The sequence below is a fragment of the Nocardioides humilatus genome (assembly GCF_008373755.1).
Taxonomy (GTDB): domain Bacteria; phylum Actinomycetota; class Actinomycetes; order Propionibacteriales; family Nocardioidaceae; genus Nocardioides; species Nocardioides humilatus.
This window is the reverse complement of the sequence record NZ_VUJV01000003.1, coordinates 736,707-1,198,079: the sequence shown is the minus strand read 5'-3', so window position 1 is coordinate 1,198,079 and position 461,373 is coordinate 736,707. Positions and strand designations below refer to the sequence as shown.

The 461,373-nt window shown below is 69.3% G+C and carries 415 protein-coding genes, 4 tRNA genes, 1 pseudogene and 1 riboswitch (2 of these 421 running past the window's edge); of the genes and pseudogenes, 261 read left to right on the top strand and 159 right to left on the bottom strand.

Annotated elements, in window-relative coordinates; translation table 11 throughout:
* Positions 1-796, bottom strand: partial view of a hypothetical protein gene (locus F0U44_RS13535; protein WP_149728785.1) — the 5' portion only. 203 nt of this gene lie to the left of the window's left edge; 796 of the gene's 999 nt are visible here — the first part of the coding sequence; the start codon lies at positions 794-796; its stop codon lies off the left edge, out of view.
* A 39-nt stretch (positions 797-835) separates the two neighbouring features.
* Between F0U44_RS13535 and F0U44_RS13530 the strand changes: the two genes are divergently transcribed.
* From F0U44_RS13530 to F0U44_RS13520, 3 genes are read left to right on the top strand one after another with little or no spacing between them, the layout of a single operon-like run.
* Positions 836-1,228, top strand: coding sequence for an FAS1-like dehydratase domain-containing protein (locus F0U44_RS13530; protein ID WP_149728784.1), 393 nt, complete (start codon positions 836-838; stop codon positions 1,226-1,228).
* Positions 1,225-1,626 carry a MaoC/PaaZ C-terminal domain-containing protein gene (locus F0U44_RS13525; protein WP_149728783.1) on the top strand — a complete coding sequence of 134 codons (402 nt, stop codon included), beginning with the start codon at positions 1,225-1,227 and terminating at the stop codon, positions 1,624-1,626. Before F0U44_RS13530 ends, F0U44_RS13525 begins: the two co-directional genes overlap by 4 nt.
* On the top strand, positions 1,619-2,683 hold the full coding sequence (locus F0U44_RS13520; RefSeq protein WP_149728782.1) for a UDP-N-acetylmuramate dehydrogenase: 1,065 nt from the start codon (positions 1,619-1,621) through the stop codon (positions 2,681-2,683). Before F0U44_RS13525 ends, F0U44_RS13520 begins: the two co-directional genes overlap by 8 nt.
* A 3-nt stretch (positions 2,684-2,686) precedes the next feature.
* Here the strand turns inward: F0U44_RS13520 and F0U44_RS13515 are convergent, their stop codons facing one another.
* The gene (locus F0U44_RS13515) at positions 2,687-3,301 is read right to left on the bottom strand and encodes a TetR/AcrR family transcriptional regulator (RefSeq protein WP_188113472.1); all 615 of its coding nucleotides are present in this window, start codon (positions 3,299-3,301) and stop codon (positions 2,687-2,689) included.
* A 93-nt stretch (positions 3,302-3,394) separates the two neighbouring features.
* On the opposite strand from F0U44_RS13515, the gene F0U44_RS13510 reads away from it, so the two are divergent.
* Both F0U44_RS13510 and F0U44_RS13505 read left to right on the top strand, forming a co-directional pair.
* Positions 3,395-4,309, top strand: a complete 915-nt coding sequence (locus F0U44_RS13510; RefSeq protein WP_149728780.1) for an AurF N-oxygenase family protein — start codon at positions 3,395-3,397, stop codon at positions 4,307-4,309.
* Positions 4,306-4,686: a DUF4873 domain-containing protein gene (locus F0U44_RS13505; RefSeq protein WP_149728779.1), complete on the top strand. Its 381-nt coding sequence runs from the start codon at positions 4,306-4,308 to the stop codon at positions 4,684-4,686. Before F0U44_RS13510 ends, F0U44_RS13505 begins: the two co-directional genes overlap by 4 nt.
* On the opposite strand, the gene F0U44_RS13500 is transcribed toward F0U44_RS13505, so the two are convergent.
* Positions 4,683-5,702, bottom strand: coding sequence for an adenosine deaminase (locus tag F0U44_RS13500; RefSeq protein ID WP_149728778.1), 1,020 nt, complete (start codon positions 5,700-5,702; stop codon positions 4,683-4,685). The genes F0U44_RS13505 and F0U44_RS13500 overlap by 4 nt on opposite strands.
* Before the next feature lie 178 nt (positions 5,703-5,880).
* On the opposite strand from F0U44_RS13500, the gene F0U44_RS13495 reads away from it, so the two are divergent.
* The 5 genes from F0U44_RS13495 to rplA all read left to right on the top strand — a co-directional run bounded on the left by F0U44_RS13495 (position 5,881) and on the right by rplA (position 8,482).
* A tRNA-Trp gene (locus F0U44_RS13495) sits at positions 5,881-5,953 on the top strand.
* Between the two features lie 45 nt (positions 5,954-5,998).
* Positions 5,999-6,259: a preprotein translocase subunit SecE gene (gene secE, locus F0U44_RS13490; protein ID WP_149728777.1), complete on the top strand. Its 261-nt coding sequence runs from the start codon at positions 5,999-6,001 to the stop codon at positions 6,257-6,259.
* A gap of 41 nt (positions 6,260-6,300) precedes the next feature.
* Positions 6,301-7,185, top strand: coding sequence for a transcription termination/antitermination protein NusG (nusG, locus tag F0U44_RS13485; RefSeq protein ID WP_149728776.1), 885 nt, complete (start codon positions 6,301-6,303; stop codon positions 7,183-7,185).
* Between the two features lie 93 nt (positions 7,186-7,278).
* Positions 7,279-7,707 (top strand): 50S ribosomal protein L11, encoded by a 429-nt coding sequence (gene rplK, locus F0U44_RS13480; protein WP_149728775.1) that lies wholly within the window; start codon positions 7,279-7,281, stop codon positions 7,705-7,707.
* Between the two features lie 58 nt (positions 7,708-7,765).
* Positions 7,766-8,482, top strand: coding sequence for a 50S ribosomal protein L1 (gene rplA, locus F0U44_RS13475; protein WP_149728774.1), 717 nt, complete (start codon positions 7,766-7,768; stop codon positions 8,480-8,482).
* A gap of 79 nt (positions 8,483-8,561) precedes the next feature.
* Here the strand turns inward: rplA and F0U44_RS13470 are convergent, their stop codons facing one another.
* Genes F0U44_RS13470 through rfbF form a run of 6 tightly spaced genes read right to left on the bottom strand, consistent with a single transcriptional unit; the run spans position 8,562 to position 13,127 of the window.
* Entirely contained in the window at positions 8,562-9,356 is a 795-nt protein-coding gene (locus F0U44_RS13470; RefSeq protein WP_149728773.1) for a cephalosporin hydroxylase family protein, read from the bottom strand.
* A gap of 43 nt (positions 9,357-9,399) precedes the next feature.
* A complete protein-coding gene (locus F0U44_RS13465) occupies positions 9,400-10,227 on the bottom strand; it encodes an NAD-dependent epimerase/dehydratase family protein (protein ID WP_149728772.1) in 828 nt (275 codons plus the stop codon).
* Positions 10,224-10,715 (bottom strand): acyltransferase, encoded by a 492-nt coding sequence (locus F0U44_RS13460; protein WP_149728771.1) that lies wholly within the window; start codon positions 10,713-10,715, stop codon positions 10,224-10,226. The genes F0U44_RS13465 and F0U44_RS13460 overlap by 4 nt, the downstream gene beginning before the upstream one ends.
* Positions 10,712-11,263, bottom strand: coding sequence for a dTDP-4-dehydrorhamnose 3,5-epimerase family protein (locus tag F0U44_RS13455; protein ID WP_149728770.1), 552 nt, complete (start codon positions 11,261-11,263; stop codon positions 10,712-10,714). The genes F0U44_RS13460 and F0U44_RS13455 overlap by 4 nt, the downstream gene beginning before the upstream one ends.
* Positions 11,263-12,345 (bottom strand): CDP-glucose 4,6-dehydratase, encoded by a 1,083-nt coding sequence (gene rfbG / locus F0U44_RS13450; RefSeq protein ID WP_149728769.1) that lies wholly within the window; start codon positions 12,343-12,345, stop codon positions 11,263-11,265. The genes F0U44_RS13455 and rfbG overlap by 1 nt, the downstream gene beginning before the upstream one ends.
* An 11-nt stretch (positions 12,346-12,356) precedes the next feature.
* A complete protein-coding gene (gene rfbF / locus F0U44_RS13445; protein WP_149728768.1) occupies positions 12,357-13,127 on the bottom strand; it encodes a glucose-1-phosphate cytidylyltransferase in 771 nt (256 codons plus the stop codon).
* A gap of 190 nt (positions 13,128-13,317) precedes the next feature.
* On the opposite strand from rfbF, the gene F0U44_RS13440 reads away from it, so the two are divergent.
* From F0U44_RS13440 to F0U44_RS23740, 5 genes are read left to right on the top strand one after another with little or no spacing between them, the layout of a single operon-like run.
* Positions 13,318-15,147 carry a TylF/MycF/NovP-related O-methyltransferase gene (locus tag F0U44_RS13440; protein WP_149728767.1) on the top strand — a complete coding sequence of 610 codons (1,830 nt, stop codon included), beginning with the start codon at positions 13,318-13,320 and terminating at the stop codon, positions 15,145-15,147.
* A gap of 5 nt (positions 15,148-15,152) precedes the next feature.
* The gene (locus F0U44_RS13435) at positions 15,153-15,812 is read left to right on the top strand and encodes a sialate O-acetylesterase (RefSeq protein WP_149728766.1); all 660 of its coding nucleotides are present in this window, start codon (positions 15,153-15,155) and stop codon (positions 15,810-15,812) included.
* The gene (locus F0U44_RS13430; RefSeq protein ID WP_149728765.1) at positions 15,809-16,585 is read left to right on the top strand and encodes a sulfotransferase domain-containing protein; all 777 of its coding nucleotides are present in this window, start codon (positions 15,809-15,811) and stop codon (positions 16,583-16,585) included. The genes F0U44_RS13435 and F0U44_RS13430 overlap by 4 nt, the downstream gene beginning before the upstream one ends.
* 5 nt (positions 16,586-16,590) lie before the next feature.
* Positions 16,591-17,610 carry a TIGR00180 family glycosyltransferase gene (locus F0U44_RS13425; protein WP_149728764.1) on the top strand — a complete coding sequence of 340 codons (1,020 nt, stop codon included), beginning with the start codon at positions 16,591-16,593 and terminating at the stop codon, positions 17,608-17,610.
* A complete protein-coding gene (locus F0U44_RS23740) occupies positions 17,597-17,725 on the top strand; it encodes a hypothetical protein (RefSeq protein WP_281292633.1) in 129 nt (42 codons plus the stop codon). The genes F0U44_RS13425 and F0U44_RS23740 overlap by 14 nt, the downstream gene beginning before the upstream one ends.
* Here the strand turns inward: F0U44_RS23740 and F0U44_RS13420 are convergent.
* Positions 17,722-19,005 (bottom strand): aspartate aminotransferase type Ic, encoded by a 1,284-nt coding sequence (locus tag F0U44_RS13420; RefSeq protein ID WP_149728763.1) that lies wholly within the window; start codon positions 19,003-19,005, stop codon positions 17,722-17,724. The two genes, F0U44_RS23740 and F0U44_RS13420, sit on opposite strands and share 4 nt — an antisense overlap.
* Before the next feature lie 297 nt (positions 19,006-19,302).
* Between F0U44_RS13420 and rplJ the strand changes: the two genes are divergently transcribed.
* The 17 genes from rplJ (at position 19,303) to F0U44_RS13335 (ending at position 41,981) form a co-directional block, all read left to right on the top strand.
* A complete protein-coding gene (rplJ, locus tag F0U44_RS13415; RefSeq protein WP_149728762.1) occupies positions 19,303-19,998 on the top strand; it encodes a 50S ribosomal protein L10 in 696 nt (231 codons plus the stop codon).
* A gap of 78 nt (positions 19,999-20,076) precedes the next feature.
* Positions 20,077-20,469, top strand: coding sequence for a 50S ribosomal protein L7/L12 (gene rplL / locus F0U44_RS13410; RefSeq protein WP_149728761.1), 393 nt, complete (start codon positions 20,077-20,079; stop codon positions 20,467-20,469).
* Between the two features lie 200 nt (positions 20,470-20,669).
* Positions 20,670-21,635 carry an ABC transporter ATP-binding protein gene (locus F0U44_RS13405; RefSeq protein WP_149728760.1) on the top strand — a complete coding sequence of 322 codons (966 nt, stop codon included), beginning with the start codon at positions 20,670-20,672 and terminating at the stop codon, positions 21,633-21,635.
* A gap of 9 nt (positions 21,636-21,644) precedes the next feature.
* A complete protein-coding gene (locus tag F0U44_RS13400) occupies positions 21,645-22,427 on the top strand; it encodes an MlaE family ABC transporter permease (protein WP_149728759.1) in 783 nt (260 codons plus the stop codon).
* 13 nt (positions 22,428-22,440) lie between these two features.
* Positions 22,441-23,268, top strand: a complete 828-nt coding sequence (locus F0U44_RS13395; RefSeq protein WP_149728758.1) for an MlaE family ABC transporter permease — start codon at positions 22,441-22,443, stop codon at positions 23,266-23,268.
* A gap of 7 nt (positions 23,269-23,275) precedes the next feature.
* The gene (locus tag F0U44_RS13390) at positions 23,276-24,553 is read left to right on the top strand and encodes an MCE family protein (RefSeq protein WP_149728757.1); all 1,278 of its coding nucleotides are present in this window, start codon (positions 23,276-23,278) and stop codon (positions 24,551-24,553) included.
* Complete coding sequence (locus F0U44_RS13385; protein ID WP_149728756.1) at positions 24,550-25,587, top strand: MCE family protein; 1,038 nt, start codon at positions 24,550-24,552, stop codon at positions 25,585-25,587. The genes F0U44_RS13390 and F0U44_RS13385 overlap by 4 nt, the downstream gene beginning before the upstream one ends.
* Positions 25,584-26,564 carry an MCE family protein gene (locus F0U44_RS13380; protein ID WP_246160453.1) on the top strand — a complete coding sequence of 327 codons (981 nt, stop codon included), beginning with the start codon at positions 25,584-25,586 and terminating at the stop codon, positions 26,562-26,564. The genes F0U44_RS13385 and F0U44_RS13380 overlap by 4 nt, the downstream gene beginning before the upstream one ends.
* On the top strand, positions 26,561-27,706 hold the full coding sequence (locus tag F0U44_RS13375; protein WP_149728755.1) for an MCE family protein: 1,146 nt from the start codon (positions 26,561-26,563) through the stop codon (positions 27,704-27,706). The genes F0U44_RS13380 and F0U44_RS13375 overlap by 4 nt, the downstream gene beginning before the upstream one ends.
* A complete protein-coding gene (locus F0U44_RS13370) occupies positions 27,703-29,130 on the top strand; it encodes an MCE family protein (protein WP_149728754.1) in 1,428 nt (475 codons plus the stop codon). Before F0U44_RS13375 ends, F0U44_RS13370 begins: the two co-directional genes overlap by 4 nt.
* Entirely contained in the window at positions 29,127-30,422 is a 1,296-nt protein-coding gene (locus tag F0U44_RS13365) for an MlaD family protein (RefSeq protein ID WP_149728753.1), read from the top strand. The genes F0U44_RS13370 and F0U44_RS13365 overlap by 4 nt, the downstream gene beginning before the upstream one ends.
* Positions 30,419-31,171 carry a hypothetical protein gene (locus tag F0U44_RS13360; RefSeq protein WP_149728752.1) on the top strand — a complete coding sequence of 251 codons (753 nt, stop codon included), beginning with the start codon at positions 30,419-30,421 and terminating at the stop codon, positions 31,169-31,171. Before F0U44_RS13365 ends, F0U44_RS13360 begins: the two co-directional genes overlap by 4 nt.
* Entirely contained in the window at positions 31,168-32,073 is a 906-nt protein-coding gene (locus tag F0U44_RS13355; RefSeq protein ID WP_149728751.1) for a J domain-containing protein, read from the top strand. The genes F0U44_RS13360 and F0U44_RS13355 overlap by 4 nt, the downstream gene beginning before the upstream one ends.
* Positions 32,074-32,323: 250 nt before the next feature.
* Positions 32,324-35,806 (top strand): DNA-directed RNA polymerase subunit beta, encoded by a 3,483-nt coding sequence (gene rpoB, locus F0U44_RS13350; protein WP_149728750.1) that lies wholly within the window; start codon positions 32,324-32,326, stop codon positions 35,804-35,806.
* Positions 35,807-35,893: 87 nt separating this feature from the next.
* The gene (locus F0U44_RS13345; protein WP_149728749.1) at positions 35,894-39,748 is read left to right on the top strand and encodes a DNA-directed RNA polymerase subunit beta'; all 3,855 of its coding nucleotides are present in this window, start codon (positions 35,894-35,896) and stop codon (positions 39,746-39,748) included.
* Between the two features lie 80 nt (positions 39,749-39,828).
* The gene (locus tag F0U44_RS13340) at positions 39,829-41,079 is read left to right on the top strand and encodes a geranylgeranyl reductase family protein (RefSeq protein ID WP_149728748.1); all 1,251 of its coding nucleotides are present in this window, start codon (positions 39,829-39,831) and stop codon (positions 41,077-41,079) included.
* A gap of 26 nt (positions 41,080-41,105) precedes the next feature.
* Entirely contained in the window at positions 41,106-41,981 is an 876-nt protein-coding gene (locus F0U44_RS13335) for an NUDIX domain-containing protein (RefSeq protein WP_149728747.1), read from the top strand.
* A 6-nt stretch (positions 41,982-41,987) separates the two neighbouring features.
* On the opposite strand, the gene F0U44_RS13330 is transcribed toward F0U44_RS13335, so the two are convergent.
* Positions 41,988-42,806: a Calx-beta domain-containing protein gene (locus tag F0U44_RS13330; protein ID WP_149728746.1), complete on the bottom strand. Its 819-nt coding sequence runs from the start codon at positions 42,804-42,806 to the stop codon at positions 41,988-41,990.
* A gap of 155 nt (positions 42,807-42,961) precedes the next feature.
* Positions 42,962-43,780 carry a Calx-beta domain-containing protein gene (locus F0U44_RS13325; RefSeq protein WP_149728745.1) on the bottom strand — a complete coding sequence of 273 codons (819 nt, stop codon included), beginning with the start codon at positions 43,778-43,780 and terminating at the stop codon, positions 42,962-42,964.
* Positions 43,781-43,958: 178 nt separating this feature from the next.
* Between F0U44_RS13325 and F0U44_RS13320 the strand changes: the two genes are divergently transcribed.
* Entirely contained in the window at positions 43,959-45,224 is a 1,266-nt protein-coding gene (locus tag F0U44_RS13320) for a hydroxyacid-oxoacid transhydrogenase (RefSeq protein WP_149728744.1), read from the top strand.
* Positions 45,225-45,239: 15 nt separating this feature from the next.
* Here the strand turns inward: F0U44_RS13320 and F0U44_RS13315 are convergent, their stop codons facing one another.
* A complete protein-coding gene (locus tag F0U44_RS13315; RefSeq protein ID WP_149728743.1) occupies positions 45,240-46,943 on the bottom strand; it encodes a hypothetical protein in 1,704 nt (567 codons plus the stop codon).
* Positions 46,944-47,049: 106 nt separating this feature from the next.
* Between F0U44_RS13315 and F0U44_RS13310 the strand changes: the two genes are divergently transcribed.
* The 6 genes from F0U44_RS13310 (at position 47,050) to F0U44_RS13285 (ending at position 56,572) form a co-directional block, all read left to right on the top strand.
* Entirely contained in the window at positions 47,050-49,794 is a 2,745-nt protein-coding gene (locus F0U44_RS13310; RefSeq protein ID WP_246160449.1) for an FAD-binding and (Fe-S)-binding domain-containing protein, read from the top strand.
* A 104-nt stretch (positions 49,795-49,898) separates the two neighbouring features.
* Positions 49,899-51,134 carry a class I SAM-dependent methyltransferase gene (locus F0U44_RS13305; protein ID WP_149728741.1) on the top strand — a complete coding sequence of 412 codons (1,236 nt, stop codon included), beginning with the start codon at positions 49,899-49,901 and terminating at the stop codon, positions 51,132-51,134.
* On the top strand, positions 51,131-52,102 hold the full coding sequence (locus tag F0U44_RS13300; RefSeq protein ID WP_223163673.1) for a hypothetical protein: 972 nt from the start codon (positions 51,131-51,133) through the stop codon (positions 52,100-52,102). Before F0U44_RS13305 ends, F0U44_RS13300 begins: the two co-directional genes overlap by 4 nt.
* Positions 52,099-52,404: a DUF1905 domain-containing protein gene (locus F0U44_RS13295; RefSeq protein ID WP_246160447.1), complete on the top strand. Its 306-nt coding sequence runs from the start codon at positions 52,099-52,101 to the stop codon at positions 52,402-52,404. Before F0U44_RS13300 ends, F0U44_RS13295 begins: the two co-directional genes overlap by 4 nt.
* Before the next feature lie 30 nt (positions 52,405-52,434).
* The gene (locus tag F0U44_RS13290; RefSeq protein WP_149728738.1) at positions 52,435-52,932 is read left to right on the top strand and encodes an O-acetyl-ADP-ribose deacetylase; all 498 of its coding nucleotides are present in this window, start codon (positions 52,435-52,437) and stop codon (positions 52,930-52,932) included.
* A gap of 100 nt (positions 52,933-53,032) precedes the next feature.
* Positions 53,033-56,572, top strand: a complete 3,540-nt coding sequence (locus tag F0U44_RS13285) for an ATP-binding protein (RefSeq protein WP_188113470.1) — start codon at positions 53,033-53,035, stop codon at positions 56,570-56,572.
* On the opposite strand, the gene F0U44_RS13280 is transcribed toward F0U44_RS13285, so the two are convergent.
* Genes F0U44_RS13280 through F0U44_RS13270 form a run of 3 tightly spaced genes read right to left on the bottom strand, consistent with a single transcriptional unit; the run spans position 56,560 to position 65,957 of the window.
* Positions 56,560-60,846: a hypothetical protein gene (locus F0U44_RS13280; RefSeq protein ID WP_149728736.1), complete on the bottom strand. Its 4,287-nt coding sequence runs from the start codon at positions 60,844-60,846 to the stop codon at positions 56,560-56,562. The genes F0U44_RS13285 and F0U44_RS13280 overlap by 13 nt on opposite strands.
* Before the next feature lie 24 nt (positions 60,847-60,870).
* A complete protein-coding gene (locus tag F0U44_RS13275; protein ID WP_149728735.1) occupies positions 60,871-64,251 on the bottom strand; it encodes a hypothetical protein in 3,381 nt (1,126 codons plus the stop codon).
* Positions 64,248-65,957 carry a hypothetical protein gene (locus tag F0U44_RS13270; RefSeq protein ID WP_149728734.1) on the bottom strand — a complete coding sequence of 570 codons (1,710 nt, stop codon included), beginning with the start codon at positions 65,955-65,957 and terminating at the stop codon, positions 64,248-64,250. Before F0U44_RS13270 ends, F0U44_RS13275 begins: the two co-directional genes overlap by 4 nt.
* Before the next feature lie 170 nt (positions 65,958-66,127).
* Here F0U44_RS13270 and F0U44_RS13265 point away from each other — a divergent pair, with 170 nt between their 5' ends.
* Positions 66,128-67,108 carry a phosphatase PAP2 family protein gene (locus tag F0U44_RS13265; RefSeq protein WP_149728733.1) on the top strand — a complete coding sequence of 327 codons (981 nt, stop codon included), beginning with the start codon at positions 66,128-66,130 and terminating at the stop codon, positions 67,106-67,108.
* Here F0U44_RS13265 and serC read toward each other — a convergent pair.
* On the bottom strand, positions 67,087-68,220 hold the full coding sequence (gene serC / locus F0U44_RS13260; RefSeq protein ID WP_149728732.1) for a phosphoserine transaminase: 1,134 nt from the start codon (positions 68,218-68,220) through the stop codon (positions 67,087-67,089). The two genes, F0U44_RS13265 and serC, sit on opposite strands and share 22 nt — an antisense overlap.
* 102 nt (positions 68,221-68,322) lie before the next feature.
* On the opposite strand from serC, the gene F0U44_RS13255 reads away from it, so the two are divergent.
* A complete protein-coding gene (locus tag F0U44_RS13255) occupies positions 68,323-68,802 on the top strand; it encodes a GNAT family N-acetyltransferase (protein ID WP_149728731.1) in 480 nt (159 codons plus the stop codon).
* On the opposite strand, the gene F0U44_RS13250 is transcribed toward F0U44_RS13255, so the two are convergent.
* Positions 68,757-70,013 (bottom strand): MFS transporter, encoded by a 1,257-nt coding sequence (locus F0U44_RS13250; RefSeq protein WP_188113469.1) that lies wholly within the window; start codon positions 70,011-70,013, stop codon positions 68,757-68,759. The genes F0U44_RS13255 and F0U44_RS13250 overlap by 46 nt on opposite strands.
* Before the next feature lie 40 nt (positions 70,014-70,053).
* Here F0U44_RS13250 and F0U44_RS13245 point away from each other — a divergent pair, with 40 nt between their 5' ends.
* Positions 70,054-70,710 carry a FadR/GntR family transcriptional regulator gene (locus F0U44_RS13245; RefSeq protein WP_149728729.1) on the top strand — a complete coding sequence of 219 codons (657 nt, stop codon included), beginning with the start codon at positions 70,054-70,056 and terminating at the stop codon, positions 70,708-70,710.
* Positions 70,711-70,764: 54 nt separating this feature from the next.
* Here the strand turns inward: F0U44_RS13245 and F0U44_RS13240 are convergent, their stop codons facing one another.
* A complete protein-coding gene (locus F0U44_RS13240) occupies positions 70,765-71,868 on the bottom strand; it encodes a citrate synthase 2 (protein WP_149728728.1) in 1,104 nt (367 codons plus the stop codon).
* A gap of 74 nt (positions 71,869-71,942) precedes the next feature.
* Here F0U44_RS13240 and pdxH point away from each other — a divergent pair, with 74 nt between their 5' ends.
* Positions 71,943-72,623, top strand: coding sequence for a pyridoxamine 5'-phosphate oxidase (gene pdxH, locus F0U44_RS13235; protein WP_149728727.1), 681 nt, complete (start codon positions 71,943-71,945; stop codon positions 72,621-72,623).
* A 13-nt stretch (positions 72,624-72,636) separates the two neighbouring features.
* Here the strand turns inward: pdxH and F0U44_RS13230 are convergent, their stop codons facing one another.
* Positions 72,637-73,953, bottom strand: a complete 1,317-nt coding sequence (locus F0U44_RS13230) for a serine/threonine-protein kinase (RefSeq protein ID WP_149728726.1) — start codon at positions 73,951-73,953, stop codon at positions 72,637-72,639.
* Positions 73,954-74,127: 174 nt separating this feature from the next.
* Between F0U44_RS13230 and F0U44_RS13225 the strand changes: the two genes are divergently transcribed.
* On the top strand, positions 74,128-75,840 hold the full coding sequence (locus F0U44_RS13225) for a CocE/NonD family hydrolase (RefSeq protein WP_149728725.1): 1,713 nt from the start codon (positions 74,128-74,130) through the stop codon (positions 75,838-75,840).
* A 54-nt stretch (positions 75,841-75,894) separates the two neighbouring features.
* On the opposite strand, the gene F0U44_RS13220 is transcribed toward F0U44_RS13225, so the two are convergent.
* On the bottom strand, positions 75,895-76,779 hold the full coding sequence (locus F0U44_RS13220) for a GNAT family N-acetyltransferase (RefSeq protein WP_149728724.1): 885 nt from the start codon (positions 76,777-76,779) through the stop codon (positions 75,895-75,897).
* Positions 76,780-76,860: 81 nt separating this feature from the next.
* Here F0U44_RS13220 and F0U44_RS13215 point away from each other — a divergent pair, with 81 nt between their 5' ends.
* The 5 genes from F0U44_RS13215 (at position 76,861) to F0U44_RS13195 (ending at position 83,583) form a co-directional block, all read left to right on the top strand.
* The gene (locus F0U44_RS13215; protein ID WP_223163672.1) at positions 76,861-77,463 is read left to right on the top strand and encodes a TetR/AcrR family transcriptional regulator; all 603 of its coding nucleotides are present in this window, start codon (positions 76,861-76,863) and stop codon (positions 77,461-77,463) included.
* Positions 77,463-79,208 carry an ABC transporter ATP-binding protein gene (locus F0U44_RS13210; protein ID WP_149728723.1) on the top strand — a complete coding sequence of 582 codons (1,746 nt, stop codon included), beginning with the start codon at positions 77,463-77,465 and terminating at the stop codon, positions 79,206-79,208. The genes F0U44_RS13215 and F0U44_RS13210 overlap by 1 nt, the downstream gene beginning before the upstream one ends.
* Positions 79,205-81,196 (top strand): ABC transporter ATP-binding protein, encoded by a 1,992-nt coding sequence (locus F0U44_RS13205; protein WP_149728722.1) that lies wholly within the window; start codon positions 79,205-79,207, stop codon positions 81,194-81,196. Before F0U44_RS13210 ends, F0U44_RS13205 begins: the two co-directional genes overlap by 4 nt.
* A gap of 348 nt (positions 81,197-81,544) precedes the next feature.
* Positions 81,545-83,125, top strand: coding sequence for an MDR family MFS transporter (locus tag F0U44_RS13200; RefSeq protein WP_246160445.1), 1,581 nt, complete (start codon positions 81,545-81,547; stop codon positions 83,123-83,125).
* Positions 83,125-83,583 carry a MarR family winged helix-turn-helix transcriptional regulator gene (locus tag F0U44_RS13195; protein WP_149728721.1) on the top strand — a complete coding sequence of 153 codons (459 nt, stop codon included), beginning with the start codon at positions 83,125-83,127 and terminating at the stop codon, positions 83,581-83,583. Before F0U44_RS13200 ends, F0U44_RS13195 begins: the two co-directional genes overlap by 1 nt.
* Position 83,584: 1 nt before the next feature.
* Here the strand turns inward: F0U44_RS13195 and F0U44_RS13190 are convergent, their stop codons facing one another.
* Both F0U44_RS13190 and F0U44_RS13185 read right to left on the bottom strand, forming a co-directional pair.
* A complete protein-coding gene (locus F0U44_RS13190) occupies positions 83,585-85,180 on the bottom strand; it encodes a glycoside hydrolase family 13 protein (protein WP_149728720.1) in 1,596 nt (531 codons plus the stop codon).
* Positions 85,177-85,887 carry a hypothetical protein gene (locus F0U44_RS13185; RefSeq protein ID WP_149728719.1) on the bottom strand — a complete coding sequence of 237 codons (711 nt, stop codon included), beginning with the start codon at positions 85,885-85,887 and terminating at the stop codon, positions 85,177-85,179. Before F0U44_RS13185 ends, F0U44_RS13190 begins: the two co-directional genes overlap by 4 nt.
* Before the next feature lie 83 nt (positions 85,888-85,970).
* Here F0U44_RS13185 and F0U44_RS13180 point away from each other — a divergent pair, with 83 nt between their 5' ends.
* Positions 85,971-86,657 (top strand): iron-dependent transcriptional repressor DtxR, encoded by a 687-nt coding sequence (locus F0U44_RS13180; protein WP_149728718.1) that lies wholly within the window; start codon positions 85,971-85,973, stop codon positions 86,655-86,657.
* Positions 86,658-86,713: 56 nt separating this feature from the next.
* On the opposite strand, the gene F0U44_RS13175 is transcribed toward F0U44_RS13180, so the two are convergent.
* The 4 genes from F0U44_RS13175 to F0U44_RS13160 are packed head-to-tail and all read right to left on the bottom strand — an operon-like array spanning position 86,714 to position 90,430.
* The gene (locus F0U44_RS13175) at positions 86,714-87,535 is read right to left on the bottom strand and encodes a Sir2 family NAD-dependent protein deacetylase (protein WP_246160444.1); all 822 of its coding nucleotides are present in this window, start codon (positions 87,533-87,535) and stop codon (positions 86,714-86,716) included.
* The gene (locus tag F0U44_RS13170) at positions 87,513-87,779 is read right to left on the bottom strand and encodes a DUF2277 domain-containing protein (protein ID WP_149728716.1); all 267 of its coding nucleotides are present in this window, start codon (positions 87,777-87,779) and stop codon (positions 87,513-87,515) included. Before F0U44_RS13170 ends, F0U44_RS13175 begins: the two co-directional genes overlap by 23 nt.
* 30 nt (positions 87,780-87,809) lie before the next feature.
* The gene (locus F0U44_RS13165) at positions 87,810-89,906 is read right to left on the bottom strand and encodes a beta-propeller domain-containing protein (RefSeq protein ID WP_149728715.1); all 2,097 of its coding nucleotides are present in this window, start codon (positions 89,904-89,906) and stop codon (positions 87,810-87,812) included.
* On the bottom strand, positions 89,903-90,430 hold the full coding sequence (locus F0U44_RS13160) for a sigma-70 family RNA polymerase sigma factor (protein WP_149728714.1): 528 nt from the start codon (positions 90,428-90,430) through the stop codon (positions 89,903-89,905). The genes F0U44_RS13165 and F0U44_RS13160 overlap by 4 nt, the downstream gene beginning before the upstream one ends.
* Positions 90,431-90,540: 110 nt before the next feature.
* Between F0U44_RS13160 and F0U44_RS13155 the strand changes: the two genes are divergently transcribed.
* Entirely contained in the window at positions 90,541-91,731 is a 1,191-nt protein-coding gene (locus F0U44_RS13155) for a saccharopine dehydrogenase family protein (RefSeq protein ID WP_149728713.1), read from the top strand.
* Positions 91,732-91,752: 21 nt separating this feature from the next.
* Here the strand turns inward: F0U44_RS13155 and F0U44_RS13150 are convergent, their stop codons facing one another.
* Together F0U44_RS13150 and F0U44_RS13145 are read right to left on the bottom strand one after the other, a co-directional pair.
* Positions 91,753-93,492, bottom strand: a complete 1,740-nt coding sequence (locus tag F0U44_RS13150) for a lamin tail domain-containing protein (protein ID WP_149728712.1) — start codon at positions 93,490-93,492, stop codon at positions 91,753-91,755.
* A 132-nt stretch (positions 93,493-93,624) separates the two neighbouring features.
* The gene (locus F0U44_RS13145; RefSeq protein WP_149728711.1) at positions 93,625-94,041 is read right to left on the bottom strand and encodes a hypothetical protein; all 417 of its coding nucleotides are present in this window, start codon (positions 94,039-94,041) and stop codon (positions 93,625-93,627) included.
* Positions 94,042-94,243: 202 nt separating this feature from the next.
* On the opposite strand from F0U44_RS13145, the gene F0U44_RS13140 reads away from it, so the two are divergent.
* Entirely contained in the window at positions 94,244-95,413 is a 1,170-nt protein-coding gene (locus F0U44_RS13140) for an Ig-like domain-containing protein (RefSeq protein ID WP_149728710.1), read from the top strand.
* Between the two features lie 143 nt (positions 95,414-95,556).
* Positions 95,557-98,088, top strand: a complete 2,532-nt coding sequence (locus tag F0U44_RS13135) for a putative bifunctional diguanylate cyclase/phosphodiesterase (protein WP_188113468.1) — start codon at positions 95,557-95,559, stop codon at positions 98,086-98,088.
* A 25-nt stretch (positions 98,089-98,113) separates the two neighbouring features.
* Here F0U44_RS13135 and F0U44_RS13130 read toward each other — a convergent pair.
* Positions 98,114-98,189: transfer RNA gene (locus tag F0U44_RS13130), tRNA-Arg, on the bottom strand.
* Positions 98,190-98,368: 179 nt separating this feature from the next.
* Here F0U44_RS13130 and F0U44_RS13125 point away from each other — a divergent pair.
* From F0U44_RS13125 to F0U44_RS13105, 5 genes are all read left to right on the top strand, one after another.
* The gene (locus tag F0U44_RS13125; RefSeq protein ID WP_149728708.1) at positions 98,369-99,388 is read left to right on the top strand and encodes a hypothetical protein; all 1,020 of its coding nucleotides are present in this window, start codon (positions 98,369-98,371) and stop codon (positions 99,386-99,388) included.
* A complete protein-coding gene (locus F0U44_RS13120) occupies positions 99,385-100,629 on the top strand; it encodes a cytochrome P450 (protein WP_149728707.1) in 1,245 nt (414 codons plus the stop codon). The genes F0U44_RS13125 and F0U44_RS13120 overlap by 4 nt, the downstream gene beginning before the upstream one ends.
* Positions 100,626-100,961, top strand: coding sequence for a nuclear transport factor 2 family protein (locus F0U44_RS13115; RefSeq protein ID WP_149728706.1), 336 nt, complete (start codon positions 100,626-100,628; stop codon positions 100,959-100,961). The genes F0U44_RS13120 and F0U44_RS13115 overlap by 4 nt, the downstream gene beginning before the upstream one ends.
* A gap of 171 nt (positions 100,962-101,132) precedes the next feature.
* A complete protein-coding gene (locus tag F0U44_RS13110; protein ID WP_246160443.1) occupies positions 101,133-102,404 on the top strand; it encodes an LCP family protein in 1,272 nt (423 codons plus the stop codon).
* On the top strand, positions 102,401-102,589 hold the full coding sequence (locus F0U44_RS13105; protein WP_149728704.1) for a hypothetical protein: 189 nt from the start codon (positions 102,401-102,403) through the stop codon (positions 102,587-102,589). The genes F0U44_RS13110 and F0U44_RS13105 overlap by 4 nt, the downstream gene beginning before the upstream one ends.
* A gap of 37 nt (positions 102,590-102,626) precedes the next feature.
* Here F0U44_RS13105 and F0U44_RS13100 read toward each other — a convergent pair whose 3' ends face one another.
* The 3 genes from F0U44_RS13100 to F0U44_RS13090 all read right to left on the bottom strand — a co-directional run bounded on the left by F0U44_RS13100 (position 102,627) and on the right by F0U44_RS13090 (position 104,038).
* Positions 102,627-102,980, bottom strand: coding sequence for an MscL family protein (locus F0U44_RS13100; protein ID WP_149728703.1), 354 nt, complete (start codon positions 102,978-102,980; stop codon positions 102,627-102,629).
* Positions 102,981-103,040: 60 nt separating this feature from the next.
* Positions 103,041-103,661 carry an SAF domain-containing protein gene (locus F0U44_RS13095; protein WP_149728702.1) on the bottom strand — a complete coding sequence of 207 codons (621 nt, stop codon included), beginning with the start codon at positions 103,659-103,661 and terminating at the stop codon, positions 103,041-103,043.
* Between the two features lie 62 nt (positions 103,662-103,723).
* Complete coding sequence (locus F0U44_RS13090; RefSeq protein ID WP_149728701.1) at positions 103,724-104,038, bottom strand: FmdB family zinc ribbon protein; 315 nt, start codon at positions 104,036-104,038, stop codon at positions 103,724-103,726.
* An 85-nt stretch (positions 104,039-104,123) separates the two neighbouring features.
* Between F0U44_RS13090 and F0U44_RS13085 the strand changes: the two genes are divergently transcribed.
* Positions 104,124-106,709, top strand: coding sequence for a penicillin acylase family protein (locus F0U44_RS13085; protein ID WP_149728700.1), 2,586 nt, complete (start codon positions 104,124-104,126; stop codon positions 106,707-106,709).
* Between the two features lie 33 nt (positions 106,710-106,742).
* On the opposite strand, the gene F0U44_RS13080 is transcribed toward F0U44_RS13085, so the two are convergent.
* On the bottom strand, positions 106,743-107,354 hold the full coding sequence (locus tag F0U44_RS13080) for a 5-formyltetrahydrofolate cyclo-ligase (RefSeq protein WP_246160442.1): 612 nt from the start codon (positions 107,352-107,354) through the stop codon (positions 106,743-106,745).
* A 22-nt stretch (positions 107,355-107,376) separates the two neighbouring features.
* Here F0U44_RS13080 and F0U44_RS13075 point away from each other — a divergent pair, with 22 nt between their 5' ends.
* The 10 genes from F0U44_RS13075 (at position 107,377) to F0U44_RS13030 (ending at position 116,616) form a co-directional block, all read left to right on the top strand.
* Positions 107,377-108,762, top strand: a complete 1,386-nt coding sequence (locus F0U44_RS13075; RefSeq protein ID WP_149728699.1) for a UTP--glucose-1-phosphate uridylyltransferase — start codon at positions 107,377-107,379, stop codon at positions 108,760-108,762.
* The gene (locus F0U44_RS13070) at positions 108,755-109,951 is read left to right on the top strand and encodes a molybdopterin molybdotransferase MoeA (RefSeq protein ID WP_149728698.1); all 1,197 of its coding nucleotides are present in this window, start codon (positions 108,755-108,757) and stop codon (positions 109,949-109,951) included. Before F0U44_RS13075 ends, F0U44_RS13070 begins: the two co-directional genes overlap by 8 nt.
* 16 nt (positions 109,952-109,967) lie before the next feature.
* Positions 109,968-110,444 (top strand): cyclic pyranopterin monophosphate synthase MoaC, encoded by a 477-nt coding sequence (gene moaC / locus F0U44_RS13065; protein ID WP_149728697.1) that lies wholly within the window; start codon positions 109,968-109,970, stop codon positions 110,442-110,444.
* Positions 110,441-110,911, top strand: coding sequence for a MogA/MoaB family molybdenum cofactor biosynthesis protein (locus F0U44_RS13060; RefSeq protein ID WP_149728696.1), 471 nt, complete (start codon positions 110,441-110,443; stop codon positions 110,909-110,911). The genes moaC and F0U44_RS13060 overlap by 4 nt, the downstream gene beginning before the upstream one ends.
* Positions 110,908-111,588, top strand: coding sequence for a GNAT family N-acetyltransferase (locus F0U44_RS13055; RefSeq protein ID WP_246160441.1), 681 nt, complete (start codon positions 110,908-110,910; stop codon positions 111,586-111,588). The genes F0U44_RS13060 and F0U44_RS13055 overlap by 4 nt, the downstream gene beginning before the upstream one ends.
* Before the next feature lie 83 nt (positions 111,589-111,671).
* A complete protein-coding gene (sepX, locus tag F0U44_RS13050; protein ID WP_149728695.1) occupies positions 111,672-112,517 on the top strand; it encodes a divisome protein SepX/GlpR in 846 nt (281 codons plus the stop codon).
* A gap of 54 nt (positions 112,518-112,571) precedes the next feature.
* Positions 112,572-112,647: transfer RNA gene (locus F0U44_RS13045), tRNA-Ala, on the top strand.
* 84 nt (positions 112,648-112,731) lie between these two features.
* On the top strand, positions 112,732-113,103 hold the full coding sequence (locus tag F0U44_RS13040) for a DUF4267 domain-containing protein (protein ID WP_149728694.1): 372 nt from the start codon (positions 112,732-112,734) through the stop codon (positions 113,101-113,103).
* A 97-nt stretch (positions 113,104-113,200) separates the two neighbouring features.
* A complete protein-coding gene (locus F0U44_RS23555; protein WP_149728693.1) occupies positions 113,201-115,600 on the top strand; it encodes a cytochrome P450/oxidoreductase in 2,400 nt (799 codons plus the stop codon).
* Positions 115,597-116,616: an aromatic ring-hydroxylating oxygenase subunit alpha gene (locus tag F0U44_RS13030; RefSeq protein ID WP_149728692.1), complete on the top strand. Its 1,020-nt coding sequence runs from the start codon at positions 115,597-115,599 to the stop codon at positions 116,614-116,616. Before F0U44_RS23555 ends, F0U44_RS13030 begins: the two co-directional genes overlap by 4 nt.
* Positions 116,617-116,630: 14 nt before the next feature.
* Here the strand turns inward: F0U44_RS13030 and F0U44_RS13025 are convergent, their stop codons facing one another.
* Positions 116,631-117,194 carry a TetR/AcrR family transcriptional regulator gene (locus F0U44_RS13025; protein WP_149728691.1) on the bottom strand — a complete coding sequence of 188 codons (564 nt, stop codon included), beginning with the start codon at positions 117,192-117,194 and terminating at the stop codon, positions 116,631-116,633.
* 178 nt (positions 117,195-117,372) lie between these two features.
* On the opposite strand from F0U44_RS13025, the gene F0U44_RS13020 reads away from it, so the two are divergent.
* On the top strand, positions 117,373-120,621 hold the full coding sequence (locus tag F0U44_RS13020; protein WP_188113467.1) for an IPT/TIG domain-containing protein: 3,249 nt from the start codon (positions 117,373-117,375) through the stop codon (positions 120,619-120,621).
* A 46-nt stretch (positions 120,622-120,667) separates the two neighbouring features.
* On the top strand, positions 120,668-120,880 hold the full coding sequence (locus F0U44_RS13015) for a hypothetical protein (RefSeq protein ID WP_149728689.1): 213 nt from the start codon (positions 120,668-120,670) through the stop codon (positions 120,878-120,880).
* Positions 120,881-120,895: 15 nt separating this feature from the next.
* Here F0U44_RS13015 and F0U44_RS13010 read toward each other — a convergent pair whose 3' ends face one another.
* Positions 120,896-122,092, bottom strand: a complete 1,197-nt coding sequence (locus F0U44_RS13010) for a PucR-like N-terminal domain-containing protein (protein WP_149728688.1) — start codon at positions 122,090-122,092, stop codon at positions 120,896-120,898.
* Positions 122,093-122,334: 242 nt separating this feature from the next.
* Here F0U44_RS13010 and F0U44_RS13005 point away from each other — a divergent pair, with 242 nt between their 5' ends.
* The 15 genes from F0U44_RS13005 to F0U44_RS12935 all read left to right on the top strand — a co-directional run bounded on the left by F0U44_RS13005 (position 122,335) and on the right by F0U44_RS12935 (position 138,619).
* Positions 122,335-124,662 carry an ATP-binding protein gene (locus F0U44_RS13005; protein WP_149728687.1) on the top strand — a complete coding sequence of 776 codons (2,328 nt, stop codon included), beginning with the start codon at positions 122,335-122,337 and terminating at the stop codon, positions 124,660-124,662.
* Between the two features lie 175 nt (positions 124,663-124,837).
* Positions 124,838-126,037, top strand: coding sequence for an Ig-like domain-containing protein (locus tag F0U44_RS13000; protein WP_149728686.1), 1,200 nt, complete (start codon positions 124,838-124,840; stop codon positions 126,035-126,037).
* Between the two features lie 337 nt (positions 126,038-126,374).
* Positions 126,375-128,069, top strand: a complete 1,695-nt coding sequence (locus F0U44_RS12995; protein WP_188113466.1) for an Ig-like domain-containing protein — start codon at positions 126,375-126,377, stop codon at positions 128,067-128,069.
* Between the two features lie 131 nt (positions 128,070-128,200).
* On the top strand, positions 128,201-128,767 hold the full coding sequence (locus tag F0U44_RS12990; protein ID WP_149728684.1) for a hypothetical protein: 567 nt from the start codon (positions 128,201-128,203) through the stop codon (positions 128,765-128,767).
* Positions 128,767-129,498, top strand: coding sequence for a hypothetical protein (locus tag F0U44_RS12985; protein ID WP_149728683.1), 732 nt, complete (start codon positions 128,767-128,769; stop codon positions 129,496-129,498). The genes F0U44_RS12990 and F0U44_RS12985 overlap by 1 nt, the downstream gene beginning before the upstream one ends.
* Positions 129,499-129,635: 137 nt before the next feature.
* Positions 129,636-130,412 carry an MlaE family ABC transporter permease gene (locus tag F0U44_RS12980; RefSeq protein ID WP_149729042.1) on the top strand — a complete coding sequence of 259 codons (777 nt, stop codon included), beginning with the start codon at positions 129,636-129,638 and terminating at the stop codon, positions 130,410-130,412.
* Position 130,413: 1 nt separating this feature from the next.
* A complete protein-coding gene (locus F0U44_RS12975) occupies positions 130,414-131,232 on the top strand; it encodes an MlaE family ABC transporter permease (RefSeq protein WP_149728682.1) in 819 nt (272 codons plus the stop codon).
* Positions 131,229-132,347 carry an MCE family protein gene (locus tag F0U44_RS12970; RefSeq protein WP_149728681.1) on the top strand — a complete coding sequence of 373 codons (1,119 nt, stop codon included), beginning with the start codon at positions 131,229-131,231 and terminating at the stop codon, positions 132,345-132,347. The genes F0U44_RS12975 and F0U44_RS12970 overlap by 4 nt, the downstream gene beginning before the upstream one ends.
* Positions 132,344-133,372 carry an MCE family protein gene (locus F0U44_RS12965; RefSeq protein ID WP_149728680.1) on the top strand — a complete coding sequence of 343 codons (1,029 nt, stop codon included), beginning with the start codon at positions 132,344-132,346 and terminating at the stop codon, positions 133,370-133,372. The genes F0U44_RS12970 and F0U44_RS12965 overlap by 4 nt, the downstream gene beginning before the upstream one ends.
* Positions 133,369-134,391, top strand: a complete 1,023-nt coding sequence (locus F0U44_RS12960; RefSeq protein WP_149728679.1) for an MCE family protein — start codon at positions 133,369-133,371, stop codon at positions 134,389-134,391. The genes F0U44_RS12965 and F0U44_RS12960 overlap by 4 nt, the downstream gene beginning before the upstream one ends.
* A 5-nt stretch (positions 134,392-134,396) precedes the next feature.
* Positions 134,397-135,383: an MCE family protein gene (locus F0U44_RS12955; RefSeq protein ID WP_223163670.1), complete on the top strand. Its 987-nt coding sequence runs from the start codon at positions 134,397-134,399 to the stop codon at positions 135,381-135,383.
* Positions 135,380-136,456 (top strand): MCE family protein, encoded by a 1,077-nt coding sequence (locus F0U44_RS12950; protein WP_149728677.1) that lies wholly within the window; start codon positions 135,380-135,382, stop codon positions 136,454-136,456. Before F0U44_RS12955 ends, F0U44_RS12950 begins: the two co-directional genes overlap by 4 nt.
* On the top strand, positions 136,453-137,553 hold the full coding sequence (locus tag F0U44_RS12945; protein WP_149728676.1) for an MCE family protein: 1,101 nt from the start codon (positions 136,453-136,455) through the stop codon (positions 137,551-137,553). Before F0U44_RS12950 ends, F0U44_RS12945 begins: the two co-directional genes overlap by 4 nt.
* Positions 137,550-138,110: a hypothetical protein gene (locus F0U44_RS23025; protein ID WP_188113465.1), complete on the top strand. Its 561-nt coding sequence runs from the start codon at positions 137,550-137,552 to the stop codon at positions 138,108-138,110. Before F0U44_RS12945 ends, F0U44_RS23025 begins: the two co-directional genes overlap by 4 nt.
* Complete coding sequence (locus F0U44_RS12935) at positions 138,107-138,619, top strand: hypothetical protein (RefSeq protein ID WP_149728674.1); 513 nt, start codon at positions 138,107-138,109, stop codon at positions 138,617-138,619. Before F0U44_RS23025 ends, F0U44_RS12935 begins: the two co-directional genes overlap by 4 nt.
* 28 nt (positions 138,620-138,647) lie before the next feature.
* Here F0U44_RS12935 and F0U44_RS12930 read toward each other — a convergent pair whose 3' ends face one another.
* Positions 138,648-140,795 (bottom strand): alpha/beta hydrolase, encoded by a 2,148-nt coding sequence (locus tag F0U44_RS12930; protein ID WP_149728673.1) that lies wholly within the window; start codon positions 140,793-140,795, stop codon positions 138,648-138,650.
* A complete protein-coding gene (locus F0U44_RS12925; RefSeq protein WP_149728672.1) occupies positions 140,792-141,511 on the bottom strand; it encodes a PIG-L deacetylase family protein in 720 nt (239 codons plus the stop codon). The genes F0U44_RS12930 and F0U44_RS12925 overlap by 4 nt, the downstream gene beginning before the upstream one ends.
* An 84-nt stretch (positions 141,512-141,595) precedes the next feature.
* Here F0U44_RS12925 and F0U44_RS12920 point away from each other — a divergent pair, with 84 nt between their 5' ends.
* Positions 141,596-144,871 carry an ATP-binding protein gene (locus F0U44_RS12920; RefSeq protein ID WP_188113464.1) on the top strand — a complete coding sequence of 1,092 codons (3,276 nt, stop codon included), beginning with the start codon at positions 141,596-141,598 and terminating at the stop codon, positions 144,869-144,871.
* Here the strand turns inward: F0U44_RS12920 and F0U44_RS12915 are convergent.
* Positions 144,862-145,542 carry a Crp/Fnr family transcriptional regulator gene (locus F0U44_RS12915; protein ID WP_149728670.1) on the bottom strand — a complete coding sequence of 227 codons (681 nt, stop codon included), beginning with the start codon at positions 145,540-145,542 and terminating at the stop codon, positions 144,862-144,864. The genes F0U44_RS12920 and F0U44_RS12915 overlap by 10 nt on opposite strands.
* A 97-nt stretch (positions 145,543-145,639) precedes the next feature.
* Between F0U44_RS12915 and F0U44_RS12910 the strand changes: the two genes are divergently transcribed.
* Positions 145,640-146,419: an HD domain-containing protein gene (locus tag F0U44_RS12910; RefSeq protein WP_188113463.1), complete on the top strand. Its 780-nt coding sequence runs from the start codon at positions 145,640-145,642 to the stop codon at positions 146,417-146,419.
* Between the two features lie 12 nt (positions 146,420-146,431).
* Here F0U44_RS12910 and F0U44_RS12905 read toward each other — a convergent pair whose 3' ends face one another.
* The gene (locus tag F0U44_RS12905) at positions 146,432-147,772 is read right to left on the bottom strand and encodes an adenylate/guanylate cyclase domain-containing protein (RefSeq protein WP_149728668.1); all 1,341 of its coding nucleotides are present in this window, start codon (positions 147,770-147,772) and stop codon (positions 146,432-146,434) included.
* A 200-nt stretch (positions 147,773-147,972) separates the two neighbouring features.
* On the opposite strand from F0U44_RS12905, the gene F0U44_RS12900 reads away from it, so the two are divergent.
* Genes F0U44_RS12900 through F0U44_RS12885 form a run of 4 tightly spaced genes read left to right on the top strand, consistent with a single transcriptional unit; the run spans position 147,973 to position 154,514 of the window.
* Complete coding sequence (locus F0U44_RS12900; protein ID WP_149728667.1) at positions 147,973-150,837, top strand: choice-of-anchor D domain-containing protein; 2,865 nt, start codon at positions 147,973-147,975, stop codon at positions 150,835-150,837.
* Between the two features lie 28 nt (positions 150,838-150,865).
* Positions 150,866-152,338: a cardiolipin synthase gene (cls, locus tag F0U44_RS12895; RefSeq protein WP_149728666.1), complete on the top strand. Its 1,473-nt coding sequence runs from the start codon at positions 150,866-150,868 to the stop codon at positions 152,336-152,338.
* Between the two features lie 19 nt (positions 152,339-152,357).
* Positions 152,358-153,056 carry a Crp/Fnr family transcriptional regulator gene (locus tag F0U44_RS12890; protein WP_149728665.1) on the top strand — a complete coding sequence of 233 codons (699 nt, stop codon included), beginning with the start codon at positions 152,358-152,360 and terminating at the stop codon, positions 153,054-153,056.
* Positions 153,057-153,101: 45 nt separating this feature from the next.
* The gene (locus F0U44_RS12885) at positions 153,102-154,514 is read left to right on the top strand and encodes an FAD-binding oxidoreductase (RefSeq protein WP_149728664.1); all 1,413 of its coding nucleotides are present in this window, start codon (positions 153,102-153,104) and stop codon (positions 154,512-154,514) included.
* Between the two features lie 3 nt (positions 154,515-154,517).
* On the opposite strand, the gene F0U44_RS12880 is transcribed toward F0U44_RS12885, so the two are convergent.
* Together F0U44_RS12880 and F0U44_RS12875 are read right to left on the bottom strand one after the other, a co-directional pair.
* Entirely contained in the window at positions 154,518-155,255 is a 738-nt protein-coding gene (locus F0U44_RS12880; protein WP_223163669.1) for a nitroreductase family protein, read from the bottom strand.
* A complete protein-coding gene (locus F0U44_RS12875) occupies positions 155,252-156,676 on the bottom strand; it encodes a carotenoid oxygenase family protein (protein ID WP_149728663.1) in 1,425 nt (474 codons plus the stop codon). Before F0U44_RS12875 ends, F0U44_RS12880 begins: the two co-directional genes overlap by 4 nt.
* A 59-nt stretch (positions 156,677-156,735) precedes the next feature.
* Here F0U44_RS12875 and F0U44_RS12870 point away from each other — a divergent pair, with 59 nt between their 5' ends.
* Positions 156,736-157,389 (top strand): TetR/AcrR family transcriptional regulator, encoded by a 654-nt coding sequence (locus tag F0U44_RS12870; RefSeq protein WP_149728662.1) that lies wholly within the window; start codon positions 156,736-156,738, stop codon positions 157,387-157,389.
* Positions 157,390-157,396: 7 nt separating this feature from the next.
* Here F0U44_RS12870 and F0U44_RS12865 read toward each other — a convergent pair whose 3' ends face one another.
* From F0U44_RS12865 to F0U44_RS12855, 3 genes are all read right to left on the bottom strand, one after another.
* Positions 157,397-157,663, bottom strand: coding sequence for a hypothetical protein (locus F0U44_RS12865; RefSeq protein WP_149728661.1), 267 nt, complete (start codon positions 157,661-157,663; stop codon positions 157,397-157,399).
* Between the two features lie 73 nt (positions 157,664-157,736).
* Complete coding sequence (locus tag F0U44_RS12860; protein WP_149728660.1) at positions 157,737-158,462, bottom strand: lysophospholipid acyltransferase family protein; 726 nt, start codon at positions 158,460-158,462, stop codon at positions 157,737-157,739.
* Positions 158,463-158,632: 170 nt separating this feature from the next.
* Entirely contained in the window at positions 158,633-159,361 is a 729-nt protein-coding gene (locus tag F0U44_RS12855; RefSeq protein ID WP_149728659.1) for an SDR family NAD(P)-dependent oxidoreductase, read from the bottom strand.
* 47 nt (positions 159,362-159,408) lie between these two features.
* Here F0U44_RS12855 and F0U44_RS12850 point away from each other — a divergent pair, with 47 nt between their 5' ends.
* Both F0U44_RS12850 and F0U44_RS12845 read left to right on the top strand, forming a co-directional pair.
* Positions 159,409-160,302 (top strand): LLM class flavin-dependent oxidoreductase, encoded by an 894-nt coding sequence (locus F0U44_RS12850; RefSeq protein WP_223163668.1) that lies wholly within the window; start codon positions 159,409-159,411, stop codon positions 160,300-160,302.
* Positions 160,303-160,315: 13 nt separating this feature from the next.
* Entirely contained in the window at positions 160,316-160,915 is a 600-nt protein-coding gene (locus F0U44_RS12845; RefSeq protein WP_149728658.1) for a hypothetical protein, read from the top strand.
* On the opposite strand, the gene F0U44_RS12840 is transcribed toward F0U44_RS12845, so the two are convergent.
* Positions 160,893-162,737, bottom strand: a complete 1,845-nt coding sequence (locus F0U44_RS12840) for an acyltransferase family protein (protein ID WP_188113462.1) — start codon at positions 162,735-162,737, stop codon at positions 160,893-160,895. The two genes, F0U44_RS12845 and F0U44_RS12840, sit on opposite strands and share 23 nt — an antisense overlap.
* Positions 162,738-162,975: 238 nt before the next feature.
* On the opposite strand from F0U44_RS12840, the gene F0U44_RS12835 reads away from it, so the two are divergent.
* From F0U44_RS12835 to F0U44_RS12740, 20 genes are all read left to right on the top strand, one after another.
* Positions 162,976-165,111 carry an MMPL family transporter gene (locus F0U44_RS12835; protein ID WP_149728656.1) on the top strand — a complete coding sequence of 712 codons (2,136 nt, stop codon included), beginning with the start codon at positions 162,976-162,978 and terminating at the stop codon, positions 165,109-165,111.
* 41 nt (positions 165,112-165,152) lie between these two features.
* Positions 165,153-165,752, top strand: coding sequence for a TetR/AcrR family transcriptional regulator (locus F0U44_RS12830; RefSeq protein ID WP_149728655.1), 600 nt, complete (start codon positions 165,153-165,155; stop codon positions 165,750-165,752).
* Positions 165,749-166,519 carry a hypothetical protein gene (locus F0U44_RS12825; protein ID WP_149728654.1) on the top strand — a complete coding sequence of 257 codons (771 nt, stop codon included), beginning with the start codon at positions 165,749-165,751 and terminating at the stop codon, positions 166,517-166,519. Before F0U44_RS12830 ends, F0U44_RS12825 begins: the two co-directional genes overlap by 4 nt.
* A 141-nt stretch (positions 166,520-166,660) precedes the next feature.
* On the top strand, positions 166,661-167,488 hold the full coding sequence (locus F0U44_RS12820; RefSeq protein WP_246160440.1) for an MlaE family ABC transporter permease: 828 nt from the start codon (positions 166,661-166,663) through the stop codon (positions 167,486-167,488).
* On the top strand, positions 167,488-168,333 hold the full coding sequence (locus F0U44_RS12815) for an MlaE family ABC transporter permease (protein WP_149728653.1): 846 nt from the start codon (positions 167,488-167,490) through the stop codon (positions 168,331-168,333). Before F0U44_RS12820 ends, F0U44_RS12815 begins: the two co-directional genes overlap by 1 nt.
* 3 nt (positions 168,334-168,336) lie before the next feature.
* Entirely contained in the window at positions 168,337-169,398 is a 1,062-nt protein-coding gene (locus F0U44_RS12810; protein WP_149728652.1) for an MCE family protein, read from the top strand.
* Positions 169,391-170,425 (top strand): MCE family protein, encoded by a 1,035-nt coding sequence (locus F0U44_RS12805; RefSeq protein WP_188113461.1) that lies wholly within the window; start codon positions 169,391-169,393, stop codon positions 170,423-170,425. Before F0U44_RS12810 ends, F0U44_RS12805 begins: the two co-directional genes overlap by 8 nt.
* Complete coding sequence (locus F0U44_RS12800; protein ID WP_149728650.1) at positions 170,422-171,393, top strand: MCE family protein; 972 nt, start codon at positions 170,422-170,424, stop codon at positions 171,391-171,393. The genes F0U44_RS12805 and F0U44_RS12800 overlap by 4 nt, the downstream gene beginning before the upstream one ends.
* Before the next feature lies 1 nt (position 171,394).
* A complete protein-coding gene (locus F0U44_RS12795) occupies positions 171,395-172,474 on the top strand; it encodes an MCE family protein (RefSeq protein WP_149728649.1) in 1,080 nt (359 codons plus the stop codon).
* Positions 172,471-173,559 carry an MCE family protein gene (locus F0U44_RS12790; RefSeq protein WP_149728648.1) on the top strand — a complete coding sequence of 363 codons (1,089 nt, stop codon included), beginning with the start codon at positions 172,471-172,473 and terminating at the stop codon, positions 173,557-173,559. Before F0U44_RS12795 ends, F0U44_RS12790 begins: the two co-directional genes overlap by 4 nt.
* The gene (locus F0U44_RS12785; RefSeq protein WP_149728647.1) at positions 173,556-174,632 is read left to right on the top strand and encodes an MlaD family protein; all 1,077 of its coding nucleotides are present in this window, start codon (positions 173,556-173,558) and stop codon (positions 174,630-174,632) included. Before F0U44_RS12790 ends, F0U44_RS12785 begins: the two co-directional genes overlap by 4 nt.
* On the top strand, positions 174,629-175,147 hold the full coding sequence (locus F0U44_RS12780) for a hypothetical protein (protein WP_149728646.1): 519 nt from the start codon (positions 174,629-174,631) through the stop codon (positions 175,145-175,147). The genes F0U44_RS12785 and F0U44_RS12780 overlap by 4 nt, the downstream gene beginning before the upstream one ends.
* Positions 175,148-175,193: 46 nt before the next feature.
* Positions 175,194-175,817 (top strand): TetR/AcrR family transcriptional regulator, encoded by a 624-nt coding sequence (locus F0U44_RS12775; RefSeq protein WP_149728645.1) that lies wholly within the window; start codon positions 175,194-175,196, stop codon positions 175,815-175,817.
* Positions 175,818-175,896: 79 nt separating this feature from the next.
* Positions 175,897-177,075: an acyl-CoA dehydrogenase family protein gene (locus F0U44_RS12770; protein WP_149728644.1), complete on the top strand. Its 1,179-nt coding sequence runs from the start codon at positions 175,897-175,899 to the stop codon at positions 177,073-177,075.
* A 29-nt stretch (positions 177,076-177,104) separates the two neighbouring features.
* Positions 177,105-177,941: an oxygenase MpaB family protein gene (locus F0U44_RS12765; RefSeq protein WP_223163667.1), complete on the top strand. Its 837-nt coding sequence runs from the start codon at positions 177,105-177,107 to the stop codon at positions 177,939-177,941.
* 81 nt (positions 177,942-178,022) lie between these two features.
* On the top strand, positions 178,023-178,877 hold the full coding sequence (locus tag F0U44_RS12760; protein WP_149728642.1) for an oxygenase MpaB family protein: 855 nt from the start codon (positions 178,023-178,025) through the stop codon (positions 178,875-178,877).
* A gap of 13 nt (positions 178,878-178,890) precedes the next feature.
* Complete coding sequence (locus F0U44_RS12755; protein ID WP_149728641.1) at positions 178,891-179,511, top strand: Abi-alpha family protein; 621 nt, start codon at positions 178,891-178,893, stop codon at positions 179,509-179,511.
* A gap of 19 nt (positions 179,512-179,530) precedes the next feature.
* Positions 179,531-180,772, top strand: coding sequence for a DUF445 domain-containing protein (locus F0U44_RS12750; RefSeq protein ID WP_149728640.1), 1,242 nt, complete (start codon positions 179,531-179,533; stop codon positions 180,770-180,772).
* A gap of 23 nt (positions 180,773-180,795) precedes the next feature.
* A complete protein-coding gene (locus F0U44_RS12745; protein WP_223163666.1) occupies positions 180,796-181,605 on the top strand; it encodes an alpha/beta fold hydrolase in 810 nt (269 codons plus the stop codon).
* Positions 181,606-181,714: 109 nt separating this feature from the next.
* Positions 181,715-182,854, top strand: coding sequence for an acyl-CoA dehydrogenase family protein (locus F0U44_RS12740; RefSeq protein ID WP_149728639.1), 1,140 nt, complete (start codon positions 181,715-181,717; stop codon positions 182,852-182,854).
* Between the two features lie 59 nt (positions 182,855-182,913).
* On the opposite strand, the gene F0U44_RS12735 is transcribed toward F0U44_RS12740, so the two are convergent.
* Positions 182,914-183,636, bottom strand: a complete 723-nt coding sequence (locus F0U44_RS12735; RefSeq protein ID WP_246160439.1) for a MerR family transcriptional regulator — start codon at positions 183,634-183,636, stop codon at positions 182,914-182,916.
* 100 nt (positions 183,637-183,736) lie between these two features.
* Here F0U44_RS12735 and F0U44_RS12730 point away from each other — a divergent pair, with 100 nt between their 5' ends.
* From F0U44_RS12730 to F0U44_RS12715, 4 genes are read left to right on the top strand one after another with little or no spacing between them, the layout of a single operon-like run.
* Complete coding sequence (locus F0U44_RS12730) at positions 183,737-184,780, top strand: phosphotransferase family protein (protein WP_223163665.1); 1,044 nt, start codon at positions 183,737-183,739, stop codon at positions 184,778-184,780.
* Positions 184,777-185,940: an acyl-CoA dehydrogenase family protein gene (locus F0U44_RS12725; RefSeq protein WP_149728638.1), complete on the top strand. Its 1,164-nt coding sequence runs from the start codon at positions 184,777-184,779 to the stop codon at positions 185,938-185,940. Before F0U44_RS12730 ends, F0U44_RS12725 begins: the two co-directional genes overlap by 4 nt.
* Positions 185,941-185,979: 39 nt before the next feature.
* The gene (locus tag F0U44_RS12720) at positions 185,980-186,999 is read left to right on the top strand and encodes a DUF7064 domain-containing protein (protein WP_149728637.1); all 1,020 of its coding nucleotides are present in this window, start codon (positions 185,980-185,982) and stop codon (positions 186,997-186,999) included.
* A gap of 7 nt (positions 187,000-187,006) precedes the next feature.
* Positions 187,007-188,287 (top strand): phosphotransferase, encoded by a 1,281-nt coding sequence (locus tag F0U44_RS12715; RefSeq protein WP_149728636.1) that lies wholly within the window; start codon positions 187,007-187,009, stop codon positions 188,285-188,287.
* Here the strand turns inward: F0U44_RS12715 and F0U44_RS12710 are convergent.
* A complete protein-coding gene (locus F0U44_RS12710) occupies positions 188,277-190,226 on the bottom strand; it encodes a GMC family oxidoreductase N-terminal domain-containing protein (RefSeq protein ID WP_149728635.1) in 1,950 nt (649 codons plus the stop codon). The genes F0U44_RS12715 and F0U44_RS12710 overlap by 11 nt on opposite strands.
* Positions 190,227-190,316: 90 nt before the next feature.
* Here F0U44_RS12710 and F0U44_RS12705 point away from each other — a divergent pair, with 90 nt between their 5' ends.
* Both F0U44_RS12705 and F0U44_RS12700 read left to right on the top strand, forming a co-directional pair.
* Positions 190,317-191,285: an alpha/beta hydrolase gene (locus F0U44_RS12705; RefSeq protein ID WP_149728634.1), complete on the top strand. Its 969-nt coding sequence runs from the start codon at positions 190,317-190,319 to the stop codon at positions 191,283-191,285.
* A 5-nt stretch (positions 191,286-191,290) separates the two neighbouring features.
* The gene (locus F0U44_RS12700) at positions 191,291-193,438 is read left to right on the top strand and encodes a molybdopterin-dependent oxidoreductase (RefSeq protein WP_149728633.1); all 2,148 of its coding nucleotides are present in this window, start codon (positions 191,291-191,293) and stop codon (positions 193,436-193,438) included.
* Here F0U44_RS12700 and F0U44_RS12695 read toward each other — a convergent pair.
* The 6 genes from F0U44_RS12695 to F0U44_RS12670 are packed head-to-tail and all read right to left on the bottom strand — an operon-like array spanning position 193,435 to position 200,796.
* A complete protein-coding gene (locus F0U44_RS12695) occupies positions 193,435-194,385 on the bottom strand; it encodes an alpha/beta fold hydrolase (protein ID WP_149728632.1) in 951 nt (316 codons plus the stop codon). The two genes, F0U44_RS12700 and F0U44_RS12695, sit on opposite strands and share 4 nt — an antisense overlap.
* A gap of 10 nt (positions 194,386-194,395) precedes the next feature.
* Complete coding sequence (locus F0U44_RS12690; RefSeq protein WP_149728631.1) at positions 194,396-196,165, bottom strand: AMP-dependent synthetase/ligase; 1,770 nt, start codon at positions 196,163-196,165, stop codon at positions 194,396-194,398.
* Positions 196,166-196,169: 4 nt separating this feature from the next.
* Positions 196,170-197,084 carry an oxygenase MpaB family protein gene (locus tag F0U44_RS12685; protein ID WP_149728630.1) on the bottom strand — a complete coding sequence of 305 codons (915 nt, stop codon included), beginning with the start codon at positions 197,082-197,084 and terminating at the stop codon, positions 196,170-196,172.
* A complete protein-coding gene (locus F0U44_RS12680) occupies positions 197,081-198,514 on the bottom strand; it encodes a cytochrome P450 (RefSeq protein WP_149728629.1) in 1,434 nt (477 codons plus the stop codon). The genes F0U44_RS12685 and F0U44_RS12680 overlap by 4 nt, the downstream gene beginning before the upstream one ends.
* 8 nt (positions 198,515-198,522) lie before the next feature.
* Positions 198,523-199,398 carry an SDR family oxidoreductase gene (locus F0U44_RS12675; RefSeq protein WP_149728628.1) on the bottom strand — a complete coding sequence of 292 codons (876 nt, stop codon included), beginning with the start codon at positions 199,396-199,398 and terminating at the stop codon, positions 198,523-198,525.
* An 18-nt stretch (positions 199,399-199,416) separates the two neighbouring features.
* Positions 199,417-200,796: an aldehyde dehydrogenase family protein gene (locus F0U44_RS12670; RefSeq protein WP_149728627.1), complete on the bottom strand. Its 1,380-nt coding sequence runs from the start codon at positions 200,794-200,796 to the stop codon at positions 199,417-199,419.
* Positions 200,797-200,873: 77 nt separating this feature from the next.
* On the opposite strand from F0U44_RS12670, the gene F0U44_RS12665 reads away from it, so the two are divergent.
* Entirely contained in the window at positions 200,874-201,458 is a 585-nt protein-coding gene (locus F0U44_RS12665; RefSeq protein WP_149728626.1) for a TetR/AcrR family transcriptional regulator, read from the top strand.
* Between the two features lie 3 nt (positions 201,459-201,461).
* Here F0U44_RS12665 and F0U44_RS12660 read toward each other — a convergent pair whose 3' ends face one another.
* Together F0U44_RS12660 and F0U44_RS12655 are read right to left on the bottom strand one after the other, a co-directional pair.
* The gene (locus F0U44_RS12660) at positions 201,462-201,884 is read right to left on the bottom strand and encodes an SRPBCC family protein (protein ID WP_149728625.1); all 423 of its coding nucleotides are present in this window, start codon (positions 201,882-201,884) and stop codon (positions 201,462-201,464) included.
* Positions 201,885-201,894: 10 nt separating this feature from the next.
* A complete protein-coding gene (locus tag F0U44_RS12655; RefSeq protein ID WP_149728624.1) occupies positions 201,895-202,509 on the bottom strand; it encodes a TetR/AcrR family transcriptional regulator in 615 nt (204 codons plus the stop codon).
* A 59-nt stretch (positions 202,510-202,568) separates the two neighbouring features.
* Here F0U44_RS12655 and F0U44_RS12650 point away from each other — a divergent pair, with 59 nt between their 5' ends.
* From F0U44_RS12650 to F0U44_RS12635, 4 genes are read left to right on the top strand one after another with little or no spacing between them, the layout of a single operon-like run.
* On the top strand, positions 202,569-203,507 hold the full coding sequence (locus F0U44_RS12650; RefSeq protein ID WP_149728623.1) for a patatin-like phospholipase family protein: 939 nt from the start codon (positions 202,569-202,571) through the stop codon (positions 203,505-203,507).
* Positions 203,504-205,000 carry a flavin-containing monooxygenase gene (locus tag F0U44_RS12645; RefSeq protein WP_149728622.1) on the top strand — a complete coding sequence of 499 codons (1,497 nt, stop codon included), beginning with the start codon at positions 203,504-203,506 and terminating at the stop codon, positions 204,998-205,000. The genes F0U44_RS12650 and F0U44_RS12645 overlap by 4 nt, the downstream gene beginning before the upstream one ends.
* Positions 204,997-205,839 (top strand): SDR family oxidoreductase, encoded by an 843-nt coding sequence (locus F0U44_RS12640; protein WP_149728621.1) that lies wholly within the window; start codon positions 204,997-204,999, stop codon positions 205,837-205,839. Before F0U44_RS12645 ends, F0U44_RS12640 begins: the two co-directional genes overlap by 4 nt.
* Positions 205,836-206,873 carry a lipase family alpha/beta hydrolase gene (locus F0U44_RS12635; RefSeq protein ID WP_149728620.1) on the top strand — a complete coding sequence of 346 codons (1,038 nt, stop codon included), beginning with the start codon at positions 205,836-205,838 and terminating at the stop codon, positions 206,871-206,873. The genes F0U44_RS12640 and F0U44_RS12635 overlap by 4 nt, the downstream gene beginning before the upstream one ends.
* 33 nt (positions 206,874-206,906) lie before the next feature.
* Here F0U44_RS12635 and F0U44_RS12630 read toward each other — a convergent pair whose 3' ends face one another.
* Both F0U44_RS12630 and F0U44_RS12625 read right to left on the bottom strand, forming a co-directional pair.
* Entirely contained in the window at positions 206,907-208,664 is a 1,758-nt protein-coding gene (locus F0U44_RS12630) for a hypothetical protein (RefSeq protein ID WP_149728619.1), read from the bottom strand.
* Positions 208,665-208,720: 56 nt separating this feature from the next.
* A complete protein-coding gene (locus F0U44_RS12625; RefSeq protein ID WP_149728618.1) occupies positions 208,721-209,725 on the bottom strand; it encodes a TIGR03617 family F420-dependent LLM class oxidoreductase in 1,005 nt (334 codons plus the stop codon).
* Between the two features lie 198 nt (positions 209,726-209,923).
* Between F0U44_RS12625 and F0U44_RS12620 the strand changes: the two genes are divergently transcribed.
* The 7 genes from F0U44_RS12620 to katG all read left to right on the top strand — a co-directional run bounded on the left by F0U44_RS12620 (position 209,924) and on the right by katG (position 219,889).
* Positions 209,924-210,514, top strand: coding sequence for a hypothetical protein (locus tag F0U44_RS12620; protein WP_149728617.1), 591 nt, complete (start codon positions 209,924-209,926; stop codon positions 210,512-210,514).
* A gap of 57 nt (positions 210,515-210,571) precedes the next feature.
* Positions 210,572-212,395 (top strand): peroxidase family protein, encoded by a 1,824-nt coding sequence (locus tag F0U44_RS12615; protein ID WP_149728616.1) that lies wholly within the window; start codon positions 210,572-210,574, stop codon positions 212,393-212,395.
* A gap of 29 nt (positions 212,396-212,424) precedes the next feature.
* A complete protein-coding gene (locus tag F0U44_RS12610; protein WP_149728615.1) occupies positions 212,425-213,741 on the top strand; it encodes a cytochrome P450 in 1,317 nt (438 codons plus the stop codon).
* A gap of 144 nt (positions 213,742-213,885) precedes the next feature.
* The gene (locus tag F0U44_RS12605) at positions 213,886-214,587 is read left to right on the top strand and encodes a response regulator (RefSeq protein WP_149728614.1); all 702 of its coding nucleotides are present in this window, start codon (positions 213,886-213,888) and stop codon (positions 214,585-214,587) included.
* Positions 214,584-217,160, top strand: a complete 2,577-nt coding sequence (locus F0U44_RS12600) for a DUF4153 domain-containing protein (protein ID WP_149728613.1) — start codon at positions 214,584-214,586, stop codon at positions 217,158-217,160. The genes F0U44_RS12605 and F0U44_RS12600 overlap by 4 nt, the downstream gene beginning before the upstream one ends.
* A gap of 73 nt (positions 217,161-217,233) precedes the next feature.
* Positions 217,234-217,674 (top strand): Fur family transcriptional regulator, encoded by a 441-nt coding sequence (locus tag F0U44_RS12595; protein ID WP_149728612.1) that lies wholly within the window; start codon positions 217,234-217,236, stop codon positions 217,672-217,674.
* Between the two features lie 16 nt (positions 217,675-217,690).
* Positions 217,691-219,889: a catalase/peroxidase HPI gene (katG, locus tag F0U44_RS12590; RefSeq protein ID WP_149728611.1), complete on the top strand. Its 2,199-nt coding sequence runs from the start codon at positions 217,691-217,693 to the stop codon at positions 219,887-219,889.
* Positions 219,890-219,960: 71 nt separating this feature from the next.
* Here katG and F0U44_RS12585 read toward each other — a convergent pair whose 3' ends face one another.
* Both F0U44_RS12585 and F0U44_RS12580 read right to left on the bottom strand, forming a co-directional pair.
* Complete coding sequence (locus tag F0U44_RS12585) at positions 219,961-220,707, bottom strand: DinB family protein (RefSeq protein WP_149728610.1); 747 nt, start codon at positions 220,705-220,707, stop codon at positions 219,961-219,963.
* 45 nt (positions 220,708-220,752) lie between these two features.
* Complete coding sequence (locus tag F0U44_RS12580; RefSeq protein ID WP_149728609.1) at positions 220,753-221,907, bottom strand: hypothetical protein; 1,155 nt, start codon at positions 221,905-221,907, stop codon at positions 220,753-220,755.
* A 54-nt stretch (positions 221,908-221,961) separates the two neighbouring features.
* Between F0U44_RS12580 and F0U44_RS12575 the strand changes: the two genes are divergently transcribed.
* Positions 221,962-222,150 (top strand): hypothetical protein, encoded by a 189-nt coding sequence (locus F0U44_RS12575; protein ID WP_149728608.1) that lies wholly within the window; start codon positions 221,962-221,964, stop codon positions 222,148-222,150.
* A gap of 216 nt (positions 222,151-222,366) precedes the next feature.
* Positions 222,367-223,062, top strand: a complete 696-nt coding sequence (locus F0U44_RS12570; protein ID WP_246160482.1) for a sigma-70 family RNA polymerase sigma factor — start codon at positions 222,367-222,369, stop codon at positions 223,060-223,062.
* A gap of 86 nt (positions 223,063-223,148) precedes the next feature.
* Here F0U44_RS12570 and F0U44_RS12565 read toward each other — a convergent pair whose 3' ends face one another.
* Both F0U44_RS12565 and F0U44_RS12560 read right to left on the bottom strand, forming a co-directional pair.
* On the bottom strand, positions 223,149-224,489 hold the full coding sequence (locus tag F0U44_RS12565; protein ID WP_188113459.1) for an FAD-dependent oxidoreductase: 1,341 nt from the start codon (positions 224,487-224,489) through the stop codon (positions 223,149-223,151).
* Between the two features lie 142 nt (positions 224,490-224,631).
* Positions 224,632-225,618 (bottom strand): DNA topoisomerase IB, encoded by a 987-nt coding sequence (locus F0U44_RS12560; RefSeq protein WP_149728605.1) that lies wholly within the window; start codon positions 225,616-225,618, stop codon positions 224,632-224,634.
* A gap of 101 nt (positions 225,619-225,719) precedes the next feature.
* On the opposite strand from F0U44_RS12560, the gene F0U44_RS12555 reads away from it, so the two are divergent.
* The 8 genes from F0U44_RS12555 (at position 225,720) to F0U44_RS12520 (ending at position 231,104) form a co-directional block, all read left to right on the top strand.
* Complete coding sequence (locus F0U44_RS12555; RefSeq protein WP_149728604.1) at positions 225,720-226,427, top strand: ANTAR domain-containing protein; 708 nt, start codon at positions 225,720-225,722, stop codon at positions 226,425-226,427.
* Between the two features lie 74 nt (positions 226,428-226,501).
* Positions 226,502-227,365, top strand: a complete 864-nt coding sequence (locus F0U44_RS12550) for an SDR family oxidoreductase (protein ID WP_149728603.1) — start codon at positions 226,502-226,504, stop codon at positions 227,363-227,365.
* 82 nt (positions 227,366-227,447) lie between these two features.
* Complete coding sequence (locus F0U44_RS12545; protein WP_149728602.1) at positions 227,448-227,933, top strand: DUF6328 family protein; 486 nt, start codon at positions 227,448-227,450, stop codon at positions 227,931-227,933.
* Positions 227,930-228,370 (top strand): hypothetical protein, encoded by a 441-nt coding sequence (locus tag F0U44_RS12540; RefSeq protein ID WP_149728601.1) that lies wholly within the window; start codon positions 227,930-227,932, stop codon positions 228,368-228,370. Before F0U44_RS12545 ends, F0U44_RS12540 begins: the two co-directional genes overlap by 4 nt.
* The gene (locus F0U44_RS12535) at positions 228,367-229,599 is read left to right on the top strand and encodes an NRAMP family divalent metal transporter (RefSeq protein ID WP_149728600.1); all 1,233 of its coding nucleotides are present in this window, start codon (positions 228,367-228,369) and stop codon (positions 229,597-229,599) included. Before F0U44_RS12540 ends, F0U44_RS12535 begins: the two co-directional genes overlap by 4 nt.
* Positions 229,596-230,255, top strand: coding sequence for a hypothetical protein (locus tag F0U44_RS12530; RefSeq protein WP_149728599.1), 660 nt, complete (start codon positions 229,596-229,598; stop codon positions 230,253-230,255). Before F0U44_RS12535 ends, F0U44_RS12530 begins: the two co-directional genes overlap by 4 nt.
* The gene (locus tag F0U44_RS12525; RefSeq protein ID WP_149728598.1) at positions 230,252-230,818 is read left to right on the top strand and encodes a hemerythrin domain-containing protein; all 567 of its coding nucleotides are present in this window, start codon (positions 230,252-230,254) and stop codon (positions 230,816-230,818) included. Before F0U44_RS12530 ends, F0U44_RS12525 begins: the two co-directional genes overlap by 4 nt.
* A 16-nt stretch (positions 230,819-230,834) precedes the next feature.
* Positions 230,835-231,104 (top strand): DUF7218 family protein, encoded by a 270-nt coding sequence (locus F0U44_RS12520; protein WP_149728597.1) that lies wholly within the window; start codon positions 230,835-230,837, stop codon positions 231,102-231,104.
* Between the two features lie 3 nt (positions 231,105-231,107).
* Here the strand turns inward: F0U44_RS12520 and F0U44_RS12515 are convergent, their stop codons facing one another.
* Both F0U44_RS12515 and F0U44_RS12510 read right to left on the bottom strand, forming a co-directional pair.
* Positions 231,108-231,563, bottom strand: coding sequence for a hypothetical protein (locus F0U44_RS12515; RefSeq protein WP_149728596.1), 456 nt, complete (start codon positions 231,561-231,563; stop codon positions 231,108-231,110).
* An 11-nt stretch (positions 231,564-231,574) separates the two neighbouring features.
* Entirely contained in the window at positions 231,575-233,410 is a 1,836-nt protein-coding gene (locus F0U44_RS12510) for a dolichyl-phosphate-mannose--protein mannosyltransferase (protein ID WP_149728595.1), read from the bottom strand.
* Positions 233,411-233,419: 9 nt separating this feature from the next.
* Between F0U44_RS12510 and rsmI the strand changes: the two genes are divergently transcribed.
* The 8 genes from rsmI to F0U44_RS12470 all read left to right on the top strand — a co-directional run bounded on the left by rsmI (position 233,420) and on the right by F0U44_RS12470 (position 241,867).
* Positions 233,420-234,277, top strand: coding sequence for a 16S rRNA (cytidine(1402)-2'-O)-methyltransferase (gene rsmI / locus F0U44_RS12505; RefSeq protein WP_149728594.1), 858 nt, complete (start codon positions 233,420-233,422; stop codon positions 234,275-234,277).
* Positions 234,278-234,287: 10 nt separating this feature from the next.
* On the top strand, positions 234,288-235,130 hold the full coding sequence (locus tag F0U44_RS12500; protein ID WP_149729035.1) for an alpha/beta fold hydrolase: 843 nt from the start codon (positions 234,288-234,290) through the stop codon (positions 235,128-235,130).
* Positions 235,127-235,978, top strand: coding sequence for a TatD family hydrolase (locus F0U44_RS12495; protein WP_149728593.1), 852 nt, complete (start codon positions 235,127-235,129; stop codon positions 235,976-235,978). The genes F0U44_RS12500 and F0U44_RS12495 overlap by 4 nt, the downstream gene beginning before the upstream one ends.
* Positions 235,979-236,045: 67 nt before the next feature.
* On the top strand, positions 236,046-236,672 hold the full coding sequence (locus tag F0U44_RS12490; RefSeq protein ID WP_149728592.1) for a hypothetical protein: 627 nt from the start codon (positions 236,046-236,048) through the stop codon (positions 236,670-236,672).
* 292 nt (positions 236,673-236,964) lie between these two features.
* Positions 236,965-238,176 carry a resuscitation-promoting factor gene (locus F0U44_RS23735; protein ID WP_149728591.1) on the top strand — a complete coding sequence of 404 codons (1,212 nt, stop codon included), beginning with the start codon at positions 236,965-236,967 and terminating at the stop codon, positions 238,174-238,176.
* A 34-nt stretch (positions 238,177-238,210) separates the two neighbouring features.
* Positions 238,211-239,092 carry a 16S rRNA (adenine(1518)-N(6)/adenine(1519)-N(6))-dimethyltransferase RsmA gene (rsmA, locus tag F0U44_RS12480; protein WP_149728590.1) on the top strand — a complete coding sequence of 294 codons (882 nt, stop codon included), beginning with the start codon at positions 238,211-238,213 and terminating at the stop codon, positions 239,090-239,092.
* Positions 239,089-240,021, top strand: coding sequence for a 4-(cytidine 5'-diphospho)-2-C-methyl-D-erythritol kinase (locus F0U44_RS12475; RefSeq protein ID WP_246160437.1), 933 nt, complete (start codon positions 239,089-239,091; stop codon positions 240,019-240,021). Before rsmA ends, F0U44_RS12475 begins: the two co-directional genes overlap by 4 nt.
* A gap of 10 nt (positions 240,022-240,031) precedes the next feature.
* A complete protein-coding gene (locus tag F0U44_RS12470) occupies positions 240,032-241,867 on the top strand; it encodes an ABC-F family ATP-binding cassette domain-containing protein (protein WP_149728589.1) in 1,836 nt (611 codons plus the stop codon).
* 9 nt (positions 241,868-241,876) lie between these two features.
* On the opposite strand, the gene F0U44_RS12465 is transcribed toward F0U44_RS12470, so the two are convergent.
* Positions 241,877-242,380: a MarR family winged helix-turn-helix transcriptional regulator gene (locus F0U44_RS12465; protein WP_281292631.1), complete on the bottom strand. Its 504-nt coding sequence runs from the start codon at positions 242,378-242,380 to the stop codon at positions 241,877-241,879.
* 68 nt (positions 242,381-242,448) lie between these two features.
* Between F0U44_RS12465 and F0U44_RS12460 the strand changes: the two genes are divergently transcribed.
* The 4 genes from F0U44_RS12460 to F0U44_RS12445 all read left to right on the top strand — a co-directional run bounded on the left by F0U44_RS12460 (position 242,449) and on the right by F0U44_RS12445 (position 245,801).
* A complete protein-coding gene (locus F0U44_RS12460; protein WP_149728588.1) occupies positions 242,449-243,345 on the top strand; it encodes an alpha/beta fold hydrolase in 897 nt (298 codons plus the stop codon).
* Positions 243,346-243,368: 23 nt separating this feature from the next.
* Positions 243,369-244,136, top strand: a complete 768-nt coding sequence (locus F0U44_RS12455) for a methyltransferase domain-containing protein (protein WP_149728587.1) — start codon at positions 243,369-243,371, stop codon at positions 244,134-244,136.
* Positions 244,137-244,247: 111 nt separating this feature from the next.
* Complete coding sequence (locus tag F0U44_RS12450) at positions 244,248-245,231, top strand: NAD-dependent epimerase/dehydratase family protein (RefSeq protein WP_149728586.1); 984 nt, start codon at positions 244,248-244,250, stop codon at positions 245,229-245,231.
* 90 nt (positions 245,232-245,321) lie between these two features.
* A complete protein-coding gene (locus F0U44_RS12445; RefSeq protein WP_149728585.1) occupies positions 245,322-245,801 on the top strand; it encodes a hotdog fold domain-containing protein in 480 nt (159 codons plus the stop codon).
* 16 nt (positions 245,802-245,817) lie between these two features.
* Here the strand turns inward: F0U44_RS12445 and F0U44_RS12440 are convergent, their stop codons facing one another.
* On the bottom strand, positions 245,818-247,062 hold the full coding sequence (locus tag F0U44_RS12440) for a phospholipase D-like domain-containing protein (protein WP_149728584.1): 1,245 nt from the start codon (positions 247,060-247,062) through the stop codon (positions 245,818-245,820).
* A gap of 36 nt (positions 247,063-247,098) precedes the next feature.
* Here F0U44_RS12440 and miaB point away from each other — a divergent pair, with 36 nt between their 5' ends.
* Both miaB and F0U44_RS12430 read left to right on the top strand, forming a co-directional pair.
* Positions 247,099-248,601, top strand: a complete 1,503-nt coding sequence (gene miaB, locus F0U44_RS12435) for a tRNA (N6-isopentenyl adenosine(37)-C2)-methylthiotransferase MiaB (protein WP_149728583.1) — start codon at positions 247,099-247,101, stop codon at positions 248,599-248,601.
* 105 nt (positions 248,602-248,706) lie between these two features.
* The gene (locus F0U44_RS12430) at positions 248,707-249,492 is read left to right on the top strand and encodes an isocitrate lyase/PEP mutase family protein (protein ID WP_149728582.1); all 786 of its coding nucleotides are present in this window, start codon (positions 248,707-248,709) and stop codon (positions 249,490-249,492) included.
* Positions 249,493-249,505: 13 nt separating this feature from the next.
* Here F0U44_RS12430 and F0U44_RS12425 read toward each other — a convergent pair whose 3' ends face one another.
* Positions 249,506-251,395 (bottom strand): choice-of-anchor D domain-containing protein, encoded by a 1,890-nt coding sequence (locus F0U44_RS12425; RefSeq protein ID WP_188113458.1) that lies wholly within the window; start codon positions 251,393-251,395, stop codon positions 249,506-249,508.
* A gap of 135 nt (positions 251,396-251,530) precedes the next feature.
* Between F0U44_RS12425 and F0U44_RS12420 the strand changes: the two genes are divergently transcribed.
* Positions 251,531-252,424 carry a phosphotransferase family protein gene (locus F0U44_RS12420; RefSeq protein WP_149728580.1) on the top strand — a complete coding sequence of 298 codons (894 nt, stop codon included), beginning with the start codon at positions 251,531-251,533 and terminating at the stop codon, positions 252,422-252,424.
* Between the two features lie 128 nt (positions 252,425-252,552).
* Here F0U44_RS12420 and F0U44_RS12415 read toward each other — a convergent pair whose 3' ends face one another.
* Entirely contained in the window at positions 252,553-253,662 is a 1,110-nt protein-coding gene (locus tag F0U44_RS12415) for a helix-turn-helix domain-containing protein (protein WP_149728579.1), read from the bottom strand.
* Between the two features lie 205 nt (positions 253,663-253,867).
* On the opposite strand from F0U44_RS12415, the gene F0U44_RS12410 reads away from it, so the two are divergent.
* Positions 253,868-255,571 carry a sigma-70 family RNA polymerase sigma factor gene (locus F0U44_RS12410; RefSeq protein WP_149728578.1) on the top strand — a complete coding sequence of 568 codons (1,704 nt, stop codon included), beginning with the start codon at positions 253,868-253,870 and terminating at the stop codon, positions 255,569-255,571.
* Positions 255,572-255,580: 9 nt separating this feature from the next.
* Here F0U44_RS12410 and F0U44_RS12405 read toward each other — a convergent pair whose 3' ends face one another.
* Positions 255,581-256,063 carry an NUDIX hydrolase gene (locus tag F0U44_RS12405; protein WP_149728577.1) on the bottom strand — a complete coding sequence of 161 codons (483 nt, stop codon included), beginning with the start codon at positions 256,061-256,063 and terminating at the stop codon, positions 255,581-255,583.
* Positions 256,060-256,263, bottom strand: a complete 204-nt coding sequence (locus F0U44_RS12400) for an antitoxin (RefSeq protein ID WP_149728576.1) — start codon at positions 256,261-256,263, stop codon at positions 256,060-256,062. Before F0U44_RS12400 ends, F0U44_RS12405 begins: the two co-directional genes overlap by 4 nt.
* 81 nt (positions 256,264-256,344) lie before the next feature.
* Here F0U44_RS12400 and miaA point away from each other — a divergent pair, with 81 nt between their 5' ends.
* The 8 genes from miaA to F0U44_RS12360 all read left to right on the top strand — a co-directional run bounded on the left by miaA (position 256,345) and on the right by F0U44_RS12360 (position 264,218).
* Positions 256,345-257,259, top strand: a complete 915-nt coding sequence (gene miaA / locus F0U44_RS12395) for a tRNA (adenosine(37)-N6)-dimethylallyltransferase MiaA (RefSeq protein ID WP_149728575.1) — start codon at positions 256,345-256,347, stop codon at positions 257,257-257,259.
* Positions 257,256-257,825, top strand: coding sequence for a dihydrofolate reductase family protein (locus F0U44_RS12390; protein ID WP_149728574.1), 570 nt, complete (start codon positions 257,256-257,258; stop codon positions 257,823-257,825). The genes miaA and F0U44_RS12390 overlap by 4 nt, the downstream gene beginning before the upstream one ends.
* A 48-nt stretch (positions 257,826-257,873) precedes the next feature.
* The gene (locus tag F0U44_RS12385; protein WP_149728573.1) at positions 257,874-258,503 is read left to right on the top strand and encodes a pyridoxamine 5'-phosphate oxidase family protein; all 630 of its coding nucleotides are present in this window, start codon (positions 257,874-257,876) and stop codon (positions 258,501-258,503) included.
* Between the two features lie 36 nt (positions 258,504-258,539).
* On the top strand, positions 258,540-259,349 hold the full coding sequence (locus F0U44_RS12380; RefSeq protein ID WP_149728572.1) for an SDR family NAD(P)-dependent oxidoreductase: 810 nt from the start codon (positions 258,540-258,542) through the stop codon (positions 259,347-259,349).
* Between the two features lie 16 nt (positions 259,350-259,365).
* Positions 259,366-260,217 carry a diaminopimelate epimerase gene (gene dapF, locus F0U44_RS12375; protein WP_149728571.1) on the top strand — a complete coding sequence of 284 codons (852 nt, stop codon included), beginning with the start codon at positions 259,366-259,368 and terminating at the stop codon, positions 260,215-260,217.
* Between the two features lie 22 nt (positions 260,218-260,239).
* Positions 260,240-262,375: a bifunctional diguanylate cyclase/phosphodiesterase gene (locus tag F0U44_RS12370; protein WP_149728570.1), complete on the top strand. Its 2,136-nt coding sequence runs from the start codon at positions 260,240-260,242 to the stop codon at positions 262,373-262,375.
* Positions 262,376-262,385: 10 nt separating this feature from the next.
* Positions 262,386-263,162 carry an SDR family NAD(P)-dependent oxidoreductase gene (locus tag F0U44_RS12365; RefSeq protein WP_149728569.1) on the top strand — a complete coding sequence of 259 codons (777 nt, stop codon included), beginning with the start codon at positions 262,386-262,388 and terminating at the stop codon, positions 263,160-263,162.
* A gap of 117 nt (positions 263,163-263,279) precedes the next feature.
* Positions 263,280-264,218 carry a hypothetical protein gene (locus F0U44_RS12360; RefSeq protein ID WP_223163663.1) on the top strand — a complete coding sequence of 313 codons (939 nt, stop codon included), beginning with the start codon at positions 263,280-263,282 and terminating at the stop codon, positions 264,216-264,218.
* A gap of 65 nt (positions 264,219-264,283) precedes the next feature.
* Here the strand turns inward: F0U44_RS12360 and F0U44_RS12355 are convergent, their stop codons facing one another.
* Positions 264,284-264,937 (bottom strand): vWA domain-containing protein, encoded by a 654-nt coding sequence (locus F0U44_RS12355; RefSeq protein ID WP_223163662.1) that lies wholly within the window; start codon positions 264,935-264,937, stop codon positions 264,284-264,286.
* Between the two features lie 38 nt (positions 264,938-264,975).
* Entirely contained in the window at positions 264,976-265,371 is a 396-nt protein-coding gene (locus F0U44_RS12350) for a hypothetical protein (protein ID WP_223163661.1), read from the bottom strand.
* A gap of 139 nt (positions 265,372-265,510) precedes the next feature.
* Here F0U44_RS12350 and F0U44_RS12345 point away from each other — a divergent pair, with 139 nt between their 5' ends.
* The 9 genes from F0U44_RS12345 to F0U44_RS12310 all read left to right on the top strand — a co-directional run bounded on the left by F0U44_RS12345 (position 265,511) and on the right by F0U44_RS12310 (position 277,547).
* Entirely contained in the window at positions 265,511-265,783 is a 273-nt protein-coding gene (locus tag F0U44_RS12345; protein WP_149728568.1) for a hypothetical protein, read from the top strand.
* Between the two features lie 64 nt (positions 265,784-265,847).
* Complete coding sequence (locus tag F0U44_RS12340; protein WP_149728567.1) at positions 265,848-268,583, top strand: helix-turn-helix transcriptional regulator; 2,736 nt, start codon at positions 265,848-265,850, stop codon at positions 268,581-268,583.
* Positions 268,584-268,627: 44 nt separating this feature from the next.
* Complete coding sequence (gene hflX, locus F0U44_RS12335; protein ID WP_149728566.1) at positions 268,628-270,106, top strand: GTPase HflX; 1,479 nt, start codon at positions 268,628-268,630, stop codon at positions 270,104-270,106.
* Between the two features lie 55 nt (positions 270,107-270,161).
* A complete protein-coding gene (locus F0U44_RS12330) occupies positions 270,162-271,094 on the top strand; it encodes a calcium-binding protein (RefSeq protein WP_149728565.1) in 933 nt (310 codons plus the stop codon).
* Positions 271,091-272,230: a calcium-binding protein gene (locus F0U44_RS23020; protein ID WP_188113457.1), complete on the top strand. Its 1,140-nt coding sequence runs from the start codon at positions 271,091-271,093 to the stop codon at positions 272,228-272,230. The genes F0U44_RS12330 and F0U44_RS23020 overlap by 4 nt, the downstream gene beginning before the upstream one ends.
* 10 nt (positions 272,231-272,240) lie before the next feature.
* Positions 272,241-273,359 (top strand): calcium-binding protein, encoded by a 1,119-nt coding sequence (locus F0U44_RS12325; protein WP_188113456.1) that lies wholly within the window; start codon positions 272,241-272,243, stop codon positions 273,357-273,359.
* A gap of 90 nt (positions 273,360-273,449) precedes the next feature.
* Entirely contained in the window at positions 273,450-274,679 is a 1,230-nt protein-coding gene (locus F0U44_RS12320; RefSeq protein ID WP_149728563.1) for a calcium-binding protein, read from the top strand.
* Positions 274,680-274,731: 52 nt separating this feature from the next.
* The gene (locus tag F0U44_RS12315; RefSeq protein ID WP_149728562.1) at positions 274,732-275,415 is read left to right on the top strand and encodes an SGNH/GDSL hydrolase family protein; all 684 of its coding nucleotides are present in this window, start codon (positions 274,732-274,734) and stop codon (positions 275,413-275,415) included.
* Positions 275,416-275,447: 32 nt separating this feature from the next.
* The gene (locus tag F0U44_RS12310) at positions 275,448-277,547 is read left to right on the top strand and encodes an ATP-dependent DNA helicase (protein WP_149728561.1); all 2,100 of its coding nucleotides are present in this window, start codon (positions 275,448-275,450) and stop codon (positions 277,545-277,547) included.
* An 89-nt stretch (positions 277,548-277,636) separates the two neighbouring features.
* On the opposite strand, the gene F0U44_RS12305 is transcribed toward F0U44_RS12310, so the two are convergent.
* Positions 277,637-279,199: an MXAN_6640 family putative metalloprotease gene (locus F0U44_RS12305; RefSeq protein WP_149728560.1), complete on the bottom strand. Its 1,563-nt coding sequence runs from the start codon at positions 279,197-279,199 to the stop codon at positions 277,637-277,639.
* A 20-nt stretch (positions 279,200-279,219) separates the two neighbouring features.
* Complete coding sequence (gene lexA, locus F0U44_RS12300) at positions 279,220-279,903, bottom strand: transcriptional repressor LexA (protein ID WP_149728559.1); 684 nt, start codon at positions 279,901-279,903, stop codon at positions 279,220-279,222.
* Positions 279,904-280,141: 238 nt separating this feature from the next.
* On the opposite strand from lexA, the gene F0U44_RS12295 reads away from it, so the two are divergent.
* Positions 280,142-280,483: a LysM peptidoglycan-binding domain-containing protein gene (locus F0U44_RS12295; protein WP_149728558.1), complete on the top strand. Its 342-nt coding sequence runs from the start codon at positions 280,142-280,144 to the stop codon at positions 280,481-280,483.
* A gap of 142 nt (positions 280,484-280,625) precedes the next feature.
* Here F0U44_RS12295 and F0U44_RS12290 read toward each other — a convergent pair whose 3' ends face one another.
* The 4 genes from F0U44_RS12290 to F0U44_RS12275 form a co-directional block, all read right to left on the bottom strand.
* The gene (locus F0U44_RS12290; RefSeq protein WP_149728557.1) at positions 280,626-281,054 is read right to left on the bottom strand and encodes a PKD domain-containing protein; all 429 of its coding nucleotides are present in this window, start codon (positions 281,052-281,054) and stop codon (positions 280,626-280,628) included.
* A gap of 335 nt (positions 281,055-281,389) precedes the next feature.
* On the bottom strand, positions 281,390-281,977 hold the full coding sequence (locus F0U44_RS12285; RefSeq protein WP_149728556.1) for a DUF6318 family protein: 588 nt from the start codon (positions 281,975-281,977) through the stop codon (positions 281,390-281,392).
* Positions 281,978-282,278: 301 nt separating this feature from the next.
* Positions 282,279-282,611, bottom strand: a complete 333-nt coding sequence (locus tag F0U44_RS12280; protein ID WP_149728555.1) for a hypothetical protein — start codon at positions 282,609-282,611, stop codon at positions 282,279-282,281.
* A gap of 123 nt (positions 282,612-282,734) precedes the next feature.
* Positions 282,735-283,250 (bottom strand): hypothetical protein, encoded by a 516-nt coding sequence (locus F0U44_RS12275; RefSeq protein ID WP_149728554.1) that lies wholly within the window; start codon positions 283,248-283,250, stop codon positions 282,735-282,737.
* Between the two features lie 430 nt (positions 283,251-283,680).
* Here F0U44_RS12275 and nrdR point away from each other — a divergent pair, with 430 nt between their 5' ends.
* The 6 genes and pseudogenes from nrdR (at position 283,681) to F0U44_RS12245 (ending at position 291,952) form a co-directional block, all read left to right on the top strand.
* Positions 283,681-284,175 carry a transcriptional regulator NrdR gene (gene nrdR, locus F0U44_RS12270; protein ID WP_149728553.1) on the top strand — a complete coding sequence of 165 codons (495 nt, stop codon included), beginning with the start codon at positions 283,681-283,683 and terminating at the stop codon, positions 284,173-284,175.
* A gap of 119 nt (positions 284,176-284,294) precedes the next feature.
* Positions 284,295-287,201 (top strand): vitamin B12-dependent ribonucleotide reductase, encoded by a 2,907-nt coding sequence (locus tag F0U44_RS12265; protein WP_149728552.1) that lies wholly within the window; start codon positions 284,295-284,297, stop codon positions 287,199-287,201.
* Between the two features lie 381 nt (positions 287,202-287,582).
* Complete coding sequence (locus tag F0U44_RS12260) at positions 287,583-288,446, top strand: hypothetical protein (RefSeq protein ID WP_149728551.1); 864 nt, start codon at positions 287,583-287,585, stop codon at positions 288,444-288,446.
* Between the two features lie 131 nt (positions 288,447-288,577).
* Positions 288,578-288,679, top strand: a pseudogene (locus F0U44_RS23820) (DUF2510 domain-containing protein); the annotation flags it as partial.
* Positions 288,680-288,766: 87 nt separating this feature from the next.
* Positions 288,767-289,855: a PDDEXK-like family protein gene (locus F0U44_RS12250; protein WP_149728550.1), complete on the top strand. Its 1,089-nt coding sequence runs from the start codon at positions 288,767-288,769 to the stop codon at positions 289,853-289,855.
* Between the two features lie 180 nt (positions 289,856-290,035).
* Positions 290,036-291,952, top strand: a complete 1,917-nt coding sequence (locus F0U44_RS12245) for a DNA/RNA helicase domain-containing protein (RefSeq protein ID WP_149728549.1) — start codon at positions 290,036-290,038, stop codon at positions 291,950-291,952.
* 341 nt (positions 291,953-292,293) lie between these two features.
* Here the strand turns inward: F0U44_RS12245 and F0U44_RS12240 are convergent, their stop codons facing one another.
* Positions 292,294-293,823, bottom strand: coding sequence for a hypothetical protein (locus F0U44_RS12240; RefSeq protein ID WP_149728548.1), 1,530 nt, complete (start codon positions 293,821-293,823; stop codon positions 292,294-292,296).
* A 5-nt stretch (positions 293,824-293,828) separates the two neighbouring features.
* Positions 293,829-296,501 carry a hypothetical protein gene (locus F0U44_RS12235; protein WP_149728547.1) on the bottom strand — a complete coding sequence of 891 codons (2,673 nt, stop codon included), beginning with the start codon at positions 296,499-296,501 and terminating at the stop codon, positions 293,829-293,831.
* Between the two features lie 124 nt (positions 296,502-296,625).
* Here F0U44_RS12235 and F0U44_RS12230 point away from each other — a divergent pair, with 124 nt between their 5' ends.
* The 4 genes from F0U44_RS12230 to F0U44_RS12215 are packed head-to-tail and all read left to right on the top strand — an operon-like array spanning position 296,626 to position 304,034.
* Entirely contained in the window at positions 296,626-301,452 is a 4,827-nt protein-coding gene (locus F0U44_RS12230; RefSeq protein WP_149728546.1) for a DEAD/DEAH box helicase, read from the top strand.
* Positions 301,453-301,460: 8 nt separating this feature from the next.
* Positions 301,461-302,579: an EcsC family protein gene (locus F0U44_RS12225; RefSeq protein WP_149728545.1), complete on the top strand. Its 1,119-nt coding sequence runs from the start codon at positions 301,461-301,463 to the stop codon at positions 302,577-302,579.
* On the top strand, positions 302,557-303,516 hold the full coding sequence (locus F0U44_RS12220; protein WP_223163659.1) for a restriction endonuclease: 960 nt from the start codon (positions 302,557-302,559) through the stop codon (positions 303,514-303,516). Before F0U44_RS12225 ends, F0U44_RS12220 begins: the two co-directional genes overlap by 23 nt.
* Positions 303,513-304,034, top strand: coding sequence for a hypothetical protein (locus F0U44_RS12215; RefSeq protein WP_149728544.1), 522 nt, complete (start codon positions 303,513-303,515; stop codon positions 304,032-304,034). Before F0U44_RS12220 ends, F0U44_RS12215 begins: the two co-directional genes overlap by 4 nt.
* A gap of 11 nt (positions 304,035-304,045) precedes the next feature.
* Here F0U44_RS12215 and F0U44_RS12210 read toward each other — a convergent pair whose 3' ends face one another.
* From F0U44_RS12210 to F0U44_RS12190, 5 genes are read right to left on the bottom strand one after another with little or no spacing between them, the layout of a single operon-like run.
* Entirely contained in the window at positions 304,046-307,183 is a 3,138-nt protein-coding gene (locus F0U44_RS12210) for a C-terminal helicase domain-containing protein (protein WP_149728543.1), read from the bottom strand.
* Positions 307,180-308,985: a phospholipase D family protein gene (locus F0U44_RS12205; protein WP_149728542.1), complete on the bottom strand. Its 1,806-nt coding sequence runs from the start codon at positions 308,983-308,985 to the stop codon at positions 307,180-307,182. Before F0U44_RS12205 ends, F0U44_RS12210 begins: the two co-directional genes overlap by 4 nt.
* Before the next feature lies 1 nt (position 308,986).
* Positions 308,987-310,153, bottom strand: a complete 1,167-nt coding sequence (locus tag F0U44_RS12200) for a DUF6361 family protein (RefSeq protein WP_149728541.1) — start codon at positions 310,151-310,153, stop codon at positions 308,987-308,989.
* On the bottom strand, positions 310,150-313,239 hold the full coding sequence (locus F0U44_RS12195) for an ATP-binding protein (RefSeq protein ID WP_188113455.1): 3,090 nt from the start codon (positions 313,237-313,239) through the stop codon (positions 310,150-310,152). Before F0U44_RS12195 ends, F0U44_RS12200 begins: the two co-directional genes overlap by 4 nt.
* A 1-nt stretch (position 313,240) precedes the next feature.
* Positions 313,241-314,218, bottom strand: coding sequence for a hypothetical protein (locus F0U44_RS12190; protein WP_149728539.1), 978 nt, complete (start codon positions 314,216-314,218; stop codon positions 313,241-313,243).
* A gap of 90 nt (positions 314,219-314,308) precedes the next feature.
* Here F0U44_RS12190 and F0U44_RS12185 point away from each other — a divergent pair, with 90 nt between their 5' ends.
* Positions 314,309-317,182, top strand: a complete 2,874-nt coding sequence (locus F0U44_RS12185) for a DEAD/DEAH box helicase (protein ID WP_188113454.1) — start codon at positions 314,309-314,311, stop codon at positions 317,180-317,182.
* A 190-nt stretch (positions 317,183-317,372) separates the two neighbouring features.
* Positions 317,373-325,235 carry an AAA domain-containing protein gene (locus F0U44_RS12180; protein ID WP_149728537.1) on the top strand — a complete coding sequence of 2,621 codons (7,863 nt, stop codon included), beginning with the start codon at positions 317,373-317,375 and terminating at the stop codon, positions 325,233-325,235.
* Between the two features lie 320 nt (positions 325,236-325,555).
* Here F0U44_RS12180 and F0U44_RS12175 read toward each other — a convergent pair whose 3' ends face one another.
* Together F0U44_RS12175 and F0U44_RS12170 are read right to left on the bottom strand one after the other, a co-directional pair.
* Positions 325,556-325,915: a hypothetical protein gene (locus tag F0U44_RS12175; protein ID WP_149728536.1), complete on the bottom strand. Its 360-nt coding sequence runs from the start codon at positions 325,913-325,915 to the stop codon at positions 325,556-325,558.
* Positions 325,912-328,377 (bottom strand): AAA family ATPase, encoded by a 2,466-nt coding sequence (locus F0U44_RS12170; protein WP_149728535.1) that lies wholly within the window; start codon positions 328,375-328,377, stop codon positions 325,912-325,914. Before F0U44_RS12170 ends, F0U44_RS12175 begins: the two co-directional genes overlap by 4 nt.
* Before the next feature lie 168 nt (positions 328,378-328,545).
* Between F0U44_RS12170 and F0U44_RS12165 the strand changes: the two genes are divergently transcribed.
* From F0U44_RS12165 to F0U44_RS12145, 5 genes are all read left to right on the top strand, one after another.
* On the top strand, positions 328,546-329,514 hold the full coding sequence (locus F0U44_RS12165; protein ID WP_149728534.1) for a TY-Chap domain-containing protein: 969 nt from the start codon (positions 328,546-328,548) through the stop codon (positions 329,512-329,514).
* A 2-nt stretch (positions 329,515-329,516) separates the two neighbouring features.
* A complete protein-coding gene (locus F0U44_RS12160) occupies positions 329,517-331,025 on the top strand; it encodes an ADP-ribosylglycohydrolase family protein (RefSeq protein ID WP_246160435.1) in 1,509 nt (502 codons plus the stop codon).
* Positions 331,026-331,052: 27 nt separating this feature from the next.
* The gene (locus tag F0U44_RS12155; protein ID WP_149728532.1) at positions 331,053-332,732 is read left to right on the top strand and encodes a TM0106 family RecB-like putative nuclease; all 1,680 of its coding nucleotides are present in this window, start codon (positions 331,053-331,055) and stop codon (positions 332,730-332,732) included.
* Positions 332,733-333,120: 388 nt separating this feature from the next.
* Positions 333,121-333,588: a 5' nucleotidase, NT5C type gene (locus tag F0U44_RS12150; protein ID WP_223163658.1), complete on the top strand. Its 468-nt coding sequence runs from the start codon at positions 333,121-333,123 to the stop codon at positions 333,586-333,588.
* Between the two features lie 49 nt (positions 333,589-333,637).
* On the top strand, positions 333,638-334,129 hold the full coding sequence (locus tag F0U44_RS12145; protein ID WP_149728531.1) for a hypothetical protein: 492 nt from the start codon (positions 333,638-333,640) through the stop codon (positions 334,127-334,129).
* Between the two features lie 3 nt (positions 334,130-334,132).
* On the opposite strand, the gene F0U44_RS12140 is transcribed toward F0U44_RS12145, so the two are convergent.
* On the bottom strand, positions 334,133-334,642 hold the full coding sequence (locus F0U44_RS12140) for an endonuclease/exonuclease/phosphatase family protein (RefSeq protein WP_149728530.1): 510 nt from the start codon (positions 334,640-334,642) through the stop codon (positions 334,133-334,135).
* Positions 334,643-334,785: 143 nt separating this feature from the next.
* Positions 334,786-335,688 carry a PGN_0703 family putative restriction endonuclease gene (locus F0U44_RS12135; RefSeq protein WP_149728529.1) on the bottom strand — a complete coding sequence of 301 codons (903 nt, stop codon included), beginning with the start codon at positions 335,686-335,688 and terminating at the stop codon, positions 334,786-334,788.
* A 65-nt stretch (positions 335,689-335,753) separates the two neighbouring features.
* On the opposite strand from F0U44_RS12135, the gene F0U44_RS12130 reads away from it, so the two are divergent.
* Positions 335,754-337,418 carry a nuclease-related domain-containing DEAD/DEAH box helicase gene (locus tag F0U44_RS12130; protein WP_246160433.1) on the top strand — a complete coding sequence of 555 codons (1,665 nt, stop codon included), beginning with the start codon at positions 335,754-335,756 and terminating at the stop codon, positions 337,416-337,418.
* Between the two features lie 54 nt (positions 337,419-337,472).
* Here F0U44_RS12130 and F0U44_RS12125 read toward each other — a convergent pair whose 3' ends face one another.
* Positions 337,473-337,865, bottom strand: coding sequence for a hypothetical protein (locus F0U44_RS12125; RefSeq protein WP_149728527.1), 393 nt, complete (start codon positions 337,863-337,865; stop codon positions 337,473-337,475).
* 78 nt (positions 337,866-337,943) lie between these two features.
* On the opposite strand from F0U44_RS12125, the gene F0U44_RS12120 reads away from it, so the two are divergent.
* The 5 genes from F0U44_RS12120 to F0U44_RS12100 all read left to right on the top strand — a co-directional run bounded on the left by F0U44_RS12120 (position 337,944) and on the right by F0U44_RS12100 (position 341,531).
* A complete protein-coding gene (locus tag F0U44_RS12120) occupies positions 337,944-338,351 on the top strand; it encodes a hypothetical protein (protein WP_149728526.1) in 408 nt (135 codons plus the stop codon).
* 52 nt (positions 338,352-338,403) lie between these two features.
* The gene (locus F0U44_RS12115) at positions 338,404-338,916 is read left to right on the top strand and encodes a hypothetical protein (RefSeq protein ID WP_149728525.1); all 513 of its coding nucleotides are present in this window, start codon (positions 338,404-338,406) and stop codon (positions 338,914-338,916) included.
* 215 nt (positions 338,917-339,131) lie between these two features.
* Complete coding sequence (locus F0U44_RS12110; RefSeq protein ID WP_149728524.1) at positions 339,132-339,689, top strand: hypothetical protein; 558 nt, start codon at positions 339,132-339,134, stop codon at positions 339,687-339,689.
* A gap of 69 nt (positions 339,690-339,758) precedes the next feature.
* Entirely contained in the window at positions 339,759-340,484 is a 726-nt protein-coding gene (locus F0U44_RS12105; RefSeq protein ID WP_149728523.1) for a hypothetical protein, read from the top strand.
* A gap of 219 nt (positions 340,485-340,703) precedes the next feature.
* Complete coding sequence (locus tag F0U44_RS12100) at positions 340,704-341,531, top strand: LAGLIDADG family homing endonuclease (RefSeq protein ID WP_188113453.1); 828 nt, start codon at positions 340,704-340,706, stop codon at positions 341,529-341,531.
* Between the two features lie 103 nt (positions 341,532-341,634).
* Here the strand turns inward: F0U44_RS12100 and F0U44_RS23015 are convergent, their stop codons facing one another.
* Positions 341,635-341,790, bottom strand: a complete 156-nt coding sequence (locus F0U44_RS23015) for a hypothetical protein (protein ID WP_188113452.1) — start codon at positions 341,788-341,790, stop codon at positions 341,635-341,637.
* 177 nt (positions 341,791-341,967) lie between these two features.
* Here F0U44_RS23015 and F0U44_RS12095 point away from each other — a divergent pair, with 177 nt between their 5' ends.
* The gene (locus F0U44_RS12095) at positions 341,968-342,426 is read left to right on the top strand and encodes an MGMT family protein (protein ID WP_149728521.1); all 459 of its coding nucleotides are present in this window, start codon (positions 341,968-341,970) and stop codon (positions 342,424-342,426) included.
* Between the two features lie 96 nt (positions 342,427-342,522).
* Here the strand turns inward: F0U44_RS12095 and F0U44_RS12090 are convergent, their stop codons facing one another.
* Positions 342,523-343,554 (bottom strand): C40 family peptidase, encoded by a 1,032-nt coding sequence (locus F0U44_RS12090; RefSeq protein ID WP_188113451.1) that lies wholly within the window; start codon positions 343,552-343,554, stop codon positions 342,523-342,525.
* A gap of 188 nt (positions 343,555-343,742) precedes the next feature.
* Here F0U44_RS12090 and F0U44_RS12085 point away from each other — a divergent pair, with 188 nt between their 5' ends.
* Complete coding sequence (locus F0U44_RS12085) at positions 343,743-344,471, top strand: hypothetical protein (protein ID WP_188113450.1); 729 nt, start codon at positions 343,743-343,745, stop codon at positions 344,469-344,471.
* A gap of 55 nt (positions 344,472-344,526) precedes the next feature.
* On the opposite strand, the gene F0U44_RS12080 is transcribed toward F0U44_RS12085, so the two are convergent.
* From F0U44_RS12080 to F0U44_RS12065, 4 genes are read right to left on the bottom strand one after another with little or no spacing between them, the layout of a single operon-like run.
* A complete protein-coding gene (locus F0U44_RS12080) occupies positions 344,527-345,045 on the bottom strand; it encodes a hypothetical protein (protein WP_149728518.1) in 519 nt (172 codons plus the stop codon).
* Positions 345,042-346,124 carry a TIM-barrel domain-containing protein gene (locus F0U44_RS12075; RefSeq protein ID WP_149728517.1) on the bottom strand — a complete coding sequence of 361 codons (1,083 nt, stop codon included), beginning with the start codon at positions 346,122-346,124 and terminating at the stop codon, positions 345,042-345,044. Before F0U44_RS12075 ends, F0U44_RS12080 begins: the two co-directional genes overlap by 4 nt.
* Positions 346,045-347,448 carry a hypothetical protein gene (locus F0U44_RS12070; protein WP_149728516.1) on the bottom strand — a complete coding sequence of 468 codons (1,404 nt, stop codon included), beginning with the start codon at positions 347,446-347,448 and terminating at the stop codon, positions 346,045-346,047. The genes F0U44_RS12075 and F0U44_RS12070 overlap by 80 nt, the downstream gene beginning before the upstream one ends.
* A gap of 47 nt (positions 347,449-347,495) precedes the next feature.
* Entirely contained in the window at positions 347,496-348,458 is a 963-nt protein-coding gene (locus tag F0U44_RS12065) for an MOSC domain-containing protein (protein WP_188113449.1), read from the bottom strand.
* A 103-nt stretch (positions 348,459-348,561) separates the two neighbouring features.
* Between F0U44_RS12065 and F0U44_RS23010 the strand changes: the two genes are divergently transcribed.
* Entirely contained in the window at positions 348,562-348,699 is a 138-nt protein-coding gene (locus F0U44_RS23010; RefSeq protein WP_188113448.1) for a hypothetical protein, read from the top strand.
* Positions 348,696-349,838 carry a N(5)-(carboxyethyl)ornithine synthase gene (locus F0U44_RS12060; RefSeq protein ID WP_149728514.1) on the top strand — a complete coding sequence of 381 codons (1,143 nt, stop codon included), beginning with the start codon at positions 348,696-348,698 and terminating at the stop codon, positions 349,836-349,838. The genes F0U44_RS23010 and F0U44_RS12060 overlap by 4 nt, the downstream gene beginning before the upstream one ends.
* Before the next feature lie 7 nt (positions 349,839-349,845).
* Here F0U44_RS12060 and F0U44_RS12055 read toward each other — a convergent pair whose 3' ends face one another.
* From F0U44_RS12055 to F0U44_RS12045, 3 genes are read right to left on the bottom strand one after another with little or no spacing between them, the layout of a single operon-like run.
* Entirely contained in the window at positions 349,846-350,541 is a 696-nt protein-coding gene (locus F0U44_RS12055) for an HNH endonuclease family protein (protein WP_188113447.1), read from the bottom strand.
* 54 nt (positions 350,542-350,595) lie between these two features.
* Positions 350,596-351,771 (bottom strand): hypothetical protein, encoded by a 1,176-nt coding sequence (locus F0U44_RS12050; protein ID WP_149728512.1) that lies wholly within the window; start codon positions 351,769-351,771, stop codon positions 350,596-350,598.
* Between the two features lie 25 nt (positions 351,772-351,796).
* Positions 351,797-352,903 carry a C39 family peptidase gene (locus tag F0U44_RS12045; RefSeq protein ID WP_149728511.1) on the bottom strand — a complete coding sequence of 369 codons (1,107 nt, stop codon included), beginning with the start codon at positions 352,901-352,903 and terminating at the stop codon, positions 351,797-351,799.
* A gap of 263 nt (positions 352,904-353,166) precedes the next feature.
* Here F0U44_RS12045 and F0U44_RS12040 point away from each other — a divergent pair, with 263 nt between their 5' ends.
* The 3 genes from F0U44_RS12040 to F0U44_RS12030 are packed head-to-tail and all read left to right on the top strand — an operon-like array spanning position 353,167 to position 354,889.
* Entirely contained in the window at positions 353,167-354,225 is a 1,059-nt protein-coding gene (locus tag F0U44_RS12040) for a MurR/RpiR family transcriptional regulator (protein WP_149728510.1), read from the top strand.
* A gap of 32 nt (positions 354,226-354,257) precedes the next feature.
* The gene (locus tag F0U44_RS12035) at positions 354,258-354,506 is read left to right on the top strand and encodes a hypothetical protein (protein ID WP_149728509.1); all 249 of its coding nucleotides are present in this window, start codon (positions 354,258-354,260) and stop codon (positions 354,504-354,506) included.
* Positions 354,503-354,889, top strand: a complete 387-nt coding sequence (locus F0U44_RS12030; protein WP_149728508.1) for a twitching motility protein PilT — start codon at positions 354,503-354,505, stop codon at positions 354,887-354,889. The genes F0U44_RS12035 and F0U44_RS12030 overlap by 4 nt, the downstream gene beginning before the upstream one ends.
* Before the next feature lie 3 nt (positions 354,890-354,892).
* On the opposite strand, the gene F0U44_RS12025 is transcribed toward F0U44_RS12030, so the two are convergent.
* Positions 354,893-355,507, bottom strand: a complete 615-nt coding sequence (locus F0U44_RS12025; protein WP_149728507.1) for a hypothetical protein — start codon at positions 355,505-355,507, stop codon at positions 354,893-354,895.
* Positions 355,508-355,517: 10 nt separating this feature from the next.
* On the bottom strand, positions 355,518-357,302 hold the full coding sequence (locus tag F0U44_RS12020) for a M1 family metallopeptidase (protein ID WP_149728506.1): 1,785 nt from the start codon (positions 357,300-357,302) through the stop codon (positions 355,518-355,520).
* A gap of 61 nt (positions 357,303-357,363) precedes the next feature.
* On the opposite strand from F0U44_RS12020, the gene F0U44_RS12015 reads away from it, so the two are divergent.
* Both F0U44_RS12015 and F0U44_RS12010 read left to right on the top strand, forming a co-directional pair.
* Positions 357,364-357,987 carry a hypothetical protein gene (locus tag F0U44_RS12015; RefSeq protein WP_149728505.1) on the top strand — a complete coding sequence of 208 codons (624 nt, stop codon included), beginning with the start codon at positions 357,364-357,366 and terminating at the stop codon, positions 357,985-357,987.
* 21 nt (positions 357,988-358,008) lie between these two features.
* Entirely contained in the window at positions 358,009-358,704 is a 696-nt protein-coding gene (locus tag F0U44_RS12010) for an Rv0361 family membrane protein (RefSeq protein ID WP_149728504.1), read from the top strand.
* Positions 358,705-358,720: 16 nt separating this feature from the next.
* Here the strand turns inward: F0U44_RS12010 and F0U44_RS12005 are convergent, their stop codons facing one another.
* The 3 genes from F0U44_RS12005 to F0U44_RS11995 all read right to left on the bottom strand — a co-directional run bounded on the left by F0U44_RS12005 (position 358,721) and on the right by F0U44_RS11995 (position 360,636).
* Entirely contained in the window at positions 358,721-359,137 is a 417-nt protein-coding gene (locus tag F0U44_RS12005) for a type II toxin-antitoxin system VapC family toxin (RefSeq protein ID WP_149728503.1), read from the bottom strand.
* A complete protein-coding gene (locus F0U44_RS12000; protein ID WP_223163657.1) occupies positions 359,134-359,454 on the bottom strand; it encodes a type II toxin-antitoxin system Phd/YefM family antitoxin in 321 nt (106 codons plus the stop codon). The genes F0U44_RS12005 and F0U44_RS12000 overlap by 4 nt, the downstream gene beginning before the upstream one ends.
* 108 nt (positions 359,455-359,562) lie before the next feature.
* Positions 359,563-360,636 carry an amidohydrolase family protein gene (locus F0U44_RS11995; protein ID WP_188113446.1) on the bottom strand — a complete coding sequence of 358 codons (1,074 nt, stop codon included), beginning with the start codon at positions 360,634-360,636 and terminating at the stop codon, positions 359,563-359,565.
* A gap of 78 nt (positions 360,637-360,714) precedes the next feature.
* On the opposite strand from F0U44_RS11995, the gene F0U44_RS11990 reads away from it, so the two are divergent.
* The 5 genes from F0U44_RS11990 to F0U44_RS11970 all read left to right on the top strand — a co-directional run bounded on the left by F0U44_RS11990 (position 360,715) and on the right by F0U44_RS11970 (position 367,095).
* The gene (locus F0U44_RS11990; RefSeq protein WP_149728501.1) at positions 360,715-361,485 is read left to right on the top strand and encodes a hypothetical protein; all 771 of its coding nucleotides are present in this window, start codon (positions 360,715-360,717) and stop codon (positions 361,483-361,485) included.
* A gap of 45 nt (positions 361,486-361,530) precedes the next feature.
* The gene (locus F0U44_RS11985; RefSeq protein WP_149728500.1) at positions 361,531-361,914 is read left to right on the top strand and encodes a hypothetical protein; all 384 of its coding nucleotides are present in this window, start codon (positions 361,531-361,533) and stop codon (positions 361,912-361,914) included.
* 92 nt (positions 361,915-362,006) lie between these two features.
* Positions 362,007-364,406 carry an Ig domain-containing protein gene (locus tag F0U44_RS11980; protein WP_149728499.1) on the top strand — a complete coding sequence of 800 codons (2,400 nt, stop codon included), beginning with the start codon at positions 362,007-362,009 and terminating at the stop codon, positions 364,404-364,406.
* A gap of 87 nt (positions 364,407-364,493) precedes the next feature.
* Positions 364,494-366,656: a molybdopterin-containing oxidoreductase family protein gene (locus F0U44_RS11975; RefSeq protein WP_149728498.1), complete on the top strand. Its 2,163-nt coding sequence runs from the start codon at positions 364,494-364,496 to the stop codon at positions 366,654-366,656.
* 37 nt (positions 366,657-366,693) lie between these two features.
* Positions 366,694-367,095 carry a PLDc N-terminal domain-containing protein gene (locus F0U44_RS11970; RefSeq protein ID WP_149728497.1) on the top strand — a complete coding sequence of 134 codons (402 nt, stop codon included), beginning with the start codon at positions 366,694-366,696 and terminating at the stop codon, positions 367,093-367,095.
* On the opposite strand, the gene F0U44_RS11965 is transcribed toward F0U44_RS11970, so the two are convergent.
* The gene (locus F0U44_RS11965) at positions 367,092-367,682 is read right to left on the bottom strand and encodes a GNAT family N-acetyltransferase (protein WP_188113445.1); all 591 of its coding nucleotides are present in this window, start codon (positions 367,680-367,682) and stop codon (positions 367,092-367,094) included. The genes F0U44_RS11970 and F0U44_RS11965 overlap by 4 nt on opposite strands.
* Positions 367,683-367,794: 112 nt before the next feature.
* Here F0U44_RS11965 and F0U44_RS11960 point away from each other — a divergent pair, with 112 nt between their 5' ends.
* Positions 367,795-368,340 carry a Uma2 family endonuclease gene (locus F0U44_RS11960; RefSeq protein WP_149728495.1) on the top strand — a complete coding sequence of 182 codons (546 nt, stop codon included), beginning with the start codon at positions 367,795-367,797 and terminating at the stop codon, positions 368,338-368,340.
* Positions 368,341-368,346: 6 nt separating this feature from the next.
* On the opposite strand, the gene F0U44_RS11955 is transcribed toward F0U44_RS11960, so the two are convergent.
* From F0U44_RS11955 to F0U44_RS11940, 4 genes are all read right to left on the bottom strand, one after another.
* On the bottom strand, positions 368,347-368,922 hold the full coding sequence (locus F0U44_RS11955) for a DUF6461 domain-containing protein (protein WP_149728494.1): 576 nt from the start codon (positions 368,920-368,922) through the stop codon (positions 368,347-368,349).
* Between the two features lie 54 nt (positions 368,923-368,976).
* The gene (locus F0U44_RS11950; protein WP_149728493.1) at positions 368,977-369,387 is read right to left on the bottom strand and encodes a (deoxy)nucleoside triphosphate pyrophosphohydrolase; all 411 of its coding nucleotides are present in this window, start codon (positions 369,385-369,387) and stop codon (positions 368,977-368,979) included.
* Positions 369,388-369,404: 17 nt separating this feature from the next.
* On the bottom strand, positions 369,405-371,903 hold the full coding sequence (locus tag F0U44_RS11945; protein ID WP_188113444.1) for a calcium-binding protein: 2,499 nt from the start codon (positions 371,901-371,903) through the stop codon (positions 369,405-369,407).
* An 83-nt stretch (positions 371,904-371,986) separates the two neighbouring features.
* Positions 371,987-373,015, bottom strand: a complete 1,029-nt coding sequence (locus F0U44_RS11940; protein ID WP_149728491.1) for an ABC transporter permease — start codon at positions 373,013-373,015, stop codon at positions 371,987-371,989.
* A gap of 38 nt (positions 373,016-373,053) precedes the next feature.
* On the opposite strand from F0U44_RS11940, the gene F0U44_RS11935 reads away from it, so the two are divergent.
* Both F0U44_RS11935 and ppnP read left to right on the top strand, forming a co-directional pair.
* Entirely contained in the window at positions 373,054-373,950 is an 897-nt protein-coding gene (locus F0U44_RS11935; protein ID WP_149728490.1) for a haloalkane dehalogenase, read from the top strand.
* A gap of 39 nt (positions 373,951-373,989) precedes the next feature.
* Positions 373,990-374,298, top strand: a complete 309-nt coding sequence (gene ppnP / locus F0U44_RS11930; protein WP_149728489.1) for a pyrimidine/purine nucleoside phosphorylase — start codon at positions 373,990-373,992, stop codon at positions 374,296-374,298.
* On the opposite strand, the gene F0U44_RS11925 is transcribed toward ppnP, so the two are convergent.
* Genes F0U44_RS11925 through F0U44_RS11915 form a run of 3 tightly spaced genes read right to left on the bottom strand, consistent with a single transcriptional unit; the run spans position 374,289 to position 375,407 of the window.
* On the bottom strand, positions 374,289-374,714 hold the full coding sequence (locus F0U44_RS11925; protein WP_188113443.1) for a type II toxin-antitoxin system VapC family toxin: 426 nt from the start codon (positions 374,712-374,714) through the stop codon (positions 374,289-374,291). The genes ppnP and F0U44_RS11925 overlap by 10 nt on opposite strands.
* On the bottom strand, positions 374,711-374,947 hold the full coding sequence (locus tag F0U44_RS11920) for a FitA-like ribbon-helix-helix domain-containing protein (RefSeq protein WP_149728487.1): 237 nt from the start codon (positions 374,945-374,947) through the stop codon (positions 374,711-374,713). The genes F0U44_RS11925 and F0U44_RS11920 overlap by 4 nt, the downstream gene beginning before the upstream one ends.
* 13 nt (positions 374,948-374,960) lie before the next feature.
* The gene (locus tag F0U44_RS11915; protein WP_149728486.1) at positions 374,961-375,407 is read right to left on the bottom strand and encodes a hypothetical protein; all 447 of its coding nucleotides are present in this window, start codon (positions 375,405-375,407) and stop codon (positions 374,961-374,963) included.
* A 66-nt stretch (positions 375,408-375,473) separates the two neighbouring features.
* On the opposite strand from F0U44_RS11915, the gene F0U44_RS11910 reads away from it, so the two are divergent.
* Positions 375,474-376,283, top strand: coding sequence for a hypothetical protein (locus tag F0U44_RS11910; protein ID WP_149728485.1), 810 nt, complete (start codon positions 375,474-375,476; stop codon positions 376,281-376,283).
* Here the strand turns inward: F0U44_RS11910 and F0U44_RS11905 are convergent, their stop codons facing one another.
* Both F0U44_RS11905 and F0U44_RS11900 read right to left on the bottom strand, forming a co-directional pair.
* Positions 376,284-376,901, bottom strand: a complete 618-nt coding sequence (locus tag F0U44_RS11905; RefSeq protein ID WP_149728484.1) for a hypothetical protein — start codon at positions 376,899-376,901, stop codon at positions 376,284-376,286.
* 46 nt (positions 376,902-376,947) lie between these two features.
* Complete coding sequence (locus F0U44_RS11900; RefSeq protein WP_188113442.1) at positions 376,948-377,439, bottom strand: MarR family winged helix-turn-helix transcriptional regulator; 492 nt, start codon at positions 377,437-377,439, stop codon at positions 376,948-376,950.
* Positions 377,440-377,503: 64 nt separating this feature from the next.
* On the opposite strand from F0U44_RS11900, the gene F0U44_RS11895 reads away from it, so the two are divergent.
* Entirely contained in the window at positions 377,504-378,301 is a 798-nt protein-coding gene (locus F0U44_RS11895) for an alpha/beta fold hydrolase (protein ID WP_188113441.1), read from the top strand.
* On the opposite strand, the gene F0U44_RS11890 is transcribed toward F0U44_RS11895, so the two are convergent.
* Both F0U44_RS11890 and F0U44_RS11885 read right to left on the bottom strand, forming a co-directional pair.
* Positions 378,294-378,683: a DUF2237 family protein gene (locus tag F0U44_RS11890; protein ID WP_149728481.1), complete on the bottom strand. Its 390-nt coding sequence runs from the start codon at positions 378,681-378,683 to the stop codon at positions 378,294-378,296. The two genes, F0U44_RS11895 and F0U44_RS11890, sit on opposite strands and share 8 nt — an antisense overlap.
* Before the next feature lie 18 nt (positions 378,684-378,701).
* Positions 378,702-379,988 (bottom strand): MFS transporter, encoded by a 1,287-nt coding sequence (locus F0U44_RS11885; RefSeq protein ID WP_246160431.1) that lies wholly within the window; start codon positions 379,986-379,988, stop codon positions 378,702-378,704.
* A 72-nt stretch (positions 379,989-380,060) separates the two neighbouring features.
* On the opposite strand from F0U44_RS11885, the gene F0U44_RS11880 reads away from it, so the two are divergent.
* Positions 380,061-380,825, top strand: coding sequence for a methyltransferase domain-containing protein (locus F0U44_RS11880; protein WP_149728480.1), 765 nt, complete (start codon positions 380,061-380,063; stop codon positions 380,823-380,825).
* A gap of 21 nt (positions 380,826-380,846) precedes the next feature.
* Here F0U44_RS11880 and F0U44_RS11875 read toward each other — a convergent pair whose 3' ends face one another.
* The 5 genes from F0U44_RS11875 to F0U44_RS11860 all read right to left on the bottom strand — a co-directional run bounded on the left by F0U44_RS11875 (position 380,847) and on the right by F0U44_RS11860 (position 382,848).
* A complete protein-coding gene (locus tag F0U44_RS11875; RefSeq protein WP_149728479.1) occupies positions 380,847-381,287 on the bottom strand; it encodes an HNH endonuclease in 441 nt (146 codons plus the stop codon).
* A gap of 6 nt (positions 381,288-381,293) precedes the next feature.
* The gene (locus F0U44_RS11870) at positions 381,294-381,614 is read right to left on the bottom strand and encodes a WhiB family transcriptional regulator (protein ID WP_149728478.1); all 321 of its coding nucleotides are present in this window, start codon (positions 381,612-381,614) and stop codon (positions 381,294-381,296) included.
* Positions 381,615-381,740: 126 nt separating this feature from the next.
* Positions 381,741-381,872 carry a hypothetical protein gene (locus tag F0U44_RS23730; protein WP_281292630.1) on the bottom strand — a complete coding sequence of 44 codons (132 nt, stop codon included), beginning with the start codon at positions 381,870-381,872 and terminating at the stop codon, positions 381,741-381,743.
* A gap of 105 nt (positions 381,873-381,977) precedes the next feature.
* Positions 381,978-382,472 carry a hypothetical protein gene (locus F0U44_RS11865; protein WP_149728477.1) on the bottom strand — a complete coding sequence of 165 codons (495 nt, stop codon included), beginning with the start codon at positions 382,470-382,472 and terminating at the stop codon, positions 381,978-381,980.
* A gap of 16 nt (positions 382,473-382,488) precedes the next feature.
* Positions 382,489-382,848, bottom strand: a complete 360-nt coding sequence (locus F0U44_RS11860) for a hypothetical protein (RefSeq protein ID WP_149728476.1) — start codon at positions 382,846-382,848, stop codon at positions 382,489-382,491.
* A gap of 199 nt (positions 382,849-383,047) precedes the next feature.
* On the opposite strand from F0U44_RS11860, the gene F0U44_RS11855 reads away from it, so the two are divergent.
* Positions 383,048-383,800, top strand: a complete 753-nt coding sequence (locus F0U44_RS11855) for a hypothetical protein (protein WP_149728475.1) — start codon at positions 383,048-383,050, stop codon at positions 383,798-383,800.
* An 11-nt stretch (positions 383,801-383,811) separates the two neighbouring features.
* On the opposite strand, the gene F0U44_RS11850 is transcribed toward F0U44_RS11855, so the two are convergent.
* Both F0U44_RS11850 and F0U44_RS11845 read right to left on the bottom strand, forming a co-directional pair.
* Positions 383,812-384,240: a hypothetical protein gene (locus F0U44_RS11850; RefSeq protein WP_149728474.1), complete on the bottom strand. Its 429-nt coding sequence runs from the start codon at positions 384,238-384,240 to the stop codon at positions 383,812-383,814.
* A 41-nt stretch (positions 384,241-384,281) separates the two neighbouring features.
* Positions 384,282-384,872, bottom strand: a complete 591-nt coding sequence (locus tag F0U44_RS11845; protein WP_246160429.1) for a mismatch-specific DNA-glycosylase — start codon at positions 384,870-384,872, stop codon at positions 384,282-384,284.
* Positions 384,873-384,926: 54 nt separating this feature from the next.
* On the opposite strand from F0U44_RS11845, the gene F0U44_RS11840 reads away from it, so the two are divergent.
* Entirely contained in the window at positions 384,927-385,382 is a 456-nt protein-coding gene (locus F0U44_RS11840) for a hypothetical protein (RefSeq protein WP_149728472.1), read from the top strand.
* On the opposite strand, the gene F0U44_RS11835 is transcribed toward F0U44_RS11840, so the two are convergent.
* Positions 385,379-386,644, bottom strand: a complete 1,266-nt coding sequence (locus tag F0U44_RS11835; RefSeq protein WP_188113440.1) for a phosphodiester glycosidase family protein — start codon at positions 386,642-386,644, stop codon at positions 385,379-385,381. The genes F0U44_RS11840 and F0U44_RS11835 overlap by 4 nt on opposite strands.
* A 108-nt stretch (positions 386,645-386,752) precedes the next feature.
* Between F0U44_RS11835 and F0U44_RS11830 the strand changes: the two genes are divergently transcribed.
* A complete protein-coding gene (locus F0U44_RS11830) occupies positions 386,753-387,913 on the top strand; it encodes a site-specific DNA-methyltransferase (protein ID WP_149728470.1) in 1,161 nt (386 codons plus the stop codon).
* On the opposite strand, the gene F0U44_RS11825 is transcribed toward F0U44_RS11830, so the two are convergent.
* Positions 387,910-389,346, bottom strand: a complete 1,437-nt coding sequence (locus F0U44_RS11825) for a WS/DGAT/MGAT family O-acyltransferase (protein WP_246160428.1) — start codon at positions 389,344-389,346, stop codon at positions 387,910-387,912. The two genes, F0U44_RS11830 and F0U44_RS11825, sit on opposite strands and share 4 nt — an antisense overlap.
* 146 nt (positions 389,347-389,492) lie before the next feature.
* Between F0U44_RS11825 and F0U44_RS11815 the strand changes: the two genes are divergently transcribed.
* Complete coding sequence (locus tag F0U44_RS11815) at positions 389,493-390,905, top strand: FG-GAP repeat domain-containing protein (protein ID WP_188113439.1); 1,413 nt, start codon at positions 389,493-389,495, stop codon at positions 390,903-390,905.
* Here F0U44_RS11815 and F0U44_RS11810 read toward each other — a convergent pair.
* Positions 390,902-392,146: an HNH endonuclease signature motif containing protein gene (locus F0U44_RS11810; RefSeq protein ID WP_149728468.1), complete on the bottom strand. Its 1,245-nt coding sequence runs from the start codon at positions 392,144-392,146 to the stop codon at positions 390,902-390,904. The two genes, F0U44_RS11815 and F0U44_RS11810, sit on opposite strands and share 4 nt — an antisense overlap.
* Before the next feature lie 241 nt (positions 392,147-392,387).
* On the opposite strand from F0U44_RS11810, the gene F0U44_RS11805 reads away from it, so the two are divergent.
* On the top strand, positions 392,388-392,738 hold the full coding sequence (locus F0U44_RS11805) for a hypothetical protein (protein WP_149728467.1): 351 nt from the start codon (positions 392,388-392,390) through the stop codon (positions 392,736-392,738).
* A gap of 19 nt (positions 392,739-392,757) precedes the next feature.
* Positions 392,758-393,918 carry a DNA polymerase IV gene (locus F0U44_RS11800; RefSeq protein WP_149728466.1) on the top strand — a complete coding sequence of 387 codons (1,161 nt, stop codon included), beginning with the start codon at positions 392,758-392,760 and terminating at the stop codon, positions 393,916-393,918.
* 7 nt (positions 393,919-393,925) lie between these two features.
* Here F0U44_RS11800 and F0U44_RS11795 read toward each other — a convergent pair whose 3' ends face one another.
* From F0U44_RS11795 to F0U44_RS11785, 3 genes are all read right to left on the bottom strand, one after another.
* Entirely contained in the window at positions 393,926-395,647 is a 1,722-nt protein-coding gene (locus tag F0U44_RS11795; protein ID WP_149728465.1) for an RCC1 domain-containing protein, read from the bottom strand.
* A gap of 129 nt (positions 395,648-395,776) precedes the next feature.
* Positions 395,777-397,498: an RCC1 domain-containing protein gene (locus tag F0U44_RS11790; RefSeq protein ID WP_149728464.1), complete on the bottom strand. Its 1,722-nt coding sequence runs from the start codon at positions 397,496-397,498 to the stop codon at positions 395,777-395,779.
* 83 nt (positions 397,499-397,581) lie between these two features.
* Positions 397,582-398,712 (bottom strand): glutamate--cysteine ligase, encoded by a 1,131-nt coding sequence (locus tag F0U44_RS11785; RefSeq protein WP_223163656.1) that lies wholly within the window; start codon positions 398,710-398,712, stop codon positions 397,582-397,584.
* A 39-nt stretch (positions 398,713-398,751) separates the two neighbouring features.
* Here F0U44_RS11785 and F0U44_RS11780 point away from each other — a divergent pair, with 39 nt between their 5' ends.
* Complete coding sequence (locus tag F0U44_RS11780) at positions 398,752-399,843, top strand: FUSC family protein (protein WP_149729025.1); 1,092 nt, start codon at positions 398,752-398,754, stop codon at positions 399,841-399,843.
* On the opposite strand, the gene F0U44_RS11775 is transcribed toward F0U44_RS11780, so the two are convergent.
* The 3 genes from F0U44_RS11775 to F0U44_RS11765 are packed head-to-tail and all read right to left on the bottom strand — an operon-like array spanning position 399,801 to position 402,729.
* Positions 399,801-400,364 carry a ribonuclease FAU-1 family protein gene (locus F0U44_RS11775; protein WP_149728462.1) on the bottom strand — a complete coding sequence of 188 codons (564 nt, stop codon included), beginning with the start codon at positions 400,362-400,364 and terminating at the stop codon, positions 399,801-399,803. The two genes, F0U44_RS11780 and F0U44_RS11775, sit on opposite strands and share 43 nt — an antisense overlap.
* An 8-nt stretch (positions 400,365-400,372) precedes the next feature.
* On the bottom strand, positions 400,373-401,209 hold the full coding sequence (locus F0U44_RS11770; RefSeq protein ID WP_149728461.1) for an SDR family NAD(P)-dependent oxidoreductase: 837 nt from the start codon (positions 401,207-401,209) through the stop codon (positions 400,373-400,375).
* Positions 401,206-402,729, bottom strand: a complete 1,524-nt coding sequence (locus F0U44_RS11765; RefSeq protein ID WP_149728460.1) for a flavin-containing monooxygenase — start codon at positions 402,727-402,729, stop codon at positions 401,206-401,208. Before F0U44_RS11765 ends, F0U44_RS11770 begins: the two co-directional genes overlap by 4 nt.
* A 49-nt stretch (positions 402,730-402,778) precedes the next feature.
* Here F0U44_RS11765 and F0U44_RS11760 point away from each other — a divergent pair, with 49 nt between their 5' ends.
* A complete protein-coding gene (locus F0U44_RS11760) occupies positions 402,779-403,372 on the top strand; it encodes a TetR/AcrR family transcriptional regulator (protein ID WP_149728459.1) in 594 nt (197 codons plus the stop codon).
* A gap of 3 nt (positions 403,373-403,375) precedes the next feature.
* Here F0U44_RS11760 and F0U44_RS11755 read toward each other — a convergent pair whose 3' ends face one another.
* From F0U44_RS11755 to F0U44_RS11740, 4 genes are all read right to left on the bottom strand, one after another.
* On the bottom strand, positions 403,376-403,588 hold the full coding sequence (locus F0U44_RS11755) for a hypothetical protein (protein WP_149728458.1): 213 nt from the start codon (positions 403,586-403,588) through the stop codon (positions 403,376-403,378).
* Between the two features lie 43 nt (positions 403,589-403,631).
* The gene (rocD, locus tag F0U44_RS11750; RefSeq protein WP_438616487.1) at positions 403,632-404,855 is read right to left on the bottom strand and encodes an ornithine--oxo-acid transaminase; all 1,224 of its coding nucleotides are present in this window, start codon (positions 404,853-404,855) and stop codon (positions 403,632-403,634) included.
* A gap of 62 nt (positions 404,856-404,917) precedes the next feature.
* Positions 404,918-406,327, bottom strand: a complete 1,410-nt coding sequence (locus F0U44_RS11745; RefSeq protein ID WP_246160427.1) for a sensor histidine kinase — start codon at positions 406,325-406,327, stop codon at positions 404,918-404,920.
* Between the two features lie 8 nt (positions 406,328-406,335).
* On the bottom strand, positions 406,336-407,058 hold the full coding sequence (locus tag F0U44_RS11740; RefSeq protein ID WP_149728457.1) for a response regulator transcription factor: 723 nt from the start codon (positions 407,056-407,058) through the stop codon (positions 406,336-406,338).
* A 142-nt stretch (positions 407,059-407,200) separates the two neighbouring features.
* On the opposite strand from F0U44_RS11740, the gene F0U44_RS11735 reads away from it, so the two are divergent.
* From F0U44_RS11735 to F0U44_RS11715, 5 genes are all read left to right on the top strand, one after another.
* Positions 407,201-407,653 carry a hypothetical protein gene (locus tag F0U44_RS11735; protein WP_149728456.1) on the top strand — a complete coding sequence of 151 codons (453 nt, stop codon included), beginning with the start codon at positions 407,201-407,203 and terminating at the stop codon, positions 407,651-407,653.
* A gap of 135 nt (positions 407,654-407,788) precedes the next feature.
* The gene (locus F0U44_RS11730) at positions 407,789-409,309 is read left to right on the top strand and encodes a T9SS type B sorting domain-containing protein (protein WP_149728455.1); all 1,521 of its coding nucleotides are present in this window, start codon (positions 407,789-407,791) and stop codon (positions 409,307-409,309) included.
* 33 nt (positions 409,310-409,342) lie between these two features.
* Positions 409,343-413,182 carry an ATP-dependent RNA helicase HrpA gene (gene hrpA, locus F0U44_RS11725; protein ID WP_149728454.1) on the top strand — a complete coding sequence of 1,280 codons (3,840 nt, stop codon included), beginning with the start codon at positions 409,343-409,345 and terminating at the stop codon, positions 413,180-413,182.
* A 35-nt stretch (positions 413,183-413,217) separates the two neighbouring features.
* Positions 413,218-413,820, top strand: coding sequence for a hypothetical protein (locus tag F0U44_RS11720; RefSeq protein WP_149728453.1), 603 nt, complete (start codon positions 413,218-413,220; stop codon positions 413,818-413,820).
* Between the two features lie 205 nt (positions 413,821-414,025).
* Positions 414,026-415,417 (top strand): extracellular solute-binding protein, encoded by a 1,392-nt coding sequence (locus F0U44_RS11715; RefSeq protein WP_188113438.1) that lies wholly within the window; start codon positions 414,026-414,028, stop codon positions 415,415-415,417.
* A 16-nt stretch (positions 415,418-415,433) separates the two neighbouring features.
* Here F0U44_RS11715 and F0U44_RS11710 read toward each other — a convergent pair whose 3' ends face one another.
* Both F0U44_RS11710 and F0U44_RS11705 read right to left on the bottom strand, forming a co-directional pair.
* The gene (locus F0U44_RS11710; RefSeq protein ID WP_149728451.1) at positions 415,434-416,708 is read right to left on the bottom strand and encodes an HRDC domain-containing protein; all 1,275 of its coding nucleotides are present in this window, start codon (positions 416,706-416,708) and stop codon (positions 415,434-415,436) included.
* Complete coding sequence (locus F0U44_RS11705; protein ID WP_149728450.1) at positions 416,708-417,322, bottom strand: DUF3000 domain-containing protein; 615 nt, start codon at positions 417,320-417,322, stop codon at positions 416,708-416,710. Before F0U44_RS11705 ends, F0U44_RS11710 begins: the two co-directional genes overlap by 1 nt.
* A gap of 107 nt (positions 417,323-417,429) precedes the next feature.
* On the opposite strand from F0U44_RS11705, the gene hemE reads away from it, so the two are divergent.
* The 7 genes from hemE to msrB all read left to right on the top strand — a co-directional run bounded on the left by hemE (position 417,430) and on the right by msrB (position 422,565).
* Positions 417,430-418,482, top strand: coding sequence for a uroporphyrinogen decarboxylase (gene hemE / locus F0U44_RS11700; protein WP_149728449.1), 1,053 nt, complete (start codon positions 417,430-417,432; stop codon positions 418,480-418,482).
* A 68-nt stretch (positions 418,483-418,550) separates the two neighbouring features.
* The gene (locus tag F0U44_RS11695) at positions 418,551-419,078 is read left to right on the top strand and encodes a DUF4189 domain-containing protein (protein WP_149728448.1); all 528 of its coding nucleotides are present in this window, start codon (positions 418,551-418,553) and stop codon (positions 419,076-419,078) included.
* Between the two features lie 21 nt (positions 419,079-419,099).
* On the top strand, positions 419,100-420,461 hold the full coding sequence (locus tag F0U44_RS11690) for a protoporphyrinogen/coproporphyrinogen oxidase (protein ID WP_149728447.1): 1,362 nt from the start codon (positions 419,100-419,102) through the stop codon (positions 420,459-420,461).
* A complete protein-coding gene (gene hemQ, locus F0U44_RS11685) occupies positions 420,458-421,192 on the top strand; it encodes a hydrogen peroxide-dependent heme synthase (protein WP_149728446.1) in 735 nt (244 codons plus the stop codon). Before F0U44_RS11690 ends, hemQ begins: the two co-directional genes overlap by 4 nt.
* 77 nt (positions 421,193-421,269) lie before the next feature.
* Positions 421,270-421,731, top strand: coding sequence for a cysteine dioxygenase (locus F0U44_RS11680; protein WP_149728445.1), 462 nt, complete (start codon positions 421,270-421,272; stop codon positions 421,729-421,731).
* A gap of 14 nt (positions 421,732-421,745) precedes the next feature.
* Complete coding sequence (locus F0U44_RS11675) at positions 421,746-422,147, top strand: rhodanese-like domain-containing protein (RefSeq protein ID WP_223163655.1); 402 nt, start codon at positions 421,746-421,748, stop codon at positions 422,145-422,147.
* Between the two features lie 22 nt (positions 422,148-422,169).
* Positions 422,170-422,565: a peptide-methionine (R)-S-oxide reductase MsrB gene (gene msrB / locus F0U44_RS11670; RefSeq protein ID WP_149728443.1), complete on the top strand. Its 396-nt coding sequence runs from the start codon at positions 422,170-422,172 to the stop codon at positions 422,563-422,565.
* A gap of 37 nt (positions 422,566-422,602) precedes the next feature.
* Here msrB and F0U44_RS11665 read toward each other — a convergent pair whose 3' ends face one another.
* Positions 422,603-423,646: a calcium-binding protein gene (locus F0U44_RS11665; protein ID WP_149728442.1), complete on the bottom strand. Its 1,044-nt coding sequence runs from the start codon at positions 423,644-423,646 to the stop codon at positions 422,603-422,605.
* A gap of 52 nt (positions 423,647-423,698) precedes the next feature.
* On the opposite strand from F0U44_RS11665, the gene F0U44_RS11660 reads away from it, so the two are divergent.
* Positions 423,699-424,781, top strand: a complete 1,083-nt coding sequence (locus F0U44_RS11660; protein ID WP_149728441.1) for a DNA polymerase domain-containing protein — start codon at positions 423,699-423,701, stop codon at positions 424,779-424,781.
* A gap of 3 nt (positions 424,782-424,784) precedes the next feature.
* Here the strand turns inward: F0U44_RS11660 and F0U44_RS11655 are convergent, their stop codons facing one another.
* From F0U44_RS11655 to pdxY, 8 genes are all read right to left on the bottom strand, one after another.
* A complete protein-coding gene (locus F0U44_RS11655; RefSeq protein WP_149728440.1) occupies positions 424,785-425,405 on the bottom strand; it encodes a hypothetical protein in 621 nt (206 codons plus the stop codon).
* A 151-nt stretch (positions 425,406-425,556) separates the two neighbouring features.
* Complete coding sequence (locus F0U44_RS11650; RefSeq protein ID WP_149728439.1) at positions 425,557-425,817, bottom strand: hypothetical protein; 261 nt, start codon at positions 425,815-425,817, stop codon at positions 425,557-425,559.
* A 55-nt stretch (positions 425,818-425,872) separates the two neighbouring features.
* A complete protein-coding gene (locus tag F0U44_RS11645; RefSeq protein ID WP_149728438.1) occupies positions 425,873-426,421 on the bottom strand; it encodes a hypothetical protein in 549 nt (182 codons plus the stop codon).
* Positions 426,422-426,437: 16 nt separating this feature from the next.
* Complete coding sequence (locus F0U44_RS11640; RefSeq protein ID WP_149728437.1) at positions 426,438-427,550, bottom strand: ATP-dependent DNA ligase; 1,113 nt, start codon at positions 427,548-427,550, stop codon at positions 426,438-426,440.
* Positions 427,551-427,561: 11 nt separating this feature from the next.
* Positions 427,562-428,779 (bottom strand): DUF4032 domain-containing protein, encoded by a 1,218-nt coding sequence (locus F0U44_RS11635; protein WP_149728436.1) that lies wholly within the window; start codon positions 428,777-428,779, stop codon positions 427,562-427,564.
* A gap of 26 nt (positions 428,780-428,805) precedes the next feature.
* Positions 428,806-429,240: a redox-sensitive transcriptional activator SoxR gene (gene soxR, locus F0U44_RS11630; RefSeq protein WP_149728435.1), complete on the bottom strand. Its 435-nt coding sequence runs from the start codon at positions 429,238-429,240 to the stop codon at positions 428,806-428,808.
* A gap of 56 nt (positions 429,241-429,296) precedes the next feature.
* A tRNA-Thr gene (locus tag F0U44_RS11625) sits at positions 429,297-429,369 on the bottom strand.
* A gap of 33 nt (positions 429,370-429,402) precedes the next feature.
* Positions 429,403-430,251 (bottom strand): pyridoxal kinase PdxY, encoded by an 849-nt coding sequence (gene pdxY, locus F0U44_RS11620; protein ID WP_149728434.1) that lies wholly within the window; start codon positions 430,249-430,251, stop codon positions 429,403-429,405.
* A 98-nt stretch (positions 430,252-430,349) separates the two neighbouring features.
* Here pdxY and F0U44_RS11615 point away from each other — a divergent pair, with 98 nt between their 5' ends.
* Both F0U44_RS11615 and F0U44_RS11610 read left to right on the top strand, forming a co-directional pair.
* Positions 430,350-431,999, top strand: a complete 1,650-nt coding sequence (locus F0U44_RS11615) for a GMC family oxidoreductase (RefSeq protein ID WP_149728433.1) — start codon at positions 430,350-430,352, stop codon at positions 431,997-431,999.
* Positions 431,999-433,558: a succinic semialdehyde dehydrogenase gene (locus F0U44_RS11610; protein WP_149728432.1), complete on the top strand. Its 1,560-nt coding sequence runs from the start codon at positions 431,999-432,001 to the stop codon at positions 433,556-433,558. Before F0U44_RS11615 ends, F0U44_RS11610 begins: the two co-directional genes overlap by 1 nt.
* 11 nt (positions 433,559-433,569) lie before the next feature.
* Here the strand turns inward: F0U44_RS11610 and F0U44_RS11605 are convergent, their stop codons facing one another.
* Both F0U44_RS11605 and F0U44_RS11600 read right to left on the bottom strand, forming a co-directional pair.
* The gene (locus F0U44_RS11605) at positions 433,570-434,358 is read right to left on the bottom strand and encodes a dioxygenase family protein (RefSeq protein WP_246160426.1); all 789 of its coding nucleotides are present in this window, start codon (positions 434,356-434,358) and stop codon (positions 433,570-433,572) included.
* Positions 434,359-434,386: 28 nt separating this feature from the next.
* The gene (locus tag F0U44_RS11600; protein ID WP_149729021.1) at positions 434,387-435,058 is read right to left on the bottom strand and encodes a uracil-DNA glycosylase; all 672 of its coding nucleotides are present in this window, start codon (positions 435,056-435,058) and stop codon (positions 434,387-434,389) included.
* Between the two features lie 85 nt (positions 435,059-435,143).
* Here F0U44_RS11600 and F0U44_RS11595 point away from each other — a divergent pair, with 85 nt between their 5' ends.
* On the top strand, positions 435,144-435,434 hold the full coding sequence (locus F0U44_RS11595; protein WP_149728431.1) for a GNAT family N-acetyltransferase: 291 nt from the start codon (positions 435,144-435,146) through the stop codon (positions 435,432-435,434).
* A gap of 293 nt (positions 435,435-435,727) precedes the next feature.
* Here the strand turns inward: F0U44_RS11595 and F0U44_RS11590 are convergent, their stop codons facing one another.
* From F0U44_RS11590 to F0U44_RS11580, 3 genes are read right to left on the bottom strand one after another with little or no spacing between them, the layout of a single operon-like run.
* The gene (locus F0U44_RS11590; RefSeq protein ID WP_149728430.1) at positions 435,728-436,906 is read right to left on the bottom strand and encodes an alpha/beta fold hydrolase; all 1,179 of its coding nucleotides are present in this window, start codon (positions 436,904-436,906) and stop codon (positions 435,728-435,730) included.
* Between the two features lie 14 nt (positions 436,907-436,920).
* The gene (locus F0U44_RS11585) at positions 436,921-438,348 is read right to left on the bottom strand and encodes an alpha,alpha-trehalose-phosphate synthase (UDP-forming) (protein WP_149728429.1); all 1,428 of its coding nucleotides are present in this window, start codon (positions 438,346-438,348) and stop codon (positions 436,921-436,923) included.
* A gap of 41 nt (positions 438,349-438,389) precedes the next feature.
* Positions 438,390-441,278 carry an AMP-binding protein gene (locus tag F0U44_RS11580; RefSeq protein ID WP_149728428.1) on the bottom strand — a complete coding sequence of 963 codons (2,889 nt, stop codon included), beginning with the start codon at positions 441,276-441,278 and terminating at the stop codon, positions 438,390-438,392.
* A gap of 120 nt (positions 441,279-441,398) precedes the next feature.
* Between F0U44_RS11580 and F0U44_RS11575 the strand changes: the two genes are divergently transcribed.
* The 17 genes from F0U44_RS11575 to F0U44_RS11495 all read left to right on the top strand — a co-directional run bounded on the left by F0U44_RS11575 (position 441,399) and on the right by F0U44_RS11495 (position 454,870).
* Complete coding sequence (locus F0U44_RS11575; RefSeq protein ID WP_149728427.1) at positions 441,399-442,685, top strand: sensor histidine kinase; 1,287 nt, start codon at positions 441,399-441,401, stop codon at positions 442,683-442,685.
* Between the two features lie 38 nt (positions 442,686-442,723).
* Positions 442,724-443,371, top strand: a complete 648-nt coding sequence (locus F0U44_RS11570; protein ID WP_149728426.1) for a response regulator — start codon at positions 442,724-442,726, stop codon at positions 443,369-443,371.
* A 106-nt stretch (positions 443,372-443,477) separates the two neighbouring features.
* Complete coding sequence (locus tag F0U44_RS11565) at positions 443,478-443,780, top strand: DUF3263 domain-containing protein (protein WP_149728425.1); 303 nt, start codon at positions 443,478-443,480, stop codon at positions 443,778-443,780.
* Between the two features lie 12 nt (positions 443,781-443,792).
* Positions 443,793-444,404, top strand: coding sequence for a LytR C-terminal domain-containing protein (locus F0U44_RS11560; RefSeq protein WP_149728424.1), 612 nt, complete (start codon positions 443,793-443,795; stop codon positions 444,402-444,404).
* A 71-nt stretch (positions 444,405-444,475) separates the two neighbouring features.
* Positions 444,476-445,321, top strand: a complete 846-nt coding sequence (gene otsB, locus F0U44_RS11555) for a trehalose-phosphatase (RefSeq protein ID WP_149728423.1) — start codon at positions 444,476-444,478, stop codon at positions 445,319-445,321.
* A 200-nt stretch (positions 445,322-445,521) separates the two neighbouring features.
* A riboswitch (SAM riboswitch) is annotated at positions 445,522-445,675 on the top strand.
* 9 nt (positions 445,676-445,684) lie between these two features.
* Entirely contained in the window at positions 445,685-446,974 is a 1,290-nt protein-coding gene (gene thrC / locus F0U44_RS11550) for a threonine synthase (protein ID WP_246160425.1), read from the top strand.
* Positions 446,975-446,999: 25 nt separating this feature from the next.
* Positions 447,000-447,278 carry a MoaD/ThiS family protein gene (locus tag F0U44_RS11545; RefSeq protein ID WP_149728422.1) on the top strand — a complete coding sequence of 93 codons (279 nt, stop codon included), beginning with the start codon at positions 447,000-447,002 and terminating at the stop codon, positions 447,276-447,278.
* Positions 447,279-447,282: 4 nt separating this feature from the next.
* Complete coding sequence (locus tag F0U44_RS11540) at positions 447,283-447,675, top strand: hypothetical protein (RefSeq protein ID WP_149728421.1); 393 nt, start codon at positions 447,283-447,285, stop codon at positions 447,673-447,675.
* Between the two features lie 61 nt (positions 447,676-447,736).
* Complete coding sequence (locus F0U44_RS11535) at positions 447,737-448,654, top strand: hypothetical protein (protein ID WP_149728420.1); 918 nt, start codon at positions 447,737-447,739, stop codon at positions 448,652-448,654.
* Between the two features lie 12 nt (positions 448,655-448,666).
* The gene (locus F0U44_RS11530) at positions 448,667-449,134 is read left to right on the top strand and encodes an OsmC family protein (protein ID WP_149728419.1); all 468 of its coding nucleotides are present in this window, start codon (positions 448,667-448,669) and stop codon (positions 449,132-449,134) included.
* A gap of 58 nt (positions 449,135-449,192) precedes the next feature.
* Positions 449,193-450,023, top strand: a complete 831-nt coding sequence (locus F0U44_RS11525; protein ID WP_246160424.1) for an SGNH/GDSL hydrolase family protein — start codon at positions 449,193-449,195, stop codon at positions 450,021-450,023.
* 25 nt (positions 450,024-450,048) lie between these two features.
* On the top strand, positions 450,049-450,228 hold the full coding sequence (locus tag F0U44_RS11520; RefSeq protein WP_149728418.1) for a hypothetical protein: 180 nt from the start codon (positions 450,049-450,051) through the stop codon (positions 450,226-450,228).
* Positions 450,229-450,247: 19 nt separating this feature from the next.
* Complete coding sequence (locus F0U44_RS11515) at positions 450,248-451,111, top strand: DcsG N-terminal domain-containing protein (RefSeq protein WP_149728417.1); 864 nt, start codon at positions 450,248-450,250, stop codon at positions 451,109-451,111.
* Positions 451,108-451,752 (top strand): Pr6Pr family membrane protein, encoded by a 645-nt coding sequence (locus tag F0U44_RS11510; protein WP_149728416.1) that lies wholly within the window; start codon positions 451,108-451,110, stop codon positions 451,750-451,752. The genes F0U44_RS11515 and F0U44_RS11510 overlap by 4 nt, the downstream gene beginning before the upstream one ends.
* Positions 451,753-451,959: 207 nt before the next feature.
* Positions 451,960-453,588, top strand: a complete 1,629-nt coding sequence (gene groL, locus F0U44_RS11505) for a chaperonin GroEL (RefSeq protein WP_149728415.1) — start codon at positions 451,960-451,962, stop codon at positions 453,586-453,588.
* Between the two features lie 146 nt (positions 453,589-453,734).
* A complete protein-coding gene (locus F0U44_RS11500; protein ID WP_149728414.1) occupies positions 453,735-454,268 on the top strand; it encodes an RNA polymerase sigma factor in 534 nt (177 codons plus the stop codon).
* The gene (locus F0U44_RS11495; protein WP_149728413.1) at positions 454,268-454,870 is read left to right on the top strand and encodes a hypothetical protein; all 603 of its coding nucleotides are present in this window, start codon (positions 454,268-454,270) and stop codon (positions 454,868-454,870) included. The genes F0U44_RS11500 and F0U44_RS11495 overlap by 1 nt, the downstream gene beginning before the upstream one ends.
* Before the next feature lie 103 nt (positions 454,871-454,973).
* Here F0U44_RS11495 and F0U44_RS11490 read toward each other — a convergent pair whose 3' ends face one another.
* The 7 genes from F0U44_RS11490 to F0U44_RS11460 all read right to left on the bottom strand — a co-directional run.
* Positions 454,974-456,842, bottom strand: a complete 1,869-nt coding sequence (locus F0U44_RS11490) for a hypothetical protein (protein WP_149728412.1) — start codon at positions 456,840-456,842, stop codon at positions 454,974-454,976.
* A gap of 190 nt (positions 456,843-457,032) precedes the next feature.
* Positions 457,033-457,746, bottom strand: coding sequence for a hypothetical protein (locus F0U44_RS11485; RefSeq protein WP_149728411.1), 714 nt, complete (start codon positions 457,744-457,746; stop codon positions 457,033-457,035).
* The gene (locus tag F0U44_RS11480) at positions 457,743-458,675 is read right to left on the bottom strand and encodes a vWA domain-containing protein (protein ID WP_149728410.1); all 933 of its coding nucleotides are present in this window, start codon (positions 458,673-458,675) and stop codon (positions 457,743-457,745) included. The genes F0U44_RS11485 and F0U44_RS11480 overlap by 4 nt, the downstream gene beginning before the upstream one ends.
* Positions 458,651-459,718, bottom strand: coding sequence for a vWA domain-containing protein (locus F0U44_RS11475; RefSeq protein ID WP_149728409.1), 1,068 nt, complete (start codon positions 459,716-459,718; stop codon positions 458,651-458,653). Before F0U44_RS11475 ends, F0U44_RS11480 begins: the two co-directional genes overlap by 25 nt.
* Positions 459,709-460,209, bottom strand: coding sequence for a hypothetical protein (locus tag F0U44_RS11470; RefSeq protein ID WP_149728408.1), 501 nt, complete (start codon positions 460,207-460,209; stop codon positions 459,709-459,711). The genes F0U44_RS11475 and F0U44_RS11470 overlap by 10 nt, the downstream gene beginning before the upstream one ends.
* Positions 460,193-461,083: a DUF58 domain-containing protein gene (locus F0U44_RS11465; RefSeq protein WP_149728407.1), complete on the bottom strand. Its 891-nt coding sequence runs from the start codon at positions 461,081-461,083 to the stop codon at positions 460,193-460,195. Before F0U44_RS11465 ends, F0U44_RS11470 begins: the two co-directional genes overlap by 17 nt.
* A 13-nt stretch (positions 461,084-461,096) precedes the next feature.
* Positions 461,097-461,373: the 3' end of an AAA family ATPase gene (locus F0U44_RS11460; RefSeq protein WP_149728406.1), read on the bottom strand. Its footprint extends 743 nt past the window's final position; the window shows 277 of its 1,020 coding nt (coding positions 744-1,020); the start codon falls outside the window, past its right edge; the stop codon is at positions 461,097-461,099.

The following is a 461,373-nucleotide window of genomic DNA, read 5'->3' as shown; positions in this document are numbered from 1 at the left end:
CACCGCAGTGGGTGTTGGAGCGGGTGAACCAGACCCGGGCGGGTCCGGGGCCGAGGTCGGCCCACAGCGCGCCCTGGCCCGACTTGGGTCCGCGCTGGACGGCGACCGCGTCGTCGGGAGTGAGGTCGATGCGGCCCGGGTCGAGCACGTGGGCGACGTCGAACCAGTGCATGTCCTTGGGGTGGTGGCCGCTGAACCCGGCGACGCCGAGTCGCCCGGCGTCGTCGAAGACCAGGAACGAGCCCCACACCTCGTCGACCAGGTGCCAGACGCGGACCACGTCGAGCGTGGCCGGGTCGAGCAGCCAGATCTTGGTGCGCTGCGACATCCACAGGCCGTGGTCGTCGAGCGCGAGCCCGCCGCCGTGGCGGCAGACGTCGTGGTCGCGCGGAGCCTGGTCGGCCTCGATGGGCGCCTGTTGGGCGATCTCCCGGCCGGTGCGGACGTCGAGTCGGATGATCCGGCAGGTGTCGCGGCCGAACGGGCCGTCGTCGCCCTCGTCGTAGCCGCTCACCCAGGCCTCGCGCCCGCGGACGACGAGTCCCTGGGGCACGAACTCGGTGTCGGTGTCGGGCAGCCACGCGCCCGCGCACAAGGCGTGGTCGTTGGGCGTGCGGTCGAGCGGTCCGTCGACGTACGACGGCGCGCGGCCGACCACGTCGTCATAGCTGATCGGGCCGCAGCCCTTCAGTTCGGCGCGGCGCTCGGGCTCCTCGCTGTCGGCCTCGCCCGTGCACGCGCTCAGGCCGAGCGCGACCGTCGCAGCGACCGCCGCGGCGATCCCTCGACCCGACATGCCCGAAAGCATGCACGACCACTCCAATAGGCTGGCCGCATGCCGATCGACGCTTCCCTCGTCGGGCGCGAGTTCCCGCCGACCCGGCCCCTTGTCGTGACCGAGGAGGAGGTGGCCGCCTTCGCGGGCGCCACCGGGTCCAGCCAGCGGCGGATCCCCGCGACGTTCCCGATCGTGGTCACCTTCCGCGCGCTGCTGGAGTTCCTCGAGGCCGAGCAGGTCGAGCTGTCCCGGATCGTCCACGGCGACCAGAAGTTCGCCTACGAGCGGCCGGTGGTCGTCGGCGACGAGCTCACCGCACGGCTGACCGTGACCGGCGTGCGCCAGATCGAGGGCACCGACATCCTGCGCACGACGAGCACGATCACCGATGCCGACGGAGAGCTGGTCTGCACCGCGGGCGCGACGATCGTCCACCGGAGCGCGTCGTGACGACGCTCGCGGCGGGCGCCGAGCTCGAGCCGCAGGACTACCTCGTCACCCGCGCCGACCTGGTCGCCTATGCAGGTGCCTCCGGTGACCACAACCCGATCCACCAGGACGAGGAGATCGCGCTCCTGGTCGGGCTGCCGGGGGTGATCGCCCACGGCATGTACACGATGGCGCTCGCCGCCCGCGCCGTCGGCGTGTGGTCCGACGACGCCGAGGTGGTCGAGCTGGGCTGCAAGTTCACCGCCCCCGTCGTCGTACCTGCTGAGGGCGGGGCGACCGTGCGGGTCGCCGGCACCGTCAAGTCCGTCGCCGACGGGCTCGCGACCATCGCCCTCGAGGTCACCTGCGGCGCCGACAAGATCCTCGGTGCCCCCAAGGCGGTCGTCCGACTTGGCTGAGCGCCTCGCCGACCACACCACGCTGCGCCTCGGCGGGGCGGCTCGTGCCTGGGTGCGTGCCACCACCGACGACGAGGTGGTCGCCGCGGTCACCGCGGCCGATGCGGCCGGTGAGCCGGTCCTGGTGCTCGGCGGTGGCAGCAACCTCGTCGTGGCCGACGAAGGCTTCGCCGGCACCGTGGTCGAGGTCGCCACCCGCGGTGTGAGCGCCGACGTCGATGCTGCGGGCGAGGGCGACTCGACCTGCGGCGGTGCGCTCGTCACGGTCGCGGCGGGGGAGACCTGGGACGACCTGGTCGCCCGCGCTGCTGAGCGCGGCTGGGTCGGCATCGAGGCGCTCTCGGGCATCCCCGGCTCGGTCGGCGCGACCCCGATCCAGAACGTCGGCGCCTACGGCCAGGAGGTCGCGCAGACGATCGCGTCGGTCCGCGTCTGGGACCGCAAGCTCCGCGGCATCCGCACCTTCGCCGTCGCCGACTGCGGGTTCGGCTACCGCTCCTCCCGCTTCAAGATCGACCGTTACGACGCCCATGGCGGGCGGCACCTGGTGCTCTCGGTGACCTTCCAGCTGCGGCAGGGGAGCCTCTCGGCTCCGATCGCGTACGGCGAGCTCGCCCGTGCCCTGGGCGTCGAGATCGGCGAGCGCGCCCCCCTGGCCGACGTGCGCGCCGCGGTGCTCGCACTGCGCGGTGGCAAGGGCATGGTGCTCGACGCCGCGGACCACGACACGTGGAGCGCGGGCTCGTTCTTCACCAACCCGCTCGTCCCCGCCGACCAGGTGCCGGATGGCGCCCCGGCCTGGCCGGCCGACGGCGGCCTCGTCAAGACCAGTGCCGCGTGGCTCATCGAGCACGCCGGCTTCGGGAAGGGCTACGGGCTCGACCGCGGCGCGGGCCGAGTCGCTTTGTCGACAAAGCACACCTTGGCGCTGACCAACCGCGGCGGTGCGTCGACCGAGGACCTGCTCGACCTGGCTCGCGAGGTGCGCGCCGGCGTCGAGGGCGCCTACGGCATCGCGCTGGTCAACGAGCCCGTCCTGGTCGGCGCCGAGCTGTAGGCCTCAGGCCTCGATGAGCGCCATCAGGCGGATGAGCCGCTCGACGTAGGCCCGGGTGCCGTCGCGGTCGAGGCCCGCGGTCGGTGTCGTCGCCAGGGAGATGACGATCCGGTAGCACCACTCGGCGACCGCGCGGGCGTCGAGCCCGCCGGGCGAGGACTGGCCCAGTGCCCGCCCGAGCTGTTCCTCGAACAGGCCGACCACGCGCTCGACGAGCGGTCGGGACTCGGTCGTGAGCGCCGGCAGGATGATCTCCGGGTGCTCCTTGAGCGCCTTCTGGAGCAGGGCGTGGTCGCGGGCGTAGTCGACGACGAAGACGATCGCGCTGACCAGGTGGGCCTGGAGGTCGTCGCTGCGCTGCAGCACCGGAACGGCCGCGCCGAAGAACCGGTCGAGCTCGCGGTCGAGGACCGCGGCGACGATCGCGGCCTGGTCGCCGACGTACTTGTAGACGGTGGGGCGCGAGATCCCGGCTCGCTCGGCGATCGCGGCGTGGAGTCGGGCGTCGAGGCCCTCCTCGAGGAGGCAGTCCGTCGCGGCATCGAGGATCCGGTCGCGGATCAGCGAGGCCGCGTCGGGGCGGGCCGGACCGGGCCGCAGGGGGATGACGCTCGACATGGCCCGCATCGTACGACCCCTTGACGGGTCGTTGACGAACTGAAACTCTACGTAAACAACTTCGAGGCCACCCACCACGGGAGGGACCCCCGCATGACCACCACGCCCGAGCGCACGAAGACGACGCCCGTCTCGATGGACACCGTCGCCGAACGCCTCATCAACGGGTCGGTCCGCCGGTCCTACGAGCCCGCGGTCGCGATCGACTGGGACGCCCCGCTCGTCGAGGGGAAGTACTTCTTGCCCAAGGAGGTCGTCTCCCTCTACGGCACGGCCTACTGGGAGGAGATGACCGAGGAGCAGCGCATCGAGCTGTCGCGGCAGGAGATGACAAACATCTTGTCGGTCGGCATCTGGTTCGAGAACATCCTCAACCGGGGACTCCTGCTCCAGTTGATGCGGGAGGACCCGTCCGGTCCCTTCGCCCACTACGTGCTCACCGAGATGGGCGACGAGTGCCGGCACATGACGATGTTCGGCAAGGTCATCGCCCGGATGGGTGCGAAGCCGTTCCGGCTGGGGCCGGTCGACCGCATCGCCGCAGCGGCGTTGCCGCACTTCCTGCACGGTTCCCTGCTGTGGGTGGGGGCGCTGATCGGCGAGGAGATCTTCGACGCCCAGCAGCGCCGCATCATGACCGACCCCGAGCTCCAGCCGGTCGTCGCGCAGCTGATGAAGATCCACGTCACCGAGGAGGCGCGCCACATCAAGTTCGCCCGCGAAGGCGTCGTGCACCGGATGCAGGACGTGTCGCGGCTCGAGCGGTTCCTGGTGTCCAACCTGCACGGTCTCGGCGGACCCATGATGAAGCGCTGCCTGGTGCACCGCGGCATCTACCACCGCGCCGGGCTCGACGTCGACCGCGCCTACCGCGAGGCCATGGCCAACCCGCACCACCTCGAGATGGCGAGGGTCGGCTTCGCCCCGCTGGCCGCCTTCCTCGAGGACAACGGCCTGATGACCCGCTTCAGCCGCCGCCTCTGGAAGCGCTCGGGGTTCCTGGCGTGAAGCCCCAACTGCGCCGACGCGGCAAGCCTCGACGCCACCCGGTCGGCATGGCGTTCGTGCCGCCCGAGCACGACGACGGCTACGCCGGCCGCGCCACCCTGCTCGTCGGCGACGAGGTACTCGCCGTGACGGTGCACCTGGCCGGCCATCTCGAGCCGCTCGACGGCCGCTACCACTGGTACGGCCGCATCGAGCGCTCCGACGACCTCGTCGCCGCCAAGGACGCTGGCGCGACGAGCGGTGAGCTCGCCATCCACGGCAACGCGCCCGCCCCGGTCCGCCTCGCTGAGTACGACGCGTGGGGCCACGTCCAGGTCAACGGCACGGGTGCGCCGCCGTACGCCCTCGAAGCGGTGGAGGTCGACCTCCCGGCCTAAGAGGCCAGCCAGGCGTCGATGTCGGCTTCCGCCTGCGTCCGTACGGCGTCGGGCGCCCTGCTCGCGCGCAGCGACATCCGGGCGAGCTCGGCCAGTTGCTCGTCGCTGAGGCGGTGGGCGGCGCGCATCGTGGCGTATTGGCCGGCGAGGCGCGACCCGAAGAGCAGGGGGTCGTCGGAGCCGAGCGCGACGGTCGCTCCGGCGGCCAGCAGCGTGGGCAGCGGCACCGAGGTGAGGTCGGAGTAGACGCCGAGAGCGACGTTGGAGACCGGGCACACCTCGAGCGCGACGCCCGCGTCGACGATCCGCGCGAGCAGGTCAGGGTCCTCGGCCGCGCGCACGCCGTGGCCCAACCGGCCGGCGTGGAGGGTGTCGAGGCAGACCCGGATGTGCTCGGGGCCGAGCAGCTCGCCGCCGTGCGGGGCGAGCACCAGCCCGGCGCGCTCGGCGATCGCGAAGGCGGAGGCGAAGTCGGCGGTCGATCCGCGCCGCTCGTCGTTGGAGAGTCCGAACCCGACGACGCCACGGTCGGCGTACTGCGCTGCGAGGCGGGCCAGCGTGCGCGCGTCGAGCGGGTGGCGCGTGCGGTTGGCCGCGATGACGACGGCCATGCCCAGCCCCGTGCTCGCGCTCGCCTCGCGGACGGCGTCGAGCACCAGGTCGGTGAAGGCCGTGATGCCACCGAACCGGGCTGCGTAGCCGCTGGGGTCGACCTGGATCTCCAGCCAGCGGCCCCCGTCGACGACGTCGTCCTCGGCGGCCTCGCGGACCAGGCGACGTACGTCGTCCTCGGTGCGCAGCACCGATCGCGCGACGTCGTAGAGGCGCTGGAAGCGGAACCAGCCCTTCTCGTCGGCGGCAGTCAGATGCGGCGGCCACTCGCTCACCAGCGCGTCGGGCAGGTGGATGCCGTCGCGCTCGGCGAGCTCCAGGAGCGTGCCGTGCCGCATCGATCCGGTGAAGTGGAGGTGGAGGTGCGCCTTCGGAAGGGTGTGAAGGTCGCGCACGCTGGTCATCGTAGGCGTGCGTAGGTCGCGGATAGGTACTGACCGCTTTTGGCCCGCTTGGGCCAGGATGCGTAGACTCCACCCTTGGTGGATTTCCCCCATGGTGAAGCGCGCCCTCGTGACGGTCGTCACGGAGCGTGCCGAGGCCGTGCCGGTCGTGGTGATCGGGCAAGGGGAGAGCCGTCGGAGGGCACTAGCTCAACTGGCAGAGCATCGGTCTCCAAAACCGAAGGTTGGGGGTTCAAGTCCCTCGTGCCCTGCAAGACCAGGTGTAAGACCAAGACGAACCAGAAGAGGTGACCAGCGTGTCGGACTCCCATGCAGCCCCGAAGGGCCGCACGTCCGACGCCGGCAAGTCCGGCGAGCGCCGCACCGGACCGCTGACGTTCTACCGACAGGTGGTCGCGGAGCTGCGCAAGGTCGTCTGGCCGACGCGCGAACAGCTTTCGACCTACTTCTTCGTCGTCCTGGCCTTCGTGCTGGTGATGATCACGATCGTCTCGCTGCTCGACCTCGGTCTGGGCAAGCTTGTCTTCGCGGTCTTCACCGGCGCAGACGACGTGTGACCCGCCGCCAGTCGGCAGCGGATCACCCCAGCAACAGCAAAATGATGGAGCAGCACGTGTCGGAGCAGTACGACGCCGCCCCGGAGACGGGCGAGGACGTCACCACCCCCGAAGAGCTCGAGGACACCCTCGAGGAGACCGAGGGTGAGGAGTCGACCTTCGAGGAGGTCGAGGCTCTGACCGACGAGGTCGACGACGCCGACGAGGCGCCCGAGGCTGACGAGGTCGTCGCTGAGGACCTCGAGACCGTGGACGAGACCGAGGACGAGACCGAGCTCGCGGACGAGCCCGCTGAGGAGCTCGACCCGCTCGAGGCCTTCCGCCGTGAGCTGCTCATGCAGCCCGGCGAGTGGTTCGTGGTGCACACCTACTCCGGCATGGAGAACCGGGTGAAGCACAACCTCGAGAACCGCATCCACTCCCTCAACATGGAGGACTACATCCACGAGATCGTGGTCCCCACCGAGGAAGTCGCCGAGATCAAGAACGGCCAGCGCAAGATGGTCCGCCGGACCGTCCTGCCCGGTTACGTCCTGGTCCGCATGGACCTCACCGACGAGTCGTGGGCCGCTGTGCGCCACACCCCGTCGGTCACCGGCTTCGTCGGCCACAGCCACCAGCCGGTGCCGCTGAGCATGGACGAGGTCGAGAAGATGCTCGCCCCGACGATGGTCGTGCCGGCCGCCGCTGATTCCGAGTCGGGTGCCGCGGGCGGCGCGTCCGGCGCCACCGCCGCCAAGAAGCCGATCGAGGTCGCCGACTTCGGTGTGGGCGACTCGGTCATGGTGGTCGACGGTCCGTTCGCGACGCTGCACGCGACCATCACCGAGATCAACGCCGAGTCCCAGCGACTCAAGGCGCTGGTCGAGATCTTCGGCCGGGAGACCCCGGTCGAGCTGAGCTTCAGCCAGGTCCAGAAGGTCTGAGGTTCGACAACCGGCCCTCGGGGCCGGAGCAACAGGTGGCAGAGGCCCACGACGTGGGCCTCGTCATGACCACGAGAAGAAAGAGATAGAGGAATGCCTCCCAAGAAGAAGATCGCCGCGCTGGTCAAGGTGCAGCTGCAGGCCGGTGCGGCCACCCCGGCGCCGCCGGTCGGTACCGCCCTCGGTCCGCACGGCGTCAACATCATGGACTTCTGCAAGGCGTACAACGCCCAGACCGAGTCCATGCGCGGCAACGTCATCCCCGTCGAGATCACCATCTACGAGGACCGTTCGTTCGACTTCATCACGAAGACCCCGCCGGCTGCCGAGCTCATCAAGAAGGCTGCCGGTCTGAAGAAGGGCTCGGGCGTCCCGCACAAGGAGAAGGTCGGCAAGCTGACCAAGGACCAGGTGCGTGAGATCGCGACGACGAAGCTCCCTGACCTCAACGCCAACGACATCGACGCCGCGATGAAGATCGTGGAGGGCACTGCCCGCTCGATGGGCGTCACGACCGACTGATCTGTGGGAGAGCCGCGCTGGCTCGCTAACCACATCTCCTGCAAACGAAGGAAAACTCATGCAGCGCAGCAAGACCTACCGCGCCGCGTCGGAGACGTTCGACAAGAACGAGCTCTACGCGCCGCTGGCCGCGATCAAGATCGCCAAGGCCTCCAGCAAGAAGAAGTTCGACGAGACCGTCGACGTCGTCATGCGACTGGGCGTCGACCCGCGCAAGGCCGACCAGATGGTCCGCGGCACCGTCAACCTGCCCCACGGCACCGGTAAGACGGCTCGCGTCCTCGTGTTCGCCAACGCCGACAAGGCCGAGGCTGCCCGCGAGGCCGGCGCCGACATCGTCGGTGGCGACGAGCTCATCGACAAGGTGGCCGGTGGCTGGCTCGACTTCGACGCCGTCGTCGCGACCCCCGACATGATGGGCAAGGTCGGTCGTCTCGGCCGCGTGCTCGGTCCCCGTGGCCTCATGCCCAACCCGAAGACCGGCACGGTCACCCCGGACCCGGCCAAGGCCGTGACCGACATCAAGGGCGGCAAGATCGAGTTCCGCGTCGACCGTCACGCCAACCTGCACTTCATCATCGGCAAGGCCTCGTTCGCCGAGGCGCAGTTGGCGGAGAACTACGCAGCGGCGCTCGAGGAGGTGCTGCGGCTCAAGCCGTCCAGCTCCAAGGGCCGTTACCTGAAGAAGGTCACCGTCTCGACGACCATGGGCCCCGGTGTCCAGGTCGACCCCAACCGCATCAAGAACGTCGCGGCCGAGGACGAGAACGCCTGATCTCCAGCATCAACGCCGAAGGCGCCGCCACCCTGCGAGGGTGACGGCGCCTTCGCCGTTTTCAGCAGTACGTCGGCGGCTATGCCTTGCGGCGGAGCCATCCGTCCGGCACGGCCGAGATGAGCAGCTTCTGGTTGATGTCCTGGTCGATCTCGAAGTCCGGGTTCTCCTTGAGGAACTCCCAGACCGCCGTCTTCGGGTTGTCGCCCTGCGACCAGGGGCGGTCGGGGAAGACGCTGTCGTCCATGTCCTCGACGATGGTGTCGAAGACCAGGCAGTAGCTGCCGGGGGACACGAGCGGGGCGTAGTAGCCGAGCTCCTTGGCGACGTGCTCGTGGGTGTGCATCGAGTCGAGCGAGACGAGGACGGTCTGGCAGCCCTTCGCGTACTCGGCGACCTTCGCAGCCATCTCGTCGGTGACCGACGAGCCCTGGAACATCTCGATCCGCGAGCTCATCGGGTGGGACTCGATCTGCGCCCGGTTGTGGTCGCGGATGTCGATGTCGACGCCGAGCACCTTGCGCTTGGGGTTGGCCGGGTCGAGCGTGGTGCCCTCGGCGACCGCGTCGGCGTAGTCGAGCATGGCGAGCAGGGAGGCGCTCAGCACCAGCGAGCCGCCGTGCGCGATGCCCGTCTCGATGATGAGGTCGGGCTTCACCGCCCAGACGACCTCCTGGTAGGCGACGATGTCGGCCGGGAACTGGATCACCGGGCGGCCGAGCCAGTCGAAGTTGTACATGTACTTCTGGCCGAAGGCGCGGGTCACCCAGTCGATCGACTGCTTCTGCCAGGCGGCGTCTCCGGCGTAGCCGTCGACGAACTCGCGGCGCTCCTCCTGGAACTGGGCGATCGGGTCACTGGTTGCGTCTGCCACGTGCGGGCCTTTCTCCGTGTCGTGCGGCGGTCTTGTGAAGGGTCTAGGGGTGGGACGGTGCGGGGTGCCCGACGACCTCGGCGAGCATGTCAGGGAGCCGATCGGTCAGCCGCGCCGGGGTGAGTCCGGTCTCGGACTCGATGCGACTGACGTCGATCGTGGGGAACGCGCGGGTGGGTCCGCCCGGCGCGAAGTCGACCGTGATCCCGGTGCGCGCCGTGATGACCTCGGCGACCTCGCCGTGGGTCACAGGCTGCCCGCTGGCGAGGTTGTAGAGCCGGTGCCGGCCCGAGGTCGCGACCGCGGTGAGCATCCGGCACAGGTCGTCGATCGCGACGTAGTCCTTCGACGACCGGGCGTCCTCGCCGATCGTGATGGCACGGCCGGCGGCGACATCGGCGAGCAGCATGCCGAGGAAGGTGTCGCTGTGGGCGCCCGCGCCGTAGACGTTGGACACCCGCGCGACCCGCACCGTCGGCTCCGCGCGGGAGGCGCAGATGGCCTCGCCGAGGAGCTTGCTCAGGTCGTAGATGCCGTCGGAGGTCGGGCGGGCCAGCGTCGGGGTTTCTTCCGACACCGTCGCTGCATCGATGCCGCTGTAGACCCGGGTGCTGGAGAGGTAGAGCCACGAGTCGAATCGGGCCGCGCGGATCCGGTCGGCCAGCACGGTGACGTGGGCATCGACGGTGTCGAGCGGACGGGAGCGGAAGTCGCCGGTGAGCCCGATGGCGTAGACCACGTGGCCCAGGTCGTCGTCGGGACCGGGGATCTCGGCTCGCGACGGGGTGCGGACCTCGTGCCCGGCGGACCGCAGGTGGGCGGTCAGGGCGCCACCGATAAAGCCGGTCGCTCCGAAGACGGTGAACCTCATCGGCGGGACCCGCGGATCGTCAGGGGGTTGCCCGCCGCGATCGCGTAGGCCGGCACGACCCCGCGCACCAGGCTCAGGGCACCGATGACGGCGCCCTTCCCGATGTGGGCGCCATCGAGGATGACGCATCCGGCGCCGAGCCAGACGTCGTCCTCGATCACGATCCCGCCCTTGCTGGGCCGGAAGCCCTGGGACTGGATGAAGGTGTCGGGGTCGTCGTACTGGTGGTTGGTGGGTGCGAAGACGCAGTTGGCCGCGACGGAGACCGCGTTGCCGACCGTGATGCCGTTGCCCGAGTAGAGGACGCAACCGGAGTTGAAGACGCAGTTGTCGCCGATGATGATGTCGCCCGAGCCGCCGGCGGGCTTGAACTTCACGAAGCTGTCGATCACGGACCGAGCGCCGATCACGTAGCGCGATCCTCGGACGCTGCGCTCGATGTCGGCCAGCGGCGAGATGTGGGCGGTCGGGTCGTACTCGAGCGTCACCGCAGCGACTCCGGATCCAGATCGGAGAATCGCGGGTTGGCGCGGTCCCGGTCGACCATCACCTGCGGCACCATCGGCCACGGGATGGCGAGGTCGGGGTCGTCCCACGCCAGACCACGATCGGCGTCGGGCGTGTAGCGGGTGCCGACGAAGTAGAGGACCTTGGTGTCGGGCTCGAGCGTCATGTAGCCGTGGGCGCAGCCCGGCGGGATGTAGAAGGCACGGTCACCGTCGGCGCTGAGCGTGACGCTGGCCGCCTTGCCGAAGGTGGGGGAGTCCGGCCGTACGTCGACGATCGCGTCGAAGATCGAGCCCTCGACGCAGTGGACGAGCTTGGCCTCCTGGTGAGGCGGCACCTGGAAGTGGAGTCCGCGCAGGGTGCCGGGCGACTTGCTGCTGCCCAGGTTGGCCTGGACGGGGACCAGGTCGATGCCTGCGCCGGCCAGCTCGTCGACGCAGTAGAGCCGGGCGAAGCTGCCCCGCTCGTCGCGCCGCGGGTCGAGGTGGACGATGTAGGCCCCCTCGACCGCGACGCTCTCGAACTCCATCAGCTGGCCTGCAGCGTGGCAGCAGGGTGCTGCTCGTAGCGCTCGATCTGGTTGAGGGTGATCGCGCGCGGGTCGGCGCCGGTGTTGAAGTCGTGGTACCACTCCGCCGTCCACTCCAGGGTGGTCGGGGAGTCGAGGCGCGGCGACCAGCCGAGCGACTCCATCGCGAGCGAGGCGTCGAGGGCGAGCAGCTTGTTCTCCGGGGGGTGCACGCCGGGCGCCTGGGCCCAACCGTGCTCGTGGCCGAGGCCCTGGGCGATCGCGTCGGCCACCTCGCCGGTGGTCACCTCGGCGGCACCGGGGAGCGGGCCGAAGTTGAGTGCCTTCGGCTCGGCCTTGCCGCGCTGGACGAGCGCCTCGAGGAAGAGCAGGTAACCCGAGATCGGCTCGAGCACGTGCTGCCACGGACGGGTCGAGTCGGGGTTGCGCAGCTCGGGCAGCTTGCCGGCGTTGACGGCGCGCCAGACGTCGGGGACGAGCCGGTCGACCGACCAGTCGCCGCCGCCGATCACGTTGCCGGCCCGCGAGGTCGCGAGCGGGATGCCGCGCGGCTCGAAGTAGCTGTCGCGGTAGCTCGCAGTCGCGATCTCGATGCAGGCCTTCGAGGCGGAGTAGGGGTCGTGGCCGCCGAGGAGGTCGTCCTCGGCGAAGGGCACGCCCTGGTCGGAGTTGGCGTAGACCTTGTCGGAGGTCACCATCAGCACCGCGTCGAGGCCGTCGAGGTCCTTGGCCGCGTCGAGGACGTTGACCGAGCCCATCAGGTTGGAGAGGTAGGTCTCCCGCGGGTCGGCGTAGGCGACGCGGACCAGCGGCTGCGCCGCCATGTGCAAGATCACCGACGGCTTGAAGTCGTGGATGATGCCGCGCAGCTTGTCGAACTCGGTGAGGTTGGCGTAGGTCGACTCGGCGTTGCCGAAGGGCGCGAGCAGGTCGAAGAGCGCGGGCTCGTGGTTGGGCGCGAGCGAGTAGCCCGACACCGTGGCGCCGAGCTTCTCCAGCCACAGGCTGGTCCAGCACCCCTTGAAGCCGGTGTGACCGGTCAGGAAGACGCGACGGCCCTTCCAGAAATCAGGCGAAGGCATCATTACGTGCGTCAGTCCCACTTCTTCCAAGGGGCAGTGCCCCGGTCCCAGCGCTCCTCGAGCATGAGCTTCTCGCGCAGGGTATCCATCGGTTGCCACCACCCGTCGTGGTGGTAGGCCATCAGCTCGCCGCCGTTGGCGAGGTGCTCGAGCGGTTCGCGCTCCCAGACGGTGTGATCGCCCTCGATGAGGTCGATGACCGACTTCTGGAGGATGAAGTAGCCGCCGTTGATGTGGGTGCCGCCCTGCGGCTTCTCCATGAAGCCGGAGACCGCGTCGCCGTCCATCTCGAGCGCCCCGTAGCGCCCCGGGGGCTCCACGGCCAGCACGGTGGCCTGCTTGCCGTGCTTGGCGTGGAAGGCGAGCTCGTCGGTCAGGTCGGCGTCGGTGAGGCCGTCGCCGTAGGTGAACGCGAAGGGCTCGTCGTCGTCGAGGTGGTCGCGGACCCGGCGCAGGCGGCCACCGGTCATGGTGTCCTCGCCCGTGTCGACCAGGGTCACGGTCCACGGCTCCGCGCGCTGCTCGTGCACCGTCATCTCACCGCTGGCCATGTTGAACGTCACGTTCGACATGTGCAGGGCGTAGTTGGCGAAGTACTCCTTGATCACGTAGCCCTTGTAACCGCAGCAGATGATGAAGTCGTTGATCCCGTGGTGCGAGTAGAGCTTCATGATGTGCCAGATGATCGGGCGACCGCCGATCTGGACCATCGGCTTGGGCTTGGTGTTCGTCTCCTCGGAGATCCTCGTGCCGAGGCCTCCGGCCAGGATCACGGCTTTCACGAATCTGCTCCTCGTCGGCGGGTGTGCAAACGGGGACAGTACTACAGGGTGTTTGCGGGGTCGGCTCGTTCGGAAAACAGTGGCAACCAGTGAGGGAAACGCTTGATTTCACTGGTGTTTCGCCCACGGTCGCGACGCGCTGCGGACTCGGTTGACGATGCCAGATCCGTCAGCAAGGATCGTTGTCAATATGGCGACAGAGGGGTTTGATCTCGAGCGGAGGCAGGAGCTCCAGTCGGCTCTGACGAGCCTGGGAGCAGCGGTCTGGGCTGAGCAGGACGGCGTCAGTGCCGCCAGCCTGGAGAAGCCGATCCGGCGTTTCCTGATGGCGGCCGGCTACCCGGCCGACGTGACCCGACTAGTACTGGCCGTCCTGGAGCAGTACGGCGATCCGACGACCGCCGCGCGCGCCGGCATCCCGGTCCGCGACCTGGTCTCGCTGATCGACGGGGCGTCCCACGCCAACACCCAGCGGGCCGCGATCCCGCGCGCGCTCAAGGCTGCGGGCTACCCCGCGGACCTGTCGCGGCTGGTCGTGACGCTGCTGGAGAAGTACGGCTCCGCGACCCCGGCCGACGGCATCCAGGTGCGGGACCTGGCGAGCATGGTGGAGGGCCTCGAGCCGCTCGATGCGATCAAGCGGGTCCTCAAGATCGCTGGATATCCCCCCACCGCCGTGCGGGCGGTCGCTGCCGCGCTCGAGCCGCAGGAGGAGGTCGCTCTCGACGCCCCGGGCATCGCTGCGCTCCTCGCGAAGGCCGGCTACCCCGTCGACGTACGCCGTCGGGTGCTGGCCGCGATCGACCCGCCGCCCGAGGAGGAGCTCGACGTCCAGGAGGCGGTGCGTCGCGCGCTGCGGGCCGGCGGCTACAAGGCCGACCTGGCCCAGCTGATCGCCTCGCTGATCGAGCGTTACGGCGACCCGGAGCTGGCCGAGAGCGGACTCAAGGTCGGCGACCTGGTGCCGCTCGTCGAGGTCACCCACCACGACTTCGACGCTCGCGAGCCGGTGCGTCGTCTCCTGCGCGTGGCCGGCTACCGCGTCGACCTGGTCAACCTGGTCGGCCTCCTCATGGAGCGCTACACCGGCGCGGACGTGCCGGTCTCCGGCGTGCGGATCCGCGATCTGGTCGACCTGGTCGACAGTGGCGACGACAAGCTCCTCTCGTTGTTGCGGCACTGGACCAGTGCCGCGCCCGACGACCACCTCCTCGGCAGCGAGCTCGCGACGCTCCTGGGACGCCGGGGCGTGGAGGCGGAGGTCGCCCGCGACCTCGCGGCGGCGATCGAGAACGACACGGGCGAGGGTCAGCTGGTCGAGCTCGCCCGGGTCGCACGCTTCGCGCTGAGCGCCGAGGACGCCTGCGTGTCCATGGCCGAGCCGGCCTGGTTGGACGACCCCGTCTTCGCCAAGGCCTATGCGGAGGCCAAGAGCATCTCTGCGTGGGGGCGCGACATCCGGTGGCGGGTGCAGACGCTGGTCAAGTCGGCCGCTGCTGCCCGCCACGTCGAGGGTGACTTCGTCGAGTGCGGGGTCGACACCGGCGGCACCGCCCGGGCTGTCATGGCCTACCTGGGCGACGAGGCCTTCGAGGGTCGCACCTTCTACCTCTTCGACACGTTCCACGGCATCGTGCCCGAGCAGCTGCTGCCCGACGAGCCGGCACCGATCGAGGACCGCTACCCCGACGTGGCCGATGTCGCGCGCGCCAACTTCGCCGACAAGCCCTACGCCCGGATCGTCGAGGGGATGGTCCCCGAGACCCTGTCGGCCTACACCGGCACGAAGGTCGCCTACCTCCACATCGACATGAACGCCGCCTATCCGGAGGTGGAGGCCTTCAAGTTCTTCTGGAACTTCCTCTCACCGGGGGCTCCGGTGGTGTTCGATGACTACGGCTTCCCACGACACCGGGCGCAGCGCCGCGCCCTGGATGAGGTGGCCGCCTCCCTCGGCGTCGAGATCATGATGCTCCCGACGTGCCAGGGAATCGTTTACAAACCCCCCAAGGGAGCTTGAGACACATGCACATCCTGGCCATCGGCCAGTCCAACCTCGCCAACCACTGCGGCACGGCGGGGGCCTCGGAGTTCGGGGAGGCGCTGGTCAACGGAGAGCTCTACCCGTTGAGCGACCCCGTCCGCGGCGGCACCGGCCCCGACGGCAGCGTGTGGCCACGCGTGGCTGACCGGCTCGCCGGACAGTCCTGGCCTGGTTCGTTGCGCCTCACGCTCGCTGCGGTCGGTGCGACCTCGATCGCCGAGTGGCTGCCGGGCGCGAAGTGCTTCACCGCACTCGCCGAGCGGTTCGCTGCCGGTGACGGCGAGGGCGTCACCCATGTCGTGTGGCAGCAGGGCGAGAAGGACACGCTGCTCGAGACTTCGACGGCCGACTACACCGCCATGTTCCTCCAGCTCTACGAGGGCGTGACCGACGTGGTCGGTGTCGTCCCGTGGATCATCTGCCGGTCCTCCTACCGGATGGGCGTGACCAACCCCGACGTCATCGAGGCTCAGGCCAAGCTGGCCGCCTCGCTGCCGCTCGGGGTGGAGGGCCCCTACCTCGACTCGTTCGGTCCAGAGTTGCGCCGTGACGACACGCACTTCAACGATGCCGGGCTGGAGCAGTTCGCCGACCTTCTGGTCGACACGCTGCTGCAGACGGCGCCGGAGGCTGCCTCGTGAATGCTCCCCAACCCCCGAAGAGCAAGGCGGTCCTGATCGCCTGCATGCCCAAGAGCGGGTCGACCTTCTTGTCCTCGCTCGTCGCCGGACTGCCGGGCATCCGGCGCGAGCACCTGGTGCCGTCCTACTTCCGGCGTGAGCAGGAGCTCGACGAAGCCCAGATCAAGCGGGCGTTCGCGGCCACCGACACGCTGCGCGACGCGTTCGTGCGCGGCACGATCAGTGCGCCGTCGCGCCCGCGAGGGTTCGTCGCGCAGCACCACGTGAAGCACAACCACGAGACCCAGAAGCTGGTCGAGGCCTACGAGCTGGTGCCCGTCTTCTTGGTGCGCAACATCTACGACATCGTGGTCTCGCTGCGCGACCACGTGGTCAAGAGCGCCCCTTACACCGCCGCCGCCTACGTCGACGAGGACATGCTCGCCTGGCCCGAGGACCAGATGCACGGCTTCCTCGTCGACATGGCGATCCCCTGGTACATCCACTTCTACGTCAGCTGGTGGAAGGCCGAGCACCGCTTGCTGATGACCTACGAGGACCTCATCGCCGACCCCGCGCGCGAGGTGCGCCGGATCGCGAGGTTCGGCAAGCTCGGTTGGGACGAGGAGGTCTTCGCGGCCGCCCTCGAGCAGATCCAGGGCGGCGACAAGACGCGCAAGAACGTCGGCGGCGCCGGACGCGGTGACGTGCTGACCGACGAGATGCACGAGCGGGTCCGCACGTTCTGCGCCTACTACCCCGACGTCGACTTCACCCCCATCGGGGTGAAATAGCAGTCGTGAAGATCCTCATCCCCACGCGCAACCGACCCACCTCGCTGCGTGGTCTGCTCGAATACCTCGCCCGCTTCTACCCCGAGGCCGACATCTTGGTCGCCGACGGCAGCACGCCCGAGTTCCAGCAGCAGAACGAGGCCTACGTCGCCTCGTTGTCGACCCGGATCGACTACCGGGCCTACGACGAGGAGATCGGCCTCTTCGAGCGACTCTCGCTCGTCCTGGACTCGATCGACGACGAGTTCATCACCATGAACGCCGACGACGACTACCCGATCCTCGAGACCCTCGAGCTGGCCGAGCGCCGACTCGCCGAGACCCCCGGCGCATCCTTCGCCGGCGGCCACCTGATCCACATCAACATCAACTCGGTGAAGTCGTCCATCGCCCGCCTCGACGCGGTCCGCGACATCACGACCGACGACGTGGCCGACCGGCTGCTGCTCTTCGGTGCCTTCCCGTTCACCACGTCCTACGGCGTCGCGCGACGCGAGCTGCTCGTCGAGCGCTACCAGTTCCTGCAGACCTGGACCTCGACCAGCTTCTTCGACCTCGCCGTGGGGCTGATGGACCTGATCCACGGCAAGTTCGTGAGCGTGCCCGAGTTCGCGTTCCTCTGCACCCGCAACGAGGTGCACAGCTACTACCGGCCCGAGGACGGGCTCGCCTACCTCCGTAACGCCAGCAAGGTGCTCGACCTCAACGACCACCTGGTCAAGCGCGTGGTCGCGGCCGGCCACGACTTCGACGACGCCACCGAGGTGGTCGGCAGCGTGATCGCCCGTCGACTCGGCGGTGTCGTGGGCCACCCGCCCTTCCGTCTGCAGGGCTTCGCCGACACCTATCCCTACAACACCCCCGAGATGGCCGACGCCCGCGACAAGATCGCCGAGCTCTTCACCGAAGGCACTGCCGAGCGAGCCAAATACGCTGACAAGCTGGCGTTCATCGCCGCCAACGTGCAGGCGACGCTGACGTCGACCGACAACGCGGGGGAGGAGGCCGTCTATGGCACCCTCTGAGCTTCCCAACGGCCGCCCGCTGCCGTGGACCCCGGGTGGCCCCGAGCTGATGGCCGACCTGGGCCTGCGGATCGAGCTGAGCTTCCCCGACCTGCTGCCGGTCGAGAGCTCCTAGGCGCCCGCGAGCTTCTCGGTCGCCGCGAGCTCCGCACACACCGCGACCCCGGCCATCGCCGCCTCGACCTCGGCGAGCACCGGGAAGGTCGGCGCGAGCCGGATGTTGCGGTCGTCGGGGTCGTTGCCGTGCGGGAACGCCGAGCCGGCAGGCGTGAGCGCGATGCCGGCCTCCTTGGCGAGCTGGACGACCCGCGTCGCCGTACCGTCGAGGACGTCGAGGTCGACGAAGTAGCCGCCGGTGGGCTTGCTCCACGTCGCGATGCCGAGGCCGTCGAGGCGGGATGTCAGTGCGTCCTGGACCGCGGCGAACTTCGGCGCGATGAGGTCGCGGTGCTTGCGCATGTGTGCCCGTACGCCGTCGGCGTCGCCGAAGAACTCCACGTGGCGCAGCTGATTGATCTTGTCGGGCCCGATGGAGGCGAAGGAGAGGCGCTTGAGGTACCACTCCTTGTTTTCCGGCGAGGCGGCGATGACGGCCACGCCGGCGCCGGCGAAGGTGATCTTCGAGGTCGAGGCGAACATGATCGGACGGTTGGGGTGACCGGAGGCCGAGGCCAGGGCCAGCGCGTCGGCGCTCTTGGTCTCGACGTCGGTGAGGTGGTGCACGGCGTAGGCGTTGTCCCAGAGGATGCGGAAGTCGGGCGCCGCGGTCGGCATCGCCATCAGCTCGGCGGCCACCTCGGTCGAGCAGACCGCGCCGGTCGGGTTGGCGTAGGTCGGGACGAGCCACATGCCCTTGACCGATGGGTCCTCGACGAGCGCCCGCACCGCAGGCACGTCCGGGCCGTCCGCGTGCATCGGCACGGTGACCATCTCGATGCCGAGCTCGGCGAGCATCGTGAAGTGGCGGTCGTAGCCCGGTACCGGGCAGATGAACTTGACCGTCTCCTCCTGCGACCATGGTCGCGGGGAGTCCGGCCCGCCGTGGGACAGCAGCCAGCTGACCACCTGATACATCATCGTGAGGCTGGAGTTGCCGCCGGCGACGACCTGGGCCACGTCGACGCCGAGCAGGTCGGCGAAGATCTCGCGCAGCTCGACGAGACCGTCGAGCCCGCCGTAGTTGCGCACGTCGGTGCCGGCCCGGTCCTTGGTCGACGTCGGCAGGCCGAGCAGCCCGTCGGACAGGTCGAGCTGATCGGCGCCCGGCTTGCCCCGCGTGAGGTCGAGCTTGAGCCCCTTGGCCTGCAGGGCTGCGTAGTCAGCGCGCAGCGCGGTGAGGCGCTCGGCGAGCTGGTCGGGGGTGAGGTCGGTCAGCGGCTGTGCGGGCTGGGTCACGGGGACAATCGTGCCAGTGCCACCTGCGCCGTCCGTACCGGGTTTCGCCGTCGGGATTTGGAGTCCTACGTCGGGCCGCCGTACGCTGCTCGTCGAAACCTAAAGACCGCCGGTTGTCCGGGCTGCCTCAGCCCTGACCGAAGGTTCCGTGAGAGCGGATGGCCTGCGCAGGGGATCAGAGCATGACCAGTGGTGGCGCCTCGTGCGCGGCCGGTGTCCACGCCCTGAGCGCCTGCGCTCAGGGCGTCAGTCATTTCCCGGGTCCTTCAGCTGGAGGTCACATCCGGAAGGAGACCCATGGCGCGGGCAGACAAGCAGGCCGCCGTCGCGGAGATCGCTGATTCGTTCAGTGACGCCGCCGGTGCTGTGCTGACCGAGTACCGCGGTCTCACCGTGAAGCAGCTGCAGGACCTGCGGCGCTCCCTCGGCGAGAACGCCAACTACGCCGTGGTCAAGAACACGCTGGCCAAGATCGCCGCCAAGGAGGCGGGGATCGAGAGCTTCGACGAGCTCCTCAACGGCCCGACCGCGATCGCCTTCATCACGGGCGACGTCGTCGAGGCCGCGAAGGGTCTGCGTGACTTTGCCAAGGCCAACCCCGCCCTTGTCATCAAGGGTGGAGTTCTCGACGGCAAGGCCCTCGACTCGGCCGAGATCGCCAAGCTGGCCGATCTCGAGTCGCGTGAGGTCCTGATGGGCAAGCTGGCGGGCGCGATGCTCGCTTCGCTCAGCCAGGCCGTCTACCTCCTCAACGCGCCGCTCGCTCAGGTCGCCCGCCTCGCGGGTGCACTCGAGGCGAAGGCCGCTGAGGACCCCTCGATCCTCGCAGGTGGTGCCGGCACGCCGGTCGCCGCCGAGGAGGCCCCCGAAGCCGACGCCGTCGAGGCTGCCGCTGACGAGGCCCCCACTGACGAGGCCCCCGCCGAGGAGGCGGCTCCTGAGGAGCCCGCCGCCGAGGCTGCCTCCGACGAGGGCGACACCACCGAAGCCTGATCGGCTTCGACACACCACCACCTGAAACCCGGTTCGGCCGCACGTGCGGCCGGGCCACCAACGGAAGGAAACGCCATCATGGCGAAGCTCACCACCGACGAGCTGCTTGACGCGTTCAAGGAGATGACCCTCATCGAGCTCTCCGAGTTCGTGAAGCAGTTCGAGGAGACCTTCGGCGTCACCGCCGCCGCCCCGGTCGCCGTTGCCGCTGCTCCCGCCGCCGGCGGTGCCGCTGCGGGTGGCGACGACGCTGCCGCCCAGGACGAGTTCGACGTCGTCCTCGAGGCCGCTGGCGACAAGAAGATCAACGTGATCAAGGAGGTGCGCGCCCTGACCTCGCTCGGTCTGAAGGAGGCGAAGGACCTCGTTGAGAGCGCCCCGAAGGCCATCCTCGAGAAGGTCGCCAAGGACGCCGCTGAGAAGGCGAAGGAGGCCCTCGAGGCCGCCGGCGCCACCGTCACCCTCAAGTGACCTCTGCGTAGTACCTGAAGAGGCGGGTCCCCGGACGGGGGCCCGCCTCTTTACATTTCACGGGCCACCGTCAAACCACGTCTCGGTTTGGCGAGACAGCGTGACGTGCGACACGGATACCGCGTAACGTGCGCCACGCGGTCGCGTTGTTCCCTCGCGACCAGTCGGTGGGTTGCACGAAATCAGGAAGAGGTCAGCGCATGGGCGTCGATGTCACAGTGACGAACTTGTCGAAGCAGTTCGGCAAGCAGCTCATCTGGAAAGGCGTCTCACTGACGCTTCCGGCTGGCGAGATCTCGGTCATGCTCGGCCCGTCCGGCACGGGCAAGTCCGTCTTCCTCAAGGCGCTCATCGGCCTCATCAAGCCCGACGAGGGCTCGATCCTCATCGAGGGCACCGACATCGCCTCCTGCTCCGAGAAGGAGCTCTACGAGGTCCGCAAGCTGTTCGGCGTGCTGTTCCAGGACGGCGCGATGTTCGGCTCGATGAACCTCTACGACAACGTGGCCTTCCCGCTGCGCGAGCACACGCGCAAGTCGGAGTCGGAGATCCGCGACATCGTCATGGAGAAGATGGACCTCGTCGGTCTGCTCGGCGCGGAGTTCAAGCTCCCCGGTGAGATCTCCGGCGGTATGCGCAAGCGTGCCGGCCTGGCCCGCGCCCTGGTGCTCGACCCCGAGATCCTCCTGATCGACGAGCCCGACTCGGGTCTGGACCCGGTGCGCACCTCGTTCATCAACCAGCTCTTCGTCGACCTCAACGCGCAGATCGACGCGACCTTCCTGATCGTCACCCACGACGTCCACAGCGTCCGGGTGGTGCCCGACCAGATCGGTCTGCTCTACCACAAGCACCTGGCCATGTATGGCCCGCGCGAGATGCTGCTGTCCTCCGACGAGCCGGTGGTGCGTCAGTTCCTCAACGCCCAGACCGTGGGTCCGATCGGCATGTCCGAGGAGAAGGACGCCGACCAGCTGGCTGCGGAGAAGGACATGGACCTGCCGCCGCTGCCGCCGATCCCGCTCCAGCTCGAGCCGTCCAACGGCATCCCGCGTCGTGCCCAGCGTCCGCCGGGCGAGTGGTGCCGGGTCAACGGCATCACGCCGCCCCCGGGATCGTTCACCCGAGAAGCCGAGCACGCCAGCGGCTCGCAGCAGCAGGCCTGACCGCGACCGATGTCATCCACGGCCGCTCGGGTCCTCGCGCCGGTCGGAACCGCAGGCAAGCTCTTCGCCTTCGGGCTCGACGTGGGTCGAGGGCTGTTCCGACGCCCTTTCCAGCTGCGTGAGTTCCTTCAGCAGGCCTGGTTCATCGCGTCGGTCACCATCATCCCCACCGCACTGGTGGCGATCCCGTTCGGAGCGGTCATCGCGCTCCAGGTGGGTGGCCTGATCAAGCAGTTCGGCGCGCAGTCCTTTACCGGGTCCGCGTCCGTGCTCGCGGTCATCCAGCAAGCGGGACCCATCGCGACGGCGCTCCTGATCGCCGGCGCCGGCGGCTCGGCCATCGCGGCCGACCTCGGGGCACGGAAGATCCGTGAAGAGCTCGACGCGATGATGGTGCTCGGCATCGACCCGATCCAGCGCCTGGTCGCGCCTCGCGTGCTTGCCTGCATGCTCGTCGCGGTGTTCCTCAACGGCATGGTGAGCGTCGTCGGTGTCGCCGGTGGCTATGTCTTCAACGTGATCCTCCAAGACGGCACGCCGGGCTCCTACCTCGCCAGCTTCACGGCGCTGGCACAGTTGCCCGATGTGTGGATCGGCATGATCAAGGCGCTCGTCTTCGGGCTCATCGCAGCGGTCGTCGCGGCCTACAAGGGCATGAACGCCGCCGGTGGCCCGAAGGGCGTCGGTGACGCCGTCAACGAGTCCGTCGTCATCACGTTCCTCCTCCTGTTCGTCGTCAACTTCATCCTCAGCACGGTCTACCTGCAGGTAGTCCCGCCGAAGACCGGTTAGCGGGGACGAGGACATGGCAAACGCAAAGGCGATCTACGAACGGCCGCTCAAGGGTCTCGACACCCTCGGGCACGAGCTTGCTTTCTACATCCGCGTCGTCGCAGCGGTGCCGCGCACGATCGCGCACTACCCGCGCGAGATCCTGCGGCTCCTGGCCGAGGTGACCCTCGGCTCGGGCGCGCTCGCAGTCATCGGCGGCACCGTCGGCGTCATCCTCGGCATGACGTTCTTCACCGGCGCCCAGGTCGGGCTCTCCGGCTACGCGGCCCTCAACCAGCTCGGCACGGCAGCATTCGCCGGGTTCGTGTCGGCCTACTTCAACACCCGTGAGATCGCGCCCCTCGTCGCTGGCATCGCGTTGGCGGCGACGGTCGGCTGCGGCTTCACCGCTCAGCTCGGCGCCATGCGGATCTCCGAGGAGGTCGACGCCCTCGAGGTGATGGCGATCCCCTCGATGCGCTTCCTCGTCGCCACCCGCGTCGTCGCTGGACTGGTCGCGATCGTCCCGCTCTACGTGGTCGGCCTGCTGTCGTCCTACGTCGCGAGCCGGTTGGTCGTGACGACCTACTACGGGCAGTCGTCCGGCACCTACGACCATTACTTCAATCAGTTCCTACCGCCCGGCGACGTCTTGTGGTCGTTCGGGAAGGTCCTCATCTTCTCGGTGGTCGTCATCCTCATCCACTGCTACCACGGCTACACGGCGTCCGGCGGTCCTGCTGGCGTGGGTGTCGCGGTGGGTCGCGCCGTCCGCACGAGCATCGTGGCCATCAACGTGATCGACCTCTTCTTGTCGATGGCGATCTGGGGCGCGTCCACCACTGTCAGATTGGCAGGGTGACGCGACGATGTTGGACAAGGTGCTCAGCCTTCACAAGACGCTCGGCGTCGTCTTCGTCTGCCTCCTGATGCTCGGCGTCTGGTTGACCTACGCGACCTTCACCAAGAAGTTCGCCGACTACGACGAGATCACCCTCGAGACGTCGTCGACCGGTCTCCAGCTGCCCAACCGCGCCGACGTCAAGATCCGCGGCGTCATCGTGGGCGAGGTGCTCGACTCGAAGGCCGATGTCAACGGAGCCGAGCTGAAGATCGGGCTCTACCCCGACAAGGTCAAGGACATCCCGGCCAACGTGACCGGTGCGATCGTCCCCAAGACGCTCTTCGGTGAGAAGTACATCTCGCTCGTGATCCCCAAGTCGGGGCCGCAGGGCACGATCCAGGCCGGCGACGTCATCACCAAGACCGACCTCGGCACCGAGGTCGAAGAGGTCCTCAACGACCTCTACCCGCTGCTCGAGGCCGTGCGTCCCGCCGACATCAACGTCACCCTCTCGGCGCTGTCGACCGCGCTCGAGGGCCGGGGATCGCAGCTCGGTCAGAACCTCGAGGTCATCGACTCCTACCTCAAGCGGATCAACCCGCAGATCCCGGCGCTGATCGACGACCTGCGGCTGACGGCGCAGACCTCGGAGATCTACGCCGACATCCTCCCTGAGGTCGCCGACATCCTCGACGACACGATCGTCACCACCAACACGCTCAAGGACAAGGAAGCCACGCTCAACGCGGCGCTGAAGGACATCACCGCCTTCGCCGAGACCGCGCGCGGCTTCCTCGACCGCAACGGCGACCTGATCCGCGAGGCCAACGAGCTGACCACCCGCCAGCTCGAGGTGCTCGCGCGCTACTCGCCGGAGTTCCCCTGCGTGTTCAAGGGCCTCACCAACATCGCCCCCCGCATCGCCGAGTCGTTCCGTGGCTTCGAGCTGCACATCGTGCTCGAGACGCTGCCCAACCAGCCGCGTCGCTACAACGTCAACGACAAGCCGCACTTCGGCGACAACCGCGGACCCAACTGCTACAGCCTGCCCAACCCGCCGTGGAACCAGCAGCACCCCTACACCAACCCGCCCAACTTCGACGACGGTGTCGACGAGCCCACCGGCAAGGGGACGATCCGCGTTGCACCCGGTTTCGACAGCGACCCGCTGGGCTACCGGGGCACTCCCGACGATGTGGCGGTGCTCCGCCAGATGCTGAGCGAGATGTACGGCGACGACGCGGGTTCTGACCTCGGCGTGCTCCTGGCCGGACCAGTCGTGGCTGAGGACGGTGCTCGATGAGGGCACTCCTCGACAAGAAGACCAGCGGCGACCTCGTCCGGCTGCTCATCTTCATGCTGACCACCGGTCTCGCCACCGGCGTGCTCGTCGCGACGATCGGCAACCTCTCCTTCGGGTCGACCAAGGAGTATCGCGCCGTCTTCGCCGACGCCACGGGCGTCAACAACGGTGACGACATCCGCGTGGCGGGCGTGAAGGTCGGCACGGTCCAAGACATCGACATCGACGACGACAACCGCGCGCTGGTGACCTTCACCGTCGATGGCGACACCCGAGTCGACGACGCGACCCACGCGACGATCCGCTTCCGCAACCTGATCGGTCAGCGCTACATCTCGCTGTCCCAGGAGGGCAACGGCGACGAGGTCCTCAAGGAGGACGGCACCATCCCGGTGTCGCGCACCAAGCCCGCGCTCGACCTGACCGTGCTGTTCAACGGGTTCAAGCCGCTCTTCGAAGCACTGTCCCCCGACGACATCAACAAGCTCTCCTACGAGATCGTTCAGGTCTTCCAGGGCGAGGGCGGCACCCTTGAGGGCCTGCTCTCGAGCACGGCGTCGATCACCTCGACGCTGGCCGACCGCGACCAGGTGATCGGCGAGCTGCTCGACAACCTGACCTACGTGCTCGACCACGTCGCCGACCGCGACGACCAGCTGACCTCGTTGATCCGCAGCTTCCAGACGCTCGTCGGGGGCCTGAAGGACGACCGCGAGGCGATCCTCAGTTCGCTCGACGGCATCTCCGACCTCGCCGTGCAGACCGCCGGCCTGGTCGACGACATCCGGGAGCCGTTCGTCAAGGACATCAAGCAGGCCCGCACGCTCGTAGAGCTCCTCGACAAGAACAGGGCGGAGATCGACCGCGTGCTTCAGGTGATGCCGATCAAGATCCGCAAGTACGGCCGCACCGGCCAGTACGGATCGTGGTTCAACTTCTACCTGTGCCACTTCCAGGCGACGGTCCGGCTGGGCAACAACATCTTGGCCCAGCCCAATTACTCCGTCGGCGGCGACAGGTGCACGCTGCCATGAGCATGAAGCCGTTCCGGGAGCGCAATCCCGTCATCATCGGCCTCGTCAGCATCGCCGTGCTGATCTTGGGCTTCCTGGTCGCGTTCCGTGCCCAGGACATGCCGCTGATCGGCGGTGGCGACACCTACTACGCCGAGTTCGACGAAGCCGGCGGCCTCAAGGTCAACGACGAGGTCCGGCTGGCCGGTGTCCGGGTCGGCAAGGTCAACTCGATCGAGCTCGACGACGGTCACGTCAAGGTCGGGTTCAAGATCAAGACCGACGCCACGCTCGGCGACGAGACCCGCGCGGCCATCAAGGTCAAGACGATCCTCGGCTCGATGTTCCTCTCGATCGAGCCCGCCGGTGAGGGTGAGCTCAAGGAGGAAGGGGTCATCCCAGTCGAGCGCACCATGTCGCCGTTCAACGTGGTCGACGCTTTCTCCGGCCTCGCCGAGACCTCGGCCGACATCGACACCGACCAGCTCGCCAAGTCGTTGACGACGCTCGCCGACCTCACGCGCAACACCCCCGAGGAGTTCCGTGCGGCGCTCGAGGGTGTCTCCGCGCTCTCCGAGGTCATCGCGTCCCGCGACGAGCAGATCAACTCGCTGCTCAAGAGCCTCGAGCGCGTCTCGACGGTCCTCGACGCCCGCGACAACGACATCGTCGGGCTGATGAGCGATGCCGACGTCCTCTTCCGCGCGCTGGTCCAGCGTCGCGAGGCGATCCACAACCTGTTGGTGGCGACCTCCGACCTCAGCGAGCAGCTCACCGGCCTCGTCCGCGAGTCGCGCGCTGACCTCAAGCCGGCGCTGCAGCACCTCGAATCGGTGCTCGCGGTGATCAACAAGAACGAGGACAACCTCGACGAGTCGCTCAAGATGCTGGCGCCGTTCTACGTCGAGTTCGCCAACGTCTTCGGCAACGGTCCGTGGTGGGACACCTACATCGCGAACCTGCCGCCCATTCCCGGACCTGGTGGAGGTGTGGGATGAGCGAGAAGCTGCAGCGCGCGCTGCCCCTGATCGTGATCGGTGCCCTTCTCCTGGTCGGCACCATCTGGGCCTTCGGCGGCAACAGCGGTGACCACAAGGTCACCGCCTACTTCCCGCGCACCGTGTCGGTCTACGAGGGCAGCGACGTGCGGGTCCTCGGCGTGCCGGTCGGCAAGGTCGACGAAGTCATTCCGCAGGGCACCCAGGTCAAGGTCGTCATGCACTACGACGACGACGTCAAGATCCCCGCCGACGCCAAGGCGGTCATCGTGTCCCCGTCGGTCGTCGGCGACCGCTACATCCAGCTCACCCCGGCCTACACCGGCGGCGACGTGCTGGCTGACAACACCGTCCTCGACGCCCAGCGCACCGCGATCCCGCTCGAGCTCGACGAGATCTACGGAAGCCTCGACAAGCTGACCGTCGCGCTCGGCCCCAACGGCGCCAACCGCAACGGTGCGCTCACCGACCTGCTCGAGCAGACGGCTCGCAACTTCGGTGGCCAGGGCGCCAACTTCAAGAAGACCATCGAGAACTTCGGCGACCTGAGCAGCACGCTCGACGACAACAAGGAAGAGCTCTTCTCCTCTGCGGAGCGGCTGGAGTCCTTCATCAAGACGTTGGCCGACAACGACAGCACGGTGCGACGGTTCAACGAGTCGCTCGGTGACGTCTCGGAGCTGCTGTCGAGCGAGAGCGACGACCTCTCCTCGGCGCTGAACAACCTCGGTACGGCGCTCGACGTGGTCGGCGGCTTCGTCCAGGAGAACCGTGCCTCGTTGAGCCGCAGCATCCGTGGCATCAACCGGGTGGCCAAGGTGCTGGTCCGTCGTCGCGACGACCTCAACACGATCCTGCGCGCCGGCCCGCTCGCCCTCAACAACCTGGGCCTGGGCTACAACCCGCAGACCGGCACGCTCGACTCCAACGCCAACATCGGCAACCTGCTCAGCCAGATCGGCAGCGACCCGGGCACCCTGCTGTGCTCGCTGATCGCGGCCGACGACCCCGACGGCGCGATCTGCGACATCATCGGCGGCCTGCTGCCGCGCAACGCGCCCTTCGGCGCCGGTGCAGGAGAGCGCGTGAAGTCCCTGCCCTTCGACCCGTCGCTCAACGGCCTCGTGGAGGTATCCCGATGACCCGCCGTCGGATGCGCGCTGGCGCCGCACTCCTCGCGGGTGCGCTGCTGCTGTCGGGCTGCGACTTCGACGTCTACAAGATGCCGCTCCCGGGTGGCGCTGACGTCGGTGACGACCCGATCAAGGTCAAGATCGAGTTCGCCGACGTGCTGGACCTCGTGCCCAAGTCGTCGGTGAAGGTCGCCGACGTGACGGTCGGCCAGGTGAGTGACGTGGAGCTCGACGGCTACACCGCTGTCGTCACGGTCGAGCTGCGCAACGACACCGGTCTGCCCGACAACGCCTTGGCCACGATCCGCCAGACCAGCCTCCTCGGCGAGAAGTTCGTCTCGCTGCAGGCTCCGCCGTCGGGCGCGTCCGGTGAGCTGCTCGGCGACAATGACGTGATCCCGCTCGAGGACACCGGCCGCAACCCTGAGGTCGAAGAGGTCCTTGGCGCGCTCAGCCTGCTGCTCAACGGCGGCGGCGTCGCCCAGCTCAAGACGATCACCAAGGAGCTCAACAACGCGCTCGAGGGTCGTGAGGACTCCGCACGTTCGGTGCTCACCCAGGTGCAGTCGCTGATGAGCCAGCTCGACGACCGCAAGGCCGACATCGTCAACGCGATCGACTCGCTCAACCGCCTCGCCCTCGAGGCCCGGGAGCAGCAGGGCAGCATCGACAACGCACTGGAGATGCTGCCCAGCGCCCTCGACTCGATCAGCCGTCAGCGCGAGGACCTCGTCAAGATGCTGCAGGGCCTCAACCGGCTCAGCAGCGTCGGTGTCCGGGTGATCAACGAGACCAAGGACTCGACGATCACCGCGCTGCAGCAGCTCAACCCGGTGCTGACCCAGCTCAACAACGCGGGCCAGAGCTTCGTCGACGCGCTGCACATCTTCTACCTGTTCCCGTTCGGTGACGACGTCATCGGTCGCGATCCGGCGGTCGCTCGCAACCTGCACTTCGGTGACTACGTCAACCTCGGGATCAACCTCGACCTCGACCTCAACAACCTGACGCTGCCCGACATCTTGTGCATCCCGTTCAACGAGCTGCCCGACAACACCCCGCTCGACGACCTGCTCGACCTCAACAACCTGTGCCACGGCGTGCAGACGGCGATCCAGAACTGCCTGAAGACCCCGCCCGACCCGGCCGCCTGCGCACGGCTGCCTGACTTCCTCCTCGACGAGGTGTGTGACGCGGTCAACCTGCCGGTGCTGTGCGGCCTGCTGCCGCGCAACGGTGAGGCCTCCGACCAGGGCACCGTGATCAGCGACCTGCTCGACGGGGTCGTCGGCAACCTCGGCGGCGTACTGCCGCGACCGGCGCCGAGCCTGACCGGCGAGTCGCTCGAGCGTTGGAACGGCAAGTACGGCGACGACGCTGGCCTCGCGCTCTTCCTGGCCGCGCCCGTGACCGGACGTGAGGTGGCGCAGTGATCACTCGTCGCACGAAGGTCCAGCTGCTCGCGTTCGCGATCATCACGCTGCTGGGTGTCTCCTTCGTGGGCGCGCGCTACGCGAAGCTCGACCGGGTGATCTTCGACAAGAGCTACACCGTGGTCGCGCACTACCCCGAGTCCGGCGGCATCTTCGCCGGCGGCGAGGTGACCTACCGCGGGGTGCGCATCGGTCAGGTCAGCGACCTGGAGCTGACCGACGACGGCGTCGACGTCGAGCTCGAGATCGACAACGAGTGGGACAAGATCCCCGCCGACACCCGGGCGCTGGTCGGCAACCGATCGGCGGTGGGTGAGCAGTACGTCGAGCTCCAGCCCAACACCGACGACGGGCCCTACCTCAAGGACGGCTCGGAGATCACCGACGTCGCCACCCCGATCCAGACCGAGAAGCTCCTGGCCGATCTTGCAGCGACGGTGTCGAGCGTCGACCGCGACTCGCTCAGGACCACCGTGCGCGAGCTCGGCGTGGCCTTCAACGGCACGGGCGATGACCTGCAGAAGATCATCGACACCGGCAACTCGTTCATCGAGGCCGCCAACGACAACTTCGACATCACGACCGCGCTGATCCGTGACTCCAACACGGTGCTCCAGACGCAGGTCGACTCCGAGGGCTCGCTCCGGACGTTCGCGACCCAGCTGCGCGTCTTCACCCGAGCGATGGTCGGGTCCGACAAGGACCTGCGCAAGGTCATCGACTCGGGTTCGTTCACCGCCAACCAGCTGCGGACCTTCCTGGAGCAGAACGAGGCCGAGCTGTCCGACCTGCTCAACAACGTGGTGACCACGGGGCGGGTCTTCAACGCCAACATCGCGGGCATCAAGACCCTCTTCATCGCCTACCCGATCCTCCTCGAGGGCTCGTTCGGCGTCACCGCGAAGAGCGCCGACACGGGCCTCTACGACGCTCACATCGGCCTGATCATCACGACGACGCCGGTCTGCCACAAGGGTTATGAAGGCACCGTCACTCGCGGTCCCAACGACCGTGCCGACATCCCGATGAACCTCGACGTCAAGTGCACCGAGCCGCCGACCAAGAGCAACCCCCGTGGCTACCAGAACCTGCCGCGGGTGAGCCCCGACCTCCAGGGTGCTGCCCGGCACGGCCAGAAGGTGCTCGGCGCCTACGACCCGCAGTCCGGCCAGTTCCAGTGGGGAGGCCGTGCGGCCTCCTTGGCACCGAGCGGTAGCGTGGCGCAGCCGCCGCTCGGAGAGGACTCATGGAAGTGGCTCTACCTCAACCCACTGCTGGACGCCCAGGAGTGACCGCAACGCCTGTTCGCCGGCGTGCACTGCTCGTGTCGCTGGTCCTGGTCGTCGTCGTGTGCCTGGGGGTGACCGCCCTCGTGGTCTTCACGCGCGGCTCCGGCGACAGCTTCGGCGACAAGCTGCAGTCGTTGAAGGACGACGCGGTACCGGCCACCGCGGAGGTCAAGGACCGCGAGGAGCTGCTCAGCGTCTCCCGCGAGTTCGCCACCCGCTTCAACACCTACGACCCCTCGATGCTCGACGAGGAGGGGCACCTCCCGGCCTACGCCGAGGTGAGCGAGCTGATGAGCCCGAAGTTCGCCGACCTCTTCAAGGACTTCCTCCAGCTCCCCGAGAAGACCGTGGCCCAGCTGGGTGTCTCCAGCGTCGGCACGGTCTATGCCGTCGGAGTGGCGTCGCAGGACGACGACTCCGCATCGGTCCTCGTCGCCGGCACGATCGAGCAGTTCTTGCCCTACGACAAGGACGGCGAGAAGGGCGACGGCGAGACGACGGCCCCGCCTGAGGGCGACGACCAGGGCCAGCTCTCGACCGGCGCCAAGGCGTTCCGTTACGAGATCGACCTGGTGAAGGTCAACGGCACCTGGCTGATCGACGACTTCGACGATGTCGACGACGGCCAGCCCTCGTTCGCCCAGCCGCAGGTCCCCGAGCAGGTGCCGAGCGACCAGGGCACGGAGACTCCCTCGGACAGCCCGACCGCGCCGACCACCCCGACCACCGAGTCGACGGAGGGCGAGCAGTGAGCGTCAGCTACTACGACCTCCTCGATGTCGAGGAGACGGCGACCGTCGAGGAGATCCGCGCCGCGTGGAAGTCGGCGGTGGCCGACCTCGACCCGACCGACCGCCGGTTCCGCGCCTACAACGACGCGGCCGCCGTCCTGCTCGACGAGGGCAAGCGCGCCGCCTACGACGCTGAGCTCGCGAGCGCCCGGGTCGAGGACGAGCCCGTCGAGGACGAGCCCGTCGAGGACGAGTCCCAGGAGGACGACCCCGTCGAGGTCGACGAGCCGGTCGTCCTGGAGAAGACCGCCCCGGTCACCACGGAGCCCGCGCCCACGGCCACGGTGGACCCGGCTCCGGCGCCTGCGCCACGGGAGGCAGCGGCCTGGCCGTTGCTGGTCGCCGCTGCCGCAGCGGTGGTCAGCCTGGTGCTGATGATCGTGGTGCTCACGTGGCCGGGCAGCCTGGGTGGCGACTCACCGAAGTCGACGGCCGACGACGCGTCCACCGCGGAGAAGGACGGCCGGGCAGCGGAGGCCGCGGCCGAGCGAGCGATCCCCGCCGTCCTCGGCTACGACTACCGCACCATCGACCAAGACATCAGTGACGCAGCGAGCTTCCTGACCGAGGGATTCGCGGCCGAGCGGGCGGAGTTCTTCGCCGACAAGCCTGACGGCGAACAGACCCTCCGCGACCAGATCGTCGCCGCGAAGGCCGTGGTCACGGCCGTTGCTCCCGCCACGGGCCTGACCCGGGTCTCGCCCGCTGGCGACAAGGCCACGGTCGTCGTCTTCATCGACCAGGAGAGCCAGAAGGGCGACGCCGCCTCGCAGGTGCTGCGGGAATGGGCGACCCTGACCATGCTCAACGAGGGCGGCAACTGGTTGATCGACGACATCTGCATCCAGGCCGACTGCGACTGAGCGGCCCAGCGGAGCCCGCGGCGCGCCGTACCTGCGCTTGACGGGGAAGGGTCGAAACAGCACACTCTCGGAAGGGCTCGTCCCCGGTCAGGGAAAGTAAAGGCCGGCGGGTGGTTGCTGCTATTGGTTGGCGCCCTGTTTTCGTGTATCGTGGCGCATTGCGCCTGCCCTCAGATGCGCTTCGGCCTACCCGGTGGCCGTCGTGTGGTGGGAGGCGCCATTAGAGAGCGAACCCGTCGAAGGACAACTCTTGGCCGCGCGCACCGCCCCCGGTAAGTCCCGCATCTCCTTTGCAAAGATCAGCGAACCCATGGAGCTCCCGAAGCTCCTCTCGCTCCAGACCGACAGCTTTGACTGGCTCGTCGGCAACGAGGCCCACCAGGGTCGTGTCGAGGCGCGTATCGCCGCCGGCGAAGACGTCTCCAGGAAGTCCGGTCTGACCGAGATCTTCGAGGAGATCTCGCCGATCGAGGACTTCTCCGAGACGATGTCGCTCTCGTTCGAGAACCCGGTCTTCTACGACCCCAAGTACACCGTGGACGAGTGCAAGGAGAAGGACCTCACCTACTCCGCTCCGCTCTACGTCTCGGCTGAGTTCACCAACAACGAGACCGGTGAGATCAAGGGCCAGACGGTCTTCATGGGCGACTTCCCGCTCATGACGCCCAAGGGCACCTTCGTCATCAACGGCACCGAGCGCGTCGTCGTCTCGCAGCTCGTCCGTTCGCCGGGCGTCTACTTCGAGCGCACGGCCGACAAGACGTCCGACAAGGACATCTTCACCGCCAAGCTGATCCCGAGCCGGGGTGCCTGGCTGGAGTTCGAGATCGACAAGCGCGACATGGTCGGCGTCCGTCTCGACCGCAAGCGCAAGCAGAACGTCACGGTGCTGCTCAAGGCGCTGCAGGCGATCGCCGAGGACACCGGCGAGGCCTACGACTACGACGCGGTCATGGCTGACCTGCGTCAGTTCGAGTCGATCCAGCTGACCGAGGAGAAGGACAACACCCAGGGTCCTGACGACGCGCTGCTCGACATCTACCGCAAGCTGCGCCCGGGCGAGCCGCCGACGCGTGAGGCTGCGCTGACGCTGTTGAAGAACTACTACTTCAACCCGAAGCGCTACGACCTGGCCAAGGTGGGTCGCTACAAGATCAACAAGAAGCTCGGCGAGGACCAGGCGTTCGACCAGCAGACGATGACGATCGCCGACATGGTGTCGACGATCCGCTACATCGTGGCGCTGCACGACAACCGGGCTGAGCTGGCGACCCCGCAGGGCACGTTGGAGATCTCTCCCGACGACATCGACCACTTCGGCAACCGCCGCATGCGGACCGTGGGCGAGCTGATCCAGAACCAGCTGCGCACCGGTCTGGCCCGCATGGAGCGTGTCGTCCGCGAGCGGATGACGACCCAGGACGTCGAGGCGATCACGCCGCAGTCGCTGATCAACATCCGCCCGGTCGTCGCTGCGCTCAAGGAGTTCTTCGGCACCTCGCAGCTGTCGCAGTTCATGGACCAGACCAACCCGATCGCCGGCCTGACGCACAAGCGTCGCCTCTCGGCGCTCGGCCCCGGTGGTCTGTCCCGCGACCGCGCCGGCATGGAGGTCCGTGACGTCCACCCGTCGCACTACGGCCGCATGTGCCCGATCGAGACCCCTGAAGGTCCCAACATCGGTCTGATCGGCTCGCTCGCGTCCTACGGTCGGATCAACCCGTTCGGCTTCGTCGAGACGCCTTACCGCAAGGTCAAGGCCGGCAAGGTCACCGACAAGATCGACTACCTCACCGCTGACGACGAGGACCGTTACGTCATCGCGCAGGCCAACGCCGTGCTCGATGCCAACAACAAGTTCGCCGACGAGCGCGTGCTGGTCCGCCAGCGCCGCGGTGAGGTTGCCGAGGTCCCGGCCGACGAGGTCGACTACATGGACGTCTCGCCGCGCCAGATGGTGTCGGTCGCGACGGCCCTGATCCCGTTCCTCGAGCACGACGACGCCAACCGTGCCCTCATGGGCGCCAACATGCAGCGTCAGGCCGTTCCGCTCATCCGGAGCGACAGCCCGATCGTCGGCACCGGCATCGAGTACCGCGCTGCGGTCGACGCCGGTGACGTGCTCGTGGCCGAGAAGGCCGGCGTCGTGCAGAACGTGTCGGCCGACCTCGTCGAGGTCATGAACGACGACGGCAGCTACCAGACCTACAAGCTGGCCAAGTTCCGTCGCTCCAACCAGGGCACCTGCATCAACCAGCGTCCGCTGGTCGCTCCGGGCGCCCGCCTCGAGGCCGGCTCGCCGATCGCTGACGGTCCGTGCACCGACCAGGCCGAGATGGCGCTGGGCACCAACCTGCTCGTGGCGTTCATGCCGTGGGAGGGTCACAACTACGAGGACGCGATCATCCTCAGCCAGCGCCTGGTGCAGGAAGACGTCCTCACCTCGATCCACATCGAGGAGCACGAGGTCGACGCCCGCGACACCAAGCTGGGTCCGGAGGAGATCACCCGGGACATCCCCAACGTCTCCGAGGAGATGCTGGCCGACCTCGACGAGCGCGGCATCATCCGCATCGGCGCCGAGGTCACCACCGGTGACATCCTCGTCGGCAAGGTCACCCCGAAGGGTGAGACCGAGCTGACCCCCGAGGAGCGGCTGCTCCGCGCGATCTTCGGTGAGAAGGCGCGCGAGGTCCGCGACACCTCGATGAAGGTGCCGCACGGTGAGTCCGGCACGGTCATCGGCGTGCGGGTCTTCGACCGCGAGGACGGCGACGAGCTGCCCCCGGGCGTCAACCAGCTGGTGCGCGTCTACGTCGCGCAGAAGCGGAAGATCTCGGTGGGTGACAAGCTCGCCGGTCGCCACGGCAACAAGGGCGTCATCGCGAAGATCCTGCCGATCGAGGACATGCCGTTCATGGAGGACGGCACCCCGGTCGACGTGATCCTCAACCCGCTCGGTGTCCCGCGACGGATGAACATCGGTCAGATCCTCGAGCTCCACCTCGGTTGGCTCGGCAAGCAGGGTTGGCACATCGACGCCGACCTGGCCAACGAGGAGTGGGCCAAGCGCCTGATCGCGATCGGTGCCGACAAGGCCGAGCCCAACACGAAGGTCGCCACGCCGGTCTTCGACGGTGCTCGCGAGGACGAGATCATCGGTCTGCTCGGCGCGACGCTGCCGACGCGCGACGGTGTCCGCCTGATCGGCTCCGACGGCAAGGCCAACCTGTTCGACGGTCGCTCCGGTGAGCCCTACACGGACCCGGTCTCGGTGGGCTACATGTACATCCTGAAGCTCCACCACCTCGTCGACGACAAGATCCACGCTCGCTCGACCGGCCCCTACTCGATGATCACCCAGCAGCCGCTCGGCGGTAAGGCCCAGTTCGGTGGCCAGCGCTTCGGTGAGATGGAGGTCTGGGCCATGGAGGCGTACGGCGCCGCCTACGCCCTCCAGGAGCTGCTGACGATCAAGTCCGACGACGTGCCCGGTCGCGTCAAGGTCTACGAGGCCATCGTCAAGGGCGAGAACATCCCCGACTCCGGAATCCCCGAGTCGTTCAAGGTTCTCGTCAAGGAGATGCAGTCGCTCTGCCTCAACGTGGAGGTGCTGTCGCAGGACGGCACGGCCATCGAGATGCGCGACGCGGAGGAAGACGTCTTCCGTGCCGCCGAAGAGCTCGGCATCGACCTGTCGCGTCGCGAGCCCTCGAGCGTCGAAGAAGTCTGACGGTGATGGCGGCGCGCCCTCGGGCGCGTCGCCACCCTGAAGTCCCCAGCCTCACTTTCAAAGAACAAACGAAGGACAGCAGCCATCGTGCTCGACGTTAACTTCTTCGACCAGCTTCAGATCGGCCTGGCCACTGCGGAGGACATCCGCGGGTGGAGCCACGGCGAGGTCAAGAAGCCGGAGACCATCAACTACCGCACGCTCAAGCCCGAGCGTGACGGCCTCTTCTGCGAGAAGATCTTCGGTCCCACCCGGGACTGGGAGTGCTACTGCGGCAAGTACAAGCGCGTGCGCTTCAAGGGCATCATCTGCGAGCGCTGCGGCGTCGAGGTGACCCGGTCCAAGGTGCGCCGCGAGCGCATGGGCCACATCGAGCTCGCCGCTCCCGTCACCCACATCTGGTACTTCAAGGGTGTCCCGAGCCGGCTCGGCTACCTGCTCGACCTGGCCCCGAAGGACCTCGAGAAGGTCATCTACTTCGCGGCCTACATGATCACCGCCGTCGACGACGACGCTCGCCACCGCGACCTGTCCTCGCTCGAGGCCAAGGTCAGCCAGCAGCGCAAGATGCTCACCGACCGCCTCGACGGTGCGATCAACGACCGCGCCAAGAAGCTCGAGGAGGACCTCGCGGCCCTGGAGGCCGAGGGTGCCAAGGCCGACCAGAAGCGCAAGGTCAAGGACGGCGCCGAGCGCGAGATGGCGCAGGTCCGCAAGCGCTCCGAGCTGGAGATCGCTCGCCTCGAAGAGGTCTGGGACACCTTCAAGAACCTCAAGGTCCAGGACCTGATGGGTGATGAGGTCCTCTACCGCGAGATGAAGAACTGGTTCGGCAAGTACTTCGAGGGCCACATGGGCGCCACGGCGATCCAGAAGCGCCTCGAGAGCTTCGACATCGCCGCCGAGGTCGAGTCGCTGCGCGAGACCATCGCCACCGGCAAGGGCCAGCGCAAGGTGCGCGCGCTCAAGCGTCTCAAGGTCGTCGACGCGTTCCGCAAGACGGGCAACAAGCCGCAGGGCATGGTGCTCGACGCCGTCCCGGTCATCCCGCCGGACCTGCGCCCGATGGTGCAGCTCGACGGTGGCCGGTTCGCGACCTCGGACCTCAACGACCTCTACCGCCGCGTGATCAACCGCAACAACCGGCTCAAGCGACTGCTCGACCTGGGTGCGCCGGAGATCATCGTCAACAACGAGAAGCGGATGCTCCAGGAGGCCGTCGACTCGCTGTTCGACAACGGTCGCCGTGGTCGCCCGGTCACCGGCCCGGGCAACCGGCCGCTGAAGTCGCTGTCCGACATGCTCAAGGGCAAGCAGGGTCGTTTCCGTCAGAACCTGCTCGGCAAGCGCGTCGACTACTCGGGTCGTTCGGTCATCGTCTCGGGTCCGCAGCTGAAGCTGCACCAGTGTGGTCTGCCCAAGCAGATGGCCCTGGAGCTCTTCAAGCCGTTCGTGATGAAGCGCCTCGTCGACCTGTCGCACGCGCAGAACATCAAGTCGGCCAAGCGGATGGTCGAGCGCGCTCGCCCGGTCGTGTGGGACGTCCTCGAAGAGGTCATCACCGAGCACCCCGTGCTGCTCAACCGTGCGCCCACGCTGCACCGCCTCGGCATCCAGGCCTTCGAGCCCCAGCTGATCGAGGGCAAGGCCATCCAGATCCACCCGCTCGTCTGCACCGCGTTCAACGCGGACTTCGACGGTGACCAGATGGCGGTCCACCTGCCGCTGTCCGCCGAGGCCCAGGCCGAGGCGCGGATCCTGATGCTGTCGACCAACAACATCCTCAAGCCGTCCGACGGCCGGCCGGTCACCATGCCGACCCAGGACATGATCATCGGTCTCTACTTCCTGACGACCGACACGGAGGGTGCGCCCGGCGAGGGCCGCGCGTTCTCGTCGGTCGCCGAGGCGATCATGGCGTTCGACCGGAAGGAGATCCTGCTGCAGAGCGCGGTCAAGATCCGGTTCACCGACGCCGTCGTCGAGGGTGCCGTCGAGGGTGAGCCGATCATCCTCGAGACCACGCTCGGTCGGGCCCTCTTCAACGAGACCCTGCCGGCCGACTACCCGTTCGTTAACTACGAGGTGGGCAAGAAGCAGCTCGGCGCGATCGTCAACGACCTCGCGGAGCGCTACGGCAAGGTCGTCGTGGCCGCATCGCTCGACGCCCTCAAGGACACCGGCTTCCGCTGGGCCACCCGCTCGGGTGTCACGGTCTCGATCGCCGACGTCACGACGCCGTCCAACAAGGCCGAGCTGCTCTCGGGCTTCGAGGCCAAGGCCGCGAAGATCCAGACCCAGTTCGAGCGTGGTCTGATCACCGACGACGAGCGTCGTCAGGAGCTCATCGAGATCTGGACCGAGGCCGGCAAGCAGGTCGGTGACGCGATGGAGAAGGCCTTCGACAAGAAGAACCCGATCTTCATGCAGGTCACCTCCGGCGCCTCCGGTAACTTCAACCAGATCCGCCAGGTCGGCGCCATGCGAGGCCTGGTGGCCAACCCGAAGGGCGAGATCATCCCGCGCCCGATCAAGGCCAACTTCCGTGAAGGCCTGTCGGTGCTCGAGTACTTCATCTCGACCCACGGTGCCCGCAAGGGTCTGGCCGACACCGCGCTGCGGACCGCCGACTCGGGTTACCTGACCCGTCGTCTGGTCGACGTGTCGCAGGACGTCATCATCCGTGAGGACGACTGTGGCACCGAGCGCGGTCTGCCCAAGGTGATCGGTGTCCGCGGTGAGGGCGGTGTCGTCGTCAAGGACGAGAACGCCGAGACCGCGGCCTACGCCCGCACGTCGGCCGTCGAGGTCCTGCACCCGAGCACCGGCGAGGTTCTCGCCGCTGCCGGTGACGACCTCGGTGACGTCAAGATCGCCGAGCTGATCGAGGCCGGCATCGAGGAGGTCGTGGTCCGCTCGGTCCTGACCTGCGACGCCCGCACCGGCACCTGCGCGAAGTGCTACGGCCGTTCGCTGGCCACCGGCAAGCTCGTCGACATCGGCGAGGCGGTCGGCATCATCGCGGCCCAGTCGATCGGTGAGCCCGGCACGCAGCTGACGATGCGTACCTTCCACACCGGTGGTGTGGCCTCGGCCGACGACATCACGCAGGGTCTGCCCCGTGTGGTCGAGCTCTTCGAGGCCCGCACCCCCAAGGGTGTCTCGCCGATCTCCGAGGCCGCTGGCCGGGTGGAGATCGAGGAGACCGACAAGGCGCGCAAGGTCCTCGTCACCCCCGACGACGGCAGCGAGGTCAAGGAGTACGTCGTCTCGCGGCGCTCCCGTCTCCTCGTGGGCGACGGCGACCACATCGAGGTCGGCCAGATGCTCACGCAGGGCACCCCGGACCCGAAGGAGGTGCTGCGGATCCTCGGTGTCCGGCGGACCCAGCAGCACCTCGTCGACGAGGTCCAGGAGGTCTACCGGAGCCAGGGTGTGTCGATCCACGACAAGCACATCGAGATCATCGTGCGGCAGATGCTGCGCCGGATCACGGTGCTCGAGTCGGGCGAGACCAACCTGCTCCCGTCCGACCTGGTCGACCGGGGTCGTTTCGAGGAGGAGAACCGTCGCGTGGTCTCCGAGGGCGGCAAGCCGGCCTCGGGTCGTCCCGAGCTGATGGGCATCACCAAGGCCTCGCTCGCCACGGAGTCGTGGCTCTCGGCGGCCTCCTTCCAGGAGACCACCCGGGTGCTCACCGACGCCGCGATCAACGCTCGCTCGGACTCACTGCGTGGTCTGAAGGAGAACGTGATCATCGGCAAGCTGATCCCCGCCGGCACCGGCCTGGAGCGCTACCGCGCCATCCGGGTGGAGCCGACCGAGGAGGCCCGCCAGGCCGCTTACGCGGTCACCGGCTACGAGTCCTACGACTACGAGTTCGGCACCGGCGGCCAGGCTGTGGCCCTCGACGACTTCGACTTTGGTTCCTACCAGAACTGATCGATGCTCGACGCGCGGCCCCGTCCACCGAGAGGTGGGCGGGGCCTCGTGCTTTCTGACCTCCTGAGAGAATGGGTGACATGACCACTCCGCAGCGCACTGACGTGCTCGTCGTCGGCGCGGGGCCCGCGGGCTCCTCCGCCGCGGCGTGGGCGGCGCGCCTCGGCGCGGACGTGATCCTCACCGACGCGGCGGTCTTCCCGCGCGACAAGACCTGCGGCGACGGGCTGACGCCGCGCGCGATCCACGAGCTCGAGAAGCTCGGCCTGACCGACTGGGTGCGCGCCCACACGGTCAACCAGGGTCTGCGCGCGCACGGCTTCGGGCAGAAGCTCTACCTCGACTGGCCCGGCGGGCACCTGCCCAGCTGGGGCAGCGCGATCGCCCGCACCGAGCTCGACGACTACCTCCGCACGACGGCCATCAAGGCGGGCGCGACCTGCATCGACGGCGCACGTGCGGTCGACGTACGCATGGAGGGCGGTCGGGTCGCGGCTGTCGTTTTCGCGCAGGGTTCGCGTGGGGGAGAGCGGTTCGAGATCCAGTGCGAGCGGCTCGTGGTCGCCGACGGGGTGCGTTCGCCGCTCGGCAAGCTGCTCGGCCGTGAGTGGCACCGCGACACCGTCTACGGCGTCGCCGGGCGGGCCTACGTCTCCTCGGGCATGTCCGACGACCCGTGGATCAGCTCGCACCTCGAGCTGCGTGACGAGGGCGGCAAGGTGCTGTCGGGCTACGGCTGGATCTTCCCGCTCGGCACTGGCGAGGTGAACATCGGCGCCGGCACCCTCGCGACCGCGAAGCGGCCCGCTGAGGTGGCGATCAAGCCGCTGATGCGCCTCTACTTCGACCAGGTCCGCGACGAGTTCCAGCTGGAGGGCGACCTGCGCGCCGAGGCCTCGGCGCTGCTGCCGATGGGCGGCGCGGTGTCCAACGTCGCCGGACCCAACTGGGCGCTGATCGGCGACGCCGCAGCCTGCGTCAACCCGCTCAACGGCGAGGGCATCGACTACGGCCTGGAGACGGGCCGGTGGATCGCTGAGCTGATGACCGAGCAGCCGCACAGCGATCTGGCCATCGTCTGGCCGGCCGTGCTCCGCGAGCACTACGGCGAGTCGTTCTCCATCGCGCGGCGGCTCGCGGGGCTCGTGACCGTGCCACGGCTGCTGCCCGCCCTCGGACCGGTCGGCATGCGCTCGGACCTGCTGATGACCCTCGCGCTGCGCTGGATGGGCAATTTGGTCACCGACGAGGACCGCGACCGCTCCGCACGGGTGTGGCGGTGGGCCGGTCGCAAGTCCCTCGCCCGCGATGCGCGCCCCCCGTTCTCCTGACTAGGGTGGTCGATCGAGGAGGAGTCATGGGGCAGCGGGTGCAGCGGTTGGCGGCGTACGCCGTCATCGTGCGCGGCGACGAGATCCTGCTGAGCCGACTCTCCGAGCGCGTCACGAAACACGAGCTCTGGACCCTGCCCGGCGGCGGGGTCGACCACGGCGAGGACCCGCGCGCGGCCGTCGTGCGCGAGATCCACGAGGAGACCGGCCTGGAGGCCGAGGTCGGCGTGAGCGCCCACGTCTTCTCGATGCACCTCGAGGACACCTGGCGGCGCGGCCGTCGGGTCGACGCCCACTCCGTGCGGATCGTCTATGACGGGTGGGTGGCCGCCGATGCGCCGGAGCCTCACGTCGTGGAGGTCGACGGGTCGACGGTCGAGGCCGCCTGGAAGCCGTTGTCGGCGGTGCTCGACGGCAGCGTGCCGACGGTCAGCCTGGTCGGTGAGGCACTCGGCGTGCTCATGCCGCACCAGCGCCAGCGGGTCGCGGCCTACGCCTACGTCGAGCGCGATGGCGCGCTGCTGCTGACCCGCAACTCCGTGCTCGGCCCGCACCCGGGGGTGTGGACCTTGCCGGGCGGCGGGGTCGATCACGGCGAGTCGCCCGCGGCGACCGTGGTGCGCGAGCTGCACGAGGAGTGCGGCCTCGACGGCACCGTCGGCGACCTCCTCACCGTCGACGACCACCACTTCACCGGCGAGGCGCCCAACGGTCGGCGCGAGGACTTCCACGCGATCCGGATCGTCTACCGGGCCACCGTGCCCGAGGGCGTCGAGCCGCAGGTCGTCGAGGTCGACGGCACGACCGACGCCGCCGAGTGGGTACCGCTGGCGGAGCTCGGTGCCGGTCGGCGAGAGGTCAGCAGCCTCGTGGCTGCCGCCCTCGCCGCCGCCCGTCGCTAGTCGCCCTCAGTCGTCGTTCTGGATCAGGCCGTACTGGTAGTCGAAGGGGTCGATGGACCCGTTCACCGGGTCGCTCAGATCGATCTGGAAGTACTCGTCGTCCTCGAAGTCCTCGTCGCCCTTGATGACGACATAGACGGTCTTGGAGGTGACGCCCTTCGGGAAGCTGACCTTCGTGGGCTTCTTGTTGACGAAGTCCTCACCTGCAGTCGCGAAGCCGACAAGACCCTCGGTGAAGTACCTCACCGAGCCGGCGACCGTGGTGCTGCCGTTGCGGGTGATGGTGAAGGCCATCTTCGAGGTGCCCGAGTCGCCCTCCGGGCCGAGCCCGCTGCTCACGGTGTACACCGGCGGCTCGCCAGGGTCGTTGTTGACGATCGTGCCGACGCCGAAGGGATCGATGAGCTCGCCTTCGACCTGGTCATGCAGTTGGACGGAGAAGTTCTCGTCGTACTCGGCCAGGATGTCGCCCTTGACCTTGACGCTCACGACCGCAAGGGACTGGCCGACCGCGAACTTGACCTTGTAGTTCGTTCGGGCAACGAAGTCACCCGGCGAGAGGGCGGAGAACTCGTCCCCAGGATCGTCGTTGACCGTGGTGAACCGCACCGACCCGGCCACGCTGTTGATGTCCCCCATCCGTGAGACCACGAAGTTCATCGTGGTCTTTCCCGAGTCGCTCTCCTCGATGGAGGCGTCCGACACCAGGTAGTAGGCGGCGGCATCAGCGTTCGCGGGCGGGGAGACACCCGCGAGGGCGCCCAGCGCGAGAGCTGCAGACGCCGCGATGCCGAGACCGATGCGGGCGGAGAAGGACCTGGCCATGAGAAACCCCAATCGAAGGATGAAGGCGGCCCGGCCCGCAGGGAGTGCGGGAAGTCTCACCCGCGCGGAGAGATGGCGTCAACCCATCCCACCTGTGATCTGGGAGTCACGCCGAGCGCCGATGCAGCCGACGCCGTGCTCGTCCCTCGGTGGGCCTAGTCGTCGTTGTCGATCCGGCCATGGGCGTAGGAGAAGGGGTCGATCTGCCCGTTCACCGGGTCGCTGAGACCGACCAGGAACTGCTCATCGTCCTCGACATCGGTGTCGCCCTTGATCGTGATGTAGACCTTCTTGGTCGTCACGTCCTTGGGGAAGCTGACCTTCGTGGGCTTCTTGTTCACGAAGTCCTCGCCAGGAGTCGCATGGTCTTGAATACTCATGGTGTAGTAGCGCACCGAGCCAGCGACCGCGGTGCTGCCGAGGCGGGTGATGGTGAAGGCCAGCTTCGAGGTGCCCGAGTCGCCCTCCGGCCCGATCGCGCCGCTCACGGTGTAGGCCGGCGGCAGCCCTGGGTCGTTGTTCGCGATGGTGCCGACGCCGAAGGGATCGATGAGCTCGCCCTCGACCGGGTCGGACAGCTGGACCGAGAAGTTCTCGTCGTACTCGGTGAGGATGTCGCCCTTGATCTTGACGGTGGCGATCGCGATGGACTGGCCGACCGGGAACTTGACCTTGACGTTGGTCCTGCCGACGTAGTCACTGGGCGAGAGGGCGGACGCCGAATCCCCAGGATCGCCGTTGACCGTGGAGAACCGCACCGACCCGGCCACGCTGTTGACGTCGCCCAGCCGTTGGACCACGAAATTCATCGTGGTCTTTCCCGAGTCGCTCTCCTCGATGGAGGCGTCCGACACCAGGTAGTAAGCAGCGGCATTGGCGTGTGCGGGCGGGGAGACAGCCGCGAGGGAACCCAGTGCGAGAGCCGTCGCGGCGGTGATGCCGAGACCGATGCGGGTGGAGACGGACGTGACCATGGAAACCCCAGTTCGAGGGAAGTGGAGGCGGCCCGGCCCGCGGGGAACGACGCCAGTGTCACTTGCTCGATTTGAGTGCGTCAAGAAAATGTAGTCGAAGGGATGACTGCCACGCCGCAGCGCCGAATCGAGCCCCCTCGAGCGTCAACAAGCCCTGGCGCGGCGCTAGGTTTGCCGGGTGAGTGAAACCGTCTTCACCTATGCGGCGCCGGCTCTGAAGTTCGGCCGGGGCGCCTCGCGCGAGTTCGGCTGGGACCTGACGACCTGGGGCGCGCGGCGCGTGCTGCTCGTGACCGATCCCGGCGTGGCCGCCGTGGGGCACGCCGCCTCCGTCGCGGAAGGGTTGGTCGCGCGCGGGCTGAGCGTGACGACGTACGACCAGAGCCGGGTGGAGCCGACCGACGAGTCGCTGACCCATGCGGTCGAGTTCGCGCGTGACGCTGGGCCGTTCGACGCGGTCGTCGCCGTCGGCGGCGGGTCCTCGATCGACACCGCGAAGGCCGTCGCGCTGCTCGTGACCAACCCGGGCGACCTGATGGACTACATCAACGCACCGGTCGGCAAGGCCCGCGCGCCACAGCACCCGTTGCTGCCGCTCGTCGCGGTGCCGACGACCACCGGCACAGGCAGCGAGAGCACGACGATCTGCGTGATGGACGTGCTGTCGCTGAAGGTGAAGACCGGCATCAGCCACGCGGCCCTGCGGCCGCGGCTGGCCGTCGTCGACCCCGACCTCAGCGCCACCCAGCCGCCCAACGTGACCGCCGCTGCCGGCATGGACATCTTGTGCCACGCGCTCGAGAGCTACACCGCGCGGTGGTACGGCGACTTCGACGCCAAGACGCCCGAGCAGCGGGTGCCCTACTGCGGCTCCAACCCGATCGCCGACCTGTGGTCGGAGCGGGCGCTCGGGCTGCTCGCCGGTGCGTTCCGGTCGGCAGTGCGGGAGGGCGGGATGGCTCCTGAGGTGGCCGAGCAGATGGCGATGGCGGCGACCTTCGCGGGTCTCGGGTTCGGCAACGCGGGGGTGCACATCCCGCACGCCAACGCCTACCCGATCGCCGGTCGGGTGCGGGACTTCCGGCCGGCCGGCTATCCCCAGGACGAGCCGATCGTGCCGCACGGCATGGCGGTCGCCCTGACGGCGCCGGAGGCCTTCCGCTTCCTCTTCGACGCCTCGCCCGAGCGACACCTGCGCGCGGCGCGGCTGCTCGACCCGGCGGCCGAGGGCAACGACGCCGACGTACTGCCCCGCACGCTCGCCGCCTTGATGCGCGATGTCGGGATCCCCAACGGCCTCGGCGAGGTCGGCTACGGGGAGAGTGACGTCGACGACCTGGTCGAGGGCGCGATCAAGCAGCAGCGGCTGCTGGCGACCGCTCCGAAGGAGGTCACCGAGGACGACCTGGCCGGCATCATCGGCGCCTCGCTCGTGCACTGGTGAGCTGCTGACCTCCGGTCAGCTGAACGCTGCGGGGACCGTGCTCTGCCCGACCTGGTTGCGGCCCCAGCAGGTCACGCCGCCGTTGGCCTTCACCGCGCAGCTGTGGTCGGTGCCGACGCTGACCGACCGGAACGACCCGGCAGGCGGGGTCGCCCGGCCGTAGGCGTCGGAGCCCCAGCAGTCCAGCTGGCCGGCGGCGCGCACGCCGCAGTTGTGGTTGGCCTGGGTGCTGAGGCTCGTGAAGGCGCCCGTGGGGCTGGCGGCCTGGCCGAGCGAGCTGTTGCCCCAGCAGACGATCGCGCCGCTGTGGCGCAGGGCGCAGGTGTGGCTGGTGCCGGCGGCGACCGTCTGGAAGCGGCCGACGGGCGGGGTGGTCTGGCCGGAGCCGCCGCTGCCCCAGCAGGCGATGACGTAGGTGACGCGGAGCCCGCAGGTGTGGGCGCCGCCCGCGCTCACCTGGAGGAAGGTGCCGACGGGTGGGGTGGCTCGGCCGGAGCCGTTGTTGCCCCAGCAGGCGACGGTGCCGTCGGTCCGCACGCCGCACGTGTGGTCGGCGCCCGCGCTCACCGACGAGAAGGTCCCCGAGGGCGCGGTGGCCTCGCCGAGCGTGTTGGTGCCCCAGCACATGACGACGCCGGTGACCCGGACCGCGCACGCGTGACCGCCGCCGTTGCTCACGGAGACGAAGGCGCCCGAGGGTGCATCGGTGACGACCGGGTCGCTGGCCAACCCCCAGCAGCTCACCGTGCCGTTGGACTGCAGCCCGCAGGAGCTCGTGACGCCGCCGCTGACCGCGCGCATCCGGTAGGTCGTCGCCGCCGGTGGCGTCCCCTCGCCCTCGTCGTCGGTGCCCCAACAGGTGGCGGTCCCGTCGGACTTGATCCCGCAGCTGTGGTCGTAACCGGACGACACCGTGAGGAAGGTGCCGGGCGGCGGTGCGACGATGCCGCCCCAGCAGACGGCGATGCCGTTGGTCTTGATCCCGCAGCTCTGGAGGCCGCCCGCGGAGATCGACACGAGCGGGTCGGTCGGCTCGGTCAGCTGCCCGAAGAAGTCGCTGCCCCAGCACTCCGCGATGCCGTTGGGGCGCAGGGCGCAGTTGTGCAGCTCGCCCACAGCGAGGCTGGTGAAGGTGCCGGTGGGTGCGACGGTCTGCCCGAAGAGGTTGTCGCCCCAGCACTCGATGGTGCCGTCGGTCTTCAGCCCGCAGGTGTGGCTGCCGCCGGCGCCCACCGCGACGAAGGAGGCGAAGGGGACCGCGCCCTGGGTGTCGCCCCAGCAGGTGATCCCGCCCCCGCTGGAGAGCGCGCAGGCGTGGCCCGTGCCCGCGGTGATCGCGGTGTAGCGCAGGGTGGTGACCGGTGGGGTCGACTGGCCGAGGTCGTTCTTGCCCCAGCACACGATGGTGCCGTTGGTGCGGATGCCGCAGCTGTTGTTGTAGCCGGTGGCGATGCTGGTGAACGTCCCGGGCGGTGCCGTCGCCTGCCCGTCGGTGTTCTTGCCCCAGCAGACCGCGGTGCCGTTGGTGCGCAGCCCGCACGAGTGGTGCCACGCGGCGTCGATCGCGGCGGTCGCGGCCTCGGGTGGCGCGGTCGCGACCGAGCGGCCGGCCTCGCCCGCCGACCGGTCGGCGTCGGCCGTCGGTGGGCTCCCGAGGCTCAGTGCGGTGGCCAGCGCGCAGGCCAGGACGACGAGGACTCGGGTCAGCGATCGGCTCATGGCGGCCTCCAGGATCCGTCGTGGGGGCGACGGGTGGAACTGTGGGGAGCCCTCACAACGTAACCGCGATCAACGCGCGGCACAGGAAGTCACTAGATTTGCGCAGGTGAGCGACGTCCGGGACCTGGTGGCCGAGCTGGCCCGTCATGGTGTCGACGCGGACAGCTCGCCCCTGACCCGCGCGCTCTACTCCTCCGACGCCTCGCTCTACCGGGTCCTCCCGGCGGCCGTCGCCCGACCCCGCCACCGCGACGAGCTCGAGGCGGTGCTGGAGGTTGCGGCCCTCGTCGGCACGTCGGTCACGATGCGCGGAGCCGGTACGTCGATCGCGGGCAACGCCGTGGGCGAGGGCATCGTCGTCGACACCCGCCGGCTGGACCGGGTGCTCGAGATCGACGCCGAGGCCCGCACCGCCCGGGTCGAGCCGGGCATCGTGCACGCCTCGCTGCAGACGGCGGCGGCGCCGTACGGGTTGCGGTATGGACCGGACCCCTCGACCCACACCCGCTGCACGATCGGCGGGATGGTCGGCAACAACGCCTGCGGCTCGCGGGCCCTGGGCTACGGCCGCACCGCCGACACCGTCGTCGCCGCCGACGTGATCTGGGGTGACCGGGCGGCCGCTCCCGGCGAGGTCGAGGCGCGGCTGGCCGCGGTCGTCGCCGCGGAACTCGCCCACGTACGGACGTCGTTCGGTCGCTTCTCCCGACAGGTGTCCGGCTACTCGCTGGAGCACCTGCTGCCGGAGAAGCTGTCGGTGCCGCGCTTCTTCGCGGGCTCCGAGGGCACCCTCGGCCTGCTGCGGGAGGTCACGGTGGCCCTCGTGGAGGAGGAGCCGCGCGACCTGCTGGTGCTCGGCTATCCCTCGATGATCGAGGCCGCGGACGCGGTGCCCGCGATCCTCGCCTCGGTTTCGAGGCTCGCTCCGCTCGCACCTCAACCAGCGGCGATCATCGCGTGCGAGGGCCTCGACTCGCGGATCGTGGAGCTCGTCCGGGCGCGGGGAAGCGCGGTGCCCGACCTCCCGCGCGGCGGAGGCTGGCTCTTCGTCGAGGTCGCCGGTCCCGAGCGGGCGGGCGGAGTGGCCGCGGTTGCCGCCGCTTCGGGAGCGTTGGAGGCCCGCGTGGTGCCGACCGCAGCCGAGGCGGCGGCGCTCTGGCGGATCCGGGAGGACGGCGCCGGGCTCGCGGCGCGCAGCCTCACACGACCGGCCTACTCGGGCTGGGAGGACGCTGCCGTACCTCCCGAGAAGCTCGGGGCCTGGCTGCGCGACTTCGACGTGCTGCTGCGCGAGCACGGGCTCGACGGAGTTCCCTACGGGCACTTCGGGGACGGCTGCGTGCACGTGCGCATCGACTTCGACTTCTCCGGCGGGCCCGGTGCCTTCCGCGAGTTCCTCGTGGCCTGCGCCGAGCGCCTCAAGGAGCACGGCGGTTCGCTCTCCGGGGAGCACGGCGACGGCCGGGCCCGCTCCGAGCTCTTGTCGACCATGTACGACGACACCTCGCTCGCCCTCTTCGCCGCGATCAAGCACGCGGCCGACCCGGCCGGCCTCCTCAACCCGGGCGTGCTCGTCGACCCGGTGCCATTCGACGCCGACCTGCGCCCGGTCCGGGCCGTGCTCCCCGTCCTCGAGGGGAGCGCCCTCGCCACCGGCGTCCACCGCTGCACCGGCGTGGGCAAGTGCGTGGCTCCGTCGCCCGGCGGGGTGATGTGTCCGTCCTACGTCGCGACCCGGGACGAGAAGGACTCCACCCGCGGCCGCGCCCGGGTGCTGCAGGAGGCCGTCACCGGCGGGCTCGCCGGTGGTCTTGCCGACCCTGCGGTGCACGAGGCGCTCGACCTCTGCCTGTCCTGCAAGGGATGTGCGACCGACTGCCCGACCGGCGTGGACATGGCGGACTACAAGTCCGAGGTCCTCCACCAGACCTACGCCGGACGCCGTCGACCGCGCTCGCACTACGTGATGGGGCGCCTGCCGCGGTGGGCGCGGCTCGGGGCGCCGATGGCGCGCCTCGGCAACGTCGCCCTGCGCGGCGGTCCGTTCGCCGCGTTGGCCAAGTCGGTCGCCGGTGTCGACAGCCGCCGGTCGCTGCCGCCGCTGGCGACGAAGCGGTTCCGCAAGGTCGCGCCGACCTGGACGCTGGAGAAGGTCCAGGGCCGGGCCGGCGGTGTGGACGTGTGGGTGTGGGCCGACTCGTTCACCGAGTACTTCCGCACCGGGCCGGGTCTCGCCGTCCTCGACTACCTGGAGAGCGTGGGCCTGACCGCTCGTGTCATCGACGAGCGCGCGTGCTGCGCGCTCACCTGGACCTCGACCGGCCAGCGCGATCAGGCGGAGCGGATCCTCGAGCGCACACGGGAGGTGCTGACGCCGTACCTCGACAGCGGGGTCCCGGTGCTCGGCATCGAGCCGTCGTGCACGGCCGCGTTGCGGTCCGACGCCGGTCTCGGCGTCGTGACGCTCGCCGAGCTGATCACCCGACTCGACCTGCCGCTGCCCGCCCTCGCTGGGACCCACGTGGTCGCCCAGCCGCACTGCCACCACTCCTCGGTCATCGGCTGGAGCGCCGACAAGGCGTTGCTCGAGCGGGCCGGCGCGACCGTGACCGCGGTGCCGGGGTGCTGCGGGCTGGCCGGCAACTGGGGCGTGGAGAAGGGGCACTACGACGCGTCGGTGGCGGTCGCGGAGTCGCACCTGCTGCCCGCCGTACGAGCGGCGCTGGAGGCCGACCCTGACACGGTGATCCTCGCCGACGGGCTTTCGTGCGCGCTCCAGCTCGACGACCTCGCCGGGGTCCGGGCGCTCCACCTGGGAGAGCTCCTCCGGCCGCAACAACCGGGTCGGTAGCCGGGTCGGTAGATTGACCGGGTGAACCCGCGCCACCGTCGACTCGTCATCCCGGTCGCGCTGGGCGCCCTCCTGATCATCGTCCTCGTCGCTGCCGTCATGAAATGAGCAGTCGCACCGACTCTCTCGATGACGGGCTCGCCCGGGTGCGCGACCACGTGCTCGACCCCGACTCCCTGGTGCGCGCGCTCGCGAGCGGCCGCCAGAAGGGACGCCAGCCGCAGTGGCGACGCGTCGAGCTGCGGTGGGTCGACCTGAAGGCAGGGCGCCACCTCCAGGTCACGGCCTACGACGCCACGCAGGCCCACACCTCTAACCACCTCGTCGGCGACGCCGCTGCCGAGGCTGTCGATGCGCTGCTGGCCGACGCCTTCGGCAACTGGCACGTCGAGACGACGACCGAGGTGCACCAGTCGCGGGTCACCAAGAAGCTCGACCTGATCACGCACTCGACCGCGCAGGCGGCGCCGGTCGAGGCCGACCGCGGACACGACCGGGAGAAGGAGCGCCTGCTCCCGGCCGACGACCCGGTGCTCGCCGTGCTCGGCATCGCCGACGCGCAGGGGCGGATCAAGCCGAGCCGGCAGGCGAAGTACCGCCAGGTCGAGGAGTTCGTGCGTCTCCTGGATACGGCGATCACCGAGGCGCTCGGGAGCCAGCTGCGCCGGCCGACGGCCGAGGACCCGCTCCGGATCGTCGACCTCGGGTGCGGCAACGGCTACCTGACCTTCGCCGCGCACCGCTACCTCACCGAGCAGCGCGGTCTCCCGGTCCGGTTGATCGGCGTCGACGTCAAGGAGCAGTCGGCTCAGCACAACGCGCGGGTGGCCCAGGAGCTGGGCATCGAGGCCGACTTCGTCGTCGGGACGATCCAGGACGCCGTGCTGCCCGATCGCGACCAGCGTCCCGACGTCGTGCTGGCACTGCACGCCTGCGACACCGCCACCGACGAGGCGCTCGCCCGGGCGGTCGCGTGGGAGGCGCCGCTCGTGCTGGCCGCGCCCTGCTGCCACCACGACATCGCGGCCCAGCTGCGGGCGGCACCGACCCCGGCGCCGTACTCCTCGTTGACGCGCCACGGCATCTTGCGCGAGCGCTTCGCCGACACCCTGACCGACGCCGTCCGCGAGATGCTGCTGCGGCTCGAGGGCTACCGGGTCGACGTGGTGCAGTTCGTCGAGAGCCAGCACACGCCCCGCAACACGCTGCTGCGCGCCGTGCGCACCGGTCGTCGAGCAGGTCAGGGCGAGCTGCGCCAGGACTATGACGACCTCGTTGCGACCTGGCAGGTCACGCCACGCCTCGCGACCCTGCTGGGGCGCGGCCCGGACGTGGGGTGAGCAGGTTGGAGAAGCTGCTCTCGGTCCTGGCGCTGCTGCCGTTCGGGATCGGTCTGACCGTCAGCGGTGACGTGGCGCCTCCCGATCGCGTCGTGTTCTCGTTCCAGGACGCGGAGATCATCGAGTCCAGCGGGTTGGTCGTCGAGGACGGGTTGTTCGCGACCATCAACGACTCCGGTGACTCCGGCCGCGTGTTCACGGTCAACCTGCGCGGGGAGACGGTCGCAGTGACCTCCTGGGACGGTGAGCCCACTGACGTGGAGTCCATCGCCCCGCTGCCCTCGGGCGACCTGCTGGTCGGCGACATCGGCGACAACGAGGAAGCCCGCGACTCGGTGCAGCTGCTGAAGGTGCCCTTCGGCCAGGACGGGCCGGTCGCCCCTTTCACCTACGACGTCGCCTACCCCGACGGCGCCCACGACGCCGAGGCGCTGCTGGTCCACCCGGTCACCGGCCAGGTGCTCATCGTCGACAAGGACATCATCGGGCGGATGTACGCCGCTCCTGCCCGCCTCGATCCCGACGGCACCAACGAGCTGACGGTGCGCGGCGACGACCTGCTGCCGATCGCGACCGACGGCGCGTTCTTCCCCGACGGCAAGCACTTCATCCTGCGCGGCTACTTCACCGCTGCGGTCTACCGGTGGCCCTCGCTGAGGGAGGTCGCTCGGATGGACCTGCCCGCGCAGGAGCAGGGGGAGGGCATCGCGGTCGACGACCGCGACCGGGTCTTCCTGAGCTCGGAAGGCCAGCACAGCGACGTGTTGTCGTTCGCCCTGCCGAAGAAGGTCCAGGCCGAGGTGTCGGGCACGAAGCGGCCTGACCGCGACGGTGAGCCGGGCACGTCGGCGCGCGACGACGTCGTCGACCAGGACGGCACCCGGCCGTACTGGCCATGGGCGCTCGGCGGGGTCGTGGGGGTCGTCCTGTTGCTCGTCCTGGGTCGGTCGCTCAGGCCGCGCCGGTGACGACCTACGACTTCACTGCACCGCTGTGGCGGTGGGAGGCGAAGGACGAGACGAAGTCCGGAGCCTGGTACTTCGTCAGCCTCCCGTTCGACGCCTCCGACGAGATCGAGGCGGTTGCGGGTCCGGGGAAGGGCTTCGGCAGCGTGCGGGTCGAGGTCACGATCGGCGCGACCACGTGGCGCACCTCGATCTTCCCGAGCGCCGAGCAGAAGACCTATGTGCTGCCGATCAAGAAGGCCGTGCGGGTGGCGGAGGGGTTGAGCGACGACGGCACGGCGCAGGTGCGGCTGCGCCTCGCCTGAGAACCAGGCGGAACGTGCCACCCTGGCCGTATGGAGATCGAGGCCGTCGAGGGCGACATCACCACACAGCAGGTCGACGCGGTCGTCAACGCCGCCAACAACGGGATGCGCGGCGGTGGCGGGGTGGACGGCGCGATCCACCGGGCCGGGGGTCCTGCTGTCCTCGACGACTGCATCCGGAGGTTCCCGCGAGGACTCGCGACCGGCGACGCCGGGTGGACCACCGCCGGTGAGATGCCGGCCAGCTGGGTGATCCACGTGGTCGGGCCCAACTTCAACGCGGGTCAGCGCGACCGCGGGTTGCTGACGTCGTGCTACCGGCGAGCGTTGGAGGTGGCCGACGAGCTGGGCGCCCGGACGATCGCCTTCCCGCTGATCAGCGCCGGGGTCTACGGCTGGCCGATGGCTGATGCGATCAGCGCCGCCGTCGAGACGCTCCGCGAGACCCCCTCCCAGGTCGAGACCGCACGGATCGTGGCGTTCGGCTTGGGCACGTTCCAACGTGTCAACGCACGCCTTGCAGAGTAAAAAGATCGGCCTTTTGACTGATTGACGATGCAACCACCGTCGATCATGCTGGCAGGGCTGACTCGGGTATCAGTGCTGCTGCGAAGGCATGGGGGACTCGATGTTGGTGTTGGTGTTGGGCGCGCTCGAAGTGCTCTTCGAGGACATCGGCATCCAGCTCACCGGCCAGAAGGAACGCTGTCTCTTCGCGATCCTCGTCGCCCATGAACGCCACGTGGTCAGCGCCACCACGCTCCTGCCCGAGCTGTGGCCCGACGGAGCCCCCGAGTCCGCCCTGGCCGGCATCCACGTCTTCGTCTCCCGGCTGCGTCGTCAGCTCGGTGATGTGCTGGCACCTCGGCTGACGACGTCGGGCAAGGGCTACGTCTTCGACCTCGCCGACCATGAGTCGGACATGGGTCAGTTCACCGCCCTGGTGGCCGCCGGGCGGCGCAGCCTCGACCGCGGTGAGCCCGACGAGGCCGCCAGCCAGATCAGATCGGGACTAGCGCTGTGGCGAGGCGACGCGTTCGCCGACATCAGCTCGCCGATGCTCCGGGCCGAGGCGACCCGGCTGGCCGACCATAGGTCGTCCGCGCTGGAGAGCCTGTTCGACGCCGAGCTCGCCGCCGGCCGTTCGTCCGAGCTGGTCCCCGAGCTCGACCACCTCATCAACGAGCACCCGTTCCACGAGCGCTTCTGGGCGCAGCGGATGCTGGCGCTCTACCGGTCCGGTCGGCAGGCGGACGCGTTGGCGTCCTACCAGGCGCTGCGCGCGCTCACGGTGGAGGAGCTCGGCTTCGAGCCGACTCCCGAGCTGCGCCGCCTCGAGAGCGCGATCCTTTCGCAGGACCCGGCGCTCGACCGCAACGGAGGAGCACCGGTCGTCGCGGGCAACGGGCACCGCAGCCGACCGCCGACCGACGTGCTGCCGCTGCCGCCGGCGCTGGCCAACGCGCCGGGGGTGGCGCTGGTCGGCCGCGACGCGGAGGTACGACGGCTGGCAACCGTCCTCGCAACCGACGCCGACCGCCCGGCGGGTGTGGTGCTGCTGGCCGGCGACCCGGGCATCGGGAAGTCGCGCCTGATGACGGCCGTGGCGCGGGACGCCGGTGCCGACCGCCACGTGCTCTTCGGCCGGTGCGACGAGGAGCCGCTGACGCCGTACCAGCCCTTCTCGGAGGGGATTCGGTGGCTACTGAAGCAGCACCCCGTGCGGTCCTACGGTGCCGAGGTCGACGAGGACGTCCTCGACCGGGTCGGTGCGCTCATCGGTCTCAACGGCACGTCGCGTGCCTCGGCCCAACCGGACCGGCTCGCCGCGTTCGACGCGGTCGCCGACCTGCTGCGCGCCCTGGCGCGCACCCGTCCGGTCGTCCTCGCGCTCGAGGACCTGCACTGGGCGGACGCCCCGACGTTGGCGCTGCTGCGCTACCTGGTGCGGCGGCTCGAGGGTGAGCAGTTCGTCGTGCTCGCCACCTGCCGCACCCACGCGATCGACGCGCCCGGACCGACCGCCGACGTCATCGCCGACCTGCGGCGCACCGCGACGGTCGACATCGTCGAGGTCGCCGGTCTGCCGCTGGAGTCGTCGGCTGAGCTCGCGGCCGTCGCGCTCGGGAGGGAGGTCGAGGAACAGCTCGTCGTCGCCCTCCACGAGGAGACCGCCGGCAACCCGCTCTTCCTCTTGGAGCTCGCGCGTCACCTCGACGAAGCCGGCCGTACCCGGTCGGCCCCGTCACGCACCGATATCGACCTGGTGCGCGGCGCCGCCGTGCCGCTGCGGATCCGCCAGGTGGTGGCTCGACGCGTGACGAAGCTCGGCGAGGACATCGAACAGGTGCTGGGGGTGGCCTCGGTCATCGGTCGCGAGTTCGACCTGACCCTGGTGGCCGAGGCAGCGGAACGTTCCCCGAAGAACACCGCCGAGATCCTGTCCCGTGCGGTCGACGGCGGCCTGGTCCACGAGGTACCGGGCGTGCCGGGCCGCTACGCGTTCGCGCACGCCCTGGTGCGGCGGTCGCTGCACGACCAGCTGAGCACCGCGACCCGGCCCGGGCTCCACCAGCTCATCGGCCTGTTGCTCGAGGAGAGCGGCTCCGGCACCCCTGCTCAGCTCGCCCGCCACTTCCACGAGGCCGCCGCCTTGGGCGACGTCGAGAAGGCGATGCGCTACTCCCGGCTGGCGGCGATCGAGGCCCAGCGCGCACTGGCCTTCGAGGACGCGATCGAGCTCCTCGAACGGGCGCTGCTGCTCGCCGAGTCCCGCGGGACCGCCCACGACCGGGCCGATCTCCTCATCGAGCTCGGTGCCGCGCGCTGGTGGGTCGGCGACGGCGAGGGCGCCGAGGACGCCTGCCGGCAGGCGCTGGTGCTCGCGCGCGCCGAACGCGACGGCGAGCTCTTCGCGCGAGCAGTGCTTGGCCGCTGGCGCAACAACGGAGCCGCCACCCAGGGGTTCGCCGCCTCAGCGCCCGACACCGAGCTGGAGGAGGAGCTCCAGGAGGCTCTGGCCGGGCTCACCGAGCACCCCTCGCTGCGCGCGGCGCTGCTCGGTCGCCTCGGCATCGTCAGCTACTGGTCGGCTCCGGTCGAACGCCGCCGGGAGCTGAGCGACAGCGCGGTCGCGCTCGCGCGCGCCTCCGGCGACGACGAGGTCCTGCTCGACGCCCTCACCGACCGCCAGCTCGCGTTGTGGGTGCCGGGTTGGGAGGAGCAACGGATCCAGGGGAGCGAGGAGATCCTCATGCTCGCCCGCCGGCTCAAGCAGCCCGCCCGGGAGGCCGACGCCCACATCTTCTCGGCCCTCGACCAGCTCTGCCTCGCCGACGTCGAGTCCGCGGACGACTCGATCCGCCGCTACCTCCACGTGTCCGCCCGCCTGCGCCAGCCCTACTACCGCTGGCACGCCCACTTCCTCCCGGCGCTGCGGGCCATGATGTCGGGACGGTTCGACGAGGCCGAGCGGTTGTCGCAGGCCGGTGTCGCCGAGGGCGTCGGCAGCGGCACCGAGGGGGCGGCCCAGCTGCACGGCCTGCAGACCTTGTGGCTCTTCTTCGAGTGGGGCCGGCTGCACGAGCTCGCGCCGCTCATCGACGACGTCGGCATCAGCTTCGGCGAGATCCCGGCGCTCGACGCCGCCCGCACCTGGATCGCCGCCGAGTGCGGCGAGCACGACAAGGCCCGCGGGCTCTTGGCGGACTTCGCAGCCACCGGCTTCGACAAGATCAAGCAGGACATCGCCTGGCTCGCCGCGCTCAGCCTGCTGGCCAGTGCGGCTGCCACGGTGGGCGATCGCAAGGCAGCGCAGGAGATCCACGACCTGCTGGCTCCGCACGCGGGCCGCAACGGCCTGGTCTGGGTCGGCTTCTGCAGCGGTCCCGTCGACTTCTACCTCGGCCTGCTCGCCGACGTGCTCGGGAGCACGCGGACAGCCGACCAGCACTTCGGCGAGGCGCACCGCCTGGCGACCGCCATGGGCGCCCAGCCGCTGGCGCTCCGGGCCGCGCTCGAACGGGCTCGGATCGGGCTGGGTCGGAAGACGACCGCGGCCAAGGCGCTCGTCGAGCTGGCCCGCATCCGGGAGGCCGCGGGCGACCTCGGGATGGCGGGCCTGGCTCAGCGGGCCGCCGACCTGATCGGCAGGGCTCAGAGCGGGTAGGTCGCCGTGAAGACCACGCGGCCCGGGTTGTCCCCGGTGTCGTCGTACTCCTCGTACTCGGTGAAGACCAGCCGTGCCGGGCGGTTGCCGACCAGGACCGGCTTGTCGACCGTCCACGAGGCGAGGCCGTTGTGGTCGACGGTGCCGGGCATCACGTGGGTGACGCCGACCCGTTCCCACGCCGTGTCGGGGAACGTGTCCGGGTCCATGCCGACGCGCGGCGTCTGGATCTCCCACGTCATGCGTGCGGGTCCCCGCACGCTCCCGACGTAGCCCTGGTCGTCGACGTGGCGGTGGTCGGTGGCCGGGGTCGACTTGTAGCTGGTGCCGGAGATGTTGAGGCGGCTGACCCGGCCCTTCTTCTTGGTGATGGTCAGGACCCGGTCGGGAGCCAGCTGCACCAGCTCGGCGACGACGATCGGCGAGAGACGGAGGTCGACGCCGTCGTCGTTGAGCGAGCTGGCCTGGAAGCGGGCCAGCGCCAGCTGCACGAACGGGAGATAAGGCTGGGCCTTGCCGTCGGCCGGACTGATCTGGATGTCGCAGTACCAGAGCTTGCGCTCGCGGTCGTAGTGCACGTCGTGGACGGCGGCGCCGAGGGTCGGCGGTGCTGCGCCCGGGAGGCTCGGGATGCCTTCGAGGAAGATGCCCGAGTCGATCTTCCGGTCGGCGAGGGGGAAGTTCGCGGGCTTCAGCACGGTGCGGGTCGGGACCCCGAAGCCAGTTCTGCCTTCCAGGTCCTTGCCCTCCCATCGGACGTCGCCCCACACCGGATCCATCCCGATGAGGGAGACGTAGGTGTGCAGCGGGTCCATCGCGTCGGGCTGAACGCCGGCGGTCGGGCAGATGACGGCCAGCTGCTCGCCGTCACCGGAGCTGAACCAGGGGCGCCCCAGCCACACCCGCAGGCGGTTGCCCTGCCGGGTGGTCGTGTCGGCGTTGGGTCGCTTGTTCAACGGTGTCCACTCGTACGCCGGGATCAGGTACTCGACCTGCGGCGCCTTCGGCCTGGCGGTGGAGAGCACGTTGACCGTGGTCGTCGTACGCTCGGTCTGCGTCGCCGGCTCGGTGCTGAACCGGCTGACCGGACCTTCCAGGAAGGTCAGGGTGATCGGGTGGCCCGTGGAGACGGGCGATCCGACAGGCACCCGGATCCACCCCGGCGCCGGGTCGTTGATGAGGAAGTCGGTGCCCTCCTCGTAGGTCACCCCGTTGTCGCTGATCCGCGTGTAGCCCGGCACGAGAGCGTTGTCGGCGAACTTCTGCTTGCGCAGCGGGCCGATCGCGGGGGTGATGGTCTTCGTGAACTCCTCGGCGAACCGGCTCACTGCCTCGACGGTGTAGGTGACCATCCGGTGCCGGGTGTCGTGCAGCTCGTGGAGTCCGAGACCGCGCACGGTGTCGGCCCGGATGGGGACCGGCTTGCCGTTCGCCGCCGCGATCGGGAACAGCTCGTGGTCGTCGCTGTCGTAGGTGAAGGAGCACGGCTGAGCATGGAAACCGACGGTGTCCCACGACGGGAGGTCGACGTTGTCGATGTCTTCGTGCCAGTCGGCGATGACGTTGACCCGGGCCGTGCTGCGACCCGAGACCTGCATTGTCCCGGTCCAGTGGGCGGCCGTCTCTCCGGGCTGGCGATCCGCGGCGACGTTCGCGAAGTCAGCGTCGACGTCGTCGCCGTGTGCGTCCTTGCGGGTTTGCTTCGTGGTGGTGAAGGTGGGCCGCAGCAGCGGACGACGTACGGCGTGCACGAGCTCGATCTCGACGCTCGGAGAGATCATCCAATGAGCGCCGGCGGCGACCAGCTTCTTGAGGTCGTTCTGCGCGCCGGTGCTGAGCCCGGCCTCGGCGGCGCCGGCGAGCAGCCACCGCCAGATCCCCATCCGGTCGACGTCGGAGGTCGGTCCGACACCGTTCAAGGAGAGGAACGAGCTCAGCTTGGTGCGCACCACCGTCGCCTTGGGCAGGAAGACCCGCAGCTCCTGGTTGCGTCCGAACGTCAGGATCCGGTGGGCGTAGTCGGCCTTGTTGGTGACGCCCCTCGGCTCGGAGAGCCGGATCCGGTTGGCCAGCACCGTGTCCCAGGTGTCGCCCTCGAGGTTCCAGCTCAGGTGGGCGGTGCCTCCCGCGGGCTCGTGTCCGCCGACCTTGGTGGTGCCGAACGGCAGACCGTAGAAGACCGCGCCGCGCGAGAACGGGTCGGGGAGGTGGGTGACGTTGACGAAGTCGTCCGGGTAGATCAGCTCGGGCGAGCTGTGCTCGTTGAAGGGGCTGGTCGGGTCGGGGTAGTAGTTGTTGGCATCGGGGTTGTCCAACCGGTTGCCGTCGCGAACCCGGAGGACCTCGTAGGTGCCCGGGTCGAGCCGGCCTTCGGGTGTGTCGAGGACTCCGGCCTGCTCGACGACGAGCTGACTGGCGACGGGCGGGACGAGGTGGCGGTAGGCCGGGTCGGCGTTGCCGGGGACCTCGTCGTAGTCGCTGCGGATCACCATCCGCAGCACGCCGTCGCCGGGCGTCGGATCCTCGTGCTTGAGCACGATCGGCGGTGGCACCGGCTCGTAGCGGCTGTAGACCGTCAGCGGCGTGGACCCACGATTGTCACCGTTGATGTCGGTAAACGGCTCGCTGTTGCCGGCGAAGTCCGCCGCCCGGGCCCGGAATCGGTAGGACCGTCCGTAGCGCAGGCTCGGGAGCTTCGGGAGGTCGGAGCCGGGCTTCGGCACCGTCGTGGTGATGCCGAGCTTGATGGCAGTCGCCTCGGACGTGTCGGTCCGACCGACCATCCCGTCGTCGAGGTCCTTCGCCAGCGCCCGGCCAGGACGCGGAGCGACCACGCTCCACCCGCTCCACTTGGCCAGCGTCTCAGGGACGAACACGTCGGGCAGCGGTGAGCCCTGGCCGTCCGTGGTGACCGCCATCGTCACCGCGCCCTCGTCCTCGACCTCGAGCGGGTCTTGGCCGACGGGGGTGTAGACCACGTTGCGCATCCCGAGCGGCGACCAGTGGCCGGCGGTGTCGTCCCAGACGTCGAGGTAGTAGCCGCGCACGAGGTCCTCCGCGTCGAGCACCGGCGGCTGACCCGCGAGGAGGAGATCGTGGTAGCTGCGCTGCCGCTTCATCTCCGCCTGCAGGCTGGAGGCGCGGCCCACCTGCAGGAGTACCAGACCTTCTGATCGCATCGCGGGGAGCGGGTGCCGGTCCGAGGTCAGCGGGCTCGCGACAGCTGCCTTGACCGACCTGCCGATCGTCGACGCCGCGCCGACCACCTTCAGCGCCGCCCCGTCGAGGTCGACGTCAGCGACGTCGTAGCGCCGGGGGTCGCTGAGGTTGAGCCGCCGGGCGAACAGCAGCGGGTCCTTGGTCCGCGGCGCGGCCGTGAAGGTCGTCGAGCGGTAGCGGGTGCGCGTACTGACGATGCGGCTGCTGTAGGTGGCCGAGCCCACCGGATAGAGCAGGAAACGGTCGTCCTTGATGAACACCTGGACCTCGGTGGCCGCCGTGTAGCTCGCGGACGGGGTCACCAGCAGGTCCCGGACCAGGCCGAGTCGGCGGAGCAGCTGGGGGTGGGCGGCGAGTGCGGCGATGCCTTGGTGGAAGTCGAAGTCGGGCGGCGCGGTGTAGGGCACGCGGTGCGTCCCCTTCGGGCGTGGGCGGTGCAGGATCTGGACCTGGGTGATGTCGACGCCGACACTGGCCGGGCTGTAGGCGTGCGGAGCGATGACGCCGATCCTGGGTGCCGGCCCGGACGGTACGGCGATCAGCTGCTCGACCTTCTGGTGGAGCCGCGAGCGGACCTCGTCGGTCGGGTCGGACGCGAACGTGCCGAGAGCGCCGCCCGCGAGCAGCGCGTGGGCCGTCGGGAACTCGGTCGGGTCACTGAGGCCGAAGGAGGTGTAGAGGTTCTTGAGGTACTTGTGGATGTTCGCCGCTGGGAACGACCGGAGCTTCTGCCCGTCGAAGTCCTTGAAGTGCAGGGGCTGGACGCCGCAGTCGTCGCGGAAGATCGCCTCCCAGAGGGACGGGTCGGGTTCGTGCGCCTCGTCGAAGGTCGCGTCGACGGGGTCGTCGCCGCCGAACTTCACCTGGAAGGTCAGGCCGGCCTCCTGCGAGAGCTGGACCCATCGCGCGAAGTCGGGGAACTGGCCGAGGACCGGGTGGGCGCCGTCCTCGTCGGTCTCGAGGCGCGGTGCGATGTGGACCGAGAGCCGCACCTTGCCGCCGGGTGCCCTGCCGTTCGGCAACGGGGTCAACGTGATCGTCTGGCGCCGCACCATGCCTCCTAGGTCTGTTTCTCGACGTCAGGCGAAAGCGCCCGCGTAAGTCTCGTAGTCGGTGTCGCTGAGCATGTCGGAGAACGTCGGGTCGCCGCCGCCGGCGAAGGTTCGTTCGAAGTGGAAGTCGACGCTGCCGCTGATGAAGAAGCAGTGCACCTCGACGCTGACCTCGACCTCGCCCCACACCACAGGGGAGGTCTCCGCGCTGTTGTTCTCGTAGGTGAGACCCATCGAGAACGTGAACGATGCGCCGACCGGTCCGATGTTGAGCTCGCCGTGAGCCTTGAGGTAGCCGGTCAGCTCGACCGACTGGCTGTCGTCTCCCGACTCGCCCGACCCGATCGCCAGGTAGACGCCGGCCATCACCTCGATGCCGGCGCTTGCGACAAAGAGGTCGAGCTCGAACTGGCCGCCGAACTCCAGGCCGATCTCGAGTCGCTCCACGCCGTCGCTGCCGACGGCGAGGTCGACCCAGCCGCCACCGCTGAAGATCATCACCGCGACATGGAACGGGCGCTCGCGGCTGGCGAAGGAGAACCGCAGTCGAGCGGGTGCACCGGTGAACGGGATCTCGACCGCGGCCCGGAAGGAGAGGTTGCTCAGGCTGAAGACGCCGATCGGGATTGACGGCAGCGCGAGGGTGATGCCGGCGGTCACCGAGGTCGGTGCCAGGACGATCGACGGACCGTTGTCACCGAAGGTGAGGAAGTCCTGCAACGTCCGGAGGAAGCTCAGCTCGGACCCGAACGTCACGTTCGCGATGTCGCAGTTGACGGTCGGCTTGCTGCCGTTGCGCGCGTGGAACGAGAACTCGCGGAAGTCGAGGGTCAGGAACGGCGTGCCGCCGAACATGATCAGGTCGAAGTTCCGCAGGCTGCCGAGGACGTCGGAGGTCGGGGGCGAGCCGTCCCCGGGCGTGACGAAGGTGGCGTGCAGGCTCAGCGTGGTGGCGGGCCTCGGCTGGAACACGGGGTGGGTCGCGTCGGGCGCCGGCACCAGGTCCCAGACGGCGTGGGTGTTGTCGAGGGTCCAGTCGAGGGTCGTCTTCAGCGTCGGCTGTGCCAGGTCGGGCTGACCGCCGACATCCTTGAAGGTCTGTTCGGTCTTCAGCACCGGTGTCTTGTCCAGTCGCCCGGCGCCGCCGTTGATGAGCGAGGCCAGGGGGATGCCGCCGAGCAGCTTGGCGCCGTCGAAGAAGGCAGCGGGAACGAACTCGTTGTTCTTGAACCGGTCGACGCCGCCGTCGTTGTGCTCCAGGTCGGTCGGCCCGCCCACGGCACCGCGGTTGCGGGAGATGCCACCGACACTCATGTCCGGCGTGAAGATGCCGGGGTGGGTACCGGCGACCGCTGCGCCCTCGGCGCCCTCGGCACCCTGGGCGAAGCGCAGGGGCTGTCCGTCGACCTTGAGGAACACCGACTGGGCGTCCGGGGAGCCGGCTCCGAAGCCGTAGGCGACATAGTCAGCGTCGAACAGCACGCGGCTCGTCGCGCCGGGTGTGATGGCCTGGACGGCCGGGATCAGCGCCTGGGCGCTCATCATGCGCGGGTTGCCGCGGGGCTGGTCGAGCTTCTGGAAGCTGGTCCCGGCGGGCACCGCGGCCGGTGAGATCATCCCGAAGTTCATCGACTCGAAGCGCAGCGTCGTGTCGCCGGGCCGGTTGCTCGCGGCGACCGCGATCCGGTGGCCGTCCAGCTTCGGCGTCGTGAGCGGACTGCCTTCGGGGATGTGGTTGTAGGCGTCGCGGATGACGGGCATCGCGCCCATCTCGTTGCCGAGCTCGTCGCCGTTGAGGGGTCCTGGGTAGTTGATGCCGGTGTTGGCGTAGGCCGCGGACACGGTCACGAACGCCAGCGGCATCGTGAAGGAAACGGGATCGCCGGCCCAGTCCCAGGCGGTGAGGGAGAACGGGTACGGCGTCCCGCCCGCGACGCAGAAGGCGGCGCCGCCGACGACCTCGGTGTCGTCGGGTGTCCGGAAGCGCTGGAAGGTGAGGTTCGGGGTGGTGTGCGTGTTGATGCGGACCCGGCGGAAGGGGAAGTTGCGGGCGTCGTACTGCATGTGCCGGGTGGTGCTGTCGGTGCCGTAGTGCTTGTCGTGCTTGCGGATCACGATGTAACGACGCGTGCGCAGGTAGGCGACCGGGACGCCCGTCGGGTTGGCCTCGAACCGGCGCTGGGTCTCCTTGATCAGGACGGCCGGGTGGCCGAACGGCAGCAGGTAGCCCAAGTAGGTCACGATCACGTGGGTGTCGCGGCCGATGCTGGCGTGGTGGATCCAGCTGCCGACGTTGATCCCGCTGCCCTTGGGCTTGTCGTCCTCCTGGCCCGGCGGCACGGGAAAGACCTCGGCCGGCGGTGTCCACGCGCCGTGCAGCTCCAGCGACGCCCCGGCCGAGGTGAGCATCAGGCGACGGGCCTCGACCGGAGAGGGGGTGGAGCCGGCGGTGTTGTGGTCGGACGTGAGACGCACGATCGCCTGCCGGTCGGCGACGGAGAGCGGCACCTGGAAGTCGTTGGTGTCCGACGGCAGGTCGGCGGGGTTGGGGATGTCGTAGTCGAAGCCGTTGCTCCACACCGCGTTGACCTTCGGGGCCCCGACCGGATACTCCGAGAGCGGGATGGCGGCGTCGTCCTTGTCGACCACGGCGGCGAGCCGCGTGCTCCACAGCTCGGTCCGACCGTCGAGGGTCTTGGGGTCGATGCTGTGCTTCCAGCCGTCGACGTAGGTGGGGGAGAGCGCGATGCCGTACGGCGCCCCGATCGAGGTCTCCAGGTCAACGGGCCCCCGGTAGGTCTCGACGTTGTCCTCGGTGATGCCGTCGGTGGTCAATTGGTGGAAGAGGTGCCAGTCCAGGAGGCCGGGGCGCGTCGAGTTGCCACCGAGGGCTGGGCGCAGGGTCGGCACGTCGTCGGGCACCTGGAACACCAGGCGGGTCTCGATGTTGGTCAGGAAGGCGCGCGACCGGCTACCGGCCACGTCGTCGGCTCCCGCCACGACGGGGTCGTAGGAGTCGGTGGCGGTCGACGTGGTGTTGAACGTCTGCTCGCCGACCGACTGAGGCGGGAAGTCGACGACGAGGAAGACGTCGTGCTCGGTGTTCTGGACGCTGAGGTAGGGCTCGCCGGACGACGGCAGGAAGAGCGCCATGTTGTAGAAGCGGAAACGCAGCACCATCGCGTCCTCGGCACGGGTGACGATGATGTAGTCATCGGCCCCCTGGAGGTCGGTGGTCCAGTCGGCCGCCGTCCACGTGCCCTGGGGTGCCTCGTCGAACCGGATGCCGCTGCGTGCGGCGACGGTGGCGATCGCGGCTGCCGTGCCGGCTCCGACGATGAGGCGGCGCCGACTCAGGCTGATCGGCTCGTCCGGCGTGCCCCGGTGGCGAGGTCCCTCGACGGTCACGGCTTCCCCTTCCCGGTCAGCTTCACTTCAGAGAGGCGTACACAGATCCCGCTGCCTTCGTTGCACACCCTGGGTATCGAGCGACCGACGGACGTGCCGAGGTGCGGCGGGGCGAACGTGACGGACACCGGACACGACGCGCCTGCTGAACAGCTCGGGAAGAGCGCGGTGTAGGCACCGGGGCCGTCGGTGTGCTCGGTGGTGCTGTCGAGGTACCAACCGGGATCGGGGGTGACGGTGTAGACCAGGGTCTTCGCCTGGGTCAGGCGCACCGATCCGAAGGACAGGCTCGTCGGCCTGGTGGTGGCGGGTGCGGTGCCGGTGCCGGTGACGCTGACCGGCGGGAGCTCCACGCAGAGGTCGTCGCCGGCCATCGGCTTGCACAGGGTCACGGTGATCGTGTCGCTCAACGCCCCGATGTGCTCGGGGTCGAAGTTGACGGGCAGCGCACACTGGTTGCCGACGCTCGTGCACTCGCCGACGTTGAAGTCGCCGTCGGGGTTCGTGCCCCCGTAGACGAACCAGCCGGGGTCGTGGGTGACCGTGAGCGTCTTGGAGATCCGGGTCCCGGCCTTCGTGGTCCCCATCTTGAGGCTGGTCGGGCTCGTCCCAGGGGCGACGGATGCTCCGCCGAGCCCCGCGCTCACCGTGGTGCACTCGATCTCGAAGGGCCACCAGTCCGACCCCGGCGGGCAGAGCGTGACGCGGAAGGTGCCGGTCGACGTGCGGATCTTGGTCGGTGAGTAGGTCGCCGCGTAGGTGCAGGTCTGCGGGCCGTTGCCGTCGCAGTCGCTGATCCAGTCCTGCGTGAACGGGTTGCCGCCGAGGTCGCCCGTGGTGCTGGCCGACTCGACGTGCCAGTCGCCCAGGACCTTCACGGTCACGGTCTTGGTGACGCTCGCGCCGACGTGCACCTTCGTGCCGAACTTGGTGGCGGTGGGGGAGACGGTGGCCGGGGCGGTGGCGGTCCCGAAGAGCGGCACGTTGACCAGGGAGCAGACGTCGACGGCCTTGCAGTACTCCACGGTCAGTGAGTCCTGCCGCAGGCCGATGTCGGTGCCGTTGAACGTCACCATCACCACGCAGGTCGCGCCGGCCTGGACGCAACCGGCACCGACGTCGCTGACCACGAAGGACGGGGGGTTGGCCGGGGAGAGGTCCGGGAGGTTCGCGATGTCGCCGAAGAACACGCCGGGATCGGTCTTGAGCGAGATCGACAACGTCGTGGGTACGCCGGCGGGGTGCTTGCCGAAGTCGAGCGCGTTGGGGCTCAGCGAGCCGGGGATCCGAGCAGAGCCCCGGGCCGCGACGTCGTACTGCGTGCAGGCCCCGGGCCCGTTGGGGCACACGGTGATCCGGAGCGTCGCGGTCTGGTTGCCGAGCCCGTTGGTCTCGACCGGCTCGAAGCTCTCGGTGACCACGCACTTGATGGAGGCGGTGCTGCTCTGGTCGAAGCAGGAGTCGGACAGCGAGGAGTGGAAGTCGCTGCCCAACGGGATGTTGGTCGCGGTGCCGACGTGGTAGCCCGGGCTGAGGGTCACCGTGACGTCCTTCGCGGCCGTCTGCCACATGTGGACCGCGCCCAGGTTGACCGACGACGCCGAGATCTTCGCGGGGGCGGCCTCGGCGGGCGACGCGGCGAGTGCGGAGAGCGCCGTGACGGGGATCAGCGTGGTGACCAACGCGATCCAGAACCTGCGCCCCATGGAGTTCCCCCGGCTGTCGTCGAGACCGTCTCGGACCTGCGCGGCTCATCGTGGTGCAGGGACCTTGCGGCCCGCTTGCGAACCGGTCATCCCATCGGAGGAATCAGGTTGGCTAGATATTTCGCCTGCGGGGGTTGGAGGTTTCTCCTAGTGTCTGCTCGGAGGTGTTGATGTCCGAGGAAGCGGTGCGCCCGAACGTCGGGGCGCTCGACCTGACGGTTCGCATTGCCGGGATGGTCGCCTACGCGGTGGGCCTCTGGTTCTACATCCAGGTCTTCGGACTGCCGAAGCAGGCGATCGAGGTCGTCATCTGCATCTGGCTCGGCACGGTCGCCTGGGACGTCCGACGGCCGGTGCGCGAACACCTGATCTTCCTGCGCGACTGGTGGCCGCCGTTCGTGGTCTTCCTCGCCTACCTCTACAGCCGCGGTCTCTCTGATGACCTCGGCATCTTCAGCGTCCACGTGACGGCCCCGGCTGACGGCGACCGATGGCTGTTCGGCGGGACGTTGCCGACGGAGTTCCTGCAGCAGCACCTGTGCGGGTCGCCGTGCGACCGCTCGATGTCACCGCGGTGGTACGACGTCGCGCTGACCACCGTCTACTACTCCCACTTCTTCGCTGCCCTGGGAGTCGGCGCGTTCCTGTGGAAGCGCAACCGTCCCGCGTGGGTGCGCTACATGCGGCGCTACCTGACGGTGATCTCGGTCGGCGTCATCTGCTTCGTGGTCTACCCGGCGGCGCCGCCGTGGATGGCGTCGCGCGACGGCGCGATCCCCGAGGACGTCAACCGGATCACCGGGCGCGGCTGGTTCGACCTGGCCTCCAAGCACGGCAGCGGAGGCACCGCGCAGCAGCACGTGTCAGCCGTCGGCAACCAGGTCGCCGCGATGCCGTCCCTGCACGCCGCGCTGGCCATCCTGGTCGCCCTGTGGGGTGTGACCCACCTGCGCAGCCACTGGCGCTGGGTCCTGCTGCTCTATCCGGCGGCGATGATGTTCATGCTCGTCTACTACGCCGAGCACTACGTCGTCGACGAGATCGCCGGGGCGCTGCTGGTCGTCGTGGTGATGGCCGGCTGGACCCTGTGGGAGCGCAGCCGGCCATCACGCGAGGTCGAGGAAGAACCTCAGCTGTTCTCGACGATGTAGTCGATGCACTTCGTGAGCGCGTCGATGTCGGCCGGGTCGATGGCCGGGTACATCGCGATGCGCAGCTGGTTGCGGCCGAGCTTGCGGTAGGGCTCGGTGTCCACGATGCCGTTGGCGCGCAGCGTCTTGGCGATCGCGGCGGCGTCGATGGAGTCGTCGAAGTCGATCGTGCCGATCACGAGCGAGCGGTCCTCGGCGTTGGGGACGTAGGGCGTCGTGTAGGACGTCCGCTCGGCCCAGCCGTAGAGGTTGTTGCTCGACTCGGTGGTCCGCTCGACCATGCCCTTGAGGCCGCCCAGGCTGTTCATCCAGTCGAGCTGCTCGGCCATCAAGAAGAGCGTGGCGACCGACGGGGTGTTGTAGGTCTGGTTGAGGCGGCTGTTGTCGATCGCGGTCTTCAGGTCGAAGAACGGCGGGATGTAGCGGTCGGAGGCCGAGAGGCGCTCGGCGCGCTCGATCGCGGCGGGCGACATGATCGCGAAGTAGAGGCCGCCGTCGGAGGCGAAGCACTTCTGCGGGGCGAAGTAGTAGGTGTCGACCTGGTTGAGGTCGACCGGCAGGCCACCCGCACCCGACGTCGCGTCGATCAGCACGAGGGCGCCCTCGTCGATGCCCTCAGGGCGGACGACCGGAGCCATGACGGCGGTCGAGGTCTCGTTGTGGGCCCAGCCGTAGACGTCGACGCCGGCCTCGGCGACGGCCTCGGGCCGCGAGCCCGGGTCGGACGAGATGACGCTGGGCGCGTCGAGCCACGGCGCGGCCTTGACCGAGCTGGCGAACTTGCTCGAGAACTCACCGAAGGTGAGGTGCTGCGACTTCTGCTCGATCAGGCCGAAGGCGGCGATGTCCCAGAACGCGGTCGCGCCACCGTTGCCCAGCACGACCTCGTAGCCCTCGGGCAGGTCGAAGAGGGACGCGAGGCCCTCGCGCACGCGACCGACGGTGTTCTTCACCGGCGCCTGGCGGTGGGAGGTGCCCATCAGGCCGTCGCCCGTCGCGGCGAGCGCGTCGAGGTGGCTGGTCTGGATCTTCGACGGGCCCGCACCGAAGCGGCCGTCGGCGGGCTTGAGATCAGCCGGGATCTGCAGTGCCAGATTGGGGGCGTCGGTCATGCGGCAACCTTCTCAGAGAGGTGGATGTGCGACCTGACGACGCTGTCAGTGAGAGAACCAGTGTGACAGCCGGGTCACGGCGGTGATAAATCGATATCCGTGATGGACAGCGTGATCGAGCTCCGCGCGGTCGACTACGGCCACCCCGACGCGGTGGCGCTCGTGGCGCGCGTCCAGGAGGAGTACGTCGAGCGCTACGGATCGCCCGACGAGAGCCCCGTCGAGCCGGAGATGTTCGACCCGCCCGAGGGCCTCTTCCTCGTCGCCTACGTCGACGGCACGCCGGTCGGCACCGGGGCCTGGAAACGCTCAGCCGTGCGGGAGCTCGGCGGAACGGTGGGTGCGGAGATCAAGCGGATGTACGTCGTACCGGAGCAGCGCGGGCGCGGCCTGTCGCGCCGGATCCTCACTGAGCTCGAGGAAACCGCCGCGGCGGCGGGCTACGACCTACTTGTCCTGGAGACCGGCCTCAAGCAGCCCGAAGCGATCGGTTTGTACGAGTCGGCCGGTTACGTGCTCGTGCCGGGATTCGGCCACTACTGCGGCAGCGAGCTGAGCCGCTGCTTCGGCAAGCGGGTCTGAGCCCCGATGACGACCGGTCGACCGGCCCGGTAGCCGACGGCGATCTGGACCACGCCGAGGCCGACCAGCAGCGCGCACGGCACGCCCCAGCCGCCCGTGGCGTGGTGCAGCATGCCGACGAGGAACGGGCCGCTGGCCGCGATGAGGTAGCCGAGGCTCTGGCTCATGGTCGACAGCGCGGCGGTGTCGGCGGAGCTGGCGGTGCGGAGCGCGACGCAGAGCAGGACGACGGGGAAGACCGCGCCGCCGGCGCCGAGGAGGGCTGCCCACAACCAGGCGCCGCTCGCGGGGGCCAGGCCCAGGCCGGCCCATCCCACGATCGACATGACGGTCAGTGCGGCGATCAGGTGACCCTGGTGGCGGACCCGCCCGGCGATGCTGGGCGCGAGGAAGAAGAGCGGCACGCCGAGGGTGATGCTGACGGCCAGCAGCAGGCCGGCCTTCTCGGCGCTGAAGCCGGCGTCGGCGTAGACGCTCGGGAGCCAGCTCATCATCACGTAGGCGAAGGTCGACTGGGTGCCGAAGAGCAGGGTCACCGCCCACGCGGTCGGGTTGCGCCACATCGACGCGCCCCTGGGCACTTGCCGCCGGTCGGAGCGGCCACGGGCGAACGGCGCCCACGCGAGGGCTGCTGCGAGGGCCACGATGGCCCACAGGCCCAGGCCGAGCCGCCAGCTGCCCGTGGCGGTGGTGAGCGGTACGGCGACCGCAGCGCCCGCGGCCGAGCCGAGCGAGAGGACCGCGGTGTAGGCGCCGGTCATCGCACCGACCTTGCCGGGGAAGTGCTCCTTGACGATCGCGGGGATCAGCACGTTGGCCAGGGCGATGCCCGAGCAGGCGACGAAGGTCCCCGCGAGCAGGGCGGGCGTGCCGTCCAGCACGCGCAGCACCAGACCGGCGGTCAGGACGACGAGGGCGAGGCCGAGGCCGCGGTCCACCCCGATCCGCCGGGTGACCGCCATCGCGGTCGCGCCGACGAGGGCGAAGCAGAGCACCGGCAGCGAGGTGAGCAGGCCCTGGGTCGCGGGGGAGACCCCGAGGTCGCCGAGGTGGTCGAGCAGCGCACCGAGGCTGGTCACCGCGATGCGCAGGTTGAAGGCCACGAGCAGTACGGCCGCGACGAGCCCGACTCCCACACGAGTGCGTGACTGCGAGGATGGGGCGGTCGCGACGTCCGCTCCCGAGCTGCGGAGGTCGACGATCGTGGCCATGTCACCTAGTATTGCAGACATCGGATGATTGGATGAAATGATGCCGCTCGCTCCTGCTACGCCCGCGTCCCTGGTCGACCAGGCGATCAACGGCATGCGCGCGCTCCTCACGAGCGGCGAGTGGGCCGTCGGCACCCGGATCCCGCCTGAGCCCGAGCTCGCGGCGGCCCTCGGCGTCAGCCGCAACACCGTGCGTGAGGCGGTCAAGGCACTCGCCCACGTCGGCGTGCTCGAGGTCCGGCGCGGCGACGGCACCTATGTCGCGGCCACCACCGAGGTGCAGGCCCTGATGCGCCGTCAGTGCGAGACCGTCGACATCGCGCACCTCCTGGAGGTCCGCCACGCGATCGAGGTCCAGGCGGCCACGCTGGCTGCCGGTCGTCGTACTGCTGCGGACCTCGCGGCCCTCGACGCGACGCTCGAGCGGCGCAGGGCTGCCGTCGACGTCCACGACGTCGCGGGCTTCGTCGATGCCGACGTCGAGTTCCACGTCGGAGTGGTCGCCGCGGCCCACAACCCGCTGCTCTCCCAGCTCTACGACGGCCTGGTCGAGACCCTGCGCGCGAGCATCAACGACCCCGCCGAGCACGACGACCTCGGCCCCGAGCACGACACCGTGCTCGAGGCCATCCGTCGGGGCGATGCCGCGGGCGCAGCCCAGGCGAGCGCCGACCTGCTCGACCACGTGCCGCGCTGAAAACGGACGACGCCGGGCCGCCCCGAAGGGGGCACCCGGCGTCGCGACGTCAGATCAGCCGAGCCAGGCGGGGTCCCAGCCCTCGACCTCGTCGGCCTTGCGGGCGGCGGGCCCGGTGTAGATCGCCGACGGGCGGATGAGCCGGCCGGTGGTCTTCTGCTCGAGGATGTGCGCCGACCAGCCGCCGGTGCGGGCGCAGGTGAACATCGAGGTGAACATGTGGGCCGGAACCTCGGCGAAGTCGAGGACGATCGCCGCCCAGAACTCCACGTTGGTCTCGAGCACCCGGTCGGGCCGGCGCTCGCGGAGCTCGGTGAGCGCGGCCTGCTCCAGCGCCTCGGCGACCTCGTAGCGCGGGGCGCCGAGCTCGCGGGCCGTGCGTCGCAGCACGCGGGCGCGGGGGTCCTCGGCGCGGTAGACGCGGTGACCGAAGCCCATCAGGCGCTCGCCGGAGTCGAGCAGGTTCTTGACGTAGGCACGGGCGTCGCCGGACTTCTCGACGTCCTCGATCATGCCGAGCACTCGGGACGGGGCGCCACCGTGGAGCGGGCCGCTCATCGCGCCGATCGCGCCGGACAGCGCGGCCGCGACGTCGGCGCCGGTCGAGGTGATGACGCGCGCGGTGAACGTCGAGGCGTTCATGCCGTGCTCGGCGGCCGAGGACCAGTAGGCGTCGATCGCGTGGGCGTGCTTGGGGTCGGCCTCGCCGCGCCAGCGGATGAGGAACTTCTCGGCGAGGGTCTTGCCCTCGTCGACGAGGCGCTGCGGCACGACCGGCTGGTGGAGGTCGCGGGCCGATTGGCCGGCGTAGGCCAGCACCATGACGGCGGCGCGGGCGAGGTCCTCGCGGACCTTCTCCGGTGTGGAGTCGTAGGTGTAGCGGATGCCGAAGGCCGGCGCGAGCATTGCGATCGCGGCCTGCAGGTCGACGCGCACGTCACCGGTGTGCACCGGGAGCGAGAACGGCTCGGCCGGCGGCAGGCCCGGCGAGTAGGTGCCATCGATCAGGAGGCCCCAGACGTTCTCGAAGGGCACGCGGCCCACCAGGTCCTCGATGTCGACGCCGCGATAGCGGAGGGCGGAGCCTTCCTTGTCGGGCTCGGCGATCTGCGTCTCGAACGCGATGACGCCTTCGAGTCCGTGGTGTACCTCGGGCATCCGGAATCTCCTTTGACTCGCCCCGACAATTCGGATGGGCACCGGCATTCTGCCGCACCGGCTAGCGTCGGCCTATGCCTGGTGCCGAGGAGCCTGATCTCGCGACCCTCCGCAAGGACTACGGCGACGCCGGACTGACCGAGGATGCAGCCGACCCCGACCCGTTCGTGATGTTCCGGCGGTGGTTCGCCGATGCGCAGGACGCGCACCTGCACGAGCCCAACGCGATGGTCGTCGCGACGGTGTCGCCGGAGGGCAAGCCCTCCGCGCGCATGGTCCTGCTGAAGGGTCTGAACGACGGTGCCGACGGTGCGGACGGGGGCTTCGCGTTCTTCACCAACACGACCTCGCGAAAGGGCGAGGACCTCGCGCACGAGCAGCACTGTGCGCTGCTCTTCCCGTGGCACCCGCTCGAGCGACAGGTCCGGGTCGAGGGGGTCGCTGCCCGGCTGACCGACGCCGAGGTGGCGGCGTACTTCTCCGCGCGGCCGCGCGGCAGCCAGCTCGGCGCGCACGCTTCACCGCAGTCCCGGGTCGTCGCGAGCCGGGCGGAGCTCGACGCGCGCTACGCCGAGGCGGAGCAGCGGTACGGCGGGCCCGACGGCGGGCCGGTGCCCGTGCCGCCCGACTGGGGTGGTTACCGGGTGCGCCCGGAGATGTTCGAGTTCTGGCAGGGACGGCCCGGGCGGATGCACGACCGGTTGCGCTACCGCCGCGGTGACGGCGGTTGGGTCGTCGACCGGTTGGCCCCGTAGCGGTGCGGGTCGGTCAGATCGACCGCGACCGCCCCGAGCGCTCACTCGCGCACAGGTAGCGCAGCGGCACTGACGCCTGGGTGTTGGTCGGCGTCACGGTCGCGCGGACCCGACCCACGATCTCGCGGCGTCCGGACAAGCGCAGGTCGAACGACGTCCGCAGGACCCGCTGTCCCTCCATCGCCATCAGCGACTGGGTGTCAGCGACGGTGCCGTCGGGCAGAACCCACCGGACCACCAGCGGCCCCTCGCCGCCGTCGGTCACGATCGTCGCTGAGAGGTGCATCGCCGCTCGCGGGCAGTTGGCCTGGGGCGGGGTGATGGACAGCGCCATCCGCTCGACTTGCGGCGGGCCGGGCATCGGGTCGGTCGCCGTCGCGGGGGAGAAGAGCAGCCAGGCGCCAGCGGCACCGCCGGTCAGGACGGTCAGCAGTGCGACCAGGCCGGTGAAGATCGCGACGATCCGGCGGAAGACGCTGCGCTTGCGGGGCGCGGGGGCGATGACCGCCACAGCGACGAGTGCGGGGGCCTCGCGGCTAGGTGGTCCCTCCGGTGCGGCGACCACCTCCTCGGGGGAGACGACCGGCATCGGGTCGGGCGGGGCGAGCGGTTGCACCTCGGGCACCGCGTCGACCGGTGGCTCGACCGCTGGCGCGGGGGGCGTCGGGAGTGCGTCGAGGGGCGGGGCGAGCGGGTGGGCCGGCGTCTGCTTGAGGTGGTTGGAGGCCCACCGTTCCGCGGGGATCGCCTCGAGCGCCCCGATCAGCTCGAGGGGTAGCGGCCGCCGGGCTGGCGTCGTGGTGAGTGCGCGCTTGAGCACGGTCGCCGCTCGGGGCGGGAGCGATGCGAGCGAGGGGGTCATCGCCGAGCCGTTGGTCAGGTCGAGCGGGTGAATGCCGGTGAGCAGCTCGAAGGCGAGCACGGCGAAGCCGTAGGAGTCGGCCCAGACCGCCGCTTGGCGGGTGGCGCCCGCCCCCTCCGGCACGGCGTCAGGGCGCGCCAGGGCGGCCCGGCCGTCGGGGAGGATGAAGACGCCCGCGGGTCGGAGCGCACCGTGGACCAGGCCGCACTCGTGCATCGCGTGCAGGGTGGCGGCCACGTCGCGCAACGCGTGCAGCGCCGCGGCTGCGGGCAGCGGCGAGATGCTGACGAGGTCGTCGAGGGTGAGGTCGGGGAGCAGCTCGGTGACCAAGGTGGCGGTCGGGGCGTTGGGGTCGAGCTCGTAGGCAGGCGCGAGGCGCGGCTGGAGGGACGCGTCGAGGATGCGCGCTTCGAGGCGGAGTCGCCGCAGCGTGTTGCGGCCGTAGTTCGTGATCTCGAGAACTGTCACGGGCATGCCTTTTCGACGGGCCCTCCCCGTAGAGAAAACGGTAGGTCGGGGGTGGCGTGAGCGCACCGCTTTCCGGGTTTCATTTGTGTCTCAGCACCGTGATTCATCCGATCGGATAACCCCGCGGGTGCGCCCCTCGTTGCGCCTAGGGTCGACACGACACAGGAGGCGACGGTGGCGGTAGGACGAGGGATGCGGATCCTGGGCGCGGTGACCTCGGCGGCAGTGCTCGTCGGAGCGGCCCTGACGGGTGCGCCCGAGGCCCGCGCCGACGACCCGACGCCGGTCGTGGTGGAGCAGCAGTTCACCACCGCCGACGGCGTCGAGCTGCGGACCACGCTCACCAGCCCGGGACCGGTGGAGGCCCGGCCGACGGTCGTCGAGTTCTCGCCGTACGGCAACAACAGCCAGAGCTTCACCTTCGACGCCGACTACAACTACCTGCTCGTGCAGATCCGCGGCACCGGTTCGAGCGACGGGCAGTTCGACGCGCTCGGGCCGCGCACCCAGCAAGACGTCGTCGAGGTGCTCGACTGGGCCTGCACGCAGCCGTTCAGCGACGGTCGGCTCGCGGTCGCCGGCTTCTCGGCGAGCGCGATCATGCTCTTCAACAGCTGGCACCTCCACCTGCCGTGCGTGGAGGCCGCCGTCACCCGGTCGGGCACCCACGAGCTCTACCGCGACCTGCTGGTGCCCGGTGGGGTGCAGAACCTGATCCCGGGGGCCGGCGTACTCGCTCTGATCGGGGCACCGCTCCTGATGCAGGGCGGCGATCGGGTCACGGACCCGCAGTCGGCGTACGAGGCCTTCGCGGGCATGTTCACCACCGGCGTCAACGCCGGCCTCGCGCACCCCAGCCTCGACGCGTGGTGGCGCGACCGCGGCTGGCGCGGTGACGCCAACGACATCCCGGTGCTGCTCATCGATGGCTTCTTCGACGTCGAGTCGCGAGGAGCTTTCCAGGCCTACCAGGCGTTGAAGGGCGACGGCGCGCACCTGCTCCTCGCCGGTGGGCATGACGGCTCGCCCGCCGGCACCGACGGCGGTGCTGCCGAGGCGCAGGCGTGGCTCGACCACTTCCTGCTCGGCTCGGCCAACGGTGTGGAGACCCACCCGCGCGTTCAGCTGCTGATGTCGCAGGGCGACCGCACGCGCTACCTCGCCGGTGACTTCGTACGACGCGACGGCACGGACTGGCCGCTGCCGGGCACCTCGTGGGTGCCGCTCCACCTCGGCGGGCGTGGCCTGTCGCTCACCAAGCCGGCGCTTGCGACCACCCAGCGCTATGCGACGGTCCCGTCGATCCCGACGATGACCGACGTGCCCAACGCGGCACTGATCGGCGCGGCCGGGCTCGACATGCTGACCGGCGCCCTGCCGCTGCTGACCCAGACCCAGCTCGCCGACCTGACCGGCCTGACCTACACGACGCGGGCGCTGGCGACGTCGGTCGACCTCGCCGGCCCGGTCGCGCTCGAGCTCCCGTTGAAGACCTCCACCCCGAACAGCAGCATCTGGGCGGTCCTCTCCGACGTCGCCCCCGACGGCTCCTCCCACCCGCTCACGGTGGGCCGCCTCTCGACCTCCTACCCGGGCGTCGTCGCGAGCCAGTCGCTGGTCGACGGCGGCAACGTGGTGCAGCCGTACGGCGACTACTCGACCAAGCAGGCCGCGAAGCCGGGCCAGTGGCGGACCTACCAGGTCGAGCTGTGGCCGGTCGGCAACCGCTTCTTGGCGGGCCACAAGATCCGGCTCACCCTGGCGGGCTCGTCGCTGGCCTCGCTGCCGACCGGGCAGCCGGCCATCCACACGGTACGCGTGGGCGGGCCCGCCGGTGCCCGGATCCTCGTGCCGGTCCTCCCCGGCAGCACGCTCTCGTTCGGCTGACCGGAGGTTTCGAGGCTTGTCGCTAGCGCTCCTCGCACCTCAACCACCGGGGGTTCAGCGGGGCCGACGGATCCGGTAGTCGCCGGTGACGATGCGGTAGCCGAGCTGGGCGTTGACGTGGCGGATGCCGGTGTTGGACGCCTCGTTGGTCGTGTAGCTGCGGGTCGCGCCGGCAGCAGCGGCGCGGACGTGGGCCTCCTGCTTGAGGGAGAACGCGAGACCGCGGCCGCGGAAGGCCTGGCCGACGCCGGTGTAGTGGATGAGGAGGATCTCGTCCTTGATCTCGCCGGTGATGATCGCGGCCGGTGCGCCGTCGACGCGCGCGAGCAGGGCGAAGGGCCGGCCGGCCTCGGCCAGCTCCACGCGGATGTCGGCCAGCCGGGTGATGATGCCGTCCTGCACGGCCTCCGGGTTGGTCTGGCTGTCCACCAGCATCGCTTCGACCGCGTCCTCGTCGGGAAAGTTCAGGTCGGCCGCGTCCTCGACGGTGAGGTCGGACGGAAGGTTCGGCTCGGGCAGGTCGACCAGTGCCATCTCCGAGACGATCCCGTGCTGTTCGACCCGGTAGCCCCAATGCTCGGCCACGGCCAAGGAGCGCTCCTCGAGGTCGTCGACGCGGGAGGCGAGCACCTGCACGACGTCGGGGAGGAGGGACGTCAGCTCGGCGCGGAGCGCCGTACCGACGCCCTTGCCCTCGTGTGCGGCGGCGACGAAGACGTGCAGGATCGCCCAATCCGGCGGGAAGAAGGTGGGGCGGGCGATGAAGCCCCACGCCGCGAGGTCGCCGTCGACGAGGGCGGTGCGGAAGTGGCGGTACTCCCAGATCTGCGACGGCTCGAAGAGTCCCGCGGACGCGGTCCGTTCGGTGCGGGGGAGGCGCTCGACCTCGAGGTCGAGCAGGGCTGAGTACGTCGCGGGGTCCGGCGTCGTGATCTCCACCCGCGCATCGTGCCCCATCGTCCGCCGGGCCGCGCGATAATTCCTTTGTGAGTGAGTGCTCACTCACTTACGATCGACGACGTGCAGGATCAGGAGCGGAGGGGGCGGGCGGCGCCGCTGTCCCCGGACGAGCGTCGCGAGGCGCTCATCGCCGTCACCCTCCCGCTCCTCCACGAGCACGGCCGGGCCGTGACGACGCGACTCATCGCCGAGGCCGCGGGCGTTGCCGAGGGCACGATCTTCCGCGTCTTCGCCTCCAAGGACGAGCTCGTCGACGCGACCGTCCGTCGCGCCTTCCAGCCGGGGCGGATGCTGGACGACCTGGCCGGCGTGCCGGTCGACGCCGACCTGCGCGAACGCGCCCTCCTGATGGTCCGGGTCATGCAGGAGCGGTTCGCCCGTTCCTTCCACCTCCTCCAGCGGATGGGGATGGTCGGCCCTCCGGAGCCGCCGCCCGGTGACGTCGAGTGGACCGCCAAGGTCCAGCAGACGATGCAGGCGATGGCCGACCTGCTCACGCCCTTCGAGGACGAGCTCGTGCAACCGGCGAGCGAGGTCGTCCGGACCCTGCGGCTCCTCACCTTCTCCGGCACCCATCCCAAGTTCACCGGCGGCAACCTGCTGACGGCAGAGCAGATCGTCGACACCGTGCTCTACGGCGCGGTGAAGCGGAAGGAATCCTGATGCTGCTGCGTCTCCTCCGGGAGTACCTGTCGCCGTACCGCGGCTGGCTGGCGGCGCTCGTCGTCCTCCAGTTCACCTCGACCGCCGCGATGCTCTACCTGCCCCACCTCAACGCCGACATCATCGACAACGGCGTCGCGACCGGCGACACCGACTACATCGTCAAGATCGGCGGCGTCATGCTGGCCGTGGCGATGGTGCAGGCCGCCTGCTCGATGACGTCGGCATGGTTCGGCAGCCAGGCCGCGATGGCGCTCGGCCGCGACATGCGGGCCGCGGTCTTCGGTCGGATCGGGACCTTCTCGAGTCGCGAGGTGTCGACCTTGGGTGCGCCGTCCTTGATCACCCGCGCGACCAACGACGTCCAGCAGGTGCAGATGCTCGCCCAGATGACCTGCCTGATGGCGGTCACGATCCCGATCATGATGGTCGGGGGCGTCGTGATGGCGATGAAGGAGGACTTCGGTCTGTCCTGGCTCGTCGTCGCTGTCGTGCCGGTCCTCTTCCTCTGCATCGGGCTCGTGGTCTCCCAGATGATCCCCGCGTTCCGCCAGGTCCAGGAGCGGCTCGACGACGTCAACCGGGTGCTGCGCGAGCAGATCACCGGCATCCGGGTGGTGCGCGCCTTCGTGCGGGAGCCGCAGGAGACGGCCCGGTTCGCGAGGTCCAACGACGACCTCACCGCGATGTCGGTGACGGCCGGCCGATGGATGGCCTCGCTCTTCCCGCTCGTGATGGTGGTGTCCAACGTCGCGAGCGTCGGCGTCATCTGGTTCGGCGGGCACCGCGTCGACAACGGGCAGATGGAGGTGGGGGCGCTGACGGCGTTCCTCTCCTACCTGATGCAGATCCTCATGTCGGTGATGATGGGGACCTTCATGCTGATGATGGTGCCGCGCGCGTCCGTCAGCGCCGACCGCATCGCCGAGGTGCTCGACACCGACTCCTCGATCGCCCCGCCCACGTCGCCCGTCACCGAGGTCGAGCTGGTCGGCCATCTCGACCTCGAGGACGTCGGCTTCACCTACCCCGGCGCCGAGTCCCCGGTGCTCGAGGGCGTCTCGCTGTCGGTGCGGCCCGGCCGCACGGTCGCGGTGATCGGCTCGACCGGTGCCGGGAAGACCACGCTGGTCAACCTGGTGCCGCGCCTGCTCGACGCCACCGACGGCCGGGTGCTGGTCGACGGCGTCGACGTGCGCGACCTCGAGCCCGAGCTGTTGTGGTCGCGGATCGGTCTGGTGCCCCAACGCGCGTTCCTCTTCACCGGCACCGTCGCCTCCAACCTGCGCTACGGCAACCCTGATGCCACCGACGACGACCTGTGGCACGCGCTCGAGATCGCCCAGGGCGCCGACTTCGTGCGCGAGATGCCCGAGCAGCTCGACGCCCCGATCGTCCAGGGCGGCACCAACGTGTCCGGCGGTCAGCGGCAGCGTCTGGCGATCGCCCGCGCGTTGGTACGACGACCCGAGATCTACCTCTTCGACGATGCGTTCTCGGCGCTCGACGTCGCCACCGACGCGCGGCTCCGCACGGCGCTGCGGGCCGAGCTGATCGCCAGCGGCGAGGCCGCGCTGGTCATCGTGGCCCAGCGCATCGCGACCATCCGCGACGCCGACGAGATCCTCGTGCTCGAGGACGGTCGCGTGGTCGGCCGGGGCACCCACGATGAGCTGCTGGCGGGCAATCCGACCTACCAGGAGATCGCTGCGAGCCAGGGCATCATCGAAGGAGCGGCAGCATGAGCGCCCCGACCAAGCCCGCCACCATGAAGCAGACCGAGCGGGTCGTCCAGGGGCCCGGTTTCGGGCGCGGTCCGATGGGCGGCGGCATGGTCGGCCAGAAGGCGCACGACTTCCGTGCCTCGGGCAAGAGGCTGCTCGGGCTGTTGCGACCGGCGCGGATGCAGGCGGTCGCCGTACTCCTGCTCGCGGCCGGCAGCGTCGCCTCCGTCGTCGTCGGGCCCTACCTGCTCGGCAAGGGCACCGACCTGGTCTTCAACGGCCTCATCAGCGAGCGGTTGCCGGAAGGCTCGACCAAAGCGCAGGCGATCGCGGCAGCGGAAGCCCGCGGCGACGATCGCGCGGCGAACTTCCTGCGCGGTCTCGACATCGTCCCCGGCCAGGGCGTCGACTTCGGCGCCGTGGGCCACATCCTGCTGATCGTGCTGGCGATCTACGTGCTCGGCCAGTTCCTCGGCTGGCTCCAGGGCTGGCTCGTCAACGACGTCGTGCAGGGCACCGTCCAGCGGATGCGCTCGGACGTGGAGGACAAGATCCACCGGCTGCCGCTGTCCTACTTCGACCGGCAGCCGCGCGGCGAGCTGTTGAGCCGGGTCACCAACGACATCGACAACGTCGCGCAGAACCTCCAGCAGACCATGAGCCAGCTGCTCACGTCGGTGCTGATGGTGATCGGCGTGCTCGGGATGATGTTCTGGGTCTCGCCGCTGCTCGCGGGGATCGCCCTGGTCTCGGTGCCGCTGGCGATGATCGCGACGGCTCAGATCATGAAGCGGTCGCAGTCGCAGTTCATCAACCAGTGGCGGCAGACCGGACGGCTCAACGGCCAGATCGAGGAAGCCATCTCCGGCCACGCGCTCGTGACGGTCTTCGGTCGCCGCAGCGCGGTCGAGGCGGAGTTCGCCGAGGCCAACGAGGGGCTCTACCAGTCGTCCTACCGGGCCCAGTTCGTCAGCGGCCTGGTGATGCCGCTGATGATGCTGATCGGCAACCTCAACTACGTCGTGATCGCCGTCGTCGGAGGCATCCGGGTCGCCCACGGGTCGCTGTCGCTGGGCGAGGTGCAGGCGTTCATCCAGTACTCCCGGATGTACACCCAGCCGATCACGCAGATCGCCTCCATGGCCAACCTGCTCCAGTCCGGGGTCGCCTCGGCCGAGCGGGTCTTCGAGCTGCTCGACGCCGAGGAGGAGGTCGGCTCGACTCCGCTGGTTGAGGTGCGAGCGTCAGCGAGCCTCGAAACCAAGGAGACGCGCGGCGAGGTGCACTTCGAGGACGTCTCCTTCTCCTACGACCGCGACGAGCCGCTCATCGAGGACCTGTCCCTCGTCGCGCGACCGGGGGAGACGGTCGCCATCGTCGGCCCGACCGGGGCGGGCAAGACCACGCTGGTCAACCTGATCATGCGGTTCTACGAGCTTGACGGCGGTCGCATCACGCTCGACGGCGTCGACATCACCGCGATGCCGCGAGCCGAGCTGCGCGACAACATCGGCATGGTCCTCCAAGACACCTGGCTCTTCGAGGGCACGATCCGCGACAACATCGCCTACGGGCGTCCTGGCGCGACCGACGAGGAGATCCGCGAGGCCGCGCGGGCGACGTACGTCGACCGGTTCGTCCACTCCCTGCCCGAGGGCTACGACACCCGGGTCGACGACGAGGGGTCCAACCTGTCGGCGGGCGAACGCCAGCTGATCACCATCGCGCGTGCCTTCCTCGCCCAGCCGGCGCTGCTGATCCTCGACGAGGCGACGTCGTCGGTCGACACCCGTACCGAGCTGCTGCTGCAGCACGCGATGGCGGCGCTGCGCACCGACCGGACCTCGTTCGTGATCGCGCACCGGCTGTCGACGATCCGCGACGCCGACCTGATCTTGGTGATGGAGCACGGTCGGATCGTCGAGCAGGGCTCGCACGCCGAGCTGCTCGAGCGGGGTGGGGCGTTCGCGCGGCTGCACGCGGCCCAGTTCGCGGCGGCCGCCGGGTAAATCGCTTGGCTTCGCCCGTGCGACGACCTACCTTTTTCCTACACGAGAAAGGAGGTGATCCGAGGAATGATTTCCTATAGGACGCGTGAGGTGGTTGCCGGTTAGGCAACCCCAGCGACGAGGTGGGATCACCTCGTTCTCTGAAGCCGGGCTGCCGGCCAATCCAACGCAGCCACCCGACCCGCAGGTGAACCGGGCACGTCCCCCGGGCGGTCCTCATGGACCACACCTGCGGGTCGCTTCATTTTTCGAAGGAGCCATAGCAACAAGTTGACCTCGGCAACTAGTCGGAGATATGGTTGATGACATCAACCAATCTTTCGAGTGAAGAACCGAGGCGCAATCCGGATGTCGCAATCAGCCACCGCTGAGCAGGCCGGCCAGATGTCCCACCGCGAGGTGATGGAGGCCCTGACCGGGCTCCTCCTCGCGATGTTCGTGGCGATGCTCTCGAGCACCGTCGTCACCAACGCCCTGCCGGCCATCGTCACCGACCTCCACGGCAGCCAGACCGGCTACACGTGGGTCGTCGTGGCCACCTTGCTGACCATGACCGCGACGACCCCGATCTGGGGCAAGCTCGCCGACCTCTTCAGCAAGAAGGGGCTCGTGCAGGTCGCGCTCGTCATCTTCTCGATCGGTTCGATCGTCGCCGCCTTCGCGCCCAACATGGGAGTGCTCATCGGCGCCCGCGCGATCCAGGGCCTCGGCATCGGCGGCCTCACCGCGCTGGTCCAGGTGGTCATCGCCTCGATGGTCTCGCCGCGGGAGCGCGGTCGCTACAGCGGCTACATCGGGGCGGTCTTCGCGACGGCCACGGTCAGTGGCCCGCTCCTCGGTGGCGTCATCGTCGACAGCGCATTGGGCTGGCGCGGGTGCTTCTTCATGGTCCTGCCCATCGCGGCGCTGGCGTTCGTCGTACTCCAGAAGACGCTGCACCTGCCCGTCGTCCGCCGCGACGACGTGTCGATCGACTACCTCGGCGCGACCCTCATCGTCGGTGGCGTGAGCGTCATCCTCGTGTGGGTCTCGCTCGCCGGCACCGACTTCGCCTGGGTCTCGGTGCCCACGGCGCTGATGCTCGCCGGGGGTGTGGCCCTCATCGGCGCGGCGCTCTACGTCGAGGGGCGGGTCGCCCGCGAGCCGGTCATCCCGCTGCACCTCTTCAAGGACCGCACCATCGCGCTGGCCACCACGGCGTCGGTGATGGTGGGCGTCGCGATGTTCGGGTCGACCGTCTACCTCGGTCAGTACTTCCAGCTCTCGCGGGGGATGTCGCCCACCGAGGCCGGTCTGATGTCGATCGCCATGGTCGGCGGTCTGGTGGTGTCCAGCGCCATCACCGGTCGCCGGATCACCGCCACCGGGCTGTGGAAGCGCTACCTCGTCGGAGGCTCCGCCCTCCTGGTCGTCGGCCTCGCGCTGCTCGCCACCATCGACGCCCACACCGCGCTCCCCGTCGTGCTCGGCTACATGGCCGTCACCGGCCTGGGACTCGGGGCGGCGATGCAGAACCTCGTCCTCGCCGTGCAGAACAGCGTCGAGCCGCGCGACCTCGGTGCCGCCAGCTCGGTGGTCGTCTTCTTCCGCTCGATGGGCGGCTCGATCGGTGTCTCCGCGCTCGGTGCGGTGCTCGCCCACCAGGTCGCCAGCCAGCTCGGTGCCCCCGGCCACTCGACCGGCGACATCCCGGACCTCGGCGCCCTGCCGGCGCCGATCCGCGCGCTCTACGAGGGCGCGATGGGCGACGCCACCGGCCACCTGTTCCTCATCGCGGTGCCGTTCGCGGTGCTGGCCCTGATCTGCGTGCTCTTCATCAAGGAGACCCCGCTGAGGACCCACTTCGGCCCCGCCGAGACGGCCGCGCCCGAAGCGACGGCCGAGATCGAGGAGCTCGAGGGGCTCCGTGCCGAGGAGGCGACGGCCTGATGGGCGCCGACCTCGACACCGAGCGCACCGACACCCTGCGCCACCTCGAGCAGGAGGTCGGCGTACTGGTCCGCCGGGTGCGTCGCATCATCGGCGTCCGCGCCGTGGCGGTCCACCCCGACCTCCAGGGCGTGTCCTACCTGATCCTCGGCTACCTCGCTCAGCACAGCCCCATGCGGGCGTCGGGCCTGTGCACCGTGTTCGACATGGACAAGGGCGCGGTGAGCCGGCAGGTCCAGCACCTCGTCGACCTCGGTCTCGTCGACCGCACCCCCGACCCGGCCGACGGGCGCGCCACGCTGATCACGGTCAGCGAGGAGGGCACGCGGCGGCTCGGCGACGTCGCCCAGCACCGCCGCAAGCTGCTCGCCGAGCGGCTCGGTGACTGGAGTGCGGACGACCTCGACCAGCTCGGCGTGCTGCTCAGCCGTTACAACGCGGCGCTGGCCGACGACTGATCTACCGGAGCCACACCGCAGTGTTGGCCGGCAGCCGATCGCCCACTGGCCCGCTGCTGACGACCACCTCGCCGTCGGGCATCGCCACCGAGCGTTTCCCGGCGTTGAGCACGACGGTCAGCCCGCCGCGTCGTACGACGAGCACGTTGCGCCGCGACTCCGCTACGCAGGCCTCGTCGGCGTCGCGGAAGTGCTCGCGCCGCGCCGCCAGCGCGCGGCGGTAGAACTCCAGCGTCGACGCCTCGTCCCCGTCCTGGGCCTCGACCGTGAGGCCGGCCCAGTCGTCGGGCTGCGGGATCCACGGCTGGCCGTCGCCCGGACCGAAGCCGTAGGGCGGCGCGCCCCCCGACCAGGGCAGCGGCACCCGGCAGCCGTCCCGTCCCGGCTCGCCGGTGCGGAACCACGACGGGTCCTGGCGAGCCTCGGGTGGCACGTCGACCTGCTCGAGGCCGAGCTCCTCGCCCTGGTAGAGGTAGGCGGAGCCCGGCAGCGCGAGCATGGTCAGCGTCGCGGCGCGGGCCCGGGCGAGACCGACCGGGCCGCCGCCGTAGCGGGACGGGTGGCGGATCACGTCGTGGTTGCTCAGCACCCATGTCGGCGGTGAGGCGTGGGCCGACGCCAGCGCGGCGATCGAGCTGTTGATGACCTGCGCGAAGTCGTGCGCGGACCAGTCGGTGCCGAGCCAGCCGAAGTTGAAGGCCTGGTGGAGCTCGTCGGGGCGCACGAACTGGGCCATCGACTCCGCCGTCTGGGTCCATGCCTCGGCGACGGCGATCCGCTCGGGCTCGCCGTACTCCTCCAGGACGCGGCGCCAGCGCCGGTAGACGTCGTGGACCTCGGGCTGCTCCCACATCGGCTCGTCGCGGAGCACCCGCTCGACCATCGAGCGGGTCTCGTCGGTCGAGTCGTCGCGCGGCACCTCGCCGGGGGCCCGGGTCGCCTCCTTGGGGCGCTTCTGGTCGCGGAGGCTCTCCTCCTTGTAGAGGCCGTGGGCCACGTCGACCCGGAAGCCGTCGACCCCGCGGTCGAGCCAGAACCGCAGCACTCCCTCGAACATGTCGCCGACCTCGAGGTTGCGCCAGTTGAGGTCGGGCTGGGAGCTGTCGAAGAGGTGCAGGTACCACTGGCCGTCCTCGACCTGGGTCCACGCCGGGCCGCCGAAGACCGACAACCAGTTGTTGGGGGGCTTGCTCCCACCCCGCCCCTTGCCCTCGCGGAACAGGTAGCGGCTGCGGGCCTCGGACCCCGGGGGCGAGGCGAGCGCTTCCTGGAACCAGACGTGCTGGTCGGAGGTGTGGTTGGGGACCAGGTCGACGATGACGCGCAGACCGAGCTCGTGGGCGCGAGCGAGCAGCGCGTCGGCGTCGGCGAGGCTCCCGAAGAGCGGGTCGACGTCCTCGTAGTCGGCGACGTCGTAGCCGTGGTCCTTCTGCGGCGAGGTGTAGAACGGCGTGATCCAGAGGGCGTCGACGCCGAGGTCGCGCAGGTAAGGCAGTCGCGACGTGATGCCCGGAAGGTCACCGACGCCATCGCCGTCCGCGTCGGCGAAGCTGCGCACGTAGACCTGGTAGACGACCGCGTGCTGCCACCAGCTCATGAGAAGTCCTCCGGGTTGATGGCGATCCAGACCTGCTGCGCGGTCGCGACCAGCTCACCGTCGGCGGTGTAGAGCGACGAGGCCGTGAGCGCCTTGCGGCCCTCCGCGCTGCGCAGCGTGCCGACCGACACGTGCGGCTCACCGACGACGGGTAGGCGGTGGATCTGGGCGGTCATCGTGCCGAGCACCATCGGTCGGTCGTCGACGCCGGCCGCCCAGCCGCTGGTGCAGTCCAGCGCCGCCCAGGTGATCGGGACGGTGACGTCGTAGGGCCTCCATACGGTCGCGACGCGCGAAGGGTCGTCGGCCAATCGCCCCGGGAAGATGTGCAGCCCGTCGCCCTCGGCCCGGTCGGGGCCGCAGGCGAAGCAGGTCGGGAAGGGGTGCTGCGCGAAGCCGGGGTAGCGGGTCTGGGCGTCGGTCGCCTCTTCGAGCGTCGCGGCGGCGACGGGCGCGAGCTCGCCGCTGTCGACCCGAGCCTCGACGACGGTGCGGCCCTCGTGGGTCGCAGCGATCCCGGTCTCGCTCTCGGCGATGGGCAGATCGATGTCGAGCGGAGGCGGCAGGCGAAGGGCGACCGTCACCGGGGTCTCCGGCTTCGCGGTCAGCCGCTCGGCCAGCGCGCCGGCGGTCCAGCCGCCGTTGCCCGACCGCGGCGGTCCGTGGAAGCGCTGCGGCACGATCAGGGGTGTCGTCGTCGGCTGCATACCCCCGAGCCTGCCAAACGCCCGGTGGGACCGCCGCCGCGGGCAAAGCGGCAGCGCCCGGGTCGATAGGTGAGAATGGCCCCGTGAGCGATCTCATCGACACCACCGAGATGTACCTCCGCACGATCTACGAGCTCGTCGAGGAGGGCATCGTTCCGCTGCGCGCCCGGATCGCCGAGCGCCTCCACCAGAGCGGACCGACCGTGTCGCAGACCGTTGCCCGGATGGAGCGCGACGGTCTGCTGACCGTCGAGGGCGATCGCCACCTCGAGCTCACTGACGACGGCCTCCGGCTTGCAACGCGCGTGATGCGCAAGCACCGCCTTGCCGAGCGACTGCTCACCGACGTGATCGGCCTCGACTGGGAGCTCGTCCACGAGGAGGCCTGCCGCTGGGAGCACGTCATCTCCGAGACCGTCGAGCGCCGCCTGCTCGAGCTCCTCGACCACCCGACCGAGTCGCCCTACGGCAACCCGATCCCCGGCCTCGCCGAGCTCGGCGAGGAGCCGTCCGGCGTCGACTTCATGACCGACGTCGAGCCGCTCTCCAAGGCCGCGGGCGTGGAGACGAGCCGCGCTCTGGTGCGCCGGATCTCCGAGGAGATGCAGAAGGACGAGGCGCTCATGAGCGCCATGCGCCGGGTCGGCGCCCTGCCCGACCGCACGATCACCATCCAGGCCACCCCCGACGGCGTACTCGTCGGCTCCGGTGGCGAGACCGCCGAGATCTTCCCCGAGGCGGCCGATCACATCTTCGTCAAGCGACTCTGATTCGCGCGTCGCACCTGACGCACGTGTCGTGATTTCGCGAAATCACGACATCTACGTCAGGTACGACGGCGCTCGGCGAGCGCCGGGAGCCACTCCGACGTACCGACCTCGACCTTGTACGACGCGTGCTCGTCGCCGCGGGTCACGCCCCGGTTGACGATCACGACCGGGGTGCCGAGCTTGGCGGCTCGCTTCACGAAGCGCAGGCCGCTCATGACGGTCAGGCTGGAGCCGGCCACGAGCAGCGCGCCGCCTGAGTCGGCGAGGGCGTCGACGGCGGCGTAGCAGCGCTCGACCCGGGCGGCGGGGACGTTCTCTCCGAAGAAGACGACGTCGGGCTTGAGGGCTCCGCCGCACGCATCGCACGGTGGTACGACGAACCCGGCGGTGTCGTCGAGGTCGACATCACCGTCGGGCCGGCTCACGACGTCGGCGTGCAGCTCCAGCCACCCGGCGTTGAGCACGGCCAGTTGCTCCTGCAGAGCGGGCCACGGCGTCTTCCGTCGGCAGCCGAGGCAGACCACGTCGGCGACCCGGCCGTGGAGAGCGACCAGGCGCGGGGTGCCGACTGCTTCGTGAAGGCCGTCGACGTTCTGGGTGATGACCAGGTCGGCGTTGAGCTCGGCGACGGCGTGGTGGCCGGCGTTGGGCACGGCGCGACCCATCCGTGACCAGCCGAGATGGGAGCGGGCCCAGTAGCGCTGCTGAGCCGCAGGCCCGGACACGAACTCCTGGTAGGTCATCGGCGTCCGGTTCGGCGATCCCGGACCTCGATAGTCGGGGATGCCCGAGTCGGTCGAGAGCCCTGCGCCGGTGAGCACGACCAGCGGACCGGAGGCGCAGAGCTCGAGCGCCTCAGCCGTAGCGAAGACGGGCACGCTCACGCGCCTTCTCCGCCTCAATCTCGCGGTCCTTCGGCGGCGCGGTGGTCACCAGGTCGTCGAGGAGGTGCTGGGTGATGTGGGCGATCTCCGCGACCGCGCGGTCGAACGCCGCCTGGTTGGCCAGGGACGGCTTGGTCGCCCCGCTGACCTTCCGCACGTACTGCAGCGCGGCAGCCGTCACCTCGTCGGTCGTCGCCGGCGGCTCGTAGTTGTGGAGGACCCTGATGTTCCGACACATGCTCCGAGCCTACGTCGACCCGCCGACCCTCTACGACCGGTCGTTCAGGTCGAAGAACTCCACGTCCTCGCCGGTGACCAGCACGACCCGCCCGTCGGGCAGGGGTACGGCGCGCACCTGAGCCACGTCGTCGCCGTACTCGACCTGGACCATCCGGTTGTGGAGCTCGCCGCCGTCGATGTGCACGACCGACAGGTAGCCGACTTTGGTGCGCTTGTAGTCCTGCACGACCGTCAGGAATGTCCGCGAGGAGTTGATGAACGTGAACGACCGCGGATCGGTGCCGGCCAGCGCCTCGGTGCCGCTGGCGTAGTTGAGCACGTCCATGCGGTGCAACCGGTCGAGGTGCTTGACGTTGAAGAGGCCGGCCTGCGCGCCCCAGCCGTGGCCGTTGGGACCCTGGCCGATGCCGATCAGTCGCTTGGGTCCGAGCGGGTGGAGGTAGGAGGAGAAGCCGGGGATCTTCAGCTCGGCGATCAGGCGCGGACGCTCCACGTCGGTGAGGTCGATGGCCAGCAGCGGGTCGACCTGGCGGTAGGTCACCAGCAGGGCGAGCCCGTCGAACCAGCGCACGGACGTGAGCTGCTCGTTGCGGCCGAGCCGGTCGAGCCGTCCGATCTCGACGAGGTCCTGCCCGTCACGCTCGAAGGTGACGACCGAGTTGAAGTTGCCGGTCTCCGAGGTCGGGGTCACCGCGACGCGGAGCACGCCGTCGGCCTCGTCCATCGCCCAGCGGTCGTCGATCGCGCCCTCGACCTCGCCCGAGGCGACGTGGATCGCTCGGGTGCCGTCGACCTTGAAGTCGAAGAGATACGTGCTGCCGCCCCGCACGCTCGGGACGGTGCGGACGGAGGAGCAGGCCACGCAGTCGAAGCCGAAGCCCCACGCCGGACTGGCGGCGAGGTAGAGGTGGTCCACCGACTCGTAGGCGATGTCGGTGGCACCGGCGAGGCCGATCGCGTCCACGTCCTTGGCGTCCGCCGCGTCGAAGCCGACGATGCTGACGGTGTCGAGGGTGAGCTCGTCGCTCGGGATCGCCACGTCGGTGCAGTCGAGCAGCTGCTCGGGATCCTCACCCGCGGAGGTGATCGTGGGCAGCCAGTCCTCGATCGTCGACTTCTTGATCTTGTCGCGGTTGCGCTCGAGCGCCTCGCGTCGGTTGAGGCCGCGGTGCGGGTGCGCGAACCCGAGGTCGGGCAGCCCGCTGGACAGCACCAGGCGTACGTCGTCGCCGTGCTGCCGCGCCGACAGCAGCGTCGCGTCGTAGGCCACGTCGTCGACCACCTCGGGCTCGGTCGGGTCGGCGAGCGACACCGTCGCGACCCTCGTGCCGGCGGTGCCCCGCGGGGCCTCGTCGTCGACGCCGACCGCGACGACGGTGTCGCCGGCCAGCATGATCTCGCCGTCCTCGAGCCCGTCGAGGTCGAGCGAGGAGATCCGGTCGGTGCGCTTGCCGGTCACGTCGTAGGTGATCAGCTCGTCATCGCGGAGGCGGACCAGGAGCGAGCCGTTGGTCTTCACGAGGTCGGGCTCGTCGACGCCGATCTCCTGGACGTTGGTGCCGGTGTCGCTGTTCTCGACGCGCGAGGTGCGCGCGTCGAGCGGGGCGTCGTACTCGCTGACGCTCTTAGTCAAGCGGGACGCCGTCGAGAGCCACGGCCCGTTGGCCGCCGGCGAGCGCATCCCGCCGAAGTCGTCGCTGAGCTGGGCGATGCCGCCCTGCAGGACGAGGTCGCGCCCGTAGTAGCCGCGATAGGGGTCCTCCCAACCCCAGGCGGTGACCCGCCCGAGCCCGCGCCGCACATACGTGTCGAGCAGCTCGTCGCAGGACTTGGCCGGGTCGAGGTCGGCCTGGAAGGCGACGTTGCTGGGTCCGGTCTCGGCGAAGGGGGAGCGGGCGGAGGTGTCGCCCCCGCCGTCTCCTCCACTGACCAGGGCGCCGGCGATGAAGGCGCCGACGACGCCGGTCGCGACACCTGCGGTCAGCAACGGCCGCATCAGGAAGCGGCGCCGTCCGCCCGTCGAGGCGGTGCGCACGCCGGCGGCCTTGCGGCCCGCGCGCAGGATGTCGTGGGTGGGCGCCTTGCCGACAGGCAGGTCGTCCCAGAGCTCTTCGAGATCGGTCATCGCGAAGTACCTCCGCTCAGGTCGAGTAGGTGGTCGTTCGCAGCCAGCTGGGCCAGGGACCGGGAGAGCCGGCTCTTGACGGTGCCCGCAGGGACGCCGAGTACGTCGGCGGTCTGTCGCTCGGTGAGCTGCACGAAGTAGCGCAGCACCACGACGTCGCGGTTGGGTTTGGTCAGGCAGGACAGGGCGCGGTGGACGGCGTCGGCCACGGCGACGGAGTCGGTGTTGTCGGCCGTCGCGAGCAGGCGACCGGCGTCCTCCAGCGCGCCGGTCGCGGCCCGGTCCTTCCACCACCGCGTGCGACGGCTGTCGCGCAGGCAGTTGAGGAGCATCCGGTAGACGTAGGCGTCGCGGTTGTCGGCGCTGCTGACCTTGTCCCAGCCGGTGTAGCACCGGACGAGGGTCGTCTGGGCGATGTCCTCCGCCTCGTGCGCCATCGCGCCGAGGAAGATGGCCGCCCGCACGAGCGTGGTCCACGCCTGCTCGACGTACTCGGCGTACGCCGCCTCGCTGTCTCGATCCACGAACTCTCCGTCGCCGTTCCTACCTGGCCCATTGCTGGGTTGCTGACGGTACGACGGAACTACGACCCTAGGAGGTTCCATCGGGTTCCAGCCGGTGGGACGATGCCCGTATGGCTGCCTCCTCCGACTCCCGCACCTACGACGTCGTCCTCCTCGGCGCGACCGGCTTCACCGGCGGTCTCACCGCCGAATATCTCGCCGCACACGCCCCCGAGGGCACCCGCTGGGCCATCGCGGGCCGCAGCAAGGAGAAGCTCGAGAAGGTGCGTGAGGGCCTCGGTGCCGGGGGAGAGGACGTCGACCTGATCGTCGTCGACTCCGCCGACGAGGGCTCGCTGCGCGACATGGCCGCCCAGACCAAGGTCGTCGCGACCACGGTCGGCCCCTACCTCGAGTACGGCGGCCCGCTGGTCGCCGCCTGCGCGCAGGAAGGCACCGACTACGTCGACCTCACGGGGGAGCCGGAGTTCGTCGACCGGATGTACGTCAAGCACCAGGCCACCGCGGAGAAGACCGGCGCCCGGATCGTCCACGCGTGTGGCTTCGACTCGATCCCGCACGACCTCGGTGCCTATTTCACGATCCAGGAGCTCGCGAAGGAGGCCGGGGGCGAGGTCACCGAGCCGGTGACGATGCGCGGCGTCGTGCGCTCCAACGGCACCTTCTCCGGCGGCACCTTCCACTCCGCCCTCAACGCCTTCGCCCGCGCCAAGCAGATGCGCGACGCGAGCCAGGCCCGCAAGCGGGTCGAGCCCCGCCCGGAGGGCCGCAAGTCACGCGCGGTCGCCGGCAAGCCCGGTCGTGACAAGGCCTTGGGCTACTGGCTCGTGCCGCTGCCGACGATCGACCCCTTCATGGTCGCGCGGAGCGGCAACGCTCTGGCGTCGTACGGTCCTGACTTCCGCTACTCCCACTTCGCCGGCACCAAGACCCTGCGCTACGCCGGCGGTGGCATGGCCGGCGCTGCCGCGATCGCCCTTGCCGCGCAGGTGTCGCCGGTGCGCAACGGCCTGAAGAAGCGGGTCCCCCAGGGCAGTGGTCCGTCGAAGAGCCGCCGCGACGCGTCGTGGTTCAGCGTCGAGTTCGTCGGCGAGAGCGGCGGCACGACGGTGCGGACGAAGGTGTCCGGCGGCGACCCCGGCTACACCGAGACGGCCAAGATGCTCGCCGAGTCGGCGCTGTGCCTGGCCCTCGACGACAACCCGCCGACCGCAGGCCAGGTGACCACCGCCACCGCGATGGGCGACGCCCTGCTCGCGCGGTTGCAGGCAGCGGGCATCACGTTCGAACGGGTCTCCTGACCGGGGCTGGCCTCACCGAGGTCAGCCGGGCCTGCACGACGACGACAGTCCGGCCGCTCCCGGGTGGATGACGTTGCTGCCCGTGCCACCGTCGAGGTCGTCGATCCCAGGGCCGCCGTTGAGCGTGTCGTCCCCGTCACCGCCGAACAAGGTGTCGTCGCCGGCATTGCCGTTGACGGTGTCGTTGCCCGCCTCGCCATCGGCCCAGTCGTCACCGGGGCCGGCATGCACGGTGTCGTTTCCGTCGCAGGCATAGAGGGTGTCGGCACCGGCCGCTCCCACGATGGTGTCGTCTCCGGTGTGCCCGTCGATGAAGTCCGCGCCGATCCCGCCGTTGAGGAGGTCGCCGAGGTCGCCCCCGATGATCCGGTCGTCGCCGTCACCGCCGTACGCGCTCGCGCTCGTCGTCTGGTTGTCGATGATGATGTAGTCGTCACCGTCGTTGCCCTGAAGAGGCACGTCTCCGACCCCGTTGAGGTAGTCGTCGCCCGAGCCGCCGTTGAGAGCATCGCCCCCGAACAGGTCCTCGAGACCGTCGGCACCCGGACCGCCCTTCAGCACATCGTGTCCGATGTCGCCGTAAAGCGTGTCGGCGCCGGCCGAACCCGTCAGCAGGTCGGCGCCGGGCCCGGCGTAGAGCTGGTCGTCGCCAGGGCTGCCCGTCAGCGCGTCGATGCCATCGCCAGCGTCGATCGAGTCGTCCCCCGTGCCGCCGGTGATGGTGTCGGGTCCGGGACCCCCGAAGAGGAGATCGTCGCCGGGGTCGCCGAAGAGAATGTCGCCCGTCGGATCAGGGTCGCCCGCGTAGACCTCGTCGTTGCCGCGGCCGCCGCGGAGAGTGTCGGCACCTGACACGCCGCCGTAGACAACGTCGGCACCATCCCCTGCTCGGATGCTGTCGTCATCGGGACCGCCGTCGATGATGTCGGAGCCGCCGAGACCGCAGATGGTGTCGTTGCCGCTGCTGCCGAAGATGTTGTCCTCGCCGTCAGAACCGAGGATCACGTCGTCTCCGAAGGTTCCGTTGACGCTGCCGGACCCGATGACGGTGGGTGTCTTGCCCTCGCAGGTGGGAGCGCAGGCGAAGTCCGGTGTTGCGCTGTTGGTGGGGCTCGTGGTCGCGCTCGTGTCGAAGTCGGTCACGTTGTCGTCGGTGTCGGCCCCGCACGCGCCCCGGGACGCTTGAGCGGGAAGGGCAGCAGCGTTGATCGGGCCGGTCCCCTCCCAACCGGGAGTCACGGCGATCTGCTGCAGACCCACGGCATCGACCACCCCGTTCATCCCGGCGATGTCTCCGCTCACGGGGAGGGGAGCCGTGGTGTCGGCGAGGATCACCGTCGGACTCGGGAAGGCGTCGAGGAACGCGGCCGTGGTCAGATCGGGGCTCTGGGGGAACGCGGTCGGGTTCAGTGGGCCGCCCGCCATCTGGATCAGGAAGTGGGAGTACGCCGGCACGACTCCGACCAGCGCGGTGTTGGACGCGAAGGCCGGGAAGGCCGCGTTCGGCACGATCTGGAGGCTCCACCCGCTCAGGTCCACGGCGGCACCGGTCGGGTTGAACAGCTCGACGTAGGGGAGGTAGTGCCCATCGACCGGGGTCTGGGTGTAGATCTCGTTGATCACCACCCCGTCCGCGGTGGGATTGGCGCGCGCGGGCGGTGGACCGGCGATCGTGGGAGCGACGAGTGCCGCGGTGACCAGGGCGAGTAGCAGGGCGCGGATCCCCCAGGATCCACGCCTTGCTTGGCGACGCAACAACATCGTGACCTCCACGACTGGACGGGGGCATGCGGGGGAGAGCCGCTCGACCGGTCCGAGTAGCGGCGTCGCTATCTCGACAGTAGGCACGCGTCACGTCGCCGCGCAGCAAAACGTCTGGAGTCGGCGTCGCAGCTAGTCCTCGTCGGCCACCCAGTAGATCGCCGAACCGGTGGCCGCGAGGATGACCACGCCGGCGTCCACGGCGAAGCGGGTGGCCGGTCGCCATGAGTAGGTGGCGTCGGCCAGGCAGCCGGAGATGTTGGTGGCGAAGCGCGCACCGTTGGCGCCGAGGGTCTTGATGAAGTCTTCGGCGAACCACCGCGCGCTCTGCTGGGGCAGCAGCTCGCGGTCGTGGACGAGGTCATGCGACAGGATGTGAGCGAGGTGCTCTTCCGCCTGGTCAGCGTCGATCTCGACCCAGCCGTCCCCGAGCGGCTCGATGCCGGCGGCGCACGCCAGGTCGTCGAACTGGAGGGCGTGGTGGACCAGGGTCAACCACGTGCGGGCTGATGGTCGTCGCCGCATGACGCGCAGTACGTTCCCATCCACTTTCGACCCCCCAGGCCTGCGGCACCGTCGCCGGTGCAATGTTCAACGAAACATCGGCCGGATCGCTAGTCGGCCGCGCAGGCGGGGCGAAAATTTTCCGATTCGGGACGCAAGGATCGGCGAACCGTGATTCGGTGACTCGGTCACACGCTCCCTGTGTGCGGCGTTCCCGGGATCTCCCTCCGCTGGAAGGCACCACGTCATGGCTTCATCTCAGGCGTTGCTTCGACGCCGGCTCACTGCGCTGGTCGCAGCAGGTCCGCTGGCAGTCGCCACGCTCGCTCTCGCCGCCGGTCCCGCACAGGCGGCGACCGTCTTCATCACCCCCGCTCAGCTCGACACGAGCGAGACCCGCGCGACGGGTCACAACGACTTCGTCGCCGACGGGGTGCGGGTCTGGACCGAGGGCAACACGAGCACCGACAAGGCGGCCGGTTACTTCGCGGTCGACGTCGACCTCGCGGATGCCGGCGAGCCGGCCATGGACTCGGTGCGCAACGACCCGACGACGACCCTGCGGCCGGGCATGCAGCTCGTCATCGACTTCGACGGCAACGGCTCGCTCGACGGCCAGCTGGTCGGCGAGCCGACTTACTCCAACGGCAGCCCGCTCTACGGCGACAACTGGTGGCTGCCGGGCGGCGCCAAGCAGTTCGTCAAGGACGCCGCGCCCTCCCACGGCGGCGGCTACGGCTCGGACAACAACGGCACCCTCGACCAGTGGCGCGGGGTCTTCCCGGACGCGCACATCTTCGCGTTCGGCTGGTCGCTGGGCTCCGGCGTGCACGGTGACGACACCATCCGGTCGATGACGCTCGGCGGCTCGACCTACGAGTTCGTCGAGAACGGCGCACCCGTCGTCGTGGACGTGTCGGCCACCGCCGAGTTCGACGAGACCGTGACGATCACGCTCGAGGCCTACGACCCCGAGGGCGGTCCGGTGACCTACAAGGTCGGCAAGCCGACTAGCGGCGCGGCCAAGATGAAGGACGGCAACGCCGTCTACAACCCGAAGAACGGCTTCACGGGCGACGCCACGTTCAGCTACACGGCCACGGACAACGAGGGTCTGAGCACCACCGGCACCGTGACCGTCACCGTCAACAAGGCGGCCAGCTCACTGAGGCTGAACCACCCGACCAAGACGGCGTACGTCGTCGGCCAGGTCGTCTCCCAGGGCAAGGCCAAGGGCGGCACCGTCACCGTGTCGGAGGGTGGTGTCCCGATCGGCTCTGTCGTCGCGAAGGGCGACGCCTTCCGGATCAAGGTCACGGGCGTCGTCGCTCCGGGCGCGCACACCTTCGACGTGTCCTTCGGAGGATCGGCTCAGGCGGAGCCGTCATCCGCGTCGGTCACGCTGACCGTGCGCTAGCGAGTCCTACGACCAAACGGCCCCGGGTGCCTCGTGCACCCGGGGCCGTCACGCGTCTTCGGCACCGACGCGCTGCTCCCGCAGCGAGCAAGAGTCCTTGGAATCGGACCATGTCCGCCGATGGACTAGTTATGTCCTCTCCGGTGTCCACCACCGTGACGCCGCGCGACCTCCGCCTCGCCCGACAGCTGTCGGGCGTCGTCGTGATGGCGACGTCCGTGGTGTTCGTCGGCTGGTACTCCGGCATCGAGCAGCTGACGACCCTGGTCCCGGGGTTCGCCTCGATGAAGCCGAACACTGCACTGTGCCTGTTGCTGCTTGCCCTGCTCCCGTGGGTGGGGCGGCGAAGTCATTTCCCGGTCCTGCCGGCGGTGGTGCTGACGCTGACGTCGGTGACCGCGGTCGAGCTCGCCCTCGGCGTGCACACCTGGGTGGACCGGCTCCTGCTGGGAATCGATCTGCGGGGCATCGACCCTCAGATGGCGCCGGTGACCGCGTTCTGCCTGATCATGTTGTCGGTATCGGCCATCGCGGGCAGCTACCGACGGGATCGTCTGCTCCAGGCGACGGCGGTACTGGCCCTGTTCGCCGCCTACGTCGCGCTCATCGGGTACCTCTACGGTGCGTCGATCCTGTACGGCGTCGGGGCCTACAGCAGCATCGCCCTTCCTTCGGCCGTGTCGATCACGTTGCTCGCATCAGCCCGGCTGGTGCTGGCTCCGGGCGGGACGTGGATGGCGCTCCTGCGGGACGCGGGTCCGGCCGGGAGCATGGTGCGTTCGCTGGCGCCGTTCCTGGTCCTCGGTCCGCCGGTCCTGGGATTCCTTCGGCTCGTCGGACAACGCCGGGGCTGGTACGACACCCCGTTCGGCGTCGCGATCTTGGTGACCGTCCTGACGGTGACCTCGATGTCGCTGCTCTTCCGGACGGCTCGCCACGTGGGCGCTGCGGCACGCGCGAGGGATGAAGCCGCGCTGGACCTCGCCCACCTGAACCGGGACCTCGAACTGCGCGTGCAGGAGCAGACATCCGAGGTCGTGCGGATGTCAGCTCACCTCCGTGCGGCCTTCGCCGCCTCGCCCTTCGGTAGCGCGCTTGCGGACGCCGAGGGCCGCATCGAGCAGGTGAACGAGGAGCTGATGGCGCTCGTCGGCCGGCGTCGTGACCAGTTGGTCGGCTGCGCGGTCCAGGACCTGTTCGACGACGACCACGCCGATACCGACCGTGCGCTTCGCGAAGCGTTGGTTGCGGGGGACGGAGGCAGGTATCAGGTCGAGCGCCGGTTGCGATCGACGGACCGGGGGATCTGTTGGGTGGTCGTTCACGTCTCAGCAGTCATGATGGGGGACCAGCCGGGTGGCCTCCTCTTCAAGTTCCAGGACGTGACGCGCCGCAAGGCAGCCGAGGAGCGCGCCAACTTCCTGGCGTTCCACGACAGCCTCACCGGCCTGCCCAACCGGGCACTGCTCATGGACCGCTTGCAGCAGTCCCAGCACCAGGTCTGTCGGACCAGGCGGGGAGTGGGCGTCCTCTTCCTCGACCTCGACCGATTCAAGATCATCAACGACAGCCTCGGCCACGATGCGGGGGACCAGGTCCTCTGCGAGGTCGCGCGGCGACTGCTGGGCAATGCGAGGTCTGGTGACACGGTGGCGCGGCTGGGAGGAGATGAATTCGTGGTCGTCTGCCCCAACATGGACTCCGAGGCTGAGGTGCGCGACATCGCTCGGAAGCTGCACGCGGCTCTTGCGCTGCCCTGGGCACATGACGGACACGACGTGGTGATCAGCGCTTCCATCGGCATTGCGTTCGGGGAGGGGCACGAGGATCCGGAGTCCTTGGTCCACCGCGCGGATCAAGCCATGTACCGCGCGAAGCAGGGCGGTCGGTCGCGATACGAGGTCTTCGACGACGACCTCCGCGCTCACCTGGACGCCCGGATGGACATCGAGCTCGGACTGCGCGGTGCCGTCGAGCGAGGCGAGATCGAGACCTGGTTCCAGCCGATCGTCGAGCTGGCCACCGGCCGGCCGGTCGCCACCGAGGCGCTGGCGCGTTGGCGTCGTCCCGAGCACGGCCTGGTCCTGCCCGGCGACTTCATCACCGTCGCCGAGGAGGTCGAGCTGATCGCCGAGATCGGTGGCAGCGTGCTCGACCGAGCCTGCCTGGCCGCGGCCTGCCTGCCCGAGCACCTCTCCGTCAGCGTGAACGTGTCCGCCAAGCAATTCGTGCACGGCGACTTCCAGGCACGGGTCGCCACCGCCCTCGAGCTGTCGGGCCTGGACCCCAGCCGCTTGTGGCTCGAGCTCACCGAGGGCGCTGTGATCGAAGCCGTCGACTCCGCGGCCCGCAGCTTCCAGTCACTGCGCGCTTCCGGCGTGAAGCTGGCCATCGACGATTTCGGGATCGGCTACTCGAGCTTCGTCAGGCTCCGCCAGTTCGATGTCGACGTCTTGAAGATGGACCGGACCTTCACGGCCGGCCTCGCCGATGTCCCGCGCGATCGCGAGCTCGCCGGGACCATGATCAGCATGGGGCACGCGTTGGGCCTGGCGATCGTCGCCGAGGGCATCGAGACGACGACGCAACGCGACATCCTCGAGGAGCTCGGGTGTGACCTCGGGCAGGGCTATCTCTACTCGCGGGTCTCGCCCGTTGCGGCACCTGCCGCCTGACCGGCGACGCACTGTGACGGTCGTGTGGTGCCCCCGGCCAGAGTCGAACTGGCGACCTTTCGCTTAGGAGGCGGCTGCTCTATCCACTGAGCTACGGGGGCGGGACGCGCGGAGATGTCGAGGCAGATCCACACGTGCGGGCCTGAGCCTACCGACGGTCTTCCGGATTGCCGAAGCAGGCCAACCTGACGATATCCAGGACGCGCGCTGCTCTGCCGGTTAGCGTTTCGGGGTCCCACTCGCGCGGGTGCTCGGGGCTCGCCTCCCTCCAGGAGTGAGCATGAAGTTTCGCGCCCACCGAGCCCTCATCGCCTTCCTCGCCACGATCCTCGGTCTCGTCGCGTGGATGGCGCCCACTCGGCCAGCGGGGGCAGCCGACCCGCCCGCTGATCCGGACGTCGTGACGGCCTGCACGTCGCAGTACGTCGTGCCGGGCCAGGTGCTCTCCTGCTCGGTGACCGTGCAGAACGGCGCTCCCTACTTCAACAGCACCGTCTTCATCGAGTTCACGCCGAGCAAGGGCACGGTGTCGCCCACGGCCTGCTCGGGTACGTCGTACTGCTCGTTCTCCTACACGCCGTCCGGCGCAGGATCGAGCTCCCGCAAGGACACCCTGGTCGTCAACTACTCAGGTGACGCCAACCACGCACCGTCGACCAACCCCTTCGTCCTGCACGTCGTCAAGGAGATCCCGGCGCCGATCACCTACTCCTGCGGTACGCCGACGATCGAAGGCCGGTCGGTCGCCTGCACGGCCGCGCTGAGCGACCCCAACGCCGTGGGCACGGTCACCTTCAGCGCGTCGACCAGGAAGGGGACGCTGTCGACCACGAGCTGCGGCATCAACTCGGTCATCCACACCTGCGCCACGACCTACACCCCTCTGGGCAAGGGCACCAAGGGGCGCAAGGACAAGGTGACGGCGAGCTACACGGGCGACCCCTGGTACGCCGACGCGAAGCTCAAGGCCGTCGTCAAGGTGGACCCGAAGCCGGTGCCGGCCGGTGGCTTCTCCTGCTCGCCGAACCCTGCCGTCCCTGGGCAGTACGTGACCTGCGAGGTCGGGGTCACGGGCGACCCGTCGCCCACGGGTTTCATCACTCCGTCGGTCTCGTCGAACAAGGGCACCGTCACCCCGGCCACGTGCAATGTGGAGGACTACTTCTACTGCGTCTTCTACTACCAAGCGTCGGGCACCGGCACGAACACGCGCGCGGACAAGGTGACCTTCAGCTACACCGGTGACGCCAACTGGGCCCCGACGGAGATCGTGGCCAGCATCGGCGTCAGAAGCCCGTGAGGAGCAGCCAACAGCTTGTCGACATCGTCGACCTGACGGACCTCGACCGATTCGTCGACGGATTCCCCTACGGGGTGTTCGCGCGGCTGCGGCGGGAGGCGCCGGTGTGGTGGCACCCGCCGACCGAGCACACGCCCGGCGGCGAGGGCTTCTGGGTCGTCACGCGGTACGACGACGTGGTTGTTGCCGGCAACGACGGCACCACCTTCTCCTCCGACGGCACGAGCGTGCGGGAGGGCGGCGGGACGCTGATCGAGGACCTCCCGGCGGGCCTGGCGCCCGGCACGATGCTCAACATGACGGATGCCCCACGGCACCCGAAGTTCCGGAAGCTCTTCCACGGCAACGTCGCTCCGCGGATCCTGCGCGGGATCGAGGACGACCTGCGCGAGCGGTCGAGCCGGATCGTCGACGCTGCGCTGGCGAAGGGGGAGTGCGACTTCCTCATCGACGTCGCTGCCGAGCTCCCGCTCCAGGCGGTGTCCCAGTTGCTCGGCGTCCCGCAGGAGGACCGGCACCAGCTCTTCGCGTGGGCGACCGCGACGCTCGACTACTCCGACCGCGACCTCGGTCAGGCGAGCGAGGTCAGCCAGCGCGCGGCTGCCGAGATGTACGCCTACGGCGCCGAGCTCCTCGAGCGGAAGCGGCTGGAGCCCGGCGACGACCTGCTCTCGGTCGCCGCGACGGCGACCATCGACGGCGAGCCGCTCGCGCCGATGGAGCAGCAGATGATGTTCAGCCTGATGGTGGCCGCCGGCAGTGAGACCACGCGCAACGCGATCGCGGGCGGGATACTGGCCTTCGTCGAGAGACCCGACCTCTGGGCCGACCTGGCCGGCGACCCGGAGCTGCTCGGTCCCGCGATCGAGGAGATGCTGCGGTGGAGCTCGCCGACGCCGTACAACCGCCGGACGGCGACGCGCGACACCGAGCTCGGGGGCGTCACTATCCGCTCGGGGGAGAAGGTCACGCTGTGGTGGGCGTCGGCCAACCGCGACGAGGCGATGTTCGCCGAGCCGGACTCCTTCGACATCCGCCGCACGCCCAACCCGCACGTCGCGTTCGGCCGCGGCCCGCACTTCTGCCTCGGCGCGGGCCTGGCGCGGATGGAGATGCGCGTCCTCTTCGAGGCGCTGCTCGCCCGGGTCGGCAGCTTCGAGGTGACCGGTCCGGTCGACCGGGTCCGTTCCAACAAGCACACGGGCATCCGGCACCTGCCGATGCGGCTGGAAGCACGATGAGCACCCCGACGATCAGCCAGCAGTACGTCGCCGCGGTCAACGCCGCCGACCTCGACACCCTCCTCGCACTCTTCGCGGCGGACGCGGTGCTCGAGCACCCGATGGGCACCTTCGCGACGTCGGAAGAGCGCGGGCGGTTCTACAGCGAGGTCGTCTTCGCTGGCAGGGCGCAGACCACGATCGTCTCGACCAGTCGTGACGGCGACCGCGAATGGGTCGAGATCGAGGCCATCAGCCCGCTCGGTGAGCCGGGCAACAAGGTCCACGCCGCCGATCTCTTCGAGCTCGACGAGGCCGGTCGGATCCGGCGGCTGGCCATCTACTACCGCTGACGCTCAGCCGCAGGTCGAGACGTTCAATTCGTGATTGACAGGTTCGCCGTTCACAATGGAAGGAACGACCGGTCGGGGGTCCGGGCTTGGGCGGCCCTCGTACCGTGAATGCGCGACGGAGCCAGGAGCCATTGCGCTGCCCCAGCCGCGACAGCCCAGCCAGGTGACACTTTGACGGACATCCCCGAGGACGACACCTTCATCGGTGACCCCGAGAGCGGCCGCAAGGGCCGCGTTCGGCGCGTCAAGGCGTCCGTGACCAACCGCCAGGTGGCCGGCAAGCGGCGCCTGCGCAAGCGGCACACGGTGGCCAAGGTCATCACCTCGGCACTCCTCGTCCTCGGTACTGCGACGGCCACGACCGTCGTGATGATCTACCACAACTGGAACTCCAACCTCAACCACGTCGACCTCACCAAGCAGCTCCCGGGTGATGAGCGGCCGCCGAAACCTGAGGTCGAGGGACCCAAGGAGCCGCTCAACATCTTGGTGATGGGCTCCGACACCCGCGACTGCGACGGGTGCAACATCGACGGACTCACCGGCGACGGCGAGCGGTCGGACACGACGATCCTGCTGCACCTGTCGGCGGACCGAAAGCGCGCCTATGGCGTCAGCATCCCGCGCGACACCCTGGTCGACCGTCCGGCCTGCTACGGCGAAGACGGCAAGGTGATCGATGACGGTGCGACCGACACGATCTGGAACGAAGCCTTCTCCGTCGGGGGTGCCGCGTGCACGATCCGCCAGTTCGAGAAGGCGTCCCACGTACGCATCGACAACTACATCGTCATCGACTTCCAGGGCTTCAAGGACATGGTCAACGCCCTCGACGGCGTCGAGGTCTGCATCCCCGAGGACATCGACGACACCGAGCACGGCATCACGCTCGAGGCCGGCACGCGTGAGATCAAGGGCACCGAGGCGCTGAGCTACGTCCGGGTCCGCCACGTCGGCGACGGCACCGATCCGCAGCGGATCCGGCGACAGCAGGCCTTCATGGCGGCCATGATCAACAAGGCGATCTCCGGCGGGATGCTGGTCCGGCCCGACCGTCTGGTGAAGTTCCTCAACGCGGTCACCGGTTCGATCCAGACCGACTACGACAACATCGCGCAGCTGGCCGACCTCGGTCAGGGCTTCGCGGGCATCGGCCTCGACAACATCAAGTTCGTCACGACGCCGTGGTTCTACTCCACCGCTCAGGTCGGCCGAGTGGAGTGGATGCAGCCCGCGGTCACCGAGCTCTGGAAGCTGGTGCGCGACGACAAGCCGCTCACGAAGCAGTTCACCGAGCAGGCGATCAGCGCGTCCGACAACCCCGACGGCACGCCGACCCCGCCGAGCGAGGGCCAGACCGGCAACGGTGGCAAGGGCAACAACGGCAACGGCGACGGTGGCCTGTCGGAGTCCGAGCGCGAGAACGCAGGTCTGTGCACGTGAGCGACGAGAAGGCCGCCCGCAAGGAGACCGACTGGGAGCGCCGCCGGCGGCTCGCAGAGGTCTTCGGTGACGGCCTGCCCGACGTCACGAGCGACGAGCGCGACCCGGGCGAGAAGTCCGGTCGGAGCGAGTCGGCGACCGACCGGTGGCTGAAATCGCAAGTGCCGCCTCACCACGGAGGGTGAAGCGGCACTCTGCTGAGGTCGGGCTGAGATCGGCTGATCAGGCCTTCGCGGCCAGCGAGTCGCGGATCTCCTTGAGGAGGTCGATCTCCGTCGGGCCGCTGACCTCGGCGGGGAAGAACTTCTCCTTGGCCTGGGTGTAGGGCACCACGACGAGGAAGTAGACGACGGCCGCGAGGATCACGAACGCGATCACCGCATTGATGAAGAGGCCGACGTTGACGTCGGCGATGTCTGCCGTGGCGAAGTCGGGCTGGTCGAAGACCTTGCCGATGAAGCCCATGAGTGTGTCGGTGAACGTCTTGACCACCGCGGCGAACGACGTCGCCATGATGAACGCGACGGCAAGGTCGACGAGGTTGCCGCGCAGCAGGAAGCTCTTGAACCCGGACATGTGTGGTTTCTCCTCTTTCCGAGACGATTTCCCTACCCCCCGGTAGGGACCACGACGACGCTATCGGTTGCTCCACGCGTAAGTCACGAAGGCCGTCACCCCGGCCGCGGTGACCTCAGCCACCGCGTCGGTGGGGACGCCCAGCACCACGAGGCGCCCGGTCAGGGCGCCGGCGTCGTCGGCGTGCACCGGCGGTACGGCGAGCACGCCCACCCGCGCCACCAGGACCTCCGTCGTACCCGCCTCCGGGTCCGTGGCCAGCAGGTCGACCCGGTCGCCGGGGGCGAGGAGTGCCACCTGGGCGGCGTCCGAGAGCCGGACCGGAGTGGCGACCGTGCCGACGGCCGCATCCACCAGGGCGGGACCGACCAGCCGGACGTCGGTCAGCGGCTCGCCTGTGCGCAGCGGGGACGCGAGCGTCCTGCCCACTGCCTCGGTCAGTGCACCTCGTGGTGCGACATCGGAGGGCACGTCGCGCAGCTCGAGGTCGTCGTCGGCGAGGACGGCGCCCGCCGGGACGTCGTGGGCGGCGACGAGCACCTCGACCGAGGGCGGCTCGGGCGGTGCGGCAACGTGCAGCGCGGCAGCCGCTGCGCCCGCGACGCACAGGGCGGCGAGCGGCCGTCGGCGGCGCAGCACGGCTCGACGGAGTCCGGTCAGGCGGTCGCGCAACTGGTCCATGCCCCGACGCTAGGAGCGGGCGGGGTCGGCCCGCGCCCCCGGCGCGGGTTGTCCACAGGCGGCTAGGCGGAAGCCGGCGCCGGGGTGGACGACGAGCTCGACGAGCTGGAGGAGCTGGACGACTCGGAGCTGGACGAGCTCGAGGAGGAGGTCGACGACGGGGTGGAGCTGCTCGTCGAGGTCTCGCTCGCGGAGCTCTTGCCGCGGCTGTCGGTGCGGTAGAAGCCCGAGCCCTTGAAGACCACGCCGACGGCATTGAAGAGCTTGCGCAGCCGGCCGTCGCACTCGGGGCACTCGGTCAGGGCGTCGTCGGAGAAGCTCTGGACCTGCTCGAAGGCGTGCCCGCACTCGGTGCAGGCGTACTGGTAAGTGGGCATTCGAACTCCGCGTGATCTAGCACTCTCGTGTTTCGACTGCCAATCGTACGCGAGAGGACCAGCAACCGGCACAATGACGACCACCATGACCGCTGCCACTCGCCGCTTGAGCAACTGGCCGGCACCGCTTCGCTGGACGACGTACCTCGCCGTGCTGCTCGTCCTCGCCCTGGTGCTGCTGACCATCGCGTCGGTCACCGTCGTGCGCCGCTCCTGGCCGCAGACCGACGGTGAGATCGAGATCCCGGGCCTGCAGGGGGAGGTGGCCGTGATGCGCGACGACCACGGGATCCCGCAGATCTACGCGGACTCGATGCACGACCTGATGCTGGCGCAGGGGTTCGTGCACGCGCAGGACCGCTTCTTCGAGATGGACGTACGGCGCCACGCCACGGCCGGTCGTCTCAGCGAGATGTTCGGCGAGGACGCCCTCGAGACCGACGAGGTCGTCCGCACGCTGGGCTGGCGCCAGGTGGCGGAGAAGGAGCTGACGCTCCTCCAGCCGGCCACGCGCGACCTGCTCGACGCCTACGCCGAGGGCGTCAACGCCTACCTCGCCGACCGGGCACTGTCCGAGATCTCCCTCGAGTACGCCCTTCTCGACCTGTCCGGCCTCGACTACAACACCGAGGACTGGACGGCCGTCGACTCGATCGCCTGGCTCAAGGCGATGGCCTGGGACCTCAAGGGCAACCTCGAGGAGGAGATCGACCGCGCCCTCTCGATCGCTGCGGTCGGAGGGGCGCGGGCGGCGCAGCTGTTCCCGCCGTACCCCTTCGACGAGCACCCGCCGATCGTCGAGGAGGGCGCGATCGTCCACGGGGTCTTCCAGCAGGAGGCCTCCACCACCCGGCTCCCGCGGCCGCCGCTGGGCAGCGATGTGCGGGAGGTGCTGGCCGGTGTGCGCGAGACCGTCGACGCGATGCCGGCCCTGCTCGGCAAGGGCGACGGCATCGGCAGCAACGCGTGGGCCGTGAGCGGCGACCTGACCGCGAGCGGCGCGCCGATCCTCGCCAATGATCCGCACCTCGGCATCTCGCTCCCGGGTGTCTGGACCCAGGTCGGGCTGCACTGCCGCGAGATCACCTCCGCGTGCCCGCTCGACGTCGCGGGCTTCAGCTTCTCCGGCGTGCCCGGCGTGGTGATCGGCCACAACGCCGACATCGCCTGGGGCTTCACCAACCTCGGCCCCGACACCACCGACCTGTTCGTCGAGCGGGTGAGCGGCGACCGCTGGCAGCACGCCGGCCGGAGCCGCCCGATGGTGGTGCGCGAGGAGACCATCAAGGTCCGTGGTGGCGACGACGTCACCCTCCGCGTGCGCTCGACCGCGCACGGCCCGTTGCTGTCCGACGTCAGCGGCGACCTCGGTGACCTGGTCGACGATGCCGGCGCTGCGGGCGTCGCCGACGACGACCCGGAGGAGTGGGACCACGCGGTCGCGCTGGCGTGGACCGCACTTCGCCCGCGGCCGACCGCCGACGCCCTCTACGCGCTCAACCTCGCAACGGACTGGACGTCCTTCCGCGCTGCGCTCGCCGACTTCGCCGCGCCTGGCCAAAACGTCGTCTACGCCGACACCGAGGGCCACATCGGCTACCAGGCGACCGGTCGCATCCCGATCCGCCGGACGGGCAACGACGGGCTGGTCCCGTCAGCCGGCTGGCTCCCCGAGAACGACTGGACCGGCCACTACATCCCGTACGACGCCCTGCCCAGCGTCCTCGATCCCGACTCCGGGATGGTGGTGACCGCCAACCAGGCGGTGGTGGATGACACGAGCGGCTACCCCTATTACCTCACCGACGACTGGGACCGCGGCTACCGCTCGGCCCGGATCGGCGAACTGCTCGACGACCGTGACGGGCTGACCGTCGACGACATGTCGGACATCCAGAACGACAACCGCAATCCCATGGCGGAGGTCCTGACGCCGTACCTCCTCGACATCGACCTGCCGGCCGGCTACTTCTCCGACGGCCAGGCGCTGCTGCGTGACTGGGACTTCGTGCAGGACGCCGACAGCGGGGCTGCGGCCTACTTCAACGTGGTGTGGCGCGAGCTCCTCGAGCGCACCTTCGACGACGAGCTGCCCGACGACATCCGACCCGACGGCGGCGACCGGTGGTTCGAGGTCGTCACCGACCTGCTGACCCGGCCCGGCGATCTCTGGTGGGACGACGTCGAGACCGAGGACGTGGTCGAGACCCGCGACGACGTGCTCGATGCGTCGCTCCAGGCAGCTCGGGACGTGCTGACCGCCCGACAGTCACCCGACGCCGACGAGTGGAGCTGGGGCGAGCTGCACGGGCTCGAGCTGCGGTCGTCCACCCTGGGGGAGAGCGGCATCGGCCCGATCGAGGCGCTCTTCAACCGCGGACCGTGGGCCGTCGGTGGCGGTGGGGCCATCCCCAACGCGACCGGCTGGGACGCCGACGAGGGCTACGACGTCGTCTGGGCGCCGTCGATGCGGATGATCATCCCGCTCGACGACCTCGATGCGGCCCGCTGGATCAACCTGACCGGCGAGTCCGGCCACGCGTTCCACGACAACTACACCGACCAGACCGATCTCTACGTGCGCGGCGAGACCCTGCCGTGGGTGTTCACGGAGTCCGAGGTCGACGACGCGACCGAGCACGAGCTCACGCTCACGCCCTCTGATGGTTGAGGTGCGAGCGCAGCGAGCCTCGAAACCAAGGCGTCAGCCGAAGCGCGTGATGCCGTCGGGCGTCGCGGCTGCCGTGACGGGGCGGTCGTGCGGCTCGGTCGGCACGTCGCGATCGACCTCGTCGGCATAGAGGAGCACGCAGGTGAAGGTGCCGACCGGCACCCGCCCGAGCGCGCGGTCGTAGGAGCCGCCGCCGCGGCCGAGCCGCCGGCCGCTGGTCGACACGGCCAGGCCGGGCAGGAGCACGACGTCGGCGGTCGCGACCGCGTCGGGACCCAGGCGCGGGCTCATCGGCTCGAGCAGGCCACGTCCGGCGGGCGCGAGCGACGTCGGGCCGTGGTAAACCGCCCAGTCGAGATCGTTGTCCGGAAGGAGAACCGGCAGGACCACCCGCTTGCCCTCGGCGACCAGCAGGTCGAGCAGCTCGGTGGTGCCGGGCTCGGTGCCGACGGAGACGTAGCAGGCGACGGTCGCCGCTCGCCGTACCTCGTGATCGGCGAGCAGGTGCGCCGCGATCTCGCGTGCCGCTTCGCCCACCTCGGTGAGGGGGCGGCGCTTCCGCGAGGCCAGCACCTGGTCGCGCAGCGCGAGCTTCGCCAGCGCAGTGTTACCGACCGGTTCTGGGATCGATTGCTGGCTCGGCACCGGACCAGCCTACGATCGCAGCATGGGTAGTGTCGGTTTGGAGATGGCTCGCGCCAAGATGGTCGGCGCGGGTGTCGATCCCGTTGCGATCGAGACGTTCGCGCACTACTACCGCCTGCTGGAGCACGGCGAGACGGGGCTGATCCCGGAGTCGAGCATCGAGCCGGTCCAGATCGAGGCGCTGGCCGACGTCCAGGTCCCCGACGACGTCGCCGCCGAGGCGCTGCGCCGCACCGCGATCGTCAAGCTCAACGGTGGTCTCGGCACGTCGATGGGCATGGACCGGGCGAAGTCGTTGCTCTGCGTGCGCCGCGGGCTGTCCTTCCTCGACATCATCGCCCGCCAGGTGCTGCACCTGCGCAAGAAGTACGACGCCCCGCTGCCGCTGATCTTCATGAACAGCTTCCGCACCTCGGCCGACACCCTCGAGGCGCTCGCGCGCTACGAGGACCTCGCCGTCGCGGGCCTGCCGCTCGACTTCCTGCAGAACAAGGAGCCCAAGCTCCTCGCCGCCGACCTCACGCCGGCGAGCTTCCCCAAGGACCCTGAGCTCGAGTGGTGTCCGCCGGGCCACGGCGACGTCTACACCGCGATCCGCGGCAGCGGCGTGCTGAAGCAGCTGATCGATCAGGGCTTCCGCTACGTCTTCATCTCCAACTCCGACAACCTCGGCGCGGTGCCCGCGCCGGAGGTGGCGGGGTGGTTCGCGCAGAGTGGTGCGCCGTTCGCGATCGAGGCGGTGCGTCGTACTCCTTCGGACAAGAAGGGCGGCCACTTCGCCCGCCGCAAGGCCGACGGCCGACTCGTGCTCCGTGAGACCGCGCAGACCGCGCCCGGTGACCTCGAGGCTCTCGCTGACCTCGACCGGCACCGCTACACCTCGACCAACAACCTCTGGATCGACCTCCAGGCGCTGGCCGCGACGCTCGACGCGCGCGACGGCGTCCTCGGGCTGCCGATGATCCGCAACGAGAAGACGGTCGACCCGGGCGATTCCAAGACGCCCAAGGTGATCCAGATCGAGTCGGCCATGGGCGCGGCCATCGAGGTCTTCGAAGGTGCCACGCTCATCGAGGTCGGGCGCGACCGGTTCGTGCCGGTCAAGACGACCAACGACCTGCTCGTGCTGCGCTCCGACGTCTACGAGATCGGCTCGGACTTCGTGCTCGACATGGTCGCCGCCGACGTCCCCTACGTCGACCTCGACCCCCACCACTACAAGCTGGTGGGTGAGTTCGACCAGCGCTTCCCCGAGGGCGCGCCCTCGATGGCGAAGGCGACCTCGCTGAAGGTCGACGGCGACTGGACCTTCGGCCACGGCGTCCAGATCGTCGGAGCAGTCGAGCTCGAGGCCGCCACGGCGCAGCGCGTCCCGGCCGGTGAGGTCCTCTCCGGCACTGATGGCTGAGTCGGTCCCGGTCGAGGACCACCTCGCGCGGGTCCTCGCCCTCGTCACGCCGCTGGCGCCGGTCACCGTGCCGACGGCCGATGCGATGGGGCTGGTGAGCGCCGCCGATGTCACGGCGCCGACCGCCCTGCCGCGCTTCGACCACGCCGCGATGGACGGGTACGCCGTCCGGGCCGCTGACGTCTCCGCGCCGGTCAGCCTTCCCGTTGCCGGGGTGGTCGCTGCGGGCGACGCGTCGCTGCCCTCACTCACTCCCGGGACCGCCTGGCGGATCATGACCGGCGCCCCGGTGCCCTCGGGTGCCGATGCCGTCGTGCCTTTCGAGTGGACCGACCGCGGGGTCGATGTCGTGGCGATCGGGCAGACGGTCGCCACTGGCCGCCACATCCGTCGCGCGGGCGAGGACGTCGTGGCCGGATCCGTGGTCGTCGCTACCGGTGCACTCCTTGCGCCTGCTCACCTGGCACTGATCGCCGGGGTCGGGGTGGGCTCGGTGTCGGTGCATCCCGCCCCACGTGTCGCAGTCATCGCGACCGGTGCCGAACTCGTCGTCGGCGGGGCGAGCGGGGCCGGCGAGGTGTCCGACAGCAACACCGTGGCGATCTCGGCCGCCGCGGCGGCCGCAGGTGCGACCGTCCAGGCCTTCGGGCCGGTGCCCGACGCCCCGGCCGCGCTGCTCGAGCAGGTCCTGGCTGCCGCCGAGCTCGCCGACCTGGTCGTCACCACCGGTGGTATCTCAGCGGGGGACCACGACGTGGTGAAGGCGGCGCTGCGCGGTCGCGACGGCTTCTGGTTCGGAGGCGTCGCCGTGAAGCCTGGTCGTCCGCAGGGTTGCGGACTGATCCTCGCCTCTGACGGTCGGCGAGTGCCGGTCCTCTGCCTCCCCGGCACCCCGGTCGCGGCGTACTCCTCCTTCCGGCTCTTCGCCGAGCCGGCCCTGCGCGCCCTTGCAGGTCGCGTTCCGCGGTCGTCGGCACGCGCGGTGCTCGACGCTCCGGTCGACGTCGCGAGCGACCGGACCCTGGTCCTCCCCGCCGTGCAGGTCGGTCCCGGCCGCGTCGCGCAGTTGCCTGGCCACGTCGGCCACTCGCAGCGACTCCTGGCTGCGGCTGACGTGCTCCTGGTCATGCCACCCGGCGACGCTCCGGTGCCGGCCGGCGCCGAGGTCGAGATCCTCCCGCTCGGGTGATGGGAACATAGTCCACATGACTGAGCCACGGGGGCTGACCCACGTCGACGAGTCGGGCGCGGCCCGGATGGTCGACGTCTCGGAGAAGGCGGTCACGGTGCGGACGGCGTCCGCGTCGGGGCGGGTGCTCGTGTCGTCCGAGGTCGTCGCACTGCTGCGGGGCGAGGGCGTGCCGAAGGGCGATGCCCTCGCGGTCGCGCGGATCGCGGGGATCATGGGCGCGAAGCGCACGCCCGACCTGATCCCGCTGTGCCACCCGCTCGCGCTCTCCGGGGTGACCGTCGACCTCACCGTCGCCGACGACGCTGTCGAGATCCTCGCGACGGTCCGCACCAGCGACCGCACCGGCGTCGAGATGGAGGCGCTCACCGCGGTCTCGGTCGCGGCGCTCACCGTCATCGACATGGTCAAGGCCGTCGACAAGGGCGCCGTGATCACCGATGTGCGCGTCGAGACGAAGACCGGCGGGAAGTCCGGGGACTGGTCGCGATGAAGGCAGTGGTCGTCGTCGCCTCGAACCGGGCTGCGGCCGGGGTCTACGAGGACACGACCGGCCCGCTCATCGTCGCGGCCCTGCAGGAGCTGGGCTTCGCAGTCGAGGCCCCGGTGGTTCGACCCGACGGCGAGCCGGTGGGCACGGCGATCGCCGAGGCCGTCGCCGGCGGGGCGCGCGTGGTGCTCACCACGGGGGGCACCGGCCTGACGCCGACCGACCGGACCCCGGAGGTGACGGCGCCGCTGCTCGACCGCGAGGTGCCCGGCATCGCCGAGGCGATCCGGGCCGCCGGTGTCGCCAAGGGCGTGCCGACGGCTGCGCTCTCCCGGGGGCTCGCTGGTGTCGCGGGTGCCTGTCTGGTCGTCAACCTCCCCGGATCGCGCGGTGGGGTGAAGGACGCGCTCGCCGTGCTCGCGCCGGTGCTCGTGCACGCGGTCGAGCAGATCGTGGGGAGCGACCATTGAGCCCCGACGACCGGCTGCGCCGCCTCGCCCGCGAGCGGATGATCGTCTCGAGCGAGGGGCGGGCCTGGCCCAACCAGCTGATGTCGGGCACCGACCCGGTGGTCACGCTGCGGCCGATCCGGCGCTCCGACGCGCGTGCCTGGCGTGACACCCGCCGCCGCAACCTGGCCTGGCTCTCGCAGTGGGACGCCACCGTCCCGCCCGGTGGCGAAGGGCGGCCGACCACCTTCCCCGCTCTCGTGCGTCGGTTGACCCGAGCGGCGCGGCGAGGGACGACGTACCCCTTCGTGCTCGAGGTCGACGGACACTTCGCCGGCCAGGTGAGTGTCAACAACATCGTGCGTGGCTCCGCGCAGTTCGCGTCGATCGGCTACTGGATCGACCAGAAGTACGCCGGCCGCGGCGTCATGCCGCGAGCCGTCGCGATGGCGGTCGACCACTGCTTCTTCAACGCCAAGCTGCACCGGCTCGAGATCTGCATCCGGCCCGAGAACTCCAACTCGCTGCGCGTCGTCGAGAAGCTCGGCATCCGCGAGGTCGGCTACGCGCCGGGCTTCCTGCACATCGACGGCGGCTGGCGCGACCACCGCATCTTCGCCATCACCAAGGAGGAGGCCCCCAAGGGCCTGCTGGCCCGGCTCGAGGAGTGGGGCGGCGACGCATCCGCGAACGGATGAACACCACCAGTCACACGGGTCAATCTGTGACACACCGATAGACATACGCCCCGTTGTGAGGTAGCGGTCATAGCCTCTGCTGTGTGGACCTGAGCGCATTGATCTTCGTCGCCCTGGCGGTTGCCTGGGCCGTCTACCTCATCCCCAAGGCGCTCAAGCACCACGAGATCGATCGGGTCAGCCGGTCGGTCGAGAGCTTCAGCGACCGCGTCCGCGTGCTGGCGAGCCGCGAGGCCGTCTCCGCCGACAAGGCCAAGCTCGTCATCGGCCGTACGACGCGCGCCACCGCCCCCGCTGCCCAGCGTGACGCCGAAGGCGACGCCCCCGAGGTCGAGGTCGACGAGCCCCTGCGGGCTCCGCTCTCCCGCGCGCAGCTGCGCGCGCGCAAGCTGGCTGCCGCGCGGGCCGCCGAGCGTCGCCGTCGCGTGCTCGGCACGATCGCCGCCCTCACCGTCTTGGTCGCCGTGCTGGCTGCGGTCGGCACGATCGGCTGGGTCTGGATGGCCGCGCCGGCCACCCTCCTCGTGGCCTGGCTCGTCGCCTGCCGGCTGATGGTCAAGCAGGAGCGCGCGATGCGCGCCCGCACCGCCCCGGTCCGCCGGCGCCGCACCACCCTGGCCGACGAGGCCATGGCGGAGGAGGACGCGGGCGACAACACCGAGGAGTTCCCGGCGGTCCGCGTCGACGACGCCGCGGCCGCTGCGCCCGTTGCTCCCGCTGACCCCGACGGCTGGGACCCCGTGCCGGTCACGCTCCCGACCTACGTCGGCAAGGCGCAGGCCGGCCGGACGGTCCGCACCATCGACCTCGACGCCACTGGCGTGTGGAGCTCGGGACGCAACGCAGCCGACTCCGAGCTCGCCCGCGGTGCCTCGCAGCAGCGTGCCGAGGAGACCGCCCGCGAGCAGCGCCGGGCCTCCGGCGCCTGACCCCACCTGGATTCGGGGACACGGTGGCCCTGGTGCTACCGTTTCCCCTCGTTTGGGGGTGTGGCGCAGCTGGTAGCGCGTCTCGTTCGCATCGAGAAGGCCAGGGGTTCGAGTCCCCTCACCTCCACCAAATATTCGAGAGCCTCCGGTCATTGACCGGGGGCTCTTCGACTTCGTAGGGGTGGAGTCCGGCGGCCGTCGCTAGTGTCGGTTCATGGCTGTTGATGTCCCTGCCCTCGTCGCCGGCGGGATCCGTTTCTCCTCCGGCGTGCACTTCCTCGTGGACCCGCTCGGGGCCAACCGGCTCTGGGGCAACAAGGACGAGGTCGACAACACCGCGCGCCTGCTCCTGCGATCGATGGGCTACCGCGACTTCCTGATCGGCGCGATGCTGCTGCAGTCGTCGTTGCGGGGCAAGGACACCCGTGGCTGGTTCCTCGCATCGGGCGGCGCGGACGCCGCGGACTTCCTGGGTGGGCTGCCGGTGCACCACGAGATGAGCGGATCGGCGAAGGCCATCGGGCTCGGCGGTGCCATCGTCGGCATCGGTGTCGGGCTCTGGGGCGCGACCCGGCGACCGTCCTGATCCACGGGTGCGACAAAAAGGTCACTATTGTCATCAACGGCGACTTATGGTTTAGTTTTGTCACGCGACAGAAACTCTCCACAAGGCGGTTGTAGTCATGGGCGTTCTAGGCCAGGTCATCAACAAGGCGCAGGCGACGATCCCGATGGATCGGCAGGTTCAGGGACTGCACCTGTTCCAGAAGGCCAAGAAGCTGGTGCTCGGCGACAACCAGCCGGTCTTCGTCGATGAGGCGATCCCCGACGTCGACGAGCTCGCGCTGACCGAGATCGACGTCAGCAACCCGTTCCTCTACGGCCAGGGGCAGTGGCAGCCCTACTTCAAGCGGCTGCGCGACGAAGCGCCGGTGCACTACCAGGCCAACAGCGCCTTCGGGCCCTACTGGTCGGTGACCCGCTACGACGACATCATGACCGTCGACAAGGACTTCCAGAGGTTCTCCGCCGAGCCGCAGATCGTCATCGGCACCCCGCCCGAGGGCCTGGACATCGAGATGTTCATCGCCATGGACCCGCCGCGTCACGACCAGCAGCGCAACGCCGTCCAAGGTGTCGTCGCTCCCCAGAACCTCGAGGAGATGGAGGGCCTGATCCGGTCGCGGGTGCAGGAGGTCCTCGACGACCTGCCGGTCAACGAGCCCTTCGACTGGGTCGACAAGGTGAGCATCGAGCTGACCTCGCGGATGCTCGCGACCCTGCTCGACTTCCCCTACGAGCAGCGCCGCGACCTCGTCTACTGGACCGACCTGGCTGCCGCCAGTGCCTCGGCCACCGGCGGCTCGAACGACATGGACGAGATGTACAGGGGCATCGCCGACATGGCGAAGAGCTTCAGTGCTCTCTGGCACGACAAGGCCGCCCGTCGGGCCGCGGGGGAGAAGCCCGGCTACGACCTGATCACCCTGATGCAGATGTCCGAGGACACCAAGGACCTCATCAACCGACCGATGGAGTTCCTCGGCAACCTGATCCTCCTCGTCGTCGGTGGCAACGACACGACCCGCAACTCGATGTCGGGCGGCGTGGTCGCGCTCAACCAGTTCCCGGACCAGTTCGACCGCCTCCGGGCAGACCACGGGCTCATCCCGAAGATGGTCCACGAGATCATCCGCTGGCAGACGCCGCTGGCCTACATGCGCCGGATCGCCACGCAGGACACCGTCCTCAACGGCCAGTTCATCCGCAAGGGCGACAAGGTCGTCATGTGGTACGCATCGGCCAACCGGGACGAGCGCACGTTCGAGAACCCCGACGACTTCATCATCGACCGCCAGAACGCACGCCACCACCTCTCCTTCGGCATCGGTGTCCACCGCTGCATGGGCAGCCGGCTGGCCGAGATGCAGCTGCGGATCCTGTGGGAGGAGCTGCTGGCGAGGTTCTCGGACATCGAGGTCCTGGGGGAGCCGGAGTACCTGCAGTCGAACTTCGTCCGGGGCTACACCAAGCTGATGGTCACCCTCGCGCCGATCGGGCAGGAGCCCCGAGCCCGACAGCGGGCCGCTGCTCCTCAGCCGAAGCGCATCGAATCTCGTGACGGCTGGCAGGTCGCCACCACCGAGAGCGAGGTCGACCTGTTGGTCGTGGCGCGTCGGGAGGTGGCCGAAGGGATCGTCGAGCTCACTCTCGCCGACCCGTCAGGGGCTGAGCTCCCGTCCTGGACGGCCGGCGCTCACATCGACCTCATGCTCGCTCCGTCGCTGACCCGGCAGTACTCCTTGTGCGGCAGTGCCTCCGACGATGCGTGGAAGGTCGGGGTCCTCCTCGACCCGAACAGCCGAGGCGGGTCGGCGCACGTCCACGGGAAGCTGACGGAGGGTGCGACCGTCCGGGTGCGCGGCCCGCGCAACCACTTCCCGCTCGTGTCGTCGCCGCGCTACCAGTTCATCGCCGGCGGCATCGGCATCACACCGATCCTCGCGATGATCGAGGCGGCCGAGGCGCGCGGTGCCGAGTGGAGCCTGCTGTACGGCGGCCGGTCGCGGGCGTCGATGGCTTTCCTCGACCGGCTCGAGAGCGACGACCGGGTGACGGTCTGGCCGCAGGACGAGAAGGGCCTGCTCGACCTCGCCTCCGTGCTCGGCACACCGCAACCGGACACGTTGGTCTACTGCTGTGGCCCCGGTGCGCTCCTCGACGCGGTCGAGGACGGATGCGCGGGGTGGCCCGAGGGCAGCCTGCACCTCGAGCGGTTCGCCGCCAAGAAGATCGAGGCGTCCGAGGACGCGCTCGACTCCTTCGAGGTGGAGTGCTCGCGGTCGGGCGTGACCGTGACGGTGCCCGAGGGCACCACGATCTTCGACGCGGTCGAGAAGGCCGGTGTCGACGTACTCGGATCGTGCATGGAGGGCATCTGCGGCACCTGTGAGGCCGACGTGGTCGACGGCACGCCCGACCACCGTGACTCGATCCTGTCCAAGTCCGAACGCGAGCGTGGCGACACGATCATGACCTGCGTCTCCCGCTCCCTGTCGAAGAAGTTGGTGCTGGACCTATGAGCTATCCCAAGAACAGCTGGTACGTCGCCGCCACCCGTGACGAAATGGGCGAGGTCGCCAATGACTTCCTCGCTCGACGCATCCTCGACACGCCTGTCGTGCTCTTCCGCCTGTCCGACGGCTCGGTCGCGGCGCTCGAGGACCGCTGCGCGCATCGCCCCTACCCGTTGTCGGCCGGCCACCGCGAGGACGACCTCGTCGTCTGCGGCTATCACGGCTGCACCTACGACGCGACCGGCCGCTGCGTGCGAGTGCCCTCCCAGGACACCCCGCCGTTGGGGGCACAGGTGCGCGCCTTCCCCGTGGTGGAGCGTGGACCCTTCGTCTGGGTGTGGATCGGCACGCCCGGTGGTGAGCGGCTCCGTCCGCCGCCGTCGACGCCGTGGCTCCAAGGTGACGGATGGAGCAGTGTGGGGGAGCGGCGCGACGTGGCCGCCAACCTGCTGCTGCTGCACGAGCACTACCTCGACCTGACCAACGTCTTCGCGATGCACGCCGAGATGGTGCCGCCCGGGATCGAGGCGCTGCCGCCGCTGGAGGAGGTGGAGGTCTCCGAGCTCTCGGTGTCCTACGTGCGCGAGCTGCCCAAGGCGCCGCTGGCGCCGTGGGAGGCCCAGGTCTCCGGGCTCGACAGCGTGGAGTCGTTCGGTCGCAAGGAGACGGGCACGTTCGTGACGCCCGGCCTCCACAAGCAGACCTACACCATCAGCGGCGCTGACGGTCCGGAGCTCGAGCTCGTCCGGACCCACGCCTTCACGCCCGAGTCGGCCGGTGCCACCCATGTGTTCCTGCAGATCTCGTGGCGAGGCACCGCTGTCTCGCCCGAGGCGGGCGAGCAGCTGGCCGCGGTCTTCCACGAGATGGCCGACCGCGACACGGCGGTGCTCGAGACGGTGCAGCGTTGCCTCGACGAGGACCCGCCGTCGCGCCGCTACGTCAACGTCAAGGCCGACCGCGCCGCCGTACGTGCGCGGCGGATCATCGTGTCGATGGTCGAGGAAGAGCGCGGGATCTGATCGCTGGGTCCTATCTAAGGGCCGGCCAGGAAGCCGTGGACCGTGTGCTTGATGCGGTCCACGGCTTCGTCGATGCTGACCGTCGGTTGCAGCAGGTGGCTGAGCGTGAGCCGGACCATCGAGTCCACCATCGCTTCAGGCGCGCTGCCGAGCGCGTCGCTGACCGCTTGGGAGGCCTGGGTCAGCACGACCTCGGGTCGCACGGTGAGGAGCTCGAGGAGCTCCGGGTCGTGGCCGGGTCGCAGGATCGCTTTGAGGACGGCGTTGGTCTCGCCGTACTCGAGCGCGAAGCGCGCAGCCGCACCCAGGCCCTCCTCGACCGAGCCGGGGTGGGCTGCGATGCCGTCGCGGACGCCCGCCAGGAAGCGGTCGACCTCGCGGCGGACGACGGCCTCGCCGAGCTCGGACTTGGTGCCGACCTCCTTGTAGAGGCTCTGCCGGGGGACGCCGGACCGCTGGGCCACCTTGGTCATGCTGAGCCGGTCCCAGCCCTCCTCGGTGATGATCGCGACGGAGGCGTCGAGGAGGCGCTCGAGCCGCAGGGCCCGGAGCTCGTCGTAGAAGGCGGGCGCGCTCATGTGTCCCAATCTACGACATCTAGAGCATTCATGTCGCATGGGGAGACATTCAGTGGATGCATGTCCGCAGGCGGCGAGTGACGCAGCGCTCATTGACAGTGATCCCGCCCCGGAGAATGCTCGCGAGCATCGGGTCCGGGTCCAGATATCGCTCCCACGTCGTCAAAAGGGGCCCGCTGTGGCGATCCTGCGCATCCGTCGAACCGCTGGTCGAAAGGTCGCTTCGCTCAGTGCTGGTGCGGTCGCGCTCGCCGGCGGTCTGGTGCTGGTGCCCGCGGCGCCGGCGTTGGCCGTCGGCCCGACGGTCTCTGCGATCTCGCCGACCTCGGGCGCCGCTGGCACCCTCGTCACGATCACCGGTTCCGGGCTCGACTCCGGGTGCGTGGTCGGCGAGAACGGCACCCAGCGTCCGACGGTCACCTTTGCGGGTGTCGCGGCAGCGGTGACGTCCGCGTCGCCGACGACGGTGACTGCGACGGCGCCGTCGCAGGCGGTCGGCTCGGTGGTCGATGTCAGGGTCACCGACTGCAACGGGCTGCAGTCGCCGGTCGTCGCCGCAGCACGGTTCACCTATGTGCGCCCGGTGGTGAGCGGCGTGTCGCCGGCGACGGGGAGTGCCGGCACGTTCGTCACGGTCTCCGGGACCGACCTGACTGCCGGTTGCCCGGCGGGGACGTCGCCGACGGTGAGGTTCGGAGTCGCCGACGCGACCGTCGTCTCCGCCACCGCCACCTCGGTCGTCACTCGGGCACCAACCGGTGTCCACCCGGGCACCTACGACGTCGTCGTGACCGACTGCGCTGGCAGCAACTCCGTCACCTCCAACGCGGACCACTTCACCTTCACCGGGCCCCTCGTCTCTGGGGTCAGCCCGGCACAGGGGAAGGCATCCACCCAGGTGACGATCGCGGGTGAAGGTTTCCTGTCCGGATGTGGCGGCGGGGTCCATCCCGTCGTGAAGTTCGGGACTGCGGCCGCCGACACGACGAGTGGCTCGTTCTCCCCCTCCAGCATCGTTGTGCCCGCACCGCCGCACGCTGCCGGCGGCGTCCACGTCACGGTGACCGACTGCCAAGGAGACTCCTCGCCGACCAGCTCGGTCGACCAGTTCACCTACACCCCTACTCCGATCGTGCAGTCGGTCGCGCCGGCCAGCGGCGTCATCGGCACCGAGATCACGGTCACGGGCCTGCGGTTCACGGTCGGTTGCTCCGGATCGTCGACGCCGACCGTGACCGTCGGCGGTGTCAGCGCTTCGCCTACTGACGTCAGCGCGTCGTCGCTCAAGATCCTGGCGCCGGCCCACTCGGCGGGTCCGACCTCGGTAGTCGTCAGTGACTGCGACGGCGACACATCGCCGACCACGTCGGCCAGCACCTTCAGCTACCTGGCGCCCGAGGTCACCCGCGTGACGCCGACGCACGGCGACCCGGGGACCGAGGTGAAGGTCGAGGGCTCGTCCTTCACCTCGGGGTGCACCGCCGACCTGGGCGTCGCGCTGATCGGCGGCGAAGAGGTGCCGTTGTCCGACGGCGTCGGGCCTTCCGACGTTGCGCTCCGCTTCACGGTCCCGACCATGGTGGGCGGCACCTACGACGTACGGATCAGGAACTGTGAGGGCGACGTCTCCGACGCGGTCGCGGCCGACAAGTTCACGGTGACCACGCCGCCCGGGCCCCAGGTCACCAAGGTGACGCCGAAGAAGGGGTACGTCGGCACGCAGGTGACGATCACCGGGACGGGGTTCCTGGGTGGCTGTGGGGCGTTCGGGTCGGGCTATCCGCTGATCTCGGTGGGTGATTCCCTGATCGTGGCGAACGGGTTCGACTCGAACCTGGTGTCGTTGTCGGGCACCGAGGCAGTGATCGAGGCGCCGCCCAACTCGGCCGGCACCTACGACGTCCGAGTGACCAACTGCCAGGGCGACAGGTCGCTCACCAGCAAGGCCGATCGCTACAGCTATGTGCCGCCGTCGGTCGCGAAGGTGGCGCCGACCAAGGGGTATGTCGGCACGGAGGTCACGATCTCCGGGACCGGGTTCTTGGGGGGATGTGGGAACCCGACGTTGCCGTTCCCGTACGTGTCGGTGGGCGGTGCGTTGCTCTCCGCGACGGGTGTGGGTGTGGTGTCGATGTCGGACACGCAGTTCGTGATCAAGGCGCCCTCGCAACCGGCAGGTGCCTATCCCGTGCGGGTGATCAACTGCGCCGGCGACACCTCGGCGGTCTCGCCGCGGACGAAGTTCACCTACCTACCGCCAACGGTCGCGAAGGTGGCGCCGTCGAAGGGCTATGTCGGCACGCAGGTGACGATCTCGGGGACGGGCTTCTTGGGTGGTTGTGGGGATCCGGCGTCGCCGTTGTCGTTCCCGTTCGTGTCGGTGGGTGGTGCGCTGGTCTCCGCGACGGGTGTGGGTGTGGTGTCGATGTCGGACACGCAGGTCGTGATCAAGGCGCCGACGAACGCAGCCGGCAGCTACGACATCCGAGTGACCAACTGCTCGGGTGACACGTCCGCTGTGGTCAACGGTGATCGCTACACCTACCTGCCGCCGAACGTGACGAAGGTGGCGCCGAAGGAGGGGTACGTCGGCACGGAGGTCACGATCTACGGGACAGGGTTCCTGGGTGGTTGTGGGGCCTCGGGCAACGCGCTGATCTCGCTGGGTAGCTCCTGGGTGGTCGGGAGTGGGCTCGATCCGAACTTCGTGTCGATCTCGGACACGCAGGTCGTGATCACGGCGCCGGCGAACTCTGCAGGCACCTACGACATCCGAGTGACCAACTGCGCGGGCGACACCTCGGCCGTAGGCAGGGCTGACCGTTACACCTACCTACCGCCGACGGTCTCGAAGGTGGCGCCGAAGGAGGGCTACGTCGGCACGGAGGTGACGATCTTCGGGACGGGGTTCGTGGAGGGCTGTGGGGCCTCGGGCAACCCGGTGATCTCGCTGGGTAGCTCGTGGGTCGTCGGGAGTGGGCTCGATCCGAACTTCGTGTCGATCTCGGACACGCAGGTCGTGATCACGGCGCCGGCGAACTCTGCGGGCACCTACGACGTCCGGGTGACGAACTGTGCTGGTGACACGTCGGCGGTATCGCCTCGGACGAGGTTCACCTACCTGCCGCCGACGGTTGCGAAGGTGGCTCCGTCGAAGGGGTTTGCCGGGACGGAGGTGACGATCTCCGGGACGGGGTTCCTGGGTGGTTGTGCGGGCTTCGCGTCGGGCAACCCGCTGATCTCGCTGGGTAGCTCCTGGGTGGTCGGGAGTGGGCTTGATCCGAACTTCGTGTCGATCTCGGACACGCAGGTCGTGATCCTGGCGCCGTCGAACGCGCGTGGCACCTACGACGTCCGGGTGACGAACTGCGCGGGCGACACCTCTGCAGTCGTCAGAGCTGACCGCTTCACCTATCTCGGCCCGTGACGGTGCCGCCCCGTATGCCCGGCGCCGATCTGGGCATCTCCGAGCCATGTACATCGGATTCGGCATCGTCTTGCTCGTCGTCGGTCTCGTCCTCGTCATGGACGTCCTCACGATCGACCTCAACTTCGTCAACGACGACGCCTTGGGCACGATCCTGATCGTCGCGGGTCTCCTCGCGATCGTCGTTTCGTTCCTCTACGCGCCGCCGTGGCGCCGTGAGCGCGTCGTCACCCACCAGGAAGAAGCGCCGCGCTACTGAACCCCGTCGTACAACTCAGCCACGCCAGAGCCCCGGGCTCGACCGGAGCGCGAGCAACAGCGTGAGCGCGTCGGGGGAGTCCATGACGTCGCCGAACATCTCTCGCAATCGACGTAGGCGGTAACGCACCGTCTGCGGGTGGACGTCGAGGTGGGCGGCGAGGGCGGGCGCGCTGCCGTGGGTCTCGAGGTAGAGCAGCAGCGTCTCGCAGAGGACCTGCCGGCTCCGAGGTGGCTCCGTCATCAACGGGGCGAGATGGTGGTCGACGACCCGCTCGCGCAGCAACGGCTCGGCATGGAGCCACAGCGTCGCGACATGCTCGGAGCACTCGATCACGGGTTGGCAGCCGAGGACGCCGCGGTCGTGGAGATCGAGGGCGCGACTCGCCCACCGCGCGCCGTCGGCGGCGTCGCGCACGGGGACCGCCCAACTGATGGCGACCGGCAGGCCGGCGAAGGTCGCGAGGACCCGGCCGAGGATGCCTTCGGCGTGGCTCTCCGCCGCGATCACCGTGGTCACCGGGTGGTCGACCTGGACCAGCGCCGTGTCGGGGATCCCGCTCCCGTCCGGGAGGTCGAACCCGCTCGGCGTGCGGACGGTGATGACCCGCACGGTCGAGGGCAGCCGCCAGCCGGTGGCTGCGGCGAGCTCGTCGAGGTCGTCGGTGCGAGTGTCGGAGAGCAGGGCGGTGAGGAGCGGACCTCGCCAGCGCGCGGTGTCTTGGCGCAGCTCGCTCTGGGTGCGGAGGTAGCCGATCGTGATCTGCCGCTCGAGGTTGTCGATGTGGGCGAACAGCAGGTCGCCGAGGCGTCCGAGGATCCCGTCAGGCACCTGGAGCTCACGACACCTGCGGTGGATGACCTGCCACGAGCTGCGTGCGGCGATCAACATGATCGCGCGCAGGTTCTCCAGCCCGTTGCCGTGCAGCGCCTCCTGGCGTCCCACCTCCTGGAACCTCTCCTCCACGTCGGCCCGTCGGCCTGGCCCTGTCTCCAGGATGTCGATGTAGCTGGTGATCCCCGCGCGGATCGGTTCGCGCAGCACCGGCAGCAGGTCGTCGCGCTGACGGTTGCGGAACGGCACGACCCGCTCCTGGATGACCTCGGTCATGAGGTCGGTGAGGGGACCCGTCAGGGTCCGCGCCACGCGGGCGATCTCCGGCGGCATCGACGCCCTCGCTGCGCGCGCGGTCGGTTGCAATGTTGCGGTCATGGTGTCCCTCCCCGCAGCGGCATCCGCGTCTGCGCCTTGGAGCGACGCATGCGAAGGTCCCGAAACCGCTGCCTCCCGTCAGGAGGCTGTCACCCGAGTGCGCAACATGACATCGTGGTAAATCCGTATCCTCGATCTCGGGAGACGTACGTAGAGTCGGGAGGGGACTCGAATATGGGGGGATTCTTGGGCACCCCTGGGGCGGTGCCAGATGGTTCGATTTCGGATTCGAGTGGGTGGCGATGAGCACCCCACCGGAACGCCTCACTGCCGACATCACGACATTCGTGGGCAGGGAGCAGGAGGTCGCGGAGGTCCGTCGCCTCCTCGACACGACCTCGGTCGTCACTCTCACCGGCCCCGGCGGTGTCGGGAAGACCCGGCTCGCGTCCCGGGTGGCGGCGAGCGTCGCTGACCGGTTCCCCGACGGGGTGCTGTTCCTCCCGCTCGCCGACCTGAGCGACCGCGCGCTCCTCGCGAGCACGGCCGCCGATGTGGTGGGCCTCGCCGACCGCGCCACCCCCTCGCCCATTGATCTCGTCGTGGGCGAGCTGCGCGACCGCGCGGTGCTGCTGGTGATCGACAACTGCGAGCACGTCGTCGACGAGTGCGCCGCCTTCGTCGAGACGCTGGTCCGCACCTGCCCGCGGCTCGTGATCTTGTCCACGAGCCGCCAGTCGCTCGGCGTCGAGGGCGAACGCATCCTGCCGGTCCGGCCGCTGCGCACGCCGCCGATCGGCGAGCCCGCCGAGCAGCTGCGTCAGTACGACGCCGTACGGCTCTTCGTCGACCGGGCCACCGCGGTCGTGCCGGGCTTCGAGATCACCGCCGACAACGCGGCCGACGTGGTCGACCTGTGCCGTCAGCTCGACGGGCTGCCGTTGGCGATCGAGCTCGCGGCCGTCCGGCTGCGAGCCCTGTCGGTGCGGCAGGTCGTCGAGCGGCTCGACCGACAGCTCGCCCTCCTCAAGGGCGGTCCGGCACGGCGATTCGGTCTCAGGCACGAGACCCTGCGCGGCCTCATGGACTGGAGCTATGAGCTCTGCAGCGACGAGGAACGCCTGATGTGGGCACGACTCTCGGTGTTCACCGGCAGCGTCTTCCTCGACGCCGCGGAAGCGGTGTGTGCCGGGGCCGGTCTCGCGGCCGAGGAGGTGCTCGACGTGATCGAGGGTCTCGTCGACAAGTCCGTCCTGCTGCGCGTCGAGCACGGCGGCGTGGTGCGCTTCCGCATGCTCGAGACCGTCCGGCAGTACGGCCAGGACAAGCTCGCCGAGTCCGACGACCACGTCGCGTGGCAGCGCCGCCACCGTGACTTCTATGCCGACCTGACCGCGCGGTTCGCCGCCGAGTGGCTCGGCCCCGACCAGGCAGCCTGGATCGCCCGCCTCGGCCGCGAGCACCACAACCTGCGCCTCGCCCTCGACTTCTGCACCCGCGACCCCGAGGAGGCGGTCATCGGGATGGCGATGGCGCACGCCTTCAAGGAGTACTGGTTGGTGCGCGGCTTCAACACCGAGGGCCGCATCCAGATCTCCAAGCTCCTCGAGGCGGCCGCGCCGCACGCGCCCGGACGAGCGCAGCTGATGTGGAGCTACGCCTTCCTCGCCCTGGTCCAGGGCGATCAGCCGGCCTACGAGGTCGCGGTCGCCGAGGCGCGGCAGCTCGCGGAGGCGGTCGGTGATGCCCAGGCCGCCGCCTACGTCCGCCACGTCGAGGGCTACCGCGCGCTGCTGGCCAACGACATGGCCGTCGCTGTCGCCTGCTTCTCCAGTGCGGTCGCGGACTTCCGTGCTGTCGGCGACGTGGCCGGCGAGCTCTGGTCGACCTACAACCACGGCATCGCGCTCGCCATCGGTGGCGACCTCGATCTCGGCCGCACGATCCTGCGCGACTGCATCGCGACCTATGCCGAGCTGGGGGAGTGGTCCTGGCGCTCCTGGGCGCTGTGGTCCCTCGCTGCCGCGGAGTGCCTCGCGGGCGACCTGACCGCGGCGCGCACCTGCTGCGAGGACGTGCTGCGTCAGCAGGTGATCCTGCGCGACCGCGCTGTCATCGCCTTCGTGCTCACCGTGCTGGCCGGCGTCGAGGCTCGCTCCTGCCACGACCGCCGGGCGGCTCGGCTGCTCGGGGCTGCGGCGACCGTCTGGCGCTCGGTCGGCACCTCGCCGCGCCGCTACGGCGCGTTCGTGCCCGAGCTGGAGCGCGACACGGCCGAGGTGACCGGGCGGCTCGGGTGGGACACGGCGGAAGCGGAGTTCGCCGCGGGCGCGCAGCTGTCCTTGGCGGATGCGCTCGACTATGCGCTGTGCGGCGGGGACGAGGAGGACGACCCGGACGACCAGTCCGCGGCGACCATCTCCAGTCCGCTGACCGCTCGCGAGCAGCAGGTGGCCGACCTGGTCGCCCAGGGCATGACCAACCGCGGTATCGCCGAGACGCTGGTGATCGCCCGGCGTACCGCGGAGACGCACGTCGAGCACATCCTCGCCAAGCTCGGCTTCAGCAACCGGTCGCAGATCGCGACCTGGGTCACCGAGCGCCGCGGCGCGGCGGAGTCACCCGCATGACAAGGGGCCCGCGCCGTCGGCGTGGGCAACCCTCACCGACCTGGCAATCGCGGGTCTCGGTTCGGTAAAGGTCGGTTCGACCGCCTGCCTCCGCGTTGTTCGCGCACGCCGTCCCTCGAAGGCTGCGCGCACGAGCGCGCACCACCAGGTGCGCACGTTGGAGAGGGAGAACGTCGTGAGGAACACCAAGCGAGCCAGCCGAGCGCTGGCGGTCGCCGCCGCAGGGGGACTCGGCGCCGTACTGCTCGTCGGAGCTGGTGCTCCGCCCGCGTCCGCCGCGGCCGAGCTCACGCTCGACTACACGTGCACCTACCCGCTGATCAACCAGCAGAGCCTGACGGTCGCGATCAGCGTGGACCTCCCGGCGAGCGCCGAGGTCGGCGTGCCGGTCGGCCCGTTCGACATCGACGCGACCAGCACCGTCAGCGCCACCACGACCTCGGGCCTCGCGCTCGTCGGCGCCAAGACGATCGAGGGCGCCGCGACCTCGCACATCAAGGTGCAGGCGCCGCAGGTCAACCTGCCTGACGTCCAGGTGCCCGTGACCGTGCCGAAGACGCCCGTGCCGGCTTCCGGCGCGTTCGACATCCCGGCGAGCGGCCAGACCCCGGCGCTCACCTTCCCGGCCGCGGGCCAGGGCACCATCGACGTCGGCAACCTCGACCTGCGGCTCGTCGCTCGCAACGCCTCCGGCGACGCGATCGCGTTGCCGGGCGGCAACGATGACGGCTCCTTCGACGCACCCTGCACGCCCGACGCCGGGCAGGACCAGCGGCTGGCGACCTTCCCGATCACCGGTGGTTCCTCGGACAACACCGTGCCGACTGCATCCCCCGTCACCGGCAGCACCACCGCGAGCAGCTCGGTCGCGGTGACCCTGGCCGGTGCCGACGCCGACGGTGACCCGCTCACCTACTCGGCCACCACGCCGGCCCACGGCACGGTGACGGTGGCCGGCAACGTCGCCACCTACACGCCGGCCGCAGGCTTCGTCGGGAGCGACACCTTCACCTACACCGCCTCCGACGGCTCGGCCGAGGCCCAGGCCACGGCGACGGCGACGGTCGTGGTAGCCAAGGCAGCGACGACCACGAAGGCGAAGCCGGCCAGCGCCAAGTCGAAGATCGGCAAGCCGATCCCGGTCAAGTTCGTCGTCGCGGCACCGGCCCTGACCCCGACTGGAGGCGTGACCATCAGCTACGGCGGCAAGGTCGTCGCCAAGGGGACGCTGACCAACGGATCGGCGGCCGTGACGATCCCGGCGAAGGTCACCAAGAAGCTCAAGGCCGGCAAGGCGAGCTTCACCGCGTCGTACGCCGGCTCCACCGTCACGCTGCCGAGCAAGTCCGGCTTCGTGGTGAAGATGGTCCGCTGACTGCGGTCCATCACAGACGGGCGGCCGAAGGGAGCATCGGTTCCGCCTAGGCCAGGCCCGCAGTCCGCGCAGCCCTCCCAGGTCGCGGGCTGCGGGCCTCGCGCCGTCCGGGAGACGAGGTCGCGGCCGTCCGCTCCGGGGTGACAACACCCGAGCGGCGTACGACGCCGGCCACTCACCCCCGTCGCAACTGCCCGTCTCGTTTCGGTAACGACGACGGGCTGCCGCGCCGGTGCGTTGCGGGTGGTCCGGGCCGGGTCGTTGCCTGTGGCCCGCCGGCGGACATCGCCCGGCAAGAACAACCTTCAAGGGGAGAGAGAACACGATGGGAATCAACATGCGGCCCAGGAGGGCACTGGCACTCGCTGCCACGAGTGCGCTCGGGGTGGGCCTGCTGGCCGGTGCGGGGACGTCGTCCCCGGCCGAAGCCGCGCCCGCCCAGATCACCCTGCAGTACAGCTGCACCTATCCGCTGATCGGTGCTCAGGACCTCAGCGTCGCGATCACGGTGGGCATCCCGGACCACGCCCAGGTCGGCGTGCCGATGCCTCCGTTCGACGTCAAGGCGATCAGCACGGTGAGCGCCAACACCACCTCGGGCCTGTCGCTCATCGGGGCCAAGACGATCGAGGGGAAGGCCATCTCGCACGTCAGCGTGACCGCCCCGCAGGTCGACCTTCCTGACGTGCAGGTTCCGGCCTCGGTAGCGAAGGCGGCGGTCCCGTCGTCGGGTGCGTTCGACCTCGTCGCGACCGGCCAGACCCCGTCCCTGACGTTCCCCCAGGCCGGCACCGGCACCATCAAGATCGGTGCGCTCGACCTGAACATGACGGCCCGGAACACCGCCGGTGACCCGATCGCGCTGCCGGGCGGCAAGCCGGACGGGTCCTTCGACGCGCCGTGCTCGCTCAAGCCCGGGCAGAACACCGAGCTCGCGACCTTCTCGATCGTGGCCGACCCGGGTCCGGTCAACAAGGCGCCGACCGCCACCGATGTCGCGGCGACCGCGACGACGGCCACGGCCGTCCAGGTCCAACTCAAGGGTCAGGACGCCGACGGCGACCCGCTCACCTACACGGTCAGCACTCCTGCGCACGGCACGGCGACGGTCTCGGGAGCGACCGCCACCTACAAGTCCGCTGCTGGCTATGCCGGAGCGGACTCGTTCACCTACACGGTGTCCGACGGCAAGGCCACCGCGGCCGCGACGGTCAACGTGACGGTCAACAGCACGCCGCCGGCCAACCAGGCCCCGAAGGCCGACCCGGTCACCGCGACCACCACGAAGGACACCGCCGTCCAGGTCCCGCTCAAGGGCAGCGACCCCGACGGCGACGCGCTCACCTACACCGTGACCGCACCCGCGCACGGCACCGCGACCGTGACCGGCTCGACGGCGTCCTACAAGCCGGTGACCGGCTACACCGGCAGCGACTCCTTCACCTACAAGGTCGCCGACGGCAAGGGCGGCACGGCCTCCAACACGGTGAGCGTGACCGTCAACCCGGGCACCTCGAGCGGCATCAACTACAAGTTCAAGCTCGCCGGCTCGTCGCTGATCAAGGCGGCCAACGGCACGGTCCCGCTCAACGGCTCGATCGCCGCGGTGTTCGACCTCGCCACGAGCAAGTTCGAGGGTGACCTCGCGATCGACGACACCACCGGGAACTTCACGATCCTGGGTCTCATGCCGGCCACGACGAAGATCGCCTTCCAGAAGGTGGGCAAGACCAAGGGCCTCATCTCCCGCGGCCACCTGGTCTCCGTGTCGTCGATGTACGTCGTGCTCAAGTCGGTGTCGGTCCTGGGCTTCCAGGTCGGAGGTGGCCCCAACTGCAAGACGGTCACGCCCGCCAAGATCCGCCTCGAGTCGAAGGCCGATCCGTTCAACCCGCTCATGGGCGGCCCGATCACCGGCACCTACACGCTGCCCGCACTCAACGACAAGTGCGGCCTGCTCGGTGGGCTGATCAGCACCCTGATGTCGGGTCCCGACAACTCCGTCACTGCCAACCTCACGCCCAGCAGCTGACGGAGTAGGCCTCGATCCTGGCTGGGGCGGGATCGATGCCGCACCGGCGGTCGCGTCGCTTCCCCACGGCGGCGCGACCGCTGAGGTGTCACCCGAGAGGACGAGGAGACCTCATGGTCAAGATGGACAGGATGCGACGTGTCGCAATCGCACCGATGCTGCTGGCACTGCCGGCGACCGTACTCGGGCTGGCCGGGTGCGACGACGGAGACGCTTTCGTGGCCGAGCTGGCCGACGTCCCGGCGCTCGCTCCGCAGGTGGAGTGGGCCGACCGAATGTGCGCCGCCGTCGTTCAGACGTCACCACCCCTGACGCCGCCGAAGACCGACCAGAGCGACGTCGGCGCGACCCTGCAGACCCTCGTGGACATGTTCGACACGATGGCGGGCCTGCTCGACGAGCAGCACGCCAAGCTGCACACCGTCGGCCGTCCGCCCGAGGGCAGCGACCGCGCGTTCCGTACGGCGATGCGTCACCTCGCGGAGGCGCACGGCCTGGCGCGCCGGGTCGAGCGGTCGCTGTCGCGATCGGCCGCCGCGTCCCCCGACGACCTCCAGGAGGCGCTCGGGCAGATCGGCGCTCTGTGGGGTCCCGGCGCCGACTACCCCGGGTTCGTGCTCGACCTCGTCGGCCTGGACCGCGACCTGCTGCCCGCCATCGCCCAGGCGCCGACGTGCGCCAACCTCGGGGTGTCGTGATGGCACGGATCCTCGGCACCCTGGCCGGGCTGGCACTCGTGATCGGGCTCGGTGCTTCGGGGGCGCGCGGCGACGAGGGGCTGCCGACGCCGCCGGACGGGCGCATCGGCGGCTCGGTCGGGTCGAGCGGCGAGGGCGAGATCGCCGTCGCCCAGCAGCAGTTCCGCCTGCCGCGGATGGCGTTGTGGGCCTCGGTCGGCACGGCCGACGACGGCTCGGACCCGCCCCACGTGCACGCCGAGATCTACATCATGTCGCCGACCGGCAGCCGCCATCGCTACGGCGACGGGCCGGAGTTCGGCGTACGCACGCTGGCCTTCGGCCTGATCCCGGCCGAGGCGACCGTCCAGATCGTCCAGGTCCGCGACGGCGCGTATCCGGAGCCCTGGATCGTCGGCGGCGGCCCGGTGCTGAGCGAGGGTGACCACGTCCTGACCGGTCGTGCCGAGCTCCGGATCTCCGGACTCGCGCTCGACGGTCAGCAGGTCCGTGACCTCACGGGCGTGTGCCGGGCCCCGGTCGACCTGCGCCTCGAGGCCGGGCCCGGCTACCTGCCCTACGGCGGCGGCGAGATGACCGGGGCGATCGACGTCCCCGCGTTCCACGGCTGCGGCAACAGGTACCTCGACCGGCTCGTCACCTCGATGGTGTCCGGTCCCGACAACGAGCTGACGGTCCGGCAGGGAGCGATCTCGATCGGCAAGCCCTGGCCTGACAGTGCGCCGGGGTGACAAGAGCCAGTCACGGTTCGGTAACGCGGCGCCACCGGGCAACGGCGCGCGTTGCCCGGCGGGCCGCACGGAGTCAGTCTCCCGGCAGGGAGAAGCAAGTCGCATCGCAACGGGGGAGGGGCAACGTGGGCGCAAGCATGCACGAGAGCCCGGTGCTCGGCGGCGTCCGCAACGTCGGTTCGGCGTACGCCCTGGCCCTCGACGTCGTCCGGCTGTTGTTCACCCGCCGGCCGCAGTGGCGCGAGACGCTCGAGCAGTTCTGGTTCGTCGCGAGCGTCTCGATCCTCCCGGCTGCGCTGGTTGCGATCCCCTTCGGAGCAGTGATCGCCCTGCAGCTCGGCACCCTCACCGTGCAGATCGGTGCGCAGTCGTTCACGGGCGCGGCGAGCGTGCTCGCGGTGATCCAGCAGGCCTCGCCGATCGTGACCTGCCTGGCGATCGCCGGCGCGGGTGGTGCGGCGATCAGTGCCGACCTCGGAGCGCGCACGATCCGTGAGGAGGTCGACGCGATGAAGGTCCTCGGGATCGATCCGGTCGAGCGGCTCGTGGTGCCCCGGGTCGTCGCCGCCATGGGCGTGGCCGCCCTCCTCAACGGGCTGGTGTCGGTGGTCGGGGTGACGGGCGGCTACGTCTTCAACGTCGTCGTCCAAGGTGGCAGCCCGGGGGCCTACCTGAGCAGCTTCACCGCGCTCGCGCAGATCTCCGACCTCGCGGTCGGCGAGATCAAGGCGCTCGCCTTCGGCTTCCTGGCCGGCGTCGTGGCCGCTCACTGCGGGCTCAACCCGACGCCCGGACCGAAGGGCGTGGGCGACGCCGTCAACAAGGCCGTGGTCGTCACCTTCCTGTTGCTGTTCTTCGTCAACTTCGTCATCACCGCGCTCTACCTCCAGATCATCCCGGCGAAGGGGGCCTGACGTGCGTGCTCTCCTCGTCCGCCCGGTGGACGCGATCGTCGGCCTCGGCGCCGAGCTCCGCTTCCACCTCCGCGCCCTCGCGTGGGTGCCGGGCGCACTGCGTCGCTACCCGAAGGACGTGCTGAGGGTCCTGGCCGACGTGACCTTCGGCAACGGTGCACTCGCCGTCCTCGGCGGAACCATCGGCGTCATGGTCGGCATGAGCCTGTTCACCGGCACGGTGGTCGGCATGCAGGGCTACGCAGCCCTCGACCAGATCGGCACCTCGGTGCTCAACGGGTTCCTGTCGGCCTACTTCAACACCCGCGAGATCGCGCCGCTGGTCGCGAGCCTCGCCCTGTCGGCGACCGTCGGGTCGGGCTTCACCGCCCAGCTCGGCGCGATGCGGATCTCCGAGGAGATCGACGCCCTCGAGGTGATGGCGGTCCGCAGCGTCCCCTACCTGGTCACCTGCCGGATCATCGCCGGGTTCGTCGCGGTGATCCCGCTCTACGTGATCGGGTTGCTGACGTCCTACCTCGGCTCACGGGCGATCACCGTCTACTTCTACGGGCAGTCGGCCGGCACCTACGACCACTACTTCGGGCTGTTCCTGCCCCCGATCGACATCCTGCTGTCCTTCGTGAAGGTGCTCGTCTTCGCGGTGATCGTCATCATGATCCACTGCTACTACGGCTTCCACGCGACCGGCGGACCGGCGGGCGTGGGCAACGCGGTCGGACAGGCCGTACGACGCACGATCGTCACCGTCGCCGTCCTCGACTTCTTCTTGTCGCTCGCCCTGTGGGGCACGACGACGACCGTGCGGATCGCCGGATGAGGCGGCGGATCGACCTCGCCCTCGGCCTCCTCCACATCGGGCTCGGCGTGCTCGTGCTGGCCGGCTCGATCGCGGTCTACCAGAAGGTGTTCACCGACCAGGTGCGCGTGACCGTCGAGACGAGTGACGTCGGCAACGCCCTTCGTCCGGGGTCGGAGGTGAAGTACCTCGGCGTGCCGGTCGGCGTCATCGACGAGATCCGGCCCGAGGGCGACGGTGCGATCCTCGTGCTCGCGCTCGACGCCGACCGGGCGCGGACGATCCCTCGCGCTGCCGTGGTGCGGATGGTGCCGGAGACGCTGTTCGGCGAGCGCGCGGTGAGCATCGTGCAGGCCGACGCCGGTGGTGAGACAGGCCTGCGTGATGGTGACGAGCTCCACCAGGACGCTTCCGACGAGGCCCTCGGAGTCGAGCAGGTCTTCGACTCGCTGCTGCCGGTGCTGACCGCGGTGCAGCCCGCCGAGCTCAACGCGGCACTGACCGAGCTCGCCACCGCCCTGCGGGGGCAGGGCGCCGTGCTCGGGGACGCGATGGAGGAGTGGGGCGCCTACCTCGAGCGCCTCAACCCGGAAGTCCCCGCCTTGACTCGCGACCTCGACCATCTCGGGGAGGTTGCGCGCACCTACGCCGATGCGGCGCCGGACCTGCTCGCCGCGATGGACGACCTGAGTGCCGTCAGTCGCATCGTCGTGGACCGGAAGGCCGAGCTGGCGGACCTGCTCGGGTCGGTCACCGCGGCCTCCTCGACCACGTCGGGCTGGCTCGAGCCCGAGGTCGGCACCGTCGTCGGGCTCGCCGCGCAGAGCCGCGCGGTGCTCGAGATCCTCGAGCACTACGCGCCGAGCTTCCCGTGCCTGGGCAAGGCACTGGCTGACCTGATCCCGCGCACCGACGCGGCTCTGGGCGCCGGGACAGACGAGCCAGGCTTGCACGTCGAGCTCGCGATCGTGCCGGCTCGGGCCGCCTACCGACCGGGCGACCGACCGCACCTGGTGGCGGGCGCCCCGGCGCGGTGTCCCGGCGCCAGTGGCAGCACCGACCCTCGGCTCTCGGGCCTACCGGCCTGGACGCCTCTCGTCGTCGGCCCGCTCACCACTCCGGCTGGTGCCCGATGAGAGGGCGTCGCGGGCTCCCGGTCGCCGCCCTCTGGAAGAGCACGGTCTTCGTGGTGACCACGACCCTGGCCACGGCGGTGCTCGCCTTCACGATCCTCAACGGCAGCTCGACACCGGGGACGTCGTACCGGGCGGTCTTCAGCGAGGCCCCGAGCCTCAACCCTGGCGATGACGTGCGCATCTCGGGCGTGCGCGTCGGCCAGGTCACCGGAGTGGAGATCGTCGACCACCGCCTGGCACAGGTGACCTTCACGGTCGACGAGGAGGTCGAGCTCCGGTCCGACGTCGAGGCGGAGATCCGCTTCCGCAACCTGATCGGGCAGCGCTACCTGGCGCTGGTCCAGGGCTCGGCGGCCGAGGGGCTCGGGGCCGGGGCGACGATCCCGCTCGACCGGACGCGGCCGGCGCTCGACCTCACGCTGCTCTTCAACGGCTTCCAGCCGCTCTTCCGGCTGCTGTCGCCGGAGGACGTCAACGACCTGTCGCTCCAGGTGATCCAGGTGCTGCAGGGCGACGGCTCCACGGTCGCGGGGCTGATCCGGCACACGGCTGGCCTGGTCTCGACGCTTGCCGATCGCAGCGACGTCATCGGCGAGGTGATCACCCAACTGTCGCGCGTGGTCGGGACCGTCGACAGCCGCAGCGACGACCTGCGGACCTTCGTGACGTCGCTCCAGCGGCTCGTCTCCGGCTTTGCCGGCGACCGGGAGAGCATCGGTGAGGCGGTCGACTCAATGGGGCGGGTCGCCGACGGTCTTGGTGAGCTGCTCGCGGGCAGCCGGGTGCCGATCAGGCGCACCGTGCGCGGCCTCGACGAGCTGGCCGGCAACCTCGTGGACTCCGAGGACGACCTCGACCGGATCTTCGCCCACCTCCCGCGCAAGCTCGAGGCGATCGGCCGCACGGCGAGCTATGGATCGTGGATCAACTTCTACCTCTGCGCCGTCGGCGGCGAGATCCCGGACGTCGAGGGCTACTCAGGTGGCAAGGGCGCGTCGTCCGCCGTCGAGAGGTGCGGGCGATGAAGGCCTTCAGTGAGCGCAACCCGGCCTGGATCGCGGTGATCGGCACGGTCGTCTTGATGGCCGGCTGCCTGACCGCCTTCTTCTCCTCCTCGCTGCCGGTGATCGGGAGCGGGACTTCCTACGAGGCGCGCTTCACCGAGGCTGCGGGCCTCGCCGAGTCCAACGAGGTTCGGATCGCCGGGGTGAAGGTCGGGAAGGTCACCGGCGTCCGGCTCGACGGCACCGAGGTCGTCGTCGCCTTCAGCGTCAAGGACGCCTGGCTCGGCAACCGGACGACGGCCGCCATCAAGATCAAGACCCTGCTGGGTCAGAAGTACCTCGCGCTGGATCCGGCCGGTGACCACGAGCTCGACCCGGCCGACCCGATCCCGGTCGAGCGCACCACCGTCCCGTTCGACATCGCCGAGGCGACGAGCGGGCTCGCCACCCACCTGGAGGAGATCGATGTCGACCAGCTGGCGACGAGCTTCCGTGCGATGAGTGCGGCGTTCGAGGACTCCCCGGCCGACGTACGGGCGATGCTCGACGGGCTCTCCGGACTGGCGACCACGATCTCCGGTCGCGACACCGAGCTCGCGACGCTCCTGCGAGGCATGCGGGGAGTGTCGGGCACCCTGGCCGATCTCGACGGCGAGGTCGGCGACCTCCTCACCGACGGCGACCTGCTCCTGGCCGAGCTCGACGGCCGTCGCGAGGCGATGCGCCGGCTGCTGCGCGGCACCGACAAGCTCGCGCGCCAGGTGGTCGCCGTGATCGGTGACAACGACGACGCACTGGCGCCGGCGCTCGCCAAACTCGACCGGGTGTCCCGGATCCTCCAGCGCAACGGCGGTCACATCGACGAGGCGCTGCGGCTGCTCGGTCCCTACTACACACTGCTCACCGACGCGACCGGCTCGGGTCCGTGGGTCGACGGCTATCTCTGCGGGTTGTTCACGGAGGTCGATGGCGTCCCGCGGCCCCAGCTCGATCCCCGGCAGCCGCGGAACTGCCACCCCGAAGCCGGCGGTGGCCGATGAGCCGCGTGGCAGCCGTGCGTGGCCGGGCCGCCGTCTTGGTGATCGCGGTCGCCGTCGTGGCCGGCCTCCTGGTCGCGCTGCGTGCGACCACCCACGAGGAGCCGGTGCGCGTCACGGCCGAGTTCGAGAGCACGGTCGGTCTCTACGCCGGGTCCGACGTCCGCGTGCTCGGGGTCAAGGTCGGCAAGGTCGCCGGCGTGCACCCCGATGGTGACCTGGTGGAGGTCGACCTCGAGGTCGACCCCGACATCGCGATCGGTGCGTCGACCGCCGCGGTTATCGTCGCGCCGACCCTCGTCAGCGATCGTTACGTCCAGCTCTCCGAACCATGGACCTCAGGTCCGCGGCTCGAGTCCGGCGCGACGATCCCGGTCGAGCGCACCGCCGTGCCCGTCGAGGTCGACCAGCTTTACGAGAGCCTCGACCAGGTCGTGTCCCTGCTCGGCCCCGAGGGCGCCAACCAGGACGGCGCGTTGGCCGAGCTCATCGCGGTCGCCGCCGACAACCTGGGCGGCAACGGTCGTCGCGTGCGTCAGGTGCTCGCCGACCTCGGCCAGGCGGCCGGCACCCTGTCGGACTCGGGTGACGACACCTTCGCCACCGTGAAGAACATCGACCGGCTCGCGCGCACGCTGCTCGCCAACGACGGCCACGTCTCCGACGTCGACCAGCAGTTGGCGCGGGTCACCCGCGTCCTCGCGACGGATCGTCAGGCGATGCGCGCTGGGCTGCGCAACCTGGCCGCCGCCCTCGGCCTGGTCGAGCGGTTCATCGAGGACAACCACGACCACATCGACACCTCCGTGAAGGAGCTGCGCCAGACCGCGCGGCTCCTCGTGCAGCGGCGGCGCTCGCTCGCCCAGCTGCTGGCCGTCGCCCCGGTGACCGTGCAGAACCTGCTGCGCTCCTACGACAGCGCGGGCCACCGGCTGGTCGGTCGTGGCAATCCCAACGACGTCACGATCTGGGACCCGCTGGGCGGTGGGCGATGACGCGCCGCGGACGTGGCGTGCGCCGTACTGCTCTCGTGGTGGTCGGCGTGGCTCTGGCGGCGTCGGTCGCCGGGTGCGACCTCACCGGCGGCGCCTACGACCTGCCGTTGCCGGGCGGCGTCGATGTCGGGGATCGTCCGATGACGATCACGGCGGAGTTCGACGACGTCCTCGACCTGGTGCCGCACTCGAGCGTGAAGGTCGACCACGTCGACGTCGGCCAGGTGGCGGAGATCGAGCTCGCGCCCGACGGGCACGGTGCGGTCGTCACGATGGAGGTCCGCGGTGATCTCGGCCTGCCGGCCGACAGTGCCGCGCGGGTCCAGCAGACGAGCCTGCTGGGGGAGAAGTACGTCGCGCTCGAGCCGGGCACCAGCAAAGAGTCGCTCGTCGATGGGGACCGCATCGAGCAGCTCGACACGTCGCGTGCCGTCGGCGCCGAGGAGGTGCTCGGTGCTCTCTCGGCGTTGCTCAACGGCGGCGGGATCGCGCAGTTCGAGACGATCTCGCGCGAGCTCGAAGCGGTGGGTGGCGGACGGACCGGCGAGGTCCGGGCGTTCTTGGCGCAGACCGGCGACCTCATGGCCCGGCTCGACCGGCGTCGCGGGTCGATCACCGATGCCATCGACGGGCTGCACGCGCTCAGTGCCGCGCTCGACGGCAACCGGACCCAGATCGAGCGGGCCCTCACCGACCTCACCCCGGGGATCGAGGCACTGTCGGATCAGCGCGGCGCGATGGTCGAGATGCTCGATGCCCTCGACCGACTCAGCGGTGTCACCCTCGACGTGCTCGACCGCGCAGGCGACGACATCGCCGCCGACCTGGAGGCGATCGCGCCCGTGCTCGATCAGCTCGGCCGCACCGGGCGCGACCTGCCGCGCTCGCTCGAGGTGCTCCTGACGTTCCCGTTCACCGACGCGGTGCTCGATGCGGTGCGCGGCGACTACCTCAACCTCTACGTCACCCTCGACCTGAGGAGCGGCGGGTTCCTCGCCCAGCCCGACGACCACTGGCCCTACGAGACCGAGGCGACGCCGGTGCCGCTCCTGTTCGGGAAGGCGCCCCGATGATCAGCGTCCGGTTGCGACTCCAGATCCTCGCCTTCGCCGTGATCGCCGCCGTCGGCATCAGCTACGTGGGTGCGCGCTACGTCGGCGTACCCCGGCTGCTCGGCCTCTCCGGCTACCACGTCACCGTGGAGATGCCGAGGGCCGGCGGCCTCTTCGTCAACGCCGAGGTCACCTACCGCGGTGTGCCGATCGGGCGAGTGGAGGAGATGACGGCGGCACCCGACGGCGTACGCGCGGTCGTCGTGGTGACCTCCGACGTCGAGATCCCGCGCGACGTCGATGCCTGGGTGCGGAACCGGTCGGCGATCGGTGAGCAGTACCTCGACCTCCGCCCCGCCCACGCCGGCGGCCCGATGCTCGCCGACGGCGACCGGACCGCCGTCGCCGACGACCAGCTGCCGATCCCGCTCGACGGTCTGATGAGCGATCTCGTCGCCTTCGACGAGTCGGTGCCGATCGGTGACCTGCGTCGTGTCGTCCGGGAGATCTCCACCGCGACGCAGGGCACCGGCGACGACCTGCGGACACTGCTCGAAGCGTCGTCCTCCCTGGTCGACCAGGCCGTGGACGGCTTCCCGGCGACCTCGTCCCTGATCGATGCCAGCGAGACCGTGCTGCGCACCCAGGCGCGGCGCTCCGACGACATCCGCGCGTTCAGCGCCGACCTCCGGCTGGTCGCCGACGTGCTCGCCGATGCCGAGGGCGACATCGGCGACCTGATCAGCAGGGGACCCGGAGCAGCGCGCGAGCTCGGCCGCCTCGTCACCGATGTCGGCACTCCGCTCGCCGGGCTGTTCGACGAGCTCTTGTCGCTCAACGGAGTGCTGGCGAGCAGGCGCACCGAGCTCGCCGACGTCCTCGGACATGCTCCGCAGGTGGTTGATGCCTACTCGTCGGCGCTCCACGACGGCTTCCTCAGCATGGGTCTGATCGCCAACGTCACCGATCCGGTGCCGTGCACGAACGGCTATGCGGCCACGCGTCGCCACGACGGCCTGCAGACCACCGACGGTCCGCTGCGCACGGACGTGCGCTGTCGCAGCCGGCTGGTGCGGGGCTCCGGCAGCGCGCCCCACGACGAGGGGTGGGGTCGATGACGGTCGAGGCCGTCACGGTCCGCCGGGTGGCAACGGTCGGCGCGGACGTCGGCCTACGACGGTGGCGTCGCGCGACGGTCCTGGCTGCGGTGCTGGCGCTGCTCGCGGGGACCGCGCTGATGTGGGCGACGGCGCGTCCCGAGCCCGACGGGGCGGCCGCCACGATCGCCACCGCTCGCGACCAGGCGTTGATCGACGGCAGTGCGGCGGTCGAGACCCTGCACACCCTCGACCACCGCGACGTCGCCGACGGCCTCGACTCGTGGGCGGCCGTCACCGCCGGTGAGCTGCACGACCAGGTCGCCGCGATCGATCGCAAACGCGCCGCCGCGCTGGCGGACGTCGGTGCCGTGTCCACCGCTCGGGTGGTCGAGGCAGCAATCGTCGACCTCGACACCGACGCCGGGACGGCCGAGCTGATCGCATTCGTCGAGGTAACCGTCGTGCCGCGGTCGGGGCCGGACACGGTCGAGCGCTCGCCGTACTCCGTCGCGCTGCGTCGGGACGGCGGCCACTGGAAGGTCACCGCCCTCACCCCGATGGAGATCGAGCAGTGACGCCGACACGACGGCCCCGTGCCGCGACAGCCGTCCTGCTGGTGGCGGCCGTCGCAGCCGTCGTCGCGATCGGGGTCGTCACCCGGTCCGCTGCGCCGCCCGCCCCTGTCGGCGCGAATCTGGCGCTCGTCGATGCCGCTGCGACGGCCGAGGTCGTCGACGCGGTGGATGCCGGCCTTGCCGAGATCCTGGTCTACGACTACCGCCACCCTCACCGCGCCGAGCGTGCTGCGGACTCTTTCCTCACCGGCGATGCGTCGCAGCAGTATCACCGGGTCTACGACGCCCTGGCGGCCGCCGGCCCCCAGCAGAAGCTGATCCATCACTCGACCGTGACGCGGATCGGGGTGCAGCGCCTCTCCCGCACGAGCGCCGACCTCCTGGTGTTCCTCGAGCAGGAGACCGTCCGCACCACCGACGGGTCGACCAACCAGGCGCCTGCCCAGATCCTGGTGGGCGCCGTGCGCACCGACGGTGCGTGGCTGGTCGACTCGATCGAGCTCCTCTGACCCCGAGGCCAGGCCCAGCGTCGCGCAGTCAGTTCAGTAGTTCGGCGATCCGTTCGGCCGCGCGTCGGGCGCCGTCGGTCTCGACCGGGCGGTAGGTCACGTCGCGCCCGATCTGCTCAGCGATCGCCTCGGCGATCGACTCGGGTGTGGATTCGTCGTAGTCCATGCGGCAGCCGGCGCCGTAGCGGTCGAGCCGGTGGCTCACGTGGAAGTTCTGCTCGAAGTGGTGCCGGAGCGGGAAGTAGAGGAACGGGCGCCCGACGGCAGTGAGTTCCATCGACGTGGTCAGTCCGCCTTGGACGACAGCCAGGTCACACGCGGCGAGGTGCCGATAGAGGTCCGCGACGTAGGCGTGCACCTCGAGACCGGGCGTGTCGGGCAGGGCGGACAGGTCGACCCGCGGGCCGGCGACGACGACCATGCGGAGCTCGGGGACCAGCTTCTTGGCAGCGGGGAAGGCCTCCATCACCTTGCGCAGCAGGTGTCCTCCGACACCCGACCCGCCGACCGTGACCAGGCAGACCCGTTCGTCGGGTCGATAGCCGAGGTCGTGCCGGAGTCGCTCGCGGTCCTTGAGGTCGGACTGGTCGAACCCCGTGATGTAGCCGGAGAAGTCGAAGTGCTGCTCGGTCCACTCGCGAATGCCGGGGAGTCCGGCGCCGAGGCCGCCCGGCACGACGTCGTCGGGGTTGCCGACGAAGATCGAACGGTCGCGGATCTGCGGCTGGTTGGCGATGTGCTCGACCATCTCGGCGTTGTAGTCGGTGGTGAGGTAGGCCTCGCGCTCGCCGCCCTCGGGCATCGGCAGGAAACCCACGAAGTCGGTGAGCCAGGCGAAAGGCGCCCGTTTGAGGGACGGGTTCTCGTGCAGGTGGTAGTCGAGCTCCCAGGCCTCGTCGCCGATCCAGAGGTCGTAGCGCTCCTCGCGGACGACGTCGTCGAAGACCATGAAGTTGGCCATCAGGATCTCGTCCATCCGCCGGATCGCCTGGAAGGCGTGCAGGTCGTGCTCGGCGGACTCGGCCTCGATGTGACCCGACTCGCTCGCCAAGAAGGCGCTCGCGGGGTGGAGCCGCTCGCCCTCGGTCGCCAGCACGCGGGTCACCGGGTCCTGGGCGAGCCAGTCGACCTGGAGGTCGGGAACCAGGCGCCGGAGCTCTTGGGCGATGGCCACGTCGCGGCGTGCGTGCCCGAGGCCGATGGGGGAGCTGATGAAGAGGGCGCGGGGACGGCCGCTCGACCGCTTGCCGGTGGTGCCCGGTCGGAACGTGGGGTCCATGAACTCGCGGATCGCGTGGTTGACGAGGACGGGATGACGCCCGTGCGGCTCGTGGTCCCCGCCATCGATCGTGACGAGTTGGCCGCCGGTCACGCGGACCAGTTCCTTCGCGTCAGCGTGGGGCGTGATCTTGTCCTTGGTGCCGCTGATCACGAGCACGGGACACTGCACCTTCTCGGCGAGCGCGGTCTGGTCGCGACGCGTCATCGGAACCGCGTTGTCGGCGACCGAGGAGAGGACGAGGCTCTCGGGATCCCCCTCAAGCGCCCAGCCGACGACGTCGTCGAAGGCCTTCGTCGAGTGGGCTTCGGCGGTCGCGGTCGCCGCGAACCACTCGACGAACGCGCGGTAGTTGGTGCGGACGTGCACAGCGTTGAAAGCGAGGAAGCCGCGGGTGCTGATCGGCTTGCGGAAGAAGAGCGGCGCCAGTCGGGGGTTCGACATGAGCCGCCACTTGAAGGAGGCGACGGTGCGGCTGATCGCGAAGAACGGGCCGATGAAGATCAGCCCCAGCACGCGATCGGGGTGCTCGGCGGCCAGCAGCAGGGAGCGCTGGGTGCCGCGGGACAGGCCGACCACGAAGGCCTGCTCCGTGCCGGTCGCGTCGAGCACGTCGAGGGCGTCTTGGGCGAACTCCTTCTCGGCGTAGGCCTCCCGGGTCCGCGGTCGGTCGCTGCGGCCGTTGCCGCGAGGGTCGAACACGATGACCCGGAAGTGGCGGGCGAGGTAGGCGATCTGCAGCTTCCAGACCCGCGAGTGGATGAGGGTCCACGTGGGGCAGAACAGGATGGTCGGATCGCCGTCGCCGTAGACCTCGTAGAAGACCTTGACCCCGTCGCGTTCGATGTAGCCCTCGGAGTCGGGGTAGCGCGCGCGGGTCTGCTCCTGCTGCGTCATGACAGTGTCCAGATGATCTCGAGCGGGAAAGCGGGGAAGCCGTCGATCTCCCCGAAGTCGGCCCGGAGTGCGGGGACCTGGGTCCGGTAGGCGGAGACCGCGTGCAGCTTGCGTTCCCGTTCCACGGCGTCGAGGCGGTGGACCAGCGGTCGCGCTCGGGTCAGACCAACCTCGCGGAGCCTGCTGTCCCAGTGCGCCGCCACCTCGCGTGCCGTGTCGGTGTTGGTCCCTTCGACCCAGGCCGGCCATCCCCGTCGTACGGCGTGGGGGTGGTCGGCGTAGAGGCGCACGGGCTGGCCGGAGGCTGCGAGCTCGAGGGCTGCGCGTCGTACCCGCTCGTGGTCGGCGTGCTCCCCGAGCGCAGCGGGTGCGTAGACGACCACGCCGGGGGCGATCAGCTGGCGCAAACGGGCGACGATCCGGCCGACCGACTGGCCGACGGGTTCGTACTGCTCGTCCAGGAAGTCGAGGTGGATCGAGGAGCGGCCGACGACCGCGATCGCCTCGGCGTCCTCCGCGCGACGCTCCTCCATCCGTGCCGCTGAGTCGGTCGCTCCGGACTCCCGGTCCCACCACGACGCCCCCGAACCCGGCGGCGGGGAACCGGCGAAGACGTTGATCACCCGGACGTCGCCCGGCCCGCTCAGGACGTGCCAGCACGACAGCACGGCATCGTCCAGGTGGGGGGACAGGATCACTGCCGGCGGGTGGGACATGTTCGGAGAGTAGGTCCGTATCGACGGCGGCTTCCATGTATTCGTACACGGAGCGGCATCCGGATCCGGACCTATACTCCGGGCGTGGGAGCCGAGCAATGCCCGCAGTGCCGCAGGGAGCTTCCGCCGGAAGCGCGGTTCTGTGCGTACTGCGGCATCACGCTCGAGCCCACCGTGGCTCGACCACCGGCCCCGTCAGCCACGCCGGCCCGGGCGGAACGCCGAGTGATCACCGCGCTGTTCGCCGATCTCGCCGGCTCCACCCAGCTCGGGGAGCGGTTGGACCCCGAGGACTTCCGCGACCTCACCGGAGGCGCGCTGGCCCTCATGGGTGCAGCGATCGAGGAGCTGGGCGGCACCGTGCGTGGCACCGCGGGCGACGGTGTGCTCGGACTTTTCGGCGCCCCGACGGCGCACGAGGACGACGCCGAGCGCGCGGTGATCGCCGGTCTGCGGCTGGTGAGCCGACTGCGTGACTACGGCGTGGACGCCGCAGAACGATGGGGTGTCGCGGACCTGCGGGTGCGGGTGGGCATCGAGACCGGGCTCGCCGTGCTCGGTGAGGTGCGCGCCGGCAGTCAGGTCCAGTACGACGCGAGCGGGGACTGTCTCAACACCGCGGCGCGGCTCGAGGGCGCCGCCGATCACGGCGGTGTCCTGGTCGGCCCGCTCACCCATCGCATCATCAGCGACGCATTCGACTGGGGCGAGCTGCGCCCGCTCGCCCTCAAGGGCAAGGCGGAGGCGGTGCTCGCCCGCCATGCCCTGGGCGCGCGCGCCGACCACGTGCGGCACGGGCCGGCTGCCGGTTCACGGCTCGTGGGTCGGGTGAGCGAGCTGGCGACGGCCGGTGCGGTCGCTGTCGCGGTTCGGGAGGGTGCCTCGAGGATCGCTTTCGTCACGGGAGCCGCCGGCATCGGGAAGACCCGGTTCATGAGCGAGTTCCGGCGGCTGTTCGAAGCCGCTGCCCCTGATGCCCCGGCGACGATCTGGCTCTCGGGCACGTGCGTCTCCTACGGTCTCGATGAGCCCTACCTCCCCTTCCGGCAGGTGCTGCGGCAGGCGTTGGGACGCGGCGTCGACTCCTTCGACAAGGCGCACGAGGCCCTCGCTGCGCTGGTGGGGAAGGAGCGCGCTGCTGAAGTCGCACCGGTGCTCGGCCTGATCCTGGGGCTGGCGCCGGGTGACGAGGTCGCCGCGCGGATGGCCACCTGGTCCGCGGAGTCGCTCCAGCAGGCGGTCATCGACGCGTTCGCCGAGCTGGTGGCGGGACTGGCGGCTCTGGGGCCGGTCGCCATCGCGCTCGACGACCTCCACTGGGCGGACGCCGCTTCACTGCGCCTGATCGAGGGGCTGGTCGAGGAGCTCGCCGACACGGATCCGGTGCTGGTGGTGCTGGCGATGCGGCCCGAGGGTGATCGACCCGCCTGGGCGCTGCGGGAACGCACCGTCAGTCGCCGACCGCAGCTTTCCGTCGAGCTGTCACTGACCTCCCTGGCGCGCGACGACGAGCTCGGGCTGATCTCGGACCTGGTCGGTGCCGGGACGCTTCCCGAGGAGCTCGAGACCCTTCTGCTCGGGCGGGCCGAAGGCAATCCGTTCTACCTCCGTGAGCTCCTCCGGTCCCTGCAGGACACCGGCGCGATCGTGCAGTCGCAGGGACGGTGGACCTTTGACACCACCGTGACGGTGGAGGTGCCGGACACGATCGAACGGGTCGTGCTGGCGCGCATCGACCGGCTCTCTCCGGGTGACCGCGACCTGCTGAGCTCGGCGGCCGTGATCGGCCGCGAGTTCGACCTGGCCCTGCTCGGGAGGATCGTGGGCGCGGACCTATCGTCGGACTCCTTGGTGAACCTCACCAGGCTCGGCCTGTTCGAGGTGGGGGCCGGTGCCGAGCTCCGGTTCAGCCACCCGCTGATCCAGGAGACCGCCTACACGAGCATGCTGCGCCGCGGGCGGGCCGACCTGCACGCCCGAGCCGCGGCTGCGATCGAGGAGCTGGCCGACGACGGTTCCGTGGAGCATGCGGCAGTCCTCGCGCGCCACCATGCCGCGGCCGGTCATCTGGCCGAGGCCGTGAAGTACCACCGGCTGGCCGCGATCGCAGCGCAGCGCGTCGTCGCCATCGACGAGGCGATGAACCAGTTCGACCTCGCGATCGAAGCGGCGGGTGCGCTCGACCCCGCAGCGGCGAGAGCTCAGCTGCCCGAGCTGCATCTGCTGAGAGGCAGCGCGCGCGGCCGCTTCGGCGACTATCCGGGCGGGACAGTCGACCTCCGCCTCTCGCTCGAGGGGGCCCGGCTGATCGGCGACGAGCAGGTCGAGATGCTGGCCCTCAACGAGCTCGGCTGGTTGATGCGCGTGCACGGCTACGAGGAGTCACTCGGTCTTCACCAGGAAGCACTCCGCATCGCCGAGAAGCGCGACGACCCGGCGACCCAGGTGTCCGCGCTCCACCGGATGTCGCTGCTCCACCTCAACCGGCTGCGCCTCGACGACGGCCTCGAGCTGGCTCAGCGCGCCCTCGGCATCGCCCGTGCGACCGGCCAGGACCGGGTCCTGGGCACCGCGCTGGACTGCCTGAAGCTGGCCGCGCTCCAGCTCGGTGACCTCGAGCTGTTGGAACGCACGGTGGCCGAGATCATCGCCGTACAAGAGCGTGCCGGGGACGCCTACCTGCTCCAGTGGGCCTACATCGAGGGCGCATCGGTGCCCCTGGCCAGGGGAGATCGCGCCGGAGCGACGCAACGGATCGAGCGGGCGGCCGAGATCAACGCGGGCTTCACCTTCGATCGGCTCTCGCTCGCGCTGATCCTCGAGGCGAGGTCGTGGATCGATCGCGCCAACGACGACGTCGACGCGGCGGTCTCTGCCTTGCACGCGGCCCTGGTCACGGTGGGGGACCAGATCACCCCCGAGTGGTCGGCGTGGCTCGGGGCCAGCCTGGGATCACACCTGATCGAGCAGGGACGACCCGCGGAAGCGATCACCCTGCTGGAGGACGCGTGGGAGAAATCGGACGCGATCAAGAGCCCGAACCGAGCTTTCCGGGCGGCCAGCCACCTCGCCCTCGCCTACCAGCAGGTCGGTGACGCTGCCGGGTCGCGCGATGCGATGCGGCGCGCGCAGGACGTGCTCGCGACGGTCACCGCACCGCCGGGAACCATCTTCATGGACGGCTACCGGTCCTACCTCGCGATGGCCAGGACCAGCATCGCCGTGGGCGACCCGGGCGCCGCACAGGAGCTGCTGGTCCCCGTGCTGGACGCCGCCCGTCGTCACGGATGGACCACGGCCGAACGAGAGGTCGCCGCGATGCTTGACCAGCTCGCCGCGAGCCGACCGGATCAGAGGTAGCGCCGCTGGAGCCCCTCGAGGTCGCGGACCGTGTAGCTGCGGCGATCGGTCGAGACCAGGCCGAGCTCACGCAGCGCGTGCAGCGCCTTCGCGACCGCCTCGCGGGAGGACCCGGTCCAGCCGGCCAGCTCGTCCTGGCTGATCGGCAGGTCGATCACGTGCCCCGCAGGGGTCAGCGTCCCGAACCGCTCGACCATCTCGACGAGCCGGGCGGCGACCCGGCCGACGGCGTGGGAGGCGCCGAACTCGATCACCTTGCGGTCGGAGTCCCGGAACCTGCGGATCATGTTCTGGAGCAACCGGTTGGCCAAGGTCGGGCTCTGCGCGACCAGGTCCCGGAAGTCCGCGGCCGGCATCGCCAAGGCCTCCACGGGCTCGATCGCCTGGACCGTGTTGGAGCGAGGGTTGCCGTCGACCACTGCCATCTCTCCGAGCAGGTCGCCGGGGCCACGGAAGTCGAGGATCACCTCACGGCCGTCGCGGGTCAGGTAGGTGACCTTGGCCCGTCCCGACACGATGACCAGGACCTCGGTGCCGGCCTGGCCCTCGCGCATCAGTGGGGAACCGGTGTCGAAACGGCGCAGCCGGCCACGGGAAGCGATCGCTGCGCGGTCCGCGGGGTCGAGCTCGCCGAAGAACCCGACGCGGAGGTCCGCGCCCGTTGCCGTCATGGGCCGACGCTACCGCCCTGGGCTCCGAGGCAGGGATGTCGTCGTTCAGGCAGCACGCGTGATTGTGCCGTCGCCGTCCTTTCGGGACAGTGAGTCCATGACCACCACAGGCACCGATGTGCCGGCCTTCGGCACTCTCGCGTGGGCGCGGGCCCGCGGCGGCCGCATGTCCCGCTGGGAGCAGGTCCGCGAGGGCGCCCTGTCGACGCGCACCCTCGGCCCCCTGATGGCCGCACGCGCCGCCGACCGACTCGGGGTGCCAGTGCGCAACGGTGCCTCCCTCGATGCGGACGAGCTGACGGTCCCGGACTCGAAGATCGCCCGGGAGGCCGACGAGGAGTGCCGTACGACGACGTCGCCCCTGCTCTACAACCACTCGGTCCGCACCTACTTCTGGGGGCTCATGCTGGCCAAGCGCGACGGGCTGGACCCCGATCGTGAGCTGTTCTTCGTCGCCTCGATGCTCCACGACCTCACCCTCGACGCGACCCACCGCGACCACGCCCGGATGGCCTGCTTCGCCGCTCGCGGCGGCATCCTGGCCGACGAGTGGTCGGAGGCCCGCGGCCTGGACGTCGTGCGACGAGCGACCCTGTCCAACGCGATCAGCCTCCACCTCAACGCGAGGATCGACCCGTCGTTCGGGCCTGAGGCCGTGCTGCTCCAGGCCGGCGCGGGCGTCGACACCATCGGCCTGCGCTACCGCCACCTGGATCCCGGCTCGGTCACCCGGGTGCTCAAGCGCTACCCGCGCCACGACCTGAAGGCGTCGCTCCCGCAGACCTTCGCCCACGAGGCCCACGCCGGCACCCGGACCGCCTTCCTCAAGTCGATCGGCTTCAACCGGCTCGTCCGGACCTCGCAGTTCGCCGAGTGACCAACAGGGCTGTCAGTTCGTGATCACGGCGACCCGGAATGCGCCGAGGTCGCGGGGCGTCTTCGCCCGCACCCGGACCGTGTAGCTCCCGGTCGCCGCCGGCCTGAAGCGCTTGATCGACGGATCGCCCAGCTCGCCGGAGCCGTCGTCGCTCGCGACGACTACGCCGGCGCTGTCCACGAGTTCCAGGACGAGGTCGGCCCGGTTGACCGACTCCGAGAGGACCTCGACCCGGGTGCTGCGGCCCTTCCTCAGCCGGACCTGCTGGAGGTAGGTCTGGCCGGGCTTCACGAACTCGTCGTAGCCGACGCCGAGCGCCTCCGCCGCCGGACCGTCGGACCGGACGACCCTCAGCTCGTAGGGGCCGTTCTCGGCCGGTCGGAACATCCGTGCCACGGCTTGGTACTGGCCGTTGCGGGTCAGCTCGAACGCGGAGATGCCGGGGTCGCCCGCTCCCTCGTCGAAGGCGAGCAGGCGCCCCGACTCGGTGCGCAGCTCGAGCACCAGGTAGACGCCCGGAGCGCGGCTCCACAGGTCGAGGTGGACGACGTCGCCGGCGTACGCCTCGAACGTGTGCACCCGCCGCCGGTCGCTGGACGGGACGGTGCCAGTGACGTCGATGAGCACCTTCCCGCTGTACGGCGCCGCCGGGTTGGGCTTGTCCTCCGGCTCCTGGTCCTCGTCCTTGCTCGCGACGGCAGCGATGATCGCGCCGGCGGTGACGAGGCCGACGACCGCGGCCACCGCGCTGCGCCGCCGACCCCAGCGCCGGGGTTGCCCGGCAGCGGTGGTGGGCCGCGCAGCCTTGGTGCTCGCCGTGGTGAACGCGGTCTCGGGGTTGCGCCAGAGCACCTCGCTCGCCGCCTGGGGACGCGACAACCCGCGCAGCTCCAAGGGGGCGACGTGGCGGAAGGCGAAGCCGCCGCGGGTCCCGACGAGCGACTCGACGAGCCCGGAGATGAGGATCTGGCCCCCGTCAGCGGAGTCGCAGAGCCGCTTGGCGATGGTGACCGGCGTGCCGAAGTAGTCCTCGCCCTCCACCGAGACGTCGCCTGCGTTGATCCCCACCCGGACGCCGATGTGTTCGGCGTCGGGCTCGGAGTTGTGCGCATCGACGGCGGCCTGGATCGCGATGCCGCAGCCGACCGCGTCGAGCGCGCTCGCGAAGACGACCATGTGGCCGTCGCCGAGCGTCTTCACGATCCGGCCACCGGTGGGCTCCACCGCCTCCTCGATGATCGCGAAGAACCGTCGCCGCACCGTCTCGGCGTCGTCGTCACCCAGCCGATCACCCATCGCTGTCGACCCGACCAGGTCGGTGAAGAGGATCGACATCGTGTTGGCACGCGTCACGCCCGTGATGCTATTCCTGATGAGGTGCGCAGCACGGTGACTCCGGTCGCCGTCACGGCCGGTGATCTGCCTCACCCCCTGAGCCCGCTCGACCGGCAACCAGGGGAAATCACGGTAGACAGCCCCAGAGGCGGCCGCGAGGATCGCGTCGCGGATCTCCGGGGGTCCCGTCGTCGCGACGAGCAAACCGGGAGCAAGAGATGCACACGATTTCGCGGTGGTCGATCCTGACTCTGGCCGCCCTTCTGGCGTTGCTTGCTGCGCCGTTCCTGGCCCCGGCGCCTGCGCACGCCGCGGCGCCGACCTTCGAGATCACGCCGTCCACCCTGCAGTTCGGCACCGTGGTCGTCGGCGACGAGCGGTGGCAGAACGTCACGATCCAGAACACCTCGTCCGTCCAGCTGGGTTTCGCCGTCGGCGAGATCAGTCCGTCGGCGAGCGGCGTCGATTTCGTTCCCGAGATGAACGAGGGCGCCTGCATGGTTGATGCGGGGGCCGTCGCGGTGGTGCCTGCCGAGCAGTTCTGCTCCTTCCTGTTCCACTACAAGCCGACCGGGGCAAAGGCCACGAACGCGTCCACGAAGGTGAGCGCCTACGTCTTCCAGGGCGCGGCACCCCGGAGCGCCCAGTCCATCAACGGGCTACGGGCCGCGGCGACCAAGACCTTGCAGATCAAGGGAACCGGCGGATCGGTCAAGTACACGGTGAACCCCGACGACGCGGCCTTCGGCAACGTCAGTGTCGACGGTTCCAAGACGATCCCGATCTCCGTCACCAACAACACCGCAGCGGCCCTCGCCTTCGACAGCGCCATGGTCGCGCCGACGGACGGTCTCTTCGCGATCCACCGGGAGTTCGTCGGCGAGGACCAGGGTGACTGCTCGGTCCAGACCGGTTCTGGCAACCGCTCCGTCGTGCTGGCGACCGGAGGGACCTGCACGATCCAGTACACCTTCAACCCGACCGCGAAGGGCAAGCAGACCGGTCAGGCCAGGATCAACGCCTGGGTGGTGCCCGGTGAGACGCCGGGCAGCCTCATCGCCACCAGCGGTCCGCCGACGACGTCGTCGCCGCTGACCCTCACGGGGACCGGCGCCGCCCCGACGATCAGCGTCGACCAGACCACCCTCAGCTTCGGCCAGATCACCACGGGCTCGACCGCCACGGGCACGGTCCTCGTCAAGAACACCTCGAACGTCAAGATCGCGCTCGGTGCGCACATCACCGACCCGGAGTTCCCGCCGTACACCTATGACGTCAACTCCCCCTCCGACGCCTGCCAGCGCAACGCCGACACCGGCGTCGTCCTCGTGCCCGACCAGACCTGCCGGATGTCCTTCAGCTTCTACGCCGCGCAGGACGGCAACGCCGGGACCGGCAAGGTCAAGGTCGACCTCTTCAGCTATCCGAACGCGACCCAGGGCAGCGACGTCAACACCGTCAACTTCACCCCGGACGCGTCGATGACCCTGTCTCTCAAGGGCTCGGGCAAGGCGCCGACGGCCGCGGCCGCGCCGAAGTCGGTGACCATCCCCGAGATCATGGTCGGGCAGAGCTCGCAGGCGAGCTTCACGGTGAAGAACACCTCGTCCAGCCCGATCAGCATCGAGCCGACGGTCGCCGAGGGTGGGACGATCTCGGTCACCTACGACAGCGGCGAGTGCTACTTCTACGACCCCTACCTCGGCCAGTACAGCGCGCGGACGGTCGCGCCGGGCTCCAGCTGCGTGGTCGGACTCAGCTATTTCGCGGTCGCCGAGGGAAACACCACGGCGAAGGTCGTGCTCGGCCTGCGTGCCGCCACGGGTGCCGACGGCGACTACAAGGCGCCGTCGAGCCAGTTCCCCTCGACGGAGTCGGTCACCGTGAAGGCGAGCGCGAAGGGGCCCACCGTGGCTGCCAACCCGAGCGCTCCCAAGTTCCCGGTCACGCCCACCGAGGGGACCTCGATCATGACCGTCGAGCTCACCAACACCTCGAACGAGCAGGTCGTGATCGACCCGCAGCTCCCGCCCGGGCCGTTCGCCATCGACTACTCGACCGGCACCTGTGTCAGCGAGGACGGTTTCGGCGGCTATTACGTCCCACGGCTCGCGCCCGGTGCGCCGTGCTCGCTCGTGTTGACCTACACCGCGTCGCGCAACGGCGGCGAGGCCGCGGACCTGCAGCTCTTCACCCGGCTGAGCACGGGGCCGGCCGGCTCCTACGTCTACCCGGGCGGCGGGCCGGGGACGGTCACCACCGTGAAGGTGAAGGGCACCGGCAAGGCGCCGACGATCGCGACGACGTCGACCACGTTCCCGAGCACGCTCCTCGGGACGACGTCGAGCATGCTCGTGACCGTCACCAACACCTCCAACGGGCCGATCACGATCGACCCCCAGATCCCGGGCGCCACGTTCTCCGCCGACTTCTACCCCGGCGGCGGTGACGACTGCCGCGTCGACGACCCGTTCGTGTTCAAGACCTACCTCCAGACCGTCGCGGCGGGCGGCACCTGCAACGTCCTCGTCACCTATCAACCCGGCGCTGTGGGGGCCGAGTCGGTGGTGGCGGACTTCCGGGTCCGCGGCAGCAGCGGTGCCGACAACGCCTTCGCCTTGCGGCCGAACAGCCCCGGGGTGCCGCGCGAGGTGACTTTCAAGGGCACGGCTACAGCGCCGACGGTCACCCTCAACCCCAAGGCCCCGGCGTTCCCGGTGACGACCGTGGGGACGACGTCCTACCTCGACGTGGTGGTCACCAACACGACCTCGGAGCAGATCACCGTGGCGCCGTCCCTCGGCGCGACGCAGGTCTTCACGATCGTGGAGGGTGCCGACGAGTGCACCTATTACGACCCGTTCTTCGGATCGAAGCTCCAGCGGGTCGCGCCCGGCCAGACCTGCGTCGTACGGCTTGCGTTCGCGCCGACCAAGGCCGGCGCCGCGCCGAATGCTGACCTGTTCCTCCAGCTGCGGGTCCTCCGCTCGGCCGGTGCGGATGGCGCCTACATCAGCCCTGAGACCGGGCCGTCGGTGACGACCTCGGTCAGCGTCAAGGGCAGCGGGAAGGCAGCGGGCTAACCCGGCGGGCGCTCACTAGGGTGCCTGCATGGGTGCCCTCGAACCGACGACGACGCTCGGCTTCCTCCTGCTGACCCTGGAGGTCGTGCTCCGCCTGGTGGCGCTCGGGGTGATCCCCGGCAACCGCAAGCCGTCGACCGGCATGGCCTGGCTGCTGCTGATCCTCGTCGAGCCGATCATCGGCTTCACCATCTTCCAGCTCTTCGGCCGCACCCGGCTGGAGGGGCGCCGGATGGCGCGGCAGCGTCGCGCGATCGAGGCGGTGCGGGCGCCATCCGAGGCGCTGCACCTCGACTACGACGAGGCCACCATCCCGGCCGAGCTGCGCACGGTGGCCGAGCTCAACCGAAGGCTTGGGGCGCTGCCGATGTCGGGCGGCAACGAGGTGCAGCTCTGGCCCGACTACGCAGGCGTGATCAACGAGATGGCTGCCGAGGTCGACCGCGCGCGGTCCTTCGTGCACGTCGAGTTCTACATCACCGCCTGGGACGAGGTGACCGACCCGCTGTTCCAGGCGCTGGTGCGGGCGACCGAACGAGGCGTCGTCTGCCGGATGCTCTTCGACCACCTCGGCTCGCGGGGCATCCCGGGATATCACTCGATGCTGCGGCGGCTGCGCGGGACCGAGATCCGGTGGCGGCCGATGCTCCCGATCCAGCCGCTCCGCGGGCGGTTCCGGCGCCCTGACCTCCGCAACCACCGCAAGATCTTGGTGGTCGACGGCAGCGTCGGCTTCACCGGGTCGCTCAACCTCACCGAGCCCGGCTACAACAAGCCGAAGAACCATCGGCTCGGTCGCGAGTGGGTCGAGCTGATGGTGCGCCTCGAGGGGCCGGTGGTCGGTGCCCTCAACGCGGTCTTCGCCACTGATTGGTACGTCGAGACCGCCGAGGCCGTCGACCTGGTCCCGGTCCACGGGGCACCCGATCGCCGACCCGACGAGGTTTTCGAGGTGCCCTGCCAGGTCGTGCCGAGCGGGCCGGGCATCGTCGCGGAGAACAACCTGCGGATGTTCACCGCGCTCATCTACTCCGCCACCGAGCGGATCTCGCTGACCTCGCCGTACTTCGTCCCGGACGAGTCGCTCCTCTATGCCGTCACGACCGCCGCGCAGCGCGGCGTCGATGTCGAGCTGTTCGTGAGCGAGGTGAGCGACCAGTTCATGGTCGGGCACGCGCAGGCGTCGTACTACCGCGCGCTGCTCGACGCCGGCGTGCGGATCTATCAGTACCCCGCGCCGTTCGTCCTCCACGCCAAGCACTTCACCGTCGACGACAAGGTCGCCGTCGTCGGGTCGAGCAACATGGACATGCGCTCCTTCGGCCTCAACTTCGAGGTGTCGCTGATGTTGCCCGACCCCGAGGTCGTGGTGAAGCTGCGTGAGGTCGAGGACACCTACCGCGCCCTTTCCCACGAGCTCACGCTCGACCGCTGGCGCGAGCGCCCCGCCCGCACCAAGTACGTCGATAACGTCATGCGCCTCACCGCTGCGCTCCAGTAGCCGGGTCTACGCTCCGGGCATGGACCTGCCGGGGATTCTGCTCCAGACCCCGATCTTCCGCGACCTGACCCGCGACGACGTCGCGGAGCTGGTGCCGCACCTCACCGAGCGGCGGTACGGCGCGGGTGAGGCCATCTGGTTCGAGGGCGATCCGGTGGATGCCCTGTGGGTGCTCGCCGAGGGGACGATCAAGTCGCATCGGCTCAGCCGCGACGGGGCCGAGGTGATCGTCGACATCAACGAGGCCGTCGACATCACCGGCGAGGTGGGGCTCTTCCACGCGAGCGGCGTGCGCCAGGTCAACGTGACCGCGATCAAGGAGTGCCGGTTCCTGCTCCTTCGTCGGGCTCCGCTCGTCGCCTTCCTCAGCCGGCACCCACCGGCGCTGGAACGGATGCTCGAGCAGCTCTCGGGCCTGACCGTCCGGGCGGCGTACTCCTTCACTGGCATGGTGTTCGACGACATCCGGGCTCGGGCGGCGCGCACGTTGTTGGCACTCGCGGACGAGTTCGGCGAACCCGTCGACGGGGGAGTCCGGGTCCGGCTCCAGCTCTCCCAGCGCACGTTGGGTGCGCTGGCCGCGGCCTCCCGCGAGAACATCAACCGAGCGCTCGCACCGTTGGTGGCCGACGGCGTGATCAGTCAGCAGGACGGCCACTTCGTCGTGCACGACCGGGCCCGGTTGGAGGCGGTGGCAGAGGCCGCCGGAAGCCTGTGACGCGCAGCACTGACCATTGCGTGCAGAAGAGAGGACGGTGGTCCCATGACCATCGACTCCGCGCCCGCTCTCGATCTCGCTCCGCTCCGTGCCGGCTTCGCGGGCACCGTCCTGACTCCCGCCGACGGCGAGGCGTACGACGTCGCGCGCACCGGCTTCAACGCCATGTTCGACCGCCGACCCGCAGTGGTCGCCCAGGCGACCTCGGTCGCCGACGTGGTCCACGCGGTCGGCTTCGCCCGCTCGTCCGGACTACCGCTCGCCGTACGCGGCGGCGGCCACTCGGTCGCCGGCTACTCGACCATCGAGGGTGGTCTGCTCCTCGACCTGGGCCCGATGAAGGGGATCGAGGTCGACCCCGTGGCCCGGGTCGCACGGGTGCAGCCGGGCGTCGTCTGGGGTGAGCTCGACCGGGCGACGCAGGCGCACGGCCTCGCGACCACCGGCGGTCGGATGACGACGACCGGCGTCGCCGGCTTCGCGCTCGGCAGCGGCAGCGGGTGGCTCGAGCGGCTGCACGGAACCGCGTGCGACAACCTGCTCGCGGCCGAGGTCGTCACGGCCGACGGTCGAGTCGTGACGGCCAGCGACACCGATAACCCTGACCTGCTGTGGGGTCTGCGAGGAGCCGGGGGCAACTTCGGCATCGTCACCGAGTTCACCTTCCGCCTCCACCCGATCGGTCCTGAGGTCTACGGCGGTCGGATGATGTTCCCGATCAGCCGCGCGCCGGAGGTGCTGCGCTCGGTTCGCGACTTCTTCCTGGAGGCGCCGCGCGAGGTCTGCGGCGGGATGATCTGCATGACCGCGCCCCAGGCGCCCTTCGTACCCGAGGAGATGCGGGGCCGCCCCGCGGTGGGCATCATGGCCGCCTACTGGGGCGACGTCGAGGCCGGCGCCTCGGTGCTGGCGCCGCTCAAGGCGCTCGGCGCTGCCGTGGACATGATCGGCCCGACGACGTACCTCGACATCCAGGCGTCCAGCGATCCCAGCAACCCTCCGGGACGGCGCAACTACTGGCGCTCGGAGTTCATGCCGACCGTGCCGGACGAGGTGCTCGACGCTGCGATCGCGTGCGCGATGGAGGCGACGTCGCCCGCGAGCGCCCTCATCCTGGCGCCTCTCGGCGGGGCCTTCGGCGACGTGGCTGAGGATGCGACGGCGCTGGGTGGTCGCGCGGCCCAGTGGCTCTTCCACTGCTACGCCATCTGGGAGAACGGCGACCCTGACGGCGACGCCCGGCACATCGCGTGGGCGCGTTCGACCGCTGCTGCGCTGGAGCCGTGGACGATGGCGGGTATGGGGCTCAACCTGGTGAGCGACGTCGACGAGTCACGTATCCGGGAGACCTTCGGGGCCGAGAAGTACGCGCGGCTCACCGAGCTCAAGCGGGCGTGGGACCCGGAGAACTTCTTCGCGATGAACCAGAACATCCGTCCCGTAGTCGGGCCGCGCTGAGCGTCAGCCTGCCCAGCGATCCCAGTGGATCGTGTCGGCTGCGGGCTTGCGCGAGACCGGTCCGAAGCGGCCCGCCGGGTAGCCGATCGGGATGACGGCGAAGGTCTGGACGTTGCGCGGGATCCCGAGGACCTGCTTGAACTCCGCCTCGATCAGCTGGTGCCAGGTGGTCATCGTGGCGGCCAGGCCGAGGGCGCGCGCGGTGAGCAGCAGGTTCTGCACGCCGGGGTAGACGCTCGCGGCTGCGCCCATGTCGCCGAAACGACCGTAGTTCCGCAGGACGGTGACGGCGCGACGCGGTCCGAGGGCGAACGTCGCCTTGCGGACCTCTCCGACGTTGCGCATCACCTTGCGTTGCCACGGGCCGAGGTCGTAGCAGGGAATGATCACGGCCGGCGTCTCGGCGAAGTGGTCGCGTTGGAAGCGCAGGGCCGCACGCATCCGCTCGTAGCTCTCCTCGGTCATTCCGTCCGGGACCGCCTTCCCGGCTGTGCCGAGGTAGAAGGTGGCGACGACGTCCCACAGTCGCGCGAGCGCGGCCATCTGCTCCCGGTCGGTGACGACGACATAGCTGTAGGCCTGCGCGTTGCTGCCGCTCGGTCCCCAGATCGCCGCCTCGACGAGCTGCACCAGCAGGTCCTCGGGCACGGGGTCGGGCTTCAGCTTCCTCATCGCTCGCATGGTCGACATGACCTCGAGCAGCGGAGCGTCAGTGCCGAACGACAGGTCGGCGCTGCTCACGAGGCCACCGGCCTGCGGGTGTACATGCCATGGAAGCCCAGCGGCACGTTGAACGGGAGGTGCGCCGTGGCGAGGGCGTCCCGCTCCGGGTCGCGGGCGTCGAGCACGACCAGCTTCGATCGTTGCTCGCGCCGGTCGTGGGCGAGGGCGACGAGCCAGCCGTCATCCTCGGCAGCGTCGGGGGACCTCGGCACGAACAGGGGTTCGCCGATCGCATGTCCGGCCATGGTGTGTTGCCAGACCCGTCCTGTGGTGCTGTCGACCTTCGTGATGGAGCCGTCGGACATCGACTCGCCGAAGCCGGTGAGGTAGGTGAAGCGGTGCTCGCGCGCGGTCAGGCGCCAGTCGTACTGCGGGAACTCGCCGGTGAAGTCGACCAGCTGCTCTGAGGTCACCTGTCCGGTCGGGCTGATCCGGTAGCGGGTCAGCCGGTTCGGCGGATAGGGGTGCGGGTTGCGCGCGTCGCCGATGGTGACCTTGAGCTGGTCCCAGGCGTCGGGGCCGAAGTTCACCAGGTCGACGACGACGTCGTCGCCGTCGTCGAAGGCGTTGGTCACGTGGAAGTGCATCAGCGCGTCGTGCTCGACGATCCGCGGCCGGCCGCCGTTGCGCGGCACGATCACGAAGCGGGTGGGCTTGTTCGGCCGGTAGTCGAGGGCGTCGAGGTAGGAGCCGCGCGAGAGCGCGATCTGCGGGAGGGTCGGCATGATCGGGTCGAGCACGAAGACGAGGTTCTTGCCAGTCAGTGCGACGTCGTGGTTCCAGGGCAGGTCGAGCATCGGGATGCTCGCGAACTGCTCGAGCGGGCCGCCGCGCTTGCGCCGGTAGCACCGGATCTGCGGGTAGGGGAAGATGTCGAGCCCGAAGTTGAACATCTCCTGCGTCTGGGGATCCCACTTCGGGTGCGCGGAGAAGGCACCGATCCACTTGAGCCGGCCTTCGAAGTCCTCCTCGCCGAGTGTCTCCAGGGTGTCCGGGTCGACCCGGTGCGGGCGGCCCATCTCCCACAACGCCAGCAGTTCGTCGCCGGTGAGGATCACGTTGGTGTTGGCGACGTTGGCCGGCAGTCGTAGGAAGTTGGCCAGTGGCCCGCCGGGCCGCATCGCGCCGACCCCGCGGTACTTGACCTTGCTGGACCGCTGGCCGTGCTCGAAGTGCTGGGTGCGGACGTAGCGGTTGCGGAAGTCGACGCGGCCATCGCGGATGCTGAACCGGCTGATCATCCCGTCGCCGTCGAAGATGTTGTCGAGCAGCGTCGTACCGACCTGGAGCTTGCCGGGACCGATCCGGTAGAGGGTGCCTTCGAGCTCGGCGGGGATGGTTCCGTCGACCTGCAGGTCGACGACGTCGCGCTCCTCGAGCAGGGGCCGGTGGATGCCCCACTCCTCGCCGAGGGTGATGCGTTCCTGGGTGATCGACATTCTGACATCGTAAGGTGTCAGATGGGGGTTGGGAAGGTGGCCTGCGACACTTGAGCGCGATGACAGAGCGGACGTACGGCGGCGTGAGCGCCGATCAGCGACGTGACCAACGGCGTCGCCGGCTGCTCGATGCCGGCGCGGAGCTGGTCCGCGAGCATGGCCTCAGCGGCACCAGCTATCGCGGGGTCTGCCGCGCGGCCGGCCTGACGGAGCGCTACTTCTACGAGAGCTTCGCCAGTGTCGACGAGCTGCTGGTCGCGCTCTTCGAGGAAGAGATCGCCACCACCGTCGGCGTGGTGATGACAGCCGTCGCCAGCGCGAGCGGATCGCCGCAGGACGCGGTGGCCGCGGCCGTCGGGTCGTTCGTTGATCAGGTGTCGGACGACCGGTTGCTCAGCCGTTTCCTGGTGGAGTCGGCCGCGCACCCGGTCCTGCGCGCGCATCGCCGTACGACCATCGCGACTTTTTCCGACCTCGCTGTCCAGACCGGTCAGGCGTTCGCGCGCGAGCCGATCTCAGCCGAGCAGGACCGACGGTCGCGCCGTGCCTCCATGATCATCGCCGCCGGGTTCAACGAGCTGTTGACGGAGTGGATCGACGGCCGGGTCGACGCCACCCGCGACGAGATCGTGGCCGACACGGTCGAGCTCTACTTCGCCGCCATCGAGCACTACGGGACCGTCAGGAGCGACACTTCGGCGGGCCACGACTGACACTTCGTCAGTGGTCGAGGCCAGGTGGGTGCAGCGGGACGATGAACATCCGCGCACCCTCGGGCAGGCACGAGGTGCGCTCCAGCTCGGCGAGATCGGCTAGCGCCGACACCCCGTCGGCGTAGGGCCCTTGGACGAAGTGGATCACGCCGTCCTCGTCGGAGCAGATGATGACGTGCGCGGCCTCGAGTCGGCTCATGGCCGTCACGACCGTGGCCTCGCGCAGCAGCTCCCACCGCCGCACGTCGTCCATCGGCTCGCCGTCTCCGTCCACCCTTCGATGGTCCGTCAGCTGGCCGGCGACCTCCTCCGTAGCGCTACGGAAGATCGCTACGGAGATTCGCCTCTTACCGCTTGCGGATCTGGCGCACCGCGATGCCCAGGCCGACCGCGGCGAGACCGGCGACGATGAGGCCGGGGCGGGCGCGGAGGGAGTGGTAGTCCTCGGCGATGGCCGGCCAGACGAGCTCGTCCATCAGCTCGCCGGCGTCCTCCGGAGTGGCGTCGAGGCCGGAGACCGGGATCGGCTCACCGAAGGTGACCTGGACCTTCCGGGGCAGTGGGAGGCGGCGCTTCTCGGTGCCGGTGATCGCGCACGGCACGATCGGTGCGCCAGTCTCGATCGCGATCCGCGCGGCGCCCTTGCGGGGGCTGCCCAGCGCCTCGGGGTCCTTCACCCGAGTCCCTTCGGGGAAGAGGGACAGCAGGTCGCCGCGCCGCAGGATCGCCATCGCGGTCTCGATCGCCTCGCCGTCGGATTGCCCGCGCTTCACGGGGAAGCCGCCGAGCCACAGTAGGAAACGACCCTGGGGCCCTTCGAAGAGCTCGGACTTGCCCATGAAGAACACCCGCCGCGGTGCGACCGCTGCGATGAAGAAGCCGTCCCAGAAGCTCTTGTGGTTGGGCGCGATGACGGCCGCGCCCTTGGCCGGGACGTTCTCCAGGCCGGAGACGCGCATCGCGAAGAGGATCCGGAAGATCGGCACGAGCAGCACCCGCACGAAGCGGTAGCCCCAGATCGAGGAGCCCTCACGCGCGATCTCGTGCGCGCGGTCGTAGGTCAGGCGAGCCATGGGGAGCACTCTGGCGGCACTCGCACCGCGGCGCCAGCACCGCTAGACCACCAAGATCGACACCTCGGAGAACCAACCCTGCGACTTCGTCAGCGCAACCCTGACACTTCGGACAACCAACCCTGCGACTTCGTCAGGCGAGCGCAGCGAGGAGTTCCGGCGGAGCTAGCTCACCACACGACGCCGCGGTCGACCACCAGGTTGGCGCCGGTGACCGAGCGGGCGGCGTCGGAGGCCAGGTAGAGCAGGTTCTCCGCGACCTCCTCGGGTGGCATGAATCCGGGCATGACGGACTGGCTCTTCGCGATGAGGTTCCAGTCGGTGTTCTCGGGCAGGCCGTGGGCGGCCGCCTGGATCATCGGGGTGTCGATGCCGCCGGGGGAGACCAGGTTGACCCGCACGCCCTGGGTGCCGAACTCGACCGCGAGGGCACGCATGCCGAGGAGGAGCGCGGCCTTGGAGGCGCAGTACTGCGCGTTGTAGGGCTGGCCCATCACCGAGGAGATCGAGGCGACCGAGACGATATTGCCCTTGCTCTCGATCAGCGCCGGCGCGAAAGACTGCGCCAGAAGCAGGGGCGCCACCGCGTTGACGTCGAAATGCTTGCGCAGCCCGGCGGCCGTGAGCTTGCCGAGCTCGGCGAACTGCTGGATGCCGGCCACGTTGCAGAGCACGTCGAGCCCGCCGAGCTCCTCGAGCGCGCTGGCGACGAAGGCATCCCGCGCGGCGTCGTCGGCGAGGTCGCAGGCCACGATGCCATCACCGGCCGCGACATCGGTCGCGACGACCTGGGCGCCCTCGGCTTGGAACAGCTTGACGACGGTCGCGCCGAGGCCGCCGGCGGCACCTGTCACGACGACCCGCTTGTCGGTGAAACGCTGCGCTCGTTCAGTCTGCATGGATCGATACTAGAACAGGTTCTATTTTTGGTCGAGGTTGTGGCAGAGTGCCTCGGGTGCAGGTCGGCATGACGCTCCCGGTGATGGAGCCGGATCTCCCCCTCGGCATGGCGTCGATCCTCGAGGCGTGGTCGCGGACGATCGACGAGGGTCCCTACGCCTCGTTGTGCTTCGGCGAGCGGATGGCCTTCGACAACCCCGACTCCGCGACGCTGCTCGGCGCCGTCGCCGCGTGGACCGAGCGGGTCCGGCTGACGACGACCGTCGTCGTGCCCCAGCTCCACCACCCGGTGCTGCTGGCCAAGAGCCTGGCGACCGCGGACCAGCTGAGCGGCGGCCGACTCTCGGTCGGCATCGGCGTGGGCGGTCGCGAAGAGGACTACCGCGCCGTCGACGCCGACCTGGCCACCCAGACCATCGCCGGCATGGCGGGGGCCGTCGAGACCATGCGCCGGGTGTGGGCGGGAGAGCGGGTCACTGACGCCGTACGGCCGGTCGGACCGCCGCCTCTGCAGCCAGGAGGTCCCGAGATCCTGGTCGGGACGATGGGCAAGAAGACCATCCGCAGCGCTGCCCGCTGGGCCGACGGTGTCGCCGGCGTCACCCTCAACGCCGACGTCGACGAGGTCGACGGGCTGTTCCGGCTGGCGCGCGAGGCCTGGGGGTCGGAGGGGCGGGAGGCGCCCCGGCTCACCACGTCCTTCTGGTTCGCCGTGGGCGACGACCCGCGTGGACAGGTGCACCGCCACCTGCGCCACTACATGAACTGGCTGCCCGTCGAGCTCGTCGACGCTCTGGCCGCGACGGCCGGATTCGCCGGCACGCCGACCGAGCTGCGCGACGCCCTCAAGCGGTTCGAGGACATCGGCTGCGACGAGGTCCACCTCATTCCGACCAGCTCCGACCTCACCCAGGTCGAGCGCATCGCCGAGATCCTCTGAGAGGGAGCGCAACGTGGAGAAGATCGACCTGCTCTTCTGGGACGACGCCGCCGCCGAGAAGGCATCAGAGCTCGACGTCCCGGGCCTCCGCTCGCTCCAGGTCTCCCGTGCCGCCGACCTGCCCGGCGCGACCCTGCTGATGGGCAACGGCTCCGCGCTCCGCGGCGTCGCCGAGATCTGGGTCGATTCCGTCGACGTGTGGTCCGAGGTCGTCCGGCAGGTGCCGGGCGACGCCTACCTGGTCACGGAGTCGGTCCCGCAGCCCGTGGCGCCGGGGGAGTGGCTGACGCACTTCACCTGGTTTCCGAAGCCCGAGCGGCTGACCGAGGAGGACTTCTTCCACGGCTGGCACATGATCCACACGCCGTCGTCCGCGCTGCTCCACCCGCTGCGCCAGGGCTACGTGCGGGACGCGGTCGCCCGCACCCTCACGCCGGGATCACCGCCGGTGCGCGCCATCGTCAGTGAGTACTTCGACGAGGCGGTCTACCTCGACCCCTCGCGCCTCTTCGGCGGACCGGAGACCCTCACGGCGACCATCGAGGAGCTGCCGCTCTACGCCGACCAGCCCGACATCTCCAGCTGCCCGGTCAGGCGTCTGTCGCAGCCCTGAGGATCAGGTTGACCATCGCGCGGTTGCCGTCGGTGGTCAGGTGGACGCCGTCGCCGGCGAAGTAGCCGGGGTGCCCGTCGGCCGCGTTGTGGAAGTCGACGACCCGCACGTTGGAGTAGTCGTCGGCCACCGCCTTGATCGCCTCGACGCTCGTGCTCTCCCAGGTGCGGTCGACGTGGGGCGTGATGAGGAAGATGCGTGCGGTCGGGTGGTCCTCGACGAAGTCGGCGAGCGACTCGGCGTCGATGCCACCGTTGGTGCCGATGCCGAGGATGTAGTTGCCGCCCCAGCGGTTGTACTGCGCGTAGGTGCGCGCGATGTCGAGACCGGTCCACGGCTGGCGCCCGACCTCGGCGTTGATCGTGATGTGGGGCAGCTCCTCGCCGAGCAGCGGGGCGATGTCGATCATGATCGAGTCGCCGATCGCCACGGTGTCGCGACCCCGGAGGGGAGCGGTCGGCTTGGGCCGGTGCTTGGTCTCGTGCTGGTGGGCAGCGGTCGGGACCGGGCGGCGGTCGGTGTCGCTCCCGACTGGAGCGGAGCCGGTCACCACCGTGGTCGGACCGTGGTCCTTCGGCGAGGGCGTGTTGACGCCGGCGAGCGCCAGGCAGGCCAGCAGGGCGGGGGACACGGCGAAGACGAAGGCCGGACGCCGCCAGCGGCGCGGGAGCCCGCGGATCGCCCCCGTGACCATCGCGACGACCGCCCGCAGGCCGTGCCGTCGCACGGGACCCTCGACCAGGCGGTAGGAGATCTCGGCGCAGATCAGCGTCACCAGCACGATCGCCAGCGAGCGCCCCGCGTCGTAGTGGCCGATGTTGGCGGCCGTCGACATCGCCACCAGCACGGGGTAGTGCCACAGGTAGACGGAGTAGGAGCGGCGGCCGAGGGCGCCGACGGGGCCCTTGTCGACCCGCGCGGCAAGCCGGGAGATCGCCGTCGCCTGGAGTGACAGGATCATCCCGGCCGAGGCGACCGCGGCCAGCAGGATGCCGCCGCGATACGCGAACGCCGACGTGTCCGGCAGCGCCATCGCGAGCAGCGCGAAGGCGCCGGTCGACGTCAGCAGCGCGAGCCACGCACGCCGTCCTTCGAGTACGACGGTCATCGGGCCGGGCACCCGGACGACGTCGTCCTCGGGCAGGTGCAGGGCGAGGGCAAGGAAGGCGCCGATGAGGAGCTCACCCATCCGGGTGTCGGTGCCCATGTAGCTGCGGTTGGCGTCGAGCGGGTCGTAGAGGACCGCCATCAGCGTCGAGGACACGATGATCGCGCCGCCGACCGTGGCCAGGATCCGGTCGCGCTTGCGCAGCAGCAGGAGCATCCCGAGCAGCGCGAGCGGCCAGATGACGTAGAACTGCTCCTCGATCGCGAGGGTCCACAGGTGCGCCAAGGGTGAGGGCAGCCCGAAGGAGTCGAAGTAGGAGACGTCGTGGAAGACCATCCACCAGTTGCTGGCGTAGATGAGCGAGGCGAACCCGTCGCCCCGCACCTTGGTCAGCAGGTCCGGCGCGAAGAGCATCGAGCCCGCGAGCGCGACGATGACGACCGTGTAGGCCGCCGGCAGGAGCCGCCGGAGGCGGCGGATCCAGAATCCGCGCAGGTCAGCGGTGCCGGTCTTGTCGATCTCGGCGAGCAGCAGGCGGGTGATCAGGTAGCCCGAGAGGACGAAGAAGAGCGTGACGCCCAGGAAACCGCCCCCGAAGTAGGGCGCCCCGAGGTGGTAGCCGACGACCGTCGCGACGCCGAGCGCTCGCAGCGAGTCGAGGCCGGGGACCCGGCTCGTCCGCTGTTGCTGGCGGCCTCGATCGTCCGAGGGCATGACGCTCTGACTTCCTTCCCTAGGGGTCGCGAGAAGCGCTTGATCCCGCCTCCCACAAGGCATTGTCGCTCCTCAGACAATGGTCTACGGGAGAAACCCGCCGCAACGAATTTGGCGGCCCTCGGTGAACGCGTGTTCCTGCTCACGTCGGGCCCGCTGGGGCACTCAGATCAGGCTCTCGGACTGCCGCGGACGGGCAAGGTCGACACCGTTCTCCGTCAGCCCGTAGTTTGCGAGCGTGCTCGATCGGATCGCCGACCTGACCTGGCGCCACCCTCGCAAGATCCTGGTGGCCGCCTTCCTCTTCGCCGCTGTCGCCGGCTTCTTCGGCCACGACGTCGAGCACCACCTCAAGGCGGCCGGCTTCACCGACCCCGACTCGGAGAGCGAGCACGCCGGGCAGGTCCTTGCGGACGCACTCGGCTTCGACGCCGAGCCGGGGCTCGTCGTACTCCTGCGGGCCAAGGACGGCGGTGCGATCGACGTCGAGGACCCCGCCGTCATCAGCGAGGTCGGCGCGGTGGTCGAGCAGGTCCGCGGCGGCGACTTCGTCGGCCGGGTCCTCAACCCGCTCGACCCGGCGACCCCGGCGCCGCAGCTGATCGCCGCCGACGGTGAGTCCATCGCGCTGCCGGTCAACCTCACGACGACCGACCTCGAGGACGAGGGCGGCCTCGCCGACGAGTCGATCCGCGCCCGGGTCAGCTCCGACCTCTTCGACGCGAGCTACGGCGGCTTCGCGCCGTCCTTCAACGAGGTCAACGACCAGACGCGGACCGACCTCACCAACGCCGAGCTGATCGCCTTCCCGCTGCTCGCGATCTTGCTGCTCCTCGTCTTCCGCAGCGTGATCGCGGCGGCGGTGCCGCTGATCCTCGGTGTGCTCTCGATCGTCGGCACCCTGTTCGCCTTGCGGATCATGGCCTCGTTCGTCGACACCTCGCTCTTCGCCCTCAACATCGCGACCGCGCTGAGTCTGGGACTCGCAGTCGACTACGCCTTGTTGCTCGTCTCTCGCTATCGAGAGGAGGTCGACACGCACGGCCGCACGCTGGAGGCGCACCGCCGCGCGGTCCGTACGGCGGGCCGCGCCTCCCTCTTTTCCGGACTCACCGTGGCCGCCGCCATGGCGTCGCTGATGCTGATGCCGCAGCGCTTCCTCTACTCGATCGGGGCTGCCGGCGCGACCGTCGGCGTCCTGTCGGCCGTGATGGCGGTGATCGTCGTGCCGGCGATCCTCGCGGCGCTCGGCCCGTGGCTCGACCGCTTCTCGATCCGTCGGGGCGCGTCGGTCTCGGCCACCTCCGACCGGTGGCACCGCATCGCTCGCGGGGTCATGCGGCGGCCGGTCGTGATCGCGGTCGTGACAACGGGCGCCCTCCTGGCGCTGGCCGCGCCCCTGCTCGGCACGACGCTGACCGGCCCGAGCGCCCAGGCGGTGCCGCCGGGCCAGCAGTCCTACGAGGTCAACTCCTACCTCTCCGACCACTACGGCCGAGGCCTGACCGAGGCTGTGACCCTGACAGTGAAGGGCACCGTCGACCCGACGGCCCTCGCCGGTGTCGCCGCTGAGATCGGCCAGGTCGACGGCGTCGTCGCCGACAGCCTTGCGCCTTTCACCCCGGCCTCCGACGACGTCGCGTTCACGACCGTCGCGCTTGACCAGCCCGCCCTCTCCGGGGACTCCCAGGACGCGGTCCGCGACATCCGCGACGTCGCGCTCCCCGACGGTGCCGAGCTCCTCGTCTCGGGCAACACGGCACGCTTCATCGACGAGAAGGAGAGCCTCGTCTCGAGCGCGCCGCCCGTCATCGCGCTGATCGTGCTGCTCACGATCGTGCTGCTCTTCTTGCTGACCGGATCGATCCTGCTGCCCCTGAAGACGCTGCTGATGAACGCGCTCACCCTGTCGGCGGTGGTCGGTCTCCTGGTCCTCGTCTTCGAGAAGGACTTCGCGATCGGGCTGCTCGACTACCACGGTCCGCACGCGGTCGAGGTGACCAGCCTGGTCTTCATCTTCGCGGTGACCTTCGCGCTCGCCACCGACTACGCGGTGCTCGTGATGGCCCGCATCAAGGAGCTGCGCGACAGCGGGCTCTCCAACACCGATGCGGTGGCCGAGGGGGTCGCCCGCACCGGTCGGATCATCTCCGCGGCCGCGCTGATGATCGCCGTGGTGTTCCTCGCCTTCGCGGTCAGCCCGGTCTTCTTCATGAAGCAGATCTCGGTGGCGATGGCGGTCGGCGTGATCATCGACGCGACCATCGTCCGTGCGCTCCTCGTGCCCTCGCTCATGCGCCTGCTCGGTGAGGCGAACTGGTGGGCGCCGCGCCCGCTCCGTGCGGTCTACGCCCGGTTCGGCATCCGCGAGTAGCGGTCTTAGCACCTGTCAACGATCCCTGTATCGTGACGGGCATGACCGTCGACGTGCAGGGCGACCGCCGCAGCAGGATCCTGCACGCGGCCGCACAGCACTTCGCCGAGCATCCCTACGAGAAGGTCTCGACGGTGGCGATCGCCGCCGACGCCGAGTGCAATCGGGGCTGGATCTACCACGAGTTCGGCTCGAAGCGGGACCTCTACCTCGCGGTGCTGCAGGGCACGGCGAGGGTCCCGGCCCTGCCGCCGCTGACCGGCCTCGTCGTCGACAGCGCGGGCCGCGACCTCGCCGTGGCCCAGGTCATCGACCGTTGGCTCGACGGGGTCGTCGCCACCCGGGACTCGTTCCTGGCGCTCCAGCGGGTGCACAGCGGGTCCCACAGCGACCCGGTCGTGAGCGGGGTGCTCCGTGAGATCAACGAGGGCACCATCGACAACGTCCTCGCGACGGTCGTCGAAGACCCGGGGCAGGTGTCGCCGGCCGCGCGCGCCTTGGTCGCCTGCTTCGCCGAGCTCGCCTGGCAGGCACTCTGGGAGTGGCTCGGGTCCGAGCGGCTCGACCGCACGCAGGTCCACGCGGTCCTGACGAAGTCGCTGATCTCCCTGCTCGAACTGGTGCCGCAGGTGGCCGCATGAGGCGGTGGGCAGCCGCCGCGCCCGTGCTCGCCCTGCTCGTCCTCGGCATCAGCGCGTGCGACGACGACAGCGTGAAGCCCGACACCCTGCCCCGTCCCGAGGACGCGACGAAGGGAGAGGCGGTCGACGTCGACGCTTTCCTCGACGAGCTCCGTGGGAGCTTCGACAACGGCGCGACCGCCCGGGTCACCTTCGACGTCGCGGGACAGGCTCGGCTGCGCGGCCACGGCGTCGTCGCCTACGGCGAGGACGGCATGGACGTCGACCTCCAGCTCAGTGACTGGCAGGTCAAGGGGGCCGAGGTCGACCTGCGGACCATCGATGAATCGACCTACATGAAGGTGCCCGAGTCGCGTGGCCTGTGGGTGGACGTGTCGGCGGGCGGCGACCCGGGCCTCGCGGGATCGGTGCTCGAGGACGCCGATCCTCGCAACCAGCTCGACACCGCGGCGGACACGATCACCGAGGTCCGCTACCTCGGTGACCAGCAGGTCGAGGGTGGCATCGTGCGCCGCTACCAGGTCGTCGAGGAGGCCGACGCAACGACGGCGGCGACCTCGACCGGTCCGGCCGTCACGGAGTACTGGTTCGACGCCGACGGCCAGGTCGTACGACGCACGGTCGACCTCGGCGCGTCCGGAACCGCGACCTTCACGTGGGCCGACTGGGGCGCCCCCGTCGACATCGCTCCGCCGCCGGACGACGAGACCGTCACAGTCCGCGAGCTCGAGCGGCTGCGCAAGCAGCAGGACCGCCCGCACCGCTGAGAAAGCCTCCGGGTGCGCCACACGGCCCGTGACTTTTCGGCTAGGGTGCCGTTGTTTCGTCAGGGTTAGCACCTGTTAAGAATCTGTCCGGAGCTTCCCGGGCGCACCAGACCAGCACCAGATCCAAGGGGGCCGAGACACGTGGCGAACGCGCTGATGGGCGCCCGCGGTGCCGTCGACCTCATCGTCGACCACGCCAAGACCGGCCTCAACACGGCCGGCGAGATGGTGCTGCTGGCCTGGGACTCGTCGGTGTCTGCGGCGACCGACATCGTCCGCGGGCGGTTCTCCTGGGACGAGTTCTTCGAGCAGGCCTGGTTCATGACCCGGGTCTCGTTGCTGCCGACGATCCTGGTGTCGATCCCGTTCGGCGTGATCGTGTCGGTCCAGGTCGGCGGCGTGGCCGGTCAGATCGGCGCCCAGTCCTTCATCGGCGCGGTCAACGCGATCGGCGTCATGCGGCAGGCGGCCCCGCTGGTCGCCGCGATCATGATCGCCGGCGTCGTCGGCGCTGCTGTCACCGCCGACCTCGGCGCCCGCACGGTGCGCGAGGAGATCGACGCCCTCAAGGTCATGGGCATCTCGCCCGTCCAGCGACTCGTTGCGCCACGCCTGGTGGCCGCGGTCATCATCGGCGTCTGTCTGAGCGCGGTGGTCGCGACCACCGCGATCCTCACCGGCTACGTGCTCGTGGTGGGCTCGGGCTCGGTCAGCTCCGGCACCTACCTCGGCGCCTTCATCTCCTTCGGACAGACGCTCGACCTCATCATGGCGATCCTCAAGTCCGCGATCTTCGGCTTCCTCGCCGTGATCGTCGCCGCCCACAAGGGGCTCAACGCCCGGGGCGGACCGAAGGGTGTCTCCGACGCGGTCAACCAGTCCGTCGTACTCAGCGTGATCCTGCTGGCCCTCGTCAACGTCGGCATCACGCAGCTCTACGTGATGCTCGTCCCGCAGAGGCTCGTCTGATGGCCGCGACCTGGCTGGGCGACAGCCTCGTCGGCGCGACCGACGGCGTGGTCAACGTGCTCGCGAAGATGGGTTCGTTCGGCCGCTTCGCCGTCCGCGCCGTCACCGCGGTGCCGCTGACCCTGAAGCGCTACCCGAGCGAATACCTGCGCCAGCTGTCCGACATCGCCTGGGGCACCGGCGCGCTCCTCATCGGCGGGGGCACGATCGGCATCATGGTGCTGCTGTCCGTCGCGGCCGGCACCTCGCTCGGCATCGAGGGCTTCAGCGGCCTCGAGCTGCTCAGCCTCGGCCCGCTCGTCGGAGCCATCAACGCCGGCGTCAGCACCCGCGAGCTCGCCCCGCTCATCGCCTCGCTCGCCTTGGCCTCCCAGGTCGGCTGTCGCTTCACCTCGCAGCTCGGCTCGATGCGGCTGCACGAGGAGATCGACGCCCTCAGCGTGATGGCGGTGCCCCCGATGCACTTCCTGGTCACGACCCGCGTCGCCGCGACCATGACGGCGATCCTCCCGCTCTACTACATCGGCCTGATCGGTTCGTGGATCGCGTCGAAGGCCGTCGTCACGGTGATCTTCGGGCAGTCCGGCGGCACCTACGAGCACTACTTCAGCCAGTTCCTCTCGGGTCGCGACATCTTGATCTCGACCCTGAAGATCCTGGTCTTCACGTTGATCGTGGCGCTGCTGCACTGCTGGTACGGCTTCAATGCCGCCGGTGGACCGGCGGGTGTCGGCGAGGCGACCGGCCGGGCGATCCGGGCCAGCATCGTCTCGGTGATCCTCCTCGACATGCTGTTCACGCTGTTCTTCTACGGCACCGATCCCGGCGTACGGATCTCGGGCTAGCGCATGGGATTCCTCAGCTCCGGCGACCGCGACCCGACGCGCCGTGACCTCGCGATCAGCGGGATCGCGGTCCTCGCCGTGATCCTGCTCCTGCTGGGCGGGCTCACCCTCAAGCTGCAGGGCCACTTCACCGACTCGGTGCCCGTCACGGCCGAGCTCGAGTCGGCCGGCGGAGCGATGCGCACCGGTGTCGACGTGAAGATGCGCGGCATGGCGGTCGGCAAGGTGACCGCCATCGACGGTGACGCCGACGAGGTCCGCCTCAGCCTCGAGATCAACAAGGACCAGCTCGACCAGATCCCCAGCGACGTGCTCGCCCGGGTGCTGCCGGCGTCGGTCTTCGGCACGTCGTACGTCGACCTGGTGATCCCGCCCGGCAGCGAGACCAAGGGCAGCCCCTCGAACTCCCTGAGCGCGCACGACGTGATCAAGGAGGACACCTCGCAGGGCACGCTCGAGCTGCAGACCGCGCTCGACAGCATCGACGCCCTCGTCGACGCGCTGGGCCCGGCCGAGCTGGCGACCGCGCTCCACACGGTCGCGACCGTGCTGGACGGCCGCGGTGACGACATCGGCGTCGCGATCGACACCCTCAACCGCTACACCAAACGCTTCGCGCCGGTGATCCCGCGGATCCGCAGCGACCTCAAGCTGCTCGCCGTCAACCTCGAGGCCGTCGCTCGCAACGCGCCGGACCTGCTCGACGCCACCGACGACGCCCTGGTCACCTTGCAGAACCTGGTCGACCGGCGCGACAAGATCACCCAGCTGCTCGACGGAGGACTGCTGCTCGTGCAGGACACCCAGGACTTCCTGACCAAGCACGAGCGCGCCTACCTGCACGCGCTGTCGCTGTCGCAGACCCTGGTCGACGGCGCCTACGACGAGCGCACCGGTCTTCGCGACACGCTGCTCGAGACGGGCGTGCTGTCCCACCAGCTGCTGACGATCCTCGAGGACGGCTACGGCCGCGTCGAGGGCTACATCTATGCGCGCGGACCCGAGGACTACACGAAGGCCGACTGCCCGCGCTACGGATCGGCGGCAGGAGCCAACTGTGGCTAGGTTCGTCCGGTTCCGGGTGAAGCCGGTCCACATCAAGGTGATCGCGTTCTTCACGCTCTCGGCCGTGCTCCTGCTCCTGCTGGCCAACACCATGGCCGACCGGGTCGACGGCGAGACCCGCGAGTTCCACGCGGAGTTCGCCGACGTGAGTGGTCTGCGCACCGGCGACGACGTGCGGGTCGCCGGCGTCCAGGTCGGCAAGATCACCTCGATCGAGGTCGACCAGGACAAGGGTTCGATCGCGATGGTGGGCTTCACCTTGCAGGAGGACCAGCCGCTCCTGGACAACACCGACCTGGTGATGCGCTACCAGAACCTGCTCGGCCAGCGGTATCTCTCCCTGGTCCAGCCGGCCAGGCGGGGCGCCGAGCTCGAGGCCGGCGCGACCGTGCCGATGGAGCGCACCAGCCCGGGCTTCGACCTGACGGCGCTGCTCAACGGTTTCCGCCCGCTCTTCGACGTGCTCGAGCCCGACGACGTCAACAAGCTCTCGACCTCGGTCATCAAGGTGCTCCAGGGCGAGGGTGGCACGGTCGCCGACCTGCTCGACCAGACCGGGCAGCTCACCAACTTCCTGGCCGACCGCGACCAGCTCTTCGGTGCGGTCTTCGACAACCTGACGCCGGTGCTGGTCGACCTCGCCGGTCAGGGTGACGAGCTGCGCGGCACGATCCGCCAGCTCACGACCTTCATGTCGGGCCTCGCGAAGAACCGCAAGGTCCTCGGGCAGACGATCGATGACATCGCGCACGTCATCGACACCAGCGAGGTCTTCCTCCGCAACGTGCGAGCACCGCTCGCCGCCGACGTGCGGAAGGCGGCCGACCTGCTCCGGATGTTCGCCGCCGAGGAACCCCGCTTCGCCGATTCCATCGACGGTTTCAGCACGCTGATGAACAGCTTGTCGCGGGTCTTCTCCTACCGCGACGGCCTCACGTTCTACTTCTGCGACCTCGACCTCGACCTGGGCGCGCTCACCGTCGCGACGTCCTCGTTGCCCGGCGGCTACTCGGAGGTCTGCCGATGAAGCTCATCAGTCGCGACCAGCCGCTCCGCATCGGCATCGCCGCCTTCGTCGCCCTCGGGATCTTCGGCGTCGTCGTGCTGGCCGTCAGCGTGATCCCGTTCGGCGCCCACACCTACCAGGCGGAGCTGACCCACACCGCGGGGCTGCGTGCCTCCGAGGGCGTCCAGATCGCCGGCGTCGAGGTCGGCGAGGTCCGCAGCGTGAAGGTGGTGGACGACCACGTGGTCGTCACCTTCACGGTCGACAACGACATCGAGCTGGGTTCGCAGACCCGGGCCGAGGTCAAGGTCGGCACCCTGCTCGGCACCCACTACCTCTCGCTCTCCCCGAAGGGTGAGGGCGACCTGCCCGACGACACGATCCCGCTCGCCCACACCTCCGTGCCGTTCAACCTGCAGGACGTGATCGACGAGGGCACCAACGCCGTCGACCAGATCGACGGCAAGCTGGTGGCGCGTTCCCTGAGCGTCGTCGCCGAGACCCTGAAGGCGGCCGGTCCGAAGCTGGCGCCCGCCTTCAACGGCATCGAGCGGATCTCCCGGGTGATCACCCAGCGGGAGGGCCAGATCGGCGACCTGCTGGAGGCCTCGCGCAACATCTCCGACCAGCTGTCCAGCAGCACCGGCGACCTGGTGCAGCTGATGGAGCAGTCCAACCTGGTCATCGACGAGCTCGTACGACGGCGCGAAGCCATCCGCGACCTGCTCGGTGACCTCGGCTCGATCACCACGACGATCAACCAGATCATGGACGACAACGAGGCCAAGCTGCGCCCGATGCTGCGCGACCTCGACGCCGTGGTCGACGTACTGAAGTCGCGCGACAAGCAGCTCAAGGGTGCGTTGCACAGCCTGGCCGTCACCGCGCGCTACATCGCCAACGCCACGGGCGACGGGCCGTTCATCAACCTCTACTTCCCCGAGGTGATCCCCGACAAGGTCCGTTGCGGCCCGAGAGCGGGGTGCTGAGATGACGCGATCGATGAAGCGCGCGCTCGCGGCCCTGATCAGCATGGTGCTGCTGGCCTCGTCGGCGGCCTGCAACCCGCTGGAGGGCGGGGGCGACCTCGAGATCACCGCGGTGTTCCAGGAGTCCTCCGGCCTCTACGTCGGCAACGACGTCGGCGTGCTCGGTGTGCCGGTCGGCAAGATCACCAAGATCGAGCCGAAGGGCGACGTCGTGGAGGTGACGCTGAAGGTCACCGACCCCGACATCAAGATCCCTGCGGGTGCCGCGGCGGTCATCGTGTCGCGGTCGGTCGCGACCGACCGCTACGTCGAGCTCACGCCCGTCTACCAGGGCGGCAAGGAGATCGCGTCCGGCGCGACCATCCCGCTCGACCGCACCCGTACGCCGGTCGACTTCGACCGGGTGCTCGGCTCGATCTCCGACCTGGCCGAGTCCCTGACCAAGACCCCGAAGATCACCAACAGCCTCCGCGAGGTGCTCCAGGTGACGGCGGCCGCGTTCAGCGGCAACAGCGACGAGCTGCGCGGTGCCGTGAGCGGGATGGCCGACCTGGTCGACATGGTCCACGGCCAGCGCTCCGACATCTTCGCCACGATGGCTTCGCTCGACACGCTGTCGAGCGGACTGGTGAAGAACGAGCGCCTGGTGCGCACCTTCGTGCACAACCTCGGTGGCGCGATCGAGCTGCTCAACAGCGAGCGCGACGACATCAGCCGGGTCCTGACCTCCGCGTCGACGACGATCGACCGGATCACCAAGTTCAGCAAGGAGAACCGCGGCACGATCAAGGCGAGCCTCGCCGACGTCGAGACGCTGATGCACAACCTGCTCGACAGTCGCCAGGACCTCGGAGAGACGATCGAGACGCTGCCGCTGGCCGCCCAGAACATCTACAACGCCCACACCCCGGAGAACCACATCTGGGTGCGTGGCGTCCCCGGTCAGCTCCTCGGGCTCGGCCCGCTCTTCGAGCAGCTCTGCCAGCTGATCGGCCCGGTTTGCAACCTGGCCACCTTCCCCGACCTGTCCGACCTCCTCGGCGGACTGCTCGGCGGACTCGGCGGAGGGCGGACCCCATGAGGCGCCTCATCGTGTCGACCCTCGCCGCCACCCTCGCCACCGTGGGGCTGGCTGCGTGCAGCACGGGCTACAAGGACCTCCCGCTCCCGGGCTCCGACGTCGGCGGCGACACCTACGAGGTGACGGCGGTCTTCGACCAGGCCCTCAACCTGGCGCAGGGCGCGCAGGTCAAGGTCAACGGCGTCTCGGTCGGCCGGGTCCAGGACGTGAAGGCCAAGGATTTCCAGGCCATCGTCTCGATGGACATCAAGGAGTCCGTCGAGATCCCTGACGACTCCACGGTCCGGCTGCGCTACGACACGCCGCTCGGCGAGCTCATCGTCCAGGTCACGCCGGGGAAGTCCGGGCGCGACCTCGGTGACGGCGACGCGTTCGCCGAGCGCCGTACGACGACGGCACCCTCGGTCGAGGACGCACTCGCGTCGGCCTCGATGCTCATCAACGGTGGTCGGCTCGGCGAGCTCCAGACGATCGCCGAGGAGCTCAACACGACCTTCGGCGGTCGTGAGGAGGAGATCCGGGCCAGCCTCGAGCGGGTCACGAGCTTCCTCCACGAGGCCAACGCCAGCAGCGACGACATCGGTCGCGCCCTCGAAGCGCTGCGGTCGGTCTCCAGTGTCCTCGCCGAGAGGCGCGGCACGATCCGCAAGGCGCTGGACCAGGTCGGGCCGGCGGTCGAGACGTTGGGCAAGGACACCGACAAGATCGTCGCGTTGCTGACCAGTGTCGAGGGCCTGGCGCGGACGGCGAAGCGCATCGCCTTGCAGGTCGACGACCCGCTGCTGACGATCCTCCAGCAGATCGGACCGATCGCCGACCAGGTGCTGGCCACCAAGTCCAAGCTGCGCGCCGGTCTCGACGACCTGGTCGCCGTGGCCGACCAGCTGTCCCGCACGGTGCCGAGCGACACCCTGCCGCTGCGCGCCCTGCTCCACCTCGACGAGACGCAGCTCAACATCCTCGGCGGTGACCCGCGGGCGCAGGTCGATGAGGGCGCCGCCGCAGACGCGGTCCGCCGCGGCGACCTCTACCTCCCCGGTCTCGGGCTGCTGCTCGGAGCCAACGACGTGGAGGGACGCCGATGACCCGCAAGAACATCATGAGCATCGTCGGCATCGTCACGGCGTTCCTCTTCTGCCTGCTCTACCTCTTCGGCGTCGCTCTCAAGACCCCGATCACCGAGCCCCGCGTCTACGTCACCGTGACCTTGCCTCGCAGCGGCGGTCTCTACGAGGGCTCCGAGGTCACCTACCGCGGCGTGCGCGTCGGCCGGGTCACCGAGCTGAGGCTGACCGACGACGGTGTCTCGGCCAAGGTCCGCCTCGACGGATCGGCGCGGATCCCCGCGGACGCCCGACCCAAGGTGCGCAGCCTCTCGCCGGTGGGTGAGCAGTACATCGATTTCCAGCCCGAGCACGACGGGTCGCCATACCTCGAGAACGGCGACACGATCGAGGGCACCGCCAGCGACCTGCCGACCAGCCTCGCCACGACGGCGATCAACCTCAACGCGCTGATCAAGCAGATCGACCCGAAGGCGCTCAAGACCGTGTTGCGCGAGACCGCCAACGGTCTCAAGGGCACTCAGGACGACCTCCAGCGGATGGTCGTGCAGGGGTCGGTGCTGCTCAACGAGTTCGACAAGCGGTGGGCCATGACGGATCGGCTCATCACCAACGGCGACCGATTGCTGCGGCTCGGCGCAGACCTGGTGCCGACCTTCGACAGCATCACGCGCAACACCAAGGTCTTCACCGCGTGGCTGCGCAAGATCGACCCGGTGCTCGTGCGGTTGCTGGAGAAGGCGCCCGGCCAGATCGACGAGCTGCGCGGGTTGGTCCGCGACGTCGACGACATCCTCGGCGACTACCTCGACCCCTACGTCACCCTCGCCGACTTCATGGCCGCGCGCGACCCGCACCTGCGGGCGCTGCTCCGTGACTACCCGCGCGGGTTCCGGGCGCTGTCGAGCTCGGTCTTCGGCGGTGCGGCCCACCTCAACGGCTTCTTCGAGTACTTCGAGTACTGCGGCTACGGCGCCGACGAGCACCCGCCCCGCGACGTGACGAGGTATCCCGCCCAGGACGACGGGCACTGCTCGAGGAGCTTCCCCGCGTCGCAGCGCGGTGCCCAGTGGGCACCGGGGCCGCTGCGATGAGCGGGCGCCTTCGGGTGGCGGTCGGTGGGCTCGCACTGCTGCTGATCGCGGCGATCGCCGGCTGCGTCCTGCTGTGGGGCGACCGGTCCGACCTCGACGAGCTGAAGGACCACCAGGCCGACGAGGCGGCAGCGACGAAGGCGGCCGAGGAGGTCGTCTACTCGTGGCTCACCTATGACTACCGCACCTATGCCGAGGACATGGCGTGGGTGACCGAGGACGGCACGGCCTCCTTCGAGGAGGAGTATGCGCCGGAGACGCTGGTCGCCCTGCGCAAGAAGATGGTCGGTCCGCGGCAGCTGATCAGCAAGGGCCGCGTGGTCGAGTCGGCCGCGACCTGGGAGAAGGACGGCAAGGTCAAGGTCCTCGTCTTCACCGACCAGACGCTCACCGACAAGGACATCCGCCAGCAGCGCAAGCCGGCCCTCCACGCCCGCAGCGGCGTCGAGCTGACCATGGTCGAGCAGGGCGGCGAGTGGCTCGTCGACGAGCTCGTGCAGCTGCAGTTCGAGTGACTCGGTTGAAGGGGATGGACGTCCGCTGACGATACGGTGACCCACCATGGACACCACGCCTCGGATCTGGGGCGGCACGACGCTGGCCGAGCGCCAGAAGGACCGCCGCGCGCGCCTGCTCGCAGCAGGCGTGACGCTGATCGCCGCCGGCGGGGGACAGGCCGTCAGCGTGCGGGCCGTGTGTCGTGAAGCCGGCCTCACGTCGCGCTACTTCTACGAGCACTTCCAAGACCGTGACGAGCTCACGGTCGCGGTCTTCCAGACGCTGGCCGAGGAGGGGCGCTCGGCGATCGTCGATGCCGTGGCTGCGGTCGCCGGCTCCCACGATCCACGTGCTGTCGCTGTCGCGGCGGTCGAGGCCGTCGTCGAGTTCGCCCTGGGCCACCCCGCCCGTGGCCAGGTGCTCTTCGTCGCCCCGACGACCGACCCGCTGCTCTTCGAGGCGCGCGAGCGCCTCTTCCCGATCATCGCGGAGATGATCGCCGACCAGATCCCGAAGCGCGACAGCGCCGACCAGCGCCGGCTCAAGTCGGCCAGCCTGGTGGGTGCCCTGGGCCACGACTTCTTCCTCTACGTCGGTGGCCAGCTCGACGTACCTCGTGAGGTCTTCGTGCAGCACTGCGTCGACCTGCTGCTCACCGTGGCGGCGATGGGTTCGAGCCCGCGCTGAGGTCCGGCTCACCTCCGCTAGCACCGTGACAGCGGAACTGTTACAGTCATGGTGTCAATGTGAGTACGGAGGTTGTCAGATGGATTTCGAGCTTCCCGAGTCGGCCCTTGCCGTCCGAGAGGGTGTCGCTGCGGTTGCTGCGAAGTACGACCACGCCTACTGGTCGCGCTGCGAGGAGGAGCACCGCTTCCCGCAGGAGGTCTACGACGACCTGGCGGCCGGTGGCTGGTTCGGCCTCGCTGTCCCCGAGGAGTACGGCGGCGGTGGCCAAGGCCTGCTCGAGCTCGCGGTCGCCAACGAGACGTTGTGTGCGTCGGGCGGTACGGCGGGCAGCTTCTTCTACATCACCACCCCCGGCTTTGGCGGCATGACCGTCACCCGCCACGGCACCGAGGAGCAGAAGAAGCGGATCCTGCCCGGCCTCGCGACCGGTGAGCTGCAGTTCTGCCTCGCGCTGACCGAGCCCGACGCGGGCTCCAACGCGCTCGAGATCACCACCTCTGCCCGGCGCGACGGTGACGACTTCTTGATCAAGGGTCAGAAGGTCTGGATCTCCAACGTCGAGAACGCCGACTGGATGGTCGCGGTCACCCGTACGATCCCGGCCGCCGAAGCGCGGCCGCGCACCGCCGGCTTCACGCTCTTCCTCGTCGACGTGAAGCAGGCGCTGGCCGACGGCACGCTGACCTACCAGCCGATCCCCAAGATGGGGAGCAACATCCTCTACTCGAGCCAGGTCTTCTTCGACGACGTCCGCGTCCCGGCGGAGAACGTCATCGGCGAGGTCGACCTCGGTTTCGCCGTGTTGTGGGACGTGCTCAACCCCGAGCGGATCCTCGCAGCAGCGGGCGGCATGGGTGCCGCCGACGCGGCCCTCGACGTCGCGTGCAACTACGCGCGGGAGCGGGTCGTCTTCGGGCGGCCGATCGGCGCCAACCAGGCGCTGCAGTTCCCGCTCGCCCAGATCAAGGCCAAGGTCGAGCTCGGCCGGCTGATGACCTACAAGGCGGCGTGGCTCTTCGACCGGCAGGAGCCGTGCGGTGCCGAGGCCAACATCGCCAAGCTGACCGGCGCCCAGGTGGCGTGGGAGGCGGCCAACCAGGCGTTCCAGACGCTCGGCGGCATGGCCTACAGCAAGGAGTACCCGGTCGAGCGGATGTTCCGCGACGCCCGGATCGGCAAGAACATCCCGGTGGCCGAGGAGCTCGTGCTCGCGCACATCGGCACCCAGATGCTCGGTCTGCCGAAGAGCTACTGATGGCTGCCCACCCGTCCAGCATTACTGGTGTGACCGCTGACAGCGACATCGCGGAGATCCGTCCCTACATCGACGGCATCGCTGCGCTCTACGCCGGCGGCGCCAACGTGATCATGCAGCTCGGCTGGCCCGAGGTGGGGCGCGGGGTGTTCGAGTCCAAGGTCGAGAGTGGGCGCACCGACCTGCACCCGATCAAGCGCGCGCGGACCACCTTTACCTACCTGTCCGTCGCTCTCCTCGGCAGTGACGACGAGCGCGCCGCCTACCGGCGCGAGGTCAACCGCCAGCACGCGCAGGTGCGCTCGGCCGGAGGCTCCGAGGAGAGCCCGGTGGCCTACAACGCCATGAATCCGGAGCTCCAGCTCTGGGTTGCGGCCTGCCTCTACTGGGGCACCGAGGACATCGTCCAGCGGCTCCACGGACCGCTCGACGAAGCCACGCTCGACCTCCTCTACCGCCACGGCTCGCGATTGGGTACGACGCTCCAGGTGCGCGAGGACATGTGGCCGGCCGATCGGGCCGCCTTCGAGGTCTACTGGGCTGAAGGTCTGCGGCGGGTGTCCTACGACGCCGACGTACGCCGCTACCTGCTCAAGGTGGTCCTGGGGGTCAACGCGTTCCCGTGGCCGCTGCGGGTCACCTTCGCGCGGTTCATCCGGTTCATGAACATCGGCTCGCTGCCGCCGTACTTCCGTGAAGCGCTCGACGTCCCGTGGACCGCCGCCGACCAGCGGCGCCACGACCGGGTCTTCCGGCTGACCCGCCTGGTGAGTCGCGTCGTGCCCTCGATCCTGCGCCGCCAGCCCTTCGGCCTCCTGCTGCTCGACCTGCGGTTGCGGCGCCGTTTCAAGCGCCAGCTGGTGTGACGTTCTCCACCCTTCCCGGCAGCGGCGAAGGGTGATTGACTACGCGAGTAGTCAGTTACTCGCAGACCAATGGAGGTCAGCATGAGCGCCCTGCCCCTGGAGCCGGTCTCCGGACTCGAGAAGGTCGATGAGATTGATCTTCGCGACTACTGGGACGGCCCGGCCGCGTTCGTCGCGGGACCGGCCAACGTGGCGCTGCAGATGCTCGGAGCTCCGGGAGTCGCCTACGGCGTGATGGAGTCGAAGGTCGAGTCGGGGCGGGTTGACCTCCACCCCTTCAAGCGAGCCCGTACGACGCTCACCTACCTCGCCGTCTCTGCGCTCGGCACCGACGAGGACCGCGCTCTTTATCGAGAGGCCGTCAACGGGGCACACCGTCACATTCGCTCGACGGAGGACAGCCCGGTCAAGTACAACGCGTTCGACCGCGACCTCCAGCTGTGGGTCGCGGCGTGCCTCTACTACGGCTTCGCCGACACCTACGAGCGGCTCCACGGACCGATGGAGGAGGAGCTCGCCGAGGCGATCTACCAGCAGCTCGCGATCTTCGGCACGACGCTGCAGATGCCGCGCGACCTGTGGCCGGCGACCCGCGCGGACTTCAAGGACTTCTTCCAGTCGCGGCTCGCCAACGCCGACATCGACGACGCGACCAAGGCCTACTGCCGGATGCTCATCCGGTTCGAGATGACGCCGCGGTGGATCCGGCCGGCGACCCTGCCGCTCACCTTCATGAACACGGGCTACACGCCGTGGCAGCTGCGCGAGCGGCTCGACCTGCCCTGGTCGCCGCGCCACCAGGCCGTCTTCAACACGGTCAACCGGGCGACCGGGATGGTCGGGCGCCGGGTGCCCCGCGCTCTGCGCAACGCGCCCTTCAACGTGCTCCTGTGGGACGTGCGTCGCCGAGCACGCACCGGGCGCCCCCTTGTCTGAGTACGGTGCCCCCGTGGGTCTTCTCAATACGGCGGTGTCGGTCGTCGCCACGGTAGAGCGCACGATGTGGGGCCTGGTCCGCGCCCGGATGGACGCGGCCAGCCCGCCGCCCGCCCGCCCGTCGCTGACGGTCGCGCCCGAGCCGCGGTTCGCGGCATCGCCGCGCGACATGATGACCGCCCTGCTGAGCGAGTCGCTCGAGCACGATGCGTTGAGCAGCGAGCGGGAGTACCTGGTCGCCGTACTCCGGCAGCTCCTGCCGGACGAGGCCCGCATCATCGCCGCCCTCGCTGACGGCGCGCCCGCGTCGACGGTCAGCGTCTACCGCCGCGGGACGAGCGACGTGCTGCTGAGCAACGCCTCCCTGATCGGACGTACGGCGGCCGTGACCCTGCCGAGCCGCACGACCCGCTACGTGGCCCACCTCCTCCACCTCGGGCTGGTGGAGACCGGCCCGGAGGACAAGGCCAACGAGGTCGGCTACGAGATGGTGCTCGCGGACCGTGAGGTCCGGCCGGCGCTGAAGGAGGGAGCGCTCGGCAAGCTCCCCGCTCGCGTGGAGCGCAAGACGCTGCGCCTCAGCGAGCACGGTCGCGCCCTGTGGGAGGCGACCCGGCCGGACGTGACCGAGTGAGCGCCCGGGTGAGTGTCCGGTGAGCGGGCTCAACACCCCAGCGGAGGCCTGGGACGTCTTCGTCGCGCACCCCTGGGTGCTGCTGCTCATGCCGGTGGTCAGCGCCTTCATCGGCTGGATCACCAAGGTCGTCGCGATCGAGATGGTCTTCCGCCCGATCGACTTCAAGGGCATCGGACCGTTCGGCTGGCAGGGTCAGCTGCCGCGGCGGGCGGCGAAGTTCGGGGCCGAGGCCGCCGACATCATCCTCGACAACGTCGTCGACCCGCGCGAGCTCGTCGACCGGCTCGACCCGCAGCGGATCGCTACCGAGTGCGACGACATCATGGTCGATGCGATCAACTCGGTCGCCCGCGACATCCTCGGGCCGCGGTGGGACCAGGTGCCGGCGCGAGCGAAGGCGCTGGCCATCGCGCGGGCCCGGTCGCGCGCTCCTCAGATGGTCGCCAACCTGCTCCAGCAGGCCCAGGACAACATCGACGAGCTCTTCAACATCAGCTACATCGTCACGGCCGAGCTGATCAAGGACAAGCGGCTCCTCGTCGACCTGGTGCGCGGTCCGATGGGCCCGGTCATGACGTTCATGAAGCGCTTCGGCCTGGTCTTTGGCTTCCTCGTCGGCCTGCTGCAGATGGTGATCTTCGCCTTCACCGAGAGCCACCTGGTCATCCCGATCGCGGGCCTGATCGTCGGTCTGGTGTCGGACTGGATCGCCTTGCAGATGGTCTTCGAGCCGAAGGAGGAGAAGCGCTACTTCGGTCTGGTGAAGTGGCAGGGCCTGGCCTTCGCGGAGCGCGATCACTTCATCACCGAGTACGCCAAGATCGCCGCCGAGAAGGTGCTCGGGCCCGAGCTGATCCTCGGCGCGCTGCTCGACGGACCGCTGGCCGACCGGCTCTTCGCGCTGGTCCACCAGGAGGTCGAGGCGGCCATCGACGCCGAGCTCGGCCTGGTCGAGCCGCTCGTCCCAGCGGCCATCGGCACCGCGCGCTACGAGGCGTTGCGCCGCACGGTCGTGGCGGCTGCGTCGAGCCGGGTGCACGAGGCGTCCGAGCGGCTCGGGCCCTACCTGATCGAGGCGCTCGACGTGGAGCGCACGGTCGAGGTCTCGCTCGGTGCTTTGTCCAACGAAGGGCTCGAGGCGATGCTGCGCCCGGTCTTCAAGGACGACGAGTGGCTCGTCGTGGTCATCGGCGGTGGGCTCGGCTTCGTCGTCGGTGAGCTCCAGGTCTTCTTGTTGACGCGCCTCGGCGGACTGTGACCGATCTGGGCTTGGATGGGTTCGTGACCGAGATCGAGCTCGCCGAGACCCCAGGTGGCCCGCTCGCCTACAGCCGACGGGGTGCGGGCGAGCCGCTGCTGCTGATCCAGGGCGTGTCCGGCCACCACCGGATGTGGAGCGAGCCGTTCCTTGCTGGGCTCGCCGAGCACTTCGACGTCGTGGCCTTCGACCATCGAGGCATCGGTCGGTCGCGGCGCGTCGATGGCGACTTCTCCGTGGCCGACCTGGCAGGTGATGCGGTCGCGGTGCTCGACGCGGTCGGCTGGGAGACCGCGCACGTGCTGGGCGCCTCGATGGGCGGAGCGGTCGCACAGGAGCTGGTGCTCGCGCACCCCGAGCGCGTACGTCGCCTGGTGCTCTGCTGCACCTGGGCCGGCCCCGAAGATGCGGCCGGTGCGACCTGGGGCTTGCACCAGCCCAACTTCGTCGCATCGGCGACCTGTGGGGAGCGCGCGCTCGCGATCGACCTGATGGTGGAGGCCAACCTGTCCTCGCCGTTCAGCGCGGGCGAGGGGCGCCACGAGGAGTTCGCCGCGGCGGCCACCTCCGTCCGCGTGCCCGGTCCGGTCACCGTCGCGCAGATGCGGGCCGCGCAGGCGCACGACGCGCGCGACCGGCTGGCGGGGGTCGCGACGCCGACCCTGGTCCTGCACGGCACGGTCGACACCGTCGTACTCCGGGAAGCGGGGGAGCGGCTCGCCGCCCTCATCCCGGGTGCCGCCCTCGAGCTCTTCGATGGAGCGGGACACCTTCTCTTCTGGGAGCAGCCCGACCGCGCGGCGGCTGCTGTGACCGCGCACCTGCTGAGTTGACGACGCCGAGGAACCGCTGCGTGTTGGGCATATGTCACATTCCCGCTCATTGACAGCACAACTGTGACAGTCTTACTGTCAAGGTCGAGACCAATGAGGAGCTGCCCCCATGCGTGACATCTTCGAGCCCGAGCACGAGGACTTCCGTCAGACCGTTCGCACCTTCTTCGAGAAGGAGGTCGTGCCGCACCACGACCAGTGGGAGCGCGACGGGATCGTGCCCCGCGACCTGTGGCTGAAGGCCGGCGAGGCAGGTCTGCTCTGCTTCGACGTGCCGGAGGAGTACGGCGGCCCCGGCATCGACGACTTCCGGTTCAACATGATCGTGTCGGAGGAGCAGGCCCGCGCCGGTGCCAACGGCCCCGGCTTCTCGGTGCACACCGACATCATCGTTCCCTACCTCATCAGCCTGGGGAACGAAGAGCAGAAGCAGCGCTGGCTGCCCGGCTGCGTCACCGGTGAGCTGATCACCGCCATCGCGATGACGGAGCCCGGCGCGGGTTCGGACCTCCAGGGCATCCGCACGACCGCGGTCGACCAGGGTGACCACTACCTGCTCAACGGGTCGAAGACCTTCATCTCCAACGGCATCAACGCCGACCTGGTGATCGTCGTCGCCCGCACCGACCCCGAGGCCCGTCACAAGGGCATCAGCCTGCTCGTCGTCGAGCGCGACATGCCCGGCTTCGAGCGCGGCCGCAACCTCGAGAAGATCGGCCTGCACGCGCAGGACACCTCCGAGCTCTCCTTCACCGACGTCCGCGTCCCCAAGGAGAACCTGCTCGGCCCCGAGGGCTCGGGCTTCATCTCGCTGATGATGAACCTCCCGCAGGAGCGCCTGATCATCGCGTGCCAGGCCGTCTCGGCCTGCGAGGGCATCACGGACATGTGCCTCGACTACGCCAAGACCCGCCACGCCTTCGGCAAGCCGATCGGCAAGTTCCAGCACAACCGCTTCCTCGTCGCGGAGATGTACACCGAGACGACGATCGCCCGCACCTTCGTCGACGACTGCGTCAAGAAGCACATCAAGGGCGAGCTCGACGCGGTCGGCGCCTCGCAGGCGAAGTACTGGGCCACCGAGCTGCAGAACAAGCTCGTCAACCAGGGCGTCCAGCTCTTCGGCGGCTACGGCTACATGCTGGAGTACCCGATCGCCCGGGCCTACTGCGACAGCCGGATCTCCACGATCTACGGCGGCACCACCGAGGTCCAGAAGGAGATCATCGGCCGCAGCTTGGGTCTCTGACGCAGCCGAGTCGGTGGGCTCAGAGTGATCTATTGGTCACCTTGAGCCCACCGACTCGCTCATTTGGGCTCGAGGGCGCGGACGATCGCTTGGTTCGAGGCGCGCTGGAACGACGCGACGAGGGCCTCGAGGGTGAGCTGGCGCAGCTTGCCGAGGCTGTACTCGAAGCGGTCGCGCTCGGCGTCGGTGTGGTCCTGGGCGCGGAAGGGCGCGAGCACCTGGTGACGTACGACGGCGGTGAGGTCGTCGACGAGGGCATCCATGTGCCGGGTGATCGCGGCGTCGGCGTCGTGGACGGCGTCCATCGGGATGTCGAGGTCGAGCAGCTGGCAGGTGATCGGGAAGGTCATCTGGACCTCGAAACCGTCCTCGACCTCGCGGATGGCGCGGACCGTCGCCAGGAAGGCGACCTCGGCCTTCGAGAGCTTGCGGCCGGCGCGCGCGTCGAGCTCGGCGCGCGAGACGGTCTCGGGGCGGGTGTTGGCCCACGGCGAGAGCATGACCCGCTGGATGACCAGGTCGTCGGCAGTGGCGCCCTCGGGCACGCGCTCGAGGTAGTCCTGGATCTCGGCGAGGGAGAACCCGTGCTCCTGGAGGGCGCGGATCAGCTGGAGCGCGGCCAGGTGGCGCTCGTCGTAGAAGGCGAGGCGGCCGCGGCGCTCGGGCGCCGGCAGGAGGCCGAGGCTCGCGTAGTAGCGGGCGGTGCGGACCGACGTCGAGGCGGTGCTCGCCAGCTCGTCGATCGTCATCAGCTGCTCGTCGCCCTTCGGCTCGACGCTCACGTCGACCACTCCTCCCACTGTCGGCCCGGCTCGCTTGCATGCTAACAGTGAAACTGTCACAGTAGTACTGTCAAGGTCACTGACCACTGGAGAAAGGGGCGTGCAGGCGCCGATGGAGCTCCCCCTCGACCGGGTCGCGGCCTGGATGGACGAGCGCGCCCTGGGGTCGGGCCCGATCACCGACGTGCGCCCGCTCTCCGGTGGCACCCAGAACATCATGCTGCGCCTCACCCGTGACGGCCGTGATTTCGTGCTCCGGCGCGGCCCCGAGCACCTCCGGCCGGGCAGCAACAAGGTGATCAGCCGCGAGACCCGGGTGCTGGGCGCACTGGCCGGCTCCGACGTCCCGCACCCGCAGCTGATCGCTGCCTGCGACGACACCGACGTCCTCGGCGACGCCGTCTTCTACCTGATGGAGCCGATCGAGGGCTTCAATGCAGGCTCCGAGCTCCCCGACGCGGCGGCGGGCGACGTCCCCAAGCGACGCGACCTCTCCTTCTCGATGGTCGACGCCCTGGCTGCGCTCCACGCGGTCGACCACGTGGCCGTCGGCCTGACCGACTACGGCCGCCCTGAGGGCTTCCTCGAGCGACAGGTCGACCGGTGGCTCGCCGAGCTCGCGTCGTACGACGCCCTGGCCGGTTATCCAGGCCCCGACATCGGCGACGTGGCCGGTGTGGCCACCTGGCTGCAGGAGCGGGTCCCCGAGAAGTGGGAGCCGGGGATCCTCCACGGCGACTACCACGCCTGCAACGTGATGTTCCGACGCGACGAGCCGGCCGTGGCCGCGATCGTGGACTGGGAGATGTCCACCATCGGCGACCCGCTGCTCGACGTCGGCTGGATGGTCGCCACCTGGGACCTGCCCGGCGCCCCGGACGAGTTTGCAGGGCTCCTTGCGCGGGCCGGCGGCCTGCCCAGCGGTGCCGAGCTCGTCGAGCGCTACGCGACCCAGACGTCGCGCGACCTCACCCACCTGACCTGGTACGTCGTCCTCGCCTGCTTCAAGCTCGGGATCATCCTCGAGGGAAGCAACGCGCGGGCTGATGCCGGACTGGCGCCGCGAGAGATCGGCGACCGACTGCACACCACCACGGTGCGGCTCTTCGAGCGCGCCCACGAGCTCATGGATGGAGCATCATGATCGACTTCGAGATCCCCGCGGAGACTGCGGAGCTGGCGGCGAAGATCCGCCAGTTCGTCACCGACGAGGTGGTGCCCTACGAGAAGGACCCGCGCCTCACCCAGCACGGTCCGACCGAGGACCTGCGCCGCGAGCTGGTCGCGAAGGCCCGTGCGGCCGGGCTGCTGACGTTCCAGGCGCCCAAGGAGTTCGGCGGCATCGCGCCGAGCCACCTCGAGCAGGCCGTGCTCTTCGAGGCCGCCGGCTGGTCGACGCTCGGGCCGGTCGCGCTGAACTGCGCGGCTCCCGACGAGGGCAACATGTTCCTGCTCTCCAAGATCGCCAACCCGGCCCAGGTGGCGGAGTTCCTCAAGCCGGTCATCGACGGTCACCAGCGCTCGGTCTTCGCGATGACCGAGCCGGGCGGGGCGGGCTCCGACCCGGGCCAGCTGACGACGAAGGCCGTCCGCGACGCCTCGACCGGCGACTACGTCATCAACGGGCGTAAGTGGCTGATCACCGGCGCCAACGGGGCCCGCACCTGGATCATCATGGCCGACCTCGAAGGGGCCGGCGCGACGCTCTTCCTCTGCCACGGCGACGCCCCCGGCATCGTCATCGAGCGGACCATGGACACGATGGACCGCAACTACGTCGAGGGCCACGGCGTGGTCCTCTTCGACGACCTGCGGCTGCCGCCCAGTGCCCTGCTCGGCGAGGAGGGCGAGGCCTTCCGTTACGCGCAGCTCCGGCTCGCACCCGCACGCCTGACCCACTGCATGCGTTGGCTGGGTGCCGCGAGCCGCGCCCACGACATCGCCCTCGACTACGCCCGCACGCGCACCGCCTTCGGCAAGCCGATCGGCCAGCACCAGGGCGTCGGCTTCATGCTCGCCGACAACGAGATCGCGCTGCAGCAGTGCCGCCTGATGATCTGGTGGGCCTGCTGGAAGCTCGACCAGGGCGAGCGCGGCCGCCACGAGAGCTCGATGGTGAAGTCCACGGTCTCCGAGCAGCTCTTCCAGGTCGCCGACCGCTGCGTCCAGGTGCTCGGCGGCATGGGCATCAGCGACGAGACGCCGGTGGCGATGATCTTCCGCGACATCCGTGCCTTCCGTCTCTACGACGGACCGACCGAGGTCCACAAGTACGCCATCGCGCGGCAGGTGCTGGGGCGCTGACGGCGTCGAACAGGCGATGATCGGGCGATGATGTCGGGCGTGCGCCTCGAACCTGCTGACGAGCTCTGCCACCCGCCGGGCGCGGAGGGCAATTTCAACGAGAGCATGTATGCCAACGTGATGGCGGGCGACCAGGGCCTCGGTGTGTGGGTCCGGGTCGGCAACCGACCGGGCGAGGGCTACGCCGAGGTCACCTGCTGCGTCTACCTGCCCGACGGTCGGGTGGCCTTCGCGTTCGCGCGGGCCGAGATCGACGACCCGACCCGGCTGGCCGCGGGCGGTGCCGCCTTCGAGGTGGTCGAGCCGTTCGCGCACGTGCGGATTTCCTACGAGGGCCCGCTCTGGGTGCTCGACGACCCGGACCTGATGGCCGACCCGGCGAAGGCCTTCGCGACCAGCCCGCGCGTGGAGGGGTCGATCGCACTCGACCTGCACGGCCTCGCCGTCCCCTACGGCGGCGAGCCCGACGGCTCCGAGCCGGAGACCGAGGTGTCGTCGCTGCTCGCCGAGTTCGCCCGCGGTCACTACGAGCAGCACGTCCGCGGCGTCGGCCACGTGCGCGTCGGTGAGGAGTCCTTCGAGGTCGACGGGCTCGGGCTGCGTGATCACTCGTGGGGACCGCGCTACTGGCAGAACGTCCGCTGGTACCGCTTCCTCCCGCTCGCCTTCGGCCCGGACTTCGCGATGTGCCCCGTCCTCGTCGGCGGCCCCGACGGTGCCGCGCATCCCGCGGGGATGGTCCTGCGTCCGGGTGCGGATGGCGTGGCGTCGTACGTCCCGATCGAGGACCTCACCTTCACCAGTGACTACGACGACCAGCACCGCGCCGTGCGGCAACGGATCACCGTCGTCACTGCTGAGCGCAGCTACGAGGTGGTGGGGGAGGCGCTGACCCTGCTGCCGCTGCGCAACCGCCGGACGGCGACGGACGGCACGCCGCTCGAGACCCGGATCACCGAGGCGATGTCGCGCTTCGAGTGCGACGGCCGGGTGGGCCATGGGATGAGTGAATACCTCGACCAGATGGTCGACGGCCGCCCGGTCGGGCGCGCGTGGTGACGCCCTGATGAACCAGGCGGAGGCAGTGGCGGCGGTCCTCGCCGAGGTGCTGCCGGCGCCGGTGGAGGTCGCGTCGGTCGAGCGGCTCGCGGGCGGTGCGTCCGCCGACCTTGCGGCGGTGGACGCGGTGGACGCGACCGGCGTCGCCCACGCGTTGGTGATGCGTACGTCGGGCGGCCAGCCCACGGGCGGCTTGCGGGCGGGGATACCCGCCGAGACGGCTGCGCTCCGATCGGCCGAGACTGCTGGCGTGCCGGTGCCGTCGGTCGTTGCCGCCTTCGTCGGCGACCCCGTCCTCGGCGACGGCTACCTGATGACCCGCAGGGAGGGGCAGGCCCTGCCCGCGAAGCTGCTGCGCGACCCGGAGTTCGCGGGCCTGCGCGAGGTCCTCGTCGCCGACGCAGGCCGGGCGCTCGCCGGCATCCACCGTGCATCGCCCGACGGTCTCGCCCGGCTCGGGCCGCGCGACCAGCTCGACGCGCTCGCTGCGCTCCACCGCTCCTTCGGCCACGCCAACCCGGTCTTCGACCTGGCTCTGCAGTGGCTGGCCGACCGGCTGCCTGACCCGGTCAGGGACGCCGTGGTGCACGGCGACTTCCGGATGGGCAACCTGCTCTGCGACGCCGACGGTCTGGTCGCGGTGCTCGACTGGGAGCTGGTGCACCTGGGCGACCCCGACGAGGACCTCGGTTGGTTCTGCGCGCCGGCCTGGCGCTTCGGGGGAGCCGGCCCGGCCGGCGGGCTGGGCTCGCGCGAGGAACTGCTGTCGGCGTACGCCGAGGCCTCCGGGCGCACCGTCGACCCGGAGCGGCTGCGGTGGTGGGAGGTGCTGGCGACGATCAAGTGGGGCGTGATCTGTCAGTACCAGGCTTCTCGCGTCCTCACTGGCGGCGAGCGGTCGATCGAGCACGCCCTCATCGGTCGACGCGTCACCGAGGTCGAGCTCGACCTCCTCCTGCTGATGGGTGCCGATGTCGATGGCACCAGCGCTGACCTGCATGCCGACCCGTGGCCGTCGGCCGACGACCTGGTGCGCGTCACCGCGGCCCAGCTCCGCGAGGACGTGCTGCCCGAGCTGGAGGGTCGGGCCCGCTTCCTGGTGCGGGTCGCGATCAACGCGCTCGAGACGGTGCAGCGCGAGGCGACGCTGGGAGCCGACGTGGAGGCCATCGAGGCAGAGGTCAGTGATGGCGCGTCCCGCGAGCAGCTGCTGCGCTGGGTGCTGGCGCGGCTCGCGATCGACAACCCCGCCTACCCGTCGATCGCCGACGTACCGCCTACTTCGTGAGGCGAGCCGCCAACCGCGTCGCGTTCATGTAGGCGATCGACTCGATCGAGATCATCGGGTTGACGCCTGAGGCGGTCGGGAAGCACGACCCGTCGGCGACGACGAGGTCCTTGAGGTCCCAGGTCTCGCCGTCGGGGTTGATGGCCGACATCTCCGGCGACCCGCCCATCCGCGCGGTGCCCATGATGTGCAGCGCGGCGAGCGTCAACCGGCCCGGTGCGTAGCCCTCGGCCAGCGCGTCGGTCGCGAACTGGTCCAGCGATCCGCGGCCGGGCGTGTAGCCGACCCGCCGGGCGTGCGTCGTGAAGATCTCGGTGGCGCCGGCGGCCTCGGCGATCTCGGCCGCGCCGACGATCCCGCGGTGCAGGTGGGCGGCGTCGTGCGGCGAGACCTTGTAGTGGGCGACGGGCTCGCCCTGCTTGTCGACCTTGACCTCGCCCGGGTCGCGGTCACGGACGATCACCGCGACGGGAGCGAGCTTGCCGAGGTCCTTCATCAGCCCGGCGTGAGCGGCTGCACCGTGCCACGGCAGGAAGCCCGCGCCGAAGGCTGCGGTGATCGGGGCGGTCTCGTAGATGACGCCGTAGCCCTCGCCGTCGAGGTCGCGGTGCTCCTTGGAGAAGCGGCTCTGCGGCGGGCCGGTCCACGGCAGCACGTCCTCGTCGTAGCGACCCCAGACGGCGGTCGCCGGGTGCAGCCGGAGGTGCTTGCCGATGTTGCGGTTGCCGAGCCCGCTGCGCCGCAGCAGGGCCGGGGTCTGCAGCGAGCCGGCCGCGACGACGACCGCCCGAGCCCGTACGACGACCTGTGCGCCGCTGTCTGACACGGCCTCGACTCCGGTCGCCCTGCCGTTGGCCGAGGTGACCTTCAGGGCCCGGGTGCCGACGTAGATGCGCGCGCCGGCGGCGTGGGCGTCGACGAGCCAGGTCTTCGCGGTCGACTGCTTCGCGCCGATCCGGCAACCCAGGCCGCAGCGGCCGCACTCGACGTCCTGCTCGCAGCCGATGACGTTGCGGGGCATCGCGTCGACGTGCCAGCCGAGCTTCTCCAGGCCGCGCTCCATGATCGCGTCGCGGATGCCCGCGCGGTCATGGTTGGTGTTGACGCCGAGCCGGGTGCAGACGGCGTCGAGCGCGTCGCCGTACTCCTGCTCGGCGAACTGCTGCGCGCCGAGCGCTGCCCACTGCTCGCGGACGTCGTCGGGCGTGCGGAAGGAGGTCGTGTAGTTGACGACCGTGCCGCCACCGACGCCGTAGCCCTGCATGAAGGCGATCTGGCCCTCGGCGGTCATCGTCGGGGCCGGCGCGTAGAACTGGGTGAAGGCGGTGAGCTCGGCGCCGTCCATGTCGGCGTCGTCGTGATACTGCCCGGCCTCGAGCACGACCACGTCGAGGCCGGCCGCGGCCAGCACGCCGGCCGCGGTGCCGCCGCCCGCGCCGGAGCCGACGATCACGACGTCGCACGAGAGCTCGGTGTCCTTGTCGACGGAGAGCGGCTGGAGCGCGCGCGGGGGAGCGTCGGGCCGGACGCCGAAGGGCGGCGCGTAGCCGGTGCGTGCCCACAACGGCGAGGTGCCGGTCGGGCCGGGGCAGGAGTAGCCCGCGACGAGCAGCCCGAACCGCAGCGCAGCGAAGAGCGCCCGCTTCTGGGGGAGACGCGACTGGGCGAGCGAGAGCAGGACGGCCTCGCGGTCGGCCTGGCTGAGGTCGGCGAACCGGCGGGGACGACCGTTGGCCAGCACCCCGAACGTCCGGGTGTTCCACAGCTTGAGGAGCAGGTCGAGCTGCTTGCGGTCGGCGTCGCGCGGGTTGTTGGCGGTCATGCTGAGCATGACGTCGACCGTGCCGAGATCGGACGCCGACGGCATCCCATCGGCCGCGGGGAGAAGGGTGTCGGCGATGAGGGCGGCGGCTACCCGCACGCGATCCGGGTCGGCCATGGACGAGAACCTACGCCCTCCGCGGCGCGCCAACAACGGCTTGTGCGGACATCTCCTGACTTCTGAGGACACCTGTGGTCTGATGAATCTGTGAAGGCGCCCTATGACGTCAGCGGCCACGTGCCGTCCCGCCAGAGCCAGGCCGTCAATGTCGTGATGCGGTCGACCTTCAAGCAGGTCAGCCGGGTGCTTCCGACGCCCGCGCCGGCCGTGCGGGTCGCGCGCACCGCCATCGAGCGGGCCTGTGTCCTCGCCGGCTTCGACAAGGTCCCGCACACCCACGTGCGCGAGCACACCGACAACGGTCAGGTGCGCGGCGAGTGGGTGGGGCCGGAGGCCCGCCCAGGCGACCAGGTGCTGCTTTACACCCACGGCAGCGCCTACGCCGTCTGCTCGCCCCGCACGCACCGCGGGTTCGTCGCCGCCTTCGCGCGGCGCACCGACCGCAGGGCGTTCAGCCTCGACTACCGGCTCGGCCCGGAGCACCGCTTTCCCGCCGCCCACGACGACATCGTCCGGGCCTACCTCTGGCTGCTCTCGCGGGGCCACCGCCCCGAGGACATCGTCGTCGCGGGCGACTCCGCGGGCGGCCACCTGTCGCTGAGCCTGTGCGGCGAGCTGCGCCGCATCGGTGTCGGCATGCCCGCTGGGCTCGTGCTGATCTCGCCGCTCGTGGACGGCAGCTTCGACACCGCGGCCGCCGCCTACGGCCCGAGCAACGACGCGACCACGGTGCCGCGGTTCGCGCGGCGCCTGATCGGCCACTACTTCCGCGGTGCCGACCGCGACGACCCGCGTTTCGACGTCTCCTTGGAGGCCGGCCCCGACCTGCCGCCCACGCTGGTCATCGCCGGTGGCGGCGAGATGATGCGCGGCGACAGCGAGCTGTGGGGCGAGGTGCAGACGGCCGCCGGCGGCCACTGCGAGCTGCAGGTCTGGCCCGGCCAGGTGCACGTCTTCCCGATCTTCGGGCTCGTACCCGAGGCGCGCCTGGCCTTCCGGGAGATGGTGCGGTTCGTCGAGGAGCTCGACGGCGCCGCGTTGTCCGACGTGGGCTGACCCCGATGGGCACCGCATTCATCACCTGCCCGCTCTGCGAGGCGACCTGCGGCCTCGAGGTCGTCACCGGCCCCGAGATCCACGACATCAAGGTGCGCGGCGACAAGGACGACGTCTTCAGCCAGGGCTACGTCTGTCCGAAGGGCACCTCGATCGGCGCCCTCCATGCCGATCCCGACCGGCTGCGCGCGCCGCTCGTGAAGCGCGACGGGGAGTTCGTCGAGGTGAGCTGGGACGAAGCCTTCGCGGAGGTCGAGGCCCGGCTGCTCCCGATCATCAAGACGTACGGCGCCCAGTCGGTCGCCGCCTACTTCGGCAACCCGACCGCCCACTCCCTCGCGGGCGCGCTCTACCTGCGCGCCCTCATCAAGGCGCTCGGCACGACCAACATCTTCAGCGCCGGCAGCGTCGACCAGATCCCCAAGGTCTTCGCCTCGGGCTACCTCTTCGGCGACCCCGCGACGGTCGCGATCCCCGACCTCGACCACACCGACCACCTGCTGCTCATCGGCGGCAACCCGCTGGTCTCCAACGGCAGCCTGATGACCGCGCCCGACATGCGCGGCCGCATCAAGGCGATCCGCGAGCGAGGCAAGGTCGTGGTGGTCGACCCCGTGCGCACCCGCACGGCGGAGGCGGCGAGCGAGCACGTCGCCGTACGCCCGGGAAGCGACGCGCTCCTCCTCTTCGCGCTGGTCCACACGATCTTCGAGGAGGGTCTCGACTCGCTGGGGGCGGCCGAGGGTCACGTGGCCGGACTCGAGGACGTACGCCGACTGGCTGTCTCCTTCACCCCGGAAGCGGTCGCGGAGACCGTCGGGGTCGACGCCGGTGAGATCCGCCGGATGGCGCGCGAGCTCGCCGGGGCCGAGAGCGCGGCTGTCTACGGACGGATGGGCACGACGACGCAGCGGTTCGGCACGCTGGCGAGCTGGCTCATCGACGTGCTCAACGTGATCACCGGCAACCTCGACCGCACCGGCGGCGTGCTCTTCCCGCTCGCCGCCGCGGGCCAGCCCAACACCCGGCCGGGGCCGCGCAAGCCGTTCCGGCACGGTCGGTGGCTGAGCCGGGTGCGGGGCCTGCCCGAGGTCATGGGTGAGCTGCCGGTCGTCACGCTCGCCGACGAGATCCTCACGCCCGGGGACGGCCAGGTGCGCGCGTTGCTGACGGTGTGCGGCAACCCGTGCGTCAGCGCACCCAACGCCGGCCGGATCGACGAGGCCCTCGACGGGCTCGAGTTCATGGTGAGCATCGACGTCTACCTCAACGAGACGACGCGGCACGCCGACGTGATCCTGCCCGGCCCGACGCCGCTCGAGCGGCCGCACTACGACCTGCTGCTCTACCAATACTCGGTGCGCAACATCGCGCGCTGGTCCGACGCGGTCGTCGACAGCCCGCTCCCGCAGGAGTGGGAGACGATGCTGCGGCTGACCGGCATCGTGATGGGACTGGGGGCCGACGCCGACGTCGCGGCGCTGGACGACGGGCTCGCCGCCCAGGTCGCCGCGCTCAACGGCACCGAGGCAGCGCCCGGGCTGACCGGCCCGCCGCGGCTGCTCGACCTCCTCCTGAAGGCCGGCCCCTACGACCTGACCTTCGCCGACGTGGCGGCCGCCCAGCACGGCATCGACCTCGGGCCGCTCGGGCAACGCCTGCCTGATGTGCTGTCGACGGCGAGCGGGAAGGTCGAGCTCGCCCCGCCCGCGATCATCGCCGACGTAGAACGCCTCTCCGCCGAGCTCGCCCTGCCGCGGCGCGACGGGCTGGTGCTGATCGGCCGCCGCCACCTGCGCTCCAACAACTCCTGGATGCACAACGTCGCGGCGCTCAACGGCGGCAGCAACACCTGCACGGTGCAGGTGCACCCTGACGACGCGGCCCGCCTCGGCCTCGTCGCCGGCGCCGACGCCCGGCTGACCACGCGCACCGGCTCGGTCGTCGCGCCCGTCGAGGTGACCGACGCGATCCGCACCGGCGTCGTCAGCCTCCCGCACGGCTGGGGCCACGGCGTCCCCGGCACCCGCGCCGCCGTCGCCGGTGACCGGCCCGGCGTCAACAGCAACCTCCTGGGCGACGACCACCTGGTCGATGTACCGACCGGCACCGCCGTCGTCAACGGCATCCCGGTCGAGCTCGCGCCCGCCTAGCCCGCCGCGGCGGTGCGCGGGAAGGCCCGCCCCTCGACGTTGGCGACCGCTTCGAGTACGGCGTCGCGGTAGACCTCGGGGTGCGACAGCGGCGCCTCGTGGTCGGTGGCGATCGAGACCACGTCGGCCTCGAGCTCGACGGCCATCTCCCGCTGGAGGAAGGTCGGGAGGGCCAGGTCGTGCTCGTGCACGACGACCGTGGTCGGGAGCGACCGGAGTGCGTCGACCTGGCCGCGCAGGTCGTGCTTCACCGCGGCACGGAGAGAGCCCGCGATCGCGCCCGCCTGGTTGCGCTCGAGCTCGGCGCGGAGCCACGGCCACCGCTCGCGGAACACGGGGTCGCGGCGGTTGAGCCCGAAGTAGCGGGCTCCGACCGAGCGCCCGAGTCGCGAGCGGCCGAGGAGGCCGAAGACGATCCCGGGCAGGTGCATCATCAGCCGCTCGAGCCGGCTGGAGCGCAGCGCGAGGCCGCCCGCGGTCAGCACGAGTCCGTCCACCCGTTCGGGGTGGCGAACTGCCAGGTGGAGAGCGGTGAGGCTGCCGAGCGAGAAGCCGACGACGATCGCGGATTCGACGTCGAGGGCGTCGAGTACGGCGACCGCGTCGTCGGCGAGATCGCCCATCGTGAAGCGCCCCGTGGCGGGCAGACCGCCGCCGTGGCCGCGGTGGTCGGCCGCGATCACGGTGTGCTGCTCGGCGAGTTCCTGCAGCACGCACGCGTAGTTGATGTCGCAGGACCAGGTGACGCCGTGGAGCAGCAGGACCGTCGACGACCCCGGCGGGCCGGGAGCCACCCGTACCGAGACCTCGCCGCGTCCGGGCAGCGTCAGCCGGGTGCTCGGCGGCAGCGTCGGCTCCCACTGGCCGGGCACGCGCCGTCCGAGCGGCCGCAGCGCCCAGACGCCGCGGTGGCCCAGGCGGATCCAGCGGTTGCGGGTCGGCTTCATCGGCCGCCGATCAGCTGTAGAGCGAGTCGATCTCGGCGGCGTACTTCTCCGCGATCGGCTTGCGCTTGAGCTTCATCGTCGGGGTCAGCTCGTCGCCGCCCGGCTCCCACGGGGTGGGGAGGATGGCGAACTTCTTGATCTGCTCGACGCGGGCCAGCTTCTCGTTGGCCTGGTCGATGCCGGCCTGGATCAGCACCCGCGTTGCCGGGTCCTGCGCGATGACCGCGGGGGAGGCGTCGGCCAGCCCGGCCTTGGCGGCGTAGGCCGCGCACGCGTCGGGGTCGAGCGTCAGGAGGGCGGTCACGTAAGGCTTGTCGTCACCGATGGCGACGGCGCTCAGCACCAGCGGGCAGGCGACCTTGATCGCGCCCTCGATGTTCTGCGGCGACATGTTCTTGCCGGCCGCGTTGATGATGAGCTCCTTCTTGCGGTCGACGATCTTCACGTAGCCGTCAGCGTCGATCGTCGCGATGTCACCGGTGTGCATCCAGCCGTCGCTGTCGATCGCCTCGGCGGTGCGCTCCGGGTCGTTGCGGTAGCCGCGCATGAGGAGCGGGCCGCTCACGAGGAGCTCGCCGTCCTCGGCCAGCTTGATCCTGGTGTCGCCCGGCACGACCTTGCCGACGGTGCCGATGCGGATGCCGTCGGGTGGGTTCATGGTGACGACGGCCGACGTCTCGGACATGCCCCACACCTCGAGCACGGGGATGCCGAGGCCGAGCATGAAGGCGAGCGCGTCGGGCGCGATCGCCGACGCACCGGTGGCCGCCACCCGGACGCGGTCGAGGCCCATCTTCTCGCGGAGCTTGCTGAGCACGAGCCGGTCGGCGAGGGCGTGCTGCACCTTGAGGGTCAGCGGGACGTTCTTGCCGTCGGACTTGAGCCAGGCGACCTTGGTGCCGGTCGCGATCGCCCAGTTGGCGATCTTGCGCTTCTTCTCGTCGGGCTCGGCCGCAAGGGCTGCCTCGATGCCGGCCTTGACCTTGTACCAAACGGCCGGCACGGCACCGAAGAACGTCGGCCGGACCGTGCCCAGGGTCGCGATCATCTGCTTCGGGTCGTCGACCGTGGTGATCTGGATGCCGAACCGAAGGTTGTTGTAGTGGGCGCCCCACCGGTTGGCGATGTGGGCGTCGGGCAAGTAGGAGACGAGCGAGTCGTCGTGCGTGAGGGGGTAGTAGCCCTCCAGCGCCGTCATCTCTTCCATCAGGTTGGAGTGGGTCAGCTCCACGCCCTTCGGCGGGCCGGTCGTGCCGGAGGTGTAGATGAGGGTCAACACGTCGGAGGGCTGGACCTTCTTCCAGCCGGCGTCGAAGTCGTACGACGGGTCGCCGCTCGCCTCGAGCTCCTCCAGGGTCAGCGCGCCCTCAGCCGGGCCGTCGACGACGAAGAAGTGCTCGATCTGCCCCTCAGCGTTGGCCAGCTTGAGCTTCTCGAGGAACTGCTTCTCGGTGATGACCACCTTGTTGCCCGCGTTGGAGAACAGGTAGGCGATCTGCTCGGTGGCGAGCGTGTTGTAGATCGAGAACGGCGTCGCTCCGGTGTGCAGCACGCCGGTGTCGGCGACGTGGAACTCCGGGCGGTTGGTGAGCATCAGGGCGACGGTGTCGCCGTGGCCGACGCCGAGGCCGGCCAGTCCAGCGGCGACCTTGCGGACCCGGTCGGAGTATTGGCGCCACGTGATGGCGACGCTGTCGTCGGGGGTGCGGACCGCGACCTTGTCGGGGTGGACAGCGGCGGTGCGCTGGAAGGCGGCACAGAGGGTGTTCGGGGTTTCCACCGGGTCACACTACTTTCGTTCGATCGGGAGTGACAACGCTTGTGTCCAGTTGTTGGGCCTGTTCGCGCCGCCAGGCCTGGCGTGCCTGGGGGACCAGCCGCGCCTGGGCGGGCAGCCGGCCGAAGGTGTGCTGCACGCCGGCGCCGAACGTGCGCAGCCGCTTCTCCTCCGCGTCGGACCACGGCAGGTCCATCCGCTCGCGCAGCACCGCGGGGAAGGTGCCGCGCAGCACCCACGCCATGGCGTCGAACTGCTTGTCGGAGAGCGGGCGCCACAACACGTCGGGCAGCACCGGGAAGGGCGAGGGTCCGAAGATCCCCTTCTTGGTCCGGTTGAAGGTCGACCGCGCGATCGCGTTGGGCACGAGGACATCCGACACCATGTGGTCCCAGTAGTCCTCGAACTCCGCATAAGTCGTCGGAGTGCCCGCGGCGGAGACGCCGTAGAGGGAGTACCACTGGCGCGACTCCTGGAAGAGCAGCTCCTTGGATCCCTGCGACAGCGGCTTGCCGAAGAACTCGCGCAGCGCGATCTGCAGCTCGAAGAAGGTCGCGTGGGTCCAGTAGAAGACCTCGGGCGTCAGCGCGCTGTAGCGCGTGCCGTCGGCGAGGGTGCCCTTGAGGTGCCGGTGGTAGTCCCGCACCCGGACCGCGGTGGCGGCTGCATCGGCGTCGTACACGACACCGAGGATCTGGGGCAGCGAGCGCAGGATCCGCTTCATCGGCCCCTGGAAGTACGTCGAGTCGTGGTCGCGCAGGGCCTGGTCGACGGCCGGGTGCATCGTCTGCAGCAGGCCGGCGCGCATGCCCACGAGCAGCATCCGTTGGTCGCCGAACAGGCGCCAGGTCAGGGACTCCGGGCCGAGCGGTTCTCCCGGACGCGGCACGTAGACCCGCGTCATCTCCTGCGCGGCGCTCAAGCGAGCCGCCGAAGAGTCACGGGGAAGTCGTCGGTCGGGCAGACGAGCGAGGTGTGGTCCCACTCGATCTCGTAGTCCACGGGCACCTCGAACGTGTAGGTCGTGAGCATCTTGTGGAGCAGCGCCTTGACCTCGTTGGTGCCGAAGGCCATCCCGATGCACTTGTGGGCGCCGCCGCCGAACGGCGCGTAGCCGAAGCGGTGCGCCTTGTGCTCGTTGCGGGGGTCGGCCAGGCGGGTCGGGTCGAACTCCTCGGAGCTGACCCAGTGGTCGCCGAGCAGGTGCAGCGCACCCGGTACGACGTTGATGATCGTGCCCTTCGGGACGTACTGCCCCAGCAGATCGGTGTCCTCGGTGGTGCGCCGGACGAAGGCCGGGACCGGGGCGACCAGCCGCATCGACTCCTTGAAGACCATGTCGAGCGTGACCAGCGAGTCGAGCTCGTCGATGCTCGGTCGGTCGGTGCCGAGGGCGAGCGACTCGGCGCGGGCCTTGTCCTGCCACTCGGGGTGCTTGGCGAAGTAGTAGGCCATCGCGGTCGCGGTGATGGTCGACGTGTCGTGGGCGGCCATCATCAAGAAGATCATGTGGTTGACGACGTCGTCGTCGCTGAACTTCAGCCCGTCCTCGGTCTCGACGTGGCACAGCGCCGCGAAGAGGTCGGTGTCCTCCGATGCTCGCTTCGCGGGGATCAGCCGGCGGAAGTAGGCGTCGAGCTTGCGGCGTCCGGCGAGACCCTTGTTCCAGCGCGTCTTGAGGACCGGCACCTCCGTCCGGACGAACCCCGTGCCGGCCCGCACCGTGTCGATGAAGGCGCCGGTGAGGGCGTGGGTCTCGTCGCTCGGCTCGGCGCCCATGAAGACCTCGGTCGCCACGTCGAGCGAGAGCTGCTTGACCGCCGGATACATGGGCATCGGCTGGTCGGTCGGCCAGTCGGGCACCGTGCGATCGATGATGTCCTGCACCTGGGTCTGGTAGGCCTCGAGGCGGGGCCGGGTGAAGGCCTCCTGCATGATCCGGCGGTGCAGGTGGTGCTCCTCGCCGTCGAGCAGCATCAGCCCGCGGGTGAAGAACGGTCCGATGAAGTAGACCCAGCCGTCCTGGCTGTAGACCTTGCCCTTGTTCTGCAAGATCGCCTGCACGGCCTCGGGGCCGACGGCGAAGACCATCTTGGTGCCGAAGGCGTTGGTCCAGAAGACGTCGCCGTACTTGTCGCGCATGACGTAGGCCGTCTGCTCGCCCTCGCGGATCATCTTCAGCGACTTGCCGACGAGGGGCAGGCCGCGCTCGCCCATGACGGGCTTGAGCCCGCTGCCGGCCGGCGGCTTCGCCAGCGGTACGGCGTCGGTGCCCACCCGCTCCTGGACGGCATCGAGCAGCTTGTCGCCCGGGAAGTGCTGCAGGGTCGGCTTGGTCACTGACCTGGTCATCGGTCGGGTCACTGCTCGGCTCCCTTCGCGCGGGCCTCGTAGTCGGACCGCTCGGGCCGCTTCAGGGCGTCCATGAAGACGTGGTCGGCGCCCATCTTCTTGCCGATCCACTGGCCGACCGAGAAGGGGAGGAGCCGGGTGACGTTCATCAGCGGCCGCGCCGAGCCCGGCACGTAGACCTCGAACCGCGGCTTGATGATCGCGGCGGTGATCGCGTCGGCGACCGACTCGGGCGTGATCGCGCGGAAGGCCGGCATGTCCTCGACGCCGTCGGTCAGCTCGGTGCGGGTGATGCCGGGCATCACCACAGTGAACTCGAGCCCGCTGTCGTGCAGCTCGGCGTAGGCGCCCTCGGTGTACTGGATCACCGCCGCCTTCGACGCCGAGTAGGTCGCACTGCCCGCGATCCCGGCCTTGCCCGCCGTGGAGGCGACGTTGACGATGTGGCCCTTGCCGCGCGGCAGCATCCGCCGCGCCGCCTCGCGGGTGCTGTGGATCATGGCGCGGGTGTTGATCGCGAAGATCCGGTCGATCACGGCGTCGTCCTCGTCGAGGAGGGGCGACAGCGGCATCACGCCGGCGTTGTTGATGTAGACGTCGATTGGACCGAGGGTCGACTCGACGGTGTCCATGAAGTCGCGGACGCTGTCGACCGACGTGACGTCGAGCGGCAGGGCGATCGTGTCGCCGCCGATGCGCTCGGCGGTCGCCTTCGCGATGTCGAGGTCGATGTCACCGATGGCGACGCGGGCCCCTTCGGCGGTGAGGGCGGTCGCGGTCGCCGCGCCGATGCCACGGCCGGCGCCGGTGATGGCGATGACCCGTCCAGCAAGGGCGCCGCTGGTTGAGGTGCGAGCGGAGCGAGCCTCGAAACCAAGGTTCATGATCGGTCCTTCCAGAGGTCAGTAGACGAGGCGCGCGATGCGCTCTTTGAGCGCGGTGTACGGCGCCTTGGCCAGCGCCGGCTCGACGAAGAAGCCCGGTCGCCGGTAGATCGCGCGCCGGTGGCTGAAGGTCTCGAAGCCCCACTTGCCGTGGTAGGCGCCGTAACCGCTTTCGCCCACGCCGCCGAAGGGCAGGCTCGGCGGGAAGACCTGCATCATCGTGTCGTTGACGCACGCCCCGCCCGAGGTGGTGCCGTCGAGCACCCGGTCGGCGTTGTGCTTGGAGAAGACGTAGAGGGCGAGCGGGTGGTCGCCGCGGTTGATCTCGGCGATCGGCTCGCTGATGTCGTCGAACGCGAGCACGGGGAGGACGGGCCCGAAGATCTCCTCGCCCATCAGCGCCGCGTCCGGCTTGACGCCGGTGACGATGGTCGGGGCGACGTACGTGCCCTCGATGTCGACGTCGCCGCCGACCGCCACCTCGTCGTAGCCGCCGCCGTCGAGGAGCCCCTTGATCCGGGCCGTGTGCCGCTCGTTGACGATCCGGCCGAAGTCGGCGCTGGCGCGCGGATCGGCGCCGTACCGCTCGACGAGCTCGGTCCTGAGCCGCTCGACCAGCTCGTCGTGGACGTCGTGGTGGACCCACACGTGGTCGACGGCGATGCAGGTCTGGCCGGCGTTGGACCACTTGGCGAACGCGATCCGGCTGGCCGCCTGCTTGAGGTTGGCGTCCTTGTCGACGATCGCCGGGCTCTTGCCGCCAAGCTCGAGGGTGACGGGGGTGAGGTGCTTCGCGGCGGCGTGGGCGACGACCCGCCCGACGGTGCCGTTGCCCGTGTAGAGGATGTGGTCGAAGCGCTGCTCGAGGAGCGCGGTGGTCTCCTCGACGCCGCCCTCGACGAAGGCGATGGCGTCGCTGTCGAGGTAGTCGGCGGCGAGCTTCGTGATGAGCGCGGACGTCGCCGGTGCCAGCTCGGACGGCTTGCAGACCACCGCGTTGCCGGCGGCCAGCGCGGCAGCGAGCGGGGTCGCGAGCAGGTAGACGGGGTAGTTCCAGGGCGCCACGACCAGGACGACGCCGCGCGGCTCGTGCCGCACGCTCGCCCGGCCGGGGCGGAAGGGGAGGGGCAGGCGGGCGGACGTGTCCTTGGCCCAGCCGCCCAGGTGCTTGCGGAGGTGGTCGGCCTCGCCGATCGATGCCGCGATGTCGCCGGCCCACGCCTCGAAGCGCGGCTTGCCGAGGTCCTCGGCAAGCGCGGCGAGGATCTGCTCCTCGTTGTCGGCGAGCAGCTGGGACAACCCGCGCAGCTGGCGACGACGCCAGTCCAGGTCGCGGGTGCGGCCACTCTCGAACGTACGACGAAGCCGGGTGACCAGCTGTTCTGCGGACTCGACCACAAGGGACCTCCACGCTGAGGTGATAGAAACTGCTTAGGAATCTATCATCGCGCGTTAGCGGCCGCTAGGGTTGGAATGTGAGCATCGACACCAGCATCGAGCGGATCCTCGACGCCGCGTTGGAGGAGCTCGCGGAGGGGGGCGCGCGCCGTACGACGATGAACCAGATCGCCGACGCAGCCGGTCTGGGCGTCGCCACGGTCTACCGCCGATTCCCTCGCAAGGCCCAGCTCGTCGAGGCCGTGCTCGTCCGTGAGGCCCAGCGGGTGATCGAAGCGGTCGACGCCGCCATCGGGCGTGCTCAGACCGTCGAGGAGCAGTCGGCCGCCGGCTTCACCACGTTCGCCCACGCAGTCGCGGATCGACCGTTCCTGGTGCGGCTGATGCGCGGCGATGGCGAGCTCGACGGTGAGGCCGTGCGGCCCGGCGAGCTCGCCGACCGAGTGATGGTGCTCGTGCGCGACTACATCGCGCACTTCGTCCGCGACCTGCAGGCCGAAGGGCGCTACCTCGGCGTCGACGCCGATGTCGTCGCCGAGATCCAGGCGCGCCTCGCCCTCAGCCTCGTGCTCGCCCCCGACGGACGGATCCCCATGCACGACGATGCCGCGACCCGGGAGTTCGCGACGAAGTACCTCGTCCCGCTCCTCGGGGTCGAGTAGCCGTCAGCCCTTCTTGACGGCCCGGACGAGCAGCTTGAGCAGGCTCGCCGAGATGCCCTTGAGGGCGCCCTTCTCGGCGTAGGGGACGCGCTGGTCGGCGCTGAGGGTCCACTCGATGCGGGTGCCGTTGCCCTCGGCGGTCAGCAGGACCTCGCCGCGGTAGTTCTTGAACGGAACGCCGCCGAGGGCCTTGTAGCCCAGCGCTGCGCCGGGCTCGAAGCGGGTGATCTCCTCGACGATCGCGGGCGCCGGACCGGGCGCGCTGATCTTGCGGACGCAGCCGATGCCGTTGCGGTCGGGCGCGCCCTCCGTGGTCAGCTCGACCTTCATGCCCGGGCCCCAGGAGGCCATGCCCTCGTGGTCGGCGAGCACCGCCCAGACCTGGTCGGGGGTGGCGGAGACGACGGCAGTGGAAGTGGCGCGCATGGCGATGACGTTAGCGACCACTCGGGTCGATCGGGGTCGAGCGTTCGAGGAGCGAACGCAGCTGGTCGACGATTCCGGTCACCGGCAGCTCGGGATCGAACGCTCGCTGCAGGCCCAGTCCGATGCCGAGGGCGAGCAGCTGCGTCGCGGCGTCCTCGGCCGGCATCGGGAGCACGAGGCCGAGGTCGGTGGCCTGCTGCTCGAGCAGGTCACCGAGCGCTGCGGTGAGCAGACGGCGGCGGCTGGCCAGCTCGTTGTTGACCCCCGGCACGTTGCGGTTGCTGGTGGCGAACTCCACCTCGAGGGCGCCCCAGCCGACGTCGCCGATGTTCTCGTCGGCCCACTTCGCGAAGCCTGCGATGCGGTCTTCGGCGGTCTCTGCCTCCAACACGGCGGCGGCCAGGGACATGGCGCGCTCCAGGTGGAGCACGTCGAGCACGGCCAGGCCGAGCTCGGTCTTGGTGGCGAAGTTGGAGTAGACGGCGCCCTTCGAGAAACCCGCCTCGGCAGCGACCTTGTCGAGGGACGTGGCGTTGTAGCCGTCGGCCATGAAGAGCCGGTAGGCGGTCTCGACGAGGCGCTCGCGGGTCTGCGCGTGCGACTCCTTGCGGGTGATCCGGGCCACGGAGAAATCTTACCAAATCGGGCTACCGTCAGTATTCGAATACCGTTAGTATCCGAGTTATGACGCAACGACGCGCACTCGCCATTGGCTGCGGCGGCACCCTCGGGTTCGCCTGGACCGCGGTCGCCCTCCGTGAGGTCGAGCAGCAGCTCGACTGGGACCTCTGCACTGCCGACGTGCTGATCGGGACCTCCGCCGGCTCCGAGCTGGTGGCCGCGCTCGGCTCGGGCCGGACGCCGCAGGACCTCCTCGATGCGCTCGACGGGAAGGCAGGCGCCGACCCGATCCTGGCCGCCCACGTCGCCGAGCACCCCGGCGCGACGCCGCCGATCCCGGTCCCCGTCCTCCCTGCGCTCGGGTTGGTGCGGGCCGGCATCGCGCGGCGCTCGCCGTACAACGCCCTGGCTGGTCTGCTCCCCAAGGGCCGCGGTGACGCCACCTGGCTCCGGGAGTACGGCGACGCGCTCGCCGGTCCGGACGGCTGGACCACCCACCCCGCCACCTGGGTCGTCGCCGCCGACGTCGCGTCCGGGGAGCGGGTGGCCTTCGGCTCGCCCGGCGCCCCGAAGGCGGGTCTCGGTGAGGCGGTCGCCGCGTCGTGGGGCATCCCGGGCTGGTTCCCGCCCGTGGAGATCGCCGGTCGCAGCTTCGTCGACGGTGGTGCGGTGTCGTCGGTGTCGGCCGACCTGCTCGTCGACGCGGGCGTCGACGAGGTCGTCGTCGTCGCACCGATGACGACCGAGGGCGGTGCGCCCGCCAAGGGCCTGAGCCGGATCGAGCGCATCCTGCGGTCCCAGATGACCGCCGGCCTCGACGCCGAGGTCGCCACCCTGCGCGCCGCGGGCATCAGCGTCATCCGGGTCGAGCCCGGGGTCGAGGAGCTCGAGGTGATGGGCCCCAACTTCATGGACCTCTCGCGGCGCGAGGCCACCTTGGCTGCCGCCCGCCAGCACGTCGGCCGCCGGGTCGCCGTCGCACTCGAAGGAGCACCCGCATGAGCACCCGCCACGAAGTGATTGTCATCGGCGCCGGGATCTCCGGCATCGCCGCGGCCATCAAGCTGCGCGAGTCCGGGGTCAACGACGTCGTCATCCTCGAGAAGGCCGAGACCTACGGCGGCACCTGGCGCGCCAACACCTACCCGGGCTGCGCCTGCGACGTGCCGTCCAACCTCTACTCGTTCTCGTTCGCCCCCAACAGCGACTGGTCGCGGGTCTACGGCAACCAGCCGGAGATCCTCGCCTACATCGACGGCGTCGCCCGCGACCACGGCCTCGAGGGCATCACCCGCTTCGGCGTCGAGGTCCAGGGCGCGGCGTGGGACGAGTCGACCCAGCAGTGGCAGCTCGAGACCAGCGACGGCGCGATGACCGCACGCTTCCTCGTCGCGGCCGCCGGCCCGTGGAACGAGCCCAAGATCCCCGACGTCCCCGGCCTGGCCGACTTCCCGGGTGAGGTCTGGCACTCCGCCCGGTGGAACCACGACTTCGACCTCGACGGCAAGCGCGTCGCCGTCGTCGGCACGGGTGCCTCGGCGGTGCAGTTCGTGCCGCAGATCCAGCAGCAGGTCGAGCAGCTTCACCTCTTCCAGCGCACCGCCCACTGGGTGCTGCCGAAGGTCGACCACCACGTCCCCGACGCGGAGAAGTGGGTCAAGCGCAACATCCCCCTTTTCGAGAGGACGCTCGGCCGCGTGGAGTACGCCGCCATGGAGGCAGTCGGTGTCGCCTTCCACCACCCCAAGCCGCTGATGCACGGCCTGCAGAAGGTCGGTCAGGCCTACCTCCGCGCCGCCGTCCGCGACAAGGAGCTGCGCGCCAAGCTGACGCCCGACTACCTGCTCGGCTGCAAGCGCATCCTCTTCTCCAACAACTACCTGCAGTCACTGACGAAGGCCAACGTCGAGGTGCACGCCACGGGCGTGGACCGGGTCGAGGGATCGACGGTCGTCGGCAGCGACGGCACCCGGGCCGAGGTCGACGCGATCATCCTGGGCACCGGCTTCCACATCCTCGACCTGCCGGTCGCCGAGTTCGTGCGCGGTGCCGACGGCCGCACGATGGCCGAGCACTGGGCCGGATCGCCCGAGGCCTACCAGGGCACGGTCGTGGCCGGCTTCCCCAACGCGTTCATCGTGCTGGGCCCGAGCCTCGGCACGGGCCACGGATCGGCGTTCGCGGTCGCGGAGGCTCAGGTCGCCATGATCGTCGACGCGATCACGACCACGCGGACGAAGGGCTGGTCCTCGATCGACGTGCGTCCGGACGCACAGTCGGCCTACGTCGATGACGTGCAGGCCGCGCTCGTCGGCACCGCCTACAGCGGGGCCACCTGCCACAGCTACTTCATCGACGCCAACGGCCGCAACAGCTTCTCGTGGCCCTGGTCGACCAGCGAGTTCGCTCGCCGCATCAGCCCGTTCCGTCCCGCCGACTTTGAAATCGCCCAGCCCTCGGTGGTTGAGCCTGTCGAAACCGAGGTCACCGCATGAGCCGCTACCCGAAGATCGATCTCGACGGCGCCCTGGTCGCCATCACCGGTGCCGCCCGCGGCATCGGGCTCGCCACCGCGAAGGAGTTCATCGCGGCCGGTGCCCACGTCGCGCTCGGTGATCTCGACGAGGCGATGGTGAAGGAGGCAGCCGCCGAGCTCGGCGTCAACGCCAGCGGCCACCGCCTCGACGTCACCGACAAGGGGTCCTTCGGCGCGTTCCTCGAGGCAGCCGAGCTCCAGCACGGCCAGCCGCTCGACGTGCTCGTCAACAACGCCGGCGTCATGCCCAACTCGGCGTTCCTCGACCAGGAGGACCGCATCGACCGGCTGACCATGGACGTCAACGTCTACGGCGTCATCCACGGCATGCGGCTCGCGCTGCCCGGCATGGTGCGCCGCCAGCAGGGCCACGTCGTCAACGTGGCGTCGCTGGCGGGCAAGTTCCCCATCAAGGGCCTCGCCGTCTACAACGCCAGCAAGTACGCCGTCGTCGGCCTCACCGCCGCGACCCGTCTCGAGTTCGAGGGCACGGGCGTGTCGATCACCGCTGTGCTCCCGAGCGCGGTGAAGACCGAGCTCTCGTCCGGGATCGACTACGGCCTGCTGCCGGCGGTCGAGCCTGAGGACATCGCGGCCGCGGTCGTGAAGTCGGTCCGCAACCGCAAGGCCGAGATCGCCGTACCTTCCTATGTCGGCTTCGCCGCCAACGGTGCACCGATGGTGCCCGAGGGCGTCATGCGGGTCTTCCGGCACGCCGTCCACGACGACGCTGCCATCACCCGCGTCGACGACTCGGTGCGCAAGGCCTACATCGACCGGATCGAATCCCAACAGTGAGGTGGGCCGCCCGGGTCCTGGCGACCGCTGCGGTCGCGCTGGCCACTCTCTCGGGGTTCGACCAGGCCCAGGCGACGTCCGACCCCGGCTACGCGCCGGTCGACCGGCCGGGGCCTGCGCTGCGGGCATCGGCGGCCGACCTCCGCGCCGCCGTCACCTGTCGCGGCGACTTCGACTCCGACAAGGAGCCGGTGCTGCTCGTCCCCGGCACCGCCTTCACCTACGAGAGCCAGTTCGCCTGGAGTTGGGCACCAGCCCTGACGCGCGCCGGCATCCCGTGGTGCGCGGTCACGCCGCCGTACAACACCTTGGGTGACCTCACCGTCGCCGGTGAGTACGACGCCTACGCGATCCGGCACACCTTCCGGAAGGCGGGCGGTCGCAAGATCGCGATCGTCGGCCACAGCCAGGGCGGCATGCGTCCACGCTGGGCGCTGCGGTTCTTCCCGGACACCCGGAAGATGGTCGCCGACTACGTCGGGGTGGCCCCGGACATGCAGGGCGTCACCCTCTACGCGCCGGCGCTGGCGCCCGCACTGGGCGGCGCGACCTGCGGGGTCACGGGGTGTCCGCAGGGTGTGTGGCAGCAGCTCGCCGGCTCCGACTTCATCGCCGCGATCAACTCGCGGCAGGAGACCTTCCGCGGCATCGACTACAGCGTGATCTACAGCCGGACCGATGGTCTGGTGGCTCCGGCCACGACTCGGCTCACCGCCGTTGCCGGCGCGGGCTATGAGCGGACCGCGATCCAGGAGACCTGCCCCGGCCGGATCGCCGACCACCTCACCAACGGCACCGTCGACGCCGCGACCTGGGCGCTGATCATGGACGCGATCACCCACCGGGGACCGGTCGACCCGAGCCGGGTGTCGCCGTCAGTCTGTGGGCGGCTGTTCCTGCCCGGCCTCAACCAGGCCCAGGCGCTGGCCGGTGCACTCAAGGCGCCGATCCAGATCGCCACCGCCGTCGCGACGACCCCGCGCGCGACCGAGGAAGCCGCCCTGCCCTGCTACGTCTTCGCCGCCGGCTGCTGACGCACGCCCGGAGAAGCGCCTCCGGCCAAGGGCTCAGCGCCAGGACGACAGCGAGTCGATCTTCACCAGCTTGTCCTCCGACACGACCTTGACGACCACCGCTCCCGTGGTGAGCGCGAAGGGCGGCACGGTGAAGAGCTGGCGTCGCGTGGTCGCGGCCGCGAGGTCGAAGGTGGCGACCTGGGTGCCGGCGACGAGGACGGCGACCTTGCCGCAGGTGGGGCAGGTCAGGGCCGTCAGCGCCAGCCGACGGGTGGTCGCGCGCTTGTAGACGTTGGCGCCGCGCTGCGTGGTCTCGAGCGCGCTGTTGTCGAGCCAGCCGGGCTCGGAGACCTCGGTCCATCCGGCCGAGCGGGTCAGCGAGCGGTCGTCGATCGGGATCGCTGCGCACTTCTGGCCCCATGGGCTGGTGTTGGTGGCACGGTCCTTGGCTCGGACCTCGAAGCAGTAGGTCGATCCCTCGAGGAGATCCACGTAGCCGCGGGTCGTCGCCGTCGGCGGCAATGACACAGGCGTCGTCCACTCGCCGACGGCCCCCACCCGCGGAGTACGACGACGCCGCAGCTCGTAGCCGGCGATACCCGCGGTCGCGTCAGTGCCCGACCAGGTCACGGTGGCAGCGCGCGTGGCGGGGAAGAGCGGCGGTGCTGTCACGTAGACGATCGGCGGGACCGTATCGACCACGACGGTCGCCTGGGCGAGCGCCGACCGACGGCCGTCGCTGGTCTGGGCGTAGACCTCGATCGAGTGCTCGCCGTCGGCGACGCCGGTCGTCTGGGTGATCGGGGCGCTGCACGAGTGCGGCAGCGTGCCGGTGCCGGGATGGTTGATCTGGCAGACGAAGCCCATCGAGTAGCCGCCGGCCGAGGCCGGGTCGAAGGCCGTCCAGGTCCAGTAGAGCTGCGCGACGTTGGTGTAGCCGGTGGAGCCGGACAGGAAGAGCGTGGGCAGCGCGCTCGGGACGCACGCGACCGTGCTGAACATGTAGCCGCTGCTCAAGGACAGCGTCGTCGATGCCCAGCCGGTCGACGTGGGGTGCTCGAGCACGGAGATGCCACCGCGGTCGCCGTCGATGTGGGTGGTGCCGCCGTAGAGGGGGAACAGTCCGGTGGGGCAATCGGCCGCCGCGGCGGCGCCCCATCCGACGCTGTCGTAGTGCGACGCCGCCTGGATGCCCGGGAGCCGGGTCTTCTGGACGCAGTGCGCGTCAATGGTCATGACCTCGGTCGGATCGTCGGGGTCGCCCACCCATCCGCGCGCCGACCAGCCCGCGAGGTCGGCCGTCGGCGTCGACGTCAGGAGCGTCCGGTCGGGGCTGTGCGGCTCGGTGACGCTGGCGTTGATCGCGACCCAGCCGTCCCCGCAGGCGACGGTGCCTTCGGCGACGTGGTCGGCCGCTGCGTCGAAGGTGCCCGACGCGGTGTGGATGGTCCCGAGCTGGGAGGTCGCGACGCAGCGCACCACGGCCTGGACGGTGCGGTTCTGCGCGCCGAAGTTGACGATGCTGGTCAGGAAGGTGCCGCCGTCGACCATCTGGAAGGTCTCGAAGAGCCGGCGCAGGTCGTCGGTCGCCGACGCCGTGACGTAGCCGGAGAGCGGGATCGTGCCGGTCGGGCAGGTGGCCTGGATGGTCTGGGTGCCGCCGCCGGCTGAGACGGTGAGGCCGATGCCGGTGACGTCGGTGACCGCCAGCACCGGGACGCCGTCGGCTCGCGCGGTCGCCGGGATCCCGAGAGCCGGAGCGACGGCGAGGACGCTCACGACGACGAAGGTGACCCAGCGGGACCTCATGTGTGCAGTATCCGCCGCGCGCCGCCCCGGCGCATCGGTCGAAGAGCGGATTTCGCTCAGGAGCCGGTGACGATCTCCAGCCCGAACCCGGGGTCGGTCTGATACGGGATCGACAGGATCACCCGCGAGGCGAGTCCCTCGAAGCGAGCCCGTACGGCGGCGCCGGCATCCGGCATCTCGGCGACGACGGCGAGCGTGGAGAGCACCTCGTCGTCGATGAGGTCGCCGAGCTCGGCCCAGCGGCCGGTCTTGGTGAACGCGTGGGCCTCGGCGTGCAGGTCGCCCCAGCCGTGGTGGTCGAGGACCGGCTTGTAGGCGGGGGTCGAGGCGTAGAAGCCGATCTGGCGCTTGGTGCCAGCGATCCCGACGGCCATCTCCTCCTCGGTGCGACCGGTGGCGACCATCGCCATCGCGGTGACGATGAAGTCGCCCGTCGCGCCGGTGCTCGCCCGACCCTTCTCCAGCTGAGGCGTGATGGCCTCGGAGAGGTAGCTCTGCGAGAGCAACGGGTGGCACATGAACCCGTCGGCGACCGCGCCCGCGGCCTCGATCATCAGCGGGCCGACGCCGGCGAGCCAGATTGGCGGGGGAGCCGGCAAGGGCCCCGGGTTGAAGAGTGGCGGCATCAGTGTGTGGGTGTAGAAGTCGCCCTTGAAGTCCAGGGTGTCGCCGGTCTGCCAGGTGTGGAAGATGGCGCGGAGCGCGGCGACGTACTCGCGCATCCGGTCGGCCGGACGTGACCACGGCATCGAGAAGCGCCGCTCGATGTGGGGCTTGATCTGCGAGCCGAGGCCGAGGACGAACCGGCCGCCCGACAGTCGCTGCAGGTCCCACGTGGGGTAGGCCATCGCCATGGGGGAGCGGGCGAAGGCCAGTGCGATCGAGGTGCCCAGCTGGATCCGCGACGTCCCGTCCGCGGCGAGGGCCATGTAGACGAACGCGTCGTGGGCTCCCTCCGGCACGTAGAGCGCGGAGCCGGGTGCGTGCTCCTCGATGGAGCGGGCGACGGCGGCGATGCCGGCCGGGTCGCCGTGGTAGGTCAGGTCGATCTCGACGGGCATGGTGGGGCCTCCTTCGCAAAGAGTAGAACACGTTCTATCTCCGGTGTCGTTCGGTGGAAAGCCTGTTCAGGGACCGGGCGGAGGCTTATGTTTCACGCGACAGCGTGACGCAGGACACACTCTGTCGTTCGCACACCAGGTGCAGCACCCACGCCTGGCCCTCGGGGGCCCGCGACTTGCTCCGTGACAGGGGAGACCATGGCCGACGCGACCAGCACGACCGCGGGGACGACCGCCGAGGAGGCCTGGGCCCGGATCCTCGAGCTCCAGGAGCTCGGGAAGTCCGATCGCGACAGTGCCGACGAGCAGCTCAACGAGCTCTTCCGCTCAGGCGGGCCGGTGACCGACCTCGACGGCCCGACCGACGGGATCCTCGTCCTCACCACCACGACCGCGCTCACCGACGTGGCGCTCAAGGCGCTGACGTCGATGTGGATGCCGTGGGAGGGCAAGCGGTTCGACGCCGAGTCCGGCACCGGTGACAACCGGATGACCGACCAGTCGGTGATCGTCAGCAAGGTGCTCTGGCCGCTCTACTCGATGAAGGAGTCGGCCGAGGGCCGGCTCGCCTTCGACTTCAAGACCTACGTCGAGGCCGGCAAGGACGACCCCGACCGCCAGGTGATGGTCATCGACTACGCCGACGTCGAGTCCAACCCGCGCCTGCTCATCCGCAGCATCCGCGACGAGCTGGTCCAGATCGTGCCGGGCGCCTACCTCGGCAAGATCCTCTACCGGCTGCCCACCAAGTCCTACGTGAAGCTCGGCTACTTCGCGCTCCGCACCTGAACCCGGACCTGAACTCCGCACCACTGCCCCTCCCCCCGATCCCTTGGAGAGAACCTGATGGTCAGCATCCCCAACCCCCTCAACCTGCAGTGGTACGAGCACCCCTCGCTCATCCTCCAGCTCGCCGCGCTCTCGAAGGCGCGCGACGACCTGCGCGAGCAGAACCTCTACGAGCAGGACGGGATGCGGCCCGACGACCCGTCGGGCGACCCGCCCCCGGGAGTCGAGCGCGCGCGGACGGCCGACGGCACCTACAACGACCTCGGCTGCCCGATGATGGGCTCGAAGGACTCCGGCTTCGGCCGCAACGTCCCGATCGCCAACACGGTGATCGACCGCAAGCGCCTGCTGACCCCCGACCCGCGTGAGATCAGCCGCCGACTGATGGCGCGCGACACCTTCAAGCCGGCCGGCATCCTCAACGCGCTCGGTGCGGCGTGGCTGCAGTTCGAGAACCACAACTGGTTCTTCCACGGTGACGGCCGCGCCGACCGCGTCATCGAGGTCCCGATCCGCGAGGACGACGACTTCCCCGAGAAGCCGATGCGGATCCGGGAGACCATCCCGATGCGCGGCGAGATCGTCGACGGCCAGCCCGCGCCGGTGTTCGGCAACGCCGAGACCCACTGGTGGGACGGCTCCCAGGTCTACGGCTCGGGCGCGGAGAAGCAGGGCAAGATCCGCACCGGTGTCGATGGCAAGGTCCGGGTCGACGACAACGGCCGGCTGCCGGCCAGCGACATCCCGGGCATCGACCTCACGGGCATGCAGGAGAACTACTGGTTCGGTCCCGGCCTGCTGCACACGCTCTTCGCCCGCGAGCACAACTCGGTCTGCGACGCGATCAAGAAGGCTCACCCCGAGCTCGACGACCAGCGCCTCTTCGAGCTCGGCGTCCTCGTCGTCTCCGCGCTCATCGCGAAGATCCACACGGTCGAGTGGACGCCCTGCGTGCTGCGCCACCCGGCGCTCCAAATCGGCATGAGCGCCAACTGGTACGGCGCCCTCGGCGAGGCCTTCCGCGACAAGATCGGCCGCGTCGGCGACTCCGAGGCACTGTCGGGGATCATCGGCTCCGCGACCGACCACCACTCGGCGCCGTTCTCCCTGACCGAGGAGTTCGTGTCGGTCTACCGGATGCACCCGCTCATCCCCGACGACTGGTCGTTCTACTCCCTCGCCAGCGGCGAGCACCTCAAGGACGCCTACTTCACCGACATCCAGGGCAGCTACACCCGCGACTTCATGCACAGCCTGGAGATGGGCGACATGTGGTACTCCATCGGCAAGGCCAGCGCCGGTGCCGTCTGCCTCAAGAACTACCCCAACGCCCTGCGCAACCTGACCCGCGTCGACGGGCAGGTCACCGACCTGGCGACCCTTGACATCGTCCGCGACCGCGAGCGTGGTGTGCCGCGCTACAACGACTTCCGCGAGGCGCTGCGGATGCCGCGGCGCAAGAAGATCGAGGACATCACGCCCAACAAGGACTGGGCCCGCGAGATCAACGAGATCTACAACGGTGACGTCGACGCGGTCGACCTGCAGATCGGCATGCAGGCCGAGCAGCCGCCGAAGGGCTTCGGCTTCTCCGACACCGCCTTCCGGATCTTCATCCTGATGGCCTCGCGCCGGCTCAAGAGCGACCGATTCTTCACCACCGACTTCACCCCGGAGATCTACACGAAGACCGGCTACGACTGGGTCAACGACAACTCCATGAAGGACGTGCTGTTGCGGCACTACCCCGAGCTGGAGCCGGTGATCGGCGATGTCGAGCGGGTGTTCGCGCCCTGGCACGAGCTGGGCGCGACGGAGCCGGGCAAGAAGCCGGTCATCCTGCGAGCGGCCGACACCGTGAAGTCCTACCTGCCCTTCTGATCCTGTCGTTCTGCTGAAAGGCTCGGTGCGTGGCACTCGACTTCAAGCACGCCTCGCTCGTCGAGGGTGTGCGGTTCACCGCCCAGGTGGGCGTCCCCAATGTCGTGCAGGGTCTCTTCCGCAAGCGGGAGGTGGTGGTCAGCAGCCTCGGCAAGCTGCCGGGCGACCACCTCGCCTACCGCCTGGTGGAGGGTCTGGAGAAGAAGTACGGACCTGACCCGTTCTGGGTGCGCGTCGGAGGCGACGAGGCACTCCTCGTCACCCACCCCGACGACCTCAAGGTGGTGCTGGGCGGCTCGCCGTCGCCCTTCGCCTCCGACCCCGACGCCAAGCGGAAGGGCATGGCCGCCTTCCAGCCCGACGCGCTCACGATCTCCCGTGGCGACCTCTGGGCCGACCGGCGGGCGTTCGCCGAGGCGGTGCTCGAGACCGGCAATCCGACCCACACGCTCGCCCGAGGGTTCGCGGTGCAGTCGGTCGCGGCGGCCGACGGCTTGATGTCGCTGGGCCGGGCGGCGACCTTCGACGACGTCAACAAGGCCTTCCAGCGGCTCACCCGGATCGTCGTCTTCGGCGCCGAGGCGGCCGACGACGCATCGCTGACCGAGCAGCTGGGCGACCTGATGTCGGCGGGCAACAAGATGCCCGGCAAGCCGGCCGACGGCTACGCCGACTTCCACGCCCGCATCAAGGAGTACGTCGACAACCCCGACCCCGCCGCCCTCACCGGCCTGATCGCGGGAGCTCCCCAGAGCGCCGGCACCGACGTGCCCGGCCAGCTCATTCACTGGCTCTTCGCCATGGGCGACACCCTGCCCGCCAACCTGATGCGGGCGCTCGCCGTACTCGCGACGCACTCGAAGGTCCTCGGCGTCGCACGCTCGGAGGTCGCGGGCAAGGACCTGACCGACGTGGAGACGGTGGCCGGGTCGACCTACCTGGCCGGCTGCATCCTCGAGGCCATGCGGCTGTGGCCGACCACCGCGCTCTTCGGACGGGTGCAGGCCGAAGAGGTCCGCTGGGCCAACGGGCAGAAGACGCCCGCCGGCACCCAGGTGCTGATCCACAACCTCTTCAACCACCGCAACCGCGCACGGGTGCCCTACGCCGACCGCTTCTCACCCGAGGAGTGGGTCAGCGGCGACGCGAGCGACGACTGGCGCTTCAACTTCTTCAGCCACGGCCCCCAGGGCTGCCCCGGCGCGGGGCTGTCGATCTTCCTCGGCCAGGCCTTCCTCGGCCGGTTGATCGCCCGCGGTGAGCCCAAGCTCGCCGCCGGTCCTCGACTCCGCCCCGAGCAGCTGCCCTACGCGATCGACATCTACGGGGTCGAGATCCGGCTGTAGCTGCCGCTGGTTGAGGTGCGAGCGAAGCGAGCGCTGCCGCTGGTTGAGGTGCGAGCGAAGCGAGCCTCGAAACCAAGGCAACCTGCACAGGATCTTCACGAGTCGTCCCCGCGATCTGACGGAGCGCGCTCCTAGTCTCGGACCATGACCAGTCCCCGGCGTCACACCGTCCTCGTGGTCGAGGACGAGCCCGTGATCAACGGTGCCGTGACCGACCGCCTGACGGCGGAGGGGTACGACGTCACGCAGGCCTTCGACGGCCCGGGTGCCGTCCAGGCCTTTGCCGACCACGAGCCCGACCTCGTCGTTCTCGACGTGATGCTGCCGGGCTTCGACGGCCACGAGGTGTGCCGCCGGATCCAGGCGGTCCGGCCGGTGCCGGTGCTGATGCTCACCGCCCGCGACGACGAGACCGACATCCTGGTCGGGCTCGGTGTCGGGGCTGACGACTACATGACCAAGCCCTTCCGGATGCGCGAGCTGGTGGCGCGGGTGGCCGCCCTGCTGCGCCGGGTCGACCGTGCGGCCGAGCTCGCAGGATCGGGTCCCGCCGACCTTGGTGACCTGCGCATCGACGCCGCTGCCCGCCGGGTGTGGGCCGACGGTTCGGAGATGCACCTGACCCCGACCGAGTTCGACCTGCTGGTCTGCCTGGCGAGCGAGCCGGGCGTCGTACTGACCCGCGAGAAGTTGCTCGCCGACGTCTGGGGTTGGCCCGGGGCGTCGGGGACGCGCACGGTCGACAGTCACGTGAAGGCGCTGCGCGCCAAGATCGGGGCCGACCGGGTGCGCACCGTGCACGGGGTCGGCTACGCCCTGGAGACCGGCCGAGAGCCCGGCCGATGAGGCTGCTCGACCCGGTCCGGTCGGTGAAGGTGAAGCTCGGCGTGCTCGTCGCTGCGAGCGTCGTGGTCGCCGTGGTCGTGACCTCGATCGGAAAAGCAGCGGGCGTGCCGGTCTGGCTGGGCATCCCGGTCACGATCGCCCTCGCGCTGGGCGTGACCCAGCTGCTCGCAGTCGGCATGACGTCGCCGCTGCGGGAGATGACCTCCGCGGCCCGCCGGATGGCCGGCGGCGACCACGCGGTGCGGGTCACGGCCACCTCGCGCGACGAGGTGGGCGAGCTCGCGGTCGCGTTCAACACGATGGCCGAGGAGCTCGGCGCGGTCGACCGGCAGCGGCGCGAACTGGTGGCCAACGTCAGCCACGAGCTGCGCACACCTCTGACTGCTCTCAACGCCCTGCTGGAGAATCTCGCCGACGGCGTCGCCGAGCCCGAACCGGCAGCGTTGCGGGCTGCGCTGGCGCAGGGGGAGCGGATGGCCGGCCTGGTCGGCGACCTCCTCGAGCTGTCCCGTGTCGAGGCGGGCAAGGCTCCGCTCGCGCGCCGGCCCGTGGTCGTACTGATGCTGCTGGAGGAGGCCGTCGCCGAGGCCCGCGCGGGTGGGCGCGACGTGACCTACGACGTCGCGGTGGTCCCGCCCGACCTGTCCGTCGTCGGCGACCCGGGTCGGCTCCACCAGCTGGTCGCCAACCTCCTCGACAACGCCACGCGGCACAGTCCGGCGGGTGGGGTGGTGGCGGTCCGTGCCGGGCTGGCGCCGGACGGTCGCTGGCGGCTGGAGGTGTCCGACCAGGGCACCGGGGTAGCGTCCGAGCACCGGGAGCGCGCCTTCGAACGCTTCGGCACCCTGACCGAGGTCGGCGCCGACAGTGGCGGGGGAGGCACCGGGCTCGGCCTCGCCATCGCCCGCTGGGTCACCGACCTCCACGGCGGCGCCATCGCCTTCGTCGACCCCGCACCGGGCCAGAGCGGTGCGCGCGTGCGCGCCGACCTCCCGGTCGATCCCCTTCCCCATCGTCTGCTTCTCGAGGAGTCCGTCGTGTCGCCGTCCGTCGTCCCGCCCCCGCCACCGACCGTGGTTGCCCCGCAGCCCGCGGGACCCGAGCCGATCACCGACCAGCTGTTCGGCGGGTTCTGGCCCGAGCGGTCGCTGCCCGGCAACCTCCGGGTCCTCCTGGGAGCCCTCGCGGTGGGCGTGCTCGCGGCGATCGTCTTTCCCGACCGCGAGCTCGGCATCGGCGTCACCATCGTGCTCATGGCGGCGGGTGTCGTCGTACTGACGGCGAGCCGCAACCGGCGCGACCCCTTCACCCTGACCTGCGCCGCGCTGTGCCTCGCCCTCGCCTCGGTCGTCGCGGTGCGCGACGCCGAGTGGATCTCCGTCCTGTCGCTGCTCGCCGGAGGCGGGTTGTGTGCCGTCGGCCTGGCACGCGGTCGCACGGTCCCGGGGTTCGTGCTGTCGGTCGTCGCATGGCCGCTGTCGGGGTTGCGCGGGTTGCCCTGGTTGGGTCGCACCCTGCGTGTCGTCACCGGCATGGGCAACAAGGCGGCGCTGCTGCGCACCACGCTCCTGTCGATCCTCGGGCTCACCGTCTTCGCGCTCCTTTTCGCTTCGGCCGACGCTCTCTTCGCCGAATGGGTCGGAGCCATCACTCCCGACCTCGGGTCCGAGGACCTCGCGCTGCGCGCCTTCGTCACGTTCTTCGTCGGCGGGGTCGTGCTGGCGGGGGGCTACCTCGCCCTCAACCCGCCGAAGGTCGATGGCGGGGAGCGGGCCCCTCGACCGGTTGCGCACCGGTTCGAGTGGCTCGCTCCCGTGGTGGTGGTCGACGCGGTCTTCCTGCTCTTCCTCGTCGCCCAGGCGGCCGTCATCTTCGGTGGCCACGACTACCTCGAACGTACGACGGGCATCACCTACGCCGACTACGTCCACCAGGGCTTCGGCCAGCTGACCGTTGCCACCGCGCTGACCCTGCTGGTCGTCGGGGCGGCCAACCGGAAGGCGCCCCGTGCGACCGCCTCCGACCGCGCCTGGCTCCGCGGGTCGCTGGGCGTCCTCTGCGTCGCGACCCTGGTCGTGGTCGCCTCGGCGGTCTACCGGATGGACGTCTACCAAGACGCCTACGGCTTCACCCGGCTCCGCCTGCTCGTCGATGTCTTCGAGGGCTGGCTCGGCCTGCTCGTGCTCGCGACCATGGCGGGTGGGGTGGCGCTGCGCGCCGCGTGGCTGCCGCGGTTCGGGCTGCTGAGCGGGGTCGTCCTTCTCCTGGGCCTGGCCGCGATGAACCCCGACGCCTGGATCGCCCGCCACAACCTGGACCGCTACGCCGAGACGGGCAAGGTCGACTGGGACTACCTCGCCGGCCTCTCCGACGACGCCCTGCCCGAGCTGCGTGAGCTCCCCGACGACCTCGAGGAGTGTGCGATCACCATCGACCAGGGGGACGAGGGCGACGAGCACGGCGATGACTGGCTGGAGTGGAACCTCGGCCGTTGGCGCGCCCACGACTTCGCCGACGCCCACCGGGGCGACTGGCAGCCGCGGACCGACTGCCCGGGGCAGACCGATCACTAGAACTTGTTCCAGGTCCTGAGATCGGGGCGTGTCAGATCTTGAATCATTCAAGAAAAGGAGTAGGTTCGCTCGTGTGACCGCGGCCCCCGACTTCGAGCAGCTGCTCCGGGGTGCCGACCTGCGGGTGACCCGGCCGCGCCTCGCCGTCCTCGGTGCCGTGCACGCCCACCCGCACGCCGACACCGACGCCCTCATCTCGGCCGTCCGCGCGGACGCATCCGTCGAGGGCGAGGTCTCCCACCAGGCCGTCTACGACGTCCTGCGGGCACTGACCGCGGCCGGCCTGATCCGTCGGATCCAGCCGTCCGGTTCCGTGGCGCGCTACGAGACCCGCGTCGGCGACAACCACCACCACGTCGTGTGCCGCAGCTGCGGCGCGATCAGCGACGTGGACTGCGCTGTGGGCCACGTCCCCTGCCTGACCGCTACCGATGACAACGGCTTCGTGATCGACGAGGCCGAGGTCGTCTACTGGGGCACCTGCCCCGACTGCATCACCGTCCCTTCCAGCTGAGCTCGAGAGGTTTCCCATGAACTGCCCTGTTGACCACGGCGCGACCGCATCCGGCAGCGACAGCGAGAACCCGGCGCTGGATGCGCCGACCTCCGCCTCGCCCGCCCCGCGCACCAACCAGGACTGGTGGCCCAACCAGCTCGACCTGACCCAGCTGCACAAGCAGGCACCCGCGACCAACCCGCTCGGCGAGGAGTTCGACTACGCCGCGGAGTTCGCGAAGCTCGACGTCGAGGCCCTCAAGGCCGACATCGTCGAGGTCCTCACCACCTCTCAGGACTGGTGGCCCGCGGACTTCGGCCACTACGGCGGCCTGATGATCCGCCTCAGCTGGCACGCCGCGGGCACCTACCGCACCTTCGACGGCCGCGGTGGCGCCGGCTCGGGCGACCAGCGCTTCGCGCCGCTCAACAGCTGGCCCGACAACGGCAACCTCGACAAGGCCCGCCGCCTGCTGTGGCCGGTCAAGAAGAAGTACGGCCAGAAGGTCTCCTGGGCCGACCTCCTGGTCCTCGCCGGCAACGTCGCGCTCGAGGACATGGGCTTCGAGACGTTCGGCTTCGGGTTCGGTCGTGAGGACGTGTGGGAGCCGGAGCAGATCAACTGGGGCACCGAGGACGTCTGGCTCGACGACGCCCGCTACAGCGGCGACCGCGAGCTGGCCGAGCCGTTCGGCGCGGTCCAGATGGGTCTCATCTACGTCAACCCGGAGGGCCCCAACGGCACCCCCGACCCGCTCGCCGCGGGCCGCGACATCCGCGAGACCTTCGGCCGGATGGCGATGAACGACGAGGAGACCGTCGCCCTCATCGCTGGTGGTCACACCTTCGGCAAGGCCCACGGTGCCGGCAACCCCGACCTCGTCGGTGTGGAGCCCGAGGGTGCCGGTCTGGAGGAGCAGGGCTTCGGCTGGACGAGCTCCTATGCGTCGGGCAAGGGTGCCGACACGATCACCAGCGGCCTCGAGGTCACCTGGACCGACAAGCCGACCCAGTGGAGCAACCGCTTCTTCGAGATCCTCTTCGGCTACGAGTGGGAGCTCTCCGAGAGCCCCGCCGGCGCCAAGCAGTGGGTCGCGAAGGACGCCGAGGCGATCATCCCCGGCCCGGCCGCTGACTCCCCGAAGCGCCTGCCCACGATGCTGACCACCGACCTGGCGCTGCGCTTCGACCCGGTCTACGAGGGCATCTCGCGACGCTTCCTCGAGAACCCCGACGAGTTCCGCCTGGCGTTCGCCAAGGCTTGGTACAAGCTGCTCCACCGCGACATGGGTCCCGTCGGCCGCATCCTCGGCCCCTGGGTCCCCGAGGCCCAGCTGTGGCAGGACCCGGTGCCGGCGCACGAGGGTGCCGTCGTCTCCGACGCCGACGTCGCCACGATCAAGGCGCAGGTCCTCGAGAGCGGCCTGTCCGTCGCACAGCTCGTCTCGACCGCGTGGGCCTCGGCGGGCAGCTACCGCCGCACTGACCGCCGCGGTGGCGCCAACGGCGCTCGCGTACGGCTGGCTCCCCAGAAGGACTGGGACGTCAACAGCCCGGCTGACCTGGGCGTCGCGCTGTCGAAGCTCGAGCAGGTCCAGGCCGACTTCAACGCCGCCGGCGGCGCGCAGGTCTCGCTGGCCGACGTCATCGTGATCGCCGGTGCCGCCGCGGTCGAGAAGGCCGCCCAGGACGGCGGTGTCGAGGTGACCGTACCCGTCCAGGTCGGTCGCACCGATGCCTCGCAGGAGCAGACCGACGTCGACTCCTTCTCCGCGCTCGAGCCCCGCGCCGACGGCTTCCGCAACTACGCGCGGCCCGGCGAGAAGGCTCCGCTGGAGAAGCTGCTCGTCGAGCGGGCCTACCTCCTCGGCCTGTCGGCTCCCGAGACGACCGCCCTGGTCGGCGGCCTCCGGGTGCTCGGTGCCAACCACGGTGGCTCGGCCCACGGCGTCTTCACCGACCGGCCGGGCGTCCTCACCGCCGACTTCTTCACCAACCTCCTCGACATGAGCGTCGTGTGGAAGGTCGCGGAGTCCGGCGAGCAGGTCTACGAGGGCCGCGACCGCGTCAGCGGTGAGGTCACCCGTACGGCGACCGCCGTCGACCTCGTCTTCGGCTCCAACTCGCAGCTCCGCGCGCTGGCCGAGGTCTACGCCAGCGACGACGCTCGCGAGAAGTTCGTCGCCGACTTCGTGGCGGCCTGGACCAAGGTCATGGACGCCGACCTGGTCTGATCACCTGATCCACGGGGAAGTGGGGAGGATCCGACGCACCAGCTGCGTCGGGACCTCCCCACTTCTCGTTGTCAGGCCTGGTCTCCCGCGGCGATGACGTCGAGGTCGCGCAACGCATAGCGCAGGTGCTCCCACTCCTCCTCGAGGATCACGTGGAGGCACGACACGACGGTCTCCTGCTCATCGACGCTGTGCGGGTTGGTCCGCGGCGCGGCGAGCTCGTCGGCGGAGACCCGGACCAGGAAGTCACGGACCATCGCGATCCGGCTCGCGCGCGCCTGGAGCACCTCAGCGAAGGTCGGGGTACCGCCGGGCGGAGGATCAGCACGATCGTCGGCGTCGGTGTGCCGCAACCCCAGTGGGTGGAACGGCTGCTCGATCTCCAGGACGGCCTGGCCCAGCCACAGGTCCGTGGCCAGCACGAGGTGACGCAGGGTCTGGGCGAAGGACCACTCGCCGGCGACGCGGACGTCGACCGTGCCACCGGGCAGGGAGCGGGCCCGTTCGACGGCGGCACCCCAGGCGCGCTCCAGGGCGGCCCAGGCCGCCCGCAGGCCGACCGGGTCGGCGGCCTTCCGGTCGGCCCGTCCGGGGAACTGGCGGTCGAGCTCGGCCTCAACGAAGGGGAGGACGTCGATCCCGTTGACGAGGAGGAACGCGCCCTCGGAGAGCCAGGGCGCGTCGATCTCGGCGCCATCGACCACGACGCCGCGCATGACGGCGCCGGACAGGTCGCTGCCGACGAAGCGCGCACCGGTGAGGTCGGCGTCGAGGAACTCCGCGCCGCGGAGGTCGTCGGAGCTGCGGAACGTGGTCATGACGGCACAGTGCCACGCCGTTCCGACACCGGACGTCACCCAGCCTCAGCGTGCTAGGCGCGCCAGGGTCCAGGTGCCGTTGCGGGTGTTGGGCGGCTCGGTGCCGGTCGGGAAGAGGATGAGGTCGCCAGACATCGCCACCGGGCGCTGGTGCCAGATCCGCCCGTCGGAGATCTGGAGCAGCCGACCGGTGTCGGGCTGCAGGATGGTCCAGCCCCAGGCGATCCATCGGTTGCCCATCCCGCTGAGGTCGTGGCTGTAGATGTGCAGGCGAGCGACCTGGTGTGCACGCGTGTCGAAGAGGCGACCGCACTGGAGCAGCACCCGCTTGTTCCTCGTCTGGAGCACCGGCACCCAGGGTCCGTACCAGCAGTCCCGGACGGTTGCCTGGTGGACGCGGTCGCTCCCGTGCCTGCGCACGTGGAGCACGAAGTCCTCGTCGTCGCCGGAGTCCCGCGAATCGACCCAGGTCAGGTGCGTCGGCGAGACGGCGAACTCCCCGACGTCGTCGGCCTCCTTACGCACGAGATCCGGCGCGCTCGGCGCGAACGACCACAGCTCGGCGTCGTGGGGGTTGTCGCACCGGGGGCGCGACTTGAGGCACGGCTCGGTGCCGGTGAGGAAGTAGATGCGGCCGTCGGCAGCGCCGTACGGCGCTCCGATGACGTGCTTGCTCTTCGCGTTCGCGACGTCCGGGACGGTGAGGACCTCGTCCTGCCCTGTCCGGAGGTCGTAGTGCACGACGCGGTGCACCTTGCCGGTCGGCCCGGGCCCGGCGAAGGACACCCACAGGTCATGCTCTCCGCTCGCGGTCACGCGCGAAAAGTGGCGCGGCCAGCGGGCGGGCAGGTTCTGGCGTACGCCGGTATCGGGGTCCCACACCGCGACCAGGTCGGGCAGCGGGAGACCTGCTTCGCCGTATCGGTACGTGTTGGTGAGGACCAGCGTCCGGTCGGGCAGGAGAAGCACCGACTGGTGGGCGATCTGCCCCGGGATCTGCTGGAGGACCTCGTAGTCCTCGCCGGGCACGGCGGCCGCGGCCTCGCCGAGCCGGTAGACCTCCCGCGGTCCGGACGCCGGCTTGTCGCTCGGTCTGCTCCTGGCGCGCGGCTCGGCATCGTCACCCCGGGTCGCCACCCAGATGACCGCCAGTACGACGACCAGCACGAGGGCCAGCGCCCCGAGGACGATCCTGCGCATGGTGGATCCTCCCACTTCAGGTATGCCGAACGGCTGCACGGGCACTGACGTGGTATGACCATCGTCGTCGGTGTCCTGCTCGGAATCGGTCTCGTCTCGCTCATCGGAGGAGGCCTCGCAGCGGCCTTCTGGTTCGACCGGAAACGCAGCATCGCGGTCGAGTCCGAGCCCGAACGATTCCCCGACGGTTCGGTCGAGCAGGAGGAGCGGCGCGAGTGGCGCGAGCACCACGACATGTCCTGAAGGACTAGGCGATCTAGTCATTTTGGGCTATGGTCGAATTGTTGGCGCTTCGGCGCCCGTGGCCCAGCCAACCGCCACACCCGCTCTCGCAATCGGGAGTAGTCCGTCATGCCCGCAACAACTGTTACGACCGACGAACGCAAACAACGAACCGCAGCCCTCCTTGCTGAGGCTGTCGATGCGGAGCCTGCTGATAGGGCTCGCTTGTTGGACGAGGTGATCGTCCTCAACATTCCGGTGGCCCACGCTCTCGCGTCGCGCTACCGCAACCGGGGTCAGGCCCGCGACGAGCTCGAGCAGGTCGCCTGCCTCGCGCTCACCCGCGCGGTCCAGAACTTCGACCCCGCTCGCGGCGACGACCTGCTGGTCTTCGCCGTACCGAGCATTCTCGGAGAGCTGAAGCGCTACTTCCGCGACATCACGTGGACGATCCGTCCACCGCGGCGGCTCCAGGAGCTCCGCCCGCGGGTGACGGAGGCGGAGGAGCGGCTCACCCAGCTCCTCGGGCGACCCCCGCGGCCGCAGGAGCTCGCCGACGACCTCGGCTGCACCACGGAGGACGTCCTCGAGTCCTACGAGTGCGCGACGTTGTCCAGCCCCGACTCGTTGCACGAGACGGCGCCCGGAGGAGACGCCGGCTTTTCGTGGATCGACCGGCTCGCCACCGACGAGGTCGGCTACGACCGGTCGGAGGCGATCGCCGTCCTGGCTCCTGCCTGCAAGCGCCTGAAGGAGCGCGACCGCAAGATCTTGCGGATGCGCTTCTACGAGCAGAAGACGCAGCAGCAGATCGCCGACGAGCTCGGCGTCACGCAGGTGCAGGTATCGCGGTTGCTGCAGCGGATCCTCACTGATCTGCGCACGTCGATCACGGGTCGTCGCGGGCGCACGACGACCACGAAGGCTGCCTGAGCCCCCCGTCAGGCGGCCTGCCCGACGGCGTGGTCGAGCCGAAACCCGGCCGACCACGCCGTCGTCATACCCGTTCCGTTGCCCGCTCAGTCGCGCTGGCGCAGCGGGCGCTTCGCCGGGCCCTCGAGGACCGCGCCGTCCTCGGAGAACCGCGAGCCGTGCAGCGGGCAGTCCCACGTCTGCTCGGCGTCGTTCCAGCGCAGCCTCCCGCCCAGGTGGGTGCAGACGCCGACGACCTTGCAGTCCGGTGAGCCGCCCGGCAGGGCGGCGCGTGCCCAATCCGTCGCGGCAACCTGTGCTGTCTGGAGGTTGTCGGTAAGGGTCCGCAGGACCGCCTTCCCCGAGACGTGGGCCGAGCGAGGCCAAGGTCCGGGACGCCGACCGAGGACCCGGTCGCTGACCTGGAACGCCGCGGCCACGCCGGTGGTCAGGCCCCACTTGTCGAAGCCGGTGAGGACGTGGAGCCGGCTGCTCCCGATGGCGATCGTCTCGGCGACGGGCAGCTCGTTGGCCGGGCTGTAGTCCTGGGCGGACCAGCAGTGGGTCTCGACCGCATCGGGGAACTGTTCGACGACCCAGCCGCGCAGCCGGTCCACGCCGACGACCTCCGACTTCGTACGCCCGACGGGGTGGCCCGCACCACCGACGAGTGTCACCGGCTCCTCTCCGGGGACGTCGCGGAAGGAGTGGGTCGGCGATCCGGCGCTGATCGCCATCGCCCCGATCCCTTCGATGCCGCTATAGGCGAGCAGGTAGGAGCGCTGGGCTGTCAGTGAGGCGAAGCGCAGGTCGCGGTCGAGCCCGGGAGCGCCGGTGGCGACGACCACGTCGTCAGCACGCACCACCGCCCCGCCGTCCAGGGTGACCTCGGGCCGACCCGTCAGTGACACGCGCACCATGCGGTGCCCCTCGTGGACGGTGCCGCCCGCGGCCTTCAGCTCGTCGACGAGGGCGGTGAGGAGCTGGGCCGGGTCGCACTGCGCCTGGTCGCGCAGGATCACCGCACCGTGATGCGGGATCGGTGAGTCCCAACGCTCCGCGAAGGTCACCGGGAGGCCGGCAGCAGCCGCGGCGTCGCACTCGCTTCGCACAGCAGCGACCTGGGTCGCGTCGCCGGCATAGGTGACCGCGTCGCGTCGCTGCACCTCGACGCTGTAGGCCTCGCAGAGGTCGAGGAGCCAGTCCTGCCCGGCTCGGTTCGCGGCGACGTACTCCTCGACGACCTCGGCCGAGTGCAGGTCGCGGATGCGCGTCAGCTTGGTGCCCTGGAGGAGGGAGATCTTGCCGGTCGTCCGTCCGGTGGTGGCAGCGCCGACGGTCCGCGCCTCCACGACGGCGACCTGGCGGCCCGCGCGGGCCATCTGTACGGCGGTCGCCAGCCCGGCGAGCCCTGCGCCCACGACGAGCACCTCGACCTCGTCGGGCACGGGGGATCGGTCCCCGAGTGCTGGGTCGTGGCGGCCCAGCCAGAGGCAGGACGAGGTATCGCGTTGTCGCTCCATCATCACGAGGTACCCAGAATGCGCCCGCTCCTCCACGGATCGGGCGCGATGAACGCCACAGGGCCGGTCATTCCGTGAGCAGAGCAGCGACCGCCCGGTCGATCGCGTTGGGACCGCTCGGCACCGGGTCGAGCACGACGCCCTCGTCGTAGAGCTCGAGGACCCGCGGATCGACGTAGGACGAACGCGCGACCGCCGGCGTGTTCCCGAGCAGCTCGGCAGCCTCGACCAACGCGGCACGGACGCGACGCCCGCGCGCCGCGACGGAGGTGGCCGGCGGCGCGGTCGCAAGGGCGACCGCGACCGTCACCGTGGCATGCCAGGTGCGGAAGTCCTTCGCGGTCACGTCGAGGCCGGTCAGCTCGCGGACGCGGTCGTTGACCTCCCCGGGGGTCAGCGGCCGCCAGCGGCCGTCGACCTTCGACGCGAGGACGCGTGAGCTCCCCGCGCGGCCGCGGGTGATCGTGGTCAGGACCGAGACCACATCGGGGTCGTCGACGAGTACCTCGTGCTCGACCCCGGACTTGCCGACGAACTCGAAGACCAGGTCGCCCTGGTGGCGCCGCACGTGACGGCGCTCGACCGTCGTCAGGCCGTGGCTCCCGAACTCCTCCGCCGAGCTCTCCGAGCCCGGCCGGAAACAGCCGAGGTCGATCAGCCGTACCGCCGCGGCAAGCACTCGGCGACGTTCGACCTCCTCGTCGCCCGGCTCGGCGCGCAGCTCACGCACCAACCTGCGTCGGAGGCCGGGTAGCTTCAGCCCCAGGGTCGCGACCCGGTCGAACTTCTCGGCGTCGCGTTGCTCGCGCCAGGCCGGGTGGTAGAGGTACTGCCGCCGGCCGGCCTCGTCGATCCCCACGGCCTGCAGGTGGCCGCGGTCGTAGGAGCAGATCCAGACCTCCGTCCACGCCGGCGGGATCACCAGAGCACGCACCCGCGCGAGGTCGGCGGGCGCCAGCGAGGCCCCCTGCTCGTCGAGGTAGCGGAACCCGCGACCGCACCGGCGTCGCGTCCAGCCGGGCTCCTGCCACGAGACCCTGCGCAGTCGAGGCATGGTCAGGCGAGGACGACGATCTTGTTCACGCCGTCCCCCTTCGTCGTGTCCTTCTGGCGGGAACGTCGATACCCGGAGTGGAGCGCGGCCATACTGACGCCGTGATCGAAGAGAAGGACGCCGCCCCTCGCGGGGAGGCGCGCGCCGCGGAAGCCCGGCAGACCGGCAGCTTCGAATACGACGTCAAGGCCGACCGCTGGCACTGGGACGACGACGTCTTCACGATCCACGGCTACCGGCCCGGTGAGGTCGAGCCGACCACCGAGCTCTTCCTACGCCACAAGCATGACGGCGACCGCGAGCGGGTCGAGGAGCTCTTCTGGCGAGCGGTCACCACCGGCGAGCCACTGACGATGTCCTACCGCCTCATCGTCAGGGACGAGGTGCGCCGCGTGGTCTTCGTCGGTAGCGGCGAGCGCGGACCGGGGGGTGAGGTGGAGCGGCTCACGGGCTACTACCTCGACCTGACGCCCGAGTTCGATGCAGCCAACGCCGCCGCTGCTGCCGCTGCCGTCGAGGCCTCGGCAGCAGCCCGCGACACGATCGAGCAGGCGAAGGGCGTGCTCATGCTGGGCTACGGGCTCGACCCCGACGCCGCCTTCGCGATGTTGCGCTGGTGGTCGCGCAACCGCAACGTGAAGCTCCGCGAGCTCGCCGAAGGGCTGATCGACGTCGCTCAGAGCGGAACGGTGAGCCACCCGGGGCTGCGCAACCTGCTGGACGGTCTCCTGCACGACCTCACGGCGCCGACGCCCTTGGCGCCCACACCCGCGGCACCGACCGACCGGCCCATCGCCAACCCCGACTGAGATCCGGGAGGAGGATCTCGTCGGCCGAGCCAGCCGGCCGGCATGCAGACGTTGTACCCGGGTATCTGCTCTCCATGCCTGACGAGGTCCAGTTTCCCGCGCAACAGCAGCAGCCACCCGGATCGACGGCAGAGATGACGCCGGTCCCCGACCACGGCGAGGACTCCTACGTCGGTCACGGCCGGCTCGAGGGCCAGATCGCACTGATCACCGGGGGCGACTCCGGGATCGGCCGGGCGGTGGCCCTCGCCTACGCCCGCGAAGGTGCTGACGTCGCCTTCACCTACCTGCCGGAGGAACAGGACGACGCCGACGTGACCACGGCCCTTGTCCAGGACGCCGGTCGCACCGCTCTTCAGCTCGCCCTCGACCTGCGCGAGCGGGCCGCGTGCGACGAGGCCGTCGAGCGGACCGTCGGCGAGCTCGGTGGTCTCGACGTCCTCGTCAACAACGCCGGCTACCAGATGGCGCGCGACCACACCATCGAGGACTACGACGACGAGCGGATCGACCGCACCTTCAAGACGAACCTCTACGCCCTGATGTGGCTGACGCGTGCGGCGGTCCCGCACTTGCGCAAGGGGCCCGGCTGCATCATCAACAACGCCTCCATCCAGGCCTACGAGCCGTCAGCCAGTCTGCTCGACTATGCGGCCACGAAGGCTGCGATCAACAACCTGACCGTCAATCTCGCTGCCCAGCTGGGATCTGACGGTGTTCGCGTCAACGCGGTCGCGCCGGGCCCGATCTGGACGCCCCTCCAGCCGGCGACGCAGGAGCCCGAGAAGATCGAGCAGTTCGGTGCCGACACGCCCCTGGGTCGAGCCGGGCAGCCGTCGGAAGTGGCGCCGGCGTTCGTCTTCCTGGCCTCGCGATCCGATGCGTCGTACGTCTCCGGAACAGTGCTCGGGGTGACCGGAGGAAAGCCGGTTTTCTAGTGGCATGTGCGGCATTGCCCTGGGTACTGCAAGGTCAAGTCCGCCGGCCCCCGGTCGGGCGCGACGAGAGGCGAGAGGTCCCGTGACTGCTACGCACGTACGCCGGAGCGCGGCAACCACGGGGCCTTCTCCCCGTTCGAAGCAACTCGACCGCAACTGGGACGAGCTCCTCCAAGAGCTCCGCGTCATGCAGACCGGCGTGCAGATCCTGACCGGCTTTCTGCTGACGGTGCCCTTCACCGACCGCTTCGCCGACCTCGACCACGCCCAGCGCACGATCTACCTCTGCGTGCTGACCGGCTCGGTCGTCACGACCTGCCTGATCGTGGCTCCGGCGGCCTTCCACCGAGTGCTGTTCCACCAGCGCGAGCGGCACTGGCTGGTGTCGGCTGCCAACATCAGCGCGCGGGTCGGGCTGACCTGCCTGGCGGTCGTGTCCTCGGGTGTCGTGCTCCTGGTCTTCGACATCGTTCTCGGCACCACGGGCGGCATCGTCGCGTCGTTGGCGGTTCTGACGATGTACTTCACCCTCTGGCTGGGGGTGCCACTGATCGCGAGGGTCCGTTGAGGCGCGCGGTCGCCGTTCTGCTGGCCCTGAGCTTCCTGCTCACGCCTTTCGCCGGCTGCACCGTCTCCCACCCGGACGGCAGCGCGTGGCGCGACCAGGCGCGGCAGACCCTCGACGACGTCGCGAGCGAGGTGGCCACGGCCAGCCTGGTGCTCGAGCAGCTGAACGGCGGCAGACTGCCGTCGTCGTACGGCATCACCATGGCGGTCGCCGCGGAGGAAGCCGCCTCGACCGCCGAGGAGAAGCTGTCCTCGGTGCAGGCGCCGGCGTCGCTCGGCGGAGTGCCCAGGAAGGTGCTTGCTCTCATCGGCCGCGCGACCGAGGCGGTGCGGAAGGCGCGCGAGGCCGTCGTCGCCGAGCACTACGACGTGTCCCGACTGCTGCGCGAGCTCGACCGGCTGCGCACCGCTCTCGACGAGCAGAGAGCCGCGTTGTGAAGCGTCTCTTCGCGATCGCGCTCGGCATCCTCACCGCCATCGGCGGGTTCGTCGACATCGGGGACCTGGTGACCAATGCCCAGGTCGGTGCTCGCTTCGGTCTCTCCCTCGGTTGGGTGGTCGTCGTCGGCGTGGTGGGCATCTGCGTCTTCGCGGAGATGTCGGGCCGGATCGCTGCGGTCAGCGGCCGTGCGACCTTCGACCTGGTGCGCGAGCGGCTCGGGCCGCGCGTCGGTCTGCTCAACCTGGCCGGATCGCTCGCGGTCACCCTGCTCACCTTCATCGCCGAGATCGGCGGCGTCGCGCTCGCCCTCGAGCTGGTCACCTCGGTGCACTACCTGCTCTGGGTGCCGCTGGTCGCCGTGCTCGTGTGGCTGGTGCTGTGGCGCGCGAAGTTCTCGCTGATGGAGAACGTGCTCGGTCTCCTCGGCCTCAGCCTGATCGTCTTCGGGGTGGCGCTGTGGCAGCTGCACCCTGACTGGGGACACCTCAGCAGCCAGATGGCGGCGGCCGACAAGCCGCTCGGTGAGAGCTGGACCCTCTACGCCTACTTCGCCGTCGCGCTCTTCGGCGCAGCCATGACGCCCTACGAGGTCTTCTTCTTCTCCTCCGGTGGTGTCGAGGAGCGCTGGACGACCAAGGACATCTCCACCATGCGCGCCAACGTCTTCATCGGATTCCCCCTCGGCGGGCTCCTGTCGCTCTTCATCGCGGCCGCGGCGGCGACGGTCTACCAGCCGCTCGGGATCTCGGTCGAGACCCTCGGTGAGGTCGGCCTCCCGGTGGCGGTCGGGCTCGGCAAGATCGGCCTCGCGATCGCGATCGTCGGGTTCGTGGCCGCGACCTTCGGCGCCGCCTGCGAGACCGGGCTCTCGGCCGGTTACAGCGTTGCCCAGTACGTCGGCTGGCAGTGGGGCAAATACGTCAAGCCCCGCGTCGCAGGGGCCTTCCACCTGAGCCTGGTGCTCTTCACCGTGCTCGCCGCCGGGGTGCTGATGACGATGGTCCACCCGATCCTGGTCACCGAGTTTTCCGTGGTCTTCTCGGCGGTCGCGCTGCCGCTGACCTACTTCCCGATCCTGGTGGTCGCCAACGATCCCGACTACCTCGGCGAGCACACCAACGGTCGCGTGGCCAACGCGCTCGGCACGGTCTACTTGGTGCTGGTGGGTGTCGCCGCGATCGCGGCCATCCCGCTGATGGTGCTGACGAAGATGGGGACGGCATGACCACCCGCCAGCAGTACGACGCCGCGTTGCACCTCCTCGACCGGCAGATCGTCGACGTGGACGGTCTCCTCGTCGGAAACGTCGACGACGTCGAGCTGACCGAGGAGCCCGACGGCAGCCTGGTGCCGACCGGGCTGCTGGTCGGCATGGCGGCGCTGCTGCCGCGGTTGAGTCGTGGGCTCTACCGACGGTGGGTGCGGCTGGCGCCGGCGAACGCTGAGCGGAGCCGGCCAGGTGTGATCGACATCGAGGCGGTCGCCGAGGTCGACAGCGACATCCGGCTGTCGGTGGGTCGCGACCAGCTGATCGAGCGTCGGTCCGACCCGCCGTCCGGCCCGACCCGCCACACCCTCAGCGAACTGCTCGAGATGCGGGTGGAGCTGGCCGACTGTCCGGGCAAGGCGTTGCAGGTGCTCGACGTACGCCTTGCGGAGCGGCCCGACGCCCGCGGCAAGTCCGTCACCGCGCTGCTCGTCGGCCACGGTCGGCCGGGCTCCTACCTGGGCTACGAGCGGGCGCCGGGGCGTGGGCCGTGGCTGGTCGCGGCCGTCGTTCGCTGGATGCACCGGCACTCGCGGTTCGTCGACGCGGCGGAGGTCGAGATCGACTGGGAGGCACGCATCGTGCGGGGTGACGTGGGTACCACCCCGCCATGACTGAAGCCCCGACCCACAACGTCGTCGACCTGATCCTGAAGGACCACCGCGAGCTCGAGCGGCTCTTCGACACACTGCTCGACGACCCTTCGTCCCGGCCCACGCTCGTGCCCGTGATGACCACCCTCCTCACGGCCCACAGCCGTGCCGAGGAAGCGAAGGTCTACCCGGCGATCAGCGAAGCCGGGGCCGGGGACGACGTCGAGCACAGCCAGGAGGAGCACCTCGCGGCCGACCGGCTGGCGCAGGAGGTCGCGGCGACCGACCCCACCTCACCGGACTTCGCCGTGGTGCTCAAGAAGCTGATCGACGCGGTCAAGCACCACGTCGAGGAGGAAGAGGAGACGGTCCTGGCCGACCTGCGCGAGCGGCTCGACGAGGACGGGCTGGCCGAGCTCGGTGTGTCGTTCCTCGCCGAGCGCGAACGACTCCTCGGCGACCAGCCGGCCGACATCACCAAGGACCAGCTCGAGCAGCAGGCCGCCAACGTGGGCGTCACCGGGGCGTCCTCCATGAGCAAGGACGAGCTGGCGAGCGAGCTCCAGGAGCACGCCGACCTGTAGGGAGAGGAGAACGACCATGCCCCGTGGGCAGCACGGATCCAGCATCAAGGACGACAAGACCTACGACGCACTCCGCGACGAGGGCGCGAGCAAGGAGAAGGCCGCCCGGATCGCCAACGCGTCGGCGCGCGACGGCAAGAAGGCGGTCGGCCGTCGCGGCGGCAAGGCCGGCGACTACGAGGACTGGACCGTCGACAAGCTGCGCGAACGCGCCGCGGAGATCGGCATCGACGGCCGGTCCGGCATGCGCAAGGGCGAGCTGATCAAAGCCCTGCGCAACCACTGACCATCAGCGCGGGCAGTACTCCGCGAGCCAGGCGCCGAACGGGGCCTCGTCGGCGTTGCCGTGCTCCACGTCGGCGGGCTCCGACGGTGCGACCGACGGGGTGAAGGACGGGTCGACGCTCCCGCGCACGTCGTCGAGGACGGCGTTCATCTCGGTGTAGCCGGACGGGTCGAGGCTCTCCGGAGCCCCGAGCGCCTGCAGTCCATCAACAGCAGCGATGACGGCGTCGGCGTTGGTCGGGTTGGGATCGGCGACCCACGTGCCCTGGGTGAGCACCAGCTGGTCCCAGCCGGCGCACCACGCGTCATCGGCGGCGGTCGTGACGGCCGAGGTCGTCGCGTCCGCGTCGCGTCCGCCGCCCTTCGGGTCGTCGTCGCCCGCGGCGAGCATGACCACGACCGCGACGACGATGACGACGAGCGCGCCCGCGATCGCCAGCGGGAGGAACAGTCGCTTCATGTCTCTCTCTCCTACACCCAGCGCTGGAACCAGATGCGGTCCAGCCACTCGCTGCTCGTCAGCAACCCGTTGGTCCAGATGGGCCAGAACCACGCGAAGTTGACCAGCACGAGCACCAGGAACGCACCACTGACCACCACGCCGACGGTTCTTCGCGTCGACGGTAGCCGCGAGGGCCCGATCAGCGTGCCGATCGACAACGTCAGCGCCATCACGACGAAGGGCAGGATCGCGATCGCGTAGAAGATGAAGATGGGGCGGTCGTCGTACTGCAGCCAGGGCAGCCAGGTCGACAGCGTGCCGACCACCGCGACGCCGTACCTCCAGTCCCGCTGGCCGATCCACATCACCACGCTGAAGAGCAGGGCGATGCACCCGCCCCACCAGATCATCGGCGTGCCGATGAGGAGGACCTGGCGGATGCAGTCCTCGTTGGCGGCCGCGTCGCAGTCCTTGTCGCGGGGGAGGCCCTGGTTCTCCCCGGTGAGCGGGCGGTCCTCGGGCTGGATGTCGTTGGTGACGGCCACGCCGACCGGCCTGTTGATGAGCAGCCAGCTCGACGGCTTGGAGGCGTAGGTGTGCTCGGAGCAGTTCAGGAAGTGCGTGTGGAACGTGTAGACGTCTTGGTGGTAGTACCAGAGCGATCGCAGCGACTGCCACACCTCGCCCAGCCCGCTGGCGTCCTTCTCGGTGGCGGTCGGCCAGCGCTTGCTGTGGTCGAGGTCGGTCGCCACGTAGGAGTCGTCGTTGGCGGCGCAGTGGCCCTGGCCGGTGTATTGCCGGTACTGCGTCGAGCTGAGGTGGTCCTCGTAGGCGCTCGCGTGGATCAGCCACCCGGTCCAGGTGGCGATGTAGACGAGCACCGCGACGACGACCAGGTGGACGAACGCCGGGATGCCGTCGGAGACCGCCGACTTCACGACCGACCACCGCACGCCGTGGCTGCGCCGGGCGCCGGCCGACCAGAACCACACCATCAGCCCGAACGCCCCGAGCGGGTAGAGCGCCACCCACTTGGTGCCGATGGCCAGGCCGAAGCTGATGCCGCCCGCGAGCAGCCAGGGACGGAAGAGCAGGGCGCGGACCGGGCCCCATCCGGGTTCGGTGGTTGAGCTTGTCGAAACCCCGTCGACGAGGCGCGCCATCCTCCGTCGGTACCAGTCCCGGTCGGCAACGATGCAGTGGATCCCGCAGAGGAGGAAGAACGCCAAGAAGATGTCGAGCAGGGCGAGCCGCGACAGCACGAAGTGGAGCCCGTCGAACATCAGCAGCATGCCGCCGATGCAGCCGAGCAGCGTCGACCCCGTCATCCGACGGAGCAGCCGGCACATCACGAGCACCATCAGTGCGCCCACGACGGCCGACGCGATGCGCCAGCCGAAGGGGTCCATCCCGAAGGTGTGCTCGCCCAGCGCGATCAGCCACTTGCCGACCTCGGGGTGCACGGCCATCGACGGGTCGCCGGTCCACACGTTGTTGACGTGGCCCTCGAGGATGTCGGCGTCGATCTTGTTGGCCGTGTTGCCGTCGACGTCGGTCAGGTAGGTCTGCGCGTAGCCGTTGTGCAGGACCGACCAGGCGTCCTTGGCGTAGTAGGTCTCGTCGAACGCGAACCGGGCCGGGGTGCCGAGGTGGTAGAGCCGCAGCGCGAACGCCACCAGCGTCACGCTGATCGGCGCGAGCCAGCCGACGGCTTTGTCACTGGGCCGCAGCCCGGCGAAGAACCCGCGACCGCGCTCGGCGGCGAGCGGCACGGCCTCACCCTCCGCCGTCCGCGAGAGCCCCGTCCACTCCTCGGTGGGCTGGTCGGTCGCGGTCACGACGGTGAACTCTACGACTCCTGCCATGATCGCCCTGTGACCTCTCCGGGCGTTCTCGTACTCGCGGCGACGCCGATCGGGCGCGTGGGGGATGCGCCGCCTCGGCTGGCCGAGGAGCTGGCGGGCGCTGACGTGATCGCTGCGGAGGACACCCGGCGGTTCCGTCGGCTGGCCTCCGACCTCGGCGTCGAGATCACCGCGCGGGTCGTCTCCTACTTCGAGGGCAACGAGACCGGCCGTACGCCACAGCTGCTCGAGGCGCTCGAGGCGGGGCAGCGCGTGGTCCTGGTGACCGACGCGGGCATGCCGTCGGTGTCCGATCCGGGCTACCGCCTGGTGGTGGCGGCCGTCGCGGCCGACGTCCGGGTGACCGCGGTGCCGGGGCCCAGCGCCGTACTCACGGCGCTCGCAGTCTCGGGCCTGCCGGTCGACCGGTTCTGCTTCGAGGGGTTCTTGCCGCGCAAGGCGGGGGAGCGGTCGCGGCGGCTCGCGGAGCTCGCCGCCGAGCCGCGCACGATGGTCTTCTTCGAATCACCGCACCGCACCGAGGCCGCGCTGCTCGCGATGGCGCAGGCGTGGGGCGACGACCGACCCGGAGCGGTGTGCCGTGAGCTGACCAAGACCTACGAGGAAGTACGACGCGGGCCGCTCGCCGAGCTCGCCTCCTGGGCCGCCGACGGCGTCCGGGGCGAGGTGACCATCGTCATAAGCGGAGCTTCCGAAGCATCTACCAGTCAACTGACTGATAACGCTAGCCTGCGAGCGGCGGTCGATGCGTTGGTCGAGGACGGCCAGTCCCGCAAGGACGCGATCGCCGCGGTGGCACGGACGACCGGGCTGCCCAAGCGCGAGGTCTACCAGGTGGTGCACAGTGGCGAAGACGACGAAGACTGAGTCAACGGCGATGTCGACGGAGAAGCGGATCGAGACGATCGAGCACGACGGGCTCGTGTTCGACGTGCTCGACGAGGGTCCGATCGGCGGCGAGCCCGTCGTACTCCTGCACGGCTGGCCCGAGCGCGCCACGGTCTGGCGGCACGTCGCGCCGATCCTGAACGCCGCGGGCTACCGCACCTACACGCCCGACCGCCGCGGCTTCGCCCCCGGCGCCCGGCCGAAGCGGCGCCGCGACTACACGCTGCCCAAGCTCGCCGGCGACATCGCGGCGCTGATCGACCAGGTCGGCGGCAGTGCCCACGTAGTCGGTCACGACTGGGGTGCAGCCACCGCGTGGGCGGTCGCCGGCTTCCACCCGGAGAAGGTGCGCACCCTGACCGCCGTCTCGGTCGGCCACCCCGCATCGTTCATGAAGGCGATGGTGAAGTCCGACCAGCTGCGCAGGTCCTGGTACGTCGTGAGCTTCCAGCTGCCCTTCGTGCCCGAGCTGATCGCGAAGTACGGCGGCGCCGGCTTCGACCGCCAGCTCATCAAGAGCGGCATGACCAAGGACGACGTCGCACGCGTCAGGGCCGAGATCATCGACGACGGCGCGTTCCACACCTCCCTCGGCTGCTACCGCGCCGTGCCGCTCACCGATCCGCGCTCGGTGCGGTTCCGGATCACGGCGCCGACCACGATGGTGTGGAGCGCCGGCGAGGTCCCGCTCTCCCGCTACGGCGCGGAGCGCAGCGCCGACTGGTGCGACGGTCCGTTCGAGTTCGTCGCTCTCGAGCGCGGGTCGCACTGGCTGCCGACCGAGGCGCCCGACGTCCTCGCCGACATCATCTTGGAGAGAATCCAGGGGTGACCGCAGCCCACGACCGTCCGCCCGCCCCGGAGCCGCTGCCGCACCCGGTGGTGGACAACCACTGCCACCTCGACATCGGCCGCGGCGGCCGGGGTGCCGAACCCTGGGACGCGCGCGAGGCGATCGACGCGGCGGCCGCGGTCGGCGTACGACGGATCGTGCAGATCGGCTGCGACCTGCGCGGCGCCGCCTGGGCGCTGTCCGCCGCGCGGCAGCACCCGGAGGTCGTCGCCGGCGTCGCGCTGCACCCCAACGAGGCACCGCGCCTCGACGCCGCCGGTGGCCTGGATGCCGCACTGGAGGCGATCGAGCTGCTCGCGGCCTCGCACGAGCGGGTGCGCGCCGTCGGGGAGACCGGGCTCGACAACTTCCGCACCGGCCCGGAGGGCAAGGCGGCGCAGGTGCGCTCGTTCGCGGCCCACATCGACCTGGCCAAGCGGCTCGACAAGACCCTGGTCATCCACGACCGCGACGCCCACGACGAGGTCCTCGACGTCCTCGACGCGGAGGGCGCGCCCGAGCGCTGGGTCATGCACTGCTTCTCCGGCGACGCCGCCTTCGCGCGCCAGTGCCTCGACCGGGGCGCCTACCTCTCCTTCGCCGGCACGGTCACCTTCAAGAACGCCGCGCCGCTGCGCAACGCGCTGGTGGTCACCCCGCAGGACCGGGTGCTCGTCGAGACCGACGCCCCCTACCTCACGCCCCATCCCTACCGCGGGCAGACCAATGCGTCCTACCTCATCCCGATGACGGTCCGCGCGATGGCCGAGGTCCGCGGCGACGACCTCGGCGAGCTCTGTGCGGCGATCGACGCCAACACCGAGAGGGCGTTCGGCGGCTCCTGGTGACCGGCTGAATCCCTATCCGAGCCGGGGTCCGCGGTCCTATCGTGGGGATGTCCGTCGGAGGTGACCCATGCTCCAGGTCGCGCGTTTCATCCTCGGGGTCGTGTTGGCCGTCCTCGTCTCTGCGGCCGGGTGTGATGAGAAGACGCCGTCGCCCGACAGCGGCCCGTCGGGTTCGGTCAGCGAGTCGGCCCGGCCCTCCCCGATGGACTCCCCGCCGCAGTCGCCCAACCCCACCGACGACTCCACCGGCCGGCTGTCCGGGGTCGCCAACCGCACGGGCGTCACGATCACCAAGGACGGTGCCCCGATCGACGCGGCCGGGCTCGCCGCTCTCGGGTGGTCCTCGGTCGACGCGGTGGCGGGAGAAGCGTCGTGGTCCGACCCGGCGCTCGGCCAGGTGAAGGTCACCTGGGAGATCCCCGACCAGCGCGCCCTGGCCTTCTTCGACGTGTCCTTCTGGGGTGAGGTGACCGGCGAGAACCTCGCGATCAACCCCTCGATGTCGACCACCGGCTTCAAGGGCGGACCGGTCGAGACCACCGCTCACGCGACCGGCGGGACGCGCGCGGAGGCGCCGACCCGGGTGCTGCGGGTCGAGGTGCCGGAGCAGTCGCCGGGGTCGACCGCGTCGGTGTCGATCAACCTCGGCTTCCCGCAGCCGGTGCTCATCACCTACAGCTACCTCTACGAGTAGCGGCTGCCCGGACGACGCGTGCACGGTGCTAGCAAAAGCAAGCAACGGCGTGTGACAGTTGAGGCGGATGTGGCGATTTCGGGGTGAGACAGGTCACCTGCTGAGCGTGAAACGCGTGTCGCCGGTTTGCAAACCAGTGCTTGCTTTTGTTCTCGTAGGGGGCAGAAAGCCGGGATCGGGAACTTTCTGACCAGCACCGCCGGCGCCGTACGTATGAGGTACGGCGGCGGATGTCTCTCGGGGGAGATCGTGCTGGCACCCGAGGCCCGGGGAGCGCAACGTTCGGAGAATCGTGCCGGTAGACGAGCACCATACCCAGCCCCTGTCGTCCGCGACCCCTGCCGCCCAGGACACTCAGTCCTCATTCAAGGCCCGCGCCGCCGCCCTCTTCTCCTGGGCATCGGCCAGCAGGACCGCCCTCGTCGCCACCTCCGTCGTGGTGCTGCTCGCCGTTGCGGGTGCCACCTTCGGATACCGGTCGATGACGACCCCCGTGACTTTGTCCGTGGACGGCCAGGAGCGCCAGGTGCGCGTCATGGGCGACACCGTCGGTGACGTCCTCGATGCCGAGGGCATCGAGCTCACGTCCCACGACATCGTGGCGCCCGATCCCGACGAGGCCATCACCGACGGCACCCGCATCGCGGTGCGCTTCGGTCGCGAGGTCGAGCTGACCGTTGACGGCAAGACGAGCAGCCACTGGGTGACCGCTCTCACCGTCGACGACGCGCTCGGCCAGATCGGCGCGCTCTACCGTGGCGCCCGCCTCTCGACGAGCCGTGGTGCTGACATCGACCGTGGCGGTCTCGAGCTCGAGGTCGTGACGCCGAAGAAGCTCACCGTGACCCTGGCCGGCAAGAAGCCGCGCAAGGTCTCGGTCCCCGCTCTCACCGCGACCGACGCCCTGGAGGCGCTCGACGTCGACGTCGACAAGCACGACCTGGTCTTCCCCAAGGGTGACAAGGCGCTGAAGGACGGCGACAAGGTCCGCTGGGTCGACATCGAGATCAAGCACAAGCGCGTGAAGGGCGAGTCCTTCTCCGCCGCGACGATCACCCAGGAGGACAGCTCGTCCCCCGAGGGCACCGAGAACATCGTCCGCACTGGCGAGCCCGGCATCCGCGACGCCTTCTACAAGCTGGTCTTCCGCAACGGCGAGCTCGTCAAGAAGGTCCTCGTGAGCTCGGACGTGAAGACCGAGCCGGTCGCGCGGATCGTCGAGGTCGGCACGCAGGAGGTCACCAGCAACTACGCCGGCGGCAGCAGCGTGTGGGACTCCCTCGCGCAGTGCGAGGCCGGCGGCAACTGGGCCATCAACACCGGCAACGGCTACTACGGCGGTCTCCAGTTCAACCTCGGCACCTGGCACGCCTACGGCGGCTCGGGCTACCCGCACCAGAACAGCCGCGAGGAGCAGATCCGGATCGCCGAGAAGGTCCGCGCGGCCACCGGTGGCTACGGCTCGTGGCCGGGCTGCGCCCGGTCGCTCGGCCTGCCGATGTGACCAGCGGCCCGCTCAGGCCACTAGCCTCACCTGCATGACGAACTCCGCCGGTCCCGAGAAGTCGATCAGACTCCTCGGGCCGGCGGAGGTCCGTTTTCTGGCCGACAAGCTCGGCATCCGCCCGACCAAGCAGCGCGGGCAGAACTTCGTCATCGATGCCAACACCGTGCGCCGCATCGTCCGCGAGTCCGGCGTGACCGGCAACGACGTGGTCGTCGAGGTCGGTCCCGGCCTCGGCTCCCTGACGCTGGCGCTTCTCGAGACCGGGGCCTCGGTCACCGCGATCGAGATCGACCGCCTGCTCGCCGACGCGCTGCCGGCGACGATGGCGGAGTATGCGCCGGACCAGGCCGACCGGGTGCGCGTCGTACCCGTCGACGCCCTCAAGGTCACCGATCTCCCCGGCCCGGCGCCGACGGCGCTCGTCGCCAACCTGCCCTACAACGTGTCGGTGCCGGTGCTGCTCCACCTGCTGGCGCTGCTGCCCTCGCTCGAGCGGGGGCTCGTGATGGTGCAGGCCGAGGTCGCCGACCGCCTGGCCGCACCGCCGGGGTCGAAGACCTACGGCATCCCGTCGCTGAAGGCCGCCTGGTTCGCAGACGTACGACGGGCGGGCGCCATCGGTCGCAACGTCTTCTGGCCCGCGCCCAACGTCGACTCCGGCCTGGTCGCGTGGACCCGCCGCGAGCCGCCGCAGACCGATGTCTCCCGCGAGCAGGTCTTCGCGGTCATCGACGCGGCGTTCGCCCAGCGCCGCAAGGCGCTGCGCGGTGTGCTGCGCGGGCTGGCCGGGTCGAGCGAGGCCGCCGAGGCCGCACTGGTCGCCGCCGGCATCGATCCGCTGGCGCGCGGCGAGTCTCTCGGTATCGACCAGTTCGTGCGGATCGCCGAGGAGTTGGCAGGATCAGCCACGTGAGTGCCGCACCGCTTCCCGACCCCGCGTCTGTGACGGTGCGTGCGCCCGCGAAGATCAACGTCTACCTGGGCGTCGGCAAGGTGCGCGACGACGGGTTCCACCCGCTCGAGACCGTCTATCAGGCGGTGTCGCTCTACGACGACGTCACCGTGACCTCGGCCGAGGAGTGGTCGGTGACGACGATGGTCGGCGGCCCCCACGTCGACCACCTCGCGATCCCCGACGACGCCACCAACATCGCGATCCGCGCCGGCAAGGCGCTCGCTGCCCACCACGGCATCGACCGCGCGGCGTCGATCGAGGTCAACAAGAACATCCCGGTCGCAGGCGGGATGGCCGGCGGCTCGGCCGACGCCGCCGCGACCCTGGTGGCGCTCGACCGCCTCTGGGCGCTCGAGACGCCCGACGAGGACCTGCTGGCGATCGCGGCCGAGCTCGGGTCCGACGTACCTTTCGCCCTCGTCGGTGGCACCGCCACCGGCACCGGCCGCGGCGAGATCGTCACCCCGCTCGAGGACAACGGCAGCTGGTGGTGGGTCGTGATCTTCAACGAGGAGGGGCTCTCGACGCCGTCGGTCTACGGCGCCTACGACCTCCTCGAGGAGGGCGACCACGACTACCGGATCCGGCCGGAGATGCTCGACGCGCTGCGCTCGCCGCAACCGAGCGGCCTCGACGTCTTCCTCTACAACGACCTCGAGACAGCAGCCTTCTACCTGCGCCCCGATCTCGAGCGCACTGCCGAGGCCGCGCTCGAGTGCGGCGCGATCATGACGCTGCTGTCCGGCTCCGGCCCGACCATGCTCGCCTTCGCCAACGACGCGGAAGACGCGCGCCTCATCGCCAGCCGGCTCGGAGGTCGGGGCTACGAGCGCACCGCTGTCGTGCACGGGCCGGTCGCGGGCGCGCACGTGGTCGCCTACCAATGAGCGGAACCCCATGAGCAACCTCCTCAACCTCGAGCGCGTCTCCAAGTCGTACGGCGTCCGCCCGCTCCTCTCCGACGTCTCCCTCGGCATCGGGGTCGGTGAGCGCATCGGCATCGTGGGCCGCAACGGCGACGGCAAGACGACGCTGCTGCGGGTCATGACCGGCGAGGAGGAGGCCGACGAAGGGCGGGTGTCGCGTCAGCGCGGCCTGCTCACCGGCTACCTGCGCCAGAGCGACGACTACTCCGACACCCACACCGTGCGTGACGTGGTCCTCGAGGGGCGCGCCGACCACGAGTGGGCCGCCGACGCTGTGCTGCGGGAGATCGTCACGGTGCTGCTGGCCGGGGTCGAGCTCGACCGCGCGGTCTCGGGGCTGTCCGGTGGCGAGCGCCGTCGGTGCAGCCTCGCCGGCCTGCTCATCGGCGAGCACGACCTGATCGTCCTCGACGAGCCGACCAACCACCTCGACGTCGAGGCGGTCGCGTGGCTCGCCGCGCACCTGGCGGCGCGGTCCTCGGCGCTCGTCGTCGTCACGCACGACCGGTGGTTCCTCGACGCGGTCTGCCAGCAGACCTGGGAGGTGCACGACGGGGTCGTCGACGCCTATGAGGGCGGCTACGCGGCCTTCGTGCTCGCCAAGGCCGAGCGCCAGCGCCAGGCTGCCGCGTCGGAGACCCGGCGGCAGAACCTGGTCCGCAAGGAGCTCGCCTGGCTGCGTCGTGGAGCCCCCGCGCGGACCTCGAAGCCGAAGTTCCGGATCGACGCGGCCAACGCCCTGATCGAGGACGTACCGCCCCCACGCGATCGGCTCGAGCTCCAACGCTTCGCCACTCAGCGGCTCGGCAAGGACGTCATCGACGTCGAGGACGTCGACCTGCGGCGTGGAATTCCGGGGGCAGGGGAACGCGTCCTGCTCGACCGCGCCACGTGGCGGCTGGGGCCCGGCGACCGGATCGGCATCGTCGGCGTCAACGGTGCCGGCAAGACGTCGGTGCTGTCGCTGCTCTCCGGCGAGCTCGCGCCGCAGCACGGCAAGGTGAAGCAGGGGAGGACCGTCTCGCTCAAGCACCTGTCGCAGAACGTCGACGTCGAGGACCCCGAGTCCCGGGTGCTCGCCGCCGTCGAGGCGATCCGCCGCGTGACGAAGACGGTCGATGGCGAGATCACCGCCTCCTCGATGCTCGAGCGGTTCGGCTTCACCGGCGACAAGCTCACGGCCCGCCTCGGCGACCTGTCCGGCGGCGAGCGCCGTCGCTTCCAGCTCCTGCGCCTGTTGCTGAGTGAGCCCAACGTGCTGCTCCTCGACGAGCCCACCAACGACCTCGACATCGAGACCCTCAACGTCCTCGAGGACTTCCTCGACGGCTGGCCCGGCACCCTCGTCGTCGTCTCCCACGACCGCTACTTCCTCGAGCGCGTCACCGATTCGGTCTGGGCCCTCCTCGGCGACGGCCAGATCTCCATGCTCCCGCGCGGCGTCGACGAGTACCTCGAGCGCCGGTCCGCCGCCGAAGTGTCGGGGTTGAGCGCACGAAGTGTCGAGGTTGGCGATGCGAAGAGTCACACTTCGACCGACCAAGACCGACACTTTGAGGGCTCAAGCGCGACACTTCGCGCCAAGCCGGGTTCGGCCGAGGAACGTACGGCGCGCAAGACCGTCGCCCGCCTCGACAAGCAGTTGGAGCGGATCTCGGAGCAGGAGGCGAAGCTGACCGCGGCGCTGGTCGAGCACGCGTCCGACCCGGAGCGGCTCACGACGCTCGGCAACGAGCTGACCGCGCTGTTGGAGGAGAAGGAGTCGGTCGAGATGGAGTGGCTCGAGGCGGCTGCGCTGCTCGAGTGAACCCGCGGGTCAGTCCTCGGCGAAGGGGACGAGCAGCTCGCGGAGCAGGCCGGCGAGGACCTTCTGGTCGGCGGCCGACAGGTCGGCGAGCAGCTCGCGCTCGGCGTCGAGCAGGGCGCTGAACGCGCCGTCGACGGCGTCCTTGCCCTCCGGGGTCAGCCGCACCAGCACGCCCCGCCGGTCCGACGGGTCGGGGTGCCGCTCGACGAGGCCGCGCGAGGCGAGCCGGTCGACGCGGTTGGTCATGGTGCCGCTGGTCACCAGCGTCTCGCGGAGCAGGCGCCCCGGCGAGAGCTCGTACGGCGACCCGGCCCGCCGCAGTGCGGCCAGCACGTCGAACTCCCACGGCTCGATGTCGTGGGCGGTGAAGGCGGCGCGACGCGCGCGGTCGACGTGGTGACCGAGCCGGGAGATCCGGCTGAAGACCGCCACGGGTCCGAGGTCGAGGTCGTCACGCTCGCGCGCCCACGCGTCGAGCAGCGCGTCGACCTCGTCCCGCCCAGCCATGCCCATGACCGAGCACTTTACCGGACCAGTCGAGAATCTTGACGTCAAGATAAGTGAGTCCTAGGGTGGCGCCCGTGGACCAGCTCACCACCGACCTCGACCAGCTGCGGCTGGCCTCCCTGACGTGGGGCCCGATCGACGACCACGACGCGCCGCTCGCGGTCCTCGTCCACGGCTTCCCCGACACTGCTCACACCTGGCGCCACCTCGGTCCCGTGCTGGCCGACGCGGGCTACCGCGTGGTCGCGCCGTTCACGCGCGGCTACGGCCCGAGCGGGATGCCCGCCGACGGGAGCTTCCACGTCCCGGCGCTGATGAGCGACGTGCTCGAGCTGCACGCCGCGCTCGGCGGCGACCAGCGCGCCGTACTCGTCGGGCACGACTGGGGTGCCATCACCGCCAACGGCCTGGCGGCCGCGGAGGAGAGCCCGTTCCGTCGCGTCGTCGCGATGGCCGTGCCGCCGTTCGGTGCGATGAACCCGAGCCGCGGCAGTATCGCCGGCTGGGCGCGCATCCTGCCCCGCCAGGCGACGATGAGCTGGTACACCGCCTTCAACCAGCTGCCCGTCGTCCCCGAGCGCGGCTTCGACCGGCTGGTCACGCACCTGTGGCGCCGCTGGTCGCCTGGCTACGACGGCCGTCCCGAGCTGGCTCACCTCCGCACCTCGTTGCCCACGACCGAGCGCAAGGCCGCGGCCCTCGGCTACTACCGGGCCGGCATCCGCCCGTGGCAGGTGCCGCCGCGCTATCGCCACCTCGGTGCCGCCGCGGTCGGGATGCCGCGCGTACCGCTGCTCTACCTCCAGGGCGCCGACGACGGCTGCCTCGACGCCCGCTGGGCGGCGCAGGTCGAGCCCAAGCTGCGTCACGGCAGCCGGACGGTCGTGATCGACGACGCCGGCCACTTCCTCCAGCTCGAGCAGCCTGAGGTCGTCAACGCGCGGGTCCTCGAGTTCCTCGCCGAGGACTGACGGAAGACCGAGGAGATCCGGCCATGGCGCACGCGTGGGATCCCGATCGCTACCTGGCTTACGCCGACGAGCGGGGTCGTCCGTTCGTCGACCTGGTCAGCCGCATCGACGCCGCCACGCCGTCGGTCGTGGTCGATCTGGGCTGCGGCCCCGGCAACCTGACGCGGCTGCTCGCCGAGCGCTGGCCGGGTGCGACGGTGTCCGGGGTCGACAGCAGTCCGGAGATGATCGCCAAGGCGACCGCCACCGTGCCCGGGATCGACTTCGCGGTCGGCGACGTACGCACGTGGAGCCACGGCGGCGAGGTCGACGTACTCGTCTCCAACGCGACGCTTCAGTGGCTGCCCGACCACCTCGACCTCCTCCCGCGGCTCGTCGCGCAGGTGCGACCCGGCGGGTGGTTCGCCTTCCAGGTGCCGGGCAACTTCGGGGAGCCGAGCCACACCATCCGCACCGACCTTGCCGCCGAGGAGCCGTACGCCGAACACGCCGGCTCGGCCGCCGTGCCGTCTTCCTGGGACGCAGCCACCTACCTCCGCGCGCTGCAGGACCTGGGGTGCGAGGTCGACGCGTGGGAGACGACGTACCTCCACGTCCTGCACGGCCCCGATCCGGTCTTCACCTGGGTGTCGGGCACCGGCGCGCGGCCGACCTTGCAGGCGCTGCCCGACGACCTGCGGCCCGGTTTCGAGGAGGAGTTCAAGCGCCGGTTGCGCGCTGCCTACCCCGACGACGGCCGCGGTGTCGTGCTGCCCTTCCGGCGGATCTTCGCGGTGGCGCGTAAGCGCTAACCGGACCTTCGACCTGGACCGACCGCCACCTGACAGCGAGCACGTCTAGTATCTGTGGCGCATGCCTGGGGGCCCCCAAATCTTTCTGCCCAGCCTGAGGAGAGTTATCGCATGGTCGCGCGTCCCGTTGACGTACTGGTTGCTGGTGGTGGCGGATTCATCGGCGGGCACCTTGTCGCCGACCTGCTCGCGCAGGGCAAGACGGTTCGCTCCGTCGACGTGAAGCCTGTCGAGGAGTGGTACCAGGTCCACCCCGACGCCCAGAACGAGATCGCCGACCTCTCCCTGCGGGAGAACGCGTTCGCCGCGACCGAGGGTGCGGGCCAGGTGTTCATGCTCGCTGCCGACATGGGCGGCATGGGCTTCATCGAGAACAACAAGGCGCTCTGCATGCTGTCGGTGCTGACCAGCACCCACATGCTCGAGGCCGCCAAGGCGCACGAGGTCGAGCGCTACTTCTACTCCTCCTCGGCCTGCGTCTACGCCGCCGAGAAGCAGACCGACACCGCGGTGACCGCCCTCGCCGAGGCCGACGCCTACCCGGCGCAGCCCGAGGACGGTTACGGCTGGGAGAAGCTCTTCACCGAGCGGATGTGCCGTCACTTCAACGAGGACTACGGCATGACCACCCGGGTCGCCCGCTACCACAACGTCTACGGCCCGGAGGGCACGTGGACCGGTGGCCGCGAGAAGGCTCCGGCTGCGGTGTGCCGCAAGATCGCGACCGCCGTGATCACCGGCAACCACGAGCTCGACATCTGGGGCGACGGCGAGCAGACCCGGTCGTTCATGTACATCGACGACTGCGTCAAGGGCTCGCAGATGATCCTGGCGAGCGACCACCTCGAGCCAATCAACCTCGGCTCGTCCGAGCTCGTCTCGATCAACCAGCTCTACTCGATCGTCGAGGAGATCGCGGGCATCAAGTGCACGCGCAACTACCAGCTCGACGCTCCGCAGGGCGTGCGCGGTCGCAACTCCGACAACACCGAGATCCAGCGCGTCTTCGGCTGGGAGCCGTCGATCCCGCTGGCCGACGGCATGGCCCGCACGTACGCCTGGATCTACGACCAGGTCAAGCGCGACCTGAGCTGATCTGATCCCACGACAGAGCGGCGTACGTCGATATGAGACGTACGTCGCTCTTTCTTGTTCCTCTAGTTACTCGCGAGTAATGTCCCCGGCATGAGCCAGGTCCACAGCCTTTGGAAGACCGCGACCGGACTGCCGGTCGTCGGTGGTGTCGTCGGCAAGCGCGCGTTCTCGATCGCGTTCGCCCAGAAGGCGCCGTACTTCGCGACGATCCACCCCCGCTTCACCGTCATCGAGCCCAACCACGTCGAGCTCGTGATCCCGAAGCGCCGCAGCGTGCAGAACCACATCGGCACCGTGCACGCGATCGCCCTCTGCAACGGCTTCGAGGCCGCCATGGGTGCACTGGCCGAGGTGACCATCCCCAGCGACAAGCGCTGGATCCCCAAGGGGATGGAGGTGTCCTACACGGCCAAGGCCAGCAGCGACATCACCTGCATCGCCGAGACCACCCAGGAGCAGTGGGACAACGCCGACGGCGACCTCGCCGTGAAGGTGAAGGGCGTCCGCGACGACGGCACCGTCGTCGGTGAGGGCGAGATCCGGCTCTGGGTCACCCCCAAGAACAAGTAGCTCGGAGCGCAGGGCATCAGCGCATCATGACCGGCAGCCCGGACCGGTGCAGCGGGTTGCAGCGGGCCAGGTTGTCCGGCTCGTGCGCGATCTGCGGCGCGAGGAGCTTGGTGAGCCGGTTGTAGGCCCACGCTGAGTAGAGGCCGATCGTCGCCTGGTCCGACTGCGACCCACCGGGGCCGTTGCCCCAGTCGTCGGAACCGATCCAGGCGGCGTAGCGCGTCTCGCCGTCCTCGATCCAGGTCGCGGTCATCTCCTTGTCGTGGGTGTAGGCGAAGCCCGACGGCGTGCGGCCAGTCCGCCAGCACCCGTCCTCGAGCTTGGCGTGCGCCTCGCGCAGGATGCGGATCACCTTGCCGGAGACGTCGGGGCCGGCGACCACGGTCAGGTGCGCACCGTGGCGCAGCATCGCCGCCATCCGGCGGGCCAACCACTCGCCGCGACGGCCCTGCCAGGAGTACATCGACACGACCATGCGTGTGTTCTCGTCGGCCGGGATCTCCTTGAGCCGCTTCATGACCGGGTCGTTGTCCGGCGAGATCGGCGTCGACGGCATGAAGTAAACGTCCCACCCCTCGCCGGCCGCCTTGCGGAACGGGTTGCCGCCGGCCCGCCGGTCCCGCTTCGCCTCCTGGAAGATCTCCTGGACGCTGTCGTAGAGGTCGGCGTCGGCGAGCGTCACCATCGCCGAGTAGGCGCGCGCATCGGCCGCATCGCTGTTGTTGTAGGCGCCGATCATCGTGACCTTGCGGGTCTGGCCGAGCCGCGAGAACTGCCAGAACTTGGCGTGCATCGTCGTGTTGTAGGTGTCTCGCCCACGAGCGGTGTTGTCGGTCCACACCACCCACGACCCGCGGCGGCCGTGCGCGCGGCCGGCGTTGATCATCTGCGCCAGCTTGACGCCCTCCGACGACACCCCCGGTTGGGGCGTCCCGTCGTCGCCGCCGGCGAGCACGGCCCGGATGTCGACGCCGCGCTGGTAGGCCGCCTTGAGGGCCGGCCAGGTGATCGACGACGCCATGTAGAACGTCATGATCGAGATGACCGAGCCGCGTGGCGCGTGCTTGATGAAGGTCCGCAGCTGCCGCGCCGGGGCGCCGCGGTGGTGCACCGGGTCGTTCATCGACATCGCCTGGGTGACGGTGAAGACGCGGTGCTGCTCGCGCCGATCGCTTCCCTCGCCGAGGGCAGGGCCCGGGGCTGCGGTCGTGCCCGCGAAGAGGGCCACCAGGACGGCGACCACCGTCGTCACGCGGATCACGGCCCGGACACTACCTGCGCGTACCCTTGGTCGGTCATGAACAGCGTCCGAACTTACGAGGTCCGCACCTACGGGTGCCAGATGAACGTCCACGACTCCGAGCGACTCTCGGGGCTCCTGGAGGACGCTGGCTACGCGCCGTTCGACCGCGCGGGGGCCGATTCGGGCGCCCAGGCCGACGTCGTCGTCTTCAACACCTGCGCGGTGCGCGAGAACGCCGACAACAAGCTCTACGGCAACCTCTCGCACCTGGCGCCGATCAAGGCCGCCAACCCGAAGATGCAGATCGCCGTCGGGGGCTGCCTGGCGCAGAAGGACCGTTCGACGATCACCGCCAAGGCGCCGTACGTCGACGTCGTGTTCGGCACCCACAACATCGGCTCGCTGCCGGTGCTCCTCGAGCGCGCGCGAGTGCAGGAGGAGGCGCAGGTCGAGATCCTCGAGTCGCTCGAGGTCTTCCCCTCCACGCTGCCGACCAAGCGCGAGTCCGCCTACGCCGCCTGGGTGTCGGTGTCGGTCGGCTGCAACAACACCTGCACGTTCTGCATCGTGCCGGCGCTGCGCGGCAAGGAGAAGGACCGCCGGCCGGGGGAGATCCTCGCCGAGATCGAGGCGCTGGTCGCGGAGGGCGTCTCCGAGATCACGCTGCTCGGCCAGAACGTCAACAGCTACGGCGTGGAGTTCGGCGACCGGCTCGCGTTCTCCAAGCTGCTCCGCGCGTGCGGTCAGATCGAGGGACTGGAGCGGGTGCGCTTCACCTCACCGCACCCGGCCGAGTTCACCGACGACGTCATCGAGGCGATGGCCGAGACCCCCAACGTGATGCCGCAGCTGCACATGCCCCTCCAGTCCGGCTCGGACCGGATGCTGAAGGAGATGCGGCGCTCCTACCGGCAGTCGAAGTACCTCGGCATCATCGAGCGCGTCCGCGCCGCCATGCCCGACGCCGCGATCACCACCGACATCATCGTGGGCTTCCCGGGCGAGACCGAGGAGGACTTCGAGGCGACGCTCGACGTGGTCCGGGCCGCCCGGTTCTCCGGTGCCTTCACGTTCCAGTACTCCAAGCGTCCCGGCACCCCCGCCGCCGATCTCCCCGACCAGATCACCCCCGAGGTCGTGCGCGACCGCTACGACCGGCTGGTCGCGCTCGTTAATGAGATCGCGTGGGACGAGAACAAACGCCTGGTCGGCCGCGAGGTCGAGTTGATGGTCGCCGAGGGGGAGGGGCGCAAGGACGCGGCCACCCACCGGCTCTCCGGCCGCGGCCCCGACAACCGCCTCGTCCACTTCGAGGCCGACTTCTCCGCGGTCGGCGGCGAGGCGCCGCGCCCCGGTGACCTGGTCACCGTCGCGATCACCCACGCCGCCCCGCACCACCTCGTCGCCGACGGCCCGGTCCGCGCGCTGCGGCGCACCCGCTCGGGCGACGCCTGGGCGCGACGCCAGGGTGAGCCCGAGCCCCAGCAGTCGGTCGGCCTCGGCATGCCCGCGATCGGCGTGCCCGCTGCGCTCCCCGACGCCCCCGCCTGCGGCTGACACACGTCGTACCTGACGGAAATGTCGGGAATCCGGGAAAACGCGACATCTACGTCAGGTACGACGGACGCCCGGCTGTCCGCGGCTGCCTCTACCGTCGGCGACATGACCTCGGACTTCCTTTCCCTCCATCGCCCGGGTGATCCGCTGCTGATGCCCAATGCGTTCGATGCGGGATCGGCGAAGGTGCTGGCGAGCATGGGGTTCGCCGCGCTCGCGACGACGAGCAGCGGGTTTGCCGCGACACTCGGCCGGCGGGATGGCGAGGTCAGCCGCGACGAGGCGATCGCCCACGCGGCCGCGTTGACCGAGGCGGCCGGACTTCCGATCAACGCCGACCTGGAGAACGGCTTCGCCGCCACGCTCGAGGACGTGGCGCACACCTACGCGAGTGCCCACACAGCCGGCATCGCCGCCGGCTCGATCGAGGACTTCACGGGCGACAAGGCCGATCCGATCTTCGATGCAGCGGCAGCGACGGAGCGGGTGCGGGCTGCCGTCGAGGCCAAGGGCGAGCTGACGCTCACGGCCCGCGCCGAGAACTACCTCTACGACCGCGCCGACCTGGCCGACACGATCGCCCGGCTCCAGTCCTTCCAGGAGGCTGGCGCCGACGTTCTCTACGCGCCGGGCATGCGGGACCTCGACGAGATCGCGACGCTCTGCCGTGAGGTCGATCGCCCGGTCAACGTGCTGCTGCTGCCGGGCGGACCCGAGGTGGCGCAGCTCGCCGAGGCCGGCGTCGCCCGGATCTCGGTCGGCGGTGCCTTCCTGTTCAACGCCTACGCCGGCCTGGTCGAGGCCGCCGACGACCTGCTCGCGGGGAGCACCGCCTACTTTGATCGCCTCGGCCCCGGTCGCGCGGCGTTCGACCGCGCGACCGAGGGCTGAGTTTTTCTGCGGGTCAGTCCTGGACCAGCCCGACGCCCTTGACGTTGACGACCGTCGAGCGCCACGTCTGGTTGTAGGGCCAGATGGTCAGTTGTCCGGTCTCGGTCGTGACCTCGCCGGGGGCGAACTTCACCTCGATCGTGCACTTCTTGTTCGGCTTGATCGCGGCTCCCGGCGAGCACGGGCTGGTGCCTGAGGGCGTTGCCGTCAGGTAGGTGAACATGCCCGAGCCGCTGGAGCTGAACGAGAAGTTGAAGTCGATCGGCGACGCACTGGTGTTCGTGACCGTCACCGTCTTCGTCCGCGTGAAGCCGACCCCGAGGAAGCCGAAGTCGATGTCTGTCGGCGCCACGGTGAAGGTGGCGTTGACCGCCTCCATCTTGATCTTGACGGTCCGCCTCGACCCAGGGATCTCGTTGTTGGCCAGGTCGACCTCGGTGACCCCGATACTTCCGGCGACCTCTCCGACGACGCTCGGTTCCGCCAGGACGTAGAGGAAGCAGGTCTCACCAGGGGCGACCGGTCGGGCGACCCCGACGTCGCAGCGCGAGGTGCCGTCGATGAGGGAGAGCCCGAAGGGCATCGAGGAGGTGTCGATGTGGATGAGCTCGTTGCCCTTGCCGGTGTTCTTCACCGTGACGACCTTCAGGAGCGAGTAGCCCACGTCGATCTTGCCGAAGTTGAGGTTGCCGGGCCCGACCGACTTCGACCCGTACTTCGCTGTCAGCAGGAGCTTGGTGTCCTTCGCGGTGCCTGCCCACTCGGAGTTGTCCGGCTTGCGCAGGAAGGTCGTCATGGTGATCACCAGGTCGCCGCCCTCGTAGGGCGTGATGCGGACCTGGATCGTGCAGGTCTTGCCGGGAGCGACGCCGAAGATGCAGGTGCCGTGCTGCTCGATCACGCTCTCGTTGTCGTCGCTGAACCGCACGCCGATCCGCTGGGCGACCGGGCTGGTGTTCTTGACCTTGATGTCCTTGTAGGCCGTCGGGACACCGTGCGCGACCGACCCGAAGGACACCTGTTCCGGCACCGTGAAGGTCGGGAGCACGCCGTTGACGTGGACCGGGACCGCTTGGGTCGACATCCACTCGGAACTGTTGTTGTCGGTGTAGCGCCGCGCGATGGCGGTGAAGTCGAAGTCGAGGTTGCCCGCCACGTTCGGCGCGAGGGTGAGCTCGGCGGTGCAGGTCGCGTTCGTCTCGAGGACGCCGTGGTACTTGAGCTCGTCACTGTCCCAGCAGGTCCCGCCGGCATAGGCCGTCTCGTAGCTGTTGCCGATGGGGGGTCCTTCGGCCGGCGGCTCGTAGGACATGAAGAACTCGATCTTCTGGCCGCTGGTGTTCTTCATCGTGATGGTCTTCGTGACCGCGGGACCGGTGACGGTCAGGTCGCCGAACTCCCAGGCCTTGGGCGTCCAGCCGAGCGGCTGCGTGACAATTGCGGTGAGCGTGACGTCCTTTCGATACGTGGCCGTCGGCGCCGTGTCGACCTCTAGCGTGCCCGCATAGGCGCCGGGGCCGACGGGGCCGAAGATCACGGTGATGTCGCATGCCCGACCGGCCGCCAGGTCGATATCCCAGCCGTCCGCAGTGGTGCTTCCGGTCAGGCACGTCGCCCCGGACACCGTGTCGACCCCCGTCTCCACCCAGAAGGCCTCGTTTTCGGGGTAGTCGGCGAACCTGACGGAGAAGCTGGCGGCGGCGCCGGTCTTGTTGGTGAGCGTGATGTGTTGGGTGGCCTGGACGTCGAACGGCACGGCGCGGAAAGCCAACCCGCTCGCTGACAACGTGTACGGCGCGGCTGCGTTGCCCGGCGGAGCGGGAGCAACGAGCGTGAGCAAGCCCAGCAGAACGGCGAGGACGAGAGTGATCGGTCGGAGCGACCGGTTGGTGCTAACCCGCATCGGAAAACCTCGGATCGTGATCACCCGAGACCGGTGGGTTCCCTCCCGAATCCGAAAGTAGCGAGAGCCGCCCGTCCTCGTCATCGGCGAAGCGGTGATCCGTGCATCACATTTGGCACTGGCAGGATCGAGCCCGTGTCCGATCCCTTCCTCGCCGCTGGTGCCTCCATCGAGCCGCTCGAAGGCGGCTGGTCGGGCGAGACCTTCGTCGCGCAAGCGGGCGGCGAGAGGACAGTCGTCCGGATCTTCGCCGACCCGCGGCACCCCGAGCACGCAGCCGAGATCCAGGCGTCGTTGCTGAGGCTGGTCCGTGGGCTGCTGCCGGTGCCCGAGGTCCGTGACCTGAAGCGCGCCGACCACGAGGCAGGAACCCCGGCCCTTCTCGTCACCGAGTTCCTCCCGGGCGTGCGGGGCGACCTCCTTCTCCCGACCCTCGGCGCCGAGGGCCAACGCCGGATGGGCGGGGCGGTCGGCGGGGTCGCGGCGGTGCTGGCCGGCATGCCCACCCTCCGGGCGGGTCTGTACGCCGACGGCGACCTCACGATCCAGCCGTTCCCCACGGACGGCCCCACGTGGGTGGAGCGGCACAGCCCGGCTCTCGCCGGCCACGGCTGGTCACCGGCCGACCTCACCAGGCTGACCCGCCACCTCGAGAAGGCAGACGCGCTGCTCGCCACGGTCGACCGCACCACCGTGGTCCACTCCGACCTCAACCCGAAGAACCTGCTCCTGGACCCCGACACCCTGGAGGTCACCGGGGTGCTCGACTGGGAGTTCGCCCACAGCGGCCACCCGTTCACCGATCTCGGCAACGTGCTCCGCTTCGACCGCGAGCCGGCCTACGTCGACGGTGTGCTCGCCGCGTGGCAGGCCCGCCAGGGCACCAACCCCAAGGAAGCGGCCGCGCTTGCCGACGCGGCCGACCTGGTCGCCGTCATCGACCTCGCCGCCCGCGCGGGCAGCAACCCGGTGGCGACCCGGGCCGCTGAACACTTGCGCGCAGTCGTACTCGGGCGGCCGTCGAAATAGGGGAAAGCCGCCCGGGCCGAGCGACCCCCCGATCTGCTCGGCCCGGACGGCGGTTTCTCTCCCCGTCCACCCGACCGAGCGGCCCCCCAGGCCGCTCGATCGGGCGCCACGCTCCCTGTGGCGAAAGTTCAGACTGCTGACAGGTGCGACCGGCGCCGTCCGAGCGCCCCCGGGGCGCGCTCGCCCGGGCCGGTCGACCCGTCATCTCCACCGTCGGCGGAGGCCCGAGCGGCCCCCCAGCTCTGCTCGGACCCCGCCGACGGGGCTAGCGGCACATCTCGCTCCTGGAGCAAGCGGGACGTGCGCGTCATCCGGAGCATCAGCGACGCCGAGGGCGTCACCGATCCGGAGACGTAGGTGGACAGTCGCGAGGCCGAGGTGCCGACCCATTGCGCGAACTGTCGTTGGGTGGCGCCGCTCTCGGCGACGAGGCGACGTACTTCGTTGGCGACCTGCTCGCGCTCGGCTTCCTTGTTCTGCTCACGGCACAGCTCGGTGAAGCGGTCGATGACCTCGGCGGCCTGGGGCCGCGCGATCTGACCGGCGAGGTCGCCGAGGTGGCGGGCGTACGGCGACCACGGGCTCGCCGCGATGACCGCGAGGTGGTGGCGCCACTCCAGCACGCTGCCGCCGTCGACCAGGCCGAGGAGCTCGGCGGGCGTGCGGATCACCGGCAGGTAGCGGTCGGGGTCGACGCCCGTGGCGAGCAGCTTCACCGCAGAGTCGAGGCTGCCCCGCGCGGCGGGGTGCCCCGAGCTCCCGATCATGCGGGTGATCGCGATGGTCGTGAGCGGGAAGGTCGCGTCGGGCTCGATGAACCGAGCCGCCCGATGCTGGATCGCCGCCAGCCGGTCCGCCCCCAGGCGGTCGGAGAGGTCGGCGAGAGCGAGGAAGTCGGTGGCGTCGCCGAAGGCGGCGATGCCGACCAGGTTGGCGAGGACGCCGCAGTTGATGGCCGCCTTGGCGTTGGTGCGGTGGCGGTCGAGCAGCCCGAGGAAGCGCTCCCACTCGGGGTGGTCGACCGGCTCGACGCGGTCGGCGCGGGCGAGCACGGAGGCGACGAACGGGTGGAAGTCGTAGGCGGGGCCGGGGACCGAGGCGGCCGCGAAGGCGGTGTGCAGCTCGGCGGCGCTCGCGCGGCCAGCGGCCCGGGTCGCGGTCCGGGCGCGGTAGTCGGCCAGCGAGGTGGGACGGGTGGGCCCGGGTGCGGCACGGTGGTGGGTCGCCGTGATCGACATCGCGTCCTCCTCGGGCTGGTGCGGTTGGCCCTGCTGGCTACCGCGTTCACCGACCAAGACGGGATGCGCACGCGAACATCACGCGATTTTCGGAATTTCTCGACTTTTCTTCCGAACGGCATGATGTTCGGTACTCCCGCTCGTTGTGGGGGAGACGCACGGGGGGTGCAGGGGGTGCTCCTTGGCGTGAACATGAGGGCATTCGATGACTGATCTGCCTCCCCGCACCGGGGAAGACGCGGCACCCGCGCTGCTCGAGCGCGCACGCGCCGGCGACAGCGACGCCTTCGGTGAGCTCTACAAGATCGAGGTCGACGCCGCTCGTCGCCTCGCCCGGATCCTGATCGGCAACGACAAGGCCGAGGAGTTGGTCGCGGAGTCCTTCGCGAAGGTGCTCACCCAGCTCAACGCCGGCCGCGGGCCCACCGAGGACTTCCGCGCCTACCTCCACGTCACGATCCGTAACGGCTACCGCGACGCCCTGCGGGCCACTACCGAGTCGCCTTCCTCCGACCAGCCGTGGCTGCTCGACGATGTGATCCCGCCGGTCGAGGAGATCGTCGAGGACCTCGACCGCGACGTCGCGGTCTCCGCGCTCGCGACCCTCCCGAAGGCGTGGCAGCAGGTGCTGTGGCACCTCGAGGTCGAGGGCCGCAAGCCCGCCGAGGTCGCGACGATCCTCGACATGGACGCCGGCGCCGTGTCGTCGCTGGCCTACCGCGCTCGCGAGGGCCTCAAGCGCGCCTACCTCGACCAGCACCTGCCGGTCGCCGGTGCCGCGGCGAGCGGTCAGTGCGGCTGGACCCAGGCTCGGATGAGCCAGCACGTCCGCGGCGACCTCAGCGCGCGCGCCGAGGCCAAGGTCAACGCCCACCTCGACGAGTGCGGCACCTGCAGTGCGGCGTACGTCGCCGTCGACACCGTCAACCAGAAGCTCGCTCTCTGGCTCTTCCCGGTCGTCCTGTGGGGCATCACGGGTGCGAAGAAGGGCGGGCTGCTGTGGTTCGCCGCGGCCGGTGGCGCGGGTGCCGGCGGAGCAGCCGGCACGTCGGGTGGCAGCGGCGGCAGCGCCGCCGGGCCCAACCCGGTCCTCATCGGCGTCGCCGCGACGGCCGCGGCCGCTGCGGTCGTGGGCGGCCTGGCCTTCGCCCTCGCCGCGGGCGGCGGCGACAAGCCGACCGACGCGACGCCTCCGGTGGTCGCGCCCACTTCGCCCGACAGCGAGCCGCCGCACACGGCGCCGTCGCGTCCTGCCGACTCCCCGACGCCGCCCGCGGAGACCAGCGCGGTCGCCGAGCCGGTGGTCGTCACGCCGCCAGCGTCGACCTCCGCATCCCAGGCCGTCGCGACCGCAGTCCCGTCGACCCCGGCGACCACGCCGACCACCCCGAGCGCGACGCCCTCCTCGACGCCCAGCGAGACGCCCACGTCCCCGACGGACACCCCGACGACGCCGACCGATACCCCGACGCCGACCGACACCCCGACCACGCCGACCGACACCCCCACGACGCCCAACCTCGACCCGCCGGGCGCGGGCCTCGACACGGTGACTGTCGTCGAGGCGCCCGACGGCAACCCGGCCCGGGGTCCGTTCGAGGTGACGGTCAATGCGGTCGCCACGGGCAGCGGTCCGGCCGACGTGAAGGTCCACCTGCAGCTCGACGACATCTGGATCGTGTCCGACCTGACCGCTGCAGGCGACTGGCAGTGCGGGTTCTTCGTCGAGGCCGGTTTCTCGATCACCAACTACGTCACCTGCAGCCATGACTACGACGGCACCCCCGTGCCGCCGCTCGTGCTGCGGGCCGAGGCGCCGATGCCGACGGGTCCGGCGGTCAAGCCGCACGGCTGGGCGACCCTGGACGTCGACGGCGCGCCCGGCAACCCGGGGTCCGCGAACTTCTAGGAGCCCCTTCTAGAAGCCGTGGTGGGTCAGCGGCGCGATCCCGCCGTCGCGCAGGCCCTCGAGCACGACCTTCTCGTGCGGCACGACCGGGTCGGGGAGCGCGTCGAGAGCGAACCACTGCAGGTCGGCGCACTTCTCGGGCTCGACGATGCGCGGTGTGCCGGTCCAGCCGCGTGCTGCGAAGAAGAAGTCGACGCGCTCGTCGATCGGGAGGTCGTGCGCCGTGCGCTGCATGGCGGTGAGGAAGTCGAGCTCGACGTCGGTGACGTCGACCTCCTCCTCGGCCTCCCGCAGCGCGGCCTGCTCCGCGGTCTCGCCGCGCTCGACGTGACCTGCTGCGGCCGCGGCCCAGTGCTCGTCCATGTAGCCCGTGCCGCGGCGCAGCTGGAGCAGCACCTCGGTGCCGCGATCACCGTCGCGAAGGAAGAAGACGTAGGACGCCGGGACGATGACGAATCTCTCCGCGCCCGTCGCGGGGTCCTGGACCGTCACTTGATGTCGTCGTCCTGGCCGTCGAGTCCGTCGAGGGCGTCCTTGGCCTTGTCGGCGCCGGTGTCGAGCTGGTCGCCGAACTTGCCGCCGGTCTTGTCGTCGATGAGGTCGGCAGCCTTGTCCAGGCCGTCGCCGATCTTGTCGCCCTGGCTGTCGACCGCGTCGCCCAGCTTGTCCTTGGCCTTGTCGAAGAAGCCCACGAGAAACCCCCTGTGATCTGTGGCCCGGCCGAGAACCGGGCCGTGTCCGGTCACCCTAGCCGGGACGGCAGACTGAACCCCATGACGCCGATCGTTGCGATCGTCGGACCCACCGCGGCCGGCAAGACGAGCCTGTCGCTCGACCTCGCCGAGCGGCTCGGGGGCGAGGTCGTCAACACCGACGCCATGCAGCTCTACCGCGGCATGGACATCGGTACGGCGAAACTCCCCCTCGCCGAGCGCCGCGGCATCCCGCACCACCTCCTCGACCGGCTCGACGTCGGCGACCCGGCGACGGTCGCGCAGTTCCAGGGCTGGGCGCGCGAGGTGATCGCCTCGCTGCGTGCCGAGAAGAAGCCGCCGGTGCTCGTCGGGGGCTCGGCGCTCTACACGCGCGCGGTGCTCGACCGGTTCGAATTTCCCGGCACCGACCCGGCGCTCCGGGAGAAGTGGGAGGCCGAGCTCGCGGTGCGCGGCGCGGCCGAGCTGCACGCGTTCCTCCGCGAGCGTGACCCGGAGGCGGCCGAGCGCATCGTGCCCGACAACGGCCGTCGCATCGTGCGGGCCCTCGAGGTCATCGAGCTGACCGGCCGCCCCTTCTCCGCGACCCTGCCGCAGCTCGACTACGTGGAGCCGGCGACCGTCCAGGTCGGCGTACGCATCGACAAGGGGCTGCTCGAGCAGCGCATCGAGCTCCGCGTCGACGAGATGTTCGCCGCCGGTTTCGTCGAGGAGGTCGCGCGGCTGCTCGACGAGGGCCTCGCCGAGGGGCGTACGGCGTCCCGCGCCATCGGCTATCAACAGGTCATCGCCCACCTGGCCGGAGAGCTGTCCCTGGCCGAGGCACGCGAGCGCACGGTCATCGCCACCCGGCAGTTCGCCCGACGCCAGATGGCCTGGTGGAAGAACGACCCGCGCATCACCTGGATCGCCTACGACGCCCCCGACCGGGTCGAGCAGGCTCTGTCGGCGGTCGGGTCCATAGTCGAGCCATGACTCGGCTCATCTACTACACGGCGACCACGCTCGACGGCTTCATCGCCGACCCCGACGACTCGCTCGACTGGCTGATGCGGCAGGACCAGGACGAGAAGGGTCCGCTCAACTACGAGGACTTCATCAAGGACATCGGCGCGATCGTGATGGGCGCGACGACCTACGAGTGGGTGCGGCGCCACGAGCCCGACCAGTGGTTCTACTCGATGCCGGCGTGGGTGATGACCCACCGCGACCTCGCGGCCCCGGCGATCGAGGGGGTCAAGGCCGACGTGCGCTTCGCGTCCGGCGATGTGCAGGAGGTCTACGACCTGATGGTCGCCGCGGCCGACGGCAAGGACCTGTGGGTGGTGGGTGGGGGAGACCTGGTGGGGCAGTTCGCCGACGCCGGCCTGCTCGACGAGGTCATCACCTACATCGCGCCGGTGACGCTCGGGGCCGGTCGCCCGATCCTGCCGCGGCGCTACGACCTCGAGCTGATCGAGGCGACCCAGAACAAGGCCTTCATCGCCGCCCGCTACCGCTTCGTCGGCCCGCTCAAGGAGGACGGCGCCGCCGCTGGTTGAGGTGCGAGCGAAGCGAGCCTCGAAACCAAGGCGACCTACTCTGGACCGGTGACCTGGACCGAGATCCCCGACGAGGCAGCCCTGACCGCCCTGCTCGGCGAACCGGGCGCCGCCGCTCGCGACAAGGAGCGGTCCGCGCTGGCCGACGTCGATCGCGACTGGCTGGCAGCGTCGCCGTTCTGCCTGGTCGCGACGTCGGATGCCGACGGCAACCTCGACGTCTCGCCGAAGGGCGACCCTGCCGGTCGGCTGGCCCACGTCATCGACGACACGACGATCGCCATCGCGGAGCGCCCGGGCAACCGGCGGGCCGACGGCTACCGCAACATCCTCGCCAACCCCCACGTCGGGCTGAACTTCCTCATCCCCGGCCGCGGCGACACCCTGCGGATCAACGGCCGGGCGCGGCTCGTGAGCGACGCGCCGTTCTTCGACGCGATGGTCGTGAAGGGCCATCGGCCGCTGCTGGCGGTCGTGGTCGAGATCGACACGATCTTCTTCCACTGCGCGAAGGCGTTCCTGCGCTCGAAGCTGTGGGACCCCGAGACCTGGGACCCCGACGGCATCGTGCCGCGCCGCGCCGTGCTGTCGCACCAGCTGGAGAAGCCGGACACGAGCGTCGAGGAGCTCGACGCCTACTACGGACCGTCCTACGAGGAGCGGCTCTACCAGGAGTGAGCCGCCCCTTGGACTTACCCATCTAGGCTTTCCGGCATGACGCTCCCCGCACCGAGCCCGACCACGACCGCGCTGATCACCGGCGCCTCCTCCGGCATCGGTGCCGAGATCGCGCGCAACCTGGCCGGTCGCGGCCACGGCGTCGTGCTCGTCGCCCGCAGCGCCGGCAAGCTCGAGGCGCTCGCTGCCGAGCTGAAGGCGACCGGCGTGCGCGCCGAGGTGCTCGCCGCGGACCTCACCGACCGCGACGCACGTGCCGCGCTGCCCGGGCGGGTGGCCGAGCTGGGCCTGGCGGTGTCGATCCTGGTCAACAACGCCGGCCTGTCGACCACGGGCCCGGTCCTCACCGCCGACGTCGACGCCGAGCTGACCATGGTCGAGGTCGACGTGGCGGCGGTCGTCGACCTGACCACCCGTTTCCTGCCGACCCTGGTCGAGCACAAGGGCGCCCTCCTCAACGTGGCCTCGAGCGCCGCCTTCCAGCCCTTGCCGGGGCAGGCGGGCTACGGGGCGGCGAAGGCCTTCGTGGCGTCGTACTCCCAGGCGATCGCGGAGGAGGTACGCCGCAAGGGCGTCACCGTCACCGCGCTGTGCCCGGGACCGGTGGCGACGGAGTTCTTCGAGGCGGCCGGCTTCAGCGACGAGGAGAAGACCGGCATGATGCCGGGCTTCATGTGGGAGGACGTCGTCGACGTCGCGGCCGCGGCTGTCGACGGTCTCGACCGCGGGCGTCTCCTGGTCATCCCCGGCCTCGGCACCCGTGCTGCGGTCGGGCTCGGCAAGTTCGCGCCGCGGCGGGTGCTGCTCGCCGCACTCGGTCGTCAGCACCCCGCGCTGCGTCGTTGACCTCTACCCTTGGAGGGTGAGCGCACCCGACTACCCCTTCCTCAAGGGGCACGGCACGGAGAACGACTTCGTCCTCCTGCCTGATCACGACGGCGCGCTCCACGGCGACGTGGATCCCGAGCGGGTCCGAGCACTCTGCGACCGGCGTGCCGGGATCGGCGGCGACGGCATCCTCCGCGTGATCCGCACCGCGGCGATCGAGGCCGGCAACGGCCAGGACGCCGAGTGGTTCATGGACTACTGGAACTCCGACGGCTCGCTCTCGGAGATGTGCGGCAACGGCATCCGGGTCTTCGGCCGCCACCTCGCCCTCGAGGGCCTCGTCGACCCGACCCAGCCCGTCCCGGTCGCCACCCGCGACGGCGTGAAGGCGCTGACCTTCGCCGGCGGCGCGGCCGACGGCGAGATCACGGTCGACATGGGCGCGCCCCGGGTCCTCGAGGACACCAAGGTGGGCGTCTCGGTCGACGGCGACGACCGCAGCTGGCCCGCGGTCCACGTCGACATGGGCAACCCGCACGCCGTCGCCTTCATCGACGACCTCACCGAAGCGGGCCCGCTCCTCGTCGCTCCGACGCACGACCCCGCGGTCTACCCCCACGGGGTCAACGTTGAATTCGTCGTACGACGAGGGGCTCGCCACGTCGCGATGCGCGTCCACGAGCGCGGCTCGGGGGAGACGCGGTCGTGCGGCACCGGCGCGTGCGCCGTAATGGTCGCCGCAGCGCTGGCCGACGACGCCCCACGCGACACCGACTACCGGGTCGACCTGCCGGGCGGCACCCTCACCATCCGCTGGACCCACGACGACCGGATCTTGATGTCAGGCCCTGCGGTCATCGTCGCGAACGGGACCACCCGGCTGTAGCGCCAGGCGGGGAGGGGGAGCCATGCGGCACATGTGGACGTCGCGTCAGGCGTACGTCGCGCTTGCCATCGGGCTCGCCCTCGTCGTGGCCTACGGCGTGCTCCACCAGGGCTCGACCGGGTCGGTCGTCTACCTGATCGGCGCCTGCTACGGCACGGCGCTGTCCTGCCTGGGTGCCTCGCGGATGCCCCGGTCCCGGCGGCGGATCTGGTGGGCGTTCGCCGCGGCCCAGGGTCTCTACCTGCTCGGCGACCTGGTCTACACGTTCTACGACGAGGTGCTGCAGAGCGAGCCCTCGCCCTCGCCCGCCGACGTCGTCTACCTCGCGCAATATCCCGTGCTCGCCATGGCCGTGCTGTGGCTGATCCGCGGCCGCCAGGGCGGCCGTGACCGGGGGGCGTTCCTCGATGCGGCCATCCTCACCACCGGCGTGACGGTGGTCGGCACGGTCGCTTTCGTCCTACCCGCAGCACAGAGCGAGGGCGCCGGGGTGATGAGCGACGCCGTCGCTGCCGCCTACCCGCTGGGCGACCTGTTGGTCCTCGCCCTGGTGCTGCGGATGTTCGTGACCGGTCAGGTCCGCAACACGACCATCTACGCACTCGTCCTCGGCATCGGGGCACTGCTGGTGGCCGACCTCGGCTACGTCGTCGCGGCCCAGCAGGACTGGGCCTACCCGGACTCCATCGACCTCGCCTACCTGACCTCCTACCTGTTGCTCGGCTTCGCCGCCCTGCACCCCTCGGCGCACGACCTCGAGGAGCCAGCGGCTGAGCGACGCGAGACCGTGACGCCGTTCCGTCTCGTCCTGCTCGGGATGGCCCTTGCGGTCGGCCCGGTCACGGGCGAGATCGGTGACCTGGCGGGCGTGGAGCTTGCCGAGGGGGTGGCCCTGATCGGTGGGTGCGTCGCTGCGGTGCTCGTCGTACTGCGGCTCGGCGACCTGGTCGGCAACCTCCAGCGGTCGGCCGCCCAGCTCTCGGCACTCGCCCGTCGCGACTCGCTGACCGGCGTCTCCAACCGGCGCTCGTGGGACCACCAGCTCGAGCGGGCGTGGGCCAACGCCAAGGACAACGGCACCGCGCTCCACGTGGCCGTGCTCGACCTCGATGCCTTCAAGCAGTACAACGAGACCTTCGGTCACCTCCACGGCGACCTGGTCCTCAAGGACACCGCCGATGCGTGGGCGGCGGTCATCGAGCAACGTGGCTTCCTGGCGCGCTACGGCGGCCAGGAGTTCACGGCCCTGCTCCCCGTCGTGACCACGGAGGAGGCCGCGCTGCTGCTCGACCGGATGCGGCGCGCCGTGTCGCACGGCCAGGCCTGCTCCATCGGCTTCGCGGCCTGGGACGGCGTGGAGAGTGCTTCGTCGATGGTGGCCCGGGCCGACCGCGCGCTTTATCAGGCCAAGCGCGGCGGCGGCGACCGCATCGTCTTCGACAACGGTGACGAAGGGGTCGCGCTCACGGCGGGCGACGACGGCCTGGTCCTGACCGGGTTGCGCTCGGTCTTCCAGCCGATCGTCGAGCTCGACCGCGACGAGGTCGTGGGCTACGAGGCGTTGAGCCGCTTCGAGGGTCAGGAGCCGGCGGAGGTGTTCGGTCGCGCCGCCCGTGACGGCACGCTCGCCTGGCTCGAGGCCTCGGCCATCGGGAGTGCTCTTCGCAGCTGGGACGGCGCCGGGCTGCTCTCGGTCAACGTCAGCCCCGACACCCTGCTGACGACCCAGTTCGAGGCCGTGCTGCCCGCCGACCTCACGGGCTTCATCATCGAGGTCACCGAGGCCGACCTGGTGCTCTACCGCACCGAGGTGCTGCTCGCCCTCGACGACCTGCGCGAGCGCGGTGCGAAGGTCGCGATCGACGACTTCGGGGTCGGCTTCTCCAACCTGCACCGGGTGGCACTGCTCCGCCCCGACCTGGTCAAGCTCGACCGCTCGCTCGTGGCGGGGATCCACCTCGACGAGACGCTGCAGGCGGCGGTTGCTGCCGTCGTACTCTTCGCCGACCGCACCGGCGCCGAGGTGATCGCAGAGGGCATCGAGCACCCCGAGGAGCGCGACTGCGTCATCGGGCTCGGCGTCCGCTACGGCCAGGGCTTCCTGCTGGGGCGGCCCGCGGAGAGAACCCCACCTCGGGCCAGAACCGGTTCTCGCTAGAGTCCGGCGCATGGAACTTATCGGATCATCCGCCATCGTCACCGGCGGTGCGTCGGGCATCGGCGCCGCGTGCGCCCGCCAGCTCGCCGCCCGTGGAGCGACCGTCGTCGTCGCCGACCTGCAGGCCGACAAGGGCGAGGCCCTCGCCGCTGAGATCAACGGCGTCTTCGCCCTGGTCGACGTCACCAACACCGAGCAGATCGCCGGAGCCGTCAAGGCCGCCGCCGAGATCGCCCCGCTCCGCGCGGTCGTCAACTCGGCCGGCATCGGCTGGGCGCAGCGCACCATCGGTCGCGACGGCCAGCTCGAGTCGGCCCACTCGCTGGAGGCCTTCACCAAGGTCATCGCGATCAACCTCATCGGCACCTTCGATATGGTCCGCCAGGCCGCGACCGCGATGAGCCTCAACGAGGGCGACGCCGACGGCTGCCGTGGCGCCATCGTCAACATGGCGTCCGTGGCTGCGTTCGACGGCCAGATCGGCCAGGCGTCGTACTCCGCCTCCAAGGGTGGCGTCGTCGGCATGACCCTCCCGGTCGCCCGCGACCTGTCGGCTGCCGGCATCCGCCTCAACACCGTCGCGCCCGGCCTGATCGACACCCCGATCTACGGCGAGGGCGAGGCCTCGGAGGCGTTCAAGGCCAACCTCGGCCAGAACGTGCTCTTCCCCAAGCGCCTCGGCTCCGGCGACGAGCTCGCCTCGATGGTCATGGAGTGCCTCACCAACTCCTACATGAACGGCGAGGTCATCCGCGTCGACGGCGGCATCCGGATGCCCCCCAAGTAGGTCCCTCTCGCTGTGCGGTGATCTGCGAGCAGATTCTGCTTGCGGATCACCGCACAAGCCTGTGGAGGGACGACGTCGGCTCTGGCAGCAGCCGTCGGAGACGCGAAGCCTTGCGACATGGCCTTGGACGTCCGCCGCCTCGACGGCCTGCTCCGCATCCACCAGTCCGGGGTCGTGGCACGCCGACAGGTCCTCGAGCTCGGCGGGGTCGACGCCGACATCGCCCGGATGCTCCGCCGCCACGAGCTGGTGCAGGCGCTTCCCGGCGTTTATGTGAACCACAACGGACCGCTCACCCTGCAGCAGCGGGAGTGGGTCGCCGTACTCGCGCGCTGGCCGGCCGCGCTCGCCCGCGAGTCTGCCCTCGGTCTCGCTCCTCGCGGCGTCATCCATCTGGCGGTCGACCGAGACCGTCAGGTCGGCAGGTTGCCGGGCGTCGAGATCCATCGGGTCGCCGGTCTCGACCGCCGTGTCGATTGGCGTACGGCGCCGCCCCGGATCCGGGTGGACGACGCGGTCATCGACACGATGATCGTGCGGCTCGACGCGGACGATACGGCCGGGGCGTTCGCACTGCTCGCTGAGGCGTGCTTCCGTCGCACGAACGCGGAGCGCGTTGCCCGCGCACTCGCTGCCCGGGGGCGGGTCCGACATCGACGACTGATCACCGAGCTGGTCGAGGACCGGCGTACGGGCGCCTGTTCGGTCCTGGAGCGGGGCTACCTCCAGCGGGTCGAGCGGGCGCACGGTCTGCCGCGTGGAGAGCGCCAGGTGCGGAGCAGCGCGAGCGGCAGGTCGACGTCGCGCGACGTGACCTACGAGGAGTTCGGGCTGGTGGTCGAGCTCGACGGCAGCACGCACTTCGAGTCATACGCAGCCCGCGATGCCGATGCTCACCGCGACCTCGGCGAGCTCGCCCAGGCTGGGGCGCTCACCGCCCGGGTGACCTACGGTCTGGTCTTCGGCGGGCAGTGCGCCACGGCCCGCTCGATCGCGGCCATCCTGCGACGGCTCGGGTGGATCGGCGAGCTCGACCGGTGCCCGCGCTGCCCCTGACGTGACTGTGCGGTGATCCGCAAGCAGATTCTGCTTGCGGATCACCGCACAAGGCGGCGCCGACGTCACTCAGCCAGCTCGGCCCGCTCCGCGTCGCTGTAGGCGTCCATCATCGGCGGCGGCGAGCCCGCGGGGGCCATCGCCCGGTCGCTGCGCAGCTTGGCGATCTTGCCGGCGTTCATGGACAGGGCGGCCGACGTCTTGCCGCGGCCGTAGGTGACCGAGGCGCCGGCGGAGACGCCGAGGGAGGTGCCGACCTCGATGGCGTCCTGGTCGGCTCCCATGTAGAGGAACTGCCAGGCGTAGTCGGCGGTCTGCTGCTCGACAAGCGCCTTGATGGCGGGGTGGGTCCACTCCTGGCTGGCGTTTTCATAGCCGTCGGTCATGACGGCGACGATCACGGTGCCGGGGCGCTCGTCCTCGGCCAGGGCGGCGAGGTCCTTGCCGGCCGTGGTGATCAGCCGACCCATCGCGTCGAGCAGGGCCGTCGAGCCGCGGGGCTCCAGCACGAGCCGCGGGACGTCGGCGACGGGGCGGTCGGAGTAGACGACCTCGTAGGCGTTGTCGAACTGGGCCAGCGTCACCCGGCACTCGCCGGGCACCTTGCGCTGCTCGTCGATGAAGGCCGTGAAGCCGCCCTCGGTGTCGGCCTTGATGGACTGCATCGAGCCACTGCGGTCGAGGAGGAAGTAAAGGTGGGTGAGGTCCGCTCGGGTCATCGTGACTCCGTCCCGCGAGCGGATCTGCCGCTCGCTGCCTAGGTGGATCGACGCGGCTTGAACCGCATCGGTGAGGGCGCCGCCGCCGGTTGCTTCGGCACCCCAGACTCAAGGTCGTACTTCGCTCGCTCGACGCCCGCCGCGGTCACCCGACCGCGGTCGTCGGCGTAGGCGCCGAGGGCCATGGTGCGGGCCAGCCGCGGGCCGACAGCGTTTTCCGTGAGCCCGGCCTGGGCCCCTGCACTCCGCAGGGACGCCTGGCCAGTCAGTACGGCGGCCGCCATCGACTCGTCGATCAGCTCGGTCAGCCGGTCGGCCGCTTCCCGAAGGTAGGGGAGGGCTCCGACAGAATCCTCGACCTGTGCTGCGTCGAGGAGGTTCCGCACGGAGTCCAGCTTCCCCCGGTGGTCGTCGACCGGTCGATCCTGGGTCATGCGGGAGACCTTACCGCACAAACTGCGGATCCTCAAGAACTGCGGATGCGCCGGTGGTTGAGGTGCGAGCGCAGCGAGCCTCGAAACCCTAGGGTTTTCCCGGTCGCAAGCGGGTCGGCAGCGGCGGGAGGCTGACGACGTGACCGCCGATCTCCACGTGACCGAGATCTGGGTGAGCGAGCACTACTGGCCGGCCATGGCCGCTGAGCTCGTGACCGCCCAGGCTCAACGGCTGACGCGCTCGGGAGCGCTGGCGACCGTCGTACTCCCGGGGGAACAGACGGCCTTCGGGCTGCACGTTGCCCACAACGCCGCGGACGTCAAACGGGTGTTGCAGAGCCTCGGGCTGGGGCACGGTTCGATCGGAGCGGGCTGGCTCATCGATCATCCGGCGGCCGAGCGCACCGCCTGACGCTCGCCGCCTTTCCGTGCTAACACGGAGGCAGGGCGAGCAAAGAGATGGTAAATCTTCCTCGATGGTGGTGATCGGACGGGACGACGAGCTGTCGACCCTGCTCGCTCTGGTGGACCGCCTGCCCGACTCGGGGCCGGCGACCGCCACGGTCGTCGCCGCCGCAGGGATGGGCAAGAGCGCCCTCGCCGTCGCCTTCCGCGACGCGCTGCTCGACCGCGACGTCACGCTGCTCACGTCGCGGCCGCTGGAGGCCGAGGGGCAGCTGTCCTTCTCCGCGTTGGGGGACCTGTTCGACCCCCTCCCCGAGGAGGAGTACGACGACCTGCCCGCCCCGCAGCGCGCCGCGATCCGCTCCGCGCTGCTGCTCGACGACGGCGACGGCGCCGAGCCTCGGGCGGTGGCGCTCGCCGTGCGCGGGGTGCTGCGCAACCAGGCGAGCAAGCAGCCGGTGATCGTCCTGGTCGACGACGCCCAGTGGGTCGACGACGCCTCGGCAGCTGCGCTGTCCCAGTCGCTACCGCGCCTGACGGACGTGCCGGTACTGGTCGTCGCGTGGGCCCGGCCGAGCGGCCGGCCGGTGGGCGACTGGCTGCCCGACTGGCCGCGCACCGAGCTCGGCCTCGACCCGCTGCCGCTCTCGGCGATCTTCCACGTGGTCCAGCACCACCTCGACGTTACGCTCACCCGCAGCGAGCTGCGCGCGGTGGGCGAGGCCTCGGGTGGCAATCCGCTGCACGCGCTGGAGTTCGCGCGGCACCGGGCGCACGGTCCGGGGGCGAGCTTCGAGGGCCTGCTCACCGAGCGGATCATCGGCCTGCCGCGGCCCACCCGTCGCGCGCTCCTGGCGACCGCCCTGTGCGCGGCGCCGACGGCGACCCGCCTCGCCGAGGCGCTCGGCGGGACCGTCGAGGAGCTGCTCGACGACCTCGAGCCCGCGGTCGCCGGGGGACTCATCCGGCTCGGCAGCCTCATCAACTTCCAGCACCCGCTCTACCTCGAGGCGGCGATCGACAGCGTCGCGGCGGAGGAGCAGGTCGCGATGCACGAGGCGCTCTCCCGCGTCGAGCCGCTCGAGGAGGCGCGGGTCCGCCACCGGGCGCTGGCCGACACCGCACCTGACGAGGCGCTGGCCGCTGAGCTCACCGAGGCGTCGCGCAAGGCCTGGGCGCGCGCGGCGTGGCTGGCGGCGACCGAGCTGCTTCGCCTCGCGATCGCGCGCAGCGAGGACCGGGCCGCGCGCGACCAGCGCGCCCTCGAGCTGGCCCGCCGACTGGTCCTCAACGGCGACCCCCAGGACGCCGCGCAGATCCTGACCGACCTCCGCGCGACACCGGGCGGGCCGTCGTACTGGGCAGCGACGGTGGAGCTCTGCAAGCTCCACACCCTCAACGAGCAGTACGACGACGCCAAGTCCCTCGCCCGCGAGCTCGATGCCGCCGACCTCTCCCCGGAGGACTACGCCCGGGCGGTGGTCGAGGGCGAGATCGACATGCTGCTGGGGCGGCGGGAGACCATCAACGAGAGCTACGAGGAGGCGCTGCGGCGCCTGGAGAGCGAGCCCGACCGCCCCGGGCTGAGTGCGCTCCGGGCCGCGGTGCTGGTGCCGCTCGCCTATCACCGCTATCAGGAGGCGCTGCCCTTCCAGGACCTCATCGACGAGGCGGTCGAGCTCGACGAGCGCGAGCCCATGGAGCGGATCGCCTACGGGCCGCTGATGATGGCAGCGATCCACCAGATGACGAGCGGCCGGTTCGACGAGGCGCGGCAGGGCTTCGGGGCGATCCTGCGGGCGAGCCTCGAGAGTGGTGACGACCTGGCCGTGCCGGTGATCTACAGCTACCTGGGTTCGTTGGAGGCGCGGGCGTGCCGGTTCGACGAAGCGCGGCGGCAGGCCGAGGAGGGACTGGTCGCGGCGGCCTCCATGCCCGGCTTCCTCCCGATGATCACCAACATCCTGGTCTCCATCGACGTCCACGTCGGCAACGTGGAGCGGGCGCTCGCCCGGTCCGACGAGGTGCGGGAGATGCACGGCACGCTGGACGACCCGTCGCAGGAGGCGACCTGGTCGGTGGGTCGGATGGCGGCGCTGGTGGCCGCCGGGCGGATGGAGGAGGCCTACGAGTTCTCGGTGCGGATCCGCGAGCTCGTCGACCGGCTCGGCCTGCGCCACCCCGCCGACCCGATGATCGCCCCGACCATCCTCGACGTACTCCTCGAGACCGGCCGGCTCGACGAGGCGGAGGACTACCTGGCCGACGTACGGGCTCGGGCGCGCAAGATCGACCTCGAAGCGATGCTCGCCGAGCTGGTGCGCCACGAGGTGACCCTGACGGCGGCGCGCGGCGACCTCGACGCGGCGGCGGCGATGGTCCCCGCCATGATCGCGGGGCTCGACGAGCTGCCGAGCGGCATGGTCGTGCAGCCGGTCGAGCGGGCGCGGGCGTGGTGGGCGGCCGGAAAGGTCTTCCGGCGCGGGCGGTCGCGTCGTCAGGCGACCGAGGCGCTGGAGAAGGCCGTCGAGATCTTCGAGGAGATCGGCTGCACCCGCCGCGCGGCCCTCGCGCGAGCCGACCTCGACCGCACCGGCTCGAGGCGGAGCAAGACCGTGCTGACCGAGGCGGAGCTGGCTGTGGCCCGCGCTGCCGCGGCCGGGCGACGCAACAACGAGATCGCCGAGCAGCTCTTCCTCTCGGTCAAGACCGTCGAGTCACTCCTGACCCGCTGTTACCGCAAGCTGGGCATCCGGTCGCGGGTCGAGCTGGCCGGAGCGTTGGAGCGAATGACCACCGACGATTAATCGGGAAGCCTTGTGCCCTCCGCGTGGTTACGCTGGATGGACTTATGACAAACGCTGAAGACTTCTCCCTCGACGCCGAGCTGGCGTCCACCGCCGCTTGGGACGACGACGATTTCGAGTCGGGCTACGTGGATGCCTCGCTGCCCGACCCCGAGGAGGTCACCACCGGTGACCTTGACCTGGCCGAGCGCCACCAGCTCCGCCGGGTCAGTGGCCTGCGCACCGAGCTCGAGGACATCACCGAGGTCGAGTACCGCCAGCTCCGACTGGAGCGCGTCGTTCTCGTCGGTGTCTGGACCGACGGCACGATCGAGGACGCTGAGAACTCGATGGCCGAGCTCGCGCTCCTGGCCGAGACCGCCGGCTCGGAGGTGCTCGACGCGATCTACCAGCGCCGGCAGAACCCCGACCCCGCGACGTACGTCGGACGGGGCAAGGTCGAGGGCATCCGCGAGATCGTGGAGGCCTCGGGCGCCGACACGGTCATCTGCGACGGCGAGCTCGCGCCCTCCCAGCTGAGGAACCTCGAGGACAAGATCAAGGTCAAGGTCGTCGACCGGACCGCGCTGATCCTCGACATCTTCGCCCAGCACGCGAAGTCCAAGGAGGGCAAGGCGCAGGTCGAGCTCGCGCAGCTCAACTACCTGAAGCAGCGCCTGCGCGGGTGGGGTGGCAACCTGTCGCGCCAGGTCGGTGGTCGTGCGGCCGGCGGCGTCGGCATCGGTGGCCGTGGCCCCGGTGAGACCAAGATCGAGACCGACCGCCGCCGCATCAACGACCGCATCGCCAAGCTGCGTCGCGACCTGAAGGCGATGGAGGGCACCCGCGCCACGATGCGCCAGGAGCGGCACCGCAACCACGTGCCGTCGGTCGCGATCGCCGGCTACACCAACGCGGGCAAGTCGTCGATCCTCAACCGGCTGACCGGCGCCGGCGTGCTCGTCGAGGACGCCCTGTTCGCCACCCTCGACCCGACCACGCGGCGCACCCAGGCCTCCGACGGTCGGGTCTACACGATGAGCGACACGGTCGGCTTCGTGCGCCATCTGCCCCACCAGCTCGTCGAGGCCTTCCGCTCGACGCTGGAGGAGGTCGCCGACTCCGATCTCATCGTCCACGTCGTCGACGGCTCGCACGCCGACCCCGAGGGCCAGATCAGCGCGGTGCGCGAGGTACTCGCCGAGATCGGCGCCTCGAAGATCCCCGAGCTGATCGTCATCAACAAGGCCGACATCGCCGATCCGATGGTCGTCGCCCGGCTCTGTCAGCGCGAACCGCACTCCGTCGTGGTCTCGGCGAAGACGGGGGAGGGGATCGCCGACGCGCTCGCCGCGATCGAGGCCGACCTGCCGCGGCCGCAGGTGGCCTTCGAGGCGCTCGTGCCCTACGCCCGCGGCGACCTCGTCGACCAGATCCACAAGCTCGGCGAGATCACCTCGTTGGAGCACACGGCCGACGGCACCCGGATCGTCGGGCGCGCCACCGAGGCGCTCGCGGGTGAGCTGGCGGCCTACGCCGTCTGAGGAACGTAGGGATATCCCGGCTGCCATCGCGGCCGGATCTCTTTACCGTGGGCGCATGATGCGCTCCCTCGTCGTACTCACGCTGGCTGCTCCGGGCCTGCTCGTCATGGCGCCTGCGGCCGAGGCTGCGCCCGGCCCGCTCTGCGGCGGCTGGCGGGTAACGATCGACCTCAACGACCCGCACCACCCCGACCCCGATCGGCCCCAACGCGACGTCGTCCTCGGGACGCCGCGCGGCGAGGTGATCAGGACCGGCGACGGCGACGACATCGTCTGTGCCGGGCGCGGTGCTGACCGGGTGTTCCTCGGCGGTGACAAGGACACCGGCTACGGCGGTCGGGGCGACGACCTCCTCGACGGCGGTGGCCGCGTCGACCACCTCTCCGGCGGTGCGGGCGACGACGTCCTCCGCGGGCGCGAGGGGTGGGACCAGCTCGAGCCCTCCATCGACACGCCGGGAGACGACCGGGTCTACGGAGGGCCCGGCGACGACTGGCTCAGCCACGGCAACCCGGGCGACGTCTACGTCGGCGGGCCCGACGGCGACTTCTTCGCCAACCCGTCGGAGTGCCCGGAGTGCGGGCCAGGCGTCATCACCTACCTGGGTGGACCGGGCAAGGATCTCGCCGCCTCGGGCGCCGGCGCCGAGTTCTTCGATGGTGGCGATGGTGTCGACACGATGAGCTACGCCGACGTCGGCGAGATGGGTGGACCGGGAGTGGCGGTTGACCTCGCGATCGCCGGTCCCCAGGAGACCGGGCCGGGCGGCAGCGACACCCTGGTCAGCATCGAGGACCTGGTCGGTACCTACTACGGCGCCGACCTCTTGTCCGGCGACGACGGACCCAACTGGCTCGCGGGCGTGGGCGGTACCGACGAGCTCTTCGGGCGCGGTGGCGACGACGACCTCGACGGCGGCGACCAGGACGACCTGTGTGACGGCGGCGCCGGGGTCAACCACTACGAGGAATGCGAGGAGGTCCTGTGAACGCACGTTGGTGTGTCGCGGTCCTGCTGATGACCCCGGCTCTCGTCCCGGCCGCTGCTGACGCCGCTCCGACAGTCGCGGCCGGCGCGACCTGCGCCGGCCACCGGGTGACGATCGACCTCAACGACGCGCACCACCCCGACCCCCACCGACCCCAGTCCGATGTCGTGATGGGCACCTGGAGGCGCAACAAGATCAGCACTGGCGCGGGCAACGACATCGTGTGCGGGCTCGGCCATCTGGACAAGATCGACCTCGGCCCGGGCGACGACGAGGCGTACGGCGGGCACGGTCCCGACGTCCTCTTCGGCGGTACGGGCGATGACTATTACGTGGGCGGCCAGGGCGAGGACATGATCAACTTCGGCCACGCGACGCAGCGGACCACCATCGACCTGCGCAAGCAGGGCTGGCAGGAGACCGGCTGGGGGCGCGACAAACTGGAGGAGATCGAGGACATCCGCGGCGCGCGGCGCTACGAGAACCGGCTGATCGGCGACAGCGGCCCCAACTACGTGGTCGGTGGCGACGTCCGGGACTGGGTCAAGACGCTCGGCGGTCGCGACGAGATCTCGGGCCGCTCGGTAGGGGTCTCGCGGCTCGACGCGGGCGATGGCAGCGACTACGTCTACGGGAGTGAGAACGCCGACCTCATCATCGGCGGCGACGGGGACGACAACCTCAACAGTCGCGGTGGCACCGACGTCATGATGGGCGGCGGTGGCGACGACGCGCTGATCGCGGAGGAGTGGGACGCCTCCCCGCTCGAGATCCACGGCGGCCCCGGTGACGACCTGCTCTACGCGGCGACCGAGGACGACCTCCTCGACGGGGGTGACGGCGTCGACCTGGTCGACTTCGGGACCACGCCCGGCTCCATCGATGACGTGGGCGTCACCGTCGACCTCGCACTGGTCGGACCCCAGGACACGGTGACGTTCGGCATGGACGAGTTCATCGACATCGAGGTGCTCGAGGGCACGGTCTACGACGACGTACTCCTGGGTGACGACCGAGACAACAAGCTCTACGGCAGCCACGGCAGCGACCACATCGACGGCCGTGGCGGCAACGACTTCTGCGACGGTGGTGGGATCCTCAGCGACGTCGACGAGCTTCTCAACTGCGAGAACTAACGTGGTGGCCGTGAAGCCTCTCGTCTCGGTCCTGTCCCTCGCGCTCGCCGCCGCTCCGCTGGTCCTCGCGCCCCCGTCGGCCACGGCCGTCGCCTCGTGCCACGGCCTGCGGGTCACCATCGACCTCAACGATCCCGATGCGCCCGAGACCGACCGCGACGACGCGGACGTGGTGCTCGGCACCCCGGAGCCCGATGTGATCCGTACCGGAGGCGGTGACGACGTGGTCTGCGGCGGAGGCGGCTACGACCGCATCGTCCTCGGCTACGGCGACGACCACGCCTTCGGCGGCGCCGACGACGACGTCATCAACGGCGGAGCGGGCGACGACGTGATGGTCGGTGGGCGCGGTCGCGACTGGGTCGACTACCGGAAGGCGCCGCACCTCGACCTGGACCTGTGGAGGACCTCGCGCCAGGCGACCGGCCTGGGCCAGGACGCGCTGCACGGCATCGAGAACGTCGACGGTTCGCGCTTCGGCACCAACCGGATCGGCGGCAGCGGCTCGCGCAACGTGATGTACGGCGGCGCGCGGGCCGACGACATCTCCGGCGGTGCCGGCCCCGACTGGATCATCGACGGCAAGGGCGGCGACGACACCTTCCGGGGTGGCGCCGGCGACGACACGATCACGGCCGGCAACGGCGACGACCTGGTGCTCGGCCAGGCTGATGACGACGAGGTGCACGGCGACCACGGCGCCGACCTGGTGCGCGGCGGCCGGGGCGACGACATCGTCGATGCTGGCGGGTTCGACGGTGTGACGACCAGCGTCGCCGTCGGCGGCTCGGGCAAGGACCTGCTCATCGCGGGCAGTGGCGACGACGTACTCCGCGGGGGTGCCGGCTCCGACACCGTGAGCTACGACTTCGTCTACGACCCCAGTGGCGCGGGCGTCCACGTCGACCTGGCGATTGAGGGCGCCCAGGACACCGAGGTGGCTGGGACCGACCTGCTCGTCAGCATCGAGAATCTCCTCGGCAGCGCGATGGACGACGAGCTGCGGGGGACCGCGGCGCCCAACCGGCTCGAGGGCGGCGACGGCGACGACCTGCTCGACGGTCGCGGCGACACCGACACCTGCGACGGTGGGGCCGGCACGAACGAGGTCCTCAACTGTGAGGCCTGACCGGTTGACGCGCTCGCCACGCCGGAGCGGCCCAGTGACGTAGGGGTTTCCCCGGCTGCCAAAGCCCCGAGAAGTCTTTACCGTGGACGCATGATGCGCTCCCTCATCGCACTTGCCCTGGTCACTCCCGGCCTGCTCGTGACCGCGCCGGAGGCCGGCGCCGCAGTTCCGACCTGCGCCGGGCACCGGGTGACGATCGACCTCAACGACGCGCATCACCCCAACCCCCATCGGCCGCAGTCCGACGTCGTTCTGGGCACGAACCTCCAGGACAAGATCAGGACCGGCGCGGGCAACGACATCGTCTGCGGCGGACGGAGCCACGACAACATCGACCTCGGGCCCGGCGACGACGTCGGACTCGGTGAGGGTGGCGGCGCCACCCTGAACGGCGGACCCGGGGATGACCGGTTGGTCGGCGACCCGAACAACTACAGCTCCGCCGCCGACTTTCGGGATGCTCCGCGCGGTGTCCACGTCGACCTGAGGATCAAGGGGCCGCAGGACACCGGCTGGGGACGGGACACGATCATCGACGTGGCGAACGTCTTCGGCAGCGCGCACGACGACGAACTGCGGACGAGGGTGCTCTCCGGTCCCTCGGACTCTTGGCATCGGCACGCGCTCCTCTCCGGCGGTGCGGGCGATGACGTGCTCGTGGGCTCGCGTGCGGGCAACCGGTTCCTCGGCGGTGCGGGCGACGATGTGATGCGTGGCCTGGGAGGCAGCGACCGCTTCGACCAGTACCTCCTCGACGACGAGAACTTGGGTGCCGACACGGTGTACGGCGGCCCGGGTGGCGACATCCTCGAAGCCGCGACGCCCGGCGACCACTACGAAGGTGGCGATGGTGACGATCACCTCACCGTCGCGCAGTGCTTGCCGACGTGCGAAGCGGGGCTGACCGAGCTGTACGGCGGCGCCGGCGATGACCGGTTCAGCCTGGACCAGGGCGACGAGCTGGTCGACGGTGGCGACGGTGTGGACGGGATCGACGACAACTTCTACCCCGCCTCAGAAGGTGGGTTGCTGACGGTCGACCTGGCGATCCTCGGGCCGCAGGACACCGGCATCGGCGGCATCGATGACATCAGCGACGTCGAGGACCTGGTCGGCGGCTTCTGGGTCGACAACCACTTGTTCGGCAACGACGCGGCCAACAGGCTGACGGCCTACGACGGCGACGACGTGCTCGAAGGGCGCGGTGGCGACGACTCGCTCTTCGGTGGCAGCGGGGACGACATCCTCGATGGAGGCGACGGCACCGACACGTGCGACGGCGCCCTGGGCACCAATCAGCTGATCGACTGCGAGCTGTAACGGTTTCGCCGTTCGCCAGACAGGATCGCGCTCCTGACCGCACCATCGCTGGGTGCGCATCCGGGGAGCATGGCTCGTAGCCGTCGGCCTGGTGGCCGTCGTCGCGGTCGCCGGGCTCGTCGTGACCGCGCGGGCAGGTGCTGATCCCAGCCGGTGCGCGGGCTTCCGTGCGGCTGCCGCGGAGCGATCAGAGCTCGTCACCGGGTCGGGGCGGGAGGTGCTGGTCATTGGCGACTCCTACTCGGTCGGGCTCGGGGTGGGAGCCGATCACAGCTGGCCGACACAACTGCCGGGACGGGTGCGCGTCGAGGGGTTCTCGGGATCGGGATTCAGTTCCGGTGCTAGCGAGTGCGGGGCCGGGACGTCGTACGCCGAGCGGGCCCCGCGTGCCCTCGCGCATGACGTCCGGCTCGTGGTGGTCGAGGGCGGCCTCAACGACTTCGACCAGCCGCGGTCGGCGATCCGGCGGGGGTTCACCCGCCTGGTCGGAGAGTTCGGCCACCAGCGAGTGCTCGTCGTCGGGCCGGCTCCTGCGCCGGCGCGAGCGGACGCCGTACTGAGGGTGGACGGGCTTCTCGCCCGCCTCTCCGAGCAGTACGGCGTCGGCTACCTCTCCATGCTCGACACCGACCTGCCCTACCTCGAGGATCGGCTGCACCTCACCGAGGAGGGGCACCGGGCGTTCGGGGACCGCGTAGCACGGGCGTTGTCCACAGCGTCGCGGCCCGGTCGCTAGAACTGTCCGGCCCGGCGTCTAGGGTTCCGGGCATGCCCGGGGACGACCACGACGCGTTGCGCGCGACGCTCGCCACGGCCGTCGAGGCGCTCGGTGGGGCCGAGCGGTCGGGGCAGATCGCGATGGCCGAGGCCGTCGCGGAGGCGATGTCGGAGCACGAGCACCTGCTCGTGCAGGCGGGCACGGGCACGGGTAAGTCGCTCGGCTACCTCGTCCCAGCGTTGCGCCACAACAAACGGGTCGTCATCGCGACCGCGACGCTGGCGCTCCAGCACCAGCTGGTCGAGCGCGACCTGCCGCGGCTGACGAAGGCCGTGTCCGGGGTCGCCGGCGTCGACACGACCTACGCCGTGCTCAAGGGACGTTCCAACTACGCGTGCCTGCACCGGGTGCGCGAGGGCGCGCCCGATGACCAGGGCGAGCTGATCCAGGCCGAGGCCGCGCTGGGCGCGATGGGCAAGAAGGTCCTCGAGCTGCGCGAGTGGGCCGAGGGAGAGGTCGAGGCGGGCGGTTCGGGGGAGAAGGACGCCGCTCCGCGTCACACCGACAAGGAGTGGCGGCAGGTCAGCGTCAGTGCACGGGAGTGCCTGGGCAGGACGAAGTGCCAGTTCGGCGAGGAGTGCTTCGCCGAGCGCGCCAAGGAGAAGGCCGCACGGTCCCACCTGGTCGTCACCAACCACAGCCTGCTCGCGATCGACGCGATCGAGGGCATCCCGATGATCCCGGAGTACGACGTCGTGGTCATCGACGAGGCCCACGAGCTCACCGCTCGGGTGACCCAGGCGGCGACCGACGAGCTGTGGGCCTCCGAGGTCGAGCGCGCAGCGCGGCGGGCGGCCCGGCACACGCGGACCGACACGGACGACCCGGCGGGAGATCTCGAGGACGCCGCCAACGTGCTGCGCGGGGCGATCGCTGAAGCGCAGCCCGGGCGGTTCGAGGCGTTGCCTGACGAGCTCGCCGACGCCCTCGCGCTGGTGCGCGATGCCGCCCGGGCGCTGGCCAGCGCCTTCCCCAAGGCCGACGCGAAGGACGAGCCCGACGCCGGCCTGACCCAGGCCAAGGGCGCCGTGCAGGAGCTCTTCGCCACCGCCGACCGGATGGCCGCCAACGGCGACTACGACGTGCTCTGGCTGACCGAGGGCACCGACCGCCTCCCTCCGCGCCTCTGCATCGCACCCCTCCAGGTCTGGAGCCAGCTCCGCGCCAAGCTCCTCGCCGACAAGACCGTCGTGATGACCTCCGCCACCCTGATGCTCGGCGGCGACTTCAACTCCATCGCGAGTTCCGTCGGCCTCAAGCCCTCCGAGCGCGTCCCGCACCGTCCGCTGGTTGAGGTGCGAGGCGCGCCAGCGCCGAGCCTCGAAACCAAGGACACCAGCGACGCATTGGCTCGTCGAGTAGCGGCGAGCGCTAGCGAGCCGCGTATTGAGACGCCGGAAGGGGCCAACGACGCCGAACCCTGGATCGGCCTCGACGTGGGCAGCCCGTTCGACTACGGCAAGCAGTCGATCCTCTACATCGCCCGCCACCTGCCCCAGCCCGGCCGCGACGGCCTGGGCCCCGCTCAGCTCGAAGAGATCACCGAGCTGGTCGACGCAGCCAACGGCCGTACCCTCGGTCTCTTCTCGAGCCGCCGCGCAGCAGAAGCCGCCGCCGAGCACGTCCGCACGAAGCTCCCGCACCTGACGACGCTCGCCCAGGGCGACGCCCAACTGCCCGAGCTCGCTCGCCAGTTCGTCGAGGACCCCCACACCAACCTGTTCGGCACCCTCGGCCTCTGGCAGGGCCTCGATGTGCCGGGGGACACCTGCCAGCTGGTGATCATCGACCGGATCCCGTTCCCGCGCCCCGACGACCCGCTGATGAGCGCCCGCCAGCGCGCCGCCGACCAGTCCGGCGGCAACGGCTTCATGCAGGTCGCCGCGACCCACGCCGCCCTGCTGCTGGCCCAGGGTGCCGGGCGCCTGATCCGTACCCACAGCGACAAGGGCCTGGTCGCCGTACTCGACCCGAGGCTGGTCACCGCCCGCTACGGCAGCTTCCTCAAAGCCAGTCTGCCGCCGATGTGGACCACGACCGATCCGGCCGTGGCTCGCAAGGCGCTCGGCCGGCTGTCCGGTTCGGCTTGATGTGAAGCCGGGGCGGTTCCCCGCAGGTCTCGGAATCCGCGTCCGCCCCGGCTCACGGGGACAGTTCTACTAGTTCGAAACCGAACTGTCTAGTTCTGGTGTGCTGCGGCGGTGATCTTCTGAGCAACGCGCTGGTCGAGCGGACGGCCCTCGCAGCTCCACGAGGTACCGACGCCGCAGGTGTAGCGGGTGCTGCCGTTGGCCACGGTGACCTCGACCGCCTTCACGCGGTTGGAGTCGAAGAGGAAGTTGCCCGTGAAGTCGCCCTCGTCGGAGAGGGTCACGAAGTTCGTGCGGACGCCGCCGGCCTTCATCAGCACCCTGACGACGGCCGCGCTGCCCTCTTCGAGCGGAGCCAGGTCGAGGGTTACGCCCAGCCGCCACTGGCGGCCGGTCACCGAAGGCTCGAAGCGGTAGGACGCCGACGTCAGGTGGTCCTCCGCGACGTGAGCCGTCTTGGTCGTGAGGGCGGGTCCGAGCGACCAGGTGCCGTCGACCTTGGTGCCGGGGTAGCGCGAGCCCTCGTCGTACCAACGACGCGGGTGGAGGTTGTCGGCCGCCATTCGGAGGAACTGCGCCGCGACCGTCGAGTCCTTGCCCTCGAGGGCGGCCTCGATCGCCTCGATGGAGGAGAGGTTGGGAGCGTCCGCGTCGGCGGCGTCGGCCTTGCGCCACATCGTGCGCACGATGGTCGGCATGCCGGCCTGGGACTGCGGGAAGTGCTCGGTGACGTGGCGGAAGAAGATCCAGGCGCCGTACCAGTAGCCGTTGCGGAAGGTGTCGAGCGACAGGTCGGGGTGGCCCATCGGCCCGATCGGCAGATAGCTGACGTTGTCGTTGACCTTGTCGAAGACCTCGTCCTCGGCCCAGGTGGCGGTCGCCTCCATGAACCAGGCGTCCTCGCCGATGTCGTAGCCGAACTGCACGGCGTGGAAGTACTCGTGCGCCGCCGTCACCTGCATGTTCTGGATCGGCGTGTGCACAGGGAACTCGCTGCGCGCGTAGTCGTTGTCGAGCACGCAGTAGGCCCAGGTCGCGCCGTGTGACGGCACGTTGTCGGCGTCGGTCGTGCAGTAGCCGTAGAGCGACTGGTTGCCGATCTGCGCGAGGTAGACGTCGGGGCGGTCATCGCCACCGCGATGCCCGTCGCCGAGCGGCCGGCGGTAGCCCGCGTCGACGTACTTCTGGTCGACGCTGCTCATCGTCGCCAGCACACGCTCGACGTAGTTAGGCGTGCCGTCACGGTCCTCGTCGGCACTGGGCACGCCGTTGTCCGCGTCCTCGGTCTTGCGCACGTAGTGGACGCACGCGCGCGCCGTGCACACCCGGTGCACCGCCGCGCCCCGGTCGTAACAGGCGTAGTCGGGGCACTGATTGGGGTTGGCCGTCGGACGCGAGAGGTACGTCGACGCCCGCGCCTGCTCCGCTGCCGGCAGCGAGCCCTTGAGCACTGCCAGGTCGCGCAGCGCCAACGTCAGGTCACCGTCGGTCTGGTCCAGGTTGTCGACCAGCGAGGTGACCTTGTCGAGTGCCTTCTCAGCGAGCGCGGCCCGGGGGTTGGTGTGCTGCGGATCCGCGCTGGTCGTCGCGTCGGCGGACGGCGAAGCGACCAGGGCGGACAGCAGAAGGGCGGCGACGCCGAGTCGGAACATGCCCCGACCCTATGTCGCGGTTACACGCGGCGAAGGACCGCGGTCACCTTTCCGAGGATCGTGGCGTTGGTGCCGTCGATCGGGTCGAACGCGTCGTTGTGGGGGAGCAGCCAGACCTTGCCGGACTTGCGCTGGAAGGTCTTGACCGTCGCCTCGCCGTCGATCATCGCCGCGACGATCTCGCCGTTCTCCGCCGTGGGCTGCTGGCGGATCACCACGTAGTCGCCGTTGCAGATCGCGGCGTCGATCATCGACTCGCCGCTGACCTCGAGCAGGAAGAGCTGGCCGTCGCCGACGAGCTGGCGGGGGAGCGGGAAGACGTCTTCGATGCGCTCCTCGGCGAGGATCGGGCCACCGGCCGCGATCCGGCCGATGACCGGCACGTTGGTCGGCACCGGGTGGTGGTCGCCGTAGCCGGTCTCGTCGTAGGACTGCTTCATCGAGTCGGGGAGCACGACCTGGAGGGCGCGCGGGAGGCTGGGGTCCTTCTTCAGGAAGCCCTTCTCCTCCAGCACGCGCAACTGGTGGGCGACGCTCGAGGTGCTGGTCAGGCCGACCGCGCTGCCGATCTCGCGCATGCTCGGCGGGTAGCCCCGCTGGTCGATGCTGTCCTTGATGTGCTGCAGCACGCGCAGCTGCCGAGGAGTGAGCCCGGTCGCGTCGGGTGGTCCGTCGGGAAGCTCCCTGACCTTCTTGTCCGCCATGTCCTCGACAGTAACGCCGATCACGCGCTGCTTTCAAACATCTGTTCGAACCGGCGTGTCGCGACACGCCGTCGAACATCTTTTCGAACAGGTCCTTGAATCGTTCGAACACTTGATCTAACGTCGTACATGTGTTCGATCGAACTGTTGATCGAACGGACCCGGCCGCTTTGTGTCGGACCCCGTTGATCAACTCCTCCCGAGCACACCGACCAACTCTTCCCCGGAGGTCATCCCCATGAGCACCATCACTTTCGCCCCGCACGTCAGCTACTCCCGTCCGACCGTGCGACTCACCCGTCGCGGCCGGCTCGTGGTCTTCGGCTTCGGCGTGCTCCTCGCCTTCGCCATGGGCGTCTGGTTCGCCGCGGGTTCCACCGCGACCCAGGATGCTGGCGTCGAGCAGGTGGAGATCGTGACGGTCGCTCCCGGCGAGACCCTCTGGGACGTCGCCTCCGACGCCGTGGCCAACACCGGCGAGGGCAACGTGGGCGACATGGTCGCCCGCATCCAGGACATGAACAGCCTCGACTCGAGCATGGTCATGGCCGGCCAGAAGCTCCGCGTCCCCACTGAGTGACGCGTCCGCGGTTCTACAACTGAATACCTCGTCCGCGACCGACCCTCGCTGACGACTGGAGCCCGTTCCCCGGGCTCCAAGGGGAAGACGAAGGGCGGGCCCATGACCCCGGGCCCGCCCTTCGCACATTTCCCGTCGCTGGTCAGCCCCCGTAGCCGACCAGCGTCGGGCTCGCCTCGATCGCCCGAAGACCGACCGAGGAGCCAGTGATGGTGACGCCGCCCGGCACGGGCTGCCAGTTGCCTCCGCCGACGCGGTAGTCCGCCACCCACGTCGTATCCATCGACGTGGCGTACCGCCCCGTCCGCACGTAGTTGTGCGTGATCAAGAGGCGCGGGTACGGCGCCCCCGGCTTGTCCGTCGCGGTCGACTCCCCGTCACCGAAGTGCCAGGTGTACGAGCTCGCCCGAATCCTCAGGTCCACCCGCTGGCCGAGAAGACGGATGGTCCGGTCCAGGTTCGGCGGTCGGGTGAAGAAGTTGGTGTCGAAGTTGACCAGCGTCTTCCCGCCGGGAGGTTGGACCGTGAAGGTCGAGGGTGGCAGGGGGATCCGCTGGAACGCGATCGCCACGAGACCGTCGGTAACGGGTGGTTGCCCCTCGGACGGGCACCAGAACGAATCGTCCGTGGTCGCACCGTTAGGAAGTTCGATCCAACTGTGCATCGCAAATGTGCCGTCCGGGCACGTCAGATCGCCGGTGCAGATCGCGTGGCATGCCGGTTCAGAGTGGTATGTCCCGATGTGGTGGGTCGTCTGAGCTGTACTGCCGGAGGCATCGGAAGTCGACTGTGAGGAAACACCGAACGCCCCGTGATCAGGGTCGGCAGCGACTGTCGTGTCGTCATCTGCCGAGGACGGCGCGGACGCGATGGCAATCAGCGCGAGCGCCGCAAGCCAGACCCTCATCACACTGACTCCAAGGTCGAGACACTCCACGAGTCGTCGACGCGGGCCAAAGCCATCAGCCACTTGTCACGACCGGCTGGATATGTGTGGTTGAGGCTCCCGGCCTGTATTGCGCGTTGTTCGTCGATCCAGGTGTGAGCGACGACAGTCCACCGACCGCTTGCTGATTCGACGGACTCGAGCATCGTGACTGAGTAGTCGCCACCCACGATTCGTCCGCCGCGCGAGTAGATCTTTGCGATCCCATCGATGCCGGCCTGGCATGTGTCGCAGGCCGGTTGGTCCAGTTCTTCAAGCAGTTTGACCTCGCCCGTCTTCGTCGCGTAGTTGACCACCGACCAGTAGTAGGTCACGAACGCCTCGGCGCCGGCTTTCGAAGGTTCGAGCGCGGCGGCTGGCATCGTGGGCTCGACCGGACTCGTCAACATCGGTTCCACGGTGGGCGTTGAGGTCACTGTCGTGGCGGTAGTAGGCATCGGTGCCGAGGTATCCGCCTCCGCCGGATCCTCGTCGCCATCACACCCGGCGAGGGTGAAGATCAGCAGTGCAGCGACCCCCAGGGCGCGCAAATGCAAGGACCTGTTCATTTGAGCTTCCCGAGATAGATCCCCGCCCAGACTCAGTGGCGGGTAGCCGGGAAACTAGCGCAGGTCGACCCATCCCGAACACGTCGACTTTGCCCGCTGTGGAAACAGGCCAGCTGAGTTGTCACGCGGGTGACAAGAACTCGATCCGCGGGGCCATCGCGGGGCTCTCGGGCGCCAGGACGTCATACGCGTCGCGACTGATCCCTCCGCGCGCGCATGACGTCTCGCGCGACGTCATGCACCAGGAGACCTATGCCCCGCCGCACGTATGACGTCCGCCGCTCGACGGGATCGCACCAACTCAGCGAGCGGCGCGCTTCCCACCCTTCGGAGCACCCGGATCCCGCTTCACCCGCGGCGGGGGAGCGGCGGTCCACCCGATCGCCCGCGAGAAGCGCGCGACGAGCATGAACCCGAGGAACAGACAGGCGACCGCACCGACCCCGGCGACGAGCAGGTAGAACCATGCGCCGTCCTCGCCGCCCTCAGACCGAGCCTCGGAGCCGAAGTCGATCGCGGCATAGACGAGGTAGCCCCAGGCGAGGACGCAGAGGGTGATCGCGAGCGCGAGGAGGAGCAGTACGGGCTGGAATCCCCGCTTCTGGCGTGCTCCTGCGCGCTTGCCACTGCTCATCGCGGTCATTGTGACTGACTCGCCAAGCCTCAGGAGGGCAGACGCGCCAACCGGCCCGCAGCCACTCAGCGTCCCCACAACTACTGAGCGGCCGCGGACCGGTGGTCCGGGGGGAGGAAGGACCTACTTCGGCGCGACCGTGTAGTTGACGACGACGCCATTGGAGTCGGTCACGGCGAGGTCGATGACGTAGGAGTCGGAGATGTACTGCCCGAAGATCGACGTACCGTTGTCTGTCTTCGCCGTCGGGTTCTCGAGGCCACTGAGCTTGTCGGCCGCGTCGTCGAAGGCTGCGTTCTTGTCGCCGCCGGCTCCGTCGACCTTGATGGTGACGTTCCAGGTAGCGGGGTTCTTCGTGTACGTGCCGCCGAGGATCTCGCCGTCGACGATCGGCACCTCGTCGGTCGGGAAGTCCTTCGGCAGCTCGCCGGTGCTGATGCCGCCGTCGGTGGTGTCGATGTTGATCTGGCCGTCCTCCAGGTCGTCGAGGTCGGCGTCGACGCCCTGTTCCTTGAGGTCCTTCTCGACCTTGTCCTTGATGGCGTCGCCGCAGCCGACGAGGGAGACGGCGATGAGCGCCGCGGAGGGGATGGCGATGAGCAGGCGAGTACGGCGGTGGGACATGAGAGCCTCCGGCATGATCCAAGAAACGGGGGGTGTGAAAGGGGGCGAAGCAGGCGGCCCCGAGGCCGGGTCAAACGCTAGTGACGCAACCCTTCCGCCGAATCCTCCATCTGAACCATTTGGACTGGTGTTGAGACGACTCTGAGACCCGCGACGCGCCGGGAGACACGCCCAATCCGCCTCCCGAAGAGTGCTCTGACCTGCGCGAACGTGACCCAAGCAACATTTCTTTGATCACTTCTATGACTCCACTTGCACCCCTAGTGGTGGGGGCGTAGGGTCACCACTACATCTAGTAGTTACAACGATGTAGTTCTCCACAGGTTGCTTCACAGACCGGTGGAAGAAGTGCACAGCTAGAGCTCCCGTTATCCACAGGGGTCGGCCCGCGAGAGGGCCTTCTTTCGCGCGCCCGCAGCATCCCGTATGAGAGGAGGACCGTCCCGTGCACTGCCCTTACTGCAAGCACCAGGACACCAAGGTCCTCGACTCCCGGGTCTCCGACGACGGCTGCTCCATCCGCCGCCGGCGGGTGTGCCAGGACTGCGAGAAGCGGTTCACGACCGTCGAGCTGATGCAGCTGACGGTGATCAAGCGCTCCGGCGCGACGGAGCCGTTCAACCGCGAGAAGGCCATCTCGGGCGTCCGCAAGGCGTGCAACGGCCGTCCGGTCAGCGACGACGACCTCGCGCTGCTCGGCCAGGAGGTCGAGGACCAGCTCCGGCTCGCCGGCAGCCCGGAGATCGCCGCCCACGAGGTGGGCCTGGCGATCCTCGCGCCGCTCCGCAAGCTCGACGAGGTGGGTTACCTCCGCTTCGCGAGCGTCTACCGCTCCTTCGACTCCGCCGACGATTTCGAGGCAGAAATCGCCATGTTGCGGATGGAGCGAGCCACTGCGGTTGTTGACCCAGTGGCACCCTTCCCAGCCCCTACGGGCTGACACAGACCGCCCGGGCAGGGAGTGGGGAAGCTGCCTGCCCGGGCACCAAACTCCGGCGTCGAAGTGTCGGCGCTCAGAGCAACACTGGAAACCACACCGGACCCAGCCAGGGGGATGAAGTGACAGAGACGGCCAACTCCGCAACCAACACTCAGTCGACTGAGGGGACCGGTCTGACGATCGAGCGTGTCTTCAGCACTGAGGGCGTGCACCCTTACGACGAGCTCACCTGGGAGCGTCGTGACGTCGTCCAGACCAACTGGAAGACCGGCGAGACCGTCTTCGAGCAGCGCGGCGTGGAGTTCCCCGACTTCTGGTCGGTCAACGCCTCCACCATCGTCACGACGAAGTACTTCCGTGGCGCGGTCGGCACCCCGCAGCGCGAGACCGGCCTCAAGCAGCTGATCGACCGCGTCGTGAAGACCTACACCAAGGCCGGCATCGACCACGGCTACTTCACCACCGAGGCCGACGCCGAGGTCTTCGAGCACGAGCTCACCTGGCTGCTGGTGCACCAGTACTTCAGCTTCAACTCCCCGGTGTGGTTCAACGTCGGCACGGAGTCCCCGCAGCAGGTCTCGGCCTGCTTCATCCTCTCGGTGGATGACTCGATGGACTCGATCCTCAACTGGTACAAGGAAGAGGGCTTCATCTTCAAGGGCGGCTCCGGTGCCGGCCTCAACCTCTCCCGCATCCGCTCCTCCAAGGAGCTCCTGAAGTCCGGCGGCACTGCGTCCGGCCCGGTCTCCTTCATGCGCGGCGCCGACGCCTCGGCCGGCACCATCAAGTCCGGTGGCGCCACCCGCCGCGCGGCCAAGATGGTCGTGCTCGACGTCGACCACCCCGACATCGAGGAGTTCGTCGAGACGAAGTGGCGCGAGGAAGACAAGATCCGCGCCCTGCGTGACGCCGGCTTCGACATGGACCTCGGCGGCAAGGACATCACCTCGGTCCAGTACCAGAACGCCAACAACTCGGTCCGCGTGACGGACGAGTTCATGCGAGCGGTCGAGGACGGCAGCGAGTTCGGGCTGCGCGCGCGCTCCACAGGCGAGGTCATCGAGACCGTCGACGCTCGCACGCTGTTCCGCAAGATCAGCGAGGCCGCCTGGGCCTGCGCCGACCCGGGCCTGCAGTACGACGGCACCATCAACGACTGGCACACCAACCCCGAGACGGGCCGGATCACCGCGTCCAACCCGTGCTCGGAGTACATGTCGCTCGACAACAGCTCCTGCAACCTGGCGTCGCTCAACCTGCTGAAGTTCCTCAAGGAAGACGACACCTTCGACGCGCCGCTGTTCGCGAAGGCCGTCGAGTTCATCATCACCGCGATGGACATCTCGATCTGCTTCGCCGACTTCCCGACCGAGCCGATCGGCCAGACGACCCGCGACTACCGCCAGCTCGGCATCGGCTACGCCAACCTCGGCGCGCTGCTGATGGCGATGGGTCTCGGTTACGACTCCGACGGTGGCCGGTCGATGGCCGCGACCATCACCTCGCTGATGACCGGCACGTCCTACCGCCGCTCGGCCGAGCTCGCCGCGATCGTCGGCCCCTACGCCGGATACGCCCGCAACGCCGAGGCGCACAACCGCGTGATGCGCAAGCACCAGGCGGCCAACGACGAGGTGCGCACGCTGCACATCGCCGACGCCCAGACCCACAAGCTCGCGACCGAGGAGTGGGCCAAGGTCGTCGACCTCGGCAAGACCAACGGCTTCCGCAACGCGCAGGCCTCGGTGCTCGCGCCGACCGGCACCATCGGCTTCATGATGGACTGCGACACGACCGGCATCGAGCCGGACTTCTCGCTGGTCAAGTTCAAGAAGCTCGTCGGCGGTGGCTCGATGCAGATCGTCAACCAGACGATCCCGCGGGCGCTCACCAAGCTCGGCTACGACGAGGAGAAGGTGGAGGCGATCGTCGCCTACATCGCCGAGCACGGTCACGTGGTTGACGCGCCCGGCCTCAAGCCCGAGCACTACGAGGTCTTCGACACCGCGATGGGTGCCCGGGCCCTCAAGCCCATGGGTCACGTCAAGATGATGGCGTCCTGCCAGCCGTTCCTGTCGGGCGCGATCTCCAAGACGGTCAACCTGCCGGAGTCGGCCACGGTCGAGGAGATCGAGGAGATCTACCTCCAGTCGTGGAAGCTCGGCCTGAAGGCGACCGCGATCTACCGGGACAACTGCAAGGTGGGTCAGCCGCTCTCCGACGGTGGCGGCAAGGCCACCAAGGACGCTGCGGACGCCGCCGAGGCCGCCTCCGCGGTCATCGAGAAGGTCGTGGAGAAGGTCGTCTACGCCCCGACCCGCAAGCGGCTTCCGAAGTCGCGGGTCTCGCGGACCACGTCCTTCACGGTCGGCGGTGCCGAGGGCTACATGACCTCGGGCGCCCACGACGACGGCTCGCTCGGCGAGGTCTTCCTCAAGCTCGGCAAGCAGGGCTCGACCCTGGCCGGCGTGATGGACGCCTTCTCGATCGCGGTGTCCATCGGCCTGCAGTACGGCGTCCCGCTGGAGACCTACGTCTCGAAGTTCAGCAACCTGCGCTTCGAGCCCGCCGGCCTCACCGACGACCCCGACGTGCGGATGAGCCAGTCGATCATGGACTACATCTTCCGCCGCCTGGCCCTGGACTACATGTCCTTCGACGAGCGCTCCGCCATGGGCATCTACTCCGCCGAGGAACGCCAGCGCCACCTGGAGACGGGTAGCTACGAGCCCATCGAGGAGACCGGTTCGGCGTCCGAGCTCATCGAGACGCCCATCGCCCAGCCGTCCGCTGGTCGAGGTGCGAGCGCAGCGAGCCTCGAGACCAAGGACATCGAGGAGGCCGAGATCGTCATCACCGACAAGGCCCCCAACGCCCCCCAGGCTCGGACCAGCGCCGAGCTCCTCGAGCAGATCACCGGCCATGCCGTCGACAGCCCGCTCTGCATGACCTGCGGCACCAAGATGCGGCCCGCGGGTTCCTGCTACGTGTGTGAGGGCTGCGGCAGCACCAGCGGCTGCAGCTGATCCAAGCCAGTACGCCGAAGGGCGGTCACCCGGTTGGGTGGTCGCCCTTGGGCGTTACTGCCAATTCGAGTGTGCAACGCACACGATTCGGTCGGGTAGCACGAGGCAATACCAGGGCGGAAGGGCTTCGCGTGGGCCTTCCCGTTCAACACCAACGTTGTGCCATGCCTACTCTGCGTGGTGGAGAAAGGCGGCACTCGGTTCTTGTCTGACCTGACAAGGCACCGGCGCGCCTGTGCGCCCCGACCGGAGAGCCGTTTTGCTTCATGTTGTCGGAGGATCCTGGCAAGGTATGCGAACGCCGGAACGTGGGCAGGTGCGCTCGCGACTCTGGTTTGTTTAGCTCAAAGTCCCCCAGCCACCCTCGTGCAGGAGGTCCCTGTGTCCAAGAAGGCTCTACCGCTCGCCATCGAGATTGACGAGGCTGCACTGTCGGTCCTTGGATGGGAGGTCGCAAACTGTGCCGTTCGGATGAAGGTTGATGACTACGGCGACTGCGCGTACAGCGAAATTTCACTCTCCGCCGAACTCCGGTTCCATCCCGACTCGTGGGCCGTCCGGCACTCCGGTACCGATTACGTCCCGAATGTCGTTTGGCAGCTGCGCTCCCAGACCGCGGGACCGATCTCCAACTACGCCTATGTCACCATCGCTGAGACTCTCAAGGGAGTTCGAGCGCCCAAGTTGCTTTCCGAAAAGTCACACCATTGGGAGACCAAGAAGCGACCAAAGGCCGACGACCTGTACATCTGGATCGGTGCCTTCGACTGGACTGACCTCCCGACAGGGTTGCAACCCGGGCGCAAGTGGAAGAACGTTCCGGTAGAAGTCATGGACCACACCACTCTTCGAGGCGTGCGCACTGAACCCACGGAAGTAGTCGCGCGAATCCGCGACAAGGAAGAACTGGAAGTCATGATCCAGTCCGTTCACCCCCTCGGTACAGGGGACGAGCTGATGGCCGCAGCCGCGGCCCACAGCGAATGGCAACTCGACACTGACAAGCCACTGGAAAGGCAGGACGACTTCCAGGTGACTAGGCCCGACATGCTCATTCAGGTCTTCGACAATACGGGCTTCCTCCTCGACGAGAGCCACAGCAGCGAGGAGGAAGTGACAGTCGCCAAAGGCGGCGTCGTCCCGCGCCGCTCGGCCACCAGCGTCTTTGGATGCTCCTTCTACCTGGACGACCTCGCAGGCAAGCCTGCTCGCGTGGTTATCCGGCTGACGGACCCGGTTGGTTGAAAGGCCTTGACGCTGGTCGCGTCGTAGCCGACCGACCAAGCGGCACCCACGCGGAAGCAAACCGACTGCCGGTGGCAGGCGAGCTTCGCGAATCCAAACCTAAAGTTGGACCTTCGCCCTAGGGTCTGGCCGTGAATGAGCATCCTGCGGGTTGGTATCCAGATCCACATGGCGCCGATGGCGTGCGGTATTGGGACGGTTCGCAGTGGACGCATCACTTCGCCCCACGGAATGCGCCCGCGCAGCAGCCCGCGGCGCCCGTGAGGCTCCCGCGCCTGGCATCAGGTCCCGTTCAAGCCGCGGTTACCGGTGGCGGCCGAATGGACGTCGAGTGGCGATCGGGCAAGAAGACGCTGCTCGGTGCCCTGGGATTGCATCACAACGAGGTCGCGATGTGCCGCGGCCTCGCGTGGCTACTGACGCCTAACGGCTGGCACGGGCTCGGAGCGGCGGTGCTCGACGAACTGCTGACGGCACTTGACCTGGCGCGCGACGACTCGCGGACCGCACGAGTTGTACTAGAGGAATCGCGCGAGGACACCAGGGCAGACATTGTTGTGCGCTTTGGAGCGACGACATTGCTAATCGAGGCGAAGATCTGGGCCGGCGAAGGGGCGCAGCAGTGCGACAGGCTGGCGCGCCTCTGGGATAGCGAGACACCGACCCTGGTATTCCTGACCCGGTCCGGAGATCAGCCTCGGACGGCGATCGCGAGCGGTGGTCGCTGGCGGCCGCTGAGATGGACCGATATCGCCGACATGATCGAGTCGGCCATCGAGGGAATAGTAGGCGTGGATGTGGGCGTCCAGGAGTACCTGCGCACGCTACGCCTTTACGGCGGCAACGCCACCGGGAATGACGATGCCCAGCTCGATAACTTGCTTCGACGCTGGGCAGGCGCTGAGGATCTGGTCGCTGCGCCGGCTCGGTCCGATGATGCCGAGTGGGCAGCAATCGAGGATCGGGCTCGGGCGGCCTGGCGCGACGCGATTCTCGCCGCAGAGAAGCGCTGGTCCGGTGGGCCTGACTTCATCGTTGAACCCAGGATGGGCCAGCTCTACATCTGCATCCAGGACGACCCGTTAATCCAGGTCGTCCTGAACTGGGCGCACAACCCCCACACCCGGAGTAGCCGCCAGGCGATCTGGCCACATGTGGTGATCGGGGTCGATCCGAAGCGGTCAGGTCCGCTTCGCGAGGCGATCCTTGAGGCCACGGATTTCGCCGAACTGACCTTCGGGATGGTCAACACGAAGACGACGCCGTGGTGGCTCCGCTCCGGGCCGATCGTTCCTGACGCGGACCTCACGGACGTGCATTCCTACGCGGACTTGTGCATGACGCGACTCGTCGAAGTGTGGGCCGCTGTTCGCCCGGTCGTCGACGACCTCAGGCGGTCGATGAGTTAGCGCCTGGAGGGTGGAACCGAGGCCGTCCTACTGAAGGTTTGGCTCTACGGCCGAACCCATCGAGCAGCCTCTCGTCACTCGATTGTGTGGCCGCGTCGACGTTCCCTGCCTTCGGCTGTCTCTCTGGTGGATCTTGTCGTTTCCGCACGGACCTCCTTTGCTGTCCATACAGTCTCGCGGGTGGAGCAGCGGGAGCCGTGGGGTTGGGCCGGCCGGGTCGAAGAGTTCCTGGGCTGTGCCGCTGAAGTCGTCCTGGAGACTCTCAACCGCCACCTGATCGCCCTGCTCGGTCATCCGGCGTCTGCGTCGCAGCGTGAGGCCTGGCGCGAGGAGGAAGCGATTCTCCGCGAGGTCCTGCGTAGCCTCGCGAACACGCGACCGGCGATCATGTTGTGGGGCCTCGTCCTCGAGTACGAGCTGCATTTGGAGGGCGGCCGGCGCCCGGACGCGGTGTTACACACCGGCGAGCGGCTCTTCGTCATCGAGTTCAAGCAGGCTGCGCTTGCCACGCAAGCGGCCATTGACCAGGTCAACGCCTACGCCCGGGACCTTGGGGAGTATCACAAGGCTAGCCACACGCTTGATGTCGTCCCTGTGCTTGCGCTGACCAGGGCATCGGAGACGAGCGGCGGAACCCACACCGCCATTGTGTCGCCGCCTCAGCTCGGCGAGCTTCTGGCGGCTGAGGAGGGCGGTGAAAGCGAGACCCCTCACTTCGAATCATGGCTGCGATCACCTTATGAGCCGCTGCCGACCCTTGTTGAGGCCGCACGATTGATCTTCGCCGAACAGCCACTGCCGAGGATTCGGCGGGCAGAGTCGGCTGGGATTCCTGAAGCTGTGGCACTGCTCGCAGAGATAGCTCACGAGGCAGAACGAACCTCGTCGCGGGTCCTGGCGCTTGTGGCTGGTGTTCCAGGGGCTGGCAAGACCCTCGCCGGGCTCCAGTTGGTCTATGACCGTCTTGCGCAGGACAGGAGCGCGGTGTTCCTGTCCGGGAATGGACCCCTCGTTCAGGTTCTGCGCGATGCACTGAAGAACAAGCATTTCGTGCAAGACCTTCATGCCTTTGTCACGACGTTTGGGACTTCGACGAGACCGCCACAGCACCACATCATCGTTTTTGACGAGGCGCAACGCGCGTGGGACCGCGGCTACATGAATTGGCACGGTCGCGGGGACGGGAGCGAGCCAGACGTCCTCGTCCAGGTTGGTGAGCGTCTAGATGGCTGGTGCACACTCGTCGGTCTTGTAGGCGACGGTCAGGAGATCCATTCCGGCGAAGAGGCGGGCCTGGCGCAGTGGGCTGAGGCCATCCGGGCGTACGCAACTGACGGGTGGGAGATCCACGCCCCGCCCCGCATGGGTGACCAATTCCAGGGCCTTGACGTCATCGAGCACCCAGAGCTTGATCTCACGGTTTCCCTCAGGTCGCATCGCGCGGAGACGTTGCACGCTTGGGTTGCGGACTTGCTCGCAGGAGATTTTGCAGCGGGATCAGCCCGTGCCCAAGAGATCGATGACTCTGGATTCGCGATGTACGTGACGCGCGATCTGTCCGCCGCGAAGAATTATCTCAGCGATCGCTATGGCTCGACCGAAGGTTCGAGAGTGGGCGTTCTCGCATCCAGCCGAACCCAACGATTCCTACCTCCCCACGGAGTTGATTCAAGTTGGCCCGCAACGAAGAAGGTGAACTTCGGGCATTGGTACAACCGCGACGCCGGTGAGCCTCGTGCCGGAAGCAACCTCGACGAGGTCGTGACTGAGTTCGGCTGCCAGGGGCTGGAGCTCGACATGCCACTGATCGCTTGGGGCGATGATGTCCGCTGGATGGGATCGTCCTGGGAGGTGAAGGTCGGGCGCCCCCGCTACCGTCAAGAGGACCCACGTCAGCTTCGATTGAATGCGTATCGTGTCCTGCTCACGCGGGGACGAGATGGCTTTGTGGTGTTTGTCCCTGATGATCCGTTGCTCGATGCCACGCACAAAGCGCTGCTCGCTGGTGGGGTGCGGCCTCTCTTACCGGCGCTTGCCAAGGCCGGGCAGCCCGCCCGACACAGTCCTGACGCTTCGTCGCTTTCCGGTCGAGGGTGAGCAGATCGAGCACGAACGATGGCGCGCGCTTGAAGGCACGAACGTTGATCCGCACCGAGAGCACCGGCGCGCTGGCAGCGGCGGTCTCTTCGGCTGCTTTGGTTGCTTCGCTTGGTTCCTGGATTTCGGCTTCTGCGGAGGCGTATTCGTGGCCTTGGTCGCGATGGGCTTGCGCTTCTTGCCAGGCTTCTTGCCGCCCCGCGCAGCCTTCTTGGCCCGTTCTTGCTCGCGTGCAATCCTTCGCTCGATCGCGTTCAACAGCTCCCGGGCACGCTTGAGGTCGCCAGCATTGACGGCATTCCTGACAGCCAGCTCTTCAGCCTCCGTTGCTTTGACCTCCTTCACGCCGACCCGACCTCGTCGGCGGGAACGGGAGAAGGGCTGATCTGGCCCCTCGTGAACGACGCTAGGATCCGCTGGTGGGTTTGGCGGGGGAGTGATCGGTTTCCGGGCTCACCAAGTGGGGTGCCGGGCCGGGCCGGCGCGTCGGCCAGCAGCTTGTCCAAGCCAGCACGCGCGACGAGAAGCAGGCCATGAGTCGCCCTAGTGCAGGTGACCGCCAACCGGCCAAACGCCGAGTTGAACTCGTCGAGCTGCTCGGCGCCGGAGAGCGGATGGATAGCGATGGTGAGGGCGTTGGTCTGGCCCTGCCAGGAGTCGACGGTCGACGCGACGAGCAGTCCGTCAGGGAGGTCGTATTTCTCCACAAGGCGAGCAACCATTTCGGAGGCGTCGTCGACTGCTTGGTTCCGCGTTGCGAGTACGACGATCAGTGGATCGCCGCTCGGGTCGCTCGACGAGATCTGCTTGGAGCCCTCCGGCCGGCCGACGCCGTCGTGGCGGCTCGTGATCGTCGTGAAGCCGGCCTCGAGCAAGGGCATCAGTAGAGTCTCGACGACCCCAAGGAGCGGGGGGTCGATGTCGGGCGCGTCCGGCGCTTCGAGGCCGTCCACCTCGAGCAGCACCGGCACTCCGGTCGCGACCTCCGACCACAGCGCGGCCGCCGTTGCGTCGATGACCGGCAGATCGTCACCGAGTTCGATCGACCGGTCACCGGGGCCAGCAACGCAATTGAGGGGGTCCCACTCGGGATAGAAGGCGCGCCACAACGGGAGCTGTGACGCCGTCGGGCGCCATACGGCGGGCAGGTCGCGGACGAATGTTGTCTCCTGGTCGACGTACTCCGTCGGCCAGGCCCGGTACGGGTTGTAGCCGGGATCGCCTCGCCAGGGATTCTGCGACGGGTCGATCGGAGGCAACTGGCCGACGTCGCCCACGCCAACAGAGATTGGCGCGTAGTTCTCGATGGCGGTGTAAAGGTAGAGTGGCAGTTGCCAAGCCTCGTCAACGAAAAGTACGTCGAACGGGGACTCGCCGTTACCGGCCGCTCCGATAGCGATGAGCATGCGCGCGTACTCGCCGAAGACCTTGAACTTGTGTGAGACCCCTATGACCACCTGGGCGGTCGCCGGGATCTCGGATGACTTGGTCGCCGCGGTGACGTTGCCGAGCACCTCATCTGGGACGTCAGGTAGCCGGTCGGCGGAGACGAAGAGGCAAACCTTGTCCGCGCCAAGGCTCGCGCCGAGCTCGCCAGCGAGGGGAAACGTTTGCTTGTTTGCGAAGGCCGTCACTGCGACTCGGGTGCAATTGGCGTGATCGAGCGCTTCTCGCACCATCCGTACCAGGGCGTACGACTTGCCTGCCCCGGCCGCGGCACGCAACAGGATCTTCTGATGCGTCGCAGCGCCGCTCAGCGCGGCGGAGAGCGCGGCGACCGCCTCCTGAGTCGCTCGAAGGTTGCCGTTGGCCGCCTCCTCGTGATGAACGGCGGCGTCGAGGGCGATAACCGGGGGCGTGAGCTCGAGCATTGCAGTCACTCCATGGTGTCGATCGTCATGCCGTCCGGGACGGGTCCGGGATCGATCTCAGGAAGGTCGCCGTCGCCAACGTCGAAGCGCTCCTCGTCAACCAGGGGTGGCCAGACCTCTGGGTTCAATTGTCCGTTCGCCCGCCGCTCGGCCAGCGTGTCTGCCCACTCGCCTTCCGCGACCCGGTGCGGCTTGCAGCACCACTGGTGCCCAGCAGGGTCCGCGTCGTACGACGAGAGCTCGCAATCCTGCTTTGGGGCCACCTTACTATCGACCGAGGGTCGGCCAACGGCGATCTCGTGGCCCGATCGGAACGGCTTCCCGAACCACGCAAGATCGGCCAACACCAACTGATCGCCGATTGCAAGGTCGAGCGGCAGGTTGGGGGACCACTCCAACGCATCCTCGCCTGCGATCGCGGTCAGCGGGCCGAGCGACATCTGCCCAAACTTGAATGATCCGGCCTGGATCTTCAGGTCGGTTGTACCTCGTTCCAGAACTGGGTCGTCGTTCACGTGGATTGCCACGACGGAGGTGCCCTCGACGAGTCGCCGGGAGCGAACGTCGAGCCTCACCGGAGCAAGTCCGACGACCGTGGCAAGCGCAAGTTCGCGGACTCCGGCGTCGATCGCGCGATCCCGTGCGTACGAGGTGTCGGCCAGTGTGATCAGATGTTCTCGACATCGAGCATCGGCATCGAGCATGTCGACCTGCGCGTTCCGCCAGAAGCGATATGTCCGCGAGAACCGGACCAGATCGGACGCTTGGAGCGCAAGGCGACGGCCCCATACGACCTGAGCATCCAATTCCAACGCGAGATGGATCGCCCGAACCCGCGAGATCGGAATTTGGCTGAGGACAGACCGCGCGCGCTCGACTACCTCGACGCGGTAGGCCAGCGCATTGCGGACCAGGTCGCGATATCGCTCTTCATCGCCACGCTTTCTCGCGTTGTGCAAAGCGTCGGAGACCTGGTTAGACAGGCGAGCGCCTGGTGTCTCCTGCCGCTCGCGGTGATCGTCTGAGACGACGCGATGGTCGAGGGAAGCGTCGGCGGTTGCTTCAGCCCACGTCAAGAGGTAGTCCAGTCGTCCGGCATCGCCGGCTGGCCCGCCCGGGACTAGGTGGGCAGCGACCACCTCACGAAGGATCACGATCGGAGAGCGCAACGACATCGCACGCGCGCGGTCCTCCTCGAGCAAGAAACTCACTGCCACCCGTTCGACGTGATCGAGAGGATCGGGCATCGTGGCCTCCTCCCCGTCGAAGGTCAGCGGGATGCGGCCCATGTCAAGGTCGCGCTGCCACCGGAGTCGACTCAACTCGACGCCGGCGAGCGAGTCGGCAGCAGTCGCCAGCAGGTCAGCGGTCGGGCGGTCGGGGACCACAAGGTGGATTGGCCCGAGGGCCTCGGCAAGACACGACTCGATCGCTGTACCGATGACCTCCATCAGGGATCGGCGGGTGAGTGGTGACTGCGGGTCGGTGTAGGTCCTGACGATCCATTCCTCGTCCCCTGCGCGCCCGACACGTCGCAGCGCAATGCCGTGGACGCCCAGAGCGGCAGAGTCCGCCTTGGCCAAGACGACCTCAATGGTGCCGGGCAGTCCCGCGGGGTCAGTGCGCGCGGAATCGGTCCAGACGGGAATCCCGGTGGCCGTGGCGGTGACTTGGGCGATGACAGACTCGGGCACCGACGCACCGATCTCGCCGGTGTCATCGAGGATTCCGACTACCGCTGGCCGGATCAGACGAGGGATCCCGATCTCGGTGAGCTCGCTCAGCGGATCACCCGCGGTTCGCAGCTCGTTGCGGCAGTAGCGGTAGAGGTTGCACGTCGCGCAGGAGGCAGGATCGAAGGTCGCCTCGAGGTGGGCGACGTACGACGCGAGCTCCTCCTCGGACGGTCGGTCGTCGCCGAGGTCGTCCTTCGCTGCCAGGCGCTCCTCGGCGCGGGTTCGTACCTCGGTTCGATGGTCGTCGAGTTCCTCGACCACCGCCTCTGGTTGCAGGAAGGCGTTGCGAGGAACAGCCAGGGCGCCTGATGGGTGCACGATCATTCCCGTAGGCAAGGCGCTCCATTCGGCGGCGGACTCGGCGCCAAGGGCGACCTGCAGGAAACCCTTGAGCATGCGCCCATCGTCAATCCGGGATCGAACGCGCTCGTAGTCCTTTGCGTCGCCCATGATCAGCCAGGAGCCGACCACTCGGTCGCCCTCCGTGCGCGGGCACGCAATCGCGAAGTCGGGCTGCACGGCCGTCGCGCTTTCGTCCTCGAGACGTAGGTACGGGACACCGAGCGCCGAGATCATCGTCGCGGTCTCGGCGAAGGACGCCTTGAGGTGGGCGTCCTTGAGCGCCTTGGCCGTGTTGGCGACGCTGCCGCCGCAGTCTGCTCGGGCAACCTGCTTCGGTCGCGGCAAGCCGAGCTGTCCAATCGCCTTCGTCAGGAGCTCTGAGACGAACCGGTCTGAGTGAACGAGCACCTCGAACGTCATCGCGCGCATCCAGCGCGCCTCAGGAATGCCGGCTCCAAAGTCAGCAGCGCCGAGATGTTCAGCCAAACCCTTGCGGGTCTTCCGGGTCAGGAACGGATCAGTCATCCGAAACCGGGCACAGCCCGCATGTGCCGAAGCGGCGACCGCGCTTGTTCCGCCGCCGGACTGCAGTCCGCCCATGTGAGTACGCAACCTTTCGCGGACGTCTCGTAACTTTGCCAAGGCTAGGGCGAGGTCCGACAGATCTGCCTCGTTTCACCCCAAGTAGACGATTCCGCCGGACGTATGGGGTACAAACAGCCCCATGCCTACCTCCGTCTATGACGTTCTCGAGGAACTCCGCTTGTCCTCCCTTACTGAGGCGGACAAGGGCGCGAAGTTCGAACGCCTGATGAAGGCATACCTCCAAGTCGACCCGGTGTTCGCTGACCAGTTCAGCGACGTCTGGTTGTGGGTGGACTACCCCGGCAATGGCGGCAGGCACGACACGGGGATCGACCTCGTAGCTCGCGACAAGGACACCGGTCACTACGTCGCGATCCAGTGCAAGTTTTACGCACCGACAAGTACGGTTTCCAAGCCGATGATCGACTCGTTCCTGGCAGCCTCCGGGAGGAGCGGCTTCGGTGAGCGGATCATCGTGTCGACGACCGACAAGTGGAACAGCAACGCCGAGGACGCGATTAGGGGTCAGGCAGTCCCCGTACGCCGAATCGGACTTTCTGACCTCGAGGCCAGCCGTGTGGACTGGTCTGTCTTCACCCTTGCAGCGCCGGACGATCTCAGGTTGGTCGATAGGAAGGAGCCGCGCGACTACCAGCGCATTGCGATCGACAAGGTTGTTGCGGGGTTCGGCGAGCACGACCGAGGAAAGCTCGTGATGGCGTGTGGCACTGGCAAGACCTTCACGAGCCTCAAGCTTGCAGAGGAGAATGTTGGCGCTGGAGGCAAGGTTCTGTTTCTGGTCCCGAGCATCAGCCTGTTGTCGCAGACGGTGCGCGAGTGGGTCGGAAACGCCGAACTGCCGATCCGGCCACTAGCGGTGTGCTCCGACCCGAAGGCGACGCGCAAGTCGAAGGCTGCTGACGCGATTGAAGACATCTCGGTGACTGACCTTGCGCTCCCCGCGACAACGGACGTGGCACTCATGCGGTCGCGGATCGACGATGCGCAGGCCGACACCCACGCGATGACGGTCGTGTTCGCGACCTACCAGTCGATCGACGTTGTGGCCCAGGCACAGCAGGGACGCTCGCCTTTCGACCTGGTGATCGCCGATGAGGCTCACCGCACGACGGGCACGACCCTTGCAGGGGAAAGCGAGTCAGCCTTCGTTCGGGTGCACGACAACGTCTACCTGCCCGCGACCAAGCGCATCTACATGACTGCGACTCCGCGCATCTACGACGACTCGAGCAAGACCAAGGCTGGCGAGGCCAACGCCGTGCTTGCGTCGATGGACGACGAAACCCTCTTCGGCCCTGAGTTTCACCGTCTCGGCTTTGGTGAGGCGGTCGAGCGCGGCCTATTGACGGACTACAAGGTGCTCGTCCTGACGGTCGACGAGGAGTCGGTCGCTCGCACCTTCCAGGCGCAACTCTCTGACGAGGACCACGAGCTCAAGCTCGACGACGCGGCGAAGATCGTCGGCTGCTGGAACGGTCTCGCCAAGCGCGGCAAGGTCGAGCACACCTTCGAGCCCGACATACGGCCCATGCGGCGAGCCATTGCCTTTGCCGGCAACATCGCTGACTCCAAGCGGGTCGAAGAGCTCTTCCAGTCGGTGACCGACTATTACGTCAACGCCACCGATCAGGAGCGCGAAGACGGCACGTCGCCGCTCAAGTGCACCGTCCGCCACGTCGACGGCACCATGAACGCTCTTGAGCGCAACACCCGGCTCGACTGGTTGAAGGAGGATCCGCCCGAGAACTCGTGCCGCATTCTCACCAACGCCCGCTGCCTTTCCGAGGGTGTCGACGTGCCATCGCTCGACGCGGTCATGTTCCTGTCGCCACGAAAGTCAGTTGTCGACATCGTGCAGTCCGTTGGCCGCGTGATGCGTCTGGACAAGACGAGCGGCAAGCAGTTCGGCTACATCATTCTTCCCATCGGAATCCCGACGGGGATGACACCCGAGGAGGCGCTCCGGGACAACAAGCGCTACGCCGCCGTGTGGGAGGTCCTCCAGGCGCTCCGCGCCCACGACGAGCGGTTCGACGCGCTGGTCAACCGGATCTCCCTGTCGAAGTCCCGTGACCGCAAGGTCAACGTCATCGGCGTCGGCGGCAAGGAAGGCCGTTGGGGCGACCAGCTCGGCCTCGATCTGGTCACCAGTGACCTTGACCAGTGGCGCGACTCGATCTACGCCAAGATTGTCCAGAAGGTCGGCACCCGCGAGTACTGGACCGACTGGGCGAAGAACGTCGCCGACATCGCCACACGACAGACGACCCGGATCACCGCCCTCCTTGCGGACCCCGGCACGGGGGTGCGAGAGGAGTTCGAGGCCTTCCTTGATGGGCTTCGCGGCAACCTCAACGACAACATCACCGAGGCCGAAGCCATCGACATGCTGGCCCAGCACCTCATCACGCGCCCGGTCTTCAACGCCCTATTCGAGGGCGACGAATTCCTCGACAACAACCCCGTTGCTCAGGTGATGGAACGGATGCTGGCCGCCCTCGACCAGCACGACCTCGAAGCGGAGAACGAGGACCTCCACAAGTTCTACGACTCCGTCCGCCGCAAGGTCGCCGACGTCAAGGACCGCGAGGGCCGCCAGGAGCTGGTTCGCAGGCTTTACGACACCTTCTTCGCCCACGCGTTCAAGAAGACTGTCGACAAGCTCGGGATCGTTTACACACCCGTCGAGATCGTCGACTTCATCCTGCGGTCTGCTGACGAGGTACTGCAGAAGGAGTTTGGCCAGTCGTTGTCCGACGAGGGTGTGCACATCCTCGACGGCTTCACCGGCACCGGCACTTTCATGGTGCGCTTGCTCGAGCTTGGCCTGATCAAGCCGCACGACCTGGCGCGGAAGTACGCGGAGGAGCTCCACGCCAACGAGATCCTGCTACTTGCGTACTACATCGCTGCCGTCAACATCGAGACGACTTATCTCGGTCTTCGCCGTGAGCAGGACGCCGAATCGCCCTACGAGTCCTTCCCTGGACTGATCCTCACAGACACCTTTCAGTCCTGGGAGGATGATGACCGGCCGGATCTCGAAATCTTCCCTGAGAACAACGAGCGCCTAGAGAAGCTAAAGACGCTCCCGATCACGGTCATTGTCGGCAATCCGCCGTATTCGGCCAAGCAGGGGGATGGCAACCAGAACAACGCCAACGACCGATACCCAACGTTGGATGACGAAATTCGCAGGACATATGTCGAAGGTTCTGCGGCCACGAACAAGAACTCTCTGTATGACTCCTACATTCGGGCCATCAAGTGGGCAAGTCTCCGGATTCGAGAGAGCGGGGTCATTGCCTTCGTCACGAACGGTGGTTTCCTCGAGTCGACGACAATGGACGGTATGCGTTCGTCACTCGTCGACGAGTTCAGCGCAATTCACGTCTTCAACCTTAGGGGCAACCAACGGTCGGCCGACTGGCGAAAGGAGGGTGGCAAGGTCTTCGACGCCGGGAGTCAGGCAACCGTCGCAATAACTGTTCTTGTCAAGCGGCCCGGTCATTCGGGCGCAGCTACGATCCAGTATCTGCAGACCGACGACTACATGAGTCGCGAGCAAAAACTCGCCTTGGTCGCAGAGCGTGGAAGTTGGGGCGCCTTAGCTGAACGTGCTGTGGTGATCCAGCCGAACACTGCCAACGACTGGTTGAACCAGCGTCGCGACGACTTCGCCTCGTTCCTGCCGGTGGCTTCGCGAGATGCGTCGATTTCCGTCTTCGAAACGTACTCGGGGGGGCTTGGAACGAGCCGTGACGCTTGGGTTTACGCCTCATCTCGCGGCGAGCTGAAATCGCTGGTAGTGCGGCACATTGCGGCTTACAACGCAGAGGTCGAACGCTGGCTCCGGGGCGGATTGGACGGCGACGACAAGGCAGTCCAGAGCTGGGCATTGTCGGATCCGACGCAGATCAGTTGGTCTCGAAGCCTGCGGACATTCCTGCGCCGAGGAACGGTTGCCGCCTGGTCCGACGACCTAGTTGCGACCGCCGAATACCGCCCCTTCTTCCGGCAGCGGGTTTACTTCGATCGACTTCTGAACCATGAGCGTTCGCAGTTGCCTCGTCTCTTCCCGAGTCGCACGACGTCCCAGACCGGCTTCTACCTGCCAGGCGTCGGAAGCACCAAGGACTTTTCCACCCTGATGCTCGAAGTTATCCCCGATCTTAATCTGTGGGGGTCAGAGGGCGGCCAATTCATTCCACGGTGGCGATATGAGGCTGCCGAAGATGCCGAGATGCTCGACTTGCCAATCGGAGGCGGGGACGTCGTTGATGGCTATCGAAGGATCGACAACATAACAGTCGAGGCGCATCGCCAATTCGGGGCGACCTATGGACCGGGAATAACAAAGGACGACATCTTCTACTACGTCTACGGGCTATTGCACTCGCCGGAGTACCGCGAGACCTACGCCGCCGACCTCAAGAAGATGCTGCCGCGTATCCCGCTGGTCGAGGACCCTTGGCCATTCGTGCACGCGGGCCGTGAGCTGTCAGAGATTCACCTAGATTATGAGACGGTCGACCCGTATCCCCTCGACGGCCTCGACATCGAGCCGATCACGGACGTCTACGAGTTCTTCCGTGTGCAGAAGATGGCGCTCGCCAAGAAGCGCGACCCAGAGACGAAGAAGCTGGTCGCCGACAAGACGTCGATCATCTACAACGCCCAGATAACGCTGAGCGGAATCCCTGAGGACGCGTACAGGTACATGCTGGGCTCCCGGTCGGCGATCGAGTGGATCATCGATCGCTACCAGGTGAAGACCGACAAAGCATCCGGCATCGTCAACGATCCCAACGACTGGAGCAAGGAGGTTGAGGATCCTCGCTACATCATCGACCTGCTGGCGCGGATCGTGACGGTGAGTCTGAAAACAATGCAGGTTGTCGATGCGCTGCCTGCTCTCGCCATCCTCGACAACCAGAACCCGTAGGAAATCGAATGAGCTGGTCGAAGTACGAGACCCGGGCTTGGCGTGACATTCAGGATCGCAAGCGTCGCTGGTACGAGAGATCAGAAAAGGACACCTGGGCGAAGCGAACCGGAGGTCGGATCTCCAAAACGGCCGGCAAGGCCACTAAGAAGGCTCGTAGTGTGCCAGGCGCAGACAAGGCTGTCGCCGCACTTGGTACAGCGGCGGTCAAGACGCAAGAGGCGCTAGCCGACGTGTCCTCGCGCACGCTCAGCGAGAAGCGGGTGCTTCGGGCGTACCGACGACGAGGGGTCAAGGTGGCGCATCTCGTGGACCTACGGCGCGAGAACCTGAAGGCTCTGGACAAGGTTGTGCATCGGCGCCGTCTCAACATGGTCTATGGGGGACTTGCTGCTGTGGAAGGTGCAACAGCCGGTGCGATTGTCACTGGCGGGGAAGCGCTTGCGACCTTCGGGAGCACCGCAAGCGCGGGCGCTGCGGCGGCGCCCGGCTTCGGCGCTGTCGCGGCAGCAATGACCGGTGACGCGGCCCTGGTTCTCGCGTTGAGCAGCCGGGCAGTTGCCGACACTGCGATGCATTACGGGTTCGACCCACGCGACCCGAAGGAACAGTTGTTCATGCTGTCGGTCATTAACGTCGGTTCTGCGGTCACCCAAGGGGCGAAATACACGGCTCTCGCTGACCTCTCCAAGCTCACGCAGGCTCTCGTCAGAAGCGCTCCCTGGGTGCAGCTCAACAAGTTCGCGCTGTCGCGCATAGCCGGAAGGTTTGCTGAGCAGTTCGGGGTCCGACTGACCAAGCAGAAGCTGGGCCAACTGGTTCCGGTGGTCGGCATCGGAGTTGGCGCGGCGCTCAATTACGCGACGGTCAAGAGCGTGCAGGAGGCCGCCTACTGGGGCTACAGAGAGCGGCTCCTGTTGGAAAAGAACCCTGAAGCTGTCGAGCTCCTAACGGCAGAGTTGGACCAGTTGCCCGAACCGGTGGCCGAGAACTCAGACGAACCGTCGATCGAGATTGCCGAGATCATCGCCAGTTTGGAACCAGCGGCAGACTTCCACGGTTCGAGCGACGATGAAGCGGCGCTGGAGGAGTTCTCTCCCGACGATGGCGGCAACGATGCACCATGACGATCCTGTAGTTCCTACCTACTACCAGCTGATCTGGCCGACTCTCCAGGCTGTTATCAGTCTCGGAGGCTCGGCACACAAGGACGAGATCGATGCCGCTGTCATTGAATCGCAGGAGTTCACTGAATCGCAGCAGCAGGTGCTGAAGGGTGACGGTCCGCAAACCTTGCTGCTCGACCGGATGTCGTGGGCGAGGAGCTATCTCAAGGGGATGGGGCTGCTCGGGAACCCGCGGCGGTCGATCTGGGCCGTTACCGAGATAGGCCAGGCTGCAGAAGAGCGGGACATCAAACCACTTCACGACGAGTATCAGGCGAACGCCCGAGCCGGCTCCAGACAACGTCGAGTATGGGCCGACGACGGGAAGTCGCCCAGCCCGCCGATGGTGGCCCCGGCGACGGAGCCATCAGACGAGAAAGGTGGTTTGCAAGGCGACACCGAACTCGGGACGGAGGGGTGGCGCGACTTGTTGTTGGACCGCCTCCTCAGGGTGCATCCCTATGCATTCGAGCACCTCGCTCAACGGATCCTTCGAGAGGCAGGGTTCTCCCAAGTCACTGTCACGTCGCGTTCGAGCGATGGCGGTATCGATGGCATGGGGGTTTACCAGCTCTCGCTGTTGAGTTTCCCGGTCTACTTCCAATGCAAGCGCTATCAGGGCAGCGTCGGGTCCTCAGCCATCAGGGACTTCCGCGGGGCCATGGCCGGTCGAGGCGACAAGGGGCTGTTGATCAGCACGGGGACCTTTACTTCTGACGCTCGTAAGGAAGCCAGGCGTGAAGGTGCGCAACCGATTGATCTGATCGACGGCGACGCGCTGTGTGGACTCTTGAAGGATCTGCAGCTCGGCGTCAGCACTGTCGAGCGCGTGGTCGAGGACGTGACCGTGGAGCCAGAGTTCTTTGACGCCCTCGACGATCGGCATGGCAGCAAATGAGCACCGCTGGCGCATCCCCTCTTGTGCCTGTCCACCACTCGACATCGTTCGAGCTGATGGTGGAGAGCGCCTTCCTCTCCGACTTCCTTCAGGAGATGTGGTTCGGTCGAGGGCAGTTGGTCGACGTACTCCACTCCACAGTCGACGCATTCGGCTACGACCTGGTCCTGCAAAGTGCAGACGTCACGCGACACGTCCAGTTGAAGACCAAAGCCAAGAGTGGCAGGACGGCCAGCTTCAAGATCAGCACCCAACTGCAGGAACAACCCGCTGCCTGCGTGGTCCTTATCGAGTGGTCGGTCAACCCGGCCGGACGTCTCGATCTTGACTATCGGTGGTTCGGCAACGGGCCTCGCGAGACAATTCCTTCACTCGGCGACAAGGTCGCCAAGCACACCAAGGCCAATGTCGAAGGCGTCAAAGGCTTGCGCCACGGTCACCGCGTAGTACCCCGGGGGAAGTTCGTCCCGTTGACGGGGATGTCCGAACTTGCGACAAGATTGTTCGGGCCGGCCTGACCTTCCCCGGGTTAAGGGCTGAGGTCGATGAATAGGTCGGCGAGCGCTGCGGCATCCTCGCCGAGGTACCGCAGCAGGTCCTCCTGCCGCGGTTGCCCGATGACGAGGCGGTAGGCGCCGACGGTCCTCATCAGGCGCCGGTAGGCATGCGCCTCTCGACTGAGCGGGAGGGCAGGGACGTACCGCTCGATGCGGTAGCCGTCAGCGAGGGGGAAGACCCAGTACGGATGGATGGCAGTCTCGCCGGCCGGCCGATCAGCGGCTGCAAGATCGAACAACGCAGCCCATGGGTCGTTGGCTGCGGCCACCTCAGCGCGCTCGCCGTACTTCTTAGAGACGTTGCGCCGCACTGCATGGCCCTTGTACCGGTGCACACGTCCCTCGCGCTGCTCGAGGTCGACGGGGTTGCCTGGGAGGTTCCAATGGACGATGGCATGGCTGTATTGGTGGAAGTCCAGCCCTTCTTGGCCGACCGACGTCGAGGAAAGGACGAACGGCCAGAACGGCGAGTTGAAAGCCTGGCGGACCTGGCCCTCGCGTGCGATCGCCTGGTCTTCGGTCACGCCGCGGCCGAACCGTGCTGCGAAGTGGTTGCGGAGACTGAACGAGTCCATCCGTAGTTCGCCGGACCGCACGGAAAGGTCGGTCGCCTTGTTGACGCTGGCGCGAACGCCCAGGGCGCCCGTGATCTCCTCGGCGATCGCGGCGGCCTTCTCGTTGCCGGGTTTCTGGGCCACCCCGAGGCTCTCGTTAAGCACGTGGGCGTACTCGTCCAGCACGGAAGTCAGTCCGCCGTCGACGCAGTGGTTGAGAACGTCCTTCCAGTAGGCAGCGTCCTCACCGGAACCGCGGATGAGAGACATCATCTCCGGCTGATTGAAGTGGTTGCGCAACGACCAGGCGATGCTCGATGCGTGATCGCGCACCGTGAAGTCGTCGACCAACTCCAGCCCCCCGGTGACCCGGTTGAGTGCGCGGAGGGCGCTCACGCCGAGTCCGCCGATTGCCATCGCGGTCAACACGTCGACCAGATCTTCAGGTCGTCGACCGAGCTGGGTTGGATCAACAGACCCTGCCCGAGCGAGGTGCTCCTGGAACCGAGTGCTGGAGTCGTGCTCGCCCCACTCGTCGCCATACCGGAAGCGCACCGCCGCAGAAACGGGGATGTTCATTGCCTGCTGATCGAAAAGCACCGGTGCAGCCCAGTACCACGAGTCGTCTTCCGGCCCGCTGGCCTGCGGGTCGGGCAACTCGGCAAGGAGTTGCTCGACTTGGGTCCTCACCTCGCGGTGCAGGGTCGCGCGGTCGAGAGGCAGGTGGGTGTTCACTACGCGGGCGATGTACAGCGGATCTCCGGCCATTGCCAGGGCTGTGCACGGGTAGAGAAGAGCCAGGACGGGCATTCCGGTCAGCCGTCCCTCGGTCTTACCAAATGCCAGGAGACCCCGTTGCCGAGGAGCGTCGTAGGAGCGGAGGGGGCGCCCGCTGGCCTCGTGCAGTCGGCGCTCTGCCTCGTAGCTGAGAACTGAGGAGATCGCCTTCGGGACGATGTTCCAAGCCGAGAACACGAGCCGCTTTGTGAAGTGTCGCAGGGCTTCGTCCGCGTAGGCACCGGAGAGCTCGTAATAGGGCAGTGAGGGAGGGATCCACGCCAGCCGCCATGCGCCGCGCTCGAGCACGTCGGACATCAAGCCGCGCATCTTGGCGTTGCCCGGATCAACTGCGCCGTAGGCCTGCACCTGACGCTTTGTCAGCAAGTTGGCGGCCCTGCGAACCGCAGCGATGACCTCGCCGCTTTCGGCGCCCGCGCGCTCGAGTTCCTTCTTCACGACGTATCCGTCCATGAGCTCGAGGACGTAGGGCGAGCTTCGCCAGTACTCCAGCATGTCCTGCTGGCCGAGAGCCGTGGAGATCTCAGACACGAAAGCGAAGTCCTGCAGGTCACTCTCAGTAAGCTCCACACCGTCCAGCTCGACGGTCTCGAGCATGCCATCCCGGTCAGGCGTCGATGCCAGTCGCTCGGTGCGGACCATCACCCTGCGCAACTCGGCCTGCGCAATGTCGCGGGCAGCCGCCGCCCCGTCGCGGTCTGCACTCATCAAGCCGTGCCGGAGATCACCCAGGGCACCCTTCAAGGTGTCGCGACGTTGCGCATCCGCCAGGAACTCGAAGGTCTGAAGAAAGCTTTCGTAGTGGTCTTCGCCCTCAGTCTCGTCCGGGAGCGTGTACATCTTGAACGGCGTCGCGGACAGCAGGATCAAACGGGCGTCGCCGTAGTCGAACAGCGCTCGCGCGAGTTGAGCTCCGGGGCCGTCGTCATGAAGTAGTGACGTGAACCTTTGGAACTCGTCGAGGATGATGATGTCCGGTTCCAGCGCCGCGACGGCGGCCCGAGCAAGTAGTTGGCGCATCCGTCCAATCAGGCGGTATCGCCAGCTGCTGAGGTGAGGGTCGGGTTTCCAGCCTTCTCGTTTGTACTTGAATTCGTCTGCGCACGCGAATACCTCGTCAAGGAGCGTCTGGTCGTCGGCGCCGGTCAACACGCGCAGGTCGCTCACGAACTCGACGCACATCGAGGCAGAAAGGGTCGAGCGGTCGAACCAGCCGATGCGTTGCTCGAACCGGGTTAGGCCGGCCCCGCCCTGGAAGAACTTCAGCCAGTGCCGCCCGGCGAGCTCGCGCAGTTCGGTGCGGAGCATCCAGTAGAGGAGGGTCCGCTCGTCCGCAGTGCCGCCGCTGTTGGACACGTTGAACGAGGTGCCCGGGCTAAACGAGACGAAGTTGAGCTTGCGGCCCTCGAGGCTATCGATCTTCTGGGCGAGAAGCGTCAGCCGGTCTGCGAAGTTGTCGTCCGTTTCGACCCCTACGCGAAGTCGGGCGAGGTTCTGCTTCGCAATCTGTGCGTTGGAACAGATGTAGACGACGTCGATCCGGTCCACGTTGTCCCATAGCTTGTCGATCGCTTTCGCGACCACGCCGCGGGCGACCAAGGTCTTTCCCAACCCCACTTCATCAGCGACGAGGAAACGGCGGGTGGGGTCGGCGCCCCAGAGCCGATCGTCGACGTAGTCGACCGTGCGACGCTGGAAGTCTTTGAGACCCTCGAGCTCACGCTCGACATCAGGACGCGTGAATGTCTTGTCCGTCATCGCGCCTCCTGCGCGTTGGACACGACCTGCCACAGTCGTTCGAAGTCGGGGCCGAGGTCCGGAAGCGCGCCCTCATCGTCGCGGAGGTCATCCAAGAGGTGACGGACGCGGTCCAGCGAACCGTCGTTCCTTGCAAATGCCCGCACGAGGGGTTCAACCATGACCAAGTCGTCGAGCCAGGCTGGCCGCGCGGACCCGTCGGGGTCCCCCGGCTCATCGTTGGTGGCGTCGAGGAGCGCATCAGCGATGTCGTCGATGCCGGGGTCGCGGAGCAGGAGTGCGAGGTAGCGCAGGATGTCCTCGACGCGGCTGAGCAACTCGCGCAGTACGCGACGAGCTCGGTCGTCGGGCGCACCAACAAGTACGGCGCGTAGCGCACTGGTCCGTTCGACCTCAACGCCATCGAGACTCAGCGAGGTGCGCACGGCAACGAATTCAGTGAGGTCAGAGTGTCCGAGTCCGGTCCAGGTGTTGTTGGTGCCAAGCCGGCGGTCGTAGCCCTCCTTGAGCGTGACTGGGCGTATGGACGTCTCGCCGAGAAGTGGACCCGCGTCAATCCGGAAGGCCACGACGTAACCATCGGTACCCTCGTTGACGACGAAGGTGGGGTTTCGCTCGGCCAGGGCCGCATGTAGTTGCTCGATCTGTCGCTCGAGGTCGTAAGTGAGATCTGGCACCGGATCGTCGCTCGGCACGTGGGGCTGAAGGATGCGCGGCAGGCCGATTTCATTGTCGGAGTCCTTCATGATCGCGGCTACTCCGCAGCGCGACGCTGGCCCATGGAGCAATACTCCGAACTCGATGTTGCCGTCGAAGGCGGCCGAGGTCGCATTGGCCGAACCAGTGAGAAGATGTCCGGTCGTTCCGATATCCCATGCCAGCACCTTGGCGTGCAGGCCTGACTTCACTTCGCCCGCTCGGTCCCCAGATTCGTCGACGGCATCTCCGACATCGTCGGGCGGGGCGTCGGCGTGGGGTTGGAGGACGTGCAGGTCATGTCCACTGAGAGCGCGGGCACCCAGGCGGTCGAATGTCTCGGCGCGCGACACGATCGCGGTCTGCCGGGGAAGCCGTTTGACTGTGCCCGCATCGAGGAAGGGACTGATCACGACCGATCGGTCCGCGGCCTCTGGGACGGGCCAGTCACGGCCCTCGGAGGTGCCGATCGGGAACAGCTCGCCAGCGGTAAAGGGAGGCGGGACCTCGAATACTCGGTCGCGGACCGTCTCTGCCATGTCTCGTAACAGTGCTTCGCGCGATGCAGCCATGGGCCTCACCGTGCTGGCGAGCAGGTCCTCGAAAAACCGCGCCAACGGTTGAGCCGACATCCCATTCATCGCCTGAGCGGCCTCGTCCGTCGTCAGCACGGTGTCCCAGGATCGATCGCCGGTGAGGTTGCGGCTCAGGCACGAGAACCGGTGGAGGTAGTCACCGGCCACGTTGGTGAAGCGAAGGAGCCACAGTTTGGGATGGAAGACGCGTCCCGGCGGTGGCGCTACTTCGATGACCGACTCTTCGGCAAACACGGTCAGCTTGCGATAGGTGCCGGGGACAACGATCCCGCCGGCCTGGCAGAACACGGTGGTGCGCTCCGCGTAGCGACGGATCGCTTCCAACAGCTCGTGGGGAGCAGCGCCGTCAATGCCTCCGTCGGCGTGGTCGTAGGCGGCCATCGACAGCGGAGCGAGAAGCAGCGAGTTGATATCGAGCGTGTATGTCGTCGCGACCGCGGCGTCGAGCCGCCAGCCGGTCGGAGGTCGCAGCGCATCGACGAAGAGGTGTCGCTCGTCAGGTTTCAGCACCTCAGGACTCCATTCCGGCAGCGACGTCGTTGAGGTGTCGCCGGGCAATCCTCCACCGATAGTCGAGAGCCCCGGTGCCGCTCCCGACTCCCCATGTCGAACGGGCGTCGGGGTAGGTAAGACGCGCACGTGACCGCTTGAGCACGAGCTCACGGCGAGTCACCAGGGCAGCTGCATCCCTGCCATCGTGATTGCCAGCCTCTGCGAGGGTCCACCAGTCCTCGAGGAACTGGCGAGTGCCGGGCTTGATGCGCGGGTTGAGCCGGAGGATTCGGGACCAAAACTGTTTGCGGTCCCAACCAACGAACACTTCCTCGGCGTCCACGCTTTCAGCCCACGCTGCCAGGTGGTCGACGTATTCGTCCCGCACCTCGTCGTTTCCGGTCTTCTCGGCCATTAGAAGGTTGTAGAGGATCGCCGGTCCGGTCGCCGTGAGGTGAACTCGACGCGCTTCGTCCACCAGAGCCCTCGCCGGAGCTGGAAACTCCTCGAGCCCTTCGTGCTCCCAAATCCACTCGGCATGTGACGCGGGACGATGGACCGCAAGCCAGGCAAACAGCGAGTCGCGTGCTGACTCGGCAATTCGCGCCTTGAGGAACTCTGCTTCGGCGTGAGTGAGTTCGAACGTACTTTCGTCGAGTAGATGATCCGGACTAGGCGGAAGGCTCGCCATGCCGAACCGCTCGACGATCAGGTGATCTGAGTCTGGATCGTCGATCCGTGCCGAGTGCTGCCGCGCGCTGCGGAAGTAGCCCGCGATCGAAGTTCGCCAGGTGCGGATCCCCAGGTGCTCGAGACTGGCCCAATAGAGCTGGCTTGGCATTGACTTGAGAGTTCGCTTCGCCTCGCGCCCGATCACCCCCTGCCCGTCGGTGCCAGCGAGGAGAGACTCGATCAGCTTGGCTTCACGATTGCGCAACTCTTGGAGGGCCCGCTCTGCCTGCCAGCGATGCCGAGCTACGTCGTTGACCAGCCACGGGACGAAGAGCAGGTAACGAGCGCGGGTGTGGAGTGTCGAGGTGCCAGGAAAGAACGTGTTAGAGAACGTGTCACGGATGCTGCCGATGCCCATCTCGTCGACTGTCGACGAATCCTCGAACAACTTGACGACCTCGAGCATCGCTGTGCGTTGCGAGTCGTCCCCGTCGAGCCAGCCGAAGGAGGTCATGGACGTCCTCCCTTCGTCCCGCCGACCTCGACAAGCGAGTCTCGTTCATCGATGAACTGATTGCGCGCCCAGTCGATCACTTCCTGTTCCTGCGTGAACAGGATGACCTGACGCTCGCGGCTCACCTCCTGCAGCATCTCGAGAACCCCGATCGTCCGAGTGCTGTCGGATTGCGCAGTGACGTCGTCGAGGACGAACGGGCAGATCTCGTCGGACGTCACCAGGTGCTGGGTGAGGGCGAGGCGGAGAAGGACGTAGAGCTGTTCGGTGGTTCCGTGCGAGAGCAGTTGGGCGTCGCTGGTGCGGCCCTGCTGGTCCCGCGCGGTCATGCTCAAGGACTCGGGGTCGATTCGGAGATCGTTGTACCGATCGTTCGTGACTCGGGGGATCCACGGACGCATGAGGCTCTCGAGGGCAGGCGCGACCGTGCGCTGGGACTCCAGACGGGCTTTCGTGAGCTGTTCTGAGGCGATATCGAGGCATCGCTGGAGAGCTTCGACGCGGGCGACGGCGCGCTCGGCGTCGGCTTCGGTCTCCATCGCCTGGGCGACGGCCAGGCCAGACTGGGCGGAGGCTTTCGCCTCGCCGCGCAGGTTGCCGACGGTCTCTCTGAGTTGGTCGACGCCAGCGCGTCGGGCCTGTACGGACTCGTCGGTAACGGTGCGCCCGGGGTTAACGCCAGCTTCGGTTTCTCGAGCGGCCAACTCAGCACGCCACGCTTCGAGATCCCGGCCATCCAGCGCCTGCTGGAGGCGAGCCTCGAGCTCGCGCAGGTCGTCCGCCGCAGAGCGGTTGCGGTCGGCTGTTGTCAGCCACTCGTGAATGGCCTTCGCAGCGGCCGCGTGATCGGCGGGGGCCGCGACGTCTGCAAACAGTTCTGCATGGAGTGCCAGCACGGATCGCTCGCGTTCAGCCAGGGCAGTGGCCGTAGCGGCGAGACGCTCCTCAGCTGCAACCCGCTCAGCAAGGCGAACCTCGAGGTCGTTCAAGCGGGAGGCCAGCTGGTCCTGCTCGGCTCGAGCGCGGCAATGGTCCTGATAGGCAGCGAGAGCGAGAAGCGAGCCTTCCGAGGCGGTTGCGGCGTCATCGGCAATGGAAGCCGCCGGCTCACCTGCTTCCACGAGGCGCTGGAGCAGGGCGGTGGCACTCGCCCGCCATGCATCCTCGAGCTGACTCAACCGTGAGCGGAACTCGGCCTCCCGCTCGGCCGCGGCCGCGGCGTCCTCCAGGTAGCGAGCAAACTGTCGCAGACGGTCCGGCTCTGGGGCGATGTCGATTTCGGCGCATTTCTCGGCGATCTCCTGTTTGCGCGCCCGCAGCGCTGTCGCCTGCTCGGTGATCAGGCGCTGCCGGGTCTGCAGCTCAGCGATACGCGGATCGGCAATGACGGGTGTCGGGGCCTCGGGCGTGGTCAAGTCGGGCACCGCGGGCGGTGTGGGGGCTGTGGGCCTCGGCGGCAGCCAAACGGGTGGGACGGCCAGCGCAGTTCCACGCGGTCGGAGCGTCACACCGGCCCCCCCTACGAGCATTCCGAGAACCAGGAGCGCTATGCCGGCGATGGGAGAAAGGAGGGCGAGAACCGCTCCGAGGAGCAGTAGACCACCGCTTGACGAGAGCAGGATCGTGGAGGTGCGACGCATTTTCGAAGCCTCAGACACGGCCGCGGCGGCTGTTGTCTGCGCGGCCTGCGCGTGCTGGGCGGCTGCGGCGAACTCGGTCTCCTGGCGCTGGTAAGTCCCGAGGGCTTGGTTGTACGAAGCCAGTGCGGCCGCGTAGTGATCACGCTGCTGGTCGACGCGCCGCTTGTCAGCTTCGAACTGCTGAACGGCGGCACCGTTGGCGGCAACGGCTGCGGCGTGCGAAGACAGCAGGGTCGCGAGTTCTTGGTCGACGCTCGGTTCAGCCTCGCGAACGACTGTCTCCATCACGCCGGCCCAGCGCCGGAGCTCCTCGGGATCCGCGGTAACGGCTGCGCCGGTCATGGGTTCTCGGGCTCCCTGGGCGTGCGTCTCGTAGGCGGACTTCGCGGCAAGGAGTGTGCGGTGTGCCGTCACGACCGAGATGCGGGGCTCGAGGTCGCCAGTGGGCCTGGCGGGCACAGCGGCGATGAGCTCGCGCAGCTCAGCCGCGGATTCGCCGGCAAGTTCTGCGGGTGCTTCGCCGCGGTCGTCGTAGATCGCGATCACCGATCTGACCTGTGCGATCCGGGACTCGTCAACCGAGGTAACGCTGCCCCGCTCGGCGACTTGGCGCGCGAGATCCTCCGCGGACGCAAAGCGCGACCGCTCAGCGACAAGCTCCGACCAGATGAGAGCACGCTCGTCGATCGCAAGTTCGGCCTCGGCACGCCGGAGGTCGGCGGCGGCGCGTCGTTCGCGGCTCAGGACGGTGACCCACACTTGGAGGGAGTCGCGACCGTTGTCGACGCTCAGTTTCGTAGCCTCGAGCGCCTGTCGCGCAGCGCGCAGCGGGCGGGAGCCGACGTGCTCGACACCGACGCGCTCAGACCGGAGTCGGCGCAGCTCGTCGAGCGCGGCGTCCGCGGTGACGTCGACGGTGACGCTGGACGCGGCGCGTTCGAGGAGGGACTGAAGCTCCCGCGCGTCCTCGACGACCCGGAGGACGTCGGCTTGCGCGACGAAGGCGATCGCTCGGAGAGCGTCGCGGTTCAGCCCGAGGAGCCGAGCGCCGTCGAAACCGCCGTCGTTGGTGAGGTCGACGCCGTAGCGCTTCCCGAGGGCCGCGATGCTGATCGGCGCTCGCGTCTGGGAGTCCGCGATCGTGGTGTCGCCGGTCTTCAGGTTGTGTTCGACGGCCAGGACTGTGCCGTTGTCGAGGACGAAGGTGCCGCCGACCGCCCACCGGCTGCCGATCCACGGTTGGTGACGACGTCGGAACTCGCCCTGGGCGGCGGTGCCGCGACCGCGGCCCTTCCGGCGGCCAGCGAGCGCGGCGTAGGTCGCGTTGAACCAAGCCGACTTTCCTGCCTCGTTCGGTCCGTGAACCACGGTCATCCCCGGTGAAAAGTCGAGGGATTGGTTGACCAGCGGGCCGAATGCAGTCGCGCGGATCTTCTCGATGCGCATCTCAAGCCTCCTGCGCCAGCGCGTGCAGTCCGAGCGCGGTGGCCTGGTGCCGCTCGAGGGGAGGAAGGTCGAGTGCAGCCATGCTGCGCAGGAAGTGGGCATCGGCCGTGTCCGTCGCTTCGCTTTCGGGTTGCGCGACGACGAACTGCAGGGCGCTGGCGTCGAGGGTCATCCCAGGGGGCGCCAACCAGTCGCTGAATCCCGGCAGGAGGATGCGCTCGCGTACGTCCCCGAACAGGGTGACGTGAACGGGGAGGCCCTCCTCCGCGATCAGGTCCAGCCGGGCATTGAGGTCGTCGGTGTCGGGGCAGCTGTCCAGGTTGAGCGAATCGAATCGGAGCGGGCTTGCGCCGAGGGTGATGGCGCTGGCGGTGACGCCGCCGGGCGAGAGCTCGAGGAGCACTGCCCGCGCCTCGCCGAGCGGGTCGACCAGTGGTGGTATGACGGTGCAGGTTTCGTCGAGAACGAGTTCCGCTCCCGAAGTCAGAAGATGGTGCGGCGATGTCCACTCCAACGCTGCTACACCGGCAGCGACCACCACCGCGCCGGAGGGAAGATCGACCCGGGTCCGCACGTCGAAGGTCCGGCCGGGCGCGGTTGCAGCGGCGCACATTAGGCGAGCGGCCGCTTCGGAGGGCGTTGGGTGCGGTGTACGCACGACCTCAACCCCAGACCAATCGCCATACTCGTAGGGGGAGCCCGCTCCGAGCCAGTCGTCGGCCCCGGGGACGACGATGACCGGTACGCCGGCGCTGCGAAGGAGCCCGGCCGCGTCGGCCACGGTGGTCGGGAGGGCGGTCGCGCGGTCGAGAAGGCCGCCAACGACCACCACGGCGTCAATGTGGCGCTGCGCGACCGTGGCGAGCACGGCTGCAGCGAGCTCATAGGACCAAGCGCGCATCCGTACTCCGGTCTCGGCGTCGAATTCGCGCCATGCGCGGTCGAGCCTGAGCCCAGAAACTGCAAGGAACGTTTCCATCAATCTGGTCCCCCTGTCGGCGATACGTTAGGGATGTTGCACGAAGGGTGCGACAGAAACCGACGACTTGGTTCAAGCAAAGGGGTGAAGGTGATCGGGGTCAACGAACTCCGCCCCGGCCTGCGCCTCGAGGGACTCCATCCGACGGGCATCGCCGAGATCGTCGGCGTCCGTCCAGTTGGCCCGAAAGCGCTGATCACTTACGTGGACGAGTACGGCGTCAATCACTCTCTGGTGGTCGGCGAAACTGATCTGGACGGCGTGCGGCCGATCTCGAGCGGCGAAGGCAGGTTGGACGGCGACCCGGTGCAGTTCGCGCTGGGAATAGACGCCCTGCGCATCAAGAACGCGCACCTGCTCAACCCACTACTCGCATTGACGACGGCGAATGTCGAGCCGCTCCCTCACCAGGTGCAAGCGGTCTACGAGCATCTGTTGGTCGGTGAGTCGGACCGATTCCTGCTGGCCGACGACCCTGGGGCGGGCAAGACCGTGATGGCCGGCCTCTACATCCGAGAGGCATTGGCGCGCGGATGGGTGAACACCGTCGCGGTGATCGCGCCCGGTTCGTTGGTCGAACAGTGGCAGGACGAATTGTTGACCAAGTTCGGTCTGAATTTCGAGCTGTTCACTTCCGCCGTCGGCGACGGCAACCCTTTCGACCAGACGCCCTTCGTCATCGCGCGCCTCGACCAGCTCTCGCGCAACGTTCGACTTCGTGAGCAGTTGGCCGAGGCGGCGTACGACCTCGTAGTTATGGATGAGGCCCACAAGCTCAGCGCCCGCTTCTGGGGATCGAAGCTGGTGAAATCGAAACGCTACGAACTCGGCGAGATCGTCAGGGACTCGGCACGCCGAGTGCTGCTGATGACCGCGACACCGCATAACGGCAAGGACGAGGAGTTCGCCCTCTTCCTCCGGTTGCTCGGCGTTCAGGGCCGTGGGGAGGATCCCAGTGAGCTTCTCGACGCCGGGCTGATGCGCCGCCTGGTCAAGGAGCAGCTCGTCCACGCCGATGGGTCGCCTCTCTTCCCGGCTCGTCATGCCGCGACGGTGACCTATCGGATGTCGGCGCTCGAGCTCGATCTCTACGAAGCCGTCACCGAATACGTCCGCCACGAGATGAACAAAATGGACGGCGAGGAGCGGAGGACCGTCGGGTTCGCTCTCCTCGTCCTGCAGCGGCGCGTGGCGTCATCGCCGGAGGCGATCCTTCGCTCCCTTCACCGTCGCACCGATCGGCTCGCCGCGGAGCTGCAACGGGTCCAGGCGGCCGATGATCGTCTGCTGGCCCGACTCGAAGCGAGCATCAGTGGACCACAGGACGCCGATGAGTGGACGGCCACTGAAGAAGCCGAATGGGAGGAGGAGGCGTCGGCCGTCGCCACGACGGCTCGGACGCCCGCGGAACTCCAAACGGAGATCATGGTCCTCACGGAACTGTTGGAAAAGGCGACGCGCGTACGGGAAGCCGACGTGGACGCCAAGTGGGAGGCGCTGGCCGAGCTGCTCCAGAGCCCCGAGATGTTCGAGTCTGAGTCGGGCGCGCGGCGGAAGATCCTCATCTTCACCGAGCACAAGGACACCCTCGAATACCTCGAGGACAAACTGAACGATCTCGTTAACGGGCAGTACGACATCGAGACGATCCACGGCGGGTGCAGCCGCGACGAGAGGCGTGGAGCGCAGATACGCTTCCGGGAGTCGGATCGGTCGGCGATCTTGGTCGCGACCGACGCGGCCGGTGAAGGCGTCAACCTCCAGGTCGCGCACCTGATGGTCAACTACGACATTCCGTGGAATCCGAACCGGTTAGAGCAGCGCTTCGGTCGGATTCACCGGATCGGACAGCGACACGAGTGCCACCTCTGGAACCTGGTCGCCGCCGAGACCCGGGAGGGCGACGTCTTCCTTACATTGATGCAGAAGCTCGAGCGGCAACGGAACGCCTTGGGCGATGCGGTGTTCGACGTTCTCGGCGAGGTGCTTCATGAATCCAACCTTCGCGACCTTCTCGTCAGTGCTCTGAACGGCGCTGCGCCCGAGGACGTCGAACGCGAACTCGCGTCCGTTGACCGCGGCGTCGCCGACGCGATCGAGCGCCGTCGCGTGGCGCAATCGTCGTTGACGGCAGAGGACGTCGCTGGTTTGCGGCAGCGGATGGCTTTGGCGCGAGCGGGCAGCCTCAACCCGACCGTCGTGCGTGAGTTCGTGATCTCTGCACTCGTGACCCTGCAGGGAGAGATCGTTCGGGGATCCGCCGGTTGGACAGTCAGGCATGTGCCGGAACGCGTCCGGCGGGTGTCCTCCGCGATCCAAACCCGGTACGGCGACGTCGAGTTCGAGCCTGTCACCGATGCCGCGGGGCTCTATGGGCCGCGCGAACTCCTGGCGCCTGGTCATCCGCTTGTCACCGCACTGGCCGAGGTCGTGCTGGGCGATGCAGGGGTCGCCCTGCGGCAGGGCGTCATCCTCGACGACGATCGCTCCGAGGCGTCGTACGCCGTGGTCGTGGCACGACGGCGGTCCGACGGGATGGACAGACTGGTCGTGCTCCGTTGGGTCAGTTCGCCCGATGCGGCTGGAACGCCTGTCGACCTTGGTCTCTTGTCGGCGCTGCTGCCGTCTCAGGCCCCGGCCAACCAGGCTGAGCTGGCGTTGATCGAATCGGTGCTGGCGGCGATGCGGGCACGCGGTGACGAGGCGCTGGCCGTTGCCTACGTGCGCGGTGCGGCATTGGCCGAGACCGCCGAAGGGTGGGACAACGCGCGCGACGTGTTGATCCAAGGATCACGCGGGGCGGTCGTGACCGAAAGTGTCGGGTGTCCGTGGGATGTTCAGATCGAGGACGACGGGGTCTGGAAGTTCGTCAAGGCGGTGCCTACCGGGCTCGTCCGATTGCGGGCGCACGAGGTGGCCGCGCAGCAGGCATTGGGTGACGACTATTCGATCTGCGAGTTCTGATTCTGAAGAGGCGGAAGGCCAAGTGATGCGCGACTCGAGGACCCACGAACTGGGGCGGACAAGGAGAGATCAAACTTTCGACATCGGTCTGAACCCTGCCAGTTCCCTGGCTTACCGGTTTGATCCCGAGTGGTGCTCACCGTGTGCTTGAGTTGGATGTGGGATCGCGGAAAAGAACGAGAGGCACGCTATGAGTGACGACGTGACCTCTGACCCCCACGTCACATTGCATCCGATTGTCAGCGAACTCGCGGAGGCGCTCGCGCGCGATGCCGGGTCGCGCGCAGAGATCGTGCGAGGAGACAACCACAACTGGCTGGCGATCGAAGAGACGTCCAGCATGATGACTTTCGTCGAAGCCGAAGGCGCCGAGCTCCGCGTCGTTCCGTTCGTGGGGGACGCTGAAACAATTCGCGCGCTCTCTTTCATCACCGAGATCAGGCACTCGTGGCTCGATGGCGAGTACGAGCTGGTGGCGGATGTGTCCGCCCTTTCCAGCTATGCCGACCGCGGCCACATCATCGACCTCATGCACTCCGCCTTGGACTACTGGACCAGGCTTGCCGACGCCCCGACACCAACGCCAGTGCCAGCTCCGGTCGTCGACGAGTCGATTGAGGCGCACGAGACAACAGAAGTTGATTTCTCCGAAGAGGAGATCGAAGTGCCGGCCGACGAGATGACGGCCACGGACGTCCGAACAGTCGAAGCGCACATGCGCGCAGACATCAGCGATCAATGGTCGTGGGCGTCGTCGGCCGCGCGGATCCCGCAAATCTCTGATCTCACCGTCGCTGTGGCGGAATCAATCGAGCACGCTCGAATCAGTGTCGTCGTGCGCGACGCGGACGTTCAGTTCGGTACGAAGCTCGCCTTCGAGGGCCCGCTGGACGCAGGCACCTCTGTGTTGGGCAGCGTGCATGTGCCACTCTCCGCTCGGGTCATGTCGCAGGTGGACGAGCGCCAAGGCGCAGAGTGTGTCATCACTCTCGAAGACGTGGCCTCGGACCGCGTGCTTGCTCGATATGACGAGGAGCTGGACATCCAGCCGCGCGACCTCTGGTTCAGACAAGGCGACCCGCGGCGCTCAGAGCAGCGCGCGCGAATGGTCGCGAGGTACAACGAGCTGCGTGCGCTCCTTCGGGAGGATTCCGAGCGAGCCGACGGCGATGAGATTGGCGCTGAGCTTGACTGGCTCGCACGCGTCGTCAATGACCAGGACAGTCGCAGTGATCTACTGAGCCAGTCACTCCTCGCATCCTTCGTGCGTCCGAACCATCCCGAGATTGCAGTATTGGCCCGCGAGTCTGCTGACACCCGCGGACGCATCGCAGGTGAAGCGTCATTCCACGATTTCCAGATGCCCGAGCGTGACGCCGAACAGCGGCATGCGGTTTCGACCAGCGTCGAGGGCTCGATCACGGCAATCTACGAGACCCTCCGTTCTCGCAAGATCGCCTACTCCAACCCGCCACCCGGCTGGGATTACACCCGTGAGGGCCAACGCATCCGCGACCACGGGGTCGTGGCTAACGGCGGGCTTGGGACCTGCATGGACACGACTGTGCTCACCGCCGCTGTGATCGAGCACGTCGGGCTCAACCCCGTGCTGGTACTCATCCCGGGCCACATCTTCATCGGGTACTGGCGTCTCGACCCGTCCAAGAGTGGGCAAGGGGGATCACCAGACTGGTATCCGCGTTCCCCAGTCGTCCAGGACCGGTCCCGCATCCGGAACCTCGTTGAAGCGGGCTACCTCGGACTCATCGAGACAACGGCCCTGACGGTTGCGACCAATTCTTCGCCGAGCGATGCTCGCGAAGAAGCCCGCCAATTGCGGTTCGCCAGCGGGATCCATGCCAACGACGTCACGCTCATCGACGTTGCCGCAGCCCGTCGCGAAGGCGTTTCTGCTTTGCCAGCGGTCAATGAGCGGGCAGATGGCGTCACCGAGATCTACGAGTACCGCGCCGGGCAACCCGCCGTCGTTACAGAGGTCGACGAGAAGGTCATCGATTCTGAGTCGCGCCAGCGGCATGTCGACAACCACCCGGCGCGTTACCGAACGTGGAAGAGCTCGCTGTTCAGCTTGAATGCCACGAATGCCCTGCTGAACCTGGGCAGCAACGCTCGCGTCCAGCCGCTCGTCCTCCCACCTGAGGGTCTCGGTGTCCTGGAAGACATGCTCAATCAGGACGTCTCGTTTAGCCTGATGAGCGGTTATGACATCCCTGAGATCCTGGCTGCGCGTGACCACAAGAATGCGCTCCAGCTGCTGGAAAGCGGCAACGTCGACGACCGCAAGGAGTTGCTGGCACAGCTCCATGAGCGGCGGATCTACGTGCAGCGGATCGGGCGATCCGGGGGACAGATGACCGCCCTCGGTCCCAGCACATTCGTGAAGGAGATCCGGTCGATCGCCCACAACGCGAAGACAGCCCGCGAGGAGCGGGGGATGAACCCACTGTTCCTCTGCCTTGGTCTCTTCCGCTGGGAGTACAAGCCGAACGTGTTCGCTGAGGCCCCACTCATTCTCGTGCCGGTCAACATCGGCGTGGCCCGTGGTCGCCAAGAGGTCACACTCTCGCTCGACACTTCTCAGCAGACAACGCCGAACGCAGCTCTAATCGAATGGCTTCGTCGTGAGCATGGCTTGTCGATCCCGGGGCTCGTGGAACCGCTCGCAGACCGAGCGGGCATCGATGTCGATGCGGTTATCGCCGAGGTGCGAAACGCCGTCATTGGGCGGCAGCTTTCTACTCGAGTCGAGGTGATCTCTGAGGCACGCCTTGCGACTCTGGATCTCTCCTCCTTCCGCATGTGGCAGGACCTCAACGTCAACGCGGACCACTTCTTCGAACGCCCCTTGGTCAAACACTTGGTCCACACGCCCACCGAGACCTTCGAGGATCCCGCGGTCGAGGCTGCTGACGGCGCCGCCCTTGATGAGTCCTTCGAGGATGAGCTGGAGAAGCTGGAAGCCCCCATCCCGGCCGACTCCACCCAGAAGCGAGCAGTGCTCTGGGCACGGCAAGGCCGCACCTTCGTACTCCAGGGACCGCCAGGGACCGGCAAGTCGCAGACCATTACCAACATGGTCGCCGAGTGCCTGCTGACCGGGCTCCGCGTCCTGTTCGTGGCAGAGAAGGGCACCGCCCTAGCCGTGGTGCAGCGGCGATTGGACGCAATTGGTCTCGGTCCCTTCACGTTGAACCTTCACCACGAGGGTTCCAATGCGGCTGAGGTCCGCGCCCAACTCAAGCGCGCGCTCACTGCCAGCGTGAATCCCGACAACCTCGCGATGGAGAGTGCCCGTCGGCAACTCAGGAATGCGCGCTTCGAGCTGACTCAGTATCCCCAGCAGCTCCACAAGCCCAACGCCGCCGGGCTGTCGGCGTACGGTGCTCACGACGAGTTGCTGGTGCTCCAGAACGGCCCAACGATGCCGATCCCCACGACGCTGGTTGCGCACAACCCAGAGCAGGTCGAAGCCCTCAAGGACCTCTTCGAAAGCCTCCAACGGTGGACCACTGCAGCCGGGGTTCGTCCTGACCATCCGTGGCGCCTCGCCGGTGCAGGGAACGGCGACCCGTTCGACCTCGAGCGAGTGAGTAGCGCTGTGCGCGGCATCCTGACGGGCATCGAATGGTCGGCCTCGCTTTCCGGAGCGCTCCGTGAGGCGCTCGATTCCGTCACCCGGCCGGCCCAACTCAACACCCTGGTGGCCGCAGCGAACCCCGCGTTCCCGTCCGGGGACGAGTTGGCCGCGGTGCTCGATTCGAGTTGGCCGGCACGCGCCGCCGAAACAGCCACGGCTTGTGAACGCACAGTTGAGGGCTGGACCGCTAAGCTCCACGGGTTTGCAACGGACGTGCTTGGGCTCGACCTCCGCGGCGTCGCGACGCAGTTCGACGCCGCGACGGCTTCCGGCTTCATGGGACGCAAGGGTCGCCAGACGGCAGCCATTGCCGCGCTAGCAGCTGTGGCTCCGCCAGGCCTGGACCTGAACCCGGCAAATGCGGGGGCGATCCTGGCCGACCTCGTTGCTGTGAAGGACGCAGGCGAACATGTCCGGACATCGCTCGCGGCCACGCCGGGGTTGTCGAGAACTGTGCCCGTCAATGCATTCGTGCCCGGCGCGCTCGCGGCTGCTCGCGCCCGGGTCGAGGAACTAACTCAGGCAACTGCCACCCTTCGCGATGGAGGTGATTGGACGCACGATGTCCACGACCTTGCACGCGCTGGCCACCTGGCTGGAAAGGCCGAGGCGCTATCCGAATATGCGGACTCTTGGGGAAACCTTTGGGATGAGCTCGCGATCCAGGAAGCGGACTTCGAGATATGGCGGAACGGCGCGATGCTGGCGTCAGCAGTACGCCGAGTCGAAGAGATCTGGCGGCGCGATGTTGACTACGAGCGGCTCGTGCCGCTTCAGCGGTGGTGCACCCTCGTCCGCAAACTGGAGCCGCTTCGGTCCGCTGGCCTGGACCAAGCGCGAGTTGAGCTGCTCGAGGGCAGCCTGCCCGCTTACACCGCTGAAGATGCACTTGCGCGTGGCGTCGCACGGGCCTCGCTTGCCGAACGAATTGGCGCTGAGGGTCTCGATCGCTTCGACGCCGTGGCGCACGACCAGCGCGTGTCGGCATACTCCGATTCCCAGGCGGAGGTCCGCAAGCAGTGGGTCACTGACGGGCCGTCGCGGATCATGGCCCGTAGGGGCGGCGGAGGCCTCGGCTCTCGGACTGGCGGCCTTGCGCGGGAGTTGGAGAAGACCACCCGGAAGCTCGGAACCCGACCGATCCTGCGGAAGTACGGCGAAGCCGTCCAGGAACTCACGCCCCTCGTGCTCTGTAGCCCCTCGTCTGTCGTCGACCTCATCGAACCCGGGGTCATGGAGTTCGACCTCGTTATTTTCGACGAGGCCTCTCAGATCACTGTCCCCGAAGCAGTCGGCGCTCTCGGCCGCGCCCGCGCCGCCATCGTCGTTGGTGACAGCAAGCAGATGCCGCCTACCCGCAAGGTCGGGGGCGGTTCAGCCGACGATGACGAGATCGATGATCCTGATGCCGAGGAGATCGTCGAGGACCAAGAGTCGATTCTGAGCGAGTGCGAACTCGCTCGCGTACCCACCCTGAGCCTTAACTGGCACTACCGCAGCCAGGACGAGGCCCTGATTGCCTTCAGCAATCGCACCTACTACCGGGGCGACTTGAGCAGCTTCCCGACACCCACCCTGCTGTCATCCGAGACCGGGCTTGAGTTCCGCCCCGTGCACTGGCCGGAGAACGGCGACAAGGGCATGTACCTGCGTGCGGGCGCAACGAAGGTGGATCTCGGAAACGGGGTTGTTGCAGGCTCCAACACCAACCCGTTCGAGGCAGTCGAGATCGTGAAGTACGTGCACGAGCTCGTCCACGCATCGCCCAACCTGCCTTCAGTCGGCATCGTGACGTTCAACGAGCAGCAACGGCAGCTCATCGCGGATCTCCTCCATTCCAGCGATGATCCCAAGGTGGCCGACGTACTCGACGAATCAAAGATGGGCCGAGGTGAGGCCCTCTTCGTGAAGGCCCTGGAGCAGGTCCAAGGCGACGAGCGCGACACCGTGGTCTTCTCCATCGCGTTCTCGAAGCAGGCCAACGGCAAGGTCCCGACCAACTTCGGACCTCTTTCGAACGCCGGAGGTGAGCGACGGTTGAACGTCGCCGTCACCCGCGCACGTCGCAAGAACGTGGTGTTCTGCTCCTTCAACCCGGCCTCCAACGAGCTCGATGTCTCCGGCTCGACGTATCAAGGGCCGAAGGACCTCAAGCAGTTCCTGATGGATGCGCAGGCATCCGGCGCTCAGGGCGAAGAGGTTGAAACGGCGCACCGCATCGCCATCAGGGACCGGCACCGCGACGACATCGCGGCGGCCCTGCAAGACGCTGGCCTCCACGTGATGTCAGACGTCGGCCTGTCCAACTTCCGGCTCGACCTCGTTCTCGCGCGACCGGAGAACCCGCGACGACCGATTCTCCCGGTTCTGCTTGACGGCGAGAGTTGGAAGAAGCGGAACACGGTCTCCGACCGAGATGTCCTTCCGGTCGAGGTTCTCGAGAACCTTATGGGCTGGCCGACCGTGGCTCGGATCTGGTGGCCTATGTGGCTACAGAACCGTGATGAAGTGATCGGGCGCATCCTTGCCGAGGTGGACAGGGCAGAAGCCGCGCTTGAGGGCGGGGGCGCCGAACCGGCACCGGTTGTCCAGCCTGACGCCTTGGCGACATCGAGGCCAGCAGTCGTCGAGCGGGAAAGTGGAGACGAGTCGTTGATGTCGACGGCTGCCTCCTCCACGCAGCCCTACGACGCTGAGGCCGAGGCGGTGCCGTCTCCAGCGGACGTTGCCGCGTCTGAATCTGCCTTTGAGCCTCCGAACTCAGCGGAGCCGGCACAGGGGCCAGCGATTGCCAATGGCGCTCAACGGGCAGAACCGGACGTTTCGGACGTCCACGACAGTGAGGTTGACGAGCGGCCATCCGGCGGGAGCCACTCAGCAGCGGACGGTGCTGGGTTGGTCAGTGAGTTCGCACCTGCCCACACGAATGTCGTCGGGGCCCGCGCGCTACTGGACGCACTTCCGGCCCGGGCGGCCGCAGCCACCGTTCGGGAGCAACTCCTGGACGTGATCGAGACCGAGGGTCCGATCGAGCTGGCCAGGCTCACGCGCATAGTCGCGCGGCGATTTGGCCTCAACGCCGTGCGGGCGGCCCGGGCGGACGACATCGCCCGCCTCGTCCCCAGGGGGCAACTCAAGAAGGGACGACTGGGCTCATTCGCCTGGCCGGCAAACCTCGACCCCGCGGAATGGACCGGATTCCGCTACGTCGACGCAGACGCCACTCGTTCCCTGGACGAGATCGCGCCGGAAGAGATCGCCAACGCAATGCTCGCTGTGCAGGCGGAGTACCCGGGAGCCAGCGGCGAAGACACCCTGCGTCGTACGGCGGAACTCTTCGGCATCCTCCGGCTTGGTGCCAACGTCCGTTCGCGCCTAGAAGCCGTCTACAAGAAGCATCCGTCCGAACCGCCCGCCGTCGCTGAGCCACCCGTTGGTCACGACCACGCACCGCCTGCTGACATCGTGCGTCCGCCACTGGCACCACCCCCGCGGCCACCAGTGCCGGCAACTCATTCGACGCCGGACGTATCTGTCGCTCGACCGCCCGATCCGATCGTCGAGCAGCTCGCTCGAGAAGCCGAGACCATCCGACCCGACCTGAGCAGGGTCGAGGACTACCTCTACTACGACTACTCGCGTGACCGAGAGCTCGGACGCGACCTCAAGCGTTTGGTCGACGAGCTGGTGATGGACCCCGACTACGATGGGCGCAACCCGAGTCCCGTCGCCGACTCCCGAACCGCCCACCTGTCGGCCGAAGACGCCGAGTCGGTCGCCTACGCGGCGCCGATGGTGTGGCGTGAGACGGTCGGAAAGGCACTTGATCGGGTAACTAAGAAGTTGGTCACCCACCTGGCTGCGGACCCCGAGTTCGATCCGCTCCCGTGGGAAGCAGACATCAGCGACTTCGTAGCTCGCCGGATGACAGGCACGCGGCCCGGACTCGTGGGGCTGGTTCAGCAACAACTGAACCAGTACGCCTATGAAAACGGCCTCATCGCGAAGGTCGAGGAGGAGCTACAGCGCGAGGCCCGGACGGCCCTCAGCGCTATGGCCCCCATCGATCGAGACATCTACGGCTTCACCAGCAGGAACGCCAAGCGACTCCAGTTGGCCGAGGCGTACATCTCGCACGTCAAAGAGAGTCGTCAACGATTCGTCGTCTACTGGATGTCTCGGTTTGAAGCGGAGGAGTCGGGCCTCGAGAGGGAGGCGCGCTACGCCACCGCTGCCCGACGCTTGGCCGCGCAGGGTCAGACGCGAGCAGCGATCTCGCGCCTGCTGGGGGTCTCGACCTCGATAATGGACCGCATCGAACGGGAGAATCGCAAGGACGTCCCCCTCAGCCCTGACGACCCGATCCTCACTGACCTGGCTCCGTCCCTCCGATGATAGGGAGGCGGTAGCCGCGGCGAATCCTGCCGGCTTACCTATTGCGCACAGGGCAGTTGCGCAGGTCGTGGCCATAGCCGTTGCACTTGGAGCACCGGCGAGCCGTCGGGCATGTCTGAATGTTGTGTCCGGGATTGCCGCAGTTGCTGCACCGCCGCACGTTCGGGCAGTTCCGCATGTCATGGTTTCCGGCACCACAATTACTGCAGGCCACGTTCCTACCTCCTGGGACGGCGAAGATCGGACCCGGCTCGGGGCCGATCGTGCTCGATGAGTCTTTCGGATAGTGGAGCCGTGCGCCCCGAATATTCGGAGATTCTTTACTTTCGCTGATCGACGTGCGCGCCAATCATCGCGTCAACAGTCGCGATGAGGTGGGCCGTCTCGGCGAACGTGGGTGACAGCTTGTAGGCGTGCTGGTGACACGCCTCGGAGAGTCGCGACCAGGCATACTCGACGCGGGCGGGGACGTCGGTGCCCTCGTAAGCTGCTTGGAGGCACGTGAGTCGGCTGCGCATGTTGGCGCGCCCAGCGTCGAGGTCGCGGGCGGCGAGCAGGTCGTCGACGGCTGCCTCGAGCGCGGTGCGGGCGAGCCAGCAGGCCATCCGGTTGCGGTCGGTGTGGCTGCTCGAGAGCGTTGCGCGAGCCCGCCCCACCAGATCTTGCGCGGTCGCGGTCACTTCGCACCCTCGCGGATGTCGGCGATGGCCTTCTCGACATCGCGCGCTGCATGGAGCGGGTCGATGTGTTCCGGGAGGCCCTTGTGGAGCGCGCCGCCGACGTTCATCAGGGCGAACTTCCGGTACGGCGCAGCACCCCAGGTCGACCTGAAGTCCTCGCGCCATTCCCCATGGATCGCGAGGCAGATCCGTGCGGTCGTCTTGGAGTTCTTCGTCCACTCCTTCTCGACCTCGGCCAGCGGCGTACCTGTTGCGAGGCTGCTCACGAAGAACCGGTCGCGAGCAGCTGACTCGACCGCCATGCGGAGGATGCCGGGCAGCGTGCGCCGGAGTGCCTCATCGGGTAGTTGCTGGTCCTTGGTAAGGGCGAACGCATCGCGCAGGTAGCGGGTGGTCGGGTCGTCGGCCGTCGCGAGCTCGATCACCGAGCCCTGGCCGCGGCTGACCTCGATGATGGTGGCGTCCGACGACGATCGGCGGACGGCTGCCGGCAGGCGGTCGTCGTGGGACAGCACGATCACCTGACGGGTCTTCGCGAGGTCGCTGAGCAGGTCCACGAGGCCGTCGACCTTCGCCGGGTCCATCGCCTGCACAGGGTCGTCTAGTACGACGAACCGGAACGGCGACTCCGCCATCGTCGCCCGCGGCAGGAACAGTGCAAGCGCAAGCGCGTGCAGCTCTCCTTGGCTGAGGACCGCAATGCTGCCGGCATCCTCGCCGTCGACGGTCGAGCCGATCCGGACCCGTCGCTGGGTGCCGGAGCCAGCCAGCTCGAGGCTGCCGATCTCGACGTTGCTCTCCTGGCGCAGCTTCGCCCAGGCCTCGCGGGCGCCGTCGGCGATCCGGGACACCCGCTCGTTCTTCAGGCGCAGGTCGTTGTCCTTCAACCACTTCTCGGCGATCGCAAGGAGGTCGGCTGTCGGCTTCTTGGCGAGCCAGTCCTCCTGCTCGGTGCACCAGCCAGCGATGGCGGCGGCGAGCGGCTCCCACTCGTCCTCCCGTGCTGACAGCTCGACGCCTGCCGCCTCGCGTACCGCGGTCAGCGCGGTCGTGAGGTCGTCCAGGTGGAGCTCGAGGTGGTCGGCCAGGTCGCCTGCCTTAGACGCGCTAGACCCATCGGGCGCGGTGACCCAGGTGGTCCAGGCATCGCGGGCGGACGCGACGGTGTCGTCCAACGCCGGCAGCGGTGACTGGTCGAGAATGGCGGGTCGGGCGATGATCAGCTTGCGGGCCGCGTCGAGCGCGAGGTCGTAGGTCTGTTGGGCCTCGGCGAGGTCGCGCAGCTCGGCCCGCTCCGCTGCCACTTGCGTCTTGCTCGTCTCCGCCCATGATTCGTCGAGCTCGCCCTGGTGGCAGACCGGGCAGGTCATGTCGCCGTGTTCGGCGTGCGCCTGGAGGGCGCGCTCGAGGAGGGTCAGCCGCGCTGCTCTGCGTGTTGACGTGTCCACGGCAGCGTCGGCGAGGCTGGCGATCGCGGCCCTCAGGCGGTCCGCGGCAGCCTTTGCCTGCTCGTGTGAGGAGGGAGGCGCGATGTCCTTCAGCCCCCGGAGCCGCGGGAGCGGTCCCTTGTCGACGACAGTGCCGCCGGTGGCGAGGGAGCGGAGAGCGGCGACGTCGGGGACCGTCTTCTTGAGGAGTGCGGCTGCAGCGGCCGCACGTTCGTCGTCGAGGTCGGCAGCGCGCGCCTGTAGGTCTCGGCGCCGGTTGTTGAGGTCGGTAGCGGGTGCCTTGGCGTCCTTGAGCCGGACCTGGATTCTCTTGAGGGCGTCGCCGAGCTGGCCGACCCCGAGGACGTTGGCCAGCGCGTCGTACAGCTCACTCGGCTTGCCCTCTAGAAGCCCGCCGAGCTCGTCGTACGACAGGATCGGACGGAATAGGTCGAGCGGCCGCTGCCAGCCCAAGTGCCCGAGGCCGTCCTCCTGCTTCTCGCCGTGCCTCTGGCTCTTGACTGTGCGTGCGTCGACATCGGTGGCGTCGGCCGCCCAGGTGGAGGTGATCGCGATCGGACCCTCGTCCTCCTCGATCACGTCGACTCGGATGGACGCGGGGTCGCCGGCGTGGAGGTTGCGCCAATGCTCCTTCCACTGCGCCGACTTCTGCTTCCAGCGGTAGGTGCCGCCCGTGAGGACGAGCTCGAACGCCTCCGCGATGCTCGACTTTCCCGAGCCATTGCGGCCAGCGATGATCGTCAGCCCGGGCTTGGGTGCGAACTGGACCTTCGTCTTGGGCCCAATCCCGCGGAACCCCTGGACCTCGATCGAGCTCAGGAAGATGCCCGCGGGCACGTGGGCATTGGCGTCGTGGGTGTCCGCGCCGCGGCTCGCCTTGACACCGGTCGAGAGTTGTTCGTCCAATTCGGTGTCGCCGCCGAGCGAGGCAAGCACTAGAAACTTGGCGTCGTCCTCGATGGAGTCGTCGGCGTCGAGTTGGTCCCACACCCAGGTCACAAGGTTCTCGGTCACGAGCTGAGGCTAGGGGAGGGGTGCGACAGAACCCTGCGAATCAGCGAAACGCCGTTTGAGCTGCAGCGTCGGGTTCTGTCGGACGTTCTGACTACCTTCTGGTCTGCGGGCGGGGAGCTCCCTCAGCGGGAGCGCCGCTCGCGTTCTTCAGATGGTCAGGGGGTCGGTATGGATTCAGTACGAGACGAGGCAGCGGGCGGTGCGCTCGACGAAGCGTGGGTCGAGCTCGAGGCGGGCCTTGCGGCCTACTTGAGAAAAATGAAGGACCCGAGCGAGGGGGACCACCTCATCCTCGAGCTTGCCGATCATGACCGGCCCGGCCATGGCTGCCCGCCGTACGCGCAGTTCGCCGCGTTCGATGACGGCACGATGGTGCGGGCAGAGATCTCCGGCAACGCCTTCGTGCTGCCGCAGTACGCGCTCGACGAGACGGGCTGCGCTTTCCTCTGGGGCTCGGGCTGGCAGGGCAACGACGACGACGAGCCGAACTGGTACGCCGAGGTGGCGCTCGCCGATGTCGGCGACGTCGCGTGCCAGGTCGTGCGCGTCCTGCGGTCCCACTTCGGGATCGCACATCCGCAGCTCTTGACCTACAACGTCTGGGGACCGGCCGCCACCGAGGCGTCTGTCCTCGGAATCTGCGCAACGCGGGACGTTCCGATCGACGAGCCGCAGGCACCGAAGCGGAGGAAGGTCGGGCCGCGACCGAAGAAGAAGGGTCCGCGATTTGTGGAGCCGACCGACCGGGATGAGCTGTTCGAGGCTGTGAGCGAGGCACTCTCAGCCATCTGCGACGAGGCACCGGACGTCGACGACGACGGTGACTTCGTCCTCGAGCACATGGACCAGTTCGTGTGGGTCAGGGTCCGTCACGACTCGCCGACCGTCGAGATCCTGGCTCGCGTCGCCCACGACGTGCGCTCGCAGCGCAACACCGCTGTAGAGATCGGGATTCTCAACCGTGACCACCCATGGGTCCGATGGACGATGCGTGATCGAGCGATCTGGCAGCAGATCGCGGTGCCCGGGCTGCCTTTTGTGCCGCAGCACCTCGGCGAGCTGTTGGACGTTTTCCGTAGGGCCATGGCCAACACGAGGGACGACCTCGTACTCCGGACCCGAGCGAAGGTGGGATGACCGTGGAGCTGACGACCGCACAACGTGACCGCGCAGCCGGCGTACTGCTTGCCACCGCCGCTGGGGACGCGCTCGGCGTGCCCTATGAATTCGCCATGCCGCCCGCGCCCGGCGTCGAGGCCGCGATGACCGGGGGAGGCCTCGGGAACTTCGCGCCCGGCGAGTGGAGCGACGACACGTCGATGGCGGTCGCGATCTCCCGGGTGGCGGCCACCGGAGGCGACCTCACCACTGAAGCCGCGCTCGACCAGGTCGCCGAGGGTTTCCTGGAGTGGCACAGGAGCAACCCGCCCGACATCGGAATCCAGACCAGCGCGGTGTTGAGAGCCACGCGGACTCGACTGACGACGGGCGAGTCGGGGACCGCCCGAGTGATGGCTGAGGAGGCCGCGGCCCACGCCGCGGCCCGATCACACTCGGCCGGCAACGGCGCCCTGATGCGGACCGCGCCGGTTGCGCTCGCCCACCTCGACGACCGGAGCCAGCTCGCTGGGGCGGCGCGGCTCGTCGCTGAACTTACACACGGTGACCCGCTGGCCGGCGACTCCTGTGTGCTGTGGTGCGAGGCGATCCGGGTGGCCGTGCTTGAGGGGCGCTTCGAGATCGTTGCCGGGTTGGACCTCATCCCCGCCGAGCGTAGGGCTCAGTGGCAGGTCTGGCTCGGCGACGCCCTCGACGTCGAGACCAACCGCGCGGAGGTGGTGCCGGGTGCGCGGTTCCGGCCGAACGGGTTCACAGTTGTCGCACTGCAAGCCGCGGTCGCTGCAATTGTCACCACCGAGGTGCCCGAGCAGATGCCGTGCCGCCACCTCCAGTACGCGCTGCACAACGCGGTCCGGATCGGCGACGACACTGACACGGTCGCCGCGATCGCCGGGGGGCTGCTCGGCGCGCGCTGGGGAGCAAGCGCCGTACCGTGGCGCTGGCGCCGCGCGGTTCACGGATGGCCGGGCCTCGACGGCATCGACCTGGTCTCCCTCGCTGCGCTCACGATCGGCGGCGGCAAGCCCGACCCGAAGGGCTGGCCGACCGCCGACGTTGTCCCGTACAGCGAGCCGGCCTCGTCCAAGATCATCGCGCACCCGTACGACGACGGCGTGCTGCTCGGCACCCACGCGACGCGCAACCACGAGGTCGACGCGGTCGTCTCGATGTGCCGGGTCGGCCGCAACCAGGAGTGCTTCGCCGGCGCGACCGAGGTGCTCCACTCCCGCCTGATGGACAGCGAGGACCCCACCGCCAACGAGAACCTCGAGTTCACGCTGTACGACGCTGCCGACGCTGTCCGCGGGTTGCGTGCCGAGGGGAAGCGTGTGCTGCTGCACTGCGTCGCCGCTGAGCAGCGCACGCCGAGCGTGGCAGTTGCGTACGCGGTGCTGCTCGGACACCCCGTCGAGGACGCGCGGCGCGACGTGAAGGCCGCACTGGCATCGACGCGCGGTCGGGGTCGGGTGTGGGACGCGGTGTCGCTTCTCGCCGAATCGTCGGACAAGGGTGCTACAACCGCTTGAAAGCGGTCCGCTGATGGGAGGCGTCACATGGCACGAGCGCTGCTGCTGACTGGCTATGACGCGAAGCGTTGCGCCCGCCGGATCCACAACGAGTGGGACCCGGCGGTGGAAGTGGTCCCGTGGGAAGTGCCGGCCGAGCTGCAGATGCGGTTCGACGCCGGCATCGCCTTCGAGGAGTCCGTCTTCGCCGAACTGGTCGCTGAGCTCGGTCCGGACCGTTGCATCGACCTATCGGACGTGCGCGGCAAGGCCAACGCGGTCGCTCGGACCCTGGCAGCTATGGACGAGGGCATCGAGGTGATCCTCGGTGGCTGGCTCCCCGACGACATCGTCGGGGGGCGGACCGGCAAGCCGGACGTGCTGTTGCGGGTTGCTTCCGGTCGATACGTCCCTGGTGACGTCAAAGGCCACAAGGTGATGACCCGGCGAGCGAAGGGGACGCTGACGTACTCCACGTTCTCTGCTCCGGGCACTCAGCTGCAGGTCGACGGCCTCGCTGCCGTGACGACCGGACGGTTCGACGACCACCTCCAGCTCGCGCACTACTGGCGAATGCTGGAGGCCATCGGCCGTGCTCCTGACGGTCCTGCGGTCGGCTTCATCATCGGCCGGGACAACGTCCCGAACCTTGCTCTGAGCGGACGCGTCCTGACGTGGCTTGACCTCGAGGTGCCACTTTTCGAGACCTACTCCCGGACGCAGGGCAAGGCCAAGCGGTCGGCGCTCGAGCGGTACGACCATGAGCAGGGATTCCGACTCAAGGTCGCAACGACGGCAGCGCAGGGTGAGGCGGCTCTGGTCGAGCCCGTCTTCACCGACGAGTGCGACTCGTGCCCGTGGTACGACCACTGCCGCGGCCTCGTCGGCGACGACCTGGCGAGCGCGCACATCACCGCCGGGCGTCTGAGCGTTCGCGAATGGACCGCGCTCGCCTCCGCCGGAGTGAAAGACGTTGCTGACCTGGCCGACCTCGACGTCGATGACCAGGCCTTCCGTGCGTCATACCTTCCTGAGGTCACGCACCTCAAGGACCCGCTAGGCCGCCTCCGCGACGCCGTACGACGAGCCCGCATGATCCGCGACGGGATCATTCTCGAGCGCACCACGACCGGACCGATCGTCGTTCCACGCGCCGATGTCGAGATCGACTTCGACATCGAGTGGGACCCCGACGACCGCGTCTACCTGTGGGGCGCGCTCGTCCACCGTGCCGGTGCCGAGCCGGTCTATCACCCCGTGGTCTCCTGGTCGGAACTCGACGCCGACGGCTGCGTGGCCCACGCCGAGGCGTTCGCCGTCTGGCTGCGCGACCAAATCGCTGCCGCCGACACGGCGGGGGAGTCGCTCCTCGTCTACCACTACTCCCACCCCGAGCCGAGTTACCTCAAGCGGCTTCTCGGGGAGGACGCAGTCGCCGACCTTCTTGACCGTTTTGTCGACCTACTCGCTCTTGTCCGGGAGCACTACTTCGGCGTCCGCGGGCTTGGGATCAAGCAGGTGGCGCCGGCGTTCGGGTTCGAGTGGCGCGACGACGAAGCTGGTGGCCTCCAGTCACAGTTGTGGCTGATCGAGGCGCGGGCAGCCGAGGACGAGGTCGTGCGCGACGCTGGCCGGGCGAGAATCCTCCGATACAACGAGGACGACGTACGGGCAACCGCGGCGCTTCGCATCGGAATGAGTGGCAAGACCCAAGATGATGGCGAGTGACCACCGTCTGCGCCGCGGAATGATCGGGGGAGTGGGATGACCCTTCCCGAACGACTCCCAGATGGCCACATTCGAATCCCGCGTCGCGCTGAGACCGACGGCATCATCGGAGACGGCTCTGAGATCGTCGGCCCCGACGATCCTCGTTTCCATGTCTGGGACGACTTCCTCAAGCGCGACCCGAGCGACTCCAGGCATTCCACGGAACTGAGAAGTGCAGAACGCCCGCTGACGGATCCGCCGCAACCGTGAGGTGCGGCCGCGCGACGCATCCGCGAGGAGCCGGTTCTGTCGGGGGTTCGCGGCAAGATGCGGCTATTGGCTGGCCGTGTCTTTGTGCGGTTCGCCCGAACCTTCCGTCATCGTCAGGAGAGCAGGAGCAACTTCTTTGAACAAGGTCCTTTACATCGACATGGACAACACCCTGGTTGACTTCACGGCGCGGCTCGACGGGATCCATCCCTCGATCCTCGAGAAGTACGAAGAGCAGGGGGCCGACGAGATCCCCGGGATCTTCGCGCTCATGCCGCCGGTTGCCGGCGCGGTCGAGGCGTTCCAGGAGCTGTCGACACTGTTCGACACCTACATCCTCTCGACGGCGCCGTGGAAGAACCCCTCGGCGTGGCAGCACAAGGTCGAATGGGTGCACCTTCACCTGGGCATCGACGCGGACTCGCCGGCATACAAGCGGCTGATCCTGTCGCACCACAAGCACTTGAACCGGGGCGACTTCCTCATCGACGACCGGCCCGCGCACAACGGCGCTGACAGGTTCGACGGCGAGGTCATCGCTTTCGGGTCCGCCGAGTTCCCTGACTGGCCGACGGTCGTCGAGTACCTCCGGGGGCAAGCGTGATCGGGACGACGATGGTCGGCTGCCGTGCATCCGAACGAGGAGGCGACCGATGCTGAGGGAGGTCCATCTCATGGAACTGATCCTTAGTTGCCAGGAGGCATTCAGGGACCAGCACTCGAAGGATCAGGGCAGCGAAGGTCGGCTCGCTTGGTTCGTTGCCGTTGCGCAGGCGTTCGGTCTTCAAGTCGTTGCCGACATTCCCAAACCCAGGGTGGAGATGGTGCAGTTGGCACGGCCGGGCCCGCAGGTGGATGACGACGGGCTGAGGTTTTTTCTTGGCGAATGTATCGCCGCCTACCAGTCGATGGTGAGCCCTTTCAGCGGTATGAAAGAGGGCACCGAGAGCATGGTCGCGTTGTACCAGCGGGTCGGGCCGCGCCTCGCCGCTGCCGAGGCATCGAAAGACTTCGGCGCGTTCGAGCAGGCCCTCGACGAGCTCACTATGGCCACGGCGGCGCTGCTGTGGCACCTCCCGGAGAACGCGACGGTCGAGGTCGACTTCCTTGGGCCCCGAATCGAGATTCCGGACACCTTCTTCTGATCCTCAAAGCGCCCTAGGCATAGCCTCGACGACGTAGGCGTCGTGGTCGGAGAGCCTGCCAGATCTGACGCGTGCGACAGCGTGGATGTGCCACGCCTGCGGCACCGCGACATGGTCGATCGAACAGTCGTCGTCGGCCTGACTTAATGATTGCTCGGTCGCGACCGTCAGGAGGAGTCGATCGACGGCTGATTGCACCCGCGCTCGGCTGGACTTCGACTCCGCATAGCCGCCTGGAGCGAACGAGGTGTTCCAATCACCACCCCAGATCGTCGGCCCGGCGGCGACGACCGCATCAACGGCGTACTCCGTCTTCCCCTGCCCGCTTCTGACGTAGGGATACCAGTCGGCGCAGCCGCGCCACGGAAGCACCGTGGCGCATACCCGAACACCCGCGACGAGCGCGAGCGCAGAGGTCGGATGGGGATCGGGCAGCGGATCGAGCGCGGGTGCGTAGACCGCGGACCATGATTGTCCCGGCGCCATGCGCTCACGTGTGTGGTGTGCGGCCATGCCAGGAATCTCAAGAGCCGGGGGCACTTCGGTCAGCAAGAGCACGTCACATGCGAGGCCGCTCAGGAAGCGAGTGTGGCCCTCTGTCCCGCGGGCATCGAGGTTCCACGTTCCTATTCGCAACGTGTTCGCGGGAACGTCCTTCACTCGCGCTCGGCATAGGTCAGGTAGCGCTGGGTGAAGCGGCTTCGCCAGTCCTCGTGGCCATGGACCGAGGAGACGACGTCCTCGATCGAGCAGAACCGCAGGGTGGTCGGATCGGTCAGCTCGCCGGCAACGGTCGCAGCGACATCCTGCGCGGGCTGGTCGGCTGCGCACGCCACGATGGCGCCGAAGCCCTCGTGGTACTCACCGGACGACAGGACGACCTGAGCAAGGAGCTGGTTGTACCAAAACTGGCGCAACTTGGGCCGGTCGAGCCGCTCGATCGCACCGGACTTCCACAGGCCGGATCGCGTCGCCGTCATGTACTTCTCATCGGCCGGTGTGCGTTGTGCCGCCGCCAGATCCTCGGCGTACTTGACCTCGATGCCCACGAAGCCGCGCTTGCCAGCCTCCGTCTCGTAGGAGACGAAGGCGTCGAATGCTGAGCGTCCGATCGCGCCCTTCGGCGGCGCCCATTCCAGCAGCACTTCGTGGACAGTCATCGCCAATGGCTGGAGGGTCCGGACCCACGGCAGCAGCGACTCAGGGTGGGCGCTCAGGAAGCCGAAGAGGTTGAAGCAGAGCGGCTGGGACGACAGGAGGTTGCGTCGGAGCCGCTCCTCTTGGATCAGGCCCGGCCGCTTCTCGTTCTGGATGGCTGCGATCGCTGCCTCCGCGGCGTCGACCGCTTCCTTCCACATCAGGTTCGGCGAGAGCCCGACATCGGCAGGAAGCATTGACGAGACCAAGCGGTCATGACCGATCCTGGGGCCAGCGGGGATGCCGAGCACCGTGTCCCGCCACCACGCCTGCTGTCGTCGCAGCCGGGCTTGCCACTTGTTGTCCGCCGCCTCAGCCCACGCCGGGTCGTTCCAGGGCAGCGAGGGATCGGTGACGCTCATAGAGAGATTTGTAGCGCACGTGTCCGACAGAATGTGGGCGAACGTCTGGGGAGGAGAAGGCATTGGTGCGCACGATCCCGCAGGAGCCGCGATTCATCACCGCCTCGGAGGAGGAGGTCTGGGCGCTGCTCCGCGACACCCTCCCGGACGACGCGATCTTGCTAGCGAACATCAGGTTGACCGACGAGGCGAAGGACCACGAGGTCGACGTCCTCGTCCTGTTGCCCGACGTCGGCTGCCTGGTGCTGGAGGTGAAGGGCGGCAGTGTGTGGGCGGCGCCCGACGACGACGGGCAGGTCCACTGGTGGTCGCAGTACGGCCAGGAGAAGCGGCGCATCCATCCCGTCGACCAGGCCAGAGACGCGAAGCATTCGCTGCGCCACTACGTCGAGAACGACCCGCGGTGGGGGAGCCGAGGTCGGATCGTATGGGCGCACGGCGTGGTGACGCCGTACTCGACCTTCGGCAATGACTTCGTCATCCCCGACCTGCCCCGCTGGGCGCTGCACGACCGCGACGACCAGGCCACCCTCAGCGACCGCGCCACCCAGAACACCTGGGGTCTCGGCCACGGGTCGCGCCCGCCGACCTACGACGATGTGGAACTGATCGCGGAGATCCTCGGCGGCCGGCACCACACGTCGTACGACGTCAACGCCGAGGCCGACGACCGTGCCGCGACGGCCGACCGACTCACCCAGGAGCAGGCCACGATCCTGAAGGTCACACGGCTGCTCAATCGGGTCGAGGTCCGCGGCGGTGCGGGTAGTGGCAAGACCGTGCTCGCTCTTCAGCAGGCGAAGGAGCTCAGTCGAGGGCTGGCTGATCGCAAGGCGCAGCGGGTTGCGCTGCTCTGCTACTCGATCGGCCTCGCCGAACACTTCAAGCGGGTCGTCGCGACCTGGCGGCGGCAGGAGCGGCCGGCGTTCGTCGGGACCTTCGAGGAGCTCGGCCTGTTGTGGGGCGCGCCGAGTGGGACCAGGGAGGACAGCGCCTTTTGGGAGGAGCAGCTCCCGGCAATCATGAGCGACCTTGCCGCGGAGCTCCCCGACCGCAAACGCTTTGACTCGTTCGTTGTCGACGAGGCGCAGGATTTCGCCGACAACTGGTGGCTGCCCCTTCTCCGATCGCTCCGGTCGGAGGACGACGGTGGGCTTTATGTGTACTCCGACGAGCACCAGCGCGTGTTCAATCGCTTCGGACGCCCGCCCGTACAGCTCGTGCCGCTCGTGCTCGACCACTGCCTGCGCAATACCAAGCAGGTCTTCGAGGCGTTCGGCTCGATGGCGCCCAGCCGGATGTACGCCCGCGGCGGTGACGGACCCGCCGTCACCTTCGTGGCGTGTGAGACCTCAGAAGCGGTGGAGGTCGCCGATGGCCAGGTCGAGCGGCTGATGGACGAGGGCTGGCGAGACGGGTCGATCGCGCTCATCACGACCGGCAACCGGCACCCGGTCCAGGTCGACCTGACCGAGGGGCTCGGACACGCGCGGTACTGGGATGGCTACTTCGCGCAGGAAGACGTCTTCTTCGGTCACGTCCTCGGGTGCAAGGGCCTCGAGCGCCCAGCCGTCGTGCTGTGCCTCAACGAAGACGGCACGCGGGACCGTGCCCGCGAGCGGTTGTACGTCGGCATGTCGCGGGCGACGGACCGACTGGTCGTGGTGGGTGACCCTGACGTCGTGCGACTGGTGGGTGGGGCTGAGGTCGCCCGGCGCCTCGGAGTCTGACGGCGTTGCATCGCGGCGAGGCATCCAGTCGGTTGAGCCGGATGCGCCCGCTGGTCAGTCGCAGTTCGCGCACTCGCCCGTGAGCGACATCTGCTGGAAGCACCGCGTGCAGACATCACCCGTAGCCTGCGGAGGTTTTCCGCCGCCGCTGCCCGCCCGTGACGTCCTGTACACGTGGCCGCCGTGAGAACCGAGGTAAACGCTGCCCGGTCGGGAGCGGCCACCGCCGTAGTAGATCGTGCCCGGCGAGACGGAGAACAGGACCTCCTCGGCGGCGTTCAAAACGTTGACTCCGCGGTTGTAGCCGGCCTCGTAGTACTGGAACGCCATCCCCCCGAAGGTGTCGATGTCTTCGGCGATCACGCCGCGGTCGCGCGAGTCCCAGAGCGGGTTGAACTTCAAAAGCTGGGCGCGCGTCAAGGCGTCGCCGGTCCTCAAATCCTTCACAAGACGATCGTTTCAGGAGCATCCGACAGAACCACCTGGGCCGTCAGATCTGTCGGACCCAGGCGGAACAATCACCCCGTGACGGACACGCGATTCACCACGGTTTGCGACGACTCCGAGCAGCTTCTCGCGATAGTCGACATCGAGGGCATAGGCGATATCGAGACCCTCCTGATGTTCCTCTTCGGCCGGCCGATCGGCGTCGCAGAGGGTTGGTGCGTCGAGGGTGGCCCGGAGTCGTTGGAGGTCACGATTGACGGCAATGTCGAGGGAGTCTGCTTCGGCATCGACTTCCCGATGAGCCTGGTCCAACTGGTGCGCTCGTGCGCGGAGGATGTGTCCGACCTCGGTCCCTTTCGGAGAGACGACGTGTCCGGGGACGAGGAGACTGACGTGGCGTCCCTGAGCGACGACGAGCTGATCACTGCGCTCCAGCAGAGTCTCGGGAAGGTCCGCATCTTCAACATGCTGAACGCGGCGGACTGAGCGTGCTCCATCGCCCAATTGATGTGTCGGACCCTCCTGTGACGCTGCGGTCATGGCACAGATCGACCCGAACAAGATCCCCGTGACCCCCGCTGAGCCCGAGAAGCTCGCGCCGTACGACGGCCCCGCGCTCGTCTACGGGTACGACCCGTTCATGCGAACGCTCGTGGTGGTGCGCCGCGCATGGGCGGACCAGGTCGCGGCCGACTTAGCGCGGTGGCAAGCCGCCTCGACATACGGAGAGGCGCGTCGACTCGCTACGGAAGGAACGGTTCTGGACCCGCCGTTCCACCTCGACGATCTCGACGAGGCCGACGACGAGCCTTTCGATGTCAAAGAGCTCGGCAATGTGCAGGACGGTGACTGGCCGCCCATGGCTGCCTCGATGTCCCGCGAGCACCTGCCGGCTGACTGGGGTCTCGGGGTCGTGAGGGACACCGCGCTCAATGGTGAATTCCTCGAGGTCGCCGAGATCGAGGAAGCGCGCCTGCTCGCGTGTGCGGAGGCAACGGGCGCCACCCTCACGCGAGACGACGAGTTGATTCGCCGGATTGGCCCGTCCTGAGGGGTGAAGGCGATCGCGGCTCGGCCGAATTTTCGGGATAAGAGGGCCAATGGCACGGAGTTCCTCGCGAGCCGAGTGAGGGAGCATTGAACGTCGGCGAGGTCAGCGCAGAATGAAGTGTCGGACGCCCGTGCCATCCTGCCTTCGGCTGCGAGAGGGCAGCCGGAAGACAAGTACATCTGGGGGTCGCACCTCGATGGAGAGGTGGAAACCCAATGCATGAAAAAGTCACGCAGTTCGTCCAGCAGCTGTTCGAGAACCCGCCCGCGGACCTGGCTGAATTCCTGGCTGCCCACGGCGGGCGCCGGGAGGACTACGTCTACGAGTTCGACCTGGACGACCTTTCCGACCCGCGGCACGCCCGCCGGGTTGCTGACGCGCAGAAGGTACTTCCCGAGCTGATCCGCCGAGCGCAGGAGGGGAAGACCATGACCTTCACGGAGTTCGTGGAGTTCGTTGGACGCGGCAACCCGCGGACCACCGGCGGCAAGGCGATCAATCCGATCGTTGCTCTGTGTCTCTCGGAAGACCTGCCTCCACTGTGGACGCTGGTGGTGAGTGCCACGACCGGCCTCGGATCGGGCTACTGGCGTGAGCACACCGACGAGCAGAAGATCGAACGCCAGGAGAAGTGCTTCGCGCACTACAACGTCCGCCGCTCCGGCCCCCGGCCAGGCGCCAGGACGGCGCGACGCCAGCCCGCCGCGGTCATCCGCGACACGTGCGGTGACTGCTTCACGGAGCGGTCCGCGTCAGGCGACTGTCTCTGCTGAAGCGGCTGCACCCACCTGTGGGGGCGCCTGTCGCTGGATGTTCGGAAGCGCTAGGAATGAGAGAACTGCATGACCAACAACGTTGACCCCGCTGCCGAGGCGAAGGCAAGCAACCCTCTCGCCGAAGAGCTGACGGCTGCGATCCCTGAGGGCCTTCGAGGTCTCTCGGGAACAGCGCTCTACACCGGGCGCGCAGCGTGGACCGGTTCGCGTCCCGTCTACGTCCTTGGCGACAACCCCGGGGGCGAGCCAGGTCCCGACACGGTCGCCGGGAACCTCGCCGAGCTTCTGTTCGACAGGCCTGCCGACTACTCGGAGTACCGAGACGGTCAGTGGATGGTAGGCCGTCATCTCCACCCTCGGGGCCAGGCTCCCATGCAGCGCCGAGTGCTCCATCTCTTTGACGTCCTCGGGCTGGATCCGGGCGCGGTTCCCGTTTCGAACATCGTCTACGTTCGCAGCCCCCAAGCGAGCCATCTCGACCCTGACGAAGCGAACCGCTGGGCGGAGGAGTGCTGGCCGCTCCACGCGAAGATGATCGAGCGTCTCGGCGTCAAGGTCGTGGTCTGCTTCGGGGCGCGCCCTGCCGGGTTCGTGCGGTCGAAGGTTGGCGCGCACACCCTCGCCGACACGTTCCGCGAGACCTACGCGAACCGCTCCTGGGCTTCGTGCACCTACACCGGCCCAGGTCCGAGCGTCGTCCAGCTCACTCACCCAGGTCGCGCCGACTGGACCAACCCGAACGCGGACCCGACCGGGCTCGTTGTGAGGGCACTCGGAAACTGCTCCAGCTGACAGGGGATTGCCGTGGGTGGGCGACCGGACTTTGGGGAGCTGCGCACCGTCGGTCTGGTGGCCAGGTCGTCGACATTGAAGGGTCCGCCAGGTGCTCGGCCGCGACATCCGGTCACCCACGCCGTACGAAGCGGAGCTGGCGACGCCTCGTTGCCGCGGCCGCGGAGGACGTACGAGCCGCTGCGACCCGGCAGCTTTGTGTCGGACCTCCAGGGGACCGTGAGCATCGGTCGAACTGCTCGGGAGGCACAGGTGTTTGATGATCTGACGAAACCGGACGCGGCATACATCGTCGGTCTGCTGCAGACCGACGGTCACCACCATGGTGACGTCGAAGGCAAGGGCAAGGTATGCCTCGAGTTGGCGGCTCGAGATGCCCACGTGCTCGAGGAGATCCGTGTGCGTTTGCCTTGCTACGGATCGGTTCGTTTTCGCACGCGAACGACGAACTTTCGCTCCGAGTACCGATCGGCGACCCTCAGCTTTTTCGACCAGGCCACCCGGAAGGAGTTGGCCGCTGCCGGCGTTCCGCCTGGACGCAAATCCGATTCGATCCGTCCGCCCTCGCGAACATTCGTCGCGGCTGACTATTTCCGAGGACTGCTCGACGGAGACGGTTCGGTCGGGTTCACGGCTCGAGGCATGCCGTTCATCAGCATGGTCACTGCTAGTCCGGCAATCGCTGAATATGTCAGCGCGGTGATTCTGGAGGTGACTGGGGTTCGACGAAACAGCAAGCCGAATGCACGCGACGGCGTTCACAACGTGATGGTGGCCAATGTTGCCGCTGCGCGGCTCGCGGCGTGGGCATGGCACGAACCGCATGTCATCGGCATCAGGCGCAAGCGTGAGGCCGCGCTCAAGGTGGGCGCGTGGTGCCCGGAGCCGGCTAGGGCTGCCAGATACGGCGTCACTCGCCGTGCCTGGACAGACGCAGAGGACGAGGTCGTACTCAACGAGCCCGTGGACCTGGCAGCCGAGGCCCTCGGTCGCACTGTCAAGAGTGTCGCTATGCGTCGCTGGCGACTTAGCGGGGACGAGATCTAGGTTCGGCGCATCTGAATTCGGCAGGGGCCATGCTCGCGGCAGAGAGTTGTCCGACGTGGTTTGTCCTCGGGTCTCATGCAAAGGCGAGTTTGCCGCGGTCAGGTCAGCTGCCGTGCCGATTGCTCCCGTCGGCGAGGTGCAGTGTGTACGACCACGTCTCGGCCGGGTGGTCGGATCTCTGGTCACTGGACGGCCACCACGCAGCGAACCGGTTGCCGGCGACCGAGGCCTCGATGTCGAGACCGGTGGAGGTGTGCACGGGTGACGCCAGTTGCGTCCCTGACAAAGCCTTGGGTCCAGGTGATCCACCCCTTGTCAGTGGTGCCTTCCATGCTCGCGGTCTCGTCGATGCGATCGGGGACACGGCCGGCGGGCGATGCCGCTGCGATCTGTCGGTCCCAGTCGCTACAGTCCCCGCGAACCGAAGGAGCACCACATGAGCACCACCCGCGACGACGCGAACGAGGTCTACGACGCCTGTGCGTCGATTCCCGCAGGCATGGTCATCACGTACGGCGACCTTGCTGCACTGGTCGGCCGCCCCACGACCCACGCTAGGACGGTGGCGACCATCCTGGGTCACAGGCCCAACGCTGGCACCAGCCTGGACCCGCTTCCGTGGTGGCGCGTCGTGCGGTCGGACGGCTCGCTGCTCGACGCCGACCAGATAACGGGGCCGCGCGAGCAGTGGGTCAACTTCGCCCGCGGCAAACTTGCGGAAGAAGGCGTGCCTTTCGCCAACGATGGCCGCGTTGACATGGACAGGGCGACGCGGATGCCGATTCCCGAGGGTATCGAGCGCAAGCCCCGCGCCAATCAGTACCGCGAGCCCGAGCCGTGCTGGAAGCACGACACCGTTCAATACTCCTGCCGCGACTGCGTGACGACTCGCTAGGCATCAACGGTCGGTGTGGCGGACGAACCACTGACCCCAGTCCGGTCCGCGATCCGTCTCATCCTGGACGTCCCGGATCAACCGCGCCAGGCCTGACTAGGGGAGGTAACGCCGGGCGCCGGCGTACTCGCTGGCGAGCGGTGGGAACGAAGTCGGGTCGATCTTGACCCTCGTCCCGGTTCCCTGGGCCTGGATCATCTGGTTGTGGCCGAGGTACATGGTCACGTGGTGCACGGGGGAGCCGTAGAAGAGCAGGTCGCCGGCTCGGCGCGGGTGCGGTCTCCGTCCGTGCTTCGACTGGGGGAGGGCGTCGCGGGGGATGCGGATGCCGTGCAGGCGGTAGTCGATCCAGGTGAGGCCGGAGCAGTCCAAGCCGAAGCCGGACAGGCCGCCCCAGAGGTAGGGGAGTCCGAGAAAGGACTTCGCGGTGGCAACGATCCCGGCTCGGCTGGGCTTCAACGCCGGCGTGCCCCACGGATGGAGGACCACGCTGCCCTGCAGGATGCGGCGAGTGGCGCCCAGTGGCGTGACGACCTGGACGTAGCGGCCGATCCGGCCCATGACGTGCAGGCGGGTGCCGATGCTGATCGGCATCACGTGGGTGGCGGCGGTTTCGTCGGTGCGGAGCCATGCGGTACGCCGGATGACGGTCGCCTCCTCGTCGGTGACCGGCGGGCGTTGAGTGGTCAGCTGGTTGCGGGGCACCCAGCCCGGATAGCCGCGCCGGTGCTTCTGGCTGGGCTGCGACGGCACGACGACCTTCGCCCAGTGCGGCCGCAGCTGCAGCACGACCACGCGGTCGCCGAGCAGCGCCTCGGTCGGGGTCAGGTAATAGAGGCCGCGGCGCTGGCTGAGCGACAAGGCGTGCAGCCACTGGGTGAAACGGACCGGCTGGGCGAGCGCCGGTCGGTCGACCGGCCGCGGGGAGCCGGGAGACAACCACAGCCGGGCCACCGACACCGAGACCCAGGCGTTGTGGCCGGGCGCGAGGCGCGGGGCGGCGTACGACGGCCTTGTCTCCACATCCTTGGCGCTGGCTGGCGGAGCGAGGCTGGTGAGGAGGAGCACGGTGAGGGCTGCGGTTAGGAGCCGGGGTTTCGAGGCTCGCTTCGCTCGCACCTCAACCACCGGGACGGCTCGCTTCGCTCGAACCTCAACCACCGGCAGGGCTCGCATGGCTCACTGTCACACGGTTTCTCGGGACCCGTCGCATCAATCGCGCAGACCGCAGCGCCGCCATTGCTCTGCCAACACGGCTGGCACATGATGGCGGGATCGATCCCATGATCAGGCGATCGCGTCGAGAGGCCACGACCATGGGCGATCTGGGCATCCTCAAGCGCCGCCCGTCCGGCTGGACGCCGGCGCGGGTCTACGGGCTCCAGCATCGGACGCGCGAGCGCAACCCCAACGACGAGAAGACGGCCGTCGAGCTCGAGGTCGAGTGGGAGGTCCACGTCGAGGGTGGCGAGCCGTACCGCTTCGTCGATGCGCGGCGGGCTCCGGTCTGGGTCGATGGGCGGCATGTCGGTGCGGGCAAAAAGTGGTACTCCGTGCGGCCGCGGCGCACCTACGGGCTGATGCCGGCGGTCGGGATCCCGTGCTTCGTCGATCCCAAGGACCCGCACGGACTTTGGATCGACTGGGACACCGGCTACGAACTGCACGTGCCGGCTTGGGAGGCGCACACGGCCGGAGCGCCCGATCGCCGGGTCGAGGCGAAGGAGGAACGGCGTCACGAGAATGAGGCTGTCGTCGCCCGCGCCGAGGCGATGCCGCAGCCGCCCGACGTCTCTGCCCTGCGCGACGTCCAGCGCATCTATGCGCTCGGCGTCACCGCGCCGGCCACCGTGACCTCAGCGGCCGATACGGGGCGGGCGGTCAGCGGGGTGCCGGTGTGGCGGTTCGAGGTCGAGCTCGATGGCGGCCGCCGGGTTGCCTTCGACCAGGCCGTGCCGCCGCAGTCGTTGAAGCGCTACCCGGTGGGTGCCGCGATCACCGTTTACCTCGACCCTGAGGACGACGACGGGGTCGCGCTGGGGTGAGGGTGCCGGGGTTTCGAGGCTCGCTTCGCTCGCACCTCAACCACCGGCGCGTGGGTCAGTAGCAGCTGTCGCAGACGCCGGTGGGGAGGAGTGCCATGTTGCACTTCGGGCACACCTTGGCCGGCGCGGGGTTGAGCTTGGCGTGGCGGGCGGTGGAGGCGGCCAGGCGGGGGGCGAGGGCGGCGCGGCCGCCATCGGGGGGGAGGCCCTCGGCGTTGGCCCACTGGTAGCACTGCAGCCGGGACTGGGCGGCGTGCTTCTCGCGCTGCATCACATCGGGGATCAGGTCGGCGCCGATCGCGGTGAGCACGACGTCGTACGTCTCACCGACCATGCCGGTGTCCTTCCGGACCACGAGCGCGGTCAGGGGCGGGATGCCTTCGGTGACGCAGCGGTCCGCGACGAGCTCGAGGGTGCTGCCGATCCAGCTCCGGACAGGCCGCGTGGTGGTGACGCCGCTGAGGGCCTGGATCTCGTCGCCGAGCTGGCTGTACTCAACGACAGCGTGATAGTTGCCGGCGACGCCGCCGAGGATCTTGTAGGCAGCTTCGGCCCAGACTTCGCGGTCGGTCATTGGTGCAGTCGTCCTTCGGTAGTGCTCCGAGGGCCGCATGGGGCGGCGTCAGAGACTCGAGGTCGTGCAGCGACCGGACTCAGTCCGAGCGGGACACCCCTCCAGTGTGCTCCTATCTGCCCGAGCCTGCCGCATCGCCGACTTTGCCCAGCGTTAACTCGGGGGCGTGAAGGGCGTCGTGCCGCACGTGAAGAAGTAGACGTGCTGGTCGATCGGCGCCGGCACCGTGACCGTGGCAGGCCCCGAATACTGCTCGCCGGTCTCCGGGCGCTCCCAGCAGCCGGGCGGGAAGACCACTCCCGGGTCGTGGCGCCCTTGGTGACCATGGGAGCGACGAGGACGTCGGGCCCGAGCAGGTATTCCTGGTCGAGCTGGTCCACGCCCGGCAGGTCCGGGTAGGCCAGCCAGAGCGGGCGAGTGATCGGCATGCCGGTGCTCTTCGCCTCCCGCCACAGGCTGAGGATGTAGGGCTCCGCGGCGCGGTGGAGCAGGAGGGACGCGCGGTGGATCTGCGCGGCCTCGGCGTCCCAGCTCCACGGGAACTTCTGCCCGAGCACCGGCCCGCCGTGCACGCGGTTGCCGGGCGTGAGGGCGGCGTACCACGACCAGCGCAGGAAGAGCTCGCGCGTGGTCGAGCCGGAGAGGAGGTCCATGTAGCCGCCGGTGTCGCAGTGGAAGCCGTAGGCACCGCCGATCGCCCGGTTGAGCATGTCGGTGGTCAGGGCGCCGATGCCCGTCATACGACTCCAGCTCGACTCGTAGTCGCCGCACCAGTTGGCGGACTCGTAGGCCGCTGACCCCGGCCGCCCCGAGTAGCCCGAGCGCACGTAGAACATCGGCGTGGTCCGCTCCGGGTGCTGCTGGTGCCACTCGTTGACGATCTGCCGGGTCGTCTTGTGGAAGAGGATCGGGTAGCGGTTGTGCATCGACTGCCCGGTCGAGCCGTCCGCGAAGTGCATGTTCCACATCGTCTGCTCGCCGAAGTCCTGCATGAACCCGTCAGCCCCCGCGTCGAGCACCGCGCGCACCCGGTCGCGCCACCACGCCACGGTCGCCGGGTTGGTGAAGTCGAGCTGCACCGCGCGCTTGAGGGGGGCGAGGGTGTCGGAGAAGACGTACGGCGAACCGTTTGGCGCGCGTGGCGCCGTACCCCTCCGCCTTCGCGGTCGCGAACGCCGCGTCGTCCTCGAGACCCTGGCCGTCGTTGCCGGCCCAGGCGCGGAAGTAGACGATCGGGTGCATGCCGTGGCTCTTGATCAGGGCGATGATGTCGTCGAGCTTGCCGATGCGCTGGAGCAGCCACCACGCCTCGAAGCTGAACGCCTGGTAGGGCAGGTCGAGCTCGTCGATCTTCGCGATGGAGGCGCGGATCTCGGCCTCGTAGTCCTCCGGCGACTTGCCCGTCGTACCGCCGCTGAGGGTCTGGGCGAAGATCGGCGCCACCTGCCAGCGCGGCGGTACCGGCGTGCGGCCGGTGATGGCGGTCAGGGTGCGGATCGCCTCCGGCGCGGCGCCGGGCGCGACGGTGAACCGTAGCCCGGGCGAGTTGCTCTGCACCTGCCACGCGTCGTCGCGGTCCGACCGCATCCGCCAGCGGGAGAGCTCGCTCTGCTCGAGGAAGAAGCCGTAGGGACGGGAGGAGACGAACTGGGCCTGCTGGTACCAACCGGTCTGCGGCTGTCCGCCCAGCACCGGTACGTCGAAGATCGTCTGCTCGATCCAGTTGAAGAAGCTCTCGCCGGCCTGGTCGATCGCGTTGCGGCGGCCGCCGAACCCGTGGAACGCCTCGTCTTCTCCGGAGGTGAAGCCCGCTCCGACGAACGCGATCCCGGTTGCGGGCCGGAACTGCACCCGGGTGCGTACGGCGTCGCCCTTGTCGGGCCGCACCTCAACGATCGCCCTCCGGCCCGTCGGGTCGTCGGTCGCGACGGTCAGGCGCACCCCGCCGTCGTCGAGGCGGGTCGAGGCGAGGACGTCGGTCAGGGAGTAGGTCATGCCGGCCGACAGGTTGAGGAACGGGTTGGCGGTCACGCTGGGGAACTGCGGCTCCTGGATCATCACGACATTGCCCGTGGTGAACGTGATCGGTGCGTATCGCGACGGCACGACATCGGTGTCGCCGAGGGTGCCCAGCAGGTCGGAGAGGTGAAGCGACAGGGTGGGCCCGCCCTCGCCCGGGACGGAGTCCAGCACCTCGTTGCCGCTCGCGTCGCGGAAGGCGAGGCCGAAGGGGGCGGTGGTGATCTCTGCGCTGGCGCCGCCGGCGTCGACCACGAGGCTCGCGGGGAGCGCGGCCTGGGTCGTTGTGGCGGCGGCGGTCGTCGTTGGCGCGCTGATCAGCGATGTCGCCAGGAGGGAGCCGGCGGCTGCTGCGGCGGCGAGGGCGATGCTTCGGTGGAACACGTTTCAGTCAACGACTGCGTGCGGCTGTTGTCACACTGGCGAGGCCCCTACTTCGGCAGGATCTTGTTCCCGGTGCGGACGGCGTTGCGCTTGATCCGGTCCGACATCCGCCCGAGAGAAGCCGTGACGGCGTTCTGCGCTCGGGGTGGTTCGAGGGTGACGGCGTCGCCGATCTGAAGCGTGCCGGGAGTGGCGATGTCGGCGTACACACCGAAGCAGCGCTCGCCGTGACCGGACACCGTCTTCATCACCTGGGGATCGCCCGGCACGCCGGCCTGCTCCCGCAGCGGGATCGTGCAGCGGATCGTCGGGATCTCGACGGGGATGCTCACGGCGCCGGAGCGCAGGGTGCCGCCGATCCACTCCTGCTCGGCCAGCCCGTCGAGAGGGCTGTCGATGACGATGTTGGGGCGGAAGCGTCGTACGTCGAAGTCGCCGCCCAGCGCCGCCATCGTCCGCAGGCTCGAGGTGGTCACGATGTGCAGGGCGTAGGCGTCGGCGAAGATCCCGATCGGGGTCGCGTAGATCGAGAGCCGCGCCAGCATGCTGAGCGGGAACATCGAGAAGTCCGGCAGCGGCTCGTCATCCGCGACGCCGAACTGTTGGCGGATGTCCTTCTTCGAGGTGAGTACGCCGCGGTAGGCGGCCTTGTCGTGGAGCGGCGGGAGCGGTACGAGCGCGACCCGCTTGCCGACGAGCTCGCTGAGGCGCGCGTCCATCGTTGCGGGGTCGGTGCTCGTCACCTCGGTGCCGTCGGGGAAGGTGACGATGACATCGGCGACATCACCCGGGCCGACGCCCGCCGGTGGCTCTGCAATGAAGCGGGCCGTGCACCCGAGCAGCGCGGGCAGCCGGCGTGCGGTCGTGACCGCGTGGAGCTCCAGGTCGCGGACCGCCCACATGCGATCCGCGTGCAGAGCCCGGCGATCCAGGACCGACGACGTCACCTGTTCGCCGCCCATCGACTTGACCGGATAGCGCCACAGCTCTGCCACGGTGCCGACGTTCACAGGGTCCTCACGTCTTGCGACGCTAGTCCGTCGGGTCGCGGACCGAAAGGGGCGTACAGTCACAAGACGGGGCCATTCAGGCTTCCTCTCAGAGAGACTCGCCATGAGCGACAAGTCGCCGCGTCAGAACATGTCCAAGAAGGCCGGGAAATCTATCAAGGAGAAACGCGCGGAGAAGCGCGCCAAGGGCTCGGTGGAGTCGACGTTCTCTGACCAGATCCACCCGACGAAGAAGAAATGACGCTTCTGGGGCTAGGCGTCGTCGGTTCCTCGGCGAAGGAAAACGAGCACCGCCTGCCCCTTCACCCCGAGCACATCCCGCACCTGGACGCTGATCTGCAGGCGCGGATCACTCTGGAGCACGGGTACGGCGCAAAGTTCGGCGCCAGCGACGCTTCACTGGCACCGCACGTGGCTGGCTTTGCCACGCGTGAAGAGATCCTGGCTGACTCCGATGTCGTACTGCTGCCCAAGCCGCAGCTGGCCGACGTCAAAGAGATGGGACAGGGGCGGGTGCTCTGGGGGTGGCCGCACTGCGTCCAAGATGCTGAGCTCACCCAGGTTGCGATCGATCGGGGCCTGACCCTGATCGCGTTCGAGGCGATGAACCACTGGACCCGCGACGGTGCGGTGGGGCTGCACGTCTTCCACAAGAACAACGAGCTCGCCGGCTACTGCTCCGTGCTGCACGCGATGGAGCTGGCGGGCCTCTCGGGCAACTACGGCCGTCGGTTGAGTGCGGTGGTGATCGGGTTCGGCGCGACTGCGCGCGGTGCTGTCACCGCACTCAACGCGCACGGCGTGCACGAGGTCGCGGTCCTGACCAACCGTGCCGTCGCGGCGGTGGGCGCACCGATCCACTCGGTGCGGATCCGTCAGTTCGAGCACGACCCCGGCGATGGCATGCCCAGCCACGTGATCACCGAGCGCGGGCGGGAGCCGTTGCCGGCGTACCTCGCTGAGAACGACCTCGTCATCAACTGCACGCTGCAGGACCCCAACGACCCGCTGATCTACCTTGTCGAGGACGACCTCAAGGGCTTCCGGCCCGGCAGCGTCATCGTCGACGTGTCGTGCGACCTCGGCATGGGTTTCAGCTGGGCGAGGCCGACCAGCTTCGAAGAGCCAGCGTTTCTGGTGGGCGACAACGTCCTCTACTACGGCGTCGACCACAGCCCGTCGTACCTCTGGAGCTCGGCCACGTGGGAGAACAGCAACGCGCTCCTGCCCTTCCTTCGGCCGGTCCTCGAGGGCGGCGCCTCGTGGGACGCGGACGAGACGCTGACCCGCGCGATTGAGATCCGCGACGGGCGGGTGGTGAACCCCGCGATCCTGGAATTCCAGGGACGGGAGTCGGAGCCGCCGTACCGGATTGCGTGAGGTTTGCTCAGCAGTAGCCGAGCATCTCCCGAAGGGCGTTGACCTCGCTCGGGTCGACGGTGAGGTCGTAGCGGTACTTCGTGCGGATCCACCGCCGCGCGTAGGCGCACTGGTAGTCCTTGCGCGGGCGCCACGCGGCCGGGTCGCCGTCGCCCTTGCTGGCGTTGGTCGGGCCGTCGACGGCGAGGAGTTCCGACAGGTCGTTCGCGTATTTGCGGCGCTCGTCGTCGGACCAGGTGTCCGCGCCTGATGCCCAGGCCTCGGCCAGCGGCACGACGTGGTCGATCTGGATCGCCTGAGCCTGGGACAGGTTCTTGAGGTCGTCGAAGGTCAGCGTCTTGCCGGTGTAGGGGTCGATCCAGGTGCCGGCGAGCACGTCGTGGTCGCACCCGTCCTGCTGCGCCACGGTGGTCGAGCCGGGGACTGCGTCCCGCAGGAGTACGTCGTCGCGCTGGTTGCAGCCGTTGCCGTCGGTGTCGGACCAGGGACTGCCGAAGGCGTCGCGGTCGTAGTCGTCAGGCTGGCGGCGCTCGGTGACGCGCAGCTTGGACAGGAGTTTCGCGGGCTTGGCGGGCGGGGGAGCGGGCGACGCCGTCGGCGACGGGTCAGGCTCCTTCGTTTGGCCCTCGACCGAGAGGGTGTTGATCGAGCAGGCCGACGCGCTGAAGACCGTTGCCACGACGATCAGCAACGGAAGGCGCACGAAGCGGATCATGCCCTGAGTGGTGACGTTCTGCTGGCAAGTGGCGAGTCAGCATCACTGGAGTTCTCTTGTGTCCAGAGCGAATAGCCGAAGGTGCTCGTTCCGGCCTCCGATGTCTTCCAGCCGCGTAGAGACGAACCTGTCGTCGGCGCATTTCAGTGCTGTCGCACTCTGCGACTTGTCGTCGGGAAAGTCGAGTGCCCTCTGGAAGGTCGGCGACTTCAGGTCCCACATGAACGGAGTGGTGGCCTCGTTCACCGCGTCCGTCCAGAAGAGCCGCCCGCCGCATACGACCTCCGAGTCGGTGTAGATCCGGCCCAATGCGTAGGTGTGCCCCTCCAGCCAGGCGAATCCGTCAGCATTCATGATGTCGCCCATGTTGGGGTCGGTGACGTCCCACGCGACTCCGCCTGGGAGAGGGACAGCGTTCCAGGCATCGCAGTCTGAGCGTGATGCGATCTCCCGCTCCGCGGTGCGGTCGTGGCGGCCCTGGAGGTTGATGATCATGATCGATTTGCAGCGACGCTCGAACGAGCGAGGTTTCGACAGCACGCTGAAGACGACCGTGTCGCCATCCAACGCGAGATCGCCGATGATCAGCCCAGGGGCTACGCATTCGAGCGTCCGAGCCTCGTCGGCGACGAGGTCTGTCACTCCCACGCACATGTGATCGTCCGGGACCCCGGACGCCCACGCAATGCGGTCGCCGAAGAACGCCAACTCTGGCCCGAGGTAGCGGCGGTTCGTGTTGCTCATGTCCAGGTGGGTGACCTCGCCTCCCTCGATCTTGAAAGCATCGAGCGAGATCTGGTCTTCCGCGAGGTTGCTGTATTCAGCCAGGACGTAATGGGCACTAATCCAGGTCTCTTGGATCATCCACTCCGGCTTGGCTTCTTGGACGAGGACGTTGACACCAAGGCGATCCTCCACTCGGAGTACATCGCCGTCGGGGGAGTGCTGGTGGATCACGGTCAGGGATTCGGATGCCAGGCCGAATCCTGCCGCAGGGTCGTTGCGCGCCCAGTCGTGGACGAGGCGCCACTCCGGCCCGCTGCCAATTCCTTCTGTGATGACGGTCGGGTCGCTGGAGCCGTCGGCGTCTGTCGATGACGTTGAGATCGCCCGACTCGGGTGGGCGCCGGACTCGCCATCTGACCTCGGTGCTTCTTCGCAGGCCGCCAGCAGCAATGCCGCGGCGAGGGCTAGCAGTGCCGCTGGCCGGCGCTTCACAGGCCGATGTTCTTGAAGCTCGAGTTCATCTTGGTCGCTTGAAGCAGCCGCGCTGCAGATACGAGCTGGGATCCCCACGTTTGGTTGCCGTTGCTGTAGAAGTCAGCCTCGTTCCAGGGCTCGAAGATTCCAATGGCCTTTGCAAGGTCGGGTCGGCGGGGTCGGAGAAGCCTCGGCCCACCTGGAAGTGACCATTGCCGTCCCGCGTGATGTAGTCGAAGTAGGTGGTGCTGAGGAGTGGGTGCTCGACGATCGGCGCGGGAGAGCCGTCGCCGAGATGCGACTGGTGCACGTTGAAGAAGCGGTCGGCACTCCACCCGACGACGCTCTGCACGATGTAGTACCCGGCGGCATTGTCCCAACGGGTCTGCGAGTTGATGAGGCTGACGATGCTGCTGATCGCCGTACCGCTCGACGTCGTGCCGAGCTCGTCAGCCCAGTGCGCCTGCGTCTGCTTGGTGTCGTCGTCAGCCCACTCGATCATCTGGAACGTCGCGACGCCGCACCAGTAGCTCTCGGCCTGCTTCGTCGCGTGACCGCTCATGATGAACCGGAAGCTGCCCTCGGGCGGGTCCGTTCGCGCGGCGGGCCGGTCCAGATCCGTCTGCTGCGCGGAGAGCGAGTCCATGGTGGGCAGCGGGGCATCCGTGTCGAGGGAATCGATGAAGGCGTCGACCGCCATCGCCTTGTCCAGGCTCGCCTGAGCGTCGCCGACCTCCGTGGCCTGAGCGCGGGCGCGATCCCGGTTGGACATCGCCCAACGCTGCTCGACCCAGGCTCGGAAGGGCAGCGCCCCGGTGCCACCCGACCTCCAGTCGCGGAGCAGCCGGCCGTAGTGCGGCAGTGAGTCGCGGTATCCCAACCCGAGGCAGAACACATCGCCGAAGCTCAATGTGGCGCAGGGAGCGACCAGTTCCGCCTTCTTGGCGAGCGTCAGGCCGGCGCGACGCTTGGCGGTGGAGCTAACCGTCGAGGTTGCCAGGTCCTCGACCAGGTGCACGTCGGTTTCGGAGACGGTGACGGAGGCTGAGGTTGACGGAGTGGCAGCGGCGCTGTTGCCAGGCATGCCCATCTGGAAGACGGTCCCGATGCCGAGGATGACGGCGGCGCTGATGTTGACGGGTCGTTTCATGGCAATTCCCCCCGAGAGATAGTTCCAAGTCGAAGCCCGAGGCTAGTTGGAATTGCAACACCAGGTCAAGAAAGGACTCCCGGGGCGCGGGTTGTCCACAGGTCGCGGTAGCCGGGTTGGTTCTCGTTGCGCGGCGGGTCAGAGTTCCTCGCATGCCCAAGTCTCGGAAGCGCCGATCCAAGCGCAGTAACCAACGGTCTGTCCCTGCCGCGACAAGTCGGACGAACAAGGCGTCCGAAGGTCGCGAGAAGTACGTCAAGCAGATGGTGCTGGTCGACGAGGCGGAACGTCGCGGAGATGCGCGGGGCGCCCTCGAGCTGATCGACGACCTGCTCTGCTGGCCTGACGGCCGGGTGTTCTGGCGGCCGCAACGGGTGTTGAGGCTGACGCAGCTTGCGTATATGGCGCCATGGTTGCCGCGATGGGCAACGTCGCGTTGGCTGCTCGAGCAAGCCTGCCAGGAGCTCGGCCCCGATCGCCGAAGGGCGTATGCAAACGCGATCGAGATCGCTGCTGAGGTCCGTGGAGGGCTGTCGAACGTCCGATGCCCGGAGGGTGAGGATCCGCGGATCAAGTTGACCGACCACGACTGGGTGTTCCGCCAGTGCATTCTCTATGAGTTCGGTGGGCTCGCCTCCTTTCTGACTCGTGCTTCGGCGGACCTCCTTGCGGATGCCGATCGGATCGAGGAGTGGGTGATGGCTCCGATGGGTGGATACCGGTTGGTGGGCAGGGCGCCTGCGATCACGACATGGGAAGACCTCGCCTCACGAAGGATGATCGAGACTCCGAACATCGGCAGCGCGGCGCTTCTCGTCGTTGGCGAGTGCGCCATCGGAAGGCTCGTGCCTATCGAGGGCGGTCGGATGTTCGAGACCGTGCCGTTGGAGGTGTCCGAGGACGTCGCGATCGCGGTCTCGCACTCGCCGGATGACTGGGTCCAGATCCTCCGTGACGCCCGCCGGAGAGGTGTGGACGTCGTCAACCGAGGTTGCGAGTTCGGCTTCCTCAGTGATGTGCCCACGCTTGTGAGTGCAATGACGTTCTACGAGAGCCGTGATGCGTTCCTCGCTGACTCAAACCGGAAGGCTGTGCTCGCCGCTGCGGATCGAGCCTTCGTCGAGGATCCCCTTGAGGATCCGGACGCAGTTGATCTGTGGGCGTGCGTCGCCAGCGAGGTGCTCAGGCCGACAGTCTTCGGGCTCTCGGCAGGGCTTAATGCTGACGAGGTGCGCGTGATCGCCCGCCTCGGACGCACGCTTGCGGAGCCAGCTGCGCAGTTCTGTCGCGATCTGGCGGCCGCGGCTCGGGAAGCGGCGTGACGAGTGCTACCGCCGGTGCTACCGTCGAGCGGGTGGGCGTGGTGAAGAGGTCGGTGTCGCTCGACGAGCGCGTCGCCGCACAGATTGAAGTGGCTGCTCGTGAGGATGGCACGTCGTTCTCGGGGTGGCTTTCTGCCGCGGTTGAGGAGCAGCTCCTTCTTCGTGACGGCCGTCGGGCCATGGCGGAATGGGAAGCCGAACACCCCATCCCATCTGAGGTGCGGGACTGGGCGCGAGCCGAGCTCGACAAGGCTTTCGGTGATCGAAGTGAGCCGACGTGAGTGTTCTCGGCATCACGTACGACGCCGGGGCACTCATCGCTGCCGAGCGCGGTGATCTGCGTTTCGGGGCGATCCACGCCGACGCGCTCCGTCGGGGTGTGCCGCCGACGGTTCCGGCGGGTGTCCTTGCCCAAGTCTGGCGAGGCGGCCCGCAGCCGAACCTGTCCCGAGTCCTGAGCGGATGCCGCGTCGAAGCGTTGACTGAAGAGCGTGCGCGAGCCATCGGGAGGCTCGCGGCGGTGTCAGGTCACGACGATGCCGTCGATCTCTCGGTGGTCGAGGGTGCTGCGCGTCGTACGGACATCATCGTCACGTCCGATCCTGGCGATCTCGAGAGGATTGCGGCCAGCCTCGGTGCTGCCGTGAGGCTTGTCGTCGTATGAAGGTCAGGCCTGTTCGCCAGCTGCGAGCCGGTCCTTGATCGCCTGCGCCGCGTCGGGATTGTCGGCTTCGAATGCAACGTCGAGAGAGTCGCGGCCGAGCTCGAGCCTTCGCCTCGCCCGATAACGGCCACTCAGGCACGCGTCCTCGTCGAAGTCTGGTTCGTCGATCGAAGGATCGAAGTACTTGAGGCCAACGGTGTAGACCCGATGGGCGAACTTATAGTCACCTCGCAACTCCATAATCTCCCCGAGAGTCGTGTGGAGGCCAGCCTCGACATGGTCAGGAGTGGTGGCGCGCAAACACTCCTTGGCGAGCGCCATCGCCTCCTCATCCTTGCCCTGGCGGAAGAGCACGCGGAGGAGGTCAGTGCGCGGATCGAACGTGCTCGGGCCGCCGTCGGCGATCGCGTCACGGGCGAGAGCAGCGGCTCGATCGAGATCGTCAGGATGGGCATCGTTGGCCATGAGGCTTTCGGTCAGCCTGCCCAGCAGCTCTGCCCGGCCGACCTCACCGGCCTTCATCGTCGCGAGTCGCTCAGTCATCGCGGCCCGAAGATCCTCTCGGGACAGGGTGAACTCCCATTCCTCGAAAAGGTCGCGGTAGTCCTCGAAGTCCACGGGAACCGCCTCAGGATGGGTTGAGGATCTTGTCGATCTGGGCTTGCGCGACGGGGTGATAGCCCGGGCGTGCGATCGCATAGATCTCCCGGGCCCGCTCGATGCCCTGGGGAGTGGCGGCGAGCTTCATGTAGACCTTGCGGATGTAGAGGGCGCGGCCGTGGCGGGTGAGGAAGTCGGCCATGGCCTGGTCGACCTGGGATCGCTCGAAGACGTAGCCGGCGTCGATGACCTTCTCGAGCCAGGCGGTGGCGATCTCGATGTTGCCGCTCTGGCTCAACCCGAAGGCGGCGTCGACCTCGTCGAAGCGCTCGAAGGGCAGGGAGTCGGGCAGGGCGCGGACGAAGTGCCAGACCTGCTGGCTCACCCAGCCGTCCGTGTCGAGCTCCGCGACCGTCCGCCCGCCGAGAAAAGCAGCGACCTGGGCGTCGACCCGGTCGAACGCGTCGGAGGCGAAGTGCGGCTCGTTGCTCGGCACGCCGGGGGCATAGACCCACGAGTCGATCTGCAGGTCCTCGTCAGTGAGACCGGCAGGCTCGAGCAGCTCGCTGCGCAGGTAGGCGAGGAAGGTCGGAGTGTCCATCGACTCGAAGGCGAACCGATCGAAGTACTCCCGCAGGAACACGTCGAACTTCTCGCGCCCGACCGCCGCCTCGATCGTCCGCAGGAAGAGCGAGCCCTTCTCATACGGGATCTTCGACGGACCCTCGTCGGGGTCCTCCAGGTCGAGCACAAGCCAGGTGTCGCGCGGCTTCTCGATCGTGAGCCAGTGGTCGAGCTCCTGGCGGCCGAGGATGAGCAACATGGCGGCGTAGTCGGCGCCGTACAGCTCCTCGTCGATCCGCGTCTCGAAGTAGACGGTGAAGCCCTCGTTGAGCCAGATGTCGTTCCAGGTCGAGTTGGTGACCAGGTTGCCCGACCAGGAGTGCGCGAGCTCGTGCGCGACCACCGTCACGAGTGACCGGTCGCCGGCGAGCAGGGTCGGGGTGGCGAAGGTGAGGAGTGGGTTCTCCATGCCGCCGTACGGGAAGCTCGGCGGCAGCACCAGCAGGTCGTAGCGGCCCCAGCGGTAGGGCCCGTAGAGCCGTTCGGCCGCCTCGATCATCTTCTCGGTGTCGGCGAACTCCCAGGCCGCCCTGTCGACGACCGACGGCTCGGCGTACACACCGGCCCGCTCGCCGAGGCTGCGGAACTCGAGGTCGCCGACGGCGAGAGCGACGAGGTACGCCGGCACGGGGATCTCCATCGCGAACCGGTAGACCCCGTCGTCGGTGCGCTCGGTCGGGTTGGTCGCGCTCATCACGGCGAGCAGGTCGGACGGCACGCGTACGACGGCCTCATAGCTCGCGCGGATGCCCGGGCTGTCCTGGCACGGGATCCACGTGCGGCCGAGGATCGGCTGGTTCTGGGTGAAGAGGAACTGCTTGCCCGAGGCCGTCTGCTCCGGGTCGAGCCACTGGAGAGCGCGCGCGTCGCCGGTCGTCGAGTAGTGGACGACGACCCGGTCCGCGTCGCCGACCGTGATCGTCAGGCTCTGGCCCAGGATCGGGTCGTGCTCGCCGAGCTGGTGGGGGAGGTCGGTGCCGTCGGCGCTGGTCACCGAGGTGACGTCGAGACGCCAGGTGTCGAGCACGAGCTCGGTCGCCTCGGGGGAGCGGTGGTCGAGGTCGAAGGTCGCCTGCCCGCTCAACCTCTTCGCCTCGAAGTCGACCGTGAGGTCGAGCGCGAGGTGGGTCGTCACGACCTCGTTGGGGCGCGCGTAGGAGTGCGGGTCAGCGGCGAAGGACCGAGGCATGGGCCCACGTTAGTTGGCCGCGAACGCGGTGGGTGGCGGAGGTGTCCTTTACTGTTCCGGCGTGAAAGCTGCACTGATCGGCGCCGTCGCCCTGCTCGCGCTCGGCGCCTCCTCGCTCGCACCGGCAGTCGCCGAACCGACCCAGGCTGACTGGCGCGCCGACTCGATCACTGTCGGGCTCAACGATCCGGACGCGGACGTGCGGCTCGAGGCCTCCGGTGACAACGTCCCCGGACGTTTCTACGAGCAGGCGGAGCTGGCGTCGGCGCGGATCGTCATCAAGCGCGTCGGGCGCACGCCCCAGATCAAGCTGACCTTCCACGCCGAGAAGGTGTTCGGTCCTGAGGCGAGGGTGCAGGGGCACCGTGTGTTGCAGTCCTTCGGCGTCGACATCGGCAAGACGCCCGACCTGATCCACACCGTCGGCTTCAGCGCCAACAACTACAACGAGCGGATCCAGACCTTCAAGGACCTCGAGCCGGTGCACAACTGTCGCGGCGCCCGCCGCTCGATCGACACCACGCGCGACGTCTTCACCATCACCCTCCCGCTGTCCTGCCTGAAGTGGACGGACTGGAAGTGGGGACGAATCTCGGCTTGGTCGGTCATCTTCGTCCGAGGCGACTACGGCAAGGGTGTCGACGACACCGACTTCACCCGCGCTCTGCCGCTCACGGCCAAGTAGTCAGAACGGCTGGGGGAGGCGATGAGTACGACGGGCGCGCCGAAGAAGTCGCGCTTCAAGCTCGTGATCATCCTTGTGTCGCTCTTCGTGGTGGCGATCGTAGTCAGCGTCGCCGTGGTGGCAGCCTTGACGGTCAGCGAGCTGATCGAACAGGACAGTCCCGAGCATGCCGCAGAAGAGATCGCCGCCGCCGTCTCCGGCAGTGACTTCGAGGCGCTCTGCAAGCTCTACTCCGACGACACCCAGCAGGACCTTTTCGAGGCTGCGGCCGTCGGCAACTGTGGCGACTATGCCGACCGGCGGTTCGACCCGTACCAGACGCTCGACGTACAGATGAAGGTTCTCGACGTCGACCGGAACCGTGCCAGCGCGGTGGTCACGTACTCCGTCAAGTGGGGTGTGGCCGAGGAGACCCACGAGTTCACCCTCGTCGACGAGGACGGCGACTGGAAAATGTCGACGATCCCCGACTTCGAGCTCGACGATCGGCCCAGCCGTGCGGCCCTCGCCCAGGCGTTCATCGATGGCGCTGAGATCGAGAGGAGGGTCGCCGAGTGCATCGCCGACGCCTTGCTCGACTCCGACCTCACCGACGCGCAGCTGAACGCCGTGGCCAGCGACGACCGCTCATCGATCAGTGACGACGACGCCGACGAGGTCACAGACATCGTGGTCGATGCGTTCACCGACTGCGGCGGGGGAGCGGTCAGCGGTTAGAAGCCGCGACGCCCCATCAGGCGTCGCCTTCGCGGAAGGGGTCGACTGTCGCGACACCTGCCCTTGCGAAGTCCGCGACATTGCGGGTGACGAGCGTCAGGCGATGGGTTATCGCCGTGGCGCCGATGTAGGCGTCCTCCGAGGGCATCGGGTCCGGCACGTGAAGGGCGGCTGCGCAGAGCGCTACCGCGCCGTCGACGGGGAGCGTGCGACCGTCGAACTCCGGGATCACCTGCGCCTCGAGCCATCCCCGCAACGGCCGGGCCTGGTGCGGGTCGCGTCGCTCGAGCAAACGTATTCCGCGTTCGATCTCCATCAGCGTCACCGCCGAGATGGCGAAGTCATCGTCGGAGTGTTGGTGCGTCCACGCGACAACCTCAGGTCGTCCCCGACGGAGGTCGCTCAGCACATTGGTGTCGAGGAGATACTTCACAGGTCGACGGGCCGCTCGCTCACGGTGCGGCGTGCTAGCGGTAGGTCGCCGGCCTCCGAGGCTGCGAGCCGCTCGGCCATGCGACCAGCTCGGCCTGTGAGGCGTTCGTAGTCCGTGACTGAAAGGAGGACGTGTGAAGGCCGCCCCTTGTCGGTGATCACCACCGGCCCGTCGGCGGCGGCGCGTTTCGCGGCGCTGACATCGCGATTGAACTCGCGGCTGGTCATGGTGGTCACGTCGAGCTCCTGGGTAGGTACCGTACCTACACGATAGCCCGACCGCGTCAATGTGGTCATCACGTCAATGCTCGAGGTCATGCTGCAGATCCTTCGCGCATCGCGCGGAGGCTGCATCCCGTCATCCACAGGACCGTTGGTTTCGAGGCTCGGTGCTAGCGCACCTCGCACCTCAACCAGCGGGAGCGATCAGAGGTTGTAGACGCGGATGGCGTTGTCGCGGAAAACCTTGCGCAGCAGGTCGGGCCCGGCAGGTGCGAGCAGGTCGGCCAGGGCGCGGACGATCTCGGGGTAAGGGCAGATCGCCTTGTCCATGGGGTAGTTGGAGCCCCACATCAGGCGGTCCTCGCCGAAGACCTCGGTCTGGTGCTGGACGAGCGGGGCAACCTTCTCCGCGACCTCGTCGCCACTGACCCGTTCGCTCCAGCCGAGCATCGGGAAGGCGAGGCCGGAGTGCTTCGCGACGACGTTGGTGTGCTCGGAGAGCAGCGCGAGGTTGTCCTTCCAACGCGCGAGCATGTCGGCGCGGGCCGCCGCGTCGCGGCCGGTGGCGCGACCCATCGGCCCGAGTACGCCGACCGGGGGCGCGAAGTGGTCGAGGACGATCGTGGCGTCGGGATACTCCTTCGCCAGGGCGGCAACCTCGTGGATCTGGTCGGAGTAGACGTAGGCGTCGTAGGTCAGGCCGCGCTCGGCGAGGTGCGCGAAGCCCTTGAGGAACGCCGGCGAGGTCATCACGCCGGGCTCGTCGATCCAGTTCAAGACGTGCTTGTCGGGGTGCCAGGTCGTCATGAAGCGGATGCCGCGGAAGCGGGAGCTCGCCGCGGCGTGCCTGTCGAGCATGGTGGCGAAGTCGGGGTCCCGCGGGTCGTCGGTGCCGACGATCGCGGCCAGCCCGGGGTTGCCGCCCTTGCCGAATGGCAGCCCGTCGAGCCACGCCGTCTCCTCCGACTGGTCGTCGCTGTGCCAGCCGCACTGCACGTGCACGGCCGACTGCACTGGCACGCCGACCGTCTCCACCGTGCCCGCCACGTCGGCGGCGTAGTCGACAGGGAGATAGGGCTGGGCGGCGTACTGCGCCGTCCGCACCATCTGCCACACGCCCTTGGCGAGGATGATCGGGGCCACCCGGTCGAGCAGCTTCGGCGCCCGCTTGTAGAGCGGCGCGAGCTTGGAGGCCTCGCGCGGCGTCGTGAACGGGTCCCACTGGTGGATGTGGGTGTCGATGATGCCCGGGACGACCCCGGCCAGGACCTGCGTCATGAATCGCTCCTGTGCTCGCTCACGTCGATGCCGCCAACCTAACCGCATCGACGCACGGCCTCATCTACGGTCTACGGCGTGGGGGACAAGTGGCGGCGTCGCAGACGGGAGGCCGAGCCGTGGAGTCCCTACGCGCCACCTGATCAGCCGGTCCCCGAAGCGCGGCCGCGCGAGCGGACGTCGGACTGGGAGCACTACGAGCAGCCGCGGGTGCCCTACCAGCCCGGCCGCCCGAGCCGGGTCATCACCTTCCCGCGGCGAAAGCACGCAGCGCCGCGACCGCATCGCCGCGCCAAGGAACGGGCCTGGTTCGCCTTGACCGTGCTTGCAGGTATGGCCCTCGTCGCACTCGCCAACAACGGTGGCCAGACTCAGGAACAGCAAGCCCAGCGCCCAGCCATCCCCGAGCCCGAGGTCGCCGGGCCGCTGGGACTCTCGGCGGGCAGCCCGCTCTCAGCGGCCCTGGTGCGCGACGTCGACGAGGCGATCGGGGACGCGGACGCCGTATTGGTCGAGATCTCCTCCTGGACGATCCGAGCGACGACCGTCGAGGACGGCCTGGTCTACAAGTTCGAGTACGACGACGGGCAGCTCAGCGACGGCATCCAGGTCGTCGCCTACCACACCCCCGCCTTCGACTTCAGCGACGTCGATCCGGCAGCCGTGGTCGCCGCGAAGCGGGCTGCGCTGGTCGGCCTGGGCCGGGAGGCGAGCTGGTACATCACGATCTCCCGCCCTGAGCTCGCCGACGAGCCGGTCATCGTCGCCACCGCTGTCGTGCTGCCGGACGGCGGATTCCGCGTCGAGATGTCGGCTGACGGCGAGCTGTTGAGCCGCGAGCCGATCTGACGAAGCTCCCCGCTTCCGGGCTCGCCGGGCGCTAGGTTCCCGGTTGTGTCGTACGTCCGGAACATCGTGGCGCTGCTGTTCGTGGTGGCGCTCATCGCTGTGCTCACCTTCCTCTGGGTCAACCGGGACGGCGATCCGCGCGAGCGCAAGGAGCTCAGTTGGAAGGACGCGCGGTCCCACGTCGGTGACCGGGTCAAGGCGTGCGGGCCGGTCGCCGGAGTCGGGCGGGACGAGGACGACACGTTCATCAACGTCGGGTTCGACTTCCCCGACAAGCGGCGGCTGACGATCATCGTCTGGGACCAGCCGAAGTTCCGCGCCCCGAACGTCGGCGACGTGGCGTGTGCGACCGGGAAGGTCACCCGGCACACCGGCGTGCCCGAGATCGATGTGGAAGACCTCGACAACCTGGAGATCCGCGCGGGGTGAGGTTGGTACGGCTCGGACGGATCGTCCCGTTCGCGAGTCAGCAGGCCGATCGCCTGTTGGAATATGGGTCGGTTCCAGGCTGGGGAAGACACATGAGCACTCGCACCATCCGCGCGGTGATCGCAGCGGTTGTCACCACCTCACTGGTCGCGCTCGCGCCGACCTCGGGCGCGCAGCCGACGAGGCCGAGCGTCCAGGGCAGCGACCGGTGCGACGGTGTCGACGCGCTCTCCGAGAAGACGGCGAGGCGGCTCTCCCAGGACCCCACCTTCCGCCTCGACGACTGCGGCAAGGGCTACTACGTCGACCCGAAGGCGCCCGCGGGCAACAAGGGCACCCCGGCTGCCGGCCTCACCTACCCCGCGGGGGAGACGTTCCTCCTCCAGTCCCGGCCCGGTTCGCTCCACACGATCTACCTCGACTTCAACGGCGCGACCGTCACGGGCACGGCCTGGAACGCGTCGGTGAGCGTCGACCCGATGGTGCTGCCGGCGTACTCCATCGACGGGACGGGCTCCTTCACCACCGCCGAGCTCGCGGAGATCCAGGAGACCTGGCGGATCGTGGCGGAGGACTTCGCGGCATTCGACGTCAACGTGACGACCAAGGACCCAGGGGCAGCCGCCATTGACCGCACCGATGAGGCCGACACCAGCTACGGCACGACCGCCGTGATCACGGCCGGCGGCCCGGTGTGGACCGGCTGCGGCTGTTCGGGCAAGGGCTACCTCGACGTCTTCGCGACCACCTACCGGCACAGCTACTACCAACCGGCGCTGGTCTTCACCAACGGCATGACGCCCTACGCCGACGACATGGGGCCGACGATCTCCCACGAGGTCGGGCACAACTTCGGGCTCAGCCACGACGGCGACGCGACGCACGAGTACCACACGGGCACCGACCCCTGGGGCCCGATCATGGGTAGCCCGTGGGCGCAAGCGGTGACGCAGTGGTCGATCGGGGAGTATCCCGGTGCCAACAACCGCCAAGACGACATCGACATCATCGCCCGCTCCGCACCGCGCATCGCCGACGACCACGGCAACAACGTCCCGACCGCCACACCGCTGGCCCCCGGAGCGCCGATCAACGGCACGATCGGCACCCGGCGTGACGTCGACGCCTTCTCGTTCACCGGTGCGGGGGCGACGACGGTGACCCTCACGGCGAGCCCCTACGCCGACCTCGACGCGCAGCTGACCGTCAAGAACGCCAGCGGCGCGACCGTCGCCACCGTCAACCCGCCGGTCGGCAACCTCGGCTCCGAGCGACCCTCGGGCATGGGTGCGACCTGGACGGAGACGCTGCCCGTGGGCGGGGCGACGTACCGCCTCTACGTCGACGGCATCGGCACCGGTGCGCCGAGCACCGCGGGGAAGTACAGCGACTACGCGTCGCTCGGCAACTACGAGATCTCGGTCGCGACCACGCCGGTCCCGCTCCTCGCCAAGGTGCTCACGGGCAACGACGGTGCGGTCGGCCAGTACTACTCGATCGCGCCGGTGACGGCGACGAACGGCACGGCGCCGTACTCCTTCAGTGCTCTGCGGCTGCCCGCTGGCCTCAGCATCAGTACGACGACCGGCCGCATCACCGGCACCCCGACCGTCGCGGCGACCTCCGCCACGGTGGTCAAGGTGACCGATGGGACCGGCGCCTTCCTCAACCGCTCCGTGCCGATCACGATCAGGCCGTCGGGTGCGCTGACCGCGGCCACCAACCCGACCCCACGGGCGACGATCGGCACTCGCTATTCGGTGAAACCGGCCGAAGGGGTCGTCGGCACCTTCCCCTACTCCTACTCGGCGACCGGACTGCCCGCCGGCCTGACCATCGACTCCTCGACCGGTCTGATCTCGGGCATCCCGACGACAGCCGGGATCGCCAACTGGACGGTGACGATCGTCGACAACGTCGGCGGGACCGTCTTCCGCAAGGGCACCTTCGGTGTCCAGACCGCGGTGCCGGTCTCGGCGATCACCGTCGCCGAGGCGCCCAACCCCGAGAAGACCGTCGCCTACTCGGCCACTCCGATCCAGGGCGTCGACGGCTACCAGCCCTACACCTACACGGCGACCAACCTGCCCGCCGGGCTGACGATCGACAGCGCGACCGGTGAGATCCACGGCACGCCGACGACCGAGGGAGTCAAGAGCGTGACGGTCCGGGTCACCGACAGTCGCGGGGCCAGCGCCGCGCGCGTCATCCGGATGACCGTCGACCCCGAGCCCTTCTACATCTCCTACCGCAACTTCACCAGCGGCCGGGTCGGCTTCGCCTACAGCGACCGCCCCGTGGTGGGGACCGGCGGCAAGCTGCCCTACCTCTACACCGCGACCGGCCTGCCTGCCGGCCTCACGATCAACGCGTCCACCGGCTTCGTCACCGGGACCCCGACCTCGGCCGGGGCGTCCACGCCGAAGATCACCGTGAAGGACGACCGGGGCTACTCGATCTGGGTGACGGTCAACCTGCTGATCAATCCGTGAGGGCCCTTGGTTTCGAGGCTCGCTGCGCTCGCACCTCAACCAGCGGTGCCGCTCGCGCTGGGTGACCGATAGCGCAACAATCATGGAGTGAGCGGGGAACCGGTCCCGACGTACTGCCCGCTGTGCGTCTCGCGCTGCGGGGCGCTGGCCACGGTCGACGGCGGCAAGCTGATCTCGCTCCAGCCGGACCCGTCCCACCCGACGGGCCGAGCGCTGTGCGTGAAGGGCAAGGCGGCGCCGAAGATCATCGAGCACCCCGATCGCCTGCTCCACCCGATGCGGCGCACCCAGCCCAAGGGATCGGCTGACCCCGGCTGGGAGCAGATCACCTGGGACGAGGCGCTCGACACGATCGCCGAGCGGCTGCTCGCGACCAAAGGGACGTACGGCGCCGAGGCGGTCGCGTTCAGCTCGAGCTCGCCATCGACGACCGCGATCAGCGACGCGATCGACTACGTCGAGCGGCTGGTGCACGCGTTCGGCACGCCCAACTTCACCTCCTACATGGAGCTGTGCGGGTGGGGCCGGTTCATGGCGCCGCTCTACACGTTCGGCGCTCCGGTCCCGGGCGCCTACCTGCCTGACCTCGACAACGCCGGTTGCATCCTCTTCTGGGGCTACAACCCGTCGGTGGCGCGCCTCGCGCACGCAACGGCAACGACGGCGGCAATCGCGCGCGGCGCCAAGCTGATCTTCGTCGACCCGCGCAAGACCGGCCTGGCCGCCAAGGCCGACCACTGGCTGCGCGTCCGACCGGGCACCGACGCGGCGCTCGCGCTGTCGATGATCCACGTGCTGATCTCTCACGGTTGGTACGACGACGCCTTCGTCCGCGACTGGACCAACGCCGCAGACGTGGTCGATGGCAGCACCGTCTGGGACCTGTTGGTCGCGCACTGTGCGGACTACCGGCCGGAGGCGGCGGAGGAGATCACGGGGGTGCCGGCCGAGCAGATCGTCGACGCCGCCCGCACGCTCTGGGAGTCGCGCCCGGCGGCGTTCTACACCTGGAGCGGGCTGGAGCAGCACAGCGGCACCACACAGATCATGCGCGCGATCAACGTGCTCTACGCGCTGACCGGGAGCTTCGATGCGCCGGGCGGCAACGTGCTCTTCGACGCGGTGCCGGCCAACCGGATCAACGGCGGCGAGCTCGTGCCGCCGGGCATGCCGCGGACCGAGGGCTTCGCGAAGCGGCCGCTCGGTCCGGCGCGCTTCGGCTACGCCACCGGCGAGGACTTCTACCGCGCCGCCCTCGACGGACGGATCAAGTCGCTGGTCGGCTTCGGCGGCAACATGGTGATGGCCCACGGCGACAGCGGCCGCGGTCGCAGCGCCCTGCTCAACGTCGACTTCTTCGCCCAGGTCGACCTCTTCATGACGCCCACGGCCGAGCTCGCCGACATCGTGCTGCCGGTGACCTTCCCGTGGGAGTCGGAGGCGCTGAAGATCGGCTTCGAGCTGAGCCAGGAGGCGCAGTCGCTCGTCCAGCTCCGCCATCGCCTGGTCGAGCCCAAGGGCGAGGCCCGCTCGGACCTGCAGATCATCTTCGACCTCGCGACGCGGCTCGGGATCGGCGAGCACTTCTGGGGCGGCGACATCGAGGCCGGCTGGCGCCACCAGCTCGAGCCGAGCGGAGTCACCCTCGAGGACCTGCGCGCGCATCCGGAAGGGGTGCGCGTGCCGCTCCAGACGCGGCACCGCAAGTACGAGGACGCCGGCTTCAACACCCCCTCCGGCAAGGTCGAGCTCTACTCAGCCACGCTGGCCGACCACGGCTACCCGGGCCTGCCGACCTTCGAGGAGCCCGCCACCAGCCCGCGCTCCCGGCCCGACCTCGCCGAGCAGTTCCCCTTGGTGCTGAGCTGCGCGAAGTCCCTCTTCTTCTGCGAGACCCAGCATCGCCAGGTCGCCTCGCTCCGCAAGAGCGCTCCCGACCCGATCGTCGAGCTCCACCCCGACGCGGCGGCCGCGCGCGGGATCGCGGCGGGCGACTGGGTCTCGATCGACACCCCGCAGGGCAGCGTCCGAGCCCGCGCCAAGCTCAACACCCACCTCGACCCGCAGGTCGCCTTCGGCCAGCACGGCTGGTGGGAAGCGTGCGAGGAACTGGGGCTGCCCGGTTATCCGCCGTACGGCGTCGGCAGCGCCAACCTCAACCTGGTCCTGCCGCAGACACCCAGCGACCCGATCAGCGGCAGCTCGCCGCTGCGGGCGTCGGTCTGTAACCTCTCGCGACTCCAAGAATGACAAGGACTGACGGGCGTCGAGCAGGCAGAATGCTCGCGTGATCAGGTTTCTCCCGGGCGAGATCATCTTCGTCCTCTGGCTCTTCTGCGTCATCGACGTGATCGTGTCGCGCGATGACGAGGTGCGAAACCTGTCGAAGACCTTCTGGCTGATCATCGTCCTGCTCCTCCCGCTGGTCGGTTCGATCGCCTGGCTCGTGGCGGGCCGACCGCAGAGGTCGCGGCCGCTGCGCCGGTCGGAGGGGGCGGCGCCGAGCTTCCCGGAGTACGAACGGCGCGGCCGCTTCTCCGCAGCCGACCCGGAGAAGGACGACGAGTTCCTGCGCCAGGTGCGCGAGCGCGCCGAGGAGCAGCGCCGCACTTACGAGGCGAAGAAGAAGGCCGAGCGCGAGGCTGCTGAAGCCGCCGAGTTCGAGAAGGAGCAGGGCTCCGAGGACTAGCGGTGCCCGTGCGCCGGCCGCACCATCGGGCGCAGCGCGTGGTCGGTGCCGGGGAGCTTCACCTCGGCCGCCATCGTGAAGCCGAGCCGCGCGTAGAACGGCAGGTTCTTCTTGTTGGTCGACGTCAGGCCGCACAGCAGCCCGTCACGGTCGGCGGTCGCCAGCCCGATCTTGACGATGGCCGAGCCGAGGCCGGAGCTTCGGTCGGCAGACCGGACGCCGACGTACTGCAGCGTCCAGTGCGGCTCGTTGACCGCGTGACCGCGGGCGGTCAGGATCGCGCTGACGGCCTCCTCGGCCCGGGTCTCGCCCGCATGGTTGGCGATGATGCCGCGCGCCTTCTCGAAGTCGCTCGGGCCGGCGACGGCGACGTCGGGCGGCACCCAGGCGATCGCCGCGTTGTCGGTCACGTAGGTGTGGCCGCGCTCGAAGCACAGCGACGCGATCAGCGACAGCCAGTCGCGGGCGAAGGCGACGTAGGTTTCGTCGTCGGGTGCGATCCAGCGGAAGTACGGGTCGGTGTGGAACGCGTCGACCCAGGTGTCGACGATCGCGGGTAGGTCCGCTCGGACCGCGTGGCGCAGCACAGGCCCAGTGTCTCGCCGTCGGTGCCGCGACGTGGTCGCTGTGACCAAGTTGTTGTGTCGGACCGTCGCGACAACCTTCGGGTCATGTACCCGCTACTCGGAGTGAGGCACCATGACAGTTGTGAACGCCCTACCGCGCAGGCCGCTGACGGTCGACGACCTCGAAGGAATGCCCGATGACGGGCACCGTTACGAGCTCATCGACGGGACGCTGATCGTGAGCCCGGGGCCGGCCGTGCCGCACCAGCGCGTCGTGTCGCGCCTGCTGCAGCTGCTCTTCTCTGCTCAGACCGACGAGGTCGAGGTCTTCACGGCACCGCTCGATGTGAGGTTGGCAGACGACACCCAGGTCCAACCCGACATCCTCGTCGTAGCGCGAGAGGCTGCCGCTGGTCGGACGATCGAGGCAGCACCGCTTCTCGCGGTCGAGGTCTTGTCGCCGAGCACGAAGTTGATCGACCTCAACCTCAAGAAGGCGCGCTACGAGCGGGCCGGGGTCGCGTCGTACTGGGTCGTCGATCCGGATGATGGCCGACTGATCGCGTGGGAGCTTCGGGATGGCCGCTACGCGAAGGTGGCGGACATCCTGAGCGGTCAGGAGTGGACCGCGGCGGCCCCGTTCCCGGTGACGGTCCGCCCAGCCACTCTCAGCAACTGAGGCGCCTCAGGACTCGACGGCGAGCGTCGGCCCGCGGAAGAACTGCGCGCTCGCGAGGAGCAGTGCCTCCTGCGAGGTCAGCTCAAGTCCGGTGACGACCTCGGCCATCGCGAGGCCGACGACGAACGCGTCGGCGTCGCTGTCGTTGTGGGCCCGGTCGAAGAGGGGCCGCAGCTCGCTCGGCACCTGGTCGGGGTCGTCGACGTGCAGGTCCTGACCGGCGTCGAGGAGCACCTCGGCGTCGCGAGCGCAGCCGAAGCGCAGCTGCGCCTCGACATTGCTCCGTACGACGGCAGCGGCCCCGCCGTTGCGCGACATCAAGCGCAGGGCATCGACGGTCGGGTCGGCGTAGCCGGTGTATTCGACACCGATCACGCCACCGTCGATCTCGACCAGCGCCCACGAGGCGAAATCGGCCTCGTCGTCGGCGTCCCACGGGTGGATCACCGGCTCGTGCAGGTCGACCTCGAGCGCCTTGGCCACGCAGTCGCGCGTCGCTCCGGCCACGACGAGGAGCGTCAACGACTGCGAGTCGCCGAACGAGTCGATCAAGTCGTCGTAGTACTCCACCGTTGCTGCCACGATTCGGAGGGTAGGTCCGAGGTGCCGGTCGCGTCACGCGAACGAGGAGAAGTCCTAGCTTCTCCACCACCGCGTGAGCGCCGGGGTCGCCTGCAGGTCGCTCGGGAGCCAGTCGACCGACTCGAGCTGGTCGAGCCCGAGCCGGCGGAGCTCATCGTGGTCGGCACTCTCGTGCAGGTCGCCGGACGTGACCACCGCCAAGAAGAGGCGCAGGACGTACTTCTCGGAGATCGGCCATCCGCCACCCGGCCCGACGAGCTCGGGACCGACCGCGATCTCCACGCCGAGCTCCTCACGGATCTCCCGCGCCAGGGCAGCCTCGGGCGTCTCGCCCGGCTCGACCTTGCCGCCGGGGAACTCCCACTTGCCCGCGAGGTCAGCAGGTCGGGTGCGTCGAGCAGCGACGACGTACGACGGCTGCTCGAGGCTGTCGACGATGATCGCGCCGACGACGGTCTGGGGCACGCCGCGACGCTAGCGCCCTAGTCGCCCGCGACGACCGACCAGGACCAGATCGTGACGTCGCCGGCTCGATTGGTGGTCCGCGAACCCGACAGGGCGTCCGGGCCACCGGTGAAGGCGAGCTCGTCGCTGTGGCCCTGGGCGCTCGCCCAGGGCGTGTAGGAGTAGGTCCCTGACGGGCACACCATGTGCCCGGGCAGCTGCTCGTGAACCGGGCCGACCTGGATCAGGTAGGTGCCCGCGGCCCGGTCGATGGTGATCTCGCCATCGTCGGCGTCCAGGGCGAAGGTCGTGGACGGTGCCGACCAGCTGCAGCTCGGGTTGGCCATCCCGTGGGCCTCGATCGTCATCGTGCCGCCGGTGACGGCGTACTTCTCCACGCCGAACTCGATGCCGAGGAAGTCGAGCTGGACGTTCGCGCTCCAGGTCTCGTCGTAGCTCCCGCCGCTTTCGACGATCGGCCCGTAGTTCTGGCCCTGGGCGGTGCCGTAGAAGTCCGCGTCGATCGCCGCGTGGCAGGACGCCTTGGCCTCCACGTCCGCCTTGCACGTGTCGGGGTCGTCGGGCGTGACCTCGGCGGTGCCGGGGCTACCGCCGTCGCACACGTCGGTGCCCGTGCCGCCGCCGCAGATGTCCACGTCGGCGCCGCCGTCCATCAGGTCGTCGCCCGTGCCCCCCTCAAGCGCGTCGTCGCCGGCGTCGCCGAAGAGGTCGTCGAGGTCGGCGCCGCCGTCCATCTGATCGTTGCCGGGGCCGCCGTGCAGGTCGTCGTCGCCACCCTCGCCGTCGATGAGGTCGGCTCCGGTCCCGGGGCCGCCTGCCACGTCGCCGTAGACGATGTCGTCGCCCGCTCCGCCGGTCATCAGGTCGTCACCCGCACCGCCTTCCACGGCCAGGGAGGGATCCGCGGCGCGCGTCGGCTCCGGTCCGTCGTCGCCGGGGCCCGCATCGATGGTGTCGCTCCCGGCGCCGCCGTCGATGCCGTCGATGCCGTCGTCACCGCTGAGCGCGTCATCGCCCGTCCCGCCGATCAGGACGTCGTCGCCGGTGTCGCCGCTCATGTCGTCGGTACCGGTCCCGCCGAGCATCAGGTCATCGCCCGCTCCGCCAGAGCCGTCGTCGTTGCCGGTCCAGCCGTCGATCTCGTCGTCGTCCTCGCCTCCGAAGAGCGAGTCGTTGCCGGTCCATCCGTCGATCTCGTCGTTGCCGGGTCCGCCGCCGATCGTGTCGTCACCCGTCGCCGCCGTGTCCTGCGGGCTGTCGCCCTCGAGGCGGTCGTCGCCCTCCTCGCCGGCGACGTTGTCGTCGCCCGCACCACCCGCCGCGGTGTCGTTGCCCAGGCCTGCCTGGACGCTGTCGTTGCCGTCGCCGCCGAAGAGCTCGTCATCGCCGTCCTGGCCCTCGACCGTGTCGGTGCCGTCGTCGCCGTCGATGTCGTCCTTCCCCGCGCCGCCCATCGCGACGTCGTTGCCGTCGGAACCGTCGATGAAGTCGTCGCCGTCGCCACCATCGAGGTGGTCGTTGCCGTTGGAGCCGTCGATGAGGTCGTCACCGACGCCACCGAGGACCTGGTCGTCGCCGGTCGCTCCGGTGTCCTGCGGGTCGTCTCCGAAGAGGGAGTCGTCGCCGTCGCTGCCCTCGATCAGGTCGTCGCCGGGGCCACCGAGGACCGTGAGGCCAGGCTCCACCACACGTCCGGTGAGGGGGCCGTCGTTGCCTGCGCCGCCGTCGATCAGGTCAGCGCCCGGCCCACCGTCGATCCCGTCGGCGCCGTCGTCGCCGGAGACCTGGTCGTCACCTGCATCCCCGAAGAGCGCGTCGTCGCCGCCACCACCGGAGAGCTGGTCGTCGCCGTCGTCGCCGCCCAGCAGGTCCGAACCGTCCTCGCCGTACAGCTTGTCGCCCCCGGGACCGCCGGTGCCGTAGTCGTCAGCGAGTCCGCCGAAGATGCGGTCCGATGCGCCGCCGCCGTCGAGGTTGTCCTCGCCGTCACCGCCGCGCAGCAGATCCCTACCGCCACCGCCCCTGATCCGGTCCTCGCCGGCGCCGCCGACGAGTCCGTACGCCGTCGTCTGACCCCGCACAGCCGTCGTGCCGTCGCTCCCCGGGCCGCCTTGGACGTCGTCGTCGCCCTCCTCGCCGTCGGCGATGTCGTCCCCGTCGCCACCGGACAAGAAGTCGTTGCCCGAGCCTCCGAACAGGTCGTCGTCGCCGTCACTGCCCGTGACCCGATCCGCGCCGGGGCCGCTGTCGATAAGGTCGTGCCCGCCGCCGCCGTCGATCTGGTCGGCGCCTCCGTTACCGCAGATCTTGTCGTTGCCGCCCTTGCCGTTGATCGTCTCGGACTTGCTGCCGCCGAGGATGATGTCGGCGCCCGCGGTGCCCTGGATGACGTCCTTGTTGTGGCCGTTGATCGTCGGCAGCTTGCCGAAGCAGCGCGGCAGGTCGGCGGCATCTGCAGGCGCTGGGACGAGCGCGGCGGATGCGAGCAGCGTCAAGATGGCGAGGGAGCGGCGCACGGGAGCCTCCAGAGGCGACAACCCGAGAGGGTCGTTGCACCCTAGGTCGACTCTTTACCTTTCGTTGCCGAACGGTAAAGAAATCAGCCTTCCGGCTGAACCGGCGCCTTCGCCGGCAGGCTCGCAGCGGCGTTCTTCAGCAGCACCACGAGCAGGCCGACGCCGGAGAAGAGGCCGAGCACGATGAACGGGCCGGCGGTGGAGGCGTCGGGGAAGTACAGGCTGTCGCGTACGACGGTCGCCCCTGCGCCCGGCGGCAGCAGCTGGCCGATCACGCGACCGGCGGTGGGCAGCATCTCGGGTGCGATCGACGAGCCGGAGATGATGATGCCGAGCGTGAAGTAGAGCATGCCGAGGCTGGTGCCGGCCGGTCCGACGAGGGTGACCGCAGCCGCGATCGACGCGGTGATCGCGAGCGAGATGAAGGCGAAGCCCCAGAAGAGGGACCACGTGTCGGCACCCGAGCTGACCCCGAAGAACGACATGGCGACGAGAGCGACGCCGGCGCTGAGGAGGGCGTAGGCGACGAGCAGCCCGGCATGCCGGAAGCCGTTGAGGAGCGAGCGCTGCCACATCCGGCGCAGCTGTCCGAGCGCGAGCGATGCGATCGAGCCGCCGAGCGCGATCGCCTGGATCATGAAGCCGAGCGAGCCGCCAGCCGAGTCGTCGGCGGGCAGCGGCACCGCGTCGACGATCGTCGGCGGGCCGGCCTGGGGGCCGAGCTTCTCGTAGTAGACCTGGCTGTAGGACGCCTTCAGCAGGTTGGCCACGGCGGGCGAGGCCGCGGAGGCGACGTAGAGGGTGGGGCCGGCATTGGCGATGACCACGCCGCCGTAGGCATCACGACTCTTGATCGCCTCGGTGAGGTCGGCGGCGTTGGCGTAGGTCTCGACCTCGAACTGGCCGTCGCTCTCGAGCTGCTCGGTGATCGCCTGCGCCTGCTGCTTGGTCGCGACCAGGCCGACCGGGAGGTCGTGCGGCTGCGGGGAGTGCGCCATGGCTAGGTAGTAGATGCCGAGCAGCAGCTGGATCGCGGCGCCGGCGAGGGCGATCGCGACGCCGTAGCGGCGGATGGTGCGGGCGTTCGGTGTTTCGGTCGTCGAGTCCGTCACGGAGGACAGCGTCGCAGAAACGGTCCTACGCTGCGCGCATGGACGTGCTGCGCACCCCCGACGCCCGCTTCGCCGACCTGCCCGACTACCCGTGGGCACCGCACTACCTCGACGTGGCCGCCTCCGACACCGAGCCGGTCCGGATGCACTACCTCGACGAGGGGCCGCGGGACGGGCGGGTCGTCGTACTCCTCCACGGCGAGCCGTCCTGGTCCTACCTCTACCGCACGATGCTGCCGCCGCTCGTCGAGGCGGGCTATCGCGTGCTGGTGCCCGACCTGATCGGCTTCGGCAAGTCCGACAAGCCGACCAAGATCGACGACTACACCTACCTGCGCCACGTCGAGTGGGTCACGGCGTGGATCGAGGCACTCGACCTCACCGACATCACCGTCTTCGTGCAGGACTGGGGCTCACTCATCGGCCTGCGGGTCGCCGCCGAGCAGGAGCAGCGCTTCAGCCGGATCATGGTCGGCAACGGCTTCCTCCCGACCGCCGACCGCGGGGTCCCGGCCGCCTTCAAGATCTGGCGTGCCTTCGCCCGCTACACCCCGGTCTTCCCGACCGGCCGGATCCTCCAGACCGGCACGGTCAACAAGCTGCCGAAGGAGGTCGTCAAGGCGTACGACGCCCCCTACCCCTCGGCCAAGTACCAAGCCGGCGCTCGGGCCTTCCCCGGTCTCGTGCCCACTGACCCCGACAACGTCGCGGTGCCCGCCAACCGGGCCGCGTGGGAGGTGCTCTGCCGGTGGGAGAAGCCGTTCCTCTGTGTCTTCGGGGCCAACGACCTGATCCTCGGCAAGGCCGACAAGCCGCTGATCGAGAACGTGCCCGGCGCGAAGGGCCAGCCGCACGACCGGATCCGCGCCGGCCATTTCATCCAGGAGGACGCGGGTCCTGAGCTGGCCCGTCGGATGATCGACTGGGGTGCCTGACTCTTCGTCAGAGCCGGCGCGCCACTACGCTCGACGCCCGTGACCTACGAAGGCGTGACCCTCGACCCGCAGGCCAACATCTACTTCGACGGGAAGTGCGTGAGCCACACGTTCTTCCTCGCCGACGGCACGAAGAAGTCCGCGGGCGTCATCTTCCCCGCGACCCTCAACTTCGGCACCGCCGCGCCCGAGGTGATGGAGCTCAACGCCGGCCGTTGCCGGATCCGCCTGGCCGGCGCCGAGGACTGGAACGACTACGCCGCGGGTGAGTCCTTCTCCGTGCCCGGTGACTCGTCCTTCGACATCCAGGTGCTCGAGACGCTCGGGTACGTCTGCCACTACGGCTGAGCCGTCTCCCACGGGTTGATCAGCTCGACACCCATCTCGGCGAAGTCGCCGACATTGCGGGTGGCGACCGAGCACTCGTTGGCTATCGCGATCGCGGCGATCATCGCGTCCTCCGGCTTTGCGAAAGGCCGGCCTGCGGACCGGCGCCGAGTAACGATGCCGGCGTAGGCCCGGGCCGCGGGTTCGTCGTAGGGGTAGGTGCGTCCTCGGCCGTTGCTGATGAGGCGTTCGACGCTGGCGGTGAGCTCGTCACGGCGTCGTCCAGCCGTCATCAACTCGACTCCGTTCAGGAGCTCCCCGACAGTGATCGAGCAGAGCGCGAGCTGATCGCGGTGCGCCACGAGCCAGGCGAGCACAGCAGGGTCGGGGGACCGCTTGGTCGTCTCCGACCAGACGTTGGTGTCGACCAGGATCACTCGAATGCCACCGGTTCGCGGCCAGGTGCGCGGTCGGGGGTCTCGATCTCGGCGCCCGGGGGTGCCGCCGCTACGTCGTCGAGCCAGGTGAGGACAAAGTCCTCGGCGAAGACCACATCCATGAGGATGGCTCGGACCTCGGCCTCGACCGAGCGGCCGTGAGAGGCCGCCCGCGTGCGCAGGCGCTGCTTCAGGCCGGGAGGCAGCTTCCTGACCACGATCGAGTCCGACATGATATCGATGATATCAGGGTGCTGATCGCTTCCTGAGCCGATTGCGCAGCCAGGCGAACGGGAAGAAGCACAGCGGCAACCCGAGGCCGAGCAGGATCAGCGGCAGGCTGAGCGAGCGGCTGTAGAGCTCGTCGCCCCGGACGGTGGCGGTGATCTTCTTACCGACCTCCTGGTCGCCCGAGCCCTGGATCGGGCCGGTGTGCTCGACCCCGTCCTGGGTCCAGCGCGCCATGCAGTGCTGCGCGGTGGTCTTGTAGCCGATGTCGAGGTCGCAGCTGATCACCTCGGCCTCGACCTCGTCGCCGAGCTGGCGCTGGGCGAGGAGCCACATGCCGGCGCCGACCAGCACGAACGGCACGATCAGGATCGCCGTCACGAGCACGTTGACGATGACCCGCATCGTCATCGACTCGGTCTGATGGGTCGGAGGCGGCGCAGGCGTGGGCTCGGGTTCGGCCATGGCCCCATGGTGCCGCAATCGCTATCCTGAGGGACATGCTCTCGGGTCCCCGAGAGGAGATGTCCCGTGCTCCAGACATCCTTGGTGGGCAGGCTGCTGGCCGCTCTGGCTCTGCTCGCCGGAATGCTCGTCGCGACGTCGGCGTGGGCGCCGCCCGCGCACGCGTCAACCGCTACGGCGCAGATCGTTGACGGCTATCTCGACCTCACGATGACGGGGCCGTTCCCTGACAGTGGCGGTACCTTCATCGAGGTGACGCTGCCCAGCTCCACGCCGGTTGTCGAGCCGATCGAGGACGCTGCCGGCGAGCCGCTGGACTGTGGCGGCGAGGTCCAGCAGTGCTGCTTCAAGAAGCCCGGCGAGACGAGCGTCGTCCACTGCTCGCTCGTGCCATCGCCTTCGGAGTGGCGGATCCTCATTGACTCGTCAGGCGACTACTGCGCGGCCACGGGTGCGCTTGTGATGATCGAGGTCGGTCCGATCTTCGGCAGCGGTGCGGAGTTCATCAGCCTCGACATGCCCGCGTGCGGGTCGACGGGGACGGCCAAGAGCTTCCGGTTGGCGACTCATGAGCGGCAGCGCTTCGCCGACCTCGTCGTGAAGTTGTCCCTGATCGAGGACGTGCCGCCCGAGCGGCCTCGCCGTGCAGGGCTCGACGTGGGCATCCGTGCGGTGTGCGAGATCAGGGGCGACGTCGTGAAGTCGTCCCGCAAGACTGTCGAGCTCACCGATCGTCGACGGGTCCGGCTGCGGTTCACCGACGCTCAAGTGCAGCGCTACGACGGCAAGCGCGGCGAGTGCGTCATCAGAGCTGTCGCGACGGTGGACGGGGAGAAGGTCCGCCGCAAGCGGACAGTGAAGATGAAGACGGACTGATCAGCCGCAGTTGTCGCAGATCCCCGTGGCGGGGATCGCCATGAAGCACCGCGGGCACACGTTGGTGACCGGCTCGGGCTTGCGCACGACGGCTGGCTTCGGTGCACGCGGCGCACGGACCCGGACCGCCTTGACCGGCGGCGCCGTCACGACGGGGACCGGCGGCGGGGGAGGGGGCACCCAGCCCGGCGGTTCGGGCGACTCGATGCCGAGCTGCGTCAGGACCTCACGAGCGGCGTCGGTCGGGCGGTGCTTCGGCGTGGTCACGATGTCGTGGGGGCTCGCGCCGCCCTCGAGGAAGGTCTGGGCGTCGGGGCGCATCGCCGGCGGGATGCGCCGGTGCCGCCAGCGGGCCGGCGCAGTGCCGCGCTGGGTGATCGTCACCAGGTCGGGGCGCGACCACGCGACGAGGGTCCAGTCGTTCTCGCGGCTGATGGCCCACGCGCCCATCGCGGCGTCGCCGGCCTCGCCGGCCGCGCGCAGCGCTATCCGCTCGGGGTTGAGGAACTTACCCTCTACCAGCAGGACGGCGTCGAGGGGCCGCTGCACGGTGTATCCCTCCGTGCGCAGCGCGTCCGTGGCGTCAGCCAGCGGGTCTTCGATCTGATCCGGGGCCACGTCCGGACGGTATCCCGCCGGAGCAACCTATGGGTAAACCGCAGCCTCAGCCCGGGCTGCCGAGCGCCGCGGCAGCGTCGGTCGCCTGGGCGATCTTGCTGAGCGAGGTCCTCAACTGCGCCATCGCGCGCTTGCCGATGACCGCCTCGTAGCCCTGTTCGATCTCGTGCATCAGCGCGAGCGCGTCGACGAGCATCGCCCGGCCGGCCTGGGTGTGCCGGACCCGTTGGGCCCGCCCGTCGTCGGGGTCGGCGGCGCGTTCGACGAAGCCGCGCTTCTCGATGTCACCGACCATCTGGCTGGCCGCCTGGCGCGTCACGCCGAGCCGCCGCGCGATCTCGACGAGCCGGGTGCCCTCGGTGTCGATGTTGCCGAGCAGTGTGATGTGCGCGCGGTTGACCCGACCGTGGCCGGCGGCGTGCAGCCGGTCGACGAGGTCGGCGGTCTCGGTCTGCGCGACCCGGATCAGGAGCCGGAGGAGCACGGTCTCGCGATGGGCGCGGATCTGGTCGGGGGTCATCTCCGAGAAGTCGGGCACGGGCCGATCATGTCAGATAGGCAAGGGCCTTGACAAAATAGGCAAGGAGGTTGACGATCTCGTCATGAACAGCACCGAGCCCCAGGTCACCAGCTCCACCCGCGCCGGGTTCCCGACCTACGAGGCCGCGCCGGCCAGTGCGCCGGGCAAGGCGCCCGTCGTACTGCTCCACGGCGCGTTCGCCGACCACGAGTCCTTTCGCGGCTGGCTCGGGCCCCTGGCCGCAGGGGGGCACCACGCCATCGCGCCCGCCCGGCGAGGCCGCGTCGGCGTCGGTCCGGAGCGGGCCGAAGGGCTGGCCTTCGACGACTACGTCGCCGACACGATCGCCGTGCTCGACACGCTCGACGAGCCGGCGATCCTCGTCGGCCACAGCCTCGGTGCACTGGTCGCGCAGCGACTCGCGGAACAGGGGCGGGCACGTGCGATCGTGCTGCTCGCCCCTGCGCCGCCCGCGATGTTGACCGCTCAGGCCGTTGCACTCCCGCACTTCCTGCCGCAGATGCCGCGGATCATGACCGGGCGGCCGTTCGTGGTCGGCCCTGCCGCCTGCTCGGCGCTCGCGCTCAACCGGCTGCCCGAGGCCGACCGCCCGGCGGTGCACCAGCACCTCACCCACGAGTCGGGGAAGGTCTACCGCGCAGCGATGTTCGGCACGATCAAGGTCGACGCCCGCAAGGTGACCGTGCCTGTCTTCGTCGCCGGGGGCACCGACGACCGGATCATTGCGACCTCGCTGACCCGCAAGACCGCGAAGCACTACGGCGTCGAGCCGCGCATCATCGAGGGCCGCGGCCACTGGATCATCGGGGAGCCCGGCTGGGAGGACCTCCTCGCCGAGGTCGTCGCCTGGGTCAGCTGAGCGCGCCCGGGTCGTCGGGCACGTCCACCGAGTTCTCCCGCAGCGCCTGGATCGGGATCACCTCGAGCGCGCGCTCGTTGGTCGAGGCGAGTACGACGGGCGCCGGCACGCCGTCGCCGTACGCCTGCAGCCAGCGCACCGCCACCACGCACCAGCGGTCGCCCGGGTTGAGGCCGGGGAAGTTCCACTCTGGCCGCGGCGTCGACAAGTCGTTGCCGACCGCCTTCTGGTGGGCGAGGAACTCGTCGGTCATCACCGCGCAGACCGCGTGGCGGCCCTGGTCGTCGGGCCCGCACTTGCAGCTGCCGTCGCGGTAGAAGCCCGTCATCGGGTCGGTGCCGCAGGGCTCGAGCTCGCCGCCGAGGACGTTGCGTTCGGGCATGGGTCGAGACTAGGGGGCTCAGGGGAGCGGCAGCATCGTGGAGCCGCCGTCAACGGCCTCGCGGCCGATGGTGCGACGCACGATCGTGCGGTAGCGCCAGATCTGCAGGGTGCCGAGGCCCCAGAGGAGGTACTGCACGCTCATCGCCAGGCGGAAGGCGCCGGCGGAGTAGTCGTCTGACGAGCCCGGCGTCGCGAGGTCGAGCACCGCGCCGATGCCGAAGACGGCCACGAGCGTCGCGACGAAGCCGGCGACGTTGATGATGCCGCTGGCACTGGCCATCCGGTCGGGCGGGTTGGACGTGCGGCCGACGTCGAAGCCGATCATCGAGGCGGGACCGCCACAGCCCGTGGCGACCACCATCAGCACCAGCAGCCAGAGCGGTGCGTCGCCGGGCCAGAGCAGTACGGCGCTCCAGGTGACCACCATCCCCGCGACCGTCGTGAGCGCGACCGTCGAGCGGTGCCAGGGATGGTTGCCGACGATCCAACCGAGCACCGGACCCGAGGCGACGACCGCGACGATGATGAGGCTCAGCAGGGCGCCGGCGACCGTCTCCGAGACGCCCTCGCTCAGCACCAGGAACGGGTAGCCCCACAGCATCACCAGCATGCTCGCGCTGAACGGCGTCGTGAAGTGCACCCAGAAGCCGAGCCGGGTGCCGGGCTGGGCCCACGAGGCGCGCAGCGTCGACATCAGCGTGAGCCGGGACATCGGGTGGCCGCGGTGGTGGCGCTCGGTGGGGGTGTCGCGGACTAAGAGCAGGAGCGTGATGAGCAGCGCGGGCCCGGTCGCGGCAGAGATCAGGTAGGCCGTGGTCCAACCCAGCTCGGAGAGCGCCCACGTCATCGGGATCGCGGCGACGATCGAACCGATCTGCCCGGTACTGCCGGTGAGCTGGGTCAGCAGCGGGACCCGGCGCGGCTCGAACCAGGTGTTGACCAGCCGCAGCACGCAGATGAACGTCATCGCGTCGCCGAACCCGACGAACACCCGCGCGCCGAGAGCCGCCGAGAAGGTCGTGGCCAGGGCGAAGCCTGCCTGGCCGGTGCTGATCGTGATCACGCCGACCGTCAGCACGGTGCGCGGTCCGAAGCGGTCGATCAGGAGTCCGACCGGGATCTGCATGCCGGCATACACCAGGAGCTGGACGACGGTGAAGGCTCCGAGCTGGCTCGCTGACAGGTCGAACCGCTCGGTCGCCTCCAGGCCGGCGACGGCGAGGCTGGTGCGGTGGAAGACGGCCGTCACATAGATGGCCAGGCCGACCCCCCAGATGAGCCATGCGCGGCGGGGGGTGGGCACGGCACGAAGGTACTGGTGCGGTGGCCTGAAGTGGTCATGGTCGCGGGCCTCCGCCGGTGTCACGATCGCCACATGGCGTACTTCGACGTCGCCGCCGAGGCCTATGTGCAGTTCATGGGCCGCTTCTCCCTGCCGCTGGCCGAGCAGTTCGCCGACGTCGGCCTGGCGGGCGTCGACCCGAGCGCGCGGATCCTCGACGTCGGCTGCGGACCCGGGATGCTCACCGGCACCCTCGCGAAACGGTGCGGTGAGGCTGCGGTGAGCGCCGTGGACCCCAGCGAGCCCTTCGTGGCGGCGACCGCGGCGTCGTACCCGATGGCCGACGTACGTCGTGCCTCGGCCGAGGAGCTGCCCTTCGCCGACGACACCTTCGGTGCGGCGCTCGCGCAGCTGGTCGTGCACTTCATGCGGGAGCCGGTCCGGGGCGTCCAGGAGATGGCGCGGGTGACCGAGCCGGGTGGCCGGGTCTCCGCGTGCGTGTGGGACCACGGCGGCGAACGCGGCGCGCTGTCGCCGTACTGGAAGGTCGTGCGCCGCTACGACCACGGCGCCGGGGAAGGCGCCCTCGCGGGCTCCTGGGCCGGCGATCTGACGCGCATCTTCACCGAGGCCGGGGTGCGCGACGTCGTCGAGACCGAGCTGATCGTGACCCTCGACTTCGCGACGTTCGAGGAGTGGTGGAGGCCCTTCACGCTCGCGGTCGGGCCGGCGGGCGCCTACTTCCACAGCCTCAACAAGATCGAGCAGGCGGGCCTCGTCGACGCGCTCCGCGAGGAGTACGGCGACGGCCCGATGACGGTCCAAGCAGCTGCCTGGACCGCCACCGGGGTCGTGTGACGGGCTGTCGGAACAGCACCGTCACAGCAGGGCGGCGAGCTGTGCCCGCGTGGGCACGTAGGGGTCGAACCGCAGCGGCATGCCCGCCTCCCGCGGGAGACGGTTGCCCTTGCGGTTGTTGCACCGCTCGCACGCGGCGACGGTGTTGACCCAGGTCCAGCGACCGCCACGCGACTGCGGGAGGACGTGGTCGACCGTGGTCGCCCGTCCACCGCAGTAGGCGCAGCGGTGCCGGTCCCGGACCAGCACACCCCGCCGGGTGTAGCCGGCCGGGCGGTACATCCACTTCGCAGCGATGTAGCGCACCAGCCGGATCACCTTCGGCCACGGGTGCGGACCGATCATCCGGTCCTCGTGGGCCTCCTCGACCGTCGCCACCTGCCGGAACAGCATCCGCACCGCGTGCTGCACGGACACCGTGCCCAGCGGCTCATAGGAGGCGTTCAACAGTGCGACGTTCATGACTGATCACGCCACCTTCGGGGGCCGGCCCCGCCGGGGGATGCCCGACTGCGGCTTGCCGTTCTCGAGGAGCACACCACCCCAGACGCCGTACTCGTCCCGCCGCTGACCGAGGTCGAGGCAGAGCGCCCGCACGGGGCAGTCGGCGCAGAACGCCTGTGCCTCGGCGAGGCCGGCCTCGTCGATCGGGTGGAACACGTCAGGGTCGGGGTGGTCCGCGCAGGCCCACACGAGACCGGGCTGGTGCGGGGTCGGTGCGGTGAAGGCGATGGTCACGCCCTTCGTGTCGAACCGGTCCTCGTGGGCCGAGATCTTCCGTGCAGTCATCGCCGTTCACCTCCTTCGGGTCGGGGGGCGATGGGTTGGTGGTGGATGGGTTGGTGGGTGGGAAAAATGCGAAAGGCCGCTCCGCGCGCGTCAGCGCTGGAGCGGCCCCGTGGGGTGCGTGCAGCACTACACGGGCGGCTCCAACGAGAAGGGCAGCTCGAGTCCTTCGAGACCGCCCCACACCGGGCACTTGTGGGCAGCACCCGACGCGCGGACCGCACTGCGGTTCGCGTCGATGGAGGTGCGGTAGGTGCCCACGTCATGCTCGATTCGGTGTTGGTTGGAGGCGCGCCCGGGTCATCCCCGGCACACGTGGAACGAGGGTAGGGGGCCGGATGCGATCCGGCCTAACGGATTAACGCCTCAGATTTCGCGGCGCGCTCCGGGAGCGCCCGGACCCGGGATCGACCCGGGGGCCGGCGGGCCGAGCTGGCTGGTCCTGATCCAGTCGATCGCGAAGTCCGACGGGTTCAGGGGGTCGACCGCCACGCCCAGCTTGGCGCCCGGCAGGAGGTGGCGGATGTTCATCTGGGCGACGACGTGATCGGTCGTGACGACGTAGGGCTCCATGCCGTCCTCGCGCTCGACCCGGGCCGTGATCCTGACAACGGGCGAGGTGTTGGCGTAGGTCCCGACCTGCCAGGAGCCGTCGACGATCGCGATCGCGGGCAGCCCCTCGCCGTTGGTGAGCTGCAGGTGCCGCGTCATCCGTAGGCCGAGGTCGGTGTTGTCCGCCGCCTCCCGCATCTGGTTGGGGATGTCGGCGATCTGGCCGAAGAACGACGACGGCCGGCCTTCCTGCTCCAGGTGCTTCTGGTTGGCCTTGTACATCCGTTGGAAGTCGCTGAAGAGTCCCATGGCGGGCCCTCCGCTCTCAGTAGCCGAGGAACTTGCGGAACTGCTGGCCGACGGCCATCGACTGGCCCATCCGGGCGACCCAGCCGTCGAGCGCGGCCTTCGCGTCGGCCGCGGACACTCCGCCTTCGGCCGCGATGGTGATCAGGCCGGCCTCGTCGTTGACGCCCCGGGCCTGCGCCTCGCGCGCCCAGTTGGCGTAGTCCTGCAGGGAGACGCCGTTGATGGGCTCCCAGATCGGGTCGTTCTCCGCGACCGAGCGGGTCGACGGACCGCCCATGATCGCCGGGTCGATCGGGCCGGCGCCCTGCACGTGGACCATGCCGGGCTGTCCTTGCTGTCCGCTCAGTGCTTCCTTCGCCTTGCTGAAGAAACCCATGACGTCCCCTTCCGGCCGCGCGCGCGACCTGTGATCGGCCCCCGCCAGCGAACGTAGGACGCCGGAACGGCCAAGGTAAGGAACCGCCGTCTCAAACCGGTCTCAAACCGCGTCGCGCCGCGGCAGGGCGACAGGGCCGTCGAAGGATCATCCGGACGGGGCATGGTCGTCATGGGCGCTGGTGCTTTAGCGTGCGCCCATGGCCGACCAGCCGGATCCCCCTGACAAGTGGCGCGTCTACGAGGGCGACGACACCCCCGACCCCGAACCTCCCGAGGCCGGGGTGTTCCCGCCGCCGCCCTACGCGCAGACCCCGCACGTGCCCTACGGCAGCGCGCAGACCTCTGGCATCCAGTTCACGGCCACCCGGTCGAGCGGCCCGAAGCTGATCCTCGCCATCCTGAGTGCGCCCGTCTTGATCCTGGTGGTGGTGATCGCCGTCGCCATCTTCGCCGCGATCGCGATCTTCGCCGCGGTCGACGGCGGCGTCGGCGGGATCGGGGGGATCGACGCCAAGGACCCTGACGACTTCGCCGACCTCGTCGACAAGATCGAGGAGGAGCGGGGCACGACCGAGGTCCAGGACGTCAACTTCTACACCGACTACATCATCGTCTACATGCCCTACACCGGCGACCCGGGCGACGACCGCCAGATCAGCTACACCTGGCGCGGAGGCGACCTCGAGGAGTGGACGCGCGGTACGTCGACCGACCCGACCTTCGACCTCAAGGAGATCGACACCGAGGTCATCGACGGGATGTGCGACCCGGTGCTCGACGAGGCCGACGGGGCCCAGAAGGACGACTGCTACGTCTTCTTGTCCAAGCCGTCGAGCGGCGACGAGTGGTTCCGGGCGTTCGCGAGCGACGACTTCGGCCGGTCGGTCTACGTGACCTACGACGAGGACGGCAAGGAGCTCACCCGCACCTGCAACAGCCAGCCGTGCTGATCAGGCGCTGATCACGCACTGAGCACGTCGGGCACGTCCAGCTCGTCGAGCGGCACCGGCACCAGCCGGTCGTCGTTGGCAGCGTGCACCACCTCGCAGGGCACCCCGGCGAGCTGGGCCGCGGCGTAGAGCGCCGCCGCCCAGAGCCGGTCCTTCGCATCGAGCCCGCCGCTGCCCGGCCGGGTGCGCAGGAAGGCCACCCGGCCGCCGGGAACGTGCTCGGTCGTCCACTCGAGCAGAAGGTCGAGCAGTTCAGGAGCGGTCGGATCGGGCGCCACCATCGTGTCCGGCGCGGGCACCTCGATCAGCGTCTTGTGCGGTCGCCCGTCCGGGCGGAGGAAGACGATCCAGAGGCTCGTGCGCGTGAAGCCGAGCGGCTCCATCAGGCCGCGCCAGGTCTGCTCGAGGTCGGACTGGTTGGTGATCGGTGAGTCGGTCATGGCGCCAGCCTGGATTCGCCGGCGGCGCCGTGGAAGAGAGGTCAGCGGTTGTCCACAAGCCCCGCCGCACGGGCCACGGCGCCGTACGCCTCGGCCAGGGTCGCCACCGTCTCGTGGGCGTTGAGGCCGCTCGGGTTGGGGACGACCCAGAGCTCGGCGCCGGCGAGGTCCTCGGGCTGCCGCCCCATGACGGCCTTGGGGCGGCCGAACGCGGTGCGGTAGGCGGTGATGCCCGCGACGGCGACCACGGTCGGCCGCATCCGGGTGACCAGGGCGGTCAGCGCGGCGCCGCCCGCCTCGAGCTCGTCGTTGTCGAGCTCGGAGGCCTTGGCCGTCGCCCGGCGCACGAGGTTGGTGATGCCGATGCCGCGCGCACGGAGCACGTCGCGCTCGGCGTCGGTCATCCCCGCGGCAGGGTCGATCGGCTCGGTGATCACGCCGCCCAGGAGCAGCGCGGGGTAGAACCGGTTGCCCGGGTGGGCGAAGTGCGTCTGGGTCGCCGCGGTCCACAGTCCGGGGTTGATCCCGACGAAGAGCAGCTTGAGCGGTTGCCCGGGCGAGGTGGGGAGCAGGTCGGGGACCTCCGCGTCGCGGAAGGACTCGAGCTCGGCCCGGGAGAAGGTACGGCGCACCGCCCCATCTTGCCCGGACGGAACCATCGGCCTCGCGCTACCGTCCGAGTCACCATGAAGGCCCTCCTCGGATCCCTGGTCCTCCTCGCCGCTCTCGCTGGTTGCAGCAGCGAGGACGACGGGTCGGCGAAGGACCCGGCGACCCGGCCGAGCGAGCCGGGTGATGCGAAGGTCGTTGCGATCGTCGGCGGTAGCGCGGCGGGCGGGGACGTCGCCCAGACCGTCACGGTGCTGGACGATGCGGGCGCCGTACGCCACTTCCTGAAGCAGTTCCGCTCGCCGCCGTTCGCCTCCGACGTCCGCGCCGCGCTCCAGTCGCACCCGCCCGCGGAGGGCCGCGTCCTGGGCGCGGTCGTGATGGAGGTCAGCTGCGACATCCCGCCGTCCGCGACGGTCGCCGAGGTCGACGGAGCCTACGTCGTCACGCCGGGCAAGGTCCCTGCCCCGCACCCCGAGTGCTTCGCGGCCGTCACCAGTGTCGCGATCGTCGACCTGCCCGCTGCCGGCTAGGGGTTGTAGGTCACCACGAGCCCGTTGGGCACCGACCGGAGGAACCCGTCGGACGGCGTGTTGATCACAGTGAGCTTGTCGTCCTGCATCGCGGCCAACGTCGTGGAGCCGCCGCCGTCGAGGTTGAGGGCGTCCTCGGCGCCGAGCCGGCGCATCAGGTTGCCGAGCTCGACCATCGTGTAGCCGCGGCTGAAGCTCTGCCGGCCGTCGACGACCAGGATGATGATCTCCTTGGTGTCGCGGTCGACCCCGACCGCCGTGCGAGGGTGCATCTCGGAGTCGTCGGTCGCGAGCAGTTGCCGCTTCTTCAGCAGCAGCGCGTTGCCTGTGAGAGCCATCTGCACGTCGCCGTCGAGGCGCCGCTTGACCCGGACCGTCGAGCCGACGGTGAGTGCGGCGAGGTTGCGCGAGGGCACCATTCCGCGGGCGACGATCAGGGTGCCCTCGATGCCGGTGCGGTAGGGGAGCGTCGTGCCGGTCGCCACGACCTTGTTGTCCACCACTCGGATCCAGCGGACGTTGCGCGTCTGCTCGTCGGTCCAGCCCCAGCCGGCCGCCCGCCCGAAGCGGTAGTCGTAGATGCCGGTGCCGTCGACCTTCACGCGCGCCGAGTTGTAGTTGGTGACGTTGATCTCCGGGTGGCCGACGATCTCGGCGACCATCGGGAGGGTGCCGACGTGCCACTTGCCCGCGGAGTTCTGCGAGATCGCGTTGTTCCAGCCGGAGTCGAGGGCGTTGAGGAGCAGGCCGCTGCGGTCGCGACCGATGCCGAGCGGCGCGCCGGTGTCACTGATGTCGTAGAAGTCGCCGTTGGTGCCCGCGACCACGCCCGGGATCGGGGCCAGCATGTCGGGGACCGGCTGCACCTTCCGCGACCGGCCGCCGTGGGCGACGTCGACGGCCAGGCCGGGCGTCTTCCATTTGACCCGCGTGACGTAGTAGCGGAGCGGTCCGCGTGGGGTGCGGGCGTCCCAGCCGGTGATGTTGACCCCGGGGACGGGGTCGTAGGTGAAGCGCTGCGTGCGCGACAGTACGGCGCGCTGGCCCGGCTGCGCGGGTGGTGCGAGCTCACCCGGCACCTGGTCTGAGGTCTGCCAGGTGTGGGGGTCGTCGGGGTCGGGCTTCGGGCCGAATCGGGGCGTCGTTGCTGTTGCCTGCTCAACCGCGGGCGGCCTGGTCGGCTCGTCGTTCTTGACGAACACCAGGGCGCCGGCGGTCGCCAGCAGGCACAGCACCAGGATTTCGGGGAAGCGGCGCAGCATGCCTGCAAGGTTAAGAAGGTCAGGCCCGCCTTCCCGGGAGGCTGGACCCATCGGCGTGGCAGGTCGGACCTGTCAGGCGGGGGTCGGCCGACCAGCGATGATGGAGGCGTGTCGGAGCCCTGCAACACCTTCGCCGAGGGGGACAACCTCGCGGTGCTCGAAGGGCTGTCTGCGGGCTCCGTCGACCTGATCTACATCGACCCGCCCTACAACACGGGCAGCGCCTTCGCCTACCGCGACCGGTTCGAGGGCCACGCGGCCTGGACGGCGATGATGCGGCCCCGGCTGGTCGAGGGGCGCCGGGTGCTGGCCGAGACCGGCGCGATCTTCGTCAGCATCGACGACAACGAGGCTGCTCACCTGCGGCTGCTCCTCGATGAGGTCTTCGGTGAGGACAACTTCCTCGCCCAGATCGTCGTCAACCTCAACCCCAAGGGTCGCCAGCTCGGCAACGGCTTCGCCACGTCGCACGAGTACCTCCTCGTCTACGCCCGTGACGCCCGCCGCTGCGTGCTCGACGCCTCGAGCCCCGACCTCGTGATCGAGTCGGACTTCCCGCTGGTCGCCGACGACGGTCGGCGCTACCGCAGACTGCCGCTGCGCAACACCAACAAGAAGTTCAACCCGCTGACCGCCCCGACCCTCCACTTCGCGATCTGGGGCGACCCCGACACCGGCGAGGTGCGCACGACGCCCTTCGACGGCGCGGTCGAGATCAAGCCGGTCTTCGGCGACGGTGCGCCGGCCGTGTGGCGGTGGTCGCGGCCGCGGATCGACCAGCGGCCCGACGACCTGGTGTGCCGGCGGGTCCGCGGCACCGCGGGCGACCGCGTCGACGTCTTCCAGCGCGACTGGCGGCACCCCGTCGGCGGCGCGCGTCGCAAGAAGCTGCGCACGATCTGGCTCGCCGAGGAGATCGGCTCCACCGACACCGCGGTCGCCGAGCTCAAGGAGATCGTCGGCCATGTCTTCGAGTCGCCGAAGCCGACCGGGCTGGTCAGGCGGATCCTCGAGACGATGCCGGCCGACGCCCGGGTGCTCGACTTCTTCGCGGGCAGCGGCACCACCGGGCACGCGGTCGCGCTCGCCAACGCGGCCGACGGGGGCAGGCGTACCTGCCTCTCGGTCAACCACCCCGAGCCCGTACGGCCCGGCTCCAACGCCGACCTCGCCGGCTACCGCACCGTCGCCGACATCACCCGCGCCCGGTTGCAGGCGGTCGCGGAGAAGGTCGGCGGCGGCTACGCGGAGCCCGGTCCGAGCAGCTAGATCCCTGCGGCCTTCTCCAGCGCGGACAGCTCGTCCTCGAGGAAGGTGAGCAGCCGCTGCAGGTGCGGGACCGTACGGCGGCAGCCGGTGATGCCGAAGCCCATGTTGCCGTCGTAGGACGTGCACGTGATGTTGAGCGCCATGCCGTTGATCGGGATCGACAGCGGGTAGTTGCCGACGAGCTTGGCGCCGTTCCAGTAGTGCGTGGTCTTGGGGCCGGGCACGTTGCTGATGATCAAGTTGTACGGCGACTTGATGATGCCCTGCATCCGCAGTGCCGGACCGAGCATCGCCGGGGCCTGGCCGATCGCGCTCATCGCGAGGATCTGGACGGGCGTCAGCGACTTCAGGGCGTCCTTGCCGTCCTTCATCGACTTCTTGACGGCCTTGAGCCGCTCGGCCGGGTCGGTGTGGTCGGTGCCGAGCCGGGCCATGATCGCGCCGACCGCGTTGCCGCCCTCGGCTGAGGGAATGTGGGACTCCTTGGCCTTGAGCCCCACCGGCACCATCGCGACCAGCGGGGTGTCGGGCAGCGCGTCGTGCTCGAGGAGGTAGGCGCGGATCGCGCCGCCGCACATCGCCAGCACGATGTCGTTGATGGTGGCGCCGGTCGCCTTGCCGACTGCGCGGATCCGCTCGATCTCCCAGTCCTGGGCCGCGAACCGGCGCGCGCTGGTGATGTTGCGGTTGAACATCGTGCGCGGCGTGTGCATCGACATCGTGGACGTCTCGTTGCGCATGCCCTTGGACAACGTCTTGATCAGTGCGCCCGGCATGCCGGCGGCCTCGGCCGTGACGCCCAGTGCGGTCCGCAGTGCGTCACCCGGCACGCTGGCCAGCGTGCGCGCCGCGTCGGTCATCGGCGTCTCGGTCTCCGGCTTCGCGCGGCCGCGGATCGCCCGCTTCGCCCACGGCGCCGCCATGTCGCGCTCGTCGGGGTTGGTCGAGAGCGTGCTCTGCATCAGCCGCATCGCGGAGATGCCGTCGACGAGGCCGTGGTGGATCTTCGTGTACATCGCCACCCGGCCGTCGGCGAGGCCCTCGATCAGGTGGGCCTCCCAGAGGGGCCGCTCCCAGTCGAGCCGGGTGCTGTGCAGCCGGCTGCAGAGGTCGAGGAGCTCGCGGACCCGGCCGGGGCTCGGCAGCGCGTTGTGGCGCACGTGGTGCTCGATGTCGAACTGCTCGTCCTCCTTCCAGAACAGCTGCCCCGCGGTCCGGACCGACCGGTAGGGGTGCTTGGCGAAGAGCGGCATGACCTCGTCATCGCTCGACGTCGCCCGCTCGAAGAGCTCGCGCACGAAGTCGGGGCCTGCGTCCTCTGGCCGCTCGTAGAGCTGGAGTCCGCCGACGTGCATCGGCTGGTTCTTGCTCTCGGCGAGCAGGAACGCAGCTGAGGGTGGGTCGATCGGGCGAGGCTTGGGGAGGGAGACCACAGGGAACCTTTCGTCGTCCTGGCCGCCGATCCTTCCCCCTGGTGACGGTCGCCACAAGCGATTCGACCTATTCGACGCGCGGCCCGTCCCGCTTGTCTTCGCGGGACGAGGTTCGAAGAGGGGCACCCGGTGGAAAGATGCGGCCCGTGAGCAACGATCAGCCGCCGGCGCCACCACCGACGCCCCAGCTGCCGCCGCCACCCCCGCCGCCGCCCCCGGCAGTCCCGCCGGCGCCGGTCCCGCCGCCTCCGCCTCCGCCCCCGCCGTCACCGGCCCTGACCACGCCGATCGCGCCGCCCAGGGGCGGGCTCCTGGGACTCTGGATGGGCCTGTTCGCGATCTTCGTACTGATCCTCGCGGCCGCCACCACGCTCGTCGTCGTCGCTCCGTGGCAGGACGACTCCGACGTCGCCGTCGGCGAGAAGGTGCCGGTCGACGTCCCGACCGTGGGGCAGTTCCCCGAGGGGGACATCGCCCCGTCGTCGACTCCTTCGTCAACACCGACGCCGAGCACCGTCCCGGCGGAGCCGAGCGAGCCGCCGACCACGACCTCACCTGCGCCGCAGGCGCCGGCCGTGCCGGTCACCTCCGACCTCGACGGTGACGGCCTCGGCGACGCCGTCGCGATCAGCGGCGTCGACGGCGACCTCTCCCGCGTGCTCCTGACGAGCACCGGCACGGCGTTCACCGTCGAGCGCGAGCCGGAGACGACGTACGACGACCGCACCTGGGCCGACTTCGACGGCGACGGCCGTCTCGACCAGGTCTCGTGGTCCTACCGGCTCGACGGCACGCTGGCGCTGACTTCTGAGGACCTCGACTTCCGCGAGCTCGACTTCGCGCTCGGCCTCGACCCGCGCCAGCCGTTCGTGACCCTCAAGGCTGCCGATCTCGACGGCGACGGTGCGGTCGACCTGGTGGCTTACGGCGCCACCGACCCGACCCACGTGGCGATCTGGGCGCTCCGCAACGAGGGCGGTCGCTTCACCGCGCCGCAGCAGTGGATGCGGATCCCGCAGACCACCTACGCGTTGACCATGGTGCTGCCGGGGGACTTCACCGGCGACGGGATCGCGGACGTCGTGGTGCGAGCGCCTGAGGCGCTCCCTGTCCTTCGCGAGACCGCTCACCTCGGCTTCTCGCTGCTGGCGTCCTCCGGCTCCGGCTTCGTCGCGACGCCGCTCGAACGACCGACCCGGTTCGCCGACGCGGCCGACGTGGTCGTGGGCGACGTCGTCGGGGACGGCGTGCCGCGGATCGTGCTGCTCGGGCAGGGCCCGGACGGCCTGGAGGCGCAGGTCCTCCGCGCGGCGGACGGTCGGATCGTCCGGGATCGACGCCACGACCTGGTGGTCGATGGCGCCGGTGACGTCGCCGACTCGGTGGTGTCCGACGTCGACGGCGACGGCGTCGACGACGTCGTCTACGTGGTCGGGGGACGGCGCGGTGGGTTCCGGGTGCTCGACCTCGACTCCGCTCGTCGATCCGGGCGGGACTGGGCGGCAGCGCCGCGGTGCGCGTCGGGCGATTGCGCGCTCTACTTCCAGAACGGCTTCTAGTTCTTCTTGCGGAAGCGGATCTTTCCGTTGGGGAGGATCTCGTGGGTGTAGGTGGGGTCGTGCATGCGGTGGTGGTCGTGGTTGCAGACCGCCACGGCGTCGTCGACGTTGGTTTCGCCGCCTTCGGACCAGGGTCTGAGGTGGTGGATCTCTGTCCAGGCTGCTGGGACGGTGCAGCCTTCGGCTCGGCAGCCTTTGTCGCGTAGCCAGATGGCGAGTCGTTGTGCGGTGGAGTGAAGGCGTCTGGAGCGGCCGAGGTCGAGGATCTCGCCCTTGCCGCCGAGCACGACGGGGATGATCTTGGCGGTGCAGGCGTGGCGGCGGATCTCGGTGGCCGAGAGGGCGGGGCCGCCGATGATGGAGCCGATGCCGAGGCGTTGCTTGAGGGAATCCTCGGTGATGGTGACCAGCAGTGTGGTCGGGACGCCGCCGTGCTGGGGAAGCGCGGTGGGGTCGAGGTGCTCGAGCAGGGAGCAGAACGCTTGGGCGAGCTTGCGCGGGTAGGGGATCCGGTCGCTCTCGGTGTTGGGGTCGCCGGTCTCTTTGCGGGGGTTGGTGAACGCGTGGAGGTAGGTCTCGAGCCGGCGGAGGATGCCGATGGGGAGTCGGGCCGTCAGGGTGCCGGTGCCGTCGCCGAGATCCTTGGTGCGGGCTCGCATGGTTTCCCGCGCCCGCTGTTCCTCGCGCTCGAGCCGCCTCGCATCTTCTGCTTCTGCTATCTCGGGGGCGACGAGCTCGAGGATGCGGGTGGCGATGATCTTGAGCTCGGTGGGGTTGAGTCGCTGGGCTTCTTCGACCAGCCGGATCTCGGCGCTGGCGATGATCTCGGTGCCGAGCCGTTCGGGCAGGTCGGTCAGGCACCGCACGATGACGTGGGCCTGCTCCACCGACACCGCGCCCGCAGCCATCCCGTCAGCGACCCGGAGCCATTGCTTGTCGACCGCCTCAGCGAGGCGCTGCTCATGACGCAGCGGTCGGGCTTCGGCCTGGGTGCGCTGGGCCAGCCACGCCGCCACATCCCGGGCACCGTCCAGGTCGGCCACATCGCCGCAGGCGGCCATCAGCTTGAGCTTCTCGGCCGCTGTACGTCGTTCGAGATCCGCGATCGCGAGCAGCGCGGCGCGCTTGTCGTCGGCTGACATGTACACCGGTTCGTAGGTCAGTGCTTCGGTCACTGACGCGGTCGCAGCCTGCAAGCAGAGCACTGCTTGGTGGGTGGGATCGAGGACCTGCGCGACCATGAGCAACTACCTTTCCGAGATGCCTCAATCGTACACGTGTTCGACTCCAAATGAAACAGCAAGCGTCGCTCTTGTGCGAAAGTTGGCCAGCTCTGAGGTCGGCCCGCCAACAGTGCACGGGCGCGGCTCCGTGGTGTCTTCTCCACAGCGCCCGCGCAGGGGGAGGGGACCTGCCGGGCCGTCGGCCTAACGTCCCTCGCGACGTCGGAACCTGTCCGGCGCGCGCTCTCGGGAGGTCCGCATGACCCGTCTTCTCCGCCTGCTTCTCCTCGCCCTCGTGTTGGCTCTGCTCGCCGGCTCCGGCGCCGCTGCCTGGGCGTCGTCTCCTCCGGACGTGGTGCGTGACCCGCAGCCCTACGTGCCACCGGCGCGGACGATCGTCCAAGTCGAGGGCGACTCAGCCAACGGGTTCACGATCACTCACTTCGACGGCACCCAGACCTCCCCGCCGACCGACTCCGAGACGATCGCCGAGTGCAATGAATACGACGCGCACATCGATCGGGTGCGCTGCCGGGTCGGTGCCCGCACCTGGATGAAGGCGTGGGCCGGCTTCAAGGAGACGACGCTCTACTACCGGTTCCGGGGGTAGCCCCTGGCACCATCGACCCATGACTGGTCCGGCGAGGTGGGTGCTCCACGTCGACCTCGACCAGTTCATCGCGGCGGTGGAGGTGCTGCGGCGACCCGAGCTCGCCGGGAAGCCGGTGGTCGTCGGTGGCCGGGGCAACCCGACCGAGCGCGGGGTCGTGGCGACGGCGTCCTACGAGGCGCGCAGCCACGGCGTCGGTTCGGGGATGCCCTTGCGGACCGCTGCCGCCAAGTTCCGCAAGGCTGAGGTCGACGCGGTGTTCCTGCCGGTCGACGCGGCCGCCTACGACGAGGCGTCGGCCACGGTGATGGGCGTGCTGCGCGGTCTGGAGTGGGGTGGGGTGCCGGTGCTGGTCGAGGCCCTCGGGTGGGACGAGGCCTTCGTCGGCGCTGGGCCCGACCACGGCGACCTGGGCGATCCGTCGGTCTTCGCCACTCACGTCCGCGAGGTGTTGCTGGAGGCGACCCAGCTGCGAAGTGCGGTCGGGATCGGCGACAACAAGCTCCAGGCCAAGCTCGCGACCGGCTTCGCGAAGCAGCGGGTCGTCGGGGCACTCGCTCGTGAAGCCGGTGCCGGGATCGGCGAGGAGTCGGGACCGGGCGGGCAGGAGCGCGGCCGCGGGACCTACGTGATCAGCGACGCGACCTGGTACGACGAGATGGGCGCCCGCCCGACCACGGCCCTGTGGGGCATCGGCAAGAAGACCGCCGACAAGCTCGCCGTCCTCGGTCTCGAGACCGTCGATGACCTGGCCCGATCGGACCCCGCGCTCCTCGCCACCCACATCGGGCCGACGACCGGCCCGTGGCTGCGCCGGCTCGGCAGGGGAGTCGCCTCCGACGAGGTCGACGCGACGCCGTACGTCGCCCGCGGGCACGGCCGGGAGGAGACCTTCCAGGAGGACCTCGCCGACTGGTCCGAGGTCGAGCAGGCCGTCGACCGGATCGCGCGGAGGGTCGTGGCCGACATCGAGGCGGAGGGTCGATCGGCGGTCCGGGTGGAGCTGAAGATCCGCTTCCGGCCGTTCTTCACCTTCACCCGCAGCCACAAGCTGAAGCAGCCGACGAGCGACCCCGACGTGCTCGCCGCCGAGGCCGTGGCCCTGCTCGACCGGGTCGAGAAGGACCGCGCCGTACGCCTGCTCGGCGTACGCCTCGAGATGACGCCTCCCGACAGCTGACTCGGGATCAGCCGAAGTCGCGGGGCACCGAGGACTGGCCGTTGTAGTTCGCGCCCCAGCAGGCGAGCACTCCCGACACGCGTACGCCGCACGTGTGGTCGTGGCCCGACTCGACGGATAGGAACCGTCCCGAGGGTGGCGAGGCCTTGCTGAAGCCGTTGAAGCCCCAGCACTCGACGGTGTAGTCGAATGCAATCGCGCACGCGTGGTTGATGCCTGCGCTCACGGAGCGGAAGGTTCCGTCCGGTGGGGTTGCGGTGTCGTTGCCGTTGCTGCCCCAGCACCGCAGGGTGCCATTGGTGCGCAGCCCGCAGGTGAACAGGTCGCCGGCGCTGACGGCCGCGTACTGACCGGCGGGCACCGTCGTCTGGCCGCTGAAGTCGTCGCCCCAGCACACGATCTGGTGGGTGACCTTGAGGCCGCAGGAGTGCAGACCGCCGGCGCTCACGGCGATGAAGGCACCCGGCGGCGGCGTGGACTGACCGTAGGTGTTGCCGCCCCAGCAGGCCACGGCGCCGGAGGTCTCCAGCCCACAGGTGTGATAGCTGCCCGCGTCGACCGTGGCGAACGCGCCGCCAGGTGGGGAGGCTTGGCCACTGGAGTTGCTGCCCCAGCACCGCAGCCCGCCGTCGGTGCGGACCGCGCAGGCGTGCGCCTCGCCGACCGACGTGACCGCGATACGCCCCGCAGGCGGTGCCTGGACGATCGGGTCGCCGGCGGCGCCCCAGCACACGATCGTGGCGTTGGGCTGGAGGCCGCAACTGGTGCTACCTCCGGCACTGATGGCCGGTCTGCCGAACAGGTCGTCGGGCGGTTCGGACTCGTGGTCCCCGTTGAGGCCCCAGCACATCGGGGTGCCGTTGGTGCGCACCGCGCAGTTGTGCCAGTAGCCCGCCGAGATGCTGGTGAACGTGCCGGCGGGAGCGACACCCTGACCGGCATTGTTCAGACCCCAGCAGGCGGCCGTTCCGTTGGTGCGGATCCCGCACACGTTTCCAGCCCCGGCGGTGAGGGTGGTGAAGGTGCCACTCGGTGGAGTGGACTCGCCTGCACCGTTGCCGCCCCAGCAAGCGATGGTGCCGGTCGTGCGGAGCGCGCACGAGTTGGCGTGACCTGCGACGACCGAGACAAAGGTCCCGGCCGGTGCGTTGGTCTCGCCGTCGGCGTTGTTGCCCCAGCACGCGACCGTGCCGTTGGTGCGAATCGCGCAGGTGTGCCAACCGTTGGCGTTGACGGCGCTGTACGTTCCGCTCGGCACGGTGGTCTGACCATAGTTGTTGTTGCCCCAGCAGATGACCGAGGCATCGAACCGCAGCCCGCAGGTGTGGACGTAGCCGGCGGAGATGGCGGCGAACGGGCCGCCGGGCTGGGCGGCCTGGCCGTAGTCATTGCGGCCCCAGCAGCGGGCGACGCCGGTGCTGCGGAGCGCGCAAGCGTGGTAGTCGCCCAGGCTGAGGGCAGTGAACGTGCCCGCGGGTGGCAACGTCGCGTCGTAGGAGGCCGAGCCCCAACAGGAGATCGTCGAGTCGGTACGGAGCCCGCACGAGAAGTAGCCACCCGAATCGATGGTGCTGACGAGTGTCTCGGGAGTCAGGGTGCTCGCCGGTGCGTCGGCGCCGTTCGTCGATGCCGCCAGGGCGTTCGGTAGGAGACCGGGCGATGCAAGGCCGAGCAGGGCGGCGAGCCACCCCAGGCTGACGAGGATTGCGAGGGTTCGACGTGCGGCCATGGGGGAGCTCCTTGTGGGCCCGACGCCCGACGTTGGACGCCGTACTTTTTCGGACGCTAGACCCGACCCTCACCGAGATGCTCCTGTTTGGGACCGCCGTCACATGAGGCGCCGGTCACCCCGGTCCGGTCAGCCGAAGTTGCCCGGCACTGAGGTCTGGCCGGCGTGGTTGCGTCCCCAGCAGACGACCTGACCGGTGCTGCGTACGCCGCAGGTGTGGCTGGCGCCAGCCTCGACGCTGAGGAACCTGCCTGACGGCGGGGACGCTTTGCCCCATCCGCTGGCGCCCCAGCACTCGATGGTCCCGTCCGTCGCGCGGGCGCAGGCGTGGTTGCCGCCCGCGGTGACCTGGGTGAAGGTGCCGTCAGGCGGCGTGGCCTGCCCGCGGTCATCGCTACGCCAGCAGCGCAGGGTCCCGGCAGTCTTGAGGGCACAGCTGAAGGCATCGCCCGAGACGACGGCGGTGTACACGCCGGTGGGGGAGGTCGTCTGCCCCGACGCGTTGTTGCCCCAACACGTCAGCGCGCCGGTGGTGCGGAGGCCGCACGTGTGGGAGTTGCCCGCGGCGACAGCGACGAACGTGCCCAGGGGCGGCGACGACTGGTTGAACTCGTCCTCGCCCCAGCAGTCGACCGCGTCTGAGGCGAGCACCCCGCAGGTGTGGCTCTCTCCGGCGCTGAGCGTGGTGAAGGTGGTGGCAGGCGCGTCGGTCTGACCGAGCGTGTTGTCGCCCCAGCATCGGGGCATGCCCGTGATGGCGAGCGCACAGGCGTGGGCGCCCCCGTCGGTCACCTGCGTGAAGTGCCCGGACGGTGAGTCGCTCACCACGCTGTTGGCGTCAGTGCCCCAACACACCACCGTCGTGTTGGGCCGGACGCCACAGCTTGTGCTGGTGCCCGCGCTGATGCCCGGCTGGCCGAAGGTGTCCTCGGGGGCAGAGGTTTGTCCCTGGTCGTTGGAGCCCCAGCAGCTCGCGGTGCCGTTGGTGCGGATCCCGCAGGTGTGGAACTCGCCGGTGGCGACGGCAACGAAGGATCCGGACGGTGCGGTGGCCTGCCCGTAGCCATTGCGTCCCCAGCACGTGACGCTGCCACCGACACGGACGCCGCACGTGTGTGAGCCCCCGGCATCGACGCTGGTGAAGGCGCCCGGGGGAGCGGTGGCCTCGCCCCCCACGTTGAGGCCCCAACACGTCACGGATCCGTCGGTGCGGATCCCGCAGGTGTAATAGCCGCCCGCGGACAACGAGGTGAACGTGCCGGCCGGGACATTGCTCTGTCCATAGTCGTTGCTGCCCCAGCACGTCCCGGTGCCGTTGGTCCGCAGCCCGCAGCTGTGCGATACGCCGGCCGTGATCGAGGTGAAGGTGGCGGTCGGGTAGTAGACCGTGCTCTGTCCGTCGTCGTTGTTCCCCCAGCACGTGGCCCTGCCGTTGGTACGGATCCCGCAGGTGTGGAAATAGCCGGCCGCGACGGCGGTGAAGGTCCCGGTGGGAGCGTTGGCCTGGCCGGAGCCGTTGTCGCCCCAGCAGACCGCGAGGCCAGTCACCCGAAGACCGCAGACCTGGCCGTATCCGGAGCTGAGTGTGGTGAAGGTGCCCCCGGGGGTCATCGCGTCGTAGTTCCCACCCCAGCACCTAGCCGTACCGTCGGCCCGCAGTCCGCAGGTCTGCACGACGCCGGCCGTGATCACGGCCGAGGCGGCCTCCGGGTTGGCCGTCGCGATCGTCTGGCCACCGCCACCGTTCGACCAGGTCGCTTGTGCGGGCGGATCGGAGCTGATCGGACCGAGGGTGAGCCCGATCGCGCAGCTCAGGATGACGGCAGGGCGAAGCAGGCGGCGCCGGATCATCTCGATCCTCCTTGGCAGCGGGATGCCGACAGTCAATCCCGGCGATCGGCCCGTGAATACCGTGCAGACCCTCTATTCGGGGATCACCCGAGGTCGGCGCGCAGCTCCTGGACGACCGAGTCGACGACGGCGACCAGGTCGCCGCCGGTGCGCTCGGCGACCGCGCGCTGGCGCTGGTACGACGCTCCGCGGCGCGGGATGTCGAGCACGGAGGCGAGCTCTGCGGAGCAGCCCAGTCGTTCGGCGACCGGCTCGAGCTTGACGACGAGGTCGGCGAGGTCGTCGGTCACGAGCCGCTCGTTGGAGGCGGCGTCGAGGATGACGATGGCGTCGACGCCGTACCTCGCGGCGCGCCACTTGTTCTCCTGCACGTGCCACGGCGGCATCGTCGGGAGCTTCTCGCCCGCGGCGCAACGCTCGTCGAGCCAGACGATGAGGCAGTGGGTGAGGGCGACCAGGGCGCCCATCTCCGCCAGCGTCGAGACGCCGTCGCAGATCCGGTTCTCGAGGGTGCCGTGGCTGATGGCGGGCCGGACGTCCCAGCGGATCTCGGTGAGCTCCTCGATGACGCCGGTGACCTTCTGGTCGTGCACGAACGACTCGAACTGCGCCCACTCCTCGAACTGGAACGGCAGCCCCGCCGTCGGCAGCTGCTGGAACATCAGCGCGCGGTTGGACGCGTAGCCGGTGTCGACGCCGGCCCAGATGGGGGAGGAGGCCGACAGCGCCTGGAGGTGCGGGTAGTAGTTCAGAAGCGCTGACAGCACCGGCAGGACCCGGTCCTTGGCGGGCATGCCGACGTGCACGTGGACACCCCAGATCAGCATCTGGCGGCCCCACCACTGGGTGCGGTTGATGAGCTCCTCGTAGCGGTGGCCCTCGGTGAGCTGCTGCGCGGTCCACGACGCGAAGGGATGGGTGCCGCCGCCGAAGAGGTCGAGGTCGAGCTCGTCACAGGCAGGTACGACGTGCTCGAGCGTGCGCCGCAGGTCGGCGATCGCCTCGGGCACCGTGTCGCAGATCCCGGTCACCACCTCGACGGTGTTGCGCAGAAGCTCTTTGTGGAGCCGGCTCGGGTCGTGCATCCGGGCCTTCGCCCGAGCGAAGAGATGGGCCGCGTCGTTGCGGAGGTCGCGCGTGCGGCGGTCGACGAGGGCAAACTCCCACTCCACGCCGAGGGTCGGCTTCGGGGAGCCGTGGAAGTCGATCCGCACGACCCCAGCGTTCCACATGACACGATCTGCGTCGTGGAGATGCCGCTGGATCGCATGTGGGCCCGCAGCCGGCTCTCGATCGGGGGCCGTGTGGAGCGGTGGCGCTCGAAGATGTTCGCCGTCGGGCAGTGCGCGATCGCCGCGGGAGTGGCGTGGTGGGCGGCCTCCGAGCTCTTCGGTCACACCACCCCGTTCTTCGCGCCGATCGCGGCGGTGGTGTCGCTCGGGACGTCGTACGGACAGCGCCTCCGGCGCGTCGTCGAGGTCACCCTCGGCGTCGCCATCGGCGTCTTCGTCGCCGACGTGCTCGTCCAGTGGATCGGCACCGGTGCCTGGCAGCTCAGCCTCGTCGTTGCGCTGGCGATGTCGGCCGCCCTGCTGCTCGACGCCGGCATCATCTTCGTCACCCAGGCCGCCGTGCAGTCCATCGTCGTCGCGACCCTGCTGCCCAACCCGGACGCCGCCCTGACCCGCTGGACCGACGCCCTCATCGGGGGTGGTGTCGCTTTGATCGCCGCGACGATCGTGCCCGCCGCGCCGCTGCGACGGCCGCGGGAACAGGCGGCCGCCGTCGCACGGAAGACGGCCGACCTGCTGCGCGCCGCCAGCCACGCGATGGTCGACGGCGAACCCGAGCCGGCGCTCGACCTGCTCGCCGATGCCCGCGCCACGGATCGGATGATCCGCGAGCTCCAGGCCGCGGCCGACGAGGGCGTCTCGATCATCGCCTCGTCGCCCTTCCGGGTGCGCCATCGCGAGGGCATCCGACGGATGGTCGAGCTGGTCGATCCGCTCGACCGCGCCTTGCGCAGCACCCGCGTGCTGGTCCGGCAGACGGCAGTGGCGGCCTACACGCACCGGCCGGTGCCGTCGTCGTACGCCGACCTCACCGCCGATCTCGCACTCGCCGTCGAGGCCGTGGCCGACGAACTGGCGAGCGACCGGTTGGCCCTCGAGGCGCGCCCGGTGGTGCTCGCGGTCGGCGAGGCGACCGGCCTCGTCGAACGTTCCGAGTCCCTCGCCGGCGACGCGATCCTCGCCCAGCTGAGGTCGATCGTGGTCGACCTGTTGCTCGTGACCGGGATGGGTCAGCTCGAGGCGACCGACGCGCTCCCGCCACCGAAACGCTGAAGGACCTCGTGCCAGGTGGCGGCGGTGCCGTCGAACGGCGCCTCACCAGCGCGTACGGCGGCCAGCACCTCCGCGGCCGAGCGCTCCGTCATCGCGACGACCTCGGCGGGGTAGCCGAAGGCGACCTGGTGCTCGGCGAACTCGTCCTCGTCGTCGAGGTAGATCGTGCCGTCCTGACGCTTCACCACGTCGAGGTCGAGGTCGACCGCGCGGAGCGTGGTGCCGTCCCACTCGGGTGGGGTCGTCATGTCGACGTAGATCGCCGCCTGGGCGTGCTCGTCGTTGAAGCAGGCCAGGTGAGCGGCGCCGCCGGCGGGCTTGCAGACCACGCCGGCGAACGCCGCTACGAACTCCAGTCCCGGCCGCGAGTAGAACGTCGCGGTCGGGCAGCCGATCCACTCTCCGTGCTCGTCGGAGCCGAGGTAGATGGCGTCGTACTCCCAGTGCGCCCGCTCGCCCCACTTGGACATGACGACCCGGACGGGGTCGCCGGGGGCGAGCGGCGCAGCGTCGATCGGCACGCGGCCGATCAAACCACCTTGGTGGGCATGACTCGCTTGGAACCGAACGCGATGACGTCCTGGTAGCGCGAGCCGGCGAGCTTGCCGAAGGTGTGGATCGCGTGGGCGTCGAGACCGACGAGCACGCGGGCCTGGTTCTTCTTGATGCCCTTGACGATGATCTCGGCGGCGCGCTCGGGCGTCATCCGCGCGAGCTTCTCGTCGAACAGCTTCGCGGTGGCGTTCTTGTCCTCGTGCTCGGAGACGCGGGCGTTGCGGGCGATCGCGGTCTTGATGCCACCCGGGTGGACGGCGGTGACGCCGACCTTGTGGCCGGCGATGAGCATCTCCTCGCGGATCGCCTCGGTCATGCCGCGGACGGCGTACTTCGAGGCGTTGTACATGCTCTGGCCGGGCATCGAGACCAGGCCGAAGAGCGAGGAGATGTTGACCAGGTGGCCGTCGCCTGACTCGATCAGGTGCGGCAGGAAGAACTTCGAGCCGTGCACGACGCCCCAGAAGTTGATGCCGATGATCCAGTCGATGTCCTTCATCTCGAGGTCGACGAAGTCGCCGGCCAGCGCGACGCCGGCGTTGTTGACGACGACGTTGACGCGGCCGAACTGCTCGACCACGGTGTCGGCGTAGGCGGCGAACGCCTCACGGTCGGCGACGTCGAGCTTGTCGCCGCGGACCTCGGGGGCACCGGCCTTCTCAGCCAGCGCGACGGTCTCGGCCAGGCCGGCCTCGTCGACGTCGGAGAGCGCGAGCCGCGAGCCCTGGCCGGCGAGGTTGAGCGCCACGGCGCGGCCGATGCCGGAGCCGGCACCGGTGATGACGACGACCTTGTCGTTCAGGGACTTCATGCGAGTGCCTCCTCGGCAGCGGTGCTCACGGTGACGGGCGTCGCGACGTCGTACGCCTCGGCATCGAACTTAGACAGGTGCTGGCGGAACGTAAACGTCTGTCCAGGCCAGAGGGTGGTGTTGTTGCCGAACTTGTCGAGGTACCAGCTCGCGCAGCCACCCGTCGTCCAGACGGTCGGCTTCATCCGCTCCTGGACCTCAGCGGTCCACGCGGCCTGCGCCTCGGCCTTCGGCTCGATCGCGGCGAGGCCCTTGCTGCGCATCGCGCGGGCGGCCTCGACGATGTAGCGGACCTGCGACTCGATGATGTAGATCATCGAGGAGTGGCCCAGCGCGGTGTTGGGGCCGACGATCTGGAACATGTTGGGGAAGCCGTGGACGGTCGTCCCCTTGTAGGCCGCCATGCCAGCCTCGCTCCACACGTCGGCCAGGGTGCGGCCCTCGCGCCCGGTGATGTGCTGGGCGATCGGCGGCTCGGTGACGTAGAAGCCGGTGGCCACGACGAGGACGTCGATCGGCCGCTCGGCGCCGTCAGCGGTCACGATGGCGTCGCCGGTGACCTTGGTGATCGGGTCGGTGACCAGGTCGACGTTGTCGGCGGCGAGCGCGGGGTACCAGGCGTTGGAGATCAGGATCCGCTTGCAGCCGGCGCGGTAGGTCGGGGTGACCTTGGCGACGAGCTCGGGGTCGGAGATCGCCTTGGCGATGTTCTTCTTGCACTGGCGCTCGACGACCTGCAGCAGCTGCGGGAAGCGGGTGAAGGCCGGCGCGCGGCCCTCGAGCTGGGCGTAGACCGCGGCGCGGGCGGCCTTCTGGAGACCGGGCACGCGACGGAACGCGGCCTTCTCGACCGCGGTGAAGCGGCGCTCGTTGCGGGGGATGATCCAGTTGGGCGTGCGCTGGTAGACGTCGAGGTGACCGACGATCTTCTGCAGCTCGGGGACCAGCTGGATGGAGGAGGCGCCGGTGCCGATGACGGCGACGCGCTTGCCGGTCAGGTCGACGTCGTGGTCCCAGCGCGAGGAGTGGAAGATCTCGCCCTGGAAGTCCTCGATGCCGTCGATCTCGGGCATGCGCGGCTCGGAGAGCCCGCCGGAGCCGGAGATGACGGTGCGGGCGGAGTATTGCCCGTTGGTCGTGTTGACCAGCCAGCGCTGCGTGGTCGCGTCCCACTTCGCGTCGATGACGGCGGTGTTGAACGCGAAGCGGTCGAGCACGTCGGCGTCCTCGGCGACCTTCTTGGTGTACTCCCAGATCTCCTGCTGGGGGGAGTAGACCTTCGACCAGTCGGGGTTGAGCGCGAAGGAGTAGCTGTAGAGCTGGCTCGGGACGTCGCACTCCGCGCCGGGGTAGGTGTTGATGTGCCAGGTGCCACCCACGTCGCTGTCCTTCTCGACGACGACGAAGTCGCGCTCGCCGGCCTCCTGCAGCTTGATCGCGGAGGCGAGACCGGCGAAGCCGGCCCCGACGATGAGGTGGTCGACCAGGGTCGCTTCGGTCTTCGAAGTCTTCTTCGGCATGAGGAAGAAGGTATTGGCGCTATTGAACTTTAGTCAATAGACTGTTCTTGTGACCGCCGCCACCCGCACCCGCCTCACGCCCGAGCAGCGCCGTGAGCAGCTGCTCGAGCTCGGCCTCGAGCTCTTCGCCGGGCACACGATCGAGGACATCTCGATCGACCGGCTCAGCGAGGAGGCCGGCGTCTCGCGGGGGCTGCTCTACCACTACTTCGGCAGCAAGCAGGGCTTCCACGAGGCCGTCATCCAGCGCGCCGCCGACGACCTGGTCGCGGTCACGGCGCCGCCGGAGGACGACGATCCGATCGTCCGGCTGCTCGCCTCGCTGGCGGCCTACGTCGACTACGTGATCGCCAACCACGCCGGCTACCGCTCGTTGGTCCGCGCGGCGGCGGGGGGCAACGAAGAGGTCCGGGGGATCTACGAGCGTGCTCGCGGGCAGATGATCGACCGCACCTTCGAGACGCCCGGGGTCGAGGTGTTCATCGAGGACACCCCGATCACGCGCCTGGTCGTCGGTGGCTGGGTCGCCTTCGTCGAGGACGCCGTGCTCGCCTGGTGCGAGGACGCCAACGGCGTCAGCCGCGAGGAGCTCGTGCGGCTCGTCACCCAGGCGTTGCCGGCGATCGTCGAGACCCTCGACTGATCCCTACTTCGACGGCTTCGGGGTCGTGCAGTCGACCTTCGGGTTGACGCCTGCGTAGTTGAGTGGTCCCGCGACGATCGTGAGAGCGGTGTCCCCGAACGTGCGGCAGCTGACCTCGCGCTCCCCGTTGAAGTAGCCGCGTTGGAACGCGGCCATCACGCCGATGATCAGCCAGATCGCCAGGATCAGGCCTCCAATTCCGCCGCCTCGTTGCATGAGGAGTCGGTACCCCGCACGGCGGCGGTCAGCCGGTGTCCGATCAGACGAGTACGGCGGCCAGCTGGTCGATGCCCCAGTGCAGGTCGTCCTCGGAGATGACCAGCGGGGGAGCGAGGCGGATCGTCGAGCCGTGGGTGTCCTTCGCGAGGACGCCGCGCGCCATGAGCCGCTCGCAGACCTCGCGGCCGGTGCCGATGGCGGGGTCGATGTCGATGCCGGCCCAGAGGCCACGCACGCGGAAGCCGACGATGCCCTTGCCGACCAGCGCCTCGAGGCGCTCGCGCAGGATCTCGCCGAGCTCGGCCGCGCGGGTCTGGTGCTCGCCGGTCGCGAGCATCTGGACCACCTCGTGGCCGACCGCGCAGGCGAGCGGGTTGCCGCCGAAGGTGGAGCCGTGCTGGCCGGGCTTGAGGACGCCGAGCACGTCGCGGTTGCCGACGACCGCCGAGACGGGGACGATGCCGCCGCCGAGGGCCTTGCCGAGGACGTAGAGGTCGGGCACGACACCCTCGTGGTCGCACGCGAAGGTGCGCCCGGTGCGGCCCAGGCCGGCCTGGATCTCGTCGGCGGCGAAGAGGACGCGCTCGCGGGTGCAGACCTCGCGGACGCCGCGGAGGTAGCCCTCGGGCGGGATGACCACGCCGCCCTCGCCCTGGATCGGCTCGATGAGCACGGCCACCGTGTTCGGCGTGATGGCGGCCTCGAGAGCCGCCAGGTCGCCGTACGGGACCGTGTCGAAGCCGGGCGTGAACGGGCCGAAGCCGTCGCGTGCGTCAGGGTCGTCGGAGAAGCCGACGATGGTGGTCGTGCGGCCGTGGAAGTTGCCGCTCGCGACGATGATGCGGGCCTGGTCGGCGGGCACGCCCTTGACCTCGTAGCCCCACTTGCGGCTGACCTTGATGGCGGTCTCGACGGCCTCGGCGCCGGTGTTCATCGGCAGGACGAGCTCCTTGCCGCACAGGTCGCCGAGCGCGGCGCAGAAGTCGGCGAACGCGTCGTGGATGAAGGCGCGGCTGGTGAGCGTGAGCTTGTCGAGCTGGGCGTGAGCGGCGCCGATCAGGCGCGGGTGGCTGTGGCCGAAGTTCAACGCGGAGTAGCCCGCGAGGAGGTCGAGGAAGCGCTTGCCGTCGACGTCGGTCATCCACGCGCCCTCGCCGTGGGCGAGCACCACCGGCAGGGGGTGGTAGTTGTGCGCCGTCCGCGCCTCGGCGCGCTCGACCTCGGTCGTCGTCATCGACGTGCCGGTGCCCGTGGTGATGCTCATGTCCCCGCCTCCCTGCGTTACGTGTGCCTCCTGTTTACCACGGATTGTCAGACAATCTTGAATCAAGGCCGGAGTTGCACGCGGATCCGGGTGTCCCCGGGGTCGCTGGTGAGGGTCACGGTGCCGCCGTGGGCTGCGACGATCGCCTGCACCAGCGCCAGGCCCAGCCCGAGCCCGCCCTCACGATGGCGGGACGCGTCACCTCGGGAGAAGCGCTCGAACGCGACCGGGACCAGCTCCGGCGGGAAGCCGGGGCCGTCGTCGCGAACCTCGAAACCGTCGTGATCGACCGCGACGGTCACGGTGGTGCCGGCGGGCGTGTACTTGCGCGCGTTGGTCAACAGGTTGGTGACCACCTGGTGCAGCCGATCGGCGTCGCCGGTCACCTCGACCGGCACGTCGCCGTCGAGCTCGAGATGCCACGCGTGGTCGGGCGCGACGACCCGGGCATCGGCCACGGCCTCCAGCAGGAGCTTCGTCAGGTCGACCGGTTCCTGTGCCAGCGGACGGCCCGCGTCGAGACGCGCCAGGAGCAACATGTCCTCCACCAGCGCGGTCATCCGGGCCGCTTCCTCCTCGACCTTCGCGAGCGCGGTCGCCGTCGCTTCGGGGTCGTTGCGGCGGCGCGCGAGCTCGGTGTAGCCCGCGATCGTCGTCAGCGGGGTGCGCAGCTCGTGCGACGCGTCCGCCACGAACTGCCGCACCTGCTGCTCGCTGCGGTGCCGCGCGTCGAGCGACGACTCCACGTGCTCGAGGAGCGTGTTGAGTGCCTGGCCGACCTGGCCGACCTCGGTCGTGGGATCCGTCAGCCGGTCCGGCACGCGGGCGAGCTCGCCGACCGCCCCCGACCCGAGCGGCTGCTCGGCCACCGAGTGCGCGGTCGCGGCCACGTCGGCGAGAGGCCGGAGCTGGCGCCGTACGACGGCCGTGCCGGCCATGCCCGCGAGCACGACGGCGAGCGCCCCCAGGGCCAGCTCGAGTCGGACGAGCGACTCGACCGCGTCGTCGAGATCGTTGGTCGGCAGTCCGGTGACGAGGCGTCCGTCGGCAGTCACGGTGACCCGGTAGCTGCCGTGTCCGGGCACCACGATCTCGTGCACGTCTCCGTCGGCGGGGACGGCGGACACGAGGGCGACTGCATCGGCGGACAATTCGTCGTCATCGCCCCGCAGGTCGCTCACCACGTATCCGTCGCCAGCGGCCGTGAAGACGATGAGAGTCCCTGGTTCCTGGTTGCCCAGGTCGAGGAACACGTCGCCCGGGTGCGGACGAGGGAAGTCCGGTCCGTCAGGCCCATCAGGACCGCGCGCGGCTCGGTCGGCAGAATCGAGCACCTTCGCGTCGAGCTGGCCGGTGAGGTAGTCCCTCATGGCGACCGTGGTCGCGACACCGACCAGGCACGCGCCGACAGCGACCAGCGCCACCGCCGTGAGCACGAGGCGGCTGGTGAGGGTGCGGGGGAGGACGCGCACGTCGCCGGTCAGCTCGCCGGCTTCAGGACGTAGCCCGCACCGCGCATTGTGTGGATCATCGGGTCGCGCCCCGCGTCGATCTTGCGCCGCAGGTAGGAGATGTAGAGCTCGACGACGTTGGCCTGGCCGCCGAAGTCGTAGTTCCAGACCCGGTCGAGGATCTGCGCCTTGCTGAGCACCCGCTTCGGGTTGCGCATCAAGAAGCGCAGCAGCTCGAACTCCGTCGCCGTCAGGTGGATCTCCTCGCCGGCGCGGGTCACCTCGTGGGAGTCCTCGTCGAGCGTGAGGTCACCGACCACGAGCTGCGACGCGCTCTGCGTGACGGCGAGCCCTGCTCGCCGTACCAACGCGCGCAGGCGCGCGACCAGCTCCTCCAGCGAGAACGGCTTGGTCACGTAGTCGTCGCCACCCGCCGTCAGTCCCGCCACCCGGTCCTCGACGGCGTCGCGCGCGGTGAGGAAGAGGACCGGCACGTTGGGCTCGGCGGCCCGGATGCGCCGCAGCACCTCGAGGCCGTTGAAGTCCGGCAGCATCCAGTCGAGTACGACGACGTCGGGCCGCTCGGCCTTCGCGGCCGCCACCGCCTTGGTGCCGTTGTGCGCGACATCAACTGTCCAGCCCTCGTAGCGCAGCGCCATTGCGATCAGCTCAGCGATGTTGACCTCGTCGTCGACCACGAGCACGCGCACCGGACTCCCGTCGGGGCGGGTGAGCTCGTCGGTCTGCGTCATGGGTCAAGTGTGGCCTCGGTGCCTGTGCGTTTCCTGTGTACGACGTGTGCGCGCGGCGTGGGTCGAGGAGCCGCCATCGGTCATGGCCGGTTGGTGGCTGATGCACAGGCGCGGCACAGGAAGCCGGGACAGCGTGATGCCCATGAGCGAACACGACGACAACGACCTGGACCCCACGCCCGCCGCCGAGCCGGTCGAGCCGGCCGAGCCCACTGGGCCCATCGAGCCGGCCGTGCCCACGACCCGCTGGCGCGATCGTGCGTTCCGGATGCGTTCGGTCGCAGCGGTCGCCGCGGCGGGGGTGATCCTCGGCGCCGTGGGCGGCTCGGTGACGACCGCCCTGGTCAGCGATCACGATCGCGGCGACCACCGCCGGCCGCCCGAGATGGTCGGATTCATGCAGCAGGGCGGGATGCCCGCCGTACCTCCGGGTGGCCGGCAGGGCTTCCCCGGTATGCCGGGCCAGCCCGGTCAGCCCGGCGACGACGACAACCTGCCCGACCTGCCGCTCCCGCCCGGGACCGACAGCGACTCGGACTCCGACAGCGACTCCGACAGCGGCTCCAACCAGGACAGCAGCTACTCGAAGAGCTGACCTCGCTGCGCTCGGACCCCCGCGCCACAAGGGAAATAGTTGGGTTTCGACGAGAAATCCAACCATTCCGCTTGTTGCGCGGCGACCCCCGCTTACGATCTCCCGGTCCGATCGGGCGAGACACGGGGGAGTGGCATGGCGAGGTCTTCGGTACGAGTGCGCGCTGCGGCGCTCGTCGCGCTGCTCGCAGCGTTGGCTTCGGGGATTCTCGTAGCGGCACCTTCATCGTCGGCCGACGGCACGCTGACCGTCACGTGGCCGGAGATCACGGACCTCAACCCGGACATCACCGACTACGTGATCGACGTCCAGCACACCGGCGCCGGACACCTGATGCTCCTCTTCCAGGGCACGACGTGGACCGTGGAGCCGGTCGCGTCGAGCGGGCCCCACGTGGCCACGTTCCCTGCGGGGGTCAACGGCACCCTGCACCTGCGGCTCTACGAGTGCCCGACGGAGGCGTTCACGAATGATTGCCGAGAGCGGGGTCCCTTCCACGAGGTGCACGTCTACACAAGATTCCTCGCAGGCACCGACACCCCGTGGCGCGTCGGGCCGTCGATGCTCCGGCCGATCCTCATCACGCCCGCGCCGACGACGACGCTCGACATCGCGTGGACCGTTCACCTTCGGGGCGGGAGCGGCCCGGTGCTCGTCTCCGGCGATGCGACGGGAGTTCCAGCGGGAGGCCCACTGCCTCCGATCGGCCCGACGGACGCTCTGTTCGATGGCCACGAGTACGACTACACAGCGACGGTTACCGCTGACGCCGGTGTCTACGGCCACCTCGTCGGGGAAATCACCGACACCTTCGAATGGGACGCCACCAACGAGTCGAAGATCATCGGGTTCGACGTCCGCGACACCTTCCTGCACAGAATGGTCAAGGATGCGGACGTCTTCTACCCGGCAGCCGACGACGGTGACGGGTGGCGAGACGAGGTCCGCATCCACCTGGTCGGTAACACCGACCCGATGAAGAGCGTCCAGACCACGATCACTGGTCCGTCTGGCGACTTGATGCTCAGCGTGGCCGACCGCGCCTTCCTGTGGAACGGGCGCGACGGTGACGGTGAGCTCCTGCCGGAGGGGACCTACACCGTCACGATGGACACCGTCGACCAGGCCGACAACGAAAAGGTCGTCACGGGACAGATCGACCTGTCCTACGAGCGCCTGGTGCAGACGACCTGGAAGCGCACGGTGTCGGCCCGCGGGACGATGCTCGACAAGTATGTCGGCCGGTGCGCCTCGTTGAAGACGCCTGCCCGCGCCGGCTGGCGCGGATCGCTCGGCTTTCGCGCCGAGGCGCGGTGCAGCCGGTCGCAGCGCGGGGTGGCCACCTCGCACGGCATCTATATCCCGGTCGGGCCGTTCCAGATGCCGCTGTGGGTGCGCATCGACGCCTACGGTGGCGGAGGCCGTGGTTCCCAGCTATCGATCTACCAGTACAACCGGCGCTCGGAGTGGATCGCCCGCGCGAAGCTCGACGGCAAGGTCCGTCAGCACCGGGGCAACCAGGTGTCGGCGGTCCGAGCCGTGCTCGGTGACGTCTGGGACGACCCGCACGTGATCTGGTCGGTCGGCCTTGACGATGGCGCGGCCTACGACGTCAGGGACTTCACGGTCAACGTGCGCTACTGGGACATCCGCTAACCCGTTGGCCCCCCACTCGTCGGTCAGGGGAGAATGACCCACGCTGTGAAGATCACCTACCCGCCCGACCTCCCGGTCAGCGCCCGCCGCGAGGACATCGCGCAGGCGATCCGTGACCACCAGGTCGTGATCGTCGCCGGGGAGACCGGCTCGGGGAAGACGACACAGCTGCCGAAGATCTGCCTGGAGCTGGGCCGCGGCGGGACCGACGAGCACGGGCGCAAGCAGATGATCGGGCACACCCAGCCGCGGCGGATCGCGGCGCGGGCGGTGTCGGAGCGGATCGCCGAGGAGCTCGGCACGGAGCTGGGCGAGCTGGTCGGCTACCAGGTGCGGTTCACGGACCGTACGTCGAAGGCCAGCCGCATCAAGCTGATGACCGACGGCATCTTGCTCGCGGAGCTCCAGCGCGACCGGATGCTGCGCCGCTACGACACGATCATCATCGACGAGGCGCACGAGCGCAGCCTCAACATCGACTTCCTGCTGGGCTACCTGCGCCAGTTGCTGCCGAAGCGCCCGGACCTCAAGCTCATCATCACGAGCGCGACGATCGATCCCGAACGGTTCGCGGCGCACTTCGCCGACCGGGCCGGCAAGCCCGCGCCGATCGTCGAGGTGTCGGGGCGGACCTACCCGGTTGAGATCCGCTACCGACCCCTGATGGAGCTCCCCGAAGAGGACGAGGAAGCAGAGGCGATCCAGCGCGACCCGACCGAGGCGATCGTCGAGGCGGTCAAGGAGCTGTCGGCGGAGGGGCCGGGCGACGTACTCGTCTTCCTCCCCGGCGAGCGCGAGATCCGCGATACGGCCGAAGCACTGCAGCCGTTGGCGGAAGGTCCGCGCGGGGTCGACGTACTCCCTCTCTACTCACGGCTGTCCGCCGCCGAGCAGCACCGCGTCTTCGCCCCCGCCCGCGACTCCCGTCGCCGCATCGTGCTCGCCACCAACGTGGCCGAGACCTCGCTGACGGTGCCGGGCATCCGCTACGTCGTCGACACCGGCGTCGCGCGCATCTCCCGCTACTCCGCGCGCACCAAGGTCCAGCGGCTGCCGATCGAGGCGATCAGCCAGGCGTCGGCCAATCAGCGCTCCGGACGATGCGGTCGGGTGGCGGCCGGCGTCGCCATCCGTCTGTACGGCGAGGAGGACTTCGACGCGCGACCGGAGTTCACCGACCCCGAGATCCTGCGCACCAACCTCGCCTCCGTCATCCTCCAGATGACCGCGCTGGGGCTCGGCGACATCGCGCGGTTCGGGTTCGTCGAGCCGCCGGACCGCCGCAACATCCAGGCGGGCCAGCAGCTCCTCGAGGAGCTCGGCGCGATCAACGGGCAGCGACTGACCAAGACCGGGCAGCGTCTCGCCCGCCTCCCGATCGACCCCCGCCTCGGCCGGATGCTGCTGGAGGCCGAGCGGCTCGGCTGCGTGCGCGACGTGCTTGTGATCGTCTCGGCCCTCTCCCTGCAGGACCCGCGCGAGCGGCCCGGCGCCGACCACCCGGCCGAGCAGGCGCGGGCCGACCAGGCCCACGCGCGGTTCAAGGCGGAGGGCTCGGACTTCCTGACCTGGCTCAATCTGTGGCGCTACCTCAAGGAGCAGCAGCGCGAGCTGTCCGGGAGCGCGTTCCGCCGGATGTGCAAGCGCGAGTACCTCCACTACCTCCGCGTCCGCGAGTGGCAGGAGTTCCAGAGCCAGCTCCGGCAGGTCACCAAGGAGATGGGGATCCGCCTCGAGAAGGGCGAAGGAGAGCCGGACGCCGACGGCATCCACCAGGCGCTCCTGTCGGGCCTGCTGAGCCACATCGGTCTGCTGGAGGAGCGGGAGAAGCCGAAACCCGGCAGCAGGCAGGCCAGTCGTCGCCCCGGCCCCCGCGAATACCTCGGCGCGCGCGGCGCCAAGTTCGCGATCTTCCCCGGCAGCGGCCTGGCTCGGAAGAACCCGCCCTTCGTGATGGCCTTCGAGCTCGTCGAGACCGGCCGCCTGTGGGCGCGCCAGAACGCCGCGATCCAGCCCGAGTGGGCCGAGCGCATCGGCGAGCACCTCGTGAAGCGCACCTACTCCGAGCCGCACTGGTCGCAGAAGCGACAGTCGGTGATGGCGCGCGAGCGCGTGACCTTGTACGGCGTCCCGCTCGCCGCCGATCGCCTCGTCTCCTACGGCAAGGTCGATCGCGAGCTGGCGCGCGAGCTCTTCATCCGGCACGCCCTCGTCTACGGCGAGTGGTCCACGCGCCACCAGTTCTTCCACGACAACCGCAAGCAGCTGCAGCAGGCCGAGGAGCTCGAGCACCGGGCCCGGCGCCGCGACCTGGTCGTCGACGAGCACACGCTCTTCGACTTCTACGACGCTCGCATCGGACCCGACGTGGTGAGCGGCGCGCACTTCGACCAGTGGTGGAAGGGCGCGCGCAGGGAGCGGCCGACCCTGCTGACGTTCGATCCCGCGATGCTCACCCACGACGCAGCGGCCGAGGTGACCGAGCAGGACTACCCGGAGCGGTGGGTCGCCGACGGCGGCCTGACCTTTGACCTGGCCTACCACTTCGAGCCGGGCGCGAAGGACGACGGCATCACGATCGACGTACCGGTCGCGGTGCTCAACCGGGTCGGCGACGAGGACTTCTCCTGGAACGTCCCCGGCCTGCGCGAGGAGCTGGTCACCGAGCTGCTGCGCAGCCTGCCCAAGCAGCTGCGGGTCAACTTCGTCCCGGCGCCCAACACCGCGCGCGACTTCCTGGCGCAGGTGCCGGCGGGGGAGGAGGCGCTCCTCGACGCGCTCGAGCGCTTCCTGCGCTCCACGACCGGCGTCCACGTGCCGCGCGAGTCCTGGGGGATCGACCAGTTGGCGTCGCACCTGCGGCCGACCTACCGCGTCGTCGACGAGAAGGGCCGCGAGCAGGCCCGGGGCAAGGACCTGGCAGCACTCAAGGCGCCGCTGCGTCCGCGCTTCGAGAAGGCGATGGCCGAGGTCGCGGCCGACAGCGGCGTCGCCCGCACCGGTGAGCGGTCGTGGGTCTTCGGCGAGATCGCGGCGACCGCGACCTGGACCCGAGCCGGACACGAGGTCGAGGCGTTCCCCGGCCTGGTCGACGAGGGCTCGACGGTCGGGCTGCAGGTCTTCGGCTCGGTCGAGGAGCGCGACGCACGCCATCGCCTCGGCCTGGTCCGACTGCTGCTCGTCGAGCTCGGCGAGGCGCCGCTCGGCGGGCTCGTCGACGGCCTCTCCAACGAGCAGAAGCTGCGGCTGACGGGCACGTCGTACCCCTCGGTCCAGGCGCTCCTCGCCGACTGCCTGCGGGCCGTCGTGGTCGACGCCGTCGACGCAGCTCAGGCGCCCGGCATCCTCCGGATCCCGAGTGCGTACGACGCCCTGCTGGCCACGCTCCGCGCCGAGGCGGCCGCGGCCGTCCGCGCGCTGGTGCCGGACCTGCTGCGGGTCCTGGACGCGCACAGGGAGACCGACCGGCTGCTGAGCGGGAGGGCCGAGATGATCCTGCTGCCCGCGCTGTCGGACATGCAGGCCCAGCTCGGCCGGCTGGTGCCGACCGGCTTCGTCGGGGAAGCCGGTGCCGCGCAGTTGCGGCGCTACCCGGTCTACCTCGCCGCGATCCGCCGCCGCCGCGAGCAGCTCGCGGAGAGTGGGATGGCCGTCGGCCGCGACCGCGAGTGGCTCGACCGGGTGCTGCCGCTGCAGGAGGCCTACCTCCACCGGATCGACGCCCTCCCGGCCGGTCGCCCGCCGGCGGCGGGGCTGCGCCAGGTGCGGTGGCAGCTCGAGGAGTTCCGCATCTCCCTGTGGGCGCCCCAGCTCGGGACGGCCGGCAAGGTCAGCGACGTCCGCATCCGCAAGCTGCTCGACTCCGCCACGTAGTCTGACCAGATGGTTGAGCGGCATGGTTGAGGCACATGGCTGAGGGGCGCGGTCGCCACCACCGACCGGCGCCGCGGACGACAGCCTTCTTCGACGAGTTCGCCGCCGGGAGCGACCCCGAGCGCCTCCGCGAGGCGGGCGACCGAGCGGCCACGCTGCTGGTCCGCGGGGCTCGGGAGCAGGGCGACGCCGACGTGGCCGACCGACTCGTCCACCTCGCCGACACTGAGGGCATCGAGGCCATTGCCGAGGTCTGGTCGGGCTCCACGCCCGACTCCCTGGCCGGCTGCCTCTGGCGCCTCTACCTCCTGCGCTCCTGGGTCTATGCCGACCCGGTCGGCGTCGCCCGCGAGTTCGAGGCCGGCCGCAACGCGGCGCAGGTCGCGCGCGTCGTGGCGGGCGTGGCCGATCCGCCCGGGCCCGACCAGCTGCGGGCGATGGTCGACGAGGTCCTTCGCGGGATCGCGGGCAGCGACTTCGCCGACGTACTCCTGCGAGCAGCCGCCTTCGCCCGCGTCGTGGCCACCGGTCGGGCCGCACTTCCCGGCACGAGCCACGACGACGTACGCCGCATGCTCGCCCTCGCCGAACAGCTCGAATCAGCGGGTCATGTCGAGCTGGACCGCGGGCTGGCCTGAGCCCACTACAATGGGGATTCGAGTGCGCCGGGCCGCGGCAGCCCCGGGTCCCAAAATTAGCCGCCACGAGCGGCCACGCGCCGTGAGGCGCTCCCGGTCCGGTGCACTCGACAATCTGCCGGCGGGACACCGTGTCTTTACCGGTCGGTAGGGTGGCGGCCGGTGCGGCACCCCGCGACCGGCAATGACAGGAGACCACCGACCGATGTTCAGCTTGGCGCGCTTCGACTGGCGCACGTTCGCCGCCGTTGTCGTGGTCGCGGTGAGCGTCGTCGTGGCGATGGTTCTCTACGCCGACAGCGACGGCCCGGCCCGACCCGAACCGAAGCCGCCGACCAAGCCCAGTCACGGCATGGCCCGCCTGGTCTTCGCCGTCTTCGGCAACGACGAGGAGATCGCGGCCTACCGCAAGGTGGTCGACGCCTACAACACCGAGTCGAAGGTCGTCGACGTCCACATCGAGTCGTGGCCCGACGCCGACGCGATGCTGACCGACATCCGTTCCGGTGAGGTCGCCCCCGACCTCTACCTGCTGCCGCGCGAGGACCTCGGCGAGACGATGGAGGCGGAGCGCAACCGGCCGGTGCTCGACCTCCTCGACGCCCGAGGCATCGCCTTCGGTGACGAGTTCTCCCGCGACGCCATCTCCGCCTTCTCCGCCAACGACACGCTGCAGTGCATGCCCTACGCCAGCTCGCCGATGGTCATCTACTACAACACCGACCTCATCGACTTCGACCGGATGGCCGCGCGCGACCTGCCGGTCCCGCCGGAGGACCGGGAGTACTGGACGCTCGACCAGTTCCGTGCGGCAGCCGCCTTCGCGAGCCGGCCGCGCAAGGACACCAAGGGCGTCTTCATCGAGCCGACGATCGAGGGGCTCGCCCCCTTCATCTACGCCGGCGGCGGCAAGCTCTTCGATGACGACCAGGACCCGACCTCGCTCGCGCTCTCCGACGCCGATACGGCCGACGCGTTGCGCCAGACCCTCGAGGTGCTGCGCGATCCGACGATCACCCCGACCAACAAGCAGCTCGCGGAGAAGCCCGCGCTCGACTGGTTCGAGGAGGGCAGTCTCGGCATGATCGCCGGCTACCGCGACCTCACCCCCGAGTTGCGGGCGGTCGAGGGCCTCCACTTTGACGTCATGCCGATGCCCGAGCTCGACGACGACGCGACGGTCGGCGACCTGACCGGCGTCTGCGTCTCGGAAGGTCCGCAGGAGCGGGTCGAGCAGTCGGCCGACTTCCTGGTCAACCTCCTGAGCGACGAGGCCGTGTCGGCCATGGCCGAGACCGGCTACCTGATGCCCACCAAGATCGACGTGAGCTTCTCCGACGCCTTCCTCCAGCCCGACCTGCAGCCCGCCAACGCGCGCGCGTTCGTCGACTCGACGCGGTCGATCGTGCTGCCGCCGCTCTTCGACAGCTGGCCCCTCCTGGAGGCCGCCGTCGACCCCGACCTCGAGCGGCTCCTCACCCAGCCCCGCATCGACGACCTCGAGGCCGAGCTCGAGGCGATCGACGAGAAGTCCAAGCCGGTACTCCAGCCCGAGGAGCCGACCGACGAGCCGACTGAGTCGGCCAGCCCGAACTAGTCCCCGCTAGTCCCAGCTAGTCCTTCGGCTCCGGCTCCGCGTCGAGCACGGCGCGGGCCAGCGCGGGCGCCGTCAGGCCGATCTGCCAGCTGCGAGAGCCATAGCCGCGCAGCTGGTCGATGAGCCGCTCGAGCAGCTCGACCGGGTCGCGTGTCGACGGCGGTTCCCACATCGCACGGCGCAGGTGGTCGGGCGTGAGCAGGTTCTCGGCCGGCAGGTTGTGCTCCTCGGCGAGCGCCGCGATCGCGGCCTTCGCGAGGTCGAGCCTGCGGGCGGCGATCGGGTTCTTCTCCGCCCACGCGCGCGGGGTCGGCGGCCCGTCACCACGCGGCGTGCGGTTGGGCAGGTCGGCGTCGTCCATCTCGGCGGCAGCCTTCAGCGCGTCGAGCCACGTGGGTGCGAAGCGGGACGCGCCCCGGCCGTGGAAGCCCGGGGTCGACATCAGGGCGCTGCGGTTGGTCGGCATCGCGGTCGCGGCGGCCACCACCGCGGAGTCGGGGATCAGCCGACCGGGCGTGACGTCGCGTTCGCGAGCGAGCTCGTCGCGCGCCTCCCACAGGGCCCGCACGGCTCCGAGAGCCCGCCGGCCGCGCACCTTGTGCAGACCGGACGTACGGCGCCACGCCTCCGTGCGGACCGCCGGCTCGAAGGACCGCAGGTTGTCGAACTCCTGGCGGGCCCAGTCGTCCTTGCCCGCTTCGACGAGCTGGGCAGCCAACAGGTCGCGCAGCTCGACGAGGACCTCGACGTCGAGGGCGGCGTATTCGAGCCACGGCTCGGGCAGCGGTCGCGTCGACCAGTCGACGGCCGAGTGCTCCTTCTTCATCCGCGCGCCGAGGAGCGTCTCCACGAGCGTGGCGAGGCCGACCCGCGGGTAGTTGAGCAGTCGGCCGGCGAGCTCGGTGTCGAAAAGGGCGATCGGGGCGAGCCCGACCTCCGCCAGGCACGGGAGGTCCTGGGTAGCCGCGTGGAGGATCCACTCCGTGTCGCCGATCGCCTCGCGGAGCGGGGCCAGCGAGGACAGCGGGATCGGGTCGATCAAGGCGGTGCCGGCGCCCTCGCGACGCAGCTGGATCAGGTAGGCGCGGTTGGAGTAGCGGTAGCCCGACGCGCGCTCGGCGTCGATCGCGACCGGGCCGCTGCCGGCGGCGAGCTTCGCGCAGTAGTCGACGAGCGCCTCGTCGGTCTCGATGACCGGGGGCAGGCCGTCGGCGAGCGTGAGCAGCGCGACCTCGGGCTCCGGCGCGGGGAGGTCTTCCTCGGGCGCGTCGGTGGGGGGCGTTTCCGACATCAGACCGACGAGCCTCGCTGGCCGCGGCGCGACGGCATCACCGCGACGCCGTCGGGGACCGGCTCGAGCCCGCCTGCCGTGCACAGCAGCTCGGCCCAGGCCTCGACGTGGGCGGCCAGGTCAGGGGCGTCGGTCGGGGTCCAGGACGCGCGTACCTCGAGCTGCGCCGACCCGCCGTCGCCGGCCATGGTGCCGTAGCTCTCCGTGGCGACGCGGGTGACCGTGCCCGACAGCATCGAGTATTCGGCGCCGTGGGACTCCAGGGCGTCGGTGAGCCAGGTCCAGCCCACGTCGGTGAGCATCGGGTCGGTCGCGAGCGCGTGGTCGATCTCGGCGCGGCAGTAGGCGACGCAGCGGAACGTGCCGTCCCAGGCGTCGTTGCCGGCGGGATCGTGAAGGAGCACGATCCGGCCGGTCGCGACCTCCTCGTCGTCGAGCGTCACGTCGGCCGAGAGGGCGGTGGCGAAGGGGGCGATGCGCTGGGGTGCGGGCATCTGCTCGCAGAAGATCTCCTGGCGCAAGACAGCCTCGCCCATGCTGGCCACGGCGGCGCTGAACTCCGGGGGCTCACCGGCAGCGCCGGACCCCTGGTGCGACTCCTGCCGGGCGACCATAGGGCCACCATAGGAGACGTCACGGGGTTCGGCCCTGCGGCACGCCGCCCCCGGCTCCGGGGCCCGATGTGCGCCAGCGGGCCCGACCTGAGACTCTTTGAAGCGATATGGGCGAGCAAAACCACCTCAGCGACAGCGCGTTCCTCAAGGCAGTACGAGGAGAGCCGGTCCCGCACACCCCCGTCTGGTTCATGCGGCAGGCGGGCCGGTCGCTGCCCGAATACCTCGCGATCCGCGAGGGCACCCAGATGCTCGAGTCGTGCATGAACGCCGAGCTGGTCACCGAGATCACGCTCCAGCCCGTGCGCCGCTACGGCGTCGACGCGGCGATCTTCTTCTCCGACATCGTGCTGCCGCTGAAGGCCGTCGGTGTCGACCTCGACATCAAGCCGGGCGTCGGTCCGGTCGTCGCCGACCCGGTGCGCACCCTCGCCGACGTCGAGGCGATCCCCGACCTCACGCCCGAGCACGTCCCCTTCATCACCGAGGCCGTGCAGACGCTGACCTCCGAGCTCGCCTCGATCAACGGCGGCACCCCGCTCATCGGGTTCGCGGGTGCGCCGTTCACCGTGGCGTCGTACCTCGTGGAGGGCGGGCCCTCCAAGGAGCACGCCAAGACCAAGGCGCTGATGTTCGGCGCCCCCGACGTCTGGGACGCGCTGATGCGCAAGATCGCCGGCATCTCGGCGGCTTTCCTCGAAGTGCAGGTCGCGGCCGGTGCCTCCGCGATCCAGCTGTTCGACTCGTGGGCCGGCGCGCTCACCCCCGGCGACTACCAGCAGCACGTGATGCCGCACTCGTCGGCGGTGCTCGAGCGGATCGGTGCGCTCGGCGTGCCCCGGATCCACTTCGGCGTCGGCACCACCAACCTGCTCACCCTCATGGGTGAGGCGGGTGCCGACGTGGTCGGCGTCGACTGGCGCACGCCGTTGGCCGACGGCATCGCGCGCGTCGGTGACCGTGGTGTGCAGGGCAACCTCGACCCCACCCTGGTCTTCGCGCCCACCGAGGTGATGACCGCGCGCGCCGCCGAGGTCATCGAGGCTGGCCGCGCGGCCAAGGGCCACGTCTTCAACCTCGGTCACGGTGTCATCCCGTCGACCGATCCCGACCAGCTCGCGCGGCTGACCGAGTTCGTGCAGACCTACCCGCTCGATTAGTCCGATCGGGTGATGCCGACTGCGGAGTCGGCGCCTACCGTGGGCCCTCCCGTCGGTAGGAGGCAGGCATGGCCTGGTGGAAGACGTTCGTGGTGTGCCTCGGCACCGCGGTCGCGCTTGCCCTGGTCGGGGTCCTGAGCGTGCTCTCCATCAAGGCCGGGGCGCCGAGCGACCCGGACGAGCCCGAGGTGAACGCGACGATCGTGGGCACCTCCGACGCGCCGGCGCCACCGCGTCGGCACCCCCGCGGCAACGCCGATCCCGGCGAGCCCACCTACGCCGCGATCGCGGTCAACCGGGACGAGGGCACCTACGGGTACTCCTACAACTTCGAGCACCAGCCGGCCGCCGAGCGCCGCGCGCTCAGCGAGTGCGCCGCGCAGTCGGAGGATGCCGACCCGTGTGAGTCCGTGGCCTTCACGCGCCGGGGCTGCGTGGCGGCTGCGCGGGTGCTCGATGCCGACGGTCGCGTCGTCGATGTCACCGTCGGCACCGCCCGCGGGTGCAACACCGCCCAATCGCTCGCCCTCCGTGCGGCGTCGGACCCGGCGCTGGTGATCGTCGCCGTGAGCTCGGCCGAAGGCGCGGTGCCTTAGAGCGTCTGCCACGCTTGACCCGTGGCGCGGATCATCGTCGTGGGTGCGGGCATCAGCGGGCTGACCGCTGCCCGTGACCTCACCGACGCCGGCCACGCCGTGCTGGTCCTCGAGGGCACCGACCGGATCGGCGGCAAGCTGCGCCGCGGCGAGGTCGCCGGTGTCACGGTCGATGTCGGCGCCGAGGCGATGATCAACCGCCGCCCCGAAGGTGTCGGGCTCGCGGCCGATCTCGGTCTCGACCTGGTGCACCCGACCGCCGCGACCTCACGCGTCTGGACCCGCGGCGCCCTGCGGCCACTGCCGCGCACCCTGATGGGTGCACCGCTCGACCTGGACCAGCTCGACGCGAGCGGGATCTTGTCGCCCGAGGGCGCCCAGCGGGCGCGGGCGCAGCAGGTGCCCCACCCCGACGGTGATGTCTCCGTCGGCGCGCTGGTCGCCGAGAGGTACGGCGACGAGGTCGTCGACCGTCTCGTCGAGCCCCTCCTCGGCGGTGTCTACGCCGGTCACGCCCGGCAGATCTCGGCGCGCGCCGCGGTGCCCCAGCTCATCGAGCTGCTCGGCCGCGAGCAGGTCGTGCTGCCCGCCGGGCCGTCGACCGCGGAGTCGCCCGTCTTCGCCGGCATCCCCGGCGGCATGTGGCGGCTCCCGGAGGCGATCGAGGCGGCCGGTGCCGGCACGGGCCGGCTCGACATCCGGTTGGGCGCGGTGGTGCGGGAGGTGCGTCGTACTCCTGAGGGGTGGGCGGTCGCCACCGATACCGCGATCGAGGCGGCCGACGCCGTCGTGCTCGCCACGCCCGCGGCGCCCACCGCCAAGCTCCTCGCGGATCTGGCCCCTGCGGCCGCCGCCGAGCTCCAGACGATCGACTACGCCTCCTCAGCGCTGGTCACCTTCGCCTTCGACGCGTCCCCGGAGGTCCGTGCGGCGATCGACGTCGGCGCCTCCGGCTTCCTCGTGCCGCCGGTCGACGGGCGCGCGGTCAAGGCCGCCACCTTCTCCTTCGCGAAGTGGGACTGGGTGCGCGCCGCGGGCGGGGACCTCCTCGTCCTGCGCACCTCCCTCGGCCGCTACGGCGAGGAGGCGACCCTGCAGGTGCCCGACGACGAGCTGGTCAGCGCGTCGCTCGCCGACCTCGCCGACGCCACCGGGCTGACGGCACGGCCCGTCGACGCCGTGGTGCAGCGGTGGGGTGGTGGCCTCCCGCAGTACGCCGTCGGCCACCTCGACCGCGTCGCCCGCATCCGCGCCGCGGTCGCGGTCGTGCCCGGTCTCGCCGTCTGCGGCGCGGCCTACGACGGCGTCGGGATCGCCGCGTGCATCGCCTCGGGCCATGCCGCGGCGGACCGGCTCGTCGCCGCTGCGACAATGGAGGCATGACCGACCCGCAGGCGGACATCAAGTCCAACGCCGCCAAGATCAACGAGCTCAACGACACGATCCGCTTCACCATGTGGTCGGTCTTCAAGCTCGAGCGTCCGATCGGTGGCGACGACGTCGTACGGAAGACCGAGGCCGCCGAGGTCGAGGCGCTGCTCGCCGAGCTCGCCGGGCCGTCGGGGGGCGATGTGGTGGTGCGCGGCATCTACGACGTCGCGGGACTTCGGGCCGACGCCGACCTGATGGTCTGGTGGCACGCAGCGACGAGCGACGAGCTCCAGGTGGCCTACCACCGGCTGCGTCGTACGGCGTTCGGCACCCGCCTCGCGCCGGTCTGGTCGCAGATGGCGTTGCACCGTCCGGCGGAGTTCAACCGCAGCCACCTGCCGGCCTTCCTCGCCGAGGAGCAGGCGCACGACTACGTCGCGGTCTACCCGTTCGTGCGCTCCTACGAGTGGTACCTCCTCGAGGAGACCGAGCGCCGCCGCCTGCTCGCCGAGCACGGCCAGATGGGGCGCGACTACCCCGACGTGCGCGCCAACACCGTGCAGTCCTTCGCGCTCGGCGACTACGAGTGGATCCTGGCGTTCGAGGCCGACGACCTCACCCGCATCGTCGACCTGATGCGGCACCTGCGCGGCTCGGAGACCCGGCGCCACGTGCGCGAGGAGGTCCCGTTCTACACGGGCGCGCGCGTCGAGGTCGCGGAGCTGATCGACCGCCTGCCGTGACCCGCTTCTGACGAAGTGTGAGTGGAATCTCCGAACTTTGTTTGGAAAGTCTATCGACTTAGTGCACTATTGATCGCATGTCCGGTCCAGCCACTGCACTCGCTGTCCTTCCCCTCCTCGAGGTCGTGCGTGACCACGCCGCCGACCCCGATCTGCTCGAGCTGCTGGACCCCTGCCCGCAGGACCGGTCGTGGATCCGCCTGCTCGCCACCGACGACTACGAGCTCTGGCTGATCTCCTGGCCGGTCGGTGCGGCCACCGACTGGCACGACCACGGCTCGTCGTCGGGCGCGTTCACCGTGCTCCGCGGCCAGCTGACCGAGCACACCTTCGACGGCGGGCTGCAGCTCGTCGACCACCAGGTGGGTGACGGCAAGGCCTTCGGTGCGGGCTACGCACACAACGTGCGCAACGACAGCGACGAGCCGGCGCTCTCGCTGCACGCCTACTCGCCCCGGCTCACCACCATGACCCGGTTCGCCTTCCGCGGCGACCGCCTCGAGGTGCTCGGCGTCGAGCGCGCCGGGGAGGAGTGGTGACTACCGTGGTCTCCGTGCGGTACGACGGCGTGGACGCCCTGCTGGCCGACGCGCGCTCGCGCCTCCACCGGCTCCCTGCGCGGGAGGCCTACGAGGAGATCGTGTCGTGGGGCGCCGTACTCGTCGACATCCGGCCGGCCGAGCAGCGCCGGGCCGAGGGTGAGGTCCACCCGAGCCTTCCCGTGCTCGTCGTCGAGCGCAACGTCCTCGAGTGGCGCTTCGACCCGCGCAGCGACGCACGGTTGCCCGGAGCGTCGTACGACCGGCGGGTGATCGTGCTCTGCCAGGAGGGCTACACCTCCTCGCTGGCCGCCGATGCCCTGCAGAGCATCGGCATCCACCGCGCCACCGACGTCGTCGGCGGGTTCGCAGCATGGCGTGCGGCGGGGTTGCCGGTGTCAGGTGTCGAAGCGTGACGGGCTGGGTAGCCTCGTCGGCATGACCTACAACGTGGAGAAGACCGACGAGGAGTGGAAGGCAGAGCTCACTCCCGAGGAGTACGCCGTGCTCCGCAAGGCCGGCACCGAGCGCGCCTTCAAGGGCGAATACACCGACACCGAGACCAAGGGTGTCTACCGCTGCAAGGCCTGCCAGGCGACCCTCTTCGAGTCCGACACGAAGTTCCACTCCGGCTGCGGCTGGCCCAGCTTCTACCAGCCGATCAGCGACACGATCGAATACATCGAGGACAAGACGCTCGGCATGGTCCGCACCGAGGTCCGGTGCGCCAACTGCGGCTCCCACCTCGGCCACGTCTTCCCTGACGGCTACGGCACCCCCACGGGCGACCGCTACTGCATCAACTCGATCAGCCTCACGCTCGAGGAGAAGTAGCCAGACGTGACGCGTCGGAGTCCTACGCCGCGTTAGGTCACAGCTCGCAGGAGCGCTTCACCTCCGCGAGGCACAGGTCGCGCCCGGGTCCGCCATGGGCTTTGTCCGCGCCCGCTTCGCCATCGATGTCGTCGCGGCCGCGCCGACCGTAGTGGAAGTCGTCACCGGCGCCGCCGCGGAGCAGGTCGGGGCCGTCGGTGCCGAAGACCTGGTCGTTGCCGTCGTCGCCGTACAGCTGCGAGGCGAAGTCGTCGCACAGCTCGGGCACCGGGAAGGCGTACAGGAAGTCGTCCCCGCCTCCCGCGTGGATCTCCGCGTTGCAGGCGGCGACGTCGATGTTGTCGAACTCCTCCGAGCCGGTCACCGAGATCGACTGCGCGATGCTGTGGGTGGCATGGAAGACACGGAAGTACTCGAAGTCCCGGATGCTGCCGGCGTCCTGCCCGTCTACCTGGATCGGGCCGGCACCCAGGTCGAAGGACGCGGTCTCGCATCGTGCGCAGAGCGTGTAGTAGTCGTCGAAGTTGCCCCCGGCGTCGACGTCGATCCCGGCCCGGGGCCGGGTGGCGAAGAGGTAGTCGTTGTCCGGCCCGAGATTCCCGGTGACTGCGCCGTGGTAGCCGCCGTAGACGTAGAGGTAGTCGAAGTGGCTGCCGAGGTCGATCTGCTTGTGGTCGGAGGCGATGCCCGAGTGGATGCTGACCTCGTCCCACCCGTCGCCCCCGACGTAGGTGTCGTCGCCCGAGCTGCCGTCGGCGCCGCGCTCGCCGAGATCTGTCTCGACGTGGGGACCATTGAAGGCGGTCGTGTCGACCAGGTCGTCGCCGGCTCCGGGGACCACGTCGACCAGCTCTCCGCGCGTCACGCAGATGACGTCGTCGCCGGCCCGCGTGTGGACGTTGCGGGCGCCGTTGGTGACCACGACGTCGTCACCGGCCGTGCCGCGCAGATCTGCGCCGCGGGTGCCGACCAGCGTGGCCGCGAGGCCCTGGCAGGTCGGCGTACCTGCACTGGCCGTCGGGGGTGAGGCGAGCCCCAAGGCGAGAAGCGTGAGGAGCAAGGTCGCCGAGATGGTCCGCATGGCTCATCATCACCCGCCCGGTCCGTCCGTGCTGCCGGTTAGGGTCGGTGCCATGGCGAAGACGGCGGCGGCCGAGGTCCAGGCAGGCGACCGCGCGGTGCGTATCTCGAGTGCTGACCGGGTCATCTACGAGGCGACCGAGCGCACGCCCGAGGTGACCAAGCTGATGGTGGCCGAGTACGTCGTCAGCGTGGCCGACGGGCTGATGCGAGCCCTGCGCCACCGGCCGACCGCGTTGGAGCGGTGGCCCAGCGGCGTGCGAGAGGGCTACAAGCTGGCCACCGGTGCGTTCCAGAAGGACGCCGAGGCGTTCTATCAGAAGCGGGTGCCGAAGGGCGCCCCTGACTACCTGGAGTCGGTCGGCATCACCTTCCCTTCCGGCCGCACCGCCGATGAGATCTGTCCGACCGAGATCGCGGTGCCGGTGTGGTGTGCCCAGATGGGTGCGCTGACCTTCCACCCCTGGCCGGTGCGGCGCGATGACGTCGACCACCCCGACGAGCTGCGTATCGACCTCGACCCGCAGCCCGGCACAACCTTTGCCGACGCGGTGCGGGTCGCCGGCGTCGCGCGGGAGGCCCTCGAAGACCTCGGCATCCGCGGCTACGCGAAGACCTCCGGCAACCGTGGCATCCACATCTACGTGCGGATCGAGCCGCGCTGGACCTTCGAGGAGCTTCGGCACGCGGCGATCGGCTTCGGCCGCGAGCTCGAGCGTCGCGACGGCGGAGTGACCACCGCGTGGTGGAAGGAAGAGCGCGGCGAGCGCATCTTCGTCGACTTCAACCAGAACAACCGCGACCGCACGATCGCCTCGGCCTACTCACTCCGGCCGATCCCCGGTGCCCCCGTCTCGACGCCGGTCACCTGGGAGGAGCTCGCCGACCTCACGGATCCCCGCGAGTTCAACCTCTTCACCGTGCCCGACCGGGTTGCCGACGGTGACCCGTGGGCGACGATCGACGACGAGGCGTTCTCCCTGGAGCCGCTGCTGCAGCTGTGGGAGGAGCTCCCCGGTGGGGAGCTCAACTTCCCGCCCGACTATCCCAAGATGCCCGGCGAACCGCCCCGCGTGCAGCCGAGCAAGAAGGTCGCCGAGCACTGGGACGCGGACGGCAACCGGATCGAGAAGTAGGACTCAAGTTCGCCGCTCGGCCAGAACGACAGGGACGCGCGACGTCGTGGCGATGTGGCTCCCCAGGGCGCTCCCGATCCGGTTCGAGATGTCCTGGACTCGAGCGAAGTCCGTCTCCAGCGGCCGCGTGTGGATCGGCTCGTGATGCGCGATCCGGTTGCGCAGGCGACGCAGGTCGTCCAGGTCGGCGTGCAGCCTCCGGCGGCGGACGGGCTCCTCAAAAGCATGGCGCAGCGCCGGTTGCCATAGGCGCCGGTTGTACTCGTCGGCCAAGAGCGACCACCAGAATCCGAATGGCAGTTCTGCGACGAGCTTGCCGCGTGGTGCGGTCGTGCCACCGGCGTGACGGGTCGCGACGACGATCGCTTCTCGCGAGCGTCGCGACAGAACGGGTGACGATGGATGGAGCCAACCGGCTCCGATGAAACGCGCGGCAGCGTCGTCGAGAGCGTTGCGAAGTCCAACCTCGAGATAGTGGATGGACTCGAAGAAGGCTGCACTGATCCTCGTGTTCCAGTCGTACAAGGCGATGGCCCGGGTCCAGTCGTTGCTGGTTGCCGAGAGATAAGGCCCGATGCGGGCCGGTGAGAGCAGCGCCGCCAGTGTCCTTGCTTCCCGCGACATGGAGCTCCTCCCAAGATTGGCTGTGTCGGATCGGGAGCGTATGGTTTGGATCCGACAGAGAGCCCCGGGATACATGGCGTAGCGGCGCAAGCCAGCGAAACCCCCCGGGGCCTTGTCGTTCCCGGGCGGGATGTTGTCGCGTCGTCGTCGGTCAGAAGCCGATGACGACCGCGACCTCGCAGAGGCGCGCCAGGTTGTTGCGCATCTCCTCGTCGAGGTCAGGCACCGACTCGCTGAGCATCAGCTGCGCCGCCGACCGCGCCGCGCGGCCGCGATGGGGCATGTCGAGGTCGAGCACGATGGAGACGACCTGCCGGCAGAGGTCGACTGCCAGGTAGGTCTGGGCTGCGTTGAGCTCGCTGTCGAGCAGGCTCTGGAACAGCCGCTCGTCGAGGGTGTGGTTGGCCGCCATGTCACCTCAACGAGCGTCAACGCCTCCGGGCTACGAGAGGCGCAGGTCACGCCGATCAGAGGCCGCTGATGCCCTCGCCGCCGCCGGCCTGCTCGTCGAAGTTCTCGTGCTCGAGCAGGTGGAGGACGGGCACGCCGAGCTTGCGGCGGGCGCGCGAGGTCCAGTCGACGTGGAAGAACTCGGCGACGACGTGAGGACGGGTGAGGACGATCGCCTCGCGGCCGTCGACCGCGGCGACCTTGTCGGCCAGCGCATTGACCGGGGAGTCGCCGACGACCGCGGCGCTACCGACGTCGGCACCGGTGGCGAGGAGCGCCTCGGTGGTGGCCGCCAGGTCGTGGTCGGCCTGTTCCTTCTGCTCCTCGCGCAGCGTGGCGAGCTCGTCGGGGCTGGGGGTCATCGGCGGCGCCAGCAGGTCGGCTCCGCCGATCGCGCCGAGCGACGCCTCGACCGCCGCGGCGGCATCAACCAGGGGCATCAGCACGTGGTAGACGACCCGGGCATCGAACTCCGCATGGAGTGATCTCACCTGGGCGGCATCGGCCGCGGTCAGCGGCTGCTCGACGAGGAGGACGACGTCGTACTGCTCGGGCCCGGTCTCCATGGTCAAGTCCTACACCTCAACCGGCGGTGGTTCCACCCAGCACGGCGGCGAGGTCGTAGGAAACCGGCTGCTCGAGCTGCTCGTAGCCGCACGACTCCGGGTCGCGATCCTCGCGCCACCGCTTGAAGTGGGCGGTGTGGCGGAAGCGACGGCCCTCCATGGCGTCGTACTTCACCTCGAGCACGCGCTCGGGACGCAGCGGGGTGAACGACAGGTCCTTGCCCTGGCTCCAGCGGCTCTGGGTGCCGGGCTGGCGGCCGGGGTTGGCGACGAGGAACTCCTGCCACCGGCCCCACGGGTGCTCCTCGATCGGTACGACGAGCGCCTGCAGCTCCTGCCACAGCTCGGCCCGTCGCGCAGCGGTGAAGCTCGCGCTGACGCCGACGTGCTGGAGCTCGCCGCCGTCGTAGAGACCGAGCAGCAGGCTGCCGAGGAGCGGCTTCTCCGGCGTGCTGGTCTTGTGCTCGCGCATGCCGGCGACGACGACGTCGGCGGTTCGCTCGTGCTTGATCTTGAGCATGGTGCGCGCATTGGGCTGGTACGGCGTTCCCAGCGGTTTCGCGACCACGCCATCCAGGCCCGCGCCCTCGAACTGGTGGAACCACTCCTCGGCAACGGCCGGGTCGGTGCTCGTGCGGGTCAGGTGGCACGGTCCTTCGGCGGGCAGACCGGCGAGCGCCTCGACGAGCGCCGCGCGCCGTTCCGAGAACGGTCGCTCCAGGAAGGACTCGTCGCCGAGCGCGAGCAGGTCGAAGGCGACGAAGCTCGCCGGTGTCTGCTCGGCCAGCAGGTTGATCCGGCTCGCAGCCGGGTGGATCCGTTCCTGAAGGACCTCGAACTGCAGCCGGTCCCGGCCGTCGGTCGGGAGCGCCACGAAGATCTCGCCGTCCAGCACGCACCGCGCCGGCAGCTGCTCGCGTGCCGCGACCACGAGCTCGGGGAAGTAGCGGGTGAGCGGCTTGGTGTTGCGGCTCGCGAGCTCGACCTCGTCGCCGTCCTTGAAGAGGACACAGCGGAAGCCGTCCCACTTCGGCTCGAAGCTGAGGCCGCCGTACTTCGCCGGGTCGGGGACCCCGGACACCGCCTTGGCGAGCATCGGCTGGACGGGCGGCATCACGGGCAGGTCCACGGTTGCTGAGACTAGTCCGGCGCCACCAACTCATCGGGCCGGTGCGGCAGGACCGAGGCGACGTAGTCGCGGGCGGACTCGAAGATGTCGACCTCCTGGCCGGCCTGCTCGGAGAGGTACCACCGATGCACGAGCACCTCGTGGAAGAACTCCGGCGGCTCGAGCTTGCCGCGCTGCTCGCGCGGGAGCAGTGCGGTGAGCGGCTCGTAGACCTCGCCGAACCACCGGTTGGCCACGACCGCCCGGTCCTGGCGGCCGAGGTCGTGGTGGGCCGTGTAGGCGGCGAGGTCGTTGAGGAGGCGTCGCGCTTGGGCGTCCTCGACGCCGAGGCCGGTGAGTCCTTGCAGCTCGCGGGTGTGGTGGCCGGCCTCGACGACCTTCGGCTGGATGCGCACGGTGTCGCCGCCGAGGTCGGTGATGATGTCGAGCTCGTCGACGTCGAACCCGAGGTCGTTGAGCCGCTCGATGCGCTGCTCGATCCGCCACATCTCGGTGGTGTCGAAGACCTCCTCGGCGGTGAGCTCGCGCCACAGCGCGTCGTAGCGCTGGGCCAGCAGGTCGACGATCTCGTGGGCGCGGACGCCCGGGTCGAGCTCATCAGCGGCCTGGAGATCGAGCAGCTCGGCGAAGACGTTCTCGCCGGCGACGGTGAGGTCGTGCTCGCGCATCCGGTCGGACAGCGTCGGCTGCAGCTCACCGGTCTCGGCGTCGACGAGGTAGGCGGCGAACCCGCCCGCGCTGCGCCGGAAGAGCACGTTGGAGAGCGACACGTCGCCCCAGTAGAAGTCGGCGAGGTGCAGCCGGACGAGGAGTACGACGAGGGCGTCCACCAGCTCGGGGAGGTTCTCCGCCCCGAGCCCGTGTCGGAAGAGGCTGCGGTAGGGCAGTGAAAACTGCAGGTGGTCCGTGACCAGCGCCGCCGGGAGCGGCTGCCCGTCGGGGTCCTCGCGGCCGGTCACGACGCCGCGGGGCTCGACGGTCGGTAGGTCCATCCGGCGCAGGTCGCGTAGGAGGCGGTACTCCTTCAGTGCGATCTCCGGCTCGGTCTCCTTCACCGCGAGCGTCTGCTGGCCGGCACGCACGATCCGGACGACGTGACGGGAGAGCCCGCGGGGGAGCGGGACGGTGACGTCGTCGGGCCACTTCTCGAGCGGGGTCGCCCAGGGCAGGGTCAGCAGCGCAGTCTTCTCTGCCGCCCCGGATCGGCTGGCGACGACGTGCAGCGCCATGTCAGCACCGTACGCCGCGTCGCTCGTCAGGGCTCGAGCCGCACCGCGCCCTTGCCTCCCCGCTCGCCGGCGATATCGCCCGGGTTGGAGAGCCAGCACCCCTTCATGCTCAGGCAGCCGCACCCGATACACCCGTCGAGCCGCTCGCGAAGCAGCTCGATGCGCCGGATCTGCTCGTCGAGCCGCGGCCGCCAGTCCTTGCTGATCCGCGCCCAGTCGGCCTTGTTGGGCACCCGGTTGTCGGGCAGCGAGGCGAGCGCCTCGGCGACCTCCTCGAGGCTGAGGCCGACCCGCTGCGCTGCCCGGATGAACGCCACCCGCCGCAGCGTCGACTGCTCGTAACGGCGCTGGTTGCCCGTCGTACGCGTCGAGTGCACCAGCCCCTTCTCCTCGTAGAAGCGGATCGCGCTCGTCGCCACGCCCGCCCGCTCCGCGAGCGCGCCGATGGTCAGCAGGGTCATGCCGTGATGTTGACGTGCCCTCGAGAAGAGTTCAAGGATGCTTGAAGATCTAGCGGAGCCGGTGACAGGAATCGAACCCGCGACCCTCTTATTACAAGTAAGACGCTCTACCAACTGAGCTACACCGGCGCGTGCCTCGAAGAGGCGCGGGCGTCATGGTAGTCAGCGCAGGCGCGTGGCACCGAACCGAGCGGGTGGGTGGGCGATGGCGTCCTGGGTGGGGATGATCTGCAGCTCGCGGGTACCGGCCTCCAGCGTCGCGTCGAGTACGGCGAACACGCTGCTCGTCGTCCGTTCGAGGGCGGTGGCCGCGGCGCCCGTCTCCAGCAGGTGCGCGAGGTAGAGGGCGGCCGTCAGGTCGCCGCCACCGTTCGGGCTGATCGGCAGCAGGGGAGTGGTGACCGACCACGCGCCCTCGTCGGACACGGCGATCACGTCGAGGGAGTCGTCGACACCCGGGTAGCGGACCGAGGTGACGAGCACGTCGCGCGGGCCGACCGCCCGCAGCGCGTCGACGGCGTCGAGCACCTCTTCGACCGACGACGTGCTCCGACCCGTCAGGAAGTCGAGCTCGAAGTGGTTGGGCGTCACGATGTCGGCCCGCGGCACGACCGCGTCGCGGATGAACTCCGGGATGCCGGGACGCACGAACACCCCGCGGCCCACGTCGCCGATGACCGGGTCGCAGCAGTAGACCGCGGACGGGTTGAGCGCCTTGACCTGCGCGACGGCGTCGAGGATGACCGCACCCATTGCGGGATCGCCCTGGTAGCCGGAGAGGACGGCATCCGCCGTACCAAGGACTCCGCGATCACCGATCCCGGCGACCACCTCGGCGATGTCGGCCGGTGCCAACAACGGCCCGCGCCAGGCGCCGTAGCCGGTGTGGTTGGAGAACTGGACGGTCGCGATCGGCCACACCTCGTGCCCGAGCCGCTGCAGCGGGAAGACCGCGGCGGAGTTGCCGACGTGCCCGTAGGCGACCGCTGACTGGATCGACAAGATGCGCACCCTTCGATCCTCGCAGGGTTGCAATACGAAACGCTTTCGTAAACGAACTAGAACGCGTTACAGTTTGGTGACCGCAGTACCACGAAGGGGACACACACATGGCCAAGCGCACGGAGTCGCGCAGCAACGAAGCCGACTACGTCGTCGTCGGATCCGGGAGCTCCGGCTCGATCGTCGCCGCGCGGCTGGCCCAGTCGGGTGCGAAGGTGATCTTGCTCGAGGCGGGCAAGTCCGACGAGCAGATGCTGACGAAGATCCCCGGGATGATCGGCCCGATGCACGCGGAGCCGAAGATCAAGAAGCTCAACGACTGGGGCTTCTACTCGGTGCCGCAGGAGGGCCTCGACGGCCGCCAGATGCCGACCCCGCGCGGGAAGGTGCTCGGCGGCTCGAGCTCGGTCAACGGCATGGTCTACGTGCGCGGCAACCGCGCCAACTACGACTCCTGGGCGGCCGAGGGCAACACCGGCTGGAGTGCCGACGAGGTCAACCCGGCGTTCAAGCGCTACGAGGACTTCGAGGACGGCGAGAACGACTTCCGGGGCGCCGGTGGTCCGATCAAGATCACCCGCAACAAGAACCCGCAGGACGCCACGCACCAGTTCATCCAGGCGACCGCCGACACCCTCGGCGTGAAGGTCCTCGACGATTACAACGGTGCGGAGCAGGAGGGCATCTCGCGGATGCAGCAGAACGCATCCGACGGCCTGCGCTACTCCTCGGCCCGCGGCTACGTCCACCACCTCGCGCCGCAGACGCTCGAGGTGCAGACCCGCGTCCAGGCCACCAAGATCATCATCGAGAACGGCCGCGCCACCGGCGTCGAGGTCGCCGACCTCAGCAAGGACGGCCACGCCGAGACCGGCCGACGCGTCATCCGCGCCGGCAAGGAGGTCATCGTCGCGGCCGGCTTCATCGGCAGCCCGCAGCTGCTGATGCTCTCCGGCATCGGCCACGCCGACCACCTGAGCACCCTCGGCATCGAGACCATCGCGGAGCTCCCGGTCGGCGACAACCTGCACGACCACCTGTTCCACCCGCTGACGTTCCACGTGCCGTCGGTCAAGCACAAGGGCACGCCGTTCTACTTCGCCAAGGGCCTCCTCAAGGAGAAGACCCGCGGCGGCTCGTTCCTCGCCAACTCGGTCTTCGAGTCCGTGGGCTTCGTGCGCACCTCGCTCGCCGGCGACGGCCCGCCGGACCTGCAGCTGCACATGCTGCCGTGGGCCTACCCGACCCCCAACCAGGACGCCCCGGTCCGCCATGAGGTCGACTCGCGCCCGAGCATCAGCGTCTTCTCGACCCTGATCTACCCGCGCAGCCGCGGCACGATCCGACTGAGCTCGACCGACCCGCTGGCGACGCCCCTCATCGACTACGGCTTCTTCCGCGAGAAGGACGACATCGAGGTCCTCGCCGAGGGCACCGAGATGATCCGCGAGATCATGGCCAGCGCCGCGTTCGGTGGCGGGGTCAAGGAGGAGATCCACCCGGGTCAGGCGCTCAAGGGCGCCGAGCTCCGCGAGGCCCTCAAGATGCGGTCGACCTCGGTCTACCACGGTGTCGGCACCTGCCGGATGGGTGTCGATGACCGTGCGGTCGTCGGTCCCGACCTCAAGGTCCGCGGCATCGAGGGGCTTCGCGTCGCGGACGCCTCGATCATGCCGTCGATCACCGGCGGCAACACCAACGCTCCGTGCTACATGATCGGCGAGAAGGCCGCCGAGATCATCCTGGGCGGTCAGTGATGACGACGACCCGGCCCGCCGGCCTCACCGACGACTTCCTGGAGGCCCTCGTCAAGCGGGTCCCCGGTTCGTCGGGTGCGACGTGGAAGCTGACCGAGGTCTACACGGGCGAGCTGCTCGTGGAGCTGCCCCAGTCGACGCCCGAGGACATCGAGGCCGCCTTCGCCGAGGCCCGCCAGGCCCAGGCGCTGTGGGCGAAGTGGCCGGTCAAGAAGCGGCTCGAAGTCTTCGAGCGGGCGCACACCCTGCTGCTCGACAACGCGCTGACCACGACCGACCTGATCCAGGCCGAGAGCGGCAAGAACCGGCGGATGGCGGTCGAGGAGACCTGCGACCCGCCGATGATCATCAGCCACTACCTCAAGCGCGCGGCGAAGCTGCTCAAGCCGATCAAGCGCGGTGGCCCGATCCCGATGCTGTCCTCGTCGACCGAGGTCCACGTGCCCAAGGGCGTCATCGGCATCATCGCGCCCTGGAACTTCCCCTTCGCGACCGGTCTCTCCGACGCCATCCCGGCGCTGATGGCCGGCAACGCGGTGGTCGTGAAGCCCGACAACAAGACGGCGCTGAGCCCGCTCTACGGCATCAGCCTGCTCGAGGAGGCGGGTCTCCCGAAGGGCCTCTTCCAGGTCGTCTGCGGTGAAGGCCCCGACGTCGGCCCGACCCTGATCGACAACGCCGACTACGTCATGTTCACCGGTTCGACGGCGACCGGCCGGGTCATCGGCGAGCGGGCTGGTCGCAACCTGATCGGCTGCTGCCTCGAGCTCGGCGGCAAGAACCCGATGATCGTCCTCGATGACGTCAAGGTCGACGACTGGGTCGAGAGCGCGGCGTTCGGCGTCTTCGGCAACACCGGCCAGATCTGCATGCACATCGAGCGGATCTACCTGCCCGACAGCCGCTACGACGAGCTGAAGGACGCCTTCGTCCAGCGCGCCGCCAACCTGCGCATCGGCGCCTCCTACGACTTCGATCCCGAGATCGGCAGCCTGGTCTCGCCCGAGCACCGCGACCGCGTGGCGTCCCACGTCGACGACGCGATTGCGAAGGGTGCCACCGTGCTGACGGGTGGCAAGGCCCGGTCCGACATCGGCCCGGCCTTCTTCGAGCCCACCGTCCTCGAGGGTGTCACCAAGGACATGCTCGCGGGGAAGACCGAGACCTTCGGTCCGGTTGTGGGCCTCTACCGCTACCACACGGTCGACGAGGCCATCCGGCTCGCCAACGACACCGACTACGGCCTCAACGCCTCGGTCTGGAGCGGCGACATCGAGCGCGCCGAGGGCGTGGCCGCCCAGATCGACTCCGGCAACGTCAACATCAACGACGCGCTCGCGACGGCGTACGCCTCCAAGGGCACGCCGTCGGGTGGCGTCAAGCTGTCCGGCGTCGGCGCGCGGCACGGTGACCAGGGTCTGCTGAAGTACACCGACGTCAAGAACGTCGCGGTGCTCAAGAAGCAGGTCCTGGGTGCCCGTCCGGGCCAGGACTACGACGCCTACGTCAAGCAGATGGTGTCGTCGCTCAAGCTGATGCGGAAGCTGCGGGTGCGCTGACGCCCCTGCGGTCAGGCGACCTGCAGCGACCGCTTCGACAGGCCCATCCAGAACCCGTCGATGACCTGTGCGCCGGGCGCGCTCGGGTCGCTCGCCGCGCCCAGCGTCACGAAGAGCGGGCTGTAGTGCTCGACCGTGGGGTGGGCGTAGGGCATGCCCGGCGCCTTCGAGCGGTACGACGCCAGCTCGTCCACGTCGCCGCGCGCCAGTGCCTCGCCGGCCCAGGCGTCGAAGTCGGCGGACCAGGTCGGCACCTTGGCGTCGATGCGCCACTCGGTCAGGAAGGGCAGGCCGTGGGTCAGGAAGCCCGACCCGATGATGAGGACACCCTCGTCGCGGAGCGGGCGGAGTCGCTCGCCCAGCTTGAGCAGGCGCTCGGGGTCGTGGGTCGGGAGTGACATCTGCAGCACCGGGATGTCGGCCTCGGGATACATGATCCGCAGCGGCACCCACGCGCCGTGGTCGAGACCGCGCGAGGTGTGCTGGTGGACCGGCTCGGTGTCCGGCATCAGCTTGGCGATCTTGTCTGCGAAGGCTGTCGTGTCGGGCGTGCGGTAGGTCATCCGGTAGTACTTCGGGTCGAACCCGCCGAAGTCGTAGACGAGCTCCGCGCCGCTCGCGCTCAAGGACACCGGCGCGAGCTCCCAGTGGGCGCTGATGATCAAGATCGCCTTGGGGCGGGGGAGGTCCTTCGCCCAGGCGGCGAGCTCCCCGGACCAGGTCGGGTCGTCTAGGAGCGGCGGCGCGCCGTGGCCGATGTAGAGGGCCGGCATCCGTCCGGTGACGTCGAGTGCAGTCATGCTCCGTTAACTAGTTGAGACTTCAACTTTATTCCGGGCTGAGCGGGAGTGACCAGTCCACCGGGGCGCCACCTCGCTCGGCGAGGAGCTGGTTGACCCGGCTGAAGGGCCGGGAGCCGAAGAACCCGCGGCTCGCCGACAGCGGTGAGGGGTGCGCCGACTCGACGGCGGGGATCGGCCCCAGGTGTGCCTTCAAGGTCCGCGCCGCGTTGCCCCAGAGGATGGCGGCGATCGGAGCGCCGGCCTCCGCGCGCCGTACCAAGGCCTCGATCGCGCAGGCGGTGACGTGCTCCCAACCCTTGCCCTTGTGCGCGTCGGAGACGCCGGGCTGCACGGTGAGCACGCGGTTGAGGAGCATCACGCCCTGCTCGGTCCAGGCGGTCAGGTCGCCGTGCGGCGGCGGCGTGAAGCCGACGTCATTGGCGAGCTCCTGGTAGATGTTGGTGAGGCTGCGGGGGATCGGCCGCACGTGCGCGTCGACGGCGAAGCAGAGTCCGATCGGGTGCCCCGGCGTCGGGTACGGGTCCTGCCCGACGATCAGCACGCGTACGTCGGACAGCGGCCGCCGGAACGCCCGGAAGACGTGCTCGCCGGCCGGCAGGTAGGTGCGGCCAGCGGCCAGCTCGGCGCGGAGGAAGTCGCCCATCGCGGCGACCCGGTCGTCGACCGGGGCCAGCGCCTCCGCCCAGTCCGGAGCCATCAGTCCCTTGTCGACCAGTCCCGCCAGCGCGCTCACGGCGCCATTCTCGCCACTCCGCTCACAGGACTTCTCCTAGGCTCGCCCCATGACCGAGTCTCAGGGCACCGAGGTGACCAACAACGTCGAGCGCCACCGCTTCGACATCCACGTGGACGGCGCACTGGCCGGCTTCACCCAGTACAAGGAGACGCCCGGCGTCCGGGAGTTCTTCCACACTGAGATCCACGACGGCTTCGAGGGCCAGGGCATCGGCGGCAAGCTCGCGCGCGCCGCGCTCGACCAGACCCGGGCCGACGGGCTGAAGGTCATCGACACGTGCCCGTTCATCAAGGGCTGGATCGGCAAGCACCCGGACTACCAGGACCTGCTGGCGTAAGGCCGCCAAAAATGGCTGCGAAGGCGCCCCTCTCCCTCCCAGGGGCGCCTTCAAACAGCTAGTTCCGACACGGGCCAGGAAGAAATTCGCTGGACCACCGGCGGCACAGAAGTGCCTGCCTGGTGGGCTCCCTCCAGGTGGTCTCCCTGACCCGCGTCGGTAAGTAGAACTCTAGGAGGGCGGCGGGGTGCCACGGATCGGCTGTGCGGGCCGATGTCCTAGTCACAAATGACTAGGCCCTTGGCCGCGAGTGTTGGGACCCCCCTCGCGCACCCGCGCGGCTGAGGACGCGACTACTTCTTCAGCGCGCGCGACGCCGACGAGCTGTGCCGGCGGGTGCGGTTGGTGCCGATGGCCGAAGCGGCCGCCTTGGCGGCCTCCTTCTTGGCCGACGGCTCCTCGGCGGCGGTGGACCACTGGTTGATCCACTCGTCCATCACCACCCAGGTGGTCTTGCGCGCGGCACGACCGGTGAGCATGCCGAGGTGGCCGCCCGGGACGATCTCGAAGCGCACCTCGGGCGAGCCCTTGAGCAACGGCACGACCGCCTTCACGGCGCCGACGGGCGCGATCCCGTCGACCGAGCCGGCGAAGACGAGAACCGGGGCCTTGATGTCGGCGAGCTGGATGGTCCGGTCGTCGAGGTCGAACTCGCCCGTCGCGAGCTGATTGCCCTTCGCGAAGCGGTGGTAGAGCTGCCCGAAGGTGCGGCCCGGGTAGGCGATCATGTTGGCCGTGAACCGGTCGACCGCCTCGATCTGGGCGAGGAACTCGGTGTCGTCGATGTGGCTGGCGAGCGCGAGCGGCTTGGTCACGAGCTTCTGGAACGACGAGAGCTGGAAGGCCCACTTCACCAGCGGCTTCGGCGCTCCGCCGAGCAGCTGGTAGCCCTTGGTGATCGGGCCCTTGCCGTTGACCCAGTTGAGCAGCGGCCGCAGCGGCGCCACCAGCGGGACCTGCGCCACGTCGATCGGCGAGCCGACCGCGGTCAGCGAGGCGATCGGCAGGTCGGGGCTGTCGGCCGAGGCGAGCAGGCTGAAGATGCCGCCCAGGCTCCACCCGATGACATGGACCGGACGTCCGCCGGCGTGGGCGGAGACCTCGCGGATCGCGGTCGGGACGACCTCGTCGATCCAGTGCTCCATGCCGAGGTTGCGGTTCTTGAAGGAGACCTCGCCGTACTCCAGGAGGTACGTCGGCCGCCCACCGGTCACGAAGTGCTCCACGAGCGAGCAGCCGCGGCGCAAGTCGTAGCAGATCGCGGGTGCGGCGAGCGGCGTCACCAGCAGCACCGGGTCGCCGGTCTCCTTGACCGTCCCCGAGGGCCGGTAGTGGTAGACCTCGCGGAGGGTCCCGTCGTCGATCAGGGTGCGCGGCATCGGGCGCAGGTCGGCGAGGCCGCCGTAGAGCACCTTGTGCGCGACGTTGCTGGCCGCAGACACGACCTGATCAGGCTTGGGGATCAGATCCATGGGCGAAAATTACCTCAGGTTCGGCGAAGCGGCCGCGGGTGCTTGGTGTGCGGTACGACGTCCTCGAGCTCGGTCATGAAGCTGGCCGCCCACGCCCGCACGTCGTGCTGGCTGATGGTCTTGCGCATGGCCCGCATCCGGCGCGCGAGCTCCTTCGGCTCGGCCGCGAAGGCCTCGAGCAGCGCGGCCTTCATCCCGTTGATGTCGTAGGGGTTGACCAGCCAGGCCTGCTTGAGCTCGTCGGCCGCGCCGGCGAACTCCGAGAGGACGAGGGCGCCGTCGTCCTCGACCCGGCAGGCGACGTACTCCTTGGCGACCAGGTTCATGCCGTCGCGGTAGGGGGTGACGACCATGACGTCGGCGGCGCGGTAGAGCGCGGCCATCTCATCACGGGGGAAGGAGGTGTGGAGGTAGCTGATCGCCGGTCGCCCGATCCGGCCGAGGTCGCCGTTGATGCGGCCGACCAGCCGCTCGATGTCGTCGCGGAGCAGGCGGTACTGCTCGACCTGCTCGCGCGAAGGTACGGCGACCTGCACGAAGACGGCGTCCTCGACGTCGAGGTGGCCGTCGCGCATCAGTTCGCTGAAGGCGCGCAGTCGCGCGTAGATGCCCTTGGTGTAGTCGAGCCGGTCGATGCCGAGGAAGATCCGGCGCGGGTTGCCCAGCGCCTCGCGCAGCTCCTTGGCGCGTTCGACGACGTGCTCGGACCGGGCGAGCTCCTCGAACCCGGCGGAGTCGATCGAGATCGGGAAGGCGGCGGCGCGGACGGTGCGGCCGTCGGGCAGGTAGACGAGGTCGCGGTGGGTCTTGTGCCCCACCCGCTGGCGCACCAGGCGCACGAAGTTGCCCGCGGCCTCGGGCAGCTGGAAGCCGATCAGGTCGGCCCCGAGCAGCCCCTCGAGGATCTGGCGGCGCCACGGCAGCTGCTGGAAGAGCTCGGCCGGCGGGAAGGGGATGTGCAGGTAGAAGCCGATGCGCAGGTCGGGTCGCAGCTCGCGCAACATCTGCGGCACCAGCTGGAGCTGGTAGTCGTGGACCCAGACCGTGCCCTTCCGAGCTGCCATCTCGGCGGCCTTCTCGGCGAAGCGCTGGTTGACCTGGACGTACTCGTCCCACCACTCCCGGTGGAACTCCGGCTTGGCGACGACGTCGTGGTAGAGCGGCCACAGGGTGGCGTTGGAGAAGCCCTCGTAGTGGCCGGCGATCTCGTCCTGCGACATCGCCATCGGCACCAGCGAGAGGCCCTCGTCCTGGAACGGCTTGAGCTTCTGGCCGGTGCCACCGGCCCACCCGATCCAGACGCCGCCGCCGTGCGTGCGCATGACGGGTTCGATCGCGGCGACGAGCCCGCCGGGGGACTTGCGCCAGACCGTCCTGCCCGAGGGCAGGGTGACCCGGTCCACCGGGAGCCGGTTGGCAACGATCACGAGGTCGTGGGCCACGCCCTCGACCCTAGTACGCCCGGGTGCAGCCGCCTCGCTCGCTACGCCGGGGGAGTCGCCGCCAGCTTCGCGAGCGCCGCCTTCGTCATCGGTCGGTACTCGTCACGCTTCGGGTCGTAACGCCAGGCCGGTCCGGTGACACCGGCCGAGCGGATCACCGTGCCGGCGGGTCGGCCGGCGCTCGACAGCGGCATCTCGTCGACGAGGTGGACGATCGCGGGCCGGGTCTGTGCGGGGAGCCGCCAGGCGGCGGCGGTCAGCGCCGCGGCTCCGACGTCTTTGCGCGCCGAGAGCGCCACGACGACCACGTCGGTGCCGCTCGCGTCGGTGAGCGGATAGGCGACGGCCGAGGTGACGTTGGGCAGCTCCTCGAAGACCGCGCCGACCGGTGCGGGCAGCACGGGGCCGGCCACGGTCTGGATGATCTCCTCCACGACCCCCTCCAGCCAGTAGTCGCCGTCGGCGTCGCGACGGAACAGGCTGGCAGTCGCGTGCCAGCTGTCGCCTGGCGCGAACACGTCGGTCTGCGCGTCGAGGTCGCGGACCGTGGCCTTGTCGCTGGCCATGAGCAGGCCGAGCTCGCCGGCCGCGGCGGGGATCGCGAAGCCCGAGGCGTCGCGGGCGATCTCGCCGGTCTCCAGGTCGAAACGCGCGAGGCGGATCTTGGCCGAGCCGGGGAGCGGGCGGCCCACGGCACCGATCTTGGTGCCGGAGACGTTGCCCATGATCGCGCCGATCTCGCTGGAGCCCCACATCTCCAGGACGCCGGCCGGGGCGAACCGCTCGGTGACCCGACGCCAGAGACCGCGCGGGAGGCCGGAGCCGAAGAACAGCCGGATGGTGTGGTCGCGCTCGGCCGGGTTGGGTGCGGCCTCCACGAGTGCGTTGAGCTGGGTCCACGTGTAGGAGACCGCCGTGACGCCGTACCTCCGCGCCTCGGCCCAGAAGGTCTCCGGCTCGAGGTCGCTGAGCATCGCGATCCGCGATCCGCCGACGATCGCGCCGCCGATCGCGGTGAGCAGACCGGCGGGGTGGTGCAACGGGCTCACCGAGAACAAGGTGTCGCGGTCGGAGAGCTGGGCGGAGGACGCCGTGCCGTAGGCGGTGAGCGCCCAGCGGCCGTTGGTCACCCGCACCATCCGGGTGCGCGCGCGGTGACCGGTGAAGAAGACGAAGGCGAGGTCGTCGGCGCGGCCGGGGTTGCGGCGGTACCACTTCGGCAGCGGCGGTGCGTCCTGCTCCTTGACCTCGAGGTCGTTGACCCCGTCGGCCGACTCCGCGCCGCCGCGCAGGATGAAGGCCTTGCCGGGGATGCCGGCGGGCCGGAGCGCCTCGTGGGCCGGGTCGGTGTAGACCCGGCTGACCTCGCCGAGCGCGGCCTCGCGGGCGGAGTCGCCGTCGGGCCGCAGCAGTACGGCGACCGCGCCGATGCGGTTGAGGGCGACGATCAGCGCGAGCGCCGTGGGTCGGGTCGCCATGAGCACTCCGACCCGGTCGCCCGGCTCGACGCCGTCGATGATCAGGCCGCGGACGATCCGGTCGACGCGGTCGTTGATGACGCCGTAGTCGTAGACGAGGCCCTCGAAGAGGAAGCCGACGGTCTCCGACGCGTGCGCGGCCCGGCGGTCGAACACCGTGGCCAATGACTCGTGGGTGCTGCCGCGCAGGCCGACGGCGCGCGCCACGCGGGGGATCTGGGCCGCGGGCGTGAAGAGGCGCTGGATCCGGCGGACCGGGTGGGCCGCCTCCTCGGCGATCCGGCGTGCGGTCAGCTCGGCGATGCTGCCGGCCAGCTCCAGGTTGTGCTCGAGCCGCTCGCGCGGTGCGGGGGACGCTTCGGTCTCGGGTACGGCGACGGCCTCCTCGGGGAGCTCGCCTTGGCCTTCGCGCCACTTGACCCACGCCGCGGTCGCCGGCCAGGTGCGGGCGATGGCGGCCGACCCGACCACCAGGCCGAAGTGGCCCGCGCGCATGCTGAGCTCGTAGACCTCGGCCCGCGGCGCCGCCTGACGGATCGCGCGGACGGTGGCGGCGGGTGCGATCTCGTCGACCTCGCCGACGATGGTCAGGACCGGCACGTCGATGTCGGCCAGCGACACCGCCCGACCGGCGACGGAGAACCCGCCGGACAGCATCCGGTTGTGCAGGACGAACTGCTCGAGCACGTAGGCGAGCGAGGGGCCCGGGAACGCCACCCAGCCATCGCGCATGAGGAACTGGCGCTGGCCCTCGCGCGGCAGCAGGGCCTCGCGGTCGTGGAGCGCCCACAGGAACGAGATCTGCCCGGTCACGGCACCGATCGGGTCGAGCGCGCGGAAGCCGGTGCGGGTCATCCAGCCGGGGAGCGAGTAGCGGTTCGCCGTACCGCTGAGAAGTCGGGCGCCCGTCTGCGCCACCGGCGCGGGGACCTTGAACGGGGTGCTGCCGTGCATGTCGACCGGCGAGCCGTAGACGGTGATGCTGGCGATGTCCTTGCTGCGCCGGTAGGCCGCGACCTGGTAGCAAAACATGCCGCCCTGCGAGTAGCCCGCGAGGTGGACCGGGCGCCCGGTCTCCTTGCGGACGAAGTCGACCGCCTGGTCGACGGCGAGGACGTGGTCCTCGATCGTGCGGTCCAGGCCGCCGGGCTCGTGCTCGGGGGAGCCGAAGTCGACGACCCACGGCTGCACGCCACCGGCCGCGAGGGTGCGGACCGCGCTGGCCTGGGGCGAGACGTCGAAGACCTCGGAGCTCACCATCAGCGGTGGCACGAGCACGATCGCGGGGGCGTCGGCGGGGAGATCGGTGACGTAGCGGCGCAGCCGGTGGTGCACCCCGCGGTCGGCGATCTCGAACTCCGAGGGGAGCTCGCCGGTGCGCAGGCCGCCGTAGCGGGCGACCTCGAGGAGGTTCTGGGTGTGACGCGTGATCCGACCGAGTGGCCCTGCCATGGGACACCTTTCCGCTGCAGCTTGCTGTCCTCCCCGGGGACAAGGTACTGGCGCGCTGGTCCCCGAACTGTCGGGCTAGCCGGATAGTGGCACGCCGGCCCCCTTCCTAGCGTTGGATCCATGACACAGACGATGCTGATGCCCGTGGTTGACGTGGCTCGTCCGACCTTCCCCCGCCGGGTGCTGCTCGACAGCGTCTACAGCGTGACGGCCTTCGTCCTCGCGCTGCCGGCGTTCGCGCTCGCCGTGACCGGCGTCGCGCTCGGTCTCGGCACGGTCGTGGTGGCCGGGGTCGGACTGGTGGTCCTCGTCGCCACCGCCTACGTCGCCCGCGGCTTCGCACATGTGGAGCGGCTGCGGCTGCGGTGGGTGAGCGATCGCCCCCTGCCGACCTCCTCCTACCTGCGGGCGCGGCCGACCGACGGCTGGGTGCGCAAGGTCCTGACCCCGCTGCGCGACGTGCAGTCCTGGCTCGACGTGCTGTGGTCGATCGTGACGCTCGTCAGTGGCACGTTCGCCTTCTCGCTCGCGGTCGCCTGGTGGTCGACGACGCTCGGCGGACTCACCTACTGGTTCTGGGAGCGCTTCATCCCGCGCGGCCCTGACAACACCTCCCTCGCGCAGCTGATCGGGTGGGGCGACTCGCGATCGGCGGACGTCTTGCTGCAGACCGGGATCGGCCTCTTCGCGCTGTTCACCTTGCCGTTCGCGATGCGGGCCGCGGCCGGCGCGCAGGCCGCGACGAGTCGAGTACTGCTCTGCAGCCGCGCCGAGCTGGTCGGACGCGTCGTGCAGGTGGAGGAGAGCCGCGACTCCGCCCACCGGGCCGAGGCGCAGTCGCTGCGTCGGCTCGAGCGCGACATCCACGACGGTCCCCAGCAACGGCTGATCCGGCTCGGCATGGACCTGGGTCGAGCCCGCATGCAGCTCGCCGACGACCCCGAGCTGGCCGCTGCGACCATCGATGCTGCGCTCTCCCAGACCCAGGAGACCGTCGAGGAGCTGCGTGCTCTCTCCCGCGGCATCGCCCCGCCGCTGCTCGTCGACCGCGGCCTCGCCGTGGCGGTCCGGGAGATGGCCGCGGGGCAGTCGATCCCCGTGCGGGTCGCCGTCGACGTACCCGAGCTGCCGCAGGCGGCCGAGACCGCGGCCTACTTCGTCGTCGCCGAGGCACTCACCAACATCGCCAAGCACAGCGCCGCGACCCGCGCCGATGTCGGGCTCGGGGTCGAGGAGGGTCGGCTCGTCGTGACCGTCGACGACGACGGCCGCGGCGGCGCGCGGGTGGCCGCGGGGCGCGGCCTCGACGGTCTTCGTGAGCGACTCGCCGGTGTCGAGGGCACCTTGGAGGTCGCCTCGCCCGACGGCGGGCCGACCCGGGTCCGCGCCGAGGTCCCGCTTGCGTGAAGCTGCACGGGTGAGGCTGTGTCGATGAGGCTGTGTCGATGAAGATCGTGCTCGCCGACGACTCGGTGCTGTTGCGCGAGGGGCTCCAGCTGCTCCTCGCCGAGGCCGGGCACGACGTCGTCGCCGCGGTCGGGGACGGACCCTCCTTCGTGGAGGCTGCTCTCGCCGAGCGGCCCGATCTGCTGGTGGTGGACGTGCGGATGCCGCCGACGCACACCGACGAAGGCCTCCGTGCCGCCGTCGAGGTACGGCGACAGTGGCCGGCCGCGCGCCTGCTCGTGCTGTCGCAGTACGTCGAGGTCTCCTACGCCGACGATCTCCTCGCGACGGGCGAGGCCGGGATCGGCTACCTGCTCAAGGACCGGGTCACCCAGGTGGCGGACTTCCTGACGACGGTCGCGACCGTCGCCGCCGGCGGCAGCGTGCTCGACCCGGTCGTCGTGCGCCAGCTGATGGCGCGGCGGCGTGATCCGCTGCTGCGGCTCACCCCCCGCGAGCGCGATGTCATGGAGCTGATGGCGGAGGGGCGGTCCAACGCGGCGATCGCGGAAGCGATGACCGTCACCCTCGGCGCGGTCGAGAAACACACCCAACGGATCTTCGCCAAGCTCGACCTCTCGCCTGACGACGACGCCGCCCACCGGCGAGTGCTGGCCGTCATCCGCTTCCTGCGCGCCTCAGGATGATCACTGATCACACCTGCAACACGTCGGCGGTCCGAATGACATTGATGTGATTCGCCGTCTACAGTGGGGGTCGGATCATCGTCGAAACAGCCCGGGGGACATGCGCATGGAACCGCAGCGGAGCACCACTGCCGAGTCGGCCGCGGCCTTCGGCACGGGCGACCTCAGCGACCGCGACCGCGAGATCCTCGAGTTCGAGCGCCAGTGGTGGAAATACGCCGGCGCCAAGGAGACCGCTGTCCGCGAGAAGTTCGACATGAGCTCCACGCGCTACTACCAGGTCCTCAACGCCCTCATCGACCGTCCCGAGGCGCTCGCCTCCGACCCGCTGCTCGTCCGTCGCCTGCGCCGACTGCGCTCCCAGCGCCAGCGCCAGCGCTCTGCTCGTCGCCTCGGCTTCGAGGTCTGAAAGGTCTTACCCATGAATGGTCGTCCTTCCCCCGACCAGACCAGTCGTTCCCGCCGCCGTGACCAGCGCGGCGCCGTGCTCCCCACTCCTGTCGTGTGGCTGAGCATCGTCGCCATCGTCGTCGCGGCGGTCGCCTTCGTCAGCACCCGTGACGACGAGCCGAAGGAGCGCGAGGTCACCTCCGCGCCCACCTCGTCGTCCTCGGATCCCTCCTCGTCCTCCGGTGAGGAGACCGACGAGACGAGCGAGCCGCCGACCCAGACGCCGTCCGACGACGACGAGACCGCGACCGACGAGCCCACGACGAGCGAGACGCCCGAGGAGCCGAAGAAGACCAAGGAGCCGGTCGAGCGCGCCGACTACGGCGTCGTCGTCTTCAACAACACCACGATCAGCGGCCTGGCCAGCGAGGTGCTGACCAAGGTCGGCGAGATCGGCTGGCAGGCCGTCGCCGCTGACAACTGGTACGGCACGATCCCGGCGACCACCGTCTACTTCCCGGCAGGGATGCGTGACGCCGCGCAGAAGCTCGCGCTCGACCTCGGCGTCCAGCGGCTCGTGCCGGCCGACCCCGCGATGAGCACGACCAACCTGACGCTCATCCTCACCGGCCCGATCGACTGATTCGCCTTCCCGCTCGCCCGATTCGCCTTCCCGCTCTCCAGCAACGCAGAGATTCGTGATTGGGTGGAAGGGTGCAATTCGCGTCCCGGGAGGGTGAGCATCGCTACGCGGACCTGGTCCGCGTAGCCGAGCGCACCATCATCGGGCTCGACTTCGACGGCACCTTGGCCCCGATCGTCGACGACCCCGACCGGGCCCACATCCACCCGGACGCCGCCGCGGTGCTCGTCGAGCTCGCTCCCCACGTCGGGGCGATCGCCGTGATCACCGGGCGTCCGGCACGCCAAGCCCTCGACCTCGGCGGTCTCGAGGAGGTCGGCGACGCGATCGCGCTCGCGGGCAAGGAGCTCCACCTCTACGGGCAGTACGGCAACGAGCACTGGACCTCGCGGCACCGTCGGATCGTCGCGCCTCGTCCGCCGCGCGGGTTGGCGACCTTCGAGCGCGACCTGCCGCGCACCCTGCGGCTGGCCGGCGCTTCCGACGCCTACGTCGAGGACAAGGGCCTCGCGGTCGCCGTCCACACGCGACGCCTGCCCGACCCGCAGGCGGCTTTCGACCGGCTGCTGCCCCCGCTCCGCTCGCTCGCGGGTGAGCACGGCATGGTCATCGAGCCGGGTCGCAACGTGATCGAGGTGCGCTCGCCGGGCTCCCACAAGGGCATGGTGGTCGAGAAGCTGGCTGCCGATCTCGACGCCCTCGGCTTCCTCTTCGCCGGCGACGACCTCGGTGACCTCGAGGCCTTCGAGGCGATCGCCGACCTCGGCGGGCAGGGCCTGGCCACGCTCCGTGTGTGCTCGGCCTCGCAGGAGCAGAGCGCCCTCATCCCGCTCGCCGACGTCGTGGTGAAGGGCCCCGAGGGGGTCGTCGACCTGCTGCGCCAGCTCCGCATGGACATCGAGAACCGTCGCACCTGACGTAGATGTCGCGATTCGGCGATTTCGCGACACGTCCGTCAGGTGCGACGCCGATCAGAGGGCGTCGCGCGAGAGCGCGCTGGATCGACAACCGCAGCGCCACTTCTTCGCGGACCTGAGCGTCTTGCATCGTGGACACGTGTCTCGTATGTCGGAATCTCGATTCGGTGGGATGCCCATCCGGCCGATACATTCGGTGTTGCTCATCCAGAGGGACTGAGGGAACGGCCCTGCGAAGTCCCGGCAACCGCCACCAACCTCCGCCGCCCACCTGCTTCGACAGAGGGGGGAACGGAAAGTGGAAACGGTGCCAAATCCGACCCGGTGCGAAAGACGCCACGGGGCAGATGAGAAGGAGGAACTGTGAGCGCTGTCGTGACCGAGGCCGACTGTCCCGTCGACCCGACCCCGTCCAACGGCCCCCGTGAAGGTGCCTTCGGCAACGCCGTCGCCCTCGCCTGCCGCGAGTGCGGCCACCAGGTGGCGCTCGGCCCGTTCTACGCCTGCCCGGAGTGCTTCGGCCCTCTCGAGGTGGCCTACGAACTGCCGGCGATCACCCGCGAGGAGATCGAGGCCGGCCCGGCCAACATCTGGCGCTACAAGGCGCTCCTGCCGGTGCCCACCGACATCGAGTCCAGCCCCAACACCGAGCCCGGTTTCACCCGGCTGCTCAAGGCCGACAACCTCGGCCGTGAGCTCGGCATCGAGAAGCTCTGGGTCAAGGACGACTCGACCAACCCGACCAACTCCTTCAAGGACCGCGTCGTCGCCTGCGCCCTGAGCGCAGCCCGCGAGCTCGACGCGAAGGTCTTCGCCTGCCCCTCGACCGGCAACCTCGCCAACGCGGTCGCCGCTGCGGGCGCTCGCGCCGGCATCAAGACCGTGGTCTTCATCCCGAGCAACCTCGAGCAGCCCAAGCAGGTCAACTCGGCGATCTTCACCGAGAACCTCGTCGCCGTCGACGGCAACTACGACGACGTCAACAAGCTCGCCTCCGAGATCGCCGGCGAGGAGGAGGGCTGGGCGTTCGTCAACGTCAACGTCCGCCCCTACTACGCCGAGGGCTCCAAGACCCTGGGCTACGAGATCGCCGAGCAGCTCGGCTGGCGCCTGCCCGACCAGATCGTCATCCCGGTCGCGTCCGGCTCGCAGCTGACGAAGGTCGACAAGGCCTTCCAGGAGCTCATCAAGCTCGGCCTCGTCGAGGACAAGCCCTACCGCGTCTTCGGCGCGCAGGCCGAGGGCTGCGGCCCGGTCGCCACCGCCTACAAGGCCGGCACCGACGCGATCCGCCCGGTCAAGCCCGACACCATCGCCAAGAGCCTCGCGATCGGCAACCCCGCCGACGGCATCTACGTCCTCGACATCACCCGCCGCACCGACGGTGCCGTCGAGGAGGTCACCGACGACGAGATCCGCGCGGGCATCGTGCAGCTCGCCCGCACCGAGGGCATCTTCACCGAGACCGCGGGCGGCACCACCGTCGCAGTGACGAAGAAGCTCGTCGAGACGGGCGTCCTGGACCCCACGCTCGAGACCGTCGTCATCAACACCGGTCACGGCCTCAAGACCCTCGACGCGGTCTCCGGTCAGGTGAGCGCCGCGGCGACCATCGCCCCGACCTACGCCGCCTTCAAGGCCACCGGCCTCTGATCCCCGACAGAAGGAAACCAAGAGCATGAGCGTGAGCGTCCGGATCCCGACGATCCTGCGCACCTACACCGGCGGCGACTCCGAGGTGAAGGCCGAGGGCACCAACCTCGCCGAGGTCATCGATGACCTCGACGCCCGTTTCCCCGGTGTCAAGGGCCGGATCCTCGACGAGGACGGCAAGCTCCGCCGGTTCGTCAACGTCTACGTCGGCAACGACGACGTGCGCTTCCAGGACGACCTGCTCACCCCGACCCCGGACGGCACCGAGATCTCGGTGATCCCCGCGGTCGCCGGCGGCTGCTGATCCGATGAGCACCACCCGCGCCGCCTCAGCCCTCGTCGCTGGTGCCGTGCTGGGCTGGGCCTCCGCCCACGCCGTCCGTCGCTTCGACGGCCGCGGTGGCGTCGCCACTGCGGGCGTCGCACTGGTCGGCGCCGCGGTGATCTACCCGGCTGCCCGCCGCGAGATCGGCCCCGGCATCGGGGTCGAGGCGGGCGTCGTACTCGCGACGACGGCGCTGACCGCGGCGGCTGTCAAAGCCGACAGCGCGACCGGGCGCCGGCTCGTCGCCGCCGGCTGGGCCTCCCACGCGCTCTTCGACTTCCTCCAGGGGCCGAGCGACGACTCCCGGCTGCCCGGCCGGTATGCCCCGCTCTGTGCCGGCTACGACTTCGCCTACGCCGGCCGGCTGGCGGTCTGAGCCGCGCACTCGTTCGCTCGGCCGATGCGGGTCGCGCTTCTGCGCGAGTAGCGTCCGACACATGCTCCGTCGACTGCTGGTGGCCTGCGTGGCCGGTGCGCTCGTCATGCTGGCGCTCGTCGCGCCGGCGGAGGCCGTCAACCTCGACGGCCGACTCCAGGTCAAAGGTCCAGGCTCGGTCTACACCGTGAGCGGCGCGACGGTCTCCCTTGCGACGTCGCCCGGGAAAGGGGTCACCTTCTCGCTGAAGGTGGTCAACACCGGGACGTCGGTCGCGCAGTACAACGTCAAGGTCTTCGCCGACTCGCACCTGACCGTCGAGGCGACTACCGGCAGCCTGCGCCTGACACCGCTCGCCGTCGGCCCCGACGGCTACTTCACGGCGCCGATCGAGCCCGGGGCCGCGCAGACCATCGCGCTGAAGACGACCCCCATCGCAGGCACCACGCAGACGTCGCTGCTCACCCAGGTCTTCCTCTACGCGACCAACAACACCTCAAACCTGAGCCAGGTCATCCTCGACACCGAGATCAGGGCGCCGAAGTCGAGCGGCAACGGCTACGCGCTCTACGCCCACAACGGCAGTCAGCCGTTCGTCGGTGGTGACGTCAGCGCGCAGATCGCCACGGCGCCGGCCCTCAAGCTCGGCCAGACGGCGTCCTACAAGGTGCGCCTCAAGAACGACAGCGCGTCGAGCACCGAGATCGGTCTCTACCTGGACAACGTGGCGTCGTGCAACGCGTACTACTCGACCACGGTCAAGGCCGGTTCCGTCGATGTCACGGCAGATGCGGTCAGCGGGCACTACGTGACCCCGTCGCTGGCTCCGGGCAAGTACAAGGAGCTCACGGTCGCGATCAAATACGTCGCGCTGGCTCCCTCGAGCTGTCGACAGACCTTCCGGGTCCCCTACTCCAAGATCGGCACGACGCTGCTGACGGAGGTCTACGCCTACCTGATGGTGCACGCGGCCGCCTGAAAGACTGGTCGGGTGACCGATCATGACTACGCGCTCGGGCTGACGTGGACCGGCAACCGCGGCACCGGCACGAGCGGCTACCGCGACTACAGCCGTGACTGTGTGCTGACCGCCGAGGGCAAACCCGACCTTCTCGGCTCGGCCGACCCGACCTTCCGCGGTGACCGCACCCGTTGGAACCCCGAGGAGCTGCTCCTCGCCGCCCTCGCGCAGTGCCACTTGCTGTCCTACCTGCACTCCGCCGTCAACCACGGGATCGTCGTGACCGACTACAGCGACGACCCGATCGGCACGATGAGCCAGGTCGGCCAGGGTGGGCGCTTCACCTCGGTCGTGCTCCGGCCGCGCGTGACCATCACCGACGCGGCCCAGGTCGACCTCGCGCGCGAGATCCACCACGAGGCGAGCGACAACTGCTTCATTGCCGCCTCGGTCAACTTCCCCGTGACCCACGAACCAGAGATCGTCGTCGCGACCTGACACCGACCCGCCACCGCGCCGCCACCAACGGTTCAGGTCGGTCTGATTGACAGGCCTCGTGATCAGCAAGCGCACAGGTGCAGGGGCGGTCGTCGTCCTCGCGGGGATCGGACTGACGGCGGCCGGCGGTGGACGCGAGGTGCTGCGGCGGCAGGCGGCCATCGCCCGCCGACGGATCGGCAAGCCGCTGGGGGAGGACGCCATCGACGCGGACCGCCGGTGGAAGAAGACGTACGGCGACCCGCTGCGCCTCCTCGTCCTCGGTGACTCGATCGCGGCGGGCCTCGGTGCGGAGCGCCGCAAGGACACCCTCGGCGCTCGCATCGCGCGGGGGCTCGCCAAGGAGCTCCACCGCTCGGTCGACCTGCGCACCGCTGCCGTCGTGGGCTCGGAATCCTCGGCGCTGGCCGGGCAGCTCGACGGGCTGCCGTCGTCGTACCGGCCTGACGTGGCGGTCATCGTCGTCGGCGGCAACGACGTCACCCACCGGATCCCGGTCACGGAGTCGGTGGACCACCTCGAGAAGGCGGTCCTCCGGCTGCGCTCGCGCGGCGCCGTTGTCGTGGTCGGCACGTGCCCGGACCTGGGTGCGCTGCGCGAGGTGCCCCAGCCACTGCGCGCGCTGGGCTCACGGCTGTCACGACAGCTGGCGGCGGCGCAGGGCGAGGCGGCCAGCCGTGCGGGAGCGCACGTGGTCGTGCTCGCGCGCGTGGTGGGGCCGTTCTTCCTCACGAATCCGGACGAGATGTTCAGCATCGACCGGTTCCATCCGAGCGCGCTGGGCTACAAGCGCACCGCCAAGGCGGTGCTGCCGACCGTGCTTGCTGCCTATGAATCGAGGGGGATCCCTCTGGCTTCGGTCGACGCGAACGGCTTTACTGGAAAGTAAAGAATCCTCGAGAAGGAGTAGGCCCATGTGGTGGTTCGTGGCTGTGGGTGCCGTCGTCGCGTTCCTGGTGTTCTGTGCCCTCTACGCCGAGTTCGGCCCAGGTGTGGGCAAGAAGGGTCGCGACAGCAAGGGCGACACCAACGCCAACTACGGGGTCATCACGGCCATCTCCAACGGACGGCGCAACCAGACCTCGGGCATGTAGTCCGGCGTAGGGTGCCGCGGTGCCCCACGTCCTTCTCGTCACGTTCAACCTGATGCCGGCGGGCGAGCCCGGCGGCGACGTCCTTGCCCCCGCGCTCGCCGCTCGTGGCATCGACGCACGCTGGGTCTGCTGGGACGACCCCGCGGTCGACTGGGCCGCGGCCGACCTGGTCGCCGTACGTTCGACGTGGGACTACCACCGCCGACTGCCCGCCTTCCTGGACTGGGCCCGTCGGGTCGAGGGTGTGACGCGGCTGCTCAACGGTGCCGACGTCTTCGCGTGGAGCGCCGACAAGGCCTACCTCGTCGAGCTAGCCGACCACGTGCCCGTCGTACCGACCGCACTGCTCGACGACGAGGCCCTCGTCCCTGGCCTGGTCGCCGCGCTCGACCGCTGGGGCACCGTCCTCATCAAGCCGCGGGTGGGCGCCGGCGGCAAGGGCGTCGTGGTCGCGACGAGCATCGAGGATCCGAGGCTCGAGGGTCTCGCTGCCGGACCGTGGACCGTCCAGCCTCTCGTCGAGTCCGTGCGCACCCTCGGGGAGACCTCGGTCTACGTCTTCGCCGGGCAAGCCGTCGCGCAGGTCGACAAGTCCGTCGCCGACGGCGCCGAGTCGGAAGTCCGCGTCCACGAGCAGTACGGCGGCACCAGCCGCCCCGTCGCGCTCGACCCCGCGCGGGCCGCAGTCGCCGAGGCTGCTGTCGCGGCTGCAGCCCGGCTGCGGGGCGTGGACCTGCCCTACGGGCGCGTCGACCTGATGGAGTGGCAGGGGGAGTGGGCGGTCAGCGAGCTCGAGCTCATCGAGCCCGGCCTCTACCTCGACGTCGACCCGTCGATCGCCGAGCCCTTCGCGGACTTCGTCGCCTCTACATTGAGCACGTGACCCGGGCCCGCGCGTTCCACCTGTTCACGTTCCTCGTCACCGCGTTCGCGTTGGTGCTGCAGCTGGTGCTGGTGATCCAGGGCCACAAGGTGCTCGACGAGTCGTCCCGTCCGGACGAGGCGACCCGGGTCCTGCGCTATTGCTCCTACCTGACGATCTGGAGCAATGCGCTCGTCGCGTGGTCGACCGCGACGCTGGCCTTCGGTGTCGACCGCGACAGCCGGGTGTGGCGGGCATTGCGCCTCGACGCGGTGGTGATCTGCTTCGGCGGGGGAGTCGTGCACTTCTTCCTGCTGCGCCCGCTCCTCGACCTCGACGGCGCCGACCTGCTCGCCGACAAGCTGCTGCACACCGTCGTACCGCTCCTCGCGGTGATCGGCTGGCTCGCCTTCGGGCCGCGGGGGCGGGCGACGCGCGACGACGTGCTGCCCTTCCTGGTCGTGCCGGTGGCCTGGCTCGGCTACACGCTCGTGCGTGGTGCGTTCGTCGACTGGTACCCCTATCCGTTCGTCGACGTCGGCGAGCACGGCTACGGGATCGTGCTGCTCAACGTGGTCGGCATCTCCGCCTTCCTGGTCGCTCTCGCGTTCGGTGCGATCGCCGTCGACCGGGCGCTGTCGAGCAGGACCGCCGAGGGCTGAAACGGCGGCACCCCTCGCTTGCACTCTCCGGGGTCGAGTGCTAAACATGACGCTGGCACTCTCGTCATGAGAGTGACAAAAGGACCAGGCTCGGGGAGTCGAGGTCAGCAGCGAAGGCGGGAAGGGTCCGTCGGTCGGTCTGGCCGTCCGTCGCGGGCGACGAACCGGGTTAACAGACATCTCTATTGCGAAGGAATCGCAGGAGTTATGCCGAAGCTGATTGCTTTCAACGAGGAGGCCCGGCGCGGTCTCGAGCGGGGTATGAACACGCTCGCCGACGCCGTCAAGGTCACTCTCGGCCCCAAGGGCCGCAACGTCGTGCTGGAGAAGAAGTGGGGTGCCCCCACGATCACCAACGACGGTGTCTCCATCGCCAAGGAGATCGAGCTCGAGGACCCCTACGAGAAGATCGGCGCCGAGCTGGTCAAGGAGGTCGCGAAGAAGACCGACGACGTCGCCGGTGACGGTACGACGACGGCCACCGTTCTCGCTCAGGCGATGGTCCGCGAGGGTCTGCGCAACGTGGCCGCGGGTGCGAACCCGATGGGTCTGAAGCGTGGCATCGAGGCCGCCGTCGCCGCCCTGTCCGAGCAGCTGCTCGGCATGGCGAAGGAGATCGAGACCAAGGAGCAGATCTCCTCGACCGCCACCATCTCCGCCGGTGGCGACACCACCGTCGGTGAGGCCATCGCCGAGGCGATGGACAAGGTCGGCAAGGAGGGCGTGATCACGGTCGAGGAGTCGAACACCTTCGGCATCGACCTCGAGCTCACCGAGGGCATGCGGTTCGACAAGGGCTACATCTCGGCCTACTTCGTCACCGACCCCGAGCGCATGGAGACCGTGCTCGAGGACGCCTACGTCCTCATCGCCAACTCCAAGGTCAGCAACGTCAAGGACCTGCTGCCCCTGCTCGAGAAGGTCATGCAGTCGGGCAAGCCGCTCGTCATCATCGCCGAGGACGTCGACGGCGAGGCTCTCTCGACCCTGGTCGTCAACAAGATCCGTGGCACCTTCAAGTCCGTCGCCGTTAAGGCCCCGGGCTTCGGTGACCGTCGCAAGGCCATGCTCCAGGACATCGCGATCCTGACCGGTGGCCAGGTCATCTCCGAGGAGGTCGGCCTCAAGCTGGAGAGCGCTGGTCTCGAGCTGCTCGGCCAGGCCCGCAAGGTCGTCATCACCAAGGACGAGACCACCATCGTCGAGGGTGCGGGCGACGCGGCCCAGATCGAGGGTCGGGTCAACCAGATCCGTGCCGAGATCGACAAGTCGGACTCCGACTACGACCGCGAGAAGCTCCAGGAGCGCCTCGCCAAGCTGGCCGGCGGCGTGGCCGTCATCAAGGTCGGCGCGGCCACCGAGGTCGAGCTCAAGGAGCGCAAGCACCGCATCGAGGACGCCGTTCGCAACGCGAAGGCTGCCGTCGAGGAGGGCATCGTCGCCGGCGGTGGCGTGGCGCTCGTCCAGGCCGGCACCGAGGCGTTCGCCAAGCTCGAGCTCGAGGGCGACGAGGCCACTGGTGCCAACATCGTCCGGGTCGCCATCGAGGCCCCGCTCAAGCAGATCGCGATCAACGCCGGTCTCGAGGGTGGCGTCGTGGCGGAGAAGGTGCGCGGTCTCGAGGCCGGGTTCGGTCTCAACGCTGCCACCGGCGAGTACGTCGACATGATCGCCAGCGGCATCATCGACCCGGCGAAGGTCACCCGGTCGGCGCTGCAGAACGCTGCCTCGATCGCGGCGCTCTTCCTCACCACCGAGGCCGTCGTGGCCGACAAGCCGGAGAAGTCCGCCCCCATGGGCGACCCGTCCGGCGGCATGGGCGGCATGGACTTCTGAGCGAAGCGAAAAAGCTTCTGCGCAGGTGAGTTCGCCCGCTTCAACGCTTCACCAACAAGGCCCCCGCTTCGGCGGGGGCCTTGTGCTTTTTGTCCGCCCACGTGAAAGACCGGGGCCGGTGCCGGACAGGTGGGAGTGTGAGCACCATGGCGAGCACCGAGCGCGAGACCCGCTTCCGCGGGGTCGCGCATGCCGTCGGTGACCCGCTGCGGCGCTACGTCCTGCGCCGGGTGCCGGCCGATGCCGTCGACGACGTCCTCGCGGACGTGTTCCTCGTGTTGTGGCGGCGGCTCGACGACGTACCGACTGATGACCCGCTGCCGTGGGCCTATGGCGTCGCGCGCGGCTGCGTCGCCAACGCGCAGCGGGCTGCTCGGCGCCGGCTCAGCCTGGTCGAACGGATCACGCGGCTCGACCCGCCGCGGCCTAACGTCGAGGACGACGACCCGGACCACGCCGATCTGAGGGAAGCGCTGGACCGCCTCCCCACCCTCGACCGTGAGGTCGTGACGCTGTGGGCCTGGGAGGGCTTGGCCCCACGCGAGATCGCGACCGTGACCGGCCTGAGCGCCAATGCGGTCAGCATCCGGCTGCACCGGGCCAAGCAACGCCTCGCCCTCGACCTCGGGCGAAAGAGTCCCGGTGCTGCCGGACAGAAACCAGGCGAAGGGAGGCGGTGATGGACGACGAGCTGAAGGGCCGGCTGAACGCGGCTGACCCGGCACGCCACCACGCGTCCGCCGACTCATGGATCGACGACCTGGTGGAGAAGACGATGAACGAAGAGAACGACGAGACCGCCCCTGCTCGACGCCGGCCGTGGATGCTCGTCGCGGCGGCAGCCGCGGCCGTCGCGGTGATCGGCGGCGGGACGATCGCCCTGACCGCCGACGGCGATGACGGCGACAAGCCCGCGACGGAGGCCAAGGTCCACAAGGTGCTCGACCTGACCCTGGGGCCGGTGGACTCGATGCAGATGTGCATCCAGTTCTCCCCCGAGGCGCTGGAACCGCTCCAGGTCGCCTTCTCGGGCGAGGTCTACGAGGTCGACGGCGACACGGTCCGGATCACCCCGGACCACTGGTACCGCGGCGGCGACGGCGCCAACGACGTCACGCTGACGGCGGGGAGTGCCGAGGTGCTCCTGGAGGGCGGGATCACCTTCGAGGAGGGCGAGCGCTACCTGATCGGGGCCGACGGCGACACCGTCGCCACCTGCGGTCTGAGCGGGCCCTACACCGAGGAGATGGCGGCGGCCTACGAGCAGGCGTTCGGCGGCTGATCGGGGGCCGCCGACGCCGCGGGCCCGGGAAAGCACAGGGCCCCCGCTGTAGCGGGGGCCCTGCGTTGTGGTGTGTCGTGCTGTCAGGCCGGGTCGCGGCCGATCAGTCGAGCGACGACAGCGGGAGCGAACCGACGACCTGCTCGAGCAGGTCGGCGACCAGCGGGTTGGCGCTCACATCGGTGATCGCCTGGGCGGCCGCGCTGTCGACGGCCGTGATGACCGAGCGGACCGTCGGGTTGGGCCGGGTGGCGGCGTCGACGAGCTCGTCGAACCCGACCCGGACCGGGTTGTCGAAGATCGCCACACCGGTTCCCAGCATGAAGTCGACCGTCGTGCAGCCCACGGTGGCGCTGACCGGCTTCTCGCTCGCCGACCAGGTGGCCGTGCCGAGGTAGTCCATCCGCTTCGGGTTGGCGACGTGGGTCGGCGAGCTGATGAACGGCTCCACCCAGACCGGATAGCCGTGGGGCTCGTCGGCGGCGGTGTCGACACCGATCACCGCGCTGGCGGTGTTGAGCAGCGGCGCGTTGGCCCCGACGAAGTCGCCCTCGATGCTGAAGATCGGCCCACCGACCAGAGCGCCCAGCGGTCCCGCAGGTGGGACGGACGGGAGCAGGTCGGACGTGCGAACCGTGTAGCCGTTGTCCTCGTTGGGGGTGTAGCGGCGGTCGCCGTTGGCCGAGGACGCCTCGTTGAGCACGCACGCGTCGCCGGTGAGCCGGAGGTTGGCGTAGATGTCGAGGAGGATGCCCGCCTGAACGGTGCCCTTCGACCGCAGCGTGACGCCGCCGCCGGTGCCGGTCGGGTCGATCTGCAGCCCGTTGAGCAGGCTGAGGGTGCCGACGTTGTGGTTGCTGCTGACGACCACCTGGGTGGCGAGGAGCGCCGGCAGGTCGACGCCCTGCGCGGACAGCTTGGTGCCGAGCGTGCTGAGGGCGTCGTGGTAGTAGGCGTCGTTCGGTCCGAGCGACATCATCACCTGCTGGTAGCCGTCGACAGCGACGCTGGCGATGAACGCCTTCGTCTCCAGGTCGAAGATGCCCTGGAGCCGGTTGACCTTGCCGTCGACCTTGGTGGTCCCGCGCTGGGTGACCATCAGTCGGGGCGTGCAGCCGGCGTCCGGGTCGCACGGCTGGGCGGCCGCCGGGATGCAGGTCTCGGGGTCCGTCGAGCACGTCTCCGGGTCGGACGGCAGCGCGAAGTCACCGTCGAGGGCGTAGAACTTCGCCTTGCCGGTGAGGACGCCGGACGTGTGGGTGCCGATGCGCACGGCGACCTCGGCGGGCGAGACGTTGGCCTGGATGTTGCCGTTGCCGAACACGTCGACGAACTTGTGCTGCCACGGGCGGTAGACGAACGTGTCGGTCTCGACGACCGGGCCGGGCACGATGGTGCCGGCCGGTCCGGGCACGCCGATGCTGCACGCGCCGGCGAGGCCGGTCCTGACCATGTTCTGGTGCGTCGTCGTCACCGTGTAGGTGCCGGACGGCCGCCCGTCGAGGTTCAGGCTCGCCGACATTCCGTGGTAGTTGGCGGTCGCGGTGAAGTCGCCACGGAAGTTGGTGTTGCCCGGGGCCGGCTGCGGGTCGGCCGGCTTGTTGGACGGGCTGGTGAAGAAGCCGCCCAGGCTCAGGTTGCGGACCGGCGAGACCTGCGTCAGCACGGTGGCACCGGTCGGGTCCGTGACCACGACCGTGGTGCGCGGCGAGTTGTTGACACCCCCGGCGGCGGTGTTGTCGCCGCGGCAGGAGGTCGTGCTCCCCGCTGCCGCGGTTGCTGCGATCGGTGCGAAGGCGGCCGACGTGGTGGCTCGGTAGTAGCTGAAGGCCGCTCGGTCGACGCTGATGTCGACGGTGCCGTCGCGGACGACGGGCGGAGAGCCGGGCTCGGTCGGCGAGACCGTGGTCTCGCCGGAGGCGGTACCCGAGGCGCCGAGGGCGCCGAGGGTGGAGATGACGAGTGTGCCCACCGCTGTGAAAGCGACCCGAGAGAGGGACGGGCGCGAGAAGCGCCCCGTGCTGATGGACAAATTGATTCCCCATGCGTTCGGAGGGATGTGACATGGATCTCTAGAACTTGTTCTAGGACCAGTCAAAGAATCAATTACCCGGGGGTTACGGAGGTGAGGCTAACCTTTTACCCGCGACATGATGTCGGGTTTACCAGTGGTACTGCGAGAAGTCCCGGTCGATGTTGGAGTCGTCGTATTCCTGCTGCTCCTCGATCGCGTCGTCGTTGCGCTCCTCGAGGCGGCGCTCCTTGCGCTGCTGCCTGCGCTCCTCGGGGGTCGGGCCGTCGTCTTGCTGGCCGTCCTGCGGGTCCTGCTGGCCGTTCTTGTCGGGCTTGTCGGACTGCTCGCTCTGCTGCTCGAGCTTCTCGCGCAGCCGCTCGTCGACAGCGGCGGCGTCGTCGGTCTGCTCCTGGTCGCCGGCGTCGGTAGGGCAGCCGCCCTCGGCGAGCACGTCGATGCCGGCCTGGTACTGAGCCGTGGCTTCGTCGGTGTTGCTGTCCTCGGCGGCCGCGTCGCCCAGGCTCTCGTGCGCCAGGGAGGCGTTGATCCGCACCGAGCACTCCTGCTTGCGCGGCACGTCGGCGAGCGCCTTCTCGTAGAGCACGAGTGCGCCCGCCAGGTCGCCGTCGGCGTGGCGCGCAGCCCCCTCGTCGAACGCGCTCACCCAGGACTCGAACCAGTTCAGGGAGCCGTTCGAGGAGAACTCCCCGGCCGCCGCGAGGTATTCGCCGTCGGTGAAGCTGCTGCGCCCGTCGCGGTCGTGCGACAGCATCACGAGCACCTTGGTCGCGAAGCCGAGCGCGAGGACGAGCGGAACGATGCCCGCCACGACGAGGACCAGTCGGACGCGTGCGCGGGTCATGGCGTGCCCTCCTGTCGGACGGGCTGCAGCGCCGCGTGCGAGGTCCAGAGGGCCCGCCACCACGACCGCAGCTCGACGAGGACCAGAGCGAGGAGGACAAGACCGAACACCCAGGTGAGGTCGTGCTTCGCCGGAGCGCCCGGACCCTCGTCGAGGTCGGCGGCAGCGTCGAACCCGTCGGCGATGCCCGTCATCCCGCCAGGCTGGGTGCGGTGGGCATAGCTGACGCCGAGCTGCTCTGCGATCGCCTCGAGCTCGCCCCCGTCGAAGTGGGAGATCGCGTCCTCGCCCGTCTCCTGGTCGTAGACGAAGCCCTCGTCGCCCGAGAGGTCTGCGGCCGCGGGCATCTTCGCGCCGTCCTCGGTGCCGTAGCCGAGCACGATGCCGCCGTCGACGAGATCCTCCAGGCCGTCGTACGACGCCGGCTCGGCGCCGTCGGTGTTCTCGCCGTCGCTGACGAAGACCACGATGCGGCGGCGGTCGGGGTGCTGCTCGTCGGCACGCTGGAGCACCGACTGCATCGCCGTCATCGGCCGGTCGGTGGAGGAGCCGGTGCCGTCGAACGGGCCTTCCAGGCGGAGGGTGTCGACCGCCGTCGCGAAGGTGGAGGTGTCGCTGGTGAAGGGGAGCTCCAGGGTCGCGACGCCCCCGAAGGTCATCAGCGCGAAGCGGGAGCCGGGGAGTGCATCGGCCAGGTCGACGAGGTCGCGCTTCACGCCGTCGATCCGCGGGCGGCCGTCGTAGTCGAGTGCCGCCATCGACCGGGTGCGGTCGACGACCACGAGCACGTCGATGTCGGTGACCCCGGTCGGAGCCGCCCGGGTGCCGAATCCAGGCTGCCAGAGCACGACCAGGAGGGCGATGAGGATGCCGACCCGGCGGGCGACGACCAGCGCGATCCCGCTCATCGGGTGCTCCGCTCGACCCATGCGATGGCGCCTTGCGCGGCCCAGACGAGGAGGAGGAGCAGGACCCCGATTCCGGCGACGACCTGGCCCGTGCGCGGCTCGTCGACCTTCTGCACGAGCGGCGGCTTCTGGAGCCGCTCCGCCTTGAGGTCGTCGATGCGATCGACGACGTCGGCCGCCGACCCGTCGGTGCCGAGATCCGCGAAGCTTCCGCCCGTGCGGTCGGCCACCGCCTGGAGTCCGGCGATGTCGCCGTCGCGATCGGGCTCGCCCGGATTGGCGATCACGTGGACGGCGACATCACGCTCAGCGGCGTAGTCGGCGGCCTCCTCCAGGTTGAAGACGCCCTTGCCGCGCTGTTCGCCGTCGGTCGCGAAGATCACCGCCCGCCCACGCTTCTTCTCGCTCTTGCCGAGGAGGTCGAACCGCTGGACGCAGGACACGAGTCCGTCGGCGACGAGGGAGGACTGGTTGTCGCGGTTCTCGCTCCACGTGCCGGCGGTGTAGTCGTCGAACTCCTGGGTCGGCAGGATCTCGCTCCACCCGGCGAACGCCTGCTCGGCCTCGTCGAGACGGTCGAGGACGAAGCCGTAGTCGTCGGTGAGCGGGAACTTGGTGATCGCCGCGTTGTTCCAGACCGTGAGCCCGATGCGCTCGCCCTGGAGGCCCCGGACGATGTCGCGCAGCTCCTGGATGACGGCGACGTTCCACGGCGCGGTCGAGCCGGAGGCGTCGAGGCAGAGCATGATGTCGCGCGCGGAGTCGTTGCGCTCCATGACCTGGGTGTCCTGCACGCGACCGCCGAGCAGGATGCCGCCCGCGCAGGCCACGAGCGCGGCGAAGGACCCGAGCGCGCCGAAGAGCTGGCGGCGCTGCACGAGGGCGCGGTAGCGGGGAAGCGAGCGCAGCCGCGCGGCGTGAGCGACGTAGGCCGCACCGGTCGGAGTGCGGCGCGACCAGACCCGCACCCAGGCGACCAGGAGCCCGACGACCAGCAGCACGAGCACGGCCACGAGCCACGGCCACCGCAGCGCGCTCTCGCTCGTCGTCCAGCTCAGCTCCACGACGACACCAGGCGCCTCGCGTGGGCGACGGCCTCGGCGAAGCGCTCCTGCGCCTCGCCCACCTCGTCGGGGGCGAACTCGGGGGGATACATCAGCTCGATCGCCTCAGTGAGCTGTCGCGACGACTGCCGCCGGAAGTCCGCCAGGGTCATCGTGGGGGCGGGAAGGTGGGTCACCAGGCCGACGTAGGACCGGACGGTCTCGCTCAGCTGTTGGTGGCCGTCGCGGGCCGTCGCGTGGCCGGACCGGACGTCGGCCTCGATCCGGTCGATGCGGTCGAGGTGCTCCTGCTGAGCGCCGGGGGAGTCGGTGGCGACCCACGCGATGCCGGGCACGCTCTGCTCGCGGGTGAACCACACGACGGCGAGGTAGTAGAGACCGACGGCCACCAGCCCGAGCAGGGCCAACCAGATCCACCGGTCGCCGTAGGCCACCGGGTCGTTGAACTCCTTCGGGAGCTCGGCCAACATCAACTCAGCGGCGGCGGGCATGGCGGTGCCTCTCCAGCATGCGGAACACCGCGGCGATCGCGGAGTCGGTGTCGCGGATCTGCTCGTGCACGATGCCGAGCTGGTCGAGCCGGCGACGCAGCTGGTTCTCCTCGCCGGTCACCAGGGCGGCGTACTCCTCCTGCAGCTGGGGGTCGCCGCGCAGCCAGTCGGGCACCTCGGCGCCCGCGTCGATGTCGACCAGTCGCCGGGGCGCGCCGTCGACGAGCGTCGGGTCGAGGTCGCCGATGGTCAAGAAGAGCACCTCGTGCTGGGCCGTCAGCCGGCGCAGCGACTCGGCCAGCTCGTCGGAGATCCGGGTCTCGTCGGAGACGACGACCAGGATGCCGCGGCGACGGATGGCCTTCGCGGTGTAGTCGAGCACCCCGCGCAGGTCGCTCGGTGCCGCGTCGGGCGTGATCGCCTCGTGGACGAGCCCGAGCAGGCGCTCCAGGTAGAGCTCGCCACCGTCGGGCGGCCGCGCGTGCTGGCGTCGCGCGTCGCCGTGGACGAGGCAGACGAGGTCGCCGTGCCGCACGGCGAGGTAGCCCATCACCCCGGTGACGAAGACCGCCAGCTCGCGCTTGTCGTGTTGCGCGTCGTTCATCGCGGCCATGCTGCGACCGGTCGAGACGGCGAAGATGATCGTGTGCTTGCGCTCGGCGACGTAGCGGCGCACGAGAAGGGTCCGGCTCCGGGCTGACGCCTTCCAGTCGATGTCCTTCACGTCGTCGCCGCGGACGTATTCACGCAGGTCGTTGAAGTCGATGCCGCGGCCGACCTGGATGGCGGCGTACTCGCCCTGGAGCAACCCGCGCACCTTGCGGTGGGCGTGGATGGAGAGGCGGGTCTTGACCCGGGTCAGGTGGGCGGCCATCGGACCAGCCGGCCTACGGTGTCGGTACGGCGCGGAAGACCGCGTCGATGATGCTCTCGGGCTGCACCCGGTCGGCCAGCGCCTCGAAGCTCAGGTGGATGCGGTGCCGCAGCACGGCGTGCCGCAGCTCGCGCACGTCCTCGGGGATGACGTAGTGACGGCCCTGCACGACCGCCATGGCCCGCGCCGCCTGGAAGAACGCGATGCTGCCGCGGGGACTCGCGCCGATCTCGACGTAGCCGCCGAGGTCGGCGCCGAGGAGCTGGTCGACGTGGCGCGTGGCGCGGACC

Bases quoted from the DNA above. Each gene is read 5' to 3' on its own strand.
- F0U44_RS13530 (WP_149728784.1), top strand. From the start codon at position 836: ATGCCGATCGACGCTTCCCTCGTCGGGCGCGAGTTCCCGCCGACCCGG.
- F0U44_RS11805 (WP_149728467.1), top strand. From the start codon at position 392,388: ATGACCCGTCTTCTCCGCCTGCTTCTCCTCGCCCTCGTGTTGGCTCTG.
- F0U44_RS11590 (WP_149728430.1), bottom strand. From the start codon at position 436,906: ATGGATCTGATCCCCAAGCCTGATCAGGTCGTGTCTGCGGCCAGCAAC.
- F0U44_RS12825 (WP_149728654.1), top strand. From the start codon at position 165,749: ATGAGGCGGTGGGCAGCCGCCGCGCCCGTGCTCGCCCTGCTCGTCCTC.
- F0U44_RS11790 (WP_149728464.1), bottom strand. From the start codon at position 397,498: ATGATCCGGCGCCGCCTGCTTCGCCCTGCCGTCATCCTGAGCTGCGCG.
- F0U44_RS13370 (WP_149728754.1), top strand. From the start codon at position 27,703: ATGACCCGCCGTCGGATGCGCGCTGGCGCCGCACTCCTCGCGGGTGCG.
- F0U44_RS12215 (WP_149728544.1), top strand. From the start codon at position 303,513: ATGAGCACCGCTGGCGCATCCCCTCTTGTGCCTGTCCACCACTCGACA.
- F0U44_RS13025 (WP_149728691.1), bottom strand. From the start codon at position 117,194: ATGAGCGCGCCCGCCTTCTACGACGAGCTCCGGGCCCTGCGGCTCGAG.
- F0U44_RS12455 (WP_149728587.1), top strand. From the start codon at position 243,369: ATGGCGCACGCGTGGGATCCCGATCGCTACCTGGCTTACGCCGACGAG.
- F0U44_RS12240 (WP_149728548.1), bottom strand. From the start codon at position 293,823: ATGCTCGAGCTCACGCCCCCGGTTATCGCCCTCGACGCCGCCGTTCAT.
- rplJ (WP_149728762.1), top strand. From the start codon at position 19,303: ATGGCGCGGGCAGACAAGCAGGCCGCCGTCGCGGAGATCGCTGATTCG.
- F0U44_RS13060 (WP_149728696.1), top strand. From the start codon at position 110,441: ATGAAGGCAGTGGTCGTCGTCGCCTCGAACCGGGCTGCGGCCGGGGTC.
- F0U44_RS13100 (WP_149728703.1), bottom strand. From the start codon at position 102,980: ATGTCCGGGTTCAAGAGCTTCCTGCTGCGCGGCAACCTCGTCGACCTT.
- F0U44_RS12680 (WP_149728629.1), bottom strand. From the start codon at position 198,514: ATGACCAGGTCAGTGACCAAGCCGACCCTGCAGCACTTCCCGGGCGAC.
- F0U44_RS11465 (WP_149728407.1), bottom strand. From the start codon at position 461,083: ATGGCCGCCCACCTGACCCGGGTCAAGACCCGCCTCTCCATCCACGCC.
- F0U44_RS13500 (WP_149728778.1), bottom strand. From the start codon at position 5,702: ATGACCAGCGTGCGCGACCTTCACACCCTTCCGAAGGCGCACCTCCAC.
- F0U44_RS13405 (WP_149728760.1), top strand. From the start codon at position 20,670: ATGGGCGTCGATGTCACAGTGACGAACTTGTCGAAGCAGTTCGGCAAG.
- F0U44_RS11635 (WP_149728436.1), bottom strand. From the start codon at position 428,779: ATGGCGCTGCACGTCGTCGCCAGCCGATCCGGGGCGGCAGAGAAGACT.
- F0U44_RS12040 (WP_149728510.1), top strand. From the start codon at position 353,167: ATGGTGCTGGTCGACGAGGCGGAACGTCGCGGAGATGCGCGGGGCGCC.
- F0U44_RS12085 (WP_188113450.1), top strand. From the start codon at position 343,743: ATGGGCGATCTGGGCATCCTCAAGCGCCGCCCGTCCGGCTGGACGCCG.
- F0U44_RS12605 (WP_149728614.1), top strand. From the start codon at position 213,886: ATGACCAGTCCCCGGCGTCACACCGTCCTCGTGGTCGAGGACGAGCCC.
- F0U44_RS13200 (WP_246160445.1), top strand. From the start codon at position 81,545: ATGTCGCAATCAGCCACCGCTGAGCAGGCCGGCCAGATGTCCCACCGC.
- F0U44_RS12990 (WP_149728684.1), top strand. From the start codon at position 128,201: ATGCGACGTGTCGCAATCGCACCGATGCTGCTGGCACTGCCGGCGACC.
- F0U44_RS13125 (WP_149728708.1), top strand. From the start codon at position 98,369: ATGAAGTTTCGCGCCCACCGAGCCCTCATCGCCTTCCTCGCCACGATC.
- F0U44_RS12430 (WP_149728582.1), top strand. From the start codon at position 248,707: ATGACCTCGGACTTCCTTTCCCTCCATCGCCCGGGTGATCCGCTGCTG.
- F0U44_RS11545 (WP_149728422.1), top strand. From the start codon at position 447,000: ATGAGCGTGAGCGTCCGGATCCCGACGATCCTGCGCACCTACACCGGC.
- F0U44_RS12000 (WP_223163657.1), bottom strand. From the start codon at position 359,454: ATGACCTCGAGCATTGACGTGATGACCACATTGACGCGGTCGGGCTAT.
- F0U44_RS12365 (WP_149728569.1), top strand. From the start codon at position 262,386: ATGGAACTTATCGGATCATCCGCCATCGTCACCGGCGGTGCGTCGGGC.
- F0U44_RS11710 (WP_149728451.1), bottom strand. From the start codon at position 416,708: ATGTCGGAAACGCCCCCCACCGACGCGCCCGAGGAAGACCTCCCCGCG.
- F0U44_RS12870 (WP_149728662.1), top strand. From the start codon at position 156,736: ATGACAGAGCGGACGTACGGCGGCGTGAGCGCCGATCAGCGACGTGAC.
- F0U44_RS12910 (WP_188113463.1), top strand. From the start codon at position 145,640: ATGACCACCACAGGCACCGATGTGCCGGCCTTCGGCACTCTCGCGTGG.
- F0U44_RS11860 (WP_149728476.1), bottom strand. From the start codon at position 382,848: ATGGGTTTCTTCAGCAAGGCGAAGGAAGCACTGAGCGGACAGCAAGGA.
- F0U44_RS12970 (WP_149728681.1), top strand. From the start codon at position 131,229: ATGAGGCGGCGGATCGACCTCGCCCTCGGCCTCCTCCACATCGGGCTC.
- F0U44_RS13510 (WP_149728780.1), top strand. From the start codon at position 3,395: ATGACCACCACGCCCGAGCGCACGAAGACGACGCCCGTCTCGATGGAC.
- F0U44_RS11665 (WP_149728442.1), bottom strand. From the start codon at position 423,646: ATGCGGACCATCTCGGCGACCTTGCTCCTCACGCTTCTCGCCTTGGGG.
- F0U44_RS12190 (WP_149728539.1), bottom strand. From the start codon at position 314,218: ATGGAAACGTTCCTTGCAGTTTCTGGGCTCAGGCTCGACCGCGCATGG.
- F0U44_RS12195 (WP_188113455.1), bottom strand. From the start codon at position 313,239: ATGCGCATCGAGAAGATCCGCGCGACTGCATTCGGCCCGCTGGTCAAC.
- F0U44_RS12210 (WP_149728543.1), bottom strand. From the start codon at position 307,183: ATGACGGACAAGACATTCACGCGTCCTGATGTCGAGCGTGAGCTCGAG.
- F0U44_RS13325 (WP_149728745.1), bottom strand. From the start codon at position 43,780: ATGGTCACGTCCGTCTCCACCCGCATCGGTCTCGGCATCACCGCCGCG.
- rplA (WP_149728774.1), top strand. From the start codon at position 7,766: ATGCAGCGCAGCAAGACCTACCGCGCCGCGTCGGAGACGTTCGACAAG.
- F0U44_RS11495 (WP_149728413.1), top strand. From the start codon at position 454,268: ATGGACGACGAGCTGAAGGGCCGGCTGAACGCGGCTGACCCGGCACGC.
- F0U44_RS11765 (WP_149728460.1), bottom strand. From the start codon at position 402,729: ATGCCGAAGAAGACTTCGAAGACCGAAGCGACCCTGGTCGACCACCTC.
- F0U44_RS13255 (WP_149728731.1), top strand. From the start codon at position 68,323: ATGGACAGCGTGATCGAGCTCCGCGCGGTCGACTACGGCCACCCCGAC.
- F0U44_RS13150 (WP_149728712.1), bottom strand. From the start codon at position 93,492: ATGTTGTTGCGTCGCCAAGCAAGGCGTGGATCCTGGGGGATCCGCGCC.
- F0U44_RS12235 (WP_149728547.1), bottom strand. From the start codon at position 296,501: ATGGGCGGACTGCAGTCCGGCGGCGGAACAAGCGCGGTCGCCGCTTCG.
- F0U44_RS13375 (WP_149728755.1), top strand. From the start codon at position 26,561: ATGAGCGAGAAGCTGCAGCGCGCGCTGCCCCTGATCGTGATCGGTGCC.
- F0U44_RS12890 (WP_149728665.1), top strand. From the start codon at position 152,358: ATGGACCTGCCGGGGATTCTGCTCCAGACCCCGATCTTCCGCGACCTG.
- F0U44_RS13455 (WP_149728770.1), bottom strand. From the start codon at position 11,263: ATGGAGTTCGAGAGCGTCGCGGTCGAGGGGGCCTACATCGTCCACCTC.
- F0U44_RS12960 (WP_149728679.1), top strand. From the start codon at position 133,369: ATGAAGGCCTTCAGTGAGCGCAACCCGGCCTGGATCGCGGTGATCGGC.
- F0U44_RS12220 (WP_223163659.1), top strand. From the start codon at position 302,557: ATGGCGGCAACGATGCACCATGACGATCCTGTAGTTCCTACCTACTAC.
- F0U44_RS12615 (WP_149728616.1), top strand. From the start codon at position 210,572: ATGGTCAGCATCCCCAACCCCCTCAACCTGCAGTGGTACGAGCACCCC.
- F0U44_RS13400 (WP_149728759.1), top strand. From the start codon at position 21,645: ATGTCATCCACGGCCGCTCGGGTCCTCGCGCCGGTCGGAACCGCAGGC.
- F0U44_RS11800 (WP_149728466.1), top strand. From the start codon at position 392,758: ATGACTGGTCCGGCGAGGTGGGTGCTCCACGTCGACCTCGACCAGTTC.
- miaA (WP_149728575.1), top strand. From the start codon at position 256,345: ATGACGCCGATCGTTGCGATCGTCGGACCCACCGCGGCCGGCAAGACG.
- F0U44_RS11890 (WP_149728481.1), bottom strand. From the start codon at position 378,683: ATGCCCGAACGCAACGTCCTCGGCGGCGAGCTCGAGCCCTGCGGCACC.
- F0U44_RS12450 (WP_149728586.1), top strand. From the start codon at position 244,248: ATGGTCGCGCGTCCCGTTGACGTACTGGTTGCTGGTGGTGGCGGATTC.
- F0U44_RS12660 (WP_149728625.1), bottom strand. From the start codon at position 201,884: ATGCGCGCCACTTCCACTGCCGTCGTCTCCGCCACCCCCGACCAGGTC.
- F0U44_RS12095 (WP_149728521.1), top strand. From the start codon at position 341,968: ATGAGCACCACCCGCGACGACGCGAACGAGGTCTACGACGCCTGTGCG.
- F0U44_RS12135 (WP_149728529.1), bottom strand. From the start codon at position 335,688: ATGAGCGTCACCGATCCCTCGCTGCCCTGGAACGACCCGGCGTGGGCT.
- cls (WP_149728666.1), top strand. From the start codon at position 150,866: ATGGGTGCCCTCGAACCGACGACGACGCTCGGCTTCCTCCTGCTGACC.
- F0U44_RS12525 (WP_149728598.1), top strand. From the start codon at position 230,252: ATGACTGAAGCCCCGACCCACAACGTCGTCGACCTGATCCTGAAGGAC.
- F0U44_RS11865 (WP_149728477.1), bottom strand. From the start codon at position 382,472: ATGGGACTCTTCAGCGACTTCCAACGGATGTACAAGGCCAACCAGAAG.
- F0U44_RS12410 (WP_149728578.1), top strand. From the start codon at position 253,868: ATGACTGATCTGCCTCCCCGCACCGGGGAAGACGCGGCACCCGCGCTG.
- F0U44_RS13240 (WP_149728728.1), bottom strand. From the start codon at position 71,868: ATGCCCGAGGTACACCACGGACTCGAAGGCGTCATCGCGTTCGAGACG.
- F0U44_RS11715 (WP_188113438.1), top strand. From the start codon at position 414,026: ATGTTCAGCTTGGCGCGCTTCGACTGGCGCACGTTCGCCGCCGTTGTC.
- F0U44_RS11535 (WP_149728420.1), top strand. From the start codon at position 447,737: ATGCTCCGTCGACTGCTGGTGGCCTGCGTGGCCGGTGCGCTCGTCATG.
- F0U44_RS13140 (WP_149728710.1), top strand. From the start codon at position 94,244: ATGGCTTCATCTCAGGCGTTGCTTCGACGCCGGCTCACTGCGCTGGTC.
- F0U44_RS12470 (WP_149728589.1), top strand. From the start codon at position 240,032: ATGAGCAACCTCCTCAACCTCGAGCGCGTCTCCAAGTCGTACGGCGTC.
- F0U44_RS11935 (WP_149728490.1), top strand. From the start codon at position 373,054: ATGGACGTGCTGCGCACCCCCGACGCCCGCTTCGCCGACCTGCCCGAC.
- F0U44_RS11650 (WP_149728439.1), bottom strand. From the start codon at position 425,817: ATGGCGGCCAACCACACCCTCGACGAGCGGCTGTTCCAGAGCCTGCTC.
- F0U44_RS12775 (WP_149728645.1), top strand. From the start codon at position 175,194: ATGGACACCACGCCTCGGATCTGGGGCGGCACGACGCTGGCCGAGCGC.
- nusG (WP_149728776.1), top strand. From the start codon at position 6,301: ATGATGGAGCAGCACGTGTCGGAGCAGTACGACGCCGCCCCGGAGACG.
- F0U44_RS12810 (WP_149728652.1), top strand. From the start codon at position 168,337: ATGGGATTCCTCAGCTCCGGCGACCGCGACCCGACGCGCCGTGACCTC.
- F0U44_RS12200 (WP_149728541.1), bottom strand. From the start codon at position 310,153: ATGACCTCCTTCGGCTGGCTCGACGGGGACGACTCGCAACGCACAGCG.
- F0U44_RS11880 (WP_149728480.1), top strand. From the start codon at position 380,061: ATGGCGTACTTCGACGTCGCCGCCGAGGCCTATGTGCAGTTCATGGGC.
- F0U44_RS12490 (WP_149728592.1), top strand. From the start codon at position 236,046: ATGCTCCAGGTCGCGCGTTTCATCCTCGGGGTCGTGTTGGCCGTCCTC.
- F0U44_RS12045 (WP_149728511.1), bottom strand. From the start codon at position 352,903: ATGAAACGACCCGTCAACATCAGCGCCGCCGTCATCCTCGGCATCGGG.
- F0U44_RS12305 (WP_149728560.1), bottom strand. From the start codon at position 279,199: ATGTTCCGACTCGGCGTCGCCGCCCTTCTGCTGTCCGCCCTGGTCGCT.
- F0U44_RS12320 (WP_149728563.1), top strand. From the start codon at position 273,450: ATGATGCGCTCCCTCATCGCACTTGCCCTGGTCACTCCCGGCCTGCTC.
- F0U44_RS13185 (WP_149728719.1), bottom strand. From the start codon at position 85,887: ATGCAGCCGACGACGACACCCCTGATCGTGCCGCAGCGCTTCCACGGA.
- F0U44_RS12355 (WP_223163662.1), bottom strand. From the start codon at position 264,937: ATGACCCGAGCGGACCTCACCCACCTTTACTTCCTCCTCGACCGCAGT.
- F0U44_RS13435 (WP_149728766.1), top strand. From the start codon at position 15,153: ATGCACATCCTGGCCATCGGCCAGTCCAACCTCGCCAACCACTGCGGC.
- hrpA (WP_149728454.1), top strand. From the start codon at position 409,343: ATGACCCACGCTGTGAAGATCACCTACCCGCCCGACCTCCCGGTCAGC.
- F0U44_RS12140 (WP_149728530.1), bottom strand. From the start codon at position 334,642: ATGGCCGCACACCACACACGTGAGCGCATGGCGCCGGGACAATCATGG.
- moaC (WP_149728697.1), top strand. From the start codon at position 109,968: ATGACTGAGCCACGGGGGCTGACCCACGTCGACGAGTCGGGCGCGGCC.
- F0U44_RS11595 (WP_149728431.1), top strand. From the start codon at position 435,144: ATGACCGAGTCTCAGGGCACCGAGGTGACCAACAACGTCGAGCGCCAC.
- F0U44_RS11565 (WP_149728425.1), top strand. From the start codon at position 443,478: ATGGAACCGCAGCGGAGCACCACTGCCGAGTCGGCCGCGGCCTTCGGC.
- F0U44_RS11740 (WP_149728457.1), bottom strand. From the start codon at position 407,058: ATGACGCAGACCGACGAGCTCACCCGCCCCGACGGGAGTCCGGTGCGC.
- F0U44_RS23740 (WP_281292633.1), top strand. From the start codon at position 17,597: ATGGCACCCTCTGAGCTTCCCAACGGCCGCCCGCTGCCGTGGACCCCG.
- F0U44_RS12415 (WP_149728579.1), bottom strand. From the start codon at position 253,662: ATGTCGATCACGGCGACCCACCACCGTGCCGCACCCGGGCCCACCCGT.
- F0U44_RS13385 (WP_149728756.1), top strand. From the start codon at position 24,550: ATGAGGGCACTCCTCGACAAGAAGACCAGCGGCGACCTCGTCCGGCTG.
- F0U44_RS12155 (WP_149728532.1), top strand. From the start codon at position 331,053: ATGGCACGAGCGCTGCTGCTGACTGGCTATGACGCGAAGCGTTGCGCC.
- F0U44_RS12630 (WP_149728619.1), bottom strand. From the start codon at position 208,664: ATGAGGTCCCGCTGGGTCACCTTCGTCGTCGTGAGCGTCCTCGCCGTC.
- F0U44_RS12250 (WP_149728550.1), top strand. From the start codon at position 288,767: ATGGACGTCGAGTGGCGATCGGGCAAGAAGACGCTGCTCGGTGCCCTG.
- F0U44_RS12510 (WP_149728595.1), bottom strand. From the start codon at position 233,410: ATGGCAGGAGTCGTAGAGTTCACCGTCGTGACCGCGACCGACCAGCCC.
- F0U44_RS12310 (WP_149728561.1), top strand. From the start codon at position 275,448: ATGCCCGGGGACGACCACGACGCGTTGCGCGCGACGCTCGCCACGGCC.
- F0U44_RS11660 (WP_149728441.1), top strand. From the start codon at position 423,699: ATGGCGAAGACGGCGGCGGCCGAGGTCCAGGCAGGCGACCGCGCGGTG.
- F0U44_RS12900 (WP_149728667.1), top strand. From the start codon at position 147,973: ATGCACACGATTTCGCGGTGGTCGATCCTGACTCTGGCCGCCCTTCTG.
- F0U44_RS12350 (WP_223163661.1), bottom strand. From the start codon at position 265,371: ATGACCCAGGATCGACCGGTCGACGACCACCGGGGGAAGCTGGACTCC.
- F0U44_RS13265 (WP_149728733.1), top strand. From the start codon at position 66,128: ATGTCCGAGGAAGCGGTGCGCCCGAACGTCGGGGCGCTCGACCTGACG.
- F0U44_RS12965 (WP_149728680.1), top strand. From the start codon at position 132,344: ATGAGAGGGCGTCGCGGGCTCCCGGTCGCCGCCCTCTGGAAGAGCACG.
- F0U44_RS11915 (WP_149728486.1), bottom strand. From the start codon at position 375,407: ATGGCCGAACCCGAGCCCACGCCTGCGCCGCCTCCGACCCATCAGACC.
- F0U44_RS11540 (WP_149728421.1), top strand. From the start codon at position 447,283: ATGAGCACCACCCGCGCCGCCTCAGCCCTCGTCGCTGGTGCCGTGCTG.
- F0U44_RS12780 (WP_149728646.1), top strand. From the start codon at position 174,629: ATGAGCGGGCGCCTTCGGGTGGCGGTCGGTGGGCTCGCACTGCTGCTG.
- rplK (WP_149728775.1), top strand. From the start codon at position 7,279: ATGCCTCCCAAGAAGAAGATCGCCGCGCTGGTCAAGGTGCAGCTGCAG.
- F0U44_RS13395 (WP_149728758.1), top strand. From the start codon at position 22,441: ATGGCAAACGCAAAGGCGATCTACGAACGGCCGCTCAAGGGTCTCGAC.
- F0U44_RS12675 (WP_149728628.1), bottom strand. From the start codon at position 199,398: ATGAACCTTGGTTTCGAGGCTCGCTCCGCTCGCACCTCAACCAGCGGC.
- F0U44_RS13075 (WP_149728699.1), top strand. From the start codon at position 107,377: ATGGGTAGTGTCGGTTTGGAGATGGCTCGCGCCAAGATGGTCGGCGCG.
- F0U44_RS13335 (WP_149728747.1), top strand. From the start codon at position 41,106: ATGGGGCAGCGGGTGCAGCGGTTGGCGGCGTACGCCGTCATCGTGCGC.
- F0U44_RS12060 (WP_149728514.1), top strand. From the start codon at position 348,696: ATGACGCTTCTGGGGCTAGGCGTCGTCGGTTCCTCGGCGAAGGAAAAC.
- F0U44_RS12620 (WP_149728617.1), top strand. From the start codon at position 209,924: ATGGCCGACGCGACCAGCACGACCGCGGGGACGACCGCCGAGGAGGCC.
- F0U44_RS12285 (WP_149728556.1), bottom strand. From the start codon at position 281,977: ATGAACAGGTCCTTGCATTTGCGCGCCCTGGGGGTCGCTGCACTGCTG.
- F0U44_RS11600 (WP_149729021.1), bottom strand. From the start codon at position 435,058: ATGGCTCCGGACTGGGCGGAGGCGCTGGCCCCGGTCGACGACCGGGTC.
- F0U44_RS12725 (WP_149728638.1), top strand. From the start codon at position 184,777: ATGATCGACTTCGAGATCCCCGCGGAGACTGCGGAGCTGGCGGCGAAG.
- F0U44_RS11705 (WP_149728450.1), bottom strand. From the start codon at position 417,322: ATGGTCGCCCGGCAGGAGTCGCACCAGGGGTCCGGCGCTGCCGGTGAG.
- F0U44_RS13290 (WP_149728738.1), top strand. From the start codon at position 52,435: ATGGAGATCGAGGCCGTCGAGGGCGACATCACCACACAGCAGGTCGAC.
- F0U44_RS13205 (WP_149728722.1), top strand. From the start codon at position 79,205: ATGAGCGCCCCGACCAAGCCCGCCACCATGAAGCAGACCGAGCGGGTC.
- F0U44_RS11870 (WP_149728478.1), bottom strand. From the start codon at position 381,614: ATGACTGCACGGAAGATCTCGGCCCACGAGGACCGGTTCGACACGAAG.
- F0U44_RS11610 (WP_149728432.1), top strand. From the start codon at position 431,999: ATGACGACGACCCGGCCCGCCGGCCTCACCGACGACTTCCTGGAGGCC.
- hemE (WP_149728449.1), top strand. From the start codon at position 417,430: ATGGGCGAGCAAAACCACCTCAGCGACAGCGCGTTCCTCAAGGCAGTA.
- groL (WP_149728415.1), top strand. From the start codon at position 451,960: ATGCCGAAGCTGATTGCTTTCAACGAGGAGGCCCGGCGCGGTCTCGAG.
- F0U44_RS12145 (WP_149728531.1), top strand. From the start codon at position 333,638: ATGCTGAGGGAGGTCCATCTCATGGAACTGATCCTTAGTTGCCAGGAG.
- F0U44_RS12580 (WP_149728609.1), bottom strand. From the start codon at position 221,907: ATGCGCAGGATCGTCCTCGGGGCGCTGGCCCTCGTGCTGGTCGTCGTA.
- F0U44_RS12380 (WP_149728572.1), top strand. From the start codon at position 258,540: ATGACGCTCCCCGCACCGAGCCCGACCACGACCGCGCTGATCACCGGC.
- F0U44_RS13380 (WP_246160453.1), top strand. From the start codon at position 25,584: ATGAGCATGAAGCCGTTCCGGGAGCGCAATCCCGTCATCATCGGCCTC.
- F0U44_RS12830 (WP_149728655.1), top strand. From the start codon at position 165,153: ATGACCGTCGACGTGCAGGGCGACCGCCGCAGCAGGATCCTGCACGCG.
- F0U44_RS12550 (WP_149728603.1), top strand. From the start codon at position 226,502: ATGCCTGACGAGGTCCAGTTTCCCGCGCAACAGCAGCAGCCACCCGGA.
- F0U44_RS12980 (WP_149729042.1), top strand. From the start codon at position 129,636: ATGCACGAGAGCCCGGTGCTCGGCGGCGTCCGCAACGTCGGTTCGGCG.
- F0U44_RS12275 (WP_149728554.1), bottom strand. From the start codon at position 283,250: ATGCCGGAGGCTCTCATGTCCCACCGCCGTACTCGCCTGCTCATCGCC.
- F0U44_RS11780 (WP_149729025.1), top strand. From the start codon at position 398,752: ATGCCGCTGGATCGCATGTGGGCCCGCAGCCGGCTCTCGATCGGGGGC.
- F0U44_RS12020 (WP_149728506.1), bottom strand. From the start codon at position 357,302: ATGCCTCGGTCCTTCGCCGCTGACCCGCACTCCTACGCGCGCCCCAAC.
- F0U44_RS12885 (WP_149728664.1), top strand. From the start codon at position 153,102: ATGACCATCGACTCCGCGCCCGCTCTCGATCTCGCTCCGCTCCGTGCC.
- F0U44_RS12295 (WP_149728558.1), top strand. From the start codon at position 280,142: ATGAGCACCATCACTTTCGCCCCGCACGTCAGCTACTCCCGTCCGACC.
- F0U44_RS11575 (WP_149728427.1), top strand. From the start codon at position 441,399: ATGACACAGACGATGCTGATGCCCGTGGTTGACGTGGCTCGTCCGACC.
- F0U44_RS11645 (WP_149728438.1), bottom strand. From the start codon at position 426,421: ATGGAGACCGGGCCCGAGCAGTACGACGTCGTCCTCCTCGTCGAGCAG.
- F0U44_RS12625 (WP_149728618.1), bottom strand. From the start codon at position 209,725: ATGCCCGTCGAGATCGACCTGACCTACCACGGCGACCCGGCCGGCATC.
- F0U44_RS11470 (WP_149728408.1), bottom strand. From the start codon at position 460,209: ATGCCCGCCGCCGCTGAGTTGATGTTGGCCGAGCTCCCGAAGGAGTTC.
- F0U44_RS12930 (WP_149728673.1), bottom strand. From the start codon at position 140,795: ATGACGCAGCAGGAGCAGACCCGCGCGCGCTACCCCGACTCCGAGGGC.
- F0U44_RS12465 (WP_281292631.1), bottom strand. From the start codon at position 242,380: ATGGGCATGGCTGGGCGGGACGAGGTCGACGCGCTGCTCGACGCGTGG.
- F0U44_RS12800 (WP_149728650.1), top strand. From the start codon at position 170,422: ATGAAGCTCATCAGTCGCGACCAGCCGCTCCGCATCGGCATCGCCGCC.
- hemQ (WP_149728446.1), top strand. From the start codon at position 420,458: ATGACCGACCCGCAGGCGGACATCAAGTCCAACGCCGCCAAGATCAAC.
- F0U44_RS13440 (WP_149728767.1), top strand. From the start codon at position 13,318: ATGGCGACAGAGGGGTTTGATCTCGAGCGGAGGCAGGAGCTCCAGTCG.
- F0U44_RS12645 (WP_149728622.1), top strand. From the start codon at position 203,504: ATGAGCACCCGCCACGAAGTGATTGTCATCGGCGCCGGGATCTCCGGC.
- F0U44_RS13070 (WP_149728698.1), top strand. From the start codon at position 108,755: ATGGCTGAGTCGGTCCCGGTCGAGGACCACCTCGCGCGGGTCCTCGCC.
- lexA (WP_149728559.1), bottom strand. From the start codon at position 279,903: ATGGCGGACAAGAAGGTCAGGGAGCTTCCCGACGGACCACCCGACGCG.
- F0U44_RS12225 (WP_149728545.1), top strand. From the start codon at position 301,461: ATGAGCTGGTCGAAGTACGAGACCCGGGCTTGGCGTGACATTCAGGAT.
- F0U44_RS11570 (WP_149728426.1), top strand. From the start codon at position 442,724: ATGAAGATCGTGCTCGCCGACGACTCGGTGCTGTTGCGCGAGGGGCTC.
- F0U44_RS11895 (WP_188113441.1), top strand. From the start codon at position 377,504: ATGAACAGCACCGAGCCCCAGGTCACCAGCTCCACCCGCGCCGGGTTC.
- F0U44_RS12860 (WP_149728660.1), bottom strand. From the start codon at position 158,462: ATGGCTCGCCTGACCTACGACCGCGCGCACGAGATCGCGCGTGAGGGC.
- F0U44_RS12105 (WP_149728523.1), top strand. From the start codon at position 339,759: ATGACCAACAACGTTGACCCCGCTGCCGAGGCGAAGGCAAGCAACCCT.
- F0U44_RS11850 (WP_149728474.1), bottom strand. From the start codon at position 384,240: ATGACCGACTCACCGATCACCAACCAGTCCGACCTCGAGCAGACCTGG.
- F0U44_RS12010 (WP_149728504.1), top strand. From the start codon at position 358,009: ATGAGTACGACGGGCGCGCCGAAGAAGTCGCGCTTCAAGCTCGTGATC.
- F0U44_RS11520 (WP_149728418.1), top strand. From the start codon at position 450,049: ATGTGGTGGTTCGTGGCTGTGGGTGCCGTCGTCGCGTTCCTGGTGTTC.
- F0U44_RS11605 (WP_246160426.1), bottom strand. From the start codon at position 434,358: ATGACTGCACTCGACGTCACCGGACGGATGCCGGCCCTCTACATCGGC.
- F0U44_RS12740 (WP_149728639.1), top strand. From the start codon at position 181,715: ATGCGTGACATCTTCGAGCCCGAGCACGAGGACTTCCGTCAGACCGTT.
- F0U44_RS12330 (WP_149728565.1), top strand. From the start codon at position 270,162: ATGATGCGCTCCCTCGTCGTACTCACGCTGGCTGCTCCGGGCCTGCTC.
- F0U44_RS12840 (WP_188113462.1), bottom strand. From the start codon at position 162,737: ATGCCCTCGGACGATCGAGGCCGCCAGCAACAGCGGACGAGCCGGGTC.
- F0U44_RS12425 (WP_188113458.1), bottom strand. From the start codon at position 251,395: ATGCGGGTTAGCACCAACCGGTCGCTCCGACCGATCACTCTCGTCCTC.
- F0U44_RS23555 (WP_149728693.1), top strand. From the start codon at position 113,201: ATGGGCGTTCTAGGCCAGGTCATCAACAAGGCGCAGGCGACGATCCCG.
- F0U44_RS12815 (WP_149728653.1), top strand. From the start codon at position 167,488: ATGGCCGCGACCTGGCTGGGCGACAGCCTCGTCGGCGCGACCGACGGC.
- F0U44_RS12700 (WP_149728633.1), top strand. From the start codon at position 191,291: ATGGGCACCGCATTCATCACCTGCCCGCTCTGCGAGGCGACCTGCGGC.
- F0U44_RS12180 (WP_149728537.1), top strand. From the start codon at position 317,373: ATGAGTGACGACGTGACCTCTGACCCCCACGTCACATTGCATCCGATT.
- F0U44_RS12950 (WP_149728677.1), top strand. From the start codon at position 135,380: ATGACGCGCCGCGGACGTGGCGTGCGCCGTACTGCTCTCGTGGTGGTC.
- F0U44_RS13085 (WP_149728700.1), top strand. From the start codon at position 104,124: ATGACCGCTGCCACTCGCCGCTTGAGCAACTGGCCGGCACCGCTTCGC.
- F0U44_RS12280 (WP_149728555.1), bottom strand. From the start codon at position 282,611: ATGAGCAGTGGCAAGCGCGCAGGAGCACGCCAGAAGCGGGGATTCCAG.
- F0U44_RS13210 (WP_149728723.1), top strand. From the start codon at position 77,463: ATGCTGCTGCGTCTCCTCCGGGAGTACCTGTCGCCGTACCGCGGCTGG.
- F0U44_RS12640 (WP_149728621.1), top strand. From the start codon at position 204,997: ATGAGCCGCTACCCGAAGATCGATCTCGACGGCGCCCTGGTCGCCATC.
- F0U44_RS13515 (WP_188113472.1), bottom strand. From the start codon at position 3,301: ATGTCGAGCGTCATCCCCCTGCGGCCCGGTCCGGCCCGCCCCGACGCG.
- F0U44_RS13340 (WP_149728748.1), top strand. From the start codon at position 39,829: ATGACCACTCCGCAGCGCACTGACGTGCTCGTCGTCGGCGCGGGGCCC.
- F0U44_RS11795 (WP_149728465.1), bottom strand. From the start codon at position 395,647: ATGGCCGCACGTCGAACCCTCGCAATCCTCGTCAGCCTGGGGTGGCTC.
- F0U44_RS11770 (WP_149728461.1), bottom strand. From the start codon at position 401,209: ATGAAGTCCCTGAACGACAAGGTCGTCGTCATCACCGGTGCCGGCTCC.
- pdxH (WP_149728727.1), top strand. From the start codon at position 71,943: ATGCCTGGTGCCGAGGAGCCTGATCTCGCGACCCTCCGCAAGGACTAC.
- F0U44_RS11580 (WP_149728428.1), bottom strand. From the start codon at position 441,278: ATGGCAGGGCCACTCGGTCGGATCACGCGTCACACCCAGAACCTCCTC.
- rfbG (WP_149728769.1), bottom strand. From the start codon at position 12,345: ATGCCTTCGCCTGATTTCTGGAAGGGCCGTCGCGTCTTCCTGACCGGT.
- F0U44_RS13465 (WP_149728772.1), bottom strand. From the start codon at position 10,227: ATGAGGTTCACCGTCTTCGGAGCGACCGGCTTTATCGGTGGCGCCCTG.
- F0U44_RS23025 (WP_188113465.1), top strand. From the start codon at position 137,550: ATGACGGTCGAGGCCGTCACGGTCCGCCGGGTGGCAACGGTCGGCGCG.
- F0U44_RS11755 (WP_149728458.1), bottom strand. From the start codon at position 403,588: ATGCAACGAGGCGGCGGAATTGGAGGCCTGATCCTGGCGATCTGGCTG.
- F0U44_RS12560 (WP_149728605.1), bottom strand. From the start codon at position 225,618: ATGCCTCGACTGCGCAGGGTCTCGTGGCAGGAGCCCGGCTGGACGCGA.
- F0U44_RS12370 (WP_149728570.1), top strand. From the start codon at position 260,240: ATGCGGCACATGTGGACGTCGCGTCAGGCGTACGTCGCGCTTGCCATC.
- F0U44_RS11655 (WP_149728440.1), bottom strand. From the start codon at position 425,405: ATGTCGCGGGAAGCAAGGACACTGGCGGCGCTGCTCTCACCGGCCCGC.
- F0U44_RS12715 (WP_149728636.1), top strand. From the start codon at position 187,007: ATGAACCAGGCGGAGGCAGTGGCGGCGGTCCTCGCCGAGGTGCTGCCG.
- F0U44_RS12110 (WP_149728524.1), top strand. From the start codon at position 339,132: ATGCATGAAAAAGTCACGCAGTTCGTCCAGCAGCTGTTCGAGAACCCG.
- F0U44_RS13330 (WP_149728746.1), bottom strand. From the start codon at position 42,806: ATGGCCAGGTCCTTCTCCGCCCGCATCGGTCTCGGCATCGCGGCGTCT.
- F0U44_RS11855 (WP_149728475.1), top strand. From the start codon at position 383,048: ATGGCCGACCAGCCGGATCCCCCTGACAAGTGGCGCGTCTACGAGGGC.
- F0U44_RS12785 (WP_149728647.1), top strand. From the start codon at position 173,556: ATGACCCGCAAGAACATCATGAGCATCGTCGGCATCGTCACGGCGTTC.
- F0U44_RS11680 (WP_149728445.1), top strand. From the start codon at position 421,270: ATGTCCGGTCCAGCCACTGCACTCGCTGTCCTTCCCCTCCTCGAGGTC.
- F0U44_RS11810 (WP_149728468.1), bottom strand. From the start codon at position 392,146: ATGGTCGCGCAGGTCCTCGATCCCACCCACCAAGCAGTGCTCTGCTTG.
- F0U44_RS12445 (WP_149728585.1), top strand. From the start codon at position 245,322: ATGAGCCAGGTCCACAGCCTTTGGAAGACCGCGACCGGACTGCCGGTC.
- F0U44_RS13010 (WP_149728688.1), bottom strand. From the start codon at position 122,092: ATGACCGCAACATTGCAACCGACCGCGCGCGCAGCGAGGGCGTCGATG.
- soxR (WP_149728435.1), bottom strand. From the start codon at position 429,240: ATGACCCTGCTGACCATCGGCGCGCTCGCGGAGCGGGCGGGCGTGGCG.
- hflX (WP_149728566.1), top strand. From the start codon at position 268,628: ATGACAAACGCTGAAGACTTCTCCCTCGACGCCGAGCTGGCGTCCACC.
- F0U44_RS13030 (WP_149728692.1), top strand. From the start codon at position 115,597: ATGAGCTATCCCAAGAACAGCTGGTACGTCGCCGCCACCCGTGACGAA.
- serC (WP_149728732.1), bottom strand. From the start codon at position 68,220: ATGACCGACGCCCCCAATCTGGCACTGCAGATCCCGGCTGATCTCAAG.
- F0U44_RS11560 (WP_149728424.1), top strand. From the start codon at position 443,793: ATGAATGGTCGTCCTTCCCCCGACCAGACCAGTCGTTCCCGCCGCCGT.
- F0U44_RS12520 (WP_149728597.1), top strand. From the start codon at position 230,835: ATGCCCCGTGGGCAGCACGGATCCAGCATCAAGGACGACAAGACCTAC.
- F0U44_RS13095 (WP_149728702.1), bottom strand. From the start codon at position 103,661: ATGGACCAGTTGCGCGACCGCCTGACCGGACTCCGTCGAGCCGTGCTG.
- F0U44_RS12600 (WP_149728613.1), top strand. From the start codon at position 214,584: ATGAGGCTGCTCGACCCGGTCCGGTCGGTGAAGGTGAAGCTCGGCGTG.
- msrB (WP_149728443.1), top strand. From the start codon at position 422,170: ATGACCTACAACGTGGAGAAGACCGACGAGGAGTGGAAGGCAGAGCTC.
- rplL (WP_149728761.1), top strand. From the start codon at position 20,077: ATGGCGAAGCTCACCACCGACGAGCTGCTTGACGCGTTCAAGGAGATG.
- F0U44_RS11960 (WP_149728495.1), top strand. From the start codon at position 367,795: ATGACAGTTGTGAACGCCCTACCGCGCAGGCCGCTGACGGTCGACGAC.
- F0U44_RS12530 (WP_149728599.1), top strand. From the start codon at position 229,596: ATGACCACCCGCCAGCAGTACGACGCCGCGTTGCACCTCCTCGACCGG.
- F0U44_RS12985 (WP_149728683.1), top strand. From the start codon at position 128,767: ATGGCACGGATCCTCGGCACCCTGGCCGGGCTGGCACTCGTGATCGGG.
- F0U44_RS13270 (WP_149728734.1), bottom strand. From the start codon at position 65,957: ATGGGGCGCAGGTTCTGGATCGCGTTGGTCACCACGCTGATCCCCGTC.
- katG (WP_149728611.1), top strand. From the start codon at position 217,691: ATGAACTGCCCTGTTGACCACGGCGCGACCGCATCCGGCAGCGACAGC.
- F0U44_RS11735 (WP_149728456.1), top strand. From the start codon at position 407,201: ATGAGCGAACACGACGACAACGACCTGGACCCCACGCCCGCCGCCGAG.
- F0U44_RS13040 (WP_149728694.1), top strand. From the start codon at position 112,732: ATGGCTGTTGATGTCCCTGCCCTCGTCGCCGGCGGGATCCGTTTCTCC.
- F0U44_RS13245 (WP_149728729.1), top strand. From the start codon at position 70,054: ATGCCGCTCGCTCCTGCTACGCCCGCGTCCCTGGTCGACCAGGCGATC.
- F0U44_RS12790 (WP_149728648.1), top strand. From the start codon at position 172,471: ATGAGGCGCCTCATCGTGTCGACCCTCGCCGCCACCCTCGCCACCGTG.
- F0U44_RS12500 (WP_149729035.1), top strand. From the start codon at position 234,288: ATGTCGACGGAGAAGCGGATCGAGACGATCGAGCACGACGGGCTCGTG.
- F0U44_RS13315 (WP_149728743.1), bottom strand. From the start codon at position 46,943: ATGAGCCGATCGCTGACCCGAGTCCTCGTCGTCCTGGCCTGCGCGCTG.
- F0U44_RS13390 (WP_149728757.1), top strand. From the start codon at position 23,276: ATGTTGGACAAGGTGCTCAGCCTTCACAAGACGCTCGGCGTCGTCTTC.
- F0U44_RS11480 (WP_149728410.1), bottom strand. From the start codon at position 458,675: ATGGGTCGAGCGGAGCACCCGATGAGCGGGATCGCGCTGGTCGTCGCC.
- F0U44_RS13250 (WP_188113469.1), bottom strand. From the start codon at position 70,013: ATGGCCACGATCGTCGACCTCCGCAGCTCGGGAGCGGACGTCGCGACC.
- F0U44_RS11835 (WP_188113440.1), bottom strand. From the start codon at position 386,644: ATGCTGCGCCGCTTCCCCGAAATCCTGGTGCTGTGCCTGCTGGCGACC.
- F0U44_RS13115 (WP_149728706.1), top strand. From the start codon at position 100,626: ATGAGCACCCCGACGATCAGCCAGCAGTACGTCGCCGCGGTCAACGCC.
- F0U44_RS12695 (WP_149728632.1), bottom strand. From the start codon at position 194,385: ATGAAGCCGACCCGCAACCGCTGGATCCGCCTGGGCCACCGCGGCGTC.
- F0U44_RS12340 (WP_149728567.1), top strand. From the start codon at position 265,848: ATGGTGGTGATCGGACGGGACGACGAGCTGTCGACCCTGCTCGCTCTG.
- F0U44_RS11920 (WP_149728487.1), bottom strand. From the start codon at position 374,947: ATGTCGGACTCGATCGTGGTCAGGAAGCTGCCTCCCGGCCTGAAGCAG.
- F0U44_RS12925 (WP_149728672.1), bottom strand. From the start codon at position 141,511: ATGTCCCACCCGCCGGCAGTGATCCTGTCCCCCCACCTGGACGATGCC.
- F0U44_RS11730 (WP_149728455.1), top strand. From the start codon at position 407,789: ATGGCGAGGTCTTCGGTACGAGTGCGCGCTGCGGCGCTCGTCGCGCTG.
- F0U44_RS11995 (WP_188113446.1), bottom strand. From the start codon at position 360,636: ATGACGCAGGTCCTGGCCGGGGTCGTCCCGGGCATCATCGACACCCAC.
- F0U44_RS13005 (WP_149728687.1), top strand. From the start codon at position 122,335: ATGAGCACCCCACCGGAACGCCTCACTGCCGACATCACGACATTCGTG.
- F0U44_RS12585 (WP_149728610.1), bottom strand. From the start codon at position 220,707: ATGACCACGTTCCGCAGCTCCGACGACCTCCGCGGCGCGGAGTTCCTC.
- F0U44_RS12795 (WP_149728649.1), top strand. From the start codon at position 171,395: ATGACGCGATCGATGAAGCGCGCGCTCGCGGCCCTGATCAGCATGGTG.
- F0U44_RS12995 (WP_188113466.1), top strand. From the start codon at position 126,375: ATGCGGCCCAGGAGGGCACTGGCACTCGCTGCCACGAGTGCGCTCGGG.
- F0U44_RS12770 (WP_149728644.1), top strand. From the start codon at position 175,897: ATGGATTTCGAGCTTCCCGAGTCGGCCCTTGCCGTCCGAGAGGGTGTC.
- F0U44_RS12945 (WP_149728676.1), top strand. From the start codon at position 136,453: ATGATCAGCGTCCGGTTGCGACTCCAGATCCTCGCCTTCGCCGTGATC.
- F0U44_RS12650 (WP_149728623.1), top strand. From the start codon at position 202,569: ATGACGCAACGACGCGCACTCGCCATTGGCTGCGGCGGCACCCTCGGG.
- F0U44_RS13015 (WP_149728689.1), top strand. From the start codon at position 120,668: ATGTACATCGGATTCGGCATCGTCTTGCTCGTCGTCGGTCTCGTCCTC.
- F0U44_RS12390 (WP_149728574.1), top strand. From the start codon at position 257,256: ATGACTCGGCTCATCTACTACACGGCGACCACGCTCGACGGCTTCATC.
- F0U44_RS12165 (WP_149728534.1), top strand. From the start codon at position 328,546: ATGGATTCAGTACGAGACGAGGCAGCGGGCGGTGCGCTCGACGAAGCG.
- miaB (WP_149728583.1), top strand. From the start codon at position 247,099: ATGAACAGCGTCCGAACTTACGAGGTCCGCACCTACGGGTGCCAGATG.
- F0U44_RS13090 (WP_149728701.1), bottom strand. From the start codon at position 104,038: ATGCCCACTTACCAGTACGCCTGCACCGAGTGCGGGCACGCCTTCGAG.
- F0U44_RS13170 (WP_149728716.1), bottom strand. From the start codon at position 87,779: ATGTGTCGGAACATCAGGGTCCTCCACAACTACGAGCCGCCGGCGACG.
- F0U44_RS12710 (WP_149728635.1), bottom strand. From the start codon at position 190,226: ATGGCCGACCCGGATCGCGTGCGGGTAGCCGCCGCCCTCATCGCCGAC.
- F0U44_RS12360 (WP_223163663.1), top strand. From the start codon at position 263,280: ATGGCCTTGGACGTCCGCCGCCTCGACGGCCTGCTCCGCATCCACCAG.
- F0U44_RS11500 (WP_149728414.1), top strand. From the start codon at position 453,735: ATGGCGAGCACCGAGCGCGAGACCCGCTTCCGCGGGGTCGCGCATGCC.
- F0U44_RS12875 (WP_149728663.1), bottom strand. From the start codon at position 156,676: ATGTCGATCACCCAGGAACGCATCACCCTCGGCGAGGAGTGGGGCATC.
- F0U44_RS11615 (WP_149728433.1), top strand. From the start codon at position 430,350: ATGGCCAAGCGCACGGAGTCGCGCAGCAACGAAGCCGACTACGTCGTC.
- F0U44_RS11485 (WP_149728411.1), bottom strand. From the start codon at position 457,746: ATGACCCGCGCACGCGTCCGACTGGTCCTCGTCGTGGCGGGCATCGTT.
- F0U44_RS11720 (WP_149728453.1), top strand. From the start codon at position 413,218: ATGGCTGAGGGGCGCGGTCGCCACCACCGACCGGCGCCGCGGACGACA.
- F0U44_RS13190 (WP_149728720.1), bottom strand. From the start codon at position 85,180: ATGAGCTGGTGGCAGCACGCGGTCGTCTACCAGGTCTACGTGCGCAGC.
- F0U44_RS12115 (WP_149728525.1), top strand. From the start codon at position 338,404: ATGGCACAGATCGACCCGAACAAGATCCCCGTGACCCCCGCTGAGCCC.
- F0U44_RS13305 (WP_149728741.1), top strand. From the start codon at position 49,899: ATGAGCAGTCGCACCGACTCTCTCGATGACGGGCTCGCCCGGGTGCGC.
- rocD (WP_438616487.1), bottom strand. From the start codon at position 404,855: ATGAGCATCACCACGGGCACCGGCACGTCGATGACGACGACCGAGGTC.
- F0U44_RS11695 (WP_149728448.1), top strand. From the start codon at position 418,551: ATGGCCTGGTGGAAGACGTTCGTGGTGTGCCTCGGCACCGCGGTCGCG.
- F0U44_RS11980 (WP_149728499.1), top strand. From the start codon at position 362,007: ATGAGCACTCGCACCATCCGCGCGGTGATCGCAGCGGTTGTCACCACC.
- F0U44_RS12760 (WP_149728642.1), top strand. From the start codon at position 178,023: ATGAGCGCCCTGCCCCTGGAGCCGGTCTCCGGACTCGAGAAGGTCGAT.
- F0U44_RS12230 (WP_149728546.1), top strand. From the start codon at position 296,626: ATGCCTACCTCCGTCTATGACGTTCTCGAGGAACTCCGCTTGTCCTCC.
- F0U44_RS13280 (WP_149728736.1), bottom strand. From the start codon at position 60,846: ATGGTGCGGCGCCAGACGATCACGTTGACCCCGTTGCCGAACGGCAGG.
- F0U44_RS12855 (WP_149728659.1), bottom strand. From the start codon at position 159,361: ATGCAGACTGAACGAGCGCAGCGTTTCACCGACAAGCGGGTCGTCGTG.
- F0U44_RS13165 (WP_149728715.1), bottom strand. From the start codon at position 89,906: ATGACCGATCTCGAAGAGCTCTGGGACGACCTGCCTGTCGGCAAGGCG.
- F0U44_RS12575 (WP_149728608.1), top strand. From the start codon at position 221,962: ATGACCATCGTCGTCGGTGTCCTGCTCGGAATCGGTCTCGTCTCGCTC.
- F0U44_RS12080 (WP_149728518.1), bottom strand. From the start codon at position 345,045: ATGACCGACCGCGAAGTCTGGGCCGAAGCTGCCTACAAGATCCTCGGC.
- rsmA (WP_149728590.1), top strand. From the start codon at position 238,211: ATGACGAACTCCGCCGGTCCCGAGAAGTCGATCAGACTCCTCGGGCCG.
- F0U44_RS11840 (WP_149728472.1), top strand. From the start codon at position 384,927: ATGAAGGCCCTCCTCGGATCCCTGGTCCTCCTCGCCGCTCTCGCTGGT.
- F0U44_RS13155 (WP_149728713.1), top strand. From the start codon at position 90,541: ATGGCTGCCTCCTCCGACTCCCGCACCTACGACGTCGTCCTCCTCGGC.
- F0U44_RS11875 (WP_149728479.1), bottom strand. From the start codon at position 381,287: ATGAACGTCGCACTGTTGAACGCCTCCTATGAGCCGCTGGGCACGGTG.
- F0U44_RS12515 (WP_149728596.1), bottom strand. From the start codon at position 231,563: ATGAAGCGACTGTTCCTCCCGCTGGCGATCGCGGGCGCGCTCGTCGTC.
- F0U44_RS13285 (WP_188113470.1), top strand. From the start codon at position 53,033: ATGTTGGTGTTGGTGTTGGGCGCGCTCGAAGTGCTCTTCGAGGACATC.
- F0U44_RS13195 (WP_149728721.1), top strand. From the start codon at position 83,125: ATGGGCGCCGACCTCGACACCGAGCGCACCGACACCCTGCGCCACCTC.
- F0U44_RS12915 (WP_149728670.1), bottom strand. From the start codon at position 145,542: ATGACGGCAACGGGCGCGGACCTCCGCGTCGGGTTCTTCGGCGAGCTC.
- F0U44_RS23010 (WP_188113448.1), top strand. From the start codon at position 348,562: ATGAGCGACAAGTCGCCGCGTCAGAACATGTCCAAGAAGGCCGGGAAA.